The 448,901-nt window shown below is 62.8% G+C and carries 440 protein-coding genes, 7 tRNA genes, 3 pseudogenes and 2 riboswitches (1 of these 452 running past the window's edge); of the genes and pseudogenes, 221 read left to right on the forward strand and 229 right to left on the reverse strand.

The window, feature by feature from the left end; genetic code table 11:
- Positions 1–75 precede the first annotated feature (75 nt).
- Positions 76–912 (reverse strand): transporter substrate-binding domain-containing protein, encoded by an 837-nt coding sequence (locus IG122_RS04975; RefSeq protein WP_193181070.1) that lies wholly within the window; start codon positions 910–912, stop codon positions 76–78.
- A gap of 439 nt (positions 913–1,351) precedes the next feature.
- Here IG122_RS04975 and IG122_RS04980 point away from each other — a divergent pair, with 439 nt between their 5' ends.
- Together IG122_RS04980 and IG122_RS24405 are read left to right on the forward strand one after the other, a co-directional pair.
- Positions 1,352–2,803, forward strand: coding sequence for an aldehyde dehydrogenase family protein (locus tag IG122_RS04980; protein WP_193181072.1), 1,452 nt, complete (start codon positions 1,352–1,354; stop codon positions 2,801–2,803).
- 132 nt (positions 2,804–2,935) lie between these two features.
- A complete protein-coding gene (locus IG122_RS24405; protein WP_193181074.1) occupies positions 2,936–4,969 on the forward strand; it encodes an adenylate/guanylate cyclase domain-containing protein in 2,034 nt (677 codons plus the stop codon).
- Positions 4,970–4,981: 12 nt separating this feature from the next.
- Here IG122_RS24405 and IG122_RS04990 read toward each other — a convergent pair whose 3' ends face one another.
- The 7 genes from IG122_RS04990 to IG122_RS05020 form a co-directional block, all read right to left on the reverse strand.
- On the reverse strand, positions 4,982–5,665 hold the full coding sequence (locus tag IG122_RS04990) for an alpha/beta fold hydrolase (protein ID WP_193181076.1): 684 nt from the start codon (positions 5,663–5,665) through the stop codon (positions 4,982–4,984).
- A 145-nt stretch (positions 5,666–5,810) separates the two neighbouring features.
- On the reverse strand, positions 5,811–6,803 hold the full coding sequence (locus IG122_RS04995) for an ABC transporter substrate-binding protein (protein ID WP_193181078.1): 993 nt from the start codon (positions 6,801–6,803) through the stop codon (positions 5,811–5,813).
- A gap of 43 nt (positions 6,804–6,846) precedes the next feature.
- On the reverse strand, positions 6,847–7,953 hold the full coding sequence (locus IG122_RS05000) for an ABC transporter permease (protein ID WP_193181080.1): 1,107 nt from the start codon (positions 7,951–7,953) through the stop codon (positions 6,847–6,849).
- Entirely contained in the window at positions 7,950–8,834 is an 885-nt protein-coding gene (locus IG122_RS05005; RefSeq protein ID WP_193181082.1) for an ABC transporter permease, read from the reverse strand. The genes IG122_RS05000 and IG122_RS05005 overlap by 4 nt, the downstream gene beginning before the upstream one ends.
- Positions 8,821–9,654, reverse strand: a complete 834-nt coding sequence (locus IG122_RS05010; RefSeq protein WP_193182597.1) for an ABC transporter ATP-binding protein — start codon at positions 9,652–9,654, stop codon at positions 8,821–8,823. The genes IG122_RS05005 and IG122_RS05010 overlap by 14 nt, the downstream gene beginning before the upstream one ends.
- Before the next feature lie 106 nt (positions 9,655–9,760).
- Positions 9,761–11,215, reverse strand: a complete 1,455-nt coding sequence (gene hydA, locus IG122_RS05015; RefSeq protein ID WP_193181084.1) for a dihydropyrimidinase — start codon at positions 11,213–11,215, stop codon at positions 9,761–9,763.
- A 26-nt stretch (positions 11,216–11,241) separates the two neighbouring features.
- Positions 11,242–12,492: a Zn-dependent hydrolase gene (locus IG122_RS05020; RefSeq protein WP_193181086.1), complete on the reverse strand. Its 1,251-nt coding sequence runs from the start codon at positions 12,490–12,492 to the stop codon at positions 11,242–11,244.
- A 301-nt stretch (positions 12,493–12,793) separates the two neighbouring features.
- Here IG122_RS05020 and IG122_RS05025 point away from each other — a divergent pair, with 301 nt between their 5' ends.
- Positions 12,794–13,429: a TetR family transcriptional regulator C-terminal domain-containing protein gene (locus tag IG122_RS05025; RefSeq protein WP_193181088.1), complete on the forward strand. Its 636-nt coding sequence runs from the start codon at positions 12,794–12,796 to the stop codon at positions 13,427–13,429.
- A gap of 135 nt (positions 13,430–13,564) precedes the next feature.
- On the opposite strand, the gene preA is transcribed toward IG122_RS05025, so the two are convergent.
- Entirely contained in the window at positions 13,565–14,869 is a 1,305-nt protein-coding gene (gene preA / locus IG122_RS05030) for an NAD-dependent dihydropyrimidine dehydrogenase subunit PreA (RefSeq protein ID WP_193181090.1), read from the reverse strand.
- Positions 14,870–14,889: 20 nt separating this feature from the next.
- Complete coding sequence (locus tag IG122_RS05035; protein WP_193181092.1) at positions 14,890–16,233, reverse strand: NAD(P)-dependent oxidoreductase; 1,344 nt, start codon at positions 16,231–16,233, stop codon at positions 14,890–14,892.
- 161 nt (positions 16,234–16,394) lie between these two features.
- Here IG122_RS05035 and IG122_RS05040 point away from each other — a divergent pair, with 161 nt between their 5' ends.
- Positions 16,395–17,198, forward strand: a complete 804-nt coding sequence (locus tag IG122_RS05040; RefSeq protein WP_193181093.1) for an alpha/beta fold hydrolase — start codon at positions 16,395–16,397, stop codon at positions 17,196–17,198.
- Between the two features lie 91 nt (positions 17,199–17,289).
- Here the strand turns inward: IG122_RS05040 and IG122_RS05045 are convergent, their stop codons facing one another.
- Genes IG122_RS05045 through cysG form a run of 4 tightly spaced genes read right to left on the reverse strand, consistent with a single transcriptional unit; the run spans position 17,290 to position 21,242 of the window.
- Positions 17,290–17,850: a DUF934 domain-containing protein gene (locus tag IG122_RS05045; protein ID WP_193181095.1), complete on the reverse strand. Its 561-nt coding sequence runs from the start codon at positions 17,848–17,850 to the stop codon at positions 17,290–17,292.
- Entirely contained in the window at positions 17,837–19,492 is a 1,656-nt protein-coding gene (locus IG122_RS05050) for a nitrite/sulfite reductase (protein WP_193181097.1), read from the reverse strand. Before IG122_RS05050 ends, IG122_RS05045 begins: the two co-directional genes overlap by 14 nt.
- Before the next feature lie 16 nt (positions 19,493–19,508).
- Positions 19,509–19,820: a DUF2849 domain-containing protein gene (locus IG122_RS05055; RefSeq protein ID WP_193181099.1), complete on the reverse strand. Its 312-nt coding sequence runs from the start codon at positions 19,818–19,820 to the stop codon at positions 19,509–19,511.
- A 12-nt stretch (positions 19,821–19,832) separates the two neighbouring features.
- Positions 19,833–21,242 carry a siroheme synthase CysG gene (gene cysG, locus IG122_RS05060; protein WP_193181101.1) on the reverse strand — a complete coding sequence of 470 codons (1,410 nt, stop codon included), beginning with the start codon at positions 21,240–21,242 and terminating at the stop codon, positions 19,833–19,835.
- 82 nt (positions 21,243–21,324) lie between these two features.
- A riboswitch (SAM riboswitch) is annotated at positions 21,325–21,399 on the reverse strand.
- A gap of 146 nt (positions 21,400–21,545) precedes the next feature.
- On the opposite strand from cysG, the gene IG122_RS05065 reads away from it, so the two are divergent.
- The 9 genes from IG122_RS05065 (at position 21,546) to IG122_RS05105 (ending at position 32,465) form a co-directional block, all read left to right on the forward strand.
- Positions 21,546–21,995, forward strand: coding sequence for an Lrp/AsnC family transcriptional regulator (locus tag IG122_RS05065; RefSeq protein WP_193181102.1), 450 nt, complete (start codon positions 21,546–21,548; stop codon positions 21,993–21,995).
- A 253-nt stretch (positions 21,996–22,248) separates the two neighbouring features.
- Positions 22,249–23,352, forward strand: a complete 1,104-nt coding sequence (locus IG122_RS05070) for a TRAP transporter substrate-binding protein (RefSeq protein WP_193181103.1) — start codon at positions 22,249–22,251, stop codon at positions 23,350–23,352.
- Between the two features lie 75 nt (positions 23,353–23,427).
- The gene (locus IG122_RS05075) at positions 23,428–24,489 is read left to right on the forward strand and encodes a TRAP transporter small permease subunit (protein ID WP_193181104.1); all 1,062 of its coding nucleotides are present in this window, start codon (positions 23,428–23,430) and stop codon (positions 24,487–24,489) included.
- A gap of 24 nt (positions 24,490–24,513) precedes the next feature.
- Positions 24,514–27,177 carry a TRAP transporter large permease subunit gene (locus IG122_RS05080; protein ID WP_193181105.1) on the forward strand — a complete coding sequence of 888 codons (2,664 nt, stop codon included), beginning with the start codon at positions 24,514–24,516 and terminating at the stop codon, positions 27,175–27,177.
- A 216-nt stretch (positions 27,178–27,393) separates the two neighbouring features.
- Entirely contained in the window at positions 27,394–28,224 is an 831-nt protein-coding gene (locus IG122_RS05085) for a DeoR/GlpR family DNA-binding transcription regulator (protein ID WP_319024816.1), read from the forward strand.
- Complete coding sequence (locus tag IG122_RS05090; protein WP_193181106.1) at positions 28,221–29,291, forward strand: ABC transporter ATP-binding protein; 1,071 nt, start codon at positions 28,221–28,223, stop codon at positions 29,289–29,291. Before IG122_RS05085 ends, IG122_RS05090 begins: the two co-directional genes overlap by 4 nt.
- A gap of 104 nt (positions 29,292–29,395) precedes the next feature.
- Entirely contained in the window at positions 29,396–30,682 is a 1,287-nt protein-coding gene (locus IG122_RS05095; protein ID WP_193181107.1) for an ABC transporter substrate-binding protein, read from the forward strand.
- Positions 30,683–30,756: 74 nt separating this feature from the next.
- A complete protein-coding gene (locus IG122_RS05100) occupies positions 30,757–31,638 on the forward strand; it encodes a carbohydrate ABC transporter permease (protein ID WP_193181108.1) in 882 nt (293 codons plus the stop codon).
- Positions 31,635–32,465 (forward strand): carbohydrate ABC transporter permease, encoded by an 831-nt coding sequence (locus IG122_RS05105; protein WP_193181110.1) that lies wholly within the window; start codon positions 31,635–31,637, stop codon positions 32,463–32,465. Before IG122_RS05100 ends, IG122_RS05105 begins: the two co-directional genes overlap by 4 nt.
- On the opposite strand, the gene IG122_RS05110 is transcribed toward IG122_RS05105, so the two are convergent.
- The 3 genes from IG122_RS05110 to IG122_RS05120 form a co-directional block, all read right to left on the reverse strand.
- Positions 32,466–33,902, reverse strand: coding sequence for an FAD-binding oxidoreductase (locus IG122_RS05110; RefSeq protein ID WP_193181112.1), 1,437 nt, complete (start codon positions 33,900–33,902; stop codon positions 32,466–32,468).
- A gap of 62 nt (positions 33,903–33,964) precedes the next feature.
- Positions 33,965–34,222 (reverse strand): hypothetical protein, encoded by a 258-nt coding sequence (locus IG122_RS05115; RefSeq protein WP_193181114.1) that lies wholly within the window; start codon positions 34,220–34,222, stop codon positions 33,965–33,967.
- Positions 34,223–34,255: 33 nt separating this feature from the next.
- Positions 34,256–34,452, reverse strand: a riboswitch (cobalamin riboswitch).
- A gap of 36 nt (positions 34,453–34,488) precedes the next feature.
- Complete coding sequence (locus tag IG122_RS05120) at positions 34,489–34,926, reverse strand: YaiI/YqxD family protein (RefSeq protein WP_193181116.1); 438 nt, start codon at positions 34,924–34,926, stop codon at positions 34,489–34,491.
- Between the two features lie 103 nt (positions 34,927–35,029).
- Here IG122_RS05120 and IG122_RS05125 point away from each other — a divergent pair, with 103 nt between their 5' ends.
- Positions 35,030–36,259, forward strand: a complete 1,230-nt coding sequence (locus IG122_RS05125) for a CoA transferase (RefSeq protein WP_193181118.1) — start codon at positions 35,030–35,032, stop codon at positions 36,257–36,259.
- Positions 36,256–37,500, forward strand: coding sequence for a kynureninase (kynU, locus tag IG122_RS05130; RefSeq protein WP_193181120.1), 1,245 nt, complete (start codon positions 36,256–36,258; stop codon positions 37,498–37,500). The genes IG122_RS05125 and kynU overlap by 4 nt, the downstream gene beginning before the upstream one ends.
- On the opposite strand, the gene map (IG122_RS05135) is transcribed toward kynU, so the two are convergent.
- From map (IG122_RS05135) to IG122_RS05145, 3 genes are all read right to left on the reverse strand, one after another.
- On the reverse strand, positions 37,497–38,258 hold the full coding sequence (gene map / locus IG122_RS05135) for a type I methionyl aminopeptidase (protein ID WP_193181122.1): 762 nt from the start codon (positions 38,256–38,258) through the stop codon (positions 37,497–37,499). The two genes, kynU and map (IG122_RS05135), sit on opposite strands and share 4 nt — an antisense overlap.
- The gene (locus IG122_RS05140) at positions 38,255–38,467 is read right to left on the reverse strand and encodes a ParD-like family protein (protein WP_193181124.1); all 213 of its coding nucleotides are present in this window, start codon (positions 38,465–38,467) and stop codon (positions 38,255–38,257) included. The genes map (IG122_RS05135) and IG122_RS05140 overlap by 4 nt, the downstream gene beginning before the upstream one ends.
- 72 nt (positions 38,468–38,539) lie before the next feature.
- Positions 38,540–39,223: an ArsR/SmtB family transcription factor gene (locus IG122_RS05145; RefSeq protein ID WP_193181126.1), complete on the reverse strand. Its 684-nt coding sequence runs from the start codon at positions 39,221–39,223 to the stop codon at positions 38,540–38,542.
- Positions 39,224–39,294: 71 nt separating this feature from the next.
- Between IG122_RS05145 and IG122_RS05150 the strand changes: the two genes are divergently transcribed.
- Positions 39,295–39,624, forward strand: coding sequence for an NIPSNAP family protein (locus IG122_RS05150; RefSeq protein WP_193181128.1), 330 nt, complete (start codon positions 39,295–39,297; stop codon positions 39,622–39,624).
- Positions 39,621–39,968: an antibiotic biosynthesis monooxygenase family protein gene (locus IG122_RS05155; protein WP_193181130.1), complete on the forward strand. Its 348-nt coding sequence runs from the start codon at positions 39,621–39,623 to the stop codon at positions 39,966–39,968. Before IG122_RS05150 ends, IG122_RS05155 begins: the two co-directional genes overlap by 4 nt.
- Positions 39,969–39,971: 3 nt before the next feature.
- Here the strand turns inward: IG122_RS05155 and paaK are convergent, their stop codons facing one another.
- Complete coding sequence (gene paaK / locus IG122_RS05160; protein ID WP_193181139.1) at positions 39,972–41,285, reverse strand: phenylacetate--CoA ligase PaaK; 1,314 nt, start codon at positions 41,283–41,285, stop codon at positions 39,972–39,974.
- A 174-nt stretch (positions 41,286–41,459) separates the two neighbouring features.
- Between paaK and IG122_RS05165 the strand changes: the two genes are divergently transcribed.
- Together IG122_RS05165 and IG122_RS05170 are read left to right on the forward strand one after the other, a co-directional pair.
- Complete coding sequence (locus IG122_RS05165; protein ID WP_193181141.1) at positions 41,460–42,674, forward strand: serine hydrolase domain-containing protein; 1,215 nt, start codon at positions 41,460–41,462, stop codon at positions 42,672–42,674.
- Positions 42,675–42,760: 86 nt separating this feature from the next.
- Positions 42,761–44,371: a GMC family oxidoreductase gene (locus IG122_RS05170; protein WP_193181143.1), complete on the forward strand. Its 1,611-nt coding sequence runs from the start codon at positions 42,761–42,763 to the stop codon at positions 44,369–44,371.
- Here IG122_RS05170 and IG122_RS05175 read toward each other — a convergent pair.
- Positions 44,368–45,564 carry a Bcr/CflA family multidrug efflux MFS transporter gene (locus IG122_RS05175; protein WP_193181145.1) on the reverse strand — a complete coding sequence of 399 codons (1,197 nt, stop codon included), beginning with the start codon at positions 45,562–45,564 and terminating at the stop codon, positions 44,368–44,370. The two genes, IG122_RS05170 and IG122_RS05175, sit on opposite strands and share 4 nt — an antisense overlap.
- 204 nt (positions 45,565–45,768) lie before the next feature.
- Between IG122_RS05175 and IG122_RS05180 the strand changes: the two genes are divergently transcribed.
- Positions 45,769–48,129: a xanthine dehydrogenase family protein molybdopterin-binding subunit gene (locus IG122_RS05180; protein WP_193181147.1), complete on the forward strand. Its 2,361-nt coding sequence runs from the start codon at positions 45,769–45,771 to the stop codon at positions 48,127–48,129.
- 77 nt (positions 48,130–48,206) lie between these two features.
- Here IG122_RS05180 and IG122_RS05185 read toward each other — a convergent pair whose 3' ends face one another.
- Both IG122_RS05185 and IG122_RS05190 read right to left on the reverse strand, forming a co-directional pair.
- Positions 48,207–49,493, reverse strand: a complete 1,287-nt coding sequence (locus tag IG122_RS05185) for a hypothetical protein (protein ID WP_193181149.1) — start codon at positions 49,491–49,493, stop codon at positions 48,207–48,209.
- A gap of 92 nt (positions 49,494–49,585) precedes the next feature.
- The gene (locus tag IG122_RS05190) at positions 49,586–50,731 is read right to left on the reverse strand and encodes a trans-sulfuration enzyme family protein (RefSeq protein ID WP_193181151.1); all 1,146 of its coding nucleotides are present in this window, start codon (positions 50,729–50,731) and stop codon (positions 49,586–49,588) included.
- Between the two features lie 430 nt (positions 50,732–51,161).
- On the opposite strand from IG122_RS05190, the gene IG122_RS05195 reads away from it, so the two are divergent.
- A complete protein-coding gene (locus IG122_RS05195; RefSeq protein WP_193181153.1) occupies positions 51,162–52,061 on the forward strand; it encodes a LysR family transcriptional regulator in 900 nt (299 codons plus the stop codon).
- A gap of 164 nt (positions 52,062–52,225) precedes the next feature.
- Positions 52,226–52,669, forward strand: a complete 444-nt coding sequence (locus IG122_RS05200) for a DUF4870 family protein (protein WP_226893356.1) — start codon at positions 52,226–52,228, stop codon at positions 52,667–52,669.
- A gap of 180 nt (positions 52,670–52,849) precedes the next feature.
- Here IG122_RS05200 and IG122_RS05205 read toward each other — a convergent pair whose 3' ends face one another.
- Positions 52,850–53,320 carry a GlcG/HbpS family heme-binding protein gene (locus IG122_RS05205; RefSeq protein WP_193181155.1) on the reverse strand — a complete coding sequence of 157 codons (471 nt, stop codon included), beginning with the start codon at positions 53,318–53,320 and terminating at the stop codon, positions 52,850–52,852.
- Between the two features lie 257 nt (positions 53,321–53,577).
- Between IG122_RS05205 and IG122_RS05210 the strand changes: the two genes are divergently transcribed.
- Complete coding sequence (locus IG122_RS05210; RefSeq protein ID WP_193181157.1) at positions 53,578–54,819, forward strand: Hsp70 family protein; 1,242 nt, start codon at positions 53,578–53,580, stop codon at positions 54,817–54,819.
- A gap of 58 nt (positions 54,820–54,877) precedes the next feature.
- Here IG122_RS05210 and argC read toward each other — a convergent pair whose 3' ends face one another.
- The 5 genes from argC to gatC all read right to left on the reverse strand — a co-directional run bounded on the left by argC (position 54,878) and on the right by gatC (position 60,111).
- Positions 54,878–55,855: an N-acetyl-gamma-glutamyl-phosphate reductase gene (gene argC / locus IG122_RS05215; RefSeq protein WP_193181159.1), complete on the reverse strand. Its 978-nt coding sequence runs from the start codon at positions 55,853–55,855 to the stop codon at positions 54,878–54,880.
- Entirely contained in the window at positions 55,852–56,556 is a 705-nt protein-coding gene (locus tag IG122_RS05220; RefSeq protein WP_193181161.1) for a GNAT family N-acetyltransferase, read from the reverse strand. The genes argC and IG122_RS05220 overlap by 4 nt, the downstream gene beginning before the upstream one ends.
- A gap of 315 nt (positions 56,557–56,871) precedes the next feature.
- Positions 56,872–58,338: an Asp-tRNA(Asn)/Glu-tRNA(Gln) amidotransferase subunit GatB gene (gene gatB / locus IG122_RS05225; RefSeq protein WP_193181164.1), complete on the reverse strand. Its 1,467-nt coding sequence runs from the start codon at positions 58,336–58,338 to the stop codon at positions 56,872–56,874.
- 1 nt (position 58,339) lies between these two features.
- Positions 58,340–59,824: an Asp-tRNA(Asn)/Glu-tRNA(Gln) amidotransferase subunit GatA gene (gene gatA, locus IG122_RS05230; protein WP_193181166.1), complete on the reverse strand. Its 1,485-nt coding sequence runs from the start codon at positions 59,822–59,824 to the stop codon at positions 58,340–58,342.
- On the reverse strand, positions 59,824–60,111 hold the full coding sequence (gene gatC / locus IG122_RS05235; RefSeq protein WP_193181168.1) for an Asp-tRNA(Asn)/Glu-tRNA(Gln) amidotransferase subunit GatC: 288 nt from the start codon (positions 60,109–60,111) through the stop codon (positions 59,824–59,826). Before gatC ends, gatA begins: the two co-directional genes overlap by 1 nt.
- A 98-nt stretch (positions 60,112–60,209) precedes the next feature.
- Between gatC and ruvX the strand changes: the two genes are divergently transcribed.
- The 4 genes from ruvX to maiA all read left to right on the forward strand — a co-directional run bounded on the left by ruvX (position 60,210) and on the right by maiA (position 62,058).
- Positions 60,210–60,683 carry a Holliday junction resolvase RuvX gene (gene ruvX, locus IG122_RS05240; RefSeq protein ID WP_193181170.1) on the forward strand — a complete coding sequence of 158 codons (474 nt, stop codon included), beginning with the start codon at positions 60,210–60,212 and terminating at the stop codon, positions 60,681–60,683.
- Positions 60,684–60,801: 118 nt separating this feature from the next.
- Positions 60,802–61,035 (forward strand): type II toxin-antitoxin system CcdA family antitoxin, encoded by a 234-nt coding sequence (locus tag IG122_RS05245; RefSeq protein WP_193181172.1) that lies wholly within the window; start codon positions 60,802–60,804, stop codon positions 61,033–61,035.
- Positions 61,035–61,334, forward strand: coding sequence for a CcdB family protein (locus IG122_RS05250; RefSeq protein WP_193181174.1), 300 nt, complete (start codon positions 61,035–61,037; stop codon positions 61,332–61,334). Before IG122_RS05245 ends, IG122_RS05250 begins: the two co-directional genes overlap by 1 nt.
- A gap of 82 nt (positions 61,335–61,416) precedes the next feature.
- Positions 61,417–62,058, forward strand: a complete 642-nt coding sequence (gene maiA, locus IG122_RS05255) for a maleylacetoacetate isomerase (protein ID WP_193181176.1) — start codon at positions 61,417–61,419, stop codon at positions 62,056–62,058.
- 10 nt (positions 62,059–62,068) lie between these two features.
- On the opposite strand, the gene IG122_RS05260 is transcribed toward maiA, so the two are convergent.
- The 4 genes from IG122_RS05260 to IG122_RS05275 form a co-directional block, all read right to left on the reverse strand.
- Positions 62,069–62,905, reverse strand: coding sequence for a hypothetical protein (locus tag IG122_RS05260; protein ID WP_193181178.1), 837 nt, complete (start codon positions 62,903–62,905; stop codon positions 62,069–62,071).
- A gap of 99 nt (positions 62,906–63,004) precedes the next feature.
- Positions 63,005–63,877: a DNA/RNA non-specific endonuclease gene (locus IG122_RS05265; RefSeq protein WP_193181180.1), complete on the reverse strand. Its 873-nt coding sequence runs from the start codon at positions 63,875–63,877 to the stop codon at positions 63,005–63,007.
- Positions 63,874–64,263, reverse strand: coding sequence for a hypothetical protein (locus IG122_RS05270; RefSeq protein ID WP_193181182.1), 390 nt, complete (start codon positions 64,261–64,263; stop codon positions 63,874–63,876). Before IG122_RS05270 ends, IG122_RS05265 begins: the two co-directional genes overlap by 4 nt.
- A 27-nt stretch (positions 64,264–64,290) precedes the next feature.
- Positions 64,291–64,632 (reverse strand): hypothetical protein, encoded by a 342-nt coding sequence (locus IG122_RS05275; RefSeq protein ID WP_193181184.1) that lies wholly within the window; start codon positions 64,630–64,632, stop codon positions 64,291–64,293.
- Positions 64,633–64,794: 162 nt separating this feature from the next.
- On the opposite strand from IG122_RS05275, the gene IG122_RS05280 reads away from it, so the two are divergent.
- Positions 64,795–65,691 (forward strand): amidohydrolase family protein, encoded by an 897-nt coding sequence (locus tag IG122_RS05280; protein WP_193181188.1) that lies wholly within the window; start codon positions 64,795–64,797, stop codon positions 65,689–65,691.
- Positions 65,692–65,758: 67 nt separating this feature from the next.
- On the forward strand, positions 65,759–66,625 hold the full coding sequence (locus IG122_RS05285; protein WP_193181189.1) for a serine hydrolase domain-containing protein: 867 nt from the start codon (positions 65,759–65,761) through the stop codon (positions 66,623–66,625).
- A gap of 644 nt (positions 66,626–67,269) precedes the next feature.
- Here the strand turns inward: IG122_RS05285 and IG122_RS05290 are convergent.
- Positions 67,270–68,277, reverse strand: a complete 1,008-nt coding sequence (locus IG122_RS05290) for a sensor domain-containing diguanylate cyclase (protein WP_193181196.1) — start codon at positions 68,275–68,277, stop codon at positions 67,270–67,272.
- Positions 68,278–68,533: 256 nt separating this feature from the next.
- Here IG122_RS05290 and IG122_RS05295 point away from each other — a divergent pair, with 256 nt between their 5' ends.
- The gene (locus IG122_RS05295; RefSeq protein ID WP_193181198.1) at positions 68,534–69,055 is read left to right on the forward strand and encodes a hypothetical protein; all 522 of its coding nucleotides are present in this window, start codon (positions 68,534–68,536) and stop codon (positions 69,053–69,055) included.
- A 54-nt stretch (positions 69,056–69,109) separates the two neighbouring features.
- Here the strand turns inward: IG122_RS05295 and IG122_RS05300 are convergent, their stop codons facing one another.
- From IG122_RS05300 to IG122_RS05330, 7 genes are all read right to left on the reverse strand, one after another.
- Complete coding sequence (locus tag IG122_RS05300; RefSeq protein WP_193181199.1) at positions 69,110–69,601, reverse strand: PAS domain-containing protein; 492 nt, start codon at positions 69,599–69,601, stop codon at positions 69,110–69,112.
- A 31-nt stretch (positions 69,602–69,632) separates the two neighbouring features.
- Positions 69,633–70,097, reverse strand: coding sequence for an L-2-amino-thiazoline-4-carboxylic acid hydrolase (locus IG122_RS05305; protein WP_193181200.1), 465 nt, complete (start codon positions 70,095–70,097; stop codon positions 69,633–69,635).
- A gap of 26 nt (positions 70,098–70,123) precedes the next feature.
- Complete coding sequence (locus IG122_RS05310; RefSeq protein ID WP_193181201.1) at positions 70,124–71,002, reverse strand: alpha/beta fold hydrolase; 879 nt, start codon at positions 71,000–71,002, stop codon at positions 70,124–70,126.
- 71 nt (positions 71,003–71,073) lie between these two features.
- A complete protein-coding gene (locus IG122_RS05315) occupies positions 71,074–71,841 on the reverse strand; it encodes a LamB/YcsF family protein (RefSeq protein WP_193181202.1) in 768 nt (255 codons plus the stop codon).
- 33 nt (positions 71,842–71,874) lie between these two features.
- Positions 71,875–72,504: a DUF2459 domain-containing protein gene (locus IG122_RS05320; RefSeq protein WP_193181203.1), complete on the reverse strand. Its 630-nt coding sequence runs from the start codon at positions 72,502–72,504 to the stop codon at positions 71,875–71,877.
- Between the two features lie 75 nt (positions 72,505–72,579).
- Positions 72,580–75,243 (reverse strand): bifunctional acetate--CoA ligase family protein/GNAT family N-acetyltransferase, encoded by a 2,664-nt coding sequence (locus tag IG122_RS05325; protein WP_193181204.1) that lies wholly within the window; start codon positions 75,241–75,243, stop codon positions 72,580–72,582.
- Between the two features lie 104 nt (positions 75,244–75,347).
- A complete protein-coding gene (locus IG122_RS05330; protein ID WP_319024817.1) occupies positions 75,348–76,055 on the reverse strand; it encodes a Crp/Fnr family transcriptional regulator in 708 nt (235 codons plus the stop codon).
- 639 nt (positions 76,056–76,694) lie between these two features.
- Here IG122_RS05330 and IG122_RS05335 point away from each other — a divergent pair.
- The 3 genes from IG122_RS05335 (at position 76,695) to IG122_RS05345 (ending at position 79,159) form a co-directional block, all read left to right on the forward strand.
- A complete protein-coding gene (locus IG122_RS05335) occupies positions 76,695–76,901 on the forward strand; it encodes a cold-shock protein (protein ID WP_193181205.1) in 207 nt (68 codons plus the stop codon).
- A gap of 366 nt (positions 76,902–77,267) precedes the next feature.
- A complete protein-coding gene (locus IG122_RS05340; protein ID WP_193181206.1) occupies positions 77,268–78,359 on the forward strand; it encodes a BMP family ABC transporter substrate-binding protein in 1,092 nt (363 codons plus the stop codon).
- A 77-nt stretch (positions 78,360–78,436) separates the two neighbouring features.
- Positions 78,437–79,159 carry an RluA family pseudouridine synthase gene (locus tag IG122_RS05345; protein ID WP_193181208.1) on the forward strand — a complete coding sequence of 241 codons (723 nt, stop codon included), beginning with the start codon at positions 78,437–78,439 and terminating at the stop codon, positions 79,157–79,159.
- Here the strand turns inward: IG122_RS05345 and IG122_RS05350 are convergent.
- Genes IG122_RS05350 through IG122_RS05360 form a run of 3 tightly spaced genes read right to left on the reverse strand, consistent with a single transcriptional unit; the run spans position 79,119 to position 82,273 of the window.
- On the reverse strand, positions 79,119–80,591 hold the full coding sequence (locus tag IG122_RS05350) for a putative sugar O-methyltransferase (RefSeq protein WP_193181210.1): 1,473 nt from the start codon (positions 80,589–80,591) through the stop codon (positions 79,119–79,121). The two genes, IG122_RS05345 and IG122_RS05350, sit on opposite strands and share 41 nt — an antisense overlap.
- A 28-nt stretch (positions 80,592–80,619) precedes the next feature.
- Complete coding sequence (locus IG122_RS05355) at positions 80,620–81,351, reverse strand: HAD family hydrolase (RefSeq protein WP_193181212.1); 732 nt, start codon at positions 81,349–81,351, stop codon at positions 80,620–80,622.
- 13 nt (positions 81,352–81,364) lie between these two features.
- Positions 81,365–82,273: a LysR substrate-binding domain-containing protein gene (locus tag IG122_RS05360; protein WP_193181213.1), complete on the reverse strand. Its 909-nt coding sequence runs from the start codon at positions 82,271–82,273 to the stop codon at positions 81,365–81,367.
- A 135-nt stretch (positions 82,274–82,408) separates the two neighbouring features.
- Here IG122_RS05360 and IG122_RS05365 point away from each other — a divergent pair, with 135 nt between their 5' ends.
- The 3 genes from IG122_RS05365 to IG122_RS05375 all read left to right on the forward strand — a co-directional run bounded on the left by IG122_RS05365 (position 82,409) and on the right by IG122_RS05375 (position 84,151).
- Complete coding sequence (locus IG122_RS05365) at positions 82,409–82,957, forward strand: carboxymuconolactone decarboxylase family protein (RefSeq protein WP_193181214.1); 549 nt, start codon at positions 82,409–82,411, stop codon at positions 82,955–82,957.
- Between the two features lie 145 nt (positions 82,958–83,102).
- A complete protein-coding gene (locus IG122_RS05370) occupies positions 83,103–83,651 on the forward strand; it encodes a pyridoxamine 5'-phosphate oxidase family protein (RefSeq protein WP_193181215.1) in 549 nt (182 codons plus the stop codon).
- Positions 83,645–84,151 carry an HPP family protein gene (locus IG122_RS05375; protein WP_226893357.1) on the forward strand — a complete coding sequence of 169 codons (507 nt, stop codon included), beginning with the start codon at positions 83,645–83,647 and terminating at the stop codon, positions 84,149–84,151. The genes IG122_RS05370 and IG122_RS05375 overlap by 7 nt, the downstream gene beginning before the upstream one ends.
- Positions 84,152–84,155: 4 nt before the next feature.
- Here IG122_RS05375 and ggt read toward each other — a convergent pair whose 3' ends face one another.
- The 5 genes from ggt to IG122_RS05400 form a co-directional block, all read right to left on the reverse strand.
- Positions 84,156–85,892, reverse strand: coding sequence for a gamma-glutamyltransferase (gene ggt, locus IG122_RS05380; protein WP_193181216.1), 1,737 nt, complete (start codon positions 85,890–85,892; stop codon positions 84,156–84,158).
- A gap of 62 nt (positions 85,893–85,954) precedes the next feature.
- Positions 85,955–86,030 (reverse strand) — tRNA-Glu (locus tag IG122_RS05385).
- A 51-nt stretch (positions 86,031–86,081) separates the two neighbouring features.
- Positions 86,082–87,044 carry a glycosyltransferase family protein gene (locus IG122_RS05390; RefSeq protein ID WP_193181217.1) on the reverse strand — a complete coding sequence of 321 codons (963 nt, stop codon included), beginning with the start codon at positions 87,042–87,044 and terminating at the stop codon, positions 86,082–86,084.
- Between the two features lie 67 nt (positions 87,045–87,111).
- Positions 87,112–87,187 (reverse strand) — tRNA-Glu (locus tag IG122_RS05395).
- Positions 87,188–87,236: 49 nt separating this feature from the next.
- A tRNA-Glu gene (locus tag IG122_RS05400) sits at positions 87,237–87,312 on the reverse strand.
- 183 nt (positions 87,313–87,495) lie between these two features.
- On the opposite strand from IG122_RS05400, the gene IG122_RS05405 reads away from it, so the two are divergent.
- Positions 87,496–88,554 carry a cyclase family protein gene (locus IG122_RS05405; protein ID WP_193181218.1) on the forward strand — a complete coding sequence of 353 codons (1,059 nt, stop codon included), beginning with the start codon at positions 87,496–87,498 and terminating at the stop codon, positions 88,552–88,554.
- Positions 88,555–88,620: 66 nt separating this feature from the next.
- Here IG122_RS05405 and recJ read toward each other — a convergent pair whose 3' ends face one another.
- From recJ to IG122_RS24410, 4 genes are all read right to left on the reverse strand, one after another.
- Entirely contained in the window at positions 88,621–90,396 is a 1,776-nt protein-coding gene (recJ, locus tag IG122_RS05410) for a single-stranded-DNA-specific exonuclease RecJ (protein WP_319024818.1), read from the reverse strand.
- 5 nt (positions 90,397–90,401) lie between these two features.
- Positions 90,402–91,373: a class II fructose-bisphosphatase gene (gene glpX / locus IG122_RS05415; protein ID WP_193182611.1), complete on the reverse strand. Its 972-nt coding sequence runs from the start codon at positions 91,371–91,373 to the stop codon at positions 90,402–90,404.
- A 95-nt stretch (positions 91,374–91,468) separates the two neighbouring features.
- The gene (locus tag IG122_RS05420) at positions 91,469–92,758 is read right to left on the reverse strand and encodes a homoserine dehydrogenase (protein WP_193181219.1); all 1,290 of its coding nucleotides are present in this window, start codon (positions 92,756–92,758) and stop codon (positions 91,469–91,471) included.
- Between the two features lie 130 nt (positions 92,759–92,888).
- Positions 92,889–94,073 (reverse strand): OmpA family protein, encoded by a 1,185-nt coding sequence (locus IG122_RS24410; RefSeq protein WP_193181220.1) that lies wholly within the window; start codon positions 94,071–94,073, stop codon positions 92,889–92,891.
- Positions 94,074–94,354: 281 nt separating this feature from the next.
- On the opposite strand from IG122_RS24410, the gene IG122_RS05430 reads away from it, so the two are divergent.
- Together IG122_RS05430 and IG122_RS05435 are read left to right on the forward strand one after the other, a co-directional pair.
- Positions 94,355–96,154 (forward strand): PHA/PHB synthase family protein, encoded by a 1,800-nt coding sequence (locus IG122_RS05430; protein WP_193181221.1) that lies wholly within the window; start codon positions 94,355–94,357, stop codon positions 96,152–96,154.
- Between the two features lie 287 nt (positions 96,155–96,441).
- Positions 96,442–97,398, forward strand: a complete 957-nt coding sequence (locus IG122_RS05435) for a calcium-binding protein (RefSeq protein WP_193181223.1) — start codon at positions 96,442–96,444, stop codon at positions 97,396–97,398.
- Positions 97,399–97,475: 77 nt separating this feature from the next.
- Here the strand turns inward: IG122_RS05435 and IG122_RS05440 are convergent, their stop codons facing one another.
- Positions 97,476–97,988, reverse strand: coding sequence for a gamma carbonic anhydrase family protein (locus tag IG122_RS05440; protein ID WP_226893359.1), 513 nt, complete (start codon positions 97,986–97,988; stop codon positions 97,476–97,478).
- Positions 97,989–98,127: 139 nt separating this feature from the next.
- On the opposite strand from IG122_RS05440, the gene IG122_RS05445 reads away from it, so the two are divergent.
- The 4 genes from IG122_RS05445 (at position 98,128) to yghU (ending at position 101,455) form a co-directional block, all read left to right on the forward strand.
- A complete protein-coding gene (locus IG122_RS05445) occupies positions 98,128–98,586 on the forward strand; it encodes a GNAT family N-acetyltransferase (protein WP_193181224.1) in 459 nt (152 codons plus the stop codon).
- Positions 98,583–99,788, forward strand: a complete 1,206-nt coding sequence (locus IG122_RS05450) for an MFS transporter (protein ID WP_193181226.1) — start codon at positions 98,583–98,585, stop codon at positions 99,786–99,788. The genes IG122_RS05445 and IG122_RS05450 overlap by 4 nt, the downstream gene beginning before the upstream one ends.
- 88 nt (positions 99,789–99,876) lie before the next feature.
- Entirely contained in the window at positions 99,877–100,452 is a 576-nt protein-coding gene (locus IG122_RS05455; protein ID WP_193181228.1) for a formyltransferase family protein, read from the forward strand.
- Between the two features lie 142 nt (positions 100,453–100,594).
- The gene (gene yghU, locus IG122_RS05460) at positions 100,595–101,455 is read left to right on the forward strand and encodes a glutathione-dependent disulfide-bond oxidoreductase (protein WP_193181230.1); all 861 of its coding nucleotides are present in this window, start codon (positions 100,595–100,597) and stop codon (positions 101,453–101,455) included.
- A gap of 45 nt (positions 101,456–101,500) precedes the next feature.
- On the opposite strand, the gene IG122_RS05465 is transcribed toward yghU, so the two are convergent.
- A complete protein-coding gene (locus tag IG122_RS05465; RefSeq protein ID WP_193181232.1) occupies positions 101,501–102,448 on the reverse strand; it encodes a hypothetical protein in 948 nt (315 codons plus the stop codon).
- Positions 102,449–102,563: 115 nt separating this feature from the next.
- Here IG122_RS05465 and IG122_RS05470 point away from each other — a divergent pair, with 115 nt between their 5' ends.
- Entirely contained in the window at positions 102,564–103,457 is an 894-nt protein-coding gene (locus tag IG122_RS05470) for a LysR family transcriptional regulator (RefSeq protein ID WP_193181233.1), read from the forward strand.
- A gap of 3 nt (positions 103,458–103,460) precedes the next feature.
- Here IG122_RS05470 and IG122_RS05475 read toward each other — a convergent pair whose 3' ends face one another.
- The gene (locus IG122_RS05475) at positions 103,461–103,904 is read right to left on the reverse strand and encodes a hypothetical protein (RefSeq protein ID WP_193181235.1); all 444 of its coding nucleotides are present in this window, start codon (positions 103,902–103,904) and stop codon (positions 103,461–103,463) included.
- Between the two features lie 187 nt (positions 103,905–104,091).
- Here IG122_RS05475 and IG122_RS05480 point away from each other — a divergent pair, with 187 nt between their 5' ends.
- The gene (locus tag IG122_RS05480; protein ID WP_193181237.1) at positions 104,092–104,259 is read left to right on the forward strand and encodes a DUF3012 domain-containing protein; all 168 of its coding nucleotides are present in this window, start codon (positions 104,092–104,094) and stop codon (positions 104,257–104,259) included.
- A 29-nt stretch (positions 104,260–104,288) separates the two neighbouring features.
- On the opposite strand, the gene IG122_RS05485 is transcribed toward IG122_RS05480, so the two are convergent.
- From IG122_RS05485 to rplM, 4 genes are all read right to left on the reverse strand, one after another.
- Positions 104,289–105,194: an NAD-dependent epimerase/dehydratase family protein gene (locus IG122_RS05485; RefSeq protein ID WP_193181239.1), complete on the reverse strand. Its 906-nt coding sequence runs from the start codon at positions 105,192–105,194 to the stop codon at positions 104,289–104,291.
- Positions 105,191–106,057: a shikimate dehydrogenase gene (locus IG122_RS05490; RefSeq protein ID WP_193181241.1), complete on the reverse strand. Its 867-nt coding sequence runs from the start codon at positions 106,055–106,057 to the stop codon at positions 105,191–105,193. Before IG122_RS05490 ends, IG122_RS05485 begins: the two co-directional genes overlap by 4 nt.
- 262 nt (positions 106,058–106,319) lie before the next feature.
- Complete coding sequence (gene rpsI, locus IG122_RS05495; RefSeq protein ID WP_226893408.1) at positions 106,320–106,772, reverse strand: 30S ribosomal protein S9; 453 nt, start codon at positions 106,770–106,772, stop codon at positions 106,320–106,322.
- 42 nt (positions 106,773–106,814) lie between these two features.
- The gene (gene rplM, locus IG122_RS05500; protein ID WP_193181244.1) at positions 106,815–107,273 is read right to left on the reverse strand and encodes a 50S ribosomal protein L13; all 459 of its coding nucleotides are present in this window, start codon (positions 107,271–107,273) and stop codon (positions 106,815–106,817) included.
- A 427-nt stretch (positions 107,274–107,700) separates the two neighbouring features.
- Between rplM and IG122_RS05505 the strand changes: the two genes are divergently transcribed.
- Together IG122_RS05505 and IG122_RS05510 are read left to right on the forward strand one after the other, a co-directional pair.
- Positions 107,701–108,354, forward strand: coding sequence for a response regulator transcription factor (locus IG122_RS05505; protein WP_193181245.1), 654 nt, complete (start codon positions 107,701–107,703; stop codon positions 108,352–108,354).
- Positions 108,355–108,425: 71 nt separating this feature from the next.
- Positions 108,426–111,101 carry a PAS domain S-box protein gene (locus tag IG122_RS05510; RefSeq protein ID WP_193181246.1) on the forward strand — a complete coding sequence of 892 codons (2,676 nt, stop codon included), beginning with the start codon at positions 108,426–108,428 and terminating at the stop codon, positions 111,099–111,101.
- 43 nt (positions 111,102–111,144) lie between these two features.
- On the opposite strand, the gene IG122_RS24415 is transcribed toward IG122_RS05510, so the two are convergent.
- From IG122_RS24415 to IG122_RS05525, 3 genes are all read right to left on the reverse strand, one after another.
- Positions 111,145–112,458 carry a methyl-accepting chemotaxis protein gene (locus IG122_RS24415; protein ID WP_193181247.1) on the reverse strand — a complete coding sequence of 438 codons (1,314 nt, stop codon included), beginning with the start codon at positions 112,456–112,458 and terminating at the stop codon, positions 111,145–111,147.
- Positions 112,459–112,908: 450 nt separating this feature from the next.
- On the reverse strand, positions 112,909–113,805 hold the full coding sequence (locus IG122_RS05520) for an aldose 1-epimerase (protein ID WP_193181248.1): 897 nt from the start codon (positions 113,803–113,805) through the stop codon (positions 112,909–112,911).
- Positions 113,802–114,230, reverse strand: a complete 429-nt coding sequence (locus IG122_RS05525) for a PaaI family thioesterase (protein ID WP_193181249.1) — start codon at positions 114,228–114,230, stop codon at positions 113,802–113,804. Before IG122_RS05525 ends, IG122_RS05520 begins: the two co-directional genes overlap by 4 nt.
- A gap of 97 nt (positions 114,231–114,327) precedes the next feature.
- Between IG122_RS05525 and IG122_RS05530 the strand changes: the two genes are divergently transcribed.
- A complete protein-coding gene (locus tag IG122_RS05530) occupies positions 114,328–115,431 on the forward strand; it encodes an NADH:flavin oxidoreductase/NADH oxidase (protein WP_193181250.1) in 1,104 nt (367 codons plus the stop codon).
- A gap of 1 nt (position 115,432) precedes the next feature.
- On the opposite strand, the gene IG122_RS05535 is transcribed toward IG122_RS05530, so the two are convergent.
- From IG122_RS05535 to IG122_RS05545, 3 genes are all read right to left on the reverse strand, one after another.
- A complete protein-coding gene (locus IG122_RS05535; RefSeq protein WP_193181252.1) occupies positions 115,433–115,825 on the reverse strand; it encodes a hypothetical protein in 393 nt (130 codons plus the stop codon).
- Positions 115,822–116,199, reverse strand: coding sequence for a hypothetical protein (locus IG122_RS05540; RefSeq protein WP_193181254.1), 378 nt, complete (start codon positions 116,197–116,199; stop codon positions 115,822–115,824). The genes IG122_RS05535 and IG122_RS05540 overlap by 4 nt, the downstream gene beginning before the upstream one ends.
- Before the next feature lie 155 nt (positions 116,200–116,354).
- Entirely contained in the window at positions 116,355–117,308 is a 954-nt protein-coding gene (locus IG122_RS05545) for an AraC family transcriptional regulator (protein WP_193181256.1), read from the reverse strand.
- Positions 117,309–117,499: 191 nt separating this feature from the next.
- Here IG122_RS05545 and IG122_RS05550 point away from each other — a divergent pair, with 191 nt between their 5' ends.
- Both IG122_RS05550 and IG122_RS05555 read left to right on the forward strand, forming a co-directional pair.
- On the forward strand, positions 117,500–117,877 hold the full coding sequence (locus IG122_RS05550) for a hypothetical protein (protein ID WP_193181258.1): 378 nt from the start codon (positions 117,500–117,502) through the stop codon (positions 117,875–117,877).
- Between the two features lie 165 nt (positions 117,878–118,042).
- The gene (locus IG122_RS05555; RefSeq protein WP_193181260.1) at positions 118,043–118,525 is read left to right on the forward strand and encodes a YHS domain-containing (seleno)protein; all 483 of its coding nucleotides are present in this window, start codon (positions 118,043–118,045) and stop codon (positions 118,523–118,525) included.
- A gap of 69 nt (positions 118,526–118,594) precedes the next feature.
- On the opposite strand, the gene IG122_RS05560 is transcribed toward IG122_RS05555, so the two are convergent.
- Entirely contained in the window at positions 118,595–119,278 is a 684-nt protein-coding gene (locus tag IG122_RS05560; RefSeq protein WP_193181262.1) for an HAD family hydrolase, read from the reverse strand.
- Positions 119,279–119,488: 210 nt separating this feature from the next.
- Here IG122_RS05560 and IG122_RS05565 point away from each other — a divergent pair, with 210 nt between their 5' ends.
- The 3 genes from IG122_RS05565 to IG122_RS05575 all read left to right on the forward strand — a co-directional run bounded on the left by IG122_RS05565 (position 119,489) and on the right by IG122_RS05575 (position 122,991).
- Entirely contained in the window at positions 119,489–120,799 is a 1,311-nt protein-coding gene (locus tag IG122_RS05565; protein WP_193181265.1) for an ammonium transporter, read from the forward strand.
- 11 nt (positions 120,800–120,810) lie between these two features.
- On the forward strand, positions 120,811–121,149 hold the full coding sequence (locus IG122_RS05570) for a P-II family nitrogen regulator (RefSeq protein ID WP_193181267.1): 339 nt from the start codon (positions 120,811–120,813) through the stop codon (positions 121,147–121,149).
- A 120-nt stretch (positions 121,150–121,269) separates the two neighbouring features.
- The gene (locus IG122_RS05575) at positions 121,270–122,991 is read left to right on the forward strand and encodes a SulP family inorganic anion transporter (RefSeq protein WP_193181268.1); all 1,722 of its coding nucleotides are present in this window, start codon (positions 121,270–121,272) and stop codon (positions 122,989–122,991) included.
- On the opposite strand, the gene IG122_RS05580 is transcribed toward IG122_RS05575, so the two are convergent.
- Together IG122_RS05580 and IG122_RS05585 are read right to left on the reverse strand one after the other, a co-directional pair.
- Positions 122,966–123,772, reverse strand: coding sequence for an alpha/beta fold hydrolase (locus IG122_RS05580; protein ID WP_193181270.1), 807 nt, complete (start codon positions 123,770–123,772; stop codon positions 122,966–122,968). The genes IG122_RS05575 and IG122_RS05580 overlap by 26 nt on opposite strands.
- A gap of 93 nt (positions 123,773–123,865) precedes the next feature.
- Entirely contained in the window at positions 123,866–125,224 is a 1,359-nt protein-coding gene (locus IG122_RS05585) for an MATE family efflux transporter (protein ID WP_193181272.1), read from the reverse strand.
- Between the two features lie 75 nt (positions 125,225–125,299).
- Here IG122_RS05585 and IG122_RS05590 point away from each other — a divergent pair, with 75 nt between their 5' ends.
- From IG122_RS05590 to IG122_RS05610, 5 genes are all read left to right on the forward strand, one after another.
- Complete coding sequence (locus IG122_RS05590; RefSeq protein ID WP_193181274.1) at positions 125,300–126,238, forward strand: AEC family transporter; 939 nt, start codon at positions 125,300–125,302, stop codon at positions 126,236–126,238.
- 55 nt (positions 126,239–126,293) lie between these two features.
- Entirely contained in the window at positions 126,294–127,688 is a 1,395-nt protein-coding gene (locus IG122_RS05595) for a multicopper oxidase family protein (RefSeq protein ID WP_193181276.1), read from the forward strand.
- Between the two features lie 73 nt (positions 127,689–127,761).
- Positions 127,762–128,559 (forward strand): enoyl-CoA hydratase, encoded by a 798-nt coding sequence (locus IG122_RS05600; protein WP_193181278.1) that lies wholly within the window; start codon positions 127,762–127,764, stop codon positions 128,557–128,559.
- Position 128,560: 1 nt separating this feature from the next.
- A complete protein-coding gene (locus IG122_RS05605; protein ID WP_193181280.1) occupies positions 128,561–130,384 on the forward strand; it encodes an O-acetylhomoserine aminocarboxypropyltransferase in 1,824 nt (607 codons plus the stop codon).
- Positions 130,385–130,454: 70 nt separating this feature from the next.
- Positions 130,455–130,964 (forward strand): PAS domain-containing protein, encoded by a 510-nt coding sequence (locus IG122_RS05610; RefSeq protein ID WP_193181282.1) that lies wholly within the window; start codon positions 130,455–130,457, stop codon positions 130,962–130,964.
- 7 nt (positions 130,965–130,971) lie between these two features.
- Here the strand turns inward: IG122_RS05610 and IG122_RS05615 are convergent, their stop codons facing one another.
- Positions 130,972–131,376 carry a DUF1801 domain-containing protein gene (locus tag IG122_RS05615; RefSeq protein WP_193181284.1) on the reverse strand — a complete coding sequence of 135 codons (405 nt, stop codon included), beginning with the start codon at positions 131,374–131,376 and terminating at the stop codon, positions 130,972–130,974.
- A gap of 27 nt (positions 131,377–131,403) precedes the next feature.
- A complete protein-coding gene (locus IG122_RS05620) occupies positions 131,404–131,961 on the reverse strand; it encodes a histidine phosphatase family protein (protein WP_319024819.1) in 558 nt (185 codons plus the stop codon).
- Between the two features lie 142 nt (positions 131,962–132,103).
- Here IG122_RS05620 and IG122_RS05625 point away from each other — a divergent pair, with 142 nt between their 5' ends.
- Positions 132,104–133,297 carry a serine hydrolase domain-containing protein gene (locus tag IG122_RS05625; protein WP_193181286.1) on the forward strand — a complete coding sequence of 398 codons (1,194 nt, stop codon included), beginning with the start codon at positions 132,104–132,106 and terminating at the stop codon, positions 133,295–133,297.
- Positions 133,298–133,301: 4 nt separating this feature from the next.
- Here the strand turns inward: IG122_RS05625 and IG122_RS05630 are convergent, their stop codons facing one another.
- Genes IG122_RS05630 through IG122_RS05640 form a run of 3 tightly spaced genes read right to left on the reverse strand, consistent with a single transcriptional unit; the run spans position 133,302 to position 137,157 of the window.
- Positions 133,302–134,315: an NAD(P)H-dependent flavin oxidoreductase gene (locus IG122_RS05630; protein ID WP_193181294.1), complete on the reverse strand. Its 1,014-nt coding sequence runs from the start codon at positions 134,313–134,315 to the stop codon at positions 133,302–133,304.
- On the reverse strand, positions 134,312–136,438 hold the full coding sequence (locus tag IG122_RS05635) for an acetate--CoA ligase family protein (RefSeq protein ID WP_226893360.1): 2,127 nt from the start codon (positions 136,436–136,438) through the stop codon (positions 134,312–134,314). The genes IG122_RS05630 and IG122_RS05635 overlap by 4 nt, the downstream gene beginning before the upstream one ends.
- Complete coding sequence (locus tag IG122_RS05640) at positions 136,435–137,157, reverse strand: SDR family oxidoreductase (RefSeq protein WP_193181296.1); 723 nt, start codon at positions 137,155–137,157, stop codon at positions 136,435–136,437. The genes IG122_RS05635 and IG122_RS05640 overlap by 4 nt, the downstream gene beginning before the upstream one ends.
- Positions 137,158–137,368: 211 nt before the next feature.
- On the opposite strand from IG122_RS05640, the gene IG122_RS05645 reads away from it, so the two are divergent.
- Positions 137,369–138,427 (forward strand): alcohol dehydrogenase, encoded by a 1,059-nt coding sequence (locus IG122_RS05645; RefSeq protein ID WP_226893361.1) that lies wholly within the window; start codon positions 137,369–137,371, stop codon positions 138,425–138,427.
- 123 nt (positions 138,428–138,550) lie between these two features.
- Positions 138,551–139,432, forward strand: a complete 882-nt coding sequence (locus IG122_RS05650) for an NAD-dependent epimerase/dehydratase family protein (RefSeq protein WP_193181297.1) — start codon at positions 138,551–138,553, stop codon at positions 139,430–139,432.
- Here IG122_RS05650 and IG122_RS05655 read toward each other — a convergent pair whose 3' ends face one another.
- From IG122_RS05655 to IG122_RS05675, 5 genes are all read right to left on the reverse strand, one after another.
- Complete coding sequence (locus tag IG122_RS05655; protein WP_193181299.1) at positions 139,433–141,025, reverse strand: alkaline phosphatase family protein; 1,593 nt, start codon at positions 141,023–141,025, stop codon at positions 139,433–139,435.
- Between the two features lie 4 nt (positions 141,026–141,029).
- Positions 141,030–141,854, reverse strand: a complete 825-nt coding sequence (locus IG122_RS05660; protein WP_193181301.1) for a MaoC family dehydratase — start codon at positions 141,852–141,854, stop codon at positions 141,030–141,032.
- A gap of 24 nt (positions 141,855–141,878) precedes the next feature.
- Entirely contained in the window at positions 141,879–142,577 is a 699-nt protein-coding gene (locus IG122_RS05665) for a class I SAM-dependent methyltransferase (RefSeq protein ID WP_193181303.1), read from the reverse strand.
- A 57-nt stretch (positions 142,578–142,634) separates the two neighbouring features.
- Positions 142,635–143,267 (reverse strand): class I SAM-dependent methyltransferase, encoded by a 633-nt coding sequence (locus tag IG122_RS05670; protein ID WP_319024820.1) that lies wholly within the window; start codon positions 143,265–143,267, stop codon positions 142,635–142,637.
- 111 nt (positions 143,268–143,378) lie between these two features.
- Positions 143,379–145,703 (reverse strand): molybdopterin guanine dinucleotide-containing S/N-oxide reductase, encoded by a 2,325-nt coding sequence (locus IG122_RS05675; protein ID WP_226893362.1) that lies wholly within the window; start codon positions 145,701–145,703, stop codon positions 143,379–143,381.
- Between the two features lie 172 nt (positions 145,704–145,875).
- On the opposite strand from IG122_RS05675, the gene IG122_RS05680 reads away from it, so the two are divergent.
- Genes IG122_RS05680 through IG122_RS05690 form a run of 3 tightly spaced genes read left to right on the forward strand, consistent with a single transcriptional unit; the run spans position 145,876 to position 148,277 of the window.
- The gene (locus IG122_RS05680; protein ID WP_193181307.1) at positions 145,876–146,421 is read left to right on the forward strand and encodes a phosphonopyruvate decarboxylase; all 546 of its coding nucleotides are present in this window, start codon (positions 145,876–145,878) and stop codon (positions 146,419–146,421) included.
- A 3-nt stretch (positions 146,422–146,424) separates the two neighbouring features.
- Positions 146,425–147,024: a thiamine pyrophosphate-dependent enzyme gene (locus IG122_RS05685; protein ID WP_193181309.1), complete on the forward strand. Its 600-nt coding sequence runs from the start codon at positions 146,425–146,427 to the stop codon at positions 147,022–147,024.
- Positions 147,025–147,038: 14 nt separating this feature from the next.
- On the forward strand, positions 147,039–148,277 hold the full coding sequence (locus IG122_RS05690; protein ID WP_193181311.1) for an MFS transporter: 1,239 nt from the start codon (positions 147,039–147,041) through the stop codon (positions 148,275–148,277).
- A gap of 6 nt (positions 148,278–148,283) precedes the next feature.
- Here IG122_RS05690 and IG122_RS05695 read toward each other — a convergent pair whose 3' ends face one another.
- From IG122_RS05695 to IG122_RS05710, 4 genes are all read right to left on the reverse strand, one after another.
- On the reverse strand, positions 148,284–148,604 hold the full coding sequence (locus tag IG122_RS05695; RefSeq protein WP_193181313.1) for a hypothetical protein: 321 nt from the start codon (positions 148,602–148,604) through the stop codon (positions 148,284–148,286).
- 196 nt (positions 148,605–148,800) lie between these two features.
- On the reverse strand, positions 148,801–149,631 hold the full coding sequence (locus tag IG122_RS05700) for an aldo/keto reductase (protein WP_226893363.1): 831 nt from the start codon (positions 149,629–149,631) through the stop codon (positions 148,801–148,803).
- A gap of 38 nt (positions 149,632–149,669) precedes the next feature.
- The gene (locus IG122_RS05705; protein ID WP_193181317.1) at positions 149,670–150,734 is read right to left on the reverse strand and encodes an isocitrate/isopropylmalate dehydrogenase family protein; all 1,065 of its coding nucleotides are present in this window, start codon (positions 150,732–150,734) and stop codon (positions 149,670–149,672) included.
- A 57-nt stretch (positions 150,735–150,791) separates the two neighbouring features.
- The gene (locus IG122_RS05710) at positions 150,792–151,685 is read right to left on the reverse strand and encodes an alpha/beta fold hydrolase (RefSeq protein WP_193181319.1); all 894 of its coding nucleotides are present in this window, start codon (positions 151,683–151,685) and stop codon (positions 150,792–150,794) included.
- A 183-nt stretch (positions 151,686–151,868) separates the two neighbouring features.
- Here IG122_RS05710 and IG122_RS05715 point away from each other — a divergent pair, with 183 nt between their 5' ends.
- Complete coding sequence (locus IG122_RS05715) at positions 151,869–152,816, forward strand: DMT family transporter (protein ID WP_193181321.1); 948 nt, start codon at positions 151,869–151,871, stop codon at positions 152,814–152,816.
- Positions 152,817–152,830: 14 nt separating this feature from the next.
- On the opposite strand, the gene IG122_RS05720 is transcribed toward IG122_RS05715, so the two are convergent.
- Positions 152,831–156,052 carry a PAS domain-containing protein gene (locus IG122_RS05720; protein ID WP_193181330.1) on the reverse strand — a complete coding sequence of 1,074 codons (3,222 nt, stop codon included), beginning with the start codon at positions 156,050–156,052 and terminating at the stop codon, positions 152,831–152,833.
- Between the two features lie 142 nt (positions 156,053–156,194).
- Entirely contained in the window at positions 156,195–157,469 is a 1,275-nt protein-coding gene (locus IG122_RS05725) for a hypothetical protein (RefSeq protein WP_319024821.1), read from the reverse strand.
- 257 nt (positions 157,470–157,726) lie between these two features.
- Here IG122_RS05725 and IG122_RS05730 point away from each other — a divergent pair, with 257 nt between their 5' ends.
- Positions 157,727–158,125 carry a hypothetical protein gene (locus IG122_RS05730; protein ID WP_193181332.1) on the forward strand — a complete coding sequence of 133 codons (399 nt, stop codon included), beginning with the start codon at positions 157,727–157,729 and terminating at the stop codon, positions 158,123–158,125.
- A gap of 113 nt (positions 158,126–158,238) precedes the next feature.
- Positions 158,239–158,314, forward strand: a tRNA-Thr gene (locus tag IG122_RS05735).
- Between the two features lie 10 nt (positions 158,315–158,324).
- Here IG122_RS05735 and IG122_RS05740 read toward each other — a convergent pair.
- From IG122_RS05740 to IG122_RS23965, 3 genes are all read right to left on the reverse strand, one after another.
- On the reverse strand, positions 158,325–160,262 hold the full coding sequence (locus tag IG122_RS05740; protein WP_193181334.1) for a sensor histidine kinase: 1,938 nt from the start codon (positions 160,260–160,262) through the stop codon (positions 158,325–158,327).
- Positions 160,263–160,455: 193 nt separating this feature from the next.
- Entirely contained in the window at positions 160,456–162,435 is a 1,980-nt protein-coding gene (mnmC, locus tag IG122_RS05745; protein WP_226893415.1) for an FAD-dependent 5-carboxymethylaminomethyl-2-thiouridine(34) oxidoreductase MnmC, read from the reverse strand.
- Positions 162,432–162,827, reverse strand: coding sequence for a cupin domain-containing protein (locus IG122_RS23965; protein ID WP_226893364.1), 396 nt, complete (start codon positions 162,825–162,827; stop codon positions 162,432–162,434). The genes mnmC and IG122_RS23965 overlap by 4 nt, the downstream gene beginning before the upstream one ends.
- A 114-nt stretch (positions 162,828–162,941) precedes the next feature.
- Between IG122_RS23965 and IG122_RS05750 the strand changes: the two genes are divergently transcribed.
- The 12 genes from IG122_RS05750 to IG122_RS05805 all read left to right on the forward strand — a co-directional run bounded on the left by IG122_RS05750 (position 162,942) and on the right by IG122_RS05805 (position 171,063).
- Positions 162,942–163,187 carry a hypothetical protein gene (locus tag IG122_RS05750; RefSeq protein ID WP_193181339.1) on the forward strand — a complete coding sequence of 82 codons (246 nt, stop codon included), beginning with the start codon at positions 162,942–162,944 and terminating at the stop codon, positions 163,185–163,187.
- A 57-nt stretch (positions 163,188–163,244) separates the two neighbouring features.
- On the forward strand, positions 163,245–163,997 hold the full coding sequence (locus IG122_RS05755; protein ID WP_226893365.1) for an SDR family NAD(P)-dependent oxidoreductase: 753 nt from the start codon (positions 163,245–163,247) through the stop codon (positions 163,995–163,997).
- 20 nt (positions 163,998–164,017) lie between these two features.
- Complete coding sequence (locus tag IG122_RS05760) at positions 164,018–164,392, forward strand: hypothetical protein (protein WP_193181343.1); 375 nt, start codon at positions 164,018–164,020, stop codon at positions 164,390–164,392.
- Positions 164,389–165,240, forward strand: coding sequence for an alpha/beta fold hydrolase (locus IG122_RS05765; RefSeq protein WP_193181345.1), 852 nt, complete (start codon positions 164,389–164,391; stop codon positions 165,238–165,240). Before IG122_RS05760 ends, IG122_RS05765 begins: the two co-directional genes overlap by 4 nt.
- 1 nt (position 165,241) lies before the next feature.
- Positions 165,242–165,703, forward strand: a complete 462-nt coding sequence (locus tag IG122_RS05770) for a YcgN family cysteine cluster protein (protein WP_226893366.1) — start codon at positions 165,242–165,244, stop codon at positions 165,701–165,703.
- A gap of 74 nt (positions 165,704–165,777) precedes the next feature.
- The gene (locus IG122_RS05775) at positions 165,778–165,969 is read left to right on the forward strand and encodes a hypothetical protein (RefSeq protein ID WP_193181346.1); all 192 of its coding nucleotides are present in this window, start codon (positions 165,778–165,780) and stop codon (positions 165,967–165,969) included.
- 86 nt (positions 165,970–166,055) lie between these two features.
- Entirely contained in the window at positions 166,056–166,595 is a 540-nt protein-coding gene (locus tag IG122_RS05780; RefSeq protein WP_193181348.1) for a DUF2796 domain-containing protein, read from the forward strand.
- A 23-nt stretch (positions 166,596–166,618) separates the two neighbouring features.
- On the forward strand, positions 166,619–167,338 hold the full coding sequence (locus IG122_RS05785; RefSeq protein ID WP_193181350.1) for an ABC transporter ATP-binding protein: 720 nt from the start codon (positions 166,619–166,621) through the stop codon (positions 167,336–167,338).
- Between the two features lie 26 nt (positions 167,339–167,364).
- Complete coding sequence (locus IG122_RS05790; RefSeq protein ID WP_226893367.1) at positions 167,365–168,594, forward strand: ABC transporter permease; 1,230 nt, start codon at positions 167,365–167,367, stop codon at positions 168,592–168,594.
- Between the two features lie 9 nt (positions 168,595–168,603).
- Positions 168,604–169,131: a DUF3299 domain-containing protein gene (locus IG122_RS05795; RefSeq protein ID WP_193181351.1), complete on the forward strand. Its 528-nt coding sequence runs from the start codon at positions 168,604–168,606 to the stop codon at positions 169,129–169,131.
- A 120-nt stretch (positions 169,132–169,251) separates the two neighbouring features.
- The gene (locus IG122_RS05800; protein ID WP_193181353.1) at positions 169,252–169,635 is read left to right on the forward strand and encodes a VOC family protein; all 384 of its coding nucleotides are present in this window, start codon (positions 169,252–169,254) and stop codon (positions 169,633–169,635) included.
- 30 nt (positions 169,636–169,665) lie between these two features.
- On the forward strand, positions 169,666–171,063 hold the full coding sequence (locus IG122_RS05805) for an amidase (RefSeq protein WP_193181355.1): 1,398 nt from the start codon (positions 169,666–169,668) through the stop codon (positions 171,061–171,063).
- A gap of 16 nt (positions 171,064–171,079) precedes the next feature.
- Here the strand turns inward: IG122_RS05805 and IG122_RS05810 are convergent, their stop codons facing one another.
- The gene (locus tag IG122_RS05810; RefSeq protein WP_193181358.1) at positions 171,080–172,537 is read right to left on the reverse strand and encodes an N-acyl-D-amino-acid deacylase family protein; all 1,458 of its coding nucleotides are present in this window, start codon (positions 172,535–172,537) and stop codon (positions 171,080–171,082) included.
- 173 nt (positions 172,538–172,710) lie between these two features.
- On the opposite strand from IG122_RS05810, the gene IG122_RS05815 reads away from it, so the two are divergent.
- The 5 genes from IG122_RS05815 to IG122_RS05835 all read left to right on the forward strand — a co-directional run bounded on the left by IG122_RS05815 (position 172,711) and on the right by IG122_RS05835 (position 178,474).
- Complete coding sequence (locus IG122_RS05815; RefSeq protein ID WP_193181359.1) at positions 172,711–173,874, forward strand: NAD(P)/FAD-dependent oxidoreductase; 1,164 nt, start codon at positions 172,711–172,713, stop codon at positions 173,872–173,874.
- Between the two features lie 186 nt (positions 173,875–174,060).
- Entirely contained in the window at positions 174,061–174,855 is a 795-nt protein-coding gene (cysD, locus tag IG122_RS05820; RefSeq protein WP_193181362.1) for a sulfate adenylyltransferase subunit CysD, read from the forward strand.
- A gap of 39 nt (positions 174,856–174,894) precedes the next feature.
- Positions 174,895–176,781 carry an adenylyl-sulfate kinase gene (cysC, locus tag IG122_RS05825; RefSeq protein WP_193181365.1) on the forward strand — a complete coding sequence of 629 codons (1,887 nt, stop codon included), beginning with the start codon at positions 174,895–174,897 and terminating at the stop codon, positions 176,779–176,781.
- Between the two features lie 139 nt (positions 176,782–176,920).
- Positions 176,921–178,096, forward strand: coding sequence for a 2OG-Fe(II) oxygenase (locus IG122_RS05830; RefSeq protein WP_193181367.1), 1,176 nt, complete (start codon positions 176,921–176,923; stop codon positions 178,094–178,096).
- A 36-nt stretch (positions 178,097–178,132) separates the two neighbouring features.
- A complete protein-coding gene (locus IG122_RS05835) occupies positions 178,133–178,474 on the forward strand; it encodes a LysE family translocator (protein WP_193181369.1) in 342 nt (113 codons plus the stop codon).
- 12 nt (positions 178,475–178,486) lie between these two features.
- Here the strand turns inward: IG122_RS05835 and IG122_RS05840 are convergent, their stop codons facing one another.
- The 5 genes from IG122_RS05840 to IG122_RS05860 all read right to left on the reverse strand — a co-directional run bounded on the left by IG122_RS05840 (position 178,487) and on the right by IG122_RS05860 (position 182,644).
- Entirely contained in the window at positions 178,487–178,741 is a 255-nt protein-coding gene (locus IG122_RS05840; protein ID WP_193181370.1) for a hypothetical protein, read from the reverse strand.
- Positions 178,738–179,364, reverse strand: coding sequence for a helix-turn-helix transcriptional regulator (locus IG122_RS05845; protein WP_193181372.1), 627 nt, complete (start codon positions 179,362–179,364; stop codon positions 178,738–178,740). The genes IG122_RS05840 and IG122_RS05845 overlap by 4 nt, the downstream gene beginning before the upstream one ends.
- 69 nt (positions 179,365–179,433) lie before the next feature.
- Positions 179,434–181,011, reverse strand: coding sequence for a cisplatin damage response ATP-dependent DNA ligase (locus tag IG122_RS05850; RefSeq protein WP_193181374.1), 1,578 nt, complete (start codon positions 181,009–181,011; stop codon positions 179,434–179,436).
- Positions 181,011–182,036, reverse strand: coding sequence for a ligase-associated DNA damage response exonuclease (locus IG122_RS05855; protein WP_193181376.1), 1,026 nt, complete (start codon positions 182,034–182,036; stop codon positions 181,011–181,013). Before IG122_RS05855 ends, IG122_RS05850 begins: the two co-directional genes overlap by 1 nt.
- Positions 182,037–182,038: 2 nt before the next feature.
- Positions 182,039–182,644 carry an SIS domain-containing protein gene (locus IG122_RS05860; protein WP_226893368.1) on the reverse strand — a complete coding sequence of 202 codons (606 nt, stop codon included), beginning with the start codon at positions 182,642–182,644 and terminating at the stop codon, positions 182,039–182,041.
- Positions 182,645–182,872: 228 nt separating this feature from the next.
- Between IG122_RS05860 and IG122_RS05865 the strand changes: the two genes are divergently transcribed.
- The 5 genes from IG122_RS05865 (at position 182,873) to IG122_RS05885 (ending at position 188,865) form a co-directional block, all read left to right on the forward strand.
- Positions 182,873–183,043, forward strand: coding sequence for a hypothetical protein (locus tag IG122_RS05865; protein ID WP_193181378.1), 171 nt, complete (start codon positions 182,873–182,875; stop codon positions 183,041–183,043).
- 159 nt (positions 183,044–183,202) lie between these two features.
- The gene (locus IG122_RS05870; protein ID WP_193181380.1) at positions 183,203–184,645 is read left to right on the forward strand and encodes an MFS transporter; all 1,443 of its coding nucleotides are present in this window, start codon (positions 183,203–183,205) and stop codon (positions 184,643–184,645) included.
- 37 nt (positions 184,646–184,682) lie between these two features.
- Positions 184,683–185,480 carry an enoyl-CoA hydratase-related protein gene (locus IG122_RS05875; RefSeq protein WP_193181382.1) on the forward strand — a complete coding sequence of 266 codons (798 nt, stop codon included), beginning with the start codon at positions 184,683–184,685 and terminating at the stop codon, positions 185,478–185,480.
- 131 nt (positions 185,481–185,611) lie between these two features.
- On the forward strand, positions 185,612–188,089 hold the full coding sequence (locus IG122_RS05880) for a ligase-associated DNA damage response DEXH box helicase (protein WP_193181384.1): 2,478 nt from the start codon (positions 185,612–185,614) through the stop codon (positions 188,087–188,089).
- Complete coding sequence (locus tag IG122_RS05885; RefSeq protein WP_193181386.1) at positions 188,086–188,865, forward strand: GNAT family N-acetyltransferase; 780 nt, start codon at positions 188,086–188,088, stop codon at positions 188,863–188,865. The genes IG122_RS05880 and IG122_RS05885 overlap by 4 nt, the downstream gene beginning before the upstream one ends.
- Before the next feature lie 30 nt (positions 188,866–188,895).
- Here the strand turns inward: IG122_RS05885 and IG122_RS05890 are convergent, their stop codons facing one another.
- Together IG122_RS05890 and IG122_RS05895 are read right to left on the reverse strand one after the other, a co-directional pair.
- Positions 188,896–189,075, reverse strand: coding sequence for a hypothetical protein (locus IG122_RS05890; RefSeq protein ID WP_193181388.1), 180 nt, complete (start codon positions 189,073–189,075; stop codon positions 188,896–188,898).
- A 124-nt stretch (positions 189,076–189,199) separates the two neighbouring features.
- A complete protein-coding gene (locus IG122_RS05895; protein WP_193181390.1) occupies positions 189,200–189,409 on the reverse strand; it encodes a cold-shock protein in 210 nt (69 codons plus the stop codon).
- Between the two features lie 253 nt (positions 189,410–189,662).
- Here IG122_RS05895 and pdeM point away from each other — a divergent pair, with 253 nt between their 5' ends.
- The 7 genes from pdeM to IG122_RS05930 all read left to right on the forward strand — a co-directional run bounded on the left by pdeM (position 189,663) and on the right by IG122_RS05930 (position 197,312).
- Positions 189,663–190,334, forward strand: coding sequence for a ligase-associated DNA damage response endonuclease PdeM (pdeM, locus tag IG122_RS05900; protein WP_193181392.1), 672 nt, complete (start codon positions 189,663–189,665; stop codon positions 190,332–190,334).
- A gap of 63 nt (positions 190,335–190,397) precedes the next feature.
- A complete protein-coding gene (locus IG122_RS05905; protein WP_193181394.1) occupies positions 190,398–191,855 on the forward strand; it encodes a cryptochrome/photolyase family protein in 1,458 nt (485 codons plus the stop codon).
- Between the two features lie 64 nt (positions 191,856–191,919).
- Positions 191,920–193,266 (forward strand): NAD(P)/FAD-dependent oxidoreductase, encoded by a 1,347-nt coding sequence (locus IG122_RS05910; RefSeq protein WP_193181396.1) that lies wholly within the window; start codon positions 191,920–191,922, stop codon positions 193,264–193,266.
- A 1-nt stretch (position 193,267) separates the two neighbouring features.
- Positions 193,268–194,092, forward strand: coding sequence for a DUF1365 domain-containing protein (locus tag IG122_RS05915; protein WP_193181398.1), 825 nt, complete (start codon positions 193,268–193,270; stop codon positions 194,090–194,092).
- 30 nt (positions 194,093–194,122) lie between these two features.
- A complete protein-coding gene (locus IG122_RS05920) occupies positions 194,123–195,364 on the forward strand; it encodes an SAM-dependent methyltransferase (RefSeq protein WP_193181401.1) in 1,242 nt (413 codons plus the stop codon).
- A gap of 4 nt (positions 195,365–195,368) precedes the next feature.
- Positions 195,369–196,736: an MFS transporter gene (locus tag IG122_RS05925; RefSeq protein ID WP_193181403.1), complete on the forward strand. Its 1,368-nt coding sequence runs from the start codon at positions 195,369–195,371 to the stop codon at positions 196,734–196,736.
- A gap of 3 nt (positions 196,737–196,739) precedes the next feature.
- Positions 196,740–197,312, forward strand: a complete 573-nt coding sequence (locus tag IG122_RS05930; RefSeq protein ID WP_193181405.1) for a DUF3833 domain-containing protein — start codon at positions 196,740–196,742, stop codon at positions 197,310–197,312.
- Here IG122_RS05930 and IG122_RS05935 read toward each other — a convergent pair.
- From IG122_RS05935 to IG122_RS05945, 3 genes are read right to left on the reverse strand one after another with little or no spacing between them, the layout of a single operon-like run.
- Positions 197,283–197,723 carry a nuclear transport factor 2 family protein gene (locus tag IG122_RS05935; protein ID WP_319024822.1) on the reverse strand — a complete coding sequence of 147 codons (441 nt, stop codon included), beginning with the start codon at positions 197,721–197,723 and terminating at the stop codon, positions 197,283–197,285. The genes IG122_RS05930 and IG122_RS05935 overlap by 30 nt on opposite strands.
- The gene (locus IG122_RS05940) at positions 197,720–198,469 is read right to left on the reverse strand and encodes an SDR family NAD(P)-dependent oxidoreductase (protein WP_193181407.1); all 750 of its coding nucleotides are present in this window, start codon (positions 198,467–198,469) and stop codon (positions 197,720–197,722) included. Before IG122_RS05940 ends, IG122_RS05935 begins: the two co-directional genes overlap by 4 nt.
- Positions 198,466–199,242 carry a DUF6134 family protein gene (locus IG122_RS05945; RefSeq protein ID WP_193181409.1) on the reverse strand — a complete coding sequence of 259 codons (777 nt, stop codon included), beginning with the start codon at positions 199,240–199,242 and terminating at the stop codon, positions 198,466–198,468. Before IG122_RS05945 ends, IG122_RS05940 begins: the two co-directional genes overlap by 4 nt.
- A gap of 164 nt (positions 199,243–199,406) precedes the next feature.
- On the opposite strand from IG122_RS05945, the gene IG122_RS05950 reads away from it, so the two are divergent.
- Genes IG122_RS05950 through IG122_RS05965 form a run of 4 tightly spaced genes read left to right on the forward strand, consistent with a single transcriptional unit; the run spans position 199,407 to position 202,957 of the window.
- Complete coding sequence (locus tag IG122_RS05950) at positions 199,407–199,919, forward strand: Fur family transcriptional regulator (protein ID WP_319024823.1); 513 nt, start codon at positions 199,407–199,409, stop codon at positions 199,917–199,919.
- Positions 199,920–199,923: 4 nt separating this feature from the next.
- Entirely contained in the window at positions 199,924–200,706 is a 783-nt protein-coding gene (locus tag IG122_RS05955; protein WP_193181411.1) for an ATP-binding cassette domain-containing protein, read from the forward strand.
- Between the two features lie 26 nt (positions 200,707–200,732).
- Positions 200,733–201,830: a CobW family GTP-binding protein gene (locus tag IG122_RS05960; protein WP_193181412.1), complete on the forward strand. Its 1,098-nt coding sequence runs from the start codon at positions 200,733–200,735 to the stop codon at positions 201,828–201,830.
- On the forward strand, positions 201,827–202,957 hold the full coding sequence (locus IG122_RS05965) for a zinc-binding dehydrogenase (protein ID WP_193181413.1): 1,131 nt from the start codon (positions 201,827–201,829) through the stop codon (positions 202,955–202,957). Before IG122_RS05960 ends, IG122_RS05965 begins: the two co-directional genes overlap by 4 nt.
- 13 nt (positions 202,958–202,970) lie before the next feature.
- On the opposite strand, the gene IG122_RS05970 is transcribed toward IG122_RS05965, so the two are convergent.
- The gene (locus tag IG122_RS05970) at positions 202,971–203,867 is read right to left on the reverse strand and encodes an AEC family transporter (RefSeq protein WP_193181414.1); all 897 of its coding nucleotides are present in this window, start codon (positions 203,865–203,867) and stop codon (positions 202,971–202,973) included.
- 47 nt (positions 203,868–203,914) lie between these two features.
- Positions 203,915–205,174, reverse strand: coding sequence for a TIGR04372 family glycosyltransferase (locus IG122_RS05975; RefSeq protein ID WP_193181415.1), 1,260 nt, complete (start codon positions 205,172–205,174; stop codon positions 203,915–203,917).
- A 140-nt stretch (positions 205,175–205,314) separates the two neighbouring features.
- On the opposite strand from IG122_RS05975, the gene IG122_RS05980 reads away from it, so the two are divergent.
- Entirely contained in the window at positions 205,315–205,929 is a 615-nt protein-coding gene (locus IG122_RS05980; RefSeq protein ID WP_193181416.1) for a flavin reductase family protein, read from the forward strand.
- A 124-nt stretch (positions 205,930–206,053) separates the two neighbouring features.
- A complete protein-coding gene (locus IG122_RS05985; RefSeq protein WP_193181418.1) occupies positions 206,054–208,222 on the forward strand; it encodes a hypothetical protein in 2,169 nt (722 codons plus the stop codon).
- 7 nt (positions 208,223–208,229) lie between these two features.
- Here the strand turns inward: IG122_RS05985 and IG122_RS05990 are convergent, their stop codons facing one another.
- The 7 genes from IG122_RS05990 to IG122_RS06020 all read right to left on the reverse strand — a co-directional run bounded on the left by IG122_RS05990 (position 208,230) and on the right by IG122_RS06020 (position 215,489).
- Entirely contained in the window at positions 208,230–208,802 is a 573-nt protein-coding gene (locus IG122_RS05990) for an SCO family protein (protein ID WP_319024824.1), read from the reverse strand.
- A gap of 10 nt (positions 208,803–208,812) precedes the next feature.
- Positions 208,813–209,340: a hypothetical protein gene (locus tag IG122_RS05995; protein ID WP_193181422.1), complete on the reverse strand. Its 528-nt coding sequence runs from the start codon at positions 209,338–209,340 to the stop codon at positions 208,813–208,815.
- Positions 209,341–209,342: 2 nt separating this feature from the next.
- The gene (locus tag IG122_RS06000; RefSeq protein WP_193181424.1) at positions 209,343–209,774 is read right to left on the reverse strand and encodes a hypothetical protein; all 432 of its coding nucleotides are present in this window, start codon (positions 209,772–209,774) and stop codon (positions 209,343–209,345) included.
- A 130-nt stretch (positions 209,775–209,904) separates the two neighbouring features.
- Positions 209,905–210,852 carry an N-carbamoyl-D-amino-acid hydrolase gene (locus IG122_RS06005; protein WP_193181426.1) on the reverse strand — a complete coding sequence of 316 codons (948 nt, stop codon included), beginning with the start codon at positions 210,850–210,852 and terminating at the stop codon, positions 209,905–209,907.
- Between the two features lie 37 nt (positions 210,853–210,889).
- Entirely contained in the window at positions 210,890–212,347 is a 1,458-nt protein-coding gene (gene hydA / locus IG122_RS06010; protein ID WP_193181427.1) for a dihydropyrimidinase, read from the reverse strand.
- Between the two features lie 11 nt (positions 212,348–212,358).
- Positions 212,359–213,810 carry an amidohydrolase family protein gene (locus IG122_RS06015; protein ID WP_193181430.1) on the reverse strand — a complete coding sequence of 484 codons (1,452 nt, stop codon included), beginning with the start codon at positions 213,808–213,810 and terminating at the stop codon, positions 212,359–212,361.
- A 50-nt stretch (positions 213,811–213,860) separates the two neighbouring features.
- Entirely contained in the window at positions 213,861–215,489 is a 1,629-nt protein-coding gene (locus IG122_RS06020) for an amidohydrolase (protein WP_193181432.1), read from the reverse strand.
- Positions 215,490–215,729: 240 nt separating this feature from the next.
- Here IG122_RS06020 and IG122_RS06025 point away from each other — a divergent pair, with 240 nt between their 5' ends.
- The 3 genes from IG122_RS06025 (at position 215,730) to IG122_RS06035 (ending at position 218,932) form a co-directional block, all read left to right on the forward strand.
- Complete coding sequence (locus tag IG122_RS06025; RefSeq protein ID WP_193181433.1) at positions 215,730–216,965, forward strand: SPOR domain-containing protein; 1,236 nt, start codon at positions 215,730–215,732, stop codon at positions 216,963–216,965.
- 100 nt (positions 216,966–217,065) lie between these two features.
- Complete coding sequence (locus tag IG122_RS06030) at positions 217,066–217,995, forward strand: DMT family transporter (RefSeq protein ID WP_193181434.1); 930 nt, start codon at positions 217,066–217,068, stop codon at positions 217,993–217,995.
- 28 nt (positions 217,996–218,023) lie between these two features.
- Positions 218,024–218,932: a DMT family transporter gene (locus tag IG122_RS06035; RefSeq protein ID WP_193181435.1), complete on the forward strand. Its 909-nt coding sequence runs from the start codon at positions 218,024–218,026 to the stop codon at positions 218,930–218,932.
- Here the strand turns inward: IG122_RS06035 and IG122_RS06040 are convergent.
- Both IG122_RS06040 and IG122_RS06045 read right to left on the reverse strand, forming a co-directional pair.
- The gene (locus IG122_RS06040) at positions 218,886–220,127 is read right to left on the reverse strand and encodes an MFS transporter (RefSeq protein WP_193181436.1); all 1,242 of its coding nucleotides are present in this window, start codon (positions 220,125–220,127) and stop codon (positions 218,886–218,888) included. The genes IG122_RS06035 and IG122_RS06040 overlap by 47 nt on opposite strands.
- A 93-nt stretch (positions 220,128–220,220) precedes the next feature.
- Positions 220,221–220,637, reverse strand: a complete 417-nt coding sequence (locus IG122_RS06045) for a hypothetical protein (protein WP_193181437.1) — start codon at positions 220,635–220,637, stop codon at positions 220,221–220,223.
- 113 nt (positions 220,638–220,750) lie between these two features.
- Here IG122_RS06045 and IG122_RS06050 point away from each other — a divergent pair, with 113 nt between their 5' ends.
- The 5 genes from IG122_RS06050 to IG122_RS06070 all read left to right on the forward strand — a co-directional run bounded on the left by IG122_RS06050 (position 220,751) and on the right by IG122_RS06070 (position 225,682).
- Entirely contained in the window at positions 220,751–221,107 is a 357-nt protein-coding gene (locus IG122_RS06050; protein WP_193181438.1) for a hypothetical protein, read from the forward strand.
- Entirely contained in the window at positions 221,104–221,709 is a 606-nt protein-coding gene (locus IG122_RS06055) for an HD family hydrolase (protein ID WP_319024825.1), read from the forward strand. The genes IG122_RS06050 and IG122_RS06055 overlap by 4 nt, the downstream gene beginning before the upstream one ends.
- A gap of 126 nt (positions 221,710–221,835) precedes the next feature.
- Entirely contained in the window at positions 221,836–223,026 is a 1,191-nt protein-coding gene (locus tag IG122_RS06060; RefSeq protein ID WP_193181439.1) for a hypothetical protein, read from the forward strand.
- 135 nt (positions 223,027–223,161) lie between these two features.
- On the forward strand, positions 223,162–224,280 hold the full coding sequence (locus IG122_RS06065; protein ID WP_193181440.1) for a hypothetical protein: 1,119 nt from the start codon (positions 223,162–223,164) through the stop codon (positions 224,278–224,280).
- Positions 224,281–224,284: 4 nt separating this feature from the next.
- Positions 224,285–225,682 carry a hypothetical protein gene (locus IG122_RS06070; protein WP_193181442.1) on the forward strand — a complete coding sequence of 466 codons (1,398 nt, stop codon included), beginning with the start codon at positions 224,285–224,287 and terminating at the stop codon, positions 225,680–225,682.
- Positions 225,683–225,694: 12 nt separating this feature from the next.
- On the opposite strand, the gene IG122_RS06075 is transcribed toward IG122_RS06070, so the two are convergent.
- Positions 225,695–226,927, reverse strand: a complete 1,233-nt coding sequence (locus tag IG122_RS06075; RefSeq protein ID WP_193181445.1) for an MFS transporter — start codon at positions 226,925–226,927, stop codon at positions 225,695–225,697.
- Positions 226,928–227,134: 207 nt separating this feature from the next.
- Between IG122_RS06075 and IG122_RS06080 the strand changes: the two genes are divergently transcribed.
- From IG122_RS06080 to IG122_RS06090, 3 genes are all read left to right on the forward strand, one after another.
- Positions 227,135–228,076 (forward strand): branched-chain amino acid transaminase, encoded by a 942-nt coding sequence (locus tag IG122_RS06080; protein ID WP_193181447.1) that lies wholly within the window; start codon positions 227,135–227,137, stop codon positions 228,074–228,076.
- A gap of 84 nt (positions 228,077–228,160) precedes the next feature.
- Positions 228,161–228,245: transfer RNA gene (locus IG122_RS06085), tRNA-Leu, on the forward strand.
- 212 nt (positions 228,246–228,457) lie between these two features.
- On the forward strand, positions 228,458–229,306 hold the full coding sequence (locus IG122_RS06090) for a hypothetical protein (RefSeq protein WP_193181449.1): 849 nt from the start codon (positions 228,458–228,460) through the stop codon (positions 229,304–229,306).
- A gap of 73 nt (positions 229,307–229,379) precedes the next feature.
- Here IG122_RS06090 and IG122_RS06095 read toward each other — a convergent pair whose 3' ends face one another.
- From IG122_RS06095 to IG122_RS06105, 3 genes are read right to left on the reverse strand one after another with little or no spacing between them, the layout of a single operon-like run.
- Complete coding sequence (locus IG122_RS06095; RefSeq protein ID WP_193181450.1) at positions 229,380–229,937, reverse strand: hypothetical protein; 558 nt, start codon at positions 229,935–229,937, stop codon at positions 229,380–229,382.
- 43 nt (positions 229,938–229,980) lie between these two features.
- Positions 229,981–230,376 carry a hypothetical protein gene (locus tag IG122_RS06100; protein WP_193181452.1) on the reverse strand — a complete coding sequence of 132 codons (396 nt, stop codon included), beginning with the start codon at positions 230,374–230,376 and terminating at the stop codon, positions 229,981–229,983.
- Entirely contained in the window at positions 230,373–230,900 is a 528-nt protein-coding gene (locus IG122_RS06105) for a hypothetical protein (RefSeq protein ID WP_193181461.1), read from the reverse strand. Before IG122_RS06105 ends, IG122_RS06100 begins: the two co-directional genes overlap by 4 nt.
- Positions 230,901–231,077: 177 nt before the next feature.
- Between IG122_RS06105 and IG122_RS06110 the strand changes: the two genes are divergently transcribed.
- Positions 231,078–231,380: a hypothetical protein gene (locus IG122_RS06110; RefSeq protein WP_193181463.1), complete on the forward strand. Its 303-nt coding sequence runs from the start codon at positions 231,078–231,080 to the stop codon at positions 231,378–231,380.
- A 202-nt stretch (positions 231,381–231,582) separates the two neighbouring features.
- On the opposite strand, the gene IG122_RS06115 is transcribed toward IG122_RS06110, so the two are convergent.
- The 6 genes from IG122_RS06115 to IG122_RS06140 form a co-directional block, all read right to left on the reverse strand.
- Positions 231,583–231,966 (reverse strand): hypothetical protein, encoded by a 384-nt coding sequence (locus tag IG122_RS06115; RefSeq protein ID WP_193181465.1) that lies wholly within the window; start codon positions 231,964–231,966, stop codon positions 231,583–231,585.
- A gap of 12 nt (positions 231,967–231,978) precedes the next feature.
- Complete coding sequence (locus IG122_RS06120) at positions 231,979–232,167, reverse strand: hypothetical protein (RefSeq protein WP_193181467.1); 189 nt, start codon at positions 232,165–232,167, stop codon at positions 231,979–231,981.
- A 65-nt stretch (positions 232,168–232,232) separates the two neighbouring features.
- Positions 232,233–232,742 carry a hypothetical protein gene (locus IG122_RS06125; protein ID WP_193181469.1) on the reverse strand — a complete coding sequence of 170 codons (510 nt, stop codon included), beginning with the start codon at positions 232,740–232,742 and terminating at the stop codon, positions 232,233–232,235.
- 53 nt (positions 232,743–232,795) lie between these two features.
- Complete coding sequence (locus tag IG122_RS06130) at positions 232,796–233,191, reverse strand: hypothetical protein (protein ID WP_226893369.1); 396 nt, start codon at positions 233,189–233,191, stop codon at positions 232,796–232,798.
- Positions 233,192–233,203: 12 nt separating this feature from the next.
- On the reverse strand, positions 233,204–233,986 hold the full coding sequence (locus tag IG122_RS06135; RefSeq protein ID WP_193181473.1) for an enoyl-CoA hydratase: 783 nt from the start codon (positions 233,984–233,986) through the stop codon (positions 233,204–233,206).
- On the reverse strand, positions 233,976–234,767 hold the full coding sequence (locus IG122_RS06140) for a competence/damage-inducible protein A (protein ID WP_193181475.1): 792 nt from the start codon (positions 234,765–234,767) through the stop codon (positions 233,976–233,978). Before IG122_RS06140 ends, IG122_RS06135 begins: the two co-directional genes overlap by 11 nt.
- A 69-nt stretch (positions 234,768–234,836) precedes the next feature.
- On the opposite strand from IG122_RS06140, the gene sfsA reads away from it, so the two are divergent.
- From sfsA to radC, 3 genes are all read left to right on the forward strand, one after another.
- Positions 234,837–235,553: a DNA/RNA nuclease SfsA gene (gene sfsA / locus IG122_RS06145; protein WP_193181477.1), complete on the forward strand. Its 717-nt coding sequence runs from the start codon at positions 234,837–234,839 to the stop codon at positions 235,551–235,553.
- Between the two features lie 121 nt (positions 235,554–235,674).
- On the forward strand, positions 235,675–236,496 hold the full coding sequence (gene map, locus IG122_RS06150; protein ID WP_193181486.1) for a type I methionyl aminopeptidase: 822 nt from the start codon (positions 235,675–235,677) through the stop codon (positions 236,494–236,496).
- A 67-nt stretch (positions 236,497–236,563) separates the two neighbouring features.
- Positions 236,564–237,259 (forward strand): RadC family protein, encoded by a 696-nt coding sequence (gene radC / locus IG122_RS06155; protein WP_193181488.1) that lies wholly within the window; start codon positions 236,564–236,566, stop codon positions 237,257–237,259.
- A 17-nt stretch (positions 237,260–237,276) separates the two neighbouring features.
- Here radC and IG122_RS06160 read toward each other — a convergent pair whose 3' ends face one another.
- A complete protein-coding gene (locus IG122_RS06160; protein ID WP_193181490.1) occupies positions 237,277–238,176 on the reverse strand; it encodes a hypothetical protein in 900 nt (299 codons plus the stop codon).
- Positions 238,177–238,490: 314 nt separating this feature from the next.
- On the reverse strand, positions 238,491–239,744 hold the full coding sequence (locus tag IG122_RS06165) for an MFS transporter (RefSeq protein WP_193181492.1): 1,254 nt from the start codon (positions 239,742–239,744) through the stop codon (positions 238,491–238,493).
- Between the two features lie 123 nt (positions 239,745–239,867).
- Here IG122_RS06165 and IG122_RS06170 point away from each other — a divergent pair, with 123 nt between their 5' ends.
- Together IG122_RS06170 and IG122_RS06175 are read left to right on the forward strand one after the other, a co-directional pair.
- A complete protein-coding gene (locus IG122_RS06170; RefSeq protein WP_226893370.1) occupies positions 239,868–240,854 on the forward strand; it encodes an aminotransferase class IV in 987 nt (328 codons plus the stop codon).
- Between the two features lie 63 nt (positions 240,855–240,917).
- Positions 240,918–243,818, forward strand: a complete 2,901-nt coding sequence (locus tag IG122_RS06175; protein ID WP_193181501.1) for a PAS-domain containing protein — start codon at positions 240,918–240,920, stop codon at positions 243,816–243,818.
- Here IG122_RS06175 and IG122_RS06180 read toward each other — a convergent pair.
- The 4 genes from IG122_RS06180 to mtnA all read right to left on the reverse strand — a co-directional run bounded on the left by IG122_RS06180 (position 243,815) and on the right by mtnA (position 246,312).
- The gene (locus tag IG122_RS06180; RefSeq protein WP_193181503.1) at positions 243,815–244,075 is read right to left on the reverse strand and encodes a hypothetical protein; all 261 of its coding nucleotides are present in this window, start codon (positions 244,073–244,075) and stop codon (positions 243,815–243,817) included. The two genes, IG122_RS06175 and IG122_RS06180, sit on opposite strands and share 4 nt — an antisense overlap.
- A gap of 171 nt (positions 244,076–244,246) precedes the next feature.
- Positions 244,247–244,486: a hypothetical protein gene (locus tag IG122_RS06185; RefSeq protein ID WP_193181505.1), complete on the reverse strand. Its 240-nt coding sequence runs from the start codon at positions 244,484–244,486 to the stop codon at positions 244,247–244,249.
- A 42-nt stretch (positions 244,487–244,528) separates the two neighbouring features.
- A complete protein-coding gene (locus IG122_RS06190) occupies positions 244,529–245,203 on the reverse strand; it encodes a class II aldolase/adducin family protein (RefSeq protein ID WP_226893371.1) in 675 nt (224 codons plus the stop codon).
- A complete protein-coding gene (gene mtnA / locus IG122_RS06195; RefSeq protein WP_193181514.1) occupies positions 245,203–246,312 on the reverse strand; it encodes an S-methyl-5-thioribose-1-phosphate isomerase in 1,110 nt (369 codons plus the stop codon). Before mtnA ends, IG122_RS06190 begins: the two co-directional genes overlap by 1 nt.
- Before the next feature lie 130 nt (positions 246,313–246,442).
- On the opposite strand from mtnA, the gene purB reads away from it, so the two are divergent.
- The 3 genes from purB (at position 246,443) to IG122_RS06210 (ending at position 249,963) form a co-directional block, all read left to right on the forward strand.
- A complete protein-coding gene (gene purB / locus IG122_RS06200; RefSeq protein WP_193181516.1) occupies positions 246,443–247,741 on the forward strand; it encodes an adenylosuccinate lyase in 1,299 nt (432 codons plus the stop codon).
- Between the two features lie 264 nt (positions 247,742–248,005).
- Positions 248,006–249,532, forward strand: a complete 1,527-nt coding sequence (locus tag IG122_RS06205; protein ID WP_193181517.1) for a peroxidase family protein — start codon at positions 248,006–248,008, stop codon at positions 249,530–249,532.
- Positions 249,533–249,570: 38 nt separating this feature from the next.
- Positions 249,571–249,963 (forward strand): hypothetical protein, encoded by a 393-nt coding sequence (locus IG122_RS06210; RefSeq protein ID WP_193181518.1) that lies wholly within the window; start codon positions 249,571–249,573, stop codon positions 249,961–249,963.
- Positions 249,964–249,979: 16 nt separating this feature from the next.
- On the opposite strand, the gene IG122_RS06215 is transcribed toward IG122_RS06210, so the two are convergent.
- From IG122_RS06215 to IG122_RS06225, 3 genes are all read right to left on the reverse strand, one after another.
- The gene (locus IG122_RS06215) at positions 249,980–252,025 is read right to left on the reverse strand and encodes a BTAD domain-containing putative transcriptional regulator (protein ID WP_193181519.1); all 2,046 of its coding nucleotides are present in this window, start codon (positions 252,023–252,025) and stop codon (positions 249,980–249,982) included.
- Positions 252,026–252,045: 20 nt separating this feature from the next.
- Entirely contained in the window at positions 252,046–253,428 is a 1,383-nt protein-coding gene (locus IG122_RS06220) for a YcaO-like family protein (protein ID WP_193181520.1), read from the reverse strand.
- Between the two features lie 439 nt (positions 253,429–253,867).
- Positions 253,868–254,194 (reverse strand): DUF1476 domain-containing protein, encoded by a 327-nt coding sequence (locus IG122_RS06225; RefSeq protein WP_193181521.1) that lies wholly within the window; start codon positions 254,192–254,194, stop codon positions 253,868–253,870.
- A gap of 183 nt (positions 254,195–254,377) precedes the next feature.
- Between IG122_RS06225 and IG122_RS06230 the strand changes: the two genes are divergently transcribed.
- The 3 genes from IG122_RS06230 to IG122_RS06240 all read left to right on the forward strand — a co-directional run bounded on the left by IG122_RS06230 (position 254,378) and on the right by IG122_RS06240 (position 257,334).
- Entirely contained in the window at positions 254,378–255,133 is a 756-nt protein-coding gene (locus IG122_RS06230; protein ID WP_193181526.1) for an NRDE family protein, read from the forward strand.
- Positions 255,134–255,137: 4 nt separating this feature from the next.
- Complete coding sequence (locus tag IG122_RS06235) at positions 255,138–255,863, forward strand: TetR/AcrR family transcriptional regulator (protein ID WP_193181527.1); 726 nt, start codon at positions 255,138–255,140, stop codon at positions 255,861–255,863.
- Positions 255,864–255,951: 88 nt separating this feature from the next.
- The gene (locus IG122_RS06240; RefSeq protein ID WP_319024826.1) at positions 255,952–257,334 is read left to right on the forward strand and encodes an aminotransferase family protein; all 1,383 of its coding nucleotides are present in this window, start codon (positions 255,952–255,954) and stop codon (positions 257,332–257,334) included.
- Positions 257,335–257,390: 56 nt separating this feature from the next.
- Here the strand turns inward: IG122_RS06240 and IG122_RS06245 are convergent, their stop codons facing one another.
- Positions 257,391–258,884, reverse strand: a complete 1,494-nt coding sequence (locus IG122_RS06245) for a methyl-accepting chemotaxis protein (protein ID WP_193182640.1) — start codon at positions 258,882–258,884, stop codon at positions 257,391–257,393.
- Positions 258,885–259,356: 472 nt separating this feature from the next.
- Here IG122_RS06245 and purC point away from each other — a divergent pair, with 472 nt between their 5' ends.
- Genes purC through IG122_RS06260 form a run of 3 tightly spaced genes read left to right on the forward strand, consistent with a single transcriptional unit; the run spans position 259,357 to position 260,883 of the window.
- Positions 259,357–260,121 carry a phosphoribosylaminoimidazolesuccinocarboxamide synthase gene (gene purC, locus IG122_RS06250; protein ID WP_193181529.1) on the forward strand — a complete coding sequence of 255 codons (765 nt, stop codon included), beginning with the start codon at positions 259,357–259,359 and terminating at the stop codon, positions 260,119–260,121.
- 41 nt (positions 260,122–260,162) lie between these two features.
- On the forward strand, positions 260,163–260,405 hold the full coding sequence (purS, locus tag IG122_RS06255; RefSeq protein WP_193181537.1) for a phosphoribosylformylglycinamidine synthase subunit PurS: 243 nt from the start codon (positions 260,163–260,165) through the stop codon (positions 260,403–260,405).
- A gap of 10 nt (positions 260,406–260,415) precedes the next feature.
- A complete protein-coding gene (locus IG122_RS06260) occupies positions 260,416–260,883 on the forward strand; it encodes a GNAT family N-acetyltransferase (RefSeq protein WP_193181539.1) in 468 nt (155 codons plus the stop codon).
- Here the strand turns inward: IG122_RS06260 and IG122_RS06265 are convergent.
- Positions 260,880–262,235, reverse strand: a complete 1,356-nt coding sequence (locus IG122_RS06265) for a diguanylate cyclase (protein WP_319024845.1) — start codon at positions 262,233–262,235, stop codon at positions 260,880–260,882. The genes IG122_RS06260 and IG122_RS06265 overlap by 4 nt on opposite strands.
- Positions 262,236–262,504: 269 nt before the next feature.
- On the opposite strand from IG122_RS06265, the gene purQ reads away from it, so the two are divergent.
- Genes purQ through grxD form a run of 4 tightly spaced genes read left to right on the forward strand, consistent with a single transcriptional unit; the run spans position 262,505 to position 266,075 of the window.
- Positions 262,505–263,194, forward strand: a complete 690-nt coding sequence (gene purQ, locus IG122_RS06270) for a phosphoribosylformylglycinamidine synthase subunit PurQ (RefSeq protein WP_193181550.1) — start codon at positions 262,505–262,507, stop codon at positions 263,192–263,194.
- On the forward strand, positions 263,191–265,401 hold the full coding sequence (gene purL / locus IG122_RS06275; RefSeq protein WP_193181552.1) for a phosphoribosylformylglycinamidine synthase subunit PurL: 2,211 nt from the start codon (positions 263,191–263,193) through the stop codon (positions 265,399–265,401). Before purQ ends, purL begins: the two co-directional genes overlap by 4 nt.
- Positions 265,402–265,434: 33 nt before the next feature.
- Entirely contained in the window at positions 265,435–265,668 is a 234-nt protein-coding gene (locus IG122_RS06280; protein WP_193181554.1) for a BolA family protein, read from the forward strand.
- Positions 265,669–265,727: 59 nt separating this feature from the next.
- On the forward strand, positions 265,728–266,075 hold the full coding sequence (gene grxD, locus IG122_RS06285; RefSeq protein ID WP_193181563.1) for a Grx4 family monothiol glutaredoxin: 348 nt from the start codon (positions 265,728–265,730) through the stop codon (positions 266,073–266,075).
- A gap of 77 nt (positions 266,076–266,152) precedes the next feature.
- Here the strand turns inward: grxD and IG122_RS06290 are convergent, their stop codons facing one another.
- Complete coding sequence (locus IG122_RS06290) at positions 266,153–266,533, reverse strand: hypothetical protein (protein WP_193181565.1); 381 nt, start codon at positions 266,531–266,533, stop codon at positions 266,153–266,155.
- Between the two features lie 311 nt (positions 266,534–266,844).
- The gene (locus IG122_RS06295) at positions 266,845–267,399 is read right to left on the reverse strand and encodes a MarR family winged helix-turn-helix transcriptional regulator (protein ID WP_193181566.1); all 555 of its coding nucleotides are present in this window, start codon (positions 267,397–267,399) and stop codon (positions 266,845–266,847) included.
- A 109-nt stretch (positions 267,400–267,508) separates the two neighbouring features.
- Here IG122_RS06295 and IG122_RS06300 point away from each other — a divergent pair, with 109 nt between their 5' ends.
- Positions 267,509–267,823, forward strand: coding sequence for a 2Fe-2S iron-sulfur cluster-binding protein (locus IG122_RS06300; protein WP_193181568.1), 315 nt, complete (start codon positions 267,509–267,511; stop codon positions 267,821–267,823).
- Between the two features lie 17 nt (positions 267,824–267,840).
- Entirely contained in the window at positions 267,841–269,013 is a 1,173-nt protein-coding gene (locus IG122_RS06305; RefSeq protein ID WP_193181570.1) for a cytochrome P450, read from the forward strand.
- 51 nt (positions 269,014–269,064) lie between these two features.
- Here the strand turns inward: IG122_RS06305 and IG122_RS06310 are convergent, their stop codons facing one another.
- Together IG122_RS06310 and IG122_RS06315 are read right to left on the reverse strand one after the other, a co-directional pair.
- A complete protein-coding gene (locus tag IG122_RS06310) occupies positions 269,065–269,505 on the reverse strand; it encodes a hypothetical protein (protein WP_193181572.1) in 441 nt (146 codons plus the stop codon).
- A gap of 67 nt (positions 269,506–269,572) precedes the next feature.
- Positions 269,573–270,505, reverse strand: a complete 933-nt coding sequence (locus tag IG122_RS06315) for a DMT family transporter (RefSeq protein ID WP_193181574.1) — start codon at positions 270,503–270,505, stop codon at positions 269,573–269,575.
- Positions 270,506–270,715: 210 nt separating this feature from the next.
- Between IG122_RS06315 and IG122_RS06320 the strand changes: the two genes are divergently transcribed.
- Complete coding sequence (locus IG122_RS06320; protein ID WP_226893372.1) at positions 270,716–272,125, forward strand: FAD-binding oxidoreductase; 1,410 nt, start codon at positions 270,716–270,718, stop codon at positions 272,123–272,125.
- Between the two features lie 143 nt (positions 272,126–272,268).
- Entirely contained in the window at positions 272,269–272,967 is a 699-nt protein-coding gene (locus IG122_RS06325; protein ID WP_193181576.1) for a 2-phosphosulfolactate phosphatase, read from the forward strand.
- A gap of 147 nt (positions 272,968–273,114) precedes the next feature.
- Here the strand turns inward: IG122_RS06325 and IG122_RS06330 are convergent.
- A pseudogene (locus IG122_RS06330) lies at positions 273,115–273,633 on the reverse strand (HupE/UreJ family protein); the annotation flags it as partial.
- Between the two features lie 96 nt (positions 273,634–273,729).
- Between IG122_RS06330 and IG122_RS06335 the strand changes: the two are divergent.
- The 4 genes from IG122_RS06335 to IG122_RS06350 all read left to right on the forward strand — a co-directional run bounded on the left by IG122_RS06335 (position 273,730) and on the right by IG122_RS06350 (position 277,037).
- Positions 273,730–274,233: a YbaK/EbsC family protein gene (locus IG122_RS06335; protein WP_193181578.1), complete on the forward strand. Its 504-nt coding sequence runs from the start codon at positions 273,730–273,732 to the stop codon at positions 274,231–274,233.
- Positions 274,234–274,312: 79 nt separating this feature from the next.
- Entirely contained in the window at positions 274,313–275,074 is a 762-nt protein-coding gene (locus tag IG122_RS06340) for a class II glutamine amidotransferase (RefSeq protein ID WP_193181580.1), read from the forward strand.
- 233 nt (positions 275,075–275,307) lie between these two features.
- Positions 275,308–275,667, forward strand: coding sequence for a hypothetical protein (locus IG122_RS06345; RefSeq protein ID WP_193181582.1), 360 nt, complete (start codon positions 275,308–275,310; stop codon positions 275,665–275,667).
- Between the two features lie 119 nt (positions 275,668–275,786).
- Positions 275,787–277,037 (forward strand): M24 family metallopeptidase, encoded by a 1,251-nt coding sequence (locus IG122_RS06350; protein ID WP_193181585.1) that lies wholly within the window; start codon positions 275,787–275,789, stop codon positions 277,035–277,037.
- Positions 277,038–277,040: 3 nt separating this feature from the next.
- Here IG122_RS06350 and IG122_RS06355 read toward each other — a convergent pair whose 3' ends face one another.
- Together IG122_RS06355 and IG122_RS06360 are read right to left on the reverse strand one after the other, a co-directional pair.
- Positions 277,041–277,871 carry a DUF1223 domain-containing protein gene (locus IG122_RS06355; RefSeq protein ID WP_193181586.1) on the reverse strand — a complete coding sequence of 277 codons (831 nt, stop codon included), beginning with the start codon at positions 277,869–277,871 and terminating at the stop codon, positions 277,041–277,043.
- Between the two features lie 136 nt (positions 277,872–278,007).
- On the reverse strand, positions 278,008–278,727 hold the full coding sequence (locus tag IG122_RS06360; protein ID WP_193181588.1) for an SDR family oxidoreductase: 720 nt from the start codon (positions 278,725–278,727) through the stop codon (positions 278,008–278,010).
- A gap of 132 nt (positions 278,728–278,859) precedes the next feature.
- Here IG122_RS06360 and IG122_RS06365 point away from each other — a divergent pair, with 132 nt between their 5' ends.
- The gene (locus tag IG122_RS06365) at positions 278,860–279,162 is read left to right on the forward strand and encodes an SHOCT domain-containing protein (protein ID WP_226893373.1); all 303 of its coding nucleotides are present in this window, start codon (positions 278,860–278,862) and stop codon (positions 279,160–279,162) included.
- A gap of 1 nt (position 279,163) precedes the next feature.
- Here IG122_RS06365 and ftsH read toward each other — a convergent pair whose 3' ends face one another.
- The 9 genes from ftsH to IG122_RS06410 all read right to left on the reverse strand — a co-directional run bounded on the left by ftsH (position 279,164) and on the right by IG122_RS06410 (position 290,636).
- Positions 279,164–281,092: an ATP-dependent zinc metalloprotease FtsH gene (gene ftsH, locus IG122_RS06370; protein ID WP_193181596.1), complete on the reverse strand. Its 1,929-nt coding sequence runs from the start codon at positions 281,090–281,092 to the stop codon at positions 279,164–279,166.
- A 208-nt stretch (positions 281,093–281,300) separates the two neighbouring features.
- The gene (locus tag IG122_RS06375) at positions 281,301–281,516 is read right to left on the reverse strand and encodes a YgaP family membrane protein (RefSeq protein ID WP_193181597.1); all 216 of its coding nucleotides are present in this window, start codon (positions 281,514–281,516) and stop codon (positions 281,301–281,303) included.
- Between the two features lie 109 nt (positions 281,517–281,625).
- Positions 281,626–282,285 carry a Crp/Fnr family transcriptional regulator gene (locus tag IG122_RS06380; protein ID WP_319024827.1) on the reverse strand — a complete coding sequence of 220 codons (660 nt, stop codon included), beginning with the start codon at positions 282,283–282,285 and terminating at the stop codon, positions 281,626–281,628.
- 59 nt (positions 282,286–282,344) lie between these two features.
- The gene (locus IG122_RS06385; protein WP_193181599.1) at positions 282,345–284,117 is read right to left on the reverse strand and encodes a SulP family inorganic anion transporter; all 1,773 of its coding nucleotides are present in this window, start codon (positions 284,115–284,117) and stop codon (positions 282,345–282,347) included.
- Positions 284,118–284,146: 29 nt separating this feature from the next.
- Positions 284,147–285,838 (reverse strand): bifunctional protein tyrosine phosphatase family protein/NAD(P)/FAD-dependent oxidoreductase, encoded by a 1,692-nt coding sequence (locus IG122_RS06390; protein ID WP_193181610.1) that lies wholly within the window; start codon positions 285,836–285,838, stop codon positions 284,147–284,149.
- Between the two features lie 54 nt (positions 285,839–285,892).
- On the reverse strand, positions 285,893–286,780 hold the full coding sequence (locus IG122_RS06395; RefSeq protein WP_193181612.1) for an MBL fold metallo-hydrolase: 888 nt from the start codon (positions 286,778–286,780) through the stop codon (positions 285,893–285,895).
- 160 nt (positions 286,781–286,940) lie between these two features.
- Positions 286,941–287,582 (reverse strand): peroxiredoxin, encoded by a 642-nt coding sequence (locus IG122_RS06400; RefSeq protein ID WP_193181614.1) that lies wholly within the window; start codon positions 287,580–287,582, stop codon positions 286,941–286,943.
- A 105-nt stretch (positions 287,583–287,687) separates the two neighbouring features.
- Positions 287,688–288,944 carry an MFS transporter gene (locus IG122_RS06405; RefSeq protein WP_193182649.1) on the reverse strand — a complete coding sequence of 419 codons (1,257 nt, stop codon included), beginning with the start codon at positions 288,942–288,944 and terminating at the stop codon, positions 287,688–287,690.
- Positions 288,945–289,526: 582 nt separating this feature from the next.
- The gene (locus tag IG122_RS06410; protein ID WP_193181616.1) at positions 289,527–290,636 is read right to left on the reverse strand and encodes an LLM class flavin-dependent oxidoreductase; all 1,110 of its coding nucleotides are present in this window, start codon (positions 290,634–290,636) and stop codon (positions 289,527–289,529) included.
- 168 nt (positions 290,637–290,804) lie between these two features.
- Between IG122_RS06410 and IG122_RS06415 the strand changes: the two genes are divergently transcribed.
- On the forward strand, positions 290,805–290,987 hold the full coding sequence (locus IG122_RS06415) for a hypothetical protein (RefSeq protein ID WP_193181618.1): 183 nt from the start codon (positions 290,805–290,807) through the stop codon (positions 290,985–290,987).
- Positions 290,988–291,091: 104 nt separating this feature from the next.
- Here IG122_RS06415 and IG122_RS06420 read toward each other — a convergent pair whose 3' ends face one another.
- The 5 genes from IG122_RS06420 to IG122_RS06440 form a co-directional block, all read right to left on the reverse strand.
- Positions 291,092–291,742, reverse strand: coding sequence for a hypothetical protein (locus IG122_RS06420; RefSeq protein ID WP_193181619.1), 651 nt, complete (start codon positions 291,740–291,742; stop codon positions 291,092–291,094).
- The gene (locus tag IG122_RS06425; RefSeq protein ID WP_193181621.1) at positions 291,732–292,169 is read right to left on the reverse strand and encodes a hypothetical protein; all 438 of its coding nucleotides are present in this window, start codon (positions 292,167–292,169) and stop codon (positions 291,732–291,734) included. Before IG122_RS06425 ends, IG122_RS06420 begins: the two co-directional genes overlap by 11 nt.
- A gap of 155 nt (positions 292,170–292,324) precedes the next feature.
- Positions 292,325–293,266, reverse strand: a complete 942-nt coding sequence (locus IG122_RS06430) for a CBASS oligonucleotide cyclase (protein ID WP_193181623.1) — start codon at positions 293,264–293,266, stop codon at positions 292,325–292,327.
- Position 293,267: 1 nt separating this feature from the next.
- On the reverse strand, positions 293,268–294,239 hold the full coding sequence (locus IG122_RS06435) for a hypothetical protein (RefSeq protein WP_193181625.1): 972 nt from the start codon (positions 294,237–294,239) through the stop codon (positions 293,268–293,270).
- Positions 294,233–294,790, reverse strand: a complete 558-nt coding sequence (locus tag IG122_RS06440; RefSeq protein ID WP_193181634.1) for a 7-cyano-7-deazaguanine synthase — start codon at positions 294,788–294,790, stop codon at positions 294,233–294,235. Before IG122_RS06440 ends, IG122_RS06435 begins: the two co-directional genes overlap by 7 nt.
- Positions 294,791–295,052: 262 nt before the next feature.
- On the opposite strand from IG122_RS06440, the gene ade reads away from it, so the two are divergent.
- Both ade and IG122_RS06450 read left to right on the forward strand, forming a co-directional pair.
- The gene (gene ade / locus IG122_RS06445) at positions 295,053–296,849 is read left to right on the forward strand and encodes an adenine deaminase (protein ID WP_193181636.1); all 1,797 of its coding nucleotides are present in this window, start codon (positions 295,053–295,055) and stop codon (positions 296,847–296,849) included.
- A gap of 334 nt (positions 296,850–297,183) precedes the next feature.
- Positions 297,184–298,332 carry a hypothetical protein gene (locus tag IG122_RS06450; protein WP_193181638.1) on the forward strand — a complete coding sequence of 383 codons (1,149 nt, stop codon included), beginning with the start codon at positions 297,184–297,186 and terminating at the stop codon, positions 298,330–298,332.
- 205 nt (positions 298,333–298,537) lie between these two features.
- On the opposite strand, the gene IG122_RS24290 is transcribed toward IG122_RS06450, so the two are convergent.
- Positions 298,538–298,672 carry a hypothetical protein gene (locus IG122_RS24290; RefSeq protein ID WP_264299709.1) on the reverse strand — a complete coding sequence of 45 codons (135 nt, stop codon included), beginning with the start codon at positions 298,670–298,672 and terminating at the stop codon, positions 298,538–298,540.
- A gap of 324 nt (positions 298,673–298,996) precedes the next feature.
- A complete protein-coding gene (gene acnA / locus IG122_RS06455; protein ID WP_193181640.1) occupies positions 298,997–301,684 on the reverse strand; it encodes an aconitate hydratase AcnA in 2,688 nt (895 codons plus the stop codon).
- An 888-nt stretch (positions 301,685–302,572) separates the two neighbouring features.
- On the opposite strand from acnA, the gene IG122_RS06460 reads away from it, so the two are divergent.
- Positions 302,573–302,752 carry a hypothetical protein gene (locus IG122_RS06460; protein WP_193181642.1) on the forward strand — a complete coding sequence of 60 codons (180 nt, stop codon included), beginning with the start codon at positions 302,573–302,575 and terminating at the stop codon, positions 302,750–302,752.
- The gene (locus IG122_RS06465) at positions 302,749–303,522 is read left to right on the forward strand and encodes a hypothetical protein (protein WP_193181643.1); all 774 of its coding nucleotides are present in this window, start codon (positions 302,749–302,751) and stop codon (positions 303,520–303,522) included. Before IG122_RS06460 ends, IG122_RS06465 begins: the two co-directional genes overlap by 4 nt.
- A gap of 36 nt (positions 303,523–303,558) precedes the next feature.
- Here IG122_RS06465 and IG122_RS06470 read toward each other — a convergent pair whose 3' ends face one another.
- Positions 303,559–304,638, reverse strand: coding sequence for a zinc-binding metallopeptidase family protein (locus IG122_RS06470; RefSeq protein ID WP_193181644.1), 1,080 nt, complete (start codon positions 304,636–304,638; stop codon positions 303,559–303,561).
- Between the two features lie 256 nt (positions 304,639–304,894).
- Between IG122_RS06470 and IG122_RS06475 the strand changes: the two genes are divergently transcribed.
- The 18 genes from IG122_RS06475 to IG122_RS06560 all read left to right on the forward strand — a co-directional run bounded on the left by IG122_RS06475 (position 304,895) and on the right by IG122_RS06560 (position 321,693).
- Positions 304,895–305,041 (forward strand): hypothetical protein, encoded by a 147-nt coding sequence (locus IG122_RS06475; protein WP_193181661.1) that lies wholly within the window; start codon positions 304,895–304,897, stop codon positions 305,039–305,041.
- A gap of 75 nt (positions 305,042–305,116) precedes the next feature.
- Entirely contained in the window at positions 305,117–305,407 is a 291-nt protein-coding gene (locus tag IG122_RS06480) for a hypothetical protein (protein WP_193181663.1), read from the forward strand.
- 157 nt (positions 305,408–305,564) lie between these two features.
- Entirely contained in the window at positions 305,565–306,629 is a 1,065-nt protein-coding gene (gene hflK / locus IG122_RS06485) for an FtsH protease activity modulator HflK (RefSeq protein WP_193181665.1), read from the forward strand.
- The gene (hflC, locus tag IG122_RS06490; RefSeq protein ID WP_193181667.1) at positions 306,626–307,648 is read left to right on the forward strand and encodes a protease modulator HflC; all 1,023 of its coding nucleotides are present in this window, start codon (positions 306,626–306,628) and stop codon (positions 307,646–307,648) included. Before hflK ends, hflC begins: the two co-directional genes overlap by 4 nt.
- Positions 307,649–307,671: 23 nt before the next feature.
- Entirely contained in the window at positions 307,672–307,989 is a 318-nt protein-coding gene (locus IG122_RS06495; RefSeq protein WP_193181670.1) for a hypothetical protein, read from the forward strand.
- Positions 307,990–308,108: 119 nt separating this feature from the next.
- A complete protein-coding gene (locus tag IG122_RS06500) occupies positions 308,109–309,002 on the forward strand; it encodes a transglutaminase-like domain-containing protein (RefSeq protein ID WP_193181672.1) in 894 nt (297 codons plus the stop codon).
- Between the two features lie 392 nt (positions 309,003–309,394).
- Positions 309,395–311,326 carry an AMP-binding protein gene (locus IG122_RS06505; protein ID WP_193181674.1) on the forward strand — a complete coding sequence of 644 codons (1,932 nt, stop codon included), beginning with the start codon at positions 309,395–309,397 and terminating at the stop codon, positions 311,324–311,326.
- A 3-nt stretch (positions 311,327–311,329) separates the two neighbouring features.
- Complete coding sequence (locus IG122_RS06510) at positions 311,330–312,172, forward strand: ABC transporter ATP-binding protein (protein ID WP_449867094.1); 843 nt, start codon at positions 311,330–311,332, stop codon at positions 312,170–312,172.
- Between the two features lie 26 nt (positions 312,173–312,198).
- Positions 312,199–313,158 (forward strand): branched-chain amino acid ABC transporter permease, encoded by a 960-nt coding sequence (locus IG122_RS06515; protein ID WP_319024828.1) that lies wholly within the window; start codon positions 312,199–312,201, stop codon positions 313,156–313,158.
- A gap of 4 nt (positions 313,159–313,162) precedes the next feature.
- Positions 313,163–314,236, forward strand: coding sequence for a branched-chain amino acid ABC transporter permease (locus IG122_RS06520; RefSeq protein ID WP_193181676.1), 1,074 nt, complete (start codon positions 313,163–313,165; stop codon positions 314,234–314,236).
- Positions 314,237–314,330: 94 nt separating this feature from the next.
- A complete protein-coding gene (locus tag IG122_RS06525) occupies positions 314,331–315,659 on the forward strand; it encodes an ABC transporter substrate-binding protein (protein WP_193181678.1) in 1,329 nt (442 codons plus the stop codon).
- Positions 315,660–315,725: 66 nt separating this feature from the next.
- Positions 315,726–316,559: an ABC transporter ATP-binding protein gene (locus IG122_RS06530; RefSeq protein WP_193181680.1), complete on the forward strand. Its 834-nt coding sequence runs from the start codon at positions 315,726–315,728 to the stop codon at positions 316,557–316,559.
- Between the two features lie 42 nt (positions 316,560–316,601).
- Positions 316,602–317,840, forward strand: a complete 1,239-nt coding sequence (locus IG122_RS06535; protein WP_193181682.1) for a phenylacetate--CoA ligase family protein — start codon at positions 316,602–316,604, stop codon at positions 317,838–317,840.
- A 90-nt stretch (positions 317,841–317,930) separates the two neighbouring features.
- Positions 317,931–318,512, forward strand: a complete 582-nt coding sequence (locus IG122_RS06540; RefSeq protein WP_193181684.1) for a hypothetical protein — start codon at positions 317,931–317,933, stop codon at positions 318,510–318,512.
- A 23-nt stretch (positions 318,513–318,535) separates the two neighbouring features.
- Complete coding sequence (locus tag IG122_RS06545; protein WP_193181685.1) at positions 318,536–318,829, forward strand: hypothetical protein; 294 nt, start codon at positions 318,536–318,538, stop codon at positions 318,827–318,829.
- 90 nt (positions 318,830–318,919) lie between these two features.
- Positions 318,920–320,122 (forward strand): mandelate racemase/muconate lactonizing enzyme family protein, encoded by a 1,203-nt coding sequence (locus IG122_RS06550; RefSeq protein ID WP_193181687.1) that lies wholly within the window; start codon positions 318,920–318,922, stop codon positions 320,120–320,122.
- A gap of 37 nt (positions 320,123–320,159) precedes the next feature.
- Positions 320,160–321,068 carry a DMT family transporter gene (locus IG122_RS06555; RefSeq protein WP_226893374.1) on the forward strand — a complete coding sequence of 303 codons (909 nt, stop codon included), beginning with the start codon at positions 320,160–320,162 and terminating at the stop codon, positions 321,066–321,068.
- 64 nt (positions 321,069–321,132) lie between these two features.
- The gene (locus IG122_RS06560) at positions 321,133–321,693 is read left to right on the forward strand and encodes a glutathione peroxidase (protein ID WP_193181689.1); all 561 of its coding nucleotides are present in this window, start codon (positions 321,133–321,135) and stop codon (positions 321,691–321,693) included.
- An 8-nt stretch (positions 321,694–321,701) separates the two neighbouring features.
- On the opposite strand, the gene IG122_RS06565 is transcribed toward IG122_RS06560, so the two are convergent.
- On the reverse strand, positions 321,702–322,037 hold the full coding sequence (locus IG122_RS06565; protein WP_193181691.1) for a hypothetical protein: 336 nt from the start codon (positions 322,035–322,037) through the stop codon (positions 321,702–321,704).
- A gap of 182 nt (positions 322,038–322,219) precedes the next feature.
- Between IG122_RS06565 and IG122_RS06570 the strand changes: the two genes are divergently transcribed.
- Entirely contained in the window at positions 322,220–322,612 is a 393-nt protein-coding gene (locus IG122_RS06570) for a hypothetical protein (RefSeq protein WP_193181693.1), read from the forward strand.
- A gap of 383 nt (positions 322,613–322,995) precedes the next feature.
- Here IG122_RS06570 and IG122_RS06575 read toward each other — a convergent pair whose 3' ends face one another.
- Positions 322,996–323,643: a class I SAM-dependent DNA methyltransferase gene (locus IG122_RS06575; protein WP_193181694.1), complete on the reverse strand. Its 648-nt coding sequence runs from the start codon at positions 323,641–323,643 to the stop codon at positions 322,996–322,998.
- Positions 323,644–323,767: 124 nt separating this feature from the next.
- Positions 323,768–324,697: a carbamate kinase gene (gene arcC, locus IG122_RS06580; protein ID WP_193181695.1), complete on the reverse strand. Its 930-nt coding sequence runs from the start codon at positions 324,695–324,697 to the stop codon at positions 323,768–323,770.
- A 424-nt stretch (positions 324,698–325,121) separates the two neighbouring features.
- On the opposite strand from arcC, the gene IG122_RS06585 reads away from it, so the two are divergent.
- The 3 genes from IG122_RS06585 (at position 325,122) to IG122_RS06595 (ending at position 328,681) form a co-directional block, all read left to right on the forward strand.
- Entirely contained in the window at positions 325,122–326,135 is a 1,014-nt protein-coding gene (locus IG122_RS06585; protein ID WP_319024829.1) for a TRAP transporter substrate-binding protein, read from the forward strand.
- Between the two features lie 106 nt (positions 326,136–326,241).
- Positions 326,242–327,048 carry a TRAP transporter small permease subunit gene (locus IG122_RS06590; protein ID WP_193181697.1) on the forward strand — a complete coding sequence of 269 codons (807 nt, stop codon included), beginning with the start codon at positions 326,242–326,244 and terminating at the stop codon, positions 327,046–327,048.
- Positions 327,049–327,052: 4 nt separating this feature from the next.
- The gene (locus IG122_RS06595) at positions 327,053–328,681 is read left to right on the forward strand and encodes a TRAP transporter large permease (RefSeq protein WP_226893375.1); all 1,629 of its coding nucleotides are present in this window, start codon (positions 327,053–327,055) and stop codon (positions 328,679–328,681) included.
- Between the two features lie 106 nt (positions 328,682–328,787).
- On the opposite strand, the gene IG122_RS06600 is transcribed toward IG122_RS06595, so the two are convergent.
- Positions 328,788–328,863, reverse strand: a tRNA-Ala gene (locus IG122_RS06600).
- A 218-nt stretch (positions 328,864–329,081) separates the two neighbouring features.
- On the opposite strand from IG122_RS06600, the gene IG122_RS06605 reads away from it, so the two are divergent.
- Genes IG122_RS06605 through folD form a run of 3 tightly spaced genes read left to right on the forward strand, consistent with a single transcriptional unit; the run spans position 329,082 to position 330,613 of the window.
- Positions 329,082–329,360 (forward strand): YggT family protein, encoded by a 279-nt coding sequence (locus tag IG122_RS06605; RefSeq protein WP_193181699.1) that lies wholly within the window; start codon positions 329,082–329,084, stop codon positions 329,358–329,360.
- Positions 329,361–329,373: 13 nt separating this feature from the next.
- Positions 329,374–329,712, forward strand: a complete 339-nt coding sequence (locus IG122_RS06610; RefSeq protein ID WP_193181701.1) for a DUF167 domain-containing protein — start codon at positions 329,374–329,376, stop codon at positions 329,710–329,712.
- A 4-nt stretch (positions 329,713–329,716) separates the two neighbouring features.
- Positions 329,717–330,613: a bifunctional methylenetetrahydrofolate dehydrogenase/methenyltetrahydrofolate cyclohydrolase FolD gene (gene folD, locus IG122_RS06615; protein ID WP_193181704.1), complete on the forward strand. Its 897-nt coding sequence runs from the start codon at positions 329,717–329,719 to the stop codon at positions 330,611–330,613.
- Here the strand turns inward: folD and IG122_RS06620 are convergent, their stop codons facing one another.
- Entirely contained in the window at positions 330,614–330,880 is a 267-nt protein-coding gene (locus IG122_RS06620; RefSeq protein WP_193181706.1) for a DUF3253 domain-containing protein, read from the reverse strand. It abuts the gene before it with no gap.
- A 107-nt stretch (positions 330,881–330,987) separates the two neighbouring features.
- Between IG122_RS06620 and IG122_RS06625 the strand changes: the two genes are divergently transcribed.
- Together IG122_RS06625 and IG122_RS06630 are read left to right on the forward strand one after the other, a co-directional pair.
- Complete coding sequence (locus IG122_RS06625; RefSeq protein ID WP_193181708.1) at positions 330,988–331,683, forward strand: NnrU family protein; 696 nt, start codon at positions 330,988–330,990, stop codon at positions 331,681–331,683.
- Positions 331,684–331,693: 10 nt separating this feature from the next.
- Positions 331,694–332,227 (forward strand): AAA family ATPase, encoded by a 534-nt coding sequence (locus IG122_RS06630; protein ID WP_193181711.1) that lies wholly within the window; start codon positions 331,694–331,696, stop codon positions 332,225–332,227.
- On the opposite strand, the gene IG122_RS06635 is transcribed toward IG122_RS06630, so the two are convergent.
- The 3 genes from IG122_RS06635 to IG122_RS06645 all read right to left on the reverse strand — a co-directional run bounded on the left by IG122_RS06635 (position 332,212) and on the right by IG122_RS06645 (position 334,867).
- A complete protein-coding gene (locus IG122_RS06635) occupies positions 332,212–332,439 on the reverse strand; it encodes a hypothetical protein (protein ID WP_193181713.1) in 228 nt (75 codons plus the stop codon). The genes IG122_RS06630 and IG122_RS06635 overlap by 16 nt on opposite strands.
- Before the next feature lie 83 nt (positions 332,440–332,522).
- Positions 332,523–333,509, reverse strand: coding sequence for a pseudouridine-5'-phosphate glycosidase (locus IG122_RS06640; protein WP_319024830.1), 987 nt, complete (start codon positions 333,507–333,509; stop codon positions 332,523–332,525).
- Positions 333,510–333,655: 146 nt separating this feature from the next.
- The gene (locus IG122_RS06645) at positions 333,656–334,867 is read right to left on the reverse strand and encodes an argininosuccinate synthase (RefSeq protein WP_193181715.1); all 1,212 of its coding nucleotides are present in this window, start codon (positions 334,865–334,867) and stop codon (positions 333,656–333,658) included.
- A gap of 211 nt (positions 334,868–335,078) precedes the next feature.
- Between IG122_RS06645 and msrA the strand changes: the two genes are divergently transcribed.
- Positions 335,079–335,618, forward strand: a complete 540-nt coding sequence (gene msrA / locus IG122_RS06650) for a peptide-methionine (S)-S-oxide reductase MsrA (protein ID WP_193181717.1) — start codon at positions 335,079–335,081, stop codon at positions 335,616–335,618.
- A gap of 210 nt (positions 335,619–335,828) precedes the next feature.
- On the opposite strand, the pseudogene rpsD reads toward msrA, so the two are convergent.
- A pseudogene (gene rpsD, locus IG122_RS06655) lies at positions 335,829–336,440 on the reverse strand (30S ribosomal protein S4); the annotation flags it as partial.
- A gap of 253 nt (positions 336,441–336,693) precedes the next feature.
- On the opposite strand from rpsD, the gene IG122_RS06660 reads away from it, so the two are divergent.
- On the forward strand, positions 336,694–337,419 hold the full coding sequence (locus tag IG122_RS06660; protein WP_193181728.1) for a TerC family protein: 726 nt from the start codon (positions 336,694–336,696) through the stop codon (positions 337,417–337,419).
- Positions 337,420–337,422: 3 nt separating this feature from the next.
- On the opposite strand, the gene IG122_RS06665 is transcribed toward IG122_RS06660, so the two are convergent.
- The gene (locus IG122_RS06665) at positions 337,423–338,199 is read right to left on the reverse strand and encodes an RNA methyltransferase (RefSeq protein WP_193181730.1); all 777 of its coding nucleotides are present in this window, start codon (positions 338,197–338,199) and stop codon (positions 337,423–337,425) included.
- 3 nt (positions 338,200–338,202) lie between these two features.
- On the reverse strand, positions 338,203–339,816 hold the full coding sequence (gene cimA / locus IG122_RS06670; RefSeq protein ID WP_193181732.1) for a citramalate synthase: 1,614 nt from the start codon (positions 339,814–339,816) through the stop codon (positions 338,203–338,205).
- A 226-nt stretch (positions 339,817–340,042) separates the two neighbouring features.
- On the opposite strand from cimA, the gene IG122_RS06675 reads away from it, so the two are divergent.
- Entirely contained in the window at positions 340,043–340,672 is a 630-nt protein-coding gene (locus IG122_RS06675; protein WP_193181734.1) for a PAS domain-containing protein, read from the forward strand.
- Here the strand turns inward: IG122_RS06675 and cysS are convergent.
- The 3 genes from cysS to IG122_RS06690 form a co-directional block, all read right to left on the reverse strand.
- Positions 340,669–342,060, reverse strand: a complete 1,392-nt coding sequence (gene cysS / locus IG122_RS06680) for a cysteine--tRNA ligase (RefSeq protein WP_193181741.1) — start codon at positions 342,058–342,060, stop codon at positions 340,669–340,671. The two genes, IG122_RS06675 and cysS, sit on opposite strands and share 4 nt — an antisense overlap.
- Before the next feature lie 154 nt (positions 342,061–342,214).
- Entirely contained in the window at positions 342,215–343,564 is a 1,350-nt protein-coding gene (gene gltX, locus IG122_RS06685) for a glutamate--tRNA ligase (protein WP_193181743.1), read from the reverse strand.
- Entirely contained in the window at positions 343,561–345,255 is a 1,695-nt protein-coding gene (locus tag IG122_RS06690) for an NAD+ synthase (RefSeq protein ID WP_193181745.1), read from the reverse strand. The genes gltX and IG122_RS06690 overlap by 4 nt, the downstream gene beginning before the upstream one ends.
- Before the next feature lie 218 nt (positions 345,256–345,473).
- On the opposite strand from IG122_RS06690, the gene IG122_RS06695 reads away from it, so the two are divergent.
- Entirely contained in the window at positions 345,474–346,034 is a 561-nt protein-coding gene (locus IG122_RS06695; protein WP_193181747.1) for a class I SAM-dependent methyltransferase, read from the forward strand.
- Positions 346,035–346,088: 54 nt separating this feature from the next.
- Here the strand turns inward: IG122_RS06695 and IG122_RS06700 are convergent, their stop codons facing one another.
- Positions 346,089–346,412, reverse strand: coding sequence for a hypothetical protein (locus tag IG122_RS06700; RefSeq protein WP_193181749.1), 324 nt, complete (start codon positions 346,410–346,412; stop codon positions 346,089–346,091).
- A gap of 125 nt (positions 346,413–346,537) precedes the next feature.
- On the opposite strand from IG122_RS06700, the gene IG122_RS06705 reads away from it, so the two are divergent.
- From IG122_RS06705 to IG122_RS06720, 4 genes are all read left to right on the forward strand, one after another.
- Positions 346,538–346,825: a DUF1330 domain-containing protein gene (locus IG122_RS06705; protein WP_193181752.1), complete on the forward strand. Its 288-nt coding sequence runs from the start codon at positions 346,538–346,540 to the stop codon at positions 346,823–346,825.
- 239 nt (positions 346,826–347,064) lie between these two features.
- Positions 347,065–348,006: an ABC transporter permease gene (locus IG122_RS06710; RefSeq protein WP_193181754.1), complete on the forward strand. Its 942-nt coding sequence runs from the start codon at positions 347,065–347,067 to the stop codon at positions 348,004–348,006.
- Positions 348,003–348,911 carry an ABC transporter permease gene (locus tag IG122_RS06715; RefSeq protein WP_193181756.1) on the forward strand — a complete coding sequence of 303 codons (909 nt, stop codon included), beginning with the start codon at positions 348,003–348,005 and terminating at the stop codon, positions 348,909–348,911. The genes IG122_RS06710 and IG122_RS06715 overlap by 4 nt, the downstream gene beginning before the upstream one ends.
- A gap of 72 nt (positions 348,912–348,983) precedes the next feature.
- On the forward strand, positions 348,984–350,573 hold the full coding sequence (locus IG122_RS06720; protein WP_193181758.1) for an ABC transporter substrate-binding protein: 1,590 nt from the start codon (positions 348,984–348,986) through the stop codon (positions 350,571–350,573).
- Between the two features lie 56 nt (positions 350,574–350,629).
- Here the strand turns inward: IG122_RS06720 and IG122_RS06725 are convergent, their stop codons facing one another.
- The 4 genes from IG122_RS06725 to IG122_RS06740 all read right to left on the reverse strand — a co-directional run bounded on the left by IG122_RS06725 (position 350,630) and on the right by IG122_RS06740 (position 354,538).
- Positions 350,630–351,100 carry a hypothetical protein gene (locus tag IG122_RS06725; protein ID WP_193181759.1) on the reverse strand — a complete coding sequence of 157 codons (471 nt, stop codon included), beginning with the start codon at positions 351,098–351,100 and terminating at the stop codon, positions 350,630–350,632.
- A gap of 105 nt (positions 351,101–351,205) precedes the next feature.
- On the reverse strand, positions 351,206–351,931 hold the full coding sequence (locus IG122_RS06730) for a glutamine amidotransferase-related protein (RefSeq protein ID WP_319024831.1): 726 nt from the start codon (positions 351,929–351,931) through the stop codon (positions 351,206–351,208).
- Positions 351,921–353,120: a nicotinate phosphoribosyltransferase gene (locus IG122_RS06735; protein WP_193181761.1), complete on the reverse strand. Its 1,200-nt coding sequence runs from the start codon at positions 353,118–353,120 to the stop codon at positions 351,921–351,923. Before IG122_RS06735 ends, IG122_RS06730 begins: the two co-directional genes overlap by 11 nt.
- Positions 353,121–353,146: 26 nt before the next feature.
- Complete coding sequence (locus IG122_RS06740) at positions 353,147–354,538, reverse strand: class II 3-deoxy-7-phosphoheptulonate synthase (protein ID WP_193181762.1); 1,392 nt, start codon at positions 354,536–354,538, stop codon at positions 353,147–353,149.
- A gap of 211 nt (positions 354,539–354,749) precedes the next feature.
- On the opposite strand from IG122_RS06740, the gene IG122_RS06745 reads away from it, so the two are divergent.
- Positions 354,750–355,598 carry a c-type cytochrome gene (locus IG122_RS06745; RefSeq protein ID WP_193181763.1) on the forward strand — a complete coding sequence of 283 codons (849 nt, stop codon included), beginning with the start codon at positions 354,750–354,752 and terminating at the stop codon, positions 355,596–355,598.
- A 7-nt stretch (positions 355,599–355,605) separates the two neighbouring features.
- Here the strand turns inward: IG122_RS06745 and gor are convergent, their stop codons facing one another.
- Positions 355,606–356,988 carry a glutathione-disulfide reductase gene (gene gor / locus IG122_RS06750; RefSeq protein ID WP_193181764.1) on the reverse strand — a complete coding sequence of 461 codons (1,383 nt, stop codon included), beginning with the start codon at positions 356,986–356,988 and terminating at the stop codon, positions 355,606–355,608.
- 232 nt (positions 356,989–357,220) lie between these two features.
- Here gor and IG122_RS06755 point away from each other — a divergent pair, with 232 nt between their 5' ends.
- Positions 357,221–358,609: a multicopper oxidase family protein gene (locus IG122_RS06755; protein WP_193181765.1), complete on the forward strand. Its 1,389-nt coding sequence runs from the start codon at positions 357,221–357,223 to the stop codon at positions 358,607–358,609.
- Positions 358,610–358,660: 51 nt separating this feature from the next.
- Here the strand turns inward: IG122_RS06755 and IG122_RS06760 are convergent, their stop codons facing one another.
- The 8 genes from IG122_RS06760 to glmU all read right to left on the reverse strand — a co-directional run bounded on the left by IG122_RS06760 (position 358,661) and on the right by glmU (position 369,706).
- Positions 358,661–360,133: an NAD-dependent succinate-semialdehyde dehydrogenase gene (locus IG122_RS06760; protein WP_193181766.1), complete on the reverse strand. Its 1,473-nt coding sequence runs from the start codon at positions 360,131–360,133 to the stop codon at positions 358,661–358,663.
- Positions 360,134–360,279: 146 nt separating this feature from the next.
- Positions 360,280–361,062, reverse strand: coding sequence for a maleate cis-trans isomerase family protein (locus IG122_RS06765; RefSeq protein WP_193181768.1), 783 nt, complete (start codon positions 361,060–361,062; stop codon positions 360,280–360,282).
- 84 nt (positions 361,063–361,146) lie between these two features.
- Positions 361,147–362,310 (reverse strand): M24 family metallopeptidase, encoded by a 1,164-nt coding sequence (locus IG122_RS06770; RefSeq protein ID WP_319024832.1) that lies wholly within the window; start codon positions 362,308–362,310, stop codon positions 361,147–361,149.
- Positions 362,307–363,515 carry a diaminopropionate ammonia-lyase gene (locus tag IG122_RS06775; protein WP_193181770.1) on the reverse strand — a complete coding sequence of 403 codons (1,209 nt, stop codon included), beginning with the start codon at positions 363,513–363,515 and terminating at the stop codon, positions 362,307–362,309. The genes IG122_RS06770 and IG122_RS06775 overlap by 4 nt, the downstream gene beginning before the upstream one ends.
- A gap of 97 nt (positions 363,516–363,612) precedes the next feature.
- Positions 363,613–365,019: a tetratricopeptide repeat protein gene (locus IG122_RS06780; RefSeq protein WP_193181772.1), complete on the reverse strand. Its 1,407-nt coding sequence runs from the start codon at positions 365,017–365,019 to the stop codon at positions 363,613–363,615.
- Positions 365,016–366,419 carry an O-methyltransferase gene (locus IG122_RS06785; protein ID WP_193181774.1) on the reverse strand — a complete coding sequence of 468 codons (1,404 nt, stop codon included), beginning with the start codon at positions 366,417–366,419 and terminating at the stop codon, positions 365,016–365,018. The genes IG122_RS06780 and IG122_RS06785 overlap by 4 nt, the downstream gene beginning before the upstream one ends.
- Positions 366,420–366,504: 85 nt before the next feature.
- Positions 366,505–368,328: a glutamine--fructose-6-phosphate transaminase (isomerizing) gene (glmS, locus tag IG122_RS06790; RefSeq protein ID WP_193181776.1), complete on the reverse strand. Its 1,824-nt coding sequence runs from the start codon at positions 368,326–368,328 to the stop codon at positions 366,505–366,507.
- A 19-nt stretch (positions 368,329–368,347) separates the two neighbouring features.
- Positions 368,348–369,706, reverse strand: a complete 1,359-nt coding sequence (gene glmU, locus IG122_RS06795; RefSeq protein WP_193181778.1) for a bifunctional UDP-N-acetylglucosamine diphosphorylase/glucosamine-1-phosphate N-acetyltransferase GlmU — start codon at positions 369,704–369,706, stop codon at positions 368,348–368,350.
- Positions 369,707–369,930: 224 nt separating this feature from the next.
- On the opposite strand from glmU, the gene gph reads away from it, so the two are divergent.
- The 5 genes from gph to IG122_RS06820 all read left to right on the forward strand — a co-directional run bounded on the left by gph (position 369,931) and on the right by IG122_RS06820 (position 374,280).
- On the forward strand, positions 369,931–370,602 hold the full coding sequence (gene gph, locus IG122_RS06800) for a phosphoglycolate phosphatase (RefSeq protein ID WP_193181780.1): 672 nt from the start codon (positions 369,931–369,933) through the stop codon (positions 370,600–370,602).
- A 43-nt stretch (positions 370,603–370,645) separates the two neighbouring features.
- Positions 370,646–370,720 (forward strand) — tRNA-Val (locus IG122_RS06805).
- 252 nt (positions 370,721–370,972) lie between these two features.
- A complete protein-coding gene (locus IG122_RS06810) occupies positions 370,973–372,337 on the forward strand; it encodes a hypothetical protein (RefSeq protein WP_193181782.1) in 1,365 nt (454 codons plus the stop codon).
- A gap of 163 nt (positions 372,338–372,500) precedes the next feature.
- The gene (locus IG122_RS06815) at positions 372,501–373,487 is read left to right on the forward strand and encodes an NAD(P)-dependent oxidoreductase (protein WP_193181784.1); all 987 of its coding nucleotides are present in this window, start codon (positions 372,501–372,503) and stop codon (positions 373,485–373,487) included.
- Positions 373,488–373,572: 85 nt separating this feature from the next.
- Positions 373,573–374,280, forward strand: a complete 708-nt coding sequence (locus tag IG122_RS06820; protein WP_193181786.1) for an SDR family oxidoreductase — start codon at positions 373,573–373,575, stop codon at positions 374,278–374,280.
- A 42-nt stretch (positions 374,281–374,322) separates the two neighbouring features.
- Here IG122_RS06820 and IG122_RS06825 read toward each other — a convergent pair whose 3' ends face one another.
- A complete protein-coding gene (locus IG122_RS06825) occupies positions 374,323–374,643 on the reverse strand; it encodes a chaperone modulator CbpM (RefSeq protein WP_193181788.1) in 321 nt (106 codons plus the stop codon).
- A 3-nt stretch (positions 374,644–374,646) separates the two neighbouring features.
- The gene (locus IG122_RS06830; RefSeq protein WP_193181790.1) at positions 374,647–375,558 is read right to left on the reverse strand and encodes a DnaJ C-terminal domain-containing protein; all 912 of its coding nucleotides are present in this window, start codon (positions 375,556–375,558) and stop codon (positions 374,647–374,649) included.
- Positions 375,559–375,778: 220 nt separating this feature from the next.
- Between IG122_RS06830 and IG122_RS06835 the strand changes: the two genes are divergently transcribed.
- Positions 375,779–376,702, forward strand: coding sequence for a phytanoyl-CoA dioxygenase family protein (locus IG122_RS06835; RefSeq protein WP_193181792.1), 924 nt, complete (start codon positions 375,779–375,781; stop codon positions 376,700–376,702).
- Positions 376,699–377,532 carry a phytanoyl-CoA dioxygenase family protein gene (locus tag IG122_RS06840; protein WP_193181795.1) on the forward strand — a complete coding sequence of 278 codons (834 nt, stop codon included), beginning with the start codon at positions 376,699–376,701 and terminating at the stop codon, positions 377,530–377,532. The genes IG122_RS06835 and IG122_RS06840 overlap by 4 nt, the downstream gene beginning before the upstream one ends.
- Here IG122_RS06840 and IG122_RS06845 read toward each other — a convergent pair.
- Positions 377,529–377,975: a PAS domain-containing protein gene (locus tag IG122_RS06845; protein WP_193181797.1), complete on the reverse strand. Its 447-nt coding sequence runs from the start codon at positions 377,973–377,975 to the stop codon at positions 377,529–377,531. The two genes, IG122_RS06840 and IG122_RS06845, sit on opposite strands and share 4 nt — an antisense overlap.
- Before the next feature lie 110 nt (positions 377,976–378,085).
- On the opposite strand from IG122_RS06845, the gene IG122_RS06850 reads away from it, so the two are divergent.
- Positions 378,086–378,463 (forward strand): hypothetical protein, encoded by a 378-nt coding sequence (locus IG122_RS06850; RefSeq protein ID WP_193181799.1) that lies wholly within the window; start codon positions 378,086–378,088, stop codon positions 378,461–378,463.
- 33 nt (positions 378,464–378,496) lie between these two features.
- On the opposite strand, the gene IG122_RS24295 is transcribed toward IG122_RS06850, so the two are convergent.
- Positions 378,497–378,622, reverse strand: coding sequence for a hypothetical protein (locus IG122_RS24295; RefSeq protein WP_264299710.1), 126 nt, complete (start codon positions 378,620–378,622; stop codon positions 378,497–378,499).
- Complete coding sequence (locus tag IG122_RS06860) at positions 378,619–378,798, reverse strand: YqaE/Pmp3 family membrane protein (protein ID WP_193181801.1); 180 nt, start codon at positions 378,796–378,798, stop codon at positions 378,619–378,621. The genes IG122_RS24295 and IG122_RS06860 overlap by 4 nt, the downstream gene beginning before the upstream one ends.
- An 88-nt stretch (positions 378,799–378,886) precedes the next feature.
- Between IG122_RS06860 and IG122_RS24300 the strand changes: the two genes are divergently transcribed.
- The 3 genes from IG122_RS24300 (at position 378,887) to IG122_RS06870 (ending at position 381,173) form a co-directional block, all read left to right on the forward strand.
- A complete protein-coding gene (locus IG122_RS24300; protein ID WP_264299711.1) occupies positions 378,887–379,012 on the forward strand; it encodes a hypothetical protein in 126 nt (41 codons plus the stop codon).
- A 113-nt stretch (positions 379,013–379,125) separates the two neighbouring features.
- Positions 379,126–380,166 carry a cyclase family protein gene (locus tag IG122_RS06865; RefSeq protein ID WP_193181803.1) on the forward strand — a complete coding sequence of 347 codons (1,041 nt, stop codon included), beginning with the start codon at positions 379,126–379,128 and terminating at the stop codon, positions 380,164–380,166.
- Between the two features lie 110 nt (positions 380,167–380,276).
- Positions 380,277–381,173: a DMT family transporter gene (locus IG122_RS06870; RefSeq protein WP_193181805.1), complete on the forward strand. Its 897-nt coding sequence runs from the start codon at positions 380,277–380,279 to the stop codon at positions 381,171–381,173.
- A 15-nt stretch (positions 381,174–381,188) separates the two neighbouring features.
- Here IG122_RS06870 and IG122_RS06875 read toward each other — a convergent pair whose 3' ends face one another.
- Positions 381,189–383,408 (reverse strand): EAL domain-containing protein, encoded by a 2,220-nt coding sequence (locus IG122_RS06875; protein ID WP_193181807.1) that lies wholly within the window; start codon positions 383,406–383,408, stop codon positions 381,189–381,191.
- Entirely contained in the window at positions 383,405–385,300 is a 1,896-nt protein-coding gene (locus IG122_RS06880; protein ID WP_193181809.1) for a sensor histidine kinase, read from the reverse strand. Before IG122_RS06880 ends, IG122_RS06875 begins: the two co-directional genes overlap by 4 nt.
- A gap of 550 nt (positions 385,301–385,850) precedes the next feature.
- Between IG122_RS06880 and IG122_RS06885 the strand changes: the two genes are divergently transcribed.
- Positions 385,851–386,246 carry a hypothetical protein gene (locus tag IG122_RS06885; RefSeq protein WP_193181811.1) on the forward strand — a complete coding sequence of 132 codons (396 nt, stop codon included), beginning with the start codon at positions 385,851–385,853 and terminating at the stop codon, positions 386,244–386,246.
- 183 nt (positions 386,247–386,429) lie between these two features.
- Here IG122_RS06885 and IG122_RS06890 read toward each other — a convergent pair whose 3' ends face one another.
- A complete protein-coding gene (locus tag IG122_RS06890) occupies positions 386,430–386,639 on the reverse strand; it encodes a cold-shock protein (RefSeq protein ID WP_193181813.1) in 210 nt (69 codons plus the stop codon).
- Between the two features lie 698 nt (positions 386,640–387,337).
- The gene (locus IG122_RS06895) at positions 387,338–388,936 is read right to left on the reverse strand and encodes a matrixin family metalloprotease (protein ID WP_193181815.1); all 1,599 of its coding nucleotides are present in this window, start codon (positions 388,934–388,936) and stop codon (positions 387,338–387,340) included.
- 247 nt (positions 388,937–389,183) lie between these two features.
- Here IG122_RS06895 and IG122_RS06900 point away from each other — a divergent pair, with 247 nt between their 5' ends.
- Complete coding sequence (locus IG122_RS06900) at positions 389,184–390,347, forward strand: fumarylacetoacetate hydrolase family protein (RefSeq protein ID WP_193181826.1); 1,164 nt, start codon at positions 389,184–389,186, stop codon at positions 390,345–390,347.
- Positions 390,348–390,351: 4 nt separating this feature from the next.
- On the opposite strand, the gene IG122_RS06905 is transcribed toward IG122_RS06900, so the two are convergent.
- Positions 390,352–390,894 (reverse strand): hypothetical protein, encoded by a 543-nt coding sequence (locus IG122_RS06905; protein ID WP_193181828.1) that lies wholly within the window; start codon positions 390,892–390,894, stop codon positions 390,352–390,354.
- A 3-nt stretch (positions 390,895–390,897) separates the two neighbouring features.
- Entirely contained in the window at positions 390,898–391,791 is an 894-nt protein-coding gene (locus IG122_RS06910; protein WP_193181830.1) for a peptidoglycan-binding domain-containing protein, read from the reverse strand.
- Positions 391,792–392,026: 235 nt separating this feature from the next.
- Here IG122_RS06910 and IG122_RS06915 point away from each other — a divergent pair, with 235 nt between their 5' ends.
- Together IG122_RS06915 and IG122_RS06920 are read left to right on the forward strand one after the other, a co-directional pair.
- Complete coding sequence (locus tag IG122_RS06915; protein WP_193181832.1) at positions 392,027–393,466, forward strand: aldehyde dehydrogenase family protein; 1,440 nt, start codon at positions 392,027–392,029, stop codon at positions 393,464–393,466.
- 72 nt (positions 393,467–393,538) lie between these two features.
- Positions 393,539–394,174 (forward strand): FMN-binding negative transcriptional regulator, encoded by a 636-nt coding sequence (locus IG122_RS06920; RefSeq protein ID WP_193181834.1) that lies wholly within the window; start codon positions 393,539–393,541, stop codon positions 394,172–394,174.
- Positions 394,175–394,208: 34 nt separating this feature from the next.
- Here the strand turns inward: IG122_RS06920 and IG122_RS06925 are convergent, their stop codons facing one another.
- Entirely contained in the window at positions 394,209–394,523 is a 315-nt protein-coding gene (locus tag IG122_RS06925) for a nuclear transport factor 2 family protein (RefSeq protein WP_193181836.1), read from the reverse strand.
- Positions 394,524–394,578: 55 nt separating this feature from the next.
- Here IG122_RS06925 and IG122_RS06930 point away from each other — a divergent pair, with 55 nt between their 5' ends.
- Positions 394,579–394,965, forward strand: coding sequence for a winged helix-turn-helix transcriptional regulator (locus IG122_RS06930; RefSeq protein WP_193181838.1), 387 nt, complete (start codon positions 394,579–394,581; stop codon positions 394,963–394,965).
- A gap of 95 nt (positions 394,966–395,060) precedes the next feature.
- Here the strand turns inward: IG122_RS06930 and IG122_RS06935 are convergent, their stop codons facing one another.
- From IG122_RS06935 to IG122_RS06950, 4 genes are all read right to left on the reverse strand, one after another.
- Positions 395,061–395,276 carry a hypothetical protein gene (locus IG122_RS06935; RefSeq protein ID WP_193181840.1) on the reverse strand — a complete coding sequence of 72 codons (216 nt, stop codon included), beginning with the start codon at positions 395,274–395,276 and terminating at the stop codon, positions 395,061–395,063.
- 189 nt (positions 395,277–395,465) lie between these two features.
- Positions 395,466–395,711, reverse strand: coding sequence for a hypothetical protein (locus tag IG122_RS06940; RefSeq protein ID WP_193181842.1), 246 nt, complete (start codon positions 395,709–395,711; stop codon positions 395,466–395,468).
- A 116-nt stretch (positions 395,712–395,827) separates the two neighbouring features.
- Positions 395,828–396,403 carry a P-loop NTPase family protein gene (locus tag IG122_RS06945; RefSeq protein WP_193181844.1) on the reverse strand — a complete coding sequence of 192 codons (576 nt, stop codon included), beginning with the start codon at positions 396,401–396,403 and terminating at the stop codon, positions 395,828–395,830.
- Positions 396,404–396,407: 4 nt separating this feature from the next.
- A complete protein-coding gene (locus IG122_RS06950; RefSeq protein WP_193181846.1) occupies positions 396,408–397,577 on the reverse strand; it encodes a M20 aminoacylase family protein in 1,170 nt (389 codons plus the stop codon).
- 179 nt (positions 397,578–397,756) lie between these two features.
- On the opposite strand from IG122_RS06950, the gene IG122_RS06955 reads away from it, so the two are divergent.
- The 3 genes from IG122_RS06955 to IG122_RS06965 all read left to right on the forward strand — a co-directional run bounded on the left by IG122_RS06955 (position 397,757) and on the right by IG122_RS06965 (position 400,942).
- Complete coding sequence (locus IG122_RS06955; protein WP_193181848.1) at positions 397,757–398,908, forward strand: NADH:flavin oxidoreductase/NADH oxidase; 1,152 nt, start codon at positions 397,757–397,759, stop codon at positions 398,906–398,908.
- Positions 398,909–399,179: 271 nt separating this feature from the next.
- On the forward strand, positions 399,180–399,866 hold the full coding sequence (locus tag IG122_RS06960; protein ID WP_193181850.1) for a hypothetical protein: 687 nt from the start codon (positions 399,180–399,182) through the stop codon (positions 399,864–399,866).
- Positions 399,854–400,942, forward strand: a complete 1,089-nt coding sequence (locus IG122_RS06965; RefSeq protein ID WP_193181852.1) for an ABC transporter substrate-binding protein — start codon at positions 399,854–399,856, stop codon at positions 400,940–400,942. The genes IG122_RS06960 and IG122_RS06965 overlap by 13 nt, the downstream gene beginning before the upstream one ends.
- 20 nt (positions 400,943–400,962) lie before the next feature.
- On the opposite strand, the gene IG122_RS06970 is transcribed toward IG122_RS06965, so the two are convergent.
- The 4 genes from IG122_RS06970 to IG122_RS06985 all read right to left on the reverse strand — a co-directional run bounded on the left by IG122_RS06970 (position 400,963) and on the right by IG122_RS06985 (position 404,762).
- Complete coding sequence (locus tag IG122_RS06970; protein ID WP_193181854.1) at positions 400,963–401,487, reverse strand: c-type cytochrome; 525 nt, start codon at positions 401,485–401,487, stop codon at positions 400,963–400,965.
- The gene (gene cueR / locus IG122_RS06975) at positions 401,484–401,876 is read right to left on the reverse strand and encodes a Cu(I)-responsive transcriptional regulator (RefSeq protein WP_193181856.1); all 393 of its coding nucleotides are present in this window, start codon (positions 401,874–401,876) and stop codon (positions 401,484–401,486) included. The genes IG122_RS06970 and cueR overlap by 4 nt, the downstream gene beginning before the upstream one ends.
- 14 nt (positions 401,877–401,890) lie before the next feature.
- The gene (locus IG122_RS06980) at positions 401,891–404,224 is read right to left on the reverse strand and encodes a copper-transporting P-type ATPase (RefSeq protein ID WP_193181858.1); all 2,334 of its coding nucleotides are present in this window, start codon (positions 404,222–404,224) and stop codon (positions 401,891–401,893) included.
- Between the two features lie 109 nt (positions 404,225–404,333).
- Positions 404,334–404,762: a secondary thiamine-phosphate synthase enzyme YjbQ gene (locus IG122_RS06985; protein ID WP_193181860.1), complete on the reverse strand. Its 429-nt coding sequence runs from the start codon at positions 404,760–404,762 to the stop codon at positions 404,334–404,336.
- 73 nt (positions 404,763–404,835) lie between these two features.
- On the opposite strand from IG122_RS06985, the gene IG122_RS06990 reads away from it, so the two are divergent.
- From IG122_RS06990 to IG122_RS07000, 3 genes are all read left to right on the forward strand, one after another.
- On the forward strand, positions 404,836–405,513 hold the full coding sequence (locus tag IG122_RS06990; protein WP_226893376.1) for a DNA-3-methyladenine glycosylase family protein: 678 nt from the start codon (positions 404,836–404,838) through the stop codon (positions 405,511–405,513).
- A gap of 184 nt (positions 405,514–405,697) precedes the next feature.
- The gene (locus IG122_RS06995) at positions 405,698–408,184 is read left to right on the forward strand and encodes an EAL domain-containing protein (protein ID WP_193181862.1); all 2,487 of its coding nucleotides are present in this window, start codon (positions 405,698–405,700) and stop codon (positions 408,182–408,184) included.
- Positions 408,185–408,205: 21 nt separating this feature from the next.
- Positions 408,206–409,261 carry a hypothetical protein gene (locus IG122_RS07000; RefSeq protein ID WP_193181865.1) on the forward strand — a complete coding sequence of 352 codons (1,056 nt, stop codon included), beginning with the start codon at positions 408,206–408,208 and terminating at the stop codon, positions 409,259–409,261.
- Positions 409,262–409,265: 4 nt separating this feature from the next.
- On the opposite strand, the gene IG122_RS07005 is transcribed toward IG122_RS07000, so the two are convergent.
- The gene (locus tag IG122_RS07005; protein ID WP_193181866.1) at positions 409,266–409,985 is read right to left on the reverse strand and encodes an SOS response-associated peptidase; all 720 of its coding nucleotides are present in this window, start codon (positions 409,983–409,985) and stop codon (positions 409,266–409,268) included.
- Between the two features lie 99 nt (positions 409,986–410,084).
- Here IG122_RS07005 and cysQ point away from each other — a divergent pair, with 99 nt between their 5' ends.
- The gene (gene cysQ, locus IG122_RS07010; protein ID WP_193181868.1) at positions 410,085–410,858 is read left to right on the forward strand and encodes a 3'(2'),5'-bisphosphate nucleotidase CysQ; all 774 of its coding nucleotides are present in this window, start codon (positions 410,085–410,087) and stop codon (positions 410,856–410,858) included.
- Between the two features lie 9 nt (positions 410,859–410,867).
- On the opposite strand, the gene parA is transcribed toward cysQ, so the two are convergent.
- Positions 410,868–411,518 (reverse strand): ParA family partition ATPase, encoded by a 651-nt coding sequence (parA, locus tag IG122_RS07015; RefSeq protein WP_193181871.1) that lies wholly within the window; start codon positions 411,516–411,518, stop codon positions 410,868–410,870.
- Between the two features lie 122 nt (positions 411,519–411,640).
- On the opposite strand from parA, the gene IG122_RS07020 reads away from it, so the two are divergent.
- Together IG122_RS07020 and IG122_RS07025 are read left to right on the forward strand one after the other, a co-directional pair.
- The gene (locus IG122_RS07020; protein WP_193181873.1) at positions 411,641–412,594 is read left to right on the forward strand and encodes an L-threonylcarbamoyladenylate synthase; all 954 of its coding nucleotides are present in this window, start codon (positions 411,641–411,643) and stop codon (positions 412,592–412,594) included.
- 92 nt (positions 412,595–412,686) lie between these two features.
- Positions 412,687–414,153, forward strand: a complete 1,467-nt coding sequence (locus IG122_RS07025) for an FAD-binding oxidoreductase (protein WP_193181875.1) — start codon at positions 412,687–412,689, stop codon at positions 414,151–414,153.
- A 21-nt stretch (positions 414,154–414,174) separates the two neighbouring features.
- Here the strand turns inward: IG122_RS07025 and IG122_RS07030 are convergent, their stop codons facing one another.
- The gene (locus IG122_RS07030; RefSeq protein ID WP_193181877.1) at positions 414,175–416,088 is read right to left on the reverse strand and encodes an LTA synthase family protein; all 1,914 of its coding nucleotides are present in this window, start codon (positions 416,086–416,088) and stop codon (positions 414,175–414,177) included.
- A 180-nt stretch (positions 416,089–416,268) separates the two neighbouring features.
- Between IG122_RS07030 and IG122_RS07035 the strand changes: the two genes are divergently transcribed.
- The 3 genes from IG122_RS07035 to IG122_RS07045 all read left to right on the forward strand — a co-directional run bounded on the left by IG122_RS07035 (position 416,269) and on the right by IG122_RS07045 (position 418,990).
- Positions 416,269–416,751: an Hsp20/alpha crystallin family protein gene (locus IG122_RS07035; protein ID WP_193181879.1), complete on the forward strand. Its 483-nt coding sequence runs from the start codon at positions 416,269–416,271 to the stop codon at positions 416,749–416,751.
- A gap of 174 nt (positions 416,752–416,925) precedes the next feature.
- Complete coding sequence (locus tag IG122_RS07040) at positions 416,926–418,716, forward strand: acyl-CoA dehydrogenase (protein WP_193181881.1); 1,791 nt, start codon at positions 416,926–416,928, stop codon at positions 418,714–418,716.
- Positions 418,717–418,732: 16 nt separating this feature from the next.
- Positions 418,733–418,990 carry a hypothetical protein gene (locus IG122_RS07045; RefSeq protein ID WP_226893377.1) on the forward strand — a complete coding sequence of 86 codons (258 nt, stop codon included), beginning with the start codon at positions 418,733–418,735 and terminating at the stop codon, positions 418,988–418,990.
- Here the strand turns inward: IG122_RS07045 and IG122_RS07050 are convergent.
- The 3 genes from IG122_RS07050 to IG122_RS07060 form a co-directional block, all read right to left on the reverse strand.
- Complete coding sequence (locus tag IG122_RS07050; RefSeq protein ID WP_193181883.1) at positions 418,987–419,523, reverse strand: hypothetical protein; 537 nt, start codon at positions 419,521–419,523, stop codon at positions 418,987–418,989. The two genes, IG122_RS07045 and IG122_RS07050, sit on opposite strands and share 4 nt — an antisense overlap.
- A gap of 103 nt (positions 419,524–419,626) precedes the next feature.
- Complete coding sequence (locus tag IG122_RS07055) at positions 419,627–420,223, reverse strand: hypothetical protein (RefSeq protein ID WP_193181885.1); 597 nt, start codon at positions 420,221–420,223, stop codon at positions 419,627–419,629.
- 104 nt (positions 420,224–420,327) lie between these two features.
- Complete coding sequence (locus IG122_RS07060; protein ID WP_193181887.1) at positions 420,328–420,945, reverse strand: hypothetical protein; 618 nt, start codon at positions 420,943–420,945, stop codon at positions 420,328–420,330.
- A gap of 109 nt (positions 420,946–421,054) precedes the next feature.
- Here IG122_RS07060 and IG122_RS07065 point away from each other — a divergent pair, with 109 nt between their 5' ends.
- Positions 421,055–421,597, forward strand: coding sequence for a DUF924 family protein (locus IG122_RS07065; protein ID WP_193182669.1), 543 nt, complete (start codon positions 421,055–421,057; stop codon positions 421,595–421,597).
- A 38-nt stretch (positions 421,598–421,635) separates the two neighbouring features.
- A complete protein-coding gene (locus tag IG122_RS07070; protein WP_319024833.1) occupies positions 421,636–422,580 on the forward strand; it encodes a 2-hydroxyacid dehydrogenase in 945 nt (314 codons plus the stop codon).
- 13 nt (positions 422,581–422,593) lie between these two features.
- Here IG122_RS07070 and IG122_RS07075 read toward each other — a convergent pair whose 3' ends face one another.
- From IG122_RS07075 to IG122_RS07100, 6 genes are all read right to left on the reverse strand, one after another.
- Positions 422,594–423,052: an acyl-CoA thioesterase gene (locus IG122_RS07075; RefSeq protein WP_193181889.1), complete on the reverse strand. Its 459-nt coding sequence runs from the start codon at positions 423,050–423,052 to the stop codon at positions 422,594–422,596.
- Between the two features lie 108 nt (positions 423,053–423,160).
- The gene (locus IG122_RS07080; protein WP_193181891.1) at positions 423,161–425,032 is read right to left on the reverse strand and encodes a TRAP transporter permease; all 1,872 of its coding nucleotides are present in this window, start codon (positions 425,030–425,032) and stop codon (positions 423,161–423,163) included.
- Between the two features lie 90 nt (positions 425,033–425,122).
- Complete coding sequence (locus IG122_RS07085; protein ID WP_193181893.1) at positions 425,123–426,067, reverse strand: TAXI family TRAP transporter solute-binding subunit; 945 nt, start codon at positions 426,065–426,067, stop codon at positions 425,123–425,125.
- Between the two features lie 233 nt (positions 426,068–426,300).
- Positions 426,301–428,025, reverse strand: a complete 1,725-nt coding sequence (araD, locus tag IG122_RS07090; RefSeq protein ID WP_193181895.1) for an L-arabinonate dehydratase — start codon at positions 428,023–428,025, stop codon at positions 426,301–426,303.
- 62 nt (positions 428,026–428,087) lie between these two features.
- A complete protein-coding gene (locus tag IG122_RS07095) occupies positions 428,088–428,570 on the reverse strand; it encodes a GNAT family N-acetyltransferase (protein WP_193181897.1) in 483 nt (160 codons plus the stop codon).
- Between the two features lie 111 nt (positions 428,571–428,681).
- On the reverse strand, positions 428,682–429,305 hold the full coding sequence (locus tag IG122_RS07100) for a 3-oxoacid CoA-transferase subunit B (protein WP_319024846.1): 624 nt from the start codon (positions 429,303–429,305) through the stop codon (positions 428,682–428,684).
- Here IG122_RS07100 and IG122_RS24420 point away from each other — a divergent pair.
- Together IG122_RS24420 and IG122_RS07105 are read left to right on the forward strand one after the other, a co-directional pair.
- Complete coding sequence (locus IG122_RS24420; protein ID WP_319024848.1) at positions 429,216–429,479, forward strand: hypothetical protein; 264 nt, start codon at positions 429,216–429,218, stop codon at positions 429,477–429,479. The genes IG122_RS07100 and IG122_RS24420 overlap by 90 nt on opposite strands.
- 128 nt (positions 429,480–429,607) lie before the next feature.
- Positions 429,608–430,813, forward strand: coding sequence for a pyridoxal-phosphate-dependent aminotransferase family protein (locus IG122_RS07105; RefSeq protein ID WP_193181901.1), 1,206 nt, complete (start codon positions 429,608–429,610; stop codon positions 430,811–430,813).
- A gap of 26 nt (positions 430,814–430,839) precedes the next feature.
- Here IG122_RS07105 and IG122_RS07110 read toward each other — a convergent pair whose 3' ends face one another.
- On the reverse strand, positions 430,840–431,526 hold the full coding sequence (locus tag IG122_RS07110) for a 3-oxoacid CoA-transferase subunit A (RefSeq protein ID WP_193181903.1): 687 nt from the start codon (positions 431,524–431,526) through the stop codon (positions 430,840–430,842).
- A gap of 153 nt (positions 431,527–431,679) precedes the next feature.
- On the opposite strand from IG122_RS07110, the gene IG122_RS07115 reads away from it, so the two are divergent.
- Positions 431,680–432,882, forward strand: coding sequence for a pentapeptide repeat-containing protein (locus tag IG122_RS07115; protein ID WP_193181905.1), 1,203 nt, complete (start codon positions 431,680–431,682; stop codon positions 432,880–432,882).
- Positions 432,883–432,912: 30 nt separating this feature from the next.
- Here the strand turns inward: IG122_RS07115 and IG122_RS07120 are convergent, their stop codons facing one another.
- The 5 genes from IG122_RS07120 to IG122_RS07140 all read right to left on the reverse strand — a co-directional run bounded on the left by IG122_RS07120 (position 432,913) and on the right by IG122_RS07140 (position 438,562).
- Positions 432,913–433,602 (reverse strand): hypothetical protein, encoded by a 690-nt coding sequence (locus IG122_RS07120; RefSeq protein WP_193181907.1) that lies wholly within the window; start codon positions 433,600–433,602, stop codon positions 432,913–432,915.
- A gap of 99 nt (positions 433,603–433,701) precedes the next feature.
- On the reverse strand, positions 433,702–435,393 hold the full coding sequence (locus tag IG122_RS07125) for an EAL domain-containing protein (protein ID WP_193181909.1): 1,692 nt from the start codon (positions 435,391–435,393) through the stop codon (positions 433,702–433,704).
- A 217-nt stretch (positions 435,394–435,610) separates the two neighbouring features.
- The gene (locus IG122_RS07130) at positions 435,611–436,321 is read right to left on the reverse strand and encodes an alpha/beta fold hydrolase (protein WP_193181911.1); all 711 of its coding nucleotides are present in this window, start codon (positions 436,319–436,321) and stop codon (positions 435,611–435,613) included.
- A 208-nt stretch (positions 436,322–436,529) separates the two neighbouring features.
- Positions 436,530–437,324, reverse strand: coding sequence for a 2-keto-4-pentenoate hydratase (locus IG122_RS07135; protein ID WP_193181920.1), 795 nt, complete (start codon positions 437,322–437,324; stop codon positions 436,530–436,532).
- Positions 437,324–438,562 carry a hydantoinase/carbamoylase family amidase gene (locus IG122_RS07140; RefSeq protein ID WP_193181922.1) on the reverse strand — a complete coding sequence of 413 codons (1,239 nt, stop codon included), beginning with the start codon at positions 438,560–438,562 and terminating at the stop codon, positions 437,324–437,326. Before IG122_RS07140 ends, IG122_RS07135 begins: the two co-directional genes overlap by 1 nt.
- Positions 438,563–438,741: 179 nt before the next feature.
- On the opposite strand from IG122_RS07140, the gene fghA reads away from it, so the two are divergent.
- Positions 438,742–439,596 (forward strand): S-formylglutathione hydrolase, encoded by an 855-nt coding sequence (gene fghA, locus IG122_RS07145; protein WP_193181923.1) that lies wholly within the window; start codon positions 438,742–438,744, stop codon positions 439,594–439,596.
- Positions 439,597–439,622: 26 nt separating this feature from the next.
- Positions 439,623–441,257 (forward strand): Na/Pi cotransporter family protein, encoded by a 1,635-nt coding sequence (locus tag IG122_RS07150; protein ID WP_193181925.1) that lies wholly within the window; start codon positions 439,623–439,625, stop codon positions 441,255–441,257.
- Between the two features lie 18 nt (positions 441,258–441,275).
- Here the strand turns inward: IG122_RS07150 and IG122_RS07155 are convergent, their stop codons facing one another.
- Entirely contained in the window at positions 441,276–441,878 is a 603-nt protein-coding gene (locus tag IG122_RS07155; RefSeq protein ID WP_193181927.1) for a class I SAM-dependent methyltransferase, read from the reverse strand.
- Positions 441,868–442,239, reverse strand: coding sequence for a YigZ family protein (locus IG122_RS07160; protein WP_193181929.1), 372 nt, complete (start codon positions 442,237–442,239; stop codon positions 441,868–441,870). The genes IG122_RS07155 and IG122_RS07160 overlap by 11 nt, the downstream gene beginning before the upstream one ends.
- A gap of 136 nt (positions 442,240–442,375) precedes the next feature.
- On the opposite strand from IG122_RS07160, the gene IG122_RS07165 reads away from it, so the two are divergent.
- Positions 442,376–443,161 carry an inositol monophosphatase family protein gene (locus IG122_RS07165; protein ID WP_193181931.1) on the forward strand — a complete coding sequence of 262 codons (786 nt, stop codon included), beginning with the start codon at positions 442,376–442,378 and terminating at the stop codon, positions 443,159–443,161.
- Positions 443,162–443,204: 43 nt separating this feature from the next.
- On the opposite strand, the pseudogene IG122_RS07170 reads toward IG122_RS07165, so the two are convergent.
- From IG122_RS07170 to IG122_RS24545, 5 genes and pseudogenes are all read right to left on the reverse strand, one after another.
- Positions 443,205–443,462 (reverse strand): annotated as a pseudogene (locus tag IG122_RS07170) (YchJ family metal-binding protein); the annotation flags it as partial.
- A gap of 298 nt (positions 443,463–443,760) precedes the next feature.
- Entirely contained in the window at positions 443,761–445,026 is a 1,266-nt protein-coding gene (locus IG122_RS07175) for a hypothetical protein (RefSeq protein WP_193181933.1), read from the reverse strand.
- A 423-nt stretch (positions 445,027–445,449) separates the two neighbouring features.
- Positions 445,450–445,821 (reverse strand): YchJ family protein, encoded by a 372-nt coding sequence (locus IG122_RS07180; RefSeq protein ID WP_226893378.1) that lies wholly within the window; start codon positions 445,819–445,821, stop codon positions 445,450–445,452.
- Between the two features lie 246 nt (positions 445,822–446,067).
- Positions 446,068–446,685, reverse strand: coding sequence for a PAS domain-containing protein (locus tag IG122_RS07185; RefSeq protein WP_193181935.1), 618 nt, complete (start codon positions 446,683–446,685; stop codon positions 446,068–446,070).
- 228 nt (positions 446,686–446,913) lie between these two features.
- Positions 446,914–447,180 carry an SEC-C metal-binding domain-containing protein gene (locus IG122_RS24545; RefSeq protein WP_226893379.1) on the reverse strand — a complete coding sequence of 89 codons (267 nt, stop codon included), beginning with the start codon at positions 447,178–447,180 and terminating at the stop codon, positions 446,914–446,916.
- Positions 447,181–447,522: 342 nt separating this feature from the next.
- Between IG122_RS24545 and drt3a the strand changes: the two genes are divergently transcribed.
- Together drt3a and drt3b are read left to right on the forward strand one after the other, a co-directional pair.
- Positions 447,523–448,755, forward strand: coding sequence for an antiviral reverse transcriptase Drt3a (drt3a, locus tag IG122_RS07190; protein ID WP_193181936.1), 1,233 nt, complete (start codon positions 447,523–447,525; stop codon positions 448,753–448,755).
- Positions 448,748–448,901, forward strand: the beginning of a protein-coding gene (gene drt3b, locus IG122_RS07195; RefSeq protein WP_193181938.1) for an antiviral reverse transcriptase Drt3b. 1,850 nt of this gene lie beyond the right edge of the window; the window shows 154 of its 2,004 coding nt (coding positions 1–154); its start codon is at positions 448,748–448,750; its stop codon lies beyond the right edge, outside the window. The genes drt3a and drt3b overlap by 8 nt, the downstream gene beginning before the upstream one ends.

Consider the following 448,901-nt stretch of genomic DNA (forward strand, 5'->3'; position numbering starts at 1 on the left):
GTCCTCTGAGGGTGTAAATACAACGGCCCCCGGGACAGGGAATCCCCGTCTCCTTCGCTCTCAAGCCGTCGGCGATCAGCCGCAGTTCGGCGTATGCTCCGTCGGATCATAGCCCTCGAAGCCCGGCTCGCCGTATCCCGGCTGCACGGTGATCAGCGCGGAGCCCGGAGCGGGCGTCACGCCGAACCATTTCTCGCTGAGCTTGACCATGGTGCCGTCCAGCTTCATGCACTCGATCGCTTCCTCGACCTTGTTCCTGAGCTCGGCGCTGTCCTTGCGGAACGGCATCGAGAAGACCTTGCCGGTGGAATGGATGTAGGAAAGCTCGATCTGCGGGTTCTTTTTCACCGCCCAGGCCGACGCGGTGTTGCCCGCGACGTTGGCGAAAGCACGGCCGGAGACGACCGCCTGGATCGCGTCCGTGTTGGTGCCATAGGATTCAACCTTCCAGCCGATCTGGCTTTCGAGGTCGCGCGCCCACTTGTCATAAACGGCGCCTTTGTTCACCGCGATCACCTTGCCCTTGAAGTCCTCGAGCTTGGTGATTTTCGGGCCGCCTTTCTTGATCACGAACTGGAAGTCCGTGTTGATGTAGCCCTCGGTGAACAGCATGCTTTTCGTACGTTCCTCGGTGAGCGTGGTCGGCGCGACGATGAAGTCGTAGGTGCCCGCCTGCATGCCCGGCAACAGACCGGACCACTGGGCCGCCGTGATGTCCATCTCGGCACCGAGGCGCTTACCGATCTCGTTCGCGAGATCGACGTTGAAGCCTTCAACGCCGCCGGAGAGTTTCGGCATGGCGTGCGGTGCGAAAGTACCATCAAGCCCGACCTTGTAGGTCTTGGCCTCGGCGATACCGGCGACGGCCATGGCTAGCGCGGCGCCGAGGAGCGGATATTTCAGGAAATTCATGATCAGCCTCCATGTTCGATTTAAACAGGTCCGCCGTATTTGCTTTGGGTAGCTCCGCCCTGCGGCGGGGCCCCTCTTCGGCTGAACCCTTCGCCCCGCCCGGCAGAATACGGGTCGATGCGTCAGTCAGCGTGAGGGCGGGGGAACTGCCCTCATGGGTAGGTTTCGGAGTGTATGCACCTATTGTGCAGCGCAACAATAAAGATTTGTTCGGTTCCTTTTCCTGAACTTATACCGCAGAAAACCCGGAAACTCCTTTCGCCCCCTTGTTGTCGAAGCGGATTTCATGGAGTAATGCGGGCGCGTGTCCTCCCGTGGAGGACCTCCTAGTACCGGCCCGATCCGATCCCCATATGCGGACCACCCGCCCGAGACCGGGACGGGCCAGATATCACCGGCAAGCACGCGGCAGGCCCTCTGGGCTCCGCGGGAGGAACAGATGGAACGGAAGACCGATTTCTTCATCGACGGAAAATGGGTGGCGCCGATCAAGGCGAACGATTTCCCCGTCATAAACCCGGCGAACGAGACCGAATACGCGACCATCTCCCTCGGCAGCGAGGCCGACGTGAACGCCGCGGTCGCCGCCGCCAGGCGCGCCTTCCCGAGCTGGAGCACGACGCCCCATGCCGAGCGCGTCGCGAAGGTCGAGAAACTCGCCGAGATCTATCAGGAGCGGATCGAGGAGATGGCAGAGGCGATCTCCAAGGAAATGGGCGCGCCGAAGAACATCGCTTCGAGCCAGCAGGCCGCGGCCGGACTCGGCCATATCAAGGCCTTCATCCGCGCCCTGAAGGAATTCACCTTCGAGCATCCGCTGAACGAGAAGTTCCAGACCGAATACATCATCCACGAACCGATCGGCGTCTGCGGTCTGATCACGCCGTGGAACTGGCCGATGAACCAGGTAACCCTCAAGGTCGTCCCGGCCGTTGGCGTCGGCTGCACCGTGGTGCTCAAGCCGTCCGAAATCGCCCCGATGTCCTCCCTCCTCTTCGCCGAGTTCATGGAGCAGGCAGGCTTCCCGGCTGGTGTGTTCAATCTGGTGAACGGCGACGGCCCGACCGTCGGCGAGGCGATGAGCCGTCACCCGGACATCGACATGATGAGCTTCACCGGCTCCACCCGCGCCGGCGTCGCCGTCACCAAGGCCGCGGCCGATACTGTCAAGCGCGTGGCGCTGGAACTCGGCGGCAAGGGCCCGAACCTTGTCTTCGCCGATACCGACGTCGCCAAGGCGGTGAAGCGCGGTGTGCTGCACATGTTCAACAACAGCGGCCAGAGCTGTAACGCGCCGAGCCGGATGATGGTCGAGAAATCGGCCTATGCCGAAGCGGTCTCAACGGCGAAGTCCGTCGCCGAAGCGCAGGAAGTCGGCGATCCGAGCCAGGAAGGCCGCCAGATCGGCCCGGTGGTTTCTGAGACCCAGTTCAACAAGATCCAAGGCCTGATCGAGGCCGGCATCAAGGAAGGCGCGACCCTGCTCGCCGGCGGTCTCGGCCGCCCGGACGGCCTCAATCGCGGCTATTACGTGAAGCCGACCATTTTCGCGGACGTGACCAACGACATGACCATCGCCAAGGAAGAGATCTTCGGCCCGGTGCTGTCGATCATGTCCTTCGACAGTGAAGAGGAAGCGGTCAAGATCGCGAATGACACGCCCTATGGCCTGACTTCCTACGTGCAGACCGGCGATCCGGAGCGCGCCAAGCGCCTCGCCCGCCAGCTGCGCGCCGGCATGATCCAGCTGAACGGCGCGGGCCGCGCGCCCGGCAGCCCGTTCGGCGGTTACAAGCAGTCCGGCAACGGCCGCGAGGGCGGCATCTACGGTCTGATGGAATTCCTCGAAGTGAAGGCCATCGCCGGCTGGCCGGCCGAAGCCGCCGAGTAAGCTTTCCGCTCCATATCTCCGAAGACGGGCGCATCGCACCGATGCGGGCGGTTTCATGTGCTATAAGGCATTGGGCGGGCGGGATAAGGGGCCCATAGTCCGGGAATAACCCTTCGGTCCGGAGAGCGGCGCGTGACCAAGAAAGCCTGGATCAGACTGCGAACGGCGCTGCAGGGCCTGCTGATCACCAGCGTCGTTGCCTCCGTAGCCACCGTCGGCGTGATGCTGACCGACGAAACAGCCGAGGTCCTCGAAGGTCTGGCCGAAGCGCATTTCACCACCGTCGGACATTCCGTAGTCGACAAGGTCGACCGGCTGCTAAACCGCTACGCGAACGCGCTGACGGTCATCGAACTGGTCGACTCCGGCACCTTCGCCGGGCCCGGCGGACAGCAGGAACTCGAAACAGCTCTGCTCTCGAAGGTCCTTCATCTAGATCCCGGCACATGGGTCGGCTACGGCAGCCTCACCGGAGCAGGCTATTTCCTGGTTACCCGAAACGAGCATTCGGCGGAGATGGCATCCGATACCATTCCGCATATCCATGCCGCCCATCAGAACAATAAGCCCGCCTCACGTGAAAAGGGCACCGCGGGTCACGTCTACGCCACCTCCTACAAGGACGCAGCCTGGTTCAAGGATGGGCTGAAGAGCCCCTCGCCCACATGGACCAAGCCCTACAGGTTCCAGGACGGCAAACTCGGCATGTCCGTGCTGAGGGCTCATGGCAACCCGCCGGCGGGCGTTCTCCACATCGATATACCGCTGGAGGATCTCAAGGCTTGGATGACCAGAATAAAGGTCGGAACGACCGGCGCTGCATTCCTGATGCACCGGGACGGCACCGTGGCCGTTGCTCCTAGCCTGGACGAGGAAAACCGCAAAATCCTCACCGACGTGTTTGCTGGGAACCGGGAAGAGCTTCAGGGCCTGTTCGCCCGTGCTTCGAGCACCGAGTTCATCTCAAAGACGATCCGCTGGGACGGCCTGCCCTATCATGTCGGCGCGCAGGCGATCCCGTCGTCCCGCAATCTCGAATGGTTCGTCGCCATGATCGTCCCGGAACGGGATTTCCTCTATCTCGCCCGCGAGCGTTTGCTCGGAACGGTCGCCTTCGGCATCGGAGCGACCATCGCCGTCATCATCGCCGCAGCCTATCTCGCAACCCGGATTTCGGGCCCGATCAGGACGATCAGCGCGGACATCAGCGAAGCCGCCCGGATGCGGTTGTCCGATACACCTGCCCCGAGTTCCGGGATTGCCGAGCTCAACATTCTCGGCCGCTCGGTCGACCAGATGAAATCGGGTCTTCGCTCGCTGCAGCGCTACGTGCCGCCGGATCTCGCCGCCGACATGGTCAGCAGCGGCGAAGCCGCGTCCTTCGGCGCGGTCCGCAAGGAGCTCACCATCCTCTTCATCGATATCGAGGGTTTTACCGGGATCGCCGAGGGCATGGCACCGGACCGGCTGGTCCTCGAACTGCGCGACTTCTTCGATCTGATGGCGGAGGCCCTGCACCGCTCCGGCGGGACAATCGACAAATTCATGGGGGACGGTCTGCTCGCATTCTACAATGCGCCGAGGGACCTGCCGGACCATGCGGCGGCGGCCTGCGCCGGCGCCCTGGATGCGCTGGAAGCACTCCGGCAACGGGAGGGAAATACCGGTGTCGCGGAGTTCCGCATCCGGATCGGGCTCGGGTTCGGCGACGTGGTCGTCGGCAATATCGGCTCGTCCGAGCGCTTCGGCTACTCGATCATCGGCGACGCAGCCAATGTCGCCTCTCGGCTGGAATCCCTGAACAAGATGTACGGCACGCGGATCATCGGACCGAAGGCGCTGAAGACCGCCGCCGGAGACGGTTTCGAGTGGCGCCATCTCGACCGGGTAGCCGTGGCCGGGCACAAGACGCCGACCGACATCTACGAGTTGCTCGGCCGGTCGGGAGCGGTGGACGCAGACCGTCTCGCGGCGCGAGACCTCTACGAGAGAGCCCTGCGTGACTATTTCGCCGGGGAATTCACCGAGGCGGCGAATGGGTTCGCTTCCGCCGGGGAGCGCTTGGGCGCCGATCCGGCGGCCCGGATGCTCCGGGAACGTTCGGAACAGCTTGCCGCGGCCGCGCCTGCCGATTGGGACGGTGTCTTCAGCTACACGACCAAGTAGGGCCGCGCAGGATCAGTCGAGCCAGTCCTTGAGAATCGCGACCATTTCCTCCGGTGCTTCCAGGGGCAGCATGTGTCCGCAATCCTCGACGATCTCGAGCCGCGCACCAGGAATCCCGTCCGCGAGCTCCTGCGCCTCATCGAGGCTGCGCAACTCGTCCTGACGGCACCAGACGACGATCGTCGGAGCGGAGATCCGAGGCAGATCTGCATGCCCGTCCGACCGCGCGACGCCGATCTGGTTGACGAAACCTTCCTTGCCGATCCGGTCCGCCATCTCGCGGATCTTTCCGACCAGATGCTCGTCGCCGCGTCTGTCGGGATGCAAAGACGACAGTATCGAGTGACGCGACAGGCCTCGAAAGCCGCGCGTCTCGGCCGCCTTCGCCAGACCGGCCTTGCGTTTCACCTGCTCCTCACCGTCGCCGCGCGCGCTGGTGTTGAGCAATGCCAGGCGCTCCACCCGCTCCGGCGCCTTCAACGCGATCTCGCGCGCGACGAACCCGCCCATGGAAAACCCGACAAGAGAAAACCGCTCCGGAGCCTCGGACAGCACCCGCTCGGCCATTGCCCCGAAACTCCTGTCCCGCGTCAGGTCCCCGAAATGAAGCGTGCCCAGCCGCTCAAGTCCGGGACGAGCCAGGTCCCAAAGACGGGCGTCGCACATGAACCCGGGCAGGAAGAGAATGTCGGTCATAAGGGCCCCGAAAACCGAAAATGGATGGCGGCGAGACTACCCCTCCCGGGACACCGCATGCCACCCCTCGCCTTGTCATTGGAACCGTGAACGAAAAAGGCGGCCTCCGGGGCCGCCTTCTCCTCATCTGATATCTCTCAAAAGCTTACTTAAGCGCCTTGTCCGTGATCAGATGGGTCCAGGCGTTTTCCGGCTTCTTGGTGATGACCGGGCTGGAACCGCCCTTCAGCAGCGTGTTGACCGTCCGCTCGTAGTCGGCCGGATCGAGCGCGCCGTTGGAGCCTGCGGTGAGCTTGGCGATCTCGCGCATCATCCGCTTCTGGTGCTTCTCGGTCTGGGCGCCGGTCGCATCGTTGTCGAGCACGATCTCGGCCGCTTCGTCAGGATTGGCCTCGGCATATTTCCAGCCCTTCATCGAAGCCCGCACGAAGCGCGCCATCTTGTCGACGAAGGCCGGGTCCTTGAGGTTGTCCTCAAGGACGTAGAGACCGTCCTCGAGCGTGGCCACGCCCTGGTCCTGATACTTGAAGACCACCAGCTCGGACTCCGGGATACCCGCATCGATGATCTGCCAGTACTCGTTATAGGTCATGGTGGACACGCAATCGGCCTGCTTCTGAAGCAGCGGGTCGACGTTGAAGCCCTGCTTCAGAACCGTCACGCCGCCGGCGCTGCCGTCGGTCGGAATCTTCAGCTGCGACATCCACGAGAGGAACGGATATTCGTTGCCGAAGAACCAGACGCCGAGGGTCTTGTCCTTGAAGTCGGCCGGCGAGGTGATGCCGGTATCCTTGCGGCAGGTCAGCATCATGCCGGAGCTCTTGAAGGGCTGGGCGATATTGACCAGTGGAACGCCCTTCTCGCGGGAGGCGAGCGCGGAGGGCATCCAGTCGATGATGACGTCGGCGCCGCCGCCTGCGATCACCTGCGGCGGGGCAATGTCCGGGCCGCCCGGCTTGATCTCGACCTCGAGATTCTCGTCCTTGTAGAAGCCCTTGTCGGCGGCCACGTAATAGCCGGCGAACTGGGCTTGGGTCACCCATTTCAGCTGCAGGGTCACCTTGTCGGCGGCCATGGCGGTCGTCGCCATCAGGCCGACGGCGCCCGCGAGCAATCCAGTCAGCAATCGTCTTTGCATCGTCACTCTCCTCAATTGATTAAAGCCTCCCCGGCCCCGCTTCTTATCTGTTCGACGGGTGCCAGAATGTCAGGGCGCGCTCGATCAGCACGAGTGCGCCGTAGAAAGCGGAGCCGGCCAGCGCCGCTACCGCGATTTCCGCCCAGACCATGTCGACGTTCATGCGTCCGACCTCGGTCGAAATGCGGAAGCCCATGCCCACGATCGGAGTGCCGAAAAACTCGGACACGATGGCACCGATCAGGGCCAGCGTCGAATTGATCTTGAGGGCGTTGAAGATGAACGGCAGCGCCTCGACGAGCCGCATTTTCCAGAGGGTCTGGCTGTAACTCGCGGCGTATGTGCGCATCAGATCCCGCTGCATCGCACTGGAGGCCGAAAGCCCCTCCAGCGTGTTCACCAGCATCGGAAAGAAGGTCATGATCACCACGACCGCGGCCTTGGACTGCCAGTCGAAGCCGAACCACATGACCATGATCGGCGCGACCCCGATGATCGGCAGCGCGCTGACCATGTTGCCGACCGGAACCAGTCCGCGCTTCAGGAACGGCGAGCGGTCGACCAGGATCGCGGTTCCGAACCCGATGCCGCAGCCGAGCACGTAGCCGACGATCACGGCCTTCAGGAAGGTCTGCACGAAATCGGCCCAGAGGATCGGCAGCGAGGCGGTCAGCTTCACCCAGATCGCGCTCGGCGCCGGCAACAGCACCTGCGGCACGCCGGCGCCCCGCGTCACCGCCTCCCAGATCAGCATCAGCCAGAGCCCGAAGATCAGCGGGATCATCAAGTCGACGGCGCGCCGGGCTCCCGTTGGCAGCATCTTCGAGGCCTGGGTCAGTCGTGTCACGCTCGTCCAGGCCATGAGCCAGGCCGACACCAGCAATGCCCAGTAACCGCTGGCCATGTCCCCCGGCGCGGTGTCGATATGCAGCATCAGAGGGAACGCAGCAGCATGGACCGCCAGGATGACTACCGCCGCGCCAAAGGCACCCTCACGCCGGACGACAGCGGCCCCGATGCCGACCAGCAGCAGGAGACCGCAGGTGACGAAAGCGGGCGATAGCGCGGCGGTTCCAGTCACCCCCGCAATCGCCGCAAAGAGTAGCGCGGCCGCGCCGCCGGTCACCGTCAGGGGAAAACCGGCAATCATTGCACCATCCCCATGCGGCGGCGCACCGCCTTGTCCGCGAAGCCGACAATGGTGACCAGCATGGCGGCGAGGAAGGCCGCGCTCAGGAGCGCAGACCAGATCTGCACCGTTTGGCCGTAATAGGACCCCGCAAGCAGCCTCGCTCCGAGACCGGCAACGGCCCCGGTCGGCAGCTCGCCGACGATGGCGCCGACAAGGCTTGCGGCGATGGCAACCTTCATCGAGGTGAACAGGAACGGGATCGCGGATGGCCAGCGCAGCTTCCAGAACGTCTGGAAAGAGGACGCGCTGTAGGTCCGCATCAGGTCGAGCTGCATCGGATCGGGCGAGCGCAGTCCTTTCACCACGCCGACCGTGACCGGGAAGAAGGAGAGATAGGTCGAGATCATCGCTTTCGGGATCAGACCGGACACCCCGATCGCGTTCAGCACCACGATGACCATCGGCGCGATTGCGAGAATCGGGATGGTCTGCGAGGTGATGATCCAGGGCATCAGGCTGCGCTCGAGACTTTCCACGTGGATGATCGCCGCAGCCAGCACGATGCCGAGGACGGTGCCGATCAGAAACCCGAGCATGGTTGAAGAAAGCGTTATACCGGCATGATAAACAAGGCTTCTTTTAGACGTGACTTTCTTCTCGATCGTGGTCTGCCAGATCTCGACCGCGACCTGATGCGGCGCCGGCAGCACCGGACGCTTCTGGTTCAGGGTCGCGGCGACGAACTCGCCGGTGCTCCGCTCCACCTTGTCCCGCACGTCCTGATCGCGCTGGAACGGTGTGTTCAGCGCGACCGCCCCGGCATACCAGATGCCGAGCAGCACCAGCACCACGGTCAGAACCGCCGCTGCCTTTGAGTGCAGGAGATTACTCATCGTCATAAGCATGCCCCGCCCGAAGCCCGTCGCGGACGCGGTGCGCGATATCGAGGAATTCAGGCGTCTCGCGGATATCCAGAGTCCGTTCGCGCGGCAGGTTGCACTCGATCACGTCATGCACCCTGCCCGGACGCGGCGACATCACGACGATCTTGGTCGAGAGGAAGACCGCCTCGGGGATCGAGTGGGTGACGAAGATGACCGTCTTGTTGGTGCGGTCCCAGAGCCGGTTGAGCTGCTCGTTCAGATGGTCGCGGACGATCTCGTCGAGCGCCCCGAACGGCTCGTCCATCAGCAGGAGGTCCGGCTCGACCGCAAGCGCGCGGGCGATGGAGGCACGCTGTTGCATGCCGCCCGAAAGCTGCCAGGGAAACTTGCGTTCGAAACCGGCGAGGTTGACCAGTTCGAGATTGCGCCTGATGCGGTCCTCGCGTTCGCCCTTGTCGAGCCCCATGATCTCCAGCGGCAGCGCGACATTGCCGGCAATGGTCCGCCACGGATAGAGCGCCGCGGCCTGGAAGACATAGCCGTAGGCACGCGCCTTGCGCGCCTGCTCCGGCGACATGCCGTTGACCGAAATCGCCCCTGAGGTCGGCTGTTCGAGATCGGCGATCACGCGCAGCAGCGTGGTCTTGCCGCAGCCACTCGGTCCGATGAAGGAGACGAATTCGCCTCGCTCGACCGTGAGGTCGACATTGGAAAGCGCGTGAACCGGTCCGTCATTTGTCTCGAAGGTCAGGCAGAGATCGCGCGCCTCTATCACCCGGAAGGCCGGAGTTTCGCCCGCGCCGCTTGCCCCGAAAGCCGCGCCGGTTGCCTGCATGTCTGTCACCATAGTCTCCAAACCGGCGGACCGGCCGGCACCCTCCGGCAGTCCGCTTCTATTTCGCTCTGCAAATCGCGGACGGCCTCGCCGCCCGCTTTCCGGCTCAGACCCCCGCCGGGATGTTCGCGGCGTCCCGCACGACCCGGCGCGGTGCCGTCAGCTCTTTCCATTTGGAGAGCGCGGTATTGGTTGCCGGATAGGGATCGCGGCCAACGAACTTGCCGCGTCCTTCCGCGGCATCGACCTTGCCCTCGGTCGCGACCACATCGCCGCGGCTGATCGTGAACCGCGGCAGACCGTTCACCTCGATGCCCTCGAAAACATTGTAGTCGATCGCCGAGACCTGGTTCTTTGCCGTGATCACCTTGGAGGCCTTCGGATCCCAGACCACGATGTCCGCGTCGGCTCCGACCAGGATCGCACCCTTTTTCGGATAAAGGTTCAGGATCTTGGCGATGTTCGTCGAGGTGACCGCGACAAACTCATTCGGCGTCAGACGTCCCGTGTTCACGCCCCGGGTCCAGAGTACCGGCAGGCGGTCTTCGAGCCCGCCCGTCCCATTCGGAATCTTGGTGAAGTCGCCGACCCCCATGCGCTTCTGCTTGGTCGTGAAGGCGCAATGATCGGTCGCCACGCACTGCAGGGACCCGGCCGCGAGGCCGTTCCAGAGGCCGTCCTGATGCAGCTTGCTGCGGAACGGAGGCGACATCACCCGGCGTGCCGCGTGATCCCAGTCCGGATGGGCGTACTCGCTCTCGTCCAGCACCAGGTGCTGGATCAGCGGCTCACCGAAGACCCGCTTGCCATTCTGACGCGCCCGGCGGATCGCCTCGTGCGCCTCCTCGCAGGAAACATGCACGATGTAGAGCGGCACGTTCGCCATGTCGGCGATCATGATCGCCCGGTTGGCGGCCTCGCCCTCGACTTCCGGCGGACGGGAATAGGCATGTGCCTCCGGCCCGTTATTGCCTTCCTCCAGCAGTTTCTGCTGCAGATGGGCGACGACGTCGCCGTTCTCCGCATGCACCAGCGGCATGGCGCCAAGGTCCGCGCAGCGGCGGAACGAGGCGTACATCTCGTCGTCGTCCACCATCAGCGCGCCCTTGTAGGCCATGAAATGCTTGAAGGTGTTGATGCCCCGCTTCACCACCTGCTGCATCTCGTCGAAGACCTGCTCCGACCACCAGGTGATGGCCATGTGATAGGAATAATCGGTGACCGCCTTCGAAGCCTTCTGGTCCCAGCTCTGCAGCGCCTGCATCAGCGACTGGTCCGGCACCGGCAGGCAGAAATCGACCAGCATGGTGGTGCCGCCGGAGACCGCGGCGGACGTCCCGCTATGGTAATCGTCGGCCGAATAGGTGCCCATGAAGGGCATTTCCATGTGCGTGTGCGGGTCGATGCCGCCCGGCATGATGTAGCAGCCGGTCGCATCGATCGTCTGGTCGCCCTTCAGGTCCTTGCCGATCTGGGTGATGACACCGCCCTCGATCAGGACGTCGGATACGTAGCTGTAATCGGCGGTGACGATGGTCCCGCCCTTGATCACCTTAGACATGAGCTCTCTCCTGTATCGCTTTGTTTTTATTCGACGATCTGGGCTGTTTCGACGACCGCATGGAACAGCACGTCCGCCCCCGCGGTCGCCCATTCCTTCGTGATTTCCTCGTCCTCGTTATGGCTGAGCCCATCGACGCAGGGGCACATGACCATTGCGGTCGGCGCCACCCGGTTGATCCAGCAGGCATCGTGCCCGGCGCCGGAGACGATGTTCCGGTGCGAATAGCCGAGTTCCTCGGCCGCATTGCGGATCGCCGTGACGCAACCCTCGTCGAAAGTGACCGGATCGAAGCCGCCGGTCTGCTCGATCTCCAGCCCGAGGCCGATCTCGTCGGCGATCTCCTTCGCCCCCTTGCGGAGCTTTGCGTCCATCTCTTCGAGATTGGCCTTGTCCGGATGGCGGAAGTCGACGGTGAAGACGGTCTTGCCAGGGATGATGTTCCGGGAGTTCGGATAGAGCTCCAGATGCCCGATCGCGCCGACCCCGTTCGGACCGTGCTCGAGCGCGATCCTGTTCACCAGCTCGGTGATCCGCGCCATGCCAAGGCCGGCATTGATCCGCTTCGGCATCGGGGTGGAGCCGGTGTGGCTCTCCTTGCCAGTGAGCGTGATCTGGATCCATTTCAGGCCCTGGCCGTGGGTCACCACGCCGATATCGATATTCTCGTCCTCGAGGATCGGGCCCTGCTCGATATGCAGCTCGAAGAAGGCGTGCAGCTTGCGCTCGCCGACCGGCTCGTCGCCCTTGAAACCGATCCGCTCCAGCTCGTCGCCGAGCTTCTTGCCCTCGGCGTCGGTCCGCTCGTAGGCCCATTCCTGCGTGTGGACGCCGGCGAAGACGCCGGAAGCGACCATCGCGGGGGCAAAACGTGTGCCCTCCTCGTTGGTCCAGTTCACAACCTCGATCGGATGTTTGGTCTTGATGCCGAGATCGTTCAACGTCCGGATCACCTCCAGCCCGCCGAGCACGCCGAGCACGCCGTCATACTTGCCGCCGGTCGGCTGAGTGTCGAGATGGGAGCCGACCATAACCGGCAGAGCCGACGGGTCCGTGCCCTCACGCCGGGCGAACATATTACCCATGCTGTCGACGCCCATGGTGAGGCCCTGCTCGCCGCACCATCTCGCGAACAGCTCGCGCCCTTCCTTGTCGGAATCCGTCAGCGTCTGGCGGTTATTGCCGCCGCGGACGCCCGGTCCGATCTTCGCCATTTCCATGAGGCTGTCCCACAGCCGCTGACCATTGATCCGGATATTGCTTGCCGGCTCGCTCATCCAAGACTCTCCTGTCCGCTCCGTCCCGGGACCGGGACATTCCGCGCTTTCGGTCCTAAGCCCATGTCATCAAACAAGACTTTGACCGTTAACGATTTTTGAGAGCATTTGTCTTCATGCTCTTCTGCCAGTATAAGCAAAGACAAGTTTGACCAATCGATCAAGATCAAAGTGTAGGCAATCCGCGGCCTTCACTGCCCGGAAATCACGCAGGCAATCCCACGACCGACATGACCTTCACCTTCCCGTCTTCACTGCGCCTCTCGAGCGCTCTCGCCGCCGCCGAAAACGGTGCCGCGTAATGGCCGCCGTCACCGGAGAGACTCCGCGCACACGCATTCAGCAGGAGAACCGCGAGCGCATCCTCAAAGCGGCGCTCGACATGTTTTCGCGCTCCGGATACCGCGGCACCACGCTCGACCAGATTGCCTCGGCCGCCGGGATGTCCAAGCCGAACATGCTCTACTACTTCCGCACCAAGGAAGAGCTCTACCGGAGTGTCCTGCAGGAGACCCTCGACGACTGGCTGACGCCGTTCGCGAAACTCGATCCCGAGGGCGATCCGAGCGCCGAACTCGGCGCCTACATTTCCGCAAAACTGGCTCATGCCCGCATCAATCCGAAAGCCTCCCGCCTCTTCGCCAATGAGATCCTTCAGGGTGCGCCCCTGCTGGAGAAAACCCTGAAGGGCCGGCTGAAGGACCTCGTCGAGGAAAAGTCCAAGGCGATCCGGACCTGGATCGCCGCCGGCAAGATGGTGCCGATCGAACCTCTGCACCTGATCTACATGATCTGGGCCGCGACCCAGCATTACGCCGATTTCGAAACCCAGATGGATGCACTCGAAGGCACCGAACCGGGGACCCGCGAGAAACGCTTCGAAAACGCCGAGCGGACCTTGTTCACCGTTCTCTTCAATGGCCTGAAACCGCGTTAAGAACGCCCGCCAAGCGATTCTTTTTCATTCAAAAACAACCGTGATCCCGGACTTGATCCGGGACCTTGCGGAGCCGGGACTGAGCCCTTCGGCTACGAGGTCCCGGCTCTGCGGCCGGGATGACGGCGCATATAATTACTCCGCAGCCACCCGCATCGGGTTGTTCGGATGCGTCGTCCAGTTGCCGTATTCCGGATTGATCGGCTGGCCGGTGCGCGCGTCGACACCCTCGGTCAGATGCTCCATCGTGATACAGCCCTCGACCGGGCAGACGCTGACACAGAGATTGCAGCCGACGCATTCCGCGTCGTTCACTTCGAAATGCCGCTGGCCGTCCTTCTCCGCCCAGATCGCCTGGTGAGAGGTGTCCTCGCAGACGATATGGCAGCGGCCGCACTTGATGCAGCTCTCCTGGTCGATCCGCGCCTTCACGACATAGTTCAGGTTCAGATACTGCCAGTCGGTGACGTTTGGAACGGCAAGGCCGACGAACTGGTCGATGGAGGTATAGCCCTTCCCGTCCATCCAGTCGGAGAGCCCGGACTTCATCTCCTCGACGATCTTGAAGCCGTAGGTCATCGCGGCCGTGCAGACCTGCACCGTGCCGGCGCCCATCGCCATGAACTCGGCGGCGTCGCGCCAGGTCGTGATGCCGCCAATGGCGGAGATCGGCAGGTCCTTCGTCTCCGCATCGCGGGCGATCTCGGAGACCATGCTGAGCGCGATCGGCTTCACCGCCGGGCCGCAATAGCCGCCATGGGTGCCCTTGCCGTCGATATGCGGGCTCGGCGCCATGATGTCGAGATCCACACCCATGACCGAGTTAATGGTGTTGATCAGGGAAACCGCGTCCGCCCCACCCTTCTTCGCCGCCCGCGCGGGCTGACGGACATCCGTGATGTTCGGCGTCAGCTTCACGATCACCGGCATGCGGGTGTTCTGCTTGCACCAGCGCGCGACCATCTCGACATATTCAGGCACTTGGCCCACTGCCGCCCCCATGCCGCGCTCCGACATCCCGTGCGGGCAACCGAAATTGAGCTCGATCCCGTCAGCGCCAGTCTCCTCGACCAGCGGCAGGATCTTTTTCCAGGCCTCTTCCTCGCAGGGAACCATCAGCGAGACGACGATCGCCCGGTCCGGCCAGGCCTTCTTCACCGCCTTGATTTCGCGAAGGTTCACCTCCAGCGGCCGGTCGGTGATCAGCTCGATGTTGTTGAGGCCGATCAGGCGCCGGTCGTTTGAATGCACGGCGCCATAGCGCGGGCCGTTGACGTTCACGATATGCGGATCCTCGCCGAGCGTCTTCCAGACGACGCCGCCCCAGCCCGCTTTAAAGGCGCGGGTGACGTTGACCTCCCGGTCGGTCGGCGGTGCGGAGGCCAGCCAGAACGGGTTGGGGGATTTGATACCAAGGAAATTGGTCTGCAGATTTGCCATGATCTTTCTCCCGATCCGGCTCAGGCGCCCGTCAGCGCCGCATGGATGGAAAGCGCGGCCTGTTTGCCGTCCTCGACCGCGGCGACGGTCAGATCCTCGCCGCCTGCAATCGCGTCACCGCCGGCCCAGACCTTCGGATGGCTGGTGCGGCGGTCGGCACCGGCCTTGATCCGCCCGCCCTCGAGCGCGATCTCCGCCTTGGCCCCCTTGAGCGGCGCCGGCACGAAGGTCTGACCGATCGCCTTCATCACCATGTCGGCCTCGAGCGTGTAGCGCTCGCCGGTATCGACCAGCTTGCCGCCCTCGTCCCGGGTCTTCATGAAGCTGATGGCGGCGGCCTTGCCGTCCGCCCCCGCCTCGATCTTCTCGGGCCGGGCCCAATACCGCAACACGACCCCTTTGTCTTTCGCCAGCGACTGCTCGTAGGCGCTCGCATTCATCCGGTCGGCGCCCCGGCGATAGACCAGCGTCACGTCCTCCGCCCCGAGCAGTTTCGACTGCACGGCAGCGTCGATCGCCGTCATGCCGCCGCCGATCACGACGACACGGCGTCCGACCGCGACCTTTGCAAGAGCGGGCGCCTGTCGAAGGTCCTCGATAAAATCGACCGCATCGACGACGCCTTCGAGCTGCTCGCCAGCGATGTCGAGACCGTTTGTCGCCCCGAGACCGAGACCGAGGAAGACCGCATCGTACTCAGCGACAAGCGCATCCAGTGTGACATCACGACCGAGCGCCATGCCTGTCTTCAGCTCGATCCCGCCGATGGAGAGCACGAAATCGAGTTCGCGCCGAGCAAACTCATCGACTGCCTTGTAGGCGGCGATGCCGTATTCGTTAAGCCCGCCGCCTTTCGGTTTCGCCTCAAAGATCGTGACGTCGTGCCCGTGCATGGCGAGGCGGTGCGCGCAGGAGATCCCTGCAGGACCGGCACCAACCACGGCAACCTTCCTGCCGGTCGGCGCCGCGCGTTCAAACGGATGGACACCGGCCGCCATCAGATGATCCGTCGCATAGCGCTGAAGCTCTCCGATCCGTACCGGCTTCTGTTCCGCCGTCTCGCGGACGCAGGCCTGCTCGCAGAGCGTCTCCGTCGGACAGACCCGGGCACACATCCCGCCGAGGATGTTCGCACTGAGGATCGTCTTTGCAGAGCCGGACGGGTTGTCGGTCAGGATCTGCCGGATGAAGAGCGGAATGTCGATGCCTGTCGGACAGGCCGTCACGCACGGCGCGTCATGGCAGAAATAGCATCGGTCCGCCTCGACATAGGCTTCGTGTTTGCTGAGCAGCGGGTGGAGATCGGCGAAATTCGACTCGACCTCCGCCGGGGACAGACGGTCCCCACGGATATCAGACGGCATAATCTCTCCTGTTCGATCACGGTGCATTTGCACTCGTTTTTTACTATCTGATCAAAAAACAGGTTTGCCGTCAATTCGAACAAGCGCCGTGCGAAACAACTTGTGCTGCGATCTTTCCCGTAATTAATTTCAGCTATTAAGTTCCTATGTCCGGGCACGACATGAGCTCCGAGACTGAAATCATTTCCGGCAAGGCACGATTGGCCGCAACTGTCCGTGGTAACGGTCATCCGGTCGTCTTCCTGCATGCAGCGGTCGCGGACAGCCGCATGTGGACCGCACAATGCGAGGGCTTGTCAGCGACACATCGTGCCATCGCCTATGACCGCAGGGGCTTTGGCAAGAGCGAGGCCGCTCCCGAGGAGCATTCGTCGGTCGAAGACCTGATGACCGTTATCGACAAGCTGGGCGACGGGAGTCCCGTCACTCTCGTCGGATGCTCGCAGGGAGGCCAGATTGCACTGGATGCTGCACTCAGATATCCGGCGCGCGTCCATTCTCTGGTGCTCATAGCCCCGAATGTAAGCGGGTCGCCCGCCCCCAGTTATCCGGCACCGGTGGCCTCGCTCATGGAAGAGATCAGACACGCCGAGACCAAGCGCGATGTCGATCGGGTCAACGACCTCAAAGCGCGTGTCGTGCTGGACGGCGCCCTGTCACAGCCTGGGCGTGTCACAGAACCGGCGCGCGCGCTCTTCCTTGAGATGAACGGCACCGTGCTCCGCAAGCCGTCACCGGGGAGCAACACGGACAGTGAAGACGCCTACCATCGCCTGCACGAGATACGGGCTAGGTCGCTGGTGATCTGGGGCGATCTGGATTTCCCGCATGTTCAAGAACGGTGCCGCAAGGTCGCGGACGGGATCCGGGACGGATCACACATTGTCCTCCGCAATGCGGCTCACCTCCCCAGCATGGAGGCACCGGAAACAATAACCGGACTACTGAGGGACTTCCTTCAGTAAGGGGCCAGCAAAAAACCGCCGGAAGGTAGTCCTTCCGGCGGCTCAGGTCGATTTGGCGCCGAGGCAATTGGGTGGAGCGCCAAATCCCGCTTCAGTAGGCCCAGCTCGCGAGCACGGCAGGCTCGACGCGGCTGTAGGCGCCGCCAAAGCCGTCGTTCCGGGCGACCTTATCTTCCGACTTCCCTTCCGGGATCGCGAGGGCCGGCTGGTAAAAGCCCTTGAAGCGCTTGTGCGCCCGCATCCAGGCATCGAGAAGCTTCTCGTCCTTCGCCTCGACGGCATCCACGCCGCAACGCTGCAGGAACAGAAACTGATCCTGGATCACATGCCCCGTCGCACGAATTTCACCCTTGAAGTCGAGGCGGTCCCGCAGCAGACGGGCCTGGGAAAAGGCACGGCCATCGTTGAATTTCGGGAAAACGAGGATCACGGCGTCGATGAAATCGAGATCGTCCGCGATCTCCTCGACCGCGTCCACATTCTCCAATCTGACGGCCCGGCGCTCGAAATTGGCGATCAGCGTCTCCCGTCCGGCCGTCCATTCCGCGAGGCCGACGACAACCGGCGTGTCGCGGGAAAGCGCGCTTGAGTCCGTCTCCGCGAGCGAGACCCAGATATTCTCCTCGATCCGGCCATTCCTAATGATTGGCATAGAGAGTCTCCTTGAAAGGTTCGATGCCGACCCGCTTCACGGTGTCGATGAAAAACTCACCCTGTTCCCGGATCTTCCGGAAGGTGGCGATCAGGGTGTCGATGGCGTCGACCACCTCTTCCGCCGGGAAGGACGGGCCGAGGATCCGGCCGATGGCCGCGTTCTCGTCGGCGATTCCGCCGATGGTGATCTGGTAATGCTCGACGCCTTTCTTATCGACGCCGAGGATGCCGATATTGCCGACATGGTGATGCCCACAGGCATTGATGCAGCCGGAGATGTTCAGCGTGATCGGGCCGATCTCCGCCTGCAGTGCCGGGTCGGCGAAATGCCGGCTGATGCGCTGGGCGATCGGGATCGCGCGGGCATTGGCGAGGTTGCAGTAATCGAGACCCGGGCAGGAGATGATGTCCGTGATCAGGCCGACATTGGCATCCGCCAGCCCGTGCGTGCCGAGCTCATGCCAGAACCGGTGCAGGTCCTGCTTGCGGACGTTCGGCAGAACCACGTTCTGCTCGTGCGCGATCCGGAGCTCGCCGAGAGAATAGCGCTCGGCGAGATCGGCCAGAGCCTCCATCTGTGCTGATGTGGCATCGCCCGGCACACCGCCGGCCGGCTTCAGCGATACCGTAACGACGGCATAGCCCGGCTGCTTGTGCGGGAAGAGATTGGTCCGGGTCCAGGCCGAGAAGGCCGGATCGGTGAAGCGGGCCGCATCGAAGGAGACTACCGGCTCGGCGATCTCCTCGTAGGCGGGCGGTGCGAAATGCCGCTCGATCTCGCGGATCCGTTCAGGCTCCAGGGTCAGCACGCTGTCGCGGATCGCCTCCCACTCCTCCTCCACCATCTCGGCGAACTTCTCGATGCCGACGGCGGCGACCAGGATCTTGATCCGGGCCTTGTAGAGATTGTCGCGGCGGCCGAGCAGGTTGTAGGTCCGGAGGATCGCCTCGAGATAGGAGAGCAGGTGCTGCTTCGGCAGGAACTCGCGGATCGTCTCGCCGACGATGGGCGTCCGTCCCTGCCCGCCTCCGACGATCACCTCGAACCCGGTCTCGCCGTCCTCGTTGCGGCGCATGCGGAGGCCGATATCGTGCAGCTTCACCGCCGCCCGGTCATGCTCCGAGCCGGTAATGGCGATCTTGAATTTGCGCGGCAGGAAGGTGAATTCCGGATGCAGTGTCGACCATTGCCGCATGATCTCGGCCCAGACGCGGGAATCCTCGATCTCGTCGGCGGCGACGCCGGCGAACTGGTCCGCCGTCACGTTGCGGATGCAGTTCCCGCTGGTCTGGATCGCGTGCATCTCGACATCGGCGAGCGCGTCCAGGATGTCCGGCACGTCGTCCAGCTTGATCCAGTTGTACTGGATGTTCTGCCGGGTGGTGAAATGTCCCCAGTCGCGGTCCCAGCGCTTGGCAATCACGCCGAGCTGGCGCATCTGCTTCGCATTCAGGGTGCCGTAGGGGATCGCGACCCGCAGCATATAGGCATGGAGCTGCAGGTAGAGCCCGTTCATCAGCCGGAGCGGCTTGAACTCGTCCTCGGTCAGTTCGCCCGCGAGGCGGCGCGCGACCTGATCGCGGAATTCCGCGGTCCGGTCCCGGAGGAAGGCATGGTCGAATTCGTTATACTGATACATCTCTCGATATCCGGGCTCAGCGGAGCGGTGTGGTTTCGGGGAGATCGGTGCCGACAGTCGGGCCCGCGGCGCGAATGATCTCGCGCTGGCTGATCGGCGAGATCCCGCGGTCGGAAACGGCGACTGCGAAGAGATAAGGACCGACGATCTTCTGCTGCTTCATCGCGAGACCGGCGCGTTCCTCGAGCCGGATCGCCGCCTCCTCGCTCTCGGCCACCTCGGCATCGTGCAGACTGAGCACCCAGTCGTCGTCCGCCGCCAGATAGACGACGGCGCCGTCGCCGAGCCTGTTCGCGGTCATGATCTGCTTCTCGAACTTCTTCTTCATCTCATTCGTTTCCTAGACAGCGAGGCGGCGATGCCCGGCATCGGCCGCCTCGAAAATCTCTCCGTCGGCAAGCGCCGCTACGTCACCGATCACGATCAGTGCGGGGGCTTCGACTTTTTGCTCCTCGACCAGACGCGCCAGTCCGCCGAGCTGCGCCTTGAGGACGCGCTGCTCCGGCAATGTCGCCTTTGCGATCACCACGACCGGCGTCGAAGCGGCGCGACCGGCAGCAAGGGCGTCGGCCATGATCCGGGGTGCTGCGCCGAGGCCCATATAAATGACCAACGTGCCCTTCGGGTCGGCCAGCAGATGGTGGTCGAAGTCCGAGAGGCCGTTGCGGTCATGTCCGGTCAGGATGGTCAGGCGGTTGGCGTGATCGCGGTGGGTCAGCGGCAGGCCGGCGACCGAGGCAGCACCGAGCGCCGCGGTGACACCCGGCACCACCTCGACCGCGATGCCGCGCGCCTTCAGATAGGCCAGCTCCTCCCCGCCCCGTCCGAAGATGAAGGGATCGCCACCTTTGAGGCGCACCACGCGGCGCCCGGCTTCCGCATGTTCAGCCAGAAGCGCGTTGATCGCGTCCTGGCTCCAGGACTGCCGTCCGGCACGCTTCCCGACATCGATACGCAGCGAGTCCCGCCGGACGTAATCCAGCATTGTCGGGCCGATCAGCGCGTCATGAACAATGACGTCCGCGTCCTGCATCAGCCGCAAAGCTTTCAGGGTAAGAAGGTCCGGATCGCCCGGTCCCGCTCCGACAAGCGCGACGGAGCCGGACGGGGCGGACTGCGCGCCGCCGTTCACCAGGCGGAGCATGGCTTCGCGTGCCGGCTTCTCGCGCCCCTCAAGCACATCTTGCGCAACCGGCCCGTCGAAGAACCGCTCCCAGAACAAGCGTCGCCCGGCTCCCTCCGGGACGGCAGCCGATACGGCGCCCCGGAAACTTTGCGCAAATCTGGCGAGCACGCCGAGGCGGACCGGAAGCAGGCTTTCGATCTTCTCGCGGATGCGCCGTACCATGACGGGCGCCGCTCCCTCGCTGCCTATGGCGATGACGATCGGGTCGCGGTCGACGATACCCGGGATGATGAAGGTGGAAAGCTCCGGACGGTCGACGACGTTTGTCGGAATGCCCGTCGATCGGATCCGGTGTGCCACGTCCTTGATCTCGAGAGCTTCGGCATCGCCGACGATCGCGAGACGGACGCCGTCCAGATCGCGGTCCTCGAACCCGCGGCGCAGCAACTCGATCCTTCCTGATTCAGCCAATGCTGAAATCTCGTCGTTCGGAGCGGCACTGACCACGCGGATGCGAGCCTCTGTCCTCAGCAGCAGCCGGAGCTTGCGGGCAGAATCCTCGTTTCCGCCGACAAGAAGCGCCCAATGACCGGAAAGATCAGTGAATATCGGCAGGTATTTCATCGGCGGGGATCCGCAGAAAGGTTGGCAGTTCCGAGATGCGACCTCATGGCCGGCTCCATTCCGTTGTCACGAAAGGGCCCACGGGGATCATCCCGTGGCGCTTTAGCGGTTTCGTTCGCGGCCGCAAGCTGCCCTTCAAATCGCCGCGCCCCCGTTGCCGGGTGGAGAGAGTGTTGAACTCTCAACGCCTCTGAAATATCATTATTTTTCCCATATCGACAATATTGCCCCCTCAAATAGAACGGATCGTTCTCATGGAGCTAAAATGAAGACGGTCTTTGTCAGGAAATTGGAAAATCAAGAATGGATGACATGGACAGAAAGATCCTGCGCCTCCTGCAAGAGGACAGCAGCATCTCGGTTTCCGATATCGCGCGGCAGGTCGGGCTCTCGGCTTCGCCCTGCTGGAAGCGAATCAATCGGATGCAGGTCGACGGCCTGATCAAGCGCCAGGTCGCTGTTCTGGATGCGGACAAGCTCGGTTACGGACTGACCGTCTTCGTCAGCATCAAGACGGGAGAACATTCGGCCGACTGGCTGCAGACTTTCGCCGACACGGTTCAGGCGATGCCGGAAGTGCTCGAATTCCATCGCATGGCAGGCGAAGTTGACTACCTGCTCAAGGTCGTTGTTCCCGACATGAAGAGCTTTGACCAGTTCTACAAGAAACTCGTCGAACTGACCGCACTCAGCGAAGTCACCTCGCGCTTTTCAATGGAGACGATCAAGGAGACCACAGCGCTCCCGGTCTGAGCAGAAACCGGATTCGAAGGCATTTCGGAAGTTCAAAACCGCAAAATTTGACATTTTCGAACCCGCACAAGGGGGGTCTGAGCAAATTTATGCCGCATTGCGGTATTTATGGAGATGAATGGTTGCCAAATCCGAAATTCGAACGCACAAATTTCGGCGAGCTGTGAATAGACACTTGTAAAGAGTGCGGTCAGTGGCTTCACTCTGCGATCTGTTCGCAACTGAAGAAACAATCTTACCAGGGAGCTTCGCAATGAAACGTCGCGACTTTATTACCAAGGCTGGGCTGGCCGGTGTCGGTGGTGCCGCCGCTGCTGCGGCATCGTCCTTCCCGAAACCGTCACTCGCGCAAGAGCGCATCGAGATGGTCATCGTCTCGAGCTGGGGCCGTGACTTCCCGGGTCTGGGCACCAACGCTCAGCTGCTGGCCGAGCGCATTCAGGAAACCTCCGGCGGCCGCATCCAGGTGCAGTACTTCGCCGCCGGCGAGCGCGTCGGCGCGTTCGACGTGTTCGACGAAGTCGCCTCCGGCAACGCGCAGGCCTATCACTCCGCCGATTACTACTGGAAAGGCAAGCACCCGGCCTGGGCCTATTTCACTTCCGTGCCGTTCGGGCTGACCTTCAGCGAAATGGCCGCGTGGGTCCATCACATGGGCGGTCAGGAACTGTGGGACGAGCTGGCCTCCGACTTCGGCCTGAAGTGCCTGCCGGCCGGCAACACCGGCGTGCAGATGGGCGGCTGGTTCAACAAGGAAATCAACAGCGCCGACGACCTCAAGGGCCTGAAAATGCGTATTCCTGGCCTCGGCGGCGACGTCATGGCCAAGCTGGGCGCTTCCCCTGTGTCCCTGCCGGGCGGTCAGATCTACGAAAACCTGGTGTCCGGCGCCATTGAGGCGACCGAGTGGGTCGGTCCGTGGAACGACTATGCGATGAAGTTCTACGAAGCCACTAAGTACTACTACTTCCCGGGCATGCACGAGCCGGGCGGGCCCGACTCCCTCGGCATGAATGCCTCCTGGTGGGGTTCCCTGACCAAAACCGATCAGGCGGTCATCCGGTCCGTCGCGATGCAGACCAACGACTGGATGATGGCGGAATACAACGCCAAGAACGGTGAATATCTGCGCAAGCTGATCGACGAGCACGGTGTCGTCGTCAAGGAATTCAACGACGACGTCTATGACGCCTTCGGCACCGCGGCCGACGAGGTCTTCGAAGAGACCCGCCAGCACAGCGATCTCGCCAACCGTGTCCATGAAGGCTTCCTGAAAGCCCGCTCTGAAGCCGGTGGCTGGCTGAAGCTCGCTGACGTCGGTTACTCTCAGAAGCGCAACCGCGTTATCGGCCTGTAATCGCCTAAACACCGCAAACGATAGAGACGGGATCGCCACGATCCCGTCTCCTTTCTTGAAAGAAGACTTCAGGACATGATCGGATCGGCTTCGGGGGCATCGATGGGTGCCGCGGCGGCGTCTGGATATCAGACGCCCGTTTCTGCTTTTGCTCGCATCTTTTGCTGGACCGCAGTCAGCGCAACACTCGTCTTCGCGCTGAACAATTACCTCATCTTCTGGCTGGACTGGCCGGGTATGGTGACCTTTCTCGGTCATCTGGGCTTGCTTCCGGCCTTTGCTCCACAGAGCCCTCTGGAGAGTACCGCGACGATACTCGGCGCGGTGCAGACCCTCTCCTATCTGGTTTGCGTCGGCGGAGCCGTCCTCTACACGATACGCACGCCGGACAGGCTCTTGAGAAGCGACTCCGAAGCCATGGTTTCGATCTCCGCCTATATTATCAGGGCTTCGTTCTGGGCGGTCATCTTTGTCGGACTCGCAGATGTGATGATCTCGTTCCTGCGCGTCGAAGGCCTGCTTCCTTTTCTGATCGGCGATGACATAACGACAGCACTCGGCCGCCCGCAGTTCAGAGGCGCCTACGTTCACATTCCGCTGGTGCTCGCCGGCTGCGTGACGGCGGCCTTTTCCCGCTCGCTCGGATTCACCTGGCTCGCCCTGCTGGTTGTCGCCGCCGAACTCAGCATCGTGCTGAGCCGCTTCATCTTCTCCTACGAACAGGCCTTCCAGGGCGACCTCGTCCGCTTCTGGTACGGCGCGCTTTTTCTCTTCTCCAGCGCCTATACTCTCTATGAAGACGGACATGTCCGCGTCGACGTGCTCTATGCCGGTCTCACGAGCCGCATGAAGGGTCTGGTCAATATCTGGGGCTCTTTGGTTCTCGGAATGTCGCTTTGCGTCACAGTCCTAGCCATCGGCATGGCAGGCAAGAGTTCGATCATCAACAGCGCGTTGCTGAGTTTCGAAGTCTCGCAGTCCGGCTTCGGAATGTATGTGAAATATCTGATGGCGGGCTTCCTCGGGATCTTCGCGATCACGATGATGATCCAGTTTGCCGCCTACATTCTCGAAAGCCTTGCCGACTATCGAGACGAACCCGGCAAGCGCAAAATCGCCGAAGCCTCAGCCCACTAAAGATCTGAAGAGCGAACCCGACTGATGGAACTCGTATTCCTCCTCCTGCTTGTCGCGATCATGGCAAGCGCCCTTGCGTCCGGCTTTCCGGTCGCCTTCGCGCTGCCCGGATCAGCCATCATTACAATCGGTCTGGCGGCCCTGACAGGCGAGATCTTCGCCGGCGATGCGGCCGCCTATTTCGCCCAGGGCGGACCGATGAACTGGCTGACCGCAGGCGTCACGAACTTCCGCGGTGTCTACTGGGAGGTCGAGCGAGATACGCTGATCGCGATCCCGCTCTTCGTCTTCATGGGCATCATGCTGCAGCGTTCGAAGATCGCCGAGGACCTGCTGGTATCCATGGCGCAACTCTTCGGTCCGATCCGCGGCGGTCTCGGCATCTCCGTCGTCTTCGTCGGCGCGCTGCTGGCCGCGACGACGGGCATCGTTGGCGCTACCGTGGTGGCGATGGGCCTGATCTCGCTTCCGGCTATGCTGCGCAACAATTACTCGCACTCTCTGGCGACCGGCACGATCGCCGCCTCCGGCACGCTCGGACAGATCATCCCGCCGTCCATCGTTCTCATCATCCTCGCCGACCAGCTGGCCAGCGCCGTCGACCAGGCGGGCATGGCGCGGACCGCCTACTTCAAGGAGATGACCGGCGAGTTCACAATGCCGAGCTCCTTCGGCGTCAGCTCCACGAGCGCCGGCGACATGTTCATGGGCGCCCTTCTTCCGGGCCTGATCCTCGTCGGTCTCTACATGGCCTATATCCTGATCATGGCCTTCTTCCGGCCGTCGATCGCTCCGGCCGTGCCGTTCGAGGGCAAGTACGACCGCAAGTTTGCAATGCGTGTCGTGCTTTCGCTGGTACCGCCACTGACCCTCATTTTCGTGGTCCTCGGCTCGATCATCATGGGCATCGCGACCGTGAACCAGGCAGGCGCGATCGGCGCGGTCGGGGCCATGGTTATGGCAGGCTACCGGCTTTATGATGGGCGACCGGGTGCTTTCTATCCGGCAATCCTCGCAATGGGCTCACTCGTGACCGTCCTGGTGCTGACCAGCGTTCACCCGATCAACATCCGCGCGCTCCACACCACGGCTGATCTTGTCGCCATGCTGATCGCGATCGCAGCCGTCATTGTCTTCCTCGTGGCGATCATCTGGAGCGGCTGGCGTGCTTTCGTCACGGACGACACCCTGCGCGGCGTGATGGTGGAAACGGCAAAGACGACGGCCCTCGTCTTCATCATCCTGCTCGGAGCGGCGATGCTGACCGCCGCGTTCCGCGCTTTCGGCGGGGAAGAACTCGTACGCGAGTTCCTGACCAGCCTGCCTGGCGGTTTCTGGGCCCAGTTCATCATCGTCATGGCCGTCATCTTCATTCTCGGCTTCTTCCTCGACTTCATCGAGATTGCCGTCGTCGTGGTGCCGATCGTAGCGCCGATCCTGCTAGCCGACCCGTCCGCGAACATCACCGCCGTCTGGCTCGGCGTGATGATCGGCCTGAACATCCAGACGTCCTTCCTCACGCCGCCATTCGGCTTCGCGCTGTTCTACCTGCGCGGTGTCGCCCCGGCCGCGGTCAAAACCCTTTCGATGTACAAGGGCGTGATTCCCTTCATCAGCCTCCAGCTCTTTGCGCTGTTCATCGTCGGCGTGACGCCGCAGCTGGTGAACTATCTGCCGAACCGGATGTCGCTCACCGCCGAAAGCGCGCCGCCGCCGAAGAATCCGCGGCTGCAAAATTGCATCGAAGACTACGTGCTGGCGACCTTCCGCAAAGACGGCGACCAGATCCGCGCAGCCATCACCGATGCGAAGACCTGGGACATCTCGTACCTGCCGAAGTCCGTTCAGAACGACCTGAAGAAGAGCTTCGATGCAGCGGAGAAGTCATTCCCGGCTCTCGAAGAGGCGTTCGCCACCTCGGCGGCCATCGAGGAAGCGGCAAAGACCTACCGCCCGCTTCATGTGGAGGTCCGCGCCACGCAGCGCGAAATCGCCAAGCATGTCGCGGAAATCAAGGAACTCGAGGACAGACTGGAGCTGCTCAGGCACTCCAACGGAGAGCAGCTCGATGCGGCCGAAAAACTGTCGGCCAGGATCGAGAAGCTGAAAGCCGAACAGGTCGAGCTAGAAGCAGAGATCCCGTCCAATTGGGAACCGGACCACAAGGCCTTCACCAAGGTCCTGAACGCCGAGAAGAAAGCCCGTCTGACCTATCGCCGGACCGTCGATACCGGCTATGAGACGGTCGCAAAGCTGCAGGCCACTCTGCACGATACCGACGCGCTCGCAGCCCTGTCCGGCGCCATCGAAGGCCTGACGGACCCGATCACGAACCTCGATCCGAAAGATGCCGAAGAGGCGATCAAGGAAGTGGAGGCCAGGATCGGTGAAGTCGTCGAGGCCGGTTCCATCCGCTCTGCTGTCGCCAAGGCGCGGCGTGCCTTGCGGAACAAGACACCCGACAGGGAAAAGGCGCTGGAAGAACTCCAGGACGCCCTCAAGATCTACCGGGAAGAGCTTGCCTGGCGCCAGCAGGCGAAGACCGCCATCGGTGCGAAGCTCGACCAGTACGAAGGTGCGATCCGTAACACGATCGGCCTCCGGCTGCTTGAGCGGCTGCCACGCGATATCGCGCTCGACGTCGCGGCATGTCAGTCCAGTCACGTGGACATCTCGCTCTACTTCTAGTCGAACCCGACTATCGGTTCGGACGAAAGCCGGAGGCCAAATGGTCTCCGGCTTTTTCGTTTCCGCTCCCCTTCCTGGACTTGCAACTGTCACGAACAGGTTTCGAGCGAGCTCTCTTCGTTACCGAACTGTCAAAAAACGAACATTAATTCCGTAACAGACGCCCAATAGCCTTCGCTTCGCATTCATTCGAACATCACATGCGAAGGCGATCCCGTGGCTGCCAGCATCTCTTCCAACGCGTCCAAGCGCCGCGCCGAAATCACCGAAATGGTCCGGGCCGCCGGCTACCAGTCCATCATCGATCTGGCCGAGCGTTTTGCCGTCACCGAGCAGACAATCCGCCGGGACGTCAACCAGCTCTGCGACAGCGGTCTGCTGCGGCGGCGCCATGGCGGGGTCGAACTCCCCTCGCCCAACGCGAATATCGATTACGACCAGCGCATGATCCTGAATGCCGGCGCCAAGGCGCGGATCGCCGCCGCGGTCGCCGCGCGGATTCCCGACGGCGCCTCGGTCGCGGTCAGCATCGGGACGACGCCGGAGATGGTGGTCCGCGCGCTGCGTTCCCATAACGGTCTCCGGGTAGTCACCAACAACATCGCCGCCGCCCTTGCCGCCAGCAGCAATCCCTCCTTCGAGGTCACGATCGCGGGCGGCCGCATCCGTCCAGAAGGCCGCGACGTGCTCGGCCAGCAGGTCGAGCAGTTCTTCTCCGCCTACAAGGTCGATTTCGGGCTTTTCGGCGTCGGCGGCGTCGATCCGGACGGCAGCCTGCTCGACTTCACCGAGGACGAGATCCGCGCTCGCGAGGTCATCAGCCAGAACTGCCGCACCAAGGTCGTGGTGCTCGACCATACCAAGTTCGGCCGCGCCGCCTATGTCCGCGGCGGACACATTGCCGACCCCGACCTGGTCTTCTGCGATGTCGCTCCACCAATGGGGATCGCGGAGATGATCCGCAATGCGGGACATGAGCTCGTCATCGCCAGCGAGAGCGATGCCGCCCTCTCGCTACTTCCGGGCATGGCGGAAGCCGGAGAATGAGCGGGATCGTCGTCAACGGACTGAGCAAGCGCTGGGGCGAAACCGCGGCGGTGCGCGAGGTCTCCTTCTCGGTCGAGCCGGGGAGCTTCGCCGTCCTGCTGGGGCCGTCCGGCTGCGGGAAATCGACCCTTCTGCGCCTGATCTCCGGCCTGGAAAGCGCGAGCGCCGGCAGCATAATGATCGGCGGGAAGGACGTCACCACGCGTCCGCCGGCGGAACGCGATCTCGCCATGGTGTTCCAGTCCTACGCCCTCTTCCCGCATCTGAGCGTCGCCGAAAACATTCTCTTCGGGCTCAAAGTCCGGAAGGCGTCAAAGGCGGAGCAAGCGGATCGTCTCTCGCGGGTTGCCGACCTGATCGGCCTCAGCCAGCTTCTCGAACGCCGTCCGAGCCAGCTTTCCGGCGGGCAGCAGCAACGCGTGGCGCTCGGACGGGCGATCATTGCCGAGAAACCCATCTGCCTGATGGACGAGCCGCTCTCCAATCTCGATGCCAAGCTCCGGCACGAAATGCGGGTCGAAATCCGCGCCCTGCAGCGCAAGCTCGGGATGACCATGCTCTATGTCACCCATGACCAGGCCGAGGCCATGGGCATGGCGGACCGCATCATCCTGCTGAAGGACGGCGCGATCGAGCAGGACGCGAGCCCGGTCGAGACCTACGGCCGCCCGTCTACGAGCTTCGCCGGCCGTTTCATCGGCACGCCGCCGATGAACGTTCTCGCACTCTCCTGGCGGTATGGAGGCGTCTGCATCAAGGGCACCGAAACCCCGCTGCTGACAGGCCTGCCGGAACACGAGCTGGCGCTCGGCATCCGTCCCGAAGACATTTCCATCGACGCCACCGGCCCGGTCCGGGCAGCGGTCGAATCCATCGAATATCTGGGGGCCGACACGCTTGTCGACTGCCGAATTGGCAGCGAGCGGCTGACCGTGCGCACCCGCAGCGCCGATGGCATCGCGCCCGGGAGCGCGATCGGCCTCTCCTGGCCGCGTGCGGCGCTTCACCTGTTCGACGCCGCGTCGGGGACCCGGCGCGACGACCTTCTGACCGGCGCGGAAGGATAGCGCGAACGCCGGAACGGAATTGGTGTCCCGCACGTGCGGGTCATCCGTAAGTACCGGGCGGCTACCGTCCGGAACCCAGTTTGAGACATGAGGAACTGATAGCGATGAACTTCTCTAAGAAACTCGGGATCGGCGCCGTCGCGGTTGCGATGTCGCTCTCCATGGCCGGCGCGGCTCACGCCGTCGATCTGCAGTTCTATTTCCCGGTCGCGGTCGGCGGCAAGGCGGCCGACACGATCGAGGCGCTGACGAAGGAATATGCCGCCGCCCATCCGGACGTAAAAATCGACCCGGTCTATGCCGGCAGCTACCAGAACACCATCACCAAGGCGCTGACCGCGGTGAAGGGGGGCCAGTCGCCGCAGCTCTCGGTGATCCTCGCGGTCGACATGTTCACCCTGATCGAGGAAGACGCGATCGTTCCGTTCGAAGACCTGATCAAGACCGACGCCGACAAGGCATGGCTGAATTCCTTCTATCCGGCCTTCATGGAAAACAGCCAGACCGGCGGCAAGACCTACGGCATTCCGTTCCAGCGCTCGACCCCGGTCATGTACTGGAACAAGGAAGCTTTCAAGAAAGCCGGCCTCGATCCGAACACCCCGCCGGCGACCTGGGCTGAACTGGTCGAGTTCGGAAAGAAACTGACCGTCAAGGACGCCTCCGGCAAGATCACCCAGTGGGGGGTGCGTATTCCGAGCTCCGGTTTCCCCTACTGGCTCTTCCAGGGCCTCAGCACCCAGAACGACGTGATCCTCGCCAACAGCGACGGCAACAAGACCAACTTCGCCGATCCGAAAGTGATCGAGGCGGTGCAGTATCTCGTCGACCTCAGCGCCAAACATGAGGTGATGGCCCCGGGCATCATCGAGTGGGGCGCCACGCCGAAGGCCTTCTTCGAAGGCGAGTCCGCGATCATGTGGACCACGACCGGCAACCTGACCAACGTCCGCGCCAACGCGCCGTTCGAATTCGGCGTCGCCATGCTCCCGGCCAACAAGCGCCGCGGCGCACCGACCGGCGGCGGCAACTTCTACATCTTCAAGGACTCGACCGACGAGCAGAAGGCGGCCTCCCTCGACTTCATCAAGTGGATCTCCGCCCCGACGCAGGCGGCCAAGTGGTCGATCGCGACCGGCTATGTCGCGCCGCGGCCGGACGCCTGGGAGACGCCGGAGATGAAGGCCTATGTCGCCGACTTCCCGCCGGCGCTTGTCGCCCGCGACCAGCTGCAATACGCGGTGGCCGAGCTCTCGACCTACCAGAACCAGCGCATCACGACGATCTTCAACGACGGCCTTGAGGCCGCCATCACCGGCAAGATGACGCCGGAAGAAGCCATGAACGATGCGCAGCAGAAGGCGGACAAGATCCTCAAGGATTACCGCTGACACTCCGGGACCCGGCGGCGGGCATCGTCCCGCCGCCGGTCTTTTTTTCCGTCTTACCGAAAGCACGACGCCCGATGGGGCCGCTCGCCAACCGGACCTGGGTCCATGCCTGGCTCTTCCTCAGCCCGGCGGTGATCCTGCTGATCGCCTTCACCCACTATCCGGCCGCGGTCACCTTCTTTCACAGCTTCTTCTCGACGCCCCGCGGCAAGCGACCGGCCAAATTCGTCGGGCTGGAGAATTACGAGACGCTGCTCGCCGACACGACCTTCTGGAAGGTGCTCGGTAACAATCTCTGGTACGCGCTCGGCACCATTCCGGCCTCCGTCGCCATCGCCATCCTCATGGCGCTCTGGGTCGACAGCAAACTGAAGGGCCGCAGCTTCGTGCGCATGGCCTATTTCACCCCGACCGTGCTGCCGCTGATCGCCGTCGCCAATATCTGGATGTTCTTCTACACGCCCGGTTTCGGCCTGATCGACCAGATCACCGGCTTCTTCGGCTTTTCGCAGCATAACTGGCTCGGCGATCCCGCAACCGCGCTGAACGCCGTCATCGTCGTCGCGGTCTGGAAGGAAGCGGGCTTTTTCATGATCTTCTACCTGGCAGCGCTGCAGACCATCCCGCTCTCGCTGCGGGAAGCGGCGGCCATCGAGGGCGCCGGGCGCTGGTATTTCTTCCGCCGCGTCACTTTCCCGCTGTTGATGCCGACCACGCTCTTCGTATCGGTCAACGCGGTCATCAATTCCTTCCGTCTGGTTGACCATATCTTCGTCATGACCGAGGGCGGACCGGACAATGCGAGCTCGCTGCTGCTGTTCTACATCTACGAGACCTCGTTCCGCTTCTGGGACACGGCCTACGCCTCGACCCTGACCGTCGCCCTCCTCCTCCTGCTCTTCGCGGTCGCCATCGGCCAGTTTCTCCTGCTCGACAAACGGGTGCATTACCGATGAGCGCGTTCCGCCTCTCCGGCTTCGACTACGACCGCGCGCTGAACACGGCGGGCGCTTGGGCGCTCGCGCTTCTCTGGTTCGCGCCGCTGATCTACGCCTTCTGGACCGCGTTCCATCCGGGGGAATATTCCACACGCTTCGAGCTGACGGCGCCGCTGACGCTGGAGAATTTCGTCGCGGCCTGGAACGCCGCGCCCTTCGCGCGCTATTTCCTCAACACCGTGCTGCTGGTGACCTCGATCCTGATCGGGCAGTTCGTGCTCTGCACCCTGGCGGCCTTCGCCTTCGCCCGCTTCGAGTTCCGCGGCCGCGACACGGTCTTCGTGCTGGTGCTGTTGCAGCTTTTGGTGATGCCGGACATCCTGATCGTCGAGAACTACCGGACCATGCGGGTCCTCGGCCTGCTCGACACCATTCTCGCCATCGGCCTGCCCTACATGGCCTCGGCCTTCGGCATTTTCCTTCTGCGGCAGACCTTCAAGACGATCCCGAAGGAACTCGACGACGCGGCCCGGGTCGAGGGCGCCGGGTTCCTCACGATCCTGCTGAAGGTCTATGTCCCGCTCGCCAAGCCGACCTACCTCGCCTACGGCCTGGTCTCGGTCAGCCACCACTGGAACAATTTCCTCTGGCCGCTGATCGTCACCAACTCGGTCGAGACAAGGCCGGTGACGGTCGGACTCAGCGTCTTCTCCTCGACCGACCAGGGGATCGACTGGGCGATCATCACCGCGGCGACGCTGATGACCTCCGGCCCGCTGCTGATCGCCTTCCTCCTGTTCCAGAGGCAGTTCGTCCAGAGCTTCATGCGGGCCGGGATCAAGTGATCAGGGAATGACCTTCCCCGGATTCATCATGTTCTTCGGGTCGAGTGCCTGCTTGACCGCCTTCATCAGGGCGATCTTCGAGGGCGAGCCATACTTGATCAGATAGGGAAGCTTCTCGGATCCGATGCCATGTTCAGCAGAGAAACTGCCGCCAAGCGCAAGCGCGGTCTCGTACATCCGCGCGGTCAGCTCGGGTTTCTTCTCTTCCCACTCGGCATCGCCGACGGAAGCAGGCTTGCGTGCGGTGTAATGAATATTGCCGTCGCCCATATGCCCAAAGCAGTTGAAGAGCAGGCCCGGCACGCATTCACTCATCGCCGCCTGCGACTGCTCAAGATAATCGGCGACGCGGGAGACCGGGACCGAGACGTCGCCGGCGATGCGGGGCGTGCCCTCGCGCTTGCCCGCCTCGGCCTGCTCCTCGCGAATGCGCCAGAGCTCGCGGCGCTGGCTTTCGCTCTCGGCGATCACCCCGTCGGTCACCCAGCCCTGCTCCATCGCTTGGCTGAAGATCGCCTCCAGCTTGCCCCGAAGATCGTCGAGCGGCGACGGCGTGCCCATCTCGATCAGCACGTACCAGGGCGATGGCTCTGTGAGCGGGTCGGCAATGCCGTCGATATACTTGATCGCCATGTCGAAAGAGGCGCGCGGCATGATCTCGAAGGCGAGGATGGTGTCCCCCGAGAGCTCGCGCGCCGAGCCCAGAAGCTTCTGCGCCTCGCGCGGGGACGGCACGGAGAGCATCGCTGTCTCGCGCACCCGGGGCAGCGGCATCAGGCGGAAGGCGGCGGCGGTGACGATGCCGAGCGTGCCTTCGGCGCCGATGAAGAGCTGCTTCATGTCGTAGCCGGTATTGTTCTTGCGCAGCGTCTCCAGCCCGTCGAAGACGGAGCCGTCCGCCAGCACCGCCTCGATGCCGAGGATCTGCTCGCGGGTATTGCCGTATTTGATCGTGTTGTTGCCGCCGGCATTGGTCGAGAGCGTGCCGCCAACCGTGCTCGAGCCTTCGGAGGCGAGCGAGAGCGGGAAGAGCCGCCCGGCCTCGGCCGCGACCGCCTGCATGTTCTGGATCACGCAGCCGGCCTCGGCGACCATGGCGTAATTGTCCGGGTCGAGAGTGCGCACTGCCGTCAGCCGGTCGGTCGAAACGACGATGGTCGGCCGCTTCTCGGTCGGCACGGAACCGATGGCGAGGCCTGTATTGCCACCCTGCGGCACGATGCAGATCCCGGCCTTGACCGCCGCCTTCACGATCGCCGCCGTCTCCTCCGTCGAGGACGGTCGGGCCACGCCGAGCGCCTCGCCCTCCGGCGCGCCGCGCCAGTCGGTCCGGTATTTCAGCGTGTCGCTCGGATCCTCGAGCCAGCCTTTCGGGCCAAGCACGGACCGGATCTCGGCAAGCGCCGCGTCGATGGACTGGGGTGTCTGATCGTTCACCCGCTCTCTCCCATTGAGAAAAATTCAGCCGGGAGGCTAGCAGCGAACGGACGGGGCGCCAATCAGACCGGCAATCGGTTTATGGAACTTCTCTCTGTCACTTCCAGCCGCTGTGCGGCGCCGAAGAGCACACCGATGCGCCGCGCCGCCTCCTGCATGCCGCCGGCGAAATCCTCCCGCGAGGTCTCCGCCCGCACCATGGAGAGGGACCGGGAAAGCGTCCGGTCGTCTTCCGCGACGCTCAGAAGCGTCAGGATCAGGGTTGCGAGATCGCGGTCGGCTGCATCGTCGGCCGGAATTTGGGTGGATAGTCGGGTCATCTAAACCTCCTCCGGTGCACCCCGCCCGGGTAAAAATGGGACACAGCGTTGGCAGGTTTCCTGACTCCCGGCTCCTCGATCCAAACCGCCTTCCCAGCCTTGATGAGGCCAGTGGCATTCCCGGTCGGATCTTGCCGGCTACAGTTGCGGGGGCAGTCCCGGATTTGCCGCTTGGGAGGCGCACCGGATTCCCTTTCGTCCCGAAGGACACCAACAATGCGAGGCTCGTTTTTCGGCGCGCTTCTGTCAAGCGCTGCGATGCAGCATCAGGCCCGCAGCATCCGCTCGAGCTCGCGGATGAAGGATTCCCGGTCCCTTTTCGAGAAGGCCGGGCCGCCGCCTGAGACCTCGCCCATGGCCCGGAGGTCCGACATCAGATCGCGCATCGCCATCGCCATGCCGATTCCCGCTTCGGTGAATTCCCGCCCGCCATGGCCGAGCGCCTTGGCGCCCGCTTCGATGGCGCGCCTGGCGAGCGGAATATCGCCGGTAACGACGATGTCGCCCGGCTGCACCCGCTCGGCGATCCAGTCGTCCGCCGCGTCGAACTTGTCCGAGACCAGGATGTTCTTCACGTTCGCCCGGTCGCCTGTACGGAAACCCCGGTTGCTGACGATGTAGAAAGTCGCTTCCGTGCGGTCGGCAATCGCCAGGATCTCGTTCTTCACCGGACAGGCGTCGGCATCGACATATACAGACTTCATTTCGGACAGACTTCTTTCCGGTTTGGGCCTCTTTGGCGCCGCCCCAACCGTGCTAGGGTCGGCGCCAATTGCATTCCTGACGAAACAGACCCAAGAAACACGGATGTACAAGCTCCTTCAAGATCTGACGGTGGTCGAGGGCGCCTCCTTCATCGCCGCCCCCTCCTGCACCCTCAACATGCTGCAGATGGGCGCCACCGTGATCCGCTTTGACGCGATCGGCGGCGGGCTCGATTACCGGCGCTGGCCGAAGGCACCGAACGGCGCGAGCCTTTATTGGGAGGGACTGAACAAGGGCAAGAAATCCGTCGCGCTCGATCTCCGCAATCCGGAGGGCCGGGAGCTGGCGCTGCGCCTTGCGACGGCGCCGGGCGAAGGCCGGGGCCTCTTCGTCACCAACTACCCGGTTTCGGGATTCCTCTCCCACGAGGCACTGAAGGCGCGGCGCGAGGATATCATCAGCCTCCGGGTCATGGGCTGGGCCGACGGGACCCAGGGCGTCGACTATACCGCCAATGCCGGCGCCGGCTTCCCGCTGATGACCGGCGAGCCCGGCCTGCCGGGCGAGAAGCGGCCAGTGAACCACGTGCTGCCGGCCTGGGACCTGATCGCCGGTGCCAATGCGGCCTTCGCACTGCTCGCCGCCGAGCGCGCGCGGCAGAAGACCGGCGAAGGGGCGGAGATCCGCCTGCCGCTCGGGGACATCGCGCTTTCCACCCTCGGCACGCTCGGCCAGGTCGCGGAGGTGATGACCGAGCCGGAGGACCGGCCGAGCTACGGCAACGACGTGTTCGGCGCTTTCGGCCGCGATTTCAGGACCGCCGACGGCCGCTACATCATGCTGGTCGCACTCTCGCCGAAACAATGGACCGGCCTGCTCGCCTCCCTCGGCATCGAGGCCGAGATCGCCGCCGTCGAGACGGAGACCGGAATCAGCTTCGCCAAAGATGAAGGCCTCCGCTTCGAGTATCGCGCCAAGATCAATCCAGTCGTCGAGACGGCCGTCGCCGCCGCCACGCTTGAGGAGCTGGCGCCGCGCTTCCGCGAGCACGGTGTCTGCTGGGAGCCCTACCGCACCGTCCGCGAGGCGGTCGCGAGCGACCGGTTCAAGGAAATGGGCAAACCCTATCACGAGGTCACCCACGGCAGCGGCCTCACCTACCCGACCTCCGACACGCCGATCGATTTCCACGGCCAGGCGTCCGATGTCCCCACGGCCGCCCCCCGCCTCGGCCAGGACACGGACGAGGTGCTGGCCGATTTCCTGGGCATGGGCAGCGGCGAAATCGGCCGGCTGCACGACCAGGGCATCGTCGCAGGAGCTGAATCATGACCGCGCTTGAACGCAGCACTCTGGCGGCACGCGACGCCGCCGATCCGCTCGCCCGTTTCCGCGTCCTCTTCGAGCTGTCGGAAGGCGTGCTCTATCTCGACGGCAATTCCCTCGGCCCCCTGCCCCGGATCGTCCGCGAGCGCGTTGCGAAATGCGTCGCGGAGGAATGGGGCGACGGCCTGATCCGGAGCTGGAACGATGCCGGCTGGGTCGACCTGCCGACCAGAGTCGGGGCGAAGATCGGTATGCTAATCGGCGCCGAGCCCGAGAGCGTGGTCGCGAGCGACTCCACCTCCGTGAACCTCTTCAAGGTGCTCGCTGCCGCCCTCGCGCTCCGGCCGGAGCGGAAAGTGGTGGTCTCGGAGAAGAGCAACTTCCCGACCGACCTCTACATGGTCGAGGGCCTTAGCGAGCTGCTCGGCCAGGGCCACGAGCTCCGTCTCATCGAAGATCCCTCGGAGCTTCCCGCCGCACTCGGCGAAGATGTCGCCGTCGTGATGCTGACCCATGTGAACTACCGCAGCGGCTATATGCATGACATGGAGACAGTGACCGCCTCGGTGCACGAGGCTGGCGCGCTCGCGATCTGGGACCTCGCCCATTCCGCCGGCGCCGTGCCGGTCGACCTCTCGGGCGCGAAGGCCGATTTCGCCGTCGGCTGCGGCTACAAGTATCTGAACGGCGGGCCTGGTGCGCCGGCTTTCATATATGTCGCACCGCGCCATCAGGAGACCGCGCGCCAGCCGTTGACCGGCTGGTTCTCGCACAAGGCTCCCTTCGCCTTCGACCATCGTTTCGAAGCGACGGACGGGATCAAGCGCTTCCTCTGCGGCACCCCGCCGGTCCTGGCGATGACCGCGCTCGACGCGGCGCTGGATCTCTGGAGCGAGGTCGACATGAGGGTGCTTCGGGAGAAATCCGTCGCCCTGACGGAATGTTTCATCGAGCTGGTCGAGGAGCGCTGCGCCGGACTAGGCCTCACTCTCGCCAGCCCGCGCGAGGCGGAACGGCGCGGAAGCCAGATTTCCTTCGCACACGAGAACGGTTACCCGGTGATGCAGGCGCTGATCGCCCGCGGCGTGATCGGCGATTTCCGCGCGCCGGACCTGCTGCGCTTCGGCTTCACGCCGCTCTATACGCGATTTGTCGATGTCTGGGATGCCGCGACGATCTTGGAAGACATTCTCCGCACACGTTCATGGGACCGGCCGGATTTCCATGCGCGGGCAGCGGTCACCTAGGCCGGTTCGCCCGGGCGCAGGGTCAGAACGGAAACGCCGGACGCGGTGACCGCAACCGTATGTTCGAACTGGGCCGAAAGCGAGCCGTCGCTTGTCACTACGGTCCAACCGTCATCCTCGGTTTTCACGCTGCGCCGCCCCCGATTGAGCATCGGCTCGATGGTAAAGACCATTCCCTCGCGCAACGCGAGGCCGGTGCCGGGTTTCCCGAAATGCAGTACCTGCGGTGCCTCGTGCATCTCGCGGCCGATGCCATGGCCGCAATACTCATGCACTACCGTGCAGCCGTTTCTCTTGGCATGCCGCTCGATCGCCCAGCCTATATCGCCCATCCGTGCTCCGGGCCGCACCGCATGGATGCCCTTCCACATCGCTTCGTACGTGACCTGCACCAGCCGCCGTGCGGCCGGCTTCACCTCGCCGACGAGATAGGTCTTGCTGCTGTCCGCGATATAGCCGTTCTTCTCCAGCGTAATGTCGAAATTGACGATGTCGCCGTCGTTGAGAACGTCCTCCGCCGAGGGCACGCCATGGCAAACCACCTCATTCACCGAAGCATTCAGCACGAAACCGTAGCCGTACTGCCCCTTGCTCGCCGGCCGGGCATCGAGCTCATCGACGATGAAGCGCTCGACCATGTCGTTGATTTCGAGCGTGGAACGGCCGGAGAGCGGCGTCCGGTCCAGCAGCTCGAACACGGAGGCCAACAGCTCCCCGGAGACCGCCATCATTTCCAGCTCGCGCGGGGTCTTCGTCATGCCTCGTTCACCGCCAGCGGCGGAGCCGCGACGCCGGCGGCGCTCATTTCCCGCTCCATGATTTCAGCAAAGGTCAGCGTCGGATTGCTCTCGGCGAGCATGCCAACCTTGATCCAATAGGCGGCCTGCGCATTGATCGACCGGCAGGAGACCTTGCTCGCCCGGCGCAACAAATCATGCAGATCGTCGTCTATATTTACGATGCCCATAGAGCGCTCCGTATATGATACATATATGAACCATATACAAAAACGAATGGGAGGCCAAGAGCGGGTCTCATTTTAGGCCGCCGGAAACATCTCCAGAAATCTCCGCTCGCCCTCGCCCGTGAAACTGACGATACGTGTACCGTCGACACGCTTCGCCCAGCCGAGATCGTAGAACCGGTCGAGCAACGCCGTGCCGAGTGCACCGGCGAGGTGCGTCCGCCGCATGCTCCAGTCGAGGCAGGACTTGCAGAGCGGACGACGGAGCGAGGTCAGCGCCGAAAGATCGATGCCAAGGGTCGAGACGAAGCTCTCTCCCTCGTCCGTAAGCGAGACGTCCTCGCCCTCTTCCACCACCAGGCCGCGCGCCGCCAAGCTGTCGTACATGCGCACGCCGAACTCTCCGGCGAGATGGTTGTAGCAGACCCGGGCCTTACGGAGCGCCGGGTCGCGCGGACCGGTACGGGCGCGCATGTGGCCGCGCTTCGCCGCGAGCCCCATCATCGCCTCCAGCAGATTGCCGACCTCGTCGTCTGCAAGGGCGAAATAGCGGTGCCGTCCCTGCTTGCGCTGGATCAGCAGCCCGGCGCCCTCGAGCTTGGAGAGATGGGAACTGGCCGTCTGCGCGGTGATTCCGGCCTCGGCCGCGAGCTCGCTGGCGGTCAGCGCCTTGCCGCTCATCAGCGTGGTCAGCATGTTGGCCCTGGCAGGGTCGCCGATCAGCGAGCCGATGAGGGAGATATCGGGTCCTTCTTTCATACTTCGATCTTAATCGAAACATGAAAGGTCGACAATATGGAAATCTCCGCCGATCAGAAACGGAGGACCACATGCTGACCTGCTTCATCCGCTATCATATCGACCCGACCAAGAAGGCCCAGTTCATCGAGTATTCCCGGAACTGGGGCGAGGCGATCCCGCGCTGCGGCGCCGACCTGATCGGCTATTTCGCCCCACACGAGGGCTCCACCACCCTCGCCTACGGTGTCTACAACGTCGAGAGCCTGGCGGAATACGAAGCCTACCGGGCTCGTCTCGCCGCCGACCCTCTTGGCCGCGAGAACTACGAATTCGCCCAGAAGGAGCGTTTCCTGCTGCGCGAGGACCGGACCTTCCTTATCAATGCGTCGAACCCGGTCAAAAAGGGAGATATGCCGTGATCGCCGTCATCTTCGAAGTCGAACCCTATCCGGAATACAAGGACCGCTATCTCGAGATCGCAGCCAGCATGCGCAAGCTCGTGGAACAGGTGGACGGCTTCATCTCCGTCGAGCGCTTCGCCAGCCTCACGAACGAAGGAAAGCTGGTCTCGCTCTCCTTCTTCCGCGACGAGAAGGCGGTCGAGGACTGGCGCAAGCTGGTCGCCCACCGCGGCGCGCAGGCGGAAGGGCGCAGCAAGCTGTTCAAGGATTACCGGCTGCGTGTCGCCTCCGTCCTTCGGGACTATGGAATGAACGAACGCGACGAGGCCCCGAGCGACAGCCGCGAGACCCACTCAGGCTGAGCCTCACTCCGCGCGGCGCTTGTCCACCACGCGCCGCGCCTTGCCCTGGGAGCGCTCGACGCTCCCGGGCTGCCCGACGACCACCTTCGCACTGACCCCGATCACGCTCTTGATGTGGTGCGCGAGTTCCCGCGCGCTGGCGGCGGCATGTGCCTCCTCGCCGGCCGCGGACGAGACCGCCTCACAGAGCACCGTCATGGTGTCCATGCGGCCTTCGCGGGTCAGCTCGATCTGGTAATGCGGCGCGAGCCCGTCGCATTTCAGCAGCTGCTCCTCGATCTGGGTCGGGAACACGTTGACGCCGCGCACAATCATCATGTCGTCCGCCCGGCCCGTGACCTTCTCCATCCGCCGCATGGTCCGCGCCGTTCCCGGCAACAGCCGCGTCAGGTCACCGGTGCGGTAGCGCACCACAGGGAACGCTTCCTTGGTGAGCGAGGTCAGCACCAGCTCCCCGCGCTCGCCCTCCGGCAGAACCTTTCCCGTCGCCGGGTCGATCACTTCCGGATAGAAGTGATCCTCCCAGATATGCAGCCCGTCCTTGGTCTCGACGCATTCGTTCGCGACGCCGGGGCCGATGATCTCCGAGAGCCCGTAGATATCGACCGCATGCATGTCGAACGCGTCCTCGATCTCCTTGCGCATCGATCCGGTCCAGGGCTCCGCTCCGAAGATCCCGACCTTGAGTTTGGTGTCGCGCGGATCGATCCCCTGGGCGCGGAATTCATCCAGGATGGAAAGCATGTAGGACGGCGTCACCATGATGATGTTGGCGCCGAAATCCCGGATCAGGGTGATCTGCCGCTCCGTCATTCCGCCCGACGCCGGGACGACGGTGCAGCCGAGCCGCTCCGCGCCGTAATGCGCGCCGAGACCTCCGGTGAAGAGCCCGTAGCCGTAGGCGACATGCACGACGTCGCCCGCGCGACCGCCGGAGGCGCGGATGCTGCGCGCCATCACTTCGGCCCAGACGTCGATATCCTTCTTCGTGTAACCGACAACGGTCGGCTTGCCCGTGGTGCCCGAGGACGCGTGGATCCGCGCCAGTTTCTCGCGCGGCACGGCGAACATACCGAAGGGATAGTTCTCCCTGAGCTCCGCCTTCCGGGTGAAGGGAAAGCGCGCGAGGTCGTCGAGGGAGAGGATTTCCTCCGGATGGACGCCTGCCTCCTCGAACTTCCGGCGATAGACCGGAGAATTCTCGTAGGCATGGCCGAGGCTCCATTGCAGCCGGCCGAGTTGCAGTGCCGAGAGCTCGTCACGGCTCGCCCGCTCGATCGGATCGAGCTCGTGTTTCTTCGGTGCCAGATTCAGCACGCGTTCCTCCCCTCCATGGAGCGGCGCACGATAGCGGCGCCTGTTTATCTTTTGCCGGAACGTTAGTGCGGCCTTGTCGCGGCTGCAATCGCGGTGCGACGGTTGACCGCACGGGATGCGGCGACGTCTAATCGCCCCCTTCTCGCGATCTCACACGCCATCCGGACCCAGACCATGACCGACTTCAAGACCGCAAAGCCCGCCAAGCACGGTTTCAGCGCCGCCCGCCTCAAGCGCATCAGCGACTGGATGGCGCGCTATGTCGAGGGTGGCAAGCTGCCCTTCGCCGAAACCCTGATCGCCCGCCGCGGCGAGATCGTCTTTCACGAGGTGACCGGGCACCGCGACGTCGAAAACAGCCTCAAGGCGGAACCCGGCGGTATCCACCGGATCTATTCCATGACCAAGCCGATCGTCAGCACGGCGATCATGCAACTGCTGGAAGCAGGCAAACTGCAGCTCGACGATCCGGTGGCGAAGCACATCCCGGAGCTGGCGAACCTCAAGGTACTCGGCGAGGATGGTGAGAGCACGAGCGTCGCCAAGATGCAGCCGACCCTGCATCACCTGCTGACCCACACCTCGGGCCTCACCTACGGCATCTTCGATCCGGGACCGGTGGGCAAGGCGCTGCGCAAGGCCAAGATCGACTTCTCCGAGAAACACGGACGGCTCGACGAGACCGTCGCCAAGCTGGCCGAGATCCCGCTGGTCTTCGAGCCGGGCACGCGCTGGAACTACGGCGTCTCGACCGACGTGCTCGGCCGCGTGGTGGAGACCGCCTCCGGCATGAGTCTGGCAGAATATCTGCACGACCATATCTTCGAGCCGCTCGGCATGGAGGACACGTTCTTTGCCGTGCCGGCGGACAAGCTCGACCGCTTCAGCGCCTGCTACGCCAAGACCGAGGACGAGGGCATCCGCCGCGTCGACGAAATCGAGGACAGCCGCTACGCCAATTCCGTCACCATGTTCTCCGGCGGCGGCGGGCTCTGCTCCACCACGCTCGACTACCTCCGCTTCATGGAGATGATCCGCACCCATGGCGGCGGCGGCGCGAATCCGGTGCTCGGCCGCAAGTCGGTCGAGATGATGCTGATGAACCATCTGCCCGGAGACATGGCGTCGATGGGCCAGTCGGTCTTCAGCGAGATGCCGATGAAGGGTATCGGCTTCGGCCTCGGCGGCTCTGTCGTGCTGAACCCGGCGCAGGCGCAGGTCCTCGGTTCGGCCGGCGAATGGGCCTGGGGCGGCGTCGCCTCGACCGGATTCTGGATCGATCCGAAAGAGGAGATCAGCGTGGTGCACATGACCCAGCTCATGCCCTCCTCCTCCTATCCGCTGCGCCGAGAGTTGCGCACGCTGGTCTACCAGGCGCTGGTCGGCTGAGTTCGGCCGGATCGTGCGGCGGCGCTTGCCCGCCGCCGACCCGCCTGCAAGACTGACAAAAAGTACACATCGGGGATGGAACGACCGTGGCCAGGGATCTCGGGACCTACGACTACATCATCGTCGGCGCGGGCAGCGCCGGCTGCGTGCTGGCGAACCGGCTCTCCGCCGATCCGTCGAAGAAGGTCCTGCTGCTGGAAGCCGGCGGCGACGACAATTACCACTGGATCCACATCCCGGTCGGCTATCTCTACTGCATCGGCAACCCGCGGACGGACTGGCTCTTCAAAACCGAGGCCGAGCAAGGCCTCGGCGGACGGGCGCTGAACTATCCGCGCGGCAAGGTGATCGGCGGCTGTTCCTCGATCAACGGCATGATCTACATGCGCGGCCAGGCGCGGGATTACGACCAGTGGCGCCAACTCGGCAATCCGGGCTGGGGCTGGGACGACGTGCTGCCTTACTTCACCCGCTCGGAAGGCTTCCACGTCCGCGGCGACAAGGACAGGAACGCAGACGGCGAGCTCCGGGTCGAGAACCAGAGGCTCTCCTGGGAGATCCTCGACGCCTTCAAGGCAGCGGCCGTCGAGGCCGGCATTCCGGAGACTGACGACTTCAATCGCGGCGACAACGAGGGGGTCGGCTACTTCCATGTGAACCAGAAGAAGGGGATCCGCTGGAGCGCGGCGACCGCCTTCCTGAAACCCATCCGCAACCGGCAGAACCTGCACATCGTCACCCATGCCCACGCAAAGGCGCTGCAGTTCGACGGCGCGCGCTGCACCGGCATCTCGCTCTCGGTGAAGGGGGAGGACGCGACCGCCACTTGCAGCGGCGAACTCGTACTTTCCGCCGGCGCCATCGGCTCACCGCAGATCCTGCAGCTTTCCGGCATCGGCGATCCGGCCCTGCTGATGCGCCATGGCATCGACGTCCGGCATGCCAACGCCTCGGTTGGCGGCAATCTGCAGGACCATCTGCAGATCCGCTGTGCCTTCAAGGTCTCGAACGTCGAGACGCTGAACCAACGCGCCAACTCGCTGATCGGAAAGCTCGGCATCGGGCTCGAATATGCGCTCTTCAAGCGCGGGCCTATGACCATGGCGCCGTCGCAGCTCGGGCTTTTCACCAAATCCGATCCCTCGAAAGAGACGGCGGATCTCGAATATCACGTGCAGCCGCTCTCTCTCGACGCCTTCGGAGAGCCGCTGCATTCCTTCGGCGCCTTCACCGCCAGCGTCTGCAATCTCCGCCCGGAGAGCCGCGGCACGGTCGAGATCAAGAGCGCCGATCCAATGGCGGCCCCGGCGATCAAGCCAAACTATCTCTCGACCGAGGCGGACAAGAAGGTCGCGGCGAACGCGATCCGCATCACCCGCAAGATCGCGGCGCAGCCGGCGCTCGCACCCTACAGCCCGGAGGAATTCAAGCCGGGCCCGGACTATTCGGACAGCGACGAGTCCCTGGCTGCGGCGGCAGGGCAGATCGGTACTACGATCTTCCACCCCATTGGCACCTGCCGCATGGGGCCGGATGATGGCGCCGTGGTCGATCCGGAACTGAGGCTGAAGGGTTTCGAGAATATCCGCATCGCGGATGCCTCGGTGATGCCGACCATCACCTCCGGCAACACCAACGCCCCGACCATCATGATCGCCGAGAAGGCGAGCGACCTGATCCGCGCCGCCGCGCGCTAGAGCTTGCGGCCGAGGCCGAAGATGAAGATCACGGCGAGCAGCCCGGCGGCGCCCATCACGGCGCACATGGAGAAGGCGGTGCCGTCATGCAGCGCGCCGACCGCCATGGCCGAAACCGCGCCACCGCCGAACTGGGAGGCCCCGATGGTGGCCGCCGCCGCGCCGGCGTTCTTCGGATAGCGCGCCATCAGGAGCGCCATGCCGTTGGCGCCGAGGATCGGCACCATCGCGACGAAGGCCATCAGGCCGACCAGCACCGTGTAGGGTCCGGCCATGCCGGAACGGTCGAGGACCACAAGATAGAGACCCGCCGCCGCCGCGATCAGAACGCCCGCATAGAGCAGCGTCTTCAGCTCAAACAGCTTGGTCAGACGGCTGTTCAGGAACGCCGCGAACATGATCGCGACCGAGTTCATTGCGAACAACATCGCATAATGGCCGGGTGTCAGGCCGAAGAACTCGATATAGACGAAGGAGGAGCCCGAGATATAGGCGAACAGCCCGCCGAAGATCGAGGCGCTGGCGACGGTCAGACCGAAGGCGGGCGGATCCGCGAGGATATGCCGGTAGGCGCCCAGCGCCTGCAGCAGGCTCATGGCTCCGCGCTCTTCGTGCGAGTAGGTCTCCGGCAGCATCAGCACCACAAGGACGAAGGCGATCGACCCGAAGACGAAGAGCGTGGTGAAGATCGCCCGCCAGTCGGCGAATTCGAGCAGCGCGGCGCCCGCCAGAGGGGCCAGGATCGGCGCCAGCGTCGTCAGCATCATCATCAGCGAGAGCTTGCTCGCCGCCTCGGAGGGCGGATAAAGATCGCGGACCACGGTGCGCGCTAGGATCGAGGCGGCACCGCCCCCGATAGCCTGGAAAAGGCGCGCCGCGATCAGCCCGTCAATCTCCGTCACCTGCATGCAGACAAACGAGGAGACGATGAAAAGCGCGATGCCCGCGAGCAGCACGGGACGCCTGCCGAACCGGTCCGAGATCGGCCCGTAGATCAGCATGCCGCCGGAGAACCCGGCGAGGAACACGGCCAGCGTCGCCTGCACCTCTCGCGCCGGCACCGCGAGATCGCGCGCGATCTCCGGCAGGGCCGGCAAATACATGTCGATCGACATCGGGGCGAAGGCGGCGAGTGCCGCCAGCAACACGACCAACCCGCCCTTCGGCAGTCGGATAGGCGCCGTCTTCAGCATGTCAGGAACACCATTTACGAAGTCTGCCGGACCGTACCCCCGGCCGCGCAAGCTGTCCAAATCTTTCGCAGCTGCAAAAACGGCGGAAAGTCCTGTGCGAACAAGTGTGAACACGGTTTGGCTATTGTCCGGCGGCGCAGCCGCGCTACCATCCTGCGTACAATCCGCCGCTATCTTCTTCGCGCCGCAACAGGAGCTTACCGCATGGACTCGATCGTCGACGAAAACCGGCTCGGGACGATGAAATTCGGGATCGGGCAGCCTGTGCCCCGATCGGAAGATCCGAAACTGCTGCGCGGCGAGGGCGCCTATACCGACGACACCAATCTCGACGGCCAGGCCTATGGCGTGATGGTCCGCAGTCCCTATGCCCACGGCATTCTGAACGGCATCGAGACCGCCGACGCGCGCGCCATGCCGGGCGTGATCGCGATCTTCACCGGCGCGGACCTCGAGGCTGCCGGGCTCGGGACGATGAAATGCGGTCTGCCCTTGAAGAACCGGGACGGCAGCCCGATCACCTATGTCCCGCGCGCGGCGCTGGCGACGGACAAGGTCCGCTTCGTCGGCGATCCGGTCGCCATCGTCATCGCCGAGACCGCCGCGCAAGCGCGCGACGCCGCGGAACTGGTGGAGCTGGACATCGATCCCCTGCCCGCCGTCACCGACGCCCGCGCCGCCGCCGCGTCAGATGCGCCACAGATCTACGATGCCGTTCCGGGCAATGTCGCGCTCGACTACCAGTACGGTGACACGGCGAAGGTCGACGACGCCCTCGCCTCGGCGGCTCATGTGACCAAGCTCTCGCTCCGCAACAACCGCATCGTCGTCAACGCAATGGAACCGCGTTCCGCCGTCGGCGCGTTCGACCCGGCGAGCGAGACCTACACCCTCCATGTCGGCTGTCAGGGTGTGTTCGGAATGATGAACACGCTCGCCAAGCAGATCTTCGACATCGCGCCGGAGAAGATGCATGTCATCACCGGCAATGTCGGCGGCTCCTTCGGCATGAAGGCGGGCGCCTATCCCGAATATATCTGCGTGCTGCATGCCGCCAAGGCGCTCGGCCGTCCGGTGAAGTGGACCGACGACCGTTCCGGCAGCTTCCTCTCCGACTGTCACGGCCGCGACCATGACATGACGGCGGAACTGGCGCTCGATGCGGACGGCCGTTTCACCGCGCTCCGGATCACCGGTTACGGCAATGTCGGCGCCTTCCTCTCCGCCGTTTCGCCGATGATGCCGACGCTGAACACGCTGAAGAACAGCAACAGCGTCTACCGGTTGCCGCTGATCGAGGTGGCGACCAAGGCGGTCTTCACCAACACCACGCCGATCACCGCCTATCGCGGCGCCGGACGGCCGGAAGCGAACTACTATATGGAGAGGCTGATCGAGACAGCCGCCCGCGAGACCGGGATCGACCCGATCGAACTGCGCCGCCGCAACCTGATCCAGCCGGCGGAAATCCCCTATGCCGCCGCCAACGGCATGAACTACGACAGCGGCGACTTCCCGACCATCCTCGCCAAAGCGGTCGAGGGCGCCGACTGGGACGGCTGCGAAGCCCGCAAGGCGGAGAGCGCGAAGAAGGGCCTGCTGCGTGGCCGCGGCGTCGGCTGCTATCTCGAAGTCACCGCGCCGGTACAGCAGGAGATGGGCGGCATCCGCTTCGAGGAGAACGGCGACGTCACCATCATCACCGGCACGCTGGATTACGGCCAGGGCCACTGGACGCCCTTCGCCCAGGTGCTGCACCAGAAGCTCGGCGTGCCGTTCGAGAAGATCAGGCTGATCCAGGGCGACAGCGCCGAGCTGATCGCAGGAGGCGGTACGGGCGGCTCCAAGTCGATCATGGCGAGCGGCGGCGCGATCCTTCAGGCCGGCGACATCGTCATCGAGAAAGGCAAGAAACTCGCCGCGCATGTCTTCGAGACCGCCGTGGAGGACATCGTCTTCCAGAACGGCGCCTTCGAGGTCGCCGGCACGGACCGCACCATCGGCATCATGGAGCTGGCGAAGGAAGCACGGACCCGCTCCGACCTTCCGGCGGACCTGCCGAAGGATCTCAGTGTCGCCCATATCTTCGACAATGCCCCGTCCGCCTTCCCGAACGGCTGCCATGTCTGCGAGCTCGAAGTCGATCCGGAGACCGGCACCGTTCGGCTCGACCGCTATTCCATGGTCAACGATTTCGGCACCGTGGTGAATCCGCTGCTGGTCGAGGGACAGGCCCATGGCGGCATCGTGCAGGGCTTCGGCCAGGCTCTGATGGAGCAGACGCTCTACGACGAGGAAGGCCAGCTGCAGACCGGCAGCTTCATGGATTACGCCCTGCCCCGCGCTGCGGACGTGCCGAACTTCTCCTTCGCCACCCACGCGGTGCCGGCGACCACGAACCCGCTCGGCGCCAAGGGCTGCGGAGAGGCCGGCTGCGCCGGCTCCCTGCCCTCGATCATGAACGCGCTGGTCGACGCGCTGGCGCCGCTCGGCGTCAAACACATCGACATGCCGGCGACGCCGGAGAAGGTCTGGGCGGCGATTCAGGCGGCCAAAGCCGCCTGAGGCAGAAGAGAATCTGCCAGAAAGGCAAAGCACGCCCCGCAACCGCCGGCGCCCACTTGATGTGATTTGCCTTCGCTCTAACAGGGAACATGTGACGGAGAGTTCTCGTAGATACCCTTGAGCGTATCGTGATCGATCATTCGGTCCGTCGGCTCTATTCGCTTTAAGCTGAGCCTGAAGTTCGGTTCAAATCTCAGCCTTAAGAGCAAGTAAGAATCGTCACGGGTGCCAGATTCTATTTCCTGCTCATCTTTCTCAATCAATGTACGGCTTTCGCAATAGAAAGAGCTCCAACCTGGGAATGTTGCTTTCAAATCAACAAGACGATTGGACTTTTTCGGAATTATTTCCCTGCTGTTCTGAAACGTCGCTCCCTGGTTGGTAAGAACAAGGTTGTCAGCGTACCAACTCTCGACCCCAAGCTCGTCGGGCGATCTGCTAAGGACGATTTGAACCTGGTGCCCGGACAGTTCTAGCACGTGGTCTTCATTCAACTTATTCTCGACAATCACCTGAAAAGAAACATCGAGCGCATCACTGTCCTGATCGAGATCGAACTTGAACTCTTCGAAGATCATTGCTTCCGGCACCGGATCGGGAAAGTAAGTTTTGCTCAAGTCCGGAACAACACTCGCAGCTTGCGATATCAAATAAACACCAAATACCCCATAAATAAAAACAAAACCACTCTGCGCAACACGTTCCGCACCTGAACTTTTTCCCTTAAAAGAAAAAAAAGCTCCAGCGAGAAAAATCATCGGAGAAATCAAAACCAAAAGCAACATCAACAGTCCGCAAATGACAAGAAGTATATTTTCGATCGGTTCAGGAACTGATATCTCCTTAAAAAAAGGAAACAATATCGCGATTCCATCAAATACAGTCTCGACCGACATCAATAAAAACAGCGAAATTATGATGTACCCAAACGAGTAACAACTGATCGCAAACCAACCTGCTCTCTCGGGCTCTCCTTTGAAAAGCAACCTGCTTGACGCGCCAGCCAGCCCGGCGACGGCAACAATCACGGGCAGGCCTGTGGTGATAAGAGTCGTCAGGGTGAGGGCTTCCTTCCAACGCTTGCTGAAATTCACCTTCAACTCGTCCGAGAACCAGATAAGATCGATCAAGCCCGCAAAGCCGGCGGGATAGACGTCTATCAGCAAAGAGAACAAAAAGGCGCCGATCGCCAGGAACGTCAGCGGACGGGTATAGAGGGGCGGATCGGCGGAAAGTGCGCTGACCAACACTCCGCTGCGGGCCGGCAAGAATGCCACGCGACCATACGTCACGAAAAAGCGGAGCAAGAAGCGCAGCACGCCCTCAATCGTGTCGTCAATTCTTACAGAGAGACTCTTGTCCATCGCCGCCCTCGACAAAACATGATGAATTCATGCCCGCGATGTTAGAGCGACCTTACGACCTATAGTATAATTTTATGTTTTTCCGCGAGAAGTTAAAGCGTGGCCAGCGCCTGCTCCAGGTCCTGGATCAGGTCTCCGGCATCCTCGATGCCGATGGAGAAGCGCAGCAGGTCGGATGGCACCGGCGTGCCCTCGCCCTCGATCGAGGCGCGGTGCTCGACCAAGCTCTCGACGCCGCCGAGCGAGGTCGCGCGGTGGATCAGCTGGAGATTGGCCGCGACCTTGACCGCCGCCGCCTCTCCGCCCTTGATCCGGAGCGAGAGCATGCCCCCGAAGCCGCCGTCCATCTGCTTCAGCGCCACCTCGTGCGCCGGATGGGTTGGCAGTCCCGGATAGAGCACCGAGTCGATCTTCGGGTGATTGTGGAAATGCTCCGCGATCGCCTGCGCATTCTCCGACGCCTTGCGGACCCGCAGATGCAGGGTGCGCATACCGCGCAGCAGCAGCCAGGATTCGAACGGACCGATGACCAGCCCCTGCTCGGAGCGGACGCGGCGTATCCGCCTCCACCAATCGTCATCCTTCGAGGTAATCAATGCTCCGGCGAGCACGTCGCTGTGGCCGTTCAGATATTTCGTCGCCGAATGCATGACGATATCGGCACCATGTTCGATCGGGCGGGAGAGGACCGGCGTCGCGCAGGTCGAGTCGACGCAGAGCCGTGCGCCGGCACCGTGGGTGAGCTGGGCAAACCAGGCAATATCGAGACAGTCCCAGAGCGGATTGGACGGGGTCTCGATCCAGACGATTTTCGTTTTGCCGGGTTTGATCAGCGCCGTCGCGGTCTCGGGATTGCCCGCGTCAAAGAAGTCGAGATCGATCTGCCACTGTTCGGCGAACCCGATCAGCCATTTCCGGAGCCCCCAGTACATGACGGAGGCCGCCAGGATATGGTCACCCGGGCGCAGCGTCAGAAAGGGGGCGACCGCCGCGGACATGCCGGAGGCAAGGATCATCGCGTCGGCGCCGTTTTCGAGCCGCGCCAGCAGCTCTTCGGCGATGTCGTAGGTCGGGTTTTCGTTGCGGGTATAGATATAACCCTTGGGGTAGGAATTGTCCGGTGCGCGCTCGTATGTGGTCGCGAGATGGATCGGCGGCGTCACCGCGCCGGTGGTCTCGTCGATATGTCCCATGGCCTGCGCGGCAAGGGTTTCGGGCTTCAGGTCGTTGTTGCGCATTGCCGGCTCCGGCGAGATGAATTGGTGTTGAACACGGCTGGTGCCGCGCCATGTGTAGCCTCTAGCACGAGGCATGTTGCGGGGGAATGCCCACTCCGGAGACATGCGTGGTCCGGAAACAAATAAGGCTGCAGCGATCCCCTTTGGATGGAAGCCGCTGCAGCCTCATAATTGCCGGTCTTTCCGTCCGGATCTCCGTCCTGGCAGGTTGGAGACCTATCGGGTGGGTCTACCGATACGTGGCAATGAGGGGCAAAACCACGAGGTCGAACGTCATATCCCGGCGGGGCAATTGAACAGGTCGATCAACGAGCACTGTTATTGTCAGTGTAGGAAACGACCGCGCAAACTGATAATTCTCTTTTAAAGCATCGTATTGGTTCCTATAACGAATGAATAAATCCGTATCGCATTCGGGAAGCAGGCTGAAATGGACACTTTGACGGCAATGAAGGTTTTTTGCTCCGTGGTCGAGAACGATAGTCTCGCCGGCGCGTCCAGAACCCTCAACGTCTCCCCCTCGGTCGTGAGCAAGCAGCTTTCGGGGCTGGAGGACCGGCTCGGTGTTCGGCTGCTGAACCGGACCACCCGCCGGGTCAGCCTGACCGAGGTGGGATCCGCCTATTACGAGCGCTGCAAGCGCATCCTCGCCGACGTGGACGAGGCGGAGATCGCGGTCTCCCAGGCGCACTCCGCACCGCGCGGGCTGCTTAAGGTGACGGCACCGACGACCTTCGCGCACCGGCACGTGGCGCCGCACCTGCCGGAATTCCTCGACCGCTATCCCGAGGTGGAAGTGCAGCTTCTGGTGAACGATCGCGTGGTGGATCTCGTCGACGAGGGGATCGATCTCGCCATCCGGATCGCGCAGCTGAAGGATTCCAGCCTCATCGCCCGCAAGCTGGCGGTCAATCATCGGATGATCGTGGCCAGCCCCGACTATGTGAAGAAATGGGGCAAGCCGGAAACCCCGGACCAGCTGAGCGACCATTCGCTCATCACCTACGCGCCGGGCAATCCGATCAACGACTGGCACTTCATGGTCGACAACCAGCAGAAGATCCTGCGCGCCCGCGGCACGCTCGCGATGAACAACGGCGACTCGGTGCTGCAGACCGTGCTCGCCGGCGGCGGCCTCGCGATGCTGGCGGCTTTCATGGCGGGCGAGCATGTGAAAACCGGCAAGCTGGTCACCCTGCTCGACGAATATGTGCGCGAGGACGTGCCGATCTACGCCGTCTATCCGAGTGGCCGGCATCTCTCGCCGAAGGTGCGCGCCTTCGTCGACTTCCTTGTCGAGCTCTACGGACCGTCGCCGTACTGGCTCTGATTCGCTGACCGCTACCGTGATCCTGACCTCAGAGCCTGGATCACGGCACCTCTTGAGACAACCGCCCTATTTCGTTGAGTCCGGGCTTCCGGCGCACTCGAAAAGTTGCACCCTCATTATGTGCCGCATAACCTTGCGACAGCATCATGTTGGGGGATTGCCGAATGAGTGAAACAGACGTCGTTGCCGGAGCCGGTCCGGAAGGCGAACAGCGCATGCCGCCGATCAAGGGCCGCGCCGGAATGCCGATCGCGATCTACGCGCTCTATCTTGCCAGCTTCTTCGTCGGGATCACTTCCATTATCGCCGTGATTCTCGCCTATACCAGCCGGGAACGCGAAGATTACGGGCTGTACACGCACTATACCTTCCAGATCTACACGTTCTGGCTCGGCCTGCTCTACAGCGTCGGATTCGGCATCGCCGCGGCCATTCTGATGCTGCTTGCGGCCTCTCTCGGCATGTTCGCCATGGCGCTGATGGCCGTTGCCGGGATCGCGCTCTTCGCGTGGTTCCTCTTGCGCTGCTGCACCGGCCTTGTAATGGCGATCAAGGGCGAACCGATCGCCAACCCGGAAAGCTGGGGATTCGTCGCGTCCCGGACGTAATCGGGGCCGTTCGCTTGCCACTCCAACTTCCGTCATCCCGGACCTGATCCGGGGCCTTTTGAAGGGTGCGCTCTGCGTTCGACAAGGTCCCGGCTCTGCGGCCGGGATGACGAACCGGGTGGGAAATAAAAAGGGCCGGTCTCACCACCGGCCCTTTGCGTTCGGAAAGAGGCCCGACCTTTACCGCCAGCTCTCGTCGAGCTCGGCCGGCTCGCTCGTATAGCCCGCCTTCTTGATGCCCTTCGCCGCGCAGTACTCGTCCTTCTCGGACGCATCGCCGCTGACCCCGACAGCGCCAATAATCGCGCCATTCTCCATGATCATCACCCCGCCCGGCACCGCGGCCATGCGGCCCTCGAAGGCGGCGGCCGCGGCGACCTGGAAGCCGAGGCGTTCCTTGAGGCGGCCGCCGAGATTACGCGAGGACTCGCCGAAACCGAGCCCGCCCCAGGCCTTCGCCGTGGCGATCTCGACCCGGCCGATGCCGGAGCCGTCCTGACGCTTGATGCAGACCGGGTGCCCGCCGGCATCGAGCACGACGACGGTCATCGGCATCATCTTTTCCTCGGTAGCGACGCGCAGCGCCTCGTCGGCAATGATCTCCGCCTTGGCGAGCGGCAGCGTGACGTGGAGCGGGAAGTTTCCGGCCATGATCTGATCCCTGTTCTGGCTAATCTCGAAATTGCTGCGGTGCTTATAACATCGCCCCGAGCCGCCACGATACGGAGGCCTTATCCGCATCGCGGAAACCGTCCAGACAATGATCGACGTCGCCCCTCTTCCCTCTTGGCGGGAAGTTCTGTATACAGCCCGTCCCCCGCCGCCGGGGCACCCTCAGGCGGAATAATCGCGATCCGAAAAGTCCACCCCCGTGTCTTCCACGAAGCGCCCCTGGAGCGAACCGCGCCATGCGAACGGATACTCTCGCGATCGATTTCGGCACCTCCAATTCCGCCGCCGCGATCTGGTCGGGTAACAAAATCGAACGAATTCCCATCGAAGGCGATGCAGCGACATTGCCGACCGCCGTTTTCTTCCCGCTCGACGGTCGTGGCATGCTGATCGGCGATACCGCTGCCGAGGCCCTCGTCGAAGGCGAGGAAGGCCGCTACATGCGGGCGCTGAAAAGCGTGCTCGGTCTGCCGCTGCTGCACGAACCGCGCACCCTCGGCGGCCGGCGCCGAACCCTCGCCGACGTCATCGCTGCCTTCCTCGCCGAACTGCGCAGCCGGGCAGAAGCGCGGACCGGCCTCAGCTTCCGCAAGGCGCTCTCCGGGCGCCCGGTGCATTTCCACACCGCCGACCCGGAGAAGGACGCGTTGGCAGAGGCGGACCTCCGCCAATGCTATCTCGCTGCCGGTTTCGAAGAGGTCTCCTTCCTCGCCGAGCCGGAAGCGGCGGCGCTCGCCAGCCATGGTCTCGGATCTGTGGAGGCAACCGGCCTGATCGTCGATATCGGAGGCGGCACCTCCGACTTCTCTGTCTTCCGGACCGAGGGCGCCGCGCTTCGAATTCTCGCGAACCACGGCATCCGCCTCGGCGGCACCAATTTCGACCATGCGGTCTCGATGGACCACGCCATGCCCCTGCTCGGCCTCGGCGGCCGGCTGCGGCGCGATTTCGGCGAGGGCCTGCTGCCGGTGCCGAACACGATCTATTCCGAGCTCGCCACCTGGGCGACGATCCCCTTCCTCTACAACGTCAAGTCCCGGCGCATGGTGACGGAGATGGCGCGGCTCGCGGTCGAACGAGGCAAGATCGAGCGGCTGCTGGTGGTGCTGGACCGGCATCTCGGCCACGAGCTCGCCTTCGCCGTCGAGCAAGGCAAGATCGACGCCAACGTCGCGGCACCGGCCGGACGGATCAGGATGGGATTCATCGAGGACGGTCTCGGCGCGACGGTCACGCCGGAGAGCCTCGACTCGTCGCTCAAAGCGAACCGGGACTTGCTCCGCCATGCCGCCGCCGAGACGCTGGAGATGGCGGAGATCTCGCCGGATCGGATCGGTCGCGTGATCCTCGTCGGCGGATCCAGCCTGATGCGCTTCGTCGGCGAGGAAGTGGGAGCACTCTGCCCGAACGCGGAGATCCTGACGTCGGATGCCTTCACCGCCGTGGTCGATGGGCTCGCGTTGGCGACGCGACGCTAGAAACAAGAATGGCGGCCCTGGATGGGCCACCTTTCCTGTTGGAACTACGTGCTCGCTCTCACGGCCAGACAGGCGCGCCCTCCAGACCCGCGGTTTCCGGCAGGCCACAAATAAGGTTCGCATTCTGCACCGCCTGGCCGGCCGCGCCCTTGCCGAGATTGTCGACCACGCCCATCGCGATCACCAGGTTCCGTTCCGGATCGGCCGCATAGCTGACGAAAGAGAGGTTCGAGCCGGTCGCCCACTTGGTCTGTGGCGGCCTGTCCGTCACGCGCACGAACGCCCGCCCGGCATAGAAGCGGCGGGCCGCATCGAGGCACTGCTCCGTGGTGGCCGCGCCGCGGCAGTACATCGTGACCAGCACGCCGCGGGTCATCGGCACCAGATGCGGGGTGAACACCAGCCCGGCCGCATTGCCGCCGCTCAGCCGCTCGATCGTCGTCGCCATCTCCGGCATGTGGACATGCTTGAGCAGGCCGTAGGGTACCAGGTTCTCGTTGCTCTCCGCATAGCCGAACCTGCTGTCGGCACCACCCCGGCCGGCCCCGGAGATTCCGGTCTTGGCGTCGACCACGATGTTGCCGGGCTCGATCAGCCCCTCGACCAGCAGCGGCGCCAGTGCGATCTGCGCCGCTGCCGGAAAGCAGCCGGGATTGGCAACGCGGGTCCGCCCCACGATCCGGTCCGGCCAGACGTCGGCGAGGCCATAGGCCCAGCCCTCGACGTAGCGGTGATCGCCACCGATATCGACGATCTTCACGTCATCGGGCACGCGCGCCAGCGCCTCGGCCGACGTTCCGGTGGGCAGCGACGCGAACAACAGATCGAGCTTAGGCAGGGTCAGGGGATCCCATTTCTCGATCACCATTCCGGCCAACTTGTCCGGCACCCCGGGGAAGCGATCCACAAGACGGCTGCCGGCGCTCCCCTCGCCCGCGGCGTAGACAAGCTCGAAGGATGGATGGCCCGCGATCAGGCGCAGCGCCTCGCCGCCGCCGAAACCGCTGATCCCGACAATGCCGAAACGAATGCTCATGATGAAATCTCCTCAGGTGTTGCGCTAATTCGGTTTCGGACGGAGAGAATCTGGCTCAGATCCTTGACCATCAGGATCCACTCGCCGGGTGTGTCCGAGCCTGGAAAGGGTGTGAAAGGCCGGCGGTCCCATTCGACGAAACCGGTCTGCCGATAGAGCGCCCGGGCCCGCGGATTGAAGCTGCCGACCATGAGGGTCAGTCGGTCGCTCCCCGCCGCCCTGGCGCGCGCTTCGGCCTCGGCGAGCAGGGCTTTTCCGAAACCATGCCCCTGATGCTCTGGATAGATCGCCGCCGCAGACAGGTACCAGGTCCCGGCCGCAACGGACTTCAGTGCGTTCAGCGGCGCCAGCACCTCAGACGTCATAGAGGGTTGGCCCGTCAGGTCCGGCTGGATATAGCCGTTGATCGCACCGACAACCTGACCTCGACACTCGGCGATGCGCCAGTTCGCGTAGCGGGACAGATGTGTCTCGTCGTTGCGGATGATGGCCCGGCCGGCCTCGAATGCCGATTGGCCCGGGGCGGCAACAAGGCCCCAGAGATGGGAGGTCAGGCGGCGGGTCGCCATGTCGGCCAGCAAAGCGAGATGAGTGCAATCCTCCGGGCAGGCGAACCTGAACCGGATGTCTTTGGCGGCGTCCTTGACGGCAGTGTCGGCCTGCAGTCCTGCGGACGCACCGGTGGTGTAGGAAGACGGCATGGGAGCTCCATGGCGGGATATGACGGAAATGAAAAATCCGCCGGTCGAAAGTGACGGCGGATAGTTGCGGTATCGTGGATGAGAAATGGGAAACTAGCTTTCCCGGGATCCTCGTCGTCGTCGCAGCACGCCGTCGCGCAGACTCTCGCTACGGAGTCGACGTCGCATTTTGCCGGCGGTGAGAAAATCGATGACCATGCAGGCACCGTGGCGGGCTTCCCGTCGGGAGTCAATCGCTCCTGATCCCGCACCCGCCGCGCAACGAAAAAGGGCGGCCCGCCGGGACCGCCCTTCTCGACAATTATGTACCGAGTCTTACCCCGCGAGCTTCTTCTTCAGCAGCTCGTTGACCATCGCCGGGTTGGCCTTGCCCTGGCTCTGCTTCATCACCTGGCCGACGAAGAAGCCGAAAAGCTTGTCCTTGCCGGAGCGGTATTCCGCGACCTTCTCCGCCTGGGAGGCCATGACACTGTCGATCAGTTCCTCGATCGCGCCGGTGTCCGTGACCTGCCTCAACCCCTTCTCCTCGACGATCGTGGCGGCGTCCTTGCCGCTCTCGAACATCTCGGCGAAGACGTCCTTGGCGATACGGCCGGAGATCGTGTTGTCGGTGATCAGGTCGATCAGGCCGCCGAGCTTGGCTTCGTCGACCGGGCTCTCGGCGAGGCTCTTGCCTGCCTTGTTGAGGTTGCCGAACAGCTCGGTGATCATCCAGTTCGCCGCCAGCTTCGGATCGCGGCCCTCGGCCACCTTCTCATAGAAGGCCGCCGTCTCCTGCTCCTCGACGAGGATCGCCGCGTCATAGGCGCTGAGGCCCCACTCGCTCATGAAGCGGGCCTTCTTCGCGTCCGGCAGTTCCGGCAGGCGCGCCTTCTCTTCCTCGACGAACGCCTCGCTGAACTCGAGCGGCAGCAGATCGGGATCCGGGAAATAGCGGTAATCGTGCGCCTCTTCCTTCGACCGCATCGAGCGGGTCTCGCCCCTGTTCGGGTCATAGAGGCGGGTTTCCTGGTCGATGGTTCCGCCGTCCTCGATGATCTCGATTTGGCGCCGCGCCTCGTACTCGATCGCCTGCTGCATGAAGCGGATCGAGTTCATGTTCTTGATCTCGCAGCGCGTGCCGAATTCCTCGCCGGGCCTGCGCACGGAGACGTTCACATCGGCACGCATCGAGCCTTCCTGCATGTTGCCGTCGCAGCTGCCGAGATAGCGCAGGATCGAGCGCAGCTTCTTCACATAGGCCGCCGCCTCCGCCGCCGAGCGGATGTCGGGCCGGGAGACGATCTCCATCAGCGCGACGCCGGAGCGGTTGAGGTCGATGAAGCTCTGCGACGGGCTCTGGTCGTGGATCGACTTGCCCGCATCCTGTTCCAGATGCAGCCGCTCGATGCCGACCGTCTTCGTGCTGCCGTCCGGCAGGTCGACCTCAATCTCGCCCTCGCCGACGATCGGCTGCTTGTACTGGCTGATCTGGTAGCCCTGCGGCAGGTCCGCGTAGAAATAGTTCTTGCGGTCGAAGACGCTGAAGCGGTTGATCTTGGCCTTCAGGCCGAGGCCGGTGCGCACGGCCTGGCGCACGCATTCCTCGTTGATCACCGGCAGCATGCCGGGCATCGCGCTGTCGACCAGCGAGACCTGGGTGTTCGGCTCGGCCCCGAAGGCGGTTGCCGCGCCGGAGAACAGCTTCGACTTGGAGGTCACCTGGGCATGGACCTCGAGACCGATAACGATCTCCCACGCGCCGGTGGCGCCCTCGATCAGGTTGGATTTCGCTTCGCTCATCTCACTTGCTCCCCGCGCGGAAAGCCGGCACGGCATCGAAGCCCGCCGCCTGTTCCAGAACGTGACCGACCTTCAGCACGGTCTCCTCGTCGAACGGCTTGCCGAGCAGCTGCAGGCCGAGCGGCAGACCGTCTTCCGAAAGGCCGACCGGGACCGAGATCCCCGGAATGCCGGCGAGGCTCGCCGGGACGGTGAAGACGTCGTTCAGATACATCTTGATCGGATCGTCCTGGTTCTCGCCGATGGCGAAGGCCGCCGACGGCGCGGTCGGGGTCAGGATCGCGTCGACCTTGCCGTAGGCGTCGTCGAAATCCTTCTTCAAGAGCGCCCGGACCTTCTGCGCCTTCAGGTAATAGGCGTCGTAATAGCCGGCCGAGAGCACGTAGGTGCCGATCAGCACCCGGCGCTTCACCTCGTCGCCGAAACCGGCGGCGCGGGTGTTCTCGTACATCTCGATCAGGTTGCCGCCCTCCTCTCGGAGGCCGTAGCGCACGCCGTCATAGCGCGCCAGGTTCGAGGAGGCCTCGGCCGGGGCGATGATGTAGTAGGTCGGGAGCGCGTATTTGGTGTGCGGCAGGGAGATGTCGACGATTTCCGCACCCGCATCCTTCAGCATCTCGGCGCCCCGCTTCCAGAGCGCGTCGATCTCCTCCGGCATGCCGTCCATGCGGTATTCCTTCGGAATGCCGATCTTCATGCCGCGGATATCGCCGGTCAGCGCCGCCTCGAAATCCGGTACCGCGAGATTGGCGGAGGTCGAATCCTTCGGATCGTGCCCGGCCATGGCGCCGAGCATGAGCGCCGCGTCCTTCACGTTTCGGGTGATCGGGCCCGCCTGGTCGAGCGAGGAGGCAAACGCGACGATGCCCCAGCGCGAGCAGCGGCCGTAGGTCGGCTTCATGCCGACGATGCCGCAGAAGCTCGCCGGCTGACGGATCGAGCCGCCGGTGTCGGTGCCGGTCGCAGCGATGGCGAGACGGCCGGAGACCGCGGCCGCAGAGCCGCCGGAGGAACCGCCCGGGACCAGCTTCTGGTTGCCGCCGCCGGAGCGCCGCCAGGGGTTCTCGACGTTGCCGTAGTGGCTGGTGATGTTGGCCGAGCCCATCGCGAACTCGTCGAGATTGAGCTTGCCGAGCATCACCGCGCCGGCATCCCAGAGATTCTGGCTGACGGTCGATTCATATTCCGGCTTGAAGCCGTCGAGGATGTGCGAGGCCGCCGTCGTCAGCACGCCCTTCGTGCAGAAGAGATCCTTCATGCCGATGGGCAGGCCTTCCATCGCGCCGCCCTCGCCCTTCGCCAGCTTCGCGTCGGAGGCCTTCGCCATCTCGCGCGCCTTTTCCGGCGTCTCGGTGATGAAGGCGTTCAGGCTCTTGCCCTCCTCCATCGCGCCGATATAGGCCTCGGTCAGCTCGACGGAGGTGATCTTCTTCGACTTCAGCGCATCGCGCGCCTCGGTCAGGGACAGATTGAGAAGCTCGCTCATCACTCGACCACCTTCGGAACCGCGTAATAGCCGTGGGCGCGATCGGGCGCGTTCGCCAGCACCCGGTCCGGATAGGCGCCGTCGGTCACCTCATCCTTGCGCATCGGCAGCCCGTGCCCGGTCACGCTCGCCAGCGGCTCGACATTGTCGGTATTGACCTCGTTCAGCTGCTCGACGAAGCCGAGAATGTTGTTGAGGTCGCCCACGAGGGCGTCGAGTTGCGCGTCGTCGGTCCTGATGCGCGCGAGATGCGCGATCCTCGCGACAGTGGCTTTGTCAAGCGACATCGGATAAGGCTCTCCGTGATCTTCGGAATCAAGCGATTGCCCGGTAAAAATACTTAACAGTTAAGTATCGCGCGGGCGGCGGAAAGTATCACCCGGACATGACATTCTGCAACCCTGCCGACCTGCCGTCCCTCATGCGTCCGATGAGCCGGATTCTGGGACTGGATCTTGGTACCAAGACCATCGGCATCGCCGTCTCCGACCCCTTCCTCTCGGTCGCCTCGCCGATCGAGACGATCCAGCGCAAGAAGTTCACAAAGGACGCGGAACGGCTCGCCCAGATCGTCGAGGAACGCAATATCGGCGCCTTCCTGATCGGCCTGCCGCTCAACATGGACGGGACCGAGGGCCCGCGCGCCCAGTCGACCCGCGATTTCGCCCGCGAGCTGATCCTCCGCATCGACCTCCCCGTCGCCTTCTTCGACGAGCGCATGAGCACCATGGCGGTCGAGCGGGCGATGGTGGAGGCGGACATGACCAGGAAGAAGCGCGCCGAGAGGGTCGACCAGCTCGCCGCCGCCTACATCCTGCAGGCCGCGCTGGACGCGATGCCGGACCAAAGCCTCGGGTAACCCCCTCGGCAAGCTCTCGTCATCCGGGCGTTCCCGCGTCTCAACGCCGATGAATTGACGCGCATAGTTATGCGCACATATCATGCGTATAACTATGCATTATTCCGAGGACTCCCCAATGGCATCGCGTTCCGCCAAACGGCCGACGAACCTGACTCTGGCGCCGGACCTGCTGGAAGAGGCGCGCGCATACAGCGTCAACCTCTCTCAGGCCGCCGAAGAGGGCCTGCGCCGCGCCGTTCAGGAGGCGAAGGCCGCCGCGTGGAAGGAAGAGAACAGACAAGCGCTGGAAGCTTCCAACAGCTGGGTCGAGGAACACGGTTTGCCGCTGGCGAAATACCGGCCCTTCTGATGGCCCGCTTCGACCTCTACGCGGATCCCGGCGGCAACGGATATCTCCTCGATGTCCAGGCGAACCTGCTGGACGCCCTGAATACGCGCGTTGTCGTGCCGCTCATGCCGCACGCAAAGGCGCCGGCTCCCGCGAGGGGCCTCAACCCGGTGTTCGATATCCGCTCTGAACCGCATGTCATGGCAACCCAGTTTCTCTCGGCCGTACCGCTGCCCCACCTGAGCGAACCTGTCGGAACTCTTCTCGCCCACGACACCGAGATCACGAACGCACTCGACATGCTCCTGACCGGGGTATGAAAGCGCTTGGGGTCGCAGAAGACGAGCCAAGGGTGATCTCACACGTGTTGATTGGGGCGTCGGCCGGGACAAGGATCGTACAATGCGCCTGATAACGCGATGGCAGAACTCCGCCGGGGAGCGCGTCCGGATCGCCCTCCGGCTGAAGAAAATCGAGTGCGAATATGTCCCAGTCGGCACGCTGGCTCCGGGCGAATACCGTCGGCTGAACCCGCAAGGCCTGCTGCCCGCGCTCGATATCGGCGGACGGATCGTGGCGCAATCCTCTGCGATTCTTGAGTATTTGGAAGAAACCTTCCCGGTTCCCGCGCTCCTGCCGGCCGATCCGGTCACACGCGCGGAGGCAAGGGCATTCGCCGCCCATATCACGTCCGAGATGCACGCGATCACGGTGCGCCGTGTGCGGCGGTATCTCGGAACCGATCTCGGCGTCGACGAGGACCATGTGGACCGATGGGTCAGCCATTGGCTGACGGAAGGCTTCCGGGCTCTCGAAATCGCCCTGGCGAACCGGGCAACCGACTGGCCCTTCTGTTTCGGAGAGGCGCCGGGCTGGGCCGACCTGCATCTGATTCCGCAGATCGAAAACGGTCGCCGCCTGGGCGTCGACCTCATGCCTTTTCCGCGGCTGCTGGGCGTCGAAGAACGCTGCAATGCACTTGAAGCATTCATCTTATCCCGGCCTGCCGCACAGCCGGACTACCCCGGTGAGAGGCTCCCCTGAGCGCTCTGCCCTAAACCTTCGACGGCACGTCCGACATCATCTGCACGACGAACTCAACCAGCTCGTCCCGGTTGCGGAGCCGGTTCTGTTCCATGGACTGGGCCTGCGCCAGCTGTTCCCGCGCCTCCCGCAGCTGCATCGCGTAATCCCGGTCGACATCGACGGAGGGATACCAGCGCGCCATGAAGTCCCGCTTCGTCGGCCGCTCGCCGTTCCGGTAGTCCACGACCTCGATATCGCCGTAAACAGCCTTCAGCGCCTTCAGGCCCTGTTCCTTCACGTAATCGATGCGCTCCTGACCTGTGAGTCTCAGCTCGTTCGCCTGGTCGGCGATCCAGCGCAGGATCTCCGCGCCGGCATGGGAGGCGACGCCGCCCTCGTCTCCGACATGGCCGACGATACCCTGCGACCTGGAGGCGAAGACGACCGCGACGTCGGACGAACTGTCGGGCCCGTTCTCCTCCAGATAGTCGAGATGCATCTCCGCCATGCCCGTGCCGCGGAAGATCCGGTTCAGCGGCGAGTCCGGATCGGAGTGGAGCGTGAGCCAGTCGTCGAAATCCATCATCGCGGCCTTGTAGAACGACGCTCCGAGCTCCGTCGCCGTCCGGCCGTCGGCAGTTTTTACCGTCTTCGACGCCTCACCGCGCGCTTCGGCCGCTTCCATCTCGGCGATGCGCTCGCGCATCGGCTCCATCTTCGCGTTGAAATATTCTTCCAGATAGGGCCGCATGCCCGGATCGGAGAACATCTCGCGATTATAGGAAATCTGCGATTTACCGGAGCCATTCGCTTTATCGGCGAAACTCGGGGCGTCGTGTGCGTTCGATGCGGAAACGGTGCTCATGGCGATTTCATCCGGGTGGCTTCAGAATTTCGGACAAATAGCCATGCATTAATTATGCCGAAATGCCCGGCAACCTCTACCCGCTCTGCCGCCGGCAGCTCAACGCGCCCACATCGGCGCGAGCGTGGTCTCCAGAACGCGCTGGTCGCGCAGACTGAAGCGGGTGAAGAAATCGATCCCGGTCAGGTCCTCGATATGCGCGACGGTGGTGCGGTAGTTCGGCAATTCGTGCCAATCGAGCTTCACGTTCGGCAGCAGGAAGGCGATCGCCCGGCGCGGCTGGTCCTGATAGACGATCTTGAAGAAAGCCTCGGGCACCGCGATCGATTTCTCCCGGTCGCCGCAGCGCCGCTTCATCAGCTTGCCGCGCACGGGAACGTCGAATTCCGGCGCCTTCTCGACCGGCCCGGTGATCACCGTCAACTTGCCGCGCAGCTCGGTCCAGTCCCGCACCTGGGTCTCGAGATTGCGCCAGATGCCTCGGTTGAAGCCGATGCCGATCTGCGGCGCCATGTTGGTCATGTAGAAACTCTCGTCGGTCCGCTCCTGCGAGTATTTGAAATCGGCGGCGGGCGCCTGATGGCCGCGGTCGTAGCCCGAGCCGGTATAGTCGTCGGAACAGACGACCAGCGGCCCGTTCTTGCCCATGTCGGTTGAGGCGACGACCTGCGGATCGGGTTTGAAGCTGCTCTTGTCGCGGTCGCCGGGGCCGCTCAAATTTGCCTTTGGTACGCTCTCCAGCACCCAGTCCGGCAGCAGCGTCCCGGCGTTCAGCGAGAGCAGATAGCCCGCGTGGCAGATCATCTGCCGCTCGTCCGCGTCGAAATCGCCCTTGTAGGCCGGGATCCCCGTATCGGCATGCAGCCGCGCGCAGCGCCCGGCAGGATCGGGTGGAAAGCCGTCATCCGCCGTCGCCACGGGAGAAAAGCCGGCGGCAAAAATCAGGGCAAGAAAGACGGTCCGGCAGGTCATTGCGGCGGCGCCGGAGGCGCGGGCGGCATGGGCGGCGTGGGCGCCGGAGCCTTCGAGCCCAGCCCCTTTGAGACCAGATATCCGCCACCGCTGATGCCGAGCAACGCGAGCGTTCCGTTCGGCACGTCGATCAGCGTCCCGGCCTCGATGCAGAGCACGAGATAAAGCGCCGCGACCACGAAGGTGAATATGAGGAACTGGAAGCGCGACAGCGAGGCCTTGGGCGGCGCGTTCGCCGGCGCGCCCGGATCCCTGGTCGTTTCCGACAGGAGATATGTCAGATCGATCTTGCCGGTTACGATCTTGTAGAGCACCACGAGGCCGAAGCAGAGCAGAAGGGCGCAGACCGCGAGGCTCACGTAAATGGCGATGATATTCGGTGTCATGCTTGGTTCCCCCTGTCGGTTCGGGCGCTATAGCCGGTTCACGACCTTTCCGCCGAGATAGACGCCCTGGCTCGCCAGCAACAGTTCCGTCAGCGCCACCGGCGGATCCGGCATCTGGGTCAGCGGCACGGCGCCGCCCATGGCCTCGGCGACCGTCTTCGCATAAGCCGCGAGCACGAAAATGAAGACGAGCAGCATCTGCACCCGGTGCAAATTCACGGCCCGCCCGCCGCCGTCGAGTCGGTCCGTCAGGATGCCGGCCGTTCGGATGCGCCCGCCGAGCATACCCAAGGCGACCACCCCCATCATGGCGAGCAGCCAGACAAGCACGCCGTACCGCAGCAAGCCGATCGCAACATCCATTGTCATGGCGGCTAGCCTACACAAAATCCACCCGTGTATCGAAGGAGATATTTTTCAATATTAGATAACCGTCGACAGATGCGCGAGGACCGCCGCAGCCAAACCGTCCGGACGGCCTATATCCTTCCGGACGCCGCCGGCTTCGCCCGCGCCAAAGAGGAGCAAACCATGCCACGCCCCGCATACCCGAGCCATCTGCCGGCCCTCGCGCTCGCCCTCCTCCTCGTCCCGCTGACGGCTTCCGCGCATGACGAAAAACCCATTGGCGACGCGGTCAACACGCTGCCGATCTTCGACGCCCACATGCATTACAAGGAGCCGGCCTGGGAGCAGTTCCCGGTCGCGAGCGTGGTCGAGCTGATGGATAGGAGCGGCGTCGCCATGGCGCTGGTCTCCTCGACGCCCGACGAGGGCACGATCATGCTCTGGGACTACGCCCCGAACCGCATCGTCCCGGAGCTGCGCCCCTATCACGGGAGCGCCGGCTCCTCGAACTGGACCAAGGCGCCGGGCATGGAGGAGTACCTCGCAAAGCGGCTGGAGAAATACCCGCACCGGGGCATCGGCGAGTTCCACATCCACCGGCTCGACACCTCCGACGAGGCCCTCTTCCGCCAGGTGATCGCCATGGCGAAGGCGCGCGACATCTTCCTCCATGTCCATTCCGGCCCGGAGCCGGTCCGCTGGCTCTATTCGCTAGATCCGGCGGTGAAGATCATCTGGGCCCATGCCGGCCTCGGCGAGCGGGCGGAAACGGTGCATGCGCTCCTCGCCGAGTTCCCGACGCTGGTCGCGGACACCTCACTCCGCGAATACGACATCATCGCCGGTGATGGCGGGCTCGATCCCGCATGGGAGGCCATCCTGCTCACGTTCCAGGACCGGCTGATGGTCGGCAGCGACACCTGGGTCAACGGCCAATGGGAGAACTACACCTCCATCATGGCATCGCACCGGCACTGGCTCTCGAAGCTGCCGGAAGCGGTGGCGCGGAAGATTGCGTATCAGAATGCGGCGCGGCTGTTCGGGCGGGAGGTTTCGATGGAGTTGGTCGGGAGGCGATAAGCCATTCACCCTGCAAGTCGGGTTTCATGTCTCCCCGACAGCCATCGGACATGCCTATACTGCCCGCATGGAAGCGCGCGCGATTGTCCGGACCGATGGCGAGATCGAGACCTCCGGTATCGTGACTCCGATCCCGTGGTGGAGCTTTACCAAGACCGCGCTTTCGGTCGCGCTGCTGCGTCTCGCGGAAGGCGGCAGGATCGACCTCGACCGGACGGTCGCCGGGAAAAGCTTCACGCCGGCCCAGCTGCTGCGCCACGAGTCGGGCCTGCCGGATTACGGCGGGCTCGCCGAATACCACGCCGACGTCGCGGCGGGGCGCCCGCCCTGGCCGCTCGAGGTCCTGCTGGACGCGGCCGAGGCGGACCGGTTGCGCTACGATCCGGGCGCCGGCTGGGCCTATTCGAACATCGGCTATTGGCACGTCTCCCGCCTGATCGAGCGGGCCTCGGACCGGCCGCTCGCCGAGGCCCTCGCCGATCTCGTCTTTGCGCCGGCCGGGGTTGCCACGGCCCGGCTCGCCGCGACACGGGACGATCTCGCGGATGTCTGCATGGGAGACGCGCCCGGCTACGATCCGGGCTGGGTCTATCACGGTCTCATTGTCGGAACGGCGGCGGACGCGGCCCGCCTTCTCCGGCGCCTGCTCGACGGCGCACTGCTCGAGGAGCGCACGCTCTCCCGCATGCTCGAGCCGCTGCCGCTGCCGCAGTTCGAGACCGCGCTCTATCCCGACCCGGCCTACGGAATGGGGCTCATGCTGCAGGCCGCAAACCCGCTAGATAATCCGGTCGGACACACCGGCAACGGTCCCGGGAGCAACATCGCCGTCTACTGGCGGCGAAACACGACCTGCGCCGTCTGGGCAGCTGCGTCGGCAGAGATCGATCCGGTCGCCGAGGCCTTCCGGATCCTGGCGAACGGGGGTTCGTGAGCGGGCCGGACCGGACGGTGGCGGCTGATGGTCGGCAGCGACATCTGAGTCAATGGCCAGTGGGAGACCTACACTTCCATCATGGCGGCGCACCGGCACTGGCTCTCGAATCTGCCGGAAGCGGCGGCGCGTAAGATCGCATACCGGAACGCGGAGCGACTGTTCGGGCGGGAGGTGTCGATGGATTTGATTGGGGAAAGATAGGAAATTCCAGCGCAATTGAATTTTGTGCCCCGATATCTTCTTCCCATATCTTCTTCAGAACGAAGTAAAAACTAAGTATTGGCCCCTTTAATATTTTACCTCCAATGAGGTAACGCAATGTTTTTTAATTCTTGCAACCGTTCTTATCGCAAGTGATGCGTTCCGACGTGTTCACCCAGTGGTCAGGATTCTTCGTAGTGTCGAAACCGCATCCAGTTGTCCCTCCTTTGGAACCACTATGCACTTCATTGGTAGGAGTGTGTTTCACAGCCATAACTATTCTCCCGACAATATGCCGATTTAAATCTTAAATTTAATACTTACGTATCGTCAGTGTATGTAATGCACTCATCTAAGCAAGCAAAAACCCGCTGCTATACATCGCCATATTTTTTAATTTTCGTAGTTAATTGTCTTCCAAATGTTCCCCCTCTCCCCCCTCAAGCTGCCTGAACAACCCTGTTCCGCCCGCTCTCCTTCGCGCGATAGAGCGCCGCGTCGGCCCGCGAGAGCAAATCATGCGCCGCGTCGCCGGGGCGCCAGGCGGCGATGCCGAAGCTGGAGGTCTTCTGGCCGACGCCCGGGAACTCGTATTCCTCGAGCGCGCCGCGGAAACGCTCGGCCTTCGCCGTCAGGCCGGCGAGGTCCGTCTCCGGGCAGACCACGAGGAATTCCTCGCCGCCCCAGCGGCCGACCACGTCCGTCGCGCGGGAACAGTCCTTCAGGACCTTCGCCACCTCCGCCAGCACCCGGTCGCCGGTCTGGTGACCGTAGACGTCGTTGACCTGCTTGAAATGGTCGATATCCATCATGATCACGCCGAATTCCGTGCCGTAACGGGCCGCGCGGTCGATCTCCCGGCCCATCTCCTCTTCCAGCTTCGACCGGTTGAAGAGCTTTGTCAGCGGATCGGTCACCGCCAACACTTCCAGTTCCCGCACCTTTTCGGCCAGCGACCGGCTGAGCCGCTGGTTCTCCTCCAGCGCCGCCTCGATCTCCGCCTTCGAACGCATCAGCTCGATCTCGTGCTGCCGGAGCTCCTCTTCGGCCTTGCGGAGGTCGGAGGCGATGGTGATGCAGAGGGCGATGCCGCCGCGCGCGGTCTTCGACTCCTTGACCAGAAGACGGCTTCCGTCGACATAGTCGCGCACGGTGATGTCCGAACTCGGGTTCCGGTGGGCGCGCACCCGCTCGCGGATGAACTCCTCTTCCCGTCCCTTGGCCGCAATCACCTTGCCGAGCGCGACATTCATCCTGAGACCATCCTCGTAGGTCAGGCCCTTCTCGACGAATTCCTCGGCGCGTGGATTGATCTTCAGGAAGGCGCGGTTGAAGAAGATCAGCCGGTCCTGCTCGTCATAGATCGCGATCGCCTCGTCGAGGTTCTCGATCACTTCCAGAATCTGGTCGGTATAGCGGGCCTTGCGAGGCAAACTGTCTATTCCCACTGAAAATCGTCCCCGGGCGGGTTCCGCGACGGCCGGAACGCCCGATGCCGGCCAATCTCGCCGTCACATCGGCAGCATGAACCGAATTTATTAAAAATTTATTCAGAAAACTGAATGTGAGCACGAGGCAGAGGCCTCTTCCGCGCCACTTCGTCCCGTCCTCCGGAGCCGGCAAAACGCCGCCTTGTGCATGAGTATATTTTTATTTATACTCTTTTTAGTTGCATTTCATTGCCGTTGCACCCGGAGATCGTTCATGCCCCATGGAACCCTGAAAACCCTTCGCCCCGTTTTGGCGGCGCTCTTTCTCGCCGGACTAGCGGGATCTCCCCTTTCGGATGCCAGGGCCGCCTGCGACCTGCCGGTCGACGACCTCTGCACCAACGATGCCTATTATCCGGACGGCGCCATGGAGCATGCCGCGGCCCATTGTGTCGGGACCGGAAACCGGCAGCAAACCTGCAGCACTCCCGAAGGCCAGAGCCAGTTCAATACGGATACCTGCGCCGACGGAGACGATGTCGCGGTCGTCAGGGAGTCGCTCCAGGCGCTTTGCGCCGCGATGTCCGTGAGGGACAGCTGCAATATCGTCGACGGCAGCAGCGCGGACTCGCACCGGATGTACGCAACGCTCGCCGACGATGTCGGGTATACCCGCCCGGCGGACGATCCGAATGGCGCCTGCATCGTGACCAGACGCGCCTCTTTTCTCTACAGCGACAGAACGCAGAACGGGGAGAGAACCATCCGCGTCTTCAACGCCTATCCGCAAAGATGACGCGCAGCCGCGCCTCGGCCGGGCAGGAATAGATATCCGGAGCTGCGCCGGACCTTATTCCTCCGGGCCGGGCCGCATATAGACGATCACACTCAGGATCATGTCGACGTCCTTTCCGTTCGCCGCGAAAGGCAGAAAGGCGCGCTCGAGCGCGGCGAAATCCAGTTTGAAGGGGGTTGGCGAGAGACCGTACCTGTAGTTCGGCAAACCCGTCTCCGCGACCTCGACCCGGTCGCGCACCAGCAGCTGGTTTCCCGCATCCTCCCAGACCTCGTCGAGATACCGGCCGGTGAAATCTCCGCCCATGGCCTCGACGATCCCGGTTCCCATGAGACGCACGCGGAATCTGTACGGGTCGCGCTCGACATCGGTCAGGACGAGATTAGGCAGGAGCAGCGGAACCCGCGTCGGGTCGAAAGCGGCCCGCGCCGGGATCCGGTCGCCCGGATGGATGGCAATCCAGTAGGACAGCAGCTCCCGCACCTCCGCGGCCTGCGCGCGATCCCTGAGGTCCCGCGCACGCTGGAGGCTGGGATGTTCGTCCATGATCGGTTCGGTCCGGCGGGACACCGGCTCGTCACTCCTCGTAGCGGTAACGGAAGTCGCAGTGGCTCGCGCCGCTCATGATGGTCTGGCCGCGCTCCATCGTGATCCTGTCTGAATAGCCCTCGCAGAAGCTGCCGTCGCGGTTGCAGGAGAGCAGGTGGCCGATCTCACCGAGGCCCATCTCGCGGTACATCTCGGCATAGCGGCAGCGGGTGACGTTGAAATGGAAAGTCTCCTCCGTCCGCTCGATTTCCTCCGTCTCCAGCGCGCCGCCATGGGTCCAGAGGCTGTAGAGCGCCTGGAAGCTCCGCATGCCGCGGTCGGGCCCGTCGCGCTCGGCGAAGGTCCGGGCCTGGGCGATGGCGGCCTTGCGGATGGCGTTGCCGAGGATCTTCTGCGCGGCGGCCTTGCCGACCTCCGCCACCATCTCCTCGTAGATCGGCTTGATCACGTTCGCCTCGATGCGGCGGAGCTCCAGAATCGGAAGGTCGGTCATGGCTGGTCTCCTCAGCGTCCGCCCAATCAACGTCCGAGCGCGCCGTCCTTCTGCGAGCGCGGATCGCGCAGTGCCCAGCGGCCGGCCTCGACCTCGTGGAAGAAGTCGAGGATGGTGCGGTTGAACAGGTCCGGCTCCTCCAGGTTGAGGGTGTGGCCGGTCTTCGGGAACATGGCATGCCCGGCGGATGGAATCATGCGTTTCATGTAGAGACCGGACTCAAGGCAGCTCTCGTCCTCGTCGCCGTTCACGATCAGGGTCGGCACGGTGAGCGCGCGCATCTGCGCCTCCAGCTCCCAGAGCGAGGGCCGGAGCGCCTGCACGCCGCGCAGCGTGTTGGCCGAGCCTTTCGTCGAATGCTCGCCGAGCTGGGCCGCGAACTCCGCCCAGCCACGCGGATCCTTGTTCTGCAGCTGCACCCGGGCGGGCTCCAGCGCGTAGCCGGGCGCGACCTTGTCCATGCCCTCTTTCTCGATCCGCTCGGCGAGCCCGACGGACTGGGCCTTGAACTCGCCGCGCTTCTCCGGATCGGCGCCGTAGCCGCAGCCGGCGACCACGAGCGAGAGTGCGCGTTCGGGATAGGCGAGGCCAAAATGCAGGGTGGCGAAGCCCCCCATGGAGAGACCGACGATATGCGCCGCCTCGATGCCGTTCCCGTCGAGCACCGCGAGGATGTCGTCCCGCGCCTTGTCCTGGCTGTAGCTCGCCGCATCCTCCGGCACGTCGGACGGCGTGTAGCCGCGCGCGGAATAGGTGATGCAGGTGTAGTAGCGGGCGAGCGCCCTCACCTGCGGCTCCCAGCTCCTGTGATCGCCCGCGAACTCGTGCACGAACACCACCGGCGTGCCTTCGCCCGTGGTTTCGCAATAGAGCGCGATGCCGTCCTTCGCCTGTACGTAACCCATCCTCATCTCCCCTGGCCGTCGTTCTTTTCAGAACTATGCAGGATGAGGCGGGGCGGCAGAAGAGGAAGCGATCAGACGAAAGAGTGAAACGGCTTTATGGAAAGACCGGCGCTCTCGAGCCGCTGGCGCAGCGTCTTTGCCATGGCGACCGCCGCCGGGTTGTCGCCATGGACGCAGATCGTGTCGATCCGTCCCTCAATCCGTCCGCCGCCCTGCGTCAGGACAGCACCTGCATCGATCATGCGCAGCACATTCTCCGCCGCCTCGTCCGCGTCGTGGATGGTGGCGCCGGGCTGGCTCCGCGGCACGAGATTTCCGTTCGCCTGATAGGCGCGGTCGGCATAGATCTCGCGTGCCATACGCAGCCCGACCGTCTCCCCCGCCCGCTCCGTCGCCATGCCGGGCATGACGACATAGATGAGGTCCGGATCGACCGCCTTCGCCGCCCTGGCGATCGCCAGCGCCACCTCGTCGTCCTCCGCCGCGATATTGCCGAGCGCGCCATGGCTCTTCACATGGGTGACCTTCGCGCCTCCGAGCGCCGCCAGCCCCATCAGGGCGCCGATCTGGTAGGCCGCCATCTTCTCGATATCGTGCAGGCTGTCGCCCTGGATGCGCCGCCGTCCGAAGCCCCAAAGATCGAGATAGCCCGGATGTGCGCCGATCCCGACGCCGCGGTCGCGGGCGCGAATCACCGTCTCGCGCATCACGTTCGGATCCCCCGCATGGAAACCGCAGGCGACATTGGCGCTGGAGACGATACCGAGCATCTCCGCGTCCGCGCCGAGTTCGTAGGTGCCCCAGCTTTCGCCCAGATCCGAATTGAGATCGACCTGCATGATGTGTCCCGGTGAAACGATTGGTCCCCGAGACTAGCGCCGTGCGAGCGCCGCCCGCAATGCGTCCATCACGCCGTCCGCCCGGATGATGCCGTCCGGCTCGATCTCCAGGCCCGCCTCGGCAAGGCCGCGCGCGACCCAGCTGTTGCAGGTATTTGCGAGACTGAAGCTGCCGGTCGCGGGAAAAAAAAGGCTCGCCGGATAGAGACCGTGGCCCATCGGGTCAGCCGGGGTGTCGTCGTCGCGGCTGAAGGAACGGTGAAGATAGGCCTGCAATCGCCGGTGCTCAGCCTCGTCGAGCACGACCGGCATTACTTCGGAGGAACGGAAATAAACGGCAGGCTCCGGATGCATGCCGACCAGATGCATCACCGCCCCGTTGCCGCCGAAGGCCGCCGAGAGATAAACGGAAATGTCGGGATCCGGGGTGCGGTAGAATTCCGCGTCGCCCCAGCCGAACTCGACCCAGGAGAAGTTGGCGAAATAGCGCGCCTCCGGGATCAGTGCCGGGTCGATATCGGCGACCCTCAATGCAATCCCGGTGTGCCAGCCGATATTGACGACCGCGATCTCGCGCTCCGCCGCGCCCGCCGGACGCAAGGCGAAGATCAGCAGCAGGACGGTCGCGGCAAGTCCCTGGCGCCAGCCGGTCGATCGTCCCATCACAGCCTCCCCTCGTCGTCCGCTCCGAAGCGTCGGCTGCAATTATGGAGAGACCGAGACGGAAATCGGGCAGTGCTACTTGGCGATATCGAGGGTGACGAGACGGGTGCCGACATCGTCCGGCGAGGCGGTCTCGGTGAAGCCGAGATCGCGGCAGAGCGCCAGCATGCCCTTGTTCTCCGCCATGACGTAGCCGATCATTTTCTGCAACCCGCGCGAATGGGCGTGCCGGATCAGGTCGCCCATCAGGCGCCGTCCGAGGCCCTGGCCCTGCTGGTCGGTTCGCACAAGCGCGGCGAACTCGCAGGTCTCGAAATGCGGATCGGCGGTCAGGCGCGCGACACCGAGGATCTCGCCGTGGTTCTCCGCCACCAGCGCCATTTCCCGGTCATAGTCAATCTGCGTCAGCCGCGCCGCTGTCTCGTGCGGCAGCGTCTTGATCGGCGCGAAGAAGCGGCGGCGCAGATCGTCGAGCGAGCTTTTCTCGATCAGCTGCAGCAGCGCCGGCTCGTCCTCCGGGCGGATCGGGCGGACATTGAGCGCGAGGCCGCTGTCGAGGCTGATATGGCGTTCCAGATGTTTCGGATAGGGCTCGATGGCGACCGGCACCGCATCCACTGCGTTCTGCACCCGCACCCGCGCGTCGAGCGCGAGGATGCCGCGGTCGTTGATATAGAGCGGATTGACGTCGAGCTCGCGGATCTCCGGGAAATCCATCGCGATCTGCGACAGCTTCACCAGCGCGGAGACCAGTTCCTCGACGGCGGCCGGCGGGCGGTTGCGGTAGCCCTGCAGCAGCGACCAGACCCGGGTACGCTGCACCAGATCCTGCGCGAGAGGGATATTCAGCGGCGGCAACGCGACGGAGCTGTCCTTCGCGACCTCGACCTCCACGCCGCCCTTGCCGAACAGAATCACCGGACCGAAGATCTCGTCGGTCGAAATGCCGATGATCAGTTCCTCGGCATGCGGCATGGTAGCCATGCGCTGCACCGCGAAGCCTTCGATCCGGGCTTCCGGATTGACCGATTTCACCGTGCGCAGCATTTCCTCGGCCGCGTTGACCACCTGCTGACGTCCGGTCAGGTCGAGGCGGACGCCGCCGACGTCGCTCTTGTGGGTGATGTCATGGCTGAGGATCTTCAGCACCACGTGATTGCCGAGTTCGACGGCGGCGAGACCGGCCTCCTCCGGGTTCTTGGCGATCAGCGTCTCGACGACGGGAATGCCGTAGCAATCGAGCAGATCCTTCGCCTCCGGTTCGCTCAGCCACTCGCGCTTCTCCGCCAGCGCGCTCTCGATGATGGCGCGCGCCTTCTCCGTCTCCGGGTGATAGCCTTCCGGCAGAGAGGGCGGGGTTTGCATGAGCAGATCGCGGCGGCGCTTGTAGCGTACCAGGTGCATGAAGCCGGTCACCGCCTGGTTCGGCGTGTTGTAGGACGGCACGGAGGCGGCATAGAAGGCCTTCTTCGCCTCCTCCTGCGCCCCCTCGCCAACCCAGTTCGTCAGGATCGGCACCCGGGGCTTCTTGGCGATAACCTCCCGCACCTTTTCCGCCGCCTTCACACTGTCGGCAATCGCAGTCGGGCAGTTCAGCACCAGCACGGCGTCGACATTGGGATCCTTCACCACCTCCTCGAGCGCCGCCTCGTAGCGTTCCGGCGGGGCGTCGCCGATGATGTCGACCGGATTGCCGCGCGACCAGGTGTGGGGGAGCTTCGCGTTGAGCGCCGCGACCGTTTCCGGCGCCAGCTCAGCCAGCCGCCCCCCTTGCTCGATTAGGGTTTCCGTCGCCAGCACGCCGAGCCCACCGCCGTTCGTGACGATGGCGAGCCTGTCGCTTGCCGCCTTCAGACCGGTGCCGAGCGTGTTCACCGCGTCGAACAGCTCCAGCAGATCGTACACCCGGAGGATGCCGGCGCGCCGGAAGGCGGCGTGATAGACTTCATCGGAACCGGCAAGCGCCCCCGTATGCGAGGCCGCGGCCTTCGCGGCCGCCGCGTTGCGGCCCGACTTGATCGCGATCACCGGCTTGTTGCGTGCCGCCGCGCGCGCCGCGGACATGAACTTCCGTGGGCTGCTGATGGACTCGATATAAAGCAGGATCGCCTTTGTGTTCGGATCGGCGACGAGATAATCCAGCATGTCGCCGAAATCGACATCGGTCATGTTCCCGAGCGAGACGACGTGGCTGAAGCCGATATTGTGATGCGCCGCATGATCCACCACGGCCGAGGCAACAGCCCCGCTCTGGGTCACGAAGGCAAGGTTCCCCGCAGGTGGCTGGATATGGAGGAACGAGGCATTGAGACCGATCGTCGGCACCATGATGCCGACGCAGTTCGGCCCGACCACCCGGAGCGGATATTGCGACTTGATCCGCCTGATCTCCTGCGCGAGATCGGCCCCCTCGCCGTCCGCCTCGCCGAAGCCTGCGGTCACGACGACCGCGGCCCGCGTGCCATTCGCCGCCAGTTCCTCCAGAACAGTCGGCACGGTCACCGCCGGCGTGCAGATCACAGCGAGATCCGGCACTATCGGCAGCGAGCCGATGCTTCTGTAGCAAAGCGTCGACCCGATCGCGTTCTCGTGCGGATTTACCGGCAGCACCGGCCCATTGAAGGTATCGCCGAGAAGGTTGCGCGAAAGCACCTTTCCGACCGACTGATCCCGGTTGCTCGCCCCGATGATCGCGACCGATTTCGGGTTGAAGAGCTTATCCAGGTTCCTGATTGACATGACGGGACCTCGTTATGCTGCATTGCAACATGATAATGCTAGCCCGGAAATGTGTCAGTTCGAATATGCTTCACGACTAAAATGTCGCACTGCAACAACCGCGATCAGGATCCTTCCCGTCCCGCTCGGGCATCATCGACCATGCGCTTAAGCTCCGCGAGGTCCTTTACGACATAGGCACCGCGGGTGCGCTCCAGCAGGTCGCTTCGCTCCAGCGCCTTCAACTCCCGCGTCACCGCCTCGCGATGCGTACTGATCCGGGCCGCGATCTCGGCATGGGTTGGCGGCGGCGATATCCGGCCGGTATTCTCGACGATCCTCCCGGCCCGCGCCAGCCGCAGGAGTTCGGCATGGATCCGGTTTCTGACCCCGAGAGTGCTGAACTCGACCACGCGTTCGACCAGATTGCGCAGCGAACCGACCATCCGCCGCATCACCGTCTGGGAGAGTTCCGGAAACTCCATCAGCAGATCCCGGAAGGCTTCCGCCGGCAGGACCGCCACAACGGTACGGCTCAAGGCGACAATGCTGGCAGAGCGCCGCCCACCGTCGATCGCCGAGAACTCGCCGAAATGGTGGCCGGTCTTCAGGTCCTGAATGATCACGGTCTTGCCGGTTTCCGAGAATACGGTGACCCGGACATCACCCCAGATGATGAAATAGACATCCGTCGATTCATCGTCGAGATTGATGATGACCTGATCGGCCTCGAAATTGCGCCAGCGGCACCTCTTGTCGAGATCGGCAATTTTCTCTGGCGGCAGACCCTGCAGCAATGTGCTTGCCGCAAGGCTGCGATTGATGGTCGACACCGGAATCCCCCCGCTCAGCTGAACCGGGCCACGCCCCAGCAACCCGACCGGGCCAGCCGGAGCGGCCCGATCCGCTATCTTGCAAGAGGAGCGCGCACATCACAACCGGATAGCGAAAGCCGGCATTCATCGCCGCGGCGCGCAATCACCTCCCGAAGCGAATCCCTTCGTGCGGATTCCCACAGCGATTGCGTGAAAACATCCTTATCTACTTATCATCAGGAGGACGGGCTCGGAGACATCGTCGAGATAACGTTTCCCCGCGTTGACGATCACCGGCCCTCCATTCCGGTATGAGATTCATACCCCTGAGAGTCAGAGTACGGCCGCGCCAACTAAGGAGCGATCAGGGCATTCCCCGCCTCCCTCATCGTTCAGGCGCGGCCATTTTTTTGCAGCTTTCCGCCAATCGTGCCGCCTTGACGCCGACCGCAACGGGCAAGCGAAAGCATTATTTTTTCATCACACCTTCACTTGCCGCCTCGACGGAGCGCCCCTATCTCATCAATAGCCGATGGACGACTTTAATCATGGAGTGTTACCGCCGGCCTGCGCAGGGCGTTTCTCCTAAAGCGTGTCTGAAGCTGCTTTTTGCAATTTTTTTAAGTAGAGTGCGGTGAGTGAGGAGAGGTGTCCTAAATGCCGACGGGTACAGTGAAGTTCTTCAAGACGGACAAGGGCTACGGGTTCATCACGCCGGAAGACGGTTCGCGTGATGTGTTCGTGCATGTGTCAGCGGTTCAGAATTCGGGTCTTGCCACCATTTCCGAGGGTCAGAAATTGAACTTCGAGGTGCAGGAAGACGCGCGGGGACCAAAAGCGGTCAATCTTTCGACCGCCGACTGACCTTCTCCGGCTGGACTGGGCGACTGGTCCGGGTGGCTAGCCTGCTTTTCGCAGGCGACAGGCGTGCGTTCGCGGCTTTGTCAGACAAAGCCGCACAAGTTCTTTATACCCGCTCGCGGAACCGGTCCTTCGACACCGATTATCTCCAAGCGCATTTTTGCACCCTCCGAACCTCGAACCCGCTTCACAGAACAAGTCTGAATTGTCATATTTGCCCGCTGTCCGGGTGGCATGCCGCCGTGGACATTCAGGCGGCGCGGCAACACGTGCCCGCAGCCGTTTCGGGAGGTACACCACGCGAGCGTAAAAAGGCCGGATGCGAACCGGCGCTGCTCGCAAGAGGCTTCACCAATTCAGGAGAACTCAATGATAAAAAACATCATGCGCGCCCTTCTCGGCGGAGCCGGTATGGCGGCGGTGCTGGCTGCAGGTGTAGCGTCCCCGGCCGCGAAGGCAGAAGAACTGAAGGTCGGCTTCGTCTATGTCGGCCCGGTCGGAGATCACGGCTGGACCTACCGGCACGACATCGGCCGCCAGGCGATCGAAAAGGAACTCGCCGGCAAGGCGACCACGAGTTTCGTCGAGAATGTTCAGGAAGGCCCGGACGCCGAACGCGTTCTCCGTCAGCTCGCGAGCGACGGCCACAAGCTGATCTTCACCACTTCCTTCGGCTTCATGAACCCGACCGTCAAGGTTGCCAAGAAGTTCCCGGACGTGAAGTTCGAGCACGCGACGGGCTACAAGCGCGATGACAACGTCTCGACCTATGCCGCCCGCTTCTATGAAGGTCGCTACGTCGCGGGACTGATCGCAGGCAAGATGACCAAGTCCGGCGTGATCGGCTATGTCGGCTCCTTCCCGATTCCGGAAGTCGTGCGCGGCATCAACGCCTTCACCATCGCACTGCGCTCGGTCAACCCGACCGCCGAAGTGAAAGTCGTCTGGGTCAATTCCTGGTACGATCCGGCCAAGGAAGGCGATGCTGCCAAAGCTCTGATCGACCAAGGCGCGGACATCATCCTGCAGCACACCGATTCCCCGGCCCCGCTGCAGGTGGCCGAGGCGCGCGGCGTCCACGGCTTCGGCCAAGCTTCCGACATGACGAAGTTCGCCCCCAAGGCCCAGCTTTCCGCGATCATCGACAATTGGGATTTCTATTACGTCGCCCGCGCCAAGGCGGTTCTCGACGGCACGTGGAAGTCCGAAGACACCTGGGGCGGCATCAAGTCCGGCATGGTCGAGATGGCGCCATTCAATTCCGTCATCCCGGCGGACGTGCAGAAACTCGCCAACGATGCGATCGAAGGCCAGAAGAACGGCTCGATCTTCGCCTTTGCCGGCCCGATCAAGGATCAGAGCGGAGCCGTGAAGGTTGCGGCCGGCGAAAAGCTGGACGACGGCGCACTGCTCGGCATGGACTGGTATGTCGAGGGCGTTCAGGGCTCGCTGCCGAAGTAATTCCCCCGAGCGAAACATCGAAGATGCGGCCCCGCCCGATCCCGGAGCGGGGCCGTTTCAATTATGAGGTCCGAGAGATGACACCAGAGGAGATCCAGAACCGCGTTCTGCACCGCGACGGCCTGATCCTCGTCGTGGACAAACCGGCCGGCCTTCCGGTCCATGCCGGTCCCGGCGGCGGCGACAATCTCGAGGCCCATTTCAAGCATCTGCAATACGGCCTGAGGCACGTCCCCGCGCTGGGGCATAGACTCGATCGCGACACGAGCGGCTGTCTGGTGCTTGGCCGACACCCGAAGGCGCTGAAGAAGCTCGGAAAATTGTTCCGTGAGGGTCTCGTCGAAAAGACCTATTGGGCTCTCACGCGCAAGGTCCCGGAGCCGCGAGAAGGGCGCATCGGGCTCGCGCTCAGAAAGATCTCCGACAAAGGCAAAGGCTGGCGCATGCTCGTAGATCCGGAAGGACAGGCCAGCGTCACCGACTACCGCGTGTTGGCCTCGGCCGACGGGCTATGCCTGATCGAATGCCATCCCCGGACCGGTCGCACGCATCAAATCCGCGTCCATCTCGCCGCGATCGGCTGCCCGATCATCGGCGATGCCGCCTATGGCGAGCGAAGACCTGGCGAGCAGCTCCAGTTGCACTCCCGCAGCCTTACCCTCCCAATGCAGCAGAGCAAGTCGCCGGTCCATGTGGAAGCTCCAGCGCCAGCTCATATGGCCCCCTACCTGAAGGAATTAGGCTTTGATCCCGAGGCCGTCAGCCCTTCAGACCGTCGCGGTATCGCCGCCAATAAATGACCTCGCCGATCCTATCGAAGCTATCCGTCGGTTCGCGGTAATAGTCGATCCCGGTTTCACCGTCGAACAGCTTCCGAATGCCCTCGAAATAGAGTTCGACCAGCTCCGGGGACGGCGCCTTCCAGAGGTTGGACCAGATTGCGCAGAACCAGTCCTGGGTGAACTTCTCTTCAGGTATCTGAAAGAGACGTCCGGCAGAATTGCTGTCACGCTCCAGAAATACCTCCAGCCAGTTGCGTGGCGTTTCGACGGAGATATCCGGTGGATTCAGGCAGAACTGCTGTGGCATCCAGCATGCGTCGAAAACCGGCGCAACCAGGTTCTCCTCGGATTCGTCTACTTGCCGGGTCTCGGAATATGTAAATCGCTGCAGCATCGTATAGTTCACGCTGTACATATATTTGAGATTTATGGATTTCTCGAGAAATGTGACAAAGCGTTCGGCGACCTGCCGCGGCATTTCCTGGAAGCTGCCGGTATTGATGGCGATGTCGAAAGACTGTCCCGACAGTTCCTCGACATAGTTGCTCGGCACCAGCAACACATCGGCATCCATGCCGGAGCGCACTGCGTCTCGGGTAGGTGCAAGCGCGATCGAAAGGTGCGGAAAGTTCAGCTTCAGGAAACAGTAGGAAGAGACCAGAGATTCGGGAAGATCGACGATCACATACCGCTTCACTTTCCCGGAGCGGAGCATCAGCCTGGCCAGTCCGCCATAGCCACCGCCGATCTCGAGGACAGAAACATCCCTTCTGTCCGCCAGGCCTTTCCAGATGCTGATGAAAAAACGCGCGTGCCAAAGGATGCTGTTGCTGAAGTTCGTGCCGTTAACATTGAAGAGGCTCTGCGGAACGCTGTAGGGCGACTCGGCGATTTCATCGATGAAAAGTGGCATCACGCCCGTGGACGCCGCGAGCGCGCTCATTTTTCGCTCGACGACGAATTTGGCCGACTCACTATCCAACATGCGGTGGTCAAATCCACTCGCCCGACTCTGCGCATAATATACGACCGACCGGGGATCCACGAACTTCGAAACGATCTCCCGAACGATTGCTCGGGCTTCGTTCCAATGCGGATTGGCCACCGCATTCTTGTCCTGAGCTTGGTCAAACGCTGCGAAATAGGCCCGGACCGCCGGCATGATGTCCGGATCGACCGGCGCCTGTCCCTCCGGCTTGTTCGGAAGCAGTTCCTCGACAATGCCCGGAATATCGCCGGCTGTCTGAAAGACGGCTCCCATCCTATGCAACGCCATTTGCATGACGTTGCCCAATGTCTCGAAAAGCCGGGATCTGATGAAGTTGTTCGTCGGATCGGCGAGAACGGCCTCGATCAAAGCCGTGTAGTCTTGAACCTGCAGGTCTTTCGTCTTTTGGAACAGTGTTGCGGTCTGAAGGCTCTTCAGGCGGGCTTCCGTATAAAAACTCATAACCGAACCGTTTCCATATCTGGGGTCCTCAGAACTGCGGAGGAACCGCGGCGCGACCGGAGCGGTCGCCGAGTCCGCGAAGGAAACCGGGCAATTCGCCAACGTGCTTGAGACGCTGAAACCTCTCTGCGTCGGCCGGTTCGTCCGCGTGCTCGAGATCCCAGGACAGCTCGTGCGGAATATAGACTCCCCAGCTTCCCGCTTCGATTGCCGGCACAATATCCGACTTGAGAGAATTCCCTATCATCATCGCCTGCGCGGGGCCATCGCCATAATCCGAGAAAACTCTCTCATAGGTTTTGACCGTCTTGTCGCTGACGATCTCGATGCCATCGAATAGCTCGCCGAGCCCCGAGGCCGCGAGCTTGCGCTCCTGGTCGAAGAGATCCCCCTTGGTGATCAGGATCATGCGGTAGGACGGAGCCAGCTGCTCCAGCGTCTCGCGAACATGCGGCAGGGTCTCGACCGGATGGGCGTGCATCTCACGGCCGGCGGCAAGGATTTTCTCGATCACATGAGCCGGGACCCGTTCCTCAGTCACCTCGATCGCGGTCTCGACCATGGACAAGGTGAAGCCCTTGATACCGAACCCGTAGATCCTGAGATTGCGCCTCTCCGCAGCCAGCAGACGGTCGGAGAGATGATCCGGGTCGGCGAAATCCGCCAGAAGCTCGGTGAAACGCTCCTGCGTCAGCTTGAAGAAACGCTCGTTCTCCCAGAGCGTGTCGTCGGCATCGAAGCCGAGTGTCGTCAGTTCCATCCGGTCGATCCCGTCACCCCTGGCGCCTCAGAATCTCATTCTGGCGCAATTCCTCAACCATGAAATCGACGAAGGCGCGCACTTTCGCCGAGGCTATGCGTCCCTCCGGATGCACGACATGCACGGGAACGGGCACCGGACGAAAGTCGTCGAGCACCGTCCGCAACGTGCCTTGCGCCTCGCTCGGGGCCACCTGATAGGAAAGCAGCCGCGATATCCCCCATCCGGACCGCATCAGTTCAAGGATCGCATCGTTGGTATTGAGTGTCAGCCGCGACGACGCTTCTACGAGGAGATCCCGGCCACCATCCCGGAAGGTCCAGGCGATTTTCCCACCGAAGGCCAGCGGATTGATCAGCCGATGTGACACCAGATCGCGAGGATGCTCCGGTACACCATGCGTCTCAAAATAGGTGGGCGCACCGGCGACGACACGGCAGACGCTTCCGACACGGATCGCGGTCAGGGAGGAATCCGGCAGCTCTCCGATCCGGATCGCGACGTCCAGCCCCTCCTCGATGACATTCACCACCCGATCGACGAAGAGCGTTTCCGCCGTGACCTCTTCATGTTCGCCGAGGAAGGAGCCGAGCAACGGGGCGACGACGTAACAGCCGAACAGAGCGGGAGCCGTCACCCTCAGATGGCCGCGCGGGATCCGCCGGGCGCCGCGGGCCAGATCCTCGGCCTCCTCGAGCTGCGCAAGTACGGATCGGCCGTCCGTCAGCAGACGCTGCCCGCTTTCCGTCAGACGAAGCGTCCGTGTGGTGCGTACGAGCAAGCGCGACTGAAGCCTTTCCTCGAGCGCCGATACAGCGCGCGTGACCGCCGGCGGCGACATCGCCAACGCGCGGGCCGCGGCGGCAAACCCGCCCTCCTCGGCGACTTTGACAAAGACCTGCAACTCGCGAAAACGATCCATTCTTTATTCCACTTATTGGAATGGTTTCTTCCAACTTACACGCATTCATTCGCCAGGTGAAAGCATCCATCTATCCGGTGCCGGGCGACGACAACCCCTTCCCCCTCACCCCGCCCGCACAGAAAGGACCAAATCATGGCTCGCATCGCCAAAGTCACCGCCGATACCGCCAACGCCGAACAGGCCGTCCTGCTGGACGCCATCAAGGGCAAGCTCGGCATGGTGCCGAACTTCCTCGCCGTCTTGGCTCAGTCCCCGGTGGCACTCAATTCCTTCCTCGGCCTGCACGGCGTCGCCGGAGCCGGTGAACTCGACGCGCCGACGCGGGAGCGGATTGCCATCGCCCTCGCGGACGAAAACGCCTGTCAGTACTGCCTCTCCGCGCATACCGCAATCGGCCGCAAGACGGGTCTGACCGACGCCGATATGGCGGCGAACCGCGACGGCGGTTCAACCGACGACCGGGCCGCAGCGGCCGTCCGCTTCGCCCTCTCTCTCAACAAGAACAGAGGGGCGCTGACCGCATCCGAGTTCAATGCCGTGCGTGACGCCGGCTACTCCGATGCCGAGATCGTCGAGATCGTGGTGCATGTCGGCATGAACCTGCTGACCAACATCCTCGCCAAATCGACCGAGATCGACATCGATTTCCCGAAGGTCGCGCTGACCGCCCGCGCCGCCTGAGGACAAGCGGGAGCGGGCATCCCCCCCCCCCCCCCCCCCCCCCCTCCCCCTTTAAAAAAAAGAGAAGGAATAGGTCGGGGACCTCGCAGAAAACAGTTTCACCCCTTCGGTTCTGGAGGCGCAGGAACGCTATGGCAGCCGCGCCATGTACAGCCGCCTCGACGGAGCTCCTGCCGGTCCGGCCGTGCTCGGCGGGATCGAGACCGACTTCATCGAGGCGCGGGACGGCTTCTATCAGGCCACGGTCTCGGAAACCGGCTGGCCCTACGTACAGTTCAGGGGCGGCCCCGCAGGCTTCCTCAAAGTCCTCGACGAGCGGACGATCGGCTACGCCGACTTTCGCGGAAACCGGCAATATCTGAGCGTCGGCAACCTTGCCGGCAACGACCGGGTCGCCCTGATCCTGATGGACTACGTCCGGCGGCGGCGCCTGAAGATCTGGGCTCGTGCCCGGATCGTACACCGTGATGAGGACCCGGAACTCGTCGCCTCGCTTGAAATGCCCGATTACCGGGCACGTGTGGAACGGGCCGTCGTGCTCACCGTCGAGGCGTTCGACTGGAACTGTCCGCAGCATATCGAGCCCCGTTTTACCGAGGCCGAGATCCAGGCGCGCGTGCAACCTCTGGAGGAGCGGATCTGCTATCTGGAAGGGATGCTCTCCGGACGGACGGACGGACACTGCGAATGCTGAAACTGGTCCGAAAAATGGCGGGCACCGGGCAGAGCCCCAATCCCGCCAGAGCGACCGTCGCGGTCCTTTGCGGACTCGGCGCGACCGTTGCGATCCTCGTCGTCTCCGGATTGTCCCAGCTATTCGAAGCGGAGTTGATGATGGCGCCTTTCGGCGCCTCCTGCTTCCTCGCCTTCGCGCTTCCGGAGAGTCCGCTTGCACAGCCCCGCAACATCGTTTTCGGGCATCTGATCGCGACCGGCGTCGGCCTCGCGATCCTCGCATTCCTCGGCCCCGGCTGGCCGGCCATGGCTCTCGCAGTCGGGCTCGCGGTGGCGGCGATGCAATGGACCGGAACCGGACATGCGCCTGCCGGGGCGGATCCGATCGTGGTCTTTCTGCTGCAGCCAGGCTTCGGCTTTCTGCTCACGCCCGTCTTGGCCGGAGCCGTCCTGATCGTCGTGGTCGCGCTGCTTTTCAACAACCTGCAGCCCGGAAGGCGCTACCCGATTTACTGGTAAAAACTCACTCGCCGCGCACCGCGCCTTCGCGCCGTGGATCGGCACCGCCGAGCAGCAATCCATCGCCAATCAGGATCGCATGCAGTCCGGAATTGAGCGGCGTGATCTTGACCTCGTGGCCCTTGAGTTCCAGCGCTCCCTTCCAAGCGGCGACCACAGAACCCTCCTCAAGGTCCGTCGCGCCGTTCCGGTTGCTGACATGGCCCATATTGATCGCGTCTTGCGGGCTCATGCCCCAATCGATCATGCCGACCAGCGCCCAGGCGACATAGGGAATGATCCGGCTTCCGCCCGGAGAGCCGATCAAGATCACCGGCTTGCCGTCCTTCAGCACGATGGTGGGCGACATCGAGCTCCGCGGACGCTTGCCGCCCTCGACCCGGTTCGCGACCGGTTGCCCGTCCTTCTCCGGCAGGAAAGAGAAATCCGTCATCTCATTGTTGAGCAGGAAGCCGGCTGCCATGAGGCGGCTGCCGAAGCCGGTCTCGATGGTCGTGGTCATGGAGACCGCATTACCCACCCCGTCGACGATCACGAAATGGCTGGTGCCCGCACGTTCCGGCTGCAGATCCGGCGCAAAGTCGCCGCGCTGCCCAAAGGGCGGGTTGCCGGCCTCCGCCTTCTCCATCGCGACGCGGGCGCTGATCAGAGCGGCGCGCGCCCTCAGATAATGCGGATCGAGCAGGCCGCGCATCGGCATCTCGACAAAATCGCTGTCCGCCATGTAGAGGGCGCGGTCCGCGAAGGCGAGTTTCGAGGCCTCGGCGAAGAGATGCCCCGCCTCGGGGCCGAAACCGGCGGCCTTGAGATCGAAATGGGCAAGCATGCCGAGGATCTGCCCGACCGTCAGGGCGCCGGAGCTTGGCGGTCCCATTCCGCAAATCTCGTATTCGCGGTAGTCGACGCAGACCGGTGGGCGTTCCTTCGCGCGATAGGAGGAAAGATCTTCTGCCGTCATCGGGTTCGGGTTGCCGGGCGTCGTCGCCAGAGCGGCGAGAATCTGGTCCGCGATCTTGCCCTCGTAAAACGCGGCCGCGCCACTCTCGGCAATCGTCTCCAGAGTGTCGGCGAAGTCCGTGTTCCGGAGCAGACTCCCTGCCGCCTTCGGCGTTCCGTCGGCTTCATAGAAATAAGCCCGGGTCGCGTCGTGATCCGGCAAACCACGGTCCGCGGCCCCATCGATCGCGCCGGCGAGCCGCGGCGAAATCTCGAACCCGGCACGGGCTCTCGCGATGGCCGGCTGAAAGAGTTCTTTCCACGGCAGGATCCCGTGGGCCTTGTGCGCCATCTCGAGCAGCGCGACGGTTCCCGGCACGCCTACGGACCCAGCGCCGTTCACCGCCTCCCAGAAATTCCTCCGTGTGCCGTCCGCTCTCAGAAAATAATCCGGCCCGGCTGCCGCGGGAGCGGTCTCGCGTCCGTCGAAAGTCGTGAGTTCGCCGCTCTTGGCGTTCCAGTAGACGAGAAAGGCCCCGCCGCCGATCCCGGAGGATTGCGGCTCGACCAGGTTCAGCATCATCTGCACCGCGACCGCGGCGTCGATGGCGGTGCCGCCCTGCTTCAGAATGTTGTAGCCGGCGTCGGCCGCGAGCGGATTGGCGGCGGCTACCATGAAACGCTTCGCCGTCCCGCCGGACTGTACCGTGAGGCCGCTCGGCCCTTCAGGTTGGATGTCGGCCGCAAGAGCGCCGGAACTGATCACCATGGCGGCGACCAGAATCAATCCCGCACGCTTCAGCATGGAACCCTCCCCAGTGAGTGGCTCGCTAAAGGTGGTGTCCCTGATCATGCCGATAAAGTGTTTGGTGACCCCTACGGGACTCGAACCCGTGTTTTCGCCGTGAGAGGGCGACGTCCTGGACCGCTAGACGAAGGGGCCGATTGGCCGGAGTGTGTCATGGGTTCCCGCCCGGAGCAAGTGGAGCAACGGTCAGCTCAGAATCTTCCGCCAGTGCCTCCTGATGACGGCAGGATCGTAGTGGCGGCGGACATGTTTCTGGCCGGCCTTGACCTTCCTCCGATATAGCTTCGGACGTTCGAGAATATCCTCCACGGCCGTACGAAAATCGTTTGTGAGCACGCACCAGTCGGCGAGTTTTTCGTAGCTTTCGATGGTTCCGGCGACGGCAATGCGGCCGCCGGCAAGTGACGTCACCAGTCTGTTCTCGCTCTTCAACCTGCTCCAGGGACCGTCGCGCTTCGGAATCAGCACGATATCCGAGCGCTTCATCGCCCGGTCGAGCAAGCCGAGCTCCCACTCTCTGAAAAGGATTGAGAAATGCGGCGTCGCAGCGGCCAGGACCGGTTCATAAGCTCTTCTATCGCCACCAATCATTGTCAGTTCCAGCTTATGCTCCGATGTTAGCGGCATCAGGGTCTCAACCAACCCACCAAGCGAATCGGCGTTGCTGTCCGAGCCGAACCAGAGAAGACGGACCTTGTCTCCGTCGGGGGCAACACGCGGCGCACCATATGCGCAATCCGGCGGCTCCTTCACCACTTCGACCGTCACACCGAGGCGGCTCCGTAATTTTCGCGCAAGCCCGTCCGAGCTGGTGGTGCAAAGATCGGCTTCAGCCCCTGCGTCGATTGTCGGTCTGAGCTCCGGATAGTCCCACGGATCGTCACAGAAATCGAAAACGATCCGCTTCCCGCGCCGCCGGCAGAACTCGACCAGCTCCGGCATCGGCCGCACGACCTTTCCGAAAAGGACCTGGTCGCTTTCCCGAAAATGACTATTCGCGAGGATATCCTCTTCGTCCGCCCCCGCGAAAATCACCGGTGCGGCGCCTTTAGCGGCAAGCGCATGATATGCGGGAACCAGACGCAGGCGGTTTCCCGCTGCGCTAAAGACCGGTTTCCCGTTGCGGTTCGATACGCGGGCATATGTCACGATGGCCGTCCGCATTGGCCTATTGTGCCAAATTGCGGGTCGGTTTGCCGAGGAAATTTCCGGGAAATGGCGACCCCTACGGGATTCGAACCCGTGCTGCCGCCGTGAAAGGGCGGTGTCCTAGGCCTCTAGACGAAGGGGTCGTCGTGGAGATCCAATGGATCCTCCGTTCGCCCGGCGCACCGAGGAAAGTGGCGACCCCTACGGGATTCGAACCCGTGCTGCCGCCGTGAAAGGGCGGTGTCCTAGGCCTCTAGACGAAGGGGTCGTCGTCGAGCGAGGCGTTGGTGTAACCGCTCACCCTTTGGAAATCAAGCCCAGATTTCCCCGTCCCTTATGGGAGGAAAAATCTTTTTTGCGGTTCTTGTAAAAGTCGAAAATAATCGTTCAAGGGAGCCAAGACGGCCGCTCCACGAACCTCAGGTGCCGTCACATAAAACGGGAGGAAATCATGAGAAATATTGCAATCGGCGCGCTGTTTCTGGCGGGCGCGGTAGCGTTCGCCGGCGGAGCCAGGGCGGAATGCACGCCTGAGAACTGGAAAGATTGTGCAGGCAAGCCATGGGTCGACGGCACCAATATGGAAACGCCGCTCGGCGCGAAATGGTGGCCGAACGCGCTCTGGGGCGCCGGCGACGAGGCCGGCTCGACGAACTGGTACACCAAGCCCGAGGTGATCATGCGGGCAATGGCCCAGGTGAAAACCGGCAAGACCATGAAGCTGGGCCATCCCTATACGGCTGACATGCCGCTCTTCGGCGCACGCAAGTTCTCTCTCCGCATTCCCGGCGCGCCGACCGGCGGGGCCTTCGGCAGCAACCAGGTCATGTGGAACGACGAGTTCCTCGCGACCGAGATCGGACAAGTCGGCACTCAGTTCGACGGCCTCGGACATATCGGCGTGAATATCGGCAAGGGCGGCAACAAGAGCGAGATGCGCTGGTACAACGGCGTGACCGCGGAGGAAATGATCACGCCCTACGGCCTGACCAAAAACGGCGTCGAGAAGCTGCATCCGATCGTCGCCCGCGGCATCCTGCTCGACATCGCAGCAGTGCGCGGGGTCGACTCCATGGCCAAGGGCGAGGAAATCACCATGGCCGACGTCCAGGCCGCCCTGAAGAAGCAGGGCATGGAGGGCTTCCAGTTCGCCGAGGGCGATGCGATCATCTTCCGCACCGGCTGGGAGAAGCATTGGGGTAATCCCGCCGTCTTCAACGACGGCTGCCCCGGCATCGGCATGGAGGTCGCGCGCTGGGTCGCCGAGGATGTGAAAGCGGGTGTCACCGGAGCCGACACCTGGCCGGTCGACGCGGTGCCGAATCCGGATCCGGGCTGCGTCTTCTGCGTCCATACCTACCTGCAGACGCGGCACGGGATCGTGAATCAGGAGAACATGAAACTCTCCGAACTTGCGGCCGCGGGCATCTATCTGTTCGCCTATATCTACTCGCCGACCCCGGTCGCCGGTGCGACGGGATCGATGGGCGCTCCGATCGCGATCTATTGAAACTATCCGGACTCTCAATCGGGACGGCGCCCCTCAGGGCGCCGTTTCCGTTTTGGAGGAAGGCTGTCAGCCGACCTCGGCCGCGTCGTCTATCAGGATCTGAACGTCACTCCGCCCGTTCCAGTCGTCGGGCCGAAGATGACCCGCGACATGGATCGGCCGCCCGGAGCTCTTCATCAGGGCCGGTCCGAGCTCGCTCTCCAGTGCCCGAAAGGCAATCCCCTTCACGCGCCGACCGTCGGCGCCTGAGAAGATGCAGCGCACATGGCCGGTCCCAACCTCACGCACATCGACGACGCGGACGTCCGTCAGCACGAAACGCGGTTCCGAATTTCCGGCGCCGAACGGGCCGACTTTCTGGATCGTGTCTGCCAGATCCCGGCTCGCTCCGCCAGCGGCCAGGGGTGCATCGACGGAAAGCGTGGGAACGATCGGCTCACCTTCAAGCTCGCTGTGGATCCGTTCCCCGAGAAAGGTACGAAACGCGTCGAGCTTTCCGGCTTCGACCGTGAACCCCGCCGCCATCGCGTGTCCGCCGCCAGCGACCAGCAGCCCCGCCTGGTGGGCAGCGATCACCGCCGGTCCGAGCGATACGCCCGGCACGGAACGGCCGGACCCTTTGCCGATAGCCCCGTCGAGCGCGACGACGCAGGCCGGGCGGTCATAGCGTTCCTTCAGCCGACCGGCGACGATGCCGATCACCCCCGGATGCCAGCCCTCGCCCGCCACCACGATAACCGGAAGATCCTCCGGCTGCTCCGCGGCCAGGGCCTCCGCTTGGGCGAGCACCTGCGCTTCGATCTCTCGGCGCTCTGCATTGAATCGCTCGAGTTCGGCGGCGAGGCTCCCGGCCTCCGCGTCCGAGTCCGTCAGCAACAGGCGCGCGCCGAGGTCGCTCTTGCCGACGCGTCCGCCCGCATTGACGCGGGGGCCGAGCACATATCCGAGATGATAGGGTTCCGGACGGGCATCGACCCCGGCGACGTCTGAAAGCGCGACGATGCCCTTGTTGCCGCGCTGGGCCATGACCTTCAGTCCCTGAATCACGAAAGCCCGGTTAAGACCTTTCAGGGGCACCACGTCACAGACCGTTCCAAGCGCGACCAGATCGAGCAGGTGCAGCAGGTTGGGCTCGCGCTTGCCGGAGAAGAACCCGCTTTCGCGCAGCGCGCGGTTGAGCGCGACCGTGACCAGAAAGGTGACACCGCAGGCCGCCAGATGGCCGAGCGCGCCGTCCTCGTCGATCCGGTTCGGATTGACCACGGCGACGGCCTTCGGCAGCTCCGGCTCCGCCATGTGGTGATCGACGACAATCACCTCGAGGCCCGCCGCGGCCGCTTCGCTCAGCGGCTCGTAAGCGGTTACCCCGCAATCGAGCGTCACGACGATTTTCGCGCCCTGCTCTTGCAGTTTCAGAAGTGCGGGCGTGTTCGGTCCGTAACCTTCCTCGATTCGGTCCGGAACGTGAAGCAAAGGGTCCACGCCGATCCAGCGCAGATAGCGGATCAGGATCGCCGCCGAGGTCGCACCGTCAACGTCGTAATCGGAAAAGACTGCGATCCGCTCACCGTCCCGTATTGCGCGGACGAGCCGCGCGATACAGGTGTCCATGTCCCTGAGCACGCCCGGATCGGGCATCAGTGATTTCAGGGTCGGATCGAGGAAACTCTCGACCTCGTCGAGACCGATTTGGCGCGCGGCGATCAGGCGTCCGACCAGCTCCGGAAAGCCGAAGCGCTGGGCAATCGCGAGACCGATGCGTTCGGTCTCGGGATCGATGCCATGCCGTGCGACCCAGCGTTTGCCGGTGAAGGACCGTTCGACGCCGAGGAAGCTCTTCACGGCACTCAGTTCGGGTCGAAACCGGTTGCGGCGGACTTGCGTGTCCAGTCGTGATGCGCCTCGATGGTCCGGACCGTACCGGTCTTGGAGCGCATGACGATCGAGTGCGTGAAGGCGCCGCCCGGGAACTTGCGCACGCCGCGCAGCATGGTGCCGGTCGTCACGCCGGTGGCGGCGAACATCACGTCGCCGTTGGCGAGGTCCAGCAGACCGTACTTGCGGTCGAGATCGGTGATCCCGAGACGGTGCGCCCGGCCCTTCTCGTCGTCGTTGCGGAAAAGCAGGCGACCCTGCATCTGGCCGCCGATGCAGCGCAGCGCGGCCGCCGCCAGCACACCTTCCGGCGCCCCGCCGGAGCCCATATACATATCGACGCCGCTCATCGGCTGGGAGGTTGCGATCACGCCGGAGACGTCACCGTCGGAGATCAACATGATGCGGGCACCGGCGGCACGCACCTGGGCGATCAGCTCGCTGTGGCGCGGACGGTCGAGAATGCAGACCACGAGATCCTCGATCGCCATGTTCTTCGCCTTGGCGAGATTGGTCAGGTTCTCGAGCACGGTATTGTCGAGATCGACCACACCTTCCGGCAGGTCGCCACCGACCGCAATCTTATCCATGTAGACGTCCGGAGCGTTCAGGAAGCCGCCCTCGTTCGCCATGGCGACGACCGCAAGCGCGTTCGGACCTCCCTTCGCAGTGATCGTGGTGCCTTCCAGCGGATCGAGCGCGATGTCGATCTTCGGACCGCCCTTGCCGACCTTCTCGCCGATATAGAGCATCGGCGCCTCGTCGCGCTCGCCCTCGCCGATCACGACAGTACCGTCGATATCGAGATTGTTGAGCGCGTTCCGCATGGCGTCGACCGCGGCCTGATCCGCTTCCTTCTCGTCGCCGCGTCCCATCAGGCGCGAAGCGGCGAGCGCCGCCGCTTCCGTCACTCGCACCAGCTCAAGTGCGAGATTCCGGTCCATGGTCAGCGCGCCCCGGGTTTCCTTGTCGGCCATTGCAGTGTCCTTTGTTCTTCTGTCTCAGTGCGTTCCCTGCCGGAAGCGATGCCGGCAAGGAGTTAAAACTCTTCAATTCGGATCAGTCGCGGCTCTTCCGTCACGGCGTCCAGCCTGGCGAGTTCCTCGATCGAGGCCCTGATCTGAAGTTCCGGCGTCTCGTGCGTGGTGAGAACCAGCGGCACCGGCTCCTCCGGGTTGCGCACGCGCTGGATCATCGCCTCGACTGAGACGCCATGATCGCGGAAGACAGCCGTTACGTCGGCCAGCACGCCCGGGCGGTCGATCACCATCAGACGCAGATAGTAGCAGCTGGAAAGAGCCGAAACGGGGGCCGTACGCGCCGGAGAGAGCTGGCTCGAATGCAGACCGAAGACCGGAACCTTGCGGTTCGCGGCAAGGTCGATCACGTCGGCGAGCACGGCGGAAGCGGTCGGCCCCGCCCCCGCGCCGCGCCCGTAGGATAGTGTCGTGCCGACCGCATTGCCCTCGGCGACGACGGCGTTGAAGACACCCTCGACCTGACCAATCGGTGTATCCGCCTTGACCATGCAGGGATGGACGCGTTGCTGCACGCCGTCCCCGGTTTGCTCGGCGATGCCGAGCAGCTTGATCCGGTAGCCGAGTTCCTCGGCGAAAGAAATATCGAGCGGCGAGACATGCCGGATGCCCTCGACATGCACATTCTCGAAATCGACGTGATGGCCGAAGGCCAGCGCTGAAAGAATCGCCAACTTGTGCGCGGCATCGATGCCGTCGACGTCGAAGGACGGATCGGCTTCGGCGTACCCAAGGCGCTGTGCGTCGGCGAGCACGTCCTCGAAAGCGCGCCCGGTCTCACGCATCACCGTCATGATGTAATTACACGTGCCATTGAGGATCCCGTAGATCCGTCCGATACGGTTGCCGGCAAAGCCCTCACGCACCGATTTGATGATCGGGATACCGCCCGCGACCGCGGCTTCGTAGCCGAGTCCGACATCGTGCGTTTCGCAGAGTTCGGCGATTTCCGAACCGTGATGGGCAATCAGCGCCTTATTCGCGGTGACCACCGATTTTCCGGAACGGACCGCACCGAGCACGAGGTCGTAAGCGACTCCTTCGGATCCCCCGATCAGCTCCAGCACGCAATCCACATCGTCCCGCGACGCGAGCGCCGCCGCATCCTCGACCCAGTCCACTCCGGAAAGATCGACACCCCGGTCACGGCTCCGGTCGCGCGCCGACACCGCCGTGATCACCACCGGCCGGCCTGCTCGGGCGGCCAGAAGCTCGGCATCCGTCATCAGAATGCGCGCGGTCTCCGCCCCGACGGTTCCAAGTCCCGCGATCGCCACTCTAAACGGTTGCATGAATGCGTCCCCCTGCCGGAGCTGCCGCCGTCCGGCTCCCACGCCGGCGGTTCCGCCCCGCATCTATATCGAAAAGTCCTTCACGACCCTGCGTGAAGGACTCGCTTTGTTACCTTGTCCCCTGCGCGGGTCAATAGATGAGATAAATCTCGGCCCGGCGGTTTTCCGCTTCTCCGGCGGGCATGGCCTCGGAGGAGAGCGGCTGGCTGTCGCCGACCGCCAGCACCGAAATGCGTTCGGACGGCGCGCCCGCATTGATCAGGGCCTCGGCCACAGCGTTCGCACGTTGCAGCGACATCTCGAAATTCACCAGCTTGTGCTCGAACGGATCCATGTTGCGGGTTCGGCTCGAGGCGTGGCCCACGATCTCCACCGTCGCGTTGTAGTCCCGAATCAAAGGCACCAACTCGCGGATCACGCCCTGATCCGCGCTCGACAGATTCGCCGAGCCATTGGAGAACCGGATCACGCCCGCTTGGTACGAGCCGCCCTGCCCCCCCTGATAATCAACGAAGGCACCCGGTAGCGCGCTTTCATCGACAATCACGCTGGGATCGCCGAAATTGAAATCACCTGACGGCGGCGGGGTCAGCGCAACGCTGTCGGAACCGGCTTGCGGAAGCGGAGCCTGGACCGGTTCGGAAACCGGCTCCGCCGGAGCCGGAACCGAGGCGACCTGGGCGGCCTCGGCCTGCGGCGCTTCGGCCTGAACGGGCTGCTGCGGCGAACTTATGTCACTCGCCGTCTCGGTCGTCGCCGGCTCCGATCTGCTCGCGCTCCGAACCGCACGTTGGCTCACCATGTCCGACGGAGCGACGGGACTGCCGGTCCGAGTGACCGGATCGCCGACCTGCGCATTGGTCACTGCGCGGTCTCCGGCGGACGTGGGTGCCGGGGCATTCGGCCAGAGACTCGAACGCGATGCTGTCTGCGCCACCTGGGAGGTCGTTGTTGCGGCCGGAGGAGGAGCGATCTGCCGAGTCGCCTCGTCGGTCGAGGTCATGCGGACCGGTTTGATCGGTTCCGGCTCCACGGGAGCGGCGGCCGGTACGGACGGCTGGGCCGCCGCGTCGCTGACCACAGGCGCCACCTTGCTATCGTCATACTGGGCATTCTCACGGTCCGCCACCAGTTGCTCACGGATCGCCGCGCGGTCGGCGCTCGACGTGTTCGGTGCCGGCTTGTCCGGTACCGAGGCGACGTTCGGATAGGTCCCGGTGTCGCCGGTCTTGGCGGAATCGTCTTCCTCGAACCAGCTGCCGACGGCCTCGGTTGACTTCTCGTACCATTCCACAGGATTGAGCGCGTCGGGCACCGACGAGCAACCGCCTAACAACAGGGTTAGGGCGGTGGCAAAAAACAAGGCCTGTGTTCGGCGATCTCTATTCATTTCCATCTTCCCTCAGCAAGCCGCCCCCAAACATCGACGGCGCAACGGAGTTCGCTGATCTGTCCGCCGTCGGATTTACCATAGAAGATTGGCGAAACACAGTTTCCTATGCGCCAATCGGTCGCCGATTCTTGGATTTGCAACATAAGCACCCTACAACTCATACTGTTCTCGTCGACCGTCACCTGCAAAGAGTGGGGAGTGGAATGCCCGAGCCCTCGGAGGAGCATAAGCAAATCGACCCGGTTGAATTCGCCGCCACCATGCAGGACATCGCCGCGCGTTCGCAGAAGCTCGTCGCCGAATTCCTCGACAAGCAGAAGGAAGAAGGCGGGCTTGCCGATCCGGATCCGATGCATGTGACCGATGCCTTCGTCGCCTTCACCAACCAGCTCATGAACAATCCGGCGAAAGTCGTTCAGGCCCAGTTCGATCTCTGGAAGGGCTATATGGACATCTGGAACCGGTCCGCGCAGCGCTGGTTCGGTGGAGAGTCCGAGCCCGCCGTCAAGGCCGACGGCGGAGACCGCCGGTTTCGGGACGAAGCCTGGGAAGAGAACGTCGTCTTCGACTTCATAAAGCAGAGCTACCTGCTGACCTCGCGCTGGACGCAGGATCTTGTGGCCGAGACAGAAGGCCTGGATCCGAAGACCAAGAAGAAGGTCGACTTCTATACTAGGCAGTTCGTCGATGCGATGGCGCCGACGAATTTCGTGATGACCAATCCCGAAGTGCTGCGCACGACGTTCGAGACGAACGGCGACAACCTCGTGCACGGATTGCAGAACCTGCTGGAGGACTTGGAGCGCGGCAAAGGCAAGCTCGCCATCCGCATGACCGATCCGGAGGCCTTCGAGGTCGGCGGGAATATCGCCACCGCCCCCGGCAAGGTGGTCTACCAGAACGACCTGATGCAGCTGATCCAGTACGCGCCGACCACCGAAGAGGTCTATCGCCGCCCGCTGTTGATCGTTCCGCCGTGGATCAACAAGTTCTATATCCTCGATCTCAGGGAAAAGAACTCCTTCATCCGCTGGGCGGTTTCGGAAGGCTTCACGGTCTTCGTCGTCTCCTGGGTCAATCCGGACGAGCATCTCAGCCGCAAATCCTTCGACGACTACATGCTCGAGGGGCCGATCGCGGCGCTCGGCGCGATCGAGCAGGCGACGGGGGAGAAGGAAGCGAACGTCATCGGCTACTGCATCGGCGGCACGCTGATGGCGGCCACCCTTGCCCACATGACGGCGAAGGGAGACGACCGGTTCAAGTCGGTCACCTTCTTCACCACGATGGTCGATTTCGAGGAAGCGGGAGAGCTCGGCGTCTTCATCGACGAAGCGCAGCTCGCCTCGCTCGAGGAGAAGATGAACAAGCGCGGCTATCTCGACGGCGCCGAGATGGCCAATACCTTCAACATGCTGCGCGCGAACGACCTGATCTGGTCCTTCGTCGTGAACAATTACCTGCTCGGCAAGGACCCGTTCCCGTTCGACCTGCTCTACTGGAACTCGGATTCCACCCGGATGCCGGCCGTCATGCACAGCTTCTATCTGCGCAAGATGTATCAGGAGAACAAACTGGTTGAGCCGGGCGCCCTCACGCTCGCCGGAACGCCGATCGACCTGACCACGATCAAGACTCCGGCCTTCATCCTGTCGACAAAGGAAGACCATATCGCGCCCTGGAAATCGACCTACCGGGCGACGCAGATCTATTCCGGCCCCATCAAGTTCTGCCTCGCCGGCTCCGGCCATATCGCAGGTGTGGTCAACCCGCCGAGCGACAAGCCGAAATATGGTTTCTACAGCAACAGCCGGAAGCCCAAGACGCCCGAGAAATGGCTTGAGGGCGCCACTTACAATGAAGGCTCATGGTGGCCGGAATGGGCGAAATGGATCTCGCGCCACGGCGGCGGAAAGGTTCCGGCGCGCGTACCGGGAGATCGCCAGCTGGAAGTGATCGAGGATGCCCCCGGCAGCTACGTCAAGCTGAAGGCGAAGGACTGATCGCATCGCAACCTGGTTGCAGATCTAAACGCTCGATAAGCCGTAAGTAGTTCACACTAGAGACGGGCCAGCGGTGGATGTGAAAAAAGTCACAGCAAACCCATTCCTCCCTCGGCCCGGGGATTAACCATATACATTCATATTTTTGAATAAATTACCGTTTGCGATCGCAGAATCGCGAGCAGCCCAAGCCAAAAATAAACCTCAAATGCAAAACGAAAAATCTTGATCAATACTTAAGGTCAAACACACATATCACTTACCGTTCGCTTCGGAATGAGGGTGATATGGATAACGATCTTAAAGACGAAATGCTCTTCAACCTCGATGATTATGCCAGCCTTGCCCATCGGGGCCGAGGCCGGGACGACGACGAAGATCATGGCTCCAATCGCGGGCGTGGAAACGGGCATGACGACGATGACGACAGCGTCAGCGCCGATGACGGCGACGACAGTGTGTCTTCCGGCGAAACCGGCTCCTTCATAGACGCCGTAGACGAGGACGACTTTGCCGACGTGTCCTGGCTTCCGCCGGGACTTCGCGATGGCTTGCCCGGGCATTTCGGTGACGGCGTGCTGCCTCCGGGACATGGCGGATCGGTTCCTCCGGGACAGTTGCGTCGTCACTCAGGTAGCGACGACGACGACACCCTCAGCGGCGATGCCGGAGATGATTCCCTTGAGGGCGGGTTCGGCAACGATACGCTGTCCGGCGGTGACGGGAACGACAGCATCGACGGCGGCGACGACTCCATCAGCGGCGACGGCGACGACATCGTCTACGGTAACAGCGGAGAGGACACGATCCTCGGCGGCGATGGCGGCGATCTGCTGTTCGGCGGCCGCGACGACGACAGGCTTTACGGAAACGCCGGCAATGACACGATGGCGGGCAACGCGGGCGACGACGCTCTGCACGGTGGCCAGGGAGACGATGTCCTGTTCGGCGGCGCAGGCAACGATGCCCTGAACGGTGGAGCCGGAAACGACATTCTTGCCGGCGGTGCCGACAGGGATCTCTTTGTTTTCGAGGGCGAGTCCGGCAACGACGTCATCATGGATTTCGACGCGGCCTCCGACGATATCGCAATCGCGGCATCGACAGGGACCACCAGCTTCGAGACAATGCAGGTCACGGGCAGCGAAACCGGGACGTCGCTGACGCTGGGCAACGGGAGCACCATCCAGCTCGTCGGTGTCGATGCTTCGACCGTGAATGCTGACGGCTTCATTTTCTTCTAGGTGACGAAGCGTATCGGTATCCGGCCTGTGACCCGGCGGGATACCGATGCCGCATGAACCTGGCGAGTTTACGTGGTTCAGAGATAATCCTGCGCCAGATCCCAGTAATGGATCGCGACATAGGCCAGGTAATTCTTCTCGTCTTCCGTCAGATCCCGAACGTGACGTCCAGGGTTCCCCATCCAGACCTGACCGGTTCGGACGACCTTGCCCGGCGCGATCAGCGCTCCGGCGGCAACCATGGCCCCACCCTGAACCACCGCGCCGTCCATCACCGTCGCGCCCATGCCGACGAATGCGCCGTCCTCGAGCGTGCAGGCATGGATGATCGCCGCATGCCCGATCGACACCTCGTCTCCGATCATCGTCCCCTGCCCTTTCGAGCTGACATGAACGATCGTGCCGTCCTGGATATTGCTGCGCCGGCCGACCCTGATCGGATTGTCGTCCCCGCGGAGCACCGCGCCGTACCAGATGCTGCTCTCCGCCCCGACGGTCACGTCGCCGATCAGGGCCGCCGTTTCCGCCACGAAGGCCGGATCGGCGATTTGCGGGGTGTGTCCCCGAAGAGTCCTGAGCAAGGCTGACAATCCCGTCTCCCGTTTCCGTCCGGATTTGCCCCACTCTTTAGCCGAGGATGCGTCCCCGCGCATCATTGAAGGGTTGAATTGTCCGCGCGCCGCGCGCAAAACGCTTTCCCATTCTGACCTCAGTTCGGGACTGCTTCCCATGAGCATCATGCTGCGCGCCGCACGTCGGGAGGATGCCGACGCCCTGTCGGCTCTTTTTCTGGCCGCCCGGCGGCATTCCATGCCCTACCTTCCGGAGCAACACAGTGATGCCGAGACGCGCTGGTGGATGGAGAACGTGGTGCTCGCCACGCGCAAGGTTACGGTAGCCGACGAGGCCGACGAGGTGCTCGGATTCTCAGCTACACACGGCGAGCACCTTGACCATCTCTATGTCGATCCCGCCGCGCTCGGCCGCGGCGTCGGCAGCCTACTCCTCCAAAAATGCAAGGCCGAGTGCGGTAGCGGCCTCTCGCTCTATGTCTTCCAGAAGAATATCCGGGCGCGCGATTTCTACGAGCGGCATGGCTTTGCCTGTGCCGCTTACGGCGACGGCTCCGATAACGAGGAGAACGAGCCGGACGCGATCTACGTGCTGCGAGAGGCACTCGGGCAATGAGCCGAAAATGGCGCAACGTTGCGCTTCTCACATTATGTGAAGTGCTCGCCATGACGCTCTGGTTCTCCGGTTCAGCCATCATCCCGGGGCTGCGGGCTGAAATGGCCCTGAGCGACGACCAGGCCGCCGCCATGGCGAGCGCCGTCTCAGTCGGATTTGTCGCGGGGACCTTGCTGAGCGCCGTTCTGACGCTCGTCGACCGGGTCCGCCCCCAATATCTGTTCATGATTTCAGCCCTGACTGCCGCCGCGGCCAATTTCGCGACCTTCGCCGTCGACCCGGCCGGGCCCTGGATGCCGCTGCTGCGCTTCGTCGTCGGGGCCTGCATGGCCGGTGTCTACCCCGTCGGCATGGTGATGGTATCCTCCTGGACCGAGAAGGACCGGGGCCTGCTGGTCGGCATTCTCGTCGCCGCCCTCACCCTCGGCTCCGGCGCACCACACCTTATCGACGTTTTCGGGGGACTCGACTGGCGCTTCACCATTGCCGCAAGCTCCGCCTGCGCCGCCGGCGCCGGCCTTCTCGTCCTGTTGTTCGAGCCCGGCCGCCCCTTCGCGCGCGCAGCCCGGTTCAAGCCGGCGCAGATGCTTCAGGCCTGGACCGACCCGGCCTTGCGCTATGCCAATTTCGGCTATTTCGGGCACATGATCGAACTCTACGCGGTCTGGGCTTGGATCGCTCTCTTCCTCGCCTCCAGCCTCGCCCTGGAGCCTGGTGGCAACGAATCACCGCAGCTCGCCAAGGTGCTCGCCTTCACCATGATCGGATCCGGCGCCGTGGGCAGCATCGCAGGCGGCCTGCTCGCCGACCGTGTCGGGCGCACGCGACTGACCATGGTCTGCATGTCGGTGAGCGGTCTCTGCTGCCTCCTCGCCGGGTTCGTTTTCGGCTTGCCGGTCTGGGTACTGGTGCTGCTCTGTGTGGTCTGGGGAATCTCGATCGTGGCCGATTCCGCGCAGTTTTCCGCCAGCGTCATCGAGCTCTCTCCACCCGACTATATCGGCACCATGGTCACGACACAGACCTGTGTCGGCTTTATGCTGACCGTCGGCACCATTCACGCAGTGCCGTATCTGGTCGGCGTTTTCGGATGGAGCGGCGCCTTCGTTCCGCTGGCTGCGGGACCGTTCCTCGGCGTTCTCGCCATGGCCAAGCTCCGCGCCTTGCCGCAATCGGTGCGGCTCGCGCACGGCCGGCGCTAAACCGACACGCGGGCGCCGCAGCGCTGGCGGACGCCGCGAAAGACGCGGTAGTACAGAAACCCTCGATCATTTCCGGACCGCCAACGGCATGTCAGCTCCCCCGCTCGCAATCCTCTCGAACATAACGGCCTGCGCCGCGATCGCAGCCACGGCATCGGCGAAGGGGCTGCCCAATCAAGTCATCGCCGTGTCCAGCAGACAAGCGCTCGACAGCCTTTTCTCGAACCGTACCGCCCGCTCCCCGTTTCCCGGCCGCCTGATCGGTTTCGTTACCGATGTGATCGTCCCGGCCCGCTATCTCGCGGCCACTCTGCTCACGCCGGTGAATTTCCATCCCGGCCCGCCGGAATATCCGGGGCTTCGCGCGATCGAATTCGCGCTTCGCGAGGGCGTTACTTCCTACGGAGTAACCGCCCACGCGATGACGCTGCCGGTCGATTCCGGTCTGATCATCGGCGTGAACCGGTTCGAAGCGCGTGGCGGCGATGAAGACGGGCTTCGCTACGAGACCTGGCGCGCCGCTTACTCACTGCTAATGCATCTGCTACCGGCCCTCGCAGCAGAGCGGCCGCTACAGCGTATTGAGGCCGAATGGTCCACCCGGGTCTGCAGCGATGCCGCCTGGCGCGCCCTGCAGACGAGAGAGGCGCGCACGGACTCGTGAAACCCTTTGCCGTCGATCGGGAACAGGTCTCTTTCCCGGTGTTGCGCGCCCCGTTAACCTTGTCGAAATGCGGTCGTCTCCCATCTGCCTTAGGATCGGGGCGTGAGCCCGCACCGGAACGCAACAGAACGGATATCATTTCATGAACGACGTCGCGCCATACACGCCGCCGAAGGTCTGGACCTGGGACAAGGAAAACGGCGGCAAGTTCGCCAGCACGAACCGACCGATCGCCGGGGCCACCCACCAAAAGGAACTGCCCGTCGGACAGCACCCGCTGCAGCTCTATTCGCTCGCCACGCCAAACGGCGTGAAGGTGACCATCATGCTTGAGGAGCTGCTCGCGAAGGGCCATGCGGGCGCCGAGTACGATGCCTATACCATCCGTATCGGAGACGGCGACCAGTTCGGCAGCGGCTTCGTCGCCGTCAACCCGAACTCGAAGATTCCGGCCCTGCTCGACTGCACCGACCCGAAAAAGCCGATCCGCGTGTTCGAGTCCGGCTCGATCCTGTTCTATCTGGCGGAGAAGTTCGGCGAATTCCTGCCGACCGATCCGGCGAAACGCGCCGAGACCATGAACTGGTTGTTTTGGCAGATGGGCAGCGCGCCTTATCTCGGCGGCGGCTTCGGGCACTTCTATGCCTATGCACCGGAGAAGTGGGAATATCCGATCAACCGCTTCGCCATGGAGACCAAGCGCCAGCTCGACGTGCTGGACCGCCGTCTCGCCGAGACCAAGTACATCGCGGGCGACGAGTACACGATCGCCGACATCGCGATCTGGCCCTGGTACGGCAACCTCGCCCTCGGCAAGGCCTACGGCGATGCCGGGACCTTCCTCGACGTGCAGTCCTACAAGCACGTGCAGCGCTGGACGGCGGAGATCGCCGAGCGTCAGGCCGTGAAGCGCGGCCGCGTGGTGAACCGGGTGAACGGCGAGCCGGGCGAACTGCTGGAAGAGCGCCACTCCGCGGCCGATATCGACAAGCTCGGTCTCTGAGACTTTCCGGACCGGGCCGCCTTCGGGCGGCCCGGCTTCAACCTTCTAAGCCTGCTGCAGCTTCGTTCCACGCCTCTGGCGCGCCAGGAAGACGACAAGGCCGCCGCAGATGATCAGCGTTCCCCCGATCCCGTCGGTCGCCGCAAATTCCGGCCAGCCTCCGTACCCACTCCAGGCGATCGCGCATTCCAGCACTGCCCCCATGATCGGCAGGACCAGAGTCGCCGCCATGTAGTTCTGCGTGCCCGCGACCGCCGCTGCACGGAAACCAAGATAGGTGCAGAGCCCCCGAAGCGTGATCCCAAGCCCGAGCCCGGCGATCCAGAGCTCCGGCCGCAGCAGATCGCCGAGTTCCAGTCCCTGTGTCGGGCTCGCCCAATCGACGGAGGACTGCAGGAAGCGCCATGCGGCGAAGCCAGCGGCCGTCATCACAAGCACCGTGCCGGTCAGCCGCAACCTTGTCTTCGGACCGAGGGACTGCATATGGGGATGCCGTTCCGCCAGCAGGTTGGCGCCGAGAACGCAGCAGGAGGAGACCAGCAGCAGCCCGACCGCCGGATTAAAAAAGCCGCCGTCGAAACCGGAAGCAACAATTGCCGCGCCGGCGACCAGCGGCAGATGACCCCAGAGCTCTCCCGACGCCGGGCGGCGATCGAACAAGAGCCACACGGCGAGCGACGAGGCCGGAACCCCGATCGCACCGAAGAAGCTTGCCTGCATGACATCCACATGCAGCAGCGAGGCCATGTAGAGGGCGGCAGTGCCGACCCGGAAAGCGCCGATCGCCCAGGTATCGACCCGCCGCAGCGCGCTCGATCCGGCCTCGGCGCCACGTGCGATCAGCAGCAGGAAGATCCCGCCGGAAATCAGCTGCAGGAAGGTGAACATCCAGGGGTCGAGCCCGAAACCGAGCACCGTGGCGCGGCTGAGCGCCAGCAGCAGCGCCCAGGTGCCGGTGGCCCCAATCAGCAGAGTGGATTTCTCGCCCAGCATCTTTGCGTTCCCAAAACCAGGTGACGTAAACGGGTCAAAAATAGCGATACACAATTGTCTAAAAATTCATAATTTCGGATATAGTGATTTGAATTTGTATCAATGGAAAATTCACATGAACTGGGACGATCTCAGGATCTTTCTCGCCATTGCCCGCGAAGGCACCCTGCGCCGCGCGGCGGCCGCGCTGGCAATCAGCCAGCCGACCGCGGGACGAAGGCTGAGCGCGCTGGAAGCCGCGCTCGGCGTGCCGCTCTTCAGTCGTGGCCGCGCCGGCCTTACCCTGACGACGGCCGGAGAATCCCTGCTGCCGACCGCCGAGGCGATGGAGAAGACGGCTGCCGAACTGACCCGGCAGAGCGTCCATCTCCAAGAGCCGGCGGGCGGCGCGGTCCGGATCAGCGCGATGGAATGGCCGGCGGCGTTCCTCGTCCGGCACATTGCCGCCGCAGCACGGGACGGGCTCTCGATCGAGATCGTTTCCTCTGAACACACGGAGAGCTTTGCCCGGCGCGAGGCCGATCTCGCTGTCCGGCACGGGCTGCCGCTCAGCGGCAAATTCACGACAAGGAAAGTCGGCACCATGCGTTCGGCGATTTATGGCGCCCGCGCTTACCTGGCGGCGCATCCGGAGGCGACGACGGAACGGAGGTATCAGACCTGCGACTGGGTGCTCTTCACCGAGGAACAGGCGTATTACAGAAGCATGCGCTGGCTGGACGAGCGGATCTCGGGCAGACGACCTGCCCTCCGGGTCACCGCGACGGATTTGACCCACGACGCCGTCGCCGCCGGCACGGGTCTCGGTCTGCTGCCTTGTTTCGTCGGCGACGCAGATCCGCGCCTCGCGCGCGCGACCGCGCCAATCGACGAACTTGCCGCCGATTACTGGCTGATCGTGCCTCCGGAAAACGCTCCGCTGCCCTATCTCCGGCGAGCGATCGACTGGGTCGCGGGGAGTTTCAGGGTCGACCGCCGGCTGCTGCTCGGCGAGGCCGGTGGCCGCTGACCGCTATTTGGCGCGCGCCGCTCCGCGCAGAATATCGAGCACCACGCCTGTCGCCTTTTCGATCAGCACCACGTCGGTTCCGGCAATGACGCGTTCGGTCCCTTCGGCCGGCGCACCGAGCTTGGCCCTGAGACTCGCCGGCAAATCGCGCTTGGCAAGGCCCGGAGGGAGCGTACCGCCGCGCTCAACCTGCTTCTGCAAGCCCGGCGGCAAGGTCTCCTTCTTGGCCAGCCCGGGCGGCAGTCCTTTCTTCCCCGGCTTGTCCTTTTTCTTGTCCGCTTCCTTCGTCTCCTTATCGGCGCTCTCTGCCCCGAGCAGCACACCAAGCGCCTCGGTGATGACTCGCGCCTCCTCGGAACTGAAAACCTTTCCGGATTTCCCGGCATCGGCCAGCGCCGGGGACAGGAGCAAGCCGATCACTGCCAGAGCTGCTAACGGAATTCTCATGGAGGCATCCTCGGATGTTGTTACGGATCCATTGTCGCTTATCGTTCTTAAATAGAGTTGGTGAGTGTCCACGCAATGACCTATGAGTTATATCACTTCATAAGATCACGAACCTATGGTTCCTATGGCGCGAGAGAACGCGCAAAATCGGGGTCCCTCCCGAAACAGCGCAGAAAGGACTTTCTTCATGCGAATCAGCGCAAAATTCCTGATGGCCGCTTTCGTCCTTGCCGGCCTCGCGGCCTGCTCACCCGAAGTCGGTTCCGAGAAATGGTGCGCCAACATGAAAGAAAAGCCGAAAGGCGAATGGACCGCGAACGAGGCCACGGACTTCGCCAAGCATTGTCTGCTCTGATCGAAGGAAAATTCCGGCTCTAAACCGCCTTACGGAATGGCGTAGCAGCCGTTTTCGATCTCCTCGATCAAACCAGGATTCGATGGCGCCCAGCCGAGCTCGGAGCGGGCGCGGCGGGCGCGAACCCGGCTGTTGGATGCCATTGTGTCGTTCGCCGGGCCATCGCCCCAGTATCCGGCCGCCTCGTCGATGCTCATTTCCTCGGTCCCGCCCCCGAAACCGAGTGTCTGGCCGATCGCCGCCGCGGCCTCGCGCATCGAGTTCTCGCCATTCTCGGCGTAGTAGAAGGCGCCGGCCGGAGCCTTCTCAAGCACGAGGCGATAAAGCTCCACCAGATCGCCGATATGGACGTTCGACCAGATGTTCTCCCCGGGTCCGATATGGCGGGCGCCGCCGGTTTTGCGCGCGACATCGATCAGCCAGGGGATTTGCATGCTGTCCGGGTTGACGCCGAGCCCACGGCCGTAAATCAGGCTGGGAGCGATAATCATTGTGCGGATGTTGCGCTCTGCGGCGGCAAGAATGTCGTGGTTCAACGCGACCCGAGCGGCGCGCGCCGGAGACGGATCGATCGGCGTCTCCTCGTCGAAAACCGCACCGGACACGTGCCCCTCGTCCCGGCGACCGACAATGCTGGAACCGCTGGTGTGCAGGAACGTCTTCCCGCTCCCTGCGAGCGCATCGAGCATCGTTTCCACTGCCGCGCGATGATCCGCGCTCGCCGCATTGATCACCGCGTCCGCCCGCGCGGCTTCCTCAGCCAGAACCGGCGCATCGTCCAGTGAGCCGAGCACCGGCACGATGCCGAAGCGCGTCACCGCATCGGCGCGCTCCTGGCTGCGCACCAGCCCCCGCACGTCGTGTCCCGCGGCGATCAAGTGAACGGCGACGGAGCCGCCAATGAAGCCGCTGGCACCTGTCAGAAAGATCTTCATCGCGCATTGCCCCCAAGATCAAAACTGTCGAATGCTCGCGCCATCCGATCAGGGTCGACCTCGATCCCCGTGAATAGCTCGAAAGCCTTCGCCGCTTGCATTACCGCCATGCCGCGCCCGGACATGGTGACGCAACCGAGTTCCCTCGCCGTTTTCAGCAATTCTGTCTCGAGCGGAAAGTAAACGATATCCGCGACCCAGGGCTTGCGAACGAGAACGTCGCGTACAATCGGCATCCCCGGATGGCGCAGCATGCCGACCGGGGTCGCATTGACGACACCGTCAGAGACCACGCCGGAAAGATCGGCCTCGGTTACGGTTTCCGCTTTCGCTTCGGGGAACTGTGTCTCGATGTCGGCAACCAGGCGTTCCGCGGCCGCAGCATTTCTGTCCCGGATGAGAAGATTCCGGACACCGGCTTCCGCAAGCGCGAGACCGACGGCGCGGCCCGCGCCTCCCGCCCCAAGCAACAGCACGCGATCCATCGGCTCTTCGCCCAACTCGCTCCGGAACGCATGAAAAAAGCCGAGATAGTCCGTGTTGTGTGCCTTCCTGCCACATGCCGTGAACAGGACGGTGTTGCTGGCCCCGACTTTCCCGACCTCGGCCGCCTGCTCCGCAACATGCGCGAGGACCTGCTGCTTGAAGGGATGGGTGACATTCACACCGGCGAATCCCGCAGCCTCCGCGTCGGCCAGCAAGGCTTCCAGGTCCGGCCGTTCCATTCCGGCCGTATCGATCAGCCGATAGCTGTAGTCGAGCCCCTGAGCTTTACCCTCGGCCTCGTGCATGGCCGGCGTCCGCGACGCGCCGATGCCTTCACCGATCAGCCCGACAATCAGTCTCCCGGGTTGCTTCGACATGTTCCCCCCGCTTTCCCCGCCTTGTGAATGGCGGGTGTTCGTTACCTCAGCAGCCCTAGCCTAGCAGGGAGAGGCAGAGCTTTGGATAGGGCTGACGCGGGCTTTCCACGAGCGGCCATAGGGAGAGGCCACTCCCGTCCCCCAAAGGTCATGCCGGACGTCCGGATATCTGTTAAATGCCTGTCGGCAATAGATCGAAGCGCACAGAAAAACGGCCCGCCGATTGCTCGGTGGGCCGCTTCGACAAAGATGTTCGAACGGATCAGCGCTTGGAGAACTGGAAGCTCCGGCGCGCTTTCGCCTTACCGTATTTCTTACGCTCGACCACACGCGGGTCGCGGGTCAGGAAGCCGCCCTTCTTCAGGACCGGACGCAGGCCCGGCTCGAAATAGGTCAGCGCCTTGGAGATGCCATGACGCACCGCGCCAGCCTGGCCCGAGAGGCCGCCACCGGTGACGGTCGCGTAGACGTCGAACTGATCCTTGCGGTCGGTGACGCCGAACGGCTGGTTGATCATCATGCGCAGCACCGGACGGGCGAAATAGACGCTGTCCTCGCGGCCGTTCACGACGATCTTGCCGTTGCCCGGCTTGATCCAGACGCGGGCGATCGCGTTCTTGCGCTTGCCGGTCGCATAGGCGCGGCCGTACTTGTCCAGCTTCGGCTCGGCCGGAGCGGCTTCCACTTCCTGCTTCAGGGCCTCGAGCGCTTCCATGCCAGCGCCTTCGTTGGTCGCTTCGGTCTCAACGGACATGGCTTACCTCTTGTTCTTCGGGTTCATCGCGGCGACGTCGAGCACTTCGGGCTGCTGCGCCTCGTGCGGATGCTCGGTGCCGGCATAGATGCGCAGGTTGCTCATCTGCTTGCGGGCAAGCGGACCGCGGCTGATCATGCGCTGCACCGCCTTCTCGATGACCCGCTCCGGATGGGAGCCGCCCAGGATCTGGCCCATGGTGCGCGACTTGATGCCGCCCGGGTAACCGGTGTGCCAGTAGAAGTTCTTGTCGGCCAGCTTGTTGCCGGTGAGCTTCACCTTATCGGCATTGATGACGACGATATTGTCGCCGCAATCCATGTGCGGGGTGAAGGTCGGCTTGTGCTTGCCGCGCAGGTAGTTGGCGAGAACGGTCGCGAGTCGGCCGAGCACGACGCCCTCAGCGTCGACGATCCACCACTTCTTCTCGATCTCGCTCGGTTTTGCCGAGTAGGTACGCATCTCTTTAACCATCCAGTGATGCTGCGAAATCCAATTGCCGCTCAAGGCCTGCAAGCCCAGGCGACGGGTCGGCGTAAAATAGACATCGAAGATATTAAGTCAAGCGATAAAAATCACGTGTTTTCAATGGGTTTATGAAAACGGTATTATAATACCTCACCACTATCCATCTGAGCAAGCAAGGCGACAGACCGAACCGGCGAACCCCATATGCCATATTTTTATTAAGTAAAAAATTGCGGCTGCTGGACCAACCTTTTCCGCCGATCAGAACGTTAAACACAACACCTGTCGATTGATGTGTTTTGTTTTTTCCCATAAAATAAATATATCGGTGATTTCGAATCAGAACTCCTCATGATCACTATAAAAATTGACTGAGATCACAGTTCAAAACAAGCAAGTGAACATACGATGGTGTGCGACTATGCTTAATTCGCTCTTGATCGCCGACGATCACAACGTGGTTCGAGAAACACTTGTGGACTATCTCCAGGCCTCTCTCCCGGGCCTCGTGATCCATCAGGCCGCGAATTTCAACGACACCTGGCGCATGCGAGAGCATTGCGGCGAACCCGACGCACTGCTGATCGACTGGCATATGCCCGGAAGCAGCGGTCTCACGGGCATCCGCCGAACAATCGAAACCTATCCGAATTCCAGAGTTGTGATCTTTTCCGGAGAAATCTGCAACTCCGACCTTGAAGCGGCACGATCCCTCGGAGTGGCCGGCTATATTCCAAAAAGCTACGGCGCCCGGTCCGTCGTCGAAAGCCTTGACCGCCTTCGCCGCGACGGAAGCTGTTTCCCGCCGGACGCCGATGCATGTTCTCGCACGGCTTGGAAATCCGGCCATCCACATCAAGTCTGCCGCACGCAACGCGCCGGTCTAATTATTTCGCCGCGGCAGATCGAAGTGCTGCGGCTCGCGGCGGTCGGTTTTCTCAATAAGGAAATCGCCAACCGGCTCAGCATAACGGAACCCACCGTCAAGGAGCATATGTCCAACATCCTGCGGTCTCTTCGGGCGAAAAACCGAACCGATGCGGCACGAATAGCCCGCGAATTGTCCCTAATCTAGTCCCCCAAAATGAGAGTGGCACCAAAGGGCCGACAGGCCTGGTCGCGGCAATGGCCGAAATGAGCGAAGACATGGCCGACCGACCGCTCGAGAAATCCGGCCACGGAACGACACCCGCATTCGACGATTTCCTGGCGCGCTTGCCGGTCCCCGCAATGATTTGCTCGAGCGACGGCATCGTGCGATCAGCGAACAGCGCAGCGTCCGCGCTCGCCGGCGTACAGCCACGCGAACTTATCGGCGCCCCAATTCAGGTCTCGCCACGATACAGCAGCCTCGGTTCAGCGCAGATAGCCTCCTTCGCCGAGGCCATCGTGGGCGCCCTCCATCAGGAAACCCCGATCACGCTCGAGCTTGAATTTGCGAGTGCAGACGGATCGTCCTGCTTTTTCAGTCATGTCGTCAGCCGGTTCGACGACCCGGCCTCGTCTCCCGGTGCGCTCATCCTCGCCTTCGACGTTACGGCCCAGAAAATCGCTTCCCGAGACCTCGAAGACAGGACCCTCGAACTGGAGGCCATTTTCGAAAACGCCCCGGTGATGATCGGGATGAAGGCGCCCGACGGCCGGTGGAACAAGGTGAACCGGTTCTTCGCCAGCATATTGTCCATGGAGCCGGAACAAATGTCCGGCAAACGGTCGGATGATTTCTGGCCCCCGGACGTTGCGAAGCAGGTACGCGAACACGACAGGAAGATCGTCGAAACGGATGTAACGAATGCAACGGTCCTGACCACCACGTCTTACACGGGTCGCAGAACGATTTACGGAACTAAATTCCCGATAAGGAACAGCGCCGGGGAACTCTCCTATATCGGCTTTGTCGGGGTCGATATCAGCGATCTCGTTGAAGCGAAAAAAGAAGCTGAGCTTGTCTCATTCAGGCTTCGGGAGGCGCAGCGCATTGGCAACATGGCCTACTGGACCTGGAACCGTCACACCGGAGAATTGTTCTGGTCCGAGGAATTGTTCCGACTCTTGAGCTGGGATCCGAGAGAGCATCCGGCCGATGTGTCCGAGTTTTTCCAGCGCATCCATCCCGAAGACCGGAAGGCTTTCCTGGATCGAACCCGCCAGGTCGACGAAGGCTTCCGGGCCATGATCGAGTATCGCTTCATGGCGGGCGACGGCCGCCAGATATGGCTCTATGACGAATCCCTCCCCGCCATCGAGCCGGACGGACAGAAGTTCGGAATCCTGCACGACATAACCGAGCGCAAGGAGGCCGAGATTCGATTGCGCGATTCCGAGAAGCGGCTCTCTATGGCCAAGCGGATTGCAGGTCTCGGAATGTGGGAAGTCGACCAGGTTGCGCGGAAGCTGATCTGGTCGGAAGAGGTCTATGCGATGCTCGGCCTCGAGAAGAATGCTCTGAACGCCGATATCTCAACCTGGAAAGCGTTTATCCATCCGGACGACCATGAAACCTACCGGACCGCCATCAAGAACTCCTTCGTCGATCGCCGCGCATATCAGGTCGAATATCGTGCGTTACATACCGACGGAAGCTACCGGATCATCCTGGAACATGGAGAGCACGAATTCGATGCCTCCGGCACCGCCATCCACTCCCGTGGAACCTTTCAGGACATCACAGAGCTCAAGAGCCTCCACAGCAAACTCATCGAATCCCAGAAGCTGGAGGCGACCGCTGCTCTCGCGGGCGGTCTTACCCATGACTTCAACAATATTCTGGGCGCGATCGCAGGAAATCTCGATGTCATGGAGATCCGCGGCGCGGCACGGCATGGCTTCGAAGCTCCGATCGACCGCATCAGGCAGGCAATCCGCTCGGGCCAATCCCTCACCCAACGGCTTCTGAACTTCTCACAGAACACGCCGCCCGAGCCCACGTCGGTGTCCCTAAATCGTGCCATCGAGAACATCGTGACGTTGATCGGCGGCTCAATCGGCAAATGTGTCTCGTTGGAATTCACCCCCAGCCCCGAACCGCTCTGCAGCGAGGTGGACATCAGCGGGCTCGAAACCGCCCTGCTCAATCAGATCCTGAACGCCAGGGAAGCCATGGAGAACGGCGGCTCGATCAGGATCGCTCTCTCCCGCGCCGATCCGTGCTGCCTCCCGGAATCACTGCCGCGAGGTTCGTACGTCGCCCTCTCGATCACGGACGATGGTCCGGGCATGCTTCCGGATGTCGCCCAGAACGCCTTCGAAGCTTTCTTCACCACCAAACGCGACAGCGGCGGCACGGGGCTCGGTCTCTATATGGTGCGGACATTCGTCAGGCTTCATGGCGGCGAGGCCATTCTCGAAACGGCTCTCGACCTGGGCACGCGCCTGACGCTGTTTCTGCCGGAGACAACCGCACAATATCCGGAGACCGCTCTCCACTATGAGAACACTTGCTCCGTCCAGCATCGCGGCAAGATCCTCGTCGTAGAGGACCAGCCGGGGATCCGCGCTTTTATCGAGGATTGTCTTCGGGAAAACGGATATGCGGTCGAGGCGGTTGCCTCGGCCGACGAAGCGGAGGAAAGGTTTTCAAAATCAGGCCGAAATGTCGACGCTCTGATCTGCGATATCAACTTGGGCAGTGCGACCGACGGATTCGCCCTCGCCCGACGTTTCCGGGCGCGCAATCCCGGCCTGGCCATCGTCTTTGTCTCGGGATATGCCGACAATGAGCGCACCGCGATTGCCGGAAAAGAGCTCGGCGCACCGCTTATCAAAAAACCTTTCCGGGTCGAAGATCTGCTGACTGCGTTGCAGCAGACCCTGCACGGCTGAGAGAACGACGCCGGACCGGCGTAACATTCTGGTCGCTGCGCATTCACCCTTTCGTGGTCTTCTCCACGAAGGCGTCGCAGGAATCGCGCAAGGATATGCCCTCGGTAGCGAGATTGTCCGCTGCGGCCAGAACCTCGCGGGACAGATCTCCGACACGCGAAGACGCAGATTGAACCTCGATGATATTTGTCGCGACTTCCTGTGTCGCGGCGCTCTGCTCCTCGACGCCCGCTGCAACCCCGGTCGCAATTTCGTCGAGGCGCTCGATCGTACGTGTCACGGCATTGTTGGCGCCGACAGCGTCACTCACCGCTGACTGGATCTGCGCGACCTGTTCAGAAATGTCCTCGGTCGCTTTCGCGGTCTGTGTAGCAAGACTTTTCACTTCGTTCGCGACAACCGCGAAGCCTTTGCCCGCATCCCCGGCACGGGCCGCCTCGATCGTCGCGTTGAGTGCCAGCAGATTTGTCTGAGCGGCAATATTCTGGATCAGGGACACCACCTCGCCGATCCGCTCGGCCGCTTCCGAGAGTGAATTGATCATCTCCGTCGAACGCTGTGATTCCCGAACGGACTCGTTGACGATCTTTGTCGCCTCGGACATCTGCCGGCTGATCTCGACAATGGAACTGCTGAGTTCCTCGGTCGCCGACGCGACTGTCGTTGCGGTGCTGTTCGCAATCCCAGCGGATTCCGCCATCGCCGAGGAGTTTGACTGCAACTGCGCCGATGCGGAGGAGACCTTGGTGACAACCTCCCGGACCGTGTCGGCCATTTTGATGTTCTCTGTAACGACCGACCAGGTAAGCATCGGCGCCAGGTAGGAGCCGTCAGGTGCATCCAGCGCCGATATCTGAAGATTCAGCTTCTCTTCGCCGAGGGAGATCACCGTTTTCCAGGGAAGATTGCTCCGGTCGCTCAGAATTCCGCGCTGATGTTCCGGGTGCTTGTGAAAGATGTCGATATTCGCACCTTCCAATTCGGAAGCCTTGACCGGCAACAGATGCTCGATCCGCTTCAGGGTCCGCTTGCTCGTTTCGTTGACATAAACGATGTCGAACGTGTCCTTGTCCGCCAGCATCACATTGACCGGCAGATTGTCGAGCATCTGCATCTGCCGCGCGACGGCCGCCTCGTTACGGACCCGCTCGGTGACGACCTCCCAGGTCAGCATGGGCCCCGTATACTGCCCGGCGGCGTCCCGCATCGCCGTCACCTGTAGATCGAGAATTTCGTCCCCGGCCTCGATCCTCGCCCGGTGCGGCAGGTTGTCCGGGTTGCGCAGCATTTCCCGCTGATATTCAGGATTCTTGTGAAAAATATCGATCGACTGACCGACGATCTCGTCTGGAGGCACCGGAAGAATTCCCCTAATCCTCTCCAGTGCCTCCATTGACGCATTATTCGCATAGTCAATTCGGAAGTCCGGCAATTTGCAGATCATGACCGCAACGGGTAGATCATCGAGCAGTTGATAAACGGATCGAGTCTTACTTACATCCCGCACGAACATGAGCATGCTACCGCCTTTCTTCCTGATTTCATGGTCCCAAATGGTCGCCTGATGTGACTATTGGTGATGACTTCACGAACGACGGTAGAATCAACCTTGTTACTTGCTATCGGCAACCCGACCTAAGAAGGGTGCGCAATCCATTGAAAAATAGAACACTTCTCAAGCGTACCGGTTGCACGCGACAACTTTGACGAATAATTGGCCGAATCAGAAACTTGCCGGATTCCGTGCACACCACGCTACGGAACACCGGATTTAAGGGGAAGAACGCCGGCGAAGATCTTGCCAGCGTCAGCTGGACGGCGCGAACCGTATTTGCGCGGTCATGGTTGCCCCGGGTTCGAGCCGCCTGAGTCCCGTTTTCCCGATCCCGCGGGCTGCCAGATTGACCGCATCGATCGCGTGGGACACCGGCTCTGCGCAGAAGAAGTTCCGCTGCGGTGGCGAGAAGAGGATCATATGTCCGAGTTCCGCACTGCCGCACATGGTCAACGTGGCGCCGTCCCCCGGCCAGACGATCGACAACCTGCCGTCCCAGCCGGAGAAACCGTTATCGAGGCCGCGCGGAAGCGGTATTCCCGCCGAGAAATCGAACTCCGGCGGTAACGTCACGGGCCCGTCGGGAAGGACACCGTCGACCGCTGGCCAGTAATCTTCAAAGCCGGCTTCCACTACCGGCCCGCCACGCCACGGGAAATACGGGTGATGGCCAAGTCCTGCCGGCATGGACCGGTCTCCCCGGTTGACCAGCCGCATTTCGAGGGAGAGAGCGCCATCCGCGAGCACGATGTGCTGCTCGGCACGATAGGCGAACGGCCAGTCTCCCGGCATGTAGTCGTAGGACATGTCGATCGACTGAGCCGTCACCTGATCGATCGTCCAGGAGAGGCTGCGGCCATGGCCGTGGATCGCGTTTGGCGCGCCTTTCTCCGTTGCCTCGATCCGGTGGATCTCGCCATCCCATTCGAAACGGGCATCCCGGATACGGTTCGAGAAAGGGACCAGCGGGAAACTGCCCCATGATCCCGACGCGCCGCTATCGATATCGGCATCAGGCGCCGACACCATCCAGTCGAAACGGTCCTCACCGTGCAAACTGAAGAACGCCGCAAGACGTCCCCCGTTTGCCGGCCAGACGTCGGCATGGAGGTCCCTGTCCGACAGACGGACGATGCCGGCCGCCGTCACCGCTGATCCTCCGGGGGAATGGAATAGGTGGCGGTCACGTGACAGACCGGGTCGTCCTCCTCGCCCGCGCTGAACAGGGTCACCTCGCCATAGGCGAGCCGCTTTCCGCATTTCAGCAGCCGGCCTTCCGCGATCAGATCCGCCGGTTTCGGCCGCCGCAGGAAATTCGCGTTGAGGCTGGTGGTCACAGCAAGCTTCACGATGCCGATGCGCGAGAGCACGCAGGCATAGACCACCACGTCCGCGAGCCCCATCATCACCGGCCCGCTAACGGTTCCGCCGGGGCGCAGAAAGTCTTCCCGGTACGGCAGCACGGCGCGCGCCGTTCCGTCGCCGATCTCTTCGAAAACGACTCCGTACTGGCCGACGGCCGGCACTTCCTCGCGGGCAATACGCTCCATTTCAGCATTGGATATCTTCGTCATTCGCCCCTCCCCCGGACGCGCGAAACGGGTATCCTCGTCATGATCGCGACGGAGTGCGCGGCGACGTATTCAGGGCAGGAAATTAGGACAGAGGCGAATGAGCAGTCATCTCTTTTCCCCGATCACCCTCCGCGGACTGACCCTCGACGACCGTATCGCGGTCTCCGCAATGTGCCAGTACCAGGCGGAAGACGGAAACGCGAACGACTGGCATCTGATGCATTACGGCTCGCTCTCCATGGGCGCCGGCGGTCTGCTCATTACCGAGGCGACACACGTCTCTCCCGAGGGCCGGATCTCGCCGAAATGTCTCGGCCTTTATTCCGACGAGAACGAAGCGGCCATCAAGCGCTTCGTCGATTTCTGCAAGACCTACGGCACGGCCAAACTCGGCATCCAGATCGCCCATTCCGGCCGCAAAGGCTCGACCCAGCCTCCCGGAAAAGGCGGCAAGCCGATCGCCATCGCCGAGGGTGGCTGGGAAACGGTCGCCCCGTCGGGCCTCGGTTATGCCGACTGGCCGGCCCCGCGCGGGCTCGACGATGCCGGTCTCGCTAAGGTGAAAGCCGAGTTCGTTGCAACGACCAAGCGCGCCGATCGGGTCGGCTTCGATCTTGCTGAGCTGCATGGCGGTCACGGCTACCTGCTGCACCAGTTCGTCTCTCCGCTCAGCAACCAGCGGACGGACGGCTACGGCGGTAGCCTGGAGAATCGCCTGCGTTTTCCGCTCGAGGTCTTCGAAGCCTGCCGGGCCGTCTGGCCGGACGACAAACCCTTCGCCGTACGCTTCTCAGCGACGGACTGGGTCGATGGCGGCTTCTCACCGGAGGAAGCCGTCGCCTATGCAAAGGAACTGAAAGCACTCGGTTGCGATTTCATCGACGTCACCAGCGGCGGGCTCGACCCGCGGCAGAAGATCGAGGTCAAGCCCGGCTACCAGGTTTTCCTTGCCGAGAAGATCAAGAAGGAAACCGGCATCGCGACGATGGCGGTCGGCATGATCGTGACGCCACAGCAGGCGGAGAAGATCGTCGCCGACGGCGAGGCAGACATGATTGCGCTCGCCCGCGGCGTGATGGACGATCCGCGGTGGGCCTGGCACGCGGCGCAGGCGCTTGGCGAAACCATCGCCTATCCGGCGCAATATGCGCGCTGCGCTCCGGGCGTCTGGCCGGGCGCGGAATGGAAAGATGCCGTCTGACCTAGTCGGCCGGGATCCGGCTCTGTAACCAGGCGACCGCAGCCTCGCGGTCGCCGAAGACCCTGATGTCGAGCGGCGCGACAGTCTCCGCGCGCGCGCTGAAGGCCTTGATCAGCATGTTTTCCGCCGCGGTATTCACGAGGATTGCCGTGCGCGGGTTCTTGCCGCGCTTGTGCAGATACTTCCCCGCTTCCGCCGCGATCCTGGCGAAACTGTCAGGCGTAAAGGTGGACAACGTAGCCTCGGAATTGTTCCAGAGCGAATGGGTCTGCGGCGCCCCCGAATAATATCGGCCGATCGCCGCGACGACCTCGTCCGGGTCGACGAAACCGCGGACGACGAACTCCACGTATCCGTCCCGGTCCACGGTTTCGACCCTGTTTCCCGAAGTCACGCGGGGCCCTCCTGCCGAAGCCAGGCAATCGCCTCGTCGCGGTCGAGAAACACATCGTGCTCAACCGACGAGACAGCACTCGCCGTGCTGCCGTAGGCTTTAAGCAGAAGGTGTTCATCCGGCGTGCTGACGACAATGGCATTGCGGGCGCCGTTACCGCGCAACCGGCCAAGTTCCGCTCCTTTGTCGGCAACCTTGGGGAAATGCTCTGCCCTGAAGTAGGAAATCTGCGCTTCGAGCAGGTTCCACAGAGCCAGCTTCTTCGGCGTCACTTTGTGGTAGTTCCCCGACACCGCCATGATCTCTAGAGCCGAGAGCTCGCCGCTGCATACGAACTCCACGAGGTCGTCATGCTCATGGATTTCGATCGGCACTCCGCGGCTCCCTGCTCGCTCTACGATTGCCCGTAGGATAGTGGCCCCGGGTTTGTGACGCATACCAAAGTGTTCTTTACGGCGATAATAAATTCATGGCTACCGCAGAGAACGTATATCCGGCACGAGACGGCGAGAGCGCAGCTGAAACAGGCTCAGACTGTGCCACTTACGCTTGCGCGCGTTCGCCTCACGCGCCCCGGCGTCTCTCCGAAATGCCTCTTGAAAGCACGGTTGAAGGCGGCTTCGGAAGCATACCCGGCCGATTCAGCGATATCGATCAGGAGACGGTCCGTTTCGGTAAGATGTCGGCGGGCCTGCTGCATTCTCCAGTGGGTGAGGTATCCGACCGGGGTCAGACCGACCAGTTCAGAGAAGCGCTCCGCAAACACGGTCCGCGACATCCCGGCCATGCGCGCCAAGCTTTCGACCGTCCAGTTCTTCTCCGGCGACTGATGGACAGAGGCCAGTGCCTTACCCAGCTTCGGATCGAGGATTGCCGCAAAGCACCCCGCCCCATCTCCGGCGGCATCGACGAATGACCGGATGACCTGGATGAAGACGATCTCGGTCAGGCGGTGGATAATGGCGTCAGAGCCCCCCTTGGCACCGCTGATCTCGGCGAAAACGAACCGCATCACCGATTCCAGCCAATGGGCATTCATGGTCTCGGTGTTGGGAATATGGATGACGTTCGGCAACGCCCCCAGAATCGGATGAACCGCGCTCTCGTCGAATTCGAAATGGCCGCAGAAGAGCTTGCACGCTTCGGCGTCGTCGGGATCTCCGAAAGCCAGCGCGCCTTCGCCCCGGTAACCGGAGCGCCGAACGACCTCGTCAACCTCGACCGGAGGGCGATCCGGTTCGTCCGCGAGCACATGCGCCGCACCATGGGGGACGACGACGAGATCGCCTGTCTTCAGCCGGATCGGGCCGTCAATACCTTCAACGCGAAGCCAGCAGTCCCCCCGCATCGCCATGTGGAACCGCGCGACCCGCTCGAATGCCGGCACACGTACCGACCACGGAGGCGCGAAGCTGGTGTGAAAATAGACCGACCCGCGCATCCTCACGGCATCAAGGATCTGGCTGAGGGCGTCGACCGACATCCCATACTCCCGACAGAACGAAGCAAAAATTAAAAAAGCATCAAACAGGCACAAACCACAAATCACGAGGACGATAGATCAATTTATGCGGACGTTGCGACATAGATTGACCGACAGCGCGGAGACATCTTCCGGACAGCGCCGCACGAATCGTTCGGCGGCCCAAACCCGACCGGAAAGGACATCAAAAGATGGATCCGCGTTTCGTCACTAAAACCATGCACGCCTATCTCGACTACCCTGTCGCGCTGACGCTGATGGCAATGCCGTTCCTGCTCCAGCTCGGCACATCCCATCCGCTCGCGCTTTGGCTCGGCCCGGTGGCCGGCTTGGCAGCGCTGCTTCTGACCATACTGACCGACCACAAGACGGGCCTGATCCGTATTTTGCCGTACACGTTTCATCTCGTGGCGGATTTCACGGTCGGGATTCTCTTCCTCGCGATCCCGGCAGCGCTCGGCTTCAGCGGACCCGATGCCTGGTACTACTTCGCCAATGCCGCCGCCGTGCTGACCGTCGTCGCGCTTCACAAGGCAGAGCCGTCCCGTCCAATGATGCGGGAAGCCTGACCCACGCGCGGCATGGGCCTGACTCGCGCCCGACAACCGGACGGTCGGACAATTTATCCGGCGCCATGAGCATCAACAGAACGCATCCCCGAACATAGGTTCTATTTGCCGCACCGAACTGAAAAGCGGCGCAGAACCCCGACCCATGAAATGGAGTAAAGTGAAATGCGCACAACCAGACTCGCAGCAGCCGCCATCGCGGCCCTGATTGTCTCCGCCTCTGCGGCCTTTGCGGCCGACGAGTACAACACGTCCAAAGGGCTGACCGCCGCAGGACATCCGCTCGGTATGCACGGCGTGGATCCCGTCGCGTTCCTCACGCTCGGGAACCGGATCGACGGACGCGCCCGCCATACGGTCACTCACGACGGCGTCGACTACTATTTCTCGTCGGAGGAAACCCTGAAGAGCTTCCAGGCAAATCCGGCAGCCTTCCTTCCCGAGAACGGCGGCTTCTGCACCTTCGGTGTGTCGGTCGGGAAGAAGTTCGACGGAAATCCGAAATTCGCCGCGGTCGTGGACGACAAACTCTATCTTTTCCTGAACGAGGAGATTTTCCGGCTGTTCCAGAAAGACAAGGCCGGGACGATTGCGAAGGCGGCGGCGAACTGGAGCAAGATCCGCTCGGTTCCGGCAGGCGAACTGTGATCGACTGATCGGGACACCTGCTGATCCAAGCAGAGGGCGGCCAAGCGCCGCCCTTTTGCACGCGCTTCGCTAGCCGAAGCGTTCCTCGGGAAGCTCAGGCGCATCGATGCCGAGCATACCCGGCAAATCGGCCATGTCGTCGAACAGGGCATGTACGCCAACTTCGGCCAAACCATCCGGACCGTGCGCTGCGCTGTACCCGAAGACCCGCATACCGGCAGCGATTCCGGCACGTGCGCCTGTCGGACTGTCCTCGACGACGACGCAGCGTTCCGGAGCCACCCCCATCCGTTCGGCGCAATAGAGATAGAGGTCCGGCTGCGGTTTCGGAATCCCGACCATGTCGGCAGAGAAGATCGCGCCGCGGAAATGACGCTTCAGATTGGTCACTCCAAGAGTGACCTCCATCTTCTCGACCGGACCGTTACTGCCGACGCAGATCTTCTTGCCCGCATCCGATATCCGGGTCAGCGCCCGGTCGATGCCGGGAATCGCGCGGAGCTCCTTGCGGTAGAGCGCGAACTGCTTGGCATAGATCTTCGGGACCCAATCGTCGCCGAGTTCCCGCCCGATCATCGCCTCGACATCCTTCTGGATGAAGGTCAGTTTCCCGCCGAGGAACCTTTTCAGCGCCTCCTCCGGCAGGATCGGGACACCGGCCTGGGTCATGGCCTCCGCCGTGCAGCGGTTGGCGATCGCCTCGCTGTCGACCAGGACGCCGTCACAATCGAAGATAACAAGATCGCATTCCATGCCTCTCATATAGCAGCGATGCCACGGCGCCGTCATCAAATGTATCGAGACAATTTGAATCTCCGGTATCCGCAACGCGGAAAATATATGCCGAAAAATTGAGCAACTTCTCTTTCTGCTTGCGAACTAGGCATCCGAACGTAGTCTTGTTCCCGGTCGTGCAGGGGGTACGGCCACGAGACAAACAGATTTCAGGGGGGACCGACTTTCATGAAACATATCCGGAGGCTCTCCGCCTTCGGCCTGACCGCTGCCGTCGCCTTCGGGTCCGGCATCGGCGAGGCCAGAGCGGAAGACGCTTTGAGCAGCGGGGACACGGCCTGGATCCTCACCGCCACCGCGCTCGTGCTCTTCATGACCCTCCCGGGGCTCGCGCTTTTCTACGGCGGCCTCGTGCGTGCACGGAACGTGCTCTCGGTACTGATGCACTGTTTCGCGATTGCCTGCATCGCGTCCGTGGCCTGGCTCATGGCGGTCTACAGCCTCGCCTTCGACGATGGCGGCGCGACCCAGGCCTGGATCGGCGGGCTCGGCAAGACCTTCCTCGACGGGGTCGGCACAGACAGTCTTTCCGGGACGATCCCCGAGACCGTCTTCTTCATGTTCCAGATGACCTTCGCGATCATCACGCCGGCGCTCATCGTCGGCGCCTATCCCGAGCGGATCCGTTTCGGCGCGGTCTGCGCCTTCAGCCTCTTCTGGCTGGTGCTGGTCTATGCGCCGGCCTGCCATTGGGTCTGGGGCGGCGGCTGGCTCGCCGACATGGGTGTGATGGATTTCGCCGGCGGCATCGTCGTGCATGTGACCGCAGGCGTCTCCGCCCTCGTGCTTTCCGTCGTGCTCGGCCCGCGCCGCGGCTTCCCGCACGAGATCCGGCCGCCGCACAGTCCCGGCATGGTGGTGACCGGAGCGGCGATGCTCTGGGTCGGCTGGTTCGGCTTCAATGCGGGCTCGGCGCTCGCCGCCGACGGCAATGCGGGCATGGCGATGACCGTCACCCACATTTCCGCGGCCGTCGCCTCGCTGGTCTGGGCGTTCCTCGAATATCTGCGCTTCGGCAAACCCAGCGTCATCGGCATCGTCACCGGCATGGTTGCCGGCCTTGCCTCGATTACGCCGGCGTCCGGTTTCGTCGGCCCGATGGGCGCGGTCGTCATCGGCATCGTCTCCGGCGTGGTCTGCCAGTACTTCACCACCTGGATCAAGTTCCGCTTCAAGATCGACGACTCGCTCGACGTCTTTGCGGTCCACGGTGTCGGCGGCATTATCGGCACGTTGCTGGTCGCGGTCTTTGCCGCGCCGGGCTTCGGGGGCCTCGGCCACGCCGAGGGCGTCTCGATCGCCGGCCAGTTCCAGGTGCAGGTGATCGGCATCCTCGCCGTCGCGGCCTGGTCCGGTGTGATAACCTGGGTGCTTGCACAACTCATTGCCCGTACCATTGGCCTGCGCGTCAGCGAGGAAAGCGAAATCGAGGGTCTCGACATCATCGCGCACGGCGAACGTGGCTACGACCTAACCTGAGGAGAGCCTAGATGAAAATGATCATAGCGGTCGTCAAACCGCACCGTCTGGACGAAGTCCGCACTGCACTCGGCGAGATCGGCGTGCATGGCATGACCGCAGGCGAGGTCAAGGGTTACGGCCGGCAGGGCGGCCACAGCGAGATCTATCGCGGCGCCGAATACACGGTGAATTTCGTACCGAAGGTAAAGATCGAGGTCGTCACCAGCGACGAGCTCGCCGACCGCGCGGTCGAAGCGATCTCCGCCGCGGCCAAGACCGGCAAGATCGGCGACGGCAAGATCTTCGTGCTCGACGTCGGCAAGACGGTGCGCATCCGCACCGGCGAGGAAGGCGACGACGCGCTCTGAAATGCGGCACGACCGCGCAACCAAAATAAAAGGCCGGGACATTCCCGGCCTTTTTTGCTTTGATTCCGAAACACTCAACATTGGAACCGGCATCAAGCCGTTGCCGGCCTCTTCGACCGCATGACCAGCAGTTCTATTCCCTCGCCCGCCGAGAGCGGGCCGTCCTTCAGCGAGGCCTTCACCCCGAAGCTGGTGACAGTTCTTCGCGAGGGCTACAGCCTCGCCAACCTGCGCGCCGACGCCATGGCCGGACTGACCGTCGCCATTGTCGCCCTGCCGCTCTCCATGGCCATCGCCATCGCGTCCGGTGCCACACCGGCACAAGGGCTCTATACCGCGATCTTCGGCGGCTTCCTCGTTTCCGCCTTCGGCGGCAGCCGGTTCCAGATCGGCGGGCCCGCAGGCGCCTTCATCGTGCTGGTCGCGGCGACGGTGCAGGCGCACGGCATGGACGGACTGATCCTCGCCACCATGCTCTCCGGCCTGGCGCTCGCCGCCATCGGCCTGCTGCAGCTCGGCACCTACATCAAGTTCATTCCCTACCCGGTCACGGTCGGCTTCACCGCCGGCATCGCCGTGATCATCTTCGCGAGCCAAATAAAAGAGCTTCTCGGCCTCACCCTCTCAGCGCCGGAACCGGGGCCGCTTCTGGAAAAACTCCCCGCACTCTGGACCGACCTGCCGACAGCAGATCCCGCAACCATTCTGCTCGCCGGCGCGACGATCCTCGTGATTGCCGGACTCAAACGGTTCCGCCCGCACTGGCCGGGAATGCTGATCGCCGTCGCCGGGGCCGCCATCGCAACCACATTGCTCGATCTGCCGGTCGCGACCATCGCCTCCAAGTTCGGCGGCGTGCCGAGCAGCATCCCGTTGCCGTCCCTCCCCGCGTTTGATCTCGCGAAAATTCAAGCAGTGCTGCCAAACGCCGTCGCCTTCGCCCTGCTCGGTTCGATCGAGTCCCTGCTCTCCGCGGTCGTCGCCGATGGCATGACGGGGCGGCGGCACCGTTCGAACTGCGAACTGGTGGCGCAGGGCATCGCCAATGTCGCCTCCGGGCTCTTCTCCGGGATCTGCGTCACCGGCACCATCGCCCGGACCGCGACCAACGTGCGCGCCGGGGCGCACGGGCCGATCTCGGGAATGATGCACGCGCTCTTCCTGCTCGGCTTCGTGCTCATCGCGGCGCCGCTCGCCGGTTACATCCCGCTCGCAAGCCTCGCCGGCGTGCTCGCGCTGGTCGCCTGGAACATGGTCGAGAAGCACGCTTTCGCGAACCTGATCCGCGCCTCGCGCGGCGATGCGGCGGTGCTGCTCGCGACCTTCCTGCTCACCATCTTCCGCGACCTGACGGAAGCGATCATCGTCGGTTTCGCGCTCGGCTCGGTGCTCTTCATTCACCGGATGTCGAAGACCACCGCGATCGAAACGCACAGGCCTTTCGTCGCCGAGGACGAGGCGGACGATGCCGAGGGCGGACGGCACCCTTACGAGGAGGAACGGGAGAACGACCCGGATATCGTCATCTACCGGATCTCAGGTGTGTTCTTTTTCGGTGCCGCGGCCTCGATCGGCTCCGTGCTCGACCGCATCGCCGATACGCACCGGGCGCTCGTGATCGACTTCTCCGCCGTGCCGTTCCTCGACTCAACCGCCGCCAACACCATCGAGGTGCTTGCTCACAAGGCCGGGCGCAAGGGCGTCACGGTTTACCTCACCGGAACGACGGCCGAGTCCCGGCGAGATCTTTCCGCGCAGGGGCTCCGGCCGCCTCTGGTGCATTACGAGCCGAGCATAGACGCCGCCGTCGGTGCCGCTAGAGCTGCGCGGCAAACGCCATAAGCTCTTTGCCGAAGCGCTCAGGCCGTTCCGCCGGAATGAGATGTCCCGCGTCGGTGAAGACGATGTGCGAGCTCGACGGAATGCGTGCCTCAAGCTCGGCAATGTCCTCTTCGATCCGGAACACCCGGTCATGGGTGCCGGTCATGAGCAGCACCGGGGCGGCGAGTTTCTCGTAAGGAAAGTCCCAGTCCGTCGTGACCGAACGCTTCATCAGCTCATAAAGGCCGTCCCCGTCCGTCATCGGCTGGTAGTCGCCCTTCAGCAGGTTCGGCCGCATCTTTGCGAGCTGCTCGGGATTGACCAGCATCGGCAGGTTCGCCTCCATGATGAGCTGGCTGCCGCCAGTCGCGGCCATGCGGACCATCGCCGCGTTGATCCACTCGAGGCGGAGGTTCGGCTTGCGCAAGGTGTTGATCAGGACGAGTCCCTCGGCTGCGGCGCCTTTCAAATAGGCCTGAGCGGCAAAGAGACCGCCGATGGAGAGACCGACGAGGATCGGCCGCGGCGGAGCGACGGCGTCGATGACACGCTTCAGGTCGTCGACGATGGTCAACGGCCCGAGATCCGTACCCGGCGTGAAGGCGCTCTCCGCCTGGCCGCGGAAATTGTATACGAGCGTACCGTATCCGGCGGCGCGCAGGGCCGGCCCGATCTCCTCCACCTGCCACATGCCGGTATTGCCGGTCAGCGCGTTGACGAAGACGAAGGTTTGCCCCTTCGCGCCGGGCGCTTCGTACTCGTAATAAAGATGATTGCCGGGACTGATTTCCAGACTGGCCATGATTTTCCTCCCATCCGTCTTTCGTTATTGCCGGAAATATTGGGCCAGAGGCGCGCCGCCGCCAACCGTCAAGGTTGCACAGGTGTCGTCGCGTTAGCGCCGCCACGGGCCGAAGCGGAGCGTCAATGTATTGAACAGCCCGTAAGCCGTCATCGCTCCGGCGACGAGGAGAAAGACAGTTCTACTGTCGACGCCCTCGTCCAGCAGAACACCCCCGCCGCCGAGCAGGATCGCGAGCCGGATCCCGGCGCCAGTGACCGGCCAGATGAGGCTGTTCAGCGCCTGGCTGGCGAAATAGAGGCAGAGGCCGAGCCCGAAGAAGGTGTAGGCCGGGCCGACGAACTTCAGGTAGCGCGCGGTCGCGGCGGCGATCTCCGCGTCGGCGGTGAAGAGCCCGCTCCAGAGCGCGGGGAACACGGCGAGGAAACAGCCGATCAGGCCGACGAAGCTCGCGGCGAAGGCGCTGCCAGTCCAGGAGACGCGGAGCGCCCGCGCCCGCTGCCCGGCGCCGAGACTGACCCCCGCCATGGCGATGCAGGCGCTGCCGAAGGCGAAGATCACCGGAATGATGACGAGTTCGAGCCGGACGCCGATGCCGTAGCCTGCGAGCGCCTTCGGGCCGATCCGCGCCATATAGGCGGTGACGACGAGGGCCATGGCGATGGTCAGCACCGACTGCACCCCGGCGAAGCAGCCGCGCCTTCCGACGCGCCAGACCTGCCCCCAATCGACCGACCCTGCAAGCTGCACCCATGCGGGACGCCCGGCCCCGAACAGCCGCCAGGCGAGATAGAGGCTGCCCGCCGCATAGCCGATCAGCAGCGAGAGCGCGGCGCCGGTGATGCCGAGCGAGGGGAACGGCCCCATGCCCGCGACCAGCACCAGGGCGGAGAGAATATGCGCCGTCGCGGCGATGCCGAGGGCGATGGCCGGGCGGCGCATCTCCCCCGCCCCGCGCAGCAGGCTCGCTGCCATGTTGAAGAACCAGACGATCACGATGCCGGGGAAAAGGATCCCAGCATAGGCGACGGCAGTTTCATGAACCTCACCCTCGCCGCCGAGCAGGCGGAAGAAAGCCGGGCCGAAGAGCTGGACAAGCAGAGCACTCGAGCCGCCGCCGGCCAGGGCCAGGACCATCGCCGTCCGCACCAGCGCTCCCGCGCCCTCATGATCGCGTGCGCCGAGCGCCCGCGCGGTCGCCGCGACCACGGCACCGCCGACGGCACCCGCCGAGAGCATGACCGAGAGGACGAAGAGCGGGAAGACCAGCGCCACGCCTGCCAACGGAAGCGGGCCGAGGGTGCCGACGAAGCGCCCGTCGGCGACATAGAGGAAGGATTGCATCAGCCCGCCGAGCAACCCCGGAAGGGCGAGCCGCACCAGCTTCCGCGCTATCGGGCCGTCGAGCAGCGGATGCGGTTCCGCCGCCGCGCCGGATGCCGCGTCTGTCATTGGCGAGGATTTTCGTTTATCGAATAGGCCAACCGCATTCGCCTCGTCATCCGCCTTTCCCTCTCCGGGTCCGCCATGGAAATCCTCATCGACATCGTCCTGCCGGTCTTCGGCACCGTTTTCATTGCCTATGGCGCCGCGCGCCTGGGCTGGTTCCCGGAAGCGGCGGTCGACAGTCTCTCGAAGTTCGTCTTCAACTTCGCCATTCCCCCGATGCTGTTCCACACCATGGCGCGGCAGACCCTTCCTGACCCGATCGAATGGGAATTCCTGATCTCCTTCTTCGGCGCCGGCTACGCGGTCTGGCTGCTCGGTATGCTGATCTCATTGTGGTGGTTCCGCCGGGACTTCGCTCATGCTTCGTTGGCAGGGATGACGGGCGCCTTCGGCAATACGGTGCTGCTTGGCATTCCGCTCATCCTCACCACCTTCGGCGATGCCGGCACGCTGCCCGTCTTCCTCATCATCGCCTTCCATTCCTGGCAGTATTTCGCCGTGGTCACGATCCTGGTCGAGGGCGGCCGCGGGCAGAAGGGCGCGCTGCTGGCGATCCCCGTCTCGATCGTGAGAAGCCTCGCCACCAACCCGATCCTGATCGGGCTGATCGCCGGGCTCGCCTGGAACATCTTCGCCCTGCCACTGCCGAAGCCGGTCTCCGACATCGCCCAGTTCATGGGCCGCGCCGCCCTGCCCTGCGCCGTCTTCGCCATGGGCGCCTCGCTGGCGCGCTACCGGCTCAGCGGCGCGATCTGGGAGGCGCTGGTCGGCAGCCTGCTGAAACTGGTGCTGTTCCCGGCCCTGACCTACCTCCTCGCGACCCATGTCTTCTCCATGGATCCGCTCTGGCGCAACGTCGCGGTGATCGTCGCCGCCCTGCCGGTCGGGGTGAATGTCTATCTCTTCGCCGACCGCTACAATGCGGGCACCCAGGCGGCCGCGACCTCGATGCTGCTCTCGACCTTCCTCTCCTTCGGCACCATCGCCTTCGTTCTGCATTTCCTCGGCGTGCGATAGCACCATATTCTTCTCTAAAAGGCCGGCGCGACGACCGGCGCATCGGAGGAGAGCAATGCAGGTGCGGGATCTTTCCAGACGTGTGTTTCTCGAGAAGGTAGGGGCTGCCAGCTTGGCCGCGGCCGCCTCTGTGCTGCCCGGACGCGCCATCGCCGCCGCGCCGGAGACGCTCGAAGCCAGGCCGGGAACGGCACGGCTCGCGCCCAAGGAATATCAGCCGACCCCGATCTGGGGCTATGACGGCGGCGTCCCCGGACCGACGATCCGGGTCAATCAGGGCGCACGAGTCGACCGCCGCTTCCTGAACAGCCTGCCGCAACCCTCCACCGTGCATTGGCACGGCGTCCGCATCGACAATGCGATGGACGGTGTCCCGGAGCTGACGCAAGCCGCCGTCGCACCACAGGCCACCTTCGACTATGCCTTCGCCGCACCGGATGCCGGGACCTACTGGTATCATCCGCATAACCGGACCTGGGAGCAGCTCGCCCGCGGCCTCTACGGCGCACTGATCGTCGAGGAGCGAGACGCTCCCGACGTCGACCGCGACGAAATCCTGCTGATCGACGACTGGCGGCTGACGGAGAAAGCCGAGATCGCCGAAAATCTCGGCGCCATGCACGACTGGTCGCACGGCGGCCGGATCGGCAACTGGATCACGGTGAACGGCGATGGCTTCTGGACCTCGACCGCCCGCCGGAACGAGCGCCTCCGGTTGAGACTCGTCAATGTCGCCAACGCCCGGATCTTCAGCCTCAGCCTCGCCGGCCTCGACGGCTGGGTTGTCGCCCTCGACGGCCAGCCGCTCGAGACGCCGCAGCGCGCGGGACGGATGGTTCTGGCCCCGGCACAGCGCGTGGATCTGATCGTCGACGTGACCGGCGAGACGGAAGCCTCAATCGTCTCGCACGAGCGCAACGGGAGCTACGCCGTCGCGACCTTCAAGCTGGAGGAAAGTTCGGCGGCGCGGCGCCCGGAACCCGCGGCCCCGCTTTCGCCGAATCCGGTGACGCCAATCGGTCCGCTCAATACCGCACGTCGCGCCGATTTGCTGATGGAGGGCGGTGCCATGGGCGGCATGATGGGGGCGATGATGGGCGGCCGATCGATGGACATGCGCGGCTTGGTCCAGCAGGGCAAGGTCTGGGCCTTCAATGGCCGTGCCGACATGTCGGACCAGCCACTTGTCTCAGCCGCACTGGGCGAAACCGTCAGGATCAGGATCGAGAACCGCACCGGCTGGCCGCATGCCATGCATCTGCACGGCCATCACTTCCGCAAGGTTCTGGAGGACGGGACGCTCGGCGCATGGCGGGACACGACTCTGATGCAGCCGGAAGAGAGCTTCGAGATCGCCTTCGTCGCCGACAATCCGGGGAACTGGCTGTTGCATTGTCACATGGTTGAGCATTCTGCCTCCGGCATGATGACCTGGATCCGCGTCTCCTGAGATCTGTTCCTCGGGCTCGTCCGGCGGTAGTGTGCCGGGCGGAAATCGGAGCCAAGCCGATCGGGAGGAAGACATGTCCGTCGTCGAAGAACTCGATAGCACCCTCGTGCTGCGCAAGGACGCAGACGGGATCGCGCATCTGACGCTGAACCGGCCGCGCGCCTATAACGCGCTCTCGCTTGGGCTGATGGCCGCGCTGCAGGACGAACTCGATGCGATCGCGCGCGACCGGAGCGTCAAGGTCGTGGTGCTCGGCGGGGCCGGCAAGGGTTTCTGCGCAGGGCACGATCTCCGCGAAATGCGCTCGCGCAGCGATGCCGCGTTCCACGAACAGGTCTTCGCCGCCTGCTCCAAACTAATGCTCAGCATCACCCACCTGCCGCAGCCGGTGATCGCGCGCGTGCACGGCATCGCGACCGCCGCCGGATGCCAGCTCGTCGCCACAGCCGATCTCGCGATCGCAGCCGAGGACACCCGTTTCGGCACGCCGGGCGTCAATATCGGCCTCTTCTGCTCAACGCCGATGGTTGCCGTCTCCCGCGCCATCCCGCGCAAGCAGGTGATGGAGATGCTTCTGACCGGCGAGATGATCGACGCAGAGACCGCCTTCCAGCACGGCCTGATCAACAAGGCTGTCCCGGAAGCGGACCTCGACGCCGCAATCGCGGAAATGGCCGGCAAGATCGCCTCGAAATCGCCGCTTGTGCTGAAGACCGGCAAGAAAGCCTTCTACCGGCAGCTCGAGATGCCGCTGGCCGAGGCCTACGCCTATACCAGCAAGGTGATGGTCGAGAACATGCAGGCGCGCGACGCCGCCGAGGGGATCGACGCCTTCATCGAGAAACGCAGCCCGAAATGGACGGGGGAATAGAATGGCCGAGAGCGAAGCGCAGCGCCGGATCGATCACGACAATTATCCGGACAGCTACATCAAGGAGATCCTCTCCTCGGTTCGCACCATCGCCGTCGTCGGGGCGAGCCAGAAATGGACCCGGCCGAGCTATTTCATGGCGAAGTACCTGCAGGGCAAGGGCTACCGCATCGTGCCGGTCAATCCGGGCCTCGCCGGCGAGGAGATCCTCGGCGAGACGGTCTATGCCTCGCTCAAGGACATCCCCTTCGAGATCGACATGGTCGACATCTTCCGCAACTCCGAGGCCGCCGGCCCGATCGCGGAGGAAGCGGTCGAGATCGGCGCCAAGGTGGTCTGGATGCAGCTCGGCGTGCGCAACGACGCGGGCGCCGAGGCCGCCGAGAAGGCCGGGCTGAAGGTTGTGATGAACCGCTGCCCGAAAATCGAGTTCTCCCGGCTCTATGGCGAGCTCTCCTGGCACGGCTTCGACTCGAACGTGATTTCCTCGAAGCGCCGCGCCGTCGGCATGCCGGGGGCGGAGGAAGCGGAGAACCCGAAGGCCGCGCCGCAGAAGCGGGCCGGCTTCGAGACCCGGGCGATCCATACCGGCGCCGCACCGGACCCGACCACGGGCGCGCGCTCGACGCCGATCTACCAGACCACGGCCTATGTTTTCGACGATGCGGACCACGCCGCCTCGCTCTTCAACCTGCAGACCTTCGGCAACATCTATTCCCGCCTCTCCAACCCGACGACGGCGGTGCTGGAGGAGCGGATCGCCAGTCTCGAGGGCGGCCGCGGCACGACCTGCACTGCGTCCGGCCATTCGGCGCAGATGCTCGCCCTCTTCCCGCTGATGCAGCCCGGCGACTTCCTCGTCGCCTCGACCCGGCTCTATGGCGGATCGATCACCCAGTTCGGCAAGACCTTCAAGAAGTTCGGCTGGAACTGCACATTCGTCGATGTCGACGATCTGGACGCGGTCCGCAGGGCGGTCGACGACCCGAAATGCAAGGCGCTCTTCGCCGAGTCCCTCGCCAATCCGGGCGGCGTGATCAGCGACATCGCGGCGCTGGCGGAGATCGCGCACGGCGCCGGTGTCCCGCTCATCATCGACAACACCATGGCGACGCCCTATCTCTGCCGCCCGATCGAGCACGGCGCCGACCTAATTGTGCATTCGACCACCAAGTTCCTCTCCGGCCACGGCAACGCCATGGGCGGCGCGGTGGTGGATTCCGGCAGGTTCGACTGGGGTCAGAACGACAAGTTCCCGTCGCTCGCCGAGCCGGAACCCGCCTATCACGGCATCTCCTTCTGGGAGAGCTTCGGTGACCTCGCCTTCACCACCTACGGCCATGCAGTGGGTCTCCGCGATCTCGGTCCGACCATGGCGCCGATGAACGCCTATCTCACCATTACCGGCATCGAGACGCTGCCGCTGCGCATGGAGCGGCATGTCTCCAACGCCGTGAAGGTCGCCTCCTTCCTCGACGCCCATCCGGCGGTCTCGTGGGTCTCCTATGCCGGGTTGCCCAGCAGCCGCTATCACAAGCTGGCGCAGAAATACCTGCCGGGGGGCGCCGGTTCCGTCTTCACTTTCGGGGTCAAGGGCGGTTATGCGGCCGGCCAGCGCATCGTTGAGGGCGTCGAGTTGCTGAGCCACCTCGCCAATATCGGCGATACCCGCTCGCTGATCCTGCATCCGGCCTCGACCACGCACCGCCAACTCACCGAGGAACAGCGCACGGCCGCGGGTGCCGGGGACGACGTGATGCGGATCTCGGTCGGCCTCGAGACTGCGGACGACATCATCGCGGACTTGGAGCAAGCCCTCGAATGAGGGAACATGGAGGCTTGCGGGCCCCGGTCCGCCCCTCCATGCCGATGCGGTCCGTCGCGAAGAGTGCGCCATGAAAACCAGCCGTGACGGAGCGCCACTTCGGCTGCCGGCCTCTTCCGTCATCAGGTCTGAAGCGGATCTCGCTCATCCCGAGCTGCGCGCGCTGTACAGTTTCTGGAAAGATCGGGCGGGCGACCGCCGGGCACCGTCGCGGAACGACTTCGACGTTCTGGAGCTCAAGCAATGGCTCCCGCACCTGCAGCTGCTCGACGTTCTCGACGACTTGTCCGACGTCCGCTATCGCGTGATCGGAACCTGGATCGCAGAATTCTACGGCAAGGACGATACCGGAAAGACATTTGCCGAGATCGGCCTCAACGAGCAGCGGCGGCGGGTCCTGAGCGAATTTCTGACCGCAGCCGCGAGCATGACCCCGCAGGCCGTCACCCGCCCCTTCTATGGCCAAAACGAGGTCAAGGAACACCTCCTCGCGGAACGGATCATTCTTCCGCTGACGACCGACGGACGGCGCTGCGACAAGCTCCTTTCCGGTATCTACACGCTCGCCAAAAATCCATGATGCGCCACTAACCGCGCTTCTTCCGTACGTGATAGGTCAAGGCCATCGCAACGCAATGCGCCAGCTCATCTTCCGGGACGTCCGTCTCCGGGCCGAAATGGATCTCCCGGTTGCCGACGAAGGTGAAGGTCTCCGGGTAGATCTCCCGAAAGCCCTCCACCAATCCGGTCGTGCAGATGAAATAGACCGAAGCACCGTCCGCTTTCGCATCGATCCGTACCGTGGAGCCGACCCCGCGCGGTTTCGGCACGAAGCTCGGCTGACCCCATTTCAGGCATTCCTCGAGTTCCGCGACCTCGGCGCAGGACCGGGCCGATCGATGGATCAGTTCGCGCAAGGCCTGAAGCCGCGAACGCTGTTCGTCCGGATATCCGGCGAGCGTGACACCGATAATGTCTTCGGAACGGGACATGTCGCCAGCCTATCAGCTCCGCCATCGTCAGACGACGTCGAAGGCCTTCCAGGCAGGCACAGGGTCAAAGGTCGAGAACCAGTTGCCGCCGCCATTGCGCGGCTGGTCGAGATCCCGGGAGATAGGCCTGCCGAGAAGATGCGCGAGCAGCAACGCGCCGACCGCACCGTGCGAGACGACTAGCGGTGCCCCGCCAGGGTCGAGCGCGACGACCGCCGCGGTAGCTGAGAGGATGCGCTGCTGCTCGATCCTTGCAGGCGTCCAGCCGCGCACCGAACTGTCCGGATCGGCGAAGAATAGATCCGCCGTACGGTCGAATTCCTCCAGCGGGAGATAGCCGGTCGAGGAGCGGTCGTTCTCTCCGAGATCGGCGTGGGTCCGGATCGCGAGGCCCAAGTGCTCCGAGAGGATTTCCGCCGTGTCGAGCGCCTTGCGCTCCTCGCTCGACCAGAGACTCGTGACCTGCGTCAACCAGGGCTGCGAAAGCCCCGTTCGGATTCGGGCACGTCCCCGGTCCGTCAGGCCCCAATCGGTGATCGGGACTTCCGGATCGATCACCACGTCCGCGTGGGTCAGGAAGATCACTCCCCGTCTCCGCGCCCGGCTGCACTCATCGCCTTCCCTCCGACAGATCCTCGAAAATCAGATAGGAAAATTCACGCAAATGGCACGTATATTTCACGGGATCGCGCCTACATACTGGCGACGCAGGACAGGAGACGGCGCAATGGCAACGAACGCGATCCGGTGGACGATTTCCGACAGGGGCAGGTGCGCCCGTCTCATCGCGGCCCTGTTGATCTGCCTCTCTCTCGCCTCCGGACAGGCGGACGCCGCGGAGCCAGGCGCCCCTGCGGATCTCGGCGACGGCTGGAAAACCGCCGCGCCTGAGAAATCCGGCTTCGACACCGCCAAACTCGAGAAGCTGGACGCGGACATCCGCGCCGGCATGCACGGCAACATCCACGCGGTGCTGATCGAGCGGAACGGCGCGCTGGTCTATGAACGCTATTACGAAGGTCCGGACGAGAACTGGGGAGACCCTCTCGGTGTCCGGAAATCCGGCCCCGCCGAGCTGCACGATCTGCGCTCGGTGACGAAAAGCGTGACCTCGCTCCTGCTCGGTATCGCCCTCGGCGAGGACTTCGAGCGCGATCTCGGCATGCCCCTGCCGGAACTCTTCCCGGAATACCGGCAGATCATGGTGCCGGAGGCCGCGAACGTGACCCTCGAAGATGTCCTGACCATGCGCTCCGGTCTCCAATGGAACGAGATGCATGTGCCCTACACCAGCCCGGAGAATGACGAGGTCCGAATGATCCGCTCGGCCGATCCGATCGCGCTGGTGCTGGCGCGCCCGGTGGTCGAGAAACCCGGAACGCGCTGGGACTACAATGGCGGCAATACCCAGATCCTGAGCAAGCTGATCGAAAGCCGGACCGGTCAGCGGATCGACCGTTTCGCCGAGAGCACCCTCTTCGCCGCCCTCGGGATCGGGAACTACGAATGGCGGCGCGGTTTCTGGGGACCCGAATTTGCGCCGAGCGCCGCTTCGGGCCTCCGGCTCGGGCCGCGCGACCTCGCGAAAATCGGCTCCCTTGTGCTCAATGACGGGAAATGGAACGGCACCCAGGTGGTTCCGGAAGCCTGGATGCATGCCTCACTCGAACGCCGGGTGGCGGCAGTTCCCTGGCTCGCCGGCACGGGGATCGGCTACGGCTTCATGTGGTATACGGGACCGCTCGACCCGGCTACCGGGCCTGACATCGCGATGGCCATCGGCTACGGCCAGCAGCGGCTGTTCGTCGTCCCGGAACTCGGACTTTCCGTCACCGTGCTCGCCGCGCTCTATCGCGACAACCGCCACCAGGAGGCCGGAAAGATCTTCCGGCGCATCCTCGCAGCGCAGAAACGGCCCTGACACTTTATTCCGCCGCCATGTCCCTTCCGACGCGCAGCGCCTGCACCCGGTCCATCGCCTCCACCATCTCGTCGACCATCCTGTCGATGATGTCGCCAAGCGGCTCGATCCGGTCGGCGAAGACAGCGGACTGGCCCATTGAAAGCAGGCCCTTTTCCGGATCGCCCTCCTCGTAGGCCTCGCGCTGCAGCGTGCCGCGCACATGCTCGCGGTAGCTCTCGTAGTCGCTGACGCCCGCCGCCTCAAGTTCGGCCACAGCCCGCGCGGTCTCGTTGTCGACCACCCGGTAGGTGTTGCGCATCGAGGCGAGCACGAGGCGGGAACTTGTCTCGTCCGCCTGCACCACGCGCTGTTTCACCGCGTCATGGCTCCAGACCTCGTCGGCGACCAGGAGACGCGTGCCGAGCACGACGCCCTCGGCTCCGAAGGCCAGCGCACCCGCAAGCTGGCGGCCGTGGCCGATACCGCCGCCGATCACCACCGGGATATCGACCCGGAGCGCGGCCAGCACCCCCTGCACCATGTTGCCGATCATGTTGAGCCCCGGATGCCCGCCGCATTCCATGCCGACCACGGAAACAGCATCAATGTCGAGCTTGGCGGCCGCCGAGACCGCGTGGCGCACGGAGGCGACCTTGTGGATCACCTTGGCGCCGCCTTCCTTCAGCTGACGCACCAGGTCCGCGGGCGGCATTGCCGCCGTTTCGAAACTGCGAACGCCCGCCTGCAAGGCGAGGTCCGCATGCCCCGAAAGCATCGCGTTCTCTTCCGGGCGTTGCGAAATGTAGAGGTTCACGCCGAAGGGATTGCCGTTCGCCAGCTGCTTCGCCTTTTCCAGCTCCTCCTTCCAGCGTTCCGGGTCGGGAAAGGTTTTCGCGGTCATGAATCCGAGACATCCGGCATTGGCCGCTGCAGCCGCATAATTCGCGTCGGCGAGCCACATGAGGCCACCGCAGAGGATCGGATGACGGATGCCGAAAAGCTCGGTGATGCGGGTACGGACGCTTTGCGGCCTCATGCACTTTCTCCAGACACCGGAACGATGAGCGCATCGACCGCCACCGCGCCCCTGCCCTCGGGCAGAACGACAAAGGGGTTGATATCGATGCTGTCCAGACGATCCGCATTCGCCGCGGCGAAGACGGAAAGCTTCGCCAACGCGTCGGCCAGGGCATCGACATCCGCCGGCGGCGCGCCGCGCACCCCTTCCAGAATCCTGAAACCCTTGATCTCCCGGATCATCCGGTGCGCCTCGTCGACCGAAAACGGCGCGAGACGGAAGCTGACATCCTTCAGCACCTCGACGAGCACGCCGCCGAGCCCGAACATGACCGCCGGGCCGAGCACCGGATCGCGCTGCACGCCGATCACGCATTCGACGCCGCCACTCACCATCTCCGAGACGATCACGCCGTCGAGCCGCGCATCCGGGCGCTTCTCCTTCGCCCGCGCCATGAGCGTCTCGAACCCCTCGCGCACAGCCCCCTCGCCTTCGAGGCCAACCAGCACGCCGCCGATCTCGGTCTTGTGAGCAATGTCCGGCGACGCGATCTTGAGCACCACGCGACCGCCGAAATCCGCCGCGAACGCCACCGCCTCTTCAGGCGACGTGGCCATGAATTCACGCACCACGGGGATACCGGCGGAGGCGAGGATCTTCTTGGCCTCATGCTCAGAGGTCGCATGTCGCGGGGCCGCCAGCACACCCACCGGAAGCTCCGGCGGCTCGCCGCGATCGGTCGAAAAAGCCTGGCCGAAGAACATCAGTCCGTTCGCCGCCGTCACCGCGGGCACCGGGTCGTCGAACAGAGGATATCCGTGCCCCTCGTAGAAGCGCCGGGTCTCTTCCGACCCCATGATGGAAAAGAAAAGGTGCTTGTCCGGCCGCTTCTCCTTCAGGGGCTTCAGGGTCTCGACAATCTCGTCCGCAACCGCCGGGATCGCCGCGCCGGTGGTCAGGAAGGAGATGACGACATCGTAGTCTCCGTCCTCCATCACGATCTTCAGACATTTGGCGATGGCGTCACGCTGGTTGAAAACCTGGCCGGTGACATCGACCGGATTGCGCGGCGACGCGAACGGCAGAAGCTCGAGGATCTTTTCCTGCCCGGCCTTCGAGAATTGCGGCATCTCGAGCCCGAGCTCGGAGGCCTTGTCCGCCATCTGCACACCGAGACCGCCCGAGATCGAGACGAAACCGATCTTCTTTCCGGCCGGGAAATGCCCGTTCTGGCAGCCATAAGCGACTTCCAGCATCTCCGGCGCATCCTCCGCGCGGTAGACTCCATACTGCCGCATCATCCCGTCGATCACAGCATCCGGACCCGCGAGCGCCGCCGTGTGCGAGGCCGCAGCTGCGGCACCGATGTCGCTGCGCCCGACCTTCACCATGATGATCGGCTTCTTAAGGCGGCGCGCCTTCTCGAAGGCGGCTTTGAGGCCCGCGCCGTCGCGCAGCCCCTCGGCATAGGACATCACCACCTTCACCGAAGGATCGTCGAGCAGGTAGGAGATGCATTCCGATAGCTCGACGTCGGATTCGTTGCCCGTCGTGATCCAGCGGCCGACCTGCAGCCCGCGTTTGCGTGCAAGGCTGAAGATATGGGCACCGTAGGCGCCGCTCTGGCTGGCGATGGCGATCGGTCCCGGCTCCGGCGGGTCGGCCATAGGTGCGGAAGAAAACGTTCCGGTCCAGCCATTGTCGCCGTTGAAGCCGCCGAGACAGTTCGGTCCGAGGATCCGCATGCCGGTGCGGCGCGCGACCGACGTCAGCTCGGCCTGCATGGCCTCGCCTTCGGCACCGAGTTCGGAAAAGCCGGAGCTGAACACGACGCAAGCGCCGACACCCTTGGCCGCGCAGGCTTCCACCGCCTCAAGAACCAGCGACGCTGGCAGCGCCACGATGGCCGCATCGACGGCTTCCGGCACGTCGGCGATGGAGGGATAGGCCTTCAGACCCTGCACCGTCTCCCGCTTCGGGTTCACAGGATAGATCTTCCCGGAAAACCCGAACTTCAGGGAATAGTAGATCGGTCGCCCGCCGATCCTCATCGGATCGTCCGAAGCACCGATAACGGCAAAACTTTTAGGGGCAATCAGGCGGGCCAGATTGCGTCTGCGGAGATCGCTCATGTCGTTCATAGCGGCGCGGACCCGATGGTCAGGCCGCCACAGACATAGAGCACCTGCCCGGTGCAGAAACCGGCATCCTCGGACGCGAAGAACGCAACGGCCGCCGCCACGTCTTCCGGCTGGCCGATCCGCTTCACCGGGATTGCCGCCTCGATGGCATTGCGGCTGGCGGAGCCCGCCGGGTTGCCTTCCTCGAACATCTCCGTCGCGATCGGGCCCGGCGCCACGCAGTTCACGGTGATCCCGTCTCCGCCGGCCTCGATCGCCCAGGTCCTGGTTGCGGCCGCAATTCCGCCCTTGGTCACCGCATAAGCGCTGCGCCCGTGCTTTCCGAGCGCGGCGCGGGAGCCGATATTCACCACCCGGCCGAACTTGCGCTTGCGCATCCCCGGCAGAAAAGCCTGCATGCACTGGTAGGGCGCGCGGACATTCACCGACATGAGATGCTGCAGGGTCTCCGGCGTCACCTCCTCGACAGTGCCGAGCGGGGCGATGCCGGCATTGTTCACCAGCACGTCGATTTCAAACTCGGATGCGATTGCCGCGAGCGCGGAGCGCGTCGCCTCGGCATCGGAGAGGTCGGCGGTGCGGAAGGCGCCCGGGAAACTGCCCGACGGCGCGCTGCGCGCCAGGCCCACGACCTGATAACCCTTGTCCGCGAGATATTTGGCAACCGACCGGCCTATTCCACGGCTCGCACCTGTCACCAGCGCTGTTTTCTGGCCCATCGGCCAACTCCTCCCGTTGCCCGGATCCGTGACGCCCGGTCTGATGCCGAATTGTCACCGATCCTTTCGCGGCCTCCCCCAAAGAAACCGCGAGATTGTCATGTCCGCAGATGGCAGTCTCACTACCTTGCGAGGTTGCGCGATGAGACATCACGTCTTACGAAAACGAAACTGAATTTCGCAAAAGCGATTATCGGGAGGAAATCGATCCATGCAAATGCGGAGTTGGAAAGTCACCGATTTTGGGAAACCGCTGGAAATGATCCAGCAGGAGATCCCGGAACCGACCGGAACGGAGGTTCTCGTCAAGGTGACGCGTTGCGGGGTCTGTCACTCCGATCTTCATATCGGTGACGGCTATTTCGATCTCGGTTCCGCCGGGCGCCTGAACATGGGCGACCGCGGCGTGCCGCTGCCCCACGTGCTCGGTCACGAGATTCTCGGCGAGGTGGTCAAGGGCGGTCCGGATGCGGGGAAGGTCCCGGCGGGCGAAACCAGGCTGATCCACCCATGGATCGGCTGCGGCGAATGCTCGATCTGCAAGGCTGGCCAGGAAAACCACTGCGCCAAGCCGCGCACACTCGGTGTCTATCGGGACGGCGGCTATCAGGAATACATCCTCGTCCCGCACCCGATGTTCCTGGTCGATATCGGCGATGTCGATCCGACCGACGCGACGCCCTTCGCCTGCTCCGGCGTCACCGTCTACAGCGCAATCAAGAAAGCGCTGCCGGTACATGACGACGAGTGGCTGGTGATCATGGGCGCCGGCGGCCTCGGCCTTGCCGCGGTCAGCATCGCCCATGCCATGGGCGTCAAGCAGGTCCTCTCCTGCGACATCGACGACAAGAAGCTCGCCGCGGCGAAGGAAATGGGCGCGACCGCGACCCTGAACATCTCCGGCGACGATGCGGCCAAGAAGCTGGCGGAAGCCACCGGCGGCGGCCCCCGTGCCGTGGTCGACACGGTCGGCGCCAACCCGACAGCAAAGCTCGGCTATTTCTCGCTCGTGAAAGGCGGACGTTACGTGATCGTCGGTCTTTATGGCGGCGACTTCACCGTGCCGCTGCCGACCCTGCCGCTGCGCGCCGCCTCGATGATCGGCTCCTATGTCGGCAGCCTGAAGGAGCTGAAGGAACTGATGGAGTTGGTGAAGGCCGGCAAGGTGAAGCAGGTCCCGATCGAGACCCGGCCGATGGACCAGGTGCAGCGCACGCTGGACGACCTCCGCGCCGGCAAGATCGTCGGCCGCGTGGTGCTGACGAACTGACGCATCTTTTCGTGCCGGGCGGGACATCTCGCCCGGCATTTTTATTTTCAAGATTTTACTTGTTTTTAAATCCGCGCTGCGGCTCTATCGTTTTCAAGACGCCCGACAGTACGGACCGATCCAATGCATGTCCTGTTGCTCGGCGGTACCGGCTCGATCGGTTCCGCCATTCTTGACGAACTGATCGCGCACGGCCATCGGGTGACTGCCCTCGCCCGCTCCGAACGATCGGCCGACCGCCTTCGCAAGGCTGGCGCAACACCGCTTCCCGGCGATCTGACGCGCCCGTGGGACTGGGCAGGTTTCGTCACCGAAGCAGATGCTGTAATCCAAGCCGCAGCGGATTTCGATTCCGACATGGGCGGGATTGATCGTGCCCTGATCGAGGCCATTTCGTCCGCCGCTTCCGGCAGAGAGATTCCTCTCCGCCTGATCTACACGGGCGGATGCTGGCTGTTCGGCGAGACCGGGAGCACCGTCGCCGACGAGGCGATGCCTTTCGATCCGCTGCCGAGCTTCGCCTGGATGGTGGAGAACTGGCTCCGGCTTACCGAAGCTCCGGGGATTGCCCCCATTCTGATCCACCCCGCAATGGTCTGGGACGAGGATGGCGGCGTGCTGCACCGTTATGTAGAAGCGGCCCGGAACGGGAAAGCTATCGAAATCTGGGGCGCGCCTGACGCCACATGGCCGCTGGTCCACCGCAAGGACCTCGCCTCCGCCTACCGGCTTGCGCTCGAACATGCTCCGGCGGGAGAGACCTATTGCGTCGCCGCGGAACAGGGTGTTCCGACAGGAGTCCTTGCCGACGCGGTTGCATCCTGCTTCGGTTCCAAGGTTCCGCACACGATCCTGACGGAGGCGGACGCAATCGCCCGCCATGGGGACTGGGCCGCCGGGCCGGCGCTGAAGCAGTTCATGAGTGGCGGGAAGATCTCACGAGATCTCGGCTGGAAGCCGCAATATCAGGACTGCGCGGCCTCATTCCGTTCGGCGGCTTCCTAATCAGGGATCTTCGGGCTTCCAGTACCCGATTAGAATGCCCTGCCGGTCTGCCCCGCCGGTCCGACGCAGGATCTCTTCATCGGAGATCGTGACGCGCAGGCGGCGATTGCGGAACCACTCGAACAGCTTCTCGTGCAGCTCCGCACGCACCTCTTCAAAGGCCGGATCGGCGCCGAGGTCGGTGAATTCCTCGGGATCCGTCTCAAGATCGAACAGCTGCGGGCGGAAGGTTTCGTGCAGGACGTATTTCCAGCGCTCCGTCCGGAGCATGTAGCAACGTGCGTCCATCGGGGCCAGATTGAGGTCCGAGCGGGCATCGCGGCCGGAATAGTCGCTCTCGGAAACCGCGAAGCTGCGCCATTCGGTTTTGCGCCCCTCGATCAATGGGCTTAGCGACCGGCCTTCGAGCCGGTGCGCCGGTACCGTGCCGCCCGCGGCCTCGACGAAGGTCGGGACAAGATCGATGGCTTCCACCAGCGCGTCGCTGACCGAGCCTCGCGTCGTATCGGCAGAAGAGCGCGGGTCGTAGACGATCAGCGGAATGCGGACGGAGGCCTCATGGAAGAGGTCCTTCTCCCCGAGCCAGTGATCGCCGAGATAGTCGCCATGGTCGGAGGTGAAGACGATCATGGTATCGTCCAGCCTGCCCTGCCGTTCCAGTTCCTTCATCAGCCGGCCGATTTGATCGTCGATCTGTTTGATCAGGCCCATATAGGCCGGGACGATGGTCTCCCGCGCCTCGGGACGGCGGAACAACCGGCTGTCCTTGTGCCGCATGAAGGCGGCATAGACCGGATGCGGATCCGCTTCCTCTCGCTCATCGCGCTGCACCGGCAGCATGTGCTCCGGGCCATACATCGAGGCATAGGGCTCTGGCGCGATATAGGGCCAGTGCGGCTTGATGTAGGAGAGATGCAGGCACCAGGGCCTCTCGCCCATCTCGGTGATGAAGTCGATCGCCCGGTCGGTCATGTAGGGCGTCTCGCTGTCCTCGTCGCTGACCCGCGCGGCGCCTTTGGAATGCCCCCAGTACCAGCCGTCGAGCGTCTCCCCGCCGCCGCCTTCGGTCGAGTTCGCGTGACTCGACCAGGGATTGTCGCCGCGATAGCCCTTTTGCCGGAGATAACGATTGTACGGCAGGTCCGGATCGGCGCTGTGATCGGGATGGAGGCCGTCGTCGCGCTCGTAAGGCTCGAAACCGCATTCGGAGACCAGTACGCCGTGCTCCGAGACCGGATCGAGGCCGAGCCGGGCCATGCCTTCCGCATCTTCCTTCATGTGCGTCTTGCCGGCGAGCGCAACCCGCATGCCGAGCGGGCGCAGGTAATCCCCAAGCGTCCATTCGTCGACCCTGAGAGGATAGTTGTTCCAACCCGCCCCGTGGCTAAACATGTAGCGCCCGGTATAGAAGGACATGCGCGAGGGTCCGCAGATCGGAGACTGGCAATAGGCCCGGTCGAACCGGACGCCGCGCGCCGCAAGCGCGTCGATATGCGGCGTCTGGAGATGCGGATGGCCGGCGCTGGAGAGATAGTCCCAGCGCAACTGGTCGCACATCACAAAGAGAATGTTTCGGACTTTGTCTCGGGACATCGGATCAGGCGTATGAGATCGACGCGACGGCAAGCTCGGCGGTGATCTTTCCGGCGGCGTTCAGCGCACGTAGCCCGTCGATGAACCCGTCCTTGCCCTTGTGCTGCCAGAGGCTCGCCTCGTCGTCCCAGAAAACCGGGCGGCGAAAGCTTGCAGACAGTTCGAACGAAACCGGCGGACCGTCCTCGGTCAGGCGTCCCATCATCCAGACCATGGTCTGCAAGCCTTGCGCGAGCGGCGCTCGGTAGCCCAGATTCGCGGCAAAGTCCGGCTCGAAATGGATCAGGTTTCCGACATCCGAGGAGAACAGCGTTACGTCCTCGGGCGTCATGGTTTTCTCGGCAACTTCTTCGAAACCCTCCCGCGGGTCGGCCGGCTTTTTGTGATCGGTTTTCGCTGCCGCGGCCGCCCATTTTTCCTTGTCAGGAACCAGACCGATAACGTCCGCGACCAGCGCGACCAGCCCGTCGCGGCGCACGAATTCGAATGTGCGGTGCAGTCGGTGTCCGCGCTCGACCTCGTCATAGGCTTCGATCCAGCCGCGCTGGGTCAGCGGCTCACCGACGGCAACTGGCTGGATCTGGCGGAAGCACTGCTCGGTCTGCACCAGCCCGTCGACCTGATGTCCCGCTTCCCGCATCGCCTTGAAACAGTCCTGCCCGAACAGGCCGGCGGCCGCCTGATCGCCATAGAGCGCCGGCTCGACACCACAGGCCCGGAGCCTGGAATCCTGATATTCCCGCGTCCGAGTGACGGGGCGCTCCGGGAATTTGAAACCGGGATAGAACTCTTCCGTCTTGGTCCGCGGCGCGGGGGCAGAATGGATCATCTCGTTCTCCAGCGCTGTGAGCCGTCAGAATGACGGAAAGGTGACGATATCCTTTCCCACTCTGACCACCTTGCTCTGATAATTGTCGAGTTCGGACCGGATTTCGACAATAGACGTGGCATTCGCGAAGAACCGCACCAGAAAATCCTGCACCTTCTCGTGAGGAGTCTTCGTCAAAATGTAAGATGGGAACACTTCCGCAGTCATCGTCATTGCGACAAAGACACATCCGGATTCCTTGATGAAATCCCGAACGCCTTCCACCACGCCGAACCCCATCGCCCGTGCTTGCGGGCCATTCGTCAAGTCGTGACCGAGGACAAACCCGTCCGGTTTTATCTTCGGCCACACCAACCTCAGGTCCTCCAGCACCGCGTCCCGGGTATGCATGGCATCGACATAGGCCCAATCGAACGTATGATCGGCGAAGCTGGGGAGGATGTCCCCGGAGAAGCCCCGATGGACATGGACTCTCCCCGCTTCGATTTCCGTCCCGAACTTTCTGGTCACACCGGCAAAACGGCTTTCGTTTTTCGCATCGTCCACATTGTTGCGGTCCGCGATATAATCGGCCCTGTCTTGATGAAGCCAGGGATCGACCAAATGCAATTCCGAAGGCTTGGTCCGATCCAGCAGCACAGACGCGAATTCACCTTCCGCAACGCCAATCTCGATCCCGACTCCTCCTTTAGGGAGACAGGAAACGAAATCAGCCCGCGTCATAGCTCCTACCAGCATGTCATCTCAGCCCGCAATCTCGCGGTGGAGGCTCGTCATGTCTCAGAAAGACGGCACCGATACCAGCTTGTTATCGAATCTGAAGAGCTTATGCCGATAGGTCTTCGGCACGCCCCGCAACTCTACGGCCGCCCCGGCTTTCTTCAGCAACGCTTCGACGAATGGCTTTATCCCGGCGCTTTCCGGCTTCGCGAGCACGTAACTCGGAGACGGTTCCATCGTCATCGCGAGGAATAGCGCGCCGGTTTCCGCAGCGAACTCGTTGACCGCCTCGACCACACCGAACCCCTGTTCGTCCGCGATCTGGCTATTCGTGTAATCGTGTCCGAGAACAAATCCGTCCCGCTTGATTTTCGCCCATGCCAGCCGCAGGTCCCGCAGCACAGCGTCCTTCGTGTGCATTCCGTCGACATAGATCCAATCGAAATATCCGTCCGGGAAGTGCGGCAGTATGTTCTCCGAAAAATCCCGGTGGATGACCACCTGCCCTGCCGCGACCTCGGACGCAAAACGCTTAGCAACGAGGTCATAGCGGGCCGTGTGGATATCCTGGTTTCCGTTGGTCGGATCAACCAGATAATCCTCTCGATCCTGAAAAATCCAAGGGTCGATCAAATGCGCCTTCGCGGCCCGGCCGTTTCTCAGGATCGCCTCGGAGAAAGCGCCTGCAGCCACACCGATCTCCGCCGCGACGCCGTCCGAAGGCAAGCATCCGATGAGCTCTTCACGCTCAATATTTACAAGATAGGTCAAGCGAACGAGCCCTTCTCGCGGCAATGCACGATACTAAGCCTTTTCTTCGATCGGCGGTGGCACGAAGGACGTCACCGGCGGCGGCGTGCCTTGATACTTCTCGACCTCGACCAGAACCGAATGCGCGCTCGGCCCCTGCCCGAGGCTCGAGGTTCCCTTGTCGCGGGTCAGCACGTTCGGATTGCCGTGCTTGCAGAGCGAGCCGATCACGCCCGGCTCCTCCGGATCGTACCAGGCCCCGGTCGAGAGCTGCACCACGCCCGGGCGCACGGCGTCGGTCACGATCACACCCGCGAGACACGCCCCGCGATCGTTGTAAAGCCGCACAACGTCGCCGTTCCCGATCCCGCGTGCCGCGGCATCCACCGGGTTCATGCTCATCGGCTCGCGGTCCTTGATCTTCGAGCCGCGGCTGATCGCCCCGCTGTCGAGCTGGCTGTGCAGCCGGGTCTTCGGCTGGTTCGAGATCAGGTGCAGCGGATAGGTCTCGGCCACGGGAGCGCCGAGCCACTCATAAGGCTCGAGCCAGACCGGATGGCCGGGACAGTCCGCATAACCGAAGCCGGCAATTTCCTCCGAATAAAGCTCGATCTTGCCGCTCGGGGTCTGCAGTGGATTGGCCTCGGGGTCCTCGCGAAACGCCTCCAGCAGGATCATGGACTTCTTAGGCTTCAGGACCTCCATGGTACCGATCTCGCGAAAGGTCTCGAGATCGGGTAGCTCAAATTCGGCTTCGGCGGCGCGCTGGCGCGCCTGATCCCAGAGATGACGCAGCCAGCCCTCCTCATCCCGTCCTTCGGTGAAGCTCTCCGCAACGCCGAGCCGTTCGGAGAGGCCCGTAAAGACGTCGTAATCGTGCCGGGACTCGCCAACCGGCTCGATCGCCTTCTGCATGGCGACGATCGTCTGCTCCCAGTGGGTCATGGAGAGGTCGTTGCGTTCCAGCGCCGTGGTCGTCGGGAAGACGAAGTCGGCGTGACGCGCCATCGCCGTCCACCAGATCTCGTTGACGAAGACAGTGTCCGGCTGCCGGATCGCCTTCACCAGACGGTTCAGGTCTTGATGGTGGTGGAACGGATTGCCGCCGGCCCAATAGACGGCCTTGATGTCCGGATAGATCCGAGTCTGGCCGTCATAGACGAATTGTCCGCCCGGATTGAGCAACATGTCGGAGATGCGGGCGACCGGGATGAAATCCTCGACCGCATTATTGCCTTGAGGAAGCGCCGGCCACTTGAACAGCTCGACAGGGTTGCCGATGCCGTTCTCCGAGCCGTAGCCGAGGCCGAAGCCTCCACCCGGCAGGCCGATCTGTCCGAGCATTGCCGCCAGCAGCACGGTCAGCCAGAAAGGCTGCTCGCCGTGATCACCGCGCTGGATGCTCCAGGCCGTCATGATCATGGTTCGGCCGTCCGCCATGCGCCGCGCCAGCTTCCGGATCTCCTCCGCCGAAACCTCGGTGACGGCTTCCGCCCATTCCGGTGTCTTCGGCTGCCCGTCGCTCTCCCCGAGCAGATACGGCAGGAACTTCTCGAAGCCGGTGGTGTATTCGGCGAGAAAATCCTCGTTGTGCAGGCCCTCGCTGTAAAGCACGTGGGCCAGCGCCAGCATCAGAGCCGCATCCGTGTTCGGCCTGGGCGCGATCCAGTCGGCTTCCACCAGATCCACGACGTCGTTGCGGATCGGGCTGATATTCACGAACTCGACGCCCATGTCATAGGCGTTCTTCAGCCCCTCGAAGACGGTATGACGACCGACCCCGCCGGAGGTCACCTGCCCGTTCTTGACCGGCACGCCGCCGAACATCACGACCAGCTCGCTGTGTTCCGCGATCACCGGCCAGGTCGTGTGCCGATTCAGCAGGTCGGCAAAGGGACCGACGACATGCGGGATAATCACCTGCCCCGCGGCATAGCTGTAGGTATCGACATGGCGCACATAGCCGCCGATGCAGTTCAGGAACCGGTGCACCTGGCTCTGCGCGTGATGGAAGCGGCCCGCGCTCGACCAGCCATAGGATCCGCCGAAAATCGCCTGGTTGCCGTGCTGCTCCCTGATCCGCTTCAATTCGGCCGCCGCCATGTCGAGCGCCTCGTCCCACGGCACGGCGACGAAAGGCTCGCCGCCACGGCTCTCGCGCGAGGCCGGGCCCTTCTCCAGCCAGCCCTTGCGGATCATCGGCCGGCGCACGCGCACGGCGTCGTCCACCGCATCGACGATCCCCGGACCGATGATCGCAGGAGCCGGATCCTTCTCGTAATCGTGCACGGCGACGAGCTTGCCGTTCTCGACTTCGGCAAAATAGGTGCCCCAGTGCATCGAGGTCGGAATCAGGCGGCGGTCGGTCTTGAGCGACATGTCAGTGTTCCCGGTTGGAAGTCGCCAAGACTATGGGGCAGGCATCGACCCAAGACAATGGAACGCTTGGCAATATCGACATCGCGGAACGGGACCGGTTCCGTCGCCCGCGTGGACAGGCATTCCTGCTGCGGGCACATTGCATGCGAGGCTTCCAACAGACGGAGATCCCATGAGCGGCGACTGGAGTGCGAGCGCGCACCAGCTCTTCAAGGAGCACGACATCAAGCAGGTGGCCTATGTGCCGGATGCGGGTCTCAGCAAGCTGATCAAGTCCAGCCTCGCGGACAACGACATCCAGACCGTGCCGCTCTCCACCGAGGAAGAAGGCATCGCGGTCTCCGCGGGCGCCTGGCTCGGCGGGCAGAAATGCGCCGTGCTGATGCAAAGCAGTGGGGTCGGCAACACGATCAACATGATCGCCTCGCTGACCACGACCTGCGCCTTCCCGCTCTTCATGATCGTGACCATGCGCGGCGACTACGGCGAGTCAAATCCCTGGCAGATGCCGATGGGTCGCGCCGTGCAGCCGGTGCTGGAAGCGGTCGGCGTGCGGTGCCTCCGGGCCGAGACGCATGAAGAAGCGGCTGAGGCGGTCAAGGCGGGACTGATGATGTCCTTCCATGGCGGCGAGGCCGTCGCCGTTCTGATCGGCCAGAAACTGATCGGCGCGAAACCCTTTACCGGCGCCCATGCCGGCATGCAGGCGGAGGGCTGACGCATGGCCACGCAGAAACTGTTCCGACGCGACGTCGTCAAGAAGCTCATGTCGGTGCGCGGCGACGCGCTCTGCATCAGCGGGCTCGGCTCTCCGACCTGGGATCTGGCCGCGGCCGATCATCGGGATGAGAATTTCTACATCTGGGGCGGTATGGGCGGCGCCACGCCGACCGGCCTCGGTCTCGCACTGGCGCAACCAGACCGAAAGGTGTGGGTGCTGACCGGTGACGGCGAACAGCTGATGGGCGTCGGCAGCTTCTCGACCGTCGCCCTGCAGCAGCCGAAGAACCTCGCCATCATCGTGCTCGACAACGAGCATTACGGCGAGACCGGCATGCAGGCGGCACCGACCGGACGCGGTACCGATCTCGCCGCGATGGCGGCCGGCGCCGGCATCGCCCAGACCGTGACGGTGACGGACGAAGCCGGGCTGGACGATCTGGCGAAGCGCCTGAAGGAAGGAAATTTCCCCCTGGTCGCGGTGATCAAGATCGATGTCCGGACCGGAGAAACCGTGATGCCGCCGCGCGACGGCAAATACGTGAAGACCTCTTTCCGCACCGCAGTTCTCGGAGCCGACAAGGCGCAGCATCCCAGCTGACGGAGAAAGGCGGCATGACCGCACGCCCCGAGACCTCGCCTTCCCCGCCGCCGCTCCGCGACACGGTGACGGTGGTGTTTTTCATGATCTGGGTGCAGCTTATCGGCTCGATGGCATCCCTTTGGCTGCCGGCCATCGCCCCTGAGGTCGCGGGCAGCCTCGGGGTCGACGCGTCGCTGATCGGCTTCCAGGTCGTCGCGGTCTATCTCGGCGGGATGGTGACCAGTCTCTTCGCAGGAGGCCTGGTTTCCAGACTCGGAGCATGGCGGATCTCGCAGGTCAGCCTCATCCTTTTCGCCCTCGCCCATCTGGTAATCGCCAGTGGCTCGATGCCGCTGATCGCCATTGGATCCTTCATCATCGGGTTCGGCTACGGCCTGATCAATCCGCCCGCAGCGCACCTTCTCTCGAAGGTTGTCACACCGAAGAACCGCAATCTGGTCTTTTCCATCCGCTTCACCGGCGTGCCGCTCGGTGGGATCGCCGCCAGCACCTTTGCGCCGGCGATCGCACTCGCCGCCGGCTGGCGCCCCAGCATGGGCGTGACGATTGCCGTGGCACTGGGGCTCGCGCTGATCATGCAGATCTTCCGCGCGCGGTGGGATGCCGACCGATCGCGCGAAGCCCCGCTCTTCCGCTCACCGTTGGCCGACATCCGGGACGCCTGGGGCCTGCCGGTGATCCGCTGGATGTGTTTCACCGGACTTTTCCTGGCCGCGATCCAGCTCTCTCTCAACGCCTTTGCCGTGACCTTTCTGGTCGAGGAAACCGGATATACACTGGTCGCGGCCGGTCTCGCCCTGACCGCAGTGCAGGTAGCCGGTGTCATCGGCCGCATCGCCTGGGGCGTCCTCGCAGACCGTATTCGCAGCGGCTTTAAGGCCCTTGTGATTAACGCTCTGCTGACCGCAGGATCGGCACTCGCGACAGTATTCGTTGCGCCCGAATGGCCGGTCGGCCTGGTCTATCTGCTGTTTTTCATTTTCGGTTTCACAGCCATGGGCTGGAACGGCGTCTATGCCTCGACCGTGGTCGAACACAGCCCTGATGGCAGAGCCGGGAACATGACCGGCGCGGCATTGTTCTTCACTTTTTCCGGGGTCATTGCCGGCCCGGCAATCTTCACACTCGGCTACCAACTGACCGGGGCCTATAGCGGCAGCTTCCTGATCACCGCTCTGCTGGCAATTGCCGGAACAGCCGCAATCCTGCTCGCCGCCCGCGGGGCGCGCAAGGCCGCCAAAGACCGATAGGGAAATTCAGGAACCGAGCTTGACCGAACGGGAACGAATGTCTTCGAACTTCGGGTTCGGATTCATTTCCGCGAGCGGATCGGTATATTCACCGTGCTCGGCGAAAATCGTCGCATTTTCCAACGCCGTTTTCTCGACCTTCCGGGTCTCCCGGGGGTTGAGCATCCGAAAGGCCTTGTTGGCATCGTTATAGGCCTTGGTCTCGAGCGTCTTGGCTGCTTTCGCAATCGCTTCGTGAACGAAGCCCGCCCCTACCGTCCGATCGACCGCTTCGGCAAGGATCTCGAGGCTCTTACGCTCAACATATCTGTTATCGACCGCACTCATCGCCTCACTCCACATTGCCGCGCATCGACGCCATGACACCTCATATTGTGGTGATTCGCCGATTCAAAGCCAAGTACTTTTTATGCGGAAAGCATACAAGGATAGTCAGCCCACCAATCAGGGTGCGAAATATCACAGCGACGTCGGTATCTTAAGTGAAATGCAGGAGTCACTTAAAAAGTCGCAATCTTGCCGCCTAAAGGATCTCCAGAGCGCGTTTTGCCCCCGGAGGTGGAAAAACGCGGTCCAGGCGAGCCAGATCCCTGTCATCGAGCTCGATGTCGAGCGCGGCCCGATTGGACCGGACATGTTCCGGATCGGACGATTTCGGTATGGCAATCATCCCGGGGCTTCTCAGAACCCAGGCCAGTGCGATCTGGGCCGCGCTGGCACCCTTCTCGCGGCCGATCTCGTCAAGCACATCGTTCCGCAGCCGTCCCTGCTCAAGTGGCGAGTAAGCCATCAGGGGCATGCTCCGCTCCCCGGCCCAACGCACGAGATCCCATTCGATGCCGCGCCGCGACAGGTTGTAGAGCACCTGATCCGTCTGACAGGAAGCCGGCCCGGCCACCCGCTCCCACGTGTCCATCTCCGCGACATCGAAATTGCTGACGCCGTAGCCGCCGATCTTCCCGGCAGTCTTCAGCTCGTCAAACGCCTCGATGGTCTCGCTCAACGGGTGCGAGCCCGGCCAATGCAGCAGATAGAGGTCGAACCGGTCAGTCCCGAGACGCCGAAGGCTCGCCTCGCAGGCTGCTATCGTGCCTTTGCGACTCGCGTTGTACGGCAGCACTTTCGAGACGATGAAAACGTCGTCTCGGCAATCGCGGACAGCTTCGCCGACAACCTCCTCGGCCCCGCCATCCGCGTACATTTCCGCCGTGTCGATCAGCGTCATTCCGAGTTCGATGCCGAGCTTGAGGGCACGCACCTCCGCGGCGCGGCTGGCCGCGCGCTCCCCCATGAACCAGGTACCTAGCCCCAATGCGGGAACCTCGCGCCCGTCCGGAAATGCTATCTGTCTCATGACGTTCCTCCCCTGCATGCCCCGATCGTCGGGCAGCTTCAGGTTTCCGCGATACGCGCCGCGACCGCCGCCCCGAAAGCGTCCGTTCCAAGCGTGCCGCCCGTATCCCGGGTCCGGGTCTCCGCTTTGGCGACACAGTGCATGACCGACTTTTCGATAGCGCCCGCAGCTTGCCTGAGGGCATTGCTGTCGTTTCGCTCCGCCAACCAGTCCAGCAGCATACCCGCCGAAAGCATGACCGAGCTCGGGTTGGCGAGGTTTTTCCCCGCAATATCGGGGGCCGATCCGTGCGCTGCCTGCGCCACCGCATTGTTCGATCCGGCATTCAGAGAACCGGCAAAGCCCAGTCCGCCGGCAAGTTCCGCCGCTTCATTGGAAAGGATATCGCCAAACATGTTCGAGGTGACAACCACGTCGAACGCTCCCGGACGGCGGACCAGATGAGAGGCCATGGCATCGACCAGAACCTCGTCGATCGCGATCTCGGGAAAGGCTGCCGCCCCTTCCTTCACGGCCTCGAGGAACAGGCCGTCGCTCAGCTTCAGCACGTTGGACTTGGTCACGATCGTGAGCTTCCTGCGCCGGGTCATCGCGAGTTCCGCCGCCGCCCGCCCGATCCGCGTCGCTCCCGCCCGGGTGATCTTGCGGACCGCCATGGCCATGTCCTTGTCGGGCATGAACTCGCCGCTGCCGGCGAACATCGTGCGGTCGGCGTAGAAGCCCTCGGTATTCTCGCGGACGATCACGAGATCCATGTCCTTCACCAGGGCCGCTTCGTTGCCGACGGAACGGCTCGGCCGGATGTTGGCAAACAGGTCCATCCGGCGGCGGAATTCGGCGGACGGATTGAGGCCGCCCTGCGCCGCCGGCGGATAGGTCGCGGTGGAGACAGGTCCGAGAACGACCCCGTCCGCCTCGAGCGCGCGCTGGAACACTTCATCTGGCAAGGTTATCCCGTGCCGCCTGAGCGCGGCCTCGCCGATCTCGTGCTCCTCGAAATCGAGATCAAGCCCGAACCGCTCCGATGCGGCGCGCAGGACCGTCTTTGTCGCCTCGACGATTTCCGGGCCGATGCCGTCGCCCGGCAGGATCACGAGCTTCATGAGTTTCCCCTACCTTGTTGATCGCCGTTCACGCGGCTTTTTGAGAGTTCCCGGCCGTCAGAGTGACCGTCGCAGCATTTCTAGATAGCAAGAGTTGAAGGCTGCCGCGGCCTCGTACTGAACCCAGTGACCGACGCCGTCCAGCACCACGATCTCCGCTTGCGGATCCGCGGCGCGAATGTCCGCGTTCCGTCGCTCCAGCATGCCCGCCGCTGTGACATCCTGCGCGCCCCAGATCGCGTTCCGCCGTCCCCGGATGCGCGGCAACGAGCGCAGAACCGTGTCGGACAGAGAAAAAGGCCGCGAACGAAAGCGTGCCCTTTCCGTATTCGACAACTGGATATCGATCGCCAATTCATCGACTTTCGACGGATCGGCGAACATCAACACTTCCAGATTGTTGCGGGCCGCCGCCCGGCGCGCAGGCTGGTCCATATCCGAAGTGATCTTCACCAGACCTTCCGTCGGACGTTCCCGCGGGCCGAAGCCGGCCGCGCCGACCAGCGTGAAACTGAGCACCCGATCCCCGAATTCGACGGCGACGAGGCTTCCCGGAACGGCGCCGAACGAGAAACAGCCGAGTTGAAACGGCTGGTCCGGACCGAGGATTTGCTTCAGTCCACCTCCGAGTATCTCGGCGAGAAGCTCCGCTGTCGCCGGTTCCCCCGGCCGGTCACTGTCACCAAGCCCCGGCAGATCCGGCGCAATCACGGTAAATTCACGGGAGAGCGTTACGATATTACGACACCAATGATTCCAGGATCCGAACCCACCGTGCAGCAGAACGACCACAGGCCCGGAACCCCATTGGCGCCAGACCATACGCCCGTCGCCGCAAGGAGTCGTACGCAGCTCCCCTGATTGAAGTATCGGATCGAGCGCAACTGGGGAAAGAGGCTCTTTCATTCGCCCTTCACCGGAAAAGTCAGATTTCATGACGAGGATTTTCAATCGAAGGATAGATGCTTAACGAAACTCCGGACAGATCTCAGGCCCCGGTTCCGGCCATTTTACAGGGAGATCCAATCTGTGTCCGGACACCCTGTTTCTCGTTCAAACTCAAAGACAAACCGATTGACAACAACCAAAAAGATCGCCGCAATACCGTCGTCACCTTATATGTAAGCGGGCCTTATGCCAGATAGTGTGGACTCAAGAAGAAGCCTGGTCGCCGACCGGTTGGAAAGGTCGCTTCCAATTCAGATCTGGCACAAAGCTCCGGAAAATGTAAAGGGCTGCATCTGGCTGGTTCTGGCATCCCTGTTCTTCGCGGTCATGACTGCCGCGATCAAGGATGTCGGCCAGAGGATCCCGGTCTGGGAGATCCTCTTCATCCGCCAGATCTGTGTCATCCTCATCCTCGGACCGCAGCTTTTCCGTTCCTTTCCGGCCGGTTTCAAGACCGAACGCCTGCATCTGCATGGCCTGAGGATCGGGTTTTCCCTGCTCGCCATGGCCGCGGGCTTCACAGCCGTGATCTACATGCCGCTGGCACAAGTCACGGCGATCTCCTTCGCCCGCACCCTGTTCATCACCTTGCTCGCGGTTCTCATCCTGAAGGAAGTGGTCGACCTCAAACGCTGGGGGGCGACCCTGTTCGGATTTGCCGGGGTGCTGGTCGTCCTGCAGCCGAGCTTCGACGGTATCGATTTCTATGCCGGTCTTGCGATGGCGTCCGCGGTCTTTGTCGCCGCCGTCATGATCCTGACGCGGATCCTGACGAAAACGGAATCGCCGATGACGATCATGACCTATCAATCCTTCGGACTGACGATCGCCTTCGCCATTCCGGCCATTTTGTTCTGGGAAACGCCGACCTACGAGGAAATGGCGATGATGGTGCTGACCGGCGTCCTGATGTCGCTGGCGCAATATTCCAACATCAAGGCCTACAAGCATGGCGAGGCCTCCGCCGTGCAGCCGATGGAATATACCCGCCTCGTCTTCGCCGGCCTGATCGGTGTGATGTTCTTCCAGGAAATGCCCAGTCTCTGGACAATCGTCGGTTCGATCGTGATTTTCGTCGGCGCGATCTATTCGGTCAGGGAAATGCGCCGCAACCGCGCCGTTCCGGACGAATAAGAGAAATCACCGGCTCATTTTCCGCCGGCGTTCGGCATCAGACCGTGTTCGTAAAGGCCGGCAATCAGAAGCCGCAACCGCGGCCAGTCCACCGGCTTGGTTTCGAACTCCGTCAACCCTGCTTCCATGTATTTCATCCGGTGTTCGGGCATCGCATCGGCGGAAAGTCCAATGATCGCAGCATTCCGGTTCGGCCCGGTTCCGGCTCGGATCTCCCGCGTCGCGTCCGGTCCGTCCAGCTCCGGCATCTGCATATCCATCAGGATAAGGTCGAACGGCGTCTCTTCCGCCTTGCGTACGGCCGCCCGGCCATCGCACGCGATCTCCGTCCTATGTCCCCATTTGCCGAGCATCATCGCAATCAGATCCGCGTTGAGCGAATTGTCCTCCGCCAGAAGAATATGCATGCTTGGCGTGTTTTTCGGATCGGCCTCCGTTACCGGACTTTCGTCGCGATCGTCCGCCTCGGAATTTGCGGCGGCTTCCTGGCAGCTTCCGGCCGGTTCGAACTTCAACTCGAAACTGAACCTGCTGCCCTTCCCCACCTCTGAGTCGACGCTGATGCTGCCGTCCATGGCATCGGCGAGCCTGCGGCAGATTGCCAACCCAAGTCCCGAGCCTCCGAACTTGCGGGTTGTCGAAGTATCGACCTGGTCAAACTGATTGAACAGCCGCGACATGGCCTCTTCCGGGATTCCCATCCCGGTATCCGAGACGCTCCCCCGCACGATCAGAGCACCGTCCTCGAGGGATGAGCCGAGACGCAGTTCTATCTTGCCTTCCGCCGTGAACTTGACCGCGTTGCTGATAAGGTTGGCCAGTATCTGCTTGAAGCGCAAAGGATCGCCGCGCAATTCTCCGACGGTATGCGGTTCGACCGACAAGAGAAGCTCGAGGCCTTTATCGGCCGCTGCGATTTGAAAAAGATCGACTGTTTCGCGCGCCGTCTTCGCGAGGTCGAACTCAATCGACTCGAGCTTGAGCTGACCGGCTTCGATTTTCGACAGATCCAGAATGTCGTTCAGCAAATTCTGCAGCGTTTTGGCACACTGCCCGAGGACGTCGAGATATCCTCGCTGAGATTCATTTAGCTTTTCCGCCCGCAGCATCTCGACCATGCCGAGGAGTCCGGTCATCGGCGTGCGGATCTCATGGCTCATCATCGCCAGGAACTGGGACTTGGCCTCGTTGGCGGCTTCCGCCGCGACACGGGCGGCATCGAGGTCGGCCGCCAGCTTCTCGAGAGCGTCATGCTGCTCGGATAGCTGCGCGTGCGCGATCTCGAGCGCTGTCTCCCGGCGCTTCAGATCGGTCACATCGGTTACCGTCGAAACCGTTCCACCGTCTTTGGACGTGCGTTCGGCAATCAGGAAGACACGGCCGTCGGGAACGCCGACGAGGATCGGGTCTTCTTCGGGATGGCGATGCCATTCCATCCGTCTCCTGATCCAGCTCTCCGGATCGTCGACATCATTCGGCAGAAGACCGTGCTCCTGCAGGAGACGCAGATAGTCCTCGAACAACAGTCCAGGCATCACGTGCTCGGCAATTTCCGGGCGCAGGTTGCGATAGGTGTCGTTGAAGATCACGAGCCTGTCGGCCGCGTCGTAATATGCAAAAGCCTCGTCGATCGCTTCGATGGCATCATTGAGCCGCCGCTCGCTCTGCTGGATGCGCTCCTGCGCTTCCTTGATCTCGGTAACATCGACCAGCACACCCGTCAGATCGGTCCTGTCCTCGGAAACCGAAACGACTTGCGACATGCTGCGTATCCATCGAATCCCTCTGAGCGGCAGTTCGTAGCGCGCTTCGAAGCGAACCTGGTCACCGGTCCGCAGGTCCCGCTCCAGCACTTCTCTGACGGTCGCCAGATCTTCCTCGACCGGCACCAGACCGGCGGTCACACCCATGGGGCTCGAATCCTCGAAACCGAAGATTTCCTCGGCCTTCGGACTGACATATGTGAAGAATGGCTGCCTGTCCTTGCCAAGCGACCACTGGCAGAGCACGCCCGGGACAGTGCGAGCGATGTCGCGCAAGCGGGCTTCGCTCCGCGCAACCCGCTCCTGGTCGATCTTGCGCCGCGTCGTATCGACAATGGAGCCGACGATCCGCTCCACGGATCCACTCGGTCCCCTGATCGCCCGGGCGCGCCAATGAACCCAGTTCACGCGGCCGTCCCTCGAGCAGACGCGCACCTCGATGTCCATCATCGCACGATGCCCGATGCAGGCCCGGAACTGCCCTTTGAAATGGGCAAGATCCTCGGCCTGCACGATCCCGTTCAGGCCATCCAGCGCACTCGGCGGCTCGTCCAGCCCTCCGGTCAGAATGTCGGAGGCAAAGTCCGACCAGAAAAAGCCGTCTCCGGCGAGGTCATATTCCCAAACGCCGATTCCGCCGGCAAAAACCGCCAGTTCATAGCGTTCCTTGACCTTTTCCAGCTCCTCGCTGGCGGCACGGGCCTCGGTGACGTCCCGCCGCATGGTGATCAGAGCGCCCGTTTCGGTGCGGAATTCGTGCGCGGAATACCAGCGCCCACTCTTGTGCCGGCGCTCGCCCAGATCCGAAACGCCGGCCCGTCTGGCCGCGATGCGTTGAGCCACGTAGGCCTCCGGATCGTTCAACGCCAGCGGGCTGTCGATGACCCGGTTCTTGAGGCTGATGCGGAGCACCTCTTCGAAGGTCATGCCCTCAAGGTTATCGATATCTTTCAGGTAGGGAAAAAGTTCGAAATATTTCGGGTTTGCATACACATACCTGTCATCCGGGTCATAGATGCTGACCGCTTCGTCAAGCACGTCGATGGTCTGACGCAACAGCTCGTTGACACGCCCTGCCCGCTCGACGTCGCGGCGCTGGGAAATATCCAGGAAAACCCCGATGACCGCGACGACCTTTCCGTCCGGGCCCAACTCGGGTGTCCCGCGCGAGACGACGTTGCGGACCTTGCCGTCGGGACGGCGAATTCGCAAAGAGAACTCGAACGGCTGCGCGTTTTCGATACAGCGGCGGACCTCGCTCTCGACCTTCGGGCGATCCTCGGGAACATAGGCATTTAATGCCGTCTCGAGACTAGGCGGGCCTGCTGACGGGTCGAGCCCGTGGATACGGAAAGCCTCATCCGACCAGAAGATCGAGCCGGAAACGAGATCCAGGCGCCAGCAACCGAACCGGGCAAGCCTTTCGGCCATCTGCAACAAGTCAGCCTGCGATTCAGAGCTCAGTTCGGTCATGTCGCGGGCAGCTTTTTGCTGAGCGGCCTTTGATGAGCACATAACGTCGGACGCTCCTCGGCGCGAAGCATTTTGCCGAGCGAAAGGCACGTAACCAGGAAATCAGATGCGCTCCGGCGGCCTCGGCAGCTCCGGAACGATACTAGCTTACCGCACCGACCTTCTGCTCGATATCCTTGATCCGCTTGAGGCCGGGCTTGATCTCGGAATTGATGAATTCCAGACGCTTCACCGGTCCACCGCCATGGTTCGGAAAACGTGCCTCGTACAGATTCAGCTTCACCGCCAGACCGCAAAGAACAGCACCGATGCTCACATGGTGCGCGGTAACCAGCTCCTGGAAGGATTGGAACGAATCGGCGCTGATATTTTCCCAAAATGCATGCGAGCGGTGATTGAAATATTCAAACCGGCCGACGAGAGACGTCGAAATCTCGTTGAGATCCGACTCGATATCCATCAACACCTTCAACTGCGCTCGGTCGTTCTGGATCTGATAGTTGCTGTGCAGCTCTTCCATCCAGCTGATGAAAGACGGAAGCTGCGACATGATCTTGTCGAGGCAGCTGCGGAAATAAGACAGCGACAGGAAGATGTCGCCATAGCGCTCAAGGAACTTCGGGACCTCGGTCAGCTCGGTGTTGAGCTCTTCGGCAAGCCGCTTCAGCTGCGCCACCGCTTCGTTCCGGTTCGGCGATGCGACCATCTTGATGATCTGCCCGACATCGCTGATCTCTTCCGACTTGTCGCCGCCATAGACACGCTGGATGAGAGGCCGCGTGAAGGCGCGCATATATTCTGTAAGTTCCGCACGCTTGGCGTCGGAAAGCTGCAATGCCGAATAATCCTCGAAACCGATCTCCAGGTTTCTGAGCTCAAGGCGCAGGGAGTAGACGTCGAAAGATTCGAGGGTCGAAAGTTTTTCAAGAATGATCAGATCGTGCGAGAGCGCGCCGCCGACATCCTGAAAATAGCCATGCAGTTCCTTCGCCTCGACCTGACCGCTGCCAGACGTACCGTCACGAAACAGTTCGATTGCGCTTTCCAGGCGCGCATTCTTGATCATGAACGCTTTCTTGAGCCCTGGAGTCTGCAAAGGAATGATCGACAGAGGCATGGTGTGAAGCGAATCAAGCGCTTCTTCGTCCACCTTGCCTTTGGCGGATGACTTCTTTTCCTGCAATTCGACGCTCATACGAACCAGCTCGTTCAGATTTCGTCTCGGAGTCCATAATCCCTCATTGTGCTTAAGAATTAATAAACATAAATCGGAGCGGAGTAAAAAACGGCGGGATCTCCACGACGACACACAGGCAAATCCGTTGTCGCTCCGCGAGCTTTCAGGCGCTTTCCGAACTGAAAGCAGAATCCGGAAGCACGTTCGATCAGCCGCTTCGCATTTCCCCGAAAGTTGCACCGTCCGATCAAACTCCTTTCAGAGTTTACGCTCTTTTCGGCACAAAAAAGTATGCATTACGGAAACAAAAGCAGAACATATCGGAAACGCGCCTCAATCTGATAAAAAAAATATGCTAAATAGGGGAAATTTATCTCAATTCGATTCACGAGCGATTCACGATTTCCCCCTTAAAATTCAATCGGCGGCCTCATCCGGGTAGGGAGAGGCTCCGTTTTGGATAGGACATGCAGTCGTAAATCGGCTCGGAGTGATCGATGCTCGAAAGTTTAGAATTGAACAATCGGGACCCGCGAGGCCGCGAGCTTTACGTTCGCCACCAGCAAGTATACTCACTACTCGAACTCAACGTGCGCTTGGTACAGCTTCGCAAGATTGGAACCGATGCTGTGGAAATCGACCGGGCGGCGGAAGATCTTTCGGCTCTGATATCGGATATCGTAACCCGTTACGAGGAAGCCGCAGCGCCACGCCGCGAAGCTCCGGTCTATACGGACAGTCAGATCTCGAAACTGGAAAAAGCCCTGACGGCGCTGAAGCTGCTATGCGAAGATCATGCGCCGATATCGCACCTCATGCGGGCTGCGAGAAATGTCGTGACGGCAGGCTCCTTACCGCGCTTCGATCCGCCGAAATTGATTGTTTCGAACATGTGAAGCAGGCCGGTGAAAGACATGCGGTGGCCAGCTTGCGCCGCTTGCAGGCGTTCTGCCAACCGTCTCTGTTGACTGCCGGCGCCGCAGGCTGTATCCCGCAGAAATCTGAGGATGCCGGTTTAGCTCAGTTGGTAGAGCATCTGATTTGTAATCAGAGGGTCGGGGGTTCAAGTCCCTCAACCGGCACCATTTCCCCGTCCTAACGACCGATGCTTCGATTTTCCGGAAAGGCAAGATCGACCGTCGTTCCCTCGCCGAGAACGCTCTGAAGATCGACCGCACCGCCGTGCAGCTCGACGAAACGTTTCACGAGTGACAAGCCGAGGCCCGAGCCCTCGTGGCTGAGCAGGGCTGTTTCCCGCACCTGAACGAACGGTTCCAGAACACGAGCCAGGTGCTCTTCCGGAATACCGATCCCGGTATCCCGGACCTTGATATGGATGCATTCCGCATCATCCCGCTCCGACAGGATCAGAACCTTCCCGCCACGGTCCGTGAACTTGATCGCATTGGAGACGAGATTCATGACCATCTGCCGGATCAGCCTGGTGTCCGCGCGCAAATAAGCGGCATTCTCGCCGACCTCGACCTCGAGCGAGATCCCCCGTGATTCTGCGAGGCGTCGAAATCCGCGGCAGACGAAATCAAAAGCGGTCGCGAGTTCGACCTCATCTTCGGAGAGCTCAAACGTGGAAGATTCGATTTTGGAGAGATCCAGCACGTCGTCCACGAGCGAGAGGAGATGCCTGCCCGAGGTCACAACATCGTTGGCATATTCTACATATTGCGGTTTTCCGACCGGCCCCAGCATCTGATCGCGGATAATCTCCGAAAAGCCGATGATCGAATTGAGCGGCGTCCTCAGCTCGTGGCTCATTCCGGCGAGAAAATTACTCTTCGCCCTGTTGGCCGCCTCGGCGTGCTCCCACGCCTTCCGCAGTCGGCGTTCGGTCGCCACCTGTTCGTCGATGGACCGGTCCGCGCCGCGATAGCCGACGAAACGTCCGCTTGAGCTATAGAGCGGCTTTCCGGAAGAGGAAATCCAGCTTTTCGTGCCGTCTGGCCGATCGACGAAGAAAACGAAATTCGCGAACGGGATCTGTTGCCCCATCGTCGCACTGTGTTCGCGCAAAGCCGCTTCCGACATGCCGGTCACATCGCATTCGGACAAACGACGGCCGAGGAAATCCGACGCCGGACGGCCGACAATTTTTTCGAACGCCCCCGATACATATGTAAACCTCTGATCTGCATCGGTTTCCCACAAATAATCGAAGACAATCTCAGCATGGTCCCGGAAGCGGGCCTCGCTACGGGCCAGCAAGCCGATCTGACGAAGCGCCAGGAAGAGCGCACCGGCGAACAGGGTATTGACGAAAAGCACGGGGATCATCGGGCTTACGAGCCCCGAACTCGAGCCATGCGCCCTCACCTCCAGGCGATAAACCTGGTCGAGAACCGTCAGTTCGTGAGACAGGCTAGAGACGACCGGCTTATCCGGGGTATTCGACTGTTCGGCCACGAACGCGTCTCCATGATAGAGACCGACCGAAATCCGGCCACGAGGATCGAGCGCCGCGATGCTGTCGACGAGGTCGTTGAACCGAAGAACGACATTGACCAGCCCCAACGTCTCGCCCCCGCGCGCAACGGGGAAATAGCCCGCGAATCCGCGCCCGCCTTGCAAAAGCGTGACCGGACCCGTCGCATGCGGCCGTCCGTCCTTGCGAACCGCCGCTATTACGCTCCCCGGTCCATCCAATGCACTCAGGTTCCGGTCCTTGACCGCCTCGTTCCCTTCCAGAGGAACAATCCAGCGCGCGACCCCTTCGCGATCGACCCAATTCACCGCCTGGACGCCACTGAAATTCTCGTGGAACGCCCTCGCCAGTTTCACGAATTGTGCCTCTTCGACCGTCGCGTCTGACATCGCCAATTGCGCAACCAGTCCGGCGATCGAACGAAACCGCGTGTCGAGGTAGTTCTGAAGGTTCTGCGCGATGTGGGCACGGGCGAACGCATGCTGCGCGGCCCGCTCCTCATTGTCACGCGCCTCGATCATAAGTTGCGCATATAACGCGGCTGCCAAAACGACAACGAAAGCAAGCGCCGATATCGCGGCCGGCGCGCGCGTCACCCGCTCGCTGAAAAATGACGAGAGCCGGTTCTTTTGCTTGGTGTGACCTGGCACGATCGCGAGCTTTCCGTTCCTGCAGACCAAAACGTTGGATCGATAGAGATCGCGATGCTGTCTGCCTTTTTCGACTATCTCCGGATAAGCTTAACGAAAGGTTTTCCAACCGGTACTAGCGCGCCCGATTGCGCACTCTCTAACTAAAAAAAGCATCCAGGCGCCCTTGGCGAAAGGCCCGAACGGCAAAACGGGCCGGGTCGCCGGCCAGCCCCGCCGCCATCTCAAGCGGCCAGACCTCCCCGAACAGCCTTGCCGCCAGCAGTTCAGCCGCCAATGGCGCAGTGACGAACCCGCGCGAGCCGAGCCCACCGAGCACGAGAATGTTCGATGCCGGAAGGAGAGGTCCTCCGCGCGGAACCGGTTTCGCGAAAGCCGACCGCAGATCCATTCCGTCCGGCACCGCGCCGAACAACGGCACCCGGTCCGGCGTCACGGCCCGCAGCCGCGCACGGCCAGCCCAGGTCGCATCCGGACTGGAGACAAAAGCCGACAGACAGGGCGGAAGGTTGGAATGGTTGCGCCGGTGATCCTCATCGGTCACCGCATCTTCCCATCCCGGGCCGATCCGGTTCACTGGATCGTGCGTCGCCCCCAGGAGACGGATGCCGTCCCGCACAGGCGACAGATAACCGCCCCAGGAAAGTGCGCATCTGAGTTGGTCGTCCTGCCCGGGCGCCGGGACCATTGAGAGCTGGCCGCGCACGGGCGCGAGCGGAAGCCAATCGCCAGCGGAAAAGCTTCCGTTCTCAATGCCGGCCGCAAGAATCACCGTATCGGCCTCACCAAGAATGTCACCACGATCGTCAAGCAGCCTCAAACCGCTTCCGGTCCGCGCCAGACTGTCGACACGGCGGGCGACACACGGAGTCCCCTCCATCCAATCGCGGAGCAACTTTTCCGTCCCGAGGAGTCCCGCATCGGCATGGAAAAGTCCCGGGCAGTCCAGTTCCACTCCGGCGACATCGCTCGCTCCCGCGGCATCCAGAAGTTCGGCGCGGGCGGCCGGATGCCAGTCATGTCCGCGCGCCTTCTCCGCCCGGACGAACGATGCCTCCTGCTCGAGCATGACCAGAACGCCGACCGGGTCCCAGGCATCGCTTCTGCCATATTGCTCGACCGCATAACGGTAGGCCGCAGCATGGAACCTGGCGGCCGGGCTGTCGCCCGCATCCATGCGCGGCATGACGAGCGCCAAGGGATTCCCCGAGGCCCCCGATCCGACGCCGCCGGCATCGTAGAGATCGGGCGTAACCCCTCGCCGCCGAAACGCGCGGACCAGCGACGCGCCGGCAATGCCGCCGCCGACGATGGCGATACGCATGTTCCGGCCGCGCTCCACCACCGGCGAAACCAGCCGTGCAAAGTCGGTTTGCCCGGCAGGCGCATTGTCTTGTTTCCGAGCCACGGACATCTCGCGCTTGCGCCCGAAGCCCGGGATTTTGGTGACCTCGAATCCGGCGGCGGCCAGCCCCCGGCGCACCGCCCCCGCCGACGTGAAGGTGGCAAGCGTGCCGCCCTTGGCAGTCAAGCGCCCGATCCCCGTCAGCACCTCCTCGCGCCACATCTCCGGATTGCGCGAAGGGGCGAAGCCGTCGAGGAACCAGGCATCGATGCGGGCCTTCAGTTTCGGGAGCAAGGCTCCTGCCTCGCCAACGGCGAGTGTCAGGACGATTCCCCACTCCTCGAAGTGAACGCGGTGCAGCCCCGGCACCGGATCAGGATAGCGTTCGGCCAGCGCGCCGGCGACCTCGGCGATTTCGAGCCACCGTTCGAGCGCGCGGCGGCACTCCCCGGCGGCGAGCGGAAAGCCCTCTATGCTCACATAATGCAATAGCGCGCCGGGCGAGCGCGTCCGGCGCCAGAGATCGGCGACCGCGCAGAAATTGAGACCGGTCCCGAAGCCGGTCTCGCCAATGGTGAAGGAATCCCGCCCGACCCAGGCGTCCGGAAGTCCGTTTCCATCCAGAAAGACATGACAGGTCTCGGCGAGGCCGTCCTCGGCGGAGAAATAGACGTCGCCGAACCGCTCCGAAAACGGGAGAGATCCTTCCTGCCAACTCAGGTTCGGGGAAATGGTCCGGCCCTCCTTGTCCGGCGGGCCGCGTCGCCCGTTCAGCTCTCCGGCGCCTCGACTTCGTAGGTCTTGAAATTCGCCGGCGCAACGACCTCGATCAGCTCGAGATCCTCGGAATGTTCTATTTCGCGATGTTTGATCATCGGTGGCTGCAAAACACAATCGCCCTCCTTGATCATGTGCACGCCCTGCCCTTCATATTCGAACTTCGCCCAGCCCTTCAGGACGTAGAACATCTGGAACGTACAGTCATGCACGTGCCAGGCACCGGTGGCGTTGTGTCCGTCCCGCGCCTTGATGACATGAGAGACCACATCGCCTTTGGAGGCGTCCTCGATCCCGAGATCGCGATATTCGAAATAGCTCCGGAGCCCACGCGCGACGAACGGATGCTCATCCCCGACGTGATGCAGGAACTCGTGTTTTTCCGTCATGTTTTTCCTCCCACTGACTTTGGAATCAGTCTAGCGTTCGCTCGGTGCCGGCCTCAAGCGAAGCCGCATCGAAACAGGCCTTCAGGCCGGAACAATGAAAAGTCGGAGAATGATATGTCGGACTCGGATGCGGGAGTTCTGCCGGACGACGAACAGAAACGCGTTGCGCTGAAACTCATCCTCGAGGCCTGGGACGAGGCCGTGGACCAGGGCTGCGCTCCGGAGATGGTCGCCTCATCCGCAATCTTTGCGGCCCTGACCGATATGATCGAGAATTACGGCGAGCAGGCCGTCGCGGACATGGTGGCCGAATGGCCCGACCGGATCCGCGAAGGAGAATTCACGCTCGCGTCGAAGTAACACCGGACCGGCCAACGAGTCCGGATGGCAAATAAACAAGGCTTGGGGAGAAGCGCATTGAAGGACGGGGATTTCACCGGTCGCTCCGCGATCGTGACGGGCGGCGCGAAGGGCATCGGCCTTGCCGTTGCCAAACGCATTCTGGAGCGCGGGGGCAAGGTCGCCCTTTGGGACGTGGATGCGGACGCGCTCGCGGCCCGTGTCTCGGAACTCGGAAATCCTTCGGGTCTGTCGGCGGCGACGGTCGATGTCAGTTCGGAAGCGAGCGTGGCCGTCGGTCACGCCAATTCGGTCGGCGCCATCGGACCGATCGACCTGCTGGTCAACAGCGCCGGCATCATCGGACCGACGGTTCCGACCACCTCCTACGCGTTGCCGGATTGGAAACGGGTCATCGATATCGACCTGACGGGCGTCTTTCTATGCTCGAAAACCATCGCACCTGGCATGGTCGAGCGCGGCTTCGGGCGGATCGTCAACATCGCCTCGATCGCCGGCAAGGAAGGCACGCCGAACGCCCCGGCCTACAGCGCGGCGAAAGCCGGCGTAATCGCTTTCACCAAGGCGATGAGCAAAGAGCTTGTGAATACCGGCGTCCTCATCAATTCCATCGCGCCCGGACCGATTGAAACCGAGATGGTTGCGAACGCGGACCCGAAGCATGTCGAGATCATGATTTCGAAATGTCCGATGGGACGCCTCGGCACCGCGGAGGAAGTCGCCACCATGGTGTGCTGGCTGCTCTCGGAGGACTGCACCTTCAATACAGGCGCCTGTTTCGACCTGTCCGGCGGCCGCGCCGTCTACTGACCCCGGAGAGACCCAGTTCCATGTTCGACTGCCTGACAGATGCCGTCGCCAGCCGCCCGCACCTTCGCCATATCGGCCGCTACATGCGGTCGGCTTTCTTGCTCGAGGTCGGCGACACGCCCTATCACGTCACGGTCGAGAACGGCGCCGTCAGCGCCGTCGAGGTGGGCCCCTTCAAGATGCGGAGCTGGGACTTCGCCATTCGTGCGCCGCGGGAGGTCTGGGAGACATTCTGGTCCGACGCACCGCCGCCGGGCTATCAGGACCTCTTCGCGATGACCCGCTACGGACATGCCCGGCTTGAAGGCAACACCGCGCCGCTGCTGCACAATCTGCGCTACGTGAAGGAACTGCTCGCGCTTCCCCGGACCCTGCGTCAGGAGGCGGGGAAATGAGCGCCAGGATCGAGCCGATTGCCGGCCGTTACGTGCATCTCGAGATCGAGGGCCGACCCTACCGGATCTATTTCGAGGAAGCCGGCAGCGGTATCCCCCTGCTCTGCCTGCACACCGCGGGGGCGCATTCGAGCCAGTACCGGCATCTGATGTGTGATGGCGCTGTCACCGACCGGTTCCGGGTCATCGCCTTCGACCTGCCGTGGCATGGCAAGTCGAACCCGCCGGAAGGCTGGCAGGACGAGGAATACAAACTGACCAGTAGCTTCTATGTCGCCGCCGTCGAGGCCTTTACCGAAGCGCTCGACCTCGATCGCCCTGTGGTGATGGGCTGCTCAATGGGTGGCCGGGTCGTCGTTCGTCTTGCGCTTGAGAAGGGCGCCGCGCTCCGGGCCGTTATCGGCCTAGAAGGCTCGGACCATCCCTCGCCCTGGTATGACAACAGCTGGCTGGAAAGCCCGGAGTTCCTGCGCGGAGATTTCTGCGCCGCCCTCGTCTCCGGCCTCGTCGCGCCGCAAAGCCCGGACGAGTTCCGCTGGGAAACGCTCTGGCACTACTATCAAGGCGGCCCCGAGGTCTTTAAGGGCGACATGCATTTCTACCGCACCGACAGCGACTATGCGCGCCAGAGCGCAACCATAGACACCAGGGTCTGCCCGGTCTTCCTGATGACGGGCGAATACGACTATTCCTGCACGCCGGAGGACACGATCGAGACCGCCAAGCGCATTCCCGGCGCGGAAGCGATCATCATGAAGGAGATGGGTCACTTCCCGATGTCGGAAAACCCCGACGCCTTCCGCGAACAATTGCTGCCCGTTCTGGCGCGGATCGCCGGGAAGGAGTGAGATGACGGTCGAGAGCGAAATTCGGGACCGCCCCTACTGGAAATCCACGCCGCTCGAGGAAATGAGCGGCGAGCAGTGGGAAGCACTCTGCGACGGCTGTGGAAAATGCTGTCTGGTGAAGCTGATCGACGATGTGACCGACGAGCTGCATTACACGGACGTCGCCTGCAGGCTGCTCGACTGCCATTCCTGCCGCTGCAAGGATTACCCGAACCGAAAGGCCAAGGTGCCGGATTGCGTGATCCTGACGCCGAAACTTCTCGAGGATCTCGTCTGGATGCCCTCGACCTGCGCCTACCGGCTGGTCAAGGAAGGCAAGGACCTGCCGTTCTGGCATCCTCTCGTCTGCGGCGATCCCGAGATGGTGCACGAAGCCGGGATTTCGGTCCGGGGACGCGCCGTCTCGGAGGATCTGGTGCCGGACGAGCAACTTATAGAACACATCGTCGAATGGGCCGAATGACTGAAAGCGGGGCACATCCCCCTTTTATCAATGGAGAAGCGACCCCACTTTTGGACGGGAGAAAGGGGGCTGATATGAGCCGAGGCATGTGGATACTGGCCGCGCTACTGGCCGTGATCGCAATGGCGACGATCTATCAGGAGGAGTTCGGCGGCGGCGTCGACCGGCCATGGGCGGCCTGCAAGGAAAGCATGGTCCAGCAATGGCTTTCCGGGAACTGCACCCCCAGGGACGGCGCGCAGATCAATATCCAGCCGCAAAATTGAACCTGGAGCATCGATAGTATCTGGTGAAGTTAATTTGTTATGTTATAACATCTCAAATTCAACTCACCGCTCCCGGAGCTCCGAAGATGATCCGTTCCGCATCAGCCGCCGTTCTGCTTGCCGCCCTGGCCGCCTCACCCGCCGCCGCGAGCGAAACCCGTTCCTCCAGCGCCCATGAACATGGTCATGGACAGCTCAATATCGCTATCGAAGGCAACAGCGTGCTGATGGAGCTCGAAATCCCCGGTGCGGATATCGTTGGCTTCGAGCATGAAGCGAAATCCGACGCCGACAAGGCCGCAATGACCGACGCAGAGAAGAAGCTGAAGGACGGCGCCGCGCTGTTCCATTTCCAAGGGGCCACCTGCACTTTCGCGCAGGCACAGGTCGAAGACGGTCACGAGGATCACGGCAAGCAGCCCGCCGCGCAGGAGGAGCAGCATTCCGAATTCCACGTGGCCTACGAGATTTCCTGCGACGACGCCTCCAGGCTCACCGGAATCGAGTTCCCCTTCTTCGCCGTCTTTCCGCATAGCGAGGAGCTCGACGTGACGGTCCTCGGCGCGCAAGGTCAGTTCAAGTATGAGGTGGAGCGCGATACGCCTATGCTCCCCCTTAAGAACTGAACTTCTCTATCCCGGAACGAACCGTGGCAGCCCCCCAACTCCGACCAGACGACAGCTCGCCTGCGATTGCCCTCTCGGGTGTGCAATTCGAATGGAAAGGGACCGGCTTTCGGGTCGCCGTCGACGCGTTCCAGGTTGCACGGGGGGAGCGGGTTCTGCTGCTCGGCCCGTCCGGCGACGGCAAGTCGACCCTGCTGGGCCTGATTTGCGGGATCTCGACGCCGGCCGAGGGGAAGATCGAGATCCTCGGCACGGATCTCGCGGCCCTCTCATCGGCGCGGCGCGACCGTTTCCGGGCGGAGCATATCGGCGTGATCTTCCAGATGTTCAATCTGCTTCCCTATGCCTCGGCACTGGAGAATGTGCGCCTCGGCCTTGCCTTCGCTCCCGGACGCGCCCGCCGCGCAGGCGGGGATGCGGACGCCGCCGACGAGTTGCTGACCCGTCTCGACCTCCCGGAAGGCAAGATGCGGCTCCGCCCGGCCTCCGGTCTCAGCACCGGCCAGCAGCAGCGTGTCGCCGCCGCCCGCGCTTTGATCGGCGGTCCGGAGCTCATCGTCGCGGACGAACCGACCTCGGCGCTGGACGGCGCCAGCCAGGAGCGTTTCCTGGACTTGCTCTTCGCGCAACTCGACAGGCTCGGCGCGAGCCTGCTGATGGTGAGCCACGACGAACGCCTTGCACCGCGCTTCGACCGCGTCGTCCGCACGACCGACGTTCTCAGAACGGAGGCAGCGGCGTGATTCTGCTGAGACTCACTGGACGCTCCATGGCCAACAGGTGGGCGACCGCATTGCTTACCGTGCTCGCTCTCGCGGTCAGCATCGCGCTGTTTCTCGGCGTGGAACGGGTTCGGACCGGGGCCCGCGCCAGTTTCGGCAATACCATATCCGGCACCGACCTGATCGTCGGTGCGCGCAGCGGCGGTGTGCAGCTCATGCTCTATTCCGTGTTTCGGATCGGCAACGCCACCAACAACATGACCTGGGAGAGCTACCGGGACATCGCGCGGCAGCCGGAGGTCGCCTGGACCGTACCGCTCTCCCTCGGCGACAGCCATCGCGGCTTTCGCGTACTCGGCACCACGGAGGCCTATTTCGAGCATTACCGCTTCCGCGGCGGCAGGAAGCTCACGATGCGGGCTGGCGAACCCTTCTCGGACCTGTTTGACGCAACCCTCGGCGCGGACGTGGCAGAGGCGCTCGGCTACAAGGTCGGCGATCCGATCGTCGTCGCGCACGGGCTTGGCGCGATCGGCTTCAGCCGGCACGAGGACATGCCGTTCCGGGTCTCGGGTATTCTCGAGAAGACCGGCACGCCGGTCGACCGGACAGTACATGTCAGCCTCGCCGCGATCGAGGCGATCCATGTCGACTGGCAGAGCGGCGCCCGCATCCCGGGTCAGTCGACCGGGGCCGACGCGGTCCGGCAGATCGATCTGACTCCGAAATCGATCACCGCGGCTCTGGTCGGCGTGACCTCGAAACTGAAGACCTTCAAGCTGCAGCGCTTCATCAACGATTACCCGGAAGAACCGCTGCTCGCCGTGCTGCCGGGCGTCGCGCTGCAGGAGCTCTGGTCGCTCATCGGCGTTGCCGAGACCGCGCTCGCAGGTGTGTCCGCGATGGTCGTGCTGACCGCCGTCATCGGCATGGTCGCGGCCATTCTTTCCAGCCTTGCAGAACGGCGCCGGGAAATGGCGATCCTGCGGTCGGTCGGCGCCGGCCCCGGCACGATCGCGCTGCTGACCGTGCTCGAAGCCACCCTTCTCTCGCTCGCCGGCGCCGTTACGGGAACCGCCCTATTCCTTGCCGGGCTGGGGATCGCCGGACCGTTGGCGGACGAGGCCTTCGGGCTCTACCTGCCCTTCACGCTTCCGACCGCGCGCGAAGTGGCGATCTTGGGAATATTCGTTCTCGCTGGTATCGTTGCAGGGCTGTTTCCTGCCCTGCGCGCATACCGGATATCTCTCGCGGACGGCATGACGATCCGGCAATAGGAGGCTGGTGTGAGCGACTCTTTCGTTATCTCCCGTAGAACTTTCCTCGCGGCCGCAGGGTCTCTTGCAGCGGCGGGCGCGCTTTCTGCCGGCGCCAGAGCGTCGGAGACACCGCGCGACATTCTCTGGGAAGACCTCATACCGAACGCCGACGAGCGCCTCCAGGCGACGATGAACCGCCTGGGTGTGGTCCAGCATGGCGGGGTCCCAGCGCAGACCAGCGACGATTACGGCAAGGATCTGGTGAAGGAGCTGATCGGCCAGAACATCCGCATCGCCGGCTACATCATCCCTCTCGACTATGACGGCGTCGGGGTGAAGGAACTGATCCTGGTGCCCTATGTCGGCGCCTGCATCCACGTGCCGCCGCCACCGCCGAACCAGCTCATCCTCGTGCGCACGGAACAGCCCTACGATCCGCGGGAGATGTTCGAACCGGTGTATGTCGCCGGTACGCTCGGCATCCTGAACGAGACGAACGATCTGGCGGAAGTCGGCTATTCCCTGCAGGCCGACTCGATCGAGCCCTACCAATAGACGGGATCGCAATCGACCGAATTGCACCGACCGCGCGAAGCGTCCTAGACTTGCCTCCCCACCCTTCAGGTGCCGCACACTACATGGGGCACCGCATCACATTCGGGAGCTGTCGCCGCCATGCCGTCCGTCGGGCAAATGCTGTCCTTCATCTATACCGATGATCTCACATCGGCCTCAGCCTTCCTTGCCGAGACCCTCGGATTCCGGCTGGCGCTGAACCAGAACGACCATTGTCATATCTACGAAGTGGCACCGAATGCCTTTCTCGGGGTCTGCACCAACCGTCCGCCGTCAGCCGATCCGGCCGTCACCATTTCCTTCGTCTCGGACGATGTCGACGGATTTTACGAGGAGATGTCGGCGAAAGGCGTCAACTTCGACGGAGCGCCGTCCTACAGCGAGAAGTTCAACGTCTATTCCGCCTTCTTCCGCGGTATCGGCAACTACCGCTTCGAGATTCAGGAGTTTCGGGATCCGTCCTGGCCGAAACCGGTGAAATGAAGCGGTCTTGCACGTTCTGGAGAGTAAGAAATGAGCCGTGAAATCGCGATGATGAGCGCGACCGATCTGATCCAGGCCTATGCGGCCGGAACCCTGTCGCCGGTCGAAGCGACGGAAGCCGCGCTCGGCGCCATCGACCGTCATAACCCACAGCTGAACGCCTTCGTCCATATCGACACCGAGGGTGCTCTGAAGGCGGCGAAAGAGTCCGAGGCGCGCTGGCGCGACGGCCGCCCGTCCGGGCTTGTCGACGGCGTACCGACCACGATCAAGGATCTCGCGGACGTCAAGGGACTGCCGACCCGGCGCGGCTCCAAGACCACCGATCCCGCTTATCGGGCGCCCCAGGACGCACCGTTCGTCGCCCGGCTGCGCGACCACGGCGCCGTCTTCCTCGGAAAGACCGCGACCCCGGAGATCGGCTGGAAAGGCGTCACCGACAGTCCGCTGACCGGGGTTACACGCAACCCGTGGAACCCGGAGAAAACGCCCGGCGGTTCTTCCGGGGGCGCTGCGGCCTGCACCGCGACCGGAATGGGCGCGCTAAACCAGGGCACCGACGGCGGCGGCTCGATCCGCATTCCGGCCGCCTATACCGGCATCTATGGCATCAAGCCAACCTTCGGCCGCGTCCCGCAATATCCGGCGAGCGCGATGGGAACGGTCTCCCATGTCGGCCCGATGACCCGGACCGTCGCGGACGCGGCGCTGATGCTGCAGGTGATGAGCGGGCCGCATGTCGCGGACTGGTATACGGCGCCCGACGACGGATGCGACTTCCGGCGCTTCCCCGCAATCTCTGTCCGCGGCATGCGGATCGCCTTCAGTCCGGATCTCGGCTTCGCGAAGGTCGATCCCGAAATCGCCGGACTTGTGGCCGCAGCCGTAAAGCGTTTCGCCGAACTGGGCGCTCATGTCGAGCAGGTGGAACTGAACCTGGCCTCATCGGCCGAAACCTTCCGGGCCCATTGGTTCACCGGCGCGGCCAACGCCTATAGAGCCCTCACCCCCGCCCAGCGCGAGCTGCTCGACCCCGGTCTTGCTGAAGTTTGCCTGGAGGGCCTTGAAATCACCCTTCCCGAATATCAGGACGCGATCCGGGCGCGGGAACAGCTCGGCTACGACATGAACCGGCTTCTGGACAGCTACGATCTGCTGCTGACGCCTGCCATGCCCACGGCGGCGTTCGACGCGGATATGGAAGTCCCGGCGGAGTCGGGCATGCGGCGCTGGACCGAATGGACGCCATTCTCATACCCCTTCAACCTGACGCAGCAACCGGCCGCCTCCGTGCCCTGCGGCTTCACCTCCGAGGGCCTGCCGGCGGGTCTGCAGATCGTCGGGGCCAAGTACCGCGAGGACAAGGTCTTCGCCGCCAGCGCCGCCTATGAGACGCTGTGTCCCTTCAAGATGCCGACATTGGATTGACGCCGGACGCTCGCGGTCAGGCTGCGAGCGTCGCACCGCGCCGGAGTGCGCGGCCCGGCCGGGCGCCGGTATGGGCGCCACCGCCCCAGACCATCCGTCCGTTGACGAAGACGCTCTCGATGCCGCCCGCGGGTGCCGTCGGCCGGTCGAAATCCGCCCGGTCAATCACCGTCTTTTCATCGAAGACGCAGAGATCGGCATAGTTTCCTTCCGCGACGGTACCGCGCCCCTTGAGCCCGAATTTCTGCGCCGAAAGACCGGTCATGCGCCGCACCGCCTCTTCCAGCGGGAAGAGTTCGAGATCCCGGCAGTAATGGCCGAGCACGCGCGGGAACGTGCCCCAGAGCCGGGGGTGCGGGAACTCGTCATGCGGCAAGCCGTCGGAGCCGATCATGGCGTGCTCGAACTTGAGGATGCGCTGCACGTCCTCCTCGCTCATGGAGAAATAGATCGCGCCCGCCGGCTGCAACTGCTCCGCCGCCTCGTAGATGTCGCAACCGAGTTCTTTGGCGATGTCCGCGAGATCGCGTCCGGCAAGGTCGGGCCGCGCCTTCGACCAGGTGATTTTCACCCGCTCCGAGAGCGCAATGGAATCCGGCTTCAGCACCGTCGAGGAGGCGCAATAGGGATAGATATCGAGGCCGATATCCTGATGGTGCATGTGTTTTTCGAAGCAGGCGAGCGTCTCGCAGCTGCGACCGAAATTGTGTTTTCCCTGTACCTTGTGATGCGAGACGATCACCGGGCAATCAGCTTCGCGTCCGATGGTGAAGGTTTCTTCCAGCGAGTCCATGATCTCGTCCGACTCGTTCCGCATATGCGTCACATAGCGCGCGCCAAAAGCTTTCAGGCTGCGCGACAGCTCGATCACCTCTTCGGTCGGCGCCTTGTGCGACGGCGCGTAGAACAGTCCGGTCGAGAACCCGACCGCACCTGAATCCAGCGCTTCTTCCAGAAGACCGCGCATCTGCTTGATCTCCTGCCCCGTCGCGCCCCGGTCGAGCCGCTCCATCGTGCCGACACGGAGTGTCGAATGACCGACGAGGAAGGCCGCGTTCACCGAGGCCGGTGCCTGCTCCACGGCGGAGAGGAAGCTGTCGAAGGTCCGGAACTTGTACCAGTCGGGATCGCCGATCAGGTCGAGCGGCGGCGGCGGAGCGATGTCGAGGACCAACGGCGCGAGACTGATGCCGCAATTGCCGACCACCACCGTGGTCACGCCCTGGCTGACCTTGGCGTCGAAATCGGGCTGCGAGAGCAGCATGCGGTCATCATGGGTGTGTACGTCGATGAAGCCGGGGGCGACGATGCGGTTGCTGACATCCACTCGCTTACCCGCTTCGGCGCCCGAGAGATCGCCGACCGCGGCGATCTTCTCGTCCCGGATTCCGACATCCGCACGCCGGCGCGGCCCGCCGGTCCCGTCAATGACGTCTCCGCCCTCAAGCACGATATCGTAGGCAGCCGCAGCCATGTTCAATCCCCTTGTGATCCCAGTCGGTCCATCGTGATCGGACTGCGTCATGCCGGGTCCTGTCAACGCCCCTCCCGGAACGAATGCGCTGGCCGCTCGGAACCATTGCCCCCCTTGAGCCACTCCGCCGCATCGGCGTAAGGTCCGGGTCCCACCTTCGGAACACCAGCATCATGACCGACACGATTCAGCACGCCGATTTCCTCATCATCGGGGCCGGGATGGCCGGCGCCTCCTGCGCCTATTTTCTCGCGCCGCACGGCTCCGTCATCCTGCTCGAGCGCGAGGATCAGCCCGGCTACCACACAACCGGCCGGTCCGCCGCGCTCTATATCGAGAGCTACGGCAACGCCGCGATCCGCGCCTTGAATCGGGCCGGGAAGCCATTCTTCCTCAACCCGCCGGAGGGCTTCGCGCAAGACCCGATCCTGACCCCGCGCGGATCCTTGACCATCGCCGAAGCCGATCAGGTCGACGCCCTGGAGGCCGCCTATGCGGAGCAGGCAAAGTCGATCAAAGGACTGGAGATCGTCGAGGGCCAGCGCCTGCTGGATCTCTTCCCGGCCATCGATCCCCAAAAGACGGTGCGCGGCCTCTACGATCCGAACGACATGGACATGGACGTCCACGCTCTGCACTGGGGCTTCATCCGCGGCATGCGGGACAGGGGTGGCAAGCTCGTCACCGACGCCGATGTCCGCGGCCTGGCCCGCAGCGCCGACGGCTGGAGTGTCGAGACGCGGGCGGGAACCTTCGCGGCCCCGGTCGTCATCAACGCCGCGGGCGCCTGGGCGGACGAGATTGGCAAGATGGCGGGCGCGAAACCGATCGGACTGGTGCCGAAGCGCCGCACCGCCTTCACCTTCGATCCGCCGGAGGGCCTCGATCCCGACAAGCTGCCCGCCGTCGTCAACGTGAACGAGGACTGGTACGTCAAGCCGGAAGCGGGCCGCTTCTTGGGCTCTCCCGCGGACGAGACCCCGTCCCTGCCGACCGACGCGCAGCCGGAGGATCTCGACCTCGCGATCGCCGTCGACCGGATCGAGAATGCGACCACGCTGAAGGTCGGCCGGTTCCACAGCCGCTGGGCCGGACTGCGCTCCTTCGTCTCGGACAAGACACCGGTGGTCGGCTTCGAGCCCGGCCTGGAAGGTTTCTTCTGGCTAGCGGGCCAGGGAGGCTACGGTATCCAGACCTCCGCCGGCCTCGGGATGACTTCCGCCGCGCTCGCCCGCGGCGCGGCGCTACCGGAAGAGGTCGCGTCGCAGGGACTGAAGGCGAGCGATCTCGCTCCCGACCGTCCGGCCTTGGCTGACGCCGCCTATTTCACCGGGTGAACGCGCGGCGCCGGAACAATGTTGTGCCGTTCCCTCCAAGACTAAGGTCAGGCTTTCGCCGGAAGCCGCAAATGCGTGACAGGAACGTGCAAATCGTTCCCGCCCCCCTTTTGCGCTTTTGACAAGTCGCCATATGGGGCCTAGAAACCGCGCTCCACTTGGAAATAAAACGGAAACACCGGCCCGATGGATCATCTCGACGCGCTGGAAGCGCAGAGTGTCTACATTCTGCGCGAGGCTTTTAACAAGTTCGACCGCATGGGCATGCTCTGGTCGCTTGGCAAGGACTCGAACGTCATGGTCTGGCTCGCCCGCAAGGCGTTCCTCGGCCATGTCCCCTTCCCGCTGATGTTCTGCGACACCGGCAAGAAGTTTCCCGAGATGTACGCCTTCCAGAAGAAATACGCCGCCGAGTGGGGCGTCAATCTGATCGTGAAGGACTGCCCGCCGATCGAGGAGATCGACCCGACGCTGCCGCCGGCGACCCGGTCCGCTGCGCGCAAGACCGAAGCCCTGAAGCGGCTCATTGCGGAGCGCGATATCCAGGCTGTGATCGCAGGTATCCGTCGCGACGAGGAAGCAACGCGGGCCAAGGAGCGCGTCTTCAGCCCGCGCGGCGAGAACGCGGAATGGGACTTCCGCGACCAGCCGCCGGAATTCTGGGACCAGTTCAAGACCGACTTCGCCCCCGGCACGCATATCCGGATCCATCCGATCCTGCATTGGACCGAGCTCGATATCTGGCGCTACATCCAGCGCGAGAACATTCCGATCGTTGATCTCTATTTCTCGAACAACGGCAAGCGGTACCGCTCCCTCGGCGACCAGGACATCACCCATCCGATCGAGAGCGAGGCCAGCACGATCGAGGAGATCATCTCCGAGCTGGAAGCGACGACGATCGCCGAGCGCAGCGGCCGGGCCATGGACCATGAGGCGGAAGACGCCTTCGAACGGCTCCGCACCGCGGGCTACATGTAAATCGCGGCACGCGTCAGAACCGCACAAAGAGATTTTCCGATGACCGTTTCCTCCGAAAGCCCCGCCCTCAAGCTCGTCGTGGTCGGCCATGTCGATCACGGCAAGTCGACCCTGATCGGCCGCCTGCTGCACGACACCGGCTCCCTGCCCGACGGCAAGGCCGAGGCGGTGATCAAGATGTCCGAACGGCGGGGCATGCCGGTCGAATGGGCTTTCGTGCTGGACGCCTTGCAGGCCGAGCGCGACCAGGGCATCACGATCGACACGACGCAGATCTTCTTCAATACCGACAAGCGCAATTACGTCATCATCGACGCGCCGGGCCACAAGGAGTTCCTGAAGAACATGGTCTCCGGCGCCGCGCTCTCAGATGCGGCCCTGCTGGTGATCGACGCCAAGGACGGGATGCAGGAACAGTCCCGCCGACACGGCTACATCCTGCACCTGCTCGGCGTGCGCCAAGTCGCGGTCGTGATCAACAAAATGGACCTCGTCGGTTACCGCGAGGCGCGCTACCAGGAACTGACCGGCGACATCCGCAAGTATCTCTCCGGGCTTGGTCTCGAAGCCGCGGCCATCGTTCCGATATCGGCCCGCGAAGGCCAGGGCATGGTCGCCCGCCCGGACCGGATGCCCTGGTACGAGGGCCCGCACCTTGTCGAGGTGCTGGATGGCTTCAGCCCGCCGGTGCTGCCGACCGACCGTCCGCTGCGCCTGCCGGTCCAGGACGTCTACAAGTTCGACGAGCGCCGGATCATTGCCGGCCGCATCGAGAGCGGCCGCATCCATACCGGCGACCGGATCCTGATCTCTCCCTCGAACAAGACCGTCACGGTCAAGAGCATCGAGAACTGGAACGTGAAGGACCCCGCGCTCGGCGCCTCCGCTGGCCAATCCGTCGGCATCACCCTTTCCGAACAGCTCTTCATCGAGCGTGGCCAGGTGATCAGCCACGAAAGCAACCCGCCGATCGAAACCAACGTCTTCCGCGCCCGCATCTTCTGGCTCGGCAGGAAGCCGCTCGAAGTCGGCAAGCGCTACAAGCTGAAGCTCGCGACGAACGAGCAGACGGTCGAGGTTCAGTCGATCGAGACCGTGATCGATGTCGAGAACCTGACCTCAAGCGCAGGCGACCGGCTCGAGCGCAACGGCATCGGCGAAGTCACCCTGCGCGCCCGTGCGATGCTGGCGCTAGACGAGTTCTCCGAGAACCCGAAGACAGGCCGCTTCGTGCTGGTCGACGAGTACGACACGGTCGGCGGCGGCATCATCTTCATGGAAGGCTATCCGGACCAGCGCACCCGCGGCGACGTCCGCTCGACCAACATCACCGCCGTCGAGCACCGTGTAACGCCCGACCTGCGCGCCCACGCCAACGGCCACGAGGGCGGCATCCTCTGGCTCACCGGTCTCTCCGGCGCCGGCAAGTCGACGCTCGCCATCGAGGCGGAGCAACAGCTCTTCGCCAAAGGCTACCAGGTTTATGTGCTGGACGGCGACAATATCCGTTTCGGCCTCTCCTCCGATCTCGGCTTCGCGCCGGAAGACCGGGCGGAGAACATCCGCCGCGTCGGCGAGGTGGCGAAGCTCTTCGCCAGCGCCGGCGTGCTGGTGCTGACCGCCTTCATCTCGCCCTACCGCGCCGACCGCGACCGCGCCCGCTCGATCGCGCCGGACCTGTTCCATGAGGTCTATGTCGCCGCCGACGTTGCGACCTGTGAAGGGCGCGATCCAAAGGGCCTCTACAAGAAGGCGCGTGCCGGGGAGATCAAGGAGTTCACCGGCGTTTCGGCCCCGTACGAAGAGCCGGTCACGCCGGAGCTGACCGTCGACACCTCGGACAAGACGGTGAACGAGTCGGTGGCAGAGCTGCTCGCTTACGTCGAGGAGAATTTCAGCCTGACGCGCAACGGTGGCGGACGCTGACGGAAAAGAAAGTCCGGAACCATCCGGTTGTTCCGGACTCTTCCGGCGCTCTATAGAATTTCCTGTCAGCGGATCCTTCTTCGGATGAAATACGGCAGCCGGTCCGCGTATGGTTCGTGTAAGTCTGGATACCAACCAAATGACATTCACCCCGGTTAACGAAAGCCCTACCCGAACATTGCCAGGCGACTCCGCACAGGCGTTCTTGCAGAGGACCGTCAAGCACGCCAGTTTAGCGCTGGACAGTCTGGCCGGGCGTTACATAGTGCTGTGTTTTTTCGGCTCCGGAGCGGAAGCGCACACTCAGAACGCCTGCAAAGCGGCAAGTTCCCGCCCGGATCTTTTTGACGACAGGCATGCCGCCTTCTTTGGCGTCAGCATCGACCCGGCGGACGAGACCGAGGCCCGGCTAACCCATCGGAATCCGGGCCACCGGCACTTTTACGACTTCGACCTAAGAGTATCCAAACTTTACGGAGCTCTGCCCCAAACGGCTGACCCGGACAATGCCCTTGGCGCTTTGACGCGCCAGTGGATCGTGATCGACCCGACGATGCGGGTACGCGATGTCATTCCATTCCGAGACGACCAGAGCGATATTGCCGAAGTCATCTCGCTGGTAGAGGGACTGCAGCCGGCTGAGCGGGCCTCCGGGATCGAGTTGATGGCACCGATCCTCTACCTCCCGAGGGTATTTGAGACCGATCTCTGCCAGCATCTGATCGAGACCTATGAAGCGCAGGGCGGTCGGGAGAGCGGCTTCATGCGCGAGATCGACGGAAGAACGGTCAGTGTGATCGATGCCGGCTTCAAGCGGCGCAAGGACATCACTCTGACGGACGACAGGCTGAACATTGAACTCCAGAAGCGTTTCCTGCGCAGGGTGATCCCCGAAATCGCGAAGGTGCACCAATTCACCGCGACACGAATGGAGCGCTTCATGGTCGCCTGTTACGCGGCCGAGGATGGCGGGCATTTCGCGCCTCACCGGGACAACAATTCAAGAGGAACTGCCCACCGGCGCTTCGCCGTGTCCGTCAATCTCAACGACGATTTCGACGGCGGCGAAGTGAGTTTCCCTGAATACGGACCGCGGTCCTTCAAGGCTCCCGCCGGCGGCGCTGTCGTTTTCTCCTGCTCGCTTCTGCACAGGGTCAGCAAGGTTACGCGCGGGCGGCGTTACGCCTTCCTGCCGTTCCTGTACGATGAAGCGGCCGCACGCATCCGTCAGGAAAACGCTCACTTGATCGACTATCAGAAGACAGCACCCGGCAAAACCGAGCCGAAGACGGGCGAGGCCGGCGTCGTTGCGTAAAGCGAAAATAAGACGCCGCTAACCGCCTTCGCCAGCATGGCGGAAGATGCAAGGCCGCGCTCCAAACGGACCGCGCGCGTCATGTTCCGCGATGGCTTGCTGACCAACATACTCAATCCGAAAATGGCGATATTCGTTCTCGCCCTCTTCCCGCAATTCATCGTCCGGGAGGCTGGTTCCGTCGCAATGCAGATCATGGTCCTGGCGACGGTGCTGAACGCCATCGGCTTCTTCGTCAACGGCTGCGTGATCCTTTCCGCCAGCCGTCTCGGGAGCTTTATCGCGGGCAGCGGGCGGCTGCGCAAACTCTCGCAATATTTCCTCGGTACGGTGTTCGTCGGTCTCGCCGCCCGACTGGCCTTCGACAACCGGAATTGAGCCCCGCCAATCTCAGAGATGCTTTCCGCGCTCGAGAATCTCGAGCACGTATTCCCGATAGGTCATGCCGAGTTCCTTCGCCCGCTTGACGCGGCGCTGGAGAATGAGCCGGTCCGGGGTCTCCCAGGCCTTGGCGCTCGCTTTCTTCCAGTGCGTCTTGTGCCATGCATTGCTGAGCGGCGGTCCCTGATTGTGTCCGATGCCAATGGGGACCTTCCTGCGCAGGCCGACCAGCGCAGACACCTTGTGCTGTTTGATGCGGTTCATTTATGCGTGATCCGGTAGGCGCAGCGCCGTGCGCCCGAGAGAATGTGATCAGTCCGCTCTACCACGCAATCCGGTCCGAGAACATCCTGAAACAGCTCCAGTTCAGCGCGGCAAAGGCCTTGGCATTCGGCCGCCGCAGCACAGACCGGACAATGGTTTTCCACGAGCAGGTAGCCGTCCTCGTCCGTCCCGGAACATTCGGCCATGTAGCCCTCGCGGTCGCGTAGGGAAACCAGCCGGTCGAGCTTTTGACGAAGCGAGGATTCCGTCGAGACCTCCGCCTTGTAGACCGCGAGATTCTCAGTTCGGCGCTTCTCAATCAACCGGTCTAGGCCGTCCTCGCCGAAGAGTTCCCGGACCGACTGCAGCAGGTCCACCGTGAGCTGCGCATGGCTGTCGGGGAACCGCGCATTGCCCTCTTCCGTCAGCGCCCAGTAGCGCTTCGGCCGCCCGCGTCCCTCGGGCCGGTCCTCGTGCCTCACCAGTCCGGCGTCGGCCAGCTTCGCGAGATGCTGCCGCGCCGCTTCCCCGGTCATGGAGAAACGCGCGCCGAGTTCTCCGATGGTCTGCGGACCCCGGGTCTTCAGCTGAAAGAGGATACGGTCTGCGGCTCGGTCATTCATTTCGGATTCCAACAGGTTATCCGTCTTTATCAAGAAATGGCTTGTGTTGGAAGCGCGCGACACGGGTGATCAGACGATCAGTTTCTCAAGGCTCTCCAGCCGGTCCGCCTCCTCCACAGGCTTGTCCCAGCGGATACGGTGGAACCGCGGAAAGCGCATGGCGACGCCGCTCTTGTGGCGAGAAGAACGATGCACGCTGTCGAAGGCAACCTCGACCACCAGGCCCGGCGCGACCTCGCGCACCGGTCCGTAGCGCTGCACCGTATTGTCCCGCACCCACTTGTCGAGCCGCTTCAGTTCCTCGTCGGTGAAGCCGGAATAGGCCTTGCCGACCGGGACCAGCTCCGGCCCGCCCTCGCCCTCGCGCCAGGCACCGAAAGTGAAGTCGGAATAGAAGGAGGATCGCTTGCCGTGCCCGCGCTGGGCATACATGACGACGGTGTCGAGGGTAAGCGCGTCCCGCTTCCACTTGAACCAGGGGCCCTTCGGGCGGCCGGCAAGATAGGCACTGTCGCGCCGCTTCAGCATCAGACCTTCGAGCTGCTCGCCACGGCAAGCGTCCCGGAGCGCTTCCAGCGCCGCCAGGTCCTCGAAGGTCACGATCTCCGACAGGTCTGCGCGCGCGGGATTCTCGCGCTCATGGAATCGCTCCAGCCGCTCCCGGCGCTCCGTGAAGGGCAGCGCCCGCAGATCCTCGTCACCATCGAACAGGATATCGTAGAGGCGGATATGCGCCGGGTGATCCTGAAGCATGCGGCGCGTCACGCGCTTGCGGTTGAGACGCTGCTGCAGATCGTTGAAGGGAGCCACCTCGCCGTCGCGTAGTACCAGCAGCTCACCATCGAGCACGCCCTCGAAAGAGATGAAATCGACGATGTCCGGAAAGGCCACCGAGATATCGTCACCGGTCCGCGAATAGAGCCTGACCTCGCCGCTGCGGGACGCGATCTGCACCCGGATGCCGTCCCATTTCCATTCCGCGACATATTGAGAGAGATCGAGCCGCGCGAGATCGCCGTCTTCCAAGGGGTTCGCCAGCATCAAAGGCCTGAAGACCGCGCGGTTGCTCATATCCGGCTGATCGGAACGCCCCTCAAGCCAGTCGAAGAGCTCTTTATAGGGCGGCTCCAACCCGTGCCAGATTTCCTCGATCTCGTCGACTTCGCGGCCGAACGCGTCGGCAAGTGCCGTCTTGGCAAGACGGGCGGAGACGCCGACCCGCATCCCTCCGGTCACAAGTTTCAGCAACGCCCAACGCCCGGTCGCATCCAGCGTGTCGAGCCAGCTCTCGATCACCTCCGAGGCTTCGGCCACGCTCAGCCCTTCAAGTTCAGCCGGGATCTCTGCCAGCCCGGGCGTCGCCCGGTTGGTCGGACGCTCCGGCCAGATCAATGCCGTGGTTTCCGCGAGGTCGCCGACGAAATCGTAGGACCAGCCAAAGAGTTCGGGATCGACGCGCTGCGTGACGAGGGTGCGGATCGTCGATGGTTTCGCGCTCTTGACATCCAGTACCCCCGCCAGCGCCGCAAGCGCGATCCCCCGGTCCGGGTCCGGCGCGGAGCGGAAATAATCCGCCATCAGCTTCAGCTTGGTATTGCGTTGGGGCGCGTAGAGCAGCCGGTCGAGCAGATGGGCGAAGCGAAGCATCAGCCCTCCTCCTCATAGCCGAGCAGCCTGAGCGCCTTGGCCTCGATGCCCTTCTGCCGCGCGGCATGGACAAGCGCTTCCTCGCGTCCGTGCGTCACCCAGACCTCCGGTGCGCCGACATCATCGAGTGTCTGCAGCAACTCGTCCCAGTCGGCGTGGTCCGAGATTACCAGCGGGAGTTCGACGCCACCCTGCTTCGCCCGCTGCTTCACCCGCATCCATCCCGATGCCATGGCGACCACCGGGTCCGGCAGGCGCCGCGCCCAGCGGTCGGCGATCGCCGAGGGCGGGGCAAGAACGATCTCACCTGAAAGATCCGCGCGCGGCTGTCCCTTCTCCCCCGCCGTCGCCGGGAGCAGTTCACCGAGATCGACGCCATGCGCCTGATAAAGCTCGCAGAGCGGGATCAATGCGCCATGCAGGTACAGAGGCTTGTCGTACCCAGCGGCCCGGATCAGCGAGATCAGCCGCTGCGCTTTTCCGAGAGAGTAGGTCCCGATGACATGGCAGCGCTCGGGAAACAGGCGCCGCGAATGCATCAGCGTCGCAATTTCGCCCTCGTCAGGCGGGTGGCGGAAGACGGGCAGCCCGAAGGTCGCTTCGGTGACGAACACGTCGCAAGGCACAGGCTCGAACCCCGCGCAGGTGCGGTCGGGACGGCGCTTGTAGTCGCCGGAGACGACGACCCGCTCGCCCATGTATTCGAGCACCACCTGCGCGCTGCCGAGCACATGGCCGGCCGGCACGAGGCGCACCCTGACGCCGTTGATCGAGATCGCCTCGCCGAAAGCCAGTGGCTGGCCGGTGCCGAACGGCGTCTCGCCGTATCGGGTCCGCATGATGGCGAGGGTCGCAGGCGTCGCCGCGACCGCACCATGGCCTGGCCGCGCATGGTCGGCATGTCCGTGGGTGATGACCGCGCGCTCGACGGCGCGGGTCGGGTCGACATAGAAGCCGCCCGGCTCGACAAGCAGACCCTCCGGTCGGACCCTGATCCAGCTTGCCCTGCGTTCGGCTCTTGCCATCGCTACTCGATATTGTCCGTACGTGCCCGCTTACCGAGATAGCCGCCGTGGTGGCGAAGTCCATATTCGTGCCGCGTCACGCCCTTGCGCTCCATAAGCACCAGCGCCAGCGCATCGCTCACCGCTGCCATCACCGCCATGCTGGCCGACGGCGTCAGGCCGAGCGGACAGGGCTCCTTGATCACGCCCATGTCGATGATGACGTCGGCCAGATCGCGCAGCCCGCTATCGGGGTGAGAGGTAATACCGATGACCTGGCCGGCATCGACATGGCGGCTGAGCTCGATGAATTCCAGAACCTCGCGGGTCTTGCCGCTGGTCGAAAAAGCGACGATGCAATCTCCCGGTGCGACCATGCCGAGATCGCCATGCGCCGCCTCGCTCGGATGGATGAAGAAGGCCGGCGAGGCCGTCGAACTCAGGATCGCCGCGAACTTGTGCGCGATGAAACCCGCCTTCCCCATGCCCGTCGTGATGATCTTGCCGGGCGTGTTCTGCAGGATGTCGAGGGCCCGTTCGTAGGTCTCGTCGACCCGGATCGCGTTGATGGCCGCGGCTTCCGCATCGAGGATCATCTTGATGCGGGACTTGATGTCGGAACTGTTCAAGGAAGGCCTCGGGGTTTCGGAATGTGAAGCTGCCGGAACTTACCCGACCGGGGCCTGAGACTCCAGCACGAGATACTTCGCATTTATAGGATCAATAAACGCTCTTTTCGATCATTATATCCAAAAGCGCATCAATTCAATGCTGCATTGCAACATTATCAATTTTGCTCTCCAGACCGATATTCTAGTCAGTAATTGAACACTCGACTGGCAGAGCTGGAGCCGGACATGATCAACGAACAGAACAAGCGCCCGCGGATCTATTTCTCGGACATTCAGCGCAAGTGGTCGACCTTGCAGGTCGACGCGGCGCAGGAAATGATCGACGACTTCTCCCGCCACGGTGACGATGCCGATCCGCTCGGCGAATTGAGGCTCGTCCCGTCTAAGGCCGCCTGACCCTCTTTTTCCTCCCCAACCTCCCCCTGATGACCCGGGCATTGCCATAAGGCGATGTCCGGTTTTTTTATTTCGCGTTGCAGCATTCATGAAGACGGATTGACGGAATTATTTTTACAAGATATTTCTTGATAAATATTTTTCTCCCGGACAAAGACAATGACCGACAGCCACGTTCCCTGGTCCGAAATTCTGACGCGGAGCAGCGCGCCTTCCCTTTCACTGGTCTGTCTCGGAGTCTGGCTGCATGCAGCGGACAGCCTGATCGTTGCAACCATGATGCCGGCGATCATCGACGGCATCGGCGGCGGCGAACTCGTCGCCTGGTCGATCGCCCTTTACGAGATCGGTACCATCATTGCCGGCGCCGCGGGCGCCTTCCTCACGGTTCGCTTCGGGCTTCGCGCTCCGATGGCGACGGCGGCCTTCCTGTTTGCCGTCGGGTGCATCGTCAGCGCGCTTGCCCCGGCCATGCCGATACTGCTCGGCGGACGGCTGATCCAGGGGCTCGGCGGCGGCGGCCTCATGGCGCTCTCCTTCGTTGCGGCAAACCGGCTGTTTCCGGCACGACTGATACCCCGCGCCATCGCCTCAATGTCCGCCCTCTGGGGCGCCTCCTCCTTCATCGGTCCACTGATCGGCGGACTCTTCGTCGCTCATGCGGACTGGCGCGCCGGGTTCGGTTTCTTCGCATTGCAGGCCCTTACCCTTGGACTCTGGATCTTGTTCGCCCGCTCACTCTCCGTGCTCGACGCCGGCCGCCGCTCTCCGCATACAGGCGGCTTACCGATCTTCCGACTGACGCTGGTCGCCGCAGGGGTTGTTCTGATTGCCTATGCCGGCATCGAGATCGGCCCGGTGGCAACACCGGTCCTAGCGCTCTCCGGCCTGCTCTGTCTCGCCGGTTTTCTCCTTGCCGAGCGGAGGGCCGGAGACCGGAGAATGCTTCCCAAAGCCCCTTTCGGGATCGCCAGCGCGCCCGCCAGCGCCCTGACCATGATCCTCTTTCTAGCGGCGGCGACGATCGCGATCGGCGCCTATGGCCCGCTGCTGCTGGTCCGCCTGCACGGTCTTTCCGCGCTCGCGGCAGGGTACATGCTGGCGCTTTCTTCGGTCAGCTGGACCTTCTTCGCATTGATCGTCTCCGGCATCTCGGAGAGGCACGATCCGCGCTTCATTGCCCTGGGCATGCTCTGCGTCGGAGCCAGTATTCTTGGCTTCGTCTTCAGTGTCCCCGAAGGGCCACTCTGGCTGATTGCGCTTTCCACAATTCTCGAGGGCGGCGGTTTCGGCATCGCCTGGGTCTTCATCCTCCGCCGTGCCACATCCCTCGCACCACCGGAGGAAGCTGACCGGATTTCCGCCGCGATCCCGACCATGCAGCGTCTCGGCTTCGCCCTCGGCGCCGCCTATATCGGCATCGTCGCAAATGCTGCCGGTTTCGCCTCCGCAGACAAGCTGACGGAGCTTGCAGACATCGCGCGCTGGATCTTCGCAAGCTGCCTCGCACCTGGTCTCGCCGGCCTCGTCGCCGCCGCCTGCTTCCTCTTGCCACACTGGCGGATCAAGCTGCCTATTCCCCTTTCGCGCCAGGATACTTAGGCTGCGGGTTCCAACGTCACTCAAAAGGTCTCCTATCATGTCCGAACCCGTTGTCCTGCTCTCCAAAGACGAGCGCGGGGTCGCCACCGTCACGATCAACCGGCCCGAAGTGAACAATGCCTATAACGGCGACGTCATCCAGGGCCTGCTCGACGTCTTCGCGGCCCTCAGCTCCGATGACAAGGTTCGCGTCGTGGTGCTGCGGGGCAACGGTCGGCATTTCCAGGCCGGTGCGGATCTGCGCTGGCTGAACGAGATGGGCAAGCTCTCGCCGGAGGAGAACGTCGCGGTCTCGCGCCGCACCGCGTCGGCCGTTTGCGGCCTGAACGATTTTCCGAAACCGACCGTCGCTCTGGTCCACGGCGGCTGTTTCGGCGGCGGCGTCGGAATCGTCGCTGCCTGCGACGTCGTGATCGCCAGCGAGGATGCGATCTTCGCCATCACCGAGGCCCGCTGGGGTGTGATGGCCGGCATCATCGTCCCGCATCTGAACGCCGCGATGGGGCCGCGCAACGTCCGGCGCTATGCCCTCACCTGCGAGCGTTTCGGCGCGGCGAAGGCCGCCGAGATGGGCCTGGTCCACGAGGTTTGCCCCACCGGCGGCCTCGACGCCGCAGCGGCTCCTGTCATCGACCAGCTCCTGCTCTCCGCGCCGATCGCCATGACTGAGACAAAGCAGGTCATTCTCGACCATGCGAGGATCACGCTCTCCGACGAGTATTTCGAGGAATTGGTGGCCCAGCATGCGGCCAAGCGCCAGTCGGACGAGGCGGCCGAGGGGCTGAAGAGCTTCGCCGAGAAACGGAACCCCGCATGGTATACCGGCGCGGCTTGAGCGATCGAACCGGCGAGCGGTTCCGCTGCTTCGAGGATCGCGAAGAGGCCACCGCCTGAGCAGCCTGCTCGTCTCCCGAAGCCGCGGATTAATCCCTTGCCGCGCGCCCGGGCGCCCGCCACTTTTGCAGCATGCCGGACGCCGCCGCGAAATCACCGACCGACAAACCTGACCTGCCCGAGATCTTCCGAGACTGGTTCGAGGAGAAGGGCTGGCACCCGCATCCGCACCAGATTGACATGCTGGAGGCGGCGCGGCACGGACGGCACGCGCTCCTGATTGCGCCGACCGGCGGCGGCAAGACTCTCGCCGGCTTCCTGCCGAGCCTGATCGAGCTTGCCGAGGCTCCCTATGAGGGACTGCACACGCTCTACATCTCGCCGCTGAAGGCGCTCGCGGTCGACATCCACCGCAACCTGCTGCTGCCGATCGAGGAGATGGACCTTCCGGTCACTGCCGAGACCCGGACCGGCGACACGCCGCAATCGAAGAAACAGCGCCAGCGCGGCACCCCGCCGAACATCCTGCTGACCACGCCGGAGAGCCTCGCCCTCCTGCTCTCCTATACCGACGCGCCGAGAATATTCGGACGCTTGCGCACGATCGTCGTCGACGAACTGCACGCCCTCGCCCCGAACAAGCGCGGCGAGTTGCTTGCCCTCGGCTTTGCCCGGCTGGCGCGGCTGGCGCCGGACGCGCGCCGTGTCGGTCTCTCGGCAACCGTCGCCTATCCGGAAGCACTGGAAGCCTATCTCTCTCCCACCGGACGCGCGGGGCAAGGCGATGTTGCAAGGGTGACCGGCGGCGGCGCGGTCGCGGCGGAGGTCAGAATTCTGATCGGCCGGGGTCATTTCCCCTGGTCCGGCCATATGGGCACCTACGCGGTCGAGGACATCTACGAGCAGATCTGCGGCGCCGAGACCACGCTGGTTTTCGTCAACACGCGGGCACAGGCGGAGATCCTCTTCCAGGCGCTCTGGCGGGTGAATGAGGAGAACCTGCCGATCGCCCTGCATCACGGCTCGCTCTCGGCGGAGCAACGGCGCAAGGTCGAGGCGGTGATGGCCAAGGGCGGCCTGCGTGCCGTGGTCGCCACCTCCTCGCTCGACCTCGGCATCGACTGGGCCGCCGTCGACCTTGTGATCCAGGTCGGGGCGCCGAAGGGCTCCTCCCGGCTGCTACAGCGGATCGGGCGCGCCAATCACCGGCTCGACCAGCCGAGCCGCGCCATCCTGATCCCGGCCAACCGCTTCGAGGTGCTCGAGTGCCAGGCCGCGATCGACGCGGTGAAGGAGATGACGCTCGACGGGGATCTGCCGAGCGAGGGCGCGCTCGACGTGCTGGCGCAGCATATCCTCGGCACCGCCTGCGCGGGACCGTTCCATCCGGACCGGCTCTATGAGGAAGTGCGGACCGCCGCGCCCTACGCAGACTTGCCGCGCGAGGATTTCGACGCCGTGCTGCGCTTCGTCACCGACGGCGGCTATGCGCTCCGCACCTACGATCGCTTCCGCCGCTTGCGGCCGACCCAGGACGGACTGCTCACAGTGGTCAACGAAAGGGTCGCGCGCGCCTACCGGATGAATGTCGGCACCATCGTCGAGGCGGTGACGCTCAAGGTCAGAATGCGGCGCGGACGCTTCCTCGGCGAGATCGAGGAATATTTCGTCCAGGGCCTGACGCCGGGCGATACCTTCCTCTTCGCCGGTCAACTCCTGACCTTCGAGGGCGTGCGCGAGACTGTGGTCGAGGTCAGCCCCGGCGGCGACGGAGAACCTGAAGTGCCAGCTTATATGGGCGGACGCCTGCCTTTCACCACGCATCTTTCCGACCGGGTGCGCAGCATGCTGGAAGACGACCGCGACTGGCCGACCCTGCCTGCGCCCGTCGAAGACTGGCTCCGCATGCAGCAATGGCGCTCGGTCATGCCGAAGCGCGACCGCCTGCTGATCGAGATCTTCCCTCGCTCGGGCAAATTCTATCTCGTCGCCTACTGTTTCGCCGGACGCAACGCGCACCAGACTCTCGGCATGCTGCTGACACGGCGCATGGAGCGGGCCGGGCTCGATCCGCTAGGCTTCGTCGCGAGCGACTACGTGATCGCAGTCTGGGGCCTGAAGGAACCGCGCCGGGAGGACGTCGAGGCGCTGTTCGACCAGGACATGCTCGGCGACGATCTCGAGGAGTGGATGGCGGAATCGACGCTGCTGAAACGCACCTTCCGCAATGTTGCGGTTATCGCGGGACTGATCGAACGCAAGCTGCCGGGGCACGAAAAAACCGGGCGCCAGGTCACCTTCAGCGCCGATCTGATCTACGACGTCCTCAGAAGCCACGAGCCGGATCACGTGCTGCTGAAAGCGACACGCGCCGATGCGGCGCGCGGCCTCACCGACATCCGCCGACTGGCCGACCTTCTGGTTCAGGTTCAGGGAAAGATCGATGTCCGCAGCCTTGATCGGGTCTCGCCGCTGGCGGTCCCGATCCTGCTGGAAATCGGTAGGGAACAAGTCCATGGCGGAGCCATGGATACGCTGCTCGAGGAAGCCGAAGCGGAACTGGTCGCGGAAGCCACCGGCGGCGACATGCAGGCGGGATTGCCGATATGAACGGGCTTCGACCGCTGGACGCATTTACGCCTGAGATGGTCGGCACGCTGCGGCAGCGAATCGGTGCTGACCCGGCCTGCTCGCTCTATCTGGAAACCGCGCTCGACGCGACGCGGACAGGCGCCCGCAACCGCTTCGCTCATCTTTCGGACAGCGGCGGCGTGATCCTCGCGATCTCGTTCGACGGACTCGATGTTGTATCGACCCTCGGTCCGCTCGACGAGGCGGATTACCGGCTCCTGGCCACCAGCGGACGCAAGGAGCTCCAGCTTGCGCCGGCCCATGCTAGGCACCTGCGTGAACAGCTTGCCGGCCGCCGGTTCAGGGAACGCGACGCTCATTTCTACATCCGCCCGCAAACCGCCGCACTGCCGGAGCATCCCGCAAACGTGCGCCGCCTCGGCCCGGAGAACGAGGTCGAGGTCGCCGCCTTCATGCAGGCTCACAATCGGGAAACGGTATTCTCTAACTGGATGCTGTCGGGATATTTCTGCGCGGCGTTCGAAGCCGGCGAAATCGTTGCAACGGCAGGAACCGTGATCACCCATCGCGCAAGCGGCCGCGCGAATATCGGCAATCTGCTGACGGCTCCTGGAAAGCGCGGGCGCGGTTTTGCCCGTGCCGCGCTTTCGGCCCTGATCCGGACCCTCCAGGAGAACGGGATTCCGGATCTCTCGCTGGTCACGACGGCGGAAAATCGGGCGGCGCGGGCGCTTGCAGAGTCGCTCGGCTTCAAGAGCCTCGAGCGCCGCGTTCAGTTCGATGTGGAGGAATAGGGCCCGTAAACAAGGCAGCCACGCGGCGTGCTAGTTGACGACAACCTTGGTGGCATCGCCATACATCTCGGAGATGATGAAGCGGGCGTGATCGATCATTTTCGGAGTCTCTTCTCCGTCGATAGAGAACACTTTCTCATCTCCCGCTCGGGAGAAAGAGACGTAGTTCTGAAGTCCGTAATTGGTCAGGAAGGTCGTTTCGAAGTTCATAGTCACCTTGATAAATATTGATGCGGCACGGCCGGAAACGGCCGAACGCACGGAACTTAGTCCATATTTGCAAATCGGATCGGGGCGATCCGTGACCGCCCCGATCCTCTCTTGATGCGAACTGTCAGCTCACCATCTTCAGGTTTTCGGCAGACATCTTGCCGTTCTGGCCCGGGACCAGATCGAAAGAGACGCGCTGGCCTTCATCGAGGCTGGCAATGCCGGAGCGCTCAAGTGCGGTGATATGCACGAACGCATCGTTCGAGCCATCTTCCGGCTCAATGAAGCCATAACCCTTGGTGGAGTTGAACCATTTAACAGTACCGTTAGCCATGATTTTTCCTTTCACGACATAATAAATCGGCCGACGGCACATTGCTGTCAGCCAGTGAAAACGCCCAAAATGTCGAGAAGAGAACTTGGTCGAACGCCCGGAGGCGAAAACAGTCTTTTAACAGCGACTTCTAAACGTGCCTGAACATTTAGGACTAAATCCAGAAAATGCAAGGGAATTATTTTCAGACCGTCAAATAAACCTGCCCGTCAATGGTCTTGACCATGCTCCATCGATCCGCCTAAGCAGCGCAATGAACAGCGAACAGCTCCTGATCAACGGCGTCCCGCTCGTCGCCGACCATAGCGGCATCCTCTATTGGCCGGAGCAATCCCTGCTCGTCGTCTCTGACCTGCATCTGGAGAAAGCGTCGAGCTACGCCGCCCGCGGCATTCCTCTGCCACCCTACGACACTGGCAACACCCTGAAGCGCCTTGCCCGCGTCTGTGAGATCTATCGGCCGGAGCGAGTGATCTGTCTCGGCGACAATTTCCATGACAGCAACGGACCGGAGCGGATGGCGGAGACCGACCGTCAGACGATGATCGCCCTTACCCGCGGGCGAGACTGGTGCTGGATCACCGGCAACCACGACCCGGATCTGGCCGATGAGCTGCCCGGTCGGCGGAGCGCCTTGGAAACCCTCGGCGCCCTAACCTTTCGCCACGAAAGCATCCCCGGAAGTGCCGGAGAGATCAGCGGCCACTTTCATCCGTCCGCGCGGGTGAAAACTCGCCAGCGCCATCTCTCCGGGCGCTGCTTCGCCCATAACGGATCGTGCCTGATCATGCCCGCTTTCGGCGCGCTCACCGGTGGCCTCAGCGTACGCGACCCGGCCATCGGCGCCATTCTCGGCCCCTCGTTCGAGATCCTCTTTCTCGGCCCGCGACGGGTCTACCGGTTCCCGAGCGCCGCCGCCGCGTAAGTCAAAGTGATCCGCCCGCCACCGTCTGCCGTATCGGCTCAGCATGAATTAACGGGTGGCATTTTGTCCGAAAAACCAATCCTCGTCTGGTTCCGTCAGGATCTGCGGCTGAGCGACAATCCGGCTCTGACGGCCGCTGTAGACTCCGGCGCGCCGGTTCTCCCTGTCTACATTCTGGACGATAAAACGCCGGGCAAATGGGCGCCGGGCGGCGCATCGCGCTGGTGGCTGCATCACAGCCTTGCCGCCCTGGCCGAAAGACTGGAAAAGCGCGGCGGCGCACTCCATCTCGTCCGATCACGAGACGCAACCGAAACGATCCGTGACCTCGCGCGGAAATCCGATGCAGCGGCGGTGTACTGGAATCGCTGCTACGAGCCGTTCGCCATCGCGCGCGATACGAAGCTGAAACAGGCCCTGAAGACCGATGGGATCGACACCGAGAGCTTCAATGCCTCTCTTCTGTTCGAACCCTGGGAAGTGAAGACCAAGTCCGGCACGGCGCCGAAGGTCTTCTCGCCCTATTGGCGCGCCCTACGTGCACTCGGAGATCCGCCAGCACCGCACCCCGCGCCCGACGAAATACGTGGCGCCGATTTTGCTCCGAAAAGCGACAGGCTCGAAGATTGGAACCTGCTGCCGACAAAGCCCGACTGGGCGGCCGGGTTCAATAGTCACTGGAAGCCCGGCGAGGCCTCCGCGCAATCCCGGCTCGACTGGTTCCTCGAAACCGCGCTGGACGATTATACGGACGGCCGCAATTTCCCAGCGAAGCCCTCCGTTTCGCGTCTTTCCCCGCATCTCCATTTCGGCGAGATCGGGCCGAGGCAGATCTGGCACCGCACCCTCGCCTTTTGCCATGCCGAGGGCCGCAATCCCTTTTCGGGATCGGCGGAGCATTTCCTGAAGGAACTGGTCTGGCGCGAATTTTCCCATTCGCTGCTCTACCACAATCCGGATCTTCCCGAGGCATGCCTCAAGCCCGAGTTCGAGAACTTCCCCTGGGAGAAATCGGACAAAGCGCTCCGGGCATGGCAGCGCGGGCAGACCGGCATTCCCATCGTCGATGCGGGGATGCGCGAACTCTGGCAGACCGGCTACATGCACAACCGGGTGCGGATGATCTGCGCCTCCTTCCTGATCAAGCACCTGATGGTGGACTGGCGAGCGGGAGAGGCGTGGTTCTGGAACACCCTGCTGGACGCCGATCTCGCGAACAATGCGGCTTCCTGGCAATGGGTGGCCGGCTCGGGAGCGGATGCCGCACCCTATTTTCGTATCTTCAACCCGGTCCTGCAGGGCGAGAAGTTCGATCCGGACGGCGTCTATACCCGCCGCTGGGTGCCGGAGCTGGCGAACGTGCCCGACCGCTACCTGCAGAAGCCCTGGGAGGCGCCCGGCAACCTGGCGCCTGCCTATCCTGCCCCGATCGTCGATCTCGCCGCCGGTCGCGAGCGTGCCCTCGCCGCTTACAAGGATCTGGGCAATGCAGAACCCGAAAAGTCGGTCGCGTGGGGTTAGCCACAGCGAAATGCTGCACCGACTGCACAATTCAGAATAGAGTTTCTTCCGGGGGAGTGACTGGATGCGAATAGCTGTTGTCGGAAGCGGGATCGCCGGACTTGGCACCGCATGGCTCTTGTCGTCGCGCTATCAGGTGACCGTCTACGAAGCAAATGACCGGCTCGGCGGACACAGCAATTCGGTAATTGTCGATTATGACGGCGCGGCCGTCCCCGTAGATACCGGCTTCATCGTCTACAACGAGGCGACCTACCCGAACCTGATCGGAATGTTCGACTGGCTCGGTGTGAAGACCAAGCCGAGCGACATGTCCTTCAGCGTCTCGGTCGGCGATGGCGCGCTCGAATACGAGGGCTCGCTCCGGGGCCTGGTCGCCCAGCCGGCCAATCTGTTGAAGCCCGGATATTACCGGATGCTGGCCGATGTCGCCCGGTTCTTCGCAGCGGCTCCGCGCCTTCTCGACGAGCCGCACGACCCGGACATCACCCTCGGCGCCTTCCTGAAGTGCGAAGGCTACGGCGACGGTTTCCTCTACGACCACCTACTGCCGATGGCAGCGGCGATCTGGTCCTGCCCGGTCGAGACGATGCTTGCCTTCCCGGCCCGCAGCTTCGTGCGCTTCTTCGTCAATCACGGCCTGCTGAAACATGTGAACCGGCCTCAGTGGTTCACCGTCGATGGCGGTTCGCGCAACTATGTCCGCCGTCTGGCCGACGAGATCGAACAGCGCGGCGGGCAGATCCGCACAGGGCATCCGGTACACCGGGTCCGCCGCCTCGACACGGGCGCCATGGTGACGGAACCGGATGGCTCGGAAACCTTCTACGACCAGATCGTGATCGGCGCCCACGGCGACGAGGCACTGTCGATGCTGGGGGACGCGGACGACGCGGAACGCAACCTGCTCGGCTGCTTTACCTATCAGGACAATGTCGCCGTACTGCACCGCGACCGCAGCCTGATGCCGAAAAGGCGCGCGGCCTGGGCCTCCTGGAACTATCTCGCGGAAGGCCGGCGGGACATGGACCGCGCGGTCGCCCTCACCTACTGGATGAACCGGCTGCAGGGGATCGACGAGCGGCTTCCGCTGTTCGTGACCATGAACCCGCTCCGCGAACCGGATCCCGCGCTCGAATTCGCGCGCTTCAACTACACCCATCCGGTCTTCGACAGTGCTGCCGTGCGTGCCCAAACCGGTCTCGGAGCCATACAGGGAAACCGCAATACCTGGTTCTGCGGCAGCTATTGCGGCTACGGTTTCCACGAGGACGGCCTCAAGGCCGGGATCGCCGTTGCGCGCAGCCTCGGGATCACGGTTCCCTGGAACACCACGGTAGAGCCCGCGCGCCAGGATTGGCTGGCGCGGCAGAACTCCGAGGCGGCCGCCCTTGCCACGGGAGACGATTGAGATGGACGGCGGGGCCGAAAGGATCGCCCCAACGTCCTGCCTCTATCGCGGGGCGGTCATGCATGCGCGCCTGCTGCCTTTCCGGCATCGCTTCGTCTACCGCGTGTTCTCGATGCTGGTGGATCTCGACGAACTCGACGGACTTTCCGGCGAGCTGCGGTTCTTCTCGCGCAACCGCTTCAACCTGTTCTCCTATTTCGACAGGGACCACGGCAGCCGCGACGGCACGCCGGTGGCGGACTGGGTCCACGACCAGCTCCAGGCCGCAGGCCTCGAATTAGATGAAGGTCGCATCACAACACATTGTTTTCCAAGAATTCTCGGTTTCGTCTTCAATCCCCTGACGATCTATTTCTGCCATCGTCGGGACGGGCGCCTGCTGGCCGTGCTTTACGAGGTGAAGAACACGTTCGGACAGCAGCATTGCTACCTGATCCCGGTCGAAGACGGGCACGAGCCGGGGAACGCGATCCTGCAAAGCTGCGACAAGGGCTTCTACGTCTCGCCATTCATCGGGATGCAGTCGACATACCGCTTCCGCCTGAAGGATCCCGGGGAAAAACTCTCGATCCTGATCCGTCAGGAAACGCCGGCGGGTGAAACCCTGGTCGCGACCCATACAGGACGCCGTGAAGAACTCTCCGACGGCACGATCCTCAGGATGGCGGCCCTCTATCCGCTGCTCACCGTCAAGGTCGTTGCCGGCATCCACTGGGAGGCCCTGAAGCTCTGGATCAAGGGCGCGGTCTTCCACGAGCGGCCGGCGGAACCGGATCGCGCGGTAACCGTCATCGGCAAGTCATCCACCGGTCGGCGAGCAGCGTAAGCAAGAAGATTGAGAATGGGGCGAGCTGGAATGACTGATCACAAGACGGCCGACTATCCGCTTCCGGTGACCGGCCTGAGACCGAAACGGACCGACATGCTGATGCCGTGGACCCGGGCCCTGCTCATCATGCTGAGAGCAGTGCGGATCGGCACGCTGACCGTGCATGCACCCAACGGCGAGAGCTATCGCTTCGAGGGCAGCGATAGTGGGCCACGTGCGGAAGTCAGGCTTTCCTCCGACGATGTGAGCCGCAAACTCCTGCTCGGCGGCGACGTCCGCTTCGGCGAGGCCTACATGGAGGGCGGCTGGGATACCCCTGATCTCCCCGCCCTGATCGAATTCGGCGCGCAGAACCAGCGCGCGCTGTCCCGTGCCATCGACGGCACCCGCATCGGACGTATCTTCAAATCGCTGCAGCATTTCGCGAACCGCAACACGAAGCGCGGCAGCCGGCGCAACATCGCGCACCATTACGACATCGGAAACGCCTTCTACGGCAAATGGCTCGATCCGAGCATGACCTATTCCGCAGCGGTGTTCGAGCCGGGCGAGGACGAGCTGGAACCGGCGCAACGGCGCAAGTACCGGCGGATCGCGAACATGCTGCGCCTCGAACCCGGCCAGACCGTGCTGGAGATCGGTTGCGGCTGGGGTGGTTTCGCCTCGGTCGCGGCGCGGGAATACGGCGCGCGGGTCGTCGGCCTCACGCTTTCCGAGGAACAGCACGACTACGCCATCGAACGGGCAAAACGCGAGGGCATCGCGGACAAGGTCTCGATCCAGCTTTGCGACTACCGCGACGTGGACGGACGTTTCGACCATATCGCCTCGATCGAGATGTTCGAGGCGGTCGGAGAGAAATACTGGCCGACCTTCTTCGATCAGGTCCGGGCGCGTCTGACCGATACCGGTCACGCCGCGATGCAGATCATCACCATCGACGACGAGGGCTTCGAGACCTATCGGCGAAACCCGGACTTCATCCAGAAATACATCTTCCCCGGCGGCATGCTGCCGTCGGTCGGCAAACTGACCGAGCATTTCCATGCCTCGGGACTTGAATGCTTCGCCAATGACGGCTTCGGCAGCCACTACGCACGCACTCTCGCAATATGGCGGGAGCGCTTCCACGCGCGGTGGCACGAGATCGCCCCGCTCGGCTTCGACGAACGCTTCCGGCGGATGTGGGACTATTACCTCTGCTACTGCGAGGGCGGCTTCCGTGCCGGACATATCGATGTCCGGCAGATCGCGCTGAAGCACGCGTGAGGGCATGACGGCAGAAACCGCCGCTTTGCCCTTCTCGCGGCTAAAGCTCCTCGCCTACGGGTTTCCTGGGCTGCCCCTTGCCGCGCTCGGCGTCCCGCTCTTCATTTTCCTGCCGTCTTTCTACGCGCAGGACCGGGGTCTCAGCCTCGCTGCGGTCGGGCTCGTCCTGCTCGCGGCCAGGCTCTGGGATGCGGTCACGGATCCGGTCATCGGTTTGCTGAGCGACAGGATCGCGACCCGGTTCGGGCGGCGCAAACCCTGGCTTCTCGCCGGCACTCCGCTCACCTGCCTTGCCGTCTACATGCTCTTCGTTCCGCCGGAAGGCGCCGGCGCGCTTCATCTCTTCGCCTGGAGCGCGGCACTCTATCTCGGCTGGACCATGGTACAGCTGCCCTACACGACCTGGGGCGCCGAGCTTTCCGGCGACTATCACGAGCGTTCCCGCATCACCGCCTTCCGCGAAACAATGGTGGTGTTTGGAACCTTGCTCGCATCGGCCATGCCGGCTGCGATCGCGGCCGCCGGCGGCGAAAACAGTCTGGATGAGGTTCTCACGGCGCTCGCTATTTTCCTGATCCTCGCCTTGCCGCTCTCGGTCATGCTTGCGGCAGGACTGGTCGCGGAAACGCCTCGCCCGACGCCTGTACGGAAGATGGGGGATCGCTGGCGCGCCGGTGCGGCCCTGCTCGTCCGCAACAAGCCCTTTCTGCGCCTAATCCTCGCCTATCTGCTGAACGGGCTGGCCAACGGACTGGCGGCGACCCTGTTCGTGCTGTTCGTCCAGAAGGGTCTCGCGTTGCCGGATGCCGTCGACACCCTGCTACTGACCTATTTCCTGCTCGGCATCGCGGGCGTCCCGCTCTGGCTGTTCGTCAGCCATAGGCTCGGAAAGCACCGCACATGGATCCTCGCCATGCTCCTGAACAGTGCGATCTTCGCCACCGTGCCCCTGCTCGGACCCGGCGACTATTTCGGCTTTCTCGCCATCTGCATCGGCACCGGCCTCTGCCTCGGCGCCGACCTCGTTCTGCCGCCCTCGATGCAGGCCGACGTGGTCGATGTCGATACCGCCGAGGGCGGCGGTGCGCGCACCGGGCTGTATTTCGCGCTCTGGGGCATGGCGACAAAACTCGCGCTGGCGCTCGCTGTCGGCATCGCCTTTCCGGTGCTGGAGCTGGCCGGTTTCGATGCCACGGGCGCGAACGATGCCGGCGCACTTCTGACGCTCTCCCTGCTCTATGGCGCCGCGCCGGTGGTCCTGAAGCTCGCCGCCATCGCGATCATGCGCGGCTTTCCGGTCACCGCCGAAAAACAAGCCGAGCTGCGCCGGAAAATCGACCTGAAATTCGCAGAAACCAGACCCGGGAGCTGATCCATGACCCGCCGTCTTCCGTACATTCTAGTGGTTCTCCTGACCCTCGGAGCCTGCTCGAACATGCAGATCGAAGATTTCGCCGGAACCGGACCGGAACTGAAACCCGAAGAGTATTTCGCGGGCCAGACCAAGGCCTGGGGAATCTTCGAGGACCGGTTCGGCAACCTGAAACGGGAGTTCCTCGTCGACATCAAGGGCGACTGGGACGGGACCACGCTGACGCTAACCGAGGATTTCGACTATAGCGACGGCGAAAAGGAGCAGCGTATCTGGCACATCACGAAGTCCGGAGACGGGCTCTATGAAGGCCGCGCCGACGACGTGGTCGGTGTCGCCAAAGGCGTTGCCAGAGGCAAAGCCCTCAACTGGTCCTACGATCTGATGCTCAAGGTCGGGGACAACACGATCAAGGTGCGGTTCGACGACTGGATGTTCCTGCAGCCCGGCGGGGTAATGATCAACAAGGCCGAAGTCTCGAAATTCGGCATCACCATCGGCACCGTCACCCTGTTCTTCGCCAAGGATGCGGTCAATCGCACGGGATCATTCGGCGGGCGTAAATCGGCGGCCTAGCCAGCGGAGCACCGGTCCCAGGACGGGCATGAGCCCGAATACCTGCGAGGCGGCGTCCCAGTGGTCGATGTGGCTGGAGACGAGGCCGTCGTCGTCGAACGTCACCTCGCTCAGGCCGATGATCTCGATCTCACGGTCCCCGGCCGCTTTCACCCGTCCGGTCATGCGCCATTTGAGATAGCAGGCCGTTTCCCCGGCGACCTGATCCAGCACTTCGAAAGCCGGATCCTCCATCGCCTCGAACATGTGCTCAAAAATCGCAACGACCTTTGCGCGCCCGCTGACGTCGCTGAACGGGTCCTTGAAACGGACGTTCTCTGCAAGCAACGCGGCGAGCGCCCCAAGGCTCTGTTCCGTCAGCGTCTCGTAGCAACGCGCATAGGCCGCCAGCCGATCCTCTGTGCTTCTCACTTCCCCGTACCCCGCTTCACCAGCCTGAAATAAAGACCGTATGGCAGCGCGTTCAACAGCTTGAGAATAATCGCGAAACGGCGCGGAAAGGTGATCTCGAAGCGGTCCGACTGCAGGCCCTTGTAAAACGCCTCGGCGGCGTCCTCCGGCTCCATCAGGAACGGCATTGGAAACGGGTTTTTATCCGTCAGCGGCGTGCGGACGAAGCCGGGACAAACGAGCTGCGTCTTCACGCCATAGCGGTCGAGATCGAATTTCAGCGCCGCCGCCATGTTGTTGAGCGCGGCTTTGGTGGCTCCGTAAGCAGCCGCCGTCGGCAGCCCGCCATAGCCCGCGACGGAGGACACAATGGCGATGTGACCCTTGCGAGCAGAGATGAAGCCGGGCACCACCGCCGCAAGACAGTTCACCACCCCCATCAGGTTGACCTCGACCAGGGTGCGGAAAGGCCTCGTGTCGAAACCCTCGATCTCGACCGGCATATGCGTTCCCGCCGCCAGGACGGCCATCTCAAGAGCCCCTCTCTCTTCCCTGATGCGCGCTACGGTCTCCGCCGCTGCGGCCTCGTCCGTCACGTCAAGCGGATAACCGAAGAAACGTCCCGGGTACTGATTTTCAAGTTCCGCCAGCGCCTCTGCGGACCGCGCCGAACCGGCGACGGTCCAGCCGTCGCGCATCATCCGCTCGGCAAGCGCCAGACCGATCCCGGAACTGGCGCCGGTTATCCAGACACAGCCCGCGCTCATTCGAGGTCCTCGAGCACGACCCGGACGGTCTCGGAACCGGCGTTCTTCACCGCGTCCAGCTCGATAAAGCGATCCCGGTCCCCCGTGCGCGGCGCGACGCGGACATATTCGAATGCGGCACCGTCATGCACGAAGGTCATTTTCACCCACTCGCCGTTCCGGCCGTACCAGATGTCGAGGTCCAGCTCGCCGCGCATCTGGTAATGCAGGGCTTCGATTTCCCTGCCTTCCGCAAGGATGGTCTCCTCTCCGACCTCGGTCATGGTGATGTTGCGCAACCGCCCATATTGCAGATCAATCAGCTTGGTCGCGTCCGTCAGGGCGAAATTCCAGTAAGTGGACGGAACCGACTCGTCGGGTGGAGCCACGTGCTCACCCTCGCGTCCGGAAAAGCGAAACCCATCCCGGTCAGACCTGCCGTCGACGATAAAGACCTCACCGTCGTCATTGACCACCCCGCGGGCGCGCACGAGCTTGGTGCCGTCCCACTCGTCCTGCGCTCGGAGAGCGTAGTAGTAGAGTGTAAACGGTCCTATTCGAAAATCGAATAATGTCTGTGTATCAACAAGATATTTTCCATTTTTAATGTCGAATCTCAACATGACGATACCAAGCGGATCGCCCTCGCGATAGACTTTGAACTTGATCAGCCCGTCCTCCGCCCAGCCCTTCGGAACGAGACTGGACGCCGTGACGGCGTTCGGCAGCAGGAGGCCCGCAAGGAGCAGCGCCGGTGCGATCAACGCCAGGAAGCGGGCGCAAAACGGTTTCATGTCTCTATCCCAGCATGCGGAGGCCGGATGGGGTTGCATCCGAACCAGCCTTTCCTGCGTTACGGCGCCAGCAGGGAACCGGATCATCCCGATCCTTGGATCGTGATTATGAAACATTATACTATTGGACCAGAGACACTTCGACTGCGACGGATGCCACACAGGTGCACAAGCCCGACCAAAGCTTTCCGAGCCCGGACCACGATCACGGCCAATGCCTCGACGACGCACTAAGCGCGGCCGAGCGGCTTTGCGCCGAACGCGGGGCCCGCATCACGCCGGCCCGCCGCCGCGTCCTTGAACTGGTCTGGCAGCGCCATGCGCCCGTCGGCGCTTACGACATCTTGTCCGAAATGCAAAAGGATGCGGACCGGGACGGCAAGGCGAGTGCGAAGATCGCCCCTCCGACCGTCTACCGGGCGCTCGAGTTCCTGATGGAACAGGGCCTGGTGCACAAGGTCGAGTCGCAGAACGCCTATATCGGCTGCAGCCACCCGGAGGCAGGACACGATTGCGGTTTCCTGATCTGCCGGGAATGCGGCGCCGCTCTCGAGGTCGAGGACGCGGAATTGAGCACTCTCCTCGCTTCGCTGGCCCGCCGGCACGGTTTCAAGGCGGAGGAAAGCACGGTCGAGATCAAAGGCCTCTGCCCTTCCTGCAAGTCGGCTGCGGCCTGACATCATGCTGGACAGGACATCGCCGCTTCTCGACGTCGCAAATCTCAGCATCGATCATAACGGACGGGCGGTTCTGCAGGACGTCACCTTCGCCCTCGGACGGGGCGAAATCATCAGCGTGATCGGCCCGAACGGCGGCGGCAAGACCACGCTGCTGCGCGCCATCCTCGGCCTCGTGCGCCCAGGCAGCGGCAGCGTCAAGCTCGCCGCCGGCACGAGCATCGGTTACGTGCCGCAGAAGCTCGCGATCGATGCGACGATGCCGCTCACCCCGCGCCGCTTCCTGACACTCGGCATGAGAGGCGTGCGCGGCCGTGTCGCCGAGGTCGCGGAACGGATCGGGATCACCCACCTGCTCGACCGTCAGCTCGCCGCCCTCTCCGGTGGCGAGACCCAGCGGGTGCTGCTCGCCCGCGCAATCCTGAAAAAACCGTCCCTCCTGGTGCTCGACGAGCCGACCCAAGGCATGGATGTCGCCGCACAGTCAGAGCTGTTCAGGCTGATCGAGGCGATCCGCGAGGAAACCGGCGCCGCCATCATTCTGGTCTCACACGATCTGCATCTCGTGATGCGCGGCACCGACCGGGTGCTCTGCCTGAACGGCCATATTTGCTGCACCGGCCATCCGGCCGAGGTCGAGCGCGATCCGAGTTTCCGCTCTCTCTTCGGACGCTTGGACGAAGCGGCCGTCGTGCCCTATCGTCACGACCACGACCACACGCACGACGGCGCCTGCGACCATACCCACGACCATGGACATGGTCACGGGCACCATCACCACCACTAGCCATAAACGCCAGAACGGGCGAGATCATGACCGACACGACCAGCGAACCGGACCGTCTTCCGGTCTCCATCCTCACCGGCTTCCTCGGTAGCGGGAAAACCACCCTGCTCTCGAAACTGATGCGCCATCCGGAGATGGACCGCATCGCCGTCATCGTGAACGAGTTCGGCGAGGTCGGGCTCGACGACGCGCTGGTAATGGAGTCGAACGAGGACGTGGTGCTGCTCAACAGCGGCTGCCTCTGCTGCACCGTGCGCGGCGATCTGGTCGACACGCTGAAGCGGCTGTTCAAGGATCGTGCGAAAGGCCTCATCCCGGACTTCGACCGCATCGTGGTCGAGACCACCGGCCTCGCCGATCCGGCGCCGATCCTGCACACGATGATGGCCGATCCTTTCCTGGTTACGCGGTTCCGCCTCGACGGCGTGATCACGGTTGTCGACGCACACCATGCGATGGAGCAATTCGACAAACAGTTCGAGAGCGTGAAGCAGGCCGCCGTCGCCGACCGCATCGTGCTAACCAAGACAGACGTCACCGACGCAGAGCAGGTTGCCAAGGTCGAAGCACGCCTCGCCGAGCTCAATCCGGCGGCTCCGGTTATCAGGGCCGTGCAGGGCGACGTGCCCCCGTCCGTGCTCTTCAACGCCGGACTCTACAATCCGAAGACCAAGAGCACAGACGTCTCCCAGTGGCTCCGCGAGGAGGCCTACAGGGCGACCGAAGGCCATGTGCATCATCACGACCATCATCATGACCACGGGCACGATCATGACCATGGGCACCGTCATCACGATGTCAGCCGGCACGACGATCACATCCACTCCTTCGTGCTCTATTTCGACGAGCCGCTGGAATGGAACCGGATCGCCGGCGCGCTCGACATGATGGCGCAGACCCACGGCGCCAACATCCTGCGCATCAAGGGCCTGCTGAACCTGAAGGAGCTCGAGGACGAGCCGGTCGTGGTTCATGCCGTCCAGCACATGTTCCATCCTCCGGCCAAGATCGAGAAATGGCCGAACGAGGACCGCCGCTCCCGCCTCGTCTTCATCGTCCGCGACCTCGACAAGAAGACAATCGAGAGCGTGATGAACTCCTATCTCGCGCTCGAATTCGCATGAGCCATTCCTTCAAAGCCGCGGTTCTGAGGGCGCCAAACCCGGCGCGGCCCTACGCCGAGCACAAGCCGCTCTCGCTAGAGACCGTCAGCGTTCCCGCGCCAGGCGAAGGCGAGGTTCTGGTGAAGATCGCAGCGGCGAGCCTTTGCCGCTCGGATCTCTCGGTCATCAATGGTGTCCGTGCCTGGCCGATGCCGATCGTTCCGGGACACGAGGCGAGCGGAACCGTTGTCGAAATCGGGCCCGGAGTTAGCTCGGTCGGTGCGGGCGATCCCGTGGTGCTGGTCTACCAGCCGCAATGCGGCGCCTGCCCCGCCTGCCTCGACGGCGAGGCCCATCTCTGCGGACCGGGTCTGGCGGCGAACCGCAAGGGCGAACTGCTCTCCGGCGGACCGCGTCTCTCGCTCGGCGGCGCATCGGTGCATCACCATATGGGCCTCTCCGCCTTTGCCGAATATGCGCTGGTTTCCGAGAAATCCGTCGTGAGGGTCCCTAAAGACCTGCCGCTCGACATCGCCGCGCTCTTCGGCTGCGCCGTCATGTGCGGAGCGGGAACCGTTCTGAATACCGGCGCGATCAGGGCAGGCGATACGGTCGTCATCGCGGGCGCGGGAGGCGTCGGTCTCAGCGCCCTCCTCGGAGCGCGCGCGGCCGGGGCTTCCCGGATCATCGCCGTCGATCCGGACCCGGCCAAGCTGGAACATGCGAAACGCCTCGGTGCGAGCGACGTGATCGCCTCCGGGGACCGGAGCGCAGCCGCGGAGGTACTTGAGCTTACGTCCGGCGGCGTCGATATCGCTTTCGAGACCGCCGGAAAGCTCGGCGCCTTCGAGATCGCCTATGACAGCGCCCGGCGCGGCGGCACCGTCGTCTCGGTCGGCCTGGTCGATCCGAAGACGCCGTTCCAGCTCGACGTCGCGGCGCTCGTGACCGGCGCCAAGACCGTCAAGGGCTCCTATGTCGGCAGCTGCAATCCGCGCACGGACATCCCGCGCTTCATCGCCATGCACCAGCGCGGACTTCTCCCGGTCGAGGAACTGATCACCCACCGGATGCCGCTCTCCGAGGTCAACACGGCGCTCGACCGCATGGAAGATGGCACCGCGATCCGGCAGATCCTGACGCCCTGAGACGTGCTGTCTGTCAGCCGGCTTTTCCGGAAAGCTCCAGAACGAGATAGAGCAGCCCGGGCATGGTCAGGAAACCAAGGACGGTAGAGACGATGACGCAGCCCGCGATGGTCTCCGGTTCCCGGTTGTAGCGGACAGCGAACAGATAGGGAAAGATCGCCACCGGCATGCTGGACATCAGGATCACGACGCCGGTTTCCATGTCGCTGGTCCCGAGCAGCCACGCCGCGAGCACGCCTGCGCCGAAGCCGACCACCAGCCGCAATAACGCGACGCCGAGGCTGTCCAGCAGGTTGGAAAGCCGCAACTTGGCGAGCGATACGCCGAGCGTCATGAGCAGCAGCGGAATGCACATGCCGCCCATCAGGTCAGCGGTGTCGATAAGCCATTTCGGCACGTCGATCCCGCCGAAGATGCAGACCAGCGCGGCCGCGACCGAATAGATGATCGGGTTGCGGGTGAGCGAGCCGACACCGAATTTTCCGGAAGCGATCCCGTTGCCGACAGTGAACATGGTGACGGCCTGCACGGCGAAATAAGAAATCCCCAGCGCCAGACCTTCCTGACCGAAAGCGAAGAGGCAGAGCGGCAGGCCGATATTGCCGACATTCGGAAACATCAGGGCCGGCAGGAAGGCGCGCTGCGATTTCCGCCAGAGAAAGAGTGCCGGCACGATCACGGCCACCGTTACCGCGACAACCAAGGCACTGCCCGCACCGATCCGCAGCAGCGAGTCGATCGAGAGTTCCAGACCGACCAGGGTTCCGAAGACCAGGCAAGGCGTACCGATCAGAGTCACCATGGAGGTCACGGACTCGTTGTCGAACGGCAGCTTCAACCGTGCCCACAGGATGCCGAAGGCCGAGCAGATGAAAACCGGGGCGATGATCGCGAACAGTTGGTAGAGCATGCGGACGGATCCGGGAAATGCGGGCAGCGCGCTAGATAAACCAGCCGTCAGGCACGGTCCAGAAATCCTTTTCGCGCGAGAACGGAGGGTACCGGCACGCCGAAGCCGTGCGCGTGGGCGTAGAAATCGTGATTGTCCTTCTGCATGACCGGATCAGACATCAGCCGTTGCTCATACGCCAGGCCCAGAGTCCGGAAGCTGTGGAGCGCGTCCGTATCCGGGACGCCCTCCGTCCCGTCACGGTCGCGGGCGATCATGATCCGGGCCGCCTCCTCCAGTTCCTCTTCGCCGTTTTCCCGGATCTCGACGCCCATTTCCGCGAAGACCTCGCCGCTCCCCACCGCCGGGAGCCCCCGATCCAGGATCTCCTCGTAGGACAACCGCGTACCGTCGCCGGACGAAACGTAATCCTTGAAAAGCAGCAGGTCGTTCTTCAGCGGCAGACGCAGGAGCTCGTAGACGAGATTGACCGTCGCCGCCGGGCGTCCGAAGGCCCGGACGAGCGCTTCCGGCCCGGAGGCCTGGTTGAAGGCAAAGGCGCAGCGGGCGGAGAGGAAGATGTCCAGTGCCTGGCTGTAACCGGGATGCCGCGGCACATCGACGGCCTCGCGCGGCACACCGCTCATGGGGATGCCGTTGCTGTCGCCGAGGCGGAAGACCCAGTAGCCGGCCTCGGTGAAGCGGCGGATCGCCTGCGTGTAAGTGCGGATATCGGCGCATCGAAACGCGTGGTGCGCCTTTTCCGGCAGATAGCTCATATCCCTGGTATGCAACATGACGAAGGGCGCCCCCTCCGGCATACCGGCCGCGGCGACAAATTCCTCGCCGCGCTCCCGGATCCCGTCCGGAAGCTCGTAATGACGGATCTCGCCTCCCGCCACGGCATGACGCCCGAAGTCCCGGACGACGCGCTGCGGCGAAGCGAGGCAAAGATGAAAAAGCTTCAGGTCGAGGATACCGCCGTCGAGAAACCCGAGCAGCGGCAGGATCGGATCGGAGGTCGGAACGTGAACGAACTCGGGTCCTGGACATTGCAGGATGAAGGGATTGTAGCCGGCGCCGCTTCCCTCCCCGGTCACCAGAAGGATACGGTCGTAATGCGGACCGTAGAGAGTCTTCACGAAGAACGGCTCCATCGCCGTGTGCCCGATGCGGTCGACCTGCGCCAGGATATAGACCAGCGTGCGCCGTCCCTCTTCAAGGTGAGGCAAAACCGTCTGGAAGAGCCGCTGCATCGTCTCCTGCTTGCCGAACTCGGCGCGCAGGTTTTCCAGCAGCCTCGCATCGTCTTCCGGAAACGTCGTCATGTCCGCTCTCTCCCCGGGCGAAGCGGTACCATGATACGGGTCGGCAGGGAATGGCACCCGTTCAGGCGCACGCCGTTGCGCACTCTCCGGCTTTGTGGCATTCCGCTCTGGCTTACACGCGACAGGGAGGAGCGAGGCGCATGTTTTTCGAGCCGGGCAAGCACAAGGAACACGGTTTCACCTTCGATCCGTTCAAGGCCACGATTTCGCCGCGGCCGATCGGCTGGATCTCGACTCTGGACGAGAACGGTGTGACCAACCTCGCGCCCTACAGCTTCTTCAATGCGGTCTCCTGGGCCCCGCCCTGCGTGATCTTCTCCAGTGGCTCGCGGCCGGACGGCTCGCCGAAGGACAGCCAGCTGAATGCCGAGAAGACCGGCGAATTCGTCTGCAACATCGTCGGCGCCGCGCAGGCGAAACAGATGAACGAAACGGCGATCCACTTCCCGCACGGCACCGACGAGATGCAGCACGCCGGTCTCGAAGGCCTGCCCTCCCAGTACGTGAAGCCGCTCCGCGTGAAGGACGCGCCGGTGCATCTCGAATGCAAGTACCTGCGCACCATCGAACTGCCGACGGAAAGCGCGACCGCGCGCAACTGCATCGTGCTCGGACAGGTGGTCGGCATCCATATCGACGAGAAATACGTCGCCGACGGCCGTCTCGACGTCACCAAGTACCAGCCGGTCGGCCGTCTCGGATACATGGACTATTGCGCCGTTTCCAAAGTCTTCGAGATGAACCGGCCGGACTGACCGTCCCGGTCGCTCAGCGGCCGCGAGGGATGACTTCACATTGACCGCTTCTCACGCGTCGACCTGATACCGCGACCGGCAGCCGCCGTCGCGGTCGGGGACGATGCGGAGACGGAGCAGTCGCGTGAGGAAAATCTCGGTCGATCACAAACGCAATCTCGACAGTGCGGTCACGGGCCAGCTTCTGAAGATCACATCGATCCGGAACGAGCTCGAGAGCTACACGACCGCCTTCATCAAGGCGTTCAATGCGGACAATGTGCCCCTCTTCCCGGCACCCGCGAAACAGGTCACGCTCGCGAAACTGACCTCGCTCAGCGTCAAGGGCGGCCTCGGGATCGAGAATCTCGAAGCCCAGGCGACAAACCAGCCCCCGAACAGGCTGGTCTGGAACAATTATGCGGGTGACGCGGACTTCAATCTGCTGATCGAAAAAGAGGCCTATCCGCCCGGCCTCACCACCGGCGCGGTGATGGCCTCCGTCGGCCAGCGCATCAAGATGCTGCTCGCCGAGACGATCGGTACGACGCGCTTCGCCAACCTCACCCAGATCCTCTCGAACCAGACCCTGCAGGCCCCGCTCTATCTCTGCAATCAGGTCGAGGCGCTCGCTCATCTCGTCGACTTTCTCTCGCAGGACCTGACACCACCGATCGACGGCGCGAACTTCCCGGTGAACGCCGACGCCCTGACCATCGCCAAATGCCTGTCCGGGCTCGAACCGGCGCTTTCAGGGATCCGCGGCCCCGATATCCAGCGCGCCTTCCAGGCGATCACGGCGAGTTCCGGCAACCAGCTTCTGGTCTATCGCGACCGCGAGGAAAAGCTGTTCTTCGTGTCCGACGTCGGGCGGGTGAAGTCCGAATGGTTCGACGTGGATTACAGCTTCTTCCCCTATGCCCCCGGCCGCATGGACGGCCTCGGCTTCGAGGTGACCGAACTGGCGATCGCGCAGCAGCGTGCACGCGAGGTGAACCGCACCAAGCTGCCTTACGACATCTTCAAGGTCGTGACCTCGGACTTCACCTACACCGAGTCCGAACGCACGATGAAGGAGCTCGGCCCGTTCGACGATTTTCTCTATACGGCCGAATTCGAGACCCGCGAGCAGAAGCGCCCGAAATCGCCCTATAACCTCTCGCTTTACGCCAACAACCTGATCGACGATTTCGACCTGATCCGCACGGCCTTGAGGTTTCCGGGCATCTCGGTCAGCCAGCCGAAGGATATCGCCAAGGACGATTACCGGGCCGATGTCGGACACGGCGCGGCGAAATGCGAATTCGTCGACGTCGCCATCCCGCGCATCGCCTCGCCCGAATGGTTCTACCTGCAAGACCGGGTCTATTACGACAAAATCCCGGCGAACCCGCAGCCCAATCAGGCCTACGTCAAGGTCTGCAACTGGGAATACCAGTGCGAGGAGAACCTCAACCTGCTGATCGAGCTTGCCGCGGGGCAGAGTCACAGCGCACACAAGTCCGGCAAGCGGATCGACCGGCTGATCACGGCCTGGAACCATTGCAACATGGCCACGGTCTTCCCGCGTTCGGGCGGCAACGCAAAGCTGCCGAACGACGTCTCGTTCGAGGCGCCGGCTCTTCTCGTTTCCAACTTCGCCGACGACTACGAACGGCTTTACGGCTTCCACCCCCTTCCCGACGAGTTCTACGTCCAGGTATTCGAACCGCTCTTCCTGTTCCACCAGGCGCTCGCGGCCTGTCAGATCAAGCCGAACGACACGACGAGAAAAGCCGTCGTCACCGCGGCCGGCGTGCTCGGCCAGACCGGCCTCTCCAAGATGGCTTGCGGCGCCCAGAACGCCGAAGCGCCGATCGTGTCGGGCCTCCGGACGCTTGTGGATGCGGAGCAGCTCTCATGCGACTGGGCTCTGGCCGCACTGCTGACACTGAAGGCGAGCCGGATCGGCGACAGGATATGGTTTCCCATCAGCATGAAAGCGGAAGTGAAGGATGCCAATGCCGTCAACAACGCCAATCTGGGGCTGCCACAGGCGAATGACTGCGACATCATTTTCGCCACGCGCACCGGCGGCCTGCCGAGCCAGTGGCTCACCCTGACCCTCATCCCTCAAGGCGTCGACGGCACGACCCCGATCGATTTCACCGGCCCGCTCGTGCGCGCGAACCAGCGGCTGATCAACAAGGTGCGGGAGAACCTGCTGCATTCGAACAACCAGATGCTGCGCATCGCCTACGGGCAGATCCTGAATGTCCTGCTCAGGGCAAACGCCGACAGCTATCTCGACAACATCATCCCACTCGACGGCTGACGCGGCATCACCCAGAGAGATATTTGCGCAGCACCTCGGCCATCCTCTCCGGCGTCGTGCCGCGCGGGAACATGGTGACGAAGCGGCCGTCGGGCCCCATCAGGTAGGTCAGGGTCGAATGGTCGACGAGGTAATCGGCCTCCGCCGCCCCGTCGAGCCGGAACTTCCGGCGATGGACGCGGTAGGCTTTCGCAGCCGCGGCGACTTCCGCCTCTGTTCCCGTCAGGCCCATCAGGGCCGGATGGAACGCATCGGTGAAGGCGCCAAGCGTCTCCCACCTGTCGCGTTCGGGGTCGACGGAGATCAGCAAAGGCTGAACCCGTTCCACCAACGGCCCGAGACTGTCCAGCGCCTGCCCCATGACGGCAAGGTCGGTCGGGCAAATGTCCGGACAATAGGAATAGCCGAAATAGACCAGCATGAACTTTCCGGTATAGCTCTCCGGCCCCACCCTCGCGCCGGTCTCGTCGGTCAGCGAGAACGGGCCGCCGAACAGCGATGGCAGATCCGCACCGCGCGCCGCTGGCGCACCGGACAGCAGGATCAGAGCGAGAACTATGCCGTGGAATAGCCGCCTCACGGCAGCCCCCCTACTCGGCCGCCGGCGGCGGAACCAGATCCGGCCGCCCGACCTTGCCATAGGTGCCGATGACATCTTTCGTCTGAGGGTCGCGGCGGAACCAGCGCTTCGCGTCCGTGGCGCCGTTACGCTTCTTCCAGTCCTTCGCGAAGGCGGTCGCCTGGATCCAGTCCTCCGCGCCCGGCTTGCGGTGCTTCTGCAGCATGTAGATGACCATCGAGGGGTGGGTGATGATCAGTCCGTCGACCTCGACCCGTCCGCCGCAATAGGGCAGCAGATCGAGGGTCGCTCCGGCAAAAAGCGTGTTGCTCTTCACCGCCATCAGCAGCCGCCCGTCGTCCCGCAGAAGGCCGAGCTGGCGCTTGCCGCCGCCGCAATTCTCCGGACAGTCGCCGCTCAGTTCGCAGAGCATGTCGACGACACGCGCCTCGAACTGCGCCGTCATCTCGCCGTCGATGCCCCATTTCTGCGCCGCGTGCGAAGGTGCGGAAACGGCGAGGACGAACGGCAGGAGCAGCAACAGAAAGTGCCGGGCCATGCTCACATCCCCCACGGCTGGATGCCGAACTTCTCGTGCGTGAGATCGACCACGCCCTGGTCGTCCGCCACCTGCGTCACCAGCAGGTAATTCACCCCGTCCCGCCGGATCAGGTCGCCGTCGACCGTGACCTTGTGGCTCTGGATTTTCACCATGGAGGGGTTGGAAACGCTCCGCGTGTCGGCCTCGACCCGGAGCACGACATAGAGCGTGCCGTCCTCGGCCCGGATGCTGACCGGGATGCCGCCGACCGCGCACCAGACCGCGCACTGATAATGTGCAGAGCCGCGCGCATACATGATCTCGGTGACGTAGCACCAGGTATCGATCAGCTCGCCCTCGACGCGGATCCGTTCGACCGGCTCGGCGCGCGCACTCTGCAGAGACGCGGCGAGGAAGAGAACGGCAAGGGCAATACGGGCGAACCTCGGCATGTGGACTCCGGACCTCGAGCGGCCCGCCCGGGAGACCGGGCGGGTCATTGATCTATTGTGCCGAGACTATAGCGCCAAGTCCGCTTCACCCCAGGTGACGAGAACGTGAGGGAGGGGAACCGGAACCGCCCTACTCCGCCGCGTCGGCGAGTTCCGGCGGCAGCTCGACGCCGGTCTGACTGGCGATGATGCCGTAATGCTCGATCCGGCGGTGCTTGGCGTAGTTGAACACCGTCTCCTTGCCCATCTTCGCGAGATCAAGATCGGCCGAATAGGTGATCAGCTCGTCATCGACCGAGGAGACCTGGGAGACGATCTCGCCCGAAGGCTGGATGATGCAGGACCCGCCGATCAGCATGCAGCCGTCCTCCATGCCCGCCTTGGCGACGCCGACGACGAAGCAGGAATTCATGTAGGCATTGGCCTGCATGGTCAGATGGTTGTGGAACATGCGGAGATGGTTCGGCTCGAAGGCCGAGGTGTTCACGTCCGGCGTGTTGTAGCCGAGCACGATCAGCTCGGCGCCTTTCAGGCTCATCACCCTATAGGTCTCCGGCCAGCGGCGGTCGTTGCAGATCGCCATGCCGATGATGCCGCCCTGCTGGCGCCAGACCCCGAAGCCGAGATCGCCCGGCTCGAAATAGCGCTTCTCGAGATGCTGCCAGGGGCGCTTCGGATCGAATTCCGAGTGCCCCGGCAGATGCACCTTGCGGTACTTCCCGGTGATCTTGCCGGTCTCGTCGACCAGGATCGCGGTGTTGTAGCGGTGCCCGTCCGGCGTCAGCTCGGCATAGCCGAGATAGAAACCAATGCCGCGCTTGGAGGCCTCCTCAAAGAGCGGCCGCGTCTCCGGCCCGGGCATCTCGCGCTCGAAATGGTGATCCATCTTCGAGATATCTTCCTCGTAGTAGCGCGGGAAGAAGGTCGTCAGTGCGAGCTCCGGGAAGACGACGAAATTGCAGCCGCGGTCGCCCGCCTGTTTCAGCAGCTCGATCATACGCTTGACGGCGCTGGCGCGGGACTCCTCCGGCGCGATCGGGCCGAGCTGGGCGGCGCCGATGGTCAGGATGCGGGACATCAAAGTGCTCCTCTGTTCGAAACTTATTCTGAACTGACTATTCCATAACCTTTCCGGCGACCGGATCAAACGGTGTCGGGAACTCCCCGCGCGGCTTGATGTAGTCGTACGGTTCCCGCGCAAGGAAGCGGCCGAATCCCGCCTCGCACATGTCCTTGCCGTCCTGCCAGAGCACCGAGCCGCGGGCGATGGTCGCCGCCGGCCAGCCGGTGACTTCCATGCCCTCGTAGGGCGTGTAGTCGGTCGCGTGGTGCAGGATGTCCTGGGTGATCGTGGTCTTCTTCTCCGCGTCCCAGACCACGATATCGGCATCGGCGCCGACCGCGATCGCACCTTTCTGCGGATGCAGGCCGAAGAGCTTCGCCGCGTTGGTCGAGGTCACGGCGACGAAGTCCTGGAGGCTCAGACGGCCCTTCACCACGCCCTCGTGGAAGACGATCGGCATGCGGGTCTCGAGACCCGGCACGCCGTTGGCGATGCGGCTGAAGGGCGCGTTGTCACCGGCCCAGAACTTGCCGTCCGGATCGTTGATGTTGTAGGGCGCGTGGTCCGAGGTGACGTTGCCGAGCGTGCCGGACCTGACATAGTCCCAGAGCGCTTCCTGCTCCGCCTCGGTGCGCGGCGCGGGCGAGCAGAGATACTTCGCCCCTTCCCGCGCGTCGCGGTCGAGATCCTTCTCGGTCAGGACGAAATATTGCGGGCAGGTCTCGGCGAAGACCTTGAGGCCGCGCTGCTGCGCCCGGCGGATTTCCTCCGCCGCCTCGCCGCAGGTGACGTGGAAGATCTGGATCGGCTGGTCCATCAGTTCGGCCAGCGCGATCATCCGGTAGGTCGCCTCGCGCTCGACCAGCGCCGGCTTGCACCAGGAATGATACTTGGTGCCGTTCAGACCCGCCTCGAGCAGCTTCTCGGTCATGAACATGATCGCGTCGTGGTTCTCGGCATGGACGCAGACCAGCGCCTGGTTGCGCCGGGCGACCTCGAGGATGCGCAGGATCTGCCCGTCATCGACCCGATTGCTGGCATAGGTCATGAAGAGCTTGATCGAACGGTGGCCCTCGCCGATCAGCTTCGGCAAATCCTCGCCGACCACCGCGTCGTTCGGATCGTTGATGACGATGTGGAAGCTGTAGTCGATGCAGGCGCTCTTCGCCCGCTCGTGATAGGCGGCGACGCCGTCGGCGAGGCCGACGCCCTTCTGCTGCGGCGCAAAGCAGATCACCGAGGTGGTGCCGCCGCAGGCCGCCGGGCGGGGCGCGCTCTCGAAAGTCTCCGCGTTGCGCCCGCCGGGGCTGGAGGGCTGGTCGATATGGCAATGGCTGTCGACGCCGCCCGGCATCACCAGACGGCCGGAGGCGTCCACTTCCTTGGCACCGGCCCCGAGCTTCTCGCCGAGGGCGACGATGCGCCCGGCCTTCACGCCGATATCGCCCTTCACGATGTCCGAGGCGTTGACGACGGTGCCGCCGCGGACGACCAGATCATATTCGCTCATGTGCCCGCTCCTCAGTGCGCGTCAGGATAGCTCATCGGCGACAGCGTCTCGATCGGGCGCTGGGCCCAGTCGCGCTGGCGCACGGTCGACATGGTGATCTTCTGGTACTCGGTCATCTTCGCCGCCGCTTCCGCGACGTCGATGGTGACGACCTCTCCGTTATCGACGACGCGCTTTCCGTCGACATAGACATGTTTCACCGCGCGGTCACCGGCGGAATAGAGCAGGCTGCGCAGCGGATCGCGCACCGGCTGCATGTAGGCATGGTCGAGGTCGACCATCACGAGGTCCGCCTTGCAGCCGACCTCGAGCCGGCCGATATCGTCGCGGCCGAGGGTCTTGGCGCCGCCGATCGTCCCGGCGTCGAAGATCTCCTCGGTCGTCGCGTTGTTGTAGTCGCCCGACATGATGCGGCCGACGATCATCGCGACTTCGAGCTCGTGAATGAAATTGTGCGGGAAGGTGTCGGTGCCGAGGCCGAGCGGGATGCCCGCTTTCACGTAGCGGCCGACATGGTTGAGCGCGATGCCGCGGCGCCAGAAAACGGTCGGGCAATGCGCGACATTGGCGCCGGACTTCACCAGCAGATTGAAGTCGTCCGCCTGCGGCCAGTGCAGCCAGGGATGGTCATTGAGGAAGATGCAATGGCCGATGATCGTGGTCTCGTCGAGCACGCCGAGACTGTCGAGCCATTCGAGCGGCGTCAGACCGTGGCGATGGGTCATCTCGTTGAACTCGACCACGCTCTGCGCCGCATGGATCTGCATCTTGATGCCGCGCCGCTTCGCTTCCTCGTGCGAGGCCTTGATCAGCTCGGGCGTGCAGGTATCGATCTGCGACGGGCCCATCATGCCGGAGATCCGGCCGGACGGATGCCTGTCCGCTTCCTCGATGATCTCGATGGCGCGCTCCATCGCCTTCTCGCCCGCCTTCGTGTCCCAGTCATAGACCACCGAATGGCCGTTCTTGGTCGACCAGACGGCGTCCCGGTACATCGGGCAGAGCACGGCGCGGATGCCGGTCTCGGCCACGTCCTCGACCCAGGTATCGCGGGCGCCGGAGAGATCGGCGAAGGTGGTGACGCCGCTCTTCAGCATCTCGTGGATGGCGTAGCGGGTCGTATAGGGCGCAGCCTCCGGGAGAATGCGGAAGACCGGCATGTATTCGTAAAGACCGCTCTGGCCGAGCTTCGGACTACCCAGTTCTTCGTTCAGCCCCTTGTTGCCGGGTTCCGAGGTCGGGTGGTTGTGGATCGAGACGAAGCCCGGCATCACCATCATCCGGCTGCCGTCGACGGTTTCGTCCGCCGTGCCTTCGAAACCGGGGCCGACATGGATCAGCGTGCCGTCCCGGAAGGCGACGTCGGCATCGTGGAAGAAGCGGTGCCCGGCCGAGCCGCCGTTCTCTCCGGCCTGCCAACCGATGACCCAGGCCGCGTTCTTGATCAATGTGGTCTTCGACATGTCCTTGCTCTCTCTGTTCCGGGCCGGCTTCCGGCTCCGCTGTCCTTGATTCAGGCCGCCTCGCCCAGGCGGTCGTGCATGATGTCCCCGCCGACGATGGTGAGATCGGCGTTGGCCTCGAGGATCTCTTCCGGCTCGATCGAGAAGAGATCGCGGTCGAATACGGTGACGTCGCCGAGCTGTCCCGGCGCCAGCGTCCCCTTGATGTCCTCCTCGAAGGAGCCGTAGGCACCGCAATAACTGTAGCAATGCAGCGCCTCTTCAAGGCTGACCCGCTCGTCCGCGCCGAGCACCGTGCCGCGCTTGGTCTTGCGGGTGATCATCGAATAGATGTTCTGGAACGGATTGGTCGAGGAGACCGGCGCATCCGAACTCGCCGAGGGATGGACGCCCGCGTCGAGGAAGGAGCGCAGCGGATAGGCCTTGGCCGCGAGCTCCTCCCCCAGCACGTCGACATAGAGATCGCCGAACTCGTACATGAAGATCGCCTGCGGGGCCGGCAGCACGCCGATCCGCTTCATGCGGGCGAGCTGCTCCGGTGACAGGAAGCCGCAATGCTCGATCCGGTGCCGGCGGTTGCCCTGGCTCTCGACATCGTTGCCGATCGCCAGCTCGTAGGCGGTCAGGATCTGCTCGATCGCGCGGTCGCCGATGGCATGAGCCGCCACCTGGTAGCCGCGGTCGTGATAGTCCTTCACATAGTCGAAGAGCTGCCGGTCCTCGTAGATCATGATCCCGAGATTTTCCGGCTCGTTCAGATAGGGTTTGAACATCGCCGCGGTCTTGCCGCCAGCGCTGCCGTCCGTGAAGAGCTTCATCGGACCGACGCGGAGCCACTCGTCCCCGTCCCCGGTCATCAGGCCGAGATCAATCGCCCGGTCGGGCCAGCCGCTAGCACCGGCAAGCGGCATCAGATGCATGCGCAGACCGAAGCCGCCCTGGCGTTTCAGTTGCTGATAGGCGAGCCACTCGTCATAACCCTGGCGCAGCCCGACGCCCGGATCGGTGACGCTGGTAAAACCTAGGGAAAGATTGTGCCGTTGGCCGGCACGCACGCCCTCGGCCAGCGCGTCGATCGTGTGATCGCTCAGCACGGCGGTGATCTTCTCCTGCGCCCGCTCCTGCAGCAGACCGGTCAGTTTGCCGTTCTGGTTCTCGATATGGCCGCCCTCGGGCTGCGGCGTGGACTCGTCGATCCCGGCGAGGGTCAGCGCGGCACTGTTGGCGACGCCCATATGGCCGCAGGTCCGCTTCACATAGACCGGGTTGTTCGGCGCGACCTGGTCCAGTTCCTCCCGGAACGGATGACGCTTGGCATCGAGCTCGAAATGATCGTAGCCGCGGCCGAAGATCCACTCTCCGGGTTTCGCCTTGTCCGCGCGCGCCTTGATCTTGGCGAGCAGCGCCTGGAGCTGCGTGTCTTTCTTGCAATCCACTTCGGAGAGGCCGAGACCGACCATGAGCAGATGCTGGTGTGCGTCGTTCAATCCCGGGGCCGCGAGACGGCCGTTCAGATCAACGACCCTAGTTCCATCGCCGACCAACCCGTCCAGCTCGGCATCGGAACCGTGCGCGATAACCTTGCCGCCCCAGATCGCCACCGATTCGGCAAATCCGGCACCGCGGCCGAGAAACACATTGCCCCCGCGCAATACCAGATCCGCCTTCGCCGTAACCATATCGCAATGTCCTTTCGGTGATGGCCAGCCGAAACCGCAAGGACTGCGCGGCGGGCCTCAGGTGAGAGCCCAAGAGTGCGGCTGCGAAAGAGCTCTGTCAACGGCTCGCCCCGTGCCGTTTCATCCATTCACCGGTGCAACATCATCTAGGGGTCGAGTTGACACTAAAGCCAAGATATTGGATATTTTTCCGGCTATTGACCCGGGGTACGGCGCCCCTTTCAGGCGACGAAAAACACGATGCGGCTACTTTCCCGACGTCTTCTTCCCCTGGCCCTGATCGGCGTGCTTTCCGCATGCTCGTTCGAGATCCCCGACTTCGGCATTTTCAGCGCCGACGAGGCCCTGCCGGCGAAGGAACCGCTCGCCCAGCTGCCTCCGGCGCCGAAGCCGCTCTATCAACCTGGAGACACCTACGTTTTCAACGATGACGGCACTGTCGTGCAGGAACAGGTCGTCGGCGTCACCCCCGACCGCGTGACCTGGACGAACGATTCCGGGCTGATCTGGACGACCACGAACGAACTCGTCACGCCGCAACTGTCCTGGTCCTCGCATCCGGAACTCGGACGCGGCCGGCAGACCGTGATCGGCAATCCGGGAACCCTCTTCCCGCTGCAGGAAGGCAATATCGTCGCCTTCGGCATCCGCGGGAACAGCGAGAAGGTGCCGACGGGTTGGGAAGACGAGCTGCGCTGCGTGGTCGCCGGACAGGAAGACGTCACGGTTCCCGCCGGAACCTTCACCACCTTCCGGATCGACTGCAAGCGGAAGGATGTCGAAACCAGCCTCTATTACGCGCCCGTGGCCCAGAACTATGTGCTGCGCGAGCGGATCTTTTCGAACTCGCGTTCCCGCAAGGAACTGATGTCCGTCAACCTCGCGGACAACCGGACGGCCAGCATGCCGGTGACGGTCGAGCAGCCGACGCACAAGACCGACGTCGTCAATCCGAAGATCGCAGCAGCCGAGAAGATGCAGTCCGAAGCATCGATGGCCAAAACGGGAACCGACGACAGGATGGCCAAGGCCGAGGAGCATGGAGAGAGCATGCCTGCCATGGACGATACCCGTCTGGTAATGCTCATCTCCCGCCTCGAATCCGTCGTCTCCAAGCTGGAATCCATGACGGAAGACAAGGTGATGGCGCCGAAAGAGGCCTCCGGCGGAGAGAAGATGGAAAAACCCGAGACCGGCATGACCGCGCCGAGCGCGACCGGGAAATGGGGCATCCACCTCGAATCCTATCGTACCCAGAGCGGTGCCCGGCGCGGCTGGTCGGCCCTGCAGAAGCGCTACCCGGACGATCTCGGCGCGCTTGAGCTGAAGACCATCGAGTTCGATGCGGGCGACGGGCGCGGGACCTTCGTGCGTCTCGTCGGCGCGGCCTTCGAGACCCGAGCCGATGCGGGCAAGGCCTGCAGCGCTCTCAAGGCAAAACGTCAGTTCTGCCAGGCGGTGCGCATCGCGCGCTGACGCGAAGGCTTTCTTCTCGCAACGACGTTTGCCAACGCTCCGGGTACCGGCTAAGGAACGCGTGCGCCGACCGCGCTGCCCTTTTCAGGAAACATTCGTCATGAGCGATACTCGCGCGCCCGTAACCGCCGGGGATGGCGGCCTCAGCAATCCGGCGCTCGGTATCGGCCTCAGTGTCGTTGCGATCGCGATGTTCGCCACGATGGATGCGCTGGCGAAGTTCACGTCCGAGACGATCCGCGTCGAAATGGTGATCTGGGGCCGTTATTTCTTCCATTTCCTCGCCATGGTACTGATCCTTCCGGTCCTCGGAGTCCGGCGCGCCCTCAGGACAAACCAGACAAGCAAGGTGGCGATCCGAGGCCTTCTGCTGCTCGGCTCCACCTTCTGTTTCTTCACCGCGATTTCCCAGATCCCGCTCGCCGAAGCCAACGCGATCGGTTTCGTCGCGCCGCTGATCACCGTCGCTCTCTCCGCCTTCTTCCTGCGCGAGACGGTCGGCGTCCGGCGCTGGTCCGCCGTCGCCATCGGGTTCGGCGGCATGCTGGTGGTGCTCCGACCCGGCTTCCAGGAAGTCCACTGGGCTTATTTCCTGGTCCTGACGATGGCGACCATGTTCAGCGTCTTCGCCCTCCTGACGCGCGCGCTGAACCGCACCGAGGATCCGGTCGCCATGCTGTTTCATACCGCGCTGATCGGTACCGCCGGCGCCTGTCTGCTGGCCTTCTTCTACTGGGAAACGCCGACCCTGACGGAATGGCTTCTGCTGATGGTTATCGGGGTCATTGGCGGGGTTTCCCACCAAATCCTGATCTATGCCTACCGCTACGCGAGCGCCTCGATCCTCGCACCGTTCCAGTACACGATCATCGTCTGGTCGACATTCTACGGTTTCTTCCTGTTCGCGGATGTTCCGGACCTATGGACATTCCTCGGCGCCGGAGTGATTGTCGCCGCCGGTCTCTATGTCTGGGTGCGGGAGCGGCAGGTGAAGAAACAGCCGCCGACGCCGACCCCGATCAGACGCTGACCTCCCCTCTTCCGGAACGGAAACGACCATGACCGGCGTGAGCGACCATCGTCCCGCCCTTGCGATCTGCCTGATCATCGCCGGCTTCACCTGCTTCTCGACCATGGACATGCTGGTCAAGAGAAGCGGCGCCATGCTGCCGGTCGAACAGGTGACCTTCTTCCGCTACGCGGTGCATTTCGCCGTGCTTCTGGCGCTGACGCCGTTTCTCGGCCTGAAGACCATGCTGGGTGGACGACGGTTCGGCTTCCTCGCGCTCCGGGGCGGCTTCATGTTCGTCTCCACGATCCTCTTCTTCACCGCGATCACGCAGCTTCCGCTGGCCGAGGCGGCGGCGATCACCTTCATGGCGCCGATCATCACCGTCGGGCTCTCCGTGCTATTCCTGAAGGAGCAGGTCGGCATCAGGCGCTGGAGCGCTGTCGCGGTCGGCTTCGGGGGAATTCTGGTCATTCTCAGACCCGGCCTGCAGGAGCTCTCCCCCGCGCATTTCATGGTGCTGGCGACCGCCTTCTTCTTCTCGGTGTTCACACTGATGACGCGCCATGCCGGCACCGGAACACCGATCGCCGCGACCACCTTCCTGACCGGACTGACCGGGTTCGTCGGCTCGGCCTTTCTGCTGCCCGGGACCGGCCCTCTCCCGTCCGCCGAAAGCTGGCCGGTGCTTGCTGTCATCGGGTTGCTGGCGCTCTCGGCGGAGTGCCTGCTGATCCTCGGATATCGCTACGCCTTCGCGTCGCTGCTCGCGCCGTTTCAGTATGTGCAGATGCTCTGGGCGACTTTCTTCGGCTGGCTCGTCTTCGACACGCTTCCGGATCTCTGGACCTGTGCCGGCGCCGTTCTCGTGATCGGCGCCGGGCTTTATATCTGGCTCCGGGAAAGCCGGATCAGGCAGGATCCGCCGCTGGCTGCCGACGCCAGCGGACCGAGGTGAAGACCGTGAACATCGACAGGATCATGAACCCGGCGATGGCGTAGAACACCAGTTCCGGAGCGAACTCGTCGAGGACGAAGCCGAAGATCATCGGCGAGATGATGCCACCGATGCTGAAGCCGGTCGTCACGAAGCCGAAGACCTTGCCGTACTGCCCGTCCGGCGTGACCGAGCGGACAATCATGTCGCGCGACGGCATGATCATGCCGTGCATGATGCCCTGGGCCGTCAACGAGGCGAGCAGCAACGGCTCCGGCAGATCGACCGTCGCCACCATGGCGATCATCACTGCGGTCGTGAAGAAACAGATCGCGGCGACCACATTGTGATTGGAGGTCTTGTCGGCGAGGTAGCCGCCGAACAGGATGCCGATCGTGGTGCCGACGAGATACCCCGTCAGCGCGCCGGTCGCGATCGGGATCTCGGTGCCGTGCACGAGATTGAGCGCGGAGACCAGGAAGTTGTTCAGGCCGCCCGAGCCGAGCGCCGTCATGGTGTAGAAGCCGAGACACATCAGGATGGGAAACGAGAACAGAAGGGTGCGGCTGGACGCCGATGCTGCTGCCGGTTTCGCCGCGCTCTCTTCGGACTTCCGCTTGGTATGAAGGCTCCGGGCCGAAACCAGCAAGGCCGCCGCTGTCACCAATCCGGCGATGCCGCAGACAACAAGCGCGGAGCGCCAGCCCATCATCTCGCTGAGGAAAATGATCAGGGGCGGCGCCACCGCGAACCCGGCGAACCCGGCGAAGGTGTGCAGACTGAACGCGCGCCCCATCCGCGGCCCTGAAACCGAGGCGGAGAGGATCGCATAATCGGCCGGGTGATAGACCCCGTTCGCGACGCCGGCGACGGCCATCAGCGCCAGGAGCCCCCAGTACGTGTCGCCGAAGCCGATGAGAAGAAAGGCCAGCGCCTCGAGCGCCAGCCCGCCGATCAGGATCCAGCGGGCGCCGAACCGGTCGACGAGATAACCGAACGGAAGCTGTGTGCTCGCCGTCGCGGCGCTGAAGATCGTCATGATCAGGCCGAGTTCGAGGAAGCTGACGCCGAACTGCTCTCGCAATACCGGAAACAGCGGCGGCAACAGCAGGATATAGAAATGGCTGAAGAAATGCGCGACGCCGATCAGGCTGATGACCTTGACGTCGGAGAAGGCTCCCCCGGCGGACGGGACGGCTTGCGTATCGGCGGTCATCGGATGTCCTGGCACAAAAATCAGGAAAGTCGGACCGCAAAACTGGAACGCACGGAGAGAGAGGTCAAGCCCGGCCTCTCTCCCGATGCGGGATTACTGTTGTGCCGCGAGCCACCAGCGGGAGATGCGATTGCCTTTGTCGTCGGTGCTTTCGAACTCGTTGTTCTCAAGCAGACGAACACGAAGGCACCGCTCCTTCTCGCTGTCGAACGGCGTCAGGCAATAATGTTCCTTTGTCGGGCGCACGGTACCGGTTTCGTAAAACTCCTCGAAGCCGTTCTGCGCCGGCACATGCAGCGAGTAGACCTTGCGCTTCTCGAGCTTGAAGTAGAAGACCCGGTTCCCGTTGGTCAGCCAGCCGGAAATCAGCCGTCCGTCGGCAAGGGCGAGGAATCCCGGTCCGGTCATTCCACGCGGATCGTATGCGCCGGCGGGTTGCGGTGCCGCCGACAGGAAAACGGTCGCGACGGCAACGGCCAGCACGGACTTGGCGAAAACCTTGAGATCCACAGGAAAATCTCCATTTTTATTGTGCGGATTCTTCTTGAAATCACGGTAACAGAATCGCATCAACATCTGAACAAATTCTTTCAATCACTTGGTTTTCATGCATTTTGTCCAAAATGACGAAACAATCACAAGCAAAACCGTTGATTTCCGGTGTGATTTGGCCGGCTTTCATCGCCGTTTCCATTCTATGGATCGGTGCATTTGCCTGGCTGTTTCTCGATCGATGGTCTGAGGACCTCGCACCCGTCGAGCGAACCTACATGCTCCAGGAACAAACCTGCAAGGCCGCCTACAGGGAAACGGAGGCACGCGACCGCTGCATCCTGATCATGGAGCTCGATCGCTTCCAGAGCCGCAGCATCATGATCGCCAACCGTGTCCTTGCCTGCGCGAGCCTTCCCTTGATCGGTTTCGGCATTCTCGTCTATCTGGGACGCCGCCGAACCGGCAGGAAGGGACAGAGGACGTGACGCACGCGAAAACCGCCACCGGAGCGAGGGCATGGCAGCGCATGCTCAGCGGCCGCAGGCTCGACCTGCTCGACCCTTCCCCGCTCGACGTGGAGATCGAGGATATCGCGCACGGTCTCTCCCGGGTGGCGCGCTGGAACGGACAGACCGAGGGCCGCTGGCCCTATTCCGTCGCCGAACATTCGATCCTGGTCGAGAAACTGGTTCACAGGCTAGATCCCGACCTGGCGCTGAAATGGCGCCTGGCGACCTTGCTGCACGATGCCCCGGAATATGTCGTCGGCGACATGATCACCCCGTTCAAGGCAGTCATCGGCCCGGACTATAAAGAGGTCGAGAAGCGGCTCGAGGGCGCCGTGCATGTGAGGTTCGGCCTACCGGCGAAACTGCCCGCGGAGATCACCTCAAAGATCAAGCGCGCGGACAGGATCGCGGCTTACCTCGAAGCAACGCAACTCGCCGGATTCTCGAAACCCGAAGCGGATAAAATATTCGGAAAGCCGAAAACGGGCATGGACGTGATCATCGAGCCGATGTCGCCGACAGCGGCGAAACAGGCTTATCTCAAGCGATTTCGGATTCTGGGTGGATCGTCGCGCTGAAATCGACCGCCGGTATCAGCCGACATACGCCCGGGTGACACAACTGGATTCCCGGTTCCCGATCCTGCAATATCCGAAACTTAGACAGGGTGGCATAGATATTGTCGGTTCACCCGGGAGCGCGGAATGTTGGCGGAGAGCAGAGGTGGTGGTGCGCAGGATAAAAGGCGCAAGCTTTCGCCGATCCTGGACCAAATCATTTATGGACCGCCGAGCGTTACCTGGAACGTCCTCGGCATCACGCTCGATCAGGAACACGGACAGAAATTCTTCGAGATCCCGAGCCTCAACCGCGTCATCATTTTCAAGTACCCGAACTTCAAGGTCGAGGTCTCCGACAAGACCAAGATCGACTTCAGCGGCAAGGACGCCGCCCTCTCCGACGAGCGTCCGGTCGAGACCGCCATCTACATCCCGAACAACGAGGAATTCCCGCAGGACGGCGGCTATGCGGTCTATCTGCGTCAGAAGGATTCCGAGGAGCTGCTGCAGCGCTATGTCGGAATCGCGCACGGCGATATGACCGAGGCAATGACCCGCGACTTCAGACGCCTGTCTCTGATAGACGACCTGCCGTCGCTCGATCCCTTCCTACTGAAGGCCGCCCTCGAACGCGAAAAGCTCTCCTATAACCCCGCCTATCTGCAGATGAAGGAGGGCGAGGAAGAGAACATAAAATCAGTGATCCGCGACAAGGTGCGCCCGATCGTCAACAAGGCCCTCGGAGCGGACGAGACTGACAGCGCAAAGACAAAGCGTTTCATCGACGCGATCTGGGATCCGACGATCCCGGAAGCCGCCCTCTTCATCGAGGCTTTCAAGATCGACAACAAGGAAGTCGCGAACGTCTTCAGCGCCTGGAAGGGCGTCTCCTTCTATCAGTACCAGTTCGAGGAAAACAAACCGCAGATCGCCGAAGTCATCGGATGGATAAAATCCGAGCACTCGCTGCCAATAGATCACCGGGAGCACCGAGCTTTTCTCGAACAGCAAAAAATGTTCAAAGAGCGTGTACTGAAAAAGATTCTGAACGTGGTCGGGAACATTAACCAGATATTCAAGGATTTCGAATCATGCTACCGGAAGTTTATTGAAGAAGGGGACCCGGTCGCATTTCGGAACTTCCTGATCACATCGCACTACCGGTACTGGTTGCTTGGCTATTGCTGCACCTCATTGATGCACACCCGGAATATCTTCGACCGGGCGCGGAGCGAAAGCGTCAGGGGCGCGCTGAGGTTCGACCAGCTGAACGACATGCTCGCGAACATGGATGCAACCGTGAGCAGCAAGGCGGGCGGTGCTAAGGATTTGTGATTTTCCGAATCTCCTTGCCGCAAACCGTTAACATTCTGAAATTCCGTTGAAAACGCGATATTTTTCCGGCCAAATGCGGGCTGAAGAGACATTGGTCGCGCGAACGGCAGAACTGGGCAGACGGACCCCGAAAGTATGGCGAACCAATCAACCACAGCGACCCATTTCTGGCCCGCGAGCTTCGCCGAGCGGGGCGTGGCGGTCCCGTTCACCACGCCGAGCGTGGCCATGGCGCGTGTGCGGAACGGCGAGCGCGGACGCCTCGAGATGGTTATTTCAGGGCTCTCCGGCGGCCGTGGGGTCTATGTCATCGGCTGGAACGGCGTCCCGGAGACCTTCAAGCTGACGGTCTATGACCGCGTGCTGCACGAGAACATCGGCGATATAGAGACCGTCACACCCGATGCGGTGCGGGACGCGGTAATCCGCGCCTCGGTCACCGGTCTCGCCGGCGAGGATGCCGCGGCGGCCGCTTACCAGGCGTGCACCCGCTCCACGGAAGATCAGCTGCGTATCAGCCTCGCCCTCACCGGCCATGTGGTGAAGGCGGTGCTCGACACCGACCTCGATCTCAGCCTGGCGGCCCTCAGCCTTCCGGCGGGACAGCAGAAGGTGCAAGGCCTGCTTGGCCGCATTTCCCGGATGCTGAACGTCGCCCCCGATACGCTGTCCCAGGCGATGACCGAATGGGGCGACCTTCTGGAACTGCTCGGCGTCCCGCGGCATCAACCGGCCGGACGTTTGCGGAAGATCTTCGCGGACGCGGACCATTTCCGCAGCTCCTTCAAGGACTGGATGCGGACCAGCGAGTTGCCGGAGGACCATCCGGCCGGCCTGGTGATAGAGGTCCTCGAGGAAACCTACCTCTATTGGCAGGCCGCGTTCGACGATATCGACGCCTTCGCGAACAATCCTGCCGGAACGCTGCAGAACTGGCCGCGCCACAAGCTGGATCTCGAGCGGCTCAGCGCGCGTGTTCCCTGGCTCGAAGACGGCTGGCCGGTGATCTTCGCGATCTGGGAAAATGCCCTCCGCGCGGGCCGGGAGGAGCAACTGTCGGCAGTATCGACTATCCTGTCCGGACTGCCCCTGCTCCCGCGCGATGAAGTGGACAAGGACAGCCACGCCCGATGGCTGGATTTCGCGAAACGTCTCGGGCTGGCGGCATCCCGCAACGAGGTGCGCGGACAGAGCAATATCGACCTGCAGAGCATGCTCAGGCAGGAAAAGGTCCTGGCAAGGAGCTTCGGATAAGCGAATGAGTTCAGATTCGGACCGCACCCCGATCAATCTCGGCGATCTCGAAGGACAACTCTTCCGGATTCCCGAGGCCGATCTCACAAATCTCGTGGCCGAGCTCGAGAAACGCGCGCTCGACCGCAAGAAGGCGCCGGCCGTCGCCCAGGTCATGGCGAAGCTGCGCCCCCGGCTCGCCATTATGAAACCGGAACGGCAGGCGACCCTGGTCCGGTTCTTCGCCGAACCGTTCGCCGATCTGCTCTATACCTCCGGAGAGCCGCGCAAGGCGGTCGGACGGATCCCGCGCAGCACCATCGTCCCCTGCTACAAGCTGTTCCTCGAACATGCGGATCCCTCCCGGGTTCAGCGCTATCAGGACGATCTCGAGGAGATCGAGAAGGACAACGATACCGCGCTGATCGAACTCGGCACCGGTTTCTGGCGCTATGCCGCCGGCCGGCTTCGCGAGGTTCTCGCCGCGGCGGAGCGCGACAAGACCAGGAAACGGGCCCTGATCGAGAGTCTTGGCGATGAAACCGTTTTTGCGGCGCTGATCGAAATGGTCGGCGTCCTCGAGGTCGCCGTGCCGGTGATGGAGCTGCGCAAGGCGCTGCCGTCGGCCGGCCTCAGCCAGGTGACGAACGTGCATCTGGAACATATCTGCACGGCGCTCAACACCGTGCACCGCCAGCGTCCGGCCAATACCCAGTTCGTCGTCTTCGTCATCCTCGCGCGGCTGCATAACCCGTCGATGATCGTCGAGATCATGCAGCGCGCCCAGGAAGCCGGAACGGTGGCCGACGTGTCCGGGATCACCGAGATCGCGAACCAGGCCATCGTCAGCCAGACCGAGGAGAAGATCCGCGGCCTGGAGGAGAAAATCCACAACTCGACCAGCGGCCAGGACCTGGCACTGCAGACGGAAAAATTCGTCAAGGACATCCTCGGTGCCGCCCGCGCCGTCAGCGGCTCCGGCTCGCGCATGCAAAACCGGCAGGTGCAGCGCACCAAGAGCGAGATGGCGGATCTGGTCCGCCGCGAGATGCTGGAGGCCGTGGACGGACAGGTCGCGTCCAGCCTTTCGTCCCTCGGCGATCCGGACAACGGCAGCGACCCGGTCGAAGCGCAAAAGGCCGTCGAGGACCGGATCGTTTCGCTGATGATCACCGACCGCTTCGCCGAGGAGCTTGGCCTCGAGCGCGACGTGAATAAGCGGCTTGCGGAGCTGGAGCACAATATCGGCGCGCAGACCGAGGCCCTGCTGAGCAAGATCCGGAGCCGGAATTCCTCGGCACTCGATCCGGGCGACGCACAGCGTCAGCTCTACACCCAGGTCCGCATGACGGAACTCCTGCTCGGCCCGGAAAAGGCCAATCAGCTCCGGCTTGAAGGCCTCAAGCTCCTGCAGGAGGCCTGAGGCCCGGGCCCGCTATTCCGCCGGCGCGGGCTGCCGCTCGATGGCGTGCTCGCGGATCGGCCAGTGCACCAGACCGGCGAAGACCGAGAGCGCGATCGAGATGTACCAGATCCCGTTATAGGAGCCGGTCTCGTCGAAGATCCGCCCGCCGAGCCAGACGCCGAGGAACGAGCCGATCTGGTGGCTGAAGAAGACGATGCCGAACAGCATGCTCATGTAGCGCATCCCGAAGATCTGCCCGACCAGCCCCGAGGTCAGCGGCACGGTGCTGAGCCAGAGCAGGCCCATGGCGCCGGCGAAGGCATAGATCATCAGCTCGCTCGGCGGCATCAGCAGCATGACGACGATGACCACGCCGCGGCCGAAATAGAGCATGCTGAGCAGGTACTTCCGCGAGAACTTGCCCCCAAGCACGCCGGCGCTGTAGGAGCCGATGACGTTGAAGAGGCCGACCAGCGCCAGCGCGTTGGCGCCGACGGCGGCGGTGAGGCCGAGATCGGTCGCGTAGGCCGGCATGTGCACGGCGATGAAGGCGACCTGGAAGCCGCAGACGAAGAAGCCACCGGTCAGCAGCCAGTAGCTCTTGTAGCTCAAGGCCTCCTTCAGCGCCTGGCCGACGCTCTGGTCCGCCGGCACCGGATTGCTCTTGGTCCCGGGAATGGTCCAGAAGGCGAAGGCGAGCGGGATCATCACCAGCGAGCCGAGGCCCATATAAAGCGCCGCCGTCTTCCAGCCGAAAGCGGTGACGAGGCCACCCGCAACCGGAACCAGGAGGAACTGGCCGAGCGAGCCCGAGGCCCCGACGACACCGAGCGCCCAGGAGCGCCGCTCGGGCGGGAACAGCTGGCCGACGGCGCTGAGAATGATGCCGAAGGAGGTGCCGGAGAGACCGGCGCCGACCAGCGCGCCCGCGCTCAGATGCAGCATGCCGGCGGAGGAGGAATAGGCGATCAGCACGGTGCCCGCGGCATAGACCAGCGCGCCGCCGCAGATCGCCCGGAACGGTCCGTAGCGGTCCGAAATGGCGCCCGCGAAGGGCTGGGTCGCGCCCCAGATCAGGTTCTGGATGGCGAGCGAGAAGGCAAAGACCTCGCGCCCGACACCGAGCTCGGCGGTGATCGGCGGCAGGAAGATGCCGAACCCGGAGCGGATGCCGAACGAGAGCGCGCCGATGATCCCGCCGCAGAACAGCGCGATATAGGCAAGCCGCATGTTGTAGTCCCGGCCGTCGCTTGCACCTGACATTCCGTCTCGTCCTTCTTTTCAGGGGTGCCGGAGAGGCGCTTGTAGCTGGTCCGGCAACGCTCTAGGCTCGGAATATGGCACCGGGCGGCTTGGCCGACAAACGCCGGATTGTCATCAGAACAATTCAGGGGGTCAGACTACCAATGGGCGTGCGGCGCCCGCCGGCAGCCCGACCCCACCCAACGGACAGAGGAAAGGGACGCGGCAATGTCGACGCCGAAATATGCCGTCATCGACGGCGAGATCGTGGAATGGGACAACGCGACGGTGCATGTCGCCTCGGCGGCCTTCAAGTTCGGCACCACCGTGTTCGAGGGTCTGCGCGCCTACTGGAACGAGCAGGACGAGGATTTCCACCTCTTCCGCATGGAAGAACATATGGAGCGGCTCGACTTCTCGCAGCGCTTCATGCGCTTCGACGGCGCGATCTCGGCGGATCTCGTGACCGAGAAGACGCTGGAGCTGATCCGCGCCAACAAGTTCGCCGGCACCAACCTGCACATCATGACCTCCTGCTATGTCGCCGGCATGGGCGGCCCCGGCGCCTGCGGCCCGGTCGGCCTCGCCATCACCGCGCTGGAACGCCCGCGCTCGGAGAACGTGCTGAAGGGTATCAGCGCCCAGGTCAGCTCCTGGATGCGGGTGCCGGACAACGCCATGCCGATGCGCGTGAAGTGCAACGCCAACTACAATAACGGCCGCCTCGCCACCGTGCAGGCGACCGCCGACGGCTACGACACCGCGATCTTCCTCAACAGCCGCGGCAAGGTCTCCGAGGGCCCGGGCATGTGCTTCTTCATGGTGCGCGGCGGCCAGGTCATCACCCCCGATACCTCGAACGACATTCTGGAAAGCATCACCCGCGACACCGTCCTGCAGCTCGCCCGCGAGGCCGGCTACGAGACCGTCGAGCGGTCCGTCGACCGCAGCGAGCTCGCCGCCGCCGACGAGGCCTTCTTCTGCGGCACCGCCTGGGAGGTCACGCCGATCCTCTCGATCGACCGCCTGCCGCTCGGCACCGGGACCATCGGCCCGGTGACCAAGAAGCTGCAGCAGAGCTATATCGATGTCTGCGAGGGCCGGACCACGGATCACGCCGAATGGCGGATGCCGGTCTACAAGGGCGCGGCCGCCAAGGCGGCGGAGTAACCGCCCTCACCTTTCGTACGCCGCGCCGGGACGTCTTGGCGCGGCGGCGAAGTTCCTGTAGCTAGAGGTGCTTAACGCCCGGTCGGCCCCGTGGCGGAACTGGTAGACGCACGCGACTTAAAATCGCGAGTCTTCGGACGTGAGGGTTCGAGTCCCTCCGGGGCCACCAGTGCTGCAATGAACCCTCAATGTTCCTTGATTTTCATAAATTTCCGTTCAATCTCTAATACATGACGGATAAATTTGAATCTGTGAAACTTGGCGTCTTTTTAGACAGATCGGACTCACGCTAGCGCGTGCAAGAAAATCAACACTCAAGAGAGACACTGACTTCGAGTAGCCCCGAAACCCAAATAGCGTATTAATGTATTGAGACTTATCTTGTCAGAACGGCCGGAAAATTTAGAAAAAATAACCCTCAAGTGGATGTGGGAACATATTTCCTTAAAAGGTTGGGGGGTAATTTTCTCATTATTCATCACAACCTTTGCAATGGGATCGGCCTTCACGGAGATCGAGTCGATATCGAAGATGTTTGATAATTTGACGCAAAACGACATAGCGCAATCAAATACAATAAAGATAGAAAAGTATGAAAATGAATTAATAAAATTAAAAAGTAAGAATGAAAAACTTAGCGATTCCATCGACGATTTATCTAAAAATAACACACGAAACCAAAGCATAATCGAACAACAAGAAAAGATAATTTCATCCTTAAAAAAGGATCTCACAGAAAGCAAAATAGAAATCAACAATAAAACAAAAGAAATCGAAAAAATTGCAAAAATAACGTCCGAAAAAGAAAACGAATACAAAAACACAATAAAATCTCAGTTAAAAACAATAAAATCTTTAGAAAACGATATAATCACAAGCGCAATAAAAAATCAAGAAACTATAAAATCAACGAACATCATGCCTCCAAAATTAATTAAAACACCCCAAATCACAGCCAAACAAATTCAATCTGCGGTAGATAGAATGAATTCATTCGATGTGGATGATTTTCTAATTTACAACATACCAAAACTTGAAAATGGAATAGAGTGCAATGATCTTGCTTCTATGCTTTCAAACGCTATGGAAACCGACTCCGCTAAAGTTGTTACAAGAGTTTCTAAGTACATTCGACGACCTCTTAGTCATGACTGCATTGATCAACTTTCAGCAACCATGATGTCAACTGACGTATCGAAGGCTATTACCGTTCTATTAGAGAACAATTGATCCGCTTTAATTCCTCAAACTGAGAAGAATGAATTATAAACGCGATGTCATCCCCCCTCCAGATTATCTGCCATTATCTGGCAACCTGACGGAGAAAATAATTGGCCCCATCGCAGCTCGTTATCAGGACGCCTTCGCCAAAATAATCGAACCCCTTCCCGTCTAGCCTATCGCTGCCGAGGCAAAAGAAAATCGCATCCTCTTCCGCAACCTCTGGCCGGTCCGCCTCGGCGCATTTCAGCTCCAGCATCAGTCTTTCGGGATAGAAATCCGGCGCCTTGCGGAGGCCGGCGGTCTTCAGATCGTTCGAAAACAGGAAGCGCTCGCCGAAAAATCCGGCGACGTTGTCGACCAGTTCCGCCTCGTAGCGGTCGACGCGACAGCGATAGCCGAACAGGTCCATATGAGCGTTGCCGATCTCAATCCGGCGCCCGACGAACTTTCCGACCTCTTCCGGGCCGACGGCGCTGATGCCCGCGAAATCGATTTCCGCGATTTCCCAGAGTCCGTGGATCTCCGGCGGCACGAAGGCGAGAGGCTTGTCCTCGTCCGCCAGTGTGGGCAGCGTCCGGATCAGGCACAGCAGAATGACGAGTCCCACCAGCGCGGGGCGTTCGATGAAACGTTTCATGCCCACATGATAGCGGCCAGATAACGCCGGGAGAAAGATGGCCTTATTTCGGGTCCTTCTCCTCGTCTTCCTCGGACTCGTCCAGCACCTCAAGGATCGCGTCCACCGCCTCTTCCGCGCCGAGCGCCTTGCGGCGGGCGATGGCGTGGATCTCCTTCATCAGCGCGCGATAGGTCTCTTCCGCATTCGCTTCCGGCACCTCGGCGAGATCGCGGTCGGTGAAGCATTCGATATCGTCGCCGTCCCGGTTGTAGATCGTGATGCAGTAATCGACGGTCTCCGGGTCGTCCTCGTTCTCCTGCTCGGCGATGACGAGGGAATGGTCGTTCAGGGTGGTCTGGAAGCGGCCGCGGGTGGCGGTCTCCTCCCAGTCGACCTTGCCGTCCTCGGTCCGCTGCTTCAGGCGCGAGACCATCTCGCCCAGTTTCTCGCTGATCATTGCTTTGCTCCCACGGCGGTGCGGATCTCGACCATCAGGGCGCCGAGATGTTCCGACTGTTTGGAAAGAACCTTGTTCATCTGGGCCACGTTCACGCTCTGCGCCGTCCCGCTCCCGTCGAGGAACAGCTCGATCGTGTTCGACATGGTCGAGGAGTGCTGGAAGGCGGATTGCAGGCGCCCGATATTCTCGTATTTGCTGATCGAGTCGTTCGCCTTCAGGTCACCGACGATATTGCGGAAGGCCCGGTGGCGGTCGAGTACCAGAGCCCATTCGCCGAGCCGGTTCAGCCGTTGGAGCTCGTCGAGGAGACGGATCGCGTCGGCAAGGCCGTCGACGATCTCGATTCCCGTGATCGCCCGGATCGCCCGTTCGGCCGCCTCCTCGGCGCGGGTCGCGGCATCGCGCGAGCGGACGACGTTCAGGATCGTCACCGCGAAACCGAAGAAAGAGATGACGAGGCCGGAAATCGAGGCCCATTCCGCCACATAGTAGCTGTCGATGAACTGGTGTATCTGCTCCAACGCGTCCGCCCGCCCTTCCGTTTCGCGCGATGGTGCCCGATGACGGCTTGCGCGGAGCGCCGGATCGCGGTTAGGAAAACGCGTCCGGCGCCGTGCGCAGACCATGGCGCTGGTGACAAAACGCCCGGCGAAAGTTAAAGTTCCCTCATACAGGCACGAAAGCCGAAGGGATTTCCCATGGATATCAAGAGCACGCTCGCATCGCAGAACGTCGCGCGCACGCAGACCACGCCCGCGAAACGCACCGACGGCCCGCAGGGCCCGGCGCAGAGCCAGGGCGCCCAGGGCGCGGTTTCGGTTTCCGTCAGCGGCAATACGCGCGGCGCTTCCTCGGTCGGCGAAGGCGTCAACGACAATCTCTCGCGCGAGGACGCGCTGGCGCTCGCCGGCGCGGTCGCGGACGAGCTCGCCAACCTGCCGAGCGGCACCGGGATCGTCAGCAACCCCGCCCTGCTCGAGGAAGCCGCGCGCGGGGTCTGAGCGACCGCGTTATTGAGCTTTTCGATCCCCAAAACGGTCGTCATTCCCGCGGACGCGGGGAGCCAGGGATCGTGAAGCGCGGAACGAGGTTCTCTGGGTCCCCACTCACGTGGGGATGACGACAGAGTGGATGCTCTGGGAAACAAAAAGGGCGCCTTCTGGCGCCCTCATTCGTTTGGCCGGCGGGCCATAACGATCCGGTTCAGACCTCCTTGCCCGCCGCCTTCTTCGCCGCATCCTCTTCCATGCGGAGCTTGACCTCCTCCATGATCTCCTCGCGCAGCGCCGCCTTTTCCTTCTGCGGCAGCATCTCGAACTGCTCGGGAGTGAGGCCCTTCTCCTTCAGAATCTGCTCGAAATAGAGCTCTTCCGGCGTCTTCATCATGTAGGCGAGGAAGGCCGCCGCCGCTGCCGAGAGCCCCTTCGTCGCCGAGGCGTCCGGCTCGGGTTCCGGTTCGATCTCGTTGCTGTAGACCCCGTTGAAGGTCTGACGGAACGCATTCGCCGTGCCGATATCCATTGACTTCGGCTTGCCGCTGTTCAGCAGCTCGGCGGAAGCGCCCTGGTTCGTGACCGCATCAACCACACTGCTCTCCCTTCACTCCGAGCCGGAATCATTTTCCGAGCGGGCAATCTGTGCCGACAGAGCTTCGCAATAGATGCCGTTCTTGCCGATCCGGAACTCGCGCGAGAAAAGCTCGGAAAGATCGAGCTTTTTCCAGCCTTTAGTGGCCGAAGCCGGGGTTCCGGCGCCGGTATCGGGTTTTCTCAGGACATTCGTGCCCATGGTTTCGTGCCTCCTGAAAAGTGGACGAAACCAAGGGAAAGCAAGAAGCGCGCCAGAAACCCCTATCAGAAGTGAGGCCAGAGCATCCGCGAGACCGCGAGGGTCGCCATCTCGACATAGAGCAGCATGAAGGCGAGCATCATGTAGCGGTGCACGTCGCCGGTGACCCCGGATTTCTGCGCCAGGGCGGCACGGGTCAGCTCGCCCAGATGGGCGCGGATGAAAGCCTGCTTCTTCGCCTCTCCGCTCTGCCAGCTCTGCAGCATCAGGATCGTGCCGACCGTCGCGAGGCTGAAGATCCAGAGCAGGTAGAAGAGGAAGGCGATCAGACTGACATCGCCCCAGCGCAGCCAGACCCCGACCGCGACCACGCCGACGCAAAGGGCGGAGAAATAGACCAGCGTGTGCCACTGCTGCGCCTTGGCGAAGCGAAGATTCTCGGAGGCATCGGTGTAGAGCGCGATGAATTCCTGCCGCGTCTCGGCATCGAGCTCCGGCAGCTGTTCGCGCTTCGGCGCCGGCCGTCGTGCAGGGGTTTCGTCCTGCGGTTCCGCGCTGGAGAATTGATCAGCCATGGGACCGGTCCTCCCGTCTGCCTGTCAGACGTCCAAGTATGCGCCCGAAAGCATCACTGAATCAACTGACTAGCATCGAGCTCCGGGCAAGGCCGGAGGGTCGCCGGCTGCTCGCCTTCTCGCACCAGCGCAGGCTCGGCGCCACGCCGGATCAGGTAGGACCGCCCCGGCTCGGGCGCGGTCCAGGTATAGACCGGCGCGACCTCCAGGCGGTCTCCGGAGATCAGATAGGTAGAGGTTCCGAAGACATAGACTTTCTCACCCGAAAGCGTTCCGAGCTTGGGCAGCACCCGCGCATATTTCCCGTCCCGGAAGACCAGCACGACGGTACCGCTGCAACGGGCCTCTCCGTCCGCGCCGACGAAGCCCCAGACACCGTCGATCGTGGCCGCGCGCGCCAGCCCCGCTCCGAGCAGGAGCATCGTGAACAGGACCGGAAGCGCGGCCATCCGGCCCATGGCTCAGGCGGCGCCCTTCTTGGCCTTCTTGGCGTCAAGGAAGGCCCGCATCATCGCCTGTGGCTCGCCGGTCTCGTAGGCCGCGGCGAAAGCCTCGATCCCGGACTCGATGCCGGCTTCGAGCGGCTCTTCCTCCCAGACCTTGAGCAGCTGCTTCTGGATGCGGATCGCGACCGGTCCGGCCTCGGCGATCTCCCGCGCAGTCTGGGCGGCGATTTCCGGCAGCGACATGGATGTCACCAAACGCTCGACGAAGCCCCAGTCGCGGGCGGTGCGCGCATCGACGATCGAGCCCGTGTAGACGAGGTAGCTCGCCTTGCCCCAGCCGATCAGCCGGGGCAGCAGCGCCGCCTCGATCACCGAGGGAATGCCGACCTTGACCTCCGGCATGCCGAACTTCGCCTCGTCGCTGGCGATCCGGATATCGCAGGAGGCGGCGATTTCCATGCCCGCGCCGAGACAGTAGCCGTCGATCGCCGCGATCACCGGCACGCGGCACTCGCGGATCGCCTTCATCAGGCCGTGCAGCCGGGAGATGAAGGCTTCCGCCTTCTCCGGATCGCAGGCGGCCATCTCGTTGATGTCGGCGCCGCCGATAAAGGCTTTCTTCCCTTTCCCGCGCAGCACCAGGGCACGCAGGCTGTCATCCTCTTCCAGCTCGGAGATCGCCAGCGTCAGCGCGCCAATCCCCTCGGAATTGACGATGTTGAGCTTCTCGGCATTGTCCCAGGTCAGCGTGACCACGCTCCCGGTGCCGACCTCCTTGCGCTCGGTCTCAACCGGCATTCTGCGTCTCCTCGGTGTCTTCTTCCGGCCTCGCCTCGATCGGCTCGCCGCCCTTGTCCCGGATCATTTGCCGGATCTCTTCCGCGGCCGCCTCCAGCCGCGCGACATCGGTGCCGCGCGCCACCAGCGTGGTGCCGAAATAGCCGGCGCGGAAATACGGGTAGCTGCCAATCTCGACATCGCCGTAGCGCGACTGGATCTCGCCCAGCGCCTCGGCGACCACGCCCTCACCCAGCGTACAGCTCACCGCCCGTGACAGCATCTTCGCGCCGTGCTTCAGCTTCGGTAGCAGTTCCAGCACCATCGCCTGGAAGACGCTCGGCACGCCCGCCATGACATGGACGTTGCCGATGATGAAGCCGGGCGCGGTCGAGACCGGGTTGTCGATTAGCTCGGCGCCCTCCGGCGTCTCGGCCATCTTCTTGCGCGCCTCGTTGAACTCGCGGCCGATGGTCTTGTAATGGATCTCCATGCGCCGCATCGCCTCCGGATTGCGGATCACCGACAGGCCGAAGGCGGCGGCGATGGAGGCGCAGGTGATGTCGTCATGGGTCGGCCCGATGCCGCCCGAGGTGAAGACGTAGGTGTAGCGCGCCCTCAGCGCGTTCACGGCCTCCACGATCTCGCCCTCCTCGTCACGCACGACGCGGACTTCCGAGAGGCGGATACCGGCCTCGGTCAGCTTCTCGGCGAGGAAGCCGAGATTCTTGTCTTTGGTACGGCCGGAAAGGATTTCGTTGCCGATGATGAGAAAGGCGGAGGTGACGGTTTCGTCTGACATGGCGGACCGGGATTGCTATGAGGTCTCGGGAACTTAGAGCAAGCGAACCATGAAACAACGGACGTCCCGATGCAACTTCCGACACCGCTCCACGAAGGCATCCTGATCCAGCGCTACAAGCGCTTCCTCGCGGATGTAAGGCTCGCCGACGGAACGGAAGTGACGGCGCACTGCCCCAATCCCGGCGGCATGATCGGGCTGCAGGAGCCGGGCTCGAAGGTCTGGCTCTCGAAATCGGACAATCCGAAGCGCAAGCTCGCCTACACCTTCGAGCTGATCGAAACCGACGGCGGCCTTGTCGGCATCAATACCGGGCACCCGAACGCCATCGTCGAGGAAGCCGTCAGAAGCGGCGCGATCGAGGAGCTCGCGGGCTACGCGGCTCTCCGCCGGGAAGTGCGCTACGGGGAGAATTCCCGCATCGACCTCTATCTCGAGGATCCGGCCAAGGGCATCTGCTATGCCGAGGTAAAAAACGTACATCTGAAACGGGACGACGGCCCCAATCCGGGCGCCGCCGAGTTTCCGGACGCGGTCACGAAGCGCGGCGCGAAGCACCTGGTCGAGCTCGGCAACGAGGTGGCGAAAGGCAACCGGGCGGTCATGGTCTATCTCGTGCAGCGGATGGATTGCGACCGGTTCTGCGTCGCCGAGGACATCGATCCGGGCTATGCCGAAGCCCTGCGCACCGCCCGCGCGGCGGGTGTCGAGGCGATCTGCTACGATTGCGATATCACCCCGGAGGCGATCTCGGTGCGCCGTCCCCTCCCCGTCGTCTGGCCCTGACGGGCGGCTCCGCGACACGGGCACGCGGCGCGGATTGACTTGACGCTGGATGCCCCGGACCGCATTTATGGCGGACACTCAAGAGACAGGGCGCGGCCCGGACCGCGCAAAATGGAACAGAATGCAAGATCCTTCACTCGCCCAGGATGAGTCTTCCCGCGCCATCAAGCTGCACGGTCCGCTCGATTTCCAGGGCATGCGGCAGGCCGGAAAGCTGGCCGCCGAAACCCTCGACTACCTGACGCCCTACGTTCAGCCCGGCGTGACCACGGAAGAGCTGGACAGGCTCTGCCACGACTTCATCCTGAAGCATGGCGCGACGCCCGCGCCGCTCGGCTACAAGGGCTTCCCGAAGTCGATCTGCACCTCGATCAACCATGTCGTCTGCCACGGCATTCCCGGTCCGAAGAAGCTCGAGAACGGCGACATTCTGAATATCGACGTGACCGTGATCCTGAACGGCTGGCATGGCGACACCAGCCGGATGTACGGCGTCGGCGACAAGGTCAGCGTGAAGGCCCGCCGCCTGATGGACATCACCTATGACTGCCTGATGCTCGGCATCGAGCAGGTACGGCCCGGCGCGACGCTCGGCGATGTCGGCTATGCGATCCAGAAATACGCGGAAGACCAGCGCTGCTCCGTCGTGCGCGACTTCTGCGGCCACGGCCTCGGCCGCACCTTCCATGCCCCGCCGAGCGTTCTGCATTACGGCAACAAGGGCGAAGGCACGGTGCTTCAGGAAGGCATGTTCTTCACCATCGAGCCGATGATCAACGACGGCAAGTACGCGGTGAAGATCCTGCCGGACGGGTGGACCGCGGTGACCCGCGACCGCTCGCTCTCGGCCCAGTTCGAGCATTCCATCGGCGTCACCGCCGACGGCTGCGAGATCTTCACGCTCTCGCCCAAGGGCTATACCAAGCCGCCCTACGAGATCTGATCCCCGGAAAACCGTCCCGCCCCTCCCATGACTCCAATGCCAAGGATCCCGAGGGGAGGACGCTTCCGTGCCACGCGACGATCTTCTGAACCCTGATTACAATGCCGGCCACCGTCGCCGGCTCCGCGACCGTTTCCTGAAGACCGGACCGGACCGGGTGGCGGATTACGAACTTCTGGAACTGGTGCTGTTCCAGTCGCGCCCGCGCGGTGACGTGAAGCCGCTGGCGAAAATGCTGCTGGATCGCTTTGGCAGTTTCTCCGAGATCATCTCTGCCCCGGCGGAAGACCTGATGAAGGTCCGCGGAGTCGGCGAGAGCACCGCGATCGCGCTGAAGGCCGTGCGCGCCGCCGCCGTCCGGCTGATGCAGGAGCAAGTGCGCGAACGCGCCGTCGTTTCCTCCTGGGACCAGCTCATCGCCTATTGCCGGGCCGCCATGGGTTTCTCCAAGCGCGAGCAGTTCCGCGTGCTCTTCCTCGACAAGAAGAACCGGATCATCGCCGACGAGGTGCTGCAGGAAGGCACCGTCGACCACACGCCGGTCTACCCGCGCGAGGTGGTCGCCCGCGCCCTCGATCTCGGCGCGACCGCCCTCATCCTGGTGCACAATCATCCGAGCGGGGACACAACGCCGTCGAGGGCGGATATCGAGATGACGAACCAGATCCGCCAGGCGGCCTCGGTGCTCGGCATCGTGCTGCACGACCACATCATCGTCGGCCGCGCCGCACATACAAGCTTCAAGGCGCGGGGATTGCTCTGAGTGTATGTAATCCAACCTTAACCGTTCGAAACGATCACCGGTGAAACGGTTTTATGTATTCTAAGAACATGTCCATCCATATTCTTGATTTTTAGATATATATAATCTTGATCGTCAAACACATACTTTGCATCCCTGAATACACAAGAAAAATCTGACAATCTAATTCGATTATGATTATCGCATATATTATTTAGGAAATTCGGCACCCTAAATGAATCAGATATGTAAAGAGAAACAATCACAGGCCTCCCTCCCCCATATTCGCGCGGCAAATGAGGAAAAACCCTCTTAGCATAAGAATAAACAATAAAAACAGACGACAAAATTATAAAAAAAACAATCATCTTTCGATAAGCATCTGCCAATTTCATTACAGAATGATCTAAATTAAAAATTTCTTTTATTTTTATGAAATTAATAAAAATCGAATATGCAAAAATCACAGTAAATAACGTAAACAAAAGCCCCAGAAATACAAAAATTGATGCCCATATATTTTTAAAGGAATAATTTAAATCTTCAAAAATCTCACTTGGGACAAGCGTCACAACACCAAATTCAATATAATTTGAACTCAGAATTAGCGTTAACGATACAAACGACAAACCAACAATGATTAACAAATATACCCCCAAAACCCTAATAAAAATAACTCTCTCATCATTCTTTCCTTCAATAATTTTATGTATTTTACCTAACATCCACAAAGAGAATAAAAAAACTATAAATATAGGTATTCCAGTAATAATATTCCTTGCATCAAACGCGACAAAAATCGGGACCCCCTCTTGCACCCCATAAAATACCCAGCAAAAAAATCCGAAAACATAACAAATACCAATAATTATTGCTGATGAATTTCTCAACCCCTGCGCTTTTGCGGCAGAAAGTAAATCATCGAAATACGTCTCCAACTTTCTTCTCCCGTAATGATTTAAAAAAAATACTGCAGCAATTAACCAGAAACCCACCCCCGTCAGATTGAATTACGAACAGGAATGAAATAACTCCAAGACACTTTGATTTGGCAACTATTTTAGAGTAATCTCATGATCAAATTGCAAAGTTCCGCAAACGTCGGAAGAGATGGCCTCCAGTCGTTACATATATTGACTAATTGACCGGCAAAACCACTTCCGTGCTCGGCATTGTACTGCACAACCACATCATCGTCGACCGCGCCGCCCATACCAACTTCAAGGCACGAGGACAGCTCTGACTTCAGCGGCTATCGGGAATCCGGCAGCCGGATGAAGCAGGCCGCAACAACACCGGCGAGACAAAAGAGCGGCAGGACCAGGAAGGCGGTCTCGAAGGCCTCCAGCGCGTAGACACGTGCGCCGTCAACCATCCGTCCTTGCCAGCCGAGATCGAGCAGATATCCGATGAAAGGCTGCAGCACGGCGCCGCTGCCGACGACGAAGCTGTTGATGATCCCGAGCGCGGCGCTGTTGGCCCAGGCAGGATTGTGCTCGCGGGCAACGGCGAAGCTCAGCACCATGGTGGCGGACCCGAAGCCCTGCAGCGCCAGCACCGCCTGTAGCAGGGGCAGCGGCATTGCCGGGAAGAGGATCACCAGCGAGATTCCGACGGTCGCCAGCAGGCCGCCCGCGACCATGAAGCGCCGCCGCTTGCCGAGCTTGTCGGAAAGCCAGCCGATCATCGGGGCGCCGATGCCCCAGCCGAAGAACATCACCGAGGCGAGTGCCGCCGCTTCCGGCTTCGACATGCCGCGCGCCTCGATCAGGAACGGCACCCCCCAGAGCCCGCCGAACGCCAGCATGGACCCGGTCATACCGACACCGAAGGTCGCGGCGAGCCAGGTCTGCCGGTTGGAGAGCGCGCGTTTCAGGCCTTCGAGGAGCGGACGCGCCGGTTCGTCATGCGCATCCACCTTGTCGCGGACGGTGAGGAACAGGCAGACCGTCAGCACCGCGCCGCCAATCGCCACGGCCCAGTTGGTGTCGCGCCAACCGACCTGCTCCACCGCGTAACCGAAGGGCGCCTGCCCAAGGATCCCGCCGAGAACGCCGAGGGCCTGAGCAAGGCCGCCCAGGAGCGCGAAGCGCCCCGGAAACCAGATCGCGGCGACGGACAGCGCGGCGACAAAGCTGCAGGCACAACCGAGCCCGATCAGGAAGCGGCCGACATAGGCCATTTCAATGCTCCCTGCGCTCGCGAAGACCATCACGCCGACGGTACAGATCGCCGCCGCGCCGGTCGCGAGCCGGCGCGCGCCGAGCCTGTCGATGGCGACGCCGACCGGGATCTGGATGCTGGCATAGACGTAGAAATAGACCGCCGAGAGATTGCCGAGGATCGCCCCGCCGACGGCGAATTCCCGCATCAGGTCGTCGACCATGACCGACGGCGAAACCCGCAGGACGAAGGCGTAGAGAAAGAAGACCGAGGCGAAGAACCATCCGGCCAGAAGCAGTGCTTTGGCCGGGGTCGCAGGATTAGTTCCGGTCTCAGTGCTCACGCGGCCTCTCCGGCGGAAACGGGAACCGTCTCAGTCGCATGCACGCCTGCGGCGGTCAATCGCCACCGACGGCAGCATTGCCTGAGTGAATTGTCATCAGTTCACGGCGGCGCCAAAGTGGGCATGGAACAACCGCCGGAACAGGGACCGGAGATGATCGAGGCACGCACCACCACACACGACGCGGAAGACGATCCGCGCAACAGGGACATCCGGATCTGGGTGAACGGTGGGATCGTGCCCCGCGACGAGGCGAAGGTCTCGGTCTACGATTCCGGTTTCCTGCTCGGCGACGGAATGTGGGAGGGGATGCGCCTGCACAAAGGCACCTGGGTCTTCTTCGACGAGCACATGGACCGGCTCTTCGAGAGCTGCAAGGCGGTTTCCCTCGATGTCGGCATGGACCGGGCCGGTCTGCTCCGCGCGCTGAACGAGACAGCCGCTGCGAACGGCATGGAGACGGACGTGCATTGCCGCCTGATGGTGACACGCGGCGTGAAGGCGAAACCGTTCCAGCACCCTTCCCTCTCCCGCAGCGGTCCGACCATCGTCATCATCCTCGAGCATTCGAAACCGGCCTCCGGTCTCGGCCAGCGCGGCATCCGGCTCGCCACCGTGCATCAGGTCCGCGGCCTGCCGCATTCCCAGGATCCGAAGCTGAATTCCCATTCGAAACTGAACTGCGTCATCGCCTGCCTGCAGGCGGAACAGGCCGGTGCCGACGAAGGGCTGATGCTCGACCCGCACGGCTTCGTCAACACGACGAACGCCTGCAATTTCTTCATCGTCCGGCGTGGCGAGGTCTGGACCTCGACCGGCGACTACTGCATGAACGGCGTCACCCGCGGCAAGGTGATCGCACTCTGCCGGGCGAACAGCATTCCGGTTTTCGAGAAGAACTTCTCTCTGGTCGAATGCATGGGCGCTGAGGAAGCCTTTCTGACAGGCTCGTTCGGCGGTCTGACCCCGGTCGCGGAAATCGACGGCAAGACAGTCGGAAACGGCACGCTGCCGGGCAAAGTCACCAGCAGACTTCAGGCGTTCTACATGGCGATGATCGAGCAACAAGTCGGTCGGAAAGCTCTACTGGACACGCATACAAAATGTTAACGAACTGCCGCCTAAGATCGTATTTCTCCAGTAAAATTGCGCCGACCGGAAGCCTGTCCGCTGATGAAAGCAAACCGCACCGCCACGGAACAGGACGTTCTCTCCTCGGTGATCGAGAATGTGAGCCAGGGCCTGAGCTATTTTGACGAGGACCTGAAGCTCGTCGTCTGCAACCGCCGCTATCTCGACCTGCTCGGCTTCCCTCTCTGGATGGGTACCCCCGGGACGCCGATGTCGAGTTTCTTCCGCCACAACGCGGAGCGGGGCGAATACGGCCCCGGTCAGGTCGACGAGCTGGTCAAGGAACGTGTCGAGCTCGCCCGCCGGGCCGAGGCCCATAGTTTCGAACGCGTGCGTCCGGACGGCACCGTTTTGCGCATCCGCGGCGTTCCGGTCCACGGCGGTTTCGTGACCACCTATGACGACATCACCGAGCTGCGCACGTCACAGAGAGAACTTGAAGCGACCAACGAAAGGCTCGACGACCTGGTCTGGGAAAGGACGGAGAAGCTGCAGGCCCGGGAGCAGGAACTCTCGACGAAGACCACGGCGCTTGAGACCATCCTGGAGTCGGTTAATTACGGGATCACGCTGTTCGACAACGACCTCAGTCTCGTCGCCGCCAACAAACGCTCCCTCGAAATGCTCCACATACCGGAGGACATGGCCAGACCCGGAACCTCGTTCGAGAGTTTGATCAGGCTGATGGCGGAGCGGGGCGAGTATGGCGAAGGAGATATCGAGGAGCAGGTACGCAGCCGCGTCGACCTGGCCCGCAAATTCGAACCTCACCAGTTTGTCCGCGAGCAGACGAACGGACGCATCTTCGAAGTCACCGGCCGTCCGGTCGAGAATGGTTTCGTCACCACATATGTCGACGTAACCGAGCAGAAGCGGTTCGAAGCGCTGCTACAGGCCAACAATGCGGAGCTTTCCGAGAAGACGTCGGCACTCGAAGCCATCCTCGCAGCGCTCGATCACGGTATCGCGCTCTTCGGGAAGGACCTCCGCCTGGTCGCCGCCAACTCCCGGGCTTTCGACCTGATGAAAGTCCCGCACGAGATGAACCGGCCGGGCGTACATTTTTCAGATTACCTGCGCCTGCAGGCCGGGCAGGGAGAATTCGGCCCAGGTGACATTGACGAGATCGTGGACAAGCTCACCGCACTGGCGGAACGGCCCGAACGCTACCATGCGATTCGCCATCGCTCCGACGGAACGATCATCGAGGTTTCGCGCAATCCGATTGAGATCGGCTTCGTCGCGACCTACCGCGACGTCACCGAACAGAAGCAGTTCGAAGCGCTGCTGCAGGCCAACAACGAAGAACTGACAGAGAAAACCGCGGCGCTCGAGACCATCCTGGAGACCGTCGATTACGGCATCTCCCTGTTCGACAAAGACCTGAGGCTCGTCGCCTGCAACCCGCTTTCCCTCGAGTTGATGTCCATCCCCGCGCACTTCAACAACCCGGGGCGGCATCTCTCCGATTTCCTCCGTCATCAGGCGGAGAATGGCGAGTTCGGGCCCGGCGACGTCGATGAAATCGTCGCCGAAAGAATTGGGAAAGCCTGGACGACAGAAGGTTATTCCGCAATTTGGGAACGTCCCGACGGACGGATCATTGAATTCGTCCGCCGTCCGATCGAGCGCGGATTCGTCACGACATACCGTGACATCACGGAGCAAAAACGCGTCGAGGCCCTGCTTCGCTCGACCAACGAGGAACTGGAAAGGCGCGTCGAGGAACGCACGGCGGAATTGAACCGGCAGCTGCGCGAGACCGAGCGCGCGGAAGCGGAAATGAGCGTGGCCAAAATCCGCGCGGAACAGGCCGATCGGGCGAAATCCGACTTCCTCGCCAGAATGAGCCATGAGATCCGGACCCCCCTGAACGGGATCATTGGGCTCAATCACATCCTGAGCGCCGCCGATCTGACGCAGGAACAATTGGACATCGTCGCGAAGGTTCAGTCCTCGTCGAACGCCCTGCTCCGGATCGTGAACGACGTTCTGGACTTCGCGAAGATCGAAGCCGGACGGCTCGATATCGAGGACATCGCCTTCTCGCTCGGCGAAGTGCTGGACTCCGTCGGGCAGATCGCCGCACCGCGCGCCGACGAGAAGGGCCTGCGGTTTGAAATCGATCCGGCCGGCGCGGAGGAGCGAAATTTCTTCGGAGATCCGCACCGCATCGGCCAGATCCTGATCAACTACTGCAGCAACGCGATCAAGTTCACGCAATCCGGCCTGGTGCGCCTCGCTGTGTCGGTCAAGGAAACTGGAAGCAACAGGGCATTGGTTCACTTTGCCGTACAGGACAGCGGTATCGGTATGACGCCGGAAGAGGCATCCGGAGTGTTCCAGCCTTTTCATCAGGCCGACGCGTCAACGACGCGGCGCTATGGAGGAACCGGCCTCGGGCTCGCAATCTGCCGCGAGCTCGCGGACCGCATGGGCGGCCGGGTCTGGGTCGAGAGCGAGGTTGGAGAAGGAAGCACCTTTCACGCCGAACTCCCGCTCAGAAGTGCCGAAGAAACGGCAAACGCCGCTGTCGAAGACAAGCGCGACTGGCGTGCCGCCTGCAAGGGCCTGAGAGTGCTTCTGGTGGAAGACAACATGATCAATCGCGAGATCGCCACCGTACTGCTTGAAGGCGCCGGTATCTCGGTCGTTCCGGCAGTTCACGGCAAGGAAGCGGTCGACATCATGCTGTCGGAAACGCCTCCGGAAATCGACGCCGTGCTGATGGATCTGCAGATGCCTGAAATGGACGGGCACGAAGCAGCAAGCCACATCCTTTCCGACACTCGCTACCGCGACCTGAAGATAATCGCTCTGACGGCGAACGCGGTTGCCGAGGAAATTGAAAAGAGCAAGTCCGTCGGAATGGTCGGGCACATCACCAAGCCGTTCGAGCCGGAAACCCTGTTCCGGAACCTCGCACTCTGCCGCGATTCCTAAACGGTGATATCGAGGATCGACCCCCGAGGCAGATCCGCACTGATTTCTTCCAGCGGGATCGCGTTCTGCCGTTGCCGTCCCTGCTGATCCGACCTCGGATCGCTGCCGCGCAGTTCCTGGACAAATCTGCTGCTTGCGGGGTCGAGGTCACGGGCACGCTGGGTCCGCCCGTCAGCCTCATTCGGCTGCGCCGGTACCTGCCTCTCGCCGGTCGGGACCGGAACCAGAGGAAAATTGTTTATCGGACCGAGTGCCATTTCCAGCCCTGCTCGCTCAGGCCAGTCTCCAGCACGTATTCTGCCCGAAACCGGCGTGTTAATCCATCACGCTCAAGGTTAATCATGGCATTTATATTGTATTTTAAATAAATATGTCAATTATGCCGGACAGCATATTCCGAAGAATCCCGCGACAGAGGGCCAACCGACTCACTTCGCCGGCGGAAATGCTTTTTTCTTCAGTGACTTGGCGAATCCCAACGGATCCTTCAACGGGTCATGTTCTGTTGCCGCATCCCTGGCGGATTCACTGAGATGCCGCCCCGCATTTTCCAACTTGGGACGCGCTTTCAGATAGACTTGGGCGGCCATATCTGCCGCCTTCTGCTGCACTTCCGGGTTCTGCGCGACCCGCCGTGCGGCTTCCCAGAAAAGACGTCTTACGACCATTGCTGCGCTCCTTCCTGAATATCTCGGGTCATTTCGGCCCGCCTAGCGCCCACCATACCCCGTCACGCCGAATTTCGCCGCCACCTTCTCGATCTCCTCGTCCGGCAGGATCGCCGGCTGACCGATCTGCAAAGCGCGCCAATACATCGCCGCCAGCGTCTCCGCCTCGACGGTGAGCGCCAGCGTGCGCTCGAGATGCGGGCCGAGGACGATCAGACCGTGATTGCCGAGCAGGCAGGCCTTGCGCCCCTCCAGCGCCGTCAGCGCATGATCGGAAAGTTCCTGGGTGCCGTAGGTCGCATAGGGCGCGCAGCGGATCGTCGGGCCGCCGAAAAGCGCGATCATGTAATGGAAGGCCGGAATCTCCCGGTGTAGGCAGGCCAGCGTGGTCGCGAACATGCCGTGAGTATGCACGATCGCGCCCGCATCCTCGCGCGCCTTCATGATGTCGAGATGGAAGCGCCACTCGCTCGACGGTTTGTGCTTGCCCTCGACATTGCCGTCGAGATCCATGCGTACGATATCCTCGGGCGTAAGCCGGTCGTAGCGGATGCTCGATGGCGTCAGGAAGAAGCCTTCCTTCGGGTCCCCGCTCACCCGCACGCTGACATTGCCGGAAGTGCCCTGGTTCAGGCCCATCTCGTTCATCTTCAGGCAGGTATCGATCACTTCCTGCCGGAGCGCCCTCTCGGCCGCTCCCATACGCTTGGCCGCCATCAGTCCTCGCCCGCTTGCCGCATTTCCGGAAACAGTTTCAACAGCCCTTCCTCGCTCGCTTCCGCGCAGCCACGTTCGGTCAGCAGACCGGTCACCAGCCGCGCCGGGGTGACGTCGAAGGCCGGGTTCGCCGCCGGACTCCGCTCCGGCGTGATGGTCACCGTCGCGACCTCGCCCGAGGGCAGTCGGCCGGTCATTTCCGTCACCTCCCTCGAGCTGCGTTCCTCGATCGGAATGTCGCGCACGCCGTCGGAGATGGTCCAGTCGATGGTCGGCGACGGCAATCCGACATAGAAGGGCACGCCGTTGTCATGCGCCGCCAGAGCCTTCAGATAGGTGCCGATCTTGTTGCACACGTCGCCGCTGCGGGTCGTGCGATCAGTCCCGGTGATCACCAGATCGACCATGCCGTGCTGCATGTAATGGCCGCCCGCATTGTCGACGATCACCGTGTGCGGCACGCCGTGATTGCCGAGCTCCCAAGCTGTCAGGCTGGCGCCCTGGTTGCGCGGGCGCGTCTCGTCGACCCAGATATGAACGGGGATACCCGCATCGTGCGCGAGATACATCGGCGCCGTCGCCGTGCCCCAATCCACCGTCGCGAGCCAGCCGGCATTGCAGTGGGTCAGGATATTGATGGTCTCACCCGGCTTTTTCTTCGCCTGGATCTCTTTGATGACCGTGAGCCCCGCCTCGCCGATGGCGCGGTTGATGCCGACATCCTCGTCGCAGATCTCGCCAGCCAGCTTGAAGGCGGCATCGGCGCGCGCGTCCGGGGCCAGCGGCTTCAGCTTCCGCCGCGCGGCGTCGAGCGCCCAGCGCAAATTCACCGCCGTCGGCCGGGTCTCGTAAAGCCGGTCATAGGCATTGGAGAGACCGGCGTCGGAGGCATCCGCGCGCATCGCCAGCCACATGCCGTAGGCTGCCGTCGCGCCGATCAGCGGAGCGCCGCGGACCAGCATCGCCTTGATCGCATGCGCCGCGTCCTCCAGTGTTTCCAGGCGCGCGATCTCGAAACGGTGCGGCAATTTCGTCTGGTCGATGATTTCGACCGAAACGCCGTCCTTGCCCGGCCAGATCGTGCGATGCGGCTTGCCGTCGATTTTCATAAAGTGGCTCCCTCGTCCCTCTTCCGCCGATGGCGTGACTCCGGCGGACGGCGATGATAAAACCCCGCCTGCCCGAATGCCATCCCGCTTTCCGGCGCCGCCCGCATTCTGTCGAACACCGAGGACGCACATGATCCCGCGCTATTCCCGCCCCGAGATGGTCAAGATCTGGGAACCCGAGAACAAGTTCCGTATCTGGTTCGAGATCGAGGCCCATGCCTGCGATGCGCAGGCCGAACTCGGCGTGATCCCGAAGGAAGCGGCCAAAGCGGTCTGGGAGCGCGGCAATTTCGAGATCGACCGGATCGACGAAATCGAGCGGGAAACCAAGCACGATGTCATCGCCTTCCTGACCAACCTCGCAGAATATGTGGGGGACGAGGCCCGCTTCGTCCACCAGGGCATGACCTCGTCCGACGTGCTCGACACATGCCTCGCGGTGCAGCTGACCCAGGCCTCCGACCTTCTGCTGAAGGATCTCGACGCGCTGCTGGCCGCGATCAAGCGCCGCGCCTTCGAATACAAGATGACCCCGACGGTCGGCCGCAGCCACGGCATCCACGCCGAGCCCGTCACTTTCGGCATCAAACTCGCCGGCTATTACGCCGAGTTCGCCCGCAACAAGGCACGGCTCGAAGCGGCCCGGGCGGAGATCGCGACCTGCGCCATTTCCGGCGCCGTCGGGACCTTCGCCAACATTGACCCGCGCGTGGAAGAACACGTCGCCGAGAAACTCGGCCTGAAGCCGGAGCCGGTCTCGACTCAGGTCATCCCGCGCGATCGCCACGCGATGTTCTTCGCCACACTCGGCGTTATCGCCAGCTCGATCGAGCGGCTCGCGACCGAGATCCGGCATCTCCAACGCACCGAGGTCCGCGAGGCCGAGGAATATTTCTCGCCCGGCCAGAAGGGCTCCTCGGCGATGCCGCACAAGCGCAACCCGGTGCTGACCGAGAACCTGACCGGCCTCGCCCGTCTGGTCCGTTCCGCCGTTGTACCGGCGATGGAGAACGTCGCGCTCTGGCACGAACGGGACATCTCGCACTCCTCCGTCGAACGGATGATCGGCCCGGACACGACCGTGACCCTCGATTTCGCCCTTGCCCGCCTCACCGGCGTCATCGACAAGCTGCTGGTCTATCCGGAAGGCATGCAGGCCAATCTCGACCAGCTCGGCGGCCTCATTCACTCCCAGCGCGTGCTGCTTGCCCTGACCCAGGCGGGGATGAGCCGCGAAGACGCCTACAAGGCCGTGCAGCGCAACGCCATGCCTGTCTGGCTGGAAGGCAAGGATTTCCTCGAACTGCTGAAATCCGACACCGAGGTGAAGGCGCATCTCGACGATGCCGCGCTCGAGTCCCTGTTCGACCTCGGCTACCACACCAAGCATGTGGACACGATTTTCAAGCGTGTCTTCGGCGAGGAATAACACTCAGGCGGTTTTTACGCCCGGACCATAACGGACAGATAACGCCCTCATTAGAAGATCCCCTCATCGCAACTCTCTGGCGCAGCCGGTCAAACTCGCCGCGCCGGAAATTTGCAGGGTGGGGGGATCGGAATGAAGTCGCATGGCGGAACACCGCTACCGGTAAGTCCGGACGGGACTTGTCGTTTCAAGCATGCCGAAGATGCAGGCAGCGGAGCGTTCAGGCATTTCCTGCGGACGCCGAATGACAACGAGATCTTTCGCATGAACGGAACCGTCCCGCGCGACGATATCCGACGTGCGGACGACCTGCTAACCCGGCTTTCTCACCACTTCCTCTTCTCAGATCATATCTGGGATGCCTATGAGGGGAAAAAGGCGGAAGCCTGGGAAAATCCCGATATTCCCGCAGGGTACACTTACCTCCTGCAGCTTGTGGCGCACGATCTCGTGCAGGCCTCGATTGTTTTTCCCCGTATGAACCGACGGGTCGGCGAACTCAGAAACCACAGGACCTTTGCCCTGGATCTGGATACGCTTTATGGCTCCGGTCCGGCCGCATGTCCCCACGCCTACTCGACCTCGACGAAATTCGGCTTCAGGTCGCGCCTGAAGTTGAGCCGGATGCGGCAAAGCAACAAGCTCGTACCCGCCGCGAAACCCGCATTCCGGGACATCGGCCGCGGCTATGCGCACGAGGACAACAGTTTCCCGCGCAACGGCCCGACAGAGGCTCTGCTGGCGGATCCCCGCAATGACGATAACGCGAACATCTCTCAGCTTCTGACCGTGTTCATCTGGCTCCACAATACGGTGATCGAGAGCATCGAAGCGCAGGGAACAGTTCCCCCCGAATACTCGCAGGAGGTCGCCGAAGAGTACAGATTCGGCCAGGCACGCCAGATCGTGACGGAAACCTACCGGCGGATCGTGCGGCATGACCTGCTCCCCCGGATCCTGCATCCGGATGTGCTGCGACATTACGAGACCGACAAGAGCCCGTACCTCGAAACCGACGCCGACGAGCGCATGCCCATGGAATTTTCCCATGCGGCGTTCAGGTTCGGCCACGCCATGATCCGCCCGAGTTACAGGCTGAACACCGGGCACCCCGGTTTTTCGATCGGAGACATCCTGCGGACGAACTCCCTCCGCGAGCCCTACAGCATGCCGCTGAACGAGAAGTGGATCGTCGAATGGTCCCGCTTCTTCGAACTCGGCGATCCCAGCCTCGTCAATCTCAGCCGGCGGATCGGTCCGAGCCTTTCTTCCGGCCTCGAGGTCCCGGATGGCTTCGGATTTCCGCTCTCGGGAACGACCGAGACGCTCGCCCATCGCGATCTCTTGCGCGGAGCATCGGCGGATCTGTGGTCCGTTCCGGCCCTGATCGCCGAGATCAGGATGCGTAAGCCCGGTCTGATCGCAATGTCGCCATTGCTCTACGACGTCACCGCCATGCGAACACGACTGCACGAGTGGCTGACCGCCAACTGGAGCAGCGGCGGACAGGCATTGAGCGAGTGCCAGATCGACACGATCGCGGAAGACCCGCCGCTTTTCTTCTTCATTCTTTTCGAAGCCATGGCCGAGGCGGACGGCCGCCATCTCGGCGTCCTCGGATCAACGATTGTCGCCGAAGTCCTGCTTCGCCGCCTGGATTCGATCGCCCCCGAAACCGGCACGGCAAGCTACCCCGCGACTGGCTTCGAAACGGTTCGGACGATGCCCGCTCTGCTGCGGACACTCGCCGAGCAATCCGGACTTTCCACTGCCTCACCAAGTTTTCTGTAAGTCCGGGAAAACAGGGACTCATAAACAAGGAGACAAAAATGACAGACGTATTGAACAGATTCGGAATCGACGACGGCTACCATGCCAGGTTCGGCCAACTGATCAAAGACTGGGCGCGCGGGATAAAGCAGCCGCCGGCCGACCTTGACGCCTTCAAGCAGCAGCTGGAGGACGAAGGCATCAAAGCGAGTTACCCGACCGGCGCGAACGAACTCAAGACGCTGAATGTCTTCCGGGCCGATTCCTCACGTCTTGATATCCGGCTGCCGCCGACCGATTTCCTCGACGATTCCGAGAGTTTCATCGTGAAACACGGATACGTCATCCCGAAATTCTACCACGACGCGTTCGACTCCGAGCCAACCATCGACGATGTGATGGTCTTTCACGCAGCACGTATTGGGGACTACACCCTCGCGAACTGCACCTGAACGACCTGAGGTCGCCTCAATCCATGGGAAATCCTGCGCGTTCGAGACTGCGACGCAGGATTTCCCCGTCCCTCGTCTTGCGGATCGGAAACAGCTGTAGAAGCCATTCGGTCATCTCGCTTTCACTCTTGATTTCATCACCCTGCCATCGCCGCCTGATGTTGGCCTGACAGCGCGCCGCCTCCTCCTGCGCTTCTCTCGCTCGGCCGAGCTGGACCAGGGATGCCGCCCGCCACGCGCCGTTGTTGCAGAGAAAATCGCCAGCCAGCGTGGCCGCTTCCAGTGCCCCCTCGTAGTCCGCAAGGAAGAATTTTACGCCAGCAAGATAGCCCCAGTGGAGGGGGAGCGGTTCGACGCAGTTTGCCATGCCTTCGGCGGCCAATTTCTCGGCGCGTATGTCGTCGCCGAGAAATGCAAGTCCCTGTGCGACAGACAACAGGGTCCAGGGATCCAGGTCGTTCAGTTCGCGCGCGAGATCGAAATGCATTTCGGCCGGCTCGAATTGCTCGTCGAAAGCGTAGGCCCAGGCAAGGCAGAGGTGGGTTCGCGAATCCACCGGATCGAGCTTTGCCGCAGTCCAGGCGAGACCAAGAGCACTTGTCTGGTTCTCCCTGTTCCGGAACACGCCCGGATGAACGATGTGACGCGCGTTCTTCAATTGAACAAGACTACTGTAGGCGGGCGCGAAATCAGGCGCGCGCCGGATAACCTCTTCGAACAGATTAGAAGCCGCCTGCCAGTCGCCCGGATCGTATCGATTGATCAATGCCTGGCCCCGCAGCCAGGTGTCGTAGAGATGGGTCGGGATGGCTGTGGACTCGAGGGGGCGCAGCATCCGGCCGATCGAGAGGTGAACGTTGAGCGCGGCGGTCACGCTCCGGACGATCCTCTGCTGCGACATGATCAGGTCGTCTATCCCGAGCGTGAAACGATCGCTCCAAACGTAGAACCCTGTATCCGTATCCTTGAGTGTGAGAACGACATTGGTTTCGTCCTGCTTGCCGAGCACCGATGCCTGAACCACGAACCGCACATCCGGATTGGAACGGGCCAGCTGGGAGCTTTGCAGATCCAGTATGCGCCACTCCCGAAAGCGAACGAAGGAACCGATCAGGAAATGCCGGAACCCCATGAGCAGATGGTGTTGTCCGGGATGCGCGCCTTCGAGCGAAAACGGTTCGACGGCAATGACCATTCGAGGTGCGTCGGGCGCGACCATTGCAGCCGTTGCGATCGGTGACGGTTCCACTGGTTTTGCCTGCGGGGAGCCTTTTGTCACCTCATCGAACTCGCCGCTCTTGATCCTGGCGACCAGTTCCTGGGTCTTTGCAGAGGGCTCCATTGCATAGTCTTCGTCGAGCACGTCCCAGAGAATCTTGTAGACTCTGAGGGCGCCGCCGATGTTGCCCGAGGTCGCCCGCGCCCACATCAGATAGCGCACGGATTCCTCGTGGGTCGGGTCGAGATTGACGATCGCTTCGGCCGCCCGCACGCGCTCTGTCTCGCTGACCGCCTCATCGGTCAGGATCTCCTCCAGCGAACGCGAAAGTCGTTCGCGCAGACTTTCCCGGCGGGCCATGAGCCACATGCGGAAAGCCGGATCCAGATCTTCAAGGTCGGACAGAAGCTTCCCGGGGAAATCGGTAACGTCCAGCAGCTTCTGGTGAACCGTCTTGTTGTCTGCCGCCTCTATCACTTGCCAGACATCGACCAGCAAGGTTTCCTCGTTCAGAGAAACCGTCAACTTGTCGATAAACAGGCCTTCGTAGCCGGATTCGTCGCAGGATCGTCTCAGCCAGTGCAGCACCTGGCGCAGCGATGTCCGCGCATTCGCTTCCGGGGTCTCACTCCAGAGCAGACCGACCAGACGCTCGCGGGATGACGTGCGGCCCTCGCTGAGCGCCAGATAGCCCAGCAGCGCAAGGAGCTTGCGCCGCTTCAGATCGAGACGCTGGTTTCCTACGACAGCGGTTTGCTCCGCGACGAGGGAAAGATTGAGCGTTTTTCCAGGGGCGCTTGTGGCGCCGCCATCTGCTGGATACACGATCTCGATTTCAGCCATGCCTCACCGCCCCGATTACATCAGTGCAAGGGAAACAGGGGTTCGTCGATGCCGGATTCGTCAAAACAGCGTTTCAAACGAGGGCTGACGACCTTGCTTGGATAGAGTTGCAGCTGCGGGACGATCATCCGAGCCACGGGAATACCGAAGCGCTCGCGGGTGAGATCGACCCGATAGACTTTGGCTCCGATCGTTCCGAGACGCTGCACGATCCTCGGAAGAGTAAGCCCGGGTCCGGCATCGTCTTCCGCAACCGGCATATACCGTGCCGGCACACCGGCGGGGTGCAGATGCTCGCAGGAGTCCGCGCTAATCACCGCCGCCCGCTCCTTATGCCGCAGGTCGACCGCGTTAAGCGCCTCCGCGCCCGACTGCGCTTCCTTCGCCCTCACGACATCGTAGGCCATTTCCATCTGGCACATTTCGCGAATGGCGGATCGGAGCGCGGCGGCGACGGAGGCACGGCAAGCCGTGCCGCAGGCGACGTGTGATCCGTCCCGCTCCACTGAAATCGACGCCATCACTGGGACACCGACATCGGTCGTGATGTCGAGGAACCAGGTGACCCGCCCCACTCTCTCTCCGCGAAGCGTTGCCAGGTAGAGCAACGCGCCCCGAACCCCGGGTTCCTCTGCCGCGAGAGGACGCCCCCTGCGCCGCCCCCACCACCAGAGAGCGGCGGCGTCCCGCTCGATCAACTCGAAGAGGCCGTGAAGCGCGGCAGCATCCAGCGTATCGCCAGCACCGCAACCGGTTCCGAGCATGAAGGGAGGGGTGACAGCGCCAGAATTCCTCAGGCTTCGGATGCAACGATCGAAAGGAAGTGAAACCTCCGCACCTGTCGCGAGATCATTTCCACGGATCATCCTGCCTCCACTCCAGTCGGGCGCGCCCTCAGCATCGGGGAACACATCGACCAGAGGCTCTTCGTCACCGGAACCGGCCACGTCACCGTCATGTTCGAACTGGGAGAGGAATTCGATGCCCTCTCCGACGCAGGATTCAAACGCGCTCCTGATGTCGAGCCCCGATCCGGTCACGCTCCCGGGCGCTTGCCCTGCTACCGACTCCGGCCGCACCACGGCCCCCATCAGCACCAGTCCCGGCGCATGGCGTGCGGAAAGCAGAAAAACGCGATCGAAACTTGTCGCCGCATTCAGAAGTGCCCCCCGGTGAGCCTCTATCTCGGGATCTCCACCCACATTTTCCCGGTACCCAAGTGCGCGCAGAAATGCGTCCGCCGCACCATCCGCCGGGTTTCGGCCAGCAGTTTCGGATGCAACGAACAGATCCGCAGCCCGCGCTAGTACGGCGGTGTCCAGATCCTGCAACATAGAGTCAGAACTCCAGGCCAGTGACGCGCCGGAGTGCGAACGGTGTGTTCCCGCCAAGATCATGGCCATCTAAATGATCGGACATGCTATTTCCCTCTCAATAGCCCCATAAGAGGGTATTCAGACTTCAGTTTGGTTAACAATTTTTAACCATGAAATCATACAAATTTTTAAACATTTTACCACGATGCAAGAAAAATACATGACCTAGGCCGACGCGAAAGTGTCGCTTACGAAACCGGCAAAAGCGTTTTAGTCGCCATTGGCTATTCTACTGCTTTGGATTTCCGGCACGACTATTTGTGCATCGGTCAAGATCCTGAAGAGCATTGAACGGTTTGCACCAAATCCGAGCCACGCCGCGCTTTACGTCTTTGAACGCAGCCGACAGAGGCATGGGAAGGAAAAGACGAGAGTGATCGACCGAGTGAAACGGGATCCGAAACGTAAAATAAAAACGGCGCCTCGCGGCGCCGTTTTGGTATCCGTGATCGGCCTGGAACGGCGATCAGCCCTCGGTCTTGATCTGTTCCAACGCCACCGCGTTCAGTTCCTCGATCTTGTGGCGGATGCGATGTTCGGAAAGATCCGCGCCGGAGCCCTCCACACTCTTCAGAACGAACTCGACGACATCGTCTACGCCCGCCTTTTCCATGTCGGCCGCGATGACGTCCTTGGCATAGGCCTCGGCTTCGGCGCCGGTCTTGGAAAGAAACGTCTCCGCCACCCAGAGGCCAAGAAGCTTGTTGCGCCTGACGGAGGCTTTGAAGGCGAGTTCTGAGTCGTGGGCGAACTTCGCTTCCTCACCCTTCTGGCGTTTATCGAAACCTGACATCGGTCGAATACTCCCTCGTCTCTATCCCGTCGCGGCCCGCCGCATCAGCCGGACGTCGGCTTCAGTAGGCGCGGGCCTTAAAATCGGCGGCAACCTATCAGGCCGGACGCCATCTGTTAACTGGCAGATTGCCGCAAATCGTCCAGTTGTCAAAAAATGTTTCCGAAGCGTAGGGTCTCGCCCATGTGCACCCTCATCCTCCTGCGCCGCCCCGGCGATGCCTGGCCCGTCCTGATTGCCGCCAACCGCGACGAAATGCAGTCCCGGCCATGGCTGCCCCCTGCGCGCCACTGGCCCGACCGCCCGGAAACTCTGGCCGGTCTCGACAAGCTGAGCGGCGGTTCCTGGCTGGGCCTGAACGACCACGGCGTCGTTGCCGGGATCCTCAACCGGCGCGGATCGCTCGGTCCCGCCGTGGGCAAGCGCAGCCGCGGCGAGATTGTGCTCGAGGCCCTGGAGCACGCCGAGGCCGAAGAGGCAGCCAAGGCACTGGGCGAGCTCGAAGGCAGCAGCTACCGCAGCTTCAACATGCTCGTCGCCGATGCGGAAAAAGCCTACTGGCTGCGCAACGAGGGCCGGGACGACGGCGAGATCGATGTCTTCGAGATCCCGGAAGGGCTCTCCGTCTTCACAGCCTACGACGTCAACGATCCGGACAGCCCGCGCGTCCGCCGTGCCCTGCCCCGTTTCCGCATCGCCGCCGCGCCCGACCCGGACAGCGGCGATTGGTCCACCTGGGAAAAACTCCTCTCGGACCGAACCCGCGGCGTCGGGTCGGATTACGGGTCCGCGATCAATCTCGACAACGGCGAGGGTTTCGCGACCGTGTCATCCTCGCTGATCGCCCTGCCCGCAGATCCCGGACGCAATGCGGTCTGGCGCTTTGCAGAAGGCCCCCCCGACCGGCATCCCTACAATCCGGTCGATCTGGCGGGCTGAGAAAATGGCAGCGGAGCGGAAAACCGGCAGCAGCGGAGCGTCCGGACGAAAACGGAAGAGCGCCCCCCTTTCCAGCGAGACCATCGTCGCCGCCGCGATCGATCTGCTTGATCGCGAGGGCCTGGACAACTTCTCCATCCGCAACATCGCCAAAGCGCTGGGGGTTTATCCCACCGCGCTCTACTGGCATGTGCCGAGCCGCCACCTCCTGATCGCCCGCGTGATCGCGGCCCTCTTCGCAGATGTCCTGCCGGAAGATAACCCGGACTGGCGCATCTGGCTGAAAGAGCTGTTCCGCCGCTACCGAGACATCGTCCGCGCGCATCCCAACGTCGCGCCCCTGGTCGGCGGACATCTCGTTTCCAGCGCCAGCGTCGATCTCAGGCTCGTCGAAGCCATCCTCTCGACACTTGCCCGCGCCGGGTTCGACGGCGAGAGGCTGGTGGCCGCCTATAACAGCGTCATCGTCGGGATGTGCGGCTACGCCACACAGGAGTTCGCGCATGTCTTTCCGGATCCGGACGGCGCGCTCGAGACCTCTCTGACCGCCAGCGTCGAGGCCGCCGATCCGGCGCTTTATCCGACCCTGGCGGCCGAGCGGCGCCGGCTTCTGAACCGCGCCCTGATATTGCGCTGGCAGAACGGAAACCAAGCTTCTCTCGAAAGCGGATTCGAGATGTTTACGGATGCGCTGATCGCCGGACTGGAGCTACAGCTCACACACCACTGAGGGTCCACAAAACGTCTATTGTACAGTGTACAGTAATGTGATTTCCTCCAGCTGTCTTTCAGCCTCTTATTCTCAGCAGGAGCGAATGGTGGCAAACGAACAGAGGAAACCGGCCGGATCATTCGGCGACAGAGGCGGTCCGGTCGATGTTTTCTATCTTCCCGAAGGCGCACCGCGGCGTCCGGTCGTCAGCCATGGTGACGGCGTCTGGCTCTGGGATACCGACGGCAACAAGTACATCGATGCCTGCTCCGGACCGGTCACAACCAATCTCGGCCATCGCAACATGCGGGTGGTCGAAGCCATGCGCGCGCAGGCGGAGAAAATCTGCTTCGCCGGCCGGCCGCATTTCGAGAACCAGCCGAACATCGATCTTGCAGACCTCGTCACCCGCCATGCGGGTCCGGGCTACGAGCGCGCCTTTTTCGTTTCCGGCGGGTCCGAGGCGACGGAAGCGGCGATCAAGCTCGCCCGACAATATGCGGTCGCGCGCGGCGAAGCGGACCGCTGGAAGGTGCTCGGCCGGGATCCCGGATACCACGGCGCCTCGCTCGGCGCCGCCGCGGTCAGCGGCGATCCTGTCTCCGACTCGATCTTCGCCAAGGTCATGCAAGTGATGCCGAAGGTTCCGGCTCCCTTTGCCTACAGGCTGCCGGAAAATCACGATGCCGACAGCTATGCCCGGCACTGCGCCGCCGCGCTTGAAGCGACCATCGTCGCGGAAGGCCCGGAAACCGTTCTCGCCTTCATCATGGAGCCGGTCGGCGGCCTCGCCACGGGAGCGCTCGTCGCGCCCGACCATTACTACAGGACCGTACGCGAAATATGCGACCGGCATGGCGTGCTGCTGATTTATGACGAGGTGATGTGCGGTGCCGGACGCACCGGCACCTTTCTCTGCGCCGAACACTGGCCCGACGCGAAGCCCGACATCATCACGCTCGCCAAGGGCATCGCCGCGGGCTACACGCCGCTCGGCATGGTCCTGGCCTCCGCCGCCATGGTCGATACCGTCGCCCGGGCCGGCGGCTTCATGCATGGCCACACTTATGCCGCCAATCCGCTCAGCTGCGCCGTCGGCCATGCAGTTTTGAGCGAACTCATCGAGCACGATCTGATGACGAACGCGGCGAAGATGGGGGAGCGACTGCGCGCTCGACTGCGGGAAATCCAGAGGGGAAGCCGCGTCCTCGGCGACGTGCGCGGCCTGGGCCTGCTGAACGCAATAGAAATCGTCATGGACCGGGAGACGAAGCAGATCCCTCCCGCCTCGATGATGGCCGTCTTCCGCCTTATCGAAATCGGAATGCAGAACGGGCTTCTGCTCTACTCGCGAAGGACGGCGAACGGGAAATACGGCGAATGGCTCATGGTGACGCCGCCGCTGATCGTGACGGAAGAGGAAGTGGACGAGATCGCGGAGCGGCTCGAAAGGACACTCCACACATTCGAGAGGGAAATTACCGCCTGACGCGGCATCCCGGCACCGGGGCGGATCGTTTACCGCTCCGGTGCCGGGTGTGCGGATCACATAGCGCGGACCCGGGCCAGAAACTGCTCGACCTGCTGGTTCAGTTCATCGGCCTGCGACGAGAGGGATTGCGCGAAGTTCAATACGGTCGTGGCGGATTCGCCGCTCTCATGGGTTGCCTGGGCGACCCCGCTGATATTCACAGACACTTCCTGCGTCGCGGCCGACTGTTCCTCGACGGCACTTGAGATCGTGGTCCCGATCTCGTTCACCTGGGCAATGATCTTGGCGATCTCGCCAATCGAATCCGCAGTGGTCTGGGTCGAGTCCTGAATGCCTTTGACCTGCTGGGCGATCTCCTCCGTCGCCGTGGCGGTCTGGTTTGCCAGGTTCTTGACCTCCGACGCGACGACGGCGAAGCCTTTTCCGGCCTCGCCCGCCCGGGCCGCCTCGATCGTCGCGTTCAGGGCCAGCAGGTTCGTCTGTTCCGCGATATCCGCGATGATCTTCGTGATCTCGCCAACCTTCTGCGCGGCACTCAGCAATTCCGAGACCATCTTCTCGGATTTGTCCGCCGCATCGACCGCGCTACCGACAGCCCGGGTCGATTCAGAGATCTGCCGGGCGATCTCGTTGACCGAAGCGGTCAGCTCCTCCGTCGCGGAAGATACTGTCGCGGACTGCTGGTTGGTCTGCTCGGCGTTCGCGGCCAGCGTCTGCGCCGTCATTTCGAGATCGCCGGAAGACGTCGCCACGCTCTCGACCGTTCGCTTCACACCCTGTTCGAACGCATTCGCCAGCTCCGCATTCTCCTGCTTGCGCTTGGTCAGATCTGTCGCGAACTTGATGACCTTGAGAGGCTTGCCGTTGGGGTCAAGGATCGGGTTATAGGAGGCTTCGATCCAGACCTCCTTGCCGCCCTTCCCGATCCGCTTGTACTGCCCGGCCTGGAACTTGCCCTTCCGCAGCTCTTCCCAGAACCCTTTGTACTCGGCGCTCTGCGCATATCCCGGTTCGGCAAACATGCTGTGATGCTTGCCGGCAATTTCCTTGAGCTCATAGCCCATCGTCTTCAGGAAATTTTCGTTGGCAGTAACGATCGTCCCGTCCAGTTCGAACTCGATTACGGCCTGGGAGCGGTCGATCGCTTCGACCTTGCCGAGAAGTTCGGCATTCTTTTTGGTCAGCTCCGTGATGTCGGTCGCGAATTTCACGACCTTGTAGGGCTGACCGCTACCGTTCGATACCGGATTGTAGGAAGCCTCGATCCAGACCTCTTTGCCGCCCTTGCCGATCCGTTTGAACTGCCCGGCCTGGTATTTCCCGTTCCGCAAGTTCTCCCAGAAAGTCTTGTATTCCTGGCTCTCCACGAAGCCTCTTTCCGCGAACATGCTGTGATGCTTTCCAACAATTTCCTTCAGGCTGTAGCCCATCGTTTTCAGGAAAATCTCGTTAGCCGACAGGATTGTTCCATCCGGGCGAAATTCGATAATCGCCTGGGACTTATTCAACGCCGAAAGCTGAGCGGCGGCGTCGCCGCGCGAGAACATGAAAGACAAGGCCGGACTCCAGTATGAGGTGGATCAACGGCCCGCACATTTGCCTAAAATTCAAAACAAATAATTAAAATTCGCATACATATGTACACAAATATCTCATATCGGAATGTGAGAGGAGGGAGAAATTTAATGATATCCATCAAATTATCACAACGGCTTAGCCAAGGTCTTGCGATGGATCCGACACCATAATTTCCATATGACTATTGCGTTGTTTCTTATTTCGAACGAATAATCTGGACGGACTTTCGACGAAACATCCAACGTCAGCCGTTCGGGTTCATCATTGTGAACTCGGATGCAATCCCTCTCGGCTATCGACGCGAGCGTTTGGCCACGCACTCTTCCCCGATTGTCATTGCCCTACCTTGTGTTTATATGGAGCGCGCATTTCCTGTCGCCGCGGCGGCGGGCGCTCCGCATCCCGGAAACCGACCGCCAGATCGACAAGGCGGGGAATCTCATGGCACGACGCAGAAAACTCTACGAAGGCAAGGCCAAAGACCTTTACGAGGGGCCCGAGCCAGGCACGATCATTCAGTATTTCAAGGATGATGCGACGGCGTTCAACAACGAGAAGCACGGTGTGATCACCGGCAAGGGCGTGTTGAACAACCGGATCAGCGAGTACCTGATGACCCGGCTTTCCGAAATCGGGATTCCGACGCATTTCGTGCGCCGCCTGAACATGCGCGAGCAGCTTGTGCGCGAGGTCGAGATCATCCCGGTCGAGGTGGTTGTCCGCAACGTCGCCGCCGGCTCCATCGCCAAGCGTTTCGGGATCGAGGAAGGCACCATGCTGCCGCGCTCGATCATCGAGTACTATTACAAGTCTGACGAACTCGGCGACCCGATGGTCGCCGAAGAGCACATCACCGCCTTCGGCTGGGCCACGACACAGGACGTCGACGACATCATCGCATTGTCGCTGAGGGTGAACGATTTCCTGACCGGCCTGTTCGTAGGCGTCGGCCTTCGGCTGGTCGATCTCAAGCTTGAGTTCGGCCGTTACTATACCGAAGACACGCTGCAGATCGTACTCGCGGACGAGATCAGCCCGGACAATTGCCGGCTCTGGGACACCAAGACCGACGAGAAACTGGACAAGGACCGTTTCCGCCGCGATCTCGGTGGTGTCCGCGAGGCGTACCAGGAAGTCGCGCGCCGGCTCGGCGTGCTGCCCGAAGCGGGTCCGATGGATCTCAAGGGCCCGAAAGCCATTCAGTAAGCCGCGCGGCGGCACCGGAACGAAGCGAAATTGGTGAGAAGATGAAAGCCACGGTTCACGTCACCCTCAAGAACGGCGTCCTCGACCCGCAGGGCAAGGCCATCGAACATGCGCTCGGCGCGCTCGGCTTCGCCGGCGTCGATCAGGTCCGCCAGGGCAAGTTCCTGGAGCTCAAGCTCGAGGAGACCGACAAGGAAAAGGCGCGCGCCCAGGTCACCGCCATGTGCGAGAAGCTGCTCGCCAACACCGTCATCGAGAACTACACGGTCGAGATCGAAGGCTGAGGGCGGCCGCGTGGCCGATTATCGCATCGTCAGCCTTTCTGAAGTCCCGCACCATCTCGAGACCGTGGCCCGCTGGAGCAACGCCGAATGGGGCGCCTCATTGGGATATAGCCTTCGGGAGACGACGGGCTGGTTCCGCGGCATGTTGGAAAATCCCGATGAAGATTGCGTGGTTGCCGTCTCCGGAGACGATGTCCTCGGCATGACCTGTCTCGTGGACCACGATCTGGAGTCAAGGCCGGACCTGCGACACTGGATTGCGAGCGTCTTTGTGGTTCCGGAGCGGAGAGGCAAGGGAATCGCCAGCGCCATGATCAGAGCTGCTGAACGACACGCCGCCGGGCGCGGCTTCCCGCTTCTGTATCTCTATACGCGCGGGGTTGAAGAACTCTACGAAAAGCTGGGCTGGAAAATAACCGAGCACTTCACGCTCGACGGCGACCGCTTCGCCCTCATGATCAAGCAGCCTGCACGCTAGTCTTCACCGATTGCATACTGGTTCTTGCCGCTTTTCTTGGCGACATACATCGCCTTGTCAGCGCGCTTCACGAGCGTATCGGGAGTATCTGTGGCACCGTTGAAGAAAGCGATGCCAATACTGGCACCGACCGTCGCGTGCCCTTCAGGGAACTCGAACCTTTCGGTGAAGCAGCTCAGCAGCCGGTCGGCGAGCGGCACCACCGCTTCCCGGAAGCCCAATCCGCTAAGGACCACGAGGAACTCGTCGCCGCCGATCCGGGCGACCGTATCGACTTCCCGGAAGCATGCGCTCATGCGCCGCGCCGCTTCTTTCAGCACCACGTCTCCGGCATCATGCCCGTATGTGTCGTTGACCACCTTGAAGCCGTCGAGATCGACATAAAACACGGCGGTCAGTGTTTGCTGCCGCTTGGCAAAGGCTGTCGCCAGCCGCAACCGGTCCATGCAGAGACGCGAAGTCGGCAATCCTGTGAGCCCGTCGTAATTGGCCAGTTCGGCCATCCTGCGTTCCGACTCGGAGAGGCGAATCGCAAGCGATTCGAGCTCCGCGGCCTGGTCCGCCATCCGGTCCTCGCGATCGCGCAGTTCGAGGATCTGGATCTCGAGCTCCTCACGGCTGCGGATCTGATTGCGTTCGAGTTCGACCCTGTCGGTGATCTCGTAAATCCAGCCGAGAACGCAGTCCTCTCCGTCATAGACGAACGGCCGGCACGACAGCAGAACCCAGAATGGCGTTCCGTCCTTGCGAACGAACTCGACCTCTCTGTTCTCCACGGCGCCTTTCTCGGTCATCTCCTGCATCAGGCGCTCGCGAACCGCCGGATCCGCATAATGGGAAGCGGCCTTAACGCCCACGAGTTCGCCGACGCTGTAGCCACACATTTCCTGGATCTTGCGGTTTGAATATCGCCGGCGTCCGTCCAGTCCGACGATATTCACGCCGATCGGACTATGGTCGAGAATCTCGCGCACGCGGCGCTCGTTCTCGACCCGCGCCTGTTCCGAGCGGGCGCGCTCCGTGACGTCGATAAAGGTCAGCAGGTAGCCGGTTCCGGGGACCGCGCAGCCCTGGACCTCCTGGATCGTGTCGCCTACCGGGATGCACAGCGCTCCCAAAGCGCGTCCCGCCGCGACATGCTCGATGATCTCAGGAGCGCAATCGATTCCCGAGATTGTCCCGGCCAATGTCGAAACCGCTGGCGGCCCGAAGGTGTCCGGATCGAAAAGCTCTTTGAATTTGCGGTTGGCGGCGATGACGGCGAGTTCCTCGTCAACCACCAAAATGCCTTGCCCGATGGCATCGAGGATCGATTCCAGAAGCGGGAAGCACTCCACGTTCCCGACTTCCACCTGATCCAATACCACGTCCCCCGCCTTTCACCAGCGACCCCAACATACGCTGGTACTAAAGCATATATTCCCGCCGGGCCGGACATGGCGTCAATCTGCATCTGCAATTTCAGCCCATCGTCCCGCTTAACGTCCCAAATGGCCTGCGACGCGGGCAGTTTCCCCGACTGCCGTGATAGCAGCGTGAATCCGGCAACACCGCTTGCACTTGGACGCCGCCTCCCGTACTTTCCGCCGCGCTGACCCAGCCCCAATCGAGAGGCCCCGCGTTGAAATCAGCCATCATCGTTTTTCCCGGCACCAACAGAGAGCGCGACATGGCTGTTGCGCTGCAACAGGCCAGCGGGAAAGCGCCGCACATGGTGTGGCACCGAGACACCGACATCCCCGATGTGGACCTGATCGTGGTCCCCGGCGGCTTCTCCTACGGCGACTATCTGCGTGCCGGCGCCATCGCCGCCCATTCGCCGGTCCTCCGGAGCCTGAAAGAGAAGGCAGACAAGGGCGTCCCGGTCATGGGAGTCTGCAACGGCTTCCAGGTCCTGACAGAGACCGGTCTGCTGCCGGGCGTGCTGATGCGCAATGCGGGGCTGAAGTTCATCTGCCGCAATGTCGGGATGCGGGTGGAGACCAGCCAGTCGCTCTTCACCGGCGGCTACGAGGACGGCCAGGTGCTGTCCATCCCGGTCGCGCACCATGACGGCAACTATTTCGCCGACGAAAGAACCCTCGACGAGATCGAGCAGAACGGCCAGGTGGCCTTCCGCTATGTCGACGAGAACGGCGAGATGAACGCGGCCGGAAATCCGAACGGCTCCGCCCGTAGCATTGCCGGCGTCTTCAATAAGGAAAAGACCGTGCTCGGCTTCATGCCGCACCCGGAAAACGCTATCGACAGCGCGGTCGGCGGCACAGACGGCCGTGGCCTCTTCGACGGACTGGTGAGGGCCCTCTCTTGAGCATTTCCAATATCGCCATCACGCCGGAAATCGTCGCCGAGCATGGACTGTCCGAGGACGAGTACGCCAGCATCCTGAAGATCCTCGGACGCGAGCCGAACATGACGGAACTCGGCGTCTTCTCCGCGATGTATTCCGAGCACTGCTCCTACAAGAGCTCGAAGAAGTGGCTGAAGACCCTGCCGACCGAGGCGCCGCACGTGATCCAGGGCCCGGGCGAGAATGCGGGCGTGATCGATATCGGCGACGGCGAGGCCGCGGTCTTCAAGATCGAGAGCCACAACCACCCGAGCTTCATCGAGCCCTACCAGGGCGCGGCAACCGGCGTCGGCGGCATCCTGCGCGACGTCTTCACCATGGGCGCGCGGCCGATCGCCAACTTGAACGCACTGCGCTTCGGCAGCCCGGACAATGCCAAGACCCGGCACCTGGTCGGCGGCGTCGTTGCGGGCATCGGCGGCTACGGCAACTGCATCGGCGTGCCGACGGTCGCCGGCGAAGTGAATTTCCACCCCGCCTATAACGGCAACATCCTGGTCAACGCGATGACCGTCGGCCTCGCGCCGGCCGACCGGATCTTCTATTCGGCCGCAGCCGGCGCCGGGAACCCGGTGATCTATGTCGGCGCCAAGACCGGCCGCGACGGCATCCACGGCGCGACCATGTCGTCCGCCGAGTTCAACGAGGATTCCGAGGAGAAACGCCCGACCGTGCAGGTCGGCGATCCCTTTACCGAGAAGCTGCTGCTGGAAGCCTGCCTCGAGCTGATGGCGACCGACACGATCATCGCCATCCAGGATATGGGCGCGGCCGGGCTCACCTCCTCCTCCGTCGAGATGGCGGGCAAGGGCGGGCTCGGCATCGAGCTCGACCTCGCCAAGGTCCCGGCCCGCGAAGAGAAGATGACGCCCTACGAGCTGATGCTCTCCGAAAGCCAGGAACGGATGCTCATCATCCTGAAGCCGGGCCCGGAAGCCGAGGCCGAGGCGCGGGCGATCTTCGACAAGTGGGAACTGGATTTTGCGGTCATCGGCCATCTCACCACCACCGGCAATCTCGTCCTGAAGATGGGCGAGGAGACCGTCGGCGACATTCCGATCGCCCCGATGGTCGCGGAATCCCCGGAATACGATCGCCCGTGGCAGCCGACCCCGGCCGCCCCGGTGCTCGATCCGGCCTCCGTCCCTGCCCCGGCGAGCCTCACCGGCGCGCTGAAGGACCTGATCGGCAGCCCGGACCTCTGCAGCCGGCGCTGGATCTGGGAACAGTACGACCACCTGATCATGGGCGACACCGCGATCCGTCCGGGCGGCGATGCGGCGCTGGTGCGCGTGCGCGACAGCAAGAAGGGCCTCGCGATGTGCGTCGACTGCACGCCGCGCTATGTGAAGGCCGCGCCGGAGACCGGCGGCGCCCAGGCCGTCGCCGAGACCTGGCGCAACATCACCGCGACCGGCGCCAAGCCGCTCGCGGTCACCAACAACATGAATTTCGGCAACCCGACCAAGCCGGAAATCATGGGCCAGTTCGTCGGCGCCATTAACGGCATGAAGGCCGCCTGCCTCGCCCTCGACTATCCGGTCGTCTCCGGCAACGTCTCGCTCTACAACGAGACCGAGGGCAAGGCGATCCTGCCGACCCCGGTGATCGGCGGCGTCGGCGTCATCGCCGATATCGAAAAGCGCGCCACCGTCGCCTTCAAGGCGGCGGACGAGGCCATCCTCGTGATCGGCGAGACCAAAGGCTGGCTCGGCCAGTCGATCTATCTGCGCGAGATCCAGGGCCGCGAGGAAGGCGCTCCGCCGCCGGTCGACCTCGCGCTGGAAAAGAAGAATGGCGATTTCGTCCGCGGCCTGATCGAAGAGGGCAAGGTCACCGCATGTCACGACGTCTCCGACGGCGGTCTCGCTATCGCGCTCGCAGAGATGGCGCTCGGTGCGAAGGGACTCGGCGCGGCGGTTGAACCTGCGGCGGGCCAGCCGGCCCACGCCTGGGCCTTCGGCGAGGATCAGGCGCGCTATGTCGTCACGGCGAAAGATGCCGATGCCGTGCTGAAGGCAGCCGCGGCGATGGGCGTATCCGCGACCGTCATCGGACGGACCACCGGGGACGGCGAATTGAAACTCGCCGCCGGTGACTCCATATCGGTGTCGGTGCTACGGTCGGTGTTCGAGGCTTGGCTGCCGGATTACATGGCCGCCTCCTGAGACCGACAAGAAACGAAGCAGGGACAAAAACACATGGCAATGGAAGCCGGAGAGATCGAACGCCTCATCAAGGAGACGTTCCCCGATGCCCAGGTCACGATCGAGGATCTGCGCGGGGACGGCGATCATTACGCCTGCCATGTTCTCTCCTCCGCCTTCGAAGGCAAGACCCGCATCCAGCAGCATCAGATGGTCTATCAGGCCCTGCAGGGCCGCATGGGCACCGAACTGCACGCCCTCGCGCTGCAGACCGGAACGCCCGGCTGATCTGATTCTGTTATAATCATTTAATCGAACGGCACACGGACCCATGAAAGGACCTCGCCATGCTTGACGACGCCACCCGCCAGCGTATCCAGAACGAAATCGACTCCACCGACGTGGTCCTGTTCATGAAAGGCACCCCGGTCTTCCCGCAGTGCGGCTTTTCCGCCGCCGTGGTTGGCGTGCTCAGCCATGTCGGCGTGAAGTTCAAGGGCATCAACGTGCTCGAGGATCCGGCGATCCGCGAAGGGATCAAGGAATTCTCCAACTGGCCGACGATCCCGCAGCTCTATGTGAAGAACGAATTCGTCGGCGGCTGCGACATCATCCGCGAAATGTACGAGACCGGCGAGCTGCTCGAGATGCTGAACACCAAGGGCATCGACGTGCAGATCGGCGCCGAGGCCTGATCCTTCCCGATCGAAGATGAGTACGAAAAGGGCCGCTTTCGCGGCCCTTTTCTTTTGCGTGTTCGTAGCGCTGGACCTCACTTGGTGGGATCGCAGGTATCCTGCAGCAGGACCCGCTCGCCCTGAAGGACGCTGAGCGTGCGGTCGCTTTCCTGGAAGCGCAGCGTCAGCACGGCACCCTCGCCCGCCTCCCCGCTCACCTTGCTCTGTTTGAAATTGCAGAGATAGCCGACGAGGCCGAGCGCGACGGTCTCGATCTTTCCCTCGACCGGCGCGGAGGTCGCGCCCTTGTCGATCGAGACGACGTCGCCATCCTCGCCGATCCCGACCTGGACGAAACTGACCAGCGAAGTCTCGTTGTGGATGAGGTTCTTGCGCACAGGCAGATCAGCGGCCTGGCCCGCCGCGCCGCCGAGAAGGACGAGCGCCACAACACCTGGAACCACTTTCAGAAACATTCTCTTGCTCCCTTGCGCCCGCGGCGGCCGGTCGCACTCCGGCGACGGCCCGGCGGGACGCTTCATCAACGTTCTTTTTCGATAAAGTGCCGGCCGCCGGTTTCGGGATTCTTGTTTTTGGCGCCTCTTGCGGTCGGCAAGAGTGCATTTTACGCCGAAAGATAACGGCGCGATATTTATTTCACGTACCAAGAAAACACGAAAACGAGAGCAAGTGTTCAGCAGGTCATAAACTCTTGCACAACCGTCATCCCGACGAAAGTCGGGATCCACTTTCCGATGACCTGACGGCTCAGAGAGTGGATACCGGATCAGGTCCGGGGTGACGATTGAGGGGAGCCGCCTTCTTCCCGGTCTTCCCCGTTGAGTTCCGCGAGGTTGTCCAGAAAGCGCGCGAGGTAACCGTTCAGCCGGCCGACATCCTCTTCCGAGAACCCTTCCAGCAGCTTGCGCTGCCGCGCCAGCGCGACCTCCAGCACCTCGGCATGGAGCGCATGCCCCTTCGCCGTCAGGAACCAGTCACGCCGCCGAGCACCGTCGTCCGGAGCGGCGAGACCGTCCGCCTCGAGACGTTTCAGGCACCGGCTGACCGCTCCCTTGTCGATGCCGATGGTCCGCGCGGCGTGGCTGACGCTGCTGCCCGGTTCGCGGGTCAGCATCACCAGCATGCGCCAGTCCATCGCCCCGATGCCGAACCTCTCCTGGTAATGCCGGGCCGCGCTGCGGGTGAAACGGTTGGCGGCGAAGGTCAGGAGCACGGTCGGCGTCCGCCGGAAGCTCAGCGTCTCCTGCGCCTCCCCGCCCGCTTCGTCAGGAACGGCTACGAGGAAGAGAGAGTCCGGAAGGTCGCTGGTCTCGTCCGTCATATCCTGCCTTTTCGCTCCTCGGATGATCGCTCCCAGCATCCCAGAGAGAACCCGTTGACTCAACAACACCCTTCTGTTGACATGACAACAAAAAAACGAGGGATATGGGATGGAAACGATCAGCGTCACCTGGATCCTGCTGGACGGAACGCGAAAATCGGTCGCTGTCGAGACCGGCGGCAACCTTATGCAGGCCGCGCTCGACAACGGGATCGACGGCATCGTCGGCCAATGCGGAGGCAGCCTCGCCTGCGCCACCTGTCACGTCGTCGTCGAAGAGGCACCGTCGGCCCTGCCGGAGATCGCCCCGGACGAGGACGACATGCTCGACATGGCCGAACCGGAGCGCCTGCCCGAAAGCCGCCTCTCCTGCCAGCTCGTCGCACTGCCGGAACTCGACGGCATCGTGCTGCGCGTACCCTGACGCAACGGAGATCCCATATGTCCACCGCCCCGATCTACGAGATCGATCCGAAGACCTTCTGGAAGGATCCCTACCCGGACCTGAAACGGATGCGCGCCGAGGCGCCGATCGCCTATGTGCCGCAGCTCGGCGCCACGCTCCTCACCCGGCGCGACGACATCTTTGAGAACGAGAAGAAGATCGAGATCTTCTCCTCCGACCAACCCCAGGGCCTGATGACCGTCCTGATGGGGCAGAACCTGATGCGCAAGGACGGCGCCGCCCATATGGCCGAGCGCAAGGCGATCTTCCCTTCGGTCTCGCCGAAGACGGTGAAATCGGTATGGAAGGCGCAGTTCGAGACGGAGACCGCCAAGGCCCTCGAAGAGCTTCGTCCGCTCGGACGGGCCGACATGGTGAAGGACATCGCCAAGCGGGTCTCCGGCGAGGCGCTGAAGGCGATCACCGGCCTCACCAACATGAGCTGGCAGGAAATGGACCGGGTCAGCCAGGGCATGATCGACGGCTGCGCGAACTATGCGGGCGATCCGGAAGTGGAGGCGCGCTGCCACGACTGCACCGGCTCCATCGACCGTCATATCGACGGCATGATGCCGCTGCTCCGGGAGACGCCGGACAGCTCCATGCTCTCGGTGCAGATGCAGGCAGGCCTGCCGGAAGAGGCCGTCCGCGCCAACATCAAACTGACCATCTCCGGCGGCCAGAACGAGCCGCGCGACGTGATCGCAGGCCTCGTCTGGACCATGCTTACCCATCCGGAGCAGCTCGCCCTCGTCCGCGACGGCAAGGCCACCTGGCTCCAGGCCTTCGAGGAATATGCCCGCTGGATCTCCCCCATCGGCATGTCGCCCCGCCGGGTCGCGCGGCGCTATGAGGCAAAGGGCGTGACGTTCGAGCCGGAGGACCGGGTCTTCCTGATGTTCGGCTCCGGCAACCGGGACGAGGCGGCGTTCGAGGACCCGGAGCGCTTCGACGTCACCCGCGACACCTCGCAATCCATCGCCTTCGGCGCCGGCCCGCATTTCTGCGCCGGCGCCTGGGCCTCGCGCTGCCTGATCGCCGAGGTCGCGCTGCCGATGATCTTCGAGAACCTGCCGGGCCTCGCGCTCGCCGGTGAGGTCCCGTTCGGCGGCTGGGCCTTCCGCGGGCCGCTGGAGATGCCGGTGACGTGGGGTACCATCGTGTCGTAAGTTCTCACGTCGACAGGAAAAACCCCGACTTGCCGCAGAAAATCCTGAATACTAGTCCTTCAGGGCTCCATTCAGTTTGTCCAGATCGAGGAACTCTTTAAAGCCTTGAACATTATTCTGTACCTTCTGGTGCGAGAAAATCTCCCGACCTGCAATCTGTCCCAAGACACTGAAACTGGTTTCCCAAACTTCATCGCCCTCATGCTTCCTAGCTTCACGAAATTCTTCGGTGCATCGACTGGAGATCAATTCTGTGACCAGGGCCGCTGTCTTTCTATTCGCCGATTCGACGGCGGTCTCATCCGGTTTCGGGAGTTCTTCCAGAGCAGGATGATCGCGCAAGGTAAGAAAGATCCACAATGCCAAATCCGTACGCTCACTCTTCAGAGTGGAGACAATCAGACAGCGGGCAGCCTTGTCAGTATATGGCCCCGCCGAAGCATGAAACGAAAACCCGACGAGCAACAATGCCACAAAAGGAATACGCCACATTTTCCAGATACCTCTTCAGGCTGCTCAACTGAAACGCGCGGATCTTAGCATCCGGAGCTATCGGCACTCATGAAATCTCCCGGGTGGCCGCGATCTTCCGAAACAACCGCCCGTCGATCGCCAGCAGTCCCGTCGCGATCAGGGCCATGCCCGCGAAATGCATCGGCGCCAGAGCTTCGTTCAGGAACAGCACGCCGAGCAGGATCGCGCTCACCGGCACCAGCAAGGTGACCAGCAGCAGGTTCATCGCCCCCGCCCGCTTCAGCAGCTCGAAATAGAGGATGTAGGCGAAGGCGGTGCAGAGCAGAGCCAGCCCGGCGAGCGACGCGACGGTCTCCGTCGACGGCATGGGCAGGGTCCAGGGCCGGTCGACGAGGGTGACCGCCGGGATCAGCAGCAGCGTCGAGGCCGTCACCTGGCCCGCGGCGGTCTGAACAGGCTCGATCCCCATGCCCTTGAAGCGCCGGCCGAAGACGCCGCCGAAAGCATAGCTGAGCGCGGCGCCGAGCAGGGCGAGCTGGCCGAGCAGCGTGCCGGCGATGCCGCCGGAGAGATCCTCGCCCACCATCAGCGCCACACCACCGAAGCCGAATGCGACGCCGAGGACGCGGAGCGGTCTGATCCGCTCGTCGTCGGTCATGAAATGGGCGACCAGAACGCCGAAGATCGGCGTCGCCGCGAGGAAGATCGAGGCAAGTCCGCTGGCGATCCGGGTCTGGCCGAAGACGATCAGCGAGAACGGCACGGCGTTGTTGAGGAAGCCCATGATCAGGAACGCCCGGAGCGCTTTCCAGTCCGTCGGCATCCGGTAGCCGAAGAGCGGCAGCGCCATCTGCATGACCAGCGCGGCGAGGCCGACCCGGACGAGCACGATGGTCAGCGGCGGAACGTCCGCGACGGCGACGCCGACGAAGAAGAAGGACCCGCCCCAGACCGCGGAAAGCAGAATGAGGATGCCCCATTCGACCGGCCCCATCGTCAGGTTCACTTGTGCATTCATGCCGTTCAGGTCTTTCCGGTCGAGAGATCGTGTCCGCGTGGCAGTGTTTTATCCCGCCACGCCGTCCGCCGCCGCCGCGAAACGGGCAGCGAACCCCTGCATAGACGAGATCAATGCCGTCAGAACTCCGTTTCTTGCGCGGCATAGCGCCTGCGCCCATTCGGCGATTGAGCGCGCCCCGGAGCGCGGATAGTCTGACCGGAAAATCTGATGGGAGAAAACGCCATGCAGGCCCGCATCGAGGCTTCGGCGATCACGCCGGTTCTGGAGCAGCTCCGCGAGCGCTTCGGCCAACGCTTTTCCACCGCCCCCGCCATCCTCGAACGGCACGGCCAGGACGAGAGCTATCACACGCCCATGCCGCCGGACGGCGTCGTCTTCGCCGCGAGTACCGAGGACGTGGCGGAGGTGGTCCGGCTCTGCGCGGAGCACCGCGTTCCGGTCATTCCCTTCGGCACCGGTACCTCGCTCGAAGGCCATATCGGCGCCCTCGCCGGCGGGATCTCGATCGATCTCTCGCAGATGAACAACATCCTCGAGGTGAATGCCGAGGATCTCGACTGCCGGGTCGAGGCGGGCGTCACGCGCAAGCAGCTCAACACCCATCTGCGCGACCAGGGCCTGTTCTTCCCGATCGACCCCGGCGCAGACGCCTCGATCGGCGGCATGGCGGCGACCCGCGCCTCCGGCACCAACGCGGTGCGCTACGGCACGATGCGGGAGAATGTGCTCTCGCTCACCGTCGTCACTGCATCCGGCGAGATCATCCGCACGGCGCAGCGCGCCCGCAAGAGCTCGGCCGGCTACGACCTGACCCGCCTCTTCGTCGGCTCCGAAGGCACGCTCGGCGTGATCACCGAAGTGGCGCTGAAACTCTACGGCATCCCCGAGGCAACCTCGGCCGCGGTCTGCCAGTTCGGCGATCTCGAAAGCGCGATCAATACGGTGATCCTGACCATCCAGTCCGGCATCCCGATGGCGCGGATCGAGCTCCTGAACGACAGCCAGATGGAAGCCTGCATCCGCTTCTCCGGGCTCGAGGGCTACGAGAAGAAGCCGACCCTGTTCTTCGAGTTCCACGGCAGCGAGACCGGCGTGAAGGAACAGGCGGAAGCCGTCGAGGCGATCGCCGGCGAATTCGGCGGCAGCGCCTTCCAGTGGGCCGAGAAGGCGGAGGACCGCAACAAGCTCTGGGAAGCGCGGCACAACGTGCATTACGCGATCAAGTCCATGCGGCCCGACTGCGAGGTCATGGCGACTGATATCTGCGTGCCGATCTCCCGCCTCGCAGAGGCGATCCTCGAAGCCGAGAAGGATCTCGCCGCGACCGGCCTCAAGGCCGGCATCGTCGGCCATGTGGGCGACGGCAATTTCCATGTCGGCTATTGCATCGATCCGAAGAACAAGGAAGAGGTCGAGGCCGCCAAGGGCCATAATGAGCGCATGGTGATGCGCGCCATCGCGGCCGGCGGCACCTGCACCGGAGAGCACGGCGTCGGCCAGGGCAAGATCCGCTACATGGAGGCGGAACACGGGGCCGCGCTCGGCGCGATGAAGGCGATCAAGCAGGCGCTCGACCCGCTCGGCATCATGAATCCCGGGAAAGTTCTGCCCGCCTGATCCTCAGCTCCGACACGGAAAGCCCCATGCCTTAGCCCAGCGGCACCATGAAGGCCATCGTCGGCTGCGCTATCGAAGCAGGCGGGCCATATCGGGAAAATCAACATCACGCCCCGAAACGGGGCCATCCGAAAGATTGAAGCATGACCGAAATCCGCCTCGAATGGGGAGAAGCCGGAGTCGCGAAGCTATGTCACTGGGCGAACGCAGTGGTCATCGTCGATGTGCTCTCCTTCTCGACCTGCGTCTCCATCGCCGCCGACCGGGAGATCCAGATTCTGCCGTTCGAGCACGACTACGAGGAGGCCGCCGCCTTCGCCGTTTCGAAGGAGGCAATTGTCGCCAAGCGGCGGCGCGACGCCACGAACAACGACGTCTCGCTCTCGCCGGCGAGCTTTACCCGGGCGAGTCCGGGCACGCGCTATGTCCTCCCCTCGCCCAACGGCGCCACCCTCTCGAGACTCGCCAGCGACCGAGAAGTCTTCGCCGGCTGCCTCCGGAATGCGCGGGCGGTGGGCAAGGCACTCTCGAAATTCCACAAGGTCGCGGTGATCCCCGCAGGCGAACGCTGGAACGACAACTCGCTCCGCCCGGCAATCGAGGACTGGCTCGGCGCCGGCGCCATCGTCGACGCGATGAGCGGAGCTCGTGCGCCCGAGGCGGAAATCGCCGTACGCTCTTTCCGCTCCGCGAACGGCGAGCTTGCGCTCCTGATCGGCGAAAGCGAGAGCGGGCGGGAGCTCGCCGGCTCCGGCTATGCCGAGGATGTGACCTATGCCGCCGAACTGAATGTCAGCGGCCGTGTGCCGAAGCTGAAGAACGGCGTGTACAGCGCCGTCTGAGGCCCCTTCCGGAAAGAGAAAAAGGACGGCCTCGCTGCCCGGGGCGGGCTCTTCCCTTTGGTGGGGTAAGGCTTCAGGCATCAGCATGCCGAGACCGATAGCAGCTGTCAGGCCGCCAATACCGCGGGTGACCGCGAGGGCGAACGTGGCGCGCTCGGTGAAGAGCTTCTGCAGGCCGAGTCCGGCGCCAAGACCGGCGACATGCAGCAGCGCGGTCGCGGCGACGAAGCCGGCGCCATAGGTCAGCGCGCTGGCGGCACCGATCTCGCCGCCATGCGCATGACCATGGAACAGCGCGAAGGTGCCGACGACGGCGGCGCAGACACCGGTCGGGAGGCGCACAGCGGCCGCGACCAGCAGGCCGAGGGCGACGACGGAGGCGAGAATCGCGGGCTCGACGAAGGGCAGTGCGACGCCGGAGAGTGCCAGCACGAAGCCAAGCGCCATGCAGCCGACAAAGGCGAGCGGCACGCCGACCAGCGCGCGGCCACCGATCTGGAAGGCCCAGATGCCGACGGCGATCATGGCGAGGATATGGTCGGCACCGAAGAACGGGTGGGAGATACCGGCCGCAAAAGAGCCGTGCTCGGCGGGATTGAGATGGGCAAAGGAGGTCGAGGTGCCTGCAACAAGCATTGCGGCGCCGAGGGCGAAGGCTCTAAGCATGAAATGATCCTTTGTTGAAGTCGATCCGGCGCCCCGGGATGGGTCGCGCTCTGTTATCGTTGCACAGCAGCATTTCTTAACCAAGAGGCCTGTTCCATGACCGACACCCTTCCGGAGATCCGCGCCATCCTCGAAGCATCCCCATACGCTTTCGAGGTGATGGATTGCGATCCGGAACTCGCCGACACGGCCGTCTTCTGCGCGCGCTACGGCAAGGCGCCGGAGGATTCGGCGAACACGATCCTGATTCGCTCCAAGACCGGCGAGCTGAAATATGCCGCCTGCATCGTGCTCGCGACCCACCGGCTGGACGTGAACAAGGTGGCGCGGAAGAAGCTCGGCGCGCGGAAGGTCTCCTTCGCCGGCGCCGAGGAAACGCGGGACCTGACCGGCATGGAAATCGGCGGGGTCACCGCGCTCGGCCTGCCGTCCGACTTGCCGCTCTGGATCGATGCCGACGTGATGGCCCGTCGGGAGATCATCCTCGGCGGCGGCAACCGTTCCTCGAAGCTGATCGTCGACCCGAAACTGCTGCTCGACCAGCCTCTTGCAGAAGTCGTCGAGGGTCTCGCCAACCCGATCGAAAAAACGGCAAGTTAACCGAAAGAAAACGCTTCCGCTGGCAAGATCGCAGTGGCAATTGATCGCCTTCGCATGCCTTACGGAGCCAAGCAGTTCCATGTGCCGTGTCGCCGCCTATCTCGGCGCGGATGTCGCGCTCGAGGACATCATCATCAGACCCCGCCACTCGCTCCTGCAACAGAGCCAGGCGGCCACCGAGGCCAAGCTCGCCGTCCAGGGCGACGGTTTCGGCATCGCCTGGTACGCCGGCGACGAGCGGCCGGGCCTCTACCGCGACGTGCTGCCCGCCTGGTCGGACGGCAACCTCACCAGCCTCTGCCGGATGATCGCCTCGCGGCTCTTCCTCGCCCATGTCCGCGCCTCGACCGTCGGCGAGACCGCGCGCACCAACTGTCATCCCTTCGCCCACGGCCGCTGGTGCTTCATGCATAACGGCGAGATCGCCGACTTCGCCCGCATCCGTCGCGCGCTCGAGGCGCTGCTACCGGACACGCTCTATCTTTCGCGCCGGGGCACCACCGATTCCGAACTCTTCTTCCTGCTCGCCCTCGCCGAGGGACTGGACGAGGATCCGCCGGAAGCGATCCGCCGCACCATCGCGCGGATCGAGCAGGTCCAGGGTACGGTCGCGCATCCGAACCGGCTGACCTGCGTCTTCAGCAACGGCAGCGATATCTGGGGCTTTCGCCGCTCAAGCGACGGGCTGAGCCCGACGCTCTATGTCTCGGAAAGCTTCGCCACCGGGGGCCTCACTCTCGCCTCCGAGCCGCTCGACGAACGCGGCGCCCACTGGTGCAGCGTCGCCGAGGGCCAGATCGTACGGCTGTCAGCCGGCGGGGTATCGGCGGCGATGCTCTGACTCCGGTCTGCCCTGAACCGTCCCTCGAAGGAGCGCGATGATCGAGTGGTTGGGGGTCAGGCCCATCCGATTCCCATCCCACAATTTTATAATTTGCATTTATAAGGAAAATACTACTTTTAGTTGTATAACTGAGAAATGCCGATAAGATCCTCGTTATCCTAGTCCGGAAGGCCGAAGACCGTCCTGTTACGCGATGTGCAGGCCTTCCCCTCACTTATGGAGAAGCGAGAATGTGCCGGATATTTCTAGCTACGACGCTGTTCATGGCCTTGCTGGCCGGGAGGGCGCTGGCCGACGATGGTTTCACCCTGAACCAGAACCCCCTCAATAATGCGACGGGCGGGTCGATTGGCGTCTTCATAGGCACCGGTGCGGTCGAGGTCAAAGCAGGCGAGACATCCGACCCGCAATCCGGCGATGTGTCGTCCGTTATCGGAAACCCGCCGTTTTTGTGCCGTCTGACAGGCGGGATCTTCAACAAGAACCCAACCAAGGGTGCTGTCGTCACAGTCACATTCGATCTGTCGCAGTTCACCCTGAGGCTCCTGCAAGGCGACGACATCCTGTATCTGAAGGACTGCAGCAGCTGACAGCCAAGCGCTTCCTGCGCTCCCGGAACAGGCTTTTGAAACGGAGGGAAACACGTCGTCCGCGATACAGAGTTGAGTACTTCCGTCACCTTATGCTCAGGTGACTTCGGGAGGCCCATATGGAAATGGACTGGCACGCGGAGCGCACGGATCTGGCCGATCTGTCACTGCTCGACACCGAAAACGCCGGCGAGCCGATCGATCTCGTCGCAGTCCGCGCCTACCGGCTCGGCCGGGTCAGAACGGAGATGGCAAAGCGCGGCATCGCCGCCTGCGTCCTGCATGATCAGGTCAATATCCGCTACGCCACCGGCGCGCGGAACATGCAGATCTTCAGCTCCAGAAATACCGGACGTTATCTTCTGCTGACCGAGCGCGATGCGATCCTCTACGAATTCACCGGCGCCATGCATCTGGCCAACGGGCTGGAAACGCTCACAGAGGTTCGTCCGGCCATCACCGCGAGTTTCGTCGCGGCCGGCGCAAAGATCGCCGAGCGGGAGCGGCTCTGGGCGCGCGAGACCGCCGCCGCCCTCCGCGAACTGGTCGGCGCCGGAGCGACCGTCGGCGTCGAGCGCATGAATGCCGGCGCTGCGGCGGCGCTGGCGGCGGAAGGTTTCAGGCTGGTCGATGCGCAGGAGCCGGTCGAGATGGCCCGCTGCATCAAATCTCCGGAAGAAATGAAATGCGTCCGCGCCTCGCTTCGCGCCACGGAGAAAGGCGTCGCCAGACTGCGCGACGCGATCCGCCCCGGACTGACCGAGAACGCGCTCTGGTCCATCCTGCACCAGTCGGTAATCGAACAGGACGGCGATTACGTGGAGACGCGGCTTCTGAACTCCGGGCCGCGGACCAATCCGTGGTTCCAGGAGACCGGCCCGCGGGTGATCGGCGAGGACGAACTCATCGCCCTCGATACCGACGTGGTCGGCTGCCACGGCTACTACGCCGATTTCTCCCGCACCTTTCATTCAGGCCCCGGCAAACCCAGCGCCATGCAGCGCGAGCTCTACAGGACTGCGCATGAGCAGGTGCACTACAATATGGCCATCATCAAGCCGGGGATGACGTTCCGGGACTATGCGGATCGCGCGTGGGAGATTCCGGAGAGATACTTCGCCAACCGCTACTACCTGTCCTCTCATGGAGTCGGCATGACCGGGGAGTATCCCTACCTTTACCACCGCGCCGACTTTCCCGACGCAGGTTATGACGGAGTGATCGAACCCGGCATGACGCTCTGCGTCGAGAGCTTCATCGGCGAGGAAGCCGTCGGTGAAGGCGTGAAGCTGGAACAGCAGATCCTTGTGACCGAGAACGGTATCGAGCTGCTGTCACAGTTCCCGTTCGAGGACCGCCTGCTCGGGTGAGGCCTAGACGGTGCGTAGATCCAGCGTGCCGGCGCCGTAGATCCGTCCCTGCCCCGCAGCCTGTACCAGTATAGAGAGCCTCTCAGAACGCATTCTAATCGCCGTCTTTGGGATCCGGTACTTCATCGCCTTGCCGTCCCAGGCTCCGAGCGGCGCGTAGAAACGGACGACGGCAAAATCCTCGAGGGTGCGTCCGCGGTTCTCGCCCCGGGGCACCTCGGTCACGTGCCGCTCGTCCGAGCCGACGAGAAACAGATCGGCACCCGCCATGCTGCTTTCGCCCCAAGGCGAGAGCGTCAGGACGAATTCCGTCCCGTCCGGCTCCAGCGTAACCCCGACACCGGTCCCGGGCGCCGCCCCGCGGCGCTCTTCCAGCTCCGCCATAACCTGCCCGCGGCGCGAGCCGACCAAATCGACCTCGCCGTCGATCACCAGCTGCGGGGTATAGATGCTGGAGAGCCGCATGGCGCGTCCGTAACGGTGCTGGCGCTCACTCATGGCCTTGGAGGAGAACGGGTCCTTCCAGCCGATATAGTTCCAGTAATCGACGTGGTAGGCGAGCGCGAGGACGTCCGGCTCCATCGCCAGCTCGCCAAGCAGCCGGTCGGCCGGCGGGCAGGAGGAGCAGCCCTGACTGGTGAAGAGTTCGAGCACGATCGGACCCATGGCGCGGCTCTGCGCCTGCGAGGTCCGGGTGGAGCGCGCCAGACCGGCAAGGCCGAGCGCACCGGTGCTGCCAAGGGCGGCGAGGCCGCCGAGCAGTCTGCGTCGCGAGGTTTTCATGCAAGAGAGAATAGGCACGCCACAGCCGCGGTTCGAATCACCGATGGTCACGCACGGGTGACCATCCCCCATGACCGTCATCCCGGCCACTGAGCCGGGACCTTGTCGAACATCGGGCTCTATCGTGCGGAAGGTCCCGGATCGGGGTCCGGGATGACGGATCTGCGAGGGTTTGGAAGAAGTGGCCTCACAGCTCCCGGATGTCAGTCACCAGCTCGGCGCCGAATTTCGGGCCGGTCACATGGGCCGCGATCTTAGCGCCGACCGTCTCCGGGTCGCCGAGCGCACCGCTCTCCTTCAGCCCGACGAAGCGCTCACGCAGCGCGAAATCCTCTTCCGGGGTCGACCGGATGGTGGCCTGCATTCCGGTATCGATCACGCCGGGCGCGAGACTTTCCACCTTGAGCCCCGCAATGCCGTCATCGGCGACGCCGCGAACATGATGGTCGAGCGCCGCCTTGGTCGCGCAATAGACACTCCAGCCGGTATAGGCATGCCGCCCTGCCCCGCTGGAAATATGCACCAGCCGGCGATCGGCAACGCTCTCCGTCGCGGCGACGAAGGCATCGGCGAGAATCAGCGCGGCGCTGACATTCACCGTCACCGCCCGGGCGATCGCCGACGCGCCCTGCCGTCCGAGCGGCGCGATCGGCTCGACGATACCGGCGTTGTTCACCAGCACCGCAGACTCGGCATGTTCCAGGAAATCCGCGAGCTCGTCGCTCTCGAGCCAGTGCGACAGGGCCGCGGTATCGCCGAGATCAAGTGCAACCTGTTCGAGCCCTGACTCGAAGCCCGGCAGCGCCGAGCGGGACAGGCCGAGCACGTTGTATCCGCCTTCCAGCAAAGCGGCCGCGATCCCCGCGCCGAGGCCCTTGCTGTGTCCGGTGACGATGGCCTTCTTCATGGATGTCCTCCCGATCCGATCCGCTGCATCCGCATAGCACCGCAGCGACCGGATCGCCAATGTCCGTTGACCTGCCCCCTGCTGGAAGGACTAGCATCCAGCATTCCGTCAATCCGGCCCGAGGAGAGAGCAATGAAGACCCTTGTTCCCGTTCTGGCATCCGCGGCTGCCGTCGCGGCTGCCTTTCCCGCCAATGCCGATCCCGCCGACGGCTACGGCTACCACCCGATGATGATGGGCGGCTGGTTCATGGGCCCGTTCATGATGCTGCTGTTCGTCGTGATCCTGATCGCCGCCGCGCTCTTCGCTGCGCGCCACTTTAGCTTCGCGCCGAAAGGCGACGGAGACAAGGCGCTGGCGATCCTGCGCGAGCGCTTCGCCAGGGGCGAGATAGACAAGGAGGAATTCGAGCAGCGGCGCAAACTGCTCGAGTAATTCAGGCGCCGTCCTTCTCTTCCGGCACCTTGCCACTCTCCGACGTCTTGCCGCTTTCGGACACCGGCTTCGGCGCTTTCCTGGAGCCGGCGGCGACTTCCTTCGGGCCGAGACAGACCGCGATCTCGTTGCGATCGAGGGTCTCGCGTTCCTCCAGGTCCGCAATCAGCCTGGCGACCTTGGGCTCGTTCTGTTTCAGCAGCTCGACGGCTTGCGCCTCCGCCTCGACGAGATAGCGTTTCACCGCTTTGTCGGCGAGCGCCGCCGTCGCCTCGGAGAAGCTGCGCGGCTGCGCCATTTCGCGGCCGAGGAAGGGATGCGACTCGCTCTCGCGCACGTCGACCGGACCGACCTCCTCCGACATGCCCCAGCGCCCGACCATGGAGCGGGCGATCTGCGTCGCCATGCGGATATCCTCGTCCGCGCCGGAACTGACCGAGCCGAGGAAGACCTGCTCCGCCGCCCGGCCGCCGAGAATGACCGCGAGCCGCTCTTTCAGATATTCCTCCGGCAGGGTGTGGCGCTCGATCTCCGGAAGCTGGTGCGTGCTGCCGAGCGAGCGGCCGCGCGGGATGATCGTCACCTTGTGCAGCGGATCGGCGAGCGGCAGGAAATAGGCGACCGCCGTATGCCCGCTCTCGTGCACCGCAAGCCGGTGCCGCTCGTCCTCGTGGATCGCCAGCGTGCGCACCGCGCCCATGATGATGCGGTCGCGCATGGCATCGAAATGCCGCGCCTCGACCCGGGTCAGGCTCTCCCGCGCCGCCGCCATCGCCGCCTCGTTCACCAGGTTCTTGAGATCCGCGCCGGAAAAGCCCGGCGTCCCGGTCGCGACCTTGTGCAAATCGACGCCGTCCGCGAGCGGCACGTTGCGGGTGTGGACCTTGAGGATCGCCTCGCGGCCCGCGAGGTCCGGCAGCTCCAGCGTCACATGCCGGTCGAAGCGGCCGGGGCGGAGCAGCGCCGGGTCGAGCACGTCCGGCCGGTTGGTCGCGGCCAGCACCACCACCGCCTCGTGCCCCTCGAAACCGTCCATCTCGGCGAGGATCTGGTTCAGCGTCTGCTCGCGCTCGTCATGCCCGCCGCCGAGCCCGGCGCCGCGCACCCGGCCGACGCTGTCGAGCTCGTCGATGAAGACGATGGAGGGCTGCGCCTTCTTTGCCGCGTCGAACAGGTTGCGCACCCGGCTGGCGCCGACGCCGACGAACATCTCGATGAACTCGGAGGCCGACATGTGGAAGAACGGCACCCCCGCCTCGCCGGCGAGCGCGCGCGCCAGCATGGTCTTGCCGGTGCCGGGCGGGCCCTGCAGCAGGATGCCGTGCGGCACCTCGGCGCCGAGCTTCTGATAACGCTCGGCGTCGCGCAGGAACTCGAGCAGCTCGGAGACCTCGGCCTTGGCGTTCTCCTGCCCCGCGACGTCGGCGAAACGGATCTTCGGGATCTTCGCCTTCTTCACCGGCTCGGTGCGGCCGCGCAGGATGTCGCCGACCCCGCCCCGTCCCATGCCGCCCATCATCGAGCCCGACATGCGGAACCAGAGGAAGTACCAGACGCCGAAGATCAGCAGCCAGGGCAGCAGCGAGACCAGCCAGGAGGTGCCATCGTCGGCCGGCTCGGAACGGACCTCGACACCGCGCGCCTCCAGCGTGGCGAGCAGATCCGGATCGCCGGTCGGCGGCAGGTAGGAGGAGAACGGAGTCGTCGCCGCGCCGTCGCGCAGCATGCCGTGGATCCTGGCGCCCTCGAAGGTGACGCTCTCGACCCGGCCAGCGCCGACCAGCGCCTTGAACTCGGAATAGCTCTTCGGTGCCGCCTTCTCTCCGGTCGTCAGCAGCTGCGAGAAGGCGAGCAGGGCGAAGAAGAGGCCGATCAGCAGCGCCCATTTGATGAGCGGCTTCGGGTCCTTCTCGTCGTCGTCGTCGGCCATGGAGCGGTCCTCGGTCCGGAGGTTGCGGAGGGAACAAGGTTAATCCGCCGTGCCTTTCCGGTCCATGGGCGCGCGTGCCGGCGTTCTCTTCAACGCCGTCATCCCCACGCACGTGGGGACCAAGAGAGCGTAGAGCCGTGACCTGTATCCCTGGGTCCCCGCTTTCGCGGAAATGACGACCTCTTGAAAGGGACGACGGTCCTTCGGTTTAATTCTCCGAGCGCGTCCTGATCCCGAAGATCGCGTAGAGCGGACAGAAACGGATCAATGCGGTACCGGCGAAGACCAGGCCGACGACGGGCAGCCCCCATTTCACCAGCGGGTTGGCGAAAATGGCGAGGTCGAGCAGGAAGGGCGCAACGATCAGGACGAGGCCGAGCACGAGGCGGGCCAGACGGTCAAGGTTTCCGACATTCGCAGTCATGAGAGACACTCCCGTGTAAAGACGCGTTGGAGAAACCCTATGCCCGGCTCCATACCGGAAACAGTGACTTAGTCACCTATGCCGAAGAAAGATATCAAAGTGAGAGATATCAGGCGGATTGGGCGAAGGCACCGAGGGCGTCCGCATCCGTCACATGGACGCGGCCGCGCCCGGCGGTGACCCATCCCCGGCGGATGAACTCCTGCAACTGGCGGGAAATGACCTCTCGTGCGGTGCCGAGCTCGACCGCGAGCTGCTGGTGGGTCAGCAGCACATCCCCCGCCGGATCGGATCGCTCCAGCAGCTTGGCGGCGAGGCGCAGGTCGAGGCGGCGGAAGGCAATCTCCTCGATCACCGTGAAGAGATCGGTGATCCGTTTCGAATAGGCAGTGAAGACGAAACGCCGGAAGTCGGCGGAGCGGGCGATCATCTCGTCGAACACGGCGCGCGGGATCGCGACCGCCGAGACGTCCGTCTCCGCGATCCCCTCGGCACTGTAATCCTCGTAGGCGAGCAGACAGGCCGTGGTCAGCACGCAGCTCTCGTGCGCATGTACCCGGTAGAGCACGATCTCGCGGCCGTTCTCCGCCACCTGCTGGACCCGGACCACGCCTGCGAGCAGCAGCAGAAGATTCTCAGGCGCCTTGCCCGGTCCGAAGATAACGGTCCCCTGCGGAACCTCGACGACGCGACTCTGGCGGACAAGCATCTCGCGCAGGTCGCCATCCAGGCGGGAAAGTCCCGGAAATTGTTCGATCCAGTCCGCCACGCTCGCCCCTCCGCCCGCTTGCCGCGAGACGGAGACGGCGTCTCCGCATCTCCGTCCGATCAGGCGATCTTTCTCAATTGCGGCGTCTGCTGCAAGAGGGAGGGATCGAGTTCCGTCGCGGCCTCGTATTGCGAGAGAAAGACCCGCCCGGTCAGCTCGTCAAGGAAATGCGCCCGCTGCAGCCGGTCCATCACCGGCCCCTTCACCTCGGAGAGATGGAACGAGACGCCCATGGCCTGGAGCCGGTTGTTGATCGCCTCGAGAGATTCGAGCGCGCTGCTGTCGACCTCGTTCACCGCGGAACACATCAGGATCACATGCTTCAGGCCGCGGTCGCCGGCGACCCGGTCGTAGAGATAATCCTCGAGATAACGCGCATTGGCGAAATAGAGGCTCTCGTCGACCCGGATCGTCAGCACGCTCGGCACGGTCTGCACCGCATGGCGACGGATATTACGGAAATGCTGGGTGCCCGGCACCAGCCCGACTTCGGCGATATGCGGCCGCGAGGTCTTGAAGAGAAAAAGCAGGATGGAGAGCAGCACTCCCGCCGAAACGCCGATCTCGACGCCGACCCCGAGGGTGAGTGCCATGGTCACGGCGACTGCGGCGAAATCCGCTTTTGAATAGATCCAGGTCCGCTTCAGGATCGAGAAATCCACCAGCGAAAGGACGGCGACGATGATCGTCGCGGCAAGCGTTGCCTTCGGCAGGAAGAAGAGCAGCGGCGTCAGGGCGAGTGCGGCGAGACAGATGCCGATGGCGGTGAAAGCACCGGCGGCCGGGGTCTCCGCGCCGGCGTCGAAATTTACCACCGAGCGGGCGAAGCCGCCGGTCACGGGATAGCCGCCGGTCACCGCCGCGGCGACGTTCGAGGCGCCGAGCCCGATCAGCTCCTGGTCCGGCACGATGCGCTGGCGCTTCTTCGCCGCGAGCGTCTGGGCGACCGAGACGGACTCGACAAAGCCGATGACGGAGATCAGCAGGGCGGAGCCGGCGAGGCCGGTCCAGAGCTCGGCATCGAAGGTGGGCAGGGTCAGCGGCGGCAGGCCCTGCGGCACCGATCCGACAATGGCGACCCCCTGCCCCTCGAGCCCGATACCCCAACAAAGCAACGTGGTCACCGCGACGGCGGCAACCGGCCCCGCCTTGGCGAGGATGTCGGCCATCCGCGGGCGCAGACCGAAACGGATCAGCAGCGGCTTCAGCCCCTTCCTGACCCAGAACAGGAAGAGCGTCGCGCCGACGCCTATGGTGGCGGTCGCCGGGTTCAGGTTCGGCAGGTTGCGGCCAAGGTCGATCAGGAGATCCAGCAGGTTGTGGCCGGAGGCCTTGATCCCGAGGATATGTTTCAGCTGGCTCGCGGCGATGATCATGCCGGAGGCGGTGATGAATCCGGCGATCACCGGGTGACTGAGGAAATTGGCGAGGAAACCGAGCCGGAGCACCCCCATCGCCATCAGCATCAGGCCGGAGAGCAGCGCCAGCACGATGGCCGCCGCGGCATAGGTCGCCGGATCGGTCACGCCGAGATTGCCGATCGCGGCCGCGGTCATCAGCGAGACCACCGCGACCGGCCCGACGGCGAGCGCCCGGCTGGTGCCGAAGATCGCATAGGCGACGAGCGGCAGGATCGAGGCATAGAGCCCCATCTCCGCCGGGAGCCCCGCGAGCAGCGCATAGGCGAGCGATTGCGGGATCAGCATGATGGTGACGATCACCGCCGCCACCAGATCGCTGGTCAGCGCGCCCCTGTCATAGCGCGCGCCCCAGTCGAGGATCGGCAGATAGCGGGCGAACTTGCTGGCGCCCACCTTCGCAGTCTCGGACATTCTCGATCACCCCTTGCCGATCGTCTCTTTCAGAGCTGGGCCGGCGGCTCGGCCGAGACCGTCTCCGGCTTCACCATCCATTCGCGGCCACGCAGCATGCCTTTCCAGTAGAAGGGCGGCAGGAAGCGTTCCTTCAACAGCCAGGCGAGCCAGCTCGGCTTGGTGCCGTCGATCAGCCAGTCGGGGAAGCTCGGCAGCAGCGCGCCGCCATAGCCGAACTCGGCGAGCACGATCTTGCCGCGCTCCACGGTCAGCGGACAGGAGCCGTAGCCGTTGTAGCGGGCCTGCTTTCCGCTGCTCTTCATGTCGGCGACGAGATTCTCGGCCACGATCGGGGCCTGCATCCGGGCCGCCGCCGCGGTCTTCGCGTTCGGGGCGTTCATCACGTCGCCGAGCGACCAGACGTTCTGGAAGGTCTTGTGACGCAGGGTCTGCTGGTCGACATCGACCCAGCCGGCCGCGTCGGCGAGCGGCGAGACGCGGATGAAGTCAGGCGCGCATTGCGGCGGGCAGACATGCATCATGTCGAACTCGACCTCGATCGTGGTCTTTTCGGTGTCCGGCTTCGCGACCTCGAACCAGGCCTTCCTCGCCGCGCCGTCGACGGCGGTCAGGCGATGGAAGAAATGCAGGCCGGCATTGTAGCGCTCGACATATTCCATCAGCGCCGGAACGTACTCCTTTACCCCGAAGAGCACGCCGCCGGCATTGTAGAAGCCGACCTCGATATCCTTCAGACGCCCGCTTTTCAGCCAGTGGTCGGCGGAGAGATACATCGCCTTCTGCGGCGCACCGGCGCATTTGATCGGCATCGGCGGCTGGGTGAAGACGGCGCGGCCGGATTTCAGCCCGCTCACCAGCTCCCAGGTATAGGGCGCGAGATCGTAGCGGTAGTTCGAGGTGACGCCGTTCTTGCCGAGGGTCTCGACCAGGCCCTCGACGCCGTGCCAGTCGAGCTTCAGGCCCGGGCAGACGACGAGGCGCTTGTATTTCACCACCCGGCAGCCGTCGAGGATCACGGCGTCGTTCTCCGGCTCGAAGGCGGCGACGGCGGACTTGATCCAGTGCACCCCCTCGGGGATCAGCGAGCCCATGGTGCGGGCCGTGGTCTCGGCGGAGAAGATGCCGCCGCCGACCATGGTCCAGCCGGGCTGGTAATAGTGGATGTCGGCCGGGTCGATGATGGCGATGTCGAGCCCGGGCGAGCGCGCCTGCAGGCTGGAGGCGACGGCGATGCCGGCCGCCCCGCCGCCGACCACGACGACCTCGTAAGAGGCGTCGCCCGTGTCGGTCGGCGTCTTTCCGCCGTTGGCGATGCGCCGGACAACGCCGCTCATGTCGTAGCCTGCATCCTTGGCGCGCTGCAGGATCTCCGGCAGCGGCCGGCTCTTGGCCTCGGAAAGCGCCCAGAGCGTCGCGGAACGGGTGCCGGAACGGCAGTAGGCGAGCACCGGCTTCGGCAGCCTCTCGAGCGCCTTGCCGAAGGCCTCGGCGTCCGCGTCCTGCACCTTGCCGGAGGTCACCGGCAGGTAGAGCGCCTCGAGCCCGGCCTTCTTCGCCGCCGCCTCGATCTCCTCGAAGGTCGGCTGGTCGGCGCCCTCGCCGTCCGGACGGTTGCAGATGATGGCCCGGTAGCCGGCCGCGGCGAAGTCCGCGACCTCGTCCGGCTGGATCTGCGGGCGGACCGAGAGGGACTCGGTGATCTTGCGCGCATCGCTCATGGCACGTTCCTCCGTTTTTTCTTATTCATTCGGCGCCCGACGGCGGTGCGCTGGTCAGAGGGCGTTTACCGGCAGCTTCAGGAACTGCCGTCCGTCCTTGTCCTTCGGCGGCATCTTGCCGCCGCGCATGTTCACCTGCAGCGAGGGCAGGATGAGCCGCGGCATGTCGAGCTGGGCGTCGCGCTTGGTGCGCATCTCGACGAACTCCTCGCGGGACTTGCCGCCGCCGACATGGATATTCTCGGCCTTCTCCGAGTCGACCGTGGTCTCCCACTGGATGTCGCGCCCGTTCGGCCCGTAATCGTGGCACATGAAGAGCCGCATCGCGTCCGGCAGGGCGAGCACCTTCTGGATCGAGTCGTAGAGCGTGCCGGCGTCGCCGCCCGGGAAATCGGCGCGGGCACTGCCGCCGTCCGGCATGAAAAGCGTGTCGCCGACGAAGGCGGCATCACCGATCACGTGGGTCATGCAGGCGGGCGTGTGTCCGGGCGTATGCATGGCGAAGCAGTGCATCCCGCCGATCTCGTAGCTGTCGCCGTCATCGAACAGCCGGTCGAACTGGCTGCCGTCGCGCTGGAACTCGGTGCCCTCGTTGAACACCTTGCCGAAGGTCTCCTGCACGATGGTGATGTTGCGGCCGATCCCGAGCTTGCCGCCGCATTTCTCCTGGATGTAGGGCGCGGCGGAGAGATGGTCGGCATGGACATGGGTCTCGATCAGCCACTCGACCTCGAGCCCCTTCTCCTGCACATAGGCGATGATCTCGTCGGCATGCTCGTAGGTGATGCGGCCGGCGGCGTAATCGATATCCATCACGCTGTCGACCACGGCGCAGCTTTTCGAGTTCGGGTCCTTGACCACGTAGCTGATGGTGTTGGTCGCCGGGTCGAAAAAGGGCGTGACCTCCGGCTTCTGGCTCATGTCGACGGGATAATTGCTCATCTCTGTTTCCTCCGGACCTTTGGCCGCTTCCGCCGCAACGGCGGGCAGCCCGATATTCAAGACACAACTCTGAGTCTGGGCTGTTGATGTGAATCAGCCTTTCACGGAAAAGATGCGGCGTCGGTGACTTAATCACCGACGCCGCACCCGAGCCGACCGCTCAGGCGATCGTCTTGGTCGAGAAATACCAGTCGGTGGTCTCGTAGCCTTCCGAGGCACGGCTCTCGGCCGCGGCCGCGGTCGCCGGCGGCGGCACGATGACCGGCTCGCCCGGCTGCCAGGCTTCCGGCGTCGCCACCTTTTTGGCGTCGGAGGTCTGCAGCGCCTGCAGCAGGCGGTAGAACTCGTCGATCGAGCGGCCGTTGGTCATCGGGTAATAAACCATGGCGCGCAGGATGCCTTCCGGATCGATCAGGAAGGTCGCCCGCACCGCGGAGGTGTCCGAGGCGCCCGGCTGGATCATGCCGTAGGCCTGGGCGACCTGCATCGAGAGGTCGGCGATGATCGGGAACGGGATCTCGACGCCGAAATTCTCCTTGATGTTCCGCATCCAGGCGATGTGCGCATAGTGGCTGTCGATGGAGAGGCCGAGCAGCTCGCAATTCAGCTTGGCAAAATCCTCCGCCCGCCGGGCGAAGGCCATGAACTCGGTGGTGCAAACCGGCGTGAAATCCGCCGGATGGGAGAAGAGGATCAGCCACTTGCCCTTGTAGTCGGCGAGCGTGCGGCGCCCGTCGGTGGTCGGCGCGTCGAAATCCGGTGCCTGTTCGTTGAGGCGCGGAAGCCGGGGGGTGTCGGTCATGGAAATTCTCCGGTGCAGGGAATGCGATGCCGGAGCATGCCGGGCACACGAGCCGGCGTCGGTGACTAAGTCACGGGGGCAGAGCGCGCCCTCGCCCTCCCCTCCCTAGCGCCGCAGCTCCGGCACCTTCCAGACCAGCACGGCGATCGCCACCAGCCCCTCCAGCGCGATCACCGTCAGCGCCGCCGAGCCGCCGAGATGCGAGGCGAGCCAGCCGACATGCAGCACCCCGACGGGGCCGCTGCCGATGCAGACCGAGAGGATGCCCATCAGCCGGGAGCGGATCTCCGGCGGCGCCTCGGAGAACATGATCGCGCTCTGCATCGAGGCGAAGCCGGCGATGCCGAAGCCGCCGATTGCGAGGATCGCCAGCGCCAGCCCGTAACTGGTGACGAGCGAGAAACCGAGGATGCAGAAGACGAACAGCACGGAGCCCCAGAGATAGATCCGCCGGTAGCGGTCGGGCACGGCGACGAAGGCGATCAGCATGGCGCCTGCAAAGGCCCCCGCCCCCTCGACCGTGAGCAGCAGGCCGATCCTGACCGGGTCGATCTCGAAGGTCTCGCGCCCGACCACCGGGGCCATCGAGGCATAGGGAAAGGCGAAGAGATTGACGATGATGGTGATCCCGAGATGGCCCATCAGCGCCCGGCTCTGCCGGAGCCAGGCGAAGCCCTCGCGGAGATCGCCGAGCAGCGTGAACGGCCGCGGCTCCTTCTCCGCCGCGCGGTAGGCGACGAGACAGGCGAGCAGCACGGCGACGCCGTAGAACAGCGCGGCGACGGCATAGGTGCCGGCCATGCCGATGGCGGCATAGAGCCCGCCGCCGGCGATCGGGCCGACCATGCGGGTCGCGTTGTTGGAGGCGCTGTCCATCGACATCGCCGGGCCGAGCCGCCCGTGCCCAACGCTTTCGGCGAGGATCGTGCGCCGGACCGGCAGGTCGGTCGACCAGCCGAGCCCGGAGAGGAAGGCGCCGAGCGCGACCTGCCAGAGCGCGAGCGTCCCCGCCCAGGCCGAGAGCGCCAGCGCCGCCGCCGTCCCGCACATCAGCGCGAGCGAGAAGATCAGCAGCAGCTTGCGGTCGAGCCGGTCGGCGATCACGCCGGTGACCGAACCGAACAGCGCCATCGGGAGCATCCGGAGCAGGGTCATCAGCGCGACCAGCACCGGCGAGTCCGTCAGGTCGTAGACCCAGACCCCGACCGCCAGCAGCTCGAGCCAGCGCATCGCGCCCATCAGCACGCCGATCAGCCAGAGCTTGCGGAAGGTCGGGTCGGCGATCAGGGAAAGCGGACCAGACGCCCGCCTTTCCGCATCGCCGCCGCCGGATGTCCGTTCAGGGGACGCCGTCCCGTTCAGTGCCGTTCTCCCGAATTACGCAGTGATGCCGAGGCCCCGGCAGGACACCGGAGCGATGCCCATGATAGCGCGGCGCGAGGGACGCGGCACCGCCGCTTTCGCAGCGCTCCCGCGCCGGATCGGAACGGGCGGGGGTGCCTCCTCGCCTCGCCCCCTCCGCCGTCATCCCGACGCACGTCGGGATCCACTGCCAAAGACGGGCGCGGTTTCACCAGTGAATCCCGGATCGGGGTCCGGGATGACGGTCGCGGGAGTGATACCGCTGCGCTGTATCTCGATCCTCTTTCAGGTCGTCACCTCGGCGGGGGCCGGGGCCCAGGGGGAGACGGGCGGCGCCCTAAGATCCCTGGGGCCCGGCCTCCGCCCGGGTGGCGGAAATGGGGGGGAGCCGGGGTCTATTCGGAAGCCGGGCCCTCTTTCCCCCACCCAAACACAAAAAAGGTCGTCATCCCCATGCAAATGGGGACCCAGGGAGCGTAGAGCGGTGCCCTGGATCCCTGGGTCCCCGCGTGCGCGGGAATGACGACCTTTGTTTAGGGTGATGGAGGGAAAGAGCGGGACGCAGAGCGCCGAACGAGCCCCCTACTCCGCCGCCGCCCGCCGGCTCTCCATATAGGCGTTCAGCTTCGGCCAGACCTCTTCCGCCATCCGGGTGAAGGAGCGGTGCCACATCTCCTGCGATCCCTCCATGTCGTGCCCGGTCAGCATCAGGGTGCCGAAATCGCCGATTTCGTCGCGGAAGGCGACCAGCCGGTCGAGCACGGTCTCCGCCGAGCCCGCGATGACGAAATCCTCCGCCTTCTGCATCGCGTCGGCCTGCACCGTCTCCCAGTCGATCTCCTCCGGCTTCGTCCCCGCCGCGAGCTGGCCCTGCGCGCCGAGATAGCGGAAATACCAGGCGAAGACCCCGTCCGGATCCTTCAGGATCTCCTCCGCCTGCGCGTCCGTCTCCGTGATCAGCACGGAGCGGCCGACGCGCCAGACCGAGGGGTCCGCGCGCCGCCCCGCCTGCTCCGCCCCCTCAGCATAGGTCGGCCAGTGGGTCGCGATGTCGGAGGACGGCACAAAATTGCCCGAGAGCAGGCACCAGCCGCGCTGCCCCGCGAAATGCGCGGTCATGGAATTGGCCCCGCGCACAGAGACGGCGATCGGCGGGTGCGGCTGCTGGTAGGGCCGGATGAAGCGGCCGATGCCGTAGTCCGGCAGCACCCGGTCCGCCATGCGCGCGGTGAAATGCTCCCCCTCGTGGCTCCAGGGCGGGTCCTCCGACCAGACTTTCTGGATCAGGTCGATGGACTCGACCATCGCCATGGCGCGGGCCTTGTGGTCGAGATTGCCGAAGATCTCCCAGTCGCTCGAGAGCCCGCCCGAGCCGATCCCGAAGATGAAGCGCCCGCGGGCGAGATGGTCGAACAGCGCCGCATGCCCCGCCACCACCACGGGATGCTGCTGCGGCAGCGAGATCACGCCGGAGCCGAAGATTATGTTCTCGGTCTCGGCGATCAGCGAGGCGTTGAACAGCAGCGGCGAGGTCACCGGCTCGGCGGTCGAGGTGTAATGCTCCCCCATCCAGGCCTCGGCGTATCCCAGCCGGTCCGCGAGCTTCACCAGCTCCCGGTTTTCCTGCAGCACAATATGGAAATCGCGCGCCGGCGGATGCAGCGGCATCATGAACAGGCCGAGCTTGGCCATGGGGGAGCCTCCCTGATTTTATTTTTGTATACAAACGAAGGCTAGCACCTCGCGGAACGGCGCCAAAGCGCGAACCCCGTCAGGACAGTGGTTCCATTGCGTGATAAAGAGGACGGGTCCCGACGCGCGTTCGGGAGAGGCTGCCGCAACCTTCGCAGAGGTGCCCGGATGACCACGCTCCCCTTCGCCCTGATCCTCATCTTCTTCCTCGGCCTCGGCATCACCTGCTACAGGCTGATGCAGATGGAGAAGGATCCCGGGCGCTCAACCGGCGGCGAGTTCGGCAGCGGGAGCGAAGGCGGCTTCTTCGACTTCGATGGAGATGGAGGCGGTGACGGGGGCGGCGAGTGAGTGGGGCCGAGACGTCATACCGACGGAGGTCGGGCTAAGTCAGCGACACCCCCTAATTCATCCCAATTTTTGTCATTCTTTAAGAAGAAAAAAAATAAATTACCTCACGCAAAATTATTTCCTACCAACCATAATTTGCTTTCATGACACCCTGCAAAATACCGCCAAATTATCAAATCTATTACATTCTTCTTTTCGCCAGTCACACGCGCTAGTTCAGAACAAAGATGATCCGCATCCCGAAACCCGAAACACTCTGACAGTCGAAACAAATGTCGATCCGGTTTCGCGATGTTCATACCAAGATTTTTTGCTAAATGCTTTGCTGTTACAGGACCTATGAAGTCAAATTCTTGCAAATATGACAATGGTGATAAAAAAATTTGACGCTTCACGCTTTCAAAGCCCTCAAAGTAGATTTTCTCAGCGCATCGAGAAATCGCCTCTAACTTTGCTGAATTCCTGAAAGCCGATAAGGCTGAAATTCTACAAAATGGATCCGCTTTTACAATCTCTTCTGCGGATTCCCAATCGCAAAAACATAGCGATATGTAATCAAAAACAGATCTAACTATCTGTTCTTTAAAACCGGAACAAAGAATAACCCATGCCGATTCTCGCAAAAGGTCACTCTCTGAGAAATTATGAAATTCGATGTTTTTCTGCCATTCAATCTCATCTTCGAAACCTGCACCAAACGCGTAGTCCGTGGCCGCAGTAAACATTGAAATTGCGGTAGAAATATCACCGCTCATTGTCAGCACCAGATTTGACGTTGTCTCGCCACCAAAATTTTAACTGCGTCAGCCAAAGCGAAGCCCCTGGGTGCGAATCCAGATGCCGGCTTAGCGCAACTTTCATTTTATGCCTGCGTTTTTGTGGAAGAAAATCGCCTTCTGGGACGGGTATCCCGACGGCAGCCGCCAAGTCATATCGGGCCAACACTCTACGCACCGAATCCTTATCCAAATCTCGTGAAGCGAGTAGATATCCTGCTTCACGTTTCACTTCAGCATATATCTGCAGAGAACGCTTATGCGCATCAGCTTTACCTTTCCAATCGGTCTTAAATTGGACAATGGTCGCAAAAAAAGTAGCGATACTTAAGAAACCCAACCAAAGTCGCGTATCTAAATCCAACGGCGTCAATTTCAGACTCAACGCTGGCTCAACAAAAGCCAACGCCACCATCCAAGTCGACAAAGCTAAAATGCAAATATCTAACAAAAAGGCTTGATATAAATACCTAGTATGAAGCCCAGAATGCCCCGAACAAAGCATGTCAGAGACGCGCCTAATCCTATCCACCTCTGACCTAACCCCATCCTCACCAATCACTAGTCGCCCCCAAACATTGACCGCCACTGCGCAATCGATTCGGCCGCTGTCGCATTCCGCATACGCCTCGCGAGACGCCCAAGTACATGGCTCGCCGCCTGCCGTGCTTCACTTCCTGCAGGCCCAAGATATTCATCTACATGAACCGATTGCCCCGTACTATCTCGTATAGGCTGCAGGACCAATTCGCGAGCCCTCTCAAAAAAAGCCGGCAACATGGCCGGAGTTGTCGTAGGGCCTTCATAATTGCGGAATGCTGCAATACCGAGCGACTCAACATGATAACCACTAAGTCTCTGTGCTTCTGGTATCTGCCCAATGATGGCTTTCGCGAGTTTAATTGTTGGGACGAGCTTCCCTCCACATTCAAAATTCCGACTCGTTAGAGCCTCCTGGAACGAAATCGGATTAATTTTTGACCACTCGTCAGTCCGCCTTGATGAAGGGACACGGAGGTTCCCATCTTCTGTTTTCAATGCTGGCAGGAGTTGAATCACCATACCGTCACGATACTCAATGGTAACGGCCATCCTCCCAGCAGTCACCAAAGCCTTATCCCCCAAATATTCCGAAATTATATCTTTCATCATTGAAATTATCTGTGAAGGCGAATGCTCGCTAACACTGCTGTCATTGACTATAATCAGCGAATCAATATCACTAAGCCCATCAACATATGTATGCTTAGCGACTGATCCACCGAATAGCTGATCTAGCTTTCCATCAATTCGCCCTTCAAGAGCGGAAGTAAGGTCCTCCAATCGTTCTCTAATAGCTTCAACGTCACGCGAGTTGTATGAGCCAAGAAGACCAGAAAGCTCTCCCGCCAATGCAGTTTCAAAAGCCACATTCCGGGTCTTATCTTCCTCGCGACGAACTAAATCCTGAAGTCTTTCAGGTGAATGATGAACGAATGTTCCACCCCCGCCACTGCCGCCCATCTCAATCCTCCAGAGCTTCAATCAGATTTTCATATGCGGACTTGAACATTTTTGAATGAAATTGAAATGAATCTGGATCCCCCGCATTGAGATACCGCCTCATTGCCAACTCCATATTTTGAATATAGTAGTAATTTTCATTCCAACATCGGACGTCAATTATGTGTGCTTTCGTAGAAATACCCCATTTTATTGCACTATAATTTTGCTTGTAAATTGTTTGCCCATCGAGAAATGCAAAGCGAAGCCAAGTCAAACCATCAAACACATCCGCACCAGCCATGAAGTACATGGGCGTCGTAACCGTATCCATGCTTCCAAAAACGTGAATTGGCGTTTCCAACCCCACCCGATCTAATTCCCGACGCAAAGTTGCTATATTCTTCATTCGATCGAGAATCGAATTTCCGGCCTCTTTTTCCGTTAATCCGATTACATCAAAGCTATGTAAATGATGTATATTTTTTATGACTTCATGCATAGGCAGCAAAGTCTGCGTTTCCTTCTCCGGCTTTAGAAGTATTTCTTTACCTATATCTGATCTTGATGAGAAAGTTTCATTCGCCCTTTCTATTTGCTCTCTTATACTAATTTTTTCTTTAGGATGATCGTAACTAATAACGATACTAGGAACACTCGGACGCCATACTTCAACTTGCTGCCTGTACATGTCCTTGTTCCAAGCCTGCGGAGTGTGCTCCCTGTCTCCAAAATCAGACAACTCTTTGTCTTTAGAGGCTTCGTATCCGCCGCTATCCAGAAAAATTAGAGATGGAAAATCAATGCTCTCTTTTATTTTTTCATAGTGAAAATCATACGCGCTGAACAAGGCCGCCTTGTCAATGAGTTCTGAGCAATATCTTACAATTTTATTTAAATCCGGAAATCCTTTGCTAGAAAAAGAAGGAACTAGCAAAGGCGTTTGGACGACTTCTAAATCATTTATTTTTATTGACCGACGCTTCGCTAACACCTTAACTCCTTCCTATCTTTACATGACAAACATTCTCCGCAAGGCGGTGTCGTTCCCGCTTCACAGCTGTATGTAATATTCAATGGCAACCCTGCATTTATAAAATACTCGTATACATCGCCTTTCCCCCAATTCAGAAATGGGGCGACAAGCGATACCTGCCCATCTGTCAGCTCAGCTACAAACTGCCCGGCGCTTTCTAGGAATTTAGGCGAACAGTCAAAATATGATGTACCCGCGTGCAAACCCAGCCCCAGAAGCCCCGATTTTGCACGAGTAGTAAAAAGCGCTAAAAATATAAATAGCGCATTTCTTCCCACTAATTCGCCGACTCCCGATGAAGAAAGCCCAGATAATTTTATTTTCTGGTAGTTTATATTGAAATAATCGGATATTTTTTTTGACGATACTGATTCTAATTCTCTTGCGGCTTGATCATAATCTACAAAAATTGCATCAACATTAAATCCTTGCTGAATCAAATAGTGCACACATGCGGTTGAATCGACACCGCCGCTTAGTAGGACTGTTGCACGTACCGGTTCTGGCATTATGGGCGTTTCCCTCGTATTGGGCTAACGGGAGTAGTTTCAGAATTGCGACCCAACTCCACGTTTTTAGCTCTGCTGTGCATTTTGCATGAAGTTGCTTAGCTATTTTCGCCTATTTCGTGCGGATTTCAATTGCTGACTTTCTAAACGGCAAACTCCACGCTGGACAAATTTTGGCGAGGAAAGAGGGTGTTGCGCTCCCATTTCAGTAAGAAGATGTTCGATCTTGTTAATTTGCGAATTGTGAAGTCAGGAACCACACATGCCCCTCCCCCTCAAATCCTGGCCCGAAGCCGCCCCGCGTCTCGTCGCCGTTGCGGGCGGACGCTCCGCCGCGGATCTCGTCATCCGCAAGATCCGCCTCGTCAATGTGCACAGCCGCGAGGTGCTGGACTGGGAGGTCGCGGTCGCCGCGGGGCGCTTCGCCTATACGGGGCCGGACGCGGCGCACTGCATCGGACCGGAAACGCGCGTGGTCGACGGCGGCGGGCGGTATCTGATCCCGGGGCTCTGCGACGGGCACATGCATATCGAGTCCGGCATGCTGACGCCGGCGGAGTTCGCCGCCGCGGTGATCCCGCACGGCACCACGACCATGTTCACCGACCCGCACGAGATCGCCAACGTGCTCGGGCTCCGGGGCGTCCGGATGATGCATGACGAGGCGCTGCTGCAGCCGGTCAACATCTTCACCCAGATGCCCTCCTGCGCCCCCTCCGCCCCCGGGCTGGAGACCACCGGCTTCGAGATCGGCGCCGGGGACGTGGCGGAGGCGATGCACTGGCCCGGGATCATCGGGCTCGGCGAGATGATGAACTTTCCGGGCGTGATCAACGGCGATCCGCAGATGCTGGCGGAGATGGCGGCGACAATGAATGCCGGAAAGACCGTCGGCGGGCATTACGCCTCGCCCGACCGGGGGGCCGCCTTCAGCGCCTATGTCGCGGGCGGCGCGGCGGACGATCACGAGGGCACGGCGGAGGCGGATGCCATCGCGCGGGTGCGCAACGGCATGCGCTCGATGATGCGGCTGGGCTCCGCCTGGTACGATGTCGAGAGCCAGATCACGGCGGTCACCGAAAAGGGCCTCGATCCGCGCAATTTCATCCTCTGCACCGACGACAGCCATTCCGGCACGCTGGTGCATGAGGGGCACATGAACCGGGTGGTGCGCCACGCGATCGCCTGCGGCTGCGACCCGCTGGTCGCGCTGCAGATGGCGACGATCAACACCGCAAGCCATTTCGGCCTCGAGCGCGAGCTCGGCTCGATCGCCCCCGGACGGCGGGCGGACATGATCCTGACCTCGGATCTCCGCACCCTGCCGATCGAGGAGGTCTTCGCGCGCGGGGTGACGGTGGCCATCGGCGGCAAGATCACGGTCGAGTGCCCGCATTACGACTGGCCGGCCGACGTGCGGCGGACGGTGCATCTCGGCAAGCAGCTCCGGGCCGGCGATTTCGAGATCCCGGCGCCCGCGGGCGCGAACGCGGTGACGGCGAAGGTGATCGGCGTGGTCGAGAACCAGGCGCCGACGAAGGCGCTGACGGCCGAGCTGCCGGTGGTGGACGGGGTGGTGGAAGGCGACGTCGAAAAAGACGTCTGCCAGATCGCGCTGGTCGAGCGCCACCGCGCGACCGGCGGGGTGGTGAACGGCTTCGTCTCCGGCTTCGGCTACGAGGGCAGGATGGCGATGGCCTCCACCGTCGCCCATGACAGCCACCACATGATCGTCGTCGGCACCGACCGGGCGCTGATGGCGCAGGCCGCGATGCGGCTCGGGGAGGTCGGCGGCGGGGTCACGGTCTGGAAGGACGGCGAAGAGACCGCGCTGGTCGAGCTGCCGATCGCGGGGCTGATGTCGGACCGCCCGGCGGCGGAGGTCGCGGCAAAGGCGCAGCGCATGGTCGAGGCGATGGAGGAATGCGGCTGCCGGCTCAACAACGCCTACATGCAGCACTCGCTCCTCGCGCTCCCGGTGATCCCGGAGCTCCGGATCAGCGATCTCGGGCTGGTGGATGTCACGAAGTTCGAGCTGACGGAGCTGATCGAGGGGTAGACGTCGCCCCTCTTCACCCTTCGCCGTGATCCCGGCGCACGTCGGGATCCACTCTCGCAACCCGCACTCCCGGGCCACAGTGGATCCCGATTTTCATCGGGATGACGTCCAACACAAGCCGTCATCCCGGACCTGATCCGGGACCTCTCGCAGTACAACGCTCGATGTTCGACAAGGTCCCGGCTCCGCGGCCGGGATGACGTCCAGAGCTGGCCGACGGTGTGGCCCGCCATCCCTCTCTCTTCATCGTCATCCCGGCACCGCGGGAATCCGACTCGACCTGGCGCGCCATTTTTTCTATTATTGCTTGCAATAATCAAAGGAGGATCGAGAGATGACGCGCCTGTTCCTGCCCGTCCTGCTGGGTGTCGCTCTTTCCTGCGCAGCGTCCGCCGCCCATTCCGAAAGCGCCGGCATCCGCGCAAAGCAGGGGCCGGTCGACGGCACCTCGATGATGTCGGACGAGTATATCTGGCGCGAGTTCGTCAAGTTCGTCCGCCCCTATGACAAGGGCCGGAAGTCGCCGGTCCTGTTCGAGACCTGGGCCTCCGACCACGACACCTTCAGCGACACTCCGGTCTGGCCGTCGCCGGACGCGGAGAAGAAGCTCCAGCTCAGCCTGCAATCGACGGACGGGCATGGCGGCCTGCAGCCCATCGATGTCGCCTGCACTCAGCCGCCGGGTGCGGCGACCGGAAACTTCCCGCCGACCGCCTGCATCGCCGAGGAAACCAAGCGCAACAAGCCGCAATGGGACTACATAACGAAGAACGGGCTAAACACTCCGGCCGGCCGCGCCAAGGTCTTCGACACGCTGAATATCCAGATGCCGGCGACGGCCATTTCGGTCAAGGGCGACTGGACGCCGGTCGAGGACCTGATGAAGTGGCTGCCGCGGCTCGACAGCAGGGAAAAGGTGCGGGAGGCCTACTACACCAACACCTCCGGCGGCGTGGAATATGCCCTGCTCTCGCTTCATGTCAGCACGAAGCAGAACCCGAACTGGGTCTGGGGTTCCTTCGAGCACGAGAACAATCCCGGCCGCTGCGATTTCATCGGCTGCGCGGACAGTTTCGGCGCTGTGAAACCGGTGGTCGACGCCAACCTGCGCGACATGAACGCCGGCTACGGCGCCTGCGCCAAGACCCCCGTGCTGCTCGAGCTGTTCCGGCAGGAGGGTCTCGACGAGGTCTGGACGCATTACTGCATGAAAGCGACGATGACCGACTATACGACCCCGGGGGGCCGCCCGTTCGTGCTCGGCAATTCGGTGATCGAGGGCATTGTCGGCAACGGCACGGTCGCCGCGTCCTCCTGCATCGGCTGCCACGTCTATGCGTCCTTCGACGCCAGCGGCAAGGTCGCGCCGGCCGCATCGAACATGCTGCCCTACAACCCCACCGGCCGGCCTCTGGAACAGCCGCTGCTCGGATCGAACAAGTTCGACTTCATGTGGGGCGTGATCACGCAAGGCGTTAAGTGATGCGGTCACGGCCGCCATTCCGATCGTCATCCCGGACCTGATCCGGGACCTTCCGAGGGATCGGATCCAACGTTCGACAAGGTCCCGGCTCTGCCGGCCGGGATGACGTCCAGAGCATGCGCGGAACGGGGACGCATCCCCCAACGAAAAACGCCCGGCCGAAGCCGGGCGTTTCCTTATCCGATGAGCGAGTCCCGCCCCGCGGTTACTTGCCTTTTTTCGCGGTACTGGAGGCGAGCGGCTTCGGCGTGAAGGAGTTTGCGGTCGCGAGGACCTTCACCTTTTCCTTCTTCGGCTTCTTGGCTTCCTTGTTGCCGCGCCTGTTGTTGCCCTTGCCCATGATATGTCCTTCCAAACGGCAGCGACCCGGTGCCGGAACGGCATGATGGCGGCTGCAACCATCACCTGCCCGTCGAAGACGGCAGACGGCGCATATATTGGCATATCCGCAGGGACTTGCCAGAGGGATCGCGGCTCTCTCTTCATCGTCATCCCGGACTTGATCCGGGACCTTTGGGAGTAGTCGAGCCCGACGTTTGACAAGGTCCCGGCGCTGCGGCCGGGATGACGTCCAGAGCTCTGCGGGAACAGAGCGGCATCCCAACGAAAAACGCCCGGCCGAAGCCGGGCGTTTCCCTATTCGATGCAAACCGTCGCCGGAACGTTACGCCGCTTTCGCGATGTTCCGCAGGACGTACTGCAGGATGCCGCCGTGGCGGTAGTAATCCACCTCGTCCGCGGTATCGATGCGGCAGAGCAGCGTGATCTCCTTCACCGAACCGTCGGCGTAGGTGATCTTGCAGGGCACGTCCATGCGCGGGGTGATGCCCGACGCGATGCCGGTGATGTCGAAGGTCTCGGTGCCCTTCAGGCCCAGGGTCTCGCGGTTCTGGCCGTCCTTGAACTGCAGCGGCAGCACGCCCATGCCGACGAGGTTGGAGCGGTGGATGCGCTCGAAGCTCTCAACGATCACCGCGCCGACGCCGAGGAGACGGGTGCCCTTCGCCGCCCAGTCGCGGCTGGAGCCGGTGCCGTATTCCTTGCCGCCGATGACGACCAGCGGAACGCCGTCCTTCTGGTAACGCATCGCCGCGTCGTAGATCGGCATCGTCTCGCCCGAGGGATAGTGCACCGTCAGACCGCCGGTCAGCCCGCCGCCCATCTCGTTCTTCAGGCGGATGTTGGCGAAGGTGCCGCGCATCATGATCTCGTGGTTGCCGCGGCGCGCGCCGTAGGCGTTGAAGTCCACGGGACGGACCTGGCGTTCACGCAGATAGTCGCCCGCCGGGCTGTCGGACTTGATCGAACCGGCCGGAGAGATGTGGTCGGTGGTGATCGAGTCGCCGAGCACCGCGAGTTCGCGGGCGCCGGTGATGTCGGCCAGCTCGCCCGGCTCCATCGACATGCCCTGGAAATAGGGCGGGTTCTGGACGTAGGTCGAGCCGTCGTTCCAGTTGTAGGTCAGGCTGCCGGTGGTCTGCACCGCCTGCCATTCCTTGGTGCCCTCGAAGACGTTGGCGTAGCGCGCCTGGAACATCTCGCGGGAGACGCTCTTGTGCACGACCTCCGCGATCTCGTGGTTGGTCGGCCAGATGTCCTTGAGGAACACCGGGTTGCCGTCCGGATCGTTGCCGAGCGGGTCCTTGTAGAGGTCCACGTTCAGGTTGCCGGCGATGGCATAGGCGACGACCAGCGGCGGCGAGGCGAGATAGTTCGCCTTGACGTGCGGGTTGACGCGGCCCTCGAAGTTCCGGTTGCCGGAGAGCACCGAGGTCACGACCAGATCTCCCTTCTCCACCGCTTCCGCGATATGGGCGTCGAGCGGTCCGGAGTTGCCGATGCAGGTGGTGCAGCCGTAGCCGACCAGGTTGAAGCCGAGCTTGTCGAGCTCGGTCTGCAGGCCGGCCTTCTCCAGATAGTCGGTGACCACCTGGGAGCCCGGCGCGAGCGAGGTCTTGACCCACGGCTTGCGGGTCAGGCCCTTGGCCGCCGCGTTGCGCGCGACGAGCCCCGCCGCGATCAGCACGTAGGGGTTGGAGGTGTTGGTGCAGGAGGTGATCGCCGCGATCACGACGTCGCCGTCGGAAAGCGTGTAATCCTCGCCCTCGACCGGGATGTCACGCGGCGCAACACCGCCGGCGAGATCCTTGAAGGCCTTGGCGAATTCCGGCGCCGCCTCGGTCAGCAGGACGCGGTCCTGCGGACGCTTCGGGCCGGCGAGCGACGGCACCACGGTGCCGAGATCCAGTTCGAGCGTGTCGGTGAAGACCAGCTCCTGGGCATCGTCCCGCCACATGCCCTGGGCCTTGGCATATTCCTCGACCAGCGCGATGCGGTCGTCCTCGCGGCCGGTCAGCCGGAGGTAGTTCAGGCATTCCTGGTCGACCGGGAAGAAGCCGCAGGTGGCACCGTATTCCGGCGCCATGTTGGCGATCGTCGCACGGTCGGCGAGCGGCAGTTCGTTCAGGCCGGGGCCGTAGAATTCGACGAACTTGCCGACCACGCCCTTCTTGCGCAGCATCTGCACGACGGTGAGCACCAAGTCGGTCGCGGTCGCGCCTTCCGGCATCTTGCCGGTCAGCTTGAAGCCGACGACTTCCGGGATCAGCATGGAGACCGGCTGGCCGAGCATGGCCGCTTCCGCCTCGATGCCGCCGACGCCCCAGCCGAGCACGGCCATGCCGTTCACCATGGTGGTGTGGCTGTCGGTGCCGACCAGCGTGTCCGGATAGGCGATCGTCTTGCCGTCCTCATCCTTGGTCCAGACGGTCTGGGCGAGATGCTCCAGGTTCACCTGGTGGCAGATGCCGGTTCCCGGCGGGACGACACGGAAGTTGCGGAAGGCCTTGGAGCCCCAGCGCAGGAACTCGTAGCGCTCGCCGTTGCGCTCGAACTCGAGGTCGACGTTCTTCTTGAAGGAATCGGGGCCGCCGAAGGCGTCCACCATGACAGAGTGATCGATCACGAGATCGACCGGAGAAAGCGGGTTGATCTTCTCCGGGTCGCCGCCGAGCTGCGTCATGGCATCGCGCATGGCGGCGAGGTCGACCACCGCCGGAACGCCGGTGAAGTCCTGCATCAGGACCCGAGCCGGGCGATAGGCGATTTCGCGGTCGGATTTCTTGTCCTTGACCCACTGGGCGAGCGCCTTGACGTCGTCCACGGTCACCGTGCGTCCGTCCTCGTAACGCAGCAGGTTCTCGAGCAGGACCTTCAGGGAGTACGGAAGCTTGCGAATCTCCGGATATCCGGCATCGGCGAAAGCTTCGAGGCTGTAGTAATCGTAGCTCTTTCCGGCCGCCTTGAGCGTACGCCGGGTTTTCAGACTGTCTTGGCCAGCAGTCACGGTCATCTCCTATTGAATCGGTGATGGCGGCCGCCCGAGGAGCGCCTCGGCCCGGTCTCTCCCATTAGTCTTTGTGGCGCGGGCGGAGAGCGCTCCGGACCGCGCGCCCCGTTTATAGAAAATTCCGCAGCCGAGTGCCAGTCCGGAGTGCGACGGACATGGCTCTGAACGGGGTGGCCATTTTGCAAAACTCCGTCCCGCATCCGCGAGACCGTCATCGCGCCGGTCCCGGACCGGCTCCGCGACTTTGCCTCGGCGCTCCGCCGCTCCGCCGCGGTGTCGACCCGCGACCGGAACAATCCGCTACCCGAACCCTAGGGTTTCCAAGCTGCACGAGCAATCTTGCGGATCACGCCGACAGAATCCTTTGAGGAATACTCCATTAATCAAAACACCACCCAGTAATACAACTCTTAGGATAATCAAAAATAAAATCGACCATTATACAAAATCTCAAATAATTTCTAAAAAATAAATAAATACTCGCATATTGATTATTATATCATCATCACCATTTATTTTGTGCCGGCAAAATTATTGCCGCGAAACCGGACTGGAATTGAGATGTCTTACAGAGAATTCAACGCATTGCACGCCACGCCGAGCAACACCATGCCGGACAACAAAACAAAACCTGCGGAAGCCAAAAGCAAGCCGGCAGCCGAGCCCGCCGAAGCCGCGCGCTCAAAGAAACCATAGGTACCTGAACCGGAGGCTTCTCCATCCGTTCAGCGCCCACAACAGAAAAAGCGGCGCCAATCAGACCGCGCATCTGTCCGCGCAGCGGAGCCCCGCGGCTCCGCAGTTTCAGCGATGCGCGCGACAAATGTCTGCGAGGTCACCAGAGACACTCGCGCCAGAATTCCATCATCCGTCCAAACGGGAGAACACGTCATGCAGCCCAACCGCCCAACTCAAATGCCATTACCTTCGACTCCTGACGAAGACGAAACGGCCCGATACGGAATCACGAGAGAGACGGTCGAATATTTCAGACTCGGAAATTTCCGCTACACGAAGCTCGAAGATGCGATTGCGGAAGCGCTGCGGCGAAATGCCGGAGTTCAAGCATGACCAATCTGACGCAGGTCCGCCCGGAAGAACGGACAGTCTCCCCCGCCAATCACGGTCCGGGAGAAGAGTTGCTCGGTCGCCAGGCGGAACTTGATGAAATCGCGGAGCAGCGCGGCGACAGCGACGGCATGCTTGTCAGGACCGACGAGCCAGGCGAGCCGTCATCCGGCAAGCCGGCGAATAATGAGGCTGACGAACCGTCCAGCAAAAGCAGGACCAGGACTTCGGTTAAAGCGGAGTCCGGCAGTCGCAAATCGGGGCGGTACGCCCCGGTTGAAAATACGGATATCGAGCGACGGGTTCTGGCACACGAGAAAATTTTGCAATGCTTGATCGCGCAGATGGCGGAGACAGAGCCAAGATATCTGGATCGCCTTCGCAGCATTTTCAGCCGCCCCGGCGTGCTTGAGCGATCGGAGCACGACTTCACCGATACGGCGAGCTACGCGGACGAGTTCATCAAAACCATCACAAAAATGTGTCAACCGGCATACCTTTCCGTCATCGTACCTCCGGCATCCCCGGCAAGGCATGAACCGGAGAAGACCCGCAGAGCGCCTGTCCCAGCCTTTCGGCAGGCCGAGCAAAACCGCTTCAGGATCGTCAGGAAGTCGGGGATCTGGAATGTCACAAGGAACGGCCGCTTTCTCGGCGATTACTTCGTCAGAATAGACGCGGAAAAAGCCATTCACAGGGCGCTTTCCGATATGTTCCTGCACTCCGACCAGGTGCATGTCACCTTGCAGGCACCGCCAAAAACAACGCCGTGACTTTCTTTCGAAGGAGCGGCATTCAGGACGTCACATCTATTCCCCGGTCCCGCATAATCCGTGGATCAACCGGTGAACGAACCGCAATTTTCCCACGGCTGCAGGTGCCAAAACAAAGGGGTAGAGATCGGGCTGCCCCATGCTTTGGTTGAGAGAGTTGACCGCATAAGTGAGCGGATACCAAGCCGCCATCAAAGCATCGAAGTCCCGACCTTCGTAGGGATCGAAGTCGATTTCCATCTCTAGAACTGGATGACGGCCGGCCGTCGCCCGCACGCGGACCCCGAAGCTCGCCGCGGTCTCCAGAGTGTCCACGATATGCATGTAGTGCGCCCAGCTTTCTGCGAAGTCTTCCCAAGGGTGGGCTCCCGCATAACAGCTGACATATTGTTCCTGCCAGTTTAGCCGGGGTCCATTTCGGTAGTGCGAGTCCAATGCCTTTACGTAGTCTTGGCGCTCGTCGCCAAACACCGCTCGGAAGGCCCGATGCCGGGCTTCGTCGTGGACGAGCCGCTCCCAGTAGTAATGGCCGATCTCATGGCGAAAATGACCGAGGAGAGTTCGGTATGGCTCCAGCATATCCTGCCGATTACGCTCGCGTTCGGCAGGGTCGGCCTCCGCGATATCGATGGTGATCACACCCGCGGCATGTCCTGTTGATACCTGCGACTGTGCCTGAAATGAGTCGTCAGGACCGGCCAGGAAATCGAAGGCAAGCCCGCGCTCAGGATCTGAGAACCGGCTTGAAAGCGGCAGTCTGAAACGAATCAGGCCATAGACAAGATTGTGCTTTGCCGACTCCAAACGCCGCCAGAGCAGACGATTGCGAGGCGAGTCGAGATCGGGGATTGTCCGATTGAGCTCGCACGCGCGACAGAAGACGTTCTTGCTGGCGGCGGGAACGAGCCAGTTGCACGCATTATGAGCAGCGTTAGCGCAAAACCTGAAGCATTCGCCCGGCATTGCCAACGCACGCCAAGTTTCGCCGCCGGCCCGGGTCAGCGCACTCAATGTCACCTGCTCCGCGAGGTAACCCAGCAGATGGCCACAGCGCTCGCACAACGTGTTCTCAAAATAAAGACGCTGGCCGCAATTTTGGCATTCGAACAGCTTCATATATGTGACTCACCCCAGGCGAGCTTACGCATACGATACGGCATGGATGAAAATCCGACGCGATAAATTAATATATTTCTCAAAATTTATCCGCCCTGAAACGAATATCATCTTTTTCAACAACTTTAATTACTTAATATACTTAAAAAAACAAAACGCTACACATAAGAAATTTTCCAACTTGATTTTCACGAATACATGACCATTTATTTGAAGGCAGGTAAATTTTTACCCGCCAGACCCGAAAGGGGTTCCAATGTCCTACAAGAATTTCTCCGCATCGCAGGTCGCTCCCAGCAACGACAAGTCGGACGAGGAAAAGAAGACCGCTACCGACGACAGCGCGCCGGTTGCCGCCCCCGTGACGAATCCCGCCGAGGCCGCGCCTGCGAAAAAGGCATAACCCCACCGGAACGGAGGGGTCCTTCCCCTCCGTCTCTGTGCGCACATCGACAGCACCGGTGGCCGGGGGTTCCCGATGACCTTACGCACGACGAAATCGACAGTGACCTTCGAGAACTTCTTTGTTCTCGGTGACTTCAAGGAGACCTTTCCGCCGGGCACTTACGAGGTGGAAACCGACGAGGAACTTCTGGAAGGCCCTTCATTCAGTGCCTATCGCAGAACCAAGACGCTGATCTACCTGCCCGCCGAAGCTGGACATCCAGGCTCGACGCGAACTCTGGAGATTGATTATGCGGCTCTGGACGACGCCCTCAGGCGCGACGCCGGGTCGGGCGCGGCGCCAAATCCGCGAATAGCCGGCTGAGCAACCCGGAGTCCGGGATCCGGGATCCGGGATATTGACCCTGGGATATTTGCATGGATGACCGTGCCCCAGTCGGCAGTTGTTGCGCTTCGACGGCGTTTCAGACGCAGGGTTCCGCAATCAGGCCAGACACCAATTCCAAATAGGATTTCCGGACATGCCGAACCAGAACAATGGCGGGGAGCCGAACGGCCCCTGGGGCAACAAAGCCAGGCCCGACGCCGATATCGACGACATGATCCGGCAAGGACAGGATCGCCTCAGACAGATGATCCCGAGCGGCGGCCCGCGAACGCCCGTCATGATCGCGCTTGTCGCGCTGCTCGGATGGGGCGCCTGGTCCGCTTACTACACCGTCCCGAGCGACTCTGTCGCGGTCGTGCAGCGTTTCGGAAAATATTTTAAAGAAGTTCCACCGGGCCTGCATTTCAAGCTGCCGCTCGGTATCGACGCAACAACCATCGTCCCGGTCAAACGCCAGCTGAAGCAGGAATTCGGATTCTCCACACCGGGCGCAAGCGATCCAAACCAGAGCCCCCGCCCCCGCGAGACGAAACGCGAAACGCAGATGGTGACCGGCGATCTCAATGCAGCGCTGGTCGAATGGGTTATCCAGTATCGGATATCGAACCCTCAGAACTTCTTGTTCGAGGTTCGGGACCCAAGCGAAACGCTGCGATATGTCTCCGAGTCCGTCATGCGTGAAGTGGTGGGCGACCGTACTGTCGATGAGGTCATTACCATCGGCCGGCAGGGGATCGAAATCGAGGCGCTGACGAAAATGCAGGCGCTTGCGACCAAATACGCAATGGGTATCAGCATCGACCAGGTCCAGCTGAAGAACATCAATCCCCCCGAGCCGGTGCAGGACTCCTTCAACGAGGTCAACCAGGCCCAGCAGGAAAAGGAGAAGCTCATCAACGAGGCCCGCCGGGACTACAACAAGGTCATTCCGCTGGCCGAGGGCGAGAAAGACCAGCGTATTCGCGAGGCCGATGGATACCGCCTGAAACGGATAAACGAGGCGGAGGGCGATGTCGCGCGCTTCAGCGCCTTGCTAACGGAATACGAAAAGGCGCCCGAAGTCACACGCCGGCGCATCTATGTCGAGACCCTGCAGGACGTCATGCCCGGGCTTCGCTCGAAAATCATCGTCGACGAACAGGCGCGGAGCATTCTGCCGCTGCTGAATCTCGACGTACCGCAGGGACAGAAACCATGAAAAAAGGCGCACTCATCGCCGCGGCCGGTCTGCTTGCGGTCGGAGCCTATGTTTCGAGCAACGCACTCTACACGGTGAGCGAGGTCGAGCAGGCGATCGTCACCCAGTTCGGCAAGCCGGTCGGTGAACCCGTCACGACGGCGGGCCTGAAGGTCAAGATCCCCTTCATCCAGGACATCAATCCGATCGACCGGCGTATTCTCGAGTGGGACGGCAATCCGTCCGACATGCCAACCAAGGACAAGCTCTACATTTCCGTGGACCTGTTCGCCCGCTGGCGCATTACAGACCCTCTGCAGTATTTCCTTCGTTTGCAAGACGAGCGCAGCGCGCAATCCCGTCTCGACGACATTCTCGGTAGCGAGACCCGGAATGCCGTCGCAAAACATGAGCTAATCGAGATCATCCGCACGACCAGAGACCGCGTTCCCCTGCGCGACACGCTCCTGTCGGAGGAGGAGCGCAAACAGGACATCGGCTCGCTGGTGCCTATCCAGAAGGGGCGCAAACTGGTCGAGGAAGAGATTTATGCCGCCGCGGCCGAGAAGGTTCTAGTGTTCGGCATCGAGCTTCTCGATATCCGCTTCAAGCGGATCAACTACAACGAAAGCGTCCGGCCCAAGATCTACGACCGCATGATCAGCGAACGCAGGCAGATCGCGGAACGCTTCCTCTCGGAAGGAAATGGCGAGGCCGCCAGGATCCGCGGCAACCGCGTTCGCGACCTGAACAAGATCCAGTCCGAGGCCTATCGTGCCGTCGAGGAGATCCGCGGCAAGGCAGACGCCAAGGCAACCGAGATCTATGCCTCCGCCTACAACCGGAGCCCAGCCTCGGTCGGCTTCTACGAATTCACCCGCACCATGCAGGCCTACAAGGCGATGATTTCGTCGAACACGACCATCATCCTTTCAACGGACAGCGAGCTGTTCAAATTCCTGAAGGGCATGGATCCGGACGGCGCAGTTGACATGCCGGAAGAGCTGCCGGGCGAGAGCAAGGTCGTGCGAAGTCCCTGAGCCTCCACCGGAGATTTCCCCACATGGAAGATGATCCTGTCGATCTTGACGACCGCCGCAGCACCGAAGGACTGATGGCGACGAACATCCGGCGGCATTCGCTGAAGGACGACCTGGCGGATCAGGAAATGACGCGCCTCCGTCATGAGGAACTCGAGGCACAAATGCAGGCGACGCCCGCCGAGACATGGCCGGCCGCCGCCTTGAAAGCCCAGTACCTGATACGGCTCTATGCCCGGACCCGTGAGGCCGGCGATCCTCGCCACCAGAAGCTCATCGAGCGGGTCCTCGGCGATTTCGCCCGACTGATGGAAAAATCGGACCAAGGGAACGAGTCCTAGCAAACGCGTGCTATCCGTCGCCCCCGTAGACGGGGCAACGGCACAAGGCGGCTGCCTTGCATATTTTCACGGATCCGCCACACGACGCCGCCCCGTCGAAGCAGAACAGGAAACGCTTCATGCTCATTCGCATCGGCTTTGAAATCCAGATCGATTGCCCAAAGCCGACCCCTATGCTTCTTGCGCTTCATCCGAACCCGGAAATCAAATTGCGGATCATCGGATCGGATCGCATCCGCGCGGAACCCGGCCTGCGGATCGACGAATATGCCGACGCGTACGGCAACCGCTGCGCCCGAATCGAGGCGCCGGCAGGTAAAACGACCCTGTGGTCGGACTGTGTTGTGGAAGATGACGGAGAACCCGATGTCTTCGACTGGAATGCCCGTCAGTCCGAAATCATGGATCTTCCAGCGGATACCCTCACCTATCTGACCGCGAGCCGATATTGCGAAAGCGATGAACTCGCCGAGACGGCCTGGAGACTGTTCGGCACCACGCCACCTGGCTGGGCACGTGTGCAGGCGATCTCGAACTGGGTGCACAACAATGTCGTCTTCGGATATCGATTTGGCCGCCCGACCAAGACCGCGATGGATGTCTTCCGCGAGGGAACCGGCGTCTGCCGCGATTTTGCACACCTGTTCATCGCGCTCTGCCGAGCAATGAACATACCGGCCCGGTATGCGAGCGGCTATCTCAGCGACATTGGAGCGAAAGCCGACGGCGCGGGCGATTTTTGTGCCTGGGCGGAGGTTTTTCTGGAAGGACGCTGGTACGCATTCGACCCCAGACACAATACCCCCCGAATAGGGCGCATTCTCATGGTGCGGGGGCACGATGCCGCCGACGTGGCGATGATTACGGCGTTCGGTAACTATCTGCTGACGCACCTCAAGGTCTGGACCGATGAAATTGATCGCACCCTGTCAGAAGACGAGGTGCACAAACTCCTCGAGACGCCAACCGCCGGCGACGCCCTGGTCCTGGGGCCGGCGCGCGGGATCAGCTAGTCTCGGCGATGCGCAACGTCTGCCGTGCCGCGTCCCGGCAAGCCACAGCATAGACGACGGGGCCCGGACAACTCGTTCATTCGAGAGCGACATCGAGTTGTGTTGCGGGATCGGTCAATTGCGAAACTCCGTTCCGCAAATTGCAAATTCTCAAATTATCTTGTTGACCTCGGAACGAGCGCATCCAAAAATCGGCACCAATCAAAGGGGACCGCAACGACGGTTTCCCGATAACAACATTCGGTTCGAAAACGGTTATCCGCGGTAAACGCGGGGGCTGCGGGCCGGGACGGACAGGGAGGTGGCGCTTGTTTCGCAAGAGCCCGGGTGTATCCGAAATCTCAGACTGTTCGCCCCTGCCCGGTTTCCGGACCGCGTATTAGGGATGGAACATGGCGTACGAGTACCCGGATCCTTCGGTCTACGACACGTTGCCGAAGCTGCTGCGTTTCAATGCGGAACGTCATCCGACAGAAGTGGCCCTGCGCGAAAAGGATTACGGGGTCTGGACCGAATTCACCTGGGCCGACTACCAGGAACGCGTCCGTAACCTCGCCCTTGCGCTGCACGAAGCGGGACTACAGAAGGGCGACGTCTTCGCGATCATCGGCGACAACAACGTGGACTGGATCTGCGCCGAGCTCGCGGCCCAGTCCGTCGGCGCCATGACCATCGGCTTCTACCGCGACGTGCTCGAGGACGAGATCGCCTATCTCGCCGGCTACAGCCAGGCGAAGATGGCCTATGCCGAGGATCAGGAACAGGTCGACAAGTTCCTCGCCCTCGGCGACCGGGCCGATTCGATCCAGAAGATCATCTATTCCGACCCGCGCGGGATGCGGAAATTCGACGATCCACGCATCGTCTCCTTCAACGATCTGGTGGCCCGCGGCGCGGAGATCCACGCGAAGTCTCCGGAGCTCTACGACCAGCTGGTCGACGCGGTGACCGGCGAGGATGTCGCGATCCTCTGCACAACCTCCGGCACCACCTCCAATCCGAAACTGGCGGAGCTGCCGCACGGCAATTTCGTGCGTCACACCCAGCTCTACCTGAAGCACGACCCGAAGGACTCGACGGACGAATATGTCTCCGTGCTGCCCATGCCCTGGATCATGGAACAGGTCTATACCCTCGGTTTCGGCCTCAATTCCCGCATGAAGGTGAGTTTCCCCGAGAACGAGGAAACCGCGATGAGCGACATGCGCGAGATCGGCCCGACCTTCCTGTTGCTGGCACCGCGCGTGCTCGAGCAGATCGCCGCCGACATGCGCGCCCGTGTGATGGATGCCGGCGCGCTGACGCAGTGGATCTTCGAGAAAGGCGTCGCGCTCGGTACCGAGGCGGTCGAGCGTGGGAACCGCTCATGGTTCGCCGACACCATGCTGTTCGGCGCGCTGCGCGACCGGCTCGGCTTCTCCAACGTCCGCTCGGCCGCAACCGGCGGCGCGGCAATGGGCCCCGAGACCTTCAAGCTCTTCCTCGCCATGGGCGTGCCCCTGAAACAGCTCTACGGACAGACCGAACTGCTCGGCGCCTACACCTTGCAGGACGGTGAGGAAATCGACGTCGACACGGTCGGCGTGCCGTTCGAGGGCTGCGAGGTGAAGATCATCGACGCCGACAGCGACGGCGTCGGCGAGATCGTGACCCGCCATCCCAACATGTTCCGTGGCTTCTACAAAAACGCCGAGGCCACGAAGGCGGACATGAAGGACGGCTGGATGCATACCGGCGATGCCGGTTTCTTCGACGACAAGGGCCGGCTGACGGTGATCGATCGGGTGAAGGATATCGCCCAGACCCGAACCGGAACGAAATTCTCGCCGCAATATATCGAGAACAAGCTGAAGTTCTCCCCCTATATCGGCGAGGCGGTGATTCTCGGCGCCGGCCAGGATTACCTGACGGCGATCATCTGCGTGCGTTTCTCCATCGTCTCGAAATGGGCCGAGAAAGCGCGCATTCCCTTCACCTCCTACACCAACCTCTCGGACCGGCCGGAGATCTACGAACTGATCCGGGGCGAAATCGCGCATGTGAACGAGAGTCTTCCGGAAACCCAGAGAATCCGGAAATTCCTCCTTCTTTACAAGGAGTTGGATGCTGACGACGGCGAACTCACCCGGACCCGCAAGGTGCGGCGTAGCGTGATTTCCGAACGCTACGGTCCGATCATCGAAGCGCTCTACGGCAACGGCGACCGGGCAGAGATGAATTCCGAAGTGACCTTCGAGGATGGCCGCAAGGGCAACATCCAGGCGTCGATGAAAATCATGGATTTGGACGGCGCTGCGGCGCCGGCGTTGAAAAAGGCAGGCTGACCCGTGGCAGAAGCACAAATCATGGAGACCGGCGGAAACACTTATTCCTCCGGACTTGTGGATACGCGAACCATCGGCGATCCCATCCTCAGCGTCGAAAACATCGTGGTGAAGTTCGGCGGCGTGACCGCCATCAACGATGTCAGCTTCGATGTCCGCGAAGGCGAGATCCGCGCCATCATCGGCCCGAACGGCGCCGGCAAGTCCTCGATGCTCAACGTCCTGAACGGCTTCTACAAGCCGCGCTCGGGCAAGATCAATTTTGCCGGTCAATCCTTCCCGGCGATGGATCCCTATTTCGCGGCGTCGAACGGGATTGCCCGGACTTTCCAGAACATCGCGCTGTTCCGCGGCATGAGCACGCTCGACAATCTGATGACCGGGCGCATGCTGAAGATGAAGAGGAACTTCTTCTGGCAATGCCTCTATTTCGGGCCGGCCCAGAAGGAGGAGCTCGAAAACCGCGCGCATGTCGAGCGGGTGATCGACTTCCTCGAGATCGCCGCGCTCCGCCGGACCCCCGTCGGCCGCCTGCCCTACGGGCTGCAGAAGCGGGTCGAACTCGGGCGCGCGCTCGCGATGGACCCGAAGATCCTGCTGCTCGACGAACCGATGGCCGGCATGAACGTCGAGGAGAAGGAGGACATGTCCCGCTTCATCATCGACGTGAATGAGGAATTCGGCACCACCGTGATCCTGATCGAACATGACATGGGCGTGGTGATGGACCTTTCCGACCGCGTCGTCGTGCTGGATTACGGAAGCAAGATCGCCGACGGCACACCGGACGAAGTCCGCGCGAACCAAAATGTCATCGACGCCTATCTCGGCGTCAGCCACGACTGACGTGCTGAGTTAAAGGAGAACACCCCGTGGAATTCCTCCATGCACTTTTGATTCAGCCGTTCGCCGACATGTTCATGGAACCGGCTTTCTTCATCGAAACCTTCATCAAGGGCCTGATGGCGGGAGTGCTCTACTCTCTCGTTGCTCTTGGCTTCGTGCTGATCTTCAAGGCTTCCGGCGTCTTCAACTTTTCCCAGGGCGTGATGGCCCTCTTCGCCGCCCTTACCCTGACCGGCCTGATGGAACTCCTCGAGCCGTCGGGTATGCCGAAAGCGCTCATCGTCATCCTCGCCATCGCGGCAACGATCGTCGTGATGATCCTGCTGGCACTCATCATCGAGAGGCTCGTCCTCAGACCGCTGGTGAACCAGGAACTGATCATCCTCTTCATGGCCACGCTAGGGCTCTCCTATGTCCTAGAGGGCGCGGGAGACCTGCTCTGGGGCAGCGACGTGAAGGTGCTCGATATCGGGCTGCCGACCGATATCTGGGATATCAACGGCGTCTTCATCGAACAGCTCGACGTGACCGCGGCGATCGCCGCCGGATCGCTGGTGGCGATCCTCGCCGTCTTTTTCACCAAGACCCGTATCGGACGCGCGCTCCGCGCGGTGGCGGACGATCACCAGGCCGCGCTGTCCGTCGGTATCTCGCTGCAGCAGATCTGGGTCATCGTCTGGTCGGTCGCGGGCATCGTCGCGCTGGTCGCCGGCATCATGTGGGGCAGCAAGTCCGGCGTGCAGTTCAGCCTTTCTCTGATCGCGTTGAAGGCCCTGCCCGTGCTGATCCTCGGCGGTTTCACCTCGATCCCGGGCGCCATCATCGGTGGCCTGATCATCGGCGTCGGCGAAAAGATCGTCGAAGTCTTCTGGTACAGCGTCCATGGCGGCGCTGTTGAGAACTGGTTCGCCTTCATGCTGGCGCTCGTGTTCCTGATGTTCAGGCCACAGGGGCTGTTCGGCGACAAGATTATCGAAAGGGTTTAAGGCGATGCTGTATCGCGAGACAGGCCAGTTCAAACGGAACTACGCCGCTGACCAGCAGCTGTTCCCGATTTTTCAGGACAAGATCCTGCTGGCCGTGATCCTGGTGGTTTCGCTTGCCATCATTCCCTTCGTCATCAACGACTACTGGTCGAAGGCGATCCTGCTGCCGTTCATGGTCTATTCGCTCATCGCGCTCGGCCTCAACATCCTGGTCGGCTATTGCGGACAGATCTCGCTCGGCACCGGCGGCTTCATGGCTGTGGGAGCCTACAGTTCCTACAAGCTCTGCACGGCCTTCCCCGAGATGAATCTTGTCGTCGTGATCCTGCTCTCCGGGGGCTGTACAGCGGCGGTCGGCGTGCTTTTCGGTCTGCCGAGCCTCCGGATCAAGGGCTTCTACCTCGCCGTCGCGACCCTGGCGGCCCAGTTCTTCCTGATCTGGATGTTCAACAAGGTTCCGTGGTTCTACAATTACGAGATGAGCCAAATCACCGCGCCGCCGCGCGAGATGTTCGGCTTCCTCGTCTCCGGACCTCAAGCGACCCCGACGGCGCAGTATCTCTTCGTGCTGGGCTTCCTGGTGGCCTTCACATGGATCGCCCTCAATCTGGTGCGAGGCCGCATCGGCCGGAGCTGGATGTCGATCCGCGACATGGACATCGCCGCGGAACTGCTCGGCATCAAACCGTTGAAGACCAAGCTTCTCGCCTTCGCCGTATCCTCTTTCTACATCGGCATCGGCGGCGCGCTGATCTTCCATATCTGGCTCGGCACGGTCGAAGCGACCGAAGCCTTCGACATCCTGCAGTCCTTCTTCGTCCTCTTCGCCATCATCATCGGCGGGCTGGGCAGCGTGCTCGGTTCCTATCTCGGGGCCGCCTTCATGGCGCTGATGCCGGTCGGGCTGAAAGTCGTGCTGGTGGATTGGTTCGGGATGGTGCCCGTGACCGCGAAGCATATCGAGATCATGCTCGTCGGCTCGCTCATCATCTTCTTCCTCATCAAGGAGCCGCACGGTCTGGCGCGCATGTGGCAGATCACAAAGGAGAAGCTCCGACTCTGGCCGTTCCCCTACTGACCCCGGTCGGTGGGACACGGGGGCGCCCGTTTGGCTGAAATACGCAAGAACCTGAACAGGCCGGAAAAAATCGGCCCACATTAGGGAGGCAAGTATGAGACTTACAAAGACAACCATGGCCATCGCGGCCGCGGGCGTCATCGCCGGCGCGGCGTGGGCCGAAACGGCCCTGGCCGACTATGACGCCTATACCGTTCCGAACCTGGTCTACCGTACGGGCGCCTATGCCCCGAACGGCATTCCGCTCGCGAACGGCTTCATCGACTATTTCAACATGCTCAACGAGCGCGACGGCGGTGTCGAAGGCATCAAGGTCAACGTTGTCGAGTGCGAGACCGCCTACAACACCAAGACCTCGGTCGAGTGCTACGAGAACCTGAAGAACGAAGGCCAGTCCGGCGCTCTCGTCTTCAACCCGCACTCCACCGGCGTGACCTACGCGCTGATCCCGAAGGCGAGCGAGGACAAGATTCCGATCCTGTCCATGGGCTACGGCCGGACCTCGGCTGCCGACGGCACGGTGTTCCCGTACATCTTCAACTTCCCGACCACCTACTGGTCGCAGGCCAGCGCCTTCATCAAATATGTCGGCGCCAAAGAAGGCGGAATGGACAAGTTGAAGGGCAAGAAGATCGCCCTCGTTTTCCACAACTCCGCCTACGGCAAGGAGCCGATCAAGACCCTTGAGACCCTGGCCGGCACTTATGGCTTCGAGCTGATGCTCCTGCCGGTCGACCATCCGGGTCAGGAACAGAAGGCCACCTGGCTGCAGGTCCGGCGCGCCAAGCCGGACTGGATCTTCATGTGGGGCTGGGGCGTGATGAACCAGGTCGCGATCAAGGAAGCCGCCGCCATCCGCTTCCCGATGGACAAGTTCATCGGTGTCTGGTGGTCCGGGTCCGAGAACGACGTCGCTCCGGCAGGTGATGCCGCGAACGGCTATCTCGCGGGCACGATGCACGCGCCGGGTTCCGACTTCCAGGCGATCGCGGACATCAAGAAGCACGTCTATGCCAAGGGCAACGGCGCTGGCGAGGAAGCCCGCATCGGCGAGGTGCTCTACAACCGCGGCATGCTGGAAGCGGTGTTCACCGCCGAGGCGATGCGCAACGCGATCAAGATCCACGGCACAAAGGATATCCGTGGCGAGCATGTGCGTGACGGTTTCGAGGCCATCGATCTCAGCGAGGCCGATTTCGAGCGTCTCGGCCTGAAGGACTTCATGAAGCCGATCAAGATCACCTGTGAGAATCACGAAGGTAACGGTCCGGTTGCCATCCAGCAGTGGGATGCCGCTGCGGGCAAATGGAAGATCGTCTCCGAGTGGATCGAGCCGATGCACGACGTCGTGCGGGCGCTGGTGAAGGAGGACGCGGCCGCCTACGCCGCCGAGAACAACATCACGCCGCGTAAGTGCAGCTGATTTGACCTTACCCTGGACGGCGCCGGGCAACCGGCGCCGTTCTCTCCCCTTCTGGAGGCATGAGACGTGAGCGCTGTCGAACAGGAAACCGGGACGGAAACGCCGATCCTTCGCGTCAACAACATCGAGGTCATCTACGACCACGTCATTCTGGTCCTGAAAGGCGTCTCGCTGGAGGTCCCGCGCGGCGGAATCGTCGCCCTGCTCGGCGGCAACGGCGCCGGCAAGACCACCACGCTGAAAGCCATTTCGAACCTGTTGAAGTCGGAGCGCGGCGAGGTCACGAAAGGCACGATCGATTTCGAGGGTCAGGCGATCCAGTCCATGACCCCGCACCAACTCGTCGAGAAGGGCGTCATCCAGGTTATGGAAGGCCGCCACTGCTTCGAGCATCTGACCGTCGAGGAAAATCTGCTGACCGGCGCTTTCACGCGCGGCGGCGACCGGGTGGGCATCGCCCAGGATCTCGAGATGGTCTACACCTATTTCCCGCGCCTGCGCGAACGCCGCAGCAGCCTTGCCGGCTACACGTCTGGCGGCGAGCAGCAGATGGTCGCCATCGGACGCGCGCTGATGAGCCGGCCGAAGACCATTCTGCTGGACGAACCCTCGATGGGACTCGCGCCGCAGCTGGTCGAACAGATCTTCGAGATCGTGAAGAAGATCAACGAGCAGGAAGGCGTCTCTATCCTGCTGGCCGAACAGAACACCAACGTCGCGCTGCGCTACGCGAAATACGGCTACATCCTCGAAAGCGGCCGTGTGGTGATGGAAGGCGACGCGGAGATGCTGCGCTCCAACGAGGACGTGAAGGAATTCTATCTAGGCCTCAGTTCGAGCGGACGGAAAAGCTTCCGCGACGTGAAACACTATCGCCGCCGCAAGCGCTGGCTCGGCTGAGCAAAACGGCATTCACATCCAATCAACTGGGATCGGCACCCGATGAGCGGCGAATTCTACGACGGGCTCGAAACCCGCAGCATGGACGAGCGCGAAAGCGCACTGATGACCGCGCTTTCGAAGCAGGTGGCGCATGCCAGAGCGAAGAGCAGCTACTATCGGACGCTCCTTGCAGACACGGATCCGGGTGCCGTCACCTCCCGTAAGGCGCTTGCCGCGCTTCCGGTGACCCGCAAGGGCGATCTCCTGGAACTGCAGAAGAAGACCCCGCCTCTCGGCGGGTTGAACGCCGTTGCTCCGAACGCGCTCGGACGTCTCTATATGTCGCCGGGCCCGATCTACGATGCCGAAGGGCTCGAGGCCGATCCCTGGCGCTTTGCCCGCACGCTCTTCGCCGCCGGCTTCCGCAAGGGCGACATCGTCCACAACTGCTTCTCCTACCACCTCACCCCTGCCGGGATGATGGTTGACAGCGCGGCGCGGGCGATCGGCTGCGCGGTCTTTCCGGGCGGCGTCGGCAATACCGAAATGCAGGTCCAGGCCGCGGCGGACCTGAAGCCGAGTGGATATGCGGGGACGCCGAGCTTTCTCAAGATCATCCTCGAGAAAGCCCGCGAGACCGGCGCGGATATCAGCAGCCTGAAGAAAGGCCTGGTCGGCGGTGAAGCCCTGCCGCCAAGCCTTCGCAAGGAGCTCTCAGAACTCGGTTGTGACGTCCTGCAATGCTACGGCACCGCCGATCTCGGGCTCGTCGCCTATGAAAGCCCTGCATTGGAAGGCATGATTCTCGACGAGGGCGTGATCGTGGAAATCGTGCGTCCGGGAACCGGCGATCCGGTGCCCGAGGGTGAGGTCGGTGAGATCGTCGTGACCACCCTCAACCCGAATTATCCGCTGATCCGTTTCGGAACCGGCGACATGTCGGCGGTACTGGCCGGCGCAAGCCCCTGCGGGCGCACCAACCAGCGCATCAAGGGCTGGATGGGCCGTGCCGACCAGACCACCAAGGTCAAGGGCATGTTCGTCCATCCGGGACAGGTGGCCGAAGTCGTCAAGCGCCACCCCGAGATCGCGAAAGCCCGGCTTGTCGTCACCGGGCGGACAAGCGAAGACGTCATGACCCTGCATTGCGAGAGTGCGCAACACGACGATAGTCTCGCCAAGGCCGTGGCCGCCACCCTGCAGGCCGTGACCAAGCTGCGCGGCGCTGTCGAACTGGTCGCGGAAGGCAGCCTCGCCAATGACGGCAAGGTCATCGAGGACGCCCGCAGTTACGACTGATCGCCGGTCCCCGGTGATTTCCCGCTCACTTTAGGCGCCTCTCGAACGTCAGGACTACAGCCCCGCCGTAGTTCCGCGATCGAGAGTGCCATGAGACGTTTCACCGCCATTTTTCTCTTTGTGCTCACCGCCTGCACGACCCCTCCGCAGGTGAAGGAGCTGTCCACCGCGCAGATCGCGTATTTCAACACGGCGATCGAAGCCGTGCGGGCGCAGTCTGATGCCCTCCTCATCGCCGCCGAACGGATCAAGCGGGACGCCGAAACCCGGATCAAGGCCCGCACCGTCTCCAGCAGGCTCGATGTGCGCGACGCCCTCAGTCCGCCTCAGGAACAGGGACGGCTCGATCCTACGGTCGTGAACGATCTGCTGAAAGGTCTCGAGAGCGCCAAGGAGAACGAGCAGCAGAACATCGCCAAGCTGCAAGCGACCATCGACGAGATCAAGGTGAAGACCGGAGAATTGAACAGCTACATCGCCAAGATGAAGGACGTACAGATCGCGCTCGATGCCTTCCTCCAATCCGAGGATGCGGGCGAGAGCGTGGTGCAGAACATATTGAAGCACCCGAATGTCGGGTATCTGCTCGAATCCGTCTCCGACACCTTGCCAAGGCTCTCCGATACGACGGAAACCCTGAAACGCCTCCTCGACGATCTGCCGAGCGCTTGACCTCCCACGGACGGAGACCCGACATGAACATCGAAGACCTGAACGCAAAAATTACGGTTTTGATGAACGAAGCGGACCGTCTGACCGGTCCCGAGCGCGCTTTGCTCAGGATCGAGATCCGCAATCTGCAGAACGACATCGACGGCGCCTCGAACCAGGACATCCTAAAGCGTCTGAACGCGGTCAAATTTCCGGACCTCCGTGAAATCGACCGGCAGATCGAGGCTGCGAGGACCGCGGCGTCGGACGCCGCGAAACGCGAGGCCATCGGTGTCGCCCTGAAAGTCCTGCGCGTCGGCCTCGGATTTGTGCTCTAGCACCATCTGCCTTGTTCCCGGCACCGTCTGGCGCGCGGACGCAGTTCGCTCCACAATCCCTCATTCGGTTATCTGCCGAGGGGGGAAACAATGGCGGCAAAAGTCTCCGCAATCGAAACCATTCGCATCGAGGAATTCCCGAACCTGCTCTGGGTCCGCGTGGTCGCGGACGACGGATCGGACGGTCTTGGCGAGACCTTTTACGGGCCGGGCGCCGCGGAAGCGCATATCCACGACATCATCGCGCCCTACCTTCTCGGGAAGGACCCGCACCGGATCGAGCAGCACCAACGCAGCCTGACCGGCTATGTCGGTTTCAGCGGCGCCGGCGCAGAGATGCGCGGCCGCTCCGCCGTCGACATCGCGCTCTGGGATCTCTTCGCCAAGTCGAAGGACATGCCGTTGCATCAGGCGCTCGGCGGCGCCGTACGCGACAGTATCCGCGTCTACAATACCTGCGCCGGGACACGCTACGTACAAAACCGACCGACCCAGGGCACGGATAATTTCGGCCTCGATGTCTCAAGCGACGGTTATGAGGATCTCGATGCCTTCCTGAACCGTGCCGACGAACTGGCATCCAGCCTGCTCGACATGGGTATCACGGCGATGAAGATCTGGCCGTTCGACTATGCCGCGGAAGCCACGAGCGGCCATCACATCTCTCCCCGCGACCTCGCGACCGCCATGGCGCCGTTCGAGAAGATCCGCGAGAAGCACGGCGACAAGATGGACATCATGGCCGAACTGCACTCGATGTGGGACCGGCCGACCGCGATCAAGCTCTGCCGCGCGCTCGAGAGCATCGAGCCGCTCTGGGTCGAGGATCCGGTCTTCATGGACAATCTCTCCAGCCTTGACGAGGTCGCGCGCGCCACCGCCGCGCCCATCGCGGTCGGCGAGACACGCGGCAGCCGGGCCGACTATCGCCAGCTCCTGGAGATGGAATCCCTCAGCCTGATCATCACCGACATCGCCTGGGGCGGCGGCGTCTCCGAGGCACGCAAGATGGCCGCGATGGCGGATGCCTGGCATGTACCCGTCGCTTTCCACGACTGCACCGGTCCGGTGGTGCTGGCGACCTCGACCCACCTCGCACTCAACACCCACAACTGCTTTATCCAGGAGATGGTGCGCGCCTTCTATTACGGCTGGTACGGGACCCTCGTCACCCAGCTCCCGCCGGTCGAGAACGGCCGCATCCGCGCGCCGGACGGGGCCGGCCACGGCCTCAGCCTGCAGCCCGATATTCTCAAGCGCCCGGATTGCCACATCCGCCGGTCATTACTTTAAGAACGCCGCGTAATTATCTGAATTAAAGGTACTATCAATGATAGAACTCTGGATCCCGATCACCATCGCGGCAGCCTTCTGCCAGAATTTGCGCTCCGCCCTGCAGAAGCATCTGACGTCGAAGCTCAGCACGTCCGGCGCGACCTTCGTGCGCTTCTTCTACGCCGTACTGCCGGCTTGGCTCTATGTCTGGTTCCTGCATGATTTCGTCGGGCTGGAGATGCCGGATCCGCATCCCCTCTTCTTCGCTTATGCGGCGCTCGGCGGAGCGACCCAGATCGCGGCCACGGCACTGCTGGTCTACCTCTTCGCCTTCCGAAACTTTGCCGTCGGGACGACCTATTCAAAGACCGAGACGGTGCAGGCGGCGATCTTCGGCATCGTCATCCTCGGCGATCCGCTGACCGCGGGCGCCATGGTCGCCATCATGATCAGCTTCGTCGGCGTGCTGGCAATCAGTGCCGCCAAACAGGCTGCCGGGATCAGGGGGATCGTGCTCTCGCTGACCAGCAAGCCGGCGCTGATCGGGCTCGCCTCCGGTGCCTGCTTCGGCGTCTCGGCGGTCTCCTACCGCGCCGCCTCACTGTCCCTCGGCGGCGAGGGCTTCCTCATCCAGGCGGGCTTTACGCTCGCCTGCGTCACCATCATGCAAACCGTGGCGATGGCGATCTACATGCGTTCCCGCGAGCCCGGACAGATCACCGCCGTGCTGCGAAACTGGAAAGTCGCCGCCGTCGTCGGTCTAAGCGGCATGGCCGCATCGGCCTGCTGGTTCACCGCGATGACGATCCAGAACGCCGCCTACGTCCGCGCCCTCGGCCAGATCGAGCTCGTTTTCACCTTCGCGGCGTCCTATTTCATCTTCAAGGAGAAGAGCAGCCACATGGAGCTTGTCGGCATCGGCCTCGTGGTCGCCGGCATCTTCGTCCTGCTGCTGAACACGTGACACGTCCCTGCGCACATCCGCCGCGGCAGGCGCTGCGTAGAAGGGACGTCAGGAGGTTCTCGCCATGCAACTCGCCCGTATCATCCTTCGCGCCGGCGCCTTCGCCGCGTTGCTTTTCATGACGACGCCGGGAAACGCGGCGGCCACGAGCGCCCATGACTTTTCCTTCGTCTCCATCGAAGGCGACCCGCTGCCGATGAAATCCTACGAGGGCAAGGCGGTGCTGGTGGTGAACACCGCGTCCTTTTGCGGCTTCACGAAGCAATATTCCGGCCTGCAGGAGCTCTGGCAGAAATACCGCGACCGCGGGCTCGTCGTGCTGGGGGTGCCGTCCAACGATTTCGGCTCTCAGGAGCCCGGGACCGAAGCCGAGATCAAGGAATTCTGCGAGGTGAATTTCGCCATCGACTTCCCGATGACCGAGAAGCAGGTGGTTTCCGGCGACGGCGCGCATCCGTTCTACCGCTGGGCGGCGGAGGAACTCGGCCCGATGTCGAAGCCCAGATGGAACTTCTACAAGATCCTGATCGGTCCGGATGGGCGCGCGGTAGACTGGTTCGCATCCACAACCGCGCCGTCTGCGGACAAGCTCACCCGCGCGGTCGAAGCGGCGCTGCCGCGCTGACACTTAGCCTATTTGGAGATTCTGATCTTCGCCTCGGCCACTTCGCCCGGCATCTCCGGCGCGGGCACCAAGCGATGTCGGGTCGTCGTATCGTCGCCGTCATCATCTCCATTATCCCCGCCGAAGCTCATCACGGCCGCCCCCATGGCGAGCGCGCTGAAGGACGCGAAGAATGAGAAGCAGAGAAGGAACGGCCCGAGCCAGACTGGCTCCGACTTCATGCTGAGCGTCGCGAGGCCGGCAACGTCGAAAAACAGCAGCCCGGCCCCGATGGCAATTCCGGCGCCGCCGCCGATAACACCATGGCCGAAGAGAAAACGCAGCATCGGAGATTTGATACGCATGTCAGCCCCTCCTTCAGGGTCTAACGATTAGAATAGGCTGCCGCTGCCCCTGAAACAATTGCGCAGGTTGCCGCATCCCTCGCCCGGAGGTTCGGCATTGTCTCTTCCCGATCCCCGTGCCGGTGCGTTATCAGTTTAAAAAGGAATCGGGTCGGTTTGGGCAACTCGAACGGGAAACGGCGATGAGCGACAAATCAAGCCAAGATGGTATCAGAACCGGCTGGATGCGTGAGCTGCGCGTCAACGAGCGGCGCGCTTTCGACCGCGTTGTGTTCCGGATCGGCGGCGAACTGTCGCTCCCCGATGGCTCCAAGGTGCCGGGAGAGATTGTGAACGTCTCCCTCGTCGGACTGCTGTTTACTCCAGCGGTTCCCGTTTCCTACCGGGGCGAGGCGTTTCTCGACATCCCCGGCGAGGTCTCAAACCTGAAGATCGGTATCGTCGACACCAGCGATGTTGGGCTTCACCTCGAGACACTCCCGCACGATACCGACATCCGCGATCTCGCCCTGAAGTATCCTGCGATCGCGCGCCTTTTCCTGCCCTACATCTACCAGTACGATAGCGAGGACTGAGCCGGACCCGGTTCGGGGATCCGACTACCGTCCGAACTGAACACTCCACGGCTATACCACCAGACGCACCGGTTAGAACGGAAGTAGGTCCGTCCCGAAAAAGGATGTCAGATCCGAAATCTTTCCATCTCCCCGTCCGAGAACTCTGGCAGCACAGACCTGGTGCATGTCCTGCTCCCGCCAAGAACCGCGCGATCTCTCCGAACGGACGGGCTTTTGTCTGAAGCGTCATGTTCCGGGACTTTGGCGCGAGCAAAGAAAGGCACAAAGGTCATCGGAAACTGCTCTCTAGCCCTTTCCAACGGTTGATCGGCCGTCAGAACCCGAGCGTTTATCTTCTTCATGACAAATTGTCTCAATCCGGGGCAGACAGGCGGGACCGGTCAGTCTTGCGTCTTCCGGAACACGCCGTAGATCGCCCTTACCTTGTCGGCAAAATCCGGATTCCCCGGCAGATAGGGCATCGGTGGCGAGACGTGGCGCTCGGTCCAGTGTCCAGCCGCTTCCAGCCGCGCGAGCATGTCGGCGATGCCCCTGGACTGCCAGAAATCGTCTCGGCTGGTGAACACGACGACGCCACCCGGCCGGAGGACCCGCAGCCATTCCCGGAAGATCGGCTCCTCCTCGAGATAGGTGAGCACCCCGATACAGAGAATCCCGTCGACGCTTTCGTCCCCGAGCGCCAGCCTCTCGTTCAGATCCGCATAGTCGAGACGGTCGTACACCTTTTTCACGCGTGCGGCATCGAGACTGTCTCGCGATGCATCGAACCCGATCAGTTCGCCGCCCGCGCCAGCCGCCCTGAGCGCCGCCCCGGTCATGCCGGTACCACACCCGCAATCGAGGATGCGCGCCGTCTCGAAGCCGGCAAGATGTTCCTTCAGCAGATCCGCCGCCCGTTCCGGCGCCTCGTAGCCCCAGTCCGCCAGTTCCCTGTCGTAGCTGTCCGCCCAGGCGTCGTAGCTCTCGGCGTTCTCGGACCCGATACGGGAGACCTTCCCGTCTGTCCTGATGATCTTCTCATGGCTCATCGCACAACCTCCCTTTGCGGGAAGCCTAACATCCCGGACGCCCCGATTCCGGCCGCCGGGCAGACTCTCCCACGATGCGGGACGGGATTTCAGGTGAAGGCTGCGGAAGACGGTGCCGAAACGGTCAGTGCCATTCCAATCCGGACAAGGAGGTGCTGACCGTCGTTCCGGCGGCACCGGCGAGGACCGCCTGCAGATCCGCCAGCGATCCGATAGCCGCCTTTCGGCCGGTTCTTTCGGCGAACAGACAGGCGGCCTCCACCTTCGGCCCCATCGATCCGGCAGGGAAATCGAACGCGCGTAGCGCGTCCGGCGTCGCGACCCGGATGGCTCTCTGCTCCGGCGTCCCCCAGCCGGCATAGACCGCGTCCACGTCCGTCGCCATGAGATAAAGATCCGCATCGAGTTCGCGGGCGAGGAGTTCGCTCGCCAGATCCTTGTCGATCACCGCCTCGATGCCGCGCAGCTTCCCGCTTTCGTCACGGACCGTCGGGATCCCGCCGCCCCCGGCACAGATGACAATGGCCCCTCTCTCGATGAGCCAGCGAAGCGGCCGCATATCGACGATCCTTTTCGGTTGCGGCGAGGCGACCACGCGGCGCCACTTTTCTCCGTCCAGGGCGATTGACCAGCCTTTCTCTGCGGCAAGCCTGCGGGCCTCATGCTCTGCATACACCGGCCCGACGAATTTCGTCGGATTCGCGAAGGCCGCATCGTTGCCATCGACCTCGATCATGGTCAGAAGGGTTGCGAGCGCCGCCTCCCCGGGGAGAAGATTTCTCATCTCCTGCTCGAGCATGTAGCCGATCATACCTTCGGTCTCGGCGCCGAGCACATCGAGAGGAAAGGCGCCGTTCGGCTCGTCAGCGGCGGTCTGGAGTGCGAGCAACCCTACCTGCGGGCCGTTTCCATGGGTGATCACCAGCTGGTGCTCTCCGGAGAACGGCGCCAGTGCCTCGGAGGCGAGCCGCACGTTCCTGCGCTGGTTTTCCGCCGAAAGGGTCTGCCCGCGCCGCAGCAGGGCATTGCCGCCGAGCGCCACCACGATCCTCATCGCTCACCCCTTGTTGCCATCCTCCGGAACGGTAGACGCATCAGACGTCGGATGTAACGTATGAGCATGAATTCGCCGCCCCGCTCGATGGATATCCGGATACTGAAACCGGCCAGCCACGCACCGGCGACCTTGGCGATCTTATTACGTCATGCGCCCCAAACCGGTCGTGATCCGCGCCGTCTCCGGCGAGGTCGCGACGGTCGATGCGTTGATGACAGTGAAGCAAGTATAAGTCATACAAATATTCGCAAACCGCGCCATAAATTGTCAATTAGTAGTACTTTTTGTCATACTGAGTGTTGCTTGCGGGACGCGCCCACGATAGCCTTCCATCGTTTGTTGCCGAGCGATCTAAAAATGCGCTCTTATACCCACACAAGAATTAATAGCAGGCGATCTCAATCGTCGAGGGAGGAAAATCGTGACTATCAAATCTGCATTCATCGGAATGGGTGCTGCGGCACTGCTGGCGACCAGCGCTTTGGCGGAGCCGGTCACCCTGCGCATCCAGAACCACTATTCGACCGAACACCCGATGGGCAAAGCGATCGCCCAGTTCGTCGACGACGTCCAGGTGATGTCGGGCGGCGATATCACGATCGAGATGTTCTACGCCTCGTCGGTTGTCGGCACGACAGAGACCTTCGATGCCGCAATCAGCGGCGTTCTGGACTGCGACATGACCGGCGGCGCCTACCAGACCGGCAAGAACCCGGCTTTCCAGTTCGTCGGCGACATCATGGGCGGCTACGACACGCCGTGGCAGCAATATAGCTGGCTGCACTATGGCGGCGGCAAGGAAGCCGCGGAGGAACTGTACAACGAACAGAACATGCATCTTGTCGGCTGGACGATCTACGGTCAGGAATCCCTGTCGTCGTCGAAGCCGATCGCCAGTTTCAAGGACCTGAAGGGCTGGAAATTCCGCTCCCCGCCCGGCATGGAAACCGAGATCTTCGAAGAGCTCGGCGCCTCGCCGATCGTGATGGACTTCACGGAAATCTTCACCGCGCTTGAGACCGGCATCATCGACGGCGCCGATGCATCGGGCCTCAACAACAATGTAGGCCTCGGTCTCTACGACATCGTCAAGCATGCGACCTATCCCGGTTTCCACTCGATGCCGTCGGATCACCTGGCGTGCAATCTCGATGTCTGGAACGGTCTGACCGAACAGCAGCGCCGGATCATCGACACCGCGATGCAGAAGCTGGGCTTTCAGGTCGCCCTTGCCAACGAGAAGCTGAACGCCGAGGCGGCTGCGATGCTGCAGGCAAAAGGCATCAAGTTGTATGACTGGTCCACCGAAGATCGCGCAGCCTTCCGCGCGGCTGCCCAGACCGCCTGGAGCCGTTGGGCCGAGAAGAACGAGCAGACCCGCAAGCTCGTCGAGAGCCATCGCGCCTATCTGAAGCAGCTCGGCCTGCTGAAATAAGACCAACGACCTGATTCCTGAAAAATGAAGAGCGCGAGTCCCCCATCGGGGGGCTCGTGCGGTTCCGGTTTCTTGGGCCGTCGAAACGTCCGGAGGGGCAATGGGAATGAACGCGGAAAGCTTGTGGCTGGGCCGCATGCGCAAACCGGTACGGCTGGCCTTTCTGGCCTTCGCCGGCGCAGCGGTTCTGCTCTACGCATGGCTTGTCGCCAACGCGCTTCTGTTCGAGGACGCCATCAGCATGTTCGACATGATCCGCCCCAAGGGACGGTTTGTCGTTTTCGCCATGCTGATCTCGCTTGCCGGAGCCATCCTTCTTGCCTCGATCTATTTCTCGGACACGCGCGGCGCGATCGAACAGGAACCGGACGGTCTCTTTGACATCATCTCCCTTGTGACATCACGGCTCTCGATGATCATGGTCGCCTTCATCGTTCTGGTGATGCTGTACGAAGTGGTCTCCCGCTACGTATTCGCCCGGCCGACGCTATGGGCCAATGAACTGTCCCTCTGGATCGCCGGCTTCGTGTTCCTGTTCGCGGGGCAGTACGCGATGCAGCAACGCAGCCATATCCGGATCTACGTGATCTACGACATGATGCCCCGCTGGATGCAGAAGACGGCGGACGTGGTGTCGCTGATCCTGCTGCTGTTCTTTACCTTCGCGCTCGTCTGGGGCGGCTATTCCGATGCAATGCGGCGCATGCTGCGCCTCGAGACCTTCGGCACGGCCTGGGACCCGCCTATTCCGGGAACGCTGAAGCCCGCCATCCTGATCATCATTCTGCTCGTCACCATCCAGGCGGTCTCAAACCTGATCGCCGACTGGAACAAGGCGCCGGAGCACCACAGCCCGGCGGACGAGATCGACGAAACCGAGATCGACAAGATCCGACAGACGCTGGGAAGCTGACCGCATGGAATTCCTCGATCTCTTTGCCTGGATGAAGGTGGCCGACGTTGCGACGCTCAGCGTCGTTCTCCTGCTGGCGATGTTCGTCCTGCTCGCCATCGGCATGCCGCTCGGCTTTGCTTCCGCCTTCCTCGCCGTCCTGGTTCTGATCATGAAGTTCGGACCGGATCTGCTGTTCAGCCGGTTCGGCTACGGGCCGCTCTCGGTCGTCGGCCAGGCGGTCTACCGGCAGATGACCAACTACGTGCTCATCTCGGTGCCGCTGTTCATCTTCATGGCGGCCCTGCTCGAGCGCTCCGGCATCGCCAAGGATATGTACAACTCCCTCAATGTCTGGCTCAGCCGGACGCGGGGCGGGATCGCCATCGTCACCTCCATCATGGCGGTGATCATGGCGGCGATGTCGGGCATCATCGGCGGCGAAGTCGTGCTGCTCGGCCTGATCGCGCTGCCGCAGATGCTGCGGCTCGGCTACAATCAGAATCTCGCGATCGGAACGATCTGCGCCTCCGGCTCGCTGGGCACGATGATTCCGCCCTCCATCGTCCTGATCTTCTACGGGCTGGTGACGGAGACCTCGATCAAGGCCCTCTTTACCGCCGCCTTTCTCCCCGGTTTCGTCCTGGCATCGTTCTTCATCCTCTACATCCTGCTCCGGACCAACCTGAACCCGAGCCTGGCACCACTCCCCGAAGAGGACCCGGACGCGCCGAAAGGCTGGGAAAAAGCCTTGCTGTTCATCGGCTTCCTCTCGCGCTTCACGCTCTGGCTGACCGGGTTCCTGCTGCTCCGTGCGCTATTTTTCACCGTGACCGGAGAGAACGAGGTGCGCGAGGGCGTGGATCCGATCGCTCTCGGCATGGTCTCGGACATGCCCTACATAGCCGCTGCGGGAGCCTTCGCCCTCGTCCTGATGCTGTTTGTGGTCGGTAAGGAGCGCTCCCGCCTGGGTTGGGAGATGGGCAAGGGGCTCGTCGCCCCGATCGTCGTGATCGGCGTCGTGCTCGGGTCGATCTACATGGGGATCACCGGCATCACCGAGGCGGCAGGCATGGGCGTCGTCGCGGTTTTCGTCATCGGCCTGATTCGGCGCGAGATGACGTTCGAGATCGTCTGGGACAGCCTCATGCGGACCCTGAAATCCACCGGGACGATCATCTGGGTCACCATTGGCGCTGCCTCCCTTGCCGCCGCATACACGCTTGCGGGCGGCCCGACCTATGTCGCAAACACCATCACCGCGGCGGAACTGCCGACCATGGGCATCATCCTGGTGATGATGCTGATATTTCTGGTGATGGGCATGTTCATGGACTGGATCGGCATCGTGCTGCTGATCATGCCGGTCTTCCTGCCGATCGTGCTCAAGCTGCCGGTCGAGGAGATCGGTTTTCTGGGCGCCCTCGACCCGAAATCCGTGGCGGTCTGGTTCGGCGTCGTGTTCTGCATGAACATGCAGGTGAGCTTCCTGTCCCCGCCGTTCGGCCCGGCGGCATTCTATCTGAAATCGGTCGCCCCGCCGCATATCACCCTGACCGCCATATTCCGCGGGTTCCTGCCGTTCATCGCACTTCAGCTTGCCGCCCTGGCCGTCCTGCTGATCTGGCCGTCGATCGTGACTCTGTTCCTGTAGCGGGGGGAGCCTGCGATTCGTTCGTCACGACCCGCTGCGCATGACGGCCCACTCCGTCGCCATGACGCGGCGAGAGGTCTTCTGACTGATATCTTGGGAGAGAAATTGGTGGAGCGGAGGAGGATCGAACTCCCGACCTTCGCATTGCGAACGCGACGCTCTCCCAGCTGAGCTACCGCCCCACCGATGCCGGACACGGGTCCGTCCGGCGCGGGGGAGACTGATAGTCGATGCCGCCGGGCATTGCAAGGGCAAAGAGCGCCGTTCCGGGAGGCGTTGTCCAACGCGCCCCGATACCTATATAGACAGGGCGAAAACATGGCGGCGCCAAGCGCTTGCCGTCCGCGCGGACGGGCGGTACGGTCCGGTGCGCACATCTCAGAAGGACGGATAAGATCCCATGCAGTCGGTGCTGATTCTCGTCGATACGGTCGTCCAGCTCTATATCTACGCCCTCTTCATCTTCATCATTCTAGGCTGGCTCGTGCAGTTCAACGTGATCAACACGGGCAACCGCTTCGTCTATCTGGTGATGGATTTTCTCTACCGGGCGACCGAGCCCCTGCTGCGCCCGATCCGCAATGTCATGCCTAACCTCGGCGGGCTCGACATCTCCCCGATCATTCTCGTCCTCGGGCTGACCTTCGCGCGCAACCTGATGTGGGAATATCTCGGCTAGGACCGGCTTCCCGATGCCGCCACCGGCCGCCGCGCAACCGTTCGAACTGGTGCCTGAAGGGTTGCGCCTGCGTGTCCGCCTCACCCCGAATGCCTCCCGCGATGCCATCGGCAGTGTCGCACTTGACGCCGAAGAGGTCGCCTGGCTGACAGCCACCGTCACCGCCGCTCCCGAGAATGGCCGCGCCAACAAGGCCCTGATCAAGCTGCTCTCGAAGAGCTGGAAAGTCCCGAAGAGCAGCATCGAAGTGAAGTACGGCGCCACCCAGCGGCGCAAGACATTGCTGATTGCCGGTGACGGGCCGGACCTGGCAGCGAAACTGAACGACTGGCTGAATGAAACAGGGGATTGAACCCATGAGCACTGCCGAGATCATCGACGGAAAAGCCTTCGCGGCCGGGCTGCGCGTGCGGATCGGCTCCGCCGTCACCGAGCTGAAAGCGAAATACGGCGAGGTCCCCGGCCTCGCCGTCGTTCTGGTCGGCGAGGATCCGGCAAGCCAGGTCTATGTCCGCAACAAGGGCAAGCAAACAATCGAAAGCGGCATGGCCTCTTTCGAGCACAAGCTCGACGCCTCGACGAGCGAGGAGAGCCTGCTGAAGCTGATCGCCGAGCTAAATGCCGATCCGGCGGTCGACGGCATCCTGGTGCAGCTTCCCCTGCCCTCGCACATCGACAGCCAGAAGGTGCTGGACGCGATCGATCCCGAAAAGGACGTGGATGGCTTCCATGTCGTCAATGCAGGCCGGCTCGCGACCGGCGGCGACGCGCTGGTGCCCTGCACCCCACTCGGCTGCCTGCTGCTGCTGCGCGACCGGCTGGGCGATCTCTCGGGCAAGCATGCGGTCGTGGTCGGACGCTCCAACATCGTCGGCAAGCCGATGGCCGCCCTGCTGCTGCGCGAGAGCTGCACCGTCACCGTCACCCACTCCCGCACCGCCGATCTTCCGGGCGAGTGCCGCCGCGCCGATATTCTGGTCGCCGCCGTCGGCCGGCCGGAGATGGTGAAGGGCGACTGGATCAAGCCGGGCGCCACGGTGATCGATGTCGGCATCAACCGGGTCGACGCGCCGGAAAAGGGTGAGGGCAAGACCAAGCTGGTCGGCGACGTCGATTTCGCCAGCGCCTCGGACGTGGCCGGCGCGATCACTCCGGTGCCGGGCGGCGTCGGCCCGATGACCATTGCCTGCCTGCTGCGCAACACCGTCGAGGCCGCCTGCCGCCGCCGCGGCTGGGCGATGCCGGCACTCTGATCAGGCCTTCGGAGGCCGCCCGTAGCGGATCACACCCTTGGCCTCCGAAAGCGGTACCGGCTTACCCTTGCGGAGCGCGACCAGTTCGCCTTCCGCCTCGAGCACGACGGCGACCCGTTCGATCTGCCGCAGCAGCGCGCGCCAGGCGGGTTTCGGTCCTGACGGATCGCCGCCCGCCGCACGGCCGAACTCGCTCGGCGAGAGCGATCCACCGCCCGCTCTCTCCAGCGCGTCTTGCATCAGCGTCTTCAGCGTCGCGTCATCCATCTTTCCATTCCGTCCTGCTATACTTATATCGCCTGTGATGATCCGAATTCGGCCGCGCGTCCACCCACAAGAGATGCCGCCCGGGGAACTGCGCTTGGGGGAGCGATATGACCGGTAGTCTGGATGCCCTTTTCGCGGCCGTCGTCGCCTTCGTCGGCGGCCATTTCCTGCTCGGCTGGCCGAGCGTCCGCGCCGCCCTGATCGAGCAGCTCGGTGCCATGAGGTTCCGCGCGGTCTTCTCGCTCGCCTCGATCGTCGCCATGGTCTGGATGGTGATGGCCTATGGCGCCGCTCCCTACATGGCGGTCTGGGAACCGCCGCTCTGGACCCGCTGGATTCCCAATCTCGTGATGCCTTTCGCCTGCATCCTGCTGGTCACGGGCTATAACCCCTTCAGCCCGACGGCGATGGTCCGCGAGGAAGATTTCGACGACCCGCATCTGGTGCACGGCATCCTCACCGTGACCCGGCATCCGGTGATGTGGGGCATCGGCCTCTGGGCGCTGGCGCATTTGACGGTGCGCGGCGACGCGGCCTCGATGATGCTGTTCGGCGGCATCGCCGTCCTGGCCTTCGTCGGCATGATCAAAATCGACGCCAAGAAGCGGGCGGAGTACGGCGCCAAATGGGCGCCTTTCGAGCTTTCCACCTCGGTCGTCCCCTTCCGTGCCGCGCTTGACGGCAGGACGGCGGTCGACTGGAAAGGGATCGGCTGGCTCCGGCTCGGCGGCGGTCTTCTGCTCTGGGCCGTCCTGCACGGCGCCCACCCCTGGATCGCCGGGGTGAGCGCGGTACCGGTGTGAGACTGGCAGCGTGAGCGGTAGCCCCGGGTTCCTCGTCATCCTCGGCGGTCTGCCGGGTACCGGCAAGAGCTCCATCGGGCGCGAGCTCGCGGCGCGGATGCCGGCGCAATATCTCCGTATCGACACCATTGAGGGCACGCTCCGGCGGATCCGGCCCGAACTCGGGGATCTGCGCGATTCCGGCTACTGCATCGCCTATGCCCTCGCCGCGGACAATCTCCGGCTCGGCCATTCCGTCATCGCGGATAGCGTCAACCCGATCGAGATCACCCGCTCAGCCTGGCGCGATGTCGCCAAGCAGGTGGATACCGACTTCATCGAGATCGAGATCTTCTGCTCCTCGCCGGACACCCACAGGCGCCGGGTCGAGGAGCGCTGGCGCGCCCATGACGGGAGCGGCGTCCCGGACTGGGAGGCGGTCCGCAATCGGCATTACGAGCCCTGGGACAGCGCCACGGTCCGGATCGACACGGCCGACGCGACGCCGGCCGCGTGCGCGGAGACACTCATCGAACGGCTCAGGACCGCTCAGCCGACTTCGTAGCGGCCGCGGGTCAGCAGGATCAGCAGCACGAACATCAGCGGCACGACGGTGAGTGCCGGCAGGATGATCGCCGGATAGCCGAAGAGCGCGATCGCGCCGATCCAGAGCAGGGCGCAATTGATTAGGAAATAGGTGAAGGCGGAGACCCCGCCGGTCTTCAGGTCGCGGGCGATCCAGCCGATCAGCGGAATGGCGTAGAAAAGTCTGCTCAAGGTCAGTGTCCTCTTTCGGTCGTGTCGAGACACCGGAAGTGACATCGCAACTTGCGCGCAACAATGCGCAATAGTGACGCAGATCAGTTTTGTCGCAGGGCAACCGCGATTTCAGCGGCAAGCCGCGCATTGGCGCGCACCAGCTCGATATTCGTCCGGAGGCTGGCGCCGGCAGTCGCGTTGCGGATCTCGGAGAGCAGATAGGGCGTCACCTGTTTGCCGCTCGTCCCCGTCCGCTTCGCCTCGTAGAGCGCGTCCTCGATGATCCGGTCCATCTCCGTCCGCGGCAACGCATGCTCTTCCGGAACCGGGTTGGCCACGAGCATGCCATTCTCGAGCTCGAGCCCCCGGCCGGCACGCCAGCACGCGGCGATCTCGGCAGCACTGTCGAGGCGGAGCGGCACCTTGAGACCGCTTTGCCGGCAGAAGAACGCGGGAAACTCGTCGGTGCGGTAGCCGATCACCGGTACGCCCTTGGTCTCCAGCACTTCCAACGTCTTCGGCAGGTCGAGGATCGATTTCGCTCCCGCGGAGACCACCATCACAGGCGTGCGCGCCAGCTCCTCGAGATCGGCGGAGATGTCGAAATCGAGCTCGGCCCCGCGATGGACGCCGCCGATCCCGCCGGTCGCGAAGACCTCGATCCCGGCGCGCTCGGCGAGGATCATGGTGGCGGCGACGGTCGTCCCGCCGGTCCAGCCTTTGGCGACGGCAATACCGAGATCGCGGCGGGAGAGCTTGATCGTTTCTTCGGAGGCGCAGAGCCCGGCCAGATCAGCTGTCGAGAGGCCGATGCGAACCTCGCCCCCGAGCACGGCAACGGTCGCCGGTATGGCGCCGGCCGCGCGGACCTCCTCCTCGATCTCGCGACCGATGGCGAGATTGTCGGGCCTGGGTAGGCCGTGCGTCAGGATGGTGGATTCAAGTGCGACGACTGGTCGGCCCTCGTCGAGGGCCGTCCGTACTTCGTCCGAAAAGACCAGATGGGTCATCGCGTTCCCAACTCTCTCGTCATCCCGCACCTGATCCGGGACCTTGCGAAGCTTGGAGCAGAACCAAATGTTCGACAAGGTCCCGGCTCTGCGGCCGGGATGACGATCATGGGAATAGTGTGAGTCAACCTGTCCCTCACCGTCATCCCGACGGACGTCGGGATCCACTCCAGAACCGTCACCAGTGGATCCCGATTTTCATCGGGATGACGATTGAGGTGTTCTTACCCCTGCAGCATCTTGTTGAGGCGCAGGCGCAGCGCGTTCAGCTTGATGAATCCGGCGGCGTCCTTGTGGTCGTAGGTGCCGGAGCCTTCCTCGAAGGTGACGATGTCCTCGGAATAGAGGCTGCGCTCCGCCTTGCGGCCGGTGCAGGTGACGTTGCCCTTGTAGAGCTTCATGCGCACGGTGCCGGTGACGTTGCGCTGGCTGAAGTCGATCGCCTGCTGCATCATCTCGCGCTCCGGGGAGAACCAGAAGCCGTTATAGATGAGCTCCGCATAGCGCGGCATCATCTCGTCCTTCAGGTGCGCCATGCCGCGGTCGAGCGTCAGGCTCTCCATCGCGCGGTGCGCGTGGTGCATGATGGTCCCGCCCGGGGTCTCGTAGACGCCGCGGTTCTTCATGCCGACGAAACGGTTCTCCACCAGGTCGAGACGGCCGATGCCGTTCGCGGCGCCGAGTTCGTTCAGCTTCGTTAACAGACTGGCCGGGCTGAGACGCACGCCGTCGATCGCGACGGGATCGCCATGCTCGAAATCCACCTCGATCACGGTCGCCTTGTCCGGCGCCTGCTCCGGCGAGACCGTGCGCTGGAAGACGTATTCCTCCGGCGCGTCCCACGGATCCTCCAGCACCTTGCCCTCGGAGGAGGAGTGCAGCAGGTTCGCGTCGACCGAGAACGGCGCCTCGCCGCGCTTGTCCTTGGCGATCGGAATCTGGTGCTTCTCGGCGAACTCGATCAGACGGGTGCGCGAGGTCAGGTCCCATTCGCGCCAGGGAGCGATGATCTTGATGTCCGGCTGCAGCGCGTAGTAGCTGAGCTCGAAGCGGACCTGGTCGTTGCCCTTGCCGGTCGCGCCGTGGGACACGGCGTCGGCGCCGGTCTCCTTGGCGATCTCGATCTGGCGCTTGGAGATCAGCGGCCGGGCGATCGAGGTGCCGAGCAGGTAGCAGCCCTCATAGAGCGCGTTGGCGCGGAACATCGGGAAGACGTAGTCGCGCACGAATTCCTCGCGCAGATCCTCGACATAGACTTCCTTGATGCCGAGCATCTTCGCCTTCTCGCGCGCCGGCTCGACATCCTCGCCCTGCCCGAGATCGGCGGTGAAGGTCACCACCTCGCAATTGTAGGTGTCCTGCAGCCAGCGCAGGATGACGGAGGTATCGAGGCCGCCGGAATAGGCCAGCACGACTTTCTTGACGCTCTCGGACATGTAATCGCCTTAGACGCTAGGAGGCCCCGGAAGGCCCGGTGAACAACGGATCCGGACCTTCGCAAACGGCGGCGGGCCCGACGGCGCCGGAGTATAGGGAAACTGTCATTTTCGGCAAGGGACCTTGCCCGCGACTTTGTGACTTATCGTGCGGGCCGGGCGCCCTATATGATCGTATGAGCCTTCACCATTGACCAAGGGAGCCCGAACGATGAGCAGCGCAACCGAAACCGCGATCCTCGCCGGCGGCTGTTTCTGGGGCATGCAGGACCTGATCCGCAAGCATCCCGGCGTCACCGATACCCGCGTCGGCTATACCGGCGGCACGGTCGAGAACCCGACCTACGAGCATCTGAAGACCGGCCGCAGCGGCCACGCGGAAGCGATCGAGATCAAGTTCGATCCGTCGAAGACCAGCTACCGCGCGATCCTCGAGCTGTTCTTCCAGATCCACGATCCGAGCACCGTCGACCGACAGGGCAACGACCGCGGCCCGCAATACCGCTCAGCGATCTTTTATCTGACGGACGAGCAGAAGCGCGTCGCCGAGGACACCATCGCCGACGTGGACGCCTCCGGCATCTGGCCCGGCAAGGTGGTGACGGAAGTGACCAAGGCGGGCCCCTTCTGGGAGGCCGAGCCGGTGCATCAGGACTACCTGCAGCGCATCCCGCACGGCTACACCTGCCACTTCCCGCGCCCGAACTGGGTACTGCCGAAGCGCGCGCCGAGCGTGGCTGCGGGGGAATAATACTCCCTGCCCGCTCAGGTCGTCATCCCGACGCACGTCGGGATCCACTGCCTAAGCGTCACGAGTGGATCCCGATTTTCATCGGGATGACGGATCGGGATTTGCGCCACTAATGTCCCGGCTCTGCGGCCGGGATGACGGAATAAGGTCAGAATCAAAAAAGGACGCTCCGAGGGGCGGCCTTTTCCGTAACTGTTTGACCCCCGAGTAGCGGGGGTAGAATTCGACCACGAGGTTCGGTTCCATCTGGACCGGGGACGGGACGTCTTCCAGCTTCGGGGTGCGGGTGAAGGTGCCGCGCTTCTTGTCGAGGTCGACATCCATGTAGTCCGGAATGTCGCGCTCGTTGGAGGCGGCGGCTTCGAGCACCATCGGCAACGCGCGGGACTTTTCCTTCAGCTCGACCACATCGCCTTCCTTGACCATGTAGGACGGAATGTTGACGCGCTTGCCGTTCACCAGCACGTGGTTGTGGCTGACAACCTGGCGCGCGGCGAAGACGGTCGGGACGAACTTCATGCGATAGACGACCGCGTCCAGACGGCACTCGAGAATGCCGACGAGGTTCTCGCCGGTGTCGCCGCGGCGACGGACCGCTTCGGCGTAATACTTGCGGAACTGCTTCTCGCCGATATTGCCGTAATAGCCCTTCAGCTTCTGCTTCGCCATGAGCTGAATGCCGTAGTCGGACGGCTTGCGGCGGCGCTGACCGTGCTGGCCCGGGCCATATTCACGATCGTTGAACGGGGACTTCGCACGGCCCCAGAGGTTGACGCCAAGGCGCCGGTCAATTTTATGTTTGGAGCTAAGGCGCTTGCCCATAACCCATCTCCTTCGACTTCTTTACATTGTCCCGATAGGGCGTCCGGCCTTGCGGCCCTGGCCGGGGACAGGAGGCTGATCCGCCTGCCCCGCGTTCTCGGGAATTGAGGCGCGCACTATACGGATCGAAGATGCGAAGTCAAGCTGTGCGGCGCCGTTCCGGCAAAGCGATGCAAATTGCACCGGAACCGGATAGAACACCGGCCGTTACAGACGGTATCGACCGACCCTGCCGAGCGCGAGGAGCATACGGATGGACTGGATCCTGGACCCGACACTCTGGGCGAGCCTCGCCACCCTCACCGCGCTCGAGATCATCCTCGGGATCGACAATATCATTTTCGTCTCCATCGTCGCCGAGAGCCTGCCCGAAGTGCAGCGACCGATGGCCCGCCGGGTCGGGCTCGGGCTCGCCCTGATCCTGCGGCTGGCAATGCTCTCCGCCCTCGCCTGGATCGTCGGACTGACCGCGCCGCTCGCCGAAATTCTCGGCTACACGCTCTCCTGGCGCGACCTGATCCTCCTGCTGGGCGGCCTTTTCCTGCTCTACAAGGGCACGCACGAGATCCACAACTCGGTCGAGGGCGACCACGAGGGCACGAAGGCGAAGGCCGGGGCCACCTTCGCCGCGGTGATCGGGCAGATCATCGTGCTCGACCTTGTCTTCTCCATCGACAGCGTGATCACCGCCGTCGGCATGGTGGAGGATCTCGGGATCATGATCGCCGCCGTGGTGATCGCCATGATCGTCATGATCGCCGCCTCTGGGCCCATCGCACGCTTCATCGAGCAGCACCCGACGACGAAGATGCTGGCGCTCAGCTTCCTGATGCTGGTCGGCGTGGCGCTGGTGGCCGACGGGCTGCATTTCCACATCCCGCGCGGCTACATCTATTTCGCGGTGTTCTTCTCGGCCGCCGTGGAGGTGCTGAACCTGGTCGCCACCAACCGCAAGAAGAAGGCACGCGAGGCGGCGTAGGTCTCAGCCGTCGCTGCGCCCGTTTTTGTCCAACAGAGCGCTTACCACGCCGTGGAGGGTGCGCACGTCCTGATCGGTCATGCGCGCGCGGTTGAAGAAATTACGCAGGTTGCGCTTGATCGTCGGCGCGAGATGGTCCGGATAGAGGAAGCCGCCGTCCTGGAGTTCGCGTTCGAGGCGGGAGAGGAAATACTCGCGGTCCTTGACGCTGGCCGGCTCGCCGCTGCCGCTCAGGCTCTGCTCCGGCGTGGCATCGCCTGCCTGATACCATTCATACCCCAGAAGCAGAACCGCCTGCGCAAGATTGAGCGAGGCGAAGGCGGGGTTCAGCGGCACGTGGACGATGGCGTCGGCAAGCGCGACCTCGTCGTTCTCCAGCCCCGCCCGCTCCGGCCCGAACAGGATCCCGCCGCGATGACCTGCCGCAAGATGCGCCTTCATAACGGAGGCCGCCTCGCGCGGGACATAGGCGTCCTTCACCTGGTCCCGGCTGCGTGCTGTGGTCGCCAGCACGAGGTTGAGATCGGCGATAGCGTCCTGCGTCGTCTCGAAGACCTTGGCGTTCTCGAGCACCGAGACGGCGCCCGAGGCCATCGCCTCGGCCGCCGGATTGGGCCAGCCGTCGCGCGGCGCCACGAGGCGCATTTCACCGAGCGCGCAATTCAGCATGGCACGCGCGCAGGCACCGATATTCTCGCCGAGTTGCGGACGCACCAGAATGACGACGGGCGCCGACCCGCCAGGTTGCGCGGCGGCCTTGCTTTTATCCGTTCCCGCCATGGCTCAGGCGTCGACCTTCGCCTTGGTGCCCGCTTTCAGCAGGCAGTAGGTCAGACTGTCTGAGAGCGCCATGATCGAGGCGTCGATGATGTTGGCGGAGACCCCGACCGTGCGCCACATGGTTCCGTCCGGGCCCGCACTCTCGATCATCACCCTTGTCACAGCGTCGGTTCCGTCGCTGTTCGGCGGCGGCGGCAGGATCCGGACCTTGTAATCCATCAGTTTGACATCATCGATGTTCGGATAGGCGGTGCTGAGCGCCTTGCGGATCGCAAGGTCGAGCGCGTTGACCGGGCCGTTGCCGACCGCGACCTCGTGCAGGCGCTGACCGGCGACCACGACCGTCGCCGTCGCTTCGGACTCGATGACGAGCTGACCGCGCGCGTTGAAGCGGCGCTCGTCCATCACCCGGAAGCGCTCGATGTTAAAGTATTCCGGCACGGACTCGATGGTGCGGCGGGCGAGCAGCTCGAAACTTGCCTCGGCGGTATCATAGGAATAACCGAGGAATTCCTTCTCCTTCACATCGTCGACGAGTCGCTGGATCTTCGGATGCTTCGGATCGATCTCGACACCGATCTCGGCGAACCGGGCGAGGATATTCGAGCGGCCCGCCTGGTCGGACACCAGAATGTGGCGTTGGTTGCCGACGAGCTCCGGGTCGACATGCTCGTAGGTCTTCGGATCCTTCTGGACCGCCGAAACATGCAGGCCGCCCTTGTGGGCGAATGCCGCGTCGCCGACAAAGGCCGCATGCGGGTTCGGCGCCCGGTTGAGACGGTCGTCCAGCATGCGCGAGAGCTTCTTCAGCTGCTTCATGCCTTTCTCGCCGACCCCCGTCTCGTATCCCATCTTGAGGCTGAGGATCGCGGTCAGGGTGACGATGTTCGCGTTGCCGCAGCGCTCGCCGAGGCCGTTGATCGTGCCCTGCACCTGGCGCGCGCCGGCGCGGACGGCGGCCAGCGTGTTGGCGACCGCGTTCTCCGTGTCGTTATGAGTGTGGATGCCGACATGGTCGCCCGGCACCACCTTCACCACCTCGCCGACGATCCGCTCCACCTCATGCGGCAGGGCTCCGCCGTTGGTGTCGCAAAGCACCACCCAGCGCGCACCGGACTCATAGGCCGCCTTCGCGCAGGCAAGCGCATAGTCCGGGTTCGCCTTGTAGCCGTCGAAGAAATGCTCGCAATCGAACATCGGCTCGAACCCGCGCTTGGCGGAGAGCTTCATGCTGTCGCGGATCATCTGCACGTTTTCGTCGCGGTCGATCTCGAGCGCGACATCGACATGAAAGTCCCAGGTCTTGCCGACGAGACAGGTGGCTGCCGCCTTGGAGTCGAGCACACCGGCAAGCCCCGGGTCATTCTCGGCGCTGCGTCCGGGCCGGCGCGTCATGCCGAAGGCGACCAACTTGGCGCGTTTGAGTTTCGGCGGCTCGGAAAAGAAGCGGTCGTCCGTTGGATTGGCGCCGGGCCAGCCGCCTTCCACGTAATCAATCCCGATCTCGTCGAGCGCGCGCGCGATGGCGATCTTGTCCGCCGGCGTGAAATCGACGCCGCGGGTCTGCTGACCGTCCCGGAGAGTGGTATCGAAAAGATAGACGCGGTTGTCCGTCATTGCCCGTTCCTTCACTGCGAGGCGGTGTTTTAGCACCGCGCAGGCGCCAGAGACAAAGGCAATAGGCAGACCGACCGTGCCGATGGAATTCGGGCAACGTGATTTGCGGCCGGGTGCTCCAAATTCGGACACCAGAGTTGCAAATACCTGAATTCACCTCAGGTTGGCTTTATTATAGTCTCCAGCCGCAATCCTGCCGATCGACCTGCGTATTGCCAAAGCCCCGATGAGCCTTCCGCCCAAACAGAGCAAGTTTATCTACGCGTCAGTGCCGGAGGGAGATCCCGCGGTCCAGAAACTCATCCCGGACCCGCAGCAATACAGCCTGCGAAATTATGCGATTTTCGGCTTCCGCAACTCGGAACTAGACAGCAACCGCTTCATCCATATGCAGCACCGCTGTCTGATAGAGTGGTTCAATCGAAACTACAGAGATGACCTCGACGGTGTCCTGTTCACGCTCTTCGATCCGATCGACGTGAAGTCGGCCCTCGGCTCCATCGTCGTTCTCGAGCCGACGGACAAATACGAATCCTACCGGTACCGTCTCTACGGCTCACAGGTCGTCGATACCTACGGATCCGATCTGACCGGCCGGACCAGTACCCAGCTCAACACGGAATCCACCCGGAACGTGCGGCCGCAATATCAGGCGGCCGCACGGAACAACATCACGGTCTATACCGAGCACGACCTGCGCCGGCGGAAAGACCCCGACATCATCGAGCGCTGGGACCGGTGGTCGCGCCTGATCCTGCCGCTGGTCGACGGGGAAAAGACCGTCAGGCGTCTCCTGGTCAGCATGGTGCCGACGGAGATCCCGTTCAACAGCGCCTATAGCGGCCCCGCCTCCTAAGCCCGCCGCCAGGCCGTTCCGCCTGCCCCGTCCTCCAGCACGATCCCGGCAGCGGAAAGTTCGTCGCGGATCCGATCCGCTTCTGCGAAATCCTTCGCCTTGCGCGCAGCCAGACGGCGCTCGACCAGATCGTCGATCTCCGCGTCGCCGAGACCGCCCTCGCTGCCCGCCGTCCATTTGAACCACGCTTCCGGATCACTGCCGAAGAGCCCCATCAGAGCACCGGAGGCTTTCAGGCTGGCCTGCAGGGAGGCTTTCTTATTCGGATCCGTCGCCTTGTTCGCCTCGGTTGCCAGCGCATGCAGCCGGGCGATTGCAAGCGGCGTGTTCAGATCGTCCGCCAGCGCGGCGATGAGCTCGGCATCCGGCTTCGCTTCCGGCAGATCGTCACCGGCGTCGCGCAGCACGAGGTAGAACCGGTCGAGCGCGGCCTTGGCTTCCTTCAGCCCATCCTTGGAAAAGTCCAGCGGCGCACGATAATGGGTCGAGAGCAGGTGGAAGCGGATGGTCTCGCCCTGCCATTCCTCGAGCAGATCGTGGACGGTGTAGAAGTTCCCGAGGGACTTCGACATCTTCTCGCCCTCGACCGTGACGAAGCCGTTATGCAGCCAGGTCCGTGCCATCTTCTCGGTGCCGTGGGCGCAGCAGCTCTGGGCGATCTCGTTCTCATGGTGCGGGAAGATCAGGTCGAGCCCGCCCGCATGGATGTCGAACTCCTCGCCCAGATAGCGCGCGCTCATGGCGGAGCATTCGATATGCCAACCCGGACGGCCGAAGCCCCACGGGCTCTCCCAGCCCGGCGTCTCCGCGTCGGACGGCTTCCAGAGCACGAAATCGGCCGGATCGCGCTTGTAGGGTGCGACCTCGACGCGGGCTCCCGCAACGAGCTCGTCCCTGTTGCGGCGCGAGAGGCCCCCATAGTTCGGCATCGAGGGCACGCTGAACAGAACATGACCCTCCGCCTCATAGGCATGGCCCTTCTGGATCAGGCTCTCGATCATGGCGATCATGCCGTCGACATGCTCGGTCGCCCGCGGCTCCTCGCTCGGCGGCAGAGCGCCGAGCGCCGCCATGTCGGCGCGGTAGATTTCCGCCGTCCCGTCGGTCAGCTCGCGGATGGTGATCCCGCTCTCTTTCGCCCGCGCGTTGATCTTGTCGTCGATGTCCGTGATGTTGCGGACATAGGTCACATGGTCCGGACCGTAGACCAGTCGCAGCAGGCGGAAGAGCACGTCGAAGGCGACCACCGGGCGGGCATTTCCGATATGGGCATAGTCGTAAACGGTCGGGCCGCACGCATAGATGCGGACATTCGACGGATCGATCGGCGAGAAGACTTCCTTCTCGCGGGTGAGCGTGTTCTGGAATTTCAGGGTCGTGGCGGACATCGCGCAGACTTTCGGTTCGCGTGGAATAGAGAAATGTTCGAAGTGAGCCGCCGACGCGGCGGATCGCCTAGGCGCGACAGAGATCGCCGGCGAGGAAGGCCGGAACAGAGATCACGTCCTGCAGCTTGCGCGAAAACATCTTGTCTCTTTTTCCTTAGGCGCGATGCCCCTTGAGCCGCGCGAGCACTTTCTCACGCGGGATCAAGGGTAACAGGTCGGCCATGTCCGGTCCACGGCTTTGCCCCGTCACGGCCTCGCGCAGCGGCATGAAGAGCTGCTTGCCCTTGCGCCCGGTCTCCGTCTTCACCGCGTCGGCCCAGGCGCTCCAGGTATCCTTGTCCCAAGGCGTGTCCGGCAGCTGCGCCGCGGCGGCGGCGGTATAGTCCGCATCCTCGATCAGCGGATCGATCTCCGCGCTGCAGACCTGCCACCAGAGCTTCGCGTCCGCGAGCTTCTCGAGATTGCCGCGCACCGCCATCCAGAACGGCGCGCCTCCACCGATGCCGAGCCCCAGGAGCCGCTCGGCTACGACCGTATAATCGGTTTCATGCAGGATCTTCGCGTTCAGCGCTTTCAGTTCCGCCGGATCGAAGCGCGGCGTCGCGCGGGAGAACTTGGAGATGTCGAATTCCTTGACAAGCTGGCCGATCCGCTGGCGCGGCTCGACCGGGTCGGAGGTCCCGAGCTTGGCGAGCAGCGTGTTGATGGCCATCGCCTCGAGCCCATCCTCGCGGAGCTGCTCAAGGCTGAGCGAGCCGAGACGTTTCGATAGCCCCTGCCCTTCGGCGTCGGTCAGCAACGAGAGATGCCCCATCTCGGGTGGCTCCGCGCCGAGCGCCTTGAAGAGTTGGATCTGCGCCGCCGAGTTGGTCAGATGATCCTCGCCGCGCAGGATATGGGTGACACCGAGTTCGATATCGTCGACGACCGAGGCGAGCGTATAGATCGGCCTTCCGTCGGCGCGCAGCAGCACCGGATCGCTGAGGCTTGCCATATGATAGCGGGACTCGCCGCGCACCAGATCGGTCCAGCGTTCTTCCTCGTGCAGCAGCAGGAAGCGCCAGTGCGGCGTGATCCCGGCGGCTTCCTTCTCCGCCTTCTCTGCGTCCGTCAGCTTCAGCGCCGCGCGATCGTAGACCGGCGGCCGTCCGGCGGAGAGCTGCGCCTTTCGCTTCAGACCGAGCTCGTCCTGTGTCTCGTAGCAGGGATAGAGCCGTCCCGCCGCCTTCAGCTTCTCGACGGCCGCGTCATAGTGCGCGAGCCGATCCGACTGGCGCGCAAACCGGTCCCAGGTAAGCCCGAGCCAGGTCAGGTCCTCCTTGATGCCTTCGGCGAAGGCCTCGGTCGACCGCTCATCGTCGGTATCGTCCATGCGCAGCAGAAAGGTTCCGCCGAGCTTCTGGGCGTAGAGCCAGTTGACCAAAGCCGTCCGCGTATTACCGACATGCAGCCGTCCGGTCGGACTTGGCGCGAACCGGACGACGACTTCTTTTGAGATGGTCATTCTGCTGCCTTGGAGGACGGCGACGCCGAATAGGCGCCGAGAAACGCGTTGGTGAGCGGATAGCGGCGGTCACGGCCGAACGCCTTCAGCGTGACCTTCACGCCGGGAGGCGCCTGACGGCGCTTGTATTCGGCTCTATCTAGCAGGCGCCAGACCTTCAGCACCGTCTCCGGCTCGTAGCCCATGTCCACGATACCGGAGATCGACGTCTCGTTCTCGATCAGCTCTTCCAGGATCGCGTCCAGCACCGGATAGGGCGGCAGCGAGTCCTCGTCCTTCTGGTCGGGACGGAGTTCCGCCGACGGCGGCTTGGTGATGATCCGCTCCGGCATCACGGCGCCGTCCGGGCCGAGCGCGCCTGCGGGCTTGTTCTCGTTGCGCCAGCGGCAGAGCGCGAAGACGGACATCTTGTAGACGTCCTTCAGCACATTGTAGCCGCCGCACATGTCACCGTAGAGCGTGGCGTATCCGACGGACATCTCAGACTTGTTTCCGGTCGAGAGCACCATGTAGCCGAACTTGTTGGAAAGCGCCATCAGGGTCATCCCGCGCGAGCGCGACTGGATGTTTTCCTCGGTGATGTCGCTGTTGGTGCCCTCGAAGAACGGCGCCAGCATCTCGGAGAAGGCCCCCATGGCGGGGCCGATATTGATTTCGTCCAGCTTAACGCCGAGCAGACGCGAGGCTTCCGCAGCGTCCTCAAGGCTTTCCCGGCTGGTGTAGGGGGACGGCATCATCACGCAATGGACCCGGTCCGGACCGAGGGCATCGGTCGCGACGGCGGCACTCAGCGCGGAATCGATCCCGCCCGACATGCCGATCAGCACGCCCTTGAAGCCGTTCTTGTTCACATAGTCCCTGACACCGCAGATCAGCGCCTGATAGAGCGAGGCCTCGCCGGTCTCGACCGGTACCGTCTCACCCGGCGCACAGACCCAGCCGTCGGCTCCCTTGCTCCAATGGGTAATCGCGACCTTCTCCTGCCAGGCCGGGAATTGCCAGGCCAGCGAACGGTCCGCGTTCAGCACGAACGAGGCACCGTCGAAGACAAGCTCGTCCTGACCGCCGAGCTGGTTCAGATAGACCAGCGGCAATCCGCTCTCGACCACACGCGCAACCCCGAGCTGCTGACGCTGGTCCGTCTTGCCGAGTTCGAAGGGCGAGCCGTTCGGCACCAGCAGGATCTCGCCGCCGGTCTCGGCGACGCACTCGACCACGTCCGGAGTCCAGATATCCTCGCAGATCGGAATGCCGATCCTGACACCCTTGAAAGCGATCGGTCCGGGCATCTCGCCCGCCGCGAAGACGCGCTTCTCGTCGAAAACGCCGTAATTCGGCAGGTCGACCTTGTAGCGCTCGGCCGTCACCGCGCCGTCCTCGATCAGCAGAATCGCGTTATAGACGCGCCCATCCTCGCCGCGCCACGGCGCACCGAGCAAAACCGCCGGGCCTCCGTCCGCCGTCTCTTTCGCGAAAGCGTGAACGGCCGCCCGGACACTGTCGATGAACATCGGTTTCAGCACCAGGTCTTCGGGCGGATAGCCGCAGACATAGAGCTCGCTGGTCAGCAACAGGTCGGCGCTTTCGCCCGCAGCGAACGCGCGGGCCTCGCGAAGGCGGTCAAGATTGCCCTGGAAGTCCCCGACGGTCGGGTTCAGCTGGGCCAACGCAATCGTAAGAGTGTCGGTCATGACGCTTCTCTTAGCGCGCTGCGGACAGGCTCACAAACGGAAATATGCGCCATCCGTCCGCCCCGCCACTACCGGACCTGCGCGGAACTGGACATGGATCCTTCCGCCGTGACAGGTGCAGAAACATGAGAGGCATGTTAGGTAAACCGCCACTTCCGGAACCGAGAATTCTCCATTTCAGGTTTCGGAACCTCTTCGGGAAACCTCCGGGACGTTCTATGAAGCTCAATATTGGCTGCGGATTCAGAAAAATGGACGGGTATGTCAACGTGGATGCCTTTCCAGACTGCAATCCGGACATCCTGCATGATCTCGAAAAGACCCCTTGGCCGTTCGAGGCAGATTCCATTACCGAAATCGTAGCAACTCACGTGCTTGAGCATCTGGGCGCGGACAAGAACGTTTTTTTCAATATCATCAAAGAGATATATCGCGTTCTCGCCGACGGCGGCATCTTCAAGGTCGCCGTTCCACACTACATGCACCAGAACTATTACTCCGACCCGACCCATGTCCGGACGTTCACAAAGAGAACTTTCGAAATGCTGGACATGGATAAGAACCGTCAATGGATGAAAACAGGCTCCAACGTCACCATGCTGGCCGCGATGCTCAAAGTCGATTTCGAACTCCTGAGCGTTACACAAACCTACGACGATCTTTGGACGAAGAAGCTCATCGACGGCGAAGTGACCCGCGCGGAGCTGCGGGAAATTGCAAAAAAACAGTGGAACGTCGTCACCGAAGTAGGCTTCACGCTCAAGGCCCGGAAACCCTGATCCCGCGACAACGTTCGTCGCTCCGCAGTCTTCCGGCAGACTGCGTCCGCCAACTCACATCTCGATGCCGTGCTGCGCCTTGATGCTCTTCAGCACCGGCATGAAGTCGTAGGTCGGGTAGAACTCCGTATCGAACGCGCCCCAGGCACTCTTCTCGATCGCGAGATTGACCTCGCGCAAGCGGTGCCCGGGAACTTTCAGGATCGCGACCTGACCGATGCCCATCATCACGTACCAGTTCACCACCTCGATCCCCTCCGGCGGAAACATCTTCCAGAACTCGGTCTTTTCCAGCTTCGCATTGATTTCCTGAAGATTCTTGTCCTTCTGATGCTTCAGGAACACGGTCAGCAGGATCTCTCCTTCGCCAGCACTCATCTCGACCTCCCTCGTCCAATGACTGATGCGGAAGCGGAACTGAAGCATTCGCCTCCTTGATTGGCAACAGGCGGACAGATGCAGCTACAGTGCGTTCAACGAGACAAACGGAACGGGAGGACACCATGCCGGCCGGATACATCATCGCGCAGATCGACGTCTCCGATGCCGCCGCGTTCGAGGAATACCGCAAGCTGGTCCCCGCCACGATCGCCAAGTTTGGCGGCGAGTATCTGGTCCGCGGCGGCAAACAGGAACAGCTCGAAGGCAGCAGCAATCCACGCACCGTCGTGCTGCATTTCGAGAGCTTCGACAAAGCGCGCGAATGGTACCATTCTTCAGACTACGAAAAGCCCAAAGCCATGCGGCAGGCTGCGTCGAAAGGCAATGTCGTCCTGGTCGAAGGCGTCTAACCTCACACCGACCACCGGCGCACAGGAAGCTTTCCTGACGCAATTTTGTGCGCCACAATCCACCACTCGCCTATTTTTTCGGCATCGCCCGAAGCCCGACTGACCTCTCTCCTTCGCGCTGCACGACGTGTCTTGCCCGATAATCCGCATACTCCCGCGGATCCCTCTCCCCGACGCGTCGGGTGGCACATGTGTTGCGTTGCAACATACTCCTTCCTGCGACCCCAGATCGCGACACCATGCTCAGACACGCCATCAAACGCCTGCTCGTCTCCATTCCCGTCTTGCTCGGGGTGCTCTTCATCGGCTTCATGCTGATGCAGATCGTTCCCACCGATCCCGCAACCGTGCTCGCGGGACCGACCGCGAGCGCCGCCGACATCGAGGCAATCCGCGAGTCGATGGGGCTGAACGAGCCCGTCATCGTCCAGTTCGGGATCTATCTCGGCCGCGTCCTGCAAGGCGATCTCGGGCGCTCCCTCATCTCCAACAGCTCGGTCGTAGACGAACTGGCGAACACCATCGGCCCGACGATCGAACTGATGTGCGCCAGCCTGATCTGGGCGATACCGCTCGGTATTCTATTCGGCACGCTGGCCGCCGTCCGGCGCGGCAAGGCCTCGGACCGGATCATCATGGCCGCCTCGGTCGCCGGCGTCTCGATGCCGATCTTCTGGTTCGGCCTGATGCTGATCCAGTATGTCGGCTTCAAATGGCAGATCCTGCCGTTCCAGGGCCGGGCCGGGCCGGTCTGGACGATCGAGGGGCTTCGGCACATCATCCTGCCGGCGATCACGCTCGGCGGCGTCTTTGTCGGCCCTGTCGCGCGCATGACACGAACCTCCCTGCTCGAGGTGCTGAGCAGTGACTTCGTCCGCACCGCCCGTGCCAAGGGCGTTTCGGAGCGGGTCATCGTGCTCAAGCACGCGCTGCGCAATTCTCTGATCCCGGTGGTGACGCTGATAGGCCTGCAGATCGGCTTCCTGCTCGGCGGTGCCGTGGTGACCGAGACCATGTTCGCCTGGCCCGGGGTCGGACGGCTGGCGGTAGGCGCCATCGTCTCGGCCGACTACGCCCTCAGCCAGGGAGCGATCCTGGTGCTCGCGCTGTCCTTCATCATCGTCAATATCATCGTCGACCTGCTCTATGCCGTGCTCGACCCGCGCCTGAGGGTGTCATGACCGAGATTCACGTTTCCATGAACCCGATCGACGAGGCACCGGCCACCGCCGTGACCGCACGGCGGACCGCCCTGCGGAAATTGATGCGGGACAAGGGGGCCGTGGTCTCCTTCGTGATCCTCGCCATCATCGTCACGCTCGCGCTCGCGGCGCCGTTGATTGCACCGCACGACCCCTATGACAACAATCTGCGCAACATGCTGAAACCTCCGGCCTGGGCCGACGCCGCTCTTCCGGAGCATCTGCTCGGCACCGACGGGCTCGGTCGGGACATCGTCAGCCGCCTGCTCTACGGCACCCGCACGACCCTGATGATGGGGGTGATGGCGGTTCTGGCCGGGGGGATCATCGGGTCTTTCATGGGGCTGATGGCGGCCTACTACAAATGGCTCGAAGGGCCGGTGATGCGCATTGTCGACATCCTGCTTTCCTTCCCGTCGATCCTCTTCGGCCTCGCCATCGCCGCCGTTCTCGGCGCCGGCATCTTCTCGATCACCGTCGCGCTCACGGTTTCGGCCGTTCCGACGATCGCCCGGATCACACGCGGAGCCGCCATGGTCCAGATGCAGATGGAATACATCACCGCGAGCCGCGCGGTCGGCATGAGCGACGCGCGCATCATCTGGCTGCACCTGCTGCCGAACAGCGCCTCGACGATCTTCGTCTACCTGACCCTGCAGCTCGGCCAGACGATCCTGCTCGGTGCAGCTCTCAGCTTCATCGGCCTCGGCGCCCAGCCTCCGACCGCCGAACTCGGAACCATGGCCTCCGAAGGCCGGAACTTCCTCTTCTTCGCACCTCACGTATCGACGATCCCCAGCCTGGTGATCTTCCTGATCGTGCTGTGTTTCAACGTTTTGGGCGATGCCCTGCGGGACGTTCTGGACCCGCGGCTGCGCCAGTAGGAACGCGCTCGGGTCCGTCCTGGGCCGGAAAGGAGTGCCGCCCGGCACTCCGATAAAAAAGGAGGCTTACACATGGAACTCAGCAAGTTGTTGCTGCGGGCGGGGGCAATCGCCCTGACCGCGGCCCTGCCGCTGGCGGCTCCCGCGGTCGCGGAGACGTCCGTCAGCGTGCTCCGGACCATCGACACCGACCGATACGACCCCCACACCTCCACTTCGCGCGCGACCGCGGAAGTGATGTTCATGATGGGCGACACCCTGGTCGCGCTCGGCCCGGACATGAAGACGATCAGCCCGCTGCTGGCGAAGTCCTGGACGGTGTCCCCGGACGGTCTGCTCTACACCTTCAAGCTGCGTGACGACGTCAGTTTCTGCAGCGGCAAGAAGCTGACCGCCAAAGACGTCAAGGCGACGATCGATCGCTGGATCGCACACCCGAAGGGCGTCGTGAAGAACCGCATGGGCGACGTGAAGGAAGTCCGCGCGGTCGACGACTACACGGTCGAGTACGAACTGACGCAGCCCTATTCCGAGCTGCTCTATCAAATGACGCAGCATTTCCACACGATCCTCAATGTCGAGGACGTGGATAAGCTGGGCGACGATTTCGGTGTGAAGGGCTTCGACGGCACCGGCCCCTACTGCTTCGAGAGCTGGGAGCCGCGCAACCAGCTCGTGCTGAAGAAGCACGAGGGTTACACTTGGGGCCCGGACTTCTACGAGAACAAGGGTCCGGCCAAAGTCGACGAGGTCGTCTGGAAGATCATTCCGGAAGACAACAACCGGGTCGCCGGGATCCAGACCGGCCAGGGCGACGCGACGCAGTACCTGCCTTACTGGGCGATCGACCAGCTGCAGGCCAACCCGCAGATCGCGGTCACCTCGCCGCCGTTCTACTTCTGGACCTATTATGTCGGTTTCAAGATCACCCGTGACATCGTGAACGACATCGAGGTCCGCAAGGCAATCAACCTCGCGGTCGACCAGAAGGCTCTGGCCGAGGGTCCGTTCTTCGGCAAGGCCGAGCCGGCCTATGCCTACGTCCATTCCGGTACGCTCGATTACGATCCGAAGGCTGTCGATGCGAGCTTGTTCGGCTACGATCCCGAGAAGGCCGGGTCGATCCTCGACGCCGCCGGCTGGAAGATGGGCGACGACAAATTCCGACACAAGGACGGCAAGAAGCTCGAACTGGTGGCCTACAGCTTCACCAACATCTGGCGCCCGGTCATGGAAGCGGTCCAGGGCGACCTGCGTAAGGTGGGCGTCGACCTCAAGGTCGAAGTCTTCGACGCGACCGTCGTCTGGGGCAAGCTCAAGACCCAGGATTTCGACCTCTACACGATGTCCTATCCCTACGTCTCAGCGGGTGATGCCCTGAACCTCTACTTCCCGTCCGCCAACATGCCGACGCCGAACCGGATGAACTGGGACGACGCCGAAACCGACCAGTGGCTGAAGGAAGGCCGCGGCGCGCTCACCGACGCCGACCGTGCCGCCGCCTATTCAAAGGTGGAGAAGAAGGTCCACGACGCCGTGGTCTGGATTCCGATCGTGCACGAGCCGATGTTCGTCGCCGCAGGTCCGCGCATGAAGCCGATCGAGGCGCACGGCATCTACGGCGCGGGTCTCTACAAGGGGCTCAATCTCGAGCTGAAGTAGATCCCGCGAAACATCTCAGACACGGGGCCGGTCAATCCGGCCCCGTGCTCTTTTGATTACTTGTCGAGGTTCCTGAAGAAATCATCGGATACCTTCGCGTCGATCTCGTCGCCACGTACAGTGTCATCCGGCTCGCTCGGCGCCGCAGGCGCCGGCCGGTTTTCCGGAACAGCAGCTTTCTCGGGATCGTCCGCGCCTCCCCGATGCCGCCGCGACGTCGCCGCCGCTCCGGTCGAGGACTGTTCGCCGGACCGGGTCATCGACGCTTCGTCGAGCACTTTCCGCTGCTTCGCCACACTTGCGAATTCCTGCAGATTGATGAACAGCTCGAACAGCTCGGACAGCACCTCCGTGTTGGAGATCGACTTGCGGGCCTGGCGGGCCATCACACTGAAAGAGCCATTCCGGATCTGGTACTGCATGAGCATCACGCGCGTGCGTTGCTGGAGCTCCAGCAGTTTTGCAAGAAGCTGATCGTCGGAAAGATCAGACGGCGCGGGAAAAGCTGCCGCTCTCGTGGGAGTCATAGCTCAGGTTCCAGTTGCCTCAAGGGATAGCCGGTCCCGGACGCCTCACGCCCGCGACTGCCGGCTTTCGCGCCGGCTGCGTAGTTGACGGGGAGTGACACTGCGTCAGTCCGCAGCATCCATCATGGCCACGTTCCCGGTGCCCCGCATGCCGAGCCAGTCCAGCGTCGCCCGGCCCCATTTGTCGATGGCCGCGCCGAACAACTCGAAGCCTTTCAGGTGCGCTTCCTTGGGCTGCGCGCCAGGCAGTTCCATGCGATGCGCCGCACCGGCGGTCCAGCGCTGGATCATTTCCAGCGTTATTTCGGGATGGAACTGGATGCCGAGCTTGTTTTCTCCAAAGAGATAGGCCTGGTTCGGAAAACGTTCGCCTTCCGCCAGCAACCGCGCCCCGTCCGGCAGGTCGAAGCCTTCCTTGTGCCACTGGTAGAAGTGTTCCGAATGGGCAAAGTACGGGCGACCTTCCTCGGTCGGGCGCACCTTGGTGTAACCGACCTCGACATGGCCCTGGTCATGCAGATAGACCCGAGCGCCGAGCGCGCGGGCGAGCAGCTGGCCGCCCAGGCAGATCCCGAAAAACGGCTTCTCCTCGCGGAGCACGACATCCATGAAATCCAGCTCGGCCCGGATACCGTCGAGGTGATCGTCGTTGGCGCTCATCGGACCACCGAACACCACCACGCCGGCGTGATCGTCGAGATGCTCCGGCAAATCGTCGCCGATGCAGGGGCAGCGCCGGTCGAGCGCATAGCCACGCTCTTCGAGCAGCACCCCAACATGCCCCGGGACAGAAGTCTTCTGATGAACAACGATGAGGACTTTAGGCTTCACGATGGTCTGTTCGGGTCTTTTCCAGCAGAAACTCGCGTCCGACCTTAACACGTTCCTCGTCGCCATACTTGACGATATCTGCGGTCGCGTAGGTCTCGCTCCATTTCTCAGGGAGATAGGAGCCCGTCCCGATAATATCAATCGGCGCGTTGGCGAGCGCCATCACGCGGCATTTCTCCGGCGAGAAGCCGCTGGAGGCGACGATCTTGACCGCCTTGAACCCGGCCCGGTCGAGCCGCTCGCGCATGTGCCAGATCGCGGCGGCGGAAACACCGGTGCCGATCAGGTAGCTCAACTCCTTGTCGGAGCGGTATCCTCGGATTGCCTGCGGAGCATTGCGGTCCAACACTTCGTAGGACATACCGATATCCATGCCCTCGACATAGCGCCCGCCATGGGTGTCGAGCCGGACGGCGACGCGTCCCTCGGCCGCGAGCTCCGGAAAGCGGCGGCAGACCGCAAGCGCGTCGGTGATTTCCTGGCCGAAATAGTCGACGAGCACCGTCAGGTTCTCTGCCGGATGGACCTCGTGAAACATCTCCGCCGCGCGCACCGTCGAGCCGGCATAACCGATCAGGGCGTGCGGCATGGTGCCGTAGCCGCGGTCCCGGTTGAAGAAATGCGCGGTCTCGTCGGAGGCGTTCCCGATGAAGCCGACAGCCCCCAGCTTGCGCTGCGCCTTGGCGGAGCCGACGCTGGCGCCATAGGCCATCATCTCCGCCATCTCGGTCCCGGCGCAGTGCCTGGCATCCATGGCGAGAAAGGCCGTCTTCTGCATTTCCGCGCACATCACATAGGCATTGTAGGCGGCGACGCAGCACGCCCCGAGCTTCTGCAGAAACTGCGTCTCGAGATCGATCAGGTGATAGAGCGAGCCGGAGACATACATGATCGGCTCGCCGGCACCGACCCAGGAGCCTTCCTTCTGCCGGAGATCCACCCGGATCTCGACCTTCCGCGCCCTCGCCATCCGCTCGAGCCATTGCATGGCAAGACGCGGCGCGGAGGTCACCGGGCGGCGCATGAAAACCGCGTAGGTGACGTCCACATCGCCGAATTTCGCGACCACGTCCTTGGTCCGCAGGAAGTACTTGTCGACGAAGCGCGGCAGATCGCTCTCCGCCGGATGACTTACCGTGCGCGGCGCCTCATCCGGCTGCAGCGACGCAATTCCTTCGGAGCCGTCCATGGCTCACTCCCCAAGTCAGAGTCCGCTCAGGACGCCGCCGCAATGGAGCCGGCCGCATCGCTGGCCCTGCTCTTCTTCATCATATCGGCGATCAGGAAAGCAAGCTCCAGCGATTGGCTGGCATTCAGGCGCGGATCGCAATGGGTGTGGTAGCGGTCCGCAAGCGCCTCGTCGGTGATCGCCTGTGCGCCGCCGATGCATTCGGTCACGTCCTGCCCGGTCAGTTCGAAATGCACGCCCCCGGCATGGGTGCCTTCGGCCTGGTGCACGTCGAAGAATTCCCGGACCTCCGAGAGGATGCGGTCGAACGGGCGCGTCTTGTAGCCGCTGGACGCCTTGATCGTGTTGCCATGCATCGGATCGCAGGACCAGACGACGTTCTTGCCTTCCTTCTGCACGGCACGGATGAAGCGCGGCAGATGCTTGTCGACCTCGCCTGCACCGACGCGCACGATCAGGGTCAGGCGCCCCGCCTCATTCTTCGGATTGAGGATGTCGATCAGACGCAGCATGTCGTCGGTATCGAGGCTCGGACCGCACTTCATGCCGATCGGATTCTGGATGCCGCGCAGATATTCGATATGCGCGCCGTCCGCCTGCCGGGTCCGGTCGCCGACCCAGAGCATATGCGCCGAGGTGCTGTACCATCCGCCCTCGCCGGTGATGGTGTCCTTCCGGGTCATGGCCTGCTCGTAGCCAAGCAGCAGGGCTTCGTGGCTGGTATAGAACTCGGTCTCGCGGAGCTGCTGGTTGTTCTCCGGCGTAATGCCGCAGGCGCGCATGAATTCGAGCGCCTCGTCGATGCGCTGCACCAGATTCTCGAAGCGCTCGCCCTGCGGGGATTTCTGGACGAAGCCGAGGGTCCAGCGATGGATCTGCTCGAGATTTGCGAAACCGCCCTGTGCGAAGGCGCGCAGCAGGTTCAGGGTCGAGGCCGACTGGTTATAGACCTTGAGCAGCCGGTCCGGATCGGGAATGCGCGAGCCTTCGTTGAACTCGATCGCGTTGACCATGTCGCCGCGATAGCTCGGCAGTTCGACACCGCCGATGGTCTCGGTGTCCGAGGAACGCGGCTTCGCGAACTGGCCGGCGAGACGGCCGACCTTCACGATCGGCATGGCCGCGCCGAAAGTCAGCACCACCGCCATCTGCAGCAGCACGCGGAACGTGTCGCGGATGTTGTTCGGGGAAAATTCGGCAAAGCTCTCGGCGCAATCGCCGCCCTGCAGCAGAAAAGCCTCGCCGCGCGCGACCTTGCCCAGCGACGCCTTCAGGCGCTGTGCCTCGCCCGCAAAAACGAGCGTCGGATACCCGCTGAGTTCCTTCTCGACCGCCGCCAGACGGTCCGCGTCCGGATAGGCAGGAACCTGCTTGATCGGTTTGCCGCGCCAGCTATCGGGGCTCCATGTGCCGGCCATAGCTCTTCTCCCGTTGATCGAATCGACCGCTTCCCGCCGTTTCCGGCGCTTGCGGAGGAGTTTTGTAACAGTGCAGTTCCGCAAATACCAGCTTCTCCGGTATGCACCGAAACTGCTCTTTTATTACCACAGATCCCGTTGGACGCCGTTCACGCGCCCCTCTATCGTCGGTCGGTAAGTAAAAACAAAAAATTTAGGTGGAACGCCTGAAATGCATACCCTGCTCCTGGCGGCGGTCATTCTGGCTGCAACGGTCAGCCATTCGGTCGCCGAAACGCTCCTGGAACGCGGCACCTATCTCGTGAACGGCATCGTCGCCTGCGGCAACTGCCATACGCCCCAGACACCCGGGGGACCGGCGCCGGGGCGGGAGTTTGCCGGAACGATCATCGCGGACATGCCCGAATTCACCGCATTCGCACCCAACATCACGCCGGACAAGGCAACCGGGATCGGGAACTGGAGCAAGGCGGAGCTCATCCGCGCGATCCGCGAGGGTATCCGCCCGGACGGCAGCCTGATCGGCCCGCCGATGCCGTTCTCCATGTACCGCCATCTGTCCGACAGGGACGTCGAAGCGATCGCGACCTACGTCATGCAGGTCCCGGCGGTCTCGAACGCGGTGCCGAAATCCGAATACCGCATCCCGCTGCCGCCGGCCTACGGCCCTCCTGTCGCCGAGGTTCCGGAACCGCGCCCCGAGAACATCATCGATTACGGGGCCTATCTCGCCGGCCCGGCAGGGCATTGCCTCGAATGCCACACGCCCATGGTCGCCGGACGGTTCGATTACGATAGCCAGACTGGCGCCGGAGGACTGAAGTTCGAAGGTCCGTGGGGAATCTCCGTCGCAAGCAACATCACGCCGCATCCCGATGGGCGCGTCGCGGATTACAGCGATGCCGAGCTCGCGACCGTGATCCGGACCGGCGTCCGGCCCGACGGCTCCCGCATATTCCCGCCGATGGGTGTGCATTACTATGCCTCGATCAACGACCGGGACATGGCGGCACTCGTTGCCTTCATCCGGACGCTGAAACCTAAGCCGAACGGCGGCTAAGCGCTCTCTACTCCGCCGCCTGACGCTCCTCCGGGTCCGGACGCTTGGTGCGCATGGTGACGAATTCCTCCGCCGCCGTCGGATGGATGCCGATGGTGGCGTCGAACTCCGCCTTGGTCGCGCCCGCCTTGATGGCGATGCCGATGCCCTGGATGATCTCCGGGGCATCGAGTCCGACCATGTGCGCGCCGACCACCCGGTCGGAGGCGCGGTCCACGATCAGCTTCTGCATGCCGCGCTCCGGATTGTCCGTCAGCGTGTATTTCATCGGCCGGAAGCCAGCGACATAGACATCCACCGCGCCGTAGGTCTCGCGCGCCTCGGCCTCCGTCAGCCCGACCGTCCCGATCGGCGGCTGGCTGAAAACGGCGCTCGGCACGTCGCTGTGATCGGCCTGCCGCGGATTGTTGTTGAACTGGGTCTCGGCGAAACAATGGCCCTCTGCGATGGCGACCGGCGTCAGGTTGATCCGGTTGGTCACGTCGCCGACCGCGAAGATGCTCGGCACCGAGGTCTGGGACCATTCGTTCACCTTCACCGCGCCGTTGCGATCCAGCTCGACGCCAGCCTCCGCGAGGCCGAGGCCATTGGTGTTCGGATGCCGCCCGGTCGCATACATGACCTGATCCGCCTCGATCACGGAGCCGTCGTTCATGTGCACCTTGTAGGCGCCGCCCGCCTTCTCGATGCGCGCCGGCAGCACGCCCGGATGGAGATGCATGCCCTTCTTGGTCATCTCCTCGGTCAGGGTGTTCCGCACATCCTCGTCGAAGCCGCGCAGCACCTTGTCGGCGCGGTAGACGAGATGGGTCTCGGAGCCGAAGGAATTGAAGATCCCGGCGAACTCGACGGCGATAAAGCCGGAGCCGACGATGACGATGCGGTCCGGACGCTCCGACAGCTCCAGCGCCTCGTTCGAGGTGATGACATGCTCCTTGCCCTCGACGCTCTCCGGAATGCTCGGCCAGCCGCCGACGGCGATCAGGATCTTCTCGGCCGTGTAGCGCTTGTCGCCGACCGCGACCGTATGGGCATCGATCACCGTCCCGCGCCCATGGATCCGGGTCGCGCCGGCATTCTCCAGCAGGTTCACATAGATTCCGTGCAGCCGGTCGAGCTCCTTCTCCTTGGCCGCGATCATCTTCGGCCAGTCATGGGAGACATTCTCCGCCGACCAGCCGTAGCCCGCTCCATCCTCAAGATCGTGGCCGAAATGCGAGCCGTAGACGAAGAGCTTCTTCGGAACACAGCCGCGCAGCACGCAGGTCCCGCCCTCGCGCACTTCCTCGATGACAGCGACTTTCGCGCCGAAGGACGCGGCAAGACGGCTCGCGCGCACGCCGCCGGACCCGGCGCCAATGGTGATAAGGTCGAAATCGTAATCGGACACGGGGTTCGCTCCAGGCTCGGACTGTTTTCGTCGAATACTTGTTCGACCGATCAGATAGGAAGTCCATTGATGCCTGTCCGGCATGGGACAGTCAACGGATCGGGACCTACCGCCGTCCAACTCTCCCGCGCGTGCGCGGCACTGCGGCCAAATGCCCGACACCCCACCCTTGCTCCCTCCTCGGGGAAGACTAAGCTCTGGCCGCACATAGGAGATTTGAAAGGCTTTCCGGATGAGTGGCATCACCCGCCGCGATCTTCTGATCGGCTCCGCCGCGCTTGCCGGCGCTTCGGGCCTGACCGCCCTTGCCGCGCACCGGGTCTTCGCCGCCGTCGACGAGCGTATCGAGATCAGCCGTCTCACCCACGAAATCGTGAAGGGCAAGCCGACACCGGACATGATGAGCTTCGCCGCCGACGGCCCGCCACCGGTGATCCGCATGCGCCAGGGCGAACGCTTCGCCGTCGCGGTCGACAACCGGCTCGGCGAGGACACCACCGTGCACTGGCACGGCCTCCGGATCGACAATGCGATGGACGGCGTCCCCTATCTGACGCAGGACCCGATCAGGGACGGCACCAGCTTCCGCTACAACTTCACCCCGCCCGACGCGGGCACCTTCTGGTACCACCCGCATTGCAACACGCTGGCACAGATGGCCCGCGGGATGACCGGCATGCTGGTGGTCGAGGACGCGGAGGATCCGGGTTTCGACCGTGACCTGCCGCTCAATATCCGCGACTTCCGGATCGGCAGCGAGGGCCAGTTCCTCGAATTCTACAAGGCCCGCAACACAGCGCGCGGCGGCACGCTCGGCACGGTGAACACGGTCAACTGGCAGGTCGATCCGGTCTACGACCTCGCGGCGGGCACGCTGGTCCGCCTGCGGATGGCGGTGACCGACCTGACGCGGGTCGCGCATTACACGGTGAAGGGTGGAGAGGCGCGGGTCATCGCGCTCGACTCCCATGCGCTTCCCGTTCCCTTGGCCGCAGAGAAGATCGAGATGGGACCCGGACAGCGCGCCGACGTCACGCTCCGCGTGCCCGATCGCGAGGGCGAGGAGGTGGAACTGATCCTTGAGCGGCCGTCCGGCCCGGTCCGCCTCGCCCGCTTCCGCGCGACCGGCACGAGCGCGAAACGGCAGCTCGCCGAGCTGAAGCCGCTCGCCCCGAACCCGGTCGCCGAACCGGATCTCGCCAATGCCGAGCTGCAGGACTACGTCTTCGGCTGGGCGCCCGGCGGCGATGCCCCGGCAAACCCGATCTGCGGCAGCCTCGGCTATCTCTTCTGGTCGATCAACCGGGTCGCGTGGCAGGGCGACTTCCCTGATCCCCTCGCTCCGCTCGGCCTGATGAAACAGGGGAAAAGCTACATCCTGCGCCTGCGCAACGAGACGCCGTATGACCACCCGATCCACCTGCACGGCCTGGCCTTCCGCCTGCTCCGCTCGAACAAGCGGGAGATCCAGCCGCTCTGGACCGACACGGCCCTGCTGCGGGCCGAGGAAACCATGGAAGTCGCCCTCGTCGCCGACAATCCCGGCGACTGGGCCTTCCACTGCCACGTCATCGAGCACCAGAAGACGGGACTGGCGGGGTTCCTGAGGGTGGAGGCGTAGGTAAAAGAAAAGGCGGCCGAAGCCGCCTTTTCGCTCGCCCTGATAGCAGGATCAGCCGTTCAGGCCGCCCATCAGCATGTATTTGATCTCGAGATAGTCATCCATGCCGTATTTCGAGCCCTCTCGGCCGAGACCGGACTCCTTGACGCCGCCGAACGGCGCCAGCTCGGAGGAGAGGATGCCCTCGTTGATCGCGACCATGCCGTATTCCAGCGCCTCGGCGACGCGCCAGACGCGGCCGAGATCGCGGGCATAGAAGTAGGAGGCGAGACCAAACTCGGTGTCATTCGCCATCTCGATCACCTCGTCCTCGGTCTTGAAGCGGAAGAGCGGAGCGACCGGGCCGAAGGTCTCCTCGCGGAAGATCGCCATGTCGCGGGTGGCGCCGGTCAGCACGGTCGGCTCGTAGAACAGCGCGCCGATATTGCTGCGGGAGCCGCCCGTGGCCACCTTGGCGCCCTTGGCGACGGCGTCCTGCACATGCTCCTCGACCTTGTCGACTGCGGCTGCCTCGACCAGCGGGCCGAGCACCACGCCCTCGTCGAATCCGTTGCCCATCTTCATGGACGCGGCGGCTTCGGCGAAGCGCTTGGCGAACTCGTCATAGATGCCGTCCTGCACGAAGATGCGGTTGGCGCAGACGCAGGTCTGGCCGGCATTGCGGTACTTGGAGGCGATGGCGCCCTTCACCGCTTCCTCGATATTCGCGTCGTCGAAGATGATGAGCGGGGCGTTGCCGCCGAGTTCCATCGAGACCTTCTTCACCGTCGATGCGGACTGAGCGATCAGCTTCTTGCCGACCTCGGTCGAGCCGGTGAAGGTGATCTTGCGGACGATCGGGCTGTGGGTCAGTTCGTTGCCGATGGCGGACGAGCTGGCGCCGCAGACCACGTTGAAGACGCCCTTCGGCACACCTGCGCGCTCCGCAAGCACGGCGATGGCGATAGCCGAGAACGGCGTCATCTTGGCCGGCTTGGAGACGAAGGTGCAGCCCGCCGCAAGCGCCGGAGCCGCCTTGCGGGTGATCATCGCGTTCGGGAAGTTCCAGGGCGTGATCGAGCCGACGACGCCGACCGGCTGCTTGATGACGACGATGCGCTTGTCGGCGGCCATGGCCGGAATCACGTCGCCGGTGATGCGCTTCGCTTCCTCGGCGTAATACTCGATGTAGGAGGCGCCATAGGCGATCTCGCCCATGGCCTCGGCCACCGGCTTGCCCTGCTCGGCGGTCATGATGATCGCGAGGTCCTTCTGGTTCGCCATCATCAGGTCGAACCATTTGCGCAGGATGGCGGAGCGCTCCTTCGCCGTCTTCTTGCGCCAGGCCGGCCAGGCCGCGTTCGCGGCCTCGATCGCGCGCCGGGTCTCGTCGGCGCCCATGTCGGGGATGGTCCCGACCAGCTCGCCGGTCGCCGGATCCGTGACCTCGACCTTGCCGCCGCCATCCGCGTCGACCCATTCGCCGTCAATATAGCACTGCTCCCGGAACAGCGACGGATCCGCGAGTTTGCTTCTGATATCCATGAGAGTGCTCCTTACCCTTGTCATCCGTCCGCGACCCTCTCCCGGTCCGCGGCGGCGGTTGGCGGATACTAGTCCCGGCTCCTCAGCTTGAGAAGGTGCCGCCGGGACACTGAAATGATTTCGAAACGCGGGTTTTGCACGCCGGATCAGGCGACGTGTTCGCGCACCGTGTCCGCCTGTCCAGCAAGCTGAACGCTTCCGAGCCGCCCAAGCTCCGGGACAGGACGCGTGATCCCCGCGAGCCGCATCATGTGCCAGGCCAGAACCTGGTTGCTGCAGAGGAACGGCTTGCCCGTGCTGCGCTCTGTCTCCGCGATGACGCTCGCCGCACGCAGGTTCGTGCAGGAAGCGAAAATTGCCTCGACGGTATTATCGCGCGAGAGATCCTCCGCCGCTTCCCTGATCGAGGAAAGGGCGATGCGGGCAACGACGCGCTCCTCCTCCTGGCCGAACACGGTCGCCGCGACGAACGGCATGCCGCTCTTCTGCATTTCAGCCTCGAGCGCATCGGTGACCGAACGGATATAGGGGCTGACGAGGCCGAGCCTGGAAACGCCGAGCGCCCGTGCCGCGGCCTTCAGCGCCGAAAGCGGATTGGTGACAATCGCTCTCGGATGAATGGACTGGACGAGTTCGGCCACCCGCGCCTCGCCGAGCACGGTCGAGGCCGAGGTGCAGCCGTAGCCGATCACGGCAAGCGGCGTGTCGTCCGGAAGCAGCGCCGCTGCGCCCGGGATCCGCGCCGCCATCTGGCGCAGCGTCTCCGGCGTCACGTTCGGCGCGCTCTCGATGCGCGTGTGATAGAGCGCGATCGAAGGATCGGACGCGAAGCGCCGGAAGTCCTGCTCGATGGTCTCGTCGGTCTTGAGGACGATCAGGCCGAGCCGATGGCGCCAGGGAAGGTCCGCATCGATCTCAAGATCCCTCATTTTGCTCTCCTCGTCTTAGTGTGAGGTTTGAACATGGACCCTCGCGGAGATCGGATCAATGGGTGCGGGCGGACCGCCCGTGGCTCAGGTGACGACCGGAATGTCGCGCGGCGCGCGGCGTGTCAGCAACTCGGCGCCGCCGTCGCGGATCACGATGTTCTCCTCATGCACCATCATCAGCCCCGGCGCGTATTCGAGACCCGGCTCGAGCGTCAGCACCATGCCCGGGACGAGTTCCGTCCGGTCGCTCGCTGTGATCGACGGCCATTCGGTCAGCACCGTACCGAGCCCGTGGCCGATGCGGCCGACATTGCCCGCCCCCGCGCCGTCTGCGGAGAGCACGCCCGCCATGGCATTGAAAAGGTCGGCGCAGGTCGCGCCCGGCCGCGCTGCTTCGAGCCCCGCCTCCGTCGCCGCGAAGACCGTGCGATAGGCGCGCGCCACCGCGTCCGACGGCACGCCGATGGCGTAATTGCGGTCGAAATCGCAGAAATAGCCGTCATAGAGCGTGCCGGTATCGAGGATCAGCACGTCGCCGTCCTGCACCTCCCGTTCCGAAGGCGGCGAGATGATGTCGCCGTAGCCATCTGGCCCGGCGCCGCCGACGAGATAGGAGACATCGTCCGCGCCGGCCTCGAGGCAGGCGATCTTGAAGCGGCGGAAGATCTCCCGTTCGCTCATACCCGGCGCGAGCCAGCCGGACCAGTCCTCGAAGACGCCCGAGACGATCTCGCAAGCTGTCCCGATCTTGGCGATCTCGGCCTCGGACTTCACGATCCGGAGCGCCCGGACGATGCCCGCATCATCGCGGAACGTTGCTCCGCCAAGCAGGCCGCGCAGCCTGTCATATTCCGCGAGCGGCAGGCGGAGATGGGTCTCCGGGCCGGACGGGATGCCGATCCGCGGCGCCTCGCCAGCGAGCTCCCGCACCGTCTCCGCGAGGAGCGACAGCCCCTCGTCCGCCGGATTGGGCGAGGCCCAGGTGCGAATATCCTCGATCCAGGTCCGCTCCATCGCCGGCGCACCGATGCCTGGAATGACCGCGACCGGCTTCCCCTCGGCAGGCACGAGCAGGAACCAGGGTCGCGTCGGGCTCTGCCAGAACTGGGTCAGGAAGCCGCTGAAATAGCGCACGTCCGGCTCGGTCGTGAGCAGCAGAAGGTCGAGCCCGGCCGCCGCCATCTGCCGCTGCGCGCGCTCCAGCCGCGCCCCGAACTCGGCGGCGGGGAAACCGCGCTGCGCGCTCACGCGGCGAGATCGCCGACGATGGATTTGTAGATCTCGGGATCGGTCGCGCCCTCGCTGCCGATCAGCAGCACGCGGCTCTCGGGGCCGAGCCCGATCCGCTCCTTCAGCTCCGGGTGCGCCGCCACCGCCATCAGGCCGAGCAAGCCGGCGACGCCGGACTCGCCGGCGGTGACCTTCGCCCCGGCTTCGCCGGACGCGAGCAGGCGCATGGCCGGGCCGACGCCCTCCTCGCCGACTGTGACATAGTCGGAGCAGCCGCCGGACAGGATCGGCCAGGCGACGAGCGACATTTCCCCGCAGGAGAGGCCGGCCATAAGGGTTTCCTCGTGGATCGGCACGATCGCCGGCTTGTCCTGCCGCGCGCTCTCGATGGCGCATGCCGCAAGATCCGGCTCGACGATCACCGTGCGCGGCGCGGCGGCGCCGAGACGCTGCCAGAAGCGCGCGACCATCGCGGCGGCGAAGCCGCCGACACCGGCCTGCACGAACATGTGGGTCGGCGCGGCGTCCGTCTGCGCCAGCACCTCGCTCGCGATCACCGTGTAACCCGCCATCACGTCGCGCGGGATGTCCATGTAGCCCGGATAGGAAGCGTCGGAGACGACGAACCAGCCGTTCGCCTTGGCCTCCCGCTCGCAATGCTTCAGCGATTCATCGTAATCGCCCGCGATCCGGCGAACCTCGGCGCCGAAGCCCTCCATCGCCGCTTTCCGACCCTCGCTGACCTCGGCATGGATGAAGATGACACAGCGGCAGCCCGCCATCTGGGCGCCCCAGGAAACCGAGCGACCGTGATTGCCGTCGGTGGCGCAGGTGACGGTGAGATCCGTCAGCGCGCCGGCATATTTTCCGGAGCGGATGTCCGCCAGCGCGGCGTCGCCGTGGCCCTGTTCCACCAGCCATTTCCGCGCCAGCAGCATGACCGCGTAAGCCCCGCCCAACGCCTTGAAGCTGCCGAGCCCGAAGCGCGGCCCCTCGTCCTTGTAGATCACGGAACCGACGCCGAGATGCGCGGCGAGCCCGTCGAGTTCGACCAACGGCGTTGCGGCATAGCCCGGCCAGGAAGAGATTTCGGCGAGCGCCGCCTCCGCCATCGCCGTCGGAAAGCCGGCTTCCAGCGCCGATGGCCAGACGCCCCCAAGGGTCGCGTGCGATGCGTGCTGGCGCAGCAGCTCCGGCGCCGTCAGTTCCCGTTCGATCTTCACCTTGGCCGCCCCCTCGTACCCAAATCCGAGGTTAAGGCCCTACTCCACCGTCACACTCTTCGCAAGGATTGCCGCCGAACCGCTCTTCGGCCTCGGATCAGGCGACCGCGGCCGTTTCCTCCGGATATCCCCTGGGAGAAGCACCAACCTGGAAGCGGGAATCGAAGCTGACACGATTCCGGACGAGGTTACGTTCCGTATAGGTCCTGTGGATCGAAGTCTTGTCGAACACCAGAATATCGCCAGGCTCGAAAGTCGGTCTGACCATGAAAGGCGCGAAGTATTCGACGGCATCTTCAAGAGGAACCGGGTTGATGTATTGCCCCCGCTCTCTGACAAAATGGATCGGGTGATTGACGCGGACGGGCAGAACCTCAAGCCCCGGGGCGATCCCCGGCCCGCACTCGACGAACGGCATCCAGATCGTGAACCAGTCTGCATTGTCCGCGTAGACGGGGTAGTCCTGATGCAGCGAGGTCGGCTTGGGATCCGACGGCTCATGCCACTGAAGCAGCCATTGACCATGTTTGTGGGGCTTCCATCCCTTTCCGCCCCACCGGCCGAGCGCTTGCAGAACATGTTTACCGATGGACTCGCCGTTTAGAATTTCCAGAAGACGCGCCTGGACCGACTCAGACGCTTTTTTGAAGCCGACCGAACTCCTGTGCTCTTCCGCCATGTACTTGCGGAGCCATGGCTCGAGATCGGTTATCAGACTGTCAAAACCGGTCTGGGAGAGGGCCCCCCGCAAGACCGTGCCGCCAAACGTCTTGTAAGCGTGGCGCGCAGCGTCCTCCGCGTCGGCGGGGACGTCGATATCGCCGGCGCGATCATCGACCTGGAGTTCCAGATCCGCGACCCGCCTGTCTCCCCGTGCTCTCGCCATCTGCCAGAGGCGAAAGCGCGCCGCCACGTGGCCGGGGTCGAGTTCGAGGGCCGTTTCGTATTCCCCGACGGCGGACCGAAGGTCGCCGAACTGCTGTTCGTACATCCCCGCGACATAGTGAGCCTCGGCAGATTGAGGGCGAATCCGCTTGCATGCCTCGACGGCTGCCTTCAGGTCTCCTGCACGGACATATTCCACAGGCGTGTCCAGCCAGACGCCAGCGACATTCATCCATGCATCGAAGTCATTCTCGTCCAGCTTGGTGAGAATGGACATGACCGTCACGGCATTCGCCGCGAGGTCGGGATTGGTCCAGAGACCGCTGTAGCCTATCAACGTGTGACCCAGCGCATATACGTCCCCGCGGGTCAGATAAGGTGACTGGATCATCGTCGCGAAAAGCGTGAGCGCCGGCTCCATGCGGTCCGTATGGAGCAGGTGATGGCCGATCGCACGCACCGCACGCGCGGAGGCATCCGACAACCCGCCGGAAACCGCCGCGCCGACCGTCGTCAGCACCGTCTGGTCGTCCAGAGTGTCGATGCAGGCGAGCAGCTCTGCCGCGCCCCCCTCGGCGAAGCTGGTGATCAAATCCTGAATTCGGTTCATGCCGTTCATCCTGTTGCCGCGCTCTGATGCGCGCGCCACGCTCCCGAGAGGAAAAGTTCCGAATTCCGTCGATGCTCCGGCGCAAGTTGAGCACCGGCTGTTTCGACGGATCGCTTCAGATAGGAGAGGTAGAATTCCATCACCTGGTCGCGATGGACCCGCAATTTCACGGTCATGGTGCACAGATAGAGCAATATTTCGGCCAACAAGGGGGCAAGGTCCGGTCTGGACTGGAGGCATGCCTCCAGCAACGGCGCCGGGCCGGAATATCTCTGCAGAAGGTAGCAGGCCGAGAGCGCTCGGCGCATGGCGTCCTGCAGCCGGGCCTCCGCTCCGGCTTCCTGAGCCGTGCCGGCCGATGCTTCAACCGCATCGCCCACCGCCGCTACGACGTCCGAAATCAGCGCATCGCTTCGTTCCAGGATCTCGATCCTGTCAAGCAGCAAGCCGAGATTGTCTGCATCCGACGCCTGCGCCCGGTCGATCCGCGCCTCGGCGACATCATGAAATCCGGCGGCACTCGCCGCCATCGCCACGGCCCAATCAATGGCCGGGCCCTCTTCCCCTGTATGCTCGCGGCTCAAGGCATCGAGCCCCGCCGCCAGGACCGGATCATCGGAAGCGGCTCCGTCCGGGACGAGTGCGCGAACGCATTCCGGCGAATGGGGCGGGAGCAGCGCCAGCGCAACAGACGCTTCTCGCTGAAGCGCATCGTCGCCGGTTTGCTCCGCCAGAGCCTTCAACGCTTCCCAGGATTTGAGGCGGTAGCAGTCGTTCTTCAGGATACGCCGGAAATCCTCGACCCGCCCTCGGCCGGCCTGAAGCGCCTGAAGAGCCTCCGCTTCAAACGCGTCGACGGTGAGAGAGGTCTTCTGCCATACGCCGTACCCGTTGTTGTAGGGCTGCGCATAGACCTCGAAGGACCCGAGCAGTTTCCTTCGGAAATCCCGATACCAGACCTGTTTGATGCCTTCGCCCGAGTCGAGGCGAACGTCATGCCAGACCACCAGACCGCCCTCCCGCAACAGAGGGAGATACATTTCCGTGTCTTGTATGACACCGTCGACACTGTGATCGCCGTCGATCAGCATGAAATCAAATTCGGGCGACACGGCGCGGACGGCTTCCAGCATTGCCGGATCGTGCGAATCACCGATCTGAAAGCTGATATTCTCGAGGGCACGGATCCGTGGGTCGACGAGTTCGTCCGTGATGTCGAGCGCGACCACGATGCCGTCAGGACCGACGATCCGGCTGAACAGCCCGGTTGTCCCGCCTTGAGCGACGCCGATCTCGAGCACTCTCTTCGGCTGCAGCGCGATCAATTGCTCGATGAGCCAATGTATTTCCGACGTCGTTTGCCAGCTGACATCAAGAATGTCTTTGAACTCGGAGATATCGACCTGCATTGGCACCACAAATTCTGGTTACAAATCCAAGGCGACCGTAGCACACGAGCAGGTAGTGTTCCCGCACTAAAGTCCCGCCCTCACCTCACTCCACCGTCACGCTCTTCGCAAGGTTTCGCGGCTGATCGACGTCGGTCCCCTTCTCCGCCGCGGTGAAATAGGAGAGCAGCTGCACCGGGATCGTGTAGAGGATCGGCGCCACCATCGGGTCGCATGCGGGCAGCTCGAAGGACCAGCTCGCGAGGTCGCCGAGCCGGTCGATCCCGCTCTTGTTGGAGAGCAGGATCACGCGCCCGCCGCGGGCCCGGACCTCCATGGCGTTGCTCGCCACCTTCTCGAACCAGGGGTCCATCGGCGCCACCATGATCACCGGCACGCCCTCTTCCAGAAGCGCGATCGGCCCGTGCTTCATCTCGCCGGCGGCGTAACCTTCGGCGTGGATGTAGCTCAGCTCCTTCAGCTTCAGCGCGCCTTCCATGGCGATCGGATAGGAGAGGCCGCGGCCGAGATAGAGCACGTCGCGCACCTTGGAGAGCTCGTGGCTGACCGGCAGGTAGCGTTCGGTCTCCTTCAGCACCTCGCCGATCTGTGCCGGGAGATGCACGAGACTGTCCATCACCTTGTCGAGTTGCTCCGCCGGCGCGCTCTTCCGCCGGCGGGCGAAATCGACCGCGACCGTGAGGAGCGCGACGAGCTGGGTGGTGAAGGCCTTGGTCGAGGCAACGCAGATCTCCGGCCCCGCCAGCGTTTCCAGCACCACGTCGCTTTCCCGCGCGATGGTGCTCTCCGGCTGGTTCACCAGCGCGACAATATGCTGGCCGCCCTCGCGCGCATGGCGGAGCGCCATCAGCGTATCCAGGCTCTCGCCCGACTGCGAGATGAAGAGCGCGGCGCCGCCTTCCGGCATCACCGGGTTGCGGTAGCGGAACTCGGACGCGATATCGATCTCGACCGGAATGCGCGCCAGAGTCTCGAACCAGTATTTCGCCACCATGCCGGCATAGAAGCTCGTGCCCGCGGCGACGATGGTCAACTTCGGCAGCGTCGCCGGGTCGAACGGCAGCTCCGGCAGGGAGATCGAGCGGTCGGCGCTGCGGTAATAGTGGAACAGCGTGTAGCCCATCACCTCCGGCTGCTCGTGGATCTCCTTCTCCATGAAATGCCGGTAATTACCCTTGCCGATCAGCGCGCCGGTCGCCTCGGTCAATTTCACCGGACGCTCGACCTTCGCGCCTGTCTCGTCGTGGATCTCGGCCCCGGCGCGGCGGATCAGCGCCCAGTCGCCATCCTCGAGATAGGAGATCTTGCGGGTGAAGGGCGCGAGCGCGAGCGCGTCGGAGCCGATGAACATCTCCCCCTCGCCATAGCCGATGGCGAGCGGCGAAGCGCGGCGGGCGCAGAGCAGCAGGTCTTCCTCGCCGTCGATCATCAGGACCAGCGCATAGGCTCCCGTCACCCGTTCGGCAACCTTCTCCATCGCCGCCTCTGGCGTCAGCCCGTCCTCCAGCAGCTTGTTGAAGAACAGCGCGACGATCTCGGTATCGGTCTCGCTCTCGGGCACGATCCCGGAGGCGGCGAGCTCGGCCGCCAGTTCCTGGAAATTCTCGATGATGCCGTTATGGACGATGCTGACCCGCCCGGCGCGGTGCGGATGGGCGTTGTTCGCCGTCGGCGCGCCGTGCGTCGCCCAGCGGGTATGGCCGATGCCGATGGCGCCGCCGAGCGGGGAGGCGTCGATATTCTTCTCGAGATTGAACAGCTTGCCTTCGGCCCGCCGCCGCTCCGCCGGACCGCCGTCGAGCGTCGCGACGCCCGCGGAATCGTAGCCGCGATATTCCAGCCGCTTCAGCGCGTCGACGATATGTTCGGCCACCGGCCGGTTCGCGATCATTCCGATGATGCCGCACATGAGCGGGCGTCCCTTCTTCTCAGGTGTCTTTCTTCTTGGCGGCCTTGCGCGCCGCCCGCGTCTCGCGATAGCGCACGGCCGCGCCCGGCGCGACTTTGCGCGTGCCGCGCACCGCCACGATGTCGTTCGCGCCGACATCTTCGGTAACCGTGCTGCCGGCGCCGACCAGAGCCCCCTCGCCGATCCGGACCGGTGCCACGAGGGCCGTGTTGGAGCCGATGAAGGCACCGGCGCCGATCTCCGTCAGGTGCTTCTCGAAACCGTCATAGTTGCAGGTGATGGTGCCGGCGCCGATGTTGGCGCCCGCGCCGACCTCGGCGTCGCCGACATAGCTCAGGTGATTGGCCTTCGCGCCGTCGCCGAAATGCGCGTTCTTCACCTCGACGAAATTGCCGACATGCACGCGCTCACCAAGTTCTGCACCGGGCCGGAGCCGTGCATAGGGCCCGATGCGCGAACCGATCCCCACCGTCGCGCCTTCCAGATGCGAGAAGCTCTTGATCTCGACCTTGGGGCCGATCTTCACGCCGGGACCGAAAACGCAGTGCGGCTGCACCACGCTGTCCTGGCCGATCACCGTGTCGAAGCTGAGGAAGACGGTCTCCGGCGCGACCAGCGTCACGCCCTCGTCCATCACCCGGCGGCGCAGACGGTCCTGCATCTTCGCCTCGGCGGCGGCGAGCCCGGCACGGGAATCGACGCCCATCGTGTCGACCGGATCGATCCAGACGACGCCTGCCTTGCGGCCTTCCTCATGCACGAAATCGAGCAGGTCGAAGAGGTAGAACTCGCCCTGCGCATTATGCGGCTCCAGCCGGTCGAGCCAGTCGAAGAGCCGGCTGCCGTCGACCGCGAGCGCGCCGCCGTTGCAGAGCTTGATATCGACCTCGTCGCCCTTCAGATCCGGCGCCTCGATGATCTTTTTGAGGTTCCCCGCCTCGTCCAGCACCAGCCGGGCGTAGCGGCCCGGACTGTCGAGCTCGAAGCCGAGAATGACGAACGCCGCGCCGTCCGGGCCCTCCGTCATCGCCACCATCTGGCCGAGCGTTTCCGGCGTCAGCAGCGGCGTGTCGCCGAACAGCACGAGCACGGTGCCGGTGAAACCTTCCAGCTCCGCCTTCGCCGCGCGCACCGCGTCGCCTGTGCCGCGCGGCGGATGCTGGATCGCCGTCGGGATCGGCGCGATGCTGGCCGCGACCGCGTCCTGCCCGGGCGAGAGCACGACGACCCGGCGCGCCGGCTGCAGCGGTTCCGTCGCCGCCAGCACATGATGCAGCATCGGCCGCCCGGCGATAGTGTGCAGGACCTTCGGCAGGTCCGACTTCATCCTTGTGCCCTTGCCCGCGGCAAGGACGACGACGGCGACGGGATCGTTCATGACTCAACTGCGCTGCGTGTGAAGAACAAGGGTTAAATCTGCATGCGAAAATGCCATAGCGCCCCCGGCCAAGACAGTCACGTTTTCTTACCTTTCACAACAACTTGCCGTCCGGGCGGGCGACGCTCCCTCATCTGGTATCCGCACCATGAAAATCGGGCACCGCGAAGGCGCGGCGCCATGCTATAGGCGAAGATCACCCGCAACCGCTCCGGCCGCGTCCCATGTCCCGTAAACTCTCCGCCATCGTCTTCGATCTCGACGGCACCCTGATCGACTCGGTGCCCGACCTTCACGCCGCCGGCAACATGCTGCTCGCCGAGCGCGGGCTCGACCCGATCGACCTCGCCACCGCGCGCTCCTTCGTCGGCGACGGCGGCCAGGTCTTCGTCCGGCGCGCGCTGGCCGAACGCGGCGTGACGCTCGAGCCGGAGGCCCTCACGGCGGCGACGGAACGTTTCATCGCGCTCTACGAGGCCCATGCGAGCGACCGCACCCACCCCTATCCGGATGTACCGGAAACGCTGGAAGCGCTGAAGGCTGCCGGATACCGCCTCGGGATCTGCACCAACAAGCCCGAGCGCGCCACCCACAAGGTGCTCGCCCTGCTCGGTCTCGACCATCTCTTCGAAGCCATTGTCGGCGGCGACACGCTCCCGGTCAGGAAACCCGACCCGGCCCATCCGGCGGCGGTGCTGGAGCGGCTCGGCATTGCGCCCGAAGCGGCCTGCATGGTCGGCGACAACGAGCACGATTCCCATTCCGGCCGCGGCGCCGGCATGCCCTTCATCCTGATGACCTACGGCTATGCCCGCACCCCGCTCGACGAGATCCCGGCGAGTGCCCGGCTCGACCGTTTCCGCGATTTGCCGGACGCCCTCGCATCACTTGCTTGACAGGCGGGATCGGGCCCCTTAAGAGAGCCCTCCACCAAGCGACGGGCGCGTAGCTCAGCGGGAGAGCACTGTCTTCACACGGCAGGGGTCGCTGGTTCAATCCCAGCCGCGCCCACCATTGGTTCTTCACGCGTCATAGATCCGAAAGTCGAACCTGCCTCAATTGAACCAGTGGCAGACGCTTTTGCAATCAGAGTTCAATTTATCCGCCGGCACAGCCCTCGGATGACGCGATTATCCTGACGACGAAAAGCCGCAATTTTGCTATCCTCAATTGTCCCCTATGATTCGTAATTTGATTGCAGAGTGTAGCAGCGGAACACTTAGAGACGCCTCAGTGAAATAAATTAAGAAAATACCGAGGATCAAAATGATATTAAAAACAAAAAAAAATATTTCTCAGCACAATATTCCACAACTCCTAATATATTTTGTTTTTTTATTAATAATAATTAGATCAATTCCATTCATTGCCTCATCAATATTTATAGGATTTTTCTCGTTTGGACAATTTCTTGATTCAGGAATTGAAAGAAATGAAACAATAATAGGAAGTATTATATCATTAATTGGAATATCTATTTATTTTCTTTACGCATTTTACGGACTCAAAGGCATTACTCGTATCTTAGAATCGCCGAGCCCTTTAGATAAAATTAATTCCAGAAAAAGTGAATTCATACTTTTTATTACATTCTCTTATCTTTTTCATATCGCGCCATACGGAATATCTCCCATCGAAAATGCATTACATGATACTGGAATACTTCAAATATCTAATATTGCCCCCGAGTATCTTGTTGACATACCCATTCTATTTATCCTGGCAAGTTTCAACGAAAAAATTCGGGCATTCATAAAAAAACTATCATCACTTATTGAAAATCACACACAGACAAACACAGCAAGAAAAAGACAAAAAACCAACGACACCAATAATCGAAGTGAAAATTATATAATAAAATCAGATCCCGTTTCAGATAAATTGCGACAAAGAGCACTTTATTCAAGAATTTCTGCATATATTATACTTATATTTATAGTTGCCTTAATAATAGGCCTTTCAGCTATAATATTGAGAACCCTTCAAGAAACGAGCCTTGCCGCACCCACGAGTGGAATTGGACGACTAATTCAAGAAGAATCTGATGTTAGGGAAAAAATAAATAACGCTTCCCTTCAACTTTCTGAAGCATTCCATTCAATCGGTATTTCATCAGAAATTAGTGGATTGGGTGATATAGGATCTGGCCCCGTCCCGCAAATCAACTATTCATATATTTTGAAAGATATGAATAGCAAAATAAAAGAAGAAGAAAAAAATGATATAAAATCACTTATACTTCGATATAACAATCTAGCCGTCTCATTGTCGGCAATAATTGAAAGACGGGCCAATGAAAAAAGCACCGACCAATCCGTATCTGATAGAAATTTCTTTTACTCTGCAGCGCAATCAACGCTTGTACGAATAGGATTTGCCATCGTAATACTTTATCTTGTAGGGCTTCTTTTTAATCTTTACAGATATATAACTCGGCTAGCGGCTGCATATGATTCTCAGGCCGATGCAATTGAACTGATCGTCTACGATTCTGAAAAACTAAAGACTCTCGTGGAGGCTTTATCGCCCGAAGCTTATGATTTCGGTAAACCTCCGAACACCCCTATGAAAGAGGTGTCTAGACTATTAGCTGCAGCTAGTAACATTAGGGGAAAAGCAACAGAAAAATGACAATTTCCGCTTTGACTTTCCAGATTAACCATACCGTAAGGTCAGCCAAGACAGATCTGCCTATGCCATTCCAGCATCATCCATCTGGCGCCGCCCCTGCTTGAGAAACTTTTCCTCGCTCGGCGGAAAATCTCTACAGCACTAAGCAATGAGAGTCCGCAAAATGCCCCGTTCCGTCGCAATCTACGAAAAGACCATCGAGAGACTGGCGCCCCGCCTTGAGTCTCTCGATCTCGACATCACGCTCATCCCCTTCACCGCGGCCGGCGAGTACAGGATCGGCGGCAAAACGGTTCCGCCCGAAGAGGCCGATATCGATTACCTCTGGCTCAGCCCGGACCTGAGTTTCGACAAGCTGGTCGAGCCCGCGCTCAAGATGGCGCTCCGCACCCGCTCCATCGGCGTAATGCAGACCTTCAATGCCGGTCTCGACAATCCGCTCTACAAGCAGATCGGCCAGAGGGGCGTCCGGCTCTGCAATTCGGACGCGCAGGCGATTGCGATCTCGGAATATGTCATGGCGAACGTGCTCGCCGCGTTCCACCCGCTGGAGCGGCGCCGGGAGCTGCAGGAAGCCAAGACCTGGGAGAAAACCCCGTTCCGGGAGATCTCGGGCACGAACTGGCTGATCTTCGGCTACGGCCCCATCGGCCGCAATATCGCGCGGCGGGCGCGGGCCTTCGACGCCAAAATCTCCGTCATCCGCCGCTCTCCGGGCGCCATCGAGGGCATCGACCGCGTGGGAACGCTCTCCGACATCGACGCCTTCCTGCCCGACGCCGATGTCATCGTGCTCGCCTGCGCGCTGAACGACGAGACCCGCGGCATGGCGGGGACACGGTTCTTCGAGGCCGCCAGGGAGGGAAGCCTGCTGGTCAATATCGGGCGCGGCGGCCTGGTCGTGGATGCGGCGCTGATCGCGGCGCTCGACAGCGGCCGGCTCTCCCGCGCCGTGCTCGATGTCTTCCACCAGGAGCCGCTGCCGGCCTCCGATCCGCTCTGGGCGCACCCGAAGATCACCCTGACCGCCCACACCTCCTTCAACGGAAGCGGCGTCCGGGCGCGCTGGGACGAGCTGTTCTTCGACAACCTGCCCCGGTTCCTCCGCGGGGACGCCCTGAAGAACGAGGTTTCGCCGGACACGCTCTGACGGTCCGGACGGCGCGCCATCGCGCCGCTGAAACGGGTATATTCAGCGCGCATGCGCTTTGTCGGGATCACGGGAGGAAGAGATCATGCTGTCGCCTGAAGGACGGGTCATTCTGGTTACCGGAGCCAACCGGGGCATCGGGCTGGCGATCGCCAAGAGTCTTGCCGCGCGGGGCTACACGCTCAGTCTCGGTGCCCGGCGCCCGGAGACCATCCCGCTCGCGGAGATCGGCGGCGATCCGATGGTGCATCACTGGGACGCGGAGGCGCTGGAAACGTCGGCTGGCTGGATCGAGGCCACGATGGCCCGCTACGGGCGCATCGACGGCGTCGTGCTGAATGCCGGAATCGAGATCGGCGGCTCCCTCGAGCACGGCACGGAAGAGGAATTCGACAGGATGTTCTCGGTCAATTTCAAGGGGCCGCTCTGGCTGGCGCGGGCCGCGCTGCCGCATCTGAGAACCTCCGGCGCCGGCCGGGTGATCAATATCGCCTCGCTTGGCGGCAAGCGCGTGCTACGGAACGAGATCCTCGGCTATTCCGCCTCCAAGTTTGCCGCCATGGCGCTGACGCAGGCCATTCGCCAGTCGGGCTGGGACGACGGGGTCCGGGCGACGTCGGTCTGTCCGGGGCTCGTGGAAACCCGGATGACGGAGCACATTCCGGCGCCGGAGGGGCAGTTCAAGATCGAGCCCGAGACGATTGCCGAAACCGTCGCCTACGCGCTCTCTCTGCCGAACAGTGCGACGGTCGCCGAGATCCTGGTGAACAGCAGGTACGAGGCGATGCTCTGACGCGGATCTCCCGGATCAAGGGACCACGCCCCTGAACTCCCCTCAGCCCTCGTCGAGATGCGCCATGATCCGGGCGCGCACCTCCTCGGGCTGGGCATTCACCGCGCCGGCGAGGCGCTGCAGTTCGCGGCGGAGGCCGTGGAGCTGGTCGAGCAGCGGCAGGACCACGTCCAGCGCCTCGTCGTCCATCGCGAGCTCCGTGCTAAACTCGAATATGAGCCGCAGGCGGGCCACGTCGATTTCCCGGAAGCGGTAGCCGCCGCCGGCGCGCGCCGGGGCGAGCCAGCCGCGCTCGATCCAGAGATGGAGGGTCTCGCGGCGGAGGCCCGAAAACAGATCGAGGATCTCTGTTTCTTCCCGCATGGCTCAGCCCTCCGTCCCTTTGCGCGGATCGTAGGCATGGGTTTTCGCCCAGTCCGCCAGAAAACTCTTCAAGTCCTCGTCCGGCTCCTCCGGCAGCCGGACCCGCAGCGTCACCACCTCGTCGCCGGCAGGCCGTCCGGCCGAGGCGGGCACGCCCTTGCCGCGCAGCCTGAGCGTATCCCCGGAATTGGAGCCGGGCGGAACGGTCATGGTCACGGCGCCGGTCACGGTCGGCACGCGGACCTTCGCACCGAGCACGGCCTCGTGTAGCCCGATCGGCAGCTCGACATGGATGTTGTTGCCATGGCGGCGGAAGCCCGGATGCGGTGCGACATGCACCTCGACATAGGCATCGCCCGCCTCGCCGCCGCCATATCCCGGCATGCCCTGGCCGCGCAGCCGGAGCACCTGTCCGTCATGCAGGCCCGGCGGGACGGTGATCTCCAGTGATTTGCCGTTCGGCATAGTGACGCGCTTCTTCGCGCCGTTCACCGCCTCGAGGAACGGCACCTCGATGGAATAGCGCGCATCGCCGCCCCGCATCCGGAACTCGCCCTCCGGACCGCCCCTGCCGCGCGCGCGGAAGAGGTCGGAGAAGACGTCGCTGATATCCTCGTATCCCGCGCTCGAGCGGTAAGGGTGCTCCCCGCCCGCCTCGGCATATTCGCGGTAATAGTGCCGCGGCGTCTCGTTCCCCTCGGCGTCGATCTCGCCGGCATCGTACTGCCGCCGCTTCTCGGGATCGGAGAGCAGGTTGTTGGCGGCCTGGATCTTCTTGAAGGTCTCCTCGGCCGCCCGGTCGCCCGGATTGAGGTCGGGATGGTATTTCTTGGCCAGCTTGCGATAGGCCTTCTTGATGTCATCGCCGGAGGCGTCCCTTGAGACGCCCAGCACCTCGTATAGATCGTCCGCCACGGCAAAACTCTCTCTCTTGAACCGAACTCTCAGGATACATCATCCGCAGGAGCCCGCCACGGATCGGCGACGAGGCGCCGCACCCTCTCCCGCTATCGGGGATACATCGCCGCACTCGTTCCGAATTTTCCGTAGCCCTCAGTCCCATCGGCTTCATACTGTCCTCAAATAAGAACGCGCCGTCTGAAAACAATCGGCGCCCCCAAGGGAGGACCAACCGATGCTGACCCCGGATCAGATCGCCTTCTACCGCGAGAACGGCTACCTGATGGTCGAGGACGCGGTCACCACCGAGCAGCTGGAGAAGCTGCGCGCGATCACCTACGACCTGATCGAGAAATCCCGCGCCGTCACCGAGAGCGGCGACGTCTACGATCTCGACGAGGGCCATTCGGCCGAGCGCCCCCGCCTCACCCGGATCAAGCTGCCGCATCTGCGGCATCCCTATTACTGGGAGGTGCTGAAGACCTCCCGCATGACCGAGGTGCTGACCGCCCTGCTCGGCCCCGACACGGCGCTGCAGACCAGCAAGCTCAACACCAAGGCGCCCGGCGGCGGGGCGGCGGTGGAATGGCACCAGGACTGGGCCTTCTATCCGCACAGCAACGACGACATGCTCGCCTTCGGGCTGATGCTGGAGGATGTCGACCAGGCCAACGGGCCGCTGCAGGTGATCCCCGGCACGCACAGGGGCCCGGTGCTGTCGCACCATTCGGCCGAGACCGGGCGGTTCTGCGGCGCGGTCGATCCGGACGATCCGCTGTTCGACGTCGGGAAGGCGGTGACGCTGACCGGCAAGGCGGGCTCGATGACGGTGCACCATGTCCGCACCCTGCACGGCTCGGCGCCCAATCTCTCGGACCGTAACCGGCTGATCCTGTTCTACGAGTGCCGCGCCGCCGACGCCTGGCCGCTGGTCGGATCCGCGAGCTACGCGAAGCTCGCCCAGGCCGGCGGACAGGCGCTCTGGGATCATTTCGCCGAGCACATCATCACCGGGCAAATGACGATGGAACCGCGCGCCACGGCGGTGCCGATGCGCCTGCCGCTGCCGCCCGCGCCCGATGCCGGCTCGATCTTCAAGACGCAGAAGAGCGGCGGCGCGCGCAGCGTCTTCACCCCGCGCGAGAGGAGTCCGGCATGAGCATGATGGAGAGCGCGGCCGCTTCCACCGTCGCAGAGACCTTCGCCCGCGACGGCTTCGTCTGCCCGATCACCGTGATGTCCGCCGGGGAAGCCTCAGACTACCGCCGCCAGCTCGAGGCGGCGGAGGCCGAGTACGGCGCCGACAAGACGTTCCGGAAGATGCTCCGGCGCTACCCGAACCTCGTGCTGCCCTTCATCGACGAGATCACAAGGCGCCCCGAGATCACCGACGTGGTCGCCAAGATCCTCGGCCCGGACCTCCTCGTGCTGGATGCGCCCTTCTTCATCAAGGAAGCGAGCACCAAGAGCTTCGTTTCCTGGCACCAGGACCTGCATTACTGGGGGCTGGAGACAGAGGAGGAAGTGACCGCCTGGGTCGCGCTCTCACCGGCGACGGCGGAAAGCGGCTGCATGCGCTTCGTCGCCGGCTCGCAGAACCGCCGGGTCGATCACCGCGACACCTATGCCGAAGACAATCTGCTGACCCGCGGCCAGGAACTCGCGGTCGAGGTGGACGAAAGCGAGGCGACGGACGCGGCGCTCCAGCCGGGGCAGATGTCGATCCATCACGGCCGGGTCTTCCACGCCTCGCATCCGAACCGGACGGGCGACCGGCGGATCGGCCTCGCCATCCGCTACATCCCGGCGCGGGCGCGGCAGACGGAGGGCGGCAACATGGCGGCGATGCTGGTGCGCGGCGAAGACCGCTACGGAAATTTCCGCGCCTGCCGGCCGCCCACGGGACTGATGACGGAGGCGGATATCGCGCACTGGACAGAGATAGCGGGTGCCAGGAACAAGGTGATGCTGGGCGGAAAGGCGGGCTAGCGTCTGCGGGTTCTCGACGGCCGGTCCGCAAGAACCACGAGAACCGCAAGATGGGTCACGGTTCCCGCCGCGTTGCCGAGGGGCAGGACGACCTCGTCGTGTTTCACGATCTCACTGTTCGGCCCCACATATTCGACCGGCTCGCGCACCGGCTCGCGCGATACGACAGCCTTCCGGAACATTCTGACAAGCGGACCGTCGGGTTCGACATGATCGAGGCTCAACAATGTCCGCCCGGTATAGTTCCCGAAAAACACCGACCGGACCCTCTCGCCGATGACCCGGAAACGGAAATCGCGCCCCTCATCGAGCACATCGAAGAACAGGATATGGGGAAGAAGCCGGGGGATATCGACCGGGTCGAACGACGTGCGCAAAGGGGCGCCAGGCCCGTCGTGAAGGCTTTCCCAATAGGAGATCGCTTGTTCGATGATATCGTGCATTGAGACCATTACCGGCATACAATTCTTATCAGGGAACGGCAATCTAGTGACGGCGCGTTAAAAAAGCCGTAACGGACTCAGCTGAGAGCGAGGCCAGCCCGAGCAACATGATGGATTTCAGGATCGATCCGGAGCGGCGGCTTATCGAGATCCGTCTAGCGGGAAAGCTGAGTCTTGATCATACGCTCGAAACTCTCACGGTCTTGCGGACCGACCCGCTCTACGACCCGCGCTACTCCCAGCTGGTCGATTGCCGCGAAGCCGAATTCTCCGAGATAACGCCGGACGCTCTGAAAGCCTTGGCGGACAGAAACCGGAGCGCATCCGATCGGGTGGTCGCCTTCGTCTGCCGTGACGACGTCGTGGACGATCTGCTGCGACTCTATACCGCCTATCTCTCACTCGAAGGTGGCAAGAGAACCATCAGCATCTTCCGTGACCCCGCCAAAGCGCTCGCATGGATCGAGGAGACGCGCGCAACCGGTTGATCTTCGGCGGATGACCGAAAGGAGCCTCGTTAATCAGAACAGGCCAAGCAGCGTCTGCGGACGCTGGTTCGCGATGCCGAGCGTCTGGACAGTAAGCTGCTGCCGGATCATGAACGAAGATCCATGCAGGCGAACGAAACCGATTGGCGACCGTATCACGCCGCTGGTTTCGGCGCCGTCTTTCGCGCAATGACCCAGACGCCGTGGACGATGCCTGGGATATAGCCGCAGATCGTCAGCAGGATATTGAGCCAGAAATGCAGGCCGATCCCGACGGTCAGGAAGACGCCGACCGGCGGCAGCAGGATGGTAAGGATGAGGCGGATGATGGTCATGGCACGTTCCGTCCGGAAATTGATCTTGAGTTGATCATAGCACCGGTCCGACCGATTGCGCGCCGTCCGGTTACCCATGGGCCCGGCGGTGAAGGTCCACGGCGTCGCCCTCGGCATGGTCGACAGCGCGTCCGTCCGCATGCCCGCCTCCGGCGCCACCGGTTTCATGACCGAACAGACCATTCCCTTCGATGGCAGCCGGGTGATGCGCTGACGGCACGAGACCGACCACCGGGCACGGTCTTGCCAGACGGACAATGCCGTCGGAAACTCCCGTCATCACGTGCCGGTCCGGCGATAACAAATTAAAAACATGGCGAGGAATCGATGAGCAAGCGGTGGAAGAACCGCCCCGAGGGATCGACCTGGGGCGATTTCGGCGAGGATGACGAGCGCGGCCGGATCAATCTGCTGACGCCGGAGAAGGTCCGCCAGGGCATCGCCGAGGTGCAGACCGGCGAGACCTTCTGCCTTTCCCTGCCGCTCGACTATCCCGGCAAGCGCCTGCTCAACCCGCGGCGCTTCCCGCCCCGCCATTTCGCCACCTCGCGCGGCGGCCTGGCAAATTTCAACTTCCCGCTCGGGATGAACGACCCGCGCCTGGTCGACGTGGTCTCGGACGATTCCGTGCTGCTCTGCCTGCAATACTCCACCCAGTGGGACAGTCTCTGCCATATCGGTGCGCGCTTCGATGCCGACGGCGACGGCGAGGCGGAGATCGTCTACTACAACGGCTGGCGTGGCGGTGTGGACATCGTCGGGCCGACCTCGGAGCAGCCCGGCAGCGAACACACCCGCTACGAAGGCACCGAGGCGAAACGGCTCGGCATCGAGAACATGGCCGAGACCTGCGTGCAGGGTCGCGGCGTTCTGATCGACATCGAGAAGCATTTCGGCCGCGAGCGGACCTACATCACTTACGACCAGCTCATGCGCATCATGGAGGCCGACAAGGTCACCGTCGAGAAAGGCGACATGGTGCTGCTGCACACCGCTTTCTCCAAGGTCATCATGGACCTCGAGAAAGAGCCGGACGAGCACACGCTGCACCATGCCTGCTGCGTGCTCGACAGCCGGGACGAGCGCCTTCTCAACTGGATCACGGACAGCGGCCTCGCGGCGCTGATCGCCGACAATTACGGCGTCGAGGACCCGCATGCGGAGATCCCCGAGGACGCGACGCTGATGATGCCGCTGCACCACCATTGCATCTTCAAGCTCGGCGTCCCGCTCGGAGAACTCTGGTACCTGCACGATCTCGCGCTCTGGCTCCGCAAGGCGGGCCGCTCGCGCTTCCTGCTGACCGCACCGCCGCTCCGCCTGCCCGGCGTGGTCGGCTCGCCGGCGACACCTGTCGCGACTGTCTGAACAGGCGCCATTCCGCTGGACAGCCGGCGGCGATCGCGATCAAGTGGTTGCCGCCGGAAATTGCGGACCGATAAAGGACGCCCGGCTTCGGGAGAGGGCGCGGCGGGAAGATGACGAACGACCGTTTCGGGGCGCGGGAAGACGCCGAAGGCACGCGCGCCGGAATCGGCATCATGCTCGTGGTCACCTTCGTCTTTTCGGTGATGGATACCATCACCAAGATGGCGGCGCAGATTTATCCGGCGCCGCAAATCCTCTGGATCCGGTACATGGTATTCGCGAGCGTGACCGTGGCGAACGGACTGCACAAACGCGGACGCTATCTCTTCGTCACGCGCGCGCCGGTGCTGCAGATTTCCCGCGGCCTGCTCCTTGCCGGCGAAATCCTCGTTTTCATCGTCGCCTTGCGCCACCTGCCGCTGGCCGACGTGCAGGCGATCGCCGCTGCCGGACCGCTGATCACGACAGCGCTCTCGGTCCCGCTCCTGCGTGAGCAGGTAGGCATCCGGCGCTGGAGCGCGATCGGCGTCGGTGCGATCGGGGTGATGATCATCATCCGTCCGGGCTTCGCCGCCTTCGACCCGATGCATCTGGTGCCGCTTTTCGGCATCGCGCTCTATGCGGTTTATCAGGTGCTGACACGCCGGGCCGCGCGCTATGACGATGCCTCGACCACGATCCTCTATACAGGCGTCACCGGACTGTTCGCGATGACCTGCGTCGGCCCCTTCTTCTGGGTCACGCCCGACTGGTTCGGGCTGCTGATGATGGTCGGGATCGGAGTCCTCGGGCTGACCGGCCACGGGCTGCTGATAAAAGCCCTGTCGCTCGCGCCCGCGAGCGTGCTGCAGCCACTGAACTACCTGATGCTGCCCTGGGCGGTGCTCTGGGGCTATCTGATCTACGATCACCTGCCCGATCTGGCTACGGTGATCGGCGCCGCCATCGTCGTCGCCAGCGGCATCTACACCTTCCACCGCGAGCGGGTGGTGCGCCAGGTCGGCTGAGCGAACCGCTCCCGTTCATCCATGGGAAATGAAGGCTCCGTCGAATGCTCCGATCGGGGTCGGGCGGCCCATCAGATAACCCTGACCGGTTTTGCAGCCGAGAAAAACCAGCGCCTGTTTCTGGTCCTCGGTTTCGATCCCCTCGGCAACACATCCAACCCCGAGCGACTCCACCATCGCCATGATCGTGGCCGCCAACGAGTGCCGCGCCGTCCCCACTTCGAGGCCGGTAACGAAACTCCGGTCTATTTTCACCGTGTCGACCGGCATGCGGTCGAACTGGCCAAGCGAGGAGTAACCGGTTCCGAAATCGTCAATAGAGAGCAGAAATCCTTCTGCGCGCAACGCCTCGACCTGCCGGCCGGCCCAGGGCGAGGAAGACATACCGATTCCTTCCGTGACCTCGAACTCGATGGTCTCCGGCGACAAACCGACTTCGCGCACGCCTTCCAGCAGCCGTTCGGAAAAGCCCGGCCCGTTCAGATCTGCCATGGAAAGATTAACAGCGACCCGAATAGGCGCGCCGTCGCGATCCGCCATCCAGCGGCCGACCTCGCGGAGAACAAATTCGGTGAGAAACTCTGTTTTCCCCGCGGACTCGGCGATGGGAATGAACTCGGCGGGCGAGACGAATTCGCCGTCGAGCGTCCAGCGCAGCAATGCTTCCGCACCCGTGACAGCGCCGCTTAGGAGATCGAATTTAGGCTGCAGATAGACTTCCAGTCCGTCAGAGGTCTCGGACACTGTCTCAAGCGCGGCACGTATCACCCGCGTCCGCTCGACGTCGTCCCGGATTTTCTGATCGCATTCGACGCATTCGCCGGGCCGGTGCTGATTCAAATGGAGAAAGAAAGCCATCGCCTTGCGAAGCACTGCGCCCGGCGTGCCTTCAACATCGGCGAAATCGATCAACGCGGCAGTCGCCGAGATCGGGATGGTAATTCCGTCCACCTGGATCGGAACCGCAAGCAGGCTTCCTATCGCGTCCCGCGTCAGCGATGCTTCCTCCGCCAGGATGGCGAAAAGCCCGTCTCCGATGCGCGCCAAAATAGAGTCCGAACCGGCCTTCTGCACCAGAAGATCGTAGAAAGTCTTCAGCAGCGCGAGCGTGACATCCAGCCCGTAAGTCGCGATCAGATCGCCGAGATCGTCGATTCCGACGAAGGCGATCCGTGTCGAGGCCACGTGTGCGAGATCTCCCTCCCTTGCCTGGAGCGCCTTCATGAACGCATTCAGGTTGGGTACCTGCAGAAAATGATCCACATAAGCAAGATCGTCGAGACGCTCGACGAGGGAGAGATTCTCGAAACCCACGCTGATGTTGGTGATGAATAGTCTCAGCAGGGCCATGTCGCTATCGGACAGTCGAGAATCTGTCTCGATCAAGCCCCACATGGCCTGATTGCCGTCGGACGGAAAATAAATTGCCATAAATCCGTTCTCGATGATCGGCTCTTTGGACCCGTTCGCGTCCTGCAGCGCTCTGCGCAACGGCAAGTCGTCGATCTCGCTGACGGAACGGCCGATCAGGTCCGAAAATCGTCCGGCGGCGCTGACGACGACTGTGTCATCGGCACCCCGGTTCCCGGTCTTGCGAACGCAGACGACTCCATTCTCGTCGATCGAGAGGATACCGCAGATCTGTGTAAGGACGCCCCGCGAGAACAACTCGAGATTGGTGCGCTGGAACAGTTCCGTCGCACTTTCAACGATCATCTCGAGCCCTTCTCGGCTACGGGATAACGCCCTGATCTGCTCGTAGGCGCGCACCGCCGAAATCAGCGTGGTGAGCAACCCGGTCCGGGTCAGGTCTTGTTTCGTCTTGTAGTCGTCGATCTCGTATTCGGAAACGACCTTCAACTCAGGGGCGTAACCGGGCTGCCCCGTCCGCAGCACGATTCTCAGTTCGGCGAATCCGGCATCGCGCAGTTCGCGTACAAGGTTGAGGCCCGCGTCGGGCCGCTCCATTACCACGTCGATCAGGGCCACGGCGATTTCCGAGTTGGCACGGGCAACTTCGAGCCCCTCCTTTCCGGATCGCGCATGAAGCAGCGTGACGGGCCGGTCGAGGATCTTGACCCCGGACACCGCCATACGCGTTGCGTTGTGGACATCTTCGTCGTCGTCCACGACGAGGATTTTCCAGGACCTCGTGGGATCGCGGCCTGCCGCATCGGGCACATCATCGAAGATATCGAGAAATTCATCACCCGGCGTGTGAGGTTCCATGGTCATTCCGGTACACCCTCTCTTGCCGCAACAGATGGTTCGGGCGCGTTGACTGGAACAGTGACGACAAACATCGTGCCCTTCCCGATCTGGCTCTCCACCATGATCGTTCCTCCCAGCATGCCTGTGACGATGTTGAAACAGATGCTGAGGCCCAATCCGGTCCCGCCGTCACCAAGCCGCGTGGTGAAGAACGGCTCGAAGATTCTCTGGCGATAGGCATCGGGAATACCTTTGCCATCGTCAGAGACACGGATTTCGATCCGACCCTTTGGCGCCAGTCGGGCGGAAATCTCAACCCGGCCGGCATCCTCTTCGTCAAAACCGTGGACCAGGCCGTTCACTGCAAGATTCATCAGCACCTGCCCGAGCGGTCCTGGATAGCTGTTCAACGTCAGACCCGAAGCGATCTTCCAGTCCAGTCGCACCGAACTGTGCTTGAACTGCGGCTGGATGATGCTCGCGACGTCGTCGACAAGCTCGGCGAGATGGAAAGTCCTGCGCTGCTCGCTGGTCTGGTCGACGGCGACCTGCTTGAAGTTCTGGATGAGCTGCCCCGCATGGCTGAGAACACGCAGAATCACCGCGCTCCCGTCCACAAAATCGCCCACGCATTCATCGAGCATTGTCCGGCTGACCCTACCGCTGGTAGCCGCCTCGTCCAGCGCCTTCGCCCGCTCGGAGAGCGTGCTTGCGATCGTGACTGCATTGCCGATCGGCGTGTTCAGTTCGTGAGCTATGCCCGCCACCAGGTTCCCGAGGCTGGCAAGACGTTCGATCCGGACCAGTTCATGCTCGGTCATGTCTTTCCGTTCCTCGGCAATCCGCCGGGCAAGAGCCATGCGGCCCCAAAAGAAACTCAGTCCCGCACTGGCAAGGGCGGCGAGAAACAGGGCCGGCAGGTCGCCCAAAGTCCAGAGATCCGCAAACCGAAGGTCGCGTGCTGCGCCCAGCACGATCCAGCCCTTGTCCTCGGAAAACACGCCAGTGACACGTGGCAGGCCCGCCAGAAGAGCGGCCGGTTCAAGAACGTCGACGGCGTAATGGGTCCCATCAAACCCGAACACGCCGTTTTCCGAGGCGTTCATCGCTCTCCACAGGTCAGGATCGAGGGCCCGGAGGGAAATGTCTCCGTCGAACATGAAGCTCCAGAGTTCGCCCGGCGGTCGTCCGGCGAGCCAATAGCCGTCGCTGTTCAGCAACTGGATCGGGTCGGTACCACCGGGACGGCGGAGATTGACATTGTCGATGAATTCGGTCGCCAGGATCTGCAATATCAGCACGCCCTGAACCTCTCCCGAAGCGTCCGCAAGCGGTGTCGCGAGACGCAGGGTCGGCCTCCAGGGTACCTCAATCTGTCCATTCTCGACATTGAGGTCCAGCTTGGAGACATAAATGCCTCCGGCCGGCAAGGTGATCGAATTCGAGAAATAGTACCTAGCGGATTTATCCTGCAGCCGGTCCGTGCCAGCGATCTTCGTCACGCCGTTCCTTCTGTCGACACGGATAAGCTCGAACCCGCTCCTGCCGAGAATACGCACCTGATCGATCGCCTCTTTCGCCGAAGCGAAGTTGGCGAACGCGGCCTCGACCTCGCGCCTGGCCGAGAGATTTCCCGACACCAGCTGACGCACGGACGCGTAGCTCGCTACGACCTCGAGGTCCGCCGCGAGATCTCGAAGTTTTTCAGCAAGCAGACCTCTCGCCTGACCTGCAGCCTCTTCCGTCGCGAACTGGCTGCGCTTGAATTGTTTCGACAGATCGAAATAGCGCGCGGATTGAAGCGCCAGGATGGAACCGACCAACAACAGGACGAAGCAGGGAAATGCATATCTGAGCAATCGCCGGTCTTTGAAATCCGGGACCTCTTCTGAGATCGTCGCGGTGATTGCGCTCATTCGACCCCCACGCGATAGCTCATTAACTTTTGATATCGCTGGTCACACATATTAATCGCGAAAATGACTTTCTAATTCTCAACCTGAAAGATGATAGGAAGCGTTAGACTAATAAAACCTTAATGCGATTATCCGGATCAATCTTAAAACAAACCGAGAAAACGCGGGTCGCGTACAACCCTTTTCAACAATTTGGAAAAACGAATATCGACGACTTCCGAACCGCGCAGAAATCTCAGGATCGACGTTATCGGCCTGACCGGGCACGGGCTCCTGATCAAGGCTCTGTCCGCTCGCGCCGGCGAGCGTGCTGCAGCCGCTGAACTACCTGATGCTGCCCTGGGCGGTGCTCTGGGGCTATCTGATACCTGCCCGATCTGGCGACGGTGATCGGCGCCGCCATCGTCGTCGCCAGCGGCATCTACACCTTCCACCGCGAGCGGGTGGTGCAGCCAGGGCGGCTGAGCATCGTGTCGGGCCCATTCCCCCATTAATGGTGCGGTTCTTGCATCGCAATTCGCCTGATAATCAACTCTGGAGGAGCACCGCCATGATCACGTCTTCCACGCAAGCGGCCATTCCAGCCGTTCTCAACGCCAGTCAGTCCGAAGGGAAAAACTCGGACACGAACAAGACCAGCGGCTCGGCAACTTCGTTTTCGGATCTGGTACAGGGGCTCGAGTCGCATGCGATGTATCCGGGATGGATGGGCGTCTATCTGCCGAAGGTCAGCGTACTGAACAACCCGGACTCGACCAAGGTCGGCTATGCGGCGTGGGAACAGAGTTTCCGTTCCGAGCACAGAAATGAACTGAGTGAATACAGCGGAAAACTGAAACAGTATTTTGCGGAGGCATCGACGAGGACGGCCTTCGAACAGTCCGTCAGCACAGATGCCCGGATGCTTGAACTGATGGACAATCTCGAAATTCGACGCCCGTTCTGATCCCTGCCGGGACGTGCAGCACAGGCGGAGAAAATCTGAACATAAAAAAACGCCCATCCCCAAATCGGGCATCGGCGTTCTTCAGACTGTCGTGGCAGAGGCTGCGGAAGCCGTCCGCCGGAGTCGTCCGAGGGCGCCGTCCGATGAACGGCGCCCTCGAAACTCACAACCCAGAGGGCTGTTTTACTGCGCCTGCAGATTGACCGCGGAAGACTTGCCGCGCTGGCGGTCTTCCTCGATCTCGTAGCTGATCTTGTCGCCTTCGTTCAGGCCGTGCAGGCCCGAGCGCTCAACGGCGGTAATGTGCACGAACACGTCCTTGCCGCCATCATCCGGCTGGATGAAGCCATAACCTTTGGTGGTGTTGAACCATTTCACTGTACCAGTCGCCATGATCATATTCCTTCGTCTGATCGTTGTGGTCGGGGTGGAGATCTCTGCGTGCCGCGCTCAGGCGGAAGCAGGGAGTTTTACGGCACCGATATTTCCGAGCATGCGGGCAAGACCCGCAGAGGCCGTATCGGGGCCGGGTTTGCGTTCGCCCTGGATGTCGGGACGGGGCGCATTCTTTTCAACCGTACGCCGGACCGAGCCGGAACGCCGGGAACCGGGAGCGGAAGACCTGTTGGCATTGGTCTTCTCCGAGCCGGATCGCACAATGCCGACGGCACTATGCCCTCTCGGCATCGCGGAGAACACTTCGCTCTGGTTTGGGATGGGGTGACCTTCTGCCGATGCGGCCTGAAGGTGGGACTTGGCGGGGCCAAGGTCGTTAAGCTGTCTCAAATAGGCTCTTTCAATGATCACCGTCTAATCGCGCCAGTCTGGCTGCGGAAGATGACCCTTTATGTTCTGGAAGCTAGCGTAGATCAGCTGCCGTATTGTTAATCTGCCCGGTTGGGCTTTCTGGCAACGATCGATACGACGCCTTGCAAGAAGTTGGCACTGTTGATGACACAATCACCATCTACGCACAATGCACGGACGTCAGATGGCCATGTTCTGACAATGAAATCAAGAGAATTCTTCGCGGGACCTGCGAAAGGCCCGCGGGACCGGGACCAGCAACCAGTCGTCCCCGTCGTCAGATCTCAGACGATGTAGTCCGCGAGCGCATAGACGCTGCGTCCCTCATAGACGCCAAACGCGAGATAATGGTCGAGCGGATTGATACCCTCCGCCGCAACATCGGGGTTCATATCGAGATAGCGCGCCGAATCGAAAGCAGCTGACGGTGCCCGCCCCTCGCTGCCCCCGAAGGAAACGAAATGGGTATAAGCGCCGCCAAGATCTCCCGGCGCCACCGCGGCACTCACGTCAGGATTCCGCCCTAGATAATACGCCGCATCGAAAAATGCATTCGGGGCGCGTCCCTGCTCCCGGCCCAGCGTTTCGAAATGCACACGGCCGGAGGCCAGAATCCCCTCATCGACCAGGAGTTGCACATCGGGATTGCTCTCGAGATAAAACGCCTCGTCGAAGACGTAGCTTGCTCCGCTCATGCGCCCTTCGGCCAATCCGAAGACAGTGTAGTGCAGGTACCCCGACGGCATGGCTCCCGCCGCGACCGCTTCGGCAACATCCGGGTTTAGGGCGAGATAGCGATCCTCGTCGAAATTGGCGCGGTCCGTAAACGCATCGAAGGTCAGGCGAATCTCACCGTCCCCGAAGCGCAGCAGCTCGACGCCATCCAGCGTGTCGTTTCCGTCGAATTCAACGATTCCGCCATCGCGGTCTATCCTGCCGGTTCCCCCGGACGCGACGGCGTCGAAACAAGCGAGGTCGGCACCACTGCCGCCGATCAGCATGTCCGCCCCGGCGCCTCCCGACAGCGTGTCATCCCCCACCCCTCCGTCAACAGAGTCGGCTCCCTCGCCCCCGAAGAGCAGGTCGCCGCCGCCGGCACCGGAGAGCGTATCGGCACCTGCAAGCCCCAGCGCAATGTCGTCACCCGCCCCCATCCGAACGAGGTCGTCGCCGCCATTGGCGAGATAGCGGGTGATCCCGTCCGCCGCGCTGTAACTCTCCGGAGCCTCCGTGCCCCAAGCGGTAACACCGTGCGTTCCGCTGCCGGGCGTCCCGTATAGATATTGCGCGGCACGGATATCGATCCAGCCGAGGGTTGAGACATAATTGCCGTTCGGATCTGTATCGCTGTTGTAGGACATGACAGTGTGATCACTGTCATCGAGCGATACGGTGAGGGTCGGCACCTCGAACGGATGTTTCAGTCCGATGGCATGACCGATCTCGTGCAGGAAGGTCAGGTAACCGTAATTCCCCGCATAGGGAAAAAGCGTGTAGTCGTAGGCACTGGAGATAAAGACGTCACCACCATAGCCGTCATCGGTAACCGTCGCAGAGTCCGAAGCAACGGGATAAAAAGCATATCCTGCGAAATTCGGGTCGTTATCGGTCCCGAAGCGGATCTGCCCGCCAACCGCGTCCTCCACTTCGGTGAAGCTGATCCCTGAAACGTCCTGCCATGCGGCGAGCGTCTCGCGCGCCGCCTCGCGCATGGTCTCGTTCATCGGGGCGAAAACCAGGACGTCAGATGCGCTGTAATAGGACGGCAGGCTCTCCGAGAAGGAATAGGTCACGTCGACGGGCGCACCGCGGTCGGCGATCGTGCCCCATTTGTAGTCGAGGCCGGCCAGCAGGGCGTCTAGCTCTCCATCTCCCGTGCTCATCGCGCTCCTCCGGTTCCCGGCCACATGTCGCATTCTACGGTTGCACGACAGTTTCGTGGAGCATAACGGTGTTGCTCACCGTTTATCCACGGCACGGAACCGCGACAAAATTGCCCGGGGAAATCTGTCCATTTATTCTGGTATTTTGTATCCCAGAGAGGCAATAATCCGTCGCAAGACATCACCGGAAGAATTCGCCGCGCCACGAGAAGCGCGCTAATGTCGGTGCATTGGGAGGAGTTAAGAAATGAGCAATCGCATCGAAACGGATCTTCCGTCCGATCTTGAAAAGGCAACGCTGCTCGGACGCGTATCGACGCCGGAGGGCCCTGCCGTCTGCACGGTGCGCGGCGACGAAGTGATCGACATTACCCATCGCCTCCCGACAATCACACATGCGCTGAAGGCGAACTGTCCGGCAAGCATCGTACGCGGCTGCGAGGGAACGTCGCTCGGAAAGCTGTCCGATATTCTCGATGCCAGTTTCGACCCGGCGGCGACCGGACCCCGCCTTCTGTCCCCGATCGACCTGCAGGCGATCAAGGCCGCGGGCGTCACCTTCGCCAACAGCCTGATCGAGCGCGTCGTCGAAGAGATGACGAAAGGCAATCCGCTCAAGGCCGAGGAAGCGCGCCAGCAGCTCGCCCGCGATATCGGCGACGATGTCTTCGCCATCGTGCCGGGCTCCGAGGAAGCGATGAAGCTGCGCGAGACGCTGTTGGAGAAGGATCTCTGGTCGCCCTATCTCGAGGTCGGATTCGGCGTCGACGCCGAGATTTTCACCAAAGCCCAGCCGATGTCCTCCGTCGGCCACGGCGCCCGGATCGGGCTGCACCCGCGCTCCGACTGGAACAATCCGGAACCCGAGGTCGTTCTGGTCTGCGCCCCTGATGGCCGCATCGTCGGCGCAACCCTCGGCAACGACGTGAACCTGCGCGATTTCGAGGGCCGCAGCGCGCTGCTGCTCGGCCGCGCCAAGGACAACAATGCCTCCGCCAGTCTCGGGCCGTTCATCCGCCTGCTCGACGACAATTTCACCATGACCGAGATCCGCAATGCGGACCTCTCGCTCGAAGTGACCGGGCCCGACGGATATGTCCTCAGCGGTTCCAGCACGATGCGGGTGATCAGCCGCGATCCGGAGGATCTCGCGAACCAGCTGTTCGACAGCCACCAGTATCCGGACGGCGCCGTGCTCTATACCGGTACCCTGTTCGCACCGACCGAGGACCGGGACAAGGACCGTCCGGGCGAGGGCTTCACCCACAAGTTGGGCGACCGGGTCCGGATCGCGAGTTCACGCCTCGGTGCGCTGGAGAACGTGGTCGGCCGATCGGACCAGTTGCCGGAGTGGGAGGACGGTGCGCTCGCCCTCTTCCGCTCGCTCTCCAAGCGTGGGATCTCGATCTGAGGCCTCAGCGCTCGGTGAAATCGAACCCCTCGAGAAATAATCCGGCAAGCTTTCCGTCGACGACCGCTGCCGCGACTCCGTCGGCGATCCGCGCCCAGGGGAACGCTCCGGTGCCACCATCAAGCTCGATCAGCAGCCGGTCCCGCCGGAGATCGACGGTTGCGCGCGCCGTACCCGGGAGACTGGTGACTTCTTCGAGCCCCTCCTCCGCCGCGATGCCGAGCCATGCCTCCTTCGAGACCTCGGGCGGCTCGACGCCTCCCTCGCCCCAGTTTGCCGAGTTCTTGTTGTAGGATATGTCGACCAAGCGGCTGAAAGCCTCGTCCCCGTAACGGTCAAAGACGAGATCGAGCCCGCCCTGCATCACCCGCGCGGAGGCATGATGCAGGCCGTAGCCCTCGGAGACCTGCTGGGAGAGATTGCGCGGTCCGGTCACGCGGTCCGGGTAGCGCAATTCAACGCCGAGGCAATAGGCGTCGGAGAAGAGCAACTGCGCCGCGCAGATCTCCGCGCGCTCGATCAGCGCAAATTGGACCCCGCCGGCCATGGCTCACCTCTCATAGTGAAAGTGAAGGATAGTATTGTCCCTCTCCCGCAGCACGATTTTCAATTCGTAACGCTGCCCCAGCCGGGACATCGGAATGCGATATTCGATCGCACCGCGAACGCCACGCGGGTCCGGGGCGCGGCGGCCATGGCGGATGGCCATCCGCAGAACATGCACCGGAACGTGCCGGCCTGGATCACGCATCTGAGCGGCTGTCGTGTTCGTGAAGCGCAGCGGCGTCTGCCTCAGACTATGCAATGCGCGGAACAGAGCCCGTTCGATCTCCTGACCGAGGCCAAGACGCACCGTCGTCCCGGCGGCGGCACGGCCCGTCGCAAGGGCGAGCAGTTTGCGCAGGGATAGCATCGCAAGGCCGCCTGCCGGTATCAGCAGCGACGGGTCGAACAGCGGCGATTCCAACCCGAGTTCGTCGCGATGCACCACCTCGCCGTCGAGATCGAGAATCTCGATCAGACCGTGGCGTTCCGATCGGTAACCGACGATTGTCAGTTCATCGTCGGCAATCGGGGTCGCGTCCGCCGGAATATTCGGCGGACGGACCTCGAAAACCGCTCCGGCAGTGGCTCCGGCAGATTCGACAAGCGCGACCCGGGCTTCAAGGCCGGTATAGATTTCCCCGCCGGCCAGCATGGCGAGGGACCGACCGGTCGGCCCGCCACGCCGGACCTCCCCGGTCCGCTCCCCGGCAATCCGGCGGTCGCGCTGGTAGCTGGCGATCGCGCTTCTCGTCCTCGGGCCGAAGCGGCCGTCGATCTCCCCTGCATAATAGGGACGCGTGCCGTGGCGTGCCGCCTTCCTCAGCGCGAACTGCACCGCCGCGACATCCTCGCGGGGGCTGCTCTCCGTCGCCTCGAATCTCGTTTCGTATTCTTCCATAGACCCGCTCCGCATTCAGCCCGTTCCGATCCCTCAAGCAGCAGATGGAGGCAGCGATAAGATTTTCAATCGGGAAAATAGTATTTTTCCTATTTTACCTCCAAAAGACCCGTTCCTGCTCCGGCGGAAAGAGACTCCCCGCCGGGACGGTCTTGCGTCACGGTAATTCCCGCGTAAGCTCCCTCCCCGGATCAAGACCGGCGCGCACGGCGCCGTCAGAAGAGAGGGAACTCCCATGACACTGCACCGCAACCTGATCGGCGGCGAATGGGTCGAGGGCAGCAATGCCAGCGACAACATCAACCCGTCCAACACCAACGACGTGGTCGGCCAGTTCGCGATGGCCGATGCCGCCGGCGCCGAGCAGGCGATCGACGCCGCCGTCGCCGCCTCCCACGCCTGGGCCCGCAGCCCGATCCAGCAACGCCACGACATCCTCGCCGCAGCCGCGGCCGAGATCATGGCGCGCAAGGAAGAGCTCGGCCGCTTGCTCTCCCGCGAGGAGGGCAAGACGCTCGCCGAGGGCATCGGCGAGACCATCCGCGCCGCACAGATCTTCGATTTCTTCGCCGGCGAATGCCTGCGCCTCTCCGGCGAGAAGATCGCCTCCACCCGTCCGGGTCTCGAGGTCGAGATCACCCGCGAGCCGGTCGGCGTGGTCGGCATCATCACGCCCTGGAACTTTCCGATCGCGATCCCGGCCTGGAAGATCGCGCCGGCGCTCTGCTACGGCAATACGGTGGTCTTCAAGCCGGCCGGCCTGGTGCCGGGCTGCGCCTGGGCCCTCGTCGAGATCCTGAAGAAGGCCGGCCTGCCTGACGGCGTGCTGAACCTCGTCATGGGCAGCGGCGGCACGGTCGGCGAGGCAATCCTCTCCAGCACCAAGATCAATGCCGTCACCTTCACCGGCTCGGTCTCGACCGGCGCGCATGTCGCGGCGAAATGCTCGGCGACGATGAAGAAGTACCAGCTCGAGATGGGCGGCAAGAACCCGATGGTGGTTCTCGACGACGCCGATCTCGCGACCGCCGTCGACGTCTCCGTCAACGGTGCCTTCTTCTCCACCGGCCAGCGCTGCACCGCCTCCTCGCGGCTGATCGTGACCGAAGGCATCCACGACAAATTCGTCGCCGCCTGCATCGAGAAGCTGCAGGGCCTCAATGTCGACGACGCGCTCAAGGCCGGCACCCATATCGGCCCGGTGGTGGACGAGAGCCAGCTGGCGCAGGACGAGAAATACATCCAGATCGGCAAGGACGAGGGCGCCAAGCTCGCCTGGGGCGGCGAGCGCCTCAACCGCGAGACCCCGGGCTTCTACCTGCAGCCGGCCCTCTTCACCGAGACCACCAACTCCATGCGCATCAACCGCGAGGAAGTGTTCGGCCCGGTGGCGAGCGTGATCCGGGTGAAGGATTACGACGAGGCCCTGGCGGTCGCCAACGACACGGCCTTCGGCCTCTCCTCCGGGATCTGCACCTCGAGCCTCAAATATGCGAGCCACTTCAAGCGCAATTCCGAGGCCGGCATGGTCATGGTCAACCTGCCGACGGCGGGCGTCGACTATCATGTGCCGTTCGGCGGCCGGAAGGGCTCGAGCTACGGCTCGCGCGAGCAGGGCAGATATGCAGCCGAGTTCTACACAACGGTGAAAACCGCCTATACACTTCCGATCTGACGCACATTCGCGTCCGATCGCGCGGCCGGCACACCCCCGTGCCGGCCGTTCGCATTTCAGGAGAGAAGTCCCATGTACGTGCCGCCGCATTTCCGCGAACAGAATCTCGACGTGCTGCATGAGACGATCCGACGAATAGCTCTCGGTACCCTCGTCACGCTCGGCCCGGACGGACTGATCGGCAGCCATGTGCCGATGCTGCTCGACCCGTCGAAGGGCGAGTACGGCACCCTCACCGGCCATCTGGCGAAAGCGAACCTTCAGGCCAAGGGCGCGGACGGGAGCGTCGAGGCGCTGGCCATGTTCCTCGGCCCGGAGGCCTATATCACGCCGAACTGGTATGCGACCAAGCAGGAGACCGGCAAGGTGGTACCGACCTGGAACTACATCGCCGTCCATGCCTACGGGCCGATCACCTACCACGACGACGCGGAATGGCTGCGCGACATGGTCTCGCGCCTGACGGACCGTCACGAGGCGACCAACACGGCACCCTGGGCGGTCAATGACGCGCCGGAGCCCTTCGTCCAGTCGCAGCTGAAGGGCATCATCGGCTTCGAGATCCCGATCACCAGGATTGAGGGCAAGTGGAAACTGAGCCAGAACCGGCCAGCCGCCGACAAGGAAGGCGTGCTCGCCGGCATCGAGGCGCGCGACGGCGACGACGCGCCGATCTCTGTCGTCACACGCGAAAAACTCGGCACCTGATCCCGGTCAGAGCCGGTAACGGCGTCGAACCTGATCAGGTAATTTCCAGCCGCCTGATCAGGCCTTCGGCAAACTCGAAAGTGTAATCCAGCTCGACCGGACTGCCCTTGAAGTCGCCGCTGACCCGGCAGGTGACGAGCGTACGTTCCCCTTCCTCCCGGGCCGAAAGCAGTTCCTGACGAAACCGGATGTTCGCCAGCCCCTCGCGCCAGCGCAGGATCTCGGTCCGGCCGTTATAGGTCTGGCTTTCATCGAATGCGACGCCGTCGGCGGTGAAGCAATCCGCTACCTCTTCCGGCGAGCGGGCGGCGAAATAATTGGCGGCGGGGATCGGAATGGCGCTGGCCATGACTAGTGGCTCCGTCTCTGTTGCGATGGAGCCTATCTGTTCATAAGCTTCCGGAATGACAAGAACACACGAAAAAGTAAGGTACTCACCCGAAGGTAAGCATCATGGCTACACCCGCTCCACGGCGGCGGAGGGTGTCGAGCAGGCGCTGAAGATGCTCGAAGGCAGGTGGAAGCTCGTCATCCTTTTCCATCTATTCGGCGGACGGGTGATGCGGTTCTCCGAGCTCGAAAGGGCGATTCCAGAGGTTTCGCAAAAGATGCTGATCCAGCAGCTCAGGCAGATGGAGGCGGACGGGATCGTGCGCCGCATCGTCTATCCCCAGGTACCGCCGAAAGTCGAATACGCCCTGACCGACTGGGGCCAGGAACTGTGTCCCGCCCTCGACGCTCTGCTGACCTGGGCTGCCGCCCGGCCGGAAAAGAATGCCGAGGCCTCCTGACGGCAAATGAAAGAACGGCCGCCTAGGGGGAAGCGGCCGCTCTCTGGGGGAACGTCGGGTTGGGGTAGGTCGACGCTCTCGGGGAAAACTCTCGGTCAGTTGTCGACGAGGTAGGCAGTCCCCGCGCCAACGCCGGTTCCGGCGCCGACACCGCAGGACACGCATCCGTCGGTCAGCGACGTGCTCGGGCCGAGTCCGGAGCCAATCGCGCCTCCGTTAAACACATGCCGCTCGGTCGCGCTCCCATCGACGCAGGCGGAAAGCATCAGCATGCCTGCGGCAATGACCGGGAGGATCAGAACGCGTCGCATGTCTCGGCTCCTCTCTTCGTTTCGGGGGGAGGCACTTGCCTCGCTTGCAAAGAAAACGCGGGAGGCCGCAAATGGTTCCACCGAGGTTCGATTATTTTCGGCCCCGAACGCACAAACGGCCGCCTGAGGGATGGCGGCCGTTCACCCGGAGAATGTCAGGAGATTGGAGAACCGGTGCTCTCCGGAACCTCAATCTTTCCCCTTCTCCTCATTCTTGATCTTGTCGTGGATATAACCCGCACCGGCACCCACACCGGCGCCGATCGCGGCACCGCAGGAGACACAGCCGCCGGTCATCAGCGTACCGACAGCGCCGACGCCCGCGCCAATGGCGCCGCCCGAGAGCGTGCTCTGTTCCGTAGAGTTCATGCCGGTGCAACCGGAAACCAGGAGGCCGCCCGCAAGGACCGCCGGAAGGATCATGGTGCGTCGCATTTCGCGTCTCCTCGATGCAATTCAGAAAGAGGCTTGAGCCTCGTATGCAGAGAGAACGGTTCTGACGACAGATTGTTCCAAGACGGACGGCGCTGCGCATGCACGGCGCGGACGGATTATCCGACGTCCAGCTCCCGCACGGAACCCGCGACCTGTTCGATTTGGCGAGCCGTCGTGTCGGTGCCGGAAACCCTGATCACTGGGCAAGGCAGCCGCGCCATCCACGCCTCGTGCGCGCGGCGGCTGCGGGTTTCCAGTCCGGCAGTATCATAGGAAGCCGCCCACTCGATGAAGGCCATGTGGGCGTCATAATGCGCCCCGCCGGGTTGCAGCGCCTCGACGCCGTAGCGCTCCTCCTCCCGCGCGATGAGCCTGTCCATCCGCAGATCGAAGGGGGTGTAGACGAAGACAACGAGATCGAACCGCTCAACCAACGGCTCGCCCCAGGACACCAGCGAGCCGGTCAGGATCCAGCGCTCCGCCGCATCGATCGCCTCTGTCAGCAGGCGGAGCCTCTCCGGCACCGTGCGTTTCTCAAGGAACCGCGGTTCGGTCGGCAGCCAGTAGAAATCGTCCGTGTCGAGATGCAGATAGCCGAAACGCTCCGCCCAGGCCCGCCCAAAGGTCGAGGTGCCGGAGCCCGAGGCGCCGAGAACGTGGATGCCCTGTGGAAGCGACGCCGGATCCGTCACGGCCTCACGCGGATTTCGCCAGACGCGTCTCGACGAGACGGGACCAGTAGCTGGCGCCGAGCGTCAGCGCCTCGTCGTTGAAGTCGTATTCCGGATGATGCAGCCCCGCCGTATCTCCGTTGCCGCACCAGATATAGGCGCCCGGTTTTTCCTGCAGCATGTAGGAGAAATCCTCCGCGCCCATGCTCGGCGGCAAATCGCGATCGACCTTGCCGGTGCCGCCCGCGACCTCGGCGCAGATCCCGGCCGCGAAATCCGCTTCCTTTGCCGTGTTCACCGTCGCCGGATACCCTGTCATGTAATTCAATTCCGCCGTCGCGCCGTAGGTCGCGGCGATACCGTCCGCGACGCGCTTGATCCGTTCCGGCAGCGTCGCCTGGATCGCGGGATTCAACACCCGGCAGGTGCCGCGCAGCATGATCTCGTCCGGAATGACGTTGAAGGCATCGCCCGCATGAAACTGGGTGGCGCTGATCACCAGCGCCTCGGCCGGATCGGTGTTGCGGCTGGTTATGGTCTGCAGCGCCATGACGATGTTGGCGCCGACGACCACCGGATCAACGCCCTGGTGTGGCATCGCCGCATGCGCGCCGCGCCCCTTGATGGCGATTTCCCAGTTATCGCGGGCGGCCATGACCGGCCCTGCGGAGACGCCGAAGCAGCCGACCGGCATTTCCGGCCGGTTGTGCATGCCGTAGACCTCGTCGACCGGGAACAGCTTGAAGAGACCGTCCTCGATCATCTTCTTGCCGCCGCCCTTGCCTTCCTCGGCCGGCTGGAAAATCAGGTGCACGGTCCCGGCGAAATTGCGGGTCTCGGAGAGATATTTCGCGGCACCGAGCAGCATCGTTGTGTGCCCGTCGTGGCCGCAGGCATGCATCTTTCCGTCACTCTGCGAGCGGTGCTCCAGCGTACCCTTCTCCTGGATCGGCAGCGCGTCCATGTCGGCGCGCAGGCCGATCGCCGGACCATCGCCGCCATTACCCTTGATCGTCGCGACGACACCCGTACCGCCGAGCCCGCGATGGATCTCGAGGCCCATTTCGGTCAGCCGGGCGGCGACGAAATCCGAGGTCTCGAATTCCTCGAAACCGAGTTCCGGGTTTTGGTGGATATGGCGCCGCCAGCCCGTCAGCTCTGCATGGAAGTCGGCGATGCGATTGACGATAGGCATGGAAAGGCTCCTGGCGGGCGGGTGATTCGAAGGATTGGAAACGGGCCCACGATGGCGCGCTCCGCGTTCCTGTCAAGTGCCGAGCGGGCGCGATTGACTTGGCATGGGAGAACCAACCGGAAATGGCCAATTTCGAAGGCCATGGGCTATCCTCTCCGGCAAAAACGGGGAGGACTTCAATGACCGCCAAGACGCCGCTGCTCTTTCAGCCGATCCAGCTCCGGGGCATCACCCTGCCGAACCGCATCGTGATCCCGCCGATGTGCATGTATTCCGCCGAGGAAGGTTTCCCGACCGATTTCCATATGGCGCATCTCGGCAAGTTCGCCATCGGCGGTGCCGGGATGGTGATCCTGGAAGTGACGGCGGTGACCCGCGACGGACGGATCACCCACGGCGATCTCGGCATCTGGGACGACGAGCATGCGGCGAAGCTCGCACCGCTTGCCGCCTTCCTTAAATCCGAAGGCACGGTGCCGGCGATCCAGCTCGGCCATTCCGGCCGCAAAGGCAGCATGCAGCGTCCCTGGAAAGGCAACGGCCCCCTCACCCCGGAGGATATTGCGGGCGGCGATACCCCCTGGCAGCCGGAAGCCCCGAGCGCGGTGCCGCTTGCCGACGGCTGGCTTACGCCCCGGGAACTCGACCTCAGCGACATGAAGCGGCTCCGCCAGGCCTTCGCCGACGCGACCAAACGCTCGGTCGATGCCGGCTTCGAATCCGTCGAGATCCATTGCGCGCATGGTTATCTCCTGCAGACATTCCTCTCTCCGCTCGGCAACTTCCGCACCGACGCCTATGGCAGAGATCTGCAGGGACGCATGCGGCTGCCGCTGGAGATCGCCGAGGATGTCCGCGCCGCGCTGCCGGACAATCTGCCGCTCTTCGTCCGAATCTCCGCCGTGGACGCCATCGACGGCGGCTGGGAGATGGAGGACAGCCTCGTCTTCGCCAAGGAACTGAAAGACCGCGGCGTCGACGTAATCGACTGTTCCTCCGGCGGGCAGACGCCGAAGGGCGCGACCAACTTCAAGCTGAATCGTTCGCCCGGCTACCAGGTGCCCTATGCCGCAGAGATCCGCCGCGATGTCGGGATCATGACCCAGGCGGTCGGACTGATCACCGACCCGCACCATGCAGAGGAGATCCTTGAGGCGGGCGACGCCGACCTGATCGCGATCGGCCGCGAGGCGCTCTACAACCCGTTCTGGCCGCGCCATGCGGCGGACACTTTCAAGCTCGACGAGGATTTCGAGCACTGGCCGCCGCAATATGGCTGGTGGCTGCAGAAAAGGGCGCAGGGCCAGAGGGCGCAAACGCGCACAACCTAAACTGATTGCGGCGCCCCAGCACCGCATCAATCGTCAGATTTTCGAAAACGATAATTCTCCTTTAGGTTGTAAACGCAAGTTGATGCTTGTATTCTTCGTGTTACGGAAGAGTGTCTAAGGAAATAATTGAGGCAGGTGCCACATGATGGCAACGCCGTCGGACAGGCCGTCACTAAACCCGTCACAAAAAGAGAACGAGAGCCCACCTACGGGTCAGCGAGACCAAGTGTCTCAGCCCGGCGGATCTGGTTCTAGCGGTGACTGGCGCTTCATGGGTAAGAAGGTTACCGAGCTGGTTGCTGTCTCGGCCTTCGTTTTGGCCTTGATACCGAACGTTTTTCTTATCGTCGGTTACTTCGCGTCACCGGAAATCGTTGTCCTTTCTCCAACGGAAATCGAGCTCCGGTGCGAACCTGACGAAGACATTGGCGTGGATGTCTATGAATGGGTCTGCAAGGACGATGCCTATCTGACCGTTACTGTTTCGACGATCACCGTGATCAACCAGAGCAAAAACGACAAAGACGTCCTCATTCGGGAAATCTCGGGCCATTTCGATATGGCCGGTCATGAAGGCGATCTTCGATGGAAGTATTTCGCACATTACACTTCCGTCGACACAACGGAGAGCGTTGCGAGCCCGAAAACCGTGAAGGCCGGCACGTCGTTCAGCGAAGAGGTAAGGCTCTATCCAGTGTTTCTGCCTGACACGGAAAACCCGATCAGCAATCGACTTGCCTTCGATGAATACTTGAAAAAAGTGACCGCAGAGTTGGACAAACCGATGCCGGTAACGGTCACAATCAACGTTTCATTTCTCTCAGATGAACTCCCGGACGTTGTCGTCCCCTGTACGTCGGCGTTGCCCGGAATCCTCCGGAAAAGCTATGCGAGCCGACAAAAGAAAATGACCTCCGTCACGCTTCCCTGCCGCGAACAGACGCAATGGAGTTCATGATGCGCAAATTACCGAAATCGGTGTCATTCTTGCTCTTGCTCATCTTGTTTACTCTGCCTTTGCAGGCTGTAGCTCAGCAGCGTATCGCCGTCCTCGCGCCGGTTACAGGCAACGTTGCCCCCGACGCTCTAACCCTGCTCGCAGCGACGAGAGATCAGGCGATCCATCTCACTGGTCAGAACGGAAAGTCTATCTCTCTGGTCATTCAGGACTCGGGACCGCGTTCGAAGAATGCTGTGCAAGCGGCAAAGCAAGTAATCGAAAGAGACGGGATAACCGAGATTATTGCCATTCTTCCGTCAGACAGCCAGGCCACGGCCGTCGCTTCGGTCGCCCGAAGATTTCCTGAAGTAAGAATTGTAAGTCTGCTGCGTCCGATGGCAGGCGCGTCGGTGGTGAATATCGTCCCTGACTACGACGGGGCTTTGGACGACACATTTTGGGACCAGATCGGACCGCAGGATCAGCTCGTCACTATCGATGCTTTCGATAATACCCCTGGCAGCAAGCTGTTGGCAGAGCAGATCTGGGGAAGGATTTCTGAGATAGATGCACAGCAAGGAAAAAAGAAAAAGAAAGGCTGTAAATCGAAATGTTCGAAATCTTCGGCATGCAGCCAAATCTTCGATTCCGCTTCGGTAAGTTCTTCGAAGCCGAAATGTCCAAAATGCAACAAAATCAGTGCCTGCGACTCCACCCTCTCAACCACTCTGCGGCAGTCAGCAGAAGGATTGAGTAGCGAGGAGTTCGTGCTAACCTTCGAGGATCCAAGCTACAATTCACGCTTCGCAAGATTTTTCGGCCGAGACTTCACCCCGACACGACGCCTGTTGGCGATGCCCGAATTCGTTCGGCGAAATCACTCGGGTAAAATTGAAACGCCAGTCGATGGGACCTACAAGCGGATATCCTTGACCACCCATTTCGACGCCGACGCCTTTGCAGAGCAGGGACTGAAGATACTGATCGACGGCAACGGCGCAATTGGGGGGATCCAGACGATCCGCTCTAATAATGACGGTCAGACAATCAATTACATTATTGCAACCGGCGCCCTAAAACATCTCGGCAACTAGCCGTCAAGATGGGCGTGCCCTCAGCCGCCCTTGGCGGCCTGCGCGTTAATCATATCGTGGCGCTGCCGGATTTCCGGCGGCCAGGAGCTCTTGATGAAGGACAGTACGGCGAGGATTTCCCTGTCGCTGAGAACGCCTTCGTACCCCGGCATGTCGCTCTCGTAGCCGTTTCCGACGATCCGCGCCGGGCCGAACTTGGTAAGTGCGAAAAGCTGTTCGTCCGGATGGTGCCACGTATGGCCGTTCGGATCGTGCGGCGGCGCCGGCAGGCGGCCGTCCGGCTTGCGCTCGCGCCAGTTCGGCTGACCGGCGAGATTGAGCCCGTGACAGGCGGCGCATTCGGTCGCGTAGATCTTCTTGCCCTCCGCGACGAGCCCGGTATCGCCAGGGCGGAGACGCACCGCGGTCGATTTCTCCGCCTCGGCGGCGCCCGGCAACACACGGGACAACACCGACGGCCGGTCCGGGTCCTGTATCCGGGAATAGCCGGCCAGCGCGAAGAGCAGCAGGACGGCACCCCCGGAGAGCAGGATCTTCCAGTTCATTGCGAGCCGCCCGCGAGATCGTCGAGGATCGGGCAATCGGGTCGGTCATCGCCATGGCAGGCGCGAACAAGATGAGCGAGCGTGCCGCGCAGACTCTGCAGCTCGCGGATCTTGCGGTCGATCTCTTCCAGATGCGCCTCAGCGATGGCCCGGACGTCCGCACTCTCCCGCCCCTTCTCGTCGTAGAGAGACAGAAGGGCGCGACAGTCCTCTATGGAGAAGCCGAGTCCCCGTGCCCGCTGCAGAAAGCGGAGACGGTGAATATCCTCGTCCGAATAGTCGCGGTACCCGTTCTCCCGGCGTTCCGGATGCACGAGACCGATCTCCTCGTAATACCGGATCGTCTTGGCCGGCAGCCCGGCGCTTTCGGCGACATCCCTGATCTGCATGGCGCGTCTCCCCGTTAGAGCTTCACGGTCCGCAAGCGCAGCGCGTTGCTGATGACCGAAACGGAACTGAGGCTCATCGCCGCCGCCGCAAGCATCGGGCTCAGGGTCATCCCGAGGACGGGATAGAGCACGCCTGCCGCCACCGGCACGCCGAGCGCGTTGTAGATGAAGGCGAAGAAGAGGTTCTGGCGGATGTTGCGCATGGTCGCCCGGCTGAGATGCCGCGCTTTCACCAGCCCGCGGATATCGCCCTTCACCAGCGTCACCGCCGCGCTTTCCTTGGCGATGTCGGTGCCGGTGCCCATGGCGATGCCGATATCGGCAAGCGCCAGCGCCGGCGCGTCGTTGATACCGTCCCCGGCCATCGCCACGACGCACCCTTCCGCCTTTAGATCGGATATCAGGTCCGCCTTGTCCGCCGGCATCAGGCCACCGCGGACGTCCTTGATCCCGAGTTCCCGGCCGATCGCAACCGCCGCCTTCGGATTGTCGCCCGAGGCCATGACCACGCGGATGCCGTCCTTCTGCAAGTCGGTGACCGCCTCCTTGGCGCCCTCCTTAACTTTGTCGCGCACCGCGATCAGGCCGATCAGCGTGTCGCCGTTGGCGACATAGAGCAGCGTCGCACCAGAATTAGAGAAGCGGTCCGCCTGCTCCGCGAGTGCCACGATATCGACCCCGAGTGTTTCCATGAACCGGGCGGAACCGGCAGCAACGACCTCGCCATCGACCGTTCCCTTCAATCCCAGGCCGGTTTCGGCGGTCACACCGCTGGCCGGCTTGAAGGAGACCGAACGCTTTTCGGCAGCCCGCAGCACGGCGGCCGACAATGGATGCTCGCTGCCGCTTTCCACGGCAGCGGCGAGACGCAGGATCTCATCCGCCTCCGGGCCGACACTCGCCATGTCGACCATCTCCGGCCGTCCCTCGGTCAGCGTGCCGGTCTTGTCGACCACCAGTGTGTCGACCTTCTCGAAGCCTTCGATCGCTTCCGCATCGCGAATCAGGATGCCCGCGGCGGCTCCGCGTCCGGCCCCGACCATGATCGACATCGGGGTGGCCAGACCGAGCGCGCAGGGACAGGCGATGATGAGGACCGAAACTGCGGCGATCACGCCATGCGCCAGCGCGGGTTCGGGACCGATGAGCGCCCAGACGGCGAAGGCCGCGATCGCCGAGAGCACTACCGCCGGAACAAAATAGCCCGCCACCGCGTCCGCCACCTTCTGCACCGGCGCACGGCTGCGCTGTGCATCGGCGACCATCGCGACGATATGGGAAAGCATCGTATCGCGGCCGACCCGCTCCGCTTCCATCACCAGAGTCGCGTTGCCGTTCAGGGTCCCGCCGACGAGGGCATCGCCCGCGCCCTTCTCGACCGGAAGCGGCTCGCCGGTCAGCATGGATTCATCGACCGAACCGGTTCCCTCGAGCAGGTGCCCGTCGACAGGAACGCGCTCGCCCGGGCGGATCCGCAGCCGGTCGCCGACCTCGATCGCCTCGATCTCGATTTCCTCGTCGCTTCCGTCGGCCGTCAGACGCCTGGCCGTGAGCGGGGCGAGGCCGAGCAGGGCTTTCAGCGCATCCGACGTCTTCTCCCGCGCGCCGAGTTCGAGCACCTGACCGAGCGCGACCAGCGTGATGATCACGGCCGCGGATTCAAAATAAAGTCCGACCGCCCCGTCGGCACCGCGGAACCCCTCCGGGAACAGATCCGGCAGCAGCAGGGCCGCGACGCTGTAGAGCCAGGCCGCACCAGTGCCGAGGGCGATCAGCGTGAACATGTTGAAATGGCCGCTCTTCAGCGAATTCCATCCGCGCTCGAAGAACGGGAAGCCGACCCAGAGCACCACCGGCGTCGCCAGCAGGGCCTGCGCCCAAGGATTCCAGGCCCCGGCGATCAGCCGGTCGAGGCCCGGCACCATCTCTCCCATCGCCAGGATGAAGGCCGGAAGGGTGAGCAGCGCACCAACGGCGAAGCGCCGGCGCATGTCGATATATTCCGGATTGGGTGGCGTATCCCGCGTGATCATCTCCGGCTCGAGCGCCATGCCGCAGATCGGGCAATTGTCGGGCTCCGGGCTCCAGACGCTCGGACACATCGGGCAGATATAGCCCGGACCCGCGCCTTCGGGTTTCCCCGTGGTCACCGCCTTGCCCGAGCTCTTGCCTCCACCGCCATGGCCGCAGCAGGCATGCGCGGCGGGTTCGGCTTTCTCGTGACCGCAGCAGGCGCTCGCGGCGGGTGCCGGCTCGGCATGACCGCAGCAGGACGTCTCGACCGGCTTAGCCTCGCCGTGGCAACAGGAACTCTTGGTCTCGATTTTTTCGTGCGCGTGACTGGACATGCGCTGGCTCCATCGGAACGGGAAAACGACCGTATATCGGCCACTACGCCCCTTGATAAAGCCTCCAGTCACTAGAAGGTCAAGCGGCAAACCTGTCCCGTTTCCGGACTTATTCTCCGAGCAGATGCAGGACGATTTCCCGGCGATGCGGCGCCCGGCGGTGCTCGATCAGGTAGATCCCTTGCCAGGTCCCGAGCAGAGGGCGCCCACTGCCGACAGGGATCGAAAGCGATGTCTGCGTCAGCATGGTGCGGATATGCGCCGGCATGTCGTCCGGTCCTTCGATGCCGTGACGGTAACGAGCGGGATCCTCGGGAGCGATCTCCGCGAGATAATCGGCGAGATCCGCCCGGACGTCCGGGTCGGCATTCTCTTGGACCGTTAGCGAGGCCGAGGTATGACGCAGGAACAACGTCAGCAATCCGATCCCGATTCCGGTCCCGCCGACCCATTCAGCGACCTCGCGGGTGACATCGTAGAATCCCCGGCCGCGGCTCTGCACCGGCAGGATCTCCTGTGCCTGTCTGGTCACGTTCATGCTCGCCCCTTATCAGTCCGCCTCGGGCAAACTAAGCTCGCCCGCCGGATATGGGAACAGCGGGACGCAGCAGATGAACGGCAGCATGGAGCACGACGACACCCTGACCTCGGCGGTCGCGGAACTGTCCGCTCGGGACCCGGATCTCCGCGCGGTCTACGAGCGCCTCGGCCCGCCGCCTTCGCGCCGGGAGTCGCCCGGTTTCGCTTCGCTGATCCGCATTCTGACCGCACAGCAGGTCTCGCTCGCCTCGGCGAGCGCGATCTGGACACGCCTGAACCAGGTCATCGAGGTCACTCCGCAGGCGATCGCAGGAGCGAGCGACGAGGATTTCCGGGCCGCCGGCTTCAGCCGTCCGAAAGTACGCTACGCGCGAGCGCTTGCAGACCATATTGTCTCCGGCCGGCTCGACCTCGGCATACTCCCGGACCTCCCTGACGATCAGGTCAGGGTCGCGCTCACGGCAGTGCCGGGGATCGGCCGCTGGACCGCTGACATCTATCTCCTGTTCTGCCTCGGGCGCCTCGACACCTGGCCCGGCGGAGATCTGGCGATCCAGGAAGCTCTGCGCGACGTCAAGCGGCTGGAAGCAAGACCGAACGAAAAGCAAACCCGGCTGCTGGCGGAAAACTGGCAGCCATACCGCGGCGCGGCGGCGCAGCTTCTGTGGCAGCATTACCGGCATCTGAAGTTCGGTAACAAATCGGGAGAAAATGCTGTCTTTCCCGTGACAGACGCAACATCGCCCTGATATCCTTTGAAAAATCGAAACGAAATCAGTGGCCAATGCTGTTCCGGTTGGGTCATCTCCACACCGATGACCGGCCGTATCACGAACGAGCATTATAGCGGGACGGAGAGCCGGATTGACATCAAAGAGCCCGACGAAGTCTCGCCGCAGTGGCCAGACCGGGCAGCGAAGCGACGCCACTGAAATGACCGCACTGGCCACCTTCCACAATGACCCCACTGAGCTGCTCAACGCACTCGAGCAGCTCGAAGTCGGGCTTTGCCATTACGACAGGAATGGCCGGCTGACCTCGTGGAACCAGCAGTTCCTGAACCTCTATCCCGAGCTGGATGCAAACGCGATTTCCGGCAAGACGCTGGAGGAAATTCTCTGCTCCGAAGCGGTCCTCGCCCGCTGGGTGACGGACCCCGAGACGGAATGCGCGGAGAAATGGATTGAACGGCGCCTTTCACGGCATCGCGATCCCGGTGCTCCGGTTCTGATCCACGACAGCCGCGACCGCTGGGTCGAGGTCACCGAATTCCGAACCTCCGGCGGCGGCCTGCTGAGTTTCCACCGCGACATCACAGAAGCGAAAGAGCATCGCAAGCACGCCGAGGACCAGACCCTGCTCCTGCGCGCCACGCTCGACAGCATGGACCAGGCGATCGCGGTGTTCGACATGCACATGACGCTGAGGGTCTGGAACGCCCAGCTGATCGAACTGTTCGACTTCCCGGAACATCTGATGCGGGTCGGGACTCCTGTGTCCGAGCTGGTCGACTTCATGCTGTCGCGCGGAGATTTCGCCGAGCGCAACCGGGACGCCATTCTGAACGAGGTGATCGAATATCTTCGTCTCGAACGCTCGATGATAAGCAATCACAGGCTCGCATCGGGCCGCATCCTCGAATACACCTTCACGCCGATGATGAACGGCGACGTGATCCTGGCGGCGACCGACGTAACCCTTACCGAGACCGCTCGCCAGGGGCTCGCGGAAAGCGAGGAACGCTACGCCCTCTCCGCGGCCGGATCTAACGACGGACTTTGGGACTGGGACCTCAGGCGGGAACGGATCTATCTCTCTCCGCGCTGGCGCGAAATGCTCGGCCTTGCCCATGAGGACGTCACCGACAACCCGGCCGAATGGTTCAGCCGCATCCATCCCGACGACGTCGCCCGCGTAACCAAGCAGATAGACGCCCATCTGTCCGGGACCCTGCCGCATTTCGAGTGCGAGTTTCGCGTCCGGCATGCCGACGGTACCTATCTCTGGATGCTGACCCGCGGCCTCGCGGTGCGTGGCGAGGACGGATCGGCGCACCGCTTCGCCGGGAGCCAGACCGACATCACCGGACGCAAACGGGCGGAACAGCAACTGGTGCACGACGCGCTGCACGACGCCCTGACCGGATTGCCCAACCGCACGCTTTTCCTCGACCTGGTGCGCAAGGCCCTGGCAAGACTACGGCGCGAGCCGGACACCCGCTTCGCCGTCGCCTTTCTCGATCTCGACCGTTTCAAGATCGTGAACGAAAGCCTGGGGCACGTGCATGGCGACGACCTCATCGTCGCAACCGCGCGGCGCTTCGAAAACGCACTCCGGGAAAGCGATACGGTCGCCCGGCTCGGCGGGGATGAATTCGCGATCCTGCTGGAGGAGATCGAGACGACGGAGGAGGCGACCCGGCTTTCCGAGAGCCTGCACCAGTCCCTCGCCTCTCCTTTCCGCCTCGGTGGCAAGGAGATCTTCGTGTCCGCGTCGCTCGGCGTGGCGCATTCGGATCAGGGTTACGAGCGCCCGGAGGATATTCTGCGGGATGCCGAACTGGCGATGTACCAGGCGAAGGAGCGCGGCAAGGCGCAAAGCATCGCATTCGAGAACGATATGCGTGTCTGGCCGGTGACGCCGCTCGATCTCGATTCCGATCTCCGGCGCGCGCTGGAACGCGACGAGATGCGCCTGCATTACCAGCCGATTATCGACATCCGCCGCGGCAAGCTCGCCGGTTTCGAGGCGCTGCTGCGCTGGTTCCATGCCGAGCGCGGGGAGATCTCACCGGTCGAATTCATCCCTGTCGCCGAAGAGACCGGCACCATTTTCGCGCTCAGCCAATGGGCCCTGCGCACCGCGGCACAGCAGATGGCCGAATGGAACGCAACCCGTCCATCCGGCGAGAGACTGGAGATCAGCGTTAATCTGTCGGGCCGCCAGTTCGCCCGGCCGGATGCCGTCTCCGGGATCATCGACTGCCTCGAGGGCGTCGGGCTGCCGGCCAGCCTGCTCAAGATCGAGATCACAGAGAGCACGCTGATGGCGGATGTCGACCGCTCGACGCAAATGCTCGACCGGCTGAAGGCCGCGGACATAAAGATCTGCGTCGACGATTTCGGGACCGGCTACTCGTCCCTCTCCTATCTGCACACTTTTCCGATCGACACGCTGAAGATCGACAAATCCTTCATTCAGGACATGACAAGCAACTACCAGAACCTCGAGATCGTCCGGACGATCACGATGCTGGGGCAGAATTTGCGGCTGGACGTCATCGCCGAAGGCGTCGAAACCCCGGAGCAGCTCGGACAGCTGCGCGCGCTTGACTGTCAGTATGCGCAGGGGTTCCTTTTCTCCAAACCCATGAGCGCGGCGGACGCGACCGCGTTTCTTGCGGAAGACAAGTCCTGGTAGGCTAGGTATCATCACCCCGTCATGAAGCGATACGCGCATTATTTCCTCCAGTCCCGCCCCGCCACCGCCCGCGGGGGACACTGGGAAACCCTCGAACAGGCCCGTGCCTATTCCGTCCTGAAATCGGGTCTCCTGCGCGAGATCGCGAACGATCGCGGCGCGGAGATTCGCCTGGTCGGCGCCTATCACGACGATGCGACCGGCGAATGGCAATACGCGCAGCTGTTCTACCTCGATCAGAGTTCGGTGGAGCTTCCCGGCGCCGATGACGACGACTATGACGCTGACGACCGGGACGAGGACAGGGGCGGGTTCGACGACGACGCTGTAGACGGCTTCGGTACCGGATCGTCCCATGAAGACGCGATCCAGGAAACGCAATACGAGCCGGAACCCGGCAGTGGGCCTGCGGAGACGGAGGCCGAAACCGAAACCGGGGATGCCGTGCCGTGGGCATCGCGCGGCCGCGACAGTTCCGAACCCGATCGGTACGACGAACTTCCGCCGGTATTTCATAAGCCTGTGCCAAAGCGGCGTTCGCCCGTAAAGGGCATCATTCTGCTGATCCTGGTCCTGGTCCTGATCGGCGGCCTCGCCGCTTCGGTGCTGCTCTATCTGCAGCATCCGGCGATCCTGTCCCTCGCGGACAGAGCCGGGCTCGGCGACTATGCACGGATGTTCCCGCACGCCTCCGCCCCCGGGGAAACCGATATGGCGGCTCCAGCGAACGAGCCGGTCGTGATGCCGCTCACCACCGGCAACGTGGTGACCTTCCGGGGCATTGCCCCGGCGCTGGTCGGACGCTGGTCGCCGGACAATTGCGCCGAGAACTACGTTGTCTTTACCGACGACGGTTATACCGTCACACGTGACGGCAAGACCTCGACGGAGACTGTCGAGGTCACGGAAACCCTGGAAGACGATTTCCAGTACTATCTGCGCAGAACTCCGTCGCTGGTCGAGCACCTTCAGAAGCTCGGACCAAACGATATCCAGATGGCCGGCTCGACGGGTACCGGCGGGTTCATGCCGAGCGGCAATTCGATCCAGATCCTGAACCGCTGCCCGCGGCAGTGAAGCGTCAGAAGAGTGAGCCCTGACGCGGCGCCGACATTTCCGTGGCAGGCTCCGCAGGTTCTTCCAGTTCTTCCACCGGCTGCAGCAGCGCGGCATCGTCGTTGCGGACATTTCCGACCCGGCTCGAGACCGGCGTGAAGACCAGATCCTCTCCGTCATAGGCTTTCAGCACGGAAACGCGCTCCGACACATCACCGTCGAGCCAAGCTGAGAACGCCGCCGCCTCGGCCAGCATCACAGGCATCCTGTGATGGATGTGGGCGATGCGCGAGTCCGCATCCGTGGTCAGAAGCGTGAAGGTCTCGACCGGCTCAGCGCCCTTGTTCCAGCACTCCCAGAGCCCGGCGAAGGCAAAGGGCCGGTTGCCCTCAAGCGAGACCCGGTAGGGCTGCTTCTCGCGGCCCAGCTTGCGCCATTCGTAGAACCCGTCCGCGGGCACGAGACAGCGGCGCTTCTGGTAGGCGTCGCGGAAGGCGGGCTTTTCCGCGACGGTCTCCGAGCGGGCATTGATCAGCGAGGCTGCGCGGCTTTCGTCCGGCGCCCAGGACGGCACGAGCCCCCAGCGCAGCATGTCCATGTGGCGCACACCGTCGCGTTCCCGGATCACCGGGGCCGACTGCATCGGCGCCATGTTGTAGCGTGGCTCCAGATTGATCATGTCCGAGACCGCGAAGAGACGCCGCATCGCCTCCGGCGCCGTTGTGATGCTGTAGCGTCCGCACATGCCTGTTCAAACCCGCCCGTTTCCAGTATTCAGGGGACCGCCCGTGCGCCGAGCCTACGACCCGGCGGCACTCGTCTTCAACACTCTCCCGGACCGGTCATGGACAAACAGTCGCTTCTGAACGAGATCATCCTGATTGCGCGTGAGGCCTCGACGCTGATCCTGAAATATTATGAAGGCGAGATCGCGGTCGACGATAAGGCGGACGGCTCGCCTGTCACTGCGGCTGACCGCGCTGCGGACAAGCTGATCGTCGCGGGGCTGAAGAAGCTGACACCGGAAATCCCGATCATTTCCGAGGAAGGCTTCGCCGCCGGCGCCAATCCGGACATCTCGGGCGGCACCTACTGGCTGGTCGATCCGCTCGACGGCACCAAGGAGTTCATCAAGCGCAACGGCGATTTCACCGTGAACATCGCGCTGCTCGAGGATTTCGAACCGGTTCTCGGCGTGGTTCTGACGCCCGTGACGGGGCTCGCCTCCGCCGGTGTCGTCGGCGATGGCGCCTTCGACGAGGAGGCGGACGGCTCTCGCCGTACCATCTCCGCGCGTCAGGCCGACCCGAAACAGATCACCGTGGTCGCCAGCCGCTCGCATCGCTCTCCGGAGCTGGAGGCATATCTCGCCGAGCTGAAGCCGGCAGAAGAGATCTCCCGCGGCTCCGCGCTGAAATTCTGTCTCGTCGCGCGCGGCGAAGCGGATCTCTATCCGCGCGTCGGCCCCACCAGTGAGTGGGATACCGCCGCCGGTCAGGCGGTTCTGATGGCCGCCGGCGGCAGCATGACGTCCTTCGACGGCACGCCGTTCCGTTATGGCAAGGCCGACGAGCGCTTTCTCAACGGCATGTTCATCGCAAAGGGACCGGGCGTCTGAGGAGGGGCTCTAGCCGGCCGCCTTCAGCGCCGCCTTTGCGAGGGCGTTGATCTCCTGCGCCGCGACACTGCGCCTCGCCGCCTCCACCACGCCAAGCCCGTCGGCCATGCTGCTGGCAAGCGCGACCCGGTTGCCGATCGTGACCTTGGCGAGCGGCACCTTCAGTTCGGCGATCGCGGCGCTCATCCGTTCGGTCAAATTGGCGCGCGGCGGTACCCGGTTCAGCACCAGCAGCACCGGCGTCTTTTCCGCTGCGGCGATTTCCAGCGTCGGCTTCGTTGCCCAGACATCCATCGGGCTCGGCTGCACCGGAAGCAGCGCGAGATGCGCATTGCGGATCGCGATCTTCGCCTCGGTCTCCGCATGCGGCGGGGAGTCGACGATGACGACGTCATACTCCTTCGCCTGCTTCTCGATCTCGGCCGCGGCGCGCCAACCGGTGATCTGGATGATCTCGAGTGCCCCTTTGCCCTTGTAGGCAATTTCACCGTTCAGGGAATTGCGCATCGCGAACCAAGTGGCGAGGCTCATCTGCGGATCGATATCGATCGCCGCGACCCGCTTGCCGGAATGGGCGAGCGCGACCGCGAGCTGGGCGGCGAGCGTCGTCTTGCCGGCCCCGCCCTTCTGCTGCGCGATGGTGATGATGGTTCCCGTCACGGCGGCACTCCCAGGCTGCATCACGACTGCGATTTCCCGTTCACGTTATCATCAATTTTGTGCGCCGCAACACGCGTCTGCTGCTTGACCTGCACCCAATCGACAGCCGATAAGCGGCAGCCATGATCGAGACCCGGGTATTGAAACCGTCCGACGACGCCATCCGCGAGGCCGCTGACGCCCTCTCGCGGGGAGAGCTCGTCGCCTTTCCGACGGAGACCGTCTACGGCCTCGGCGGCGACGCGACCGACGACCGGGCCGTCGCGAGAATCTTCGAGGCAAAGGCGCGGCCGAGCTTCAATCCGCTGATCTCGCACCTCCCGGATCCGGAATCCGCCTTTGATCACGGAATGTTCGACGACCGCGCCCGCATGATTGCGGAGGCTTTCTGGCCGGGCCCGTTGACCCTCGTGGTCCCGCGCCGGGGCGATTGCCGGATCTCGCTGCTCGCCAGCGCCGGGCTCGACACGGTCGCGCTCCGCGTTCCGTCGCACCCGCTCGCATCCGCCCTCCTCGCCGCCGCCGGACGGCCCATTGCGGCGCCGAGCGCAAATCCCTCCGGACGCGTCAGCCCGACGACGGCGGAACACGTTCTGGCCGGTCTCGACGGCCGGGTTTCCATCATTCTCGATGGTGGACCGTGCTCCGTCGGCCTCGAATCGACCGTGCTCGACCTCTCCGAGGAGGCACCGACCATCCTCCGTCCGGGCGCCGTCACCGCGGACATGCTGGAACCACTGATCGGTGCGGTCGGAGTTGCCGGACACGGGGCGAAGATCGCCGCGCCGGGCATGCTGGAAAGTCACTATGCGCCCGGCCTGCCGGTCCGCCTCGACGCGACGGCGCCCGGACCCGGCGAACTCTTCCTCGGTTTCGGTACAGTCACCGGCCCGGAAGGCTCGGAGACCCTCAGCGCGCAAGGCGACCTGACGGAAGCCGCCGCAAACCTTTTTGCCCTGCTACGAAGCCTCGACAGACCGGGCGCCACCGGGATCGCCGTCGCGCCGATCCCCGAAACCGGTCTCGGCATCGCCATCAACAACCGCCTGCGGCGGGCTGCTGCACCGCGCGCATAGGTGCCTTCGCTCATGAGCGGGTTGCCGTTCCGTCTTCCCTCACTAATATTGCCGCCTCGTTCGCTGCTATTGCCGATCTGGAGACCCCGCCCATGTCCGCCCCGCGCACAACGGCCCTTTCCGATGCGCCCTATGTTCCGAGCCCGGAGGAATCCGCTGCCATCGCGCGGATCAAGGAGCTGCTCGGCCCGAAAGGCTGGATCGACAATCCGGCCGACATGGAAGGGAACCTGATCGAGGATCGCGGGATCTATCACGGTCGCGCACTGCTGGTCGCGAAACCGGCAACGACCGAGGAGGTCTCAGGCGTCCTGAAGCTCTGCCACGAGGCCGGCATCCCGGTCGTGCCGCAGGGTGGGAATACCAGTCTCTGCGGCGCATCGGTTCCGTTCGAGACGGGAAACGAGATCGTCCTCTCGCTCGCCCGGATGAACCGTATCCGCTCGATCGACCCGCTGAACTACACGATGACGGTCGAGGCCGGCTGCGTGCTGCAGACCCTGCAGGAAGAGGCGTCGAAGGCCGATCGCTATTTCCCGCTCAGCCTCGCCGCCGAGGGGAGTTGCATGATCGGCGGCAATCTCGGGACCAATGCCGGCGGCACCAACGTGCTGCGCTACGGAAATGCGCGGGAGCTGACGCTCGGCATCGAGGTGGTTCTGCCGGACGGACGGATCTGGAACGGGCTCGGCAGCCTGCGCAAGGACAATACCGGCTACGACCTGAAGGATCTCTTCATCGGCTCCGAGGGCACGCTCGGCGTGATCACCGCCGCCGTCCTGAAGCTCTTCCCGAAACCGCGCGACATCCGCACCGCCTTCTGCGCGGTCCGGGACATCGACGCGGCGCTGGAACTGCTGAAACGGGCACGGACCGAGAGCGGTGACAGCGTCGAGACCTTCGAGCTGATCCCGCGGCTGGTGATCGACCTCGTGCTGAAGCACATGCCGGACTGCGAGGACCCGCTCGAGACCCGTTACGACATGTACACGCTGATCGAGCTGGTGACGACACGGGACAATGACGACGGGATCGAAGAGCGCTTCGAAAGCATCCTCGGCCAGGCCATGGAAGACGGCCTGATCCTCGACGCGGCGCTGGCCCAGAACGAGCATCAGCGGCAGGAAATCTGGAAACTGCGCGAAAACGCCTCGGAATCCCAGAAGATCGAGGGCGCCTCGATCAAGCACGACGTCTCGGTTCCGGTGGCAAGCGTTCCCGCTTTCTACAAGGCCGCCGCAGAGGCGGTCTACAAGGTGAACCCGGACGCCCGCATCGTCGCCTTCGGCCACATGGGCGACGGCAACCTGCACTACAACGTGCAGGAACCCGAAGGCGGCGACACCAAGGCCTTCCTCAAGAACTGGGACGCCTATAACCGCGCCGTCCACGACGTCGTGGTCTCCTTCGGCGGCTCGATCAGCGCCGAACACGGCATCGGGCGGCTGAAGCGCGAGGAACTTGCGCATTACAAGAATCCGGTCGCGCTCGACCTGATGCGGACGATCAAATCCGCGATCGATCCGAAGGGGATCATGAACCCGGGCAAGGTGATCTGAGCGGCTGAGATCCGGCGACTACTAGGACGCGCCCTCTTTCTCGTCCTCGCGAAGGTCGCCCTGTCGAAAATAATGGCTCGCCGACTGGTACCAGGCGATCGCGTCTGCGATCAGGTCGTCATCCGATTTTGACGGCCCGGCCCCCGCGGTGACCGGAAGACCTTCGGCGATCTCCGGCGGACGGTTGACGTCGAGAATGACCAAGCGCCCGTCGCTCAGATATCCAAGCTTCTGATAGGTGCTGATGAAGGCACGCTCGCGGCCTTCTTCCAGCGCGAAGATGTCATAGCCGAAAAAGCGGCTGGAATAGGACATCCCGAGCCATCCCATCAGGCTCGGTCCGACGTCGATCTGGCTCATCAGCCGGTCCATATGCGACGGCTCGATGACCTTGGGCGCGTACCAGATCATCGGGATGTGATAGCGATCGAGCGGCAGGTCGGTCTTGCCCGCCGCCTTCGACGTGTGATCGGCCGTGATGATGAACAGCGTATTGTCGAACCATGGCTTCGACGCGCTGCGGCGGATGAAGTCGCCGATCGCCCAGTCGGTATATTTGACAGCGCCCTCGCGCTTACCCTGCGGCAGGTCGATACGATCCTCCGGGAAGGTATAGGGACGGTGATTGGACGTCGTCATGACATGGGCGAAGAATCGCTGTCCCTCGGCATGCGCGCGGTCGAGCGTCGCAATGGTGAGGGAGAACAGATCCTCGTCGGCGATCCCCCAGATATTCTCCGCATGAGGCGTCAGCCCCGCCGCCTCAAGATCGGTCCGGTCGACGACCTTGTAGCCGTTGCTGCCGAAATAGGCGTTCATGTTGTCGAAGAAGCCGTAGCCGCCGTAGATCCAGTAAGGCGTCCATCCGTTTTCCCCGAGTTCCTCGCCGAGATTCTCGAGGCTGTTGTTGTTCGGCCTGCGGACGATACTCTGGCCCGGCGTCGGCGGCGTGCCGATTGAGAGCGCCTCAAGCCCGCGGACGGTCCGGGTCCCGGTGGCGTAGAGGCGGGTGAACTCGAGTCCCGCCGCGGCCAGCCGGTCGAGTTCGGGCGTAAGGTTCTGCCCATTCCCGAAACGTCCGAGGAATTCCGCCGAGAGGCTTTCGACGGAAATCAGGACGACATTCAGATCCTTGCCCGCCACGCGCGCGCTCACCTCGCGCTCAATGCCCGATTTCTGCTTGAACGAGGCGTTCGGCTGCGCGACGAGGCGGCGGATGCGGCTGTCCGCCTCGGCAAGCGGAAGTGACGGGTAATACTTGTCGTAGTCGAGTTGATTGTGACGATAGGCATGCCCGAGCGAATAAATGCCGTTGCTCGAAAGCTGCGCGACGAAAGCATTCGGAGCGGCGTCGGCCAGATCCGTATCCAGGAAGACGGCCCCGCCGCCGGCCGCGGCCGAGAGCGCCGCCACGATCCCGACACGCGCGCGCAAACCGGACCGGGTCGCCCGCGCCATCCGGGGCCAGCTGAACCAAGTCACGATCCCCGCCCCTCCGGCGATGATCGCGAACCACAGGGCCACGGGGTAGCTTTCGCGGATATTGCCGATCACCTCGTGGGTATAGATCAGGTAGTCGACCGCGATGAAATCGAACCGGCTCGCAAATTCCGCCCAGAAGGCGAATTCCGCGATCGCGGTCACGGCGAACAGACTGAGATAGAGACCGGCCCAGACCATGGCCCAGAGTGCTTCCCAGCGGGCAAGGCGACCGGATCTGGCAAGGTCCGGCATGATCGCTTCGTAAAGCGCCCAAGGCAGAAGCAACCAGGGCGCGACCGCCAGGTCGTAGATCGATCCGACCGAGATGATCCGTACCCACTGCCCGGCCTCGAAGGGCTGCCCGGAGAACAGTGCGAGGCCGATCCGCGTCGCCATTGACACAAGGAAGAAGGCTGCGCCGATCCAGATCAGGCGCCTCATACCTCTGGTCACGGTCATTGCTTCCTATTCAGGTTCGACGGTGGAACGGCAGGTTCCCAAGGGGCCGGAAGAATAGCCGAAAAGACCTTCCGGATGCGCTGCGGCAGCTTGACCCACCTCAATGCATAGAGGCCGGAGACTTCCTATATTCCGCTCATGAGTGTGCCAACGCCAGACTCAATGGAGGGAATCATGGGCGAAGTTACCGAGAAGAAAGTCACCGAACCCGCGCGCACCTATGCCGATCCCTTTACCGCCTTCCGGGCGGAGATGGACCGGATGTTCCACAATTTCCTGCAGACGCCGACTTTTTCTCTGCCTTTCGCGGGCAGCGGCAACGGCATGGTCGTGCCGAGCGCCGACATGAAGGAGGCCGACGGCGGATATACACTGACGGCCGAATTGCCCGGCATCGCCGAGGAAGACATCGACCTCTCCGTCGCAAACGGCATGATCACGATCAAGGGCGAGAAGAGCGAAGAAAAGACGGACGAGAAAGAAAGTTATCACCTGACCGAGCGCCGCTACGGCGCATTCCAGCGCTCCTTCCGTCTGCCCGACAATGTCGACGAAGCCAAGATTAAGGCAAGCTTCGACAAGGGCGTTCTGACCGTCTCGATGCCGAAGAGCAAGGACGGCAAGCACCAGGAACGCAAAATCAAGATCGGCGCCTGAACGCGCGCAGCAGACCTTGCCCGGCTTCCCCCTCGGGAGCCGGGCCTCGCATGCTCTTTTCCTGCCTCGACAAGGCCCTATTTGGATTGCAACACCGGCGCCACGGACTAGACTGCGCCGAACAATGAAACCGTCCGGGAACCGCAATCCGGGTGGTCAGTCGAGAGGAAACCCATGACCGTCTATTCCGCCCCCCTCGAGGATATGCGCTTCACGCTGCGCGACATCGTCGGTTTCGATAGGATCGCCGCCCTGCCCGGCTTCAGTGGATCCGACAACGAGATCATGGAACAGATCCTGGAAGAGGCCGGCAAGCTCGCGCGCGACGTGCTGGCGCCGCTGAACCCGGTTGGCGACCGTGAGAAGGCGCAGCTCGAGAACGGCGTCGTCCGCCCGGTCCAGGGCTTTGCCGATGCCTATCGGCAGTTCTGGCAGGGCGGCTGGAACGCCATGCCGTTCGAAGAGGAGTATGGCGGCCAGAATCTGCCGATCTCGCTGACCACCGCGGTCTGGGAGATGTGGAACGCCTCCAACCTCGCTTTCACCCTCTGTCCGCTTCTGACCCAGGCCGGCATCGAGGCGCTCTCGAAGCATGCGAGCGCGGAGCAGAAGGAAAAGTATCTGCACAAGCTGGTCTCCGGCGAATGGACCGGGACCATGAACCTGACCGAGCCGCAATCCGGCACCGATCTCGGCGCGATCCGCACCAGCTCCCGGCGCAACGGTGACCATTACCTGCTGAAGGGCCAGAAGATCTTCATCACCTGGGGCGACCACGACATGACGGACAATATCGTCCACATGGTGCTCGCCCGCTCGCCCGACGGACCTCCGGGCAGCAAGGGGCTGTCGCTCTTCATCGTGCCGAAATTTCTCGTCAATGACGACGGCTCGCTCGGTGCCCATAACGACGTTCGTCCGGTCTCGCTCGAGCACAAGCTCGGGATTCACGGCTCGCCGACCTGCGTCATGTCCTATGGCGACAACGAGGGCGCTATCGCCTATCTCGTCGGCGAGGAAAACCGCGGCATCGAGTACATGTTCGTGATGATGAACAACGCCCGCCTCGCGGTCGGCCTGCAGGGCCTCGCGATCGCGGAGCGCGCCTATCAGCAGGCCGTTGCCTTTTCCCGCGACCGCGTGCAGAGCCGCGCCATCCAGGGCAGCGACGGTCCGGTCGCGATCATCCAGCATCCGGACGTCCGGCGCATGCTGCTCGGCATGAAGAGCCAGATCGAGGGCATGCGGGCGCTCTGCTACTACACCGCCGCCGAGATCGACCGCGCGAACCGCGAAGCCGATCCCGACGAGGCCGCGAAGGCGCAGCGCCGGGTCGAGATCCTGATCCCGGTGGTGAAATCCTGGTGCACCGATACCGGCCTCGCCGTGACCTCGACCAACATCCAGATCCATGGCGGCATGGGCTTCATCGAGGAGACCGGCGCCGCCCAGCATTACCGCGACGCCCGCATCACCACGATCTACGAGGGCACCAACGGCGTCCAGGCGATGGACCTGATCGGCCGCAAGGTTGCCCGCGACGGCGGCGAAGCGGCGGCGGAACTTTTCGCCGACATCCGCGCCGATCTCGAGCCGTTGCGCGGCAGTGACGAACTCGCCGCCCGGGCGCTGGTGAAGCACATGGATGCGGGTCTCGCCGCCGCCGAGGAGGCGGTGCAATGGCTGGTCGCGACCTTCGCGAAGGATCCCGGCACCGCGGCCAGCGGCGGCGTGCCGTTCCAGAACCTGATGGGGTTGCTGTGCGCCGGCTGGCTGCTCGCCCGCGGGGTCAACGCCGCAGCGGCGCAGAAGGCAGGAGCCAATGGCGATGCCGCGTTCCTGGAGGCGAAACTGACCACGGCACGCTTCTTCGCCGATTATCACCTGAGCCAAGCGCCGTCGCTGCTCACCCAGATGACAGAAGCCGGTGAGAGCGTGATGGCGATGGCGCTGGATCGTTTCTGAGTCGGAGGTCCGGTTTGTGACGCATCCGACGGCGGAAAGGACGCTGGTACTCGTCTCGCATCAGACCGGCGATGGGCATCTTTGCGTCGATCTGATCCGCCGTCCCGACGGCAGTTTCGGTTTCGAGGAGTACCGGCGCGATCCGGACGACGGTCATGGTTGGTACCCGATCGGCGGAACCGGCGGACTTATCTTCCAAAGCCAGGAAGCGGCCTTGAGCGCGGCCCGCCGAACCGTAAGGTGGCTCGACGAACTATTGGGGACGGCCGACTAGGGCTTGTTGCTGCCAACGGTCGCCCGCGCGCGGATCGTCTCTGAGATGCCCGACCGCACCATCTGCGCGAAGTCCGGATCCTCTGCTCCGGAGACCTGCGGCCCGGTGGCAATTGAGCTGGCGAGCAACTCTTCACCGGCGCAGAAAGCCGTCAGGAGACGCGTCGCTTCCAGATGCCGTGCAACCCGGGCTGGGCCGGCGCCACAGAGATCCGCCTCGCGGACACCCGCGGCCGGATTGAAGGCGAGCACAAAGCGGTAGGCTAGCTGTCCCGCTTGAGCGGGATCGCCTGTGAATTTCACGTCCATGCCCTTGAGCGTGCCGTTCGCGATACCGGCTACACGATCCATGATGGCCGGTAGACCGGGATTGTCTCCCTTCAGCTCCAGCAGGACCGGACCTTTGCTCGCCGCATATTGCAGGAGCTCGCTCTTCGCCGCCCCCTCAACCGTTCCGTCGCCGCGAATGACGGTGACGCAACCTGCGAGCAGAAACGCCAGCCCGAGACCCAAGCTCAGCTTCAGTGCCGACACTCCAGATCCACTCGACGCATGTCCCATGGGACAACCCTCCAGAAATCGCCGCGCCCCGACAATCTTGAGATTGGCAGCGCGCAGACGAATTCAAGCGACCGGATCAGAACTTGAACATTCCGATCCGCAGTCCGTTGCCCTGCTCGTCCGGGTCGCGTTCCCGCTCGATCGGGAAGAGCTCCTGCATCGCGCCGCGCACTAGCGCGCGGAAGGCCTCGTCATCCACTCCGGCCGGAGCCGGGCCGCGCGCCGTGGAGGTGCTGAGAGCCTGGCCGCCGGTGCAGAAGCCCGCCGTCAGCCTGAAACCGTCTGCTCCCGCCGGGACCGGCGGCGGCAAGGGTTTGTCTTCGCAGACCGCCGTCGTCGGAACGGAGACCGGCAGGTTCACTGCCATGACGACATAATAGTCCGCATGTTTCGCCTCGGCAGGATCGGCCGTGAAGGCCGCCGTCGAGCCGAAGATCGAGCCCGTGGCATGGCTCGCCGCCGCGACCGAGGCCGCCGGGTCGCCGCCCGGCAGGGGCGAATTCACCACTTTCAGGTAAACTGGGGACTCCGCCGCCGCATAGGCGAGATATTCCCGTTTGCCTTCGTTATCGAGCTGCGAGTAACCGGTTTGCGTGGTCACGCATCCGGCAAGCAGGCCAGCCGTCATCAGCGCACTCAGGGCCGCGGCCCGCATTCCGAAATTCTTCTGCACGCTATCTCTCCTGATTTGGACGCCCCGGTGGGCGCCTCATTTTGGGAGATATGGGAAGCGCCTCTGGGTACGCAATTGCGACAAAATGGCAGGCTGCCGATGCCTCAGAATATGCCCTCGACCGGGTTCAGCTTGATCCGTGGTTCCGGCTCGAACGTAAGAATACCGAGGCTGCCGGTATCGCCGGCCGAAGCCTGGAACATCTGCCGGGCGCTCTGCCGCAGCATCTCCCGGAACTTCGGATCGCGGATCGAGGCAACCCGGTCGGCCTGGGTCCTCACCGCGGCGATCGGTACATCCTGCCGGCAGAACACCATGAAAAGGGTCTGCCGCGCCGGCCGCCGGTCGTAGCTGAGCGGTTTGGTCTCGCTCGCGGCGCAGATCGTCTCCGGGCCAGCCGAGGCCATGGGATCGAAAGCAAGGCGGATGCGGTATTGCGGCAGTCCGGCCTTCCGCGGATCGAGTGTGAAGCCTTTGGGCACCTCGCGGAACATCGGCGAGAGAATTTCGGCGGCGGCCGCCGCGGTCCCGCCGCGTCCCTCGGCAAAGTCGACATTGGAGACCTGCAGCAGCACCGGCCCCTGCGTGCCTGCGAAAGCCAGCACCCGCGCCTTGGCCTGCCCCGTGACCCCGGTCTGCTCCTGCACCACCGAGGTGCCGCAGGCCGCGAGCCCCGAAGCGAGGGCCAGAGCGACGATCAGTTTCGGAAGGGACCGGATCATGAAAACTCCTCTGCCGCGTCATTCCACGGCAACGTGACGGCTTCGCGTTTACGATACCCCGTGCCGGGGTATATCGTTCGCGCTCGTGATTTGGAACATGGGCGTGGCGATGCGGGATATCGAGCAGATATTGAGCTTCTGGTTCGAGGAATGCACGGACAAGGAGCGTTTCGGCAAGGATCCCGCCTTCGATGCGACTATCCGTCGCCGTTTCGGCGCCCTTGTCGAGGAGGCAACGCAGGGTCGACTGACCGAGTGGTGCGACTCGACCGAAGGCACCCTTGCCTACATCATCCTGCTCGACCAGTTTACCCGGAACATCTTCCGCGGCTCGCCAACAGCCTTCGCTGCCGACCATTTGGCGCGTGCCGCCGCGGTCCGGGCGATCGATGCCGGTGTGGATGCGAGACTGGAAAACGATCGCAAGACCTTCCTTTACCTGCCGCTCGAACATAGCGAGGATCTCGGAGATCAAGAGCGTTGCGTTGCGCTTTTCGAAGCAATGGGTGACGCCGAGAAAACAGATTACGCCGTTCGGCACCGCGATATTATCCAGCGTTTCGGTCGCTTCCCGCACCGGAACGAAACACTTGGCCGGAAAAGCACCGATGCCGAACTGGCCTTCCTGAAAGAACCGGGCTCGTCCTTCTGAGCTCCGGGCCAAGAAACGAGATCAAGAGGAGCTGAAGAGTGGCCGAGAAACCGCACGTCCTGATCCCCGCCCCATACTACAAACCCGCGATGGACCGGCTGGACGAGATTGCCACCACGCACCACCTCTACTCTGCATCCGATCCCAAAAAGATGATCGCCGACGTCGCCGAGAAATGCGTCGCCTTCGCCACCTTCATGAAATGCGAGCCGTCGCTCATGGATCAAGTGCCGAACGCCAAGCTGGTCGCCAATTTCGGCGTCGGTTATGATTCGATAGATATCGAGGAAGCGACCGCCCGCGGCGTCAAGGTAACCAACACCCCAGACGTGCTGAACGACTGTGTCGCGGATCTCGCGCTCGGCCTGTTGATCTCGGCACGCCGCCACATCGTCCATGCGGACAGCTTCGTGCGCGCCGGCGAATGGCCGGTGAAGAAGGTCTATGGCTTCGTCAACAAGGTGCATCATTCCAAGGTCGGGATCGTCGGCCTCGGCCGGATCGGCGAGGAGATCGCCCAACGCTGTGCTGGCTTCAAGATGGAGATCTCCTACCATAACCGCTCGATGAAGCCGGACGTTCCCTACCGCTACTATCCGGATCTCGTGGAGATGGCCCGCGACGTCGAGATCATGGTGGTGATCACGCCTGGCGGCGCCGCGACAAACAATCTGGTCGACGAGAAGGTAATGGAGGCGCTGGGGCCGAAAGGCCTGCTGGTGAACGTCGCCCGCGGCTCGGTCGTGGACATGGACGCGCTGATCGCCTGCCTGAAGGACGGCCGCCTCGGCTCCGCCGCGCTCGACGTCTTCCCGGACGAGCCGAACGTGCCGGAGGAGCTGTTCTCGATGCGCGAGAACGTCGTCCTGACACCGCATATCGCAAGCGCCAGCCACGATACCCGCATGGCCATGGGCATGCTGGTCTACGACAACCTGAAGGCCTTTTTCGAAGGCCGCGAGCTGCTGACGCCGGTGAACTGAGGCGTCGCCGGACCTAGTCCTGCACCACCGGACCGGCGAGCGCGACCAGACCCTCGCGCTGGCCGTCCGGAATGCGCATGGATTTGCGCTCCTGCATGTCGAAACAGACCCCGATCACCCGGGCGAGCCCTGCCAGTTCGCCGTCCTTGAAGACCCCCTGGCGGACGACGATGGAACTGTTGCCGAGTTTCTCGATTCTCGTGCCGACACGAACCGTTCCCGGATAGTGCATTTCCTTCAGGTAATCGACCTCGATACGGGCGACGACCCAGGATTGCCGCCCCTCCCGGCCGCCATACATCTTGCCGGCGGCATCGGCGAAGAGAGTGACCCGGGCACTTTCCAGATAGACGCCGATCGCGTTGTTGTTCACGTGGCCGACAGGATCGAGATCGGCGAAGCGGATCTTCTCCTCGATCCAGTAACGGTAACTGGCGGCATCGCGTTCGTTGAAATCCGCGCTCTCGGTCATCTCACCCTCATCTCCGGACACAGCTTGCGCCTGCCTCCATAAAGGACAGGCCGATCAGATTGAAGCTCTGATCGGCCTGCCGGCGGGAATATATGTCTTCGTGTCGCGTCAGGTCTTGCCGGTACTCGGCGCCGCTTCCGCCGCCTCGCTCCGCTTCTTCATCGCGAGATTGGTCGCAAAGACCAGAGCCACCATCCCGAAGCCCATGAGATCCGTCGTCAGGCCGGGCTTGATCAGCACCATGGCCGCGGCGACCAGCACTCCCCGCTGCCACCACTGGAGCGGCGCAACGAGGAAGCCGGCCAGTCCGGAGGAGAGACACACCACGCCGATGATCGCCGTCACCGCGGTGGTGACGATCGTGCCCGGCTCGCCGATCAGCAACAGCGACGGGCCGAAGACGAACATGAAGGGCACGATGTACCCGGTCGCACCAAGTTTCACGGCGGCCACGCCCGTTTCCCAGAGCTTCGCCCCCGAGAGGCCGTTCGCGGCATAGACCGCGAGAGCGACCGGCGGGGTGATGGCCGAGAGGATGGCGAAATAGAGCGCGAACATGTGCGCCGCTTCCAGCGCCACTCCGAGCTTCACCAGAGCCGGAACCAGCAGAGCCACCTGCACGACATAGGCAGGCGTGGTCGGCAGGCCCATGCCGAGGATGATGCCCGCGCACATGGTCATGATCAGGGCGAGGATCAGCGTGTCCTGCGAGACCTTCAGCACCAGGCTGGTGAACTCGATGCCGAGACCGGTCAGCGAGATCACGCCGATGACGATACCCGCACAACCGCAGGCCAGCGCCACCGTGACGGTATTGCGGGCACCCGCGATGAAGCCCTCGATCACGTTCTTCGGCGTCAGTTCGGAACGGGTGTTCTTGCGCAGCGCGGCGGAGATCAGCACAGAGGCAATGCCCGCCAGAGCCGAGTAAGGCGCGCTGTACCCCATGAAGAGGAAGACGCAGATGACGACGAGCGGCAGGAACATATGTCCCCGCTCCTTCAGCACCTGCCCAAGACGCGGAAGGTCGGCCTTCGGAAGTCCGCGCATGCCGAGACGCCTTGCCTCGAAATGCACGCACATGAAGACCGCGAGGAAATAGAGCACCGCCGGAATCAGCGCGTAGCCGATGACGGTGATGTAGCTGATGCCGAGGAAGTCGGCCATGACGAAGGCGACTGCGCCCATGATCGGCGGCATGATCTGGCCACCGGTGGAGGCAACGGCCTCGACCGCACCGGCGAAGGCCGGCGGGTAGCCGATGCGCTTCATCAGCGGAATGGTGAAAGTGCCGGTGGTCATCACGTTGGCGACGGCACTGCCGGAAATGGTCCCGAACATGCCGCTGGTGATGCAGGCCACCTTGGCGGGCCCGCCGGCGGTGTGGCCGGCGAGTGCCATGGCGAAGTCCATGAAGAGGCGCCCGGTGCCGGTACGCTCGACCATGGCGCCGAACAGGATGAAAAGCATCACGTAGGTCGCCGACACGCTCACCGGGATGCCGAAGATGCCTTCGGTGCCGAGATAGAGCTGCTCCATCAGCTGCGCCGGATCGGCATTGCCGATCGTCGCGGCATAGAGCAGGAAGACGCCCGCCGTGATCGGCAGAGCGAGACCGACCGCACGCCGGGTTGCCTCGAGCAGCAGGACAATCATCAGGGTACCCAGCACCCAGTCCTCGCCGCGCAGATCGTCGACCATGATCATGCGGTTATCGATGTACTCCTGGGCGAACAAGATATAGCCGCAGGCGACGATGCTGAGCGCAGCGCCAAGCAGGCCGGAGATATCCGGCTTGTCGATCTCCGTGCCCCGCGCCGGGAAGATGAGAAAAGCGAGAACGAGGGCGAAAGCGACATGCACTGCGCGGAAGGTCAGTGCGTCGGGTGCGCCGAACAATGCCGTGTAGATATGATAAGCGACCATCGCGAGAGCGACCGCCGACATCACCAACTTGGCGCCGCGCAACCAGTTCAACATGGTGGGCCTCCGGGGCCGGATATTTGCCGATTGTATAAAAGCGAGCGAGGGCGGCCGTGACCGCCCTCGCTCCGGAAACGGGGCCCTGGGTTAGAGGACGCCTTTTTCCTTGTAGAACTTCATCGCACCCTTGTGGAGCGGAACGCCGGTCTCGACGGCCATGCTCTTCGGGTCGGCCTTGCCGACGGCCTTGGCGACGTTGGCGAGATCCGGAACGCTGGCGGCGAGGTTCTTCAGCACGTCATAGACGAGCTGCTCGTCGAGGTCGCAACGGGCGATGATGTGCGTGGAATAGCCGATCGTCGGAACCGCGTCGGCCTGGCCCGGATAGCTTCCGGCCGGAACCATGATGCGCTGGTAACCCGGGTTGATCTCTTTCATTTTCGCCAGACCGTCGTCCGGAACCGGGACGATCGTGATGTCGCGGGCGGAGGCGAGGTCCATGATGGCACCGGCCGGGACCGTGGAACCGAGGGTGAACCAGTCGGAATTGCCGTCCTTAAGCTGGTTAACCGAGTCGGTGTAGGAACCGTAGCTGACACGGCTCATGTCATCGTAGCTCATGCCATAGGCCTGCAGCAGGTGGCCGGTGATCGCTTCACCGGTGTTGCCTTTCTTCTGCGTGGTCAGGGCCTTGCCCTTGGTGTCGGCCGGCGAGCCGATGCCGGAATCCTTCAGCGCCACGATCTGGAAGTACTGCGGATAGAGCGTCGCGACGTTGCAGACATTGACCGCCTTCTCGGTGAACGGCGGCTTGCCGTTGATCGCGTCCACGGTGGAGACCGAGTTGGCGAAGCCGAAGTCGGCCTTGCCGCCCTCGACAGCCTTCACGTTGGCGATGCCGGCGCCCGGCAGGACCTGGACGCTGGAGCCGGACACATTGCTCTCGACGATGTTCTTGATCGCGCCGCCGAGCGGATACCAGGAACCGCCCTGCGGACCGGTCATCAGCTTGATGTTTTCGGCATGTGCCGACGCGGCGAAACCGACGGCGAGCACGCCGGCGGCAAGGGTACGGATAACGGTCGAAGACATTATTGCTTCCTCCTGAGGATGAAAAATTCGTTCTTCTCTTGCGGAACGATTTTGAAAGGTCGGTCACGCCGGCAATGCGGCGCGATCTCGGCCCACATACTCACGAACAACGACCTGCGGTGCAAGTCCGCCACGCGCCGCAATTCCCTCGTTGTTGGAAAGACGGGCGGGGCATTTACGCATAAATCGGTCGGATCCGGGAAAATTCTGCGCGGTCGTTCCCGAGACCGTCTTCAGTGAATCTCCGGCTCCGGCGTCGGTTCCGTTCCTTCGAGCACGTCGAAGTCGCAGCCCTTGTCCGCCTGGGTGATATGACTGGCATAGATCGCGCCGAAACCGCGCTTGAATTTCGGCGTCGGAGCCACCCACGCCGCCTTGCGCGCGGCCATCTCCACCTCGTCGACATGCAGCTCAAGCTTGCGCCCCGGAATATCGAGCGTGATGAGGTCGCCGTCCTTGACCAGCGCAAGCGGACCGCCGACGAAGCTTTCCGGCGCCACGTGCAGCACGCAGGTGCCGTAGCTCGTGCCGCTCATGCGCGCGTCAGAGATCCGCACCATGTCGCGCACGCCTTCCTGCAGCAGCTTTTTCGGGATCGGCAGCATGCCCCATTCCGGCATTCCCGGACCACCCTGCGGGCCGGCATTCTGCAGGACAAGGACCGAATCCTTCGTGACGTTCAAGTCCGGATCGTCGATCCGCGCTGACATGTCGTTGTAGTCGCGGAACACCACGGCCGGACCGGTATGCTTGTGCAGCGACGGGTCGGCGGCGATGTGCTTGATGATCGCTCCGTCCGGCGCGAGATTGCCGCGCAGCACGGCGAGCCCGCCCTCGGCATTGAGCGCGTTGCCCCGGCGCCGGATGACATCCTCGTTGTAGATGTCCTTGCCCTGGATGTTCTCCCCGAGGGTCTTGCCGTTCACCGTCATGCAGTCGAGATGCAGGATGTCCTTCAACTCGTTCAGCAGGCCCGCGAGCCCGCCCGCATAGAAGAAATCCTCCATCAGGTACTTGCCCGACGGCCGGATGTTGGCAAGGAACGGAGTGCGCTTGGAGATCTCGTCAAAACGCTCCAGATCGAGCTCGACGCCGAGCCGTCCGGCCATTGCGACCAGATGCACCACGGCGTTGGTCGAGCCGCCCATCGCCATCACCGTGGTGATCGCGTTCTCGAACGCCTCGTTGGTGAAGATGTCCGACGGCTTCACGTCCTCCCAGACCATCTCCACGATGCGCCGCCCGGTGCGGGTCGCCATGCGGGAATGGTTGCTGTCGGCAGCCGGGATCGAGCCGGCGTCTGCGAGCGTCAGACCGAGCGCTTCGGCGGCGCACATCATGGTCGCGGCCGTGCCCATGGTCATGCAGGTGCCAGGTGTGCGAGCGATGCCGTCCTCGATCTCTTCCCAGTCATCCTCGGTGATGTTGCCGGCCCTGAGCTCGGCCCAGTATTTCCAGGTGTCGCTGCCGGAGCCGAGCGTCTTGCCGCGCCAGTTGCCGCGCAGCATCGGACCCGCCGGAACGAAAATCGACGGGATATTCATGCTCGCCGCGCCCATGAACAGCGCCGGCGTGGTCTTATCGCAGCCACCGAGCAGCACCGCGCCGTCGCAGGGATAGGAGCGCAGCAGCTCCTCGGTCTCCAGCGCCAGCAGGTTGCGGTACATCATCGTGGTCGGTTTCTGGAACGGCTCGGAGAGCGAGATCGCCGGCATCTCCACCGGGAAGCCGCCAGCCTGCCAGATGCCCCGCTTCACCTCTTCCGCACGGTCGCGGAAGTGAGTGTGACAGGGGTTGATGTCGGACCAGGTATTGATGATCGCGATCACCGGCTTGCCGGCCCAGTCTTCGCGGGCATAGCCCATCTGCTTTGCCCGCGAACGGTGGCCGAAGGACCTGAGGTCGTCGACCCCGTACCAGCGATAGCTTCGCAAGTCCTTATAGGATTTGCGCGTCATGACATTCTCCCCTGTGCCCGCCCGGTTTGCCGGCGGCTCTTGTCTACTAAGGTCAGCAATTCTTAAAGCGGTTTTTCGAGCACGATTTCCAGCGGATCAAAGCCGCAGCCACGGCAGGCTGCCAGCGCCGCTGCATTGCGTGCAAGAGAATGGATTCTGAGCCGTCGCGCGCCCTGGGCACGAAGGTGATTTTCGATCGCCCCGAGAAGCTGCTGCGCGATGTCCTTGCCGCGCCAGCGCGAGAGCACATAGATGTCGGAGATGTAGCCGTGCGAGGCCAGTTCCGGGAAATTCAGCGGATCCTGGTCGACCGCCATCCAGCCAGCCACGAAACCGGCGATATCGTCGCCGACCCAGGCGATGAAAATTGCGCCGCCGCCCTCTTCCGCCGAATGGATCAGGTAATCGACGTGATCGTCGGCGACACGTTCGCCCGGCTGCCGGGCCTGATGCAGGTAGCGCTCGTAATTCTTCAGCTCCCGGACCAGTTCGGTCAGTCCGTCCCGGTCACTCGCGCGGGCCGGCAAAATCTCCACTTCATCCATGACTTAGGCGAGCCCCCGGAATTGGCGCCGAACGCGAACCGCGCCCGGCACCGAAGTGAAACCGTGCAAGCTCAGCGAGTCAACAGATGCGCACATCCGGGTGAAGCGGCGCTAAACCGCCGGAGCCGCCAGAACGCTGCAGTCCGGCGCCAAGGTCAATTTCGGCTCGGTCAGTTCCTGCAGCGCTTCCAGCGTCATGCCTTCCACCATCTCGCGCACGACCAGCCCTTCCGGTGTGACATCGATCGCGGCCAGGTCAGTGAAGACCTTGGTGACGACTTTCTGCGCGGTCAGCGGGTAGCTGCATTTCTTGACCAGTTTAGGCTCGCCCTTGCGGGTGACGTGATCGGTCAGCACCCAGACCTGCTTCGCGCCGGCGGCGAGATCCATCGCGCCACCCACACCCGGCGGGAATTTCGGGTTTTCGGTGGTCCAGTTCGCCAGATCGCCGCTCTCCGACACCTCGAACGCGCCCAGCAGCGCGAGATCGATATGCCCGCCCCGGATCATCACGAAGGCGTCCGAATGAACGAAAAAGGAGCCGCCCGGAACCAGCGTGATCGGGTCCTTGGACGCATTGATCAGCTCCGGGTCTTCCTTGCCCTGCTCCGGCGCCGGACCGACGCCGAGGATCCCATTTTCACTATGCAAAACGATCTCGCGGTCCGCAGGCATGAAATTCGCGCAGGTGGTCGGCAAACCGATCCCGAGATTGACGAAACTTCCATCTGGAATCTCATTGGCCGCCCGCCAAGCAACTTGATTTCGCGTGAGTTTTTTGACCGCCTCGTCCCGGGCTTCAGCTTCCAATGCCATAACGGCGCTCCAGATTGGTTCGAATTTGGCGCCCATCATAACGGCAAATGCCTGATTTTGAAGTATTGCCGCTTTGCGCGGAGAAACTTATAACTCGGTCCGCACATCCCCGATAAGCGGGATTCTTCGCGGACCAACCCACGAAAATCGCGGATTGCGCCAGCCCCCGGACGAAGGACGTTTCGCCCGTGGAGTGGCGCGACAGAACTGGGAGTACCCTTATGTCTTACAGTGTTCATCGCGGCCGTCACCTCCTGAACACCCCGGGCCCGACCAATGTGCCCGAGCGCGTGCTGCGAGCTATGGTCCGCAATCCGATGGACCTGAGCGATCCGGTGCCCCTCGCGGTGATCGAGTCCTGCTTCCAGGACCTTAAGAAGATCTTCCAGACCGAGCACGAGATCTTCATGTACGCGGCCAACGGCCACGGTGCCTGGGAAGCCGCTCTGGTCAATACCATGTCGCCGGGCGACCTGTTACTCGTGCCCGAACTCGGCAATTTCTCGACCGGTTGGGGCGAGATGGCGGAAGCGCTGCAGATGCGCATAGAGACCATCAAGGGCGACTGGCGCCGGGCGATCGATCCGGAGAAGATCCGCGAGCGCCTCGCTGCCGACAAGAACCACGAGATCAAGGGCCTGCTCATCGTCCAGACCGACACGGCGACGAGCGTGACCTGCGACGTGCCGTCGATTCGCAAGGCGATCGACGATGCCGGCCATCCGGCCCTGCTGCTGGTCGACACGATCCCGACCCTGGCCGTGACCGACTTCCGCATGGACGAATGGGGCGTGGACGTCGCCGTCACCGCCTCGCAGAAGGGGCTCATGATGCCGCCGGGCCTCGGCTTCGTGGCCGCCTCACCGAAAGCCCTTGAAATTCACAAGAAGACGACGTCGCAGCGCCGCTACTGGGACTGGTCGCTGCGCCTCGCCTCCGAAAGCTACCGCACCTTCTGCGGCACCAGCCCGCAAAGCCAGCTTTACGGCCTCCGCGCCGCGCTCGACATGCTGCTCGAGGAAGGCCTGGAGAACGTCTTCGCCCGCCACAAGCGGCTCGCCGAAGCAACCCGGCGCTGCGTCGAGCATTGGGGCAAGGCCGGCGCGATGGAACTGAATGCGGTGGTCCCGGAAGAACGCGCGGACGGCGTGACCACGATCCTCCTGAAGGAAGGCATCGACGGGAACCTGATCCGCAATGTCTGCCGGGACGAGATGCAATGTGCTCTCGGCGGCGGTCTCCGGAACCTGAACGGCAAGGCGTTCCGGATCGGTCATATGGGCGACATGAACGAGCCTCTGCTCTACGGCGCCCTCGCCACGGTCGAGGCGACGCTGTCTTACCTGGATGTCCCGCACGAGCCGGGCGGCGTCACCAAGGCGATCGACTATCTGGTCGGTGAGCGGAAAAAGTCCCGGGACGCCTGATCCCGGTTCTTTTCCTCAGAGGAAACTCAGGCCGCGGAAGCGGCTTCCGCCGGGACGTGCAGCACGCGGTCGACGAAGATGCTCGGGGTGACGATGGTTTCCGGGTTCATCTGGCCGAGTTCGACGATATTGCGCGCCTCGACGATAGTGAGCTCCGCCGCCATCGCCATGACCGGACCGAAATTCCGTGCCGACTTGTTGTAGGTCAGATTGCCCCAGCGGTCGGCATATTCCGCCTCGACCAGCGCGACATCGCCCTTCAACGGATATTCGAGCACATATTCGCGCCCGTCGATTTCCCGGACTTCCTTGCCCTCGGCGAGCTTCGTGCCGACCCCGGTCGGCGTATAGAAAGCGCCAATCCCCGCTCCGGCCGCCCGCATGCGCTCGCTGAGCGTGCCTTGCGGCACCAGTTCGAGTTCGATCTTGCCGGCCGCGTAAAGTTCGTCGAACGCAATCGATCCCGCCGAACGCGGATAGGAGCAGATGATCCGGCGCACCCGGCCCTCGCGCAGCAATGCGGCGAGGCCCTTGTCCCCGGTTCCCGCGTTGTTCGATACCACTGTCAGGTCGCGCGATCCTTGGTCGAGCAAGGCATGGATGAGGTCCGTCGGAACGCCTGCGTTCCCGAACCCCGAAATCAGCACCGTGCTTCCGTCCCCGATCCCCTGCACGGCTTCCGCGCGGGACTGGACGATTTTGTTAATCGCCACGATCGACCCTTTCTTGGTGAATTCAACGAGTACAGGGCGTCTTTATGACGGCGGACCGGCGCTGCGTCCAGAGGGCTTTCCGAGCACCGTTCGGAGGGCGGAAAATCCGCAACCTTTAACCAAACATTAAACGTGCTCCCATATTGTATGCTCATGAGCACCCTTCACTACATCTCCAAAGAGGCGCTGGAGCATGTGTTGCACCAGCATTGTCTTTGGCTGGACGACCCTACCGCCGGTCGCCCGGCGGACCTTTCGGAAACCAATCTTTTCGGAAGCGATTTGCGGCGGCTGAAGCTGCAAAAAGCGCTGATGCGCGGCGCGAACCTCCAGGGCGCCAATCTTGAAGGCGCGGATCTTTCAGGAGCCGATCTCACAGGCGCCGATTTGATGTCTGCCAATCTCCGCGGCGCGAAGCTGGAGAAGACGAACTTCAGCCACGCGATCATCGCGTCGGTCGATTTTACCGATGCCGACATGCGCGGTGCCAATCTCACCCGCACGCGCGGCCGCGTCGCCGAGACCACCTGGTCCGGCGTCGAGACCGAAGTGACCCCGCTCAATCTCTCCCACGCCCGGCTGCATCACGCGAACATGGAACGTGCCGACCTTTCCGGCGCGATCCTGGAGGATGCGGACCTCTCCGGCGCCAATCTGGAGCGGACCAATCTTTCCCACGCACGGCTCTGTGGTGCGACCTTGCGCAATGCCAAGCTTGTCGGAGCCGCCCTCGACGCGGCGGATCTCAGCCGCTCGGTCGCGACTGGCGCGGACCTCTCCGGCGCGATCCTGAAAGGCGCTCTTCTGAAAGGCGCAAACATGATTGGCGCCCGGATCAAGAACACGGACCTCTCCGGCGTGGACATGTCCACGGTCCGGCTCCACGGGGCGATGGACCCGGTTTCCGTGGAACTCCACCGTCGCCTGATTGAGCATGATTTCTGGGTTACCACCGGAGGCGCGCGCGGCGCCCGGGCCGATCTCGACGGCGCCAATCTGGACAATGCGGATCTGCGGAACCTCAACCTGAGCGGCGCGCAGATGCGCGGCGTCAGCTTTCGCGGCGCGCAGTTCAACGGCTCGATGCTGATCCTCGCCGATCTTTCGAATTCGGACTTCGAAATGGCGAGCCTGAAAGGCTGCAATCTCTCCGGCGCCAGCCTCTGGGGCTGCAATCTGCGCGGCGCCGATCTGACCGATGCCGTGATCCAGCCGGCGCCGATCAGTGCCAGCGACGGCAGCAAAGCCGGACGTGTACGCAAGACCAACCTGCGCGCCACAAATCTCGAGAATGCGCTCCTCGCCCCCCTCGATCCGGAGCTCGTGCTCTTGGATGAGTCGCGCGCTGCGAGCTGATCGCTCAAGCAAAAAAACAGACCGCAGAGACTATTCAGGCGGGCGGGCGGACCGGACGCGGTGACGCAATTCAGAAAGGGTTACGTTCGCCACGCTCTTCAGAGGCAGCAATCCACCCAGCCCCATCCGGAGCGTATGCTCGATCTTGTCCTTCGAGTAGCGCACCACCGGATCGCTGATGGCGATCACGAGAGCCGCGGAAAGCGCCTGCTTGATCCGCGGCCGGTTGGCCAGGATCAGATCCGCGATCTCGTTCTCATAGACATGTATATAGACGCGACCGACACATTCGAACTTGTCGATCGAGGGATCTCCCGTGTTCGGCGAAGCCACGATTTCGTCCGGGAACGGAAGCGCCTGCGCGGCATTCGCGATGGCGACCATCCTCAGGCGCAGGACATGTGCGATCACGGACATGCCGGCAAACACGCCCGTGACACGCATGATCCCCATGTAGTTCGCAGAGGCGAAGACCGGCGTATCGAACGCGAGTTCGGAAGCGAAGTTCAGCACGTAAATCCCGAGCGCCAGAAGCATGCTCACGGAAGAGAGAATCGCTGTCGCAACAGTTGCCAGCCAGAGGAAATAGGTGAAGTCGACGCCTTCAACCTGCGGCGCGGACGCGACCGACTGGGCCGCACGCGACGACGCGCCGGAGGTCGCGGTTTTGGGAGCTTTGGCGCCCGGCGCGGCGGCCGGCTTCTTAGGTTCCTCGGACACCTCTAGGCTTCCTCAGCGCAAAGCGGACGGAACCGCATGCACAAATCAAGATCGAGAATTTCCATTCTTTTCCGGACAGCGACCAGCATCTAACGCGCTCTAGACCAGAATGGCCATATCCTGCTCGAGCTGTGCCGCATAAGGCCGGAATTCCGACAGACGCCGAGCCACGGCATCCGGTTCGAGCGGCCGATCGAACAGGTAACCTTGTGCCAGCCTGCAGCCGTATTCGCGGATTTCGGTCAACTGAGCATGGGTTTCGACACCCTCGGCGATCGAAACAGCTCCCATGGCCGCGGTCATCGCGGTGATGGCCTGAACGATCGCCTTGCTGCCTTTGCTCGTTTCCATGGTCTGCACGAAGGATTTGTCGATCTTGACCACGCTGACCGGAAGGTCGGTGATGTGGACGAGCGAGGAATAGCCGGTTCCGAAATCGTCCACCGCCGTCGTCAGCCCCATCGCCACCAGTTGTTCGAACAGGTTCCTGGCGGCACGCATGTCGGCAACGATGCTGGTCTCGGTCAGCTCGCATTCCAGCGCGCTCGGCGCCAGGTCCGCCATATGCAGCAGATTGCTCAGAAAACGCACCACGCGATTCTCGCGGACATCGTCGGCGCCTATATTGAACGCGACCGGAACGGTGTTAAGCCCGGCCGATTGCCACTTCTTGATCTGCCAGACCAGTTTTTCCAGAACGATGAAGGTGAGTTCGGACGCAATGCCGGCCTGCCGTGCGACCGGGAAGAAATCATTGGGCGCAACCATGCCCCGCTTCGGATGATTCCAGCGCAGCAGCGCCTCGAGCCCCACGATCTCGCCGGTATCGCAATCGACCTTCGGCTGATAGGCCAGCCAGAACTCGTCGGGCCGTTCGGAGATCGCACGCCTCAGATCGTGCTCGACGACCAGATCGTGAACGGCCTTGCGATGGGTTTCGTCGCGATAGATCTCGACACTGCCCATGGCTTTCTGCATGGCCGCATTCAGGGCGAACCGGGCCTTGCGGACGATATCCTCGGGATCGAGGTCTGGATCGTTGATACGGCTCACGCCGAAATGCGGGACAATCCGCGCGGCATTCTCGCTCGGCGAGTAGCTGACCTCGACGCAGGCCCGCAGTCCCTCGATGAGCTTGCCGAACTCGTCCGTCGCGCTTTTGACGGCCGCGACGACCCCGATCGTCGAGTCGTCCAGAAGCGCAACTTCGGAAACGGCATCGAGGCGGCGCAGCCGCTCGCCCGCCTCGCGCACGATCCGGGCCCGCGTCGCTTCACCGAGCGTCCCGGCAAAAAACCCGAGACGGCCGAGCGAAATCGCGATCACCATTTCCGTTCCGTCGGTGGCGAATTCTCCACCCTGGAGGCGTTGGCCGACGCGGCTGCAGAAGCCGAGGAGATTAGGAAGTTTCGTCGCGGGGTCGTTGAACGCGGCCCATACCAGTTTTTCTTCGAGGGCCACGCGGCTGCGTCGGTCGCGCAGGATGAGAAGAGACAAAGTCCTGTCACCACTCTGGACCTCGGACATCCGCCCCTCTACGAGCATCCCGGAACCGTCCGCGCGACGGCCGTTAATCTCCACGACGTCTCTGGTGCCGCTTTCGAGCAATTTTTCACAGTCGGGGAAATAGTCGCAGAACGGAGTCCCGATGGTCCGCATCGGGTCGCTCCCGATCATCTCGGTCCCGCTCTTGTTGACCGCGACGATGAGACCGTTGGAATCCAGTAGGAAGGCGCAGTCGTGAAGCGCATCAAAAGCGTCGAACTGGTCGGCGATATTCGTCTTCGTCATGAACGGATCCATCGGCCAGATCAAGTTCGGACACATCGACCCGGCAGCATCGGTCGGGCCACAGTTTCACGGTCGCAGGATAATATTTGGAAGGACCCTAAGATTCCGTAAACACAATGATTTAGAAATTCCAGGGCACCGGTTCCGGCCATCGCCATAGGCGGTGGCCGTTCTCGTGGAAGCGATCCGGCGAGGCAGGCCCTCCATACGCTCACGTCTATTTCCCAGCCTCCTCGAGCAGGGACGAAAGCTCATCCGGCATGTCCACCATGATGTCGTGTCCGCAGGGCATTTCGCTCACGCTCCAGCCAGGAGCACCTGTCAGCCTCTGGACGCAAGCATCGAATTGCGGCGCCTTGTAGCCCGCGGCACGTACATAATGCTTCGGCGAGATGGTATCCACCGCACCGGTCAGATGAACACGCTGGGTAAAGCAGGAAATGGGAAAATTCGTGCATTTCGCATCGACCCACGCCTGGTCGGCCTCATTGACGCGGAAGGATGCTGCAGGCGTCGGCGGCATCCACCATCCCTCTCCGACCGTGCGCACCTGTTCGTAGGCGAGCTTGACCCGGTCCGGCGGACGGGAATCCATCGCGCACTCCCCGTTCCCAGGGACGAAAGCGTCGATATAGACGAGCGTCTTGATGCGGCCGCGCTGCCGGTCGGCGGCGCCCGTGATGACCATCCCGCCATAGGAATGGCCGCAGAGCACCACCTCCTCCAGATCCTCCCATTCAAGAAGGTTCGCGACGTCCATGATGTGGGTCTGAAGGTTCACCGTCGGAGACAGCAGATGGGAGCGATCGGCAAGGCCCGTCAGGGTCGGGGTGTAGACTTCGTGCCCATCCGCGCGGAGGCTGTCCGCGACACGACGCCAGCACCATCCGCCATGCCATGCCCCATGAACAAGAACAAACGTCGTCATATGAATTGCGTCCCGGTTCCGCGCCCTGCCCCAAAGGGTCGGACAGTCTTGAAATCTGCTCGATTGAATGGTGGCACCGCGCTGTGTGCAGCACAAGGGCAGCCGAAGGCTTGGCTCAATCTTCCTCGAAACGGAATCCCACTGCGTCGGGAACATCGGCCCGAAGGCACCGAATCGCTTCGATCGGAGAGGTCTGCCGCCCGGCGGCTCAAACGAAACTGACCTCGACCCTTCCGAGTTCGCCGAGGTCCGCGACACATCTCGCCGGCGCGTCGAAATGCACCGTCTTCACGATGCTGCCGAGCAGCACGAACTCTCCCGCACGCAGCGGGCGCTCCTGCGCCTGCCGCAAATTCGCCAGCCAGGCCAGCGCTTCGAACGGATGCCCGAGAATATCGGCACCGACTCCGGTGCCTGCCTCCTCGCCATCGATGTATAGCGTTCCGGAAACGCCGCCGAGATCCAGATTGTCCCAGTTCAGCAACGGGGCTCCCAGGACGGCGCCGGAATTGAAGAAATTGTCCGCGATCAGCATCGGCACCGGAAGCGAGGGATAATCCACGTACCGGTCGTCCACCAGTTCGACCGCGGGAAGCACCGCTTCGACATATCCACCGACAGACCCGCGGTCGAAACGTTCCTCGCCGGCCAGATCGTGCGAGAGCAATGCACCGATCTCCACTTCGATCCCGATCCGGTGATAGAGATCGATCTGGACATCGGCCTGCTCGTGGAACTCCATGGTCGCGAAGATCTCTCCGGCGCAGGGCTGGTCGATCTTCATGTAGTCCTGCATCACCTGCGTCGTGCAGCCGATCTTGTGCCCGACGACCGGCCCGAAGCCGGCCTGGGTCAGATGCGCGTTCAGACGGTGCTGGAGGGCATAGCCCTCTTCGACCGTCCGCGGCATCAGCTCGTCCGGCATCCGCTCGGTCGGACCGCCGCCGAGACGCGAAGCGGCGAGCCACTCGACGGCGTGCCTGGTCAAATCGCTATCCGTCATCAACTGCTCTCCCGGCGTGCTTTCAGAATGGAGGCCGCCGCGTCCGCCAGAACCTGGCAGCCGGCAACGATGTCTGCCTCGTGACTGTCCTCGGCGAAATCGTGACTGATGCCTCCGATGGACGGGATGAAGAGCATGGCGCAGGGCAGCGCCTCGGTCAGCACCATCGGATCGTGCCCGGCGGCGCTCGGCATGCGGCGCCACTTGCCGGGCGAGGTCTTCTCCGCCGCGGCCGCGAGATGCTCCTGGAAGCCCTCATCCATGTCGGACGGGCGGACCGGGGTGCGGTTGCGCTCCGCCGTCGCCGTCACTTTCCCCTCGGCGTTGATCTCGGCGATGATGCCCTGGACGATCTCCTCGAATTTGTCGAGCAGCGCGTCCTCGCTGTCGCGGAACTGCAGGGTCAGCTCGGCATAGCCCGGCACGATGGAGGCCGCGCCGGGTTCGATGGCAACCCGGCCGATGGTCCAGACCGTGGTCGGCTTCGCATGTTTCGGGAATTCCTCGTGGATCCGGCTTGCCGCCCTGAAGAGCGCAGTCGCCGCATCCTTGCGCCGGGCCATCGTGGTGGTCCCGGCATGGTTCTGCTCGCCCTCGAAGCGCAGGGTCATCCCGCGGATGCCGACGATGCTGGTGACGACGCCGATCTGCTCGCCCGCGTCTTCCAGCCAGGCGCCCTGCTCTATATGCGCTTCGAGATAGCCGACATAGCGGCCCTCCTCCATGCGCGCGCGCGGCACGTCCGTCAGGCCCGCCGCCTCCAGCGCGTCGGTCAGCTTCACCCCGTCCCGGTCGGTCGCGTTCGCCTCGACCTCGGGGTCGGCGACGCCGATCCAGGAGCGCGAGCCGATACAGCCGTAGAACCGGCTTTCCTCGTCCTGCCAGGAGACGACGTCGACCGCGAGATCGGAGGTCTCCGGATCCTCCCCCAGCGCCCGCGCGACCTCGAGCCCGTAGATCACGCCGAGCGCGCCGTCGAGCCAGCCGCCGCGCGGCTGGGTGTCGGAATGGGAGCCGACGATCAGCGCCGGTCCGTTCCTGGTCGAGCGGCCGATCACGTTGGCGACGCCGTCGAGCACGGTGTCGAGACCGGCCTCCTCGAAGCGCTGCTTCAGCCAGCGCCGGGCCTCCAGATCCTTCTCGCTCAGCGCCGGCCGGACCACGCCGGTCTCCACGGCACCGATTGCGCGCAGGTCTTTCAAATCTTTCAGCAAGCGTTCGGCGTTGATCTTCGGCATGGGGGTCCCTCACTTCCGGATGAGCCCGCATCCTAATGATCTAAGGCGCCCGGCATAACCCCGATAACCCGAAAGGGACCCTTCATGGCCTGTCGGCGCCATGAAACAAGCGAACGTTTATCCCATCCCGGGCTTGGTGTAGCTTCGCCCGCGACAGACAGCGAAAGGGATAGCACGCGATGAGCGCACCGAGCCTGACGACAGTTTCCGAAGCCAAGGCCTTCGGCGGCAAGCAGTTCGTCTATTCGCATTCCTCGAAAGAGACCGGCACGGACATGCGCTTTGCCGCCTATCTGCCGCCGCAGGCCGACAGGGGCGACGTGCCGGTGCTGTGGTTTCTCTCCGGTCTGACCTGCACGGAAGAGAATTTCACCGTCAAGGCCGGCGCCCAGAGGGTCGCGGCGGAGCTCGGGATCGCGCTGATCGCGCCGGATACCAGCCCGCGCGGCGACGAGGTGCCGGACGATCCGGACGGAGCCTACGATTTCGGCAAGGGCGCGGGCTTCTATGTCGACGCCACCGAGGCGCCCTGGTCGGCGCACTACCGGATGCGCAGCTATATCGAGACCGAACTGCCGGCCCTCGCCGGTCAGGCGCTGCCGCTGGACATGACGCGCCAGGCGATCACCGGCCATTCCATGGGCGGACACGGCGCCCTCACCATCGCGCTCCGCAATCCGGACCGCTTCAGGAGCGTCTCCGCCTTCGCGCCGATCTGCTCTCCCCTGCACTGTCCCTGGGGCGACAAGGCGCTGACCGGCTATATCGGGCCGAACAGGGCGAAATGGCGGGAGTACGATGCCTGCGCCCTGATCGAGGACGGCGCGCGCGTTCCCGCAATTCTCGTCGACCAGGGTCTCGCCGACAACTTCCTCGCCGAACAGCTGAAGCCCGAACTGCTCGAAGCGGCCTGCGACAGCTCAGATATCAAGCTGACCCTCAGACGCCAGGAAGGCTACGATCACTCGTACTACTTCATCGCAACCTTCATCGAGGACCACATGCGCTGGCATGCCGAACGACTGGCAGTCTGAACGGTGCGGAAGTCTGATGTGACATAATGATCGCGAATGCCGCCATTGCCGTCGGCGGGATCGGCCTCTTCCTGATCGGGATGCTGATCCTGACCGACGGACTGAAGAGCCTGATCGGCAACAGCCAGCGCCGTCTGCTCGCGGACTTTACCAGCAGTCCGGTCAGCGGCGCGGCGACCGGCGCGCTCACCACCGCGATCGTCCAGTCCTCCAGCGCGACGACCGTCACCGCCGTCGGTTTCGTCGGGGCCGGGCTGCTGACGTTCCCGCAGGCCCTCGGCATCATCTACGGCGCCAATATCGGCACCACGATCACCGGCTGGATGGTGGCCCTGATCGGCTTCAAGCTGCATCTCGGCACGGTGCTTTTCCCCGTCCTCCTGCTCGCCGTCCTGATCAAGCTCTTCGGCCGCGCACGCACGGCGCAGGCGGGCTGGGCGCTCGCCGGGTTCTGCCTGATCTTCATCGGCCTCGACACGATGCAAAGCGGCATGGAGCTGTTCGAGGGGCTGGTCACGCCCGCCGATTTCCCGGCCGACAGCTTCTTCGGGCGCCTCTTACTCGTCGCCATTGGCATGGTGATCACACTGGTCACGCAATCCTCCAGCGCCGGCGTCGCGACGGCGATGGTCGCGCTCGGAAGCGGAGCGATCACCCTGCCCCAGGCCGCGGCGATGGTGATCGGCATGAATATCGGCACGACCTTCTCCGCCATGCTCGCGACCGTCGGCGGCTCGGCCGCGATGCGGCAGACAGGTCTCGCGCATGTCGTCTTCAACCTGATCGCCGGCGCGATGGCCTTCGCCCTGCTCACGCCCTTCGCGATACTGGCAGGTCCCCTCGTCGACACTTCGGTACCGGGCTCGGAGCAGCTCGCGCTGGTGATCTTCCACACCGCCTTCAATCTGCTCGGCGCGCTGATCTTCCTGCCCTTCACGCGGCAGTTCGCCCGCCTCATCCTGGCGGTCGTGCCGGAGGACAGCGCCAATCTCGCGCGGCATCTGGATAGCGGTCTTCTCAAGACTCCCGCTGCGGCGACCGACGCGCTGGCGGGCACGCTCAGCGACTGCTGCTTCAAGCTCCTGGAGCTGATGCATGCGGCTCTTGCGGGAGTTCGGGAGCGCCGTGCGGCCTATGAGCTTGGCATGGTCGGCGAGGCGATCGGCAAGGCGGAACATTACGCGGCCGACCTGCAGCTCCATCTCGACCCGGCCTCGGACCAGTCGCGCTTCGTCGCCGCGATGCACGCGCTGGACCATCTCCGGCGCTTGCACCGGCGCATCGGGCAGACCCAGCGGATCCAGGACATCATCGAGGACGAGGAACTGCAGGACGAACGGCACGAATTCCTTGCCGGTCTCGCCATTTTCACCCGGGACAGGGACACGCAGAAGGCCGAGGCGGATTTCGATGCGCTGCGCCGGAAACTCCGGGCGGAGCGCCGAAAACTGCAGAAATCGGGAGCCCTGGACGCGGCGCTCCGGCACCTCACGGTGGAAGACGCCATCGCCCGGATCGACGGGACCAGATGGCTGCATCGCTGCGCCTATCACGTCTGGCGCATCGCCCATCTCATCGGTGCCACCGTGACGACCGCGCCGCCTGCTGCGGACGCCGAAAGCCTACAGAAATCCGCCATGCTGGACGCCGACCTCGACTAGACGGGTCCTGGAGCACCGTCAGCCCGGCACGCGGTAGCGGTAGATGTTGGCGTGCATCGCTTCCGACACGATTTCCATCTCCTCCGCCTCCCATCCCGGCAGCGCGAAGGCGTTGGCGATCACCACCGCGCCAGGCCGGAGATCGGCACTCAGCTTGCGCTCCAGCGACCGCATCGGCGCGACCATCAGGTAGCAGAGCAGCAGGTCCGCGTCCGCGAGATCCGTCTTCAGGAAATCCGCCCGGCGGATCTCGAGATTGCGCCGGGGCTGGAGCAGCCGGCGGATATGGCAGACGAGCCAAGGCAGCGGCGAAAGCTCGATCGCGACCACCCGCGCGTCGGGAAACCGGGCGGCGAGCGCGAAGGCGATGCCGCCCCAGCCTGAGCCGAGCTCGTAGATCGTCTCCGGCCGCGCGTCTTTCGGGATCAGCCGGAACATCGCCCGCCGCGCGAAGGGGTTGGACGGCAGCGGCGGCACGCCGGTGCGGACCGTGTACCAGAGGATCGAGAGCGCGGCGGCGAGCAGCAGGGCGAAAAGGACGGCCTCGAAGGCGCCGTGCTGCAGCAGCTCCTGCAGAAGCAGGCCGAGCGACGGCGCCGCCGTGCCGGTTTCAGCGGCCATGCTCAGCGTCCGCGCGCAGATCGTCGAGATAGATCCGGACCGCGCTCTGCACATGGCGGAAGCGGTCGCCGCCGAGATGCTTGCCGCCGAACCAGCGCGTCACTACGACGACATGGTCCCTGAGCCCTTCCCGCTCCAGCATGCGCAGGATCACCATCCCCGCCCCCGCCTCGCCGTCGTCGTTCTTCGTCGCGCCGCCGTCCGTCAGCAGCGCCCACGTGTTATGCGTCGCCCTGGCGAATTTCTTCTTGCCGCAGAGCGTCCGGATAAAGGCTTTCGCCTCCTCCTCGGACGCACACGGCCCGCCCGAGACCGCATATTTCGATCCGCGGTCGCTGATGATGTTGTCGAGAATGCGCATGGCAGAGGCTTAGTGCCATCCGGCGATGCGGGCAAGGTGCCCAAGCGCATCGACCTCGGATTTGGTTCGCCGGTGCATTGGAAGAGAGCGGAGGCGCGCCCGCAATGTTATGAGGAGCCTTTAAGGGGGGGAACACATGTCCGAACTCGATGACCTGGTGGCCACGGCGCTGGCCCTCGCAGACATGGCGTCCGCCCTCTCCGCCGACGCCTGGAGCGGCGACCTCGCCGTCAGCTACAAGCCGGACGGCTCCTCATTGACCCCGGCCGACCTCGCCATCGAGGAGAGATGGCGGGAGGAGATCCGGCGGCACTTCCCGACCCACGGCATTCTCGGCGAGGAGTTCGGCGCCGACGCAGGCAGCAGCGCCTTCACCTGGGTGCTCGACCCGATCGACGGCACGCGCCAGTTCGGCGCCGGGCTGCTGAACTTCACCTCCCTGATCGCTCTCTGCCGCGACGGCCGGCCGGTTCTGGGGATCATCGACCTGCCGGTCCCGGGAGCACGCTACGTCGCCGCCGAGGGCCGGGGCACGCGCTTCGCCGGACGTGCCGTCAGAACCAGCGGAGAGGCGGATCTCGCCAGATCGGTCGTCAGCCTCGCCAACCCGGACAGTTTCCGCAAGGAGGAGAGCCTCGCCGGATACAGCAGCCTGCGCTCGGCGGGCCGCGTCAGGCTGTTCGACGGCGGCTCACCCGCCTACGGCGCGCTCGCCCGCGGCCGGATCGACATCTGCATCAACGGGGACGATCTCGACCCCTACGATATCTGCGCCCTCTGTCCGGTGGTGGAGGAAGCGGGCGGCACGATCTCCGACTGGACGGGCCGCCCCCTCTCCCTCGCCTCCAGCGGGACCATCCTCGCCTCCGCCTCCCCGGACCTCCATGCAGCGGCGTTGGAGAGGCTGGCGGCAAAGCCCTGACCAGCGCGCGCCGGGCGCGCCCCGGATCGCTCCCCCCGCTAACTCACTTCACCGCGCCGTCGATATAGACCCAGCCCGCGCCGTCGCGGCGGAACCGGCTGGTCTCGCTCATCCGGCCCGTCTGCGCGCCCATCCGCCAGGTCGCGGTGAAACGGACAATCGCGCTCGCGGGCCCGGTCGCCTCGTGCCGCTCGATTTTCAGCCCGGTCCAGACCTGCGCGGGATCGAGCGTCAGCGTCAACGGCCGCGTCTCCGCCGCCCAGCTCTTCTGCAGGTAGGCCGTGTTTCCGCGCGCGTAGGCCGCATAGCGCGCGCATCAGCTCCTCGGCATCCCGCGTCCGGCTGATTCTGAGAGAGGTCGGGTGATCCTCGTTTCGGCCGGAACGCTGGTCTGGCTGTGCGTTGGAGCGATAGCGATGGGAAGACTGTTGCTCGAGACCGCCATCAGGTATGCCGCTCTGCATGTTCTCATGCAGAACTAAGTAGACCTTCTTGTCTCTGAATAATCGGAGTTGGTTCCCGCGACAGAATTCAAACCTGTGACCAGCCAACTAAGACCATCGTTGCGGTACCGACGATGGATTCATCGCCTGAACGTCTCAATTGCTCCGGCACACCGTGCATGTCGGATCTGTTGGACTGCACATTCCAGGCAAGCACTGTGGGCCATTATATCCGGTCGGGGGATTGGTGACACATTGGACGTCCGTCGTACTGACAGTGATGCTGCACACGCCGTCGGCGCTACAGGTCGGAACAGTCGTCGTCGTTTCGAACTGCCACATTTGCATGCTGACGTTCTGTCCCGATTCAGTCGGGCCACAGGTTTCCGTTTGCGACCTCGTCACCGATTGGTTAAGCGCACTGGTGTAGCCTTCGGACTGGGTATAGGTAACGGCATCCTGGAGCGTACCTGTCACCCCTCCGATGCCTTTTTTTGTGATGCTGACAGTCACCGTATTCGCTATCGAAGACTGCTCCATGTGTGTGTTGGTCGATGACCACCCGACTTGGAGTTCCTCCGAGACCGTGCACGGAGCCAGAGACGATCCTTCACAACTCGACACGAGCGTCCAGTCCCCGCTGGTCCTCGCTGTAGATGTGCTTAGCGCGTACTCGCCGCAAGTCTTGGCCTTCCCAGGGGCCGGATCGAAGTTAAAGCCATTTCCGGCGTCGGAACAGGCGAATGCCGGCGCATTGATGATTCTGTATATCCACTGGGTATCGGCCCCGAACCGCACGATATAGAGCCCTTCGGCCTGTTGGGTGCAGGATTGCCCTTCCGTCGCGCAGGGCGGATCGTAACTGGCACCGGAATAACCAACCATGGTCAGTTTACATTGCTTCCTTTCGCCGGGAGCAGGGTCGAAGTTACCTCCAATGCCATCATTGATCGAACATCGAATGGATTGTGGATTGCCATGGGCCAAAGCAAAAAACCATTTTTGCCCGATACCAAACGCCACCCATCGGGTCGCACCGCTGAACGACTGATTGCTGGCCTCGCCCTCCCAGATCGTGGCGCCGGTCGTAAGTTGTTGGTAATTCATATCCGGAAACAACGAATCGGTCGTATAGCTACAGGATTTGGCCTGTCCGGGATAGGGGTCCCCGAATAATCCGCGCTCGCAATTAATTGATCCCACCGCTCCCGTCATGACAAGAAAGACATAGTGATTTGCCTGCCCAAATCTAACGGTAACGATATCGGTCGGACTATCAACGGTATCGAAGGTGCAGGACTGACCTTCGTTCGCACAAGGGACCCAACGGACTTGCTGAGCCTCGACCTTCCGGTGCGGCAAAGCCGTGACGATTACGGCCAGACAAATCAATAACGCTAGCCACCCGAACCTGACCCGCATGAAAGGAACTCCAAAATGTTCCATGTCGACGAACCGACCATACACAACTCATAATCGATAATTAAATACATTCTTTTTTGTATAAATTGAAAAATATGCTGTGTTGCCGCGCCATGCGGAGCCGCCAGTTCTCGGCTCGCAACTCGCCTCTGGAATCCGGGCCACTGCTCTACACCGCCAGCCGGCGATGACCGTCCGGCGCACGTTTGCGGCTCCCCTCACGGCCCCCCTCCCCGGAATCCGCAACTCTCATCACCGCGGCCGTCACCGGACGCAGACGGCCCCTCCGCGACCGCATAATTCGACCCTCGGTCGCCGATGATGTTGTCGAGAAGACGCATGATGCATGCTTGGGACCATCCAATGCTGGCCAGCAAGGTGCCCGCGGCGTATCGGCCAGTAAGGCCGACAGAGCCTCTGAAATCACTCCACCGCGCCGTCGATATAGACCCAGCCCGCGCCGTCGCGGCGGAACCGGCTGGTCTCGGTCATCCGGCCCGTCTGCGCTCCCATCCGCCAGGTCGCGGTGAAGCGGACAATGGCGGTGTCGGGCCCGGTCGCCTCGTGCCGCTCGATTTTCAGCCCGGTCCAGACCTGCGCGGGGTCGAGCGTCAGGGTCAGCGGCCGCGTCTCCACCGCCCAGCTCTTCTGCAGGTAGGCCGTTTTGCCCCGCGCGTAGGCCGCATAGCGCGAACGCATCAGCTCCTCGGCATCCCGCGCCGGCGTGCCGGAATGCAACCGGCCGCAGCAGCCGAGATAGGTTTTGCCGCTGCCGCAGTTACAGGGTTCGAACAAGGATCTCTCCGAAGGGCTCGTGGACGCGAGGTTGCTGACCGCTCCTTGTAGCGATCTATAGGTCAGCAGGCCACCAAATGCCGAGACCGGGATACTGGACCCAAACCGCCGATCTGGTCGGTTTTGAGCTGCATTACAAATGACCGCTCCCGGCCCGAAGCGAACATCTCGACGGCCAATTCGCCCGACGCCGAGTGGAGCGGCGTCCGCCGCAGTGATTGCCCGGCCGCGAGATGACCGCGCCTCTCAGAGCTCGGATTGGCGCGGAGCGCGCTCCATTCCGATCAGCAAGCGGACAACCTTGCCGTCACGCATGAGGGGCAGCCCGATGCGCCACCATGCAGACAGAAAGAACTGCATCGCCGGCGTATACCGCAACAAAAGCGGATCTGGTCGCAGGATCTGCGCGCGATAGGTCACGATCAGGAACGCCATGAACGGCACGGTCATCTCGCCGACCTTCAGGCCCGTCATGTCCATGCCCAGAGTGGCGGCGATATCGGAGCCGTGCAGGCGGAGTTGAAAATCCTGTCCGCCGTCCAGAACGTCGAGCAGCGAGATCGAGCCCAGCGCCGGGCGCAGCAACAGGGGATCGACCATCCCCGGGGGCGGCGGTCCGCCGGTCTCGGCGGCCGCCTGCTGCCACCAACGGGCGACATGACGAAGCGCCGCGGAATCCAGATCGTCCGGATCGGGGTTCCAGGTGATCAGCGGCGGCGGGCTGCCCAGCCTGGCCATCAAGGGGTCGCAGCACTCGACCTCGCCGTCAGCGAGTCTCCCGGCAAGCGCCCAGGACTCGTCGGCACTCAGGGGAGCGATCGACCGCTGGTAGCGCTCCTCCCGCGAATAGTCTGCCGAGGCCATCGCTGAACTCCCGCCAACCTGGGATCACCCGGAAACTCATACCATGTAGAGTATTCAGCCGGACCGATGATACACGGGTTTACTCAAACTCTGCCCATGTAATTTCCCCGGCCTGTCCTCGACGGGCGGACGCCCCGGCAAGTCGCGCCCGTTCCTGCGGGCCTGCGTCCTTCCAGCAACGCGTCTCCCGGCGAGCCAAGGAAGGCTGCGAAGTCCGCTCCCCTTGGTTCACCCCTGGTGACGTGATCCACCGTTATGTTTTGGAAAACCGGGGATCGGCGATGGCAGGGAAGCGATCCACGCCGGAGGATTTCCATGGCCACCGGCCGCGTCTCCGCCGCCCGGCTCTTCTGCAGGCAGGCCGTATTCCCGCGCGCGAAGGCGGAGTAGCGCGCGCATCGGCTCCCCGGCATCCCGCGCCGGAGCACCGGAATGCAACCGGCCGCAGCAGCCGAGATAGGTTTTGCCGCTGCCGCAGGGACATGGTTCGAACAAGGGTGTCTCCGGGGTTCATGGGGGTGATGGGGGGAGAGTGATGGTTGCAGCTGCATTTACCCCTTGCGTGTAGGCAAGTAGCTTTCGCTTCTAACCGCACGTTTGAAACCATTACTAATTTTTTGTCTCGCGCAAAAATGGACGACTCTGCAGCATGGACAAACGAAAAGCTGTTGTATCTACTTGTCCGGGAGGCAGATCGAATTGCAGAGTGAGGGCCGCAAACATTAGATCAAAAAGCAGCCACCATGAGATTCGCGATAGCCAAATTGATTTAGCTCCAGCGGAGCCAACCAAGCAATACCGGTAAGCCATAAAAAGTAATATGTGTTTGGCAGAAGCATGTACGATCCGACCTTTGGTCCAACATCACTCGAACGACATCTGAGCAAAGCGGATTTTAAGCGTTACCCTGCGCTTGCAACAACTGCCGGACGTGACGCAGCAATTCATTCAGCGGTAAGCATGGCCAAAGATGGGATGGCCGGAATGATACTAGCAAAAAATGACCTTGCCGGCCGCACGATCTTCCAAGTGAATGACCTGCCAACCGAGTTGGTGCTGCGCAAGGCCAATCAAAACCTCAGGCGCATCGCAAACGCTAAACAAAGCAATCGAATGGACATCGTGCAACGCCTTGGACTCCTTTGTGAAGAAGGAATGCCGTTTTGCATCGCCAGGTTCGACATTGCGAACTTTTATCAATCAGTAGACCAAACGGCTCTTAAAGAGCTGGTATTACGGCGTATCTCGACTTCCCCAAGCACACAATTCGTGTTGCTGACATTCATCGATCGATGCGCCGCACTCGGTATAAAAGGGCTACCGCCCGGCCTAGCTATCAGTGCATCTCTCAGCGAATTCTATATGCAGGATTTCGACCGTTTTATCCGAACGAACATTCGCGCTCATATGTACGCTAGATACGTGGATGATATTGTTGTTGTTCTACCGCCCTCACCTGACACGCGGACGCTTCGACGTGATATCACGCGGGCACTCCCTTGCGGGCTGCATTTCAACACGGAAAAATCTCACGTTTACAGCTTTGGCGATGAAAAAAAAGCTTCACCCAAAATTGAGAAAACATTCGAATACTTAGGATTCAGCTTCTCCGTTTATGAACAAAGCAAGAAATCACCGAAAATCAGACAAGTTATTATAGATATTGCGAAATCTAAAGTTAAAAAAAGAAAAACTCGTATGATAAAATCTGTCATTCAGTTTCTGGCGGATGGCAACTTTGACGACCTAAAAGATCGATTTCGCCTCATATGTTGCAATTATCAATTCTATGATTACCAAAAATCAAAACACCGGCTTGCTGGTACACGCCACACTTATAGCCTGATACACCTTCCATCTTCTGCGCTATCTGAACTGGATGCGTTTCAGCGTAAAATTATACTACAGAAAACAGGAAAAATTTCGGCGCCTTTGAACTCTGTCCTTACCAACTCACAACGCAAAGAACTTCTAAGACTCGGATTCAAAAAAGGATTTGAGAACAAGACCTACTTTCACTTTCCGCCTAGCCGGCTGAAACATCTGATGGAATGCTGGAAATATGCGTAAACGCGCCAAAACTAAAGTCCGCCTCCATCGCTCTGATCTTTGGCGAACGGTATTAACGGACACGTCGCCGTTTGAGTTGCCAATCATCTTTAGCAACGACGGTTTCTATAAAAATTTGAGCCAGTATGAAACGAAGACGCCAAAAC

Source organism: Nisaea sediminum, assembly GCF_014904705.1.
GTDB lineage: Bacteria > Pseudomonadota > Alphaproteobacteria > Thalassobaculales > Thalassobaculaceae > Nisaea > Nisaea sediminum.

Excerpts from the sequence above, each read along its gene's own strand:
- IG122_RS04975 (WP_193181070.1), bottom strand. The coding sequence starts at position 912 with ATGAATTTCCTGAAATATCCGCTCCTCGGCGCCGCGCTAGCCATGGCC.
- IG122_RS04980 (WP_193181072.1), top strand. The coding sequence starts at position 1,352 with ATGGAACGGAAGACCGATTTCTTCATCGACGGAAAATGGGTGGCGCCG.
- IG122_RS04990 (WP_193181076.1), bottom strand. The coding sequence starts at position 5,665 with ATGACCGACATTCTCTTCCTGCCCGGGTTCATGTGCGACGCCCGTCTT.
- IG122_RS04995 (WP_193181078.1), bottom strand. The coding sequence starts at position 6,803 with ATGCAAAGACGATTGCTGACTGGATTGCTCGCGGGCGCCGTCGGCCTG.
- IG122_RS05000 (WP_193181080.1), bottom strand. The coding sequence starts at position 7,953 with ATGATTGCCGGTTTTCCCCTGACGGTGACCGGCGGCGCGGCCGCGCTA.
- IG122_RS05005 (WP_193181082.1), bottom strand. The coding sequence starts at position 8,834 with ATGACGATGAGTAATCTCCTGCACTCAAAGGCAGCGGCGGTTCTGACC.
- IG122_RS05010 (WP_193182597.1), bottom strand. The coding sequence starts at position 9,654 with ATGCAGGCAACCGGCGCGGCTTTCGGGGCAAGCGGCGCGGGCGAAACT.
- hydA (WP_193181084.1), bottom strand. The coding sequence starts at position 11,215 with ATGTCTAAGGTGATCAAGGGCGGGACCATCGTCACCGCCGATTACAGC.
- IG122_RS05020 (WP_193181086.1), bottom strand. The coding sequence starts at position 12,492 with ATGAGCGAGCCGGCAAGCAATATCCGGATCAATGGTCAGCGGCTGTGG.
- IG122_RS05025 (WP_193181088.1), top strand. The coding sequence starts at position 12,794 with ATGGCCGCCGTCACCGGAGAGACTCCGCGCACACGCATTCAGCAGGAG.
- preA (WP_193181090.1), bottom strand. The coding sequence starts at position 14,869 with ATGGCAAATCTGCAGACCAATTTCCTTGGTATCAAATCCCCCAACCCG.
- IG122_RS05035 (WP_193181092.1), bottom strand. The coding sequence starts at position 16,233 with ATGCCGTCTGATATCCGTGGGGACCGTCTGTCCCCGGCGGAGGTCGAG.
- IG122_RS05040 (WP_193181093.1), top strand. The coding sequence starts at position 16,395 with ATGAGCTCCGAGACTGAAATCATTTCCGGCAAGGCACGATTGGCCGCA.
- IG122_RS05045 (WP_193181095.1), bottom strand. The coding sequence starts at position 17,850 with ATGCCAATCATTAGGAATGGCCGGATCGAGGAGAATATCTGGGTCTCG.
- IG122_RS05050 (WP_193181097.1), bottom strand. The coding sequence starts at position 19,492 with ATGTATCAGTATAACGAATTCGACCATGCCTTCCTCCGGGACCGGACC.
- IG122_RS05055 (WP_193181099.1), bottom strand. The coding sequence starts at position 19,820 with ATGAAGAAGAAGTTCGAGAAGCAGATCATGACCGCGAACAGGCTCGGC.
- cysG (WP_193181101.1), bottom strand. The coding sequence starts at position 21,242 with ATGAAATACCTGCCGATATTCACTGATCTTTCCGGTCATTGGGCGCTT.
- IG122_RS05065 (WP_193181102.1), top strand. The coding sequence starts at position 21,546 with ATGGATGACATGGACAGAAAGATCCTGCGCCTCCTGCAAGAGGACAGC.
- IG122_RS05070 (WP_193181103.1), top strand. The coding sequence starts at position 22,249 with ATGAAACGTCGCGACTTTATTACCAAGGCTGGGCTGGCCGGTGTCGGT.
- IG122_RS05075 (WP_193181104.1), top strand. The coding sequence starts at position 23,428 with ATGATCGGATCGGCTTCGGGGGCATCGATGGGTGCCGCGGCGGCGTCT.
- IG122_RS05080 (WP_193181105.1), top strand. The coding sequence starts at position 24,514 with ATGGAACTCGTATTCCTCCTCCTGCTTGTCGCGATCATGGCAAGCGCC.
- IG122_RS05090 (WP_193181106.1), top strand. The coding sequence starts at position 28,221 with ATGAGCGGGATCGTCGTCAACGGACTGAGCAAGCGCTGGGGCGAAACC.
- IG122_RS05095 (WP_193181107.1), top strand. The coding sequence starts at position 29,396 with ATGAACTTCTCTAAGAAACTCGGGATCGGCGCCGTCGCGGTTGCGATG.
- IG122_RS05100 (WP_193181108.1), top strand. The coding sequence starts at position 30,757 with ATGGGGCCGCTCGCCAACCGGACCTGGGTCCATGCCTGGCTCTTCCTC.
- IG122_RS05105 (WP_193181110.1), top strand. The coding sequence starts at position 31,635 with ATGAGCGCGTTCCGCCTCTCCGGCTTCGACTACGACCGCGCGCTGAAC.
- IG122_RS05115 (WP_193181114.1), bottom strand. The coding sequence starts at position 34,222 with ATGACCCGACTATCCACCCAAATTCCGGCCGACGATGCAGCCGACCGC.
- IG122_RS05120 (WP_193181116.1), bottom strand. The coding sequence starts at position 34,926 with ATGAAGTCTGTATATGTCGATGCCGACGCCTGTCCGGTGAAGAACGAG.
- IG122_RS05125 (WP_193181118.1), top strand. The coding sequence starts at position 35,030 with ATGTACAAGCTCCTTCAAGATCTGACGGTGGTCGAGGGCGCCTCCTTC.
- kynU (WP_193181120.1), top strand. The coding sequence starts at position 36,256 with ATGACCGCGCTTGAACGCAGCACTCTGGCGGCACGCGACGCCGCCGAT.
- map (WP_193181122.1), bottom strand. The coding sequence starts at position 38,258 with ATGACGAAGACCCCGCGCGAGCTGGAAATGATGGCGGTCTCCGGGGAG.
- IG122_RS05140 (WP_193181124.1), bottom strand. The coding sequence starts at position 38,467 with ATGGGCATCGTAAATATAGACGACGATCTGCATGATTTGTTGCGCCGG.
- IG122_RS05145 (WP_193181126.1), bottom strand. The coding sequence starts at position 39,223 with ATGAAAGAAGGACCCGATATCTCCCTCATCGGCTCGCTGATCGGCGAC.
- IG122_RS05150 (WP_193181128.1), top strand. The coding sequence starts at position 39,295 with ATGCTGACCTGCTTCATCCGCTATCATATCGACCCGACCAAGAAGGCC.
- IG122_RS05165 (WP_193181141.1), top strand. The coding sequence starts at position 41,460 with ATGACCGACTTCAAGACCGCAAAGCCCGCCAAGCACGGTTTCAGCGCC.
- IG122_RS05175 (WP_193181145.1), bottom strand. The coding sequence starts at position 45,564 with ATGCTGAAGACGGCGCCTATCCGACTGCCGAAGGGCGGGTTGGTCGTG.
- IG122_RS05180 (WP_193181147.1), top strand. The coding sequence starts at position 45,769 with ATGGACTCGATCGTCGACGAAAACCGGCTCGGGACGATGAAATTCGGG.
- IG122_RS05185 (WP_193181149.1), bottom strand. The coding sequence starts at position 49,493 with ATGGACAAGAGTCTCTCTGTAAGAATTGACGACACGATTGAGGGCGTG.
- IG122_RS05190 (WP_193181151.1), bottom strand. The coding sequence starts at position 50,731 with ATGCGCAACAACGACCTGAAGCCCGAAACCCTTGCCGCGCAGGCCATG.
- IG122_RS05195 (WP_193181153.1), top strand. The coding sequence starts at position 51,162 with ATGGACACTTTGACGGCAATGAAGGTTTTTTGCTCCGTGGTCGAGAAC.
- IG122_RS05200 (WP_226893356.1), top strand. The coding sequence starts at position 52,226 with ATGAGTGAAACAGACGTCGTTGCCGGAGCCGGTCCGGAAGGCGAACAG.
- IG122_RS05205 (WP_193181155.1), bottom strand. The coding sequence starts at position 53,320 with ATGGCCGGAAACTTCCCGCTCCACGTCACGCTGCCGCTCGCCAAGGCG.
- IG122_RS05210 (WP_193181157.1), top strand. The coding sequence starts at position 53,578 with ATGCGAACGGATACTCTCGCGATCGATTTCGGCACCTCCAATTCCGCC.
- argC (WP_193181159.1), bottom strand. The coding sequence starts at position 55,855 with ATGAGCATTCGTTTCGGCATTGTCGGGATCAGCGGTTTCGGCGGCGGC.
- IG122_RS05220 (WP_193181161.1), bottom strand. The coding sequence starts at position 56,556 with ATGCCGTCTTCCTACACCACCGGTGCGTCCGCAGGACTGCAGGCCGAC.
- gatB (WP_193181164.1), bottom strand. The coding sequence starts at position 58,338 with ATGAGCGAAGCGAAATCCAACCTGATCGAGGGCGCCACCGGCGCGTGG.
- gatA (WP_193181166.1), bottom strand. The coding sequence starts at position 59,824 with ATGAGCGAGCTTCTCAATCTGTCCCTGACCGAGGCGCGCGATGCGCTG.
- gatC (WP_193181168.1), bottom strand. The coding sequence starts at position 60,111 with ATGTCGCTTGACAAAGCCACTGTCGCGAGGATCGCGCATCTCGCGCGC.
- ruvX (WP_193181170.1), top strand. The coding sequence starts at position 60,210 with ATGACATTCTGCAACCCTGCCGACCTGCCGTCCCTCATGCGTCCGATG.
- IG122_RS05245 (WP_193181172.1), top strand. The coding sequence starts at position 60,802 with ATGGCATCGCGTTCCGCCAAACGGCCGACGAACCTGACTCTGGCGCCG.
- IG122_RS05250 (WP_193181174.1), top strand. The coding sequence starts at position 61,035 with ATGGCCCGCTTCGACCTCTACGCGGATCCCGGCGGCAACGGATATCTC.
- maiA (WP_193181176.1), top strand. The coding sequence starts at position 61,417 with ATGCGCCTGATAACGCGATGGCAGAACTCCGCCGGGGAGCGCGTCCGG.
- IG122_RS05260 (WP_193181178.1), bottom strand. The coding sequence starts at position 62,905 with ATGAGCACCGTTTCCGCATCGAACGCACACGACGCCCCGAGTTTCGCC.
- IG122_RS05265 (WP_193181180.1), bottom strand. The coding sequence starts at position 63,877 with ATGACCTGCCGGACCGTCTTTCTTGCCCTGATTTTTGCCGCCGGCTTT.
- IG122_RS05270 (WP_193181182.1), bottom strand. The coding sequence starts at position 64,263 with ATGACACCGAATATCATCGCCATTTACGTGAGCCTCGCGGTCTGCGCC.
- IG122_RS05275 (WP_193181184.1), bottom strand. The coding sequence starts at position 64,632 with ATGACAATGGATGTTGCGATCGGCTTGCTGCGGTACGGCGTGCTTGTC.
- IG122_RS05280 (WP_193181188.1), top strand. The coding sequence starts at position 64,795 with ATGCCACGCCCCGCATACCCGAGCCATCTGCCGGCCCTCGCGCTCGCC.
- IG122_RS05285 (WP_193181189.1), top strand. The coding sequence starts at position 65,759 with ATGGAAGCGCGCGCGATTGTCCGGACCGATGGCGAGATCGAGACCTCC.
- IG122_RS05295 (WP_193181198.1), top strand. The coding sequence starts at position 68,534 with ATGCCCCATGGAACCCTGAAAACCCTTCGCCCCGTTTTGGCGGCGCTC.
- IG122_RS05300 (WP_193181199.1), bottom strand. The coding sequence starts at position 69,601 with ATGGACGAACATCCCAGCCTCCAGCGTGCGCGGGACCTCAGGGATCGC.
- IG122_RS05305 (WP_193181200.1), bottom strand. The coding sequence starts at position 70,097 with ATGACCGACCTTCCGATTCTGGAGCTCCGCCGCATCGAGGCGAACGTG.
- IG122_RS05310 (WP_193181201.1), bottom strand. The coding sequence starts at position 71,002 with ATGGGTTACGTACAGGCGAAGGACGGCATCGCGCTCTATTGCGAAACC.
- IG122_RS05315 (WP_193181202.1), bottom strand. The coding sequence starts at position 71,841 with ATGCAGGTCGATCTCAATTCGGATCTGGGCGAAAGCTGGGGCACCTAC.
- IG122_RS05320 (WP_193181203.1), bottom strand. The coding sequence starts at position 72,504 with ATGGGACGATCGACCGGCTGGCGCCAGGGACTTGCCGCGACCGTCCTG.
- IG122_RS05325 (WP_193181204.1), bottom strand. The coding sequence starts at position 75,243 with ATGTCAATCAGGAACCTGGATAAGCTCTTCAACCCGAAATCGGTCGCG.
- IG122_RS05335 (WP_193181205.1), top strand. The coding sequence starts at position 76,695 with ATGCCGACGGGTACAGTGAAGTTCTTCAAGACGGACAAGGGCTACGGG.
- IG122_RS05340 (WP_193181206.1), top strand. The coding sequence starts at position 77,268 with ATGATAAAAAACATCATGCGCGCCCTTCTCGGCGGAGCCGGTATGGCG.
- IG122_RS05345 (WP_193181208.1), top strand. The coding sequence starts at position 78,437 with ATGACACCAGAGGAGATCCAGAACCGCGTTCTGCACCGCGACGGCCTG.
- IG122_RS05350 (WP_193181210.1), bottom strand. The coding sequence starts at position 80,591 with ATGAGTTTTTATACGGAAGCCCGCCTGAAGAGCCTTCAGACCGCAACA.
- IG122_RS05355 (WP_193181212.1), bottom strand. The coding sequence starts at position 81,351 with ATGGAACTGACGACACTCGGCTTCGATGCCGACGACACGCTCTGGGAG.
- IG122_RS05360 (WP_193181213.1), bottom strand. The coding sequence starts at position 82,273 with ATGGATCGTTTTCGCGAGTTGCAGGTCTTTGTCAAAGTCGCCGAGGAG.
- IG122_RS05365 (WP_193181214.1), top strand. The coding sequence starts at position 82,409 with ATGGCTCGCATCGCCAAAGTCACCGCCGATACCGCCAACGCCGAACAG.
- IG122_RS05370 (WP_193181215.1), top strand. The coding sequence starts at position 83,103 with ATGTACAGCCGCCTCGACGGAGCTCCTGCCGGTCCGGCCGTGCTCGGC.
- IG122_RS05375 (WP_226893357.1), top strand. The coding sequence starts at position 83,645 with ATGCTGAAACTGGTCCGAAAAATGGCGGGCACCGGGCAGAGCCCCAAT.
- ggt (WP_193181216.1), bottom strand. The coding sequence starts at position 85,892 with ATGCTGAAGCGTGCGGGATTGATTCTGGTCGCCGCCATGGTGATCAGT.
- IG122_RS05405 (WP_193181218.1), top strand. The coding sequence starts at position 87,496 with ATGAGAAATATTGCAATCGGCGCGCTGTTTCTGGCGGGCGCGGTAGCG.
- glpX (WP_193182611.1), bottom strand. The coding sequence starts at position 91,373 with ATGGACCGGAATCTCGCACTTGAGCTGGTGCGAGTGACGGAAGCGGCG.
- IG122_RS05420 (WP_193181219.1), bottom strand. The coding sequence starts at position 92,758 with ATGCAACCGTTTAGAGTGGCGATCGCGGGACTTGGAACCGTCGGGGCG.
- IG122_RS05430 (WP_193181221.1), top strand. The coding sequence starts at position 94,355 with ATGCCCGAGCCCTCGGAGGAGCATAAGCAAATCGACCCGGTTGAATTC.
- IG122_RS05435 (WP_193181223.1), top strand. The coding sequence starts at position 96,442 with ATGGATAACGATCTTAAAGACGAAATGCTCTTCAACCTCGATGATTAT.
- IG122_RS05445 (WP_193181224.1), top strand. The coding sequence starts at position 98,128 with ATGAGCATCATGCTGCGCGCCGCACGTCGGGAGGATGCCGACGCCCTG.
- IG122_RS05450 (WP_193181226.1), top strand. The coding sequence starts at position 98,583 with ATGAGCCGAAAATGGCGCAACGTTGCGCTTCTCACATTATGTGAAGTG.
- IG122_RS05455 (WP_193181228.1), top strand. The coding sequence starts at position 99,877 with ATGTCAGCTCCCCCGCTCGCAATCCTCTCGAACATAACGGCCTGCGCC.
- yghU (WP_193181230.1), top strand. The coding sequence starts at position 100,595 with ATGAACGACGTCGCGCCATACACGCCGCCGAAGGTCTGGACCTGGGAC.
- IG122_RS05465 (WP_193181232.1), bottom strand. The coding sequence starts at position 102,448 with ATGCTGGGCGAGAAATCCACTCTGCTGATTGGGGCCACCGGCACCTGG.
- IG122_RS05470 (WP_193181233.1), top strand. The coding sequence starts at position 102,564 with ATGAACTGGGACGATCTCAGGATCTTTCTCGCCATTGCCCGCGAAGGC.
- IG122_RS05475 (WP_193181235.1), bottom strand. The coding sequence starts at position 103,904 with ATGAGAATTCCGTTAGCAGCTCTGGCAGTGATCGGCTTGCTCCTGTCC.
- IG122_RS05480 (WP_193181237.1), top strand. The coding sequence starts at position 104,092 with ATGCGAATCAGCGCAAAATTCCTGATGGCCGCTTTCGTCCTTGCCGGC.
- IG122_RS05485 (WP_193181239.1), bottom strand. The coding sequence starts at position 105,194 with ATGAAGATCTTTCTGACAGGTGCCAGCGGCTTCATTGGCGGCTCCGTC.
- IG122_RS05490 (WP_193181241.1), bottom strand. The coding sequence starts at position 106,057 with ATGTCGAAGCAACCCGGGAGACTGATTGTCGGGCTGATCGGTGAAGGC.
- rpsI (WP_226893408.1), bottom strand. The coding sequence starts at position 106,772 with ATGGAAGCGCTCGAGGCCCTGAAGCAGGAAGTGGAAGCCGCTCCGGCC.
- rplM (WP_193181244.1), bottom strand. The coding sequence starts at position 107,273 with ATGCGTACCTACTCGGCAAAACCGAGCGAGATCGAGAAGAAGTGGTGG.
- IG122_RS05505 (WP_193181245.1), top strand. The coding sequence starts at position 107,701 with ATGCTTAATTCGCTCTTGATCGCCGACGATCACAACGTGGTTCGAGAA.
- IG122_RS05510 (WP_193181246.1), top strand. The coding sequence starts at position 108,426 with ATGGCCGACCGACCGCTCGAGAAATCCGGCCACGGAACGACACCCGCA.
- IG122_RS05525 (WP_193181249.1), bottom strand. The coding sequence starts at position 114,230 with ATGACGAAGATATCCAATGCTGAAATGGAGCGTATTGCCCGCGAGGAA.
- IG122_RS05530 (WP_193181250.1), top strand. The coding sequence starts at position 114,328 with ATGAGCAGTCATCTCTTTTCCCCGATCACCCTCCGCGGACTGACCCTC.
- IG122_RS05545 (WP_193181256.1), bottom strand. The coding sequence starts at position 117,308 with ATGTCGGTCGACGCCCTCAGCCAGATCCTTGATGCCGTGAGGATGCGC.
- IG122_RS05550 (WP_193181258.1), top strand. The coding sequence starts at position 117,500 with ATGGATCCGCGTTTCGTCACTAAAACCATGCACGCCTATCTCGACTAC.
- IG122_RS05555 (WP_193181260.1), top strand. The coding sequence starts at position 118,043 with ATGCGCACAACCAGACTCGCAGCAGCCGCCATCGCGGCCCTGATTGTC.
- IG122_RS05560 (WP_193181262.1), bottom strand. The coding sequence starts at position 119,278 with ATGGAATGCGATCTTGTTATCTTCGATTGTGACGGCGTCCTGGTCGAC.
- IG122_RS05565 (WP_193181265.1), top strand. The coding sequence starts at position 119,489 with ATGAAACATATCCGGAGGCTCTCCGCCTTCGGCCTGACCGCTGCCGTC.
- IG122_RS05570 (WP_193181267.1), top strand. The coding sequence starts at position 120,811 with ATGAAAATGATCATAGCGGTCGTCAAACCGCACCGTCTGGACGAAGTC.
- IG122_RS05575 (WP_193181268.1), top strand. The coding sequence starts at position 121,270 with ATGACCAGCAGTTCTATTCCCTCGCCCGCCGAGAGCGGGCCGTCCTTC.
- IG122_RS05580 (WP_193181270.1), bottom strand. The coding sequence starts at position 123,772 with ATGGCCAGTCTGGAAATCAGTCCCGGCAATCATCTTTATTACGAGTAC.
- IG122_RS05585 (WP_193181272.1), bottom strand. The coding sequence starts at position 125,224 with ATGACAGACGCGGCATCCGGCGCGGCGGCGGAACCGCATCCGCTGCTC.
- IG122_RS05590 (WP_193181274.1), top strand. The coding sequence starts at position 125,300 with ATGGAAATCCTCATCGACATCGTCCTGCCGGTCTTCGGCACCGTTTTC.
- IG122_RS05595 (WP_193181276.1), top strand. The coding sequence starts at position 126,294 with ATGCAGGTGCGGGATCTTTCCAGACGTGTGTTTCTCGAGAAGGTAGGG.
- IG122_RS05600 (WP_193181278.1), top strand. The coding sequence starts at position 127,762 with ATGTCCGTCGTCGAAGAACTCGATAGCACCCTCGTGCTGCGCAAGGAC.
- IG122_RS05605 (WP_193181280.1), top strand. The coding sequence starts at position 128,561 with ATGGCCGAGAGCGAAGCGCAGCGCCGGATCGATCACGACAATTATCCG.
- IG122_RS05610 (WP_193181282.1), top strand. The coding sequence starts at position 130,455 with ATGAAAACCAGCCGTGACGGAGCGCCACTTCGGCTGCCGGCCTCTTCC.
- IG122_RS05615 (WP_193181284.1), bottom strand. The coding sequence starts at position 131,376 with ATGTCCCGTTCCGAAGACATTATCGGTGTCACGCTCGCCGGATATCCG.
- IG122_RS05625 (WP_193181286.1), top strand. The coding sequence starts at position 132,104 with ATGGCAACGAACGCGATCCGGTGGACGATTTCCGACAGGGGCAGGTGC.
- IG122_RS05630 (WP_193181294.1), bottom strand. The coding sequence starts at position 134,315 with ATGAGGCCGCAAAGCGTCCGTACCCGCATCACCGAGCTTTTCGGCATC.
- IG122_RS05635 (WP_226893360.1), bottom strand. The coding sequence starts at position 136,438 with ATGAACGACATGAGCGATCTCCGCAGACGCAATCTGGCCCGCCTGATT.
- IG122_RS05640 (WP_193181296.1), bottom strand. The coding sequence starts at position 137,157 with ATGGGCCAGAAAACAGCGCTGGTGACAGGTGCGAGCCGTGGAATAGGC.
- IG122_RS05645 (WP_226893361.1), top strand. The coding sequence starts at position 137,369 with ATGCAAATGCGGAGTTGGAAAGTCACCGATTTTGGGAAACCGCTGGAA.
- IG122_RS05650 (WP_193181297.1), top strand. The coding sequence starts at position 138,551 with ATGCATGTCCTGTTGCTCGGCGGTACCGGCTCGATCGGTTCCGCCATT.
- IG122_RS05655 (WP_193181299.1), bottom strand. The coding sequence starts at position 141,025 with ATGTCCCGAGACAAAGTCCGAAACATTCTCTTTGTGATGTGCGACCAG.
- IG122_RS05660 (WP_193181301.1), bottom strand. The coding sequence starts at position 141,854 with ATGATCCATTCTGCCCCCGCGCCGCGGACCAAGACGGAAGAGTTCTAT.
- IG122_RS05665 (WP_193181303.1), bottom strand. The coding sequence starts at position 142,577 with ATGACGCGGGCTGATTTCGTTTCCTGTCTCCCTAAAGGAGGAGTCGGG.
- IG122_RS05675 (WP_226893362.1), bottom strand. The coding sequence starts at position 145,703 with ATGTCGCTCAAGACCGACCGCCGCCTGATTCCGACCTCGATGCACTGG.
- IG122_RS05680 (WP_193181307.1), top strand. The coding sequence starts at position 145,876 with ATGAGCGGCGACTGGAGTGCGAGCGCGCACCAGCTCTTCAAGGAGCAC.
- IG122_RS05685 (WP_193181309.1), top strand. The coding sequence starts at position 146,425 with ATGGCCACGCAGAAACTGTTCCGACGCGACGTCGTCAAGAAGCTCATG.
- IG122_RS05690 (WP_193181311.1), top strand. The coding sequence starts at position 147,039 with ATGACCGCACGCCCCGAGACCTCGCCTTCCCCGCCGCCGCTCCGCGAC.
- IG122_RS05695 (WP_193181313.1), bottom strand. The coding sequence starts at position 148,604 with ATGAGTGCGGTCGATAACAGATATGTTGAGCGTAAGAGCCTCGAGATC.
- IG122_RS05700 (WP_226893363.1), bottom strand. The coding sequence starts at position 149,631 with ATGAGACAGATAGCATTTCCGGACGGGCGCGAGGTTCCCGCATTGGGG.
- IG122_RS05705 (WP_193181317.1), bottom strand. The coding sequence starts at position 150,734 with ATGAAGCTCGTGATCCTGCCGGGCGACGGCATCGGCCCGGAAATCGTC.
- IG122_RS05715 (WP_193181321.1), top strand. The coding sequence starts at position 151,869 with ATGCCAGATAGTGTGGACTCAAGAAGAAGCCTGGTCGCCGACCGGTTG.
- IG122_RS05720 (WP_193181330.1), bottom strand. The coding sequence starts at position 156,052 with ATGACCGAACTGAGCTCTGAATCGCAGGCTGACTTGTTGCAGATGGCC.
- IG122_RS05730 (WP_193181332.1), top strand. The coding sequence starts at position 157,727 with ATGCTCGAAAGTTTAGAATTGAACAATCGGGACCCGCGAGGCCGCGAG.
- IG122_RS23965 (WP_226893364.1), bottom strand. The coding sequence starts at position 162,827 with ATGACGGAAAAACACGAGTTCCTGCATCACGTCGGGGATGAGCATCCG.
- IG122_RS05750 (WP_193181339.1), top strand. The coding sequence starts at position 162,942 with ATGTCGGACTCGGATGCGGGAGTTCTGCCGGACGACGAACAGAAACGC.
- IG122_RS05760 (WP_193181343.1), top strand. The coding sequence starts at position 164,018 with ATGTTCGACTGCCTGACAGATGCCGTCGCCAGCCGCCCGCACCTTCGC.
- IG122_RS05765 (WP_193181345.1), top strand. The coding sequence starts at position 164,389 with ATGAGCGCCAGGATCGAGCCGATTGCCGGCCGTTACGTGCATCTCGAG.
- IG122_RS05770 (WP_226893366.1), top strand. The coding sequence starts at position 165,242 with ATGACGGTCGAGAGCGAAATTCGGGACCGCCCCTACTGGAAATCCACG.
- IG122_RS05775 (WP_193181346.1), top strand. The coding sequence starts at position 165,778 with ATGAGCCGAGGCATGTGGATACTGGCCGCGCTACTGGCCGTGATCGCA.
- IG122_RS05780 (WP_193181348.1), top strand. The coding sequence starts at position 166,056 with ATGATCCGTTCCGCATCAGCCGCCGTTCTGCTTGCCGCCCTGGCCGCC.
- IG122_RS05790 (WP_226893367.1), top strand. The coding sequence starts at position 167,365 with ATGGCCAACAGGTGGGCGACCGCATTGCTTACCGTGCTCGCTCTCGCG.
- IG122_RS05800 (WP_193181353.1), top strand. The coding sequence starts at position 169,252 with ATGCCGTCCGTCGGGCAAATGCTGTCCTTCATCTATACCGATGATCTC.
- IG122_RS05805 (WP_193181355.1), top strand. The coding sequence starts at position 169,666 with ATGAGCCGTGAAATCGCGATGATGAGCGCGACCGATCTGATCCAGGCC.
- IG122_RS05810 (WP_193181358.1), bottom strand. The coding sequence starts at position 172,537 with ATGGCTGCGGCTGCCTACGATATCGTGCTTGAGGGCGGAGACGTCATT.
- IG122_RS05815 (WP_193181359.1), top strand. The coding sequence starts at position 172,711 with ATGACCGACACGATTCAGCACGCCGATTTCCTCATCATCGGGGCCGGG.
- cysD (WP_193181362.1), top strand. The coding sequence starts at position 174,061 with ATGGATCATCTCGACGCGCTGGAAGCGCAGAGTGTCTACATTCTGCGC.
- cysC (WP_193181365.1), top strand. The coding sequence starts at position 174,895 with ATGACCGTTTCCTCCGAAAGCCCCGCCCTCAAGCTCGTCGTGGTCGGC.
- IG122_RS05830 (WP_193181367.1), top strand. The coding sequence starts at position 176,921 with ATGACATTCACCCCGGTTAACGAAAGCCCTACCCGAACATTGCCAGGC.
- IG122_RS05835 (WP_193181369.1), top strand. The coding sequence starts at position 178,133 with ATGGCGGAAGATGCAAGGCCGCGCTCCAAACGGACCGCGCGCGTCATG.
- IG122_RS05840 (WP_193181370.1), bottom strand. The coding sequence starts at position 178,741 with ATGAACCGCATCAAACAGCACAAGGTGTCTGCGCTGGTCGGCCTGCGC.
- IG122_RS05845 (WP_193181372.1), bottom strand. The coding sequence starts at position 179,364 with ATGAATGACCGAGCCGCAGACCGTATCCTCTTTCAGCTGAAGACCCGG.
- IG122_RS05850 (WP_193181374.1), bottom strand. The coding sequence starts at position 181,011 with ATGCTTCGCTTCGCCCATCTGCTCGACCGGCTGCTCTACGCGCCCCAA.
- IG122_RS05855 (WP_193181376.1), bottom strand. The coding sequence starts at position 182,036 with ATGGCAAGAGCCGAACGCAGGGCAAGCTGGATCAGGGTCCGACCGGAG.
- IG122_RS05865 (WP_193181378.1), top strand. The coding sequence starts at position 182,873 with ATGATCAACGAACAGAACAAGCGCCCGCGGATCTATTTCTCGGACATT.
- IG122_RS05870 (WP_193181380.1), top strand. The coding sequence starts at position 183,203 with ATGACCGACAGCCACGTTCCCTGGTCCGAAATTCTGACGCGGAGCAGC.
- IG122_RS05875 (WP_193181382.1), top strand. The coding sequence starts at position 184,683 with ATGTCCGAACCCGTTGTCCTGCTCTCCAAAGACGAGCGCGGGGTCGCC.
- IG122_RS05880 (WP_193181384.1), top strand. The coding sequence starts at position 185,612 with ATGCCGGACGCCGCCGCGAAATCACCGACCGACAAACCTGACCTGCCC.
- IG122_RS05885 (WP_193181386.1), top strand. The coding sequence starts at position 188,086 with ATGAACGGGCTTCGACCGCTGGACGCATTTACGCCTGAGATGGTCGGC.
- IG122_RS05890 (WP_193181388.1), bottom strand. The coding sequence starts at position 189,075 with ATGAACTTCGAAACGACCTTCCTGACCAATTACGGACTTCAGAACTAC.
- IG122_RS05895 (WP_193181390.1), bottom strand. The coding sequence starts at position 189,409 with ATGGCTAACGGTACTGTTAAATGGTTCAACTCCACCAAGGGTTATGGC.
- pdeM (WP_193181392.1), top strand. The coding sequence starts at position 189,663 with ATGAACAGCGAACAGCTCCTGATCAACGGCGTCCCGCTCGTCGCCGAC.
- IG122_RS05910 (WP_193181396.1), top strand. The coding sequence starts at position 191,920 with ATGCGAATAGCTGTTGTCGGAAGCGGGATCGCCGGACTTGGCACCGCA.
- IG122_RS05915 (WP_193181398.1), top strand. The coding sequence starts at position 193,268 with ATGGACGGCGGGGCCGAAAGGATCGCCCCAACGTCCTGCCTCTATCGC.
- IG122_RS05920 (WP_193181401.1), top strand. The coding sequence starts at position 194,123 with ATGACTGATCACAAGACGGCCGACTATCCGCTTCCGGTGACCGGCCTG.
- IG122_RS05925 (WP_193181403.1), top strand. The coding sequence starts at position 195,369 with ATGACGGCAGAAACCGCCGCTTTGCCCTTCTCGCGGCTAAAGCTCCTC.
- IG122_RS05930 (WP_193181405.1), top strand. The coding sequence starts at position 196,740 with ATGACCCGCCGTCTTCCGTACATTCTAGTGGTTCTCCTGACCCTCGGA.
- IG122_RS05940 (WP_193181407.1), bottom strand. The coding sequence starts at position 198,469 with ATGAGCGCGGGCTGTGTCTGGATAACCGGCGCCAGTTCCGGGATCGGT.
- IG122_RS05945 (WP_193181409.1), bottom strand. The coding sequence starts at position 199,242 with ATGAAACCGTTTTGCGCCCGCTTCCTGGCGTTGATCGCACCGGCGCTG.
- IG122_RS05955 (WP_193181411.1), top strand. The coding sequence starts at position 199,924 with ATGCTGGACAGGACATCGCCGCTTCTCGACGTCGCAAATCTCAGCATC.
- IG122_RS05960 (WP_193181412.1), top strand. The coding sequence starts at position 200,733 with ATGACCGACACGACCAGCGAACCGGACCGTCTTCCGGTCTCCATCCTC.
- IG122_RS05965 (WP_193181413.1), top strand. The coding sequence starts at position 201,827 with ATGAGCCATTCCTTCAAAGCCGCGGTTCTGAGGGCGCCAAACCCGGCG.
- IG122_RS05970 (WP_193181414.1), bottom strand. The coding sequence starts at position 203,867 with ATGCTCTACCAACTGTTCGCGATCATCGCCCCGGTTTTCATCTGCTCG.
- IG122_RS05975 (WP_193181415.1), bottom strand. The coding sequence starts at position 205,174 with ATGACGACGTTTCCGGAAGACGATGCGAGGCTGCTGGAAAACCTGCGC.
- IG122_RS05980 (WP_193181416.1), top strand. The coding sequence starts at position 205,315 with ATGTTTTTCGAGCCGGGCAAGCACAAGGAACACGGTTTCACCTTCGAT.
- IG122_RS05995 (WP_193181422.1), bottom strand. The coding sequence starts at position 209,340 with ATGGCCCGGCACTTTCTGTTGCTGCTCCTGCCGTTCGTCCTCGCCGTT.
- IG122_RS06000 (WP_193181424.1), bottom strand. The coding sequence starts at position 209,774 with ATGCCGAGGTTCGCCCGTATTGCCCTTGCCGTTCTCTTCCTCGCCGCG.
- IG122_RS06005 (WP_193181426.1), bottom strand. The coding sequence starts at position 210,852 with ATGTCCCGCATCCTGACCATCGGCGCCGCCCAGCTCGGCCCGATCGCG.
- hydA (WP_193181427.1), bottom strand. The coding sequence starts at position 212,347 with ATGAGCGAATATGATCTGGTCGTCCGCGGCGGCACCGTCGTCAACGCC.
- IG122_RS06015 (WP_193181430.1), bottom strand. The coding sequence starts at position 213,810 with ATGTCGAAGACCACATTGATCAAGAACGCGGCCTGGGTCATCGGTTGG.
- IG122_RS06020 (WP_193181432.1), bottom strand. The coding sequence starts at position 215,489 with ATGGTTACGGCGAAGGCGGATCTGGTATTGCGCGGGGGCAATGTGTTT.
- IG122_RS06025 (WP_193181433.1), top strand. The coding sequence starts at position 215,730 with ATGCGGCTACTTTCCCGACGTCTTCTTCCCCTGGCCCTGATCGGCGTG.
- IG122_RS06030 (WP_193181434.1), top strand. The coding sequence starts at position 217,066 with ATGAGCGATACTCGCGCGCCCGTAACCGCCGGGGATGGCGGCCTCAGC.
- IG122_RS06035 (WP_193181435.1), top strand. The coding sequence starts at position 218,024 with ATGACCGGCGTGAGCGACCATCGTCCCGCCCTTGCGATCTGCCTGATC.
- IG122_RS06040 (WP_193181436.1), bottom strand. The coding sequence starts at position 220,127 with ATGACCGCCGATACGCAAGCCGTCCCGTCCGCCGGGGGAGCCTTCTCC.
- IG122_RS06050 (WP_193181438.1), top strand. The coding sequence starts at position 220,751 with ATGACGAAACAATCACAAGCAAAACCGTTGATTTCCGGTGTGATTTGG.
- IG122_RS06060 (WP_193181439.1), top strand. The coding sequence starts at position 221,836 with ATGTTGGCGGAGAGCAGAGGTGGTGGTGCGCAGGATAAAAGGCGCAAG.
- IG122_RS06065 (WP_193181440.1), top strand. The coding sequence starts at position 223,162 with ATGGCGAACCAATCAACCACAGCGACCCATTTCTGGCCCGCGAGCTTC.
- IG122_RS06070 (WP_193181442.1), top strand. The coding sequence starts at position 224,285 with ATGAGTTCAGATTCGGACCGCACCCCGATCAATCTCGGCGATCTCGAA.
- IG122_RS06075 (WP_193181445.1), bottom strand. The coding sequence starts at position 226,927 with ATGTCAGGTGCAAGCGACGGCCGGGACTACAACATGCGGCTTGCCTAT.
- IG122_RS06080 (WP_193181447.1), top strand. The coding sequence starts at position 227,135 with ATGTCGACGCCGAAATATGCCGTCATCGACGGCGAGATCGTGGAATGG.
- IG122_RS06095 (WP_193181450.1), bottom strand. The coding sequence starts at position 229,937 with ATGAAACGTTTCATCGAACGCCCCGCGCTGGTGGGACTCGTCATTCTG.
- IG122_RS06100 (WP_193181452.1), bottom strand. The coding sequence starts at position 230,376 with ATGATCAGCGAGAAACTGGGCGAGATGGTCTCGCGCCTGAAGCAGCGG.
- IG122_RS06110 (WP_193181463.1), top strand. The coding sequence starts at position 231,078 with ATGGATATCAAGAGCACGCTCGCATCGCAGAACGTCGCGCGCACGCAG.
- IG122_RS06120 (WP_193181467.1), bottom strand. The coding sequence starts at position 232,167 with ATGGGCACGAATGTCCTGAGAAAACCCGATACCGGCGCCGGAACCCCG.
- IG122_RS06125 (WP_193181469.1), bottom strand. The coding sequence starts at position 232,742 with ATGGCTGATCAATTCTCCAGCGCGGAACCGCAGGACGAAACCCCTGCA.
- IG122_RS06130 (WP_226893369.1), bottom strand. The coding sequence starts at position 233,191 with ATGGCCGCGCTTCCGGTCCTGTTCACGATGCTCCTGCTCGGAGCGGGG.
- IG122_RS06135 (WP_193181473.1), bottom strand. The coding sequence starts at position 233,986 with ATGCCGGTTGAGACCGAGCGCAAGGAGGTCGGCACCGGGAGCGTGGTC.
- IG122_RS06140 (WP_193181475.1), bottom strand. The coding sequence starts at position 234,767 with ATGTCAGACGAAACCGTCACCTCCGCCTTTCTCATCATCGGCAACGAA.
- sfsA (WP_193181477.1), top strand. The coding sequence starts at position 234,837 with ATGCAACTTCCGACACCGCTCCACGAAGGCATCCTGATCCAGCGCTAC.
- map (WP_193181486.1), top strand. The coding sequence starts at position 235,675 with ATGCAAGATCCTTCACTCGCCCAGGATGAGTCTTCCCGCGCCATCAAG.
- IG122_RS06170 (WP_226893370.1), top strand. The coding sequence starts at position 239,868 with ATGGAACAACCGCCGGAACAGGGACCGGAGATGATCGAGGCACGCACC.
- IG122_RS06175 (WP_193181501.1), top strand. The coding sequence starts at position 240,918 with ATGAAAGCAAACCGCACCGCCACGGAACAGGACGTTCTCTCCTCGGTG.
- IG122_RS06180 (WP_193181503.1), bottom strand. The coding sequence starts at position 244,075 with ATGGCACTCGGTCCGATAAACAATTTTCCTCTGGTTCCGGTCCCGACC.
- IG122_RS06185 (WP_193181505.1), bottom strand. The coding sequence starts at position 244,486 with ATGGTCGTAAGACGTCTTTTCTGGGAAGCCGCACGGCGGGTCGCGCAG.
- IG122_RS06190 (WP_226893371.1), bottom strand. The coding sequence starts at position 245,203 with ATGGCGGCCAAGCGTATGGGAGCGGCCGAGAGGGCGCTCCGGCAGGAA.
- mtnA (WP_193181514.1), bottom strand. The coding sequence starts at position 246,312 with ATGAAAATCGACGGCAAGCCGCATCGCACGATCTGGCCGGGCAAGGAC.
- purB (WP_193181516.1), top strand. The coding sequence starts at position 246,443 with ATGATCCCGCGCTATTCCCGCCCCGAGATGGTCAAGATCTGGGAACCC.
- IG122_RS06205 (WP_193181517.1), top strand. The coding sequence starts at position 248,006 with ATGAACGGAACCGTCCCGCGCGACGATATCCGACGTGCGGACGACCTG.
- IG122_RS06210 (WP_193181518.1), top strand. The coding sequence starts at position 249,571 with ATGACAGACGTATTGAACAGATTCGGAATCGACGACGGCTACCATGCC.
- IG122_RS06215 (WP_193181519.1), bottom strand. The coding sequence starts at position 252,025 with ATGGCTGAAATCGAGATCGTGTATCCAGCAGATGGCGGCGCCACAAGC.
- IG122_RS06220 (WP_193181520.1), bottom strand. The coding sequence starts at position 253,428 with ATGGCCATGATCTTGGCGGGAACACACCGTTCGCACTCCGGCGCGTCA.
- IG122_RS06225 (WP_193181521.1), bottom strand. The coding sequence starts at position 254,194 with ATGTCAGGTTTCGATAAACGCCAGAAGGGTGAGGAAGCGAAGTTCGCC.
- IG122_RS06230 (WP_193181526.1), top strand. The coding sequence starts at position 254,378 with ATGTGCACCCTCATCCTCCTGCGCCGCCCCGGCGATGCCTGGCCCGTC.
- IG122_RS06235 (WP_193181527.1), top strand. The coding sequence starts at position 255,138 with ATGGCAGCGGAGCGGAAAACCGGCAGCAGCGGAGCGTCCGGACGAAAA.
- IG122_RS06245 (WP_193182640.1), bottom strand. The coding sequence starts at position 258,884 with ATGTTCTCGCGCGGCGACGCCGCCGCTCAGCTTTCGGCGTTGAATAAG.
- purC (WP_193181529.1), top strand. The coding sequence starts at position 259,357 with ATGGCACGACGCAGAAAACTCTACGAAGGCAAGGCCAAAGACCTTTAC.
- purS (WP_193181537.1), top strand. The coding sequence starts at position 260,163 with ATGAAAGCCACGGTTCACGTCACCCTCAAGAACGGCGTCCTCGACCCG.
- IG122_RS06280 (WP_193181554.1), top strand. The coding sequence starts at position 265,435 with ATGGCAATGGAAGCCGGAGAGATCGAACGCCTCATCAAGGAGACGTTC.
- grxD (WP_193181563.1), top strand. The coding sequence starts at position 265,728 with ATGCTTGACGACGCCACCCGCCAGCGTATCCAGAACGAAATCGACTCC.
- IG122_RS06290 (WP_193181565.1), bottom strand. The coding sequence starts at position 266,533 with ATGTTTCTGAAAGTGGTTCCAGGTGTTGTGGCGCTCGTCCTTCTCGGC.
- IG122_RS06295 (WP_193181566.1), bottom strand. The coding sequence starts at position 267,399 with ATGACGGACGAGACCAGCGACCTTCCGGACTCTCTCTTCCTCGTAGCC.
- IG122_RS06300 (WP_193181568.1), top strand. The coding sequence starts at position 267,509 with ATGGAAACGATCAGCGTCACCTGGATCCTGCTGGACGGAACGCGAAAA.
- IG122_RS06305 (WP_193181570.1), top strand. The coding sequence starts at position 267,841 with ATGTCCACCGCCCCGATCTACGAGATCGATCCGAAGACCTTCTGGAAG.
- IG122_RS06310 (WP_193181572.1), bottom strand. The coding sequence starts at position 269,505 with ATGTGGCGTATTCCTTTTGTGGCATTGTTGCTCGTCGGGTTTTCGTTT.
- IG122_RS06315 (WP_193181574.1), bottom strand. The coding sequence starts at position 270,505 with ATGAATGCACAAGTGAACCTGACGATGGGGCCGGTCGAATGGGGCATC.
- IG122_RS06320 (WP_226893372.1), top strand. The coding sequence starts at position 270,716 with ATGGGAGAAAACGCCATGCAGGCCCGCATCGAGGCTTCGGCGATCACG.
- IG122_RS06325 (WP_193181576.1), top strand. The coding sequence starts at position 272,269 with ATGACCGAAATCCGCCTCGAATGGGGAGAAGCCGGAGTCGCGAAGCTA.
- IG122_RS06335 (WP_193181578.1), top strand. The coding sequence starts at position 273,730 with ATGACCGACACCCTTCCGGAGATCCGCGCCATCCTCGAAGCATCCCCA.
- IG122_RS06340 (WP_193181580.1), top strand. The coding sequence starts at position 274,313 with ATGTGCCGTGTCGCCGCCTATCTCGGCGCGGATGTCGCGCTCGAGGAC.
- IG122_RS06345 (WP_193181582.1), top strand. The coding sequence starts at position 275,308 with ATGTGCCGGATATTTCTAGCTACGACGCTGTTCATGGCCTTGCTGGCC.
- IG122_RS06350 (WP_193181585.1), top strand. The coding sequence starts at position 275,787 with ATGGAAATGGACTGGCACGCGGAGCGCACGGATCTGGCCGATCTGTCA.
- IG122_RS06360 (WP_193181588.1), bottom strand. The coding sequence starts at position 278,727 with ATGAAGAAGGCCATCGTCACCGGACACAGCAAGGGCCTCGGCGCGGGG.
- IG122_RS06365 (WP_226893373.1), top strand. The coding sequence starts at position 278,860 with ATGAAGACCCTTGTTCCCGTTCTGGCATCCGCGGCTGCCGTCGCGGCT.
- ftsH (WP_193181596.1), bottom strand. The coding sequence starts at position 281,092 with ATGGCCGACGACGACGACGAGAAGGACCCGAAGCCGCTCATCAAATGG.
- IG122_RS06375 (WP_193181597.1), bottom strand. The coding sequence starts at position 281,516 with ATGACTGCGAATGTCGGAAACCTTGACCGTCTGGCCCGCCTCGTGCTC.
- IG122_RS06385 (WP_193181599.1), bottom strand. The coding sequence starts at position 284,117 with ATGTCCGAGACTGCGAAGGTGGGCGCCAGCAAGTTCGCCCGCTATCTG.
- IG122_RS06390 (WP_193181610.1), bottom strand. The coding sequence starts at position 285,838 with ATGAGCGATGCGCGCAAGATCACCGAGTCCCTCTCGGTCCGCCCGCAG.
- IG122_RS06395 (WP_193181612.1), bottom strand. The coding sequence starts at position 286,780 with ATGAGCAATTATCCCGTCGACATGAGCCAGAAGCCGGAGGTCACGCCC.
- IG122_RS06400 (WP_193181614.1), bottom strand. The coding sequence starts at position 287,582 with ATGACCGACACCCCCCGGCTTCCGCGCCTCAACGAACAGGCACCGGAT.
- IG122_RS06410 (WP_193181616.1), bottom strand. The coding sequence starts at position 290,636 with ATGGCCAAGCTCGGCCTGTTCATGATGCCGCTGCATCCGCCGGCGCGC.
- IG122_RS06415 (WP_193181618.1), top strand. The coding sequence starts at position 290,805 with ATGACCACGCTCCCCTTCGCCCTGATCCTCATCTTCTTCCTCGGCCTC.
- IG122_RS06420 (WP_193181619.1), bottom strand. The coding sequence starts at position 291,742 with ATGAGCGGTGATATTTCTACCGCAATTTCAATGTTTACTGCGGCCACG.
- IG122_RS06430 (WP_193181623.1), bottom strand. The coding sequence starts at position 293,266 with ATGGGCGGCAGTGGCGGGGGTGGAACATTCGTTCATCATTCACCTGAA.
- IG122_RS06440 (WP_193181634.1), bottom strand. The coding sequence starts at position 294,790 with ATGCCAGAACCGGTACGTGCAACAGTCCTACTAAGCGGCGGTGTCGAT.
- ade (WP_193181636.1), top strand. The coding sequence starts at position 295,053 with ATGCCCCTCCCCCTCAAATCCTGGCCCGAAGCCGCCCCGCGTCTCGTC.
- IG122_RS06450 (WP_193181638.1), top strand. The coding sequence starts at position 297,184 with ATGACGCGCCTGTTCCTGCCCGTCCTGCTGGGTGTCGCTCTTTCCTGC.
- IG122_RS24290 (WP_264299709.1), bottom strand. The coding sequence starts at position 298,672 with ATGGGCAAGGGCAACAACAGGCGCGGCAACAAGGAAGCCAAGAAGCCG.
- acnA (WP_193181640.1), bottom strand. The coding sequence starts at position 301,684 with ATGACCGTGACTGCTGGCCAAGACAGTCTGAAAACCCGGCGTACGCTC.
- IG122_RS06460 (WP_193181642.1), top strand. The coding sequence starts at position 302,573 with ATGCAGCCCAACCGCCCAACTCAAATGCCATTACCTTCGACTCCTGAC.
- IG122_RS06465 (WP_193181643.1), top strand. The coding sequence starts at position 302,749 with ATGACCAATCTGACGCAGGTCCGCCCGGAAGAACGGACAGTCTCCCCC.
- IG122_RS06470 (WP_193181644.1), bottom strand. The coding sequence starts at position 304,638 with ATGAAGCTGTTCGAATGCCAAAATTGCGGCCAGCGTCTTTATTTTGAG.
- IG122_RS06475 (WP_193181661.1), top strand. The coding sequence starts at position 304,895 with ATGTCCTACAAGAATTTCTCCGCATCGCAGGTCGCTCCCAGCAACGAC.
- IG122_RS06480 (WP_193181663.1), top strand. The coding sequence starts at position 305,117 with ATGACCTTACGCACGACGAAATCGACAGTGACCTTCGAGAACTTCTTT.
- hflK (WP_193181665.1), top strand. The coding sequence starts at position 305,565 with ATGCCGAACCAGAACAATGGCGGGGAGCCGAACGGCCCCTGGGGCAAC.
- hflC (WP_193181667.1), top strand. The coding sequence starts at position 306,626 with ATGAAAAAAGGCGCACTCATCGCCGCGGCCGGTCTGCTTGCGGTCGGA.
- IG122_RS06495 (WP_193181670.1), top strand. The coding sequence starts at position 307,672 with ATGGAAGATGATCCTGTCGATCTTGACGACCGCCGCAGCACCGAAGGA.
- IG122_RS06500 (WP_193181672.1), top strand. The coding sequence starts at position 308,109 with ATGCTCATTCGCATCGGCTTTGAAATCCAGATCGATTGCCCAAAGCCG.
- IG122_RS06505 (WP_193181674.1), top strand. The coding sequence starts at position 309,395 with ATGGCGTACGAGTACCCGGATCCTTCGGTCTACGACACGTTGCCGAAG.
- IG122_RS06520 (WP_193181676.1), top strand. The coding sequence starts at position 313,163 with ATGCTGTATCGCGAGACAGGCCAGTTCAAACGGAACTACGCCGCTGAC.
- IG122_RS06525 (WP_193181678.1), top strand. The coding sequence starts at position 314,331 with ATGAGACTTACAAAGACAACCATGGCCATCGCGGCCGCGGGCGTCATC.
- IG122_RS06535 (WP_193181682.1), top strand. The coding sequence starts at position 316,602 with ATGAGCGGCGAATTCTACGACGGGCTCGAAACCCGCAGCATGGACGAG.
- IG122_RS06540 (WP_193181684.1), top strand. The coding sequence starts at position 317,931 with ATGAGACGTTTCACCGCCATTTTTCTCTTTGTGCTCACCGCCTGCACG.
- IG122_RS06545 (WP_193181685.1), top strand. The coding sequence starts at position 318,536 with ATGAACATCGAAGACCTGAACGCAAAAATTACGGTTTTGATGAACGAA.
- IG122_RS06550 (WP_193181687.1), top strand. The coding sequence starts at position 318,920 with ATGGCGGCAAAAGTCTCCGCAATCGAAACCATTCGCATCGAGGAATTC.
- IG122_RS06555 (WP_226893374.1), top strand. The coding sequence starts at position 320,160 with ATGATAGAACTCTGGATCCCGATCACCATCGCGGCAGCCTTCTGCCAG.
- IG122_RS06560 (WP_193181689.1), top strand. The coding sequence starts at position 321,133 with ATGCAACTCGCCCGTATCATCCTTCGCGCCGGCGCCTTCGCCGCGTTG.
- IG122_RS06565 (WP_193181691.1), bottom strand. The coding sequence starts at position 322,037 with ATGCGTATCAAATCTCCGATGCTGCGTTTTCTCTTCGGCCATGGTGTT.
- IG122_RS06570 (WP_193181693.1), top strand. The coding sequence starts at position 322,220 with ATGAGCGACAAATCAAGCCAAGATGGTATCAGAACCGGCTGGATGCGT.
- IG122_RS06575 (WP_193181694.1), bottom strand. The coding sequence starts at position 323,643 with ATGAGCCATGAGAAGATCATCAGGACAGACGGGAAGGTCTCCCGTATC.
- arcC (WP_193181695.1), bottom strand. The coding sequence starts at position 324,697 with ATGAGGATCGTGGTGGCGCTCGGCGGCAATGCCCTGCTGCGGCGCGGG.
- IG122_RS06590 (WP_193181697.1), top strand. The coding sequence starts at position 326,242 with ATGAACGCGGAAAGCTTGTGGCTGGGCCGCATGCGCAAACCGGTACGG.
- IG122_RS06595 (WP_226893375.1), top strand. The coding sequence starts at position 327,053 with ATGGAATTCCTCGATCTCTTTGCCTGGATGAAGGTGGCCGACGTTGCG.
- IG122_RS06605 (WP_193181699.1), top strand. The coding sequence starts at position 329,082 with ATGCAGTCGGTGCTGATTCTCGTCGATACGGTCGTCCAGCTCTATATC.
- IG122_RS06610 (WP_193181701.1), top strand. The coding sequence starts at position 329,374 with ATGCCGCCACCGGCCGCCGCGCAACCGTTCGAACTGGTGCCTGAAGGG.
- folD (WP_193181704.1), top strand. The coding sequence starts at position 329,717 with ATGAGCACTGCCGAGATCATCGACGGAAAAGCCTTCGCGGCCGGGCTG.
- IG122_RS06620 (WP_193181706.1), bottom strand. The coding sequence starts at position 330,880 with ATGGATGACGCGACGCTGAAGACGCTGATGCAAGACGCGCTGGAGAGA.
- IG122_RS06625 (WP_193181708.1), top strand. The coding sequence starts at position 330,988 with ATGACCGGTAGTCTGGATGCCCTTTTCGCGGCCGTCGTCGCCTTCGTC.
- IG122_RS06645 (WP_193181715.1), bottom strand. The coding sequence starts at position 334,867 with ATGTCCGAGAGCGTCAAGAAAGTCGTGCTGGCCTATTCCGGCGGCCTC.
- msrA (WP_193181717.1), top strand. The coding sequence starts at position 335,079 with ATGAGCAGCGCAACCGAAACCGCGATCCTCGCCGGCGGCTGTTTCTGG.
- IG122_RS06660 (WP_193181728.1), top strand. The coding sequence starts at position 336,694 with ATGGACTGGATCCTGGACCCGACACTCTGGGCGAGCCTCGCCACCCTC.
- IG122_RS06665 (WP_193181730.1), bottom strand. The coding sequence starts at position 338,199 with ATGGCGGGAACGGATAAAAGCAAGGCCGCCGCGCAACCTGGCGGGTCG.
- cimA (WP_193181732.1), bottom strand. The coding sequence starts at position 339,816 with ATGACGGACAACCGCGTCTATCTTTTCGATACCACTCTCCGGGACGGT.
- IG122_RS06675 (WP_193181734.1), top strand. The coding sequence starts at position 340,043 with ATGAGCCTTCCGCCCAAACAGAGCAAGTTTATCTACGCGTCAGTGCCG.
- cysS (WP_193181741.1), bottom strand. The coding sequence starts at position 342,060 with ATGTCCGCCACGACCCTGAAATTCCAGAACACGCTCACCCGCGAGAAG.
- gltX (WP_193181743.1), bottom strand. The coding sequence starts at position 343,564 with ATGACCATCTCAAAAGAAGTCGTCGTCCGGTTCGCGCCAAGTCCGACC.
- IG122_RS06690 (WP_193181745.1), bottom strand. The coding sequence starts at position 345,255 with ATGACCGACACTCTTACGATTGCGTTGGCCCAGCTGAACCCGACCGTC.
- IG122_RS06695 (WP_193181747.1), top strand. The coding sequence starts at position 345,474 with ATGAAGCTCAATATTGGCTGCGGATTCAGAAAAATGGACGGGTATGTC.
- IG122_RS06700 (WP_193181749.1), bottom strand. The coding sequence starts at position 346,412 with ATGAGTGCTGGCGAAGGAGAGATCCTGCTGACCGTGTTCCTGAAGCAT.
- IG122_RS06705 (WP_193181752.1), top strand. The coding sequence starts at position 346,538 with ATGCCGGCCGGATACATCATCGCGCAGATCGACGTCTCCGATGCCGCC.
- IG122_RS06710 (WP_193181754.1), top strand. The coding sequence starts at position 347,065 with ATGCTCAGACACGCCATCAAACGCCTGCTCGTCTCCATTCCCGTCTTG.
- IG122_RS06715 (WP_193181756.1), top strand. The coding sequence starts at position 348,003 with ATGACCGAGATTCACGTTTCCATGAACCCGATCGACGAGGCACCGGCC.
- IG122_RS06720 (WP_193181758.1), top strand. The coding sequence starts at position 348,984 with ATGGAACTCAGCAAGTTGTTGCTGCGGGCGGGGGCAATCGCCCTGACC.
- IG122_RS06725 (WP_193181759.1), bottom strand. The coding sequence starts at position 351,100 with ATGACTCCCACGAGAGCGGCAGCTTTTCCCGCGCCGTCTGATCTTTCC.
- IG122_RS06735 (WP_193181761.1), bottom strand. The coding sequence starts at position 353,120 with ATGGACGGCTCCGAAGGAATTGCGTCGCTGCAGCCGGATGAGGCGCCG.
- IG122_RS06740 (WP_193181762.1), bottom strand. The coding sequence starts at position 354,538 with ATGGCCGGCACATGGAGCCCCGATAGCTGGCGCGGCAAACCGATCAAG.
- IG122_RS06745 (WP_193181763.1), top strand. The coding sequence starts at position 354,750 with ATGCATACCCTGCTCCTGGCGGCGGTCATTCTGGCTGCAACGGTCAGC.
- IG122_RS06755 (WP_193181765.1), top strand. The coding sequence starts at position 357,221 with ATGAGTGGCATCACCCGCCGCGATCTTCTGATCGGCTCCGCCGCGCTT.
- IG122_RS06760 (WP_193181766.1), bottom strand. The coding sequence starts at position 360,133 with ATGGATATCAGAAGCAAACTCGCGGATCCGTCGCTGTTCCGGGAGCAG.
- IG122_RS06765 (WP_193181768.1), bottom strand. The coding sequence starts at position 361,062 with ATGAGGGATCTTGAGATCGATGCGGACCTTCCCTGGCGCCATCGGCTC.
- IG122_RS06780 (WP_193181772.1), bottom strand. The coding sequence starts at position 365,019 with ATGAACGGCATGAACCGAATTCAGGATTTGATCACCAGCTTCGCCGAG.
- IG122_RS06785 (WP_193181774.1), bottom strand. The coding sequence starts at position 366,419 with ATGCAGGTCGATATCTCCGAGTTCAAAGACATTCTTGATGTCAGCTGG.
- glmS (WP_193181776.1), bottom strand. The coding sequence starts at position 368,328 with ATGTGCGGCATCATCGGAATGATCGCGAACCGGCCGGTGGCCGAACAT.
- glmU (WP_193181778.1), bottom strand. The coding sequence starts at position 369,706 with ATGAACGATCCCGTCGCCGTCGTCGTCCTTGCCGCGGGCAAGGGCACA.
- gph (WP_193181780.1), top strand. The coding sequence starts at position 369,931 with ATGTCCCGTAAACTCTCCGCCATCGTCTTCGATCTCGACGGCACCCTG.
- IG122_RS06810 (WP_193181782.1), top strand. The coding sequence starts at position 370,973 with ATGATATTAAAAACAAAAAAAAATATTTCTCAGCACAATATTCCACAA.
- IG122_RS06815 (WP_193181784.1), top strand. The coding sequence starts at position 372,501 with ATGCCCCGTTCCGTCGCAATCTACGAAAAGACCATCGAGAGACTGGCG.
- IG122_RS06820 (WP_193181786.1), top strand. The coding sequence starts at position 373,573 with ATGCTGTCGCCTGAAGGACGGGTCATTCTGGTTACCGGAGCCAACCGG.
- IG122_RS06825 (WP_193181788.1), bottom strand. The coding sequence starts at position 374,643 with ATGCGGGAAGAAACAGAGATCCTCGATCTGTTTTCGGGCCTCCGCCGC.
- IG122_RS06835 (WP_193181792.1), top strand. The coding sequence starts at position 375,779 with ATGCTGACCCCGGATCAGATCGCCTTCTACCGCGAGAACGGCTACCTG.
- IG122_RS06840 (WP_193181795.1), top strand. The coding sequence starts at position 376,699 with ATGAGCATGATGGAGAGCGCGGCCGCTTCCACCGTCGCAGAGACCTTC.
- IG122_RS06845 (WP_193181797.1), bottom strand. The coding sequence starts at position 377,975 with ATGCACGATATCATCGAACAAGCGATCTCCTATTGGGAAAGCCTTCAC.
- IG122_RS06850 (WP_193181799.1), top strand. The coding sequence starts at position 378,086 with ATGGATTTCAGGATCGATCCGGAGCGGCGGCTTATCGAGATCCGTCTA.
- IG122_RS06860 (WP_193181801.1), bottom strand. The coding sequence starts at position 378,798 with ATGACCATCATCCGCCTCATCCTTACCATCCTGCTGCCGCCGGTCGGC.
- IG122_RS06865 (WP_193181803.1), top strand. The coding sequence starts at position 379,126 with ATGAGCAAGCGGTGGAAGAACCGCCCCGAGGGATCGACCTGGGGCGAT.
- IG122_RS06870 (WP_193181805.1), top strand. The coding sequence starts at position 380,277 with ATGACGAACGACCGTTTCGGGGCGCGGGAAGACGCCGAAGGCACGCGC.
- IG122_RS06875 (WP_193181807.1), bottom strand. The coding sequence starts at position 383,408 with ATGACCATGGAACCTCACACGCCGGGTGATGAATTTCTCGATATCTTC.
- IG122_RS06880 (WP_193181809.1), bottom strand. The coding sequence starts at position 385,300 with ATGAGCGCAATCACCGCGACGATCTCAGAAGAGGTCCCGGATTTCAAA.
- IG122_RS06885 (WP_193181811.1), top strand. The coding sequence starts at position 385,851 with ATGATCACGTCTTCCACGCAAGCGGCCATTCCAGCCGTTCTCAACGCC.
- IG122_RS06890 (WP_193181813.1), bottom strand. The coding sequence starts at position 386,639 with ATGGCGACTGGTACAGTGAAATGGTTCAACACCACCAAAGGTTATGGC.
- IG122_RS06895 (WP_193181815.1), bottom strand. The coding sequence starts at position 388,936 with ATGAGCACGGGAGATGGAGAGCTAGACGCCCTGCTGGCCGGCCTCGAC.
- IG122_RS06900 (WP_193181826.1), top strand. The coding sequence starts at position 389,184 with ATGAGCAATCGCATCGAAACGGATCTTCCGTCCGATCTTGAAAAGGCA.
- IG122_RS06905 (WP_193181828.1), bottom strand. The coding sequence starts at position 390,894 with ATGGCCGGCGGGGTCCAATTTGCGCTGATCGAGCGCGCGGAGATCTGC.
- IG122_RS06910 (WP_193181830.1), bottom strand. The coding sequence starts at position 391,791 with ATGGAAGAATACGAAACGAGATTCGAGGCGACGGAGAGCAGCCCCCGC.
- IG122_RS06915 (WP_193181832.1), top strand. The coding sequence starts at position 392,027 with ATGACACTGCACCGCAACCTGATCGGCGGCGAATGGGTCGAGGGCAGC.
- IG122_RS06920 (WP_193181834.1), top strand. The coding sequence starts at position 393,539 with ATGTACGTGCCGCCGCATTTCCGCGAACAGAATCTCGACGTGCTGCAT.
- IG122_RS06925 (WP_193181836.1), bottom strand. The coding sequence starts at position 394,523 with ATGGCCAGCGCCATTCCGATCCCCGCCGCCAATTATTTCGCCGCCCGC.
- IG122_RS06930 (WP_193181838.1), top strand. The coding sequence starts at position 394,579 with ATGACAAGAACACACGAAAAAGTAAGGTACTCACCCGAAGGTAAGCAT.
- IG122_RS06935 (WP_193181840.1), bottom strand. The coding sequence starts at position 395,276 with ATGCGACGCGTTCTGATCCTCCCGGTCATTGCCGCAGGCATGCTGATG.
- IG122_RS06940 (WP_193181842.1), bottom strand. The coding sequence starts at position 395,711 with ATGCGACGCACCATGATCCTTCCGGCGGTCCTTGCGGGCGGCCTCCTG.
- IG122_RS06950 (WP_193181846.1), bottom strand. The coding sequence starts at position 397,577 with ATGCCTATCGTCAATCGCATCGCCGACTTCCATGCAGAGCTGACGGGC.
- IG122_RS06955 (WP_193181848.1), top strand. The coding sequence starts at position 397,757 with ATGACCGCCAAGACGCCGCTGCTCTTTCAGCCGATCCAGCTCCGGGGC.
- IG122_RS06960 (WP_193181850.1), top strand. The coding sequence starts at position 399,180 with ATGGGTAAGAAGGTTACCGAGCTGGTTGCTGTCTCGGCCTTCGTTTTG.
- IG122_RS06965 (WP_193181852.1), top strand. The coding sequence starts at position 399,854 with ATGGAGTTCATGATGCGCAAATTACCGAAATCGGTGTCATTCTTGCTC.
- IG122_RS06970 (WP_193181854.1), bottom strand. The coding sequence starts at position 401,487 with ATGAACTGGAAGATCCTGCTCTCCGGGGGTGCCGTCCTGCTGCTCTTC.
- cueR (WP_193181856.1), bottom strand. The coding sequence starts at position 401,876 with ATGCAGATCAGGGATGTCGCCGAAAGCGCCGGGCTGCCGGCCAAGACG.
- IG122_RS06980 (WP_193181858.1), bottom strand. The coding sequence starts at position 404,224 with ATGTCCAGTCACGCGCACGAAAAAATCGAGACCAAGAGTTCCTGTTGC.
- IG122_RS06985 (WP_193181860.1), bottom strand. The coding sequence starts at position 404,762 with ATGAACGTGACCAGACAGGCACAGGAGATCCTGCCGGTGCAGAGCCGC.
- IG122_RS06990 (WP_226893376.1), top strand. The coding sequence starts at position 404,836 with ATGAACGGCAGCATGGAGCACGACGACACCCTGACCTCGGCGGTCGCG.
- IG122_RS06995 (WP_193181862.1), top strand. The coding sequence starts at position 405,698 with ATGACCGCACTGGCCACCTTCCACAATGACCCCACTGAGCTGCTCAAC.
- IG122_RS07000 (WP_193181865.1), top strand. The coding sequence starts at position 408,206 with ATGAAGCGATACGCGCATTATTTCCTCCAGTCCCGCCCCGCCACCGCC.
- IG122_RS07005 (WP_193181866.1), bottom strand. The coding sequence starts at position 409,985 with ATGTGCGGACGCTACAGCATCACAACGGCGCCGGAGGCGATGCGGCGT.
- cysQ (WP_193181868.1), top strand. The coding sequence starts at position 410,085 with ATGGACAAACAGTCGCTTCTGAACGAGATCATCCTGATTGCGCGTGAG.
- IG122_RS07020 (WP_193181873.1), top strand. The coding sequence starts at position 411,641 with ATGATCGAGACCCGGGTATTGAAACCGTCCGACGACGCCATCCGCGAG.
- IG122_RS07025 (WP_193181875.1), top strand. The coding sequence starts at position 412,687 with ATGTCCGCCCCGCGCACAACGGCCCTTTCCGATGCGCCCTATGTTCCG.
- IG122_RS07035 (WP_193181879.1), top strand. The coding sequence starts at position 416,269 with ATGGGCGAAGTTACCGAGAAGAAAGTCACCGAACCCGCGCGCACCTAT.
- IG122_RS07040 (WP_193181881.1), top strand. The coding sequence starts at position 416,926 with ATGACCGTCTATTCCGCCCCCCTCGAGGATATGCGCTTCACGCTGCGC.
- IG122_RS07060 (WP_193181887.1), bottom strand. The coding sequence starts at position 420,945 with ATGATCCGGTCCCTTCCGAAACTGATCGTCGCTCTGGCCCTCGCTTCG.
- IG122_RS07065 (WP_193182669.1), top strand. The coding sequence starts at position 421,055 with ATGCGGGATATCGAGCAGATATTGAGCTTCTGGTTCGAGGAATGCACG.
- IG122_RS07075 (WP_193181889.1), bottom strand. The coding sequence starts at position 423,052 with ATGACCGAGAGCGCGGATTTCAACGAACGCGATGCCGCCAGTTACCGT.
- IG122_RS07080 (WP_193181891.1), bottom strand. The coding sequence starts at position 425,032 with ATGTTGAACTGGTTGCGCGGCGCCAAGTTGGTGATGTCGGCGGTCGCT.
- IG122_RS07085 (WP_193181893.1), bottom strand. The coding sequence starts at position 426,067 with ATGTCTTCGACCGTTATCCGTACCCTTGCCGCCGGCGTGCTCGCCGTC.
- araD (WP_193181895.1), bottom strand. The coding sequence starts at position 428,025 with ATGACGCGCAAATCCTATAAGGACTTGCGAAGCTATCGCTGGTACGGG.
- IG122_RS07095 (WP_193181897.1), bottom strand. The coding sequence starts at position 428,570 with ATGGATGAAGTGGAGATTTTGCCGGCCCGCGCGAGTGACCGGGACGGA.
- IG122_RS24420 (WP_319024848.1), top strand. The coding sequence starts at position 429,216 with ATGCAAAACGATCTCGCGGTCCGCAGGCATGAAATTCGCGCAGGTGGT.
- IG122_RS07105 (WP_193181901.1), top strand. The coding sequence starts at position 429,608 with ATGTCTTACAGTGTTCATCGCGGCCGTCACCTCCTGAACACCCCGGGC.
- IG122_RS07115 (WP_193181905.1), top strand. The coding sequence starts at position 431,680 with ATGAGCACCCTTCACTACATCTCCAAAGAGGCGCTGGAGCATGTGTTG.
- IG122_RS07125 (WP_193181909.1), bottom strand. The coding sequence starts at position 435,393 with ATGACGAAGACGAATATCGCCGACCAGTTCGACGCTTTTGATGCGCTT.
- IG122_RS07130 (WP_193181911.1), bottom strand. The coding sequence starts at position 436,321 with ATGACGACGTTTGTTCTTGTTCATGGGGCATGGCATGGCGGATGGTGC.
- IG122_RS07135 (WP_193181920.1), bottom strand. The coding sequence starts at position 437,324 with ATGACGGATAGCGATTTGACCAGGCACGCCGTCGAGTGGCTCGCCGCT.
- IG122_RS07140 (WP_193181922.1), bottom strand. The coding sequence starts at position 438,562 with ATGCCGAAGATCAACGCCGAACGCTTGCTGAAAGATTTGAAAGACCTG.
- fghA (WP_193181923.1), top strand. The coding sequence starts at position 438,742 with ATGAGCGCACCGAGCCTGACGACAGTTTCCGAAGCCAAGGCCTTCGGC.
- IG122_RS07150 (WP_193181925.1), top strand. The coding sequence starts at position 439,623 with ATGATCGCGAATGCCGCCATTGCCGTCGGCGGGATCGGCCTCTTCCTG.
- IG122_RS07155 (WP_193181927.1), bottom strand. The coding sequence starts at position 441,878 with ATGGCCGCTGAAACCGGCACGGCGGCGCCGTCGCTCGGCCTGCTTCTG.
- IG122_RS07160 (WP_193181929.1), bottom strand. The coding sequence starts at position 442,239 with ATGCGCATTCTCGACAACATCATCAGCGACCGCGGATCGAAATATGCG.
- IG122_RS07165 (WP_193181931.1), top strand. The coding sequence starts at position 442,376 with ATGTCCGAACTCGATGACCTGGTGGCCACGGCGCTGGCCCTCGCAGAC.
- IG122_RS07175 (WP_193181933.1), bottom strand. The coding sequence starts at position 445,026 with ATGCGGGTCAGGTTCGGGTGGCTAGCGTTATTGATTTGTCTGGCCGTA.
- IG122_RS07185 (WP_193181935.1), bottom strand. The coding sequence starts at position 446,685 with ATGGCCTCGGCAGACTATTCGCGGGAGGAGCGCTACCAGCGGTCGATC.
- drt3a (WP_193181936.1), top strand. The coding sequence starts at position 447,523 with ATGTACGATCCGACCTTTGGTCCAACATCACTCGAACGACATCTGAGC.